Origin of the sequence: Stenotrophomonas sp. ZAC14D1_NAIMI4_1 (assembly GCF_003086775.1) — a bacterium.
Classification (GTDB): domain Bacteria; phylum Pseudomonadota; class Gammaproteobacteria; order Xanthomonadales; family Xanthomonadaceae; genus Stenotrophomonas.
Genome location: NZ_CP026001.1, coordinates 1,880,712 through 2,339,463, shown reverse-complemented (window position 1 = coordinate 2,339,463; position 458,752 = coordinate 1,880,712). Strand labels below are relative to the sequence as shown.

Annotated in this window: 401 protein-coding genes, 1 tRNA gene, 1 other RNA gene and 5 pseudogenes (2 of these 408 only partly in view); 192 read left to right on the top strand and 216 right to left on the bottom strand. The window is 67.0% G+C overall.

Annotated elements, in window-relative coordinates; genetic code table 11:
- From aat to C1927_RS10850, 4 genes are all read left to right on the top strand, one after another.
- A protein-coding gene (gene aat, locus C1927_RS10865; protein WP_108746667.1) for a leucyl/phenylalanyl-tRNA--protein transferase crosses the window boundary here: on the top strand, positions 1-51 show its 3' end. The gene continues 690 nt to the left of window position 1, outside the view; the window shows 51 of its 741 coding nt (coding positions 691-741); the start codon falls outside the window, past its left edge; its stop codon occupies positions 49-51.
- A gap of 86 nt (positions 52-137) precedes the next feature.
- The gene (gene infA, locus C1927_RS10860) at positions 138-356 is read left to right on the top strand and encodes a translation initiation factor IF-1 (RefSeq protein WP_005409596.1); all 219 of its coding nucleotides are present in this window, start codon (positions 138-140) and stop codon (positions 354-356) included.
- Between the two features lie 274 nt (positions 357-630).
- Positions 631-795, top strand: coding sequence for a hypothetical protein (locus C1927_RS21705; RefSeq protein ID WP_254051577.1), 165 nt, complete (start codon positions 631-633; stop codon positions 793-795).
- A 141-nt stretch (positions 796-936) separates the two neighbouring features.
- A complete protein-coding gene (locus tag C1927_RS10850; protein ID WP_108746665.1) occupies positions 937-1,317 on the top strand; it encodes a hypothetical protein in 381 nt (126 codons plus the stop codon).
- 76 nt (positions 1,318-1,393) lie between these two features.
- Here C1927_RS10850 and clpA read toward each other — a convergent pair whose 3' ends face one another.
- Together clpA and clpS are read right to left on the bottom strand one after the other, a co-directional pair.
- The gene (gene clpA, locus C1927_RS10845) at positions 1,394-3,676 is read right to left on the bottom strand and encodes an ATP-dependent Clp protease ATP-binding subunit ClpA (protein ID WP_108746664.1); all 2,283 of its coding nucleotides are present in this window, start codon (positions 3,674-3,676) and stop codon (positions 1,394-1,396) included.
- A 373-nt stretch (positions 3,677-4,049) separates the two neighbouring features.
- The gene (gene clpS, locus C1927_RS10840) at positions 4,050-4,376 is read right to left on the bottom strand and encodes an ATP-dependent Clp protease adapter ClpS (RefSeq protein ID WP_079221861.1); all 327 of its coding nucleotides are present in this window, start codon (positions 4,374-4,376) and stop codon (positions 4,050-4,052) included.
- Between the two features lie 110 nt (positions 4,377-4,486).
- Between clpS and C1927_RS10835 the strand changes: the two genes are divergently transcribed.
- The 9 genes from C1927_RS10835 to C1927_RS10795 all read left to right on the top strand — a co-directional run bounded on the left by C1927_RS10835 (position 4,487) and on the right by C1927_RS10795 (position 10,507).
- Positions 4,487-4,984, top strand: coding sequence for a hypothetical protein (locus C1927_RS10835; RefSeq protein ID WP_108746663.1), 498 nt, complete (start codon positions 4,487-4,489; stop codon positions 4,982-4,984).
- A 1-nt stretch (position 4,985) separates the two neighbouring features.
- Positions 4,986-5,447: an NUDIX hydrolase gene (locus tag C1927_RS10830; protein ID WP_108746662.1), complete on the top strand. Its 462-nt coding sequence runs from the start codon at positions 4,986-4,988 to the stop codon at positions 5,445-5,447.
- Positions 5,444-6,586, top strand: a complete 1,143-nt coding sequence (gene mnmA / locus C1927_RS10825) for a tRNA 2-thiouridine(34) synthase MnmA (RefSeq protein ID WP_079221858.1) — start codon at positions 5,444-5,446, stop codon at positions 6,584-6,586. Before C1927_RS10830 ends, mnmA begins: the two co-directional genes overlap by 4 nt.
- Positions 6,583-7,197 (top strand): high frequency lysogenization protein HflD, encoded by a 615-nt coding sequence (hflD, locus tag C1927_RS10820; protein WP_079221857.1) that lies wholly within the window; start codon positions 6,583-6,585, stop codon positions 7,195-7,197. Before mnmA ends, hflD begins: the two co-directional genes overlap by 4 nt.
- Positions 7,198-7,350: 153 nt before the next feature.
- Positions 7,351-8,541: a methyl-accepting chemotaxis protein gene (locus C1927_RS10815; protein WP_079221856.1), complete on the top strand. Its 1,191-nt coding sequence runs from the start codon at positions 7,351-7,353 to the stop codon at positions 8,539-8,541.
- A 98-nt stretch (positions 8,542-8,639) separates the two neighbouring features.
- Positions 8,640-8,855: a hypothetical protein gene (locus C1927_RS10810; RefSeq protein WP_108746661.1), complete on the top strand. Its 216-nt coding sequence runs from the start codon at positions 8,640-8,642 to the stop codon at positions 8,853-8,855.
- A 97-nt stretch (positions 8,856-8,952) separates the two neighbouring features.
- Complete coding sequence (locus C1927_RS10805; protein ID WP_108746660.1) at positions 8,953-9,222, top strand: hypothetical protein; 270 nt, start codon at positions 8,953-8,955, stop codon at positions 9,220-9,222.
- Between the two features lie 140 nt (positions 9,223-9,362).
- Entirely contained in the window at positions 9,363-9,881 is a 519-nt protein-coding gene (locus C1927_RS10800; RefSeq protein ID WP_254051576.1) for a hypothetical protein, read from the top strand.
- A gap of 134 nt (positions 9,882-10,015) precedes the next feature.
- The gene (locus C1927_RS10795; RefSeq protein ID WP_108746659.1) at positions 10,016-10,507 is read left to right on the top strand and encodes a hypothetical protein; all 492 of its coding nucleotides are present in this window, start codon (positions 10,016-10,018) and stop codon (positions 10,505-10,507) included.
- Between the two features lie 253 nt (positions 10,508-10,760).
- Here the strand turns inward: C1927_RS10795 and C1927_RS10790 are convergent, their stop codons facing one another.
- Complete coding sequence (locus C1927_RS10790; RefSeq protein WP_108746658.1) at positions 10,761-13,499, bottom strand: GGDEF domain-containing phosphodiesterase; 2,739 nt, start codon at positions 13,497-13,499, stop codon at positions 10,761-10,763.
- Positions 13,500-13,630: 131 nt separating this feature from the next.
- On the opposite strand from C1927_RS10790, the gene C1927_RS10785 reads away from it, so the two are divergent.
- Both C1927_RS10785 and C1927_RS10780 read left to right on the top strand, forming a co-directional pair.
- Positions 13,631-15,733 carry a PAS domain-containing sensor histidine kinase gene (locus tag C1927_RS10785; RefSeq protein WP_079221851.1) on the top strand — a complete coding sequence of 701 codons (2,103 nt, stop codon included), beginning with the start codon at positions 13,631-13,633 and terminating at the stop codon, positions 15,731-15,733.
- A gap of 3 nt (positions 15,734-15,736) precedes the next feature.
- On the top strand, positions 15,737-17,512 hold the full coding sequence (locus tag C1927_RS10780; RefSeq protein ID WP_079221850.1) for an EAL domain-containing protein: 1,776 nt from the start codon (positions 15,737-15,739) through the stop codon (positions 17,510-17,512).
- A gap of 94 nt (positions 17,513-17,606) precedes the next feature.
- Here the strand turns inward: C1927_RS10780 and C1927_RS10775 are convergent, their stop codons facing one another.
- The 4 genes from C1927_RS10775 to flgA all read right to left on the bottom strand — a co-directional run bounded on the left by C1927_RS10775 (position 17,607) and on the right by flgA (position 20,311).
- Positions 17,607-18,824, bottom strand: a complete 1,218-nt coding sequence (locus C1927_RS10775) for an ATP-binding protein (protein WP_079221849.1) — start codon at positions 18,822-18,824, stop codon at positions 17,607-17,609.
- A gap of 114 nt (positions 18,825-18,938) precedes the next feature.
- The gene (locus C1927_RS10770) at positions 18,939-19,277 is read right to left on the bottom strand and encodes a flagellar protein FlgN (RefSeq protein WP_079221848.1); all 339 of its coding nucleotides are present in this window, start codon (positions 19,275-19,277) and stop codon (positions 18,939-18,941) included.
- A complete protein-coding gene (flgM, locus tag C1927_RS10765; RefSeq protein ID WP_079221847.1) occupies positions 19,274-19,579 on the bottom strand; it encodes a flagellar biosynthesis anti-sigma factor FlgM in 306 nt (101 codons plus the stop codon). Before flgM ends, C1927_RS10770 begins: the two co-directional genes overlap by 4 nt.
- 75 nt (positions 19,580-19,654) lie before the next feature.
- Positions 19,655-20,311, bottom strand: a complete 657-nt coding sequence (flgA, locus tag C1927_RS10760; protein WP_108746657.1) for a flagellar basal body P-ring formation chaperone FlgA — start codon at positions 20,309-20,311, stop codon at positions 19,655-19,657.
- Between the two features lie 285 nt (positions 20,312-20,596).
- Here flgA and C1927_RS10755 point away from each other — a divergent pair, with 285 nt between their 5' ends.
- The 66 genes and pseudogenes from C1927_RS10755 (at position 20,597) to C1927_RS10435 (ending at position 90,165) form a co-directional block, all read left to right on the top strand.
- The gene (locus C1927_RS10755; RefSeq protein ID WP_108746656.1) at positions 20,597-21,541 is read left to right on the top strand and encodes a chemotaxis protein; all 945 of its coding nucleotides are present in this window, start codon (positions 20,597-20,599) and stop codon (positions 21,539-21,541) included.
- Between the two features lie 137 nt (positions 21,542-21,678).
- Positions 21,679-22,074, top strand: a complete 396-nt coding sequence (flgB, locus tag C1927_RS10750; RefSeq protein ID WP_079221844.1) for a flagellar basal body rod protein FlgB — start codon at positions 21,679-21,681, stop codon at positions 22,072-22,074.
- 3 nt (positions 22,075-22,077) lie between these two features.
- Positions 22,078-22,485, top strand: coding sequence for a flagellar basal body rod protein FlgC (gene flgC / locus C1927_RS10745; RefSeq protein ID WP_079221843.1), 408 nt, complete (start codon positions 22,078-22,080; stop codon positions 22,483-22,485).
- Positions 22,486-22,508: 23 nt separating this feature from the next.
- A complete protein-coding gene (locus C1927_RS10740; RefSeq protein WP_108746655.1) occupies positions 22,509-23,189 on the top strand; it encodes a flagellar hook capping FlgD N-terminal domain-containing protein in 681 nt (226 codons plus the stop codon).
- 32 nt (positions 23,190-23,221) lie between these two features.
- Complete coding sequence (gene flgE / locus C1927_RS10735) at positions 23,222-24,445, top strand: flagellar hook protein FlgE (RefSeq protein WP_079221841.1); 1,224 nt, start codon at positions 23,222-23,224, stop codon at positions 24,443-24,445.
- Positions 24,446-24,477: 32 nt separating this feature from the next.
- A complete protein-coding gene (locus C1927_RS10730) occupies positions 24,478-25,227 on the top strand; it encodes a flagellar basal body rod protein FlgF (protein ID WP_108746654.1) in 750 nt (249 codons plus the stop codon).
- A 103-nt stretch (positions 25,228-25,330) separates the two neighbouring features.
- Positions 25,331-26,116, top strand: coding sequence for a flagellar basal-body rod protein FlgG (flgG, locus tag C1927_RS10725; RefSeq protein ID WP_079221839.1), 786 nt, complete (start codon positions 25,331-25,333; stop codon positions 26,114-26,116).
- A 22-nt stretch (positions 26,117-26,138) separates the two neighbouring features.
- On the top strand, positions 26,139-26,831 hold the full coding sequence (gene flgH / locus C1927_RS10720) for a flagellar basal body L-ring protein FlgH (RefSeq protein WP_108746653.1): 693 nt from the start codon (positions 26,139-26,141) through the stop codon (positions 26,829-26,831).
- A gap of 2 nt (positions 26,832-26,833) precedes the next feature.
- A complete protein-coding gene (locus tag C1927_RS10715) occupies positions 26,834-27,976 on the top strand; it encodes a flagellar basal body P-ring protein FlgI (RefSeq protein WP_254051575.1) in 1,143 nt (380 codons plus the stop codon).
- A gap of 1 nt (position 27,977) precedes the next feature.
- Positions 27,978-29,189, top strand: coding sequence for a glucosaminidase domain-containing protein (locus tag C1927_RS10710; RefSeq protein ID WP_079221837.1), 1,212 nt, complete (start codon positions 27,978-27,980; stop codon positions 29,187-29,189).
- 8 nt (positions 29,190-29,197) lie between these two features.
- On the top strand, positions 29,198-31,078 hold the full coding sequence (gene flgK, locus C1927_RS10705) for a flagellar hook-associated protein FlgK (RefSeq protein WP_079221836.1): 1,881 nt from the start codon (positions 29,198-29,200) through the stop codon (positions 31,076-31,078).
- The gene (gene flgL / locus C1927_RS10700; protein WP_079221835.1) at positions 31,075-32,283 is read left to right on the top strand and encodes a flagellar hook-associated protein FlgL; all 1,209 of its coding nucleotides are present in this window, start codon (positions 31,075-31,077) and stop codon (positions 32,281-32,283) included. Before flgK ends, flgL begins: the two co-directional genes overlap by 4 nt.
- 86 nt (positions 32,284-32,369) lie before the next feature.
- Positions 32,370-32,984, top strand: a pseudogene (locus C1927_RS21700) (flagellin); the annotation flags it as partial.
- 153 nt (positions 32,985-33,137) lie between these two features.
- A complete protein-coding gene (locus C1927_RS21875; protein WP_322114435.1) occupies positions 33,138-33,920 on the top strand; it encodes a flagellin in 783 nt (260 codons plus the stop codon).
- 223 nt (positions 33,921-34,143) lie between these two features.
- Complete coding sequence (locus tag C1927_RS10690) at positions 34,144-35,748, top strand: flagellin (RefSeq protein WP_079221833.1); 1,605 nt, start codon at positions 34,144-34,146, stop codon at positions 35,746-35,748.
- Positions 35,749-35,931: 183 nt separating this feature from the next.
- Positions 35,932-37,269: a flagellar filament capping protein FliD gene (gene fliD / locus C1927_RS10685; RefSeq protein WP_079221832.1), complete on the top strand. Its 1,338-nt coding sequence runs from the start codon at positions 35,932-35,934 to the stop codon at positions 37,267-37,269.
- Positions 37,270-37,397: 128 nt separating this feature from the next.
- On the top strand, positions 37,398-37,814 hold the full coding sequence (gene fliS, locus C1927_RS10680; RefSeq protein WP_079221831.1) for a flagellar export chaperone FliS: 417 nt from the start codon (positions 37,398-37,400) through the stop codon (positions 37,812-37,814).
- Positions 37,811-38,101, top strand: coding sequence for a hypothetical protein (locus tag C1927_RS10675; RefSeq protein ID WP_079221830.1), 291 nt, complete (start codon positions 37,811-37,813; stop codon positions 38,099-38,101). Before fliS ends, C1927_RS10675 begins: the two co-directional genes overlap by 4 nt.
- Positions 38,098-38,676, top strand: a complete 579-nt coding sequence (locus tag C1927_RS10670) for a PilZ domain-containing protein (protein WP_079221829.1) — start codon at positions 38,098-38,100, stop codon at positions 38,674-38,676. Before C1927_RS10675 ends, C1927_RS10670 begins: the two co-directional genes overlap by 4 nt.
- A 91-nt stretch (positions 38,677-38,767) precedes the next feature.
- Positions 38,768-39,400 carry a response regulator transcription factor gene (locus C1927_RS10665; RefSeq protein WP_079221828.1) on the top strand — a complete coding sequence of 211 codons (633 nt, stop codon included), beginning with the start codon at positions 38,768-38,770 and terminating at the stop codon, positions 39,398-39,400.
- Positions 39,401-39,779: 379 nt separating this feature from the next.
- Complete coding sequence (gene rpoN / locus C1927_RS10660) at positions 39,780-41,189, top strand: RNA polymerase factor sigma-54 (protein ID WP_079221827.1); 1,410 nt, start codon at positions 39,780-39,782, stop codon at positions 41,187-41,189.
- A gap of 14 nt (positions 41,190-41,203) precedes the next feature.
- Entirely contained in the window at positions 41,204-41,581 is a 378-nt protein-coding gene (locus C1927_RS10655; protein WP_049460600.1) for a response regulator transcription factor, read from the top strand.
- Positions 41,578-43,083: a sigma-54 dependent transcriptional regulator gene (locus tag C1927_RS10650; RefSeq protein ID WP_079221826.1), complete on the top strand. Its 1,506-nt coding sequence runs from the start codon at positions 41,578-41,580 to the stop codon at positions 43,081-43,083. The genes C1927_RS10655 and C1927_RS10650 overlap by 4 nt, the downstream gene beginning before the upstream one ends.
- Before the next feature lie 163 nt (positions 43,084-43,246).
- Entirely contained in the window at positions 43,247-43,792 is a 546-nt protein-coding gene (locus C1927_RS10645) for an SUKH-4 family immunity protein (protein WP_108746652.1), read from the top strand.
- Between the two features lie 164 nt (positions 43,793-43,956).
- Positions 43,957-44,400, top strand: a complete 444-nt coding sequence (locus C1927_RS10640; protein ID WP_108746651.1) for a hypothetical protein — start codon at positions 43,957-43,959, stop codon at positions 44,398-44,400.
- Between the two features lie 433 nt (positions 44,401-44,833).
- Positions 44,834-45,202 (top strand): flagellar hook-basal body complex protein FliE, encoded by a 369-nt coding sequence (gene fliE, locus C1927_RS10635; RefSeq protein ID WP_108746650.1) that lies wholly within the window; start codon positions 44,834-44,836, stop codon positions 45,200-45,202.
- Between the two features lie 13 nt (positions 45,203-45,215).
- Entirely contained in the window at positions 45,216-46,862 is a 1,647-nt protein-coding gene (gene fliF / locus C1927_RS10630; RefSeq protein WP_108746649.1) for a flagellar basal-body MS-ring/collar protein FliF, read from the top strand.
- Positions 46,863-46,869: 7 nt separating this feature from the next.
- A complete protein-coding gene (fliG, locus tag C1927_RS10625) occupies positions 46,870-47,856 on the top strand; it encodes a flagellar motor switch protein FliG (protein ID WP_079225218.1) in 987 nt (328 codons plus the stop codon).
- Between the two features lie 29 nt (positions 47,857-47,885).
- On the top strand, positions 47,886-48,494 hold the full coding sequence (locus tag C1927_RS10620) for a FliH/SctL family protein (protein ID WP_174208724.1): 609 nt from the start codon (positions 47,886-47,888) through the stop codon (positions 48,492-48,494).
- Entirely contained in the window at positions 48,491-49,867 is a 1,377-nt protein-coding gene (locus C1927_RS10615) for a FliI/YscN family ATPase (protein ID WP_079221820.1), read from the top strand. The genes C1927_RS10620 and C1927_RS10615 overlap by 4 nt, the downstream gene beginning before the upstream one ends.
- 12 nt (positions 49,868-49,879) lie before the next feature.
- Entirely contained in the window at positions 49,880-50,347 is a 468-nt protein-coding gene (gene fliJ, locus C1927_RS10610; RefSeq protein WP_108746647.1) for a flagellar export protein FliJ, read from the top strand.
- Complete coding sequence (locus C1927_RS10605; RefSeq protein ID WP_108746646.1) at positions 50,347-51,498, top strand: flagellar hook-length control protein FliK; 1,152 nt, start codon at positions 50,347-50,349, stop codon at positions 51,496-51,498. The genes fliJ and C1927_RS10605 overlap by 1 nt, the downstream gene beginning before the upstream one ends.
- A 114-nt stretch (positions 51,499-51,612) precedes the next feature.
- Positions 51,613-52,128: a flagellar basal body-associated FliL family protein gene (locus C1927_RS10600; RefSeq protein ID WP_108746645.1), complete on the top strand. Its 516-nt coding sequence runs from the start codon at positions 51,613-51,615 to the stop codon at positions 52,126-52,128.
- A gap of 12 nt (positions 52,129-52,140) precedes the next feature.
- Positions 52,141-53,145 (top strand): flagellar motor switch protein FliM, encoded by a 1,005-nt coding sequence (gene fliM / locus C1927_RS10595; protein ID WP_079221816.1) that lies wholly within the window; start codon positions 52,141-52,143, stop codon positions 53,143-53,145.
- Positions 53,142-53,477, top strand: coding sequence for a flagellar motor switch protein FliN (gene fliN, locus C1927_RS10590; RefSeq protein WP_079221815.1), 336 nt, complete (start codon positions 53,142-53,144; stop codon positions 53,475-53,477). Before fliM ends, fliN begins: the two co-directional genes overlap by 4 nt.
- The gene (fliO, locus tag C1927_RS10585; protein WP_079221814.1) at positions 53,474-53,881 is read left to right on the top strand and encodes a flagellar biosynthetic protein FliO; all 408 of its coding nucleotides are present in this window, start codon (positions 53,474-53,476) and stop codon (positions 53,879-53,881) included. The genes fliN and fliO overlap by 4 nt, the downstream gene beginning before the upstream one ends.
- A gap of 1 nt (position 53,882) precedes the next feature.
- On the top strand, positions 53,883-54,659 hold the full coding sequence (fliP, locus tag C1927_RS10580) for a flagellar type III secretion system pore protein FliP (RefSeq protein WP_079221813.1): 777 nt from the start codon (positions 53,883-53,885) through the stop codon (positions 54,657-54,659).
- A gap of 64 nt (positions 54,660-54,723) precedes the next feature.
- On the top strand, positions 54,724-54,993 hold the full coding sequence (locus tag C1927_RS10575; RefSeq protein ID WP_005413254.1) for a flagellar biosynthetic protein FliQ: 270 nt from the start codon (positions 54,724-54,726) through the stop codon (positions 54,991-54,993).
- A gap of 13 nt (positions 54,994-55,006) precedes the next feature.
- The gene (gene fliR / locus C1927_RS10570) at positions 55,007-55,798 is read left to right on the top strand and encodes a flagellar biosynthetic protein FliR (RefSeq protein WP_079221812.1); all 792 of its coding nucleotides are present in this window, start codon (positions 55,007-55,009) and stop codon (positions 55,796-55,798) included.
- A 164-nt stretch (positions 55,799-55,962) separates the two neighbouring features.
- Positions 55,963-58,098, top strand: a complete 2,136-nt coding sequence (locus tag C1927_RS10565) for a bifunctional diguanylate cyclase/phosphodiesterase (protein WP_108746644.1) — start codon at positions 55,963-55,965, stop codon at positions 58,096-58,098.
- Positions 58,099-58,246: 148 nt separating this feature from the next.
- Positions 58,247-59,377 (top strand): flagellar biosynthesis protein FlhB, encoded by a 1,131-nt coding sequence (gene flhB, locus C1927_RS10560; RefSeq protein WP_079221810.1) that lies wholly within the window; start codon positions 58,247-58,249, stop codon positions 59,375-59,377.
- Between the two features lie 41 nt (positions 59,378-59,418).
- Entirely contained in the window at positions 59,419-61,479 is a 2,061-nt protein-coding gene (gene flhA / locus C1927_RS10555; RefSeq protein WP_174208723.1) for a flagellar biosynthesis protein FlhA, read from the top strand.
- A gap of 145 nt (positions 61,480-61,624) precedes the next feature.
- Positions 61,625-63,316: a flagellar biosynthesis protein FlhF gene (flhF, locus tag C1927_RS10550; protein ID WP_108746643.1), complete on the top strand. Its 1,692-nt coding sequence runs from the start codon at positions 61,625-61,627 to the stop codon at positions 63,314-63,316.
- Positions 63,303-64,190: a MinD/ParA family protein gene (locus C1927_RS10545; protein ID WP_079221807.1), complete on the top strand. Its 888-nt coding sequence runs from the start codon at positions 63,303-63,305 to the stop codon at positions 64,188-64,190. The genes flhF and C1927_RS10545 overlap by 14 nt, the downstream gene beginning before the upstream one ends.
- Entirely contained in the window at positions 64,187-64,930 is a 744-nt protein-coding gene (locus tag C1927_RS10540) for an RNA polymerase sigma factor FliA (RefSeq protein WP_079221806.1), read from the top strand. Before C1927_RS10545 ends, C1927_RS10540 begins: the two co-directional genes overlap by 4 nt.
- A gap of 57 nt (positions 64,931-64,987) precedes the next feature.
- Positions 64,988-65,380 (top strand): chemotaxis response regulator CheY, encoded by a 393-nt coding sequence (gene cheY, locus C1927_RS10535; protein ID WP_053520063.1) that lies wholly within the window; start codon positions 64,988-64,990, stop codon positions 65,378-65,380.
- Positions 65,380-65,985: a protein phosphatase CheZ gene (locus C1927_RS10530; RefSeq protein ID WP_079221805.1), complete on the top strand. Its 606-nt coding sequence runs from the start codon at positions 65,380-65,382 to the stop codon at positions 65,983-65,985. Before cheY ends, C1927_RS10530 begins: the two co-directional genes overlap by 1 nt.
- 2 nt (positions 65,986-65,987) lie before the next feature.
- On the top strand, positions 65,988-67,823 hold the full coding sequence (locus C1927_RS10525) for a chemotaxis protein CheA (RefSeq protein ID WP_108746642.1): 1,836 nt from the start codon (positions 65,988-65,990) through the stop codon (positions 67,821-67,823).
- A 147-nt stretch (positions 67,824-67,970) separates the two neighbouring features.
- Entirely contained in the window at positions 67,971-68,711 is a 741-nt protein-coding gene (locus tag C1927_RS10520) for a flagellar motor protein (RefSeq protein WP_079221803.1), read from the top strand.
- A gap of 1 nt (position 68,712) precedes the next feature.
- Positions 68,713-69,594 (top strand): annotated as a pseudogene (gene motD / locus C1927_RS10515) (flagellar motor protein MotD); the annotation flags it as partial.
- Between the two features lie 133 nt (positions 69,595-69,727).
- Positions 69,728-70,510, top strand: coding sequence for a ParA family protein (locus C1927_RS10510; RefSeq protein WP_079221801.1), 783 nt, complete (start codon positions 69,728-69,730; stop codon positions 70,508-70,510).
- Positions 70,507-71,862, top strand: a complete 1,356-nt coding sequence (locus C1927_RS10505) for a chemotaxis protein CheW (protein WP_108746641.1) — start codon at positions 70,507-70,509, stop codon at positions 71,860-71,862. The genes C1927_RS10510 and C1927_RS10505 overlap by 4 nt, the downstream gene beginning before the upstream one ends.
- Positions 71,863-71,936: 74 nt before the next feature.
- Positions 71,937-72,245, top strand: coding sequence for an STAS domain-containing protein (locus C1927_RS10500; protein ID WP_079221799.1), 309 nt, complete (start codon positions 71,937-71,939; stop codon positions 72,243-72,245).
- The gene (locus C1927_RS10495; RefSeq protein ID WP_070207889.1) at positions 72,242-72,607 is read left to right on the top strand and encodes a response regulator; all 366 of its coding nucleotides are present in this window, start codon (positions 72,242-72,244) and stop codon (positions 72,605-72,607) included. The genes C1927_RS10500 and C1927_RS10495 overlap by 4 nt, the downstream gene beginning before the upstream one ends.
- A 53-nt stretch (positions 72,608-72,660) precedes the next feature.
- Entirely contained in the window at positions 72,661-74,661 is a 2,001-nt protein-coding gene (locus tag C1927_RS10490) for a chemotaxis protein CheA (RefSeq protein ID WP_108746640.1), read from the top strand.
- A gap of 294 nt (positions 74,662-74,955) precedes the next feature.
- Positions 74,956-77,196: a methyl-accepting chemotaxis protein gene (locus C1927_RS10485; RefSeq protein WP_108746639.1), complete on the top strand. Its 2,241-nt coding sequence runs from the start codon at positions 74,956-74,958 to the stop codon at positions 77,194-77,196.
- Between the two features lie 147 nt (positions 77,197-77,343).
- Positions 77,344-77,820 (top strand): hypothetical protein, encoded by a 477-nt coding sequence (locus C1927_RS10480; protein ID WP_152027071.1) that lies wholly within the window; start codon positions 77,344-77,346, stop codon positions 77,818-77,820.
- Between the two features lie 3 nt (positions 77,821-77,823).
- Entirely contained in the window at positions 77,824-80,040 is a 2,217-nt protein-coding gene (locus C1927_RS10475) for a methyl-accepting chemotaxis protein (protein ID WP_108746638.1), read from the top strand.
- 113 nt (positions 80,041-80,153) lie between these two features.
- Entirely contained in the window at positions 80,154-80,927 is a 774-nt protein-coding gene (locus C1927_RS10470; protein ID WP_108746637.1) for a flagellar brake protein, read from the top strand.
- A 184-nt stretch (positions 80,928-81,111) separates the two neighbouring features.
- Positions 81,112-81,603, top strand: a complete 492-nt coding sequence (locus C1927_RS10465; RefSeq protein ID WP_108746636.1) for a chemotaxis protein CheW — start codon at positions 81,112-81,114, stop codon at positions 81,601-81,603.
- Between the two features lie 137 nt (positions 81,604-81,740).
- On the top strand, positions 81,741-82,124 hold the full coding sequence (locus tag C1927_RS10460; protein ID WP_079221792.1) for a hypothetical protein: 384 nt from the start codon (positions 81,741-81,743) through the stop codon (positions 82,122-82,124).
- A gap of 96 nt (positions 82,125-82,220) precedes the next feature.
- A complete protein-coding gene (locus C1927_RS10455) occupies positions 82,221-84,581 on the top strand; it encodes a methyl-accepting chemotaxis protein (RefSeq protein ID WP_108746635.1) in 2,361 nt (786 codons plus the stop codon).
- Positions 84,582-85,313: 732 nt separating this feature from the next.
- Positions 85,314-87,599, top strand: a complete 2,286-nt coding sequence (locus C1927_RS10450) for a methyl-accepting chemotaxis protein (protein WP_108746634.1) — start codon at positions 85,314-85,316, stop codon at positions 87,597-87,599.
- Positions 87,600-87,632: 33 nt separating this feature from the next.
- A complete protein-coding gene (locus C1927_RS10445; protein WP_108746633.1) occupies positions 87,633-88,502 on the top strand; it encodes a CheR family methyltransferase in 870 nt (289 codons plus the stop codon).
- Positions 88,499-89,095 (top strand): chemoreceptor glutamine deamidase CheD, encoded by a 597-nt coding sequence (cheD, locus tag C1927_RS10440; protein ID WP_079221788.1) that lies wholly within the window; start codon positions 88,499-88,501, stop codon positions 89,093-89,095. The genes C1927_RS10445 and cheD overlap by 4 nt, the downstream gene beginning before the upstream one ends.
- The gene (locus C1927_RS10435) at positions 89,092-90,165 is read left to right on the top strand and encodes a chemotaxis response regulator protein-glutamate methylesterase (RefSeq protein WP_079221787.1); all 1,074 of its coding nucleotides are present in this window, start codon (positions 89,092-89,094) and stop codon (positions 90,163-90,165) included. Before cheD ends, C1927_RS10435 begins: the two co-directional genes overlap by 4 nt.
- Positions 90,166-90,255: 90 nt before the next feature.
- Here the strand turns inward: C1927_RS10435 and C1927_RS10430 are convergent, their stop codons facing one another.
- The 6 genes from C1927_RS10430 to C1927_RS10405 all read right to left on the bottom strand — a co-directional run bounded on the left by C1927_RS10430 (position 90,256) and on the right by C1927_RS10405 (position 96,639).
- Positions 90,256-91,146: an amidohydrolase family protein gene (locus tag C1927_RS10430; protein WP_108746632.1), complete on the bottom strand. Its 891-nt coding sequence runs from the start codon at positions 91,144-91,146 to the stop codon at positions 90,256-90,258.
- Entirely contained in the window at positions 91,146-92,168 is a 1,023-nt protein-coding gene (locus tag C1927_RS10425) for an amidohydrolase family protein (protein WP_108746631.1), read from the bottom strand. The genes C1927_RS10430 and C1927_RS10425 overlap by 1 nt, the downstream gene beginning before the upstream one ends.
- A gap of 23 nt (positions 92,169-92,191) precedes the next feature.
- The gene (locus C1927_RS10420) at positions 92,192-93,475 is read right to left on the bottom strand and encodes a carbohydrate porin (RefSeq protein WP_159095342.1); all 1,284 of its coding nucleotides are present in this window, start codon (positions 93,473-93,475) and stop codon (positions 92,192-92,194) included.
- 87 nt (positions 93,476-93,562) lie between these two features.
- The gene (gene dctA / locus C1927_RS10415; protein WP_108746629.1) at positions 93,563-94,876 is read right to left on the bottom strand and encodes a C4-dicarboxylate transporter DctA; all 1,314 of its coding nucleotides are present in this window, start codon (positions 94,874-94,876) and stop codon (positions 93,563-93,565) included.
- Between the two features lie 43 nt (positions 94,877-94,919).
- Positions 94,920-95,975, bottom strand: coding sequence for a 4-oxalomesaconate tautomerase (locus C1927_RS10410; RefSeq protein WP_108746628.1), 1,056 nt, complete (start codon positions 95,973-95,975; stop codon positions 94,920-94,922).
- Entirely contained in the window at positions 95,968-96,639 is a 672-nt protein-coding gene (locus tag C1927_RS10405; RefSeq protein WP_108746627.1) for a 4-carboxy-4-hydroxy-2-oxoadipate aldolase/oxaloacetate decarboxylase, read from the bottom strand. Before C1927_RS10405 ends, C1927_RS10410 begins: the two co-directional genes overlap by 8 nt.
- Before the next feature lie 101 nt (positions 96,640-96,740).
- Between C1927_RS10405 and C1927_RS10400 the strand changes: the two genes are divergently transcribed.
- The gene (locus C1927_RS10400; RefSeq protein WP_108746626.1) at positions 96,741-97,988 is read left to right on the top strand and encodes a LysR substrate-binding domain-containing protein; all 1,248 of its coding nucleotides are present in this window, start codon (positions 96,741-96,743) and stop codon (positions 97,986-97,988) included.
- Between the two features lie 31 nt (positions 97,989-98,019).
- Here C1927_RS10400 and C1927_RS10395 read toward each other — a convergent pair whose 3' ends face one another.
- The 9 genes from C1927_RS10395 to C1927_RS10355 form a co-directional block, all read right to left on the bottom strand.
- On the bottom strand, positions 98,020-98,580 hold the full coding sequence (locus C1927_RS10395; protein WP_079221779.1) for a hypothetical protein: 561 nt from the start codon (positions 98,578-98,580) through the stop codon (positions 98,020-98,022).
- 117 nt (positions 98,581-98,697) lie between these two features.
- The gene (gene acnB, locus C1927_RS10390) at positions 98,698-101,289 is read right to left on the bottom strand and encodes a bifunctional aconitate hydratase 2/2-methylisocitrate dehydratase (protein ID WP_079221778.1); all 2,592 of its coding nucleotides are present in this window, start codon (positions 101,287-101,289) and stop codon (positions 98,698-98,700) included.
- Between the two features lie 44 nt (positions 101,290-101,333).
- Positions 101,334-101,732, bottom strand: coding sequence for a type II toxin-antitoxin system VapC family toxin (locus C1927_RS10385; protein ID WP_079221777.1), 399 nt, complete (start codon positions 101,730-101,732; stop codon positions 101,334-101,336).
- A gap of 6 nt (positions 101,733-101,738) precedes the next feature.
- Entirely contained in the window at positions 101,739-101,963 is a 225-nt protein-coding gene (locus C1927_RS10380) for an AbrB/MazE/SpoVT family DNA-binding domain-containing protein (protein WP_079221776.1), read from the bottom strand.
- A gap of 65 nt (positions 101,964-102,028) precedes the next feature.
- Complete coding sequence (locus C1927_RS10375; RefSeq protein WP_079221775.1) at positions 102,029-103,465, bottom strand: porin; 1,437 nt, start codon at positions 103,463-103,465, stop codon at positions 102,029-102,031.
- A 134-nt stretch (positions 103,466-103,599) separates the two neighbouring features.
- Entirely contained in the window at positions 103,600-104,376 is a 777-nt protein-coding gene (locus C1927_RS10370; protein WP_006442371.1) for an ABC transporter permease, read from the bottom strand.
- On the bottom strand, positions 104,360-105,193 hold the full coding sequence (locus tag C1927_RS10365; RefSeq protein ID WP_079221774.1) for an ABC transporter ATP-binding protein: 834 nt from the start codon (positions 105,191-105,193) through the stop codon (positions 104,360-104,362). The genes C1927_RS10370 and C1927_RS10365 overlap by 17 nt, the downstream gene beginning before the upstream one ends.
- A 14-nt stretch (positions 105,194-105,207) precedes the next feature.
- On the bottom strand, positions 105,208-106,269 hold the full coding sequence (locus tag C1927_RS10360) for an ABC transporter substrate-binding protein (RefSeq protein ID WP_079225216.1): 1,062 nt from the start codon (positions 106,267-106,269) through the stop codon (positions 105,208-105,210).
- A 76-nt stretch (positions 106,270-106,345) separates the two neighbouring features.
- Positions 106,346-107,467 (bottom strand): 4-oxalomesaconate tautomerase, encoded by a 1,122-nt coding sequence (locus tag C1927_RS10355; RefSeq protein ID WP_079221773.1) that lies wholly within the window; start codon positions 107,465-107,467, stop codon positions 106,346-106,348.
- A gap of 109 nt (positions 107,468-107,576) precedes the next feature.
- On the opposite strand from C1927_RS10355, the gene C1927_RS10350 reads away from it, so the two are divergent.
- The 9 genes from C1927_RS10350 to C1927_RS10310 all read left to right on the top strand — a co-directional run bounded on the left by C1927_RS10350 (position 107,577) and on the right by C1927_RS10310 (position 119,609).
- On the top strand, positions 107,577-108,479 hold the full coding sequence (locus C1927_RS10350) for a LysR family transcriptional regulator (protein ID WP_049455867.1): 903 nt from the start codon (positions 107,577-107,579) through the stop codon (positions 108,477-108,479).
- 171 nt (positions 108,480-108,650) lie between these two features.
- Positions 108,651-111,404, top strand: coding sequence for an aconitate hydratase AcnA (gene acnA / locus C1927_RS10345; RefSeq protein WP_108746625.1), 2,754 nt, complete (start codon positions 108,651-108,653; stop codon positions 111,402-111,404).
- A 313-nt stretch (positions 111,405-111,717) separates the two neighbouring features.
- Positions 111,718-112,092 (top strand): type II toxin-antitoxin system Phd/YefM family antitoxin, encoded by a 375-nt coding sequence (locus tag C1927_RS10340; protein WP_108746624.1) that lies wholly within the window; start codon positions 111,718-111,720, stop codon positions 112,090-112,092.
- Positions 112,092-112,724 carry an AAA family ATPase gene (locus C1927_RS10335; protein ID WP_079221770.1) on the top strand — a complete coding sequence of 211 codons (633 nt, stop codon included), beginning with the start codon at positions 112,092-112,094 and terminating at the stop codon, positions 112,722-112,724. Before C1927_RS10340 ends, C1927_RS10335 begins: the two co-directional genes overlap by 1 nt.
- A gap of 115 nt (positions 112,725-112,839) precedes the next feature.
- Positions 112,840-113,430 carry a transcriptional regulator BetI gene (betI, locus tag C1927_RS10330; protein WP_079221769.1) on the top strand — a complete coding sequence of 197 codons (591 nt, stop codon included), beginning with the start codon at positions 112,840-112,842 and terminating at the stop codon, positions 113,428-113,430.
- 42 nt (positions 113,431-113,472) lie between these two features.
- A complete protein-coding gene (betB, locus tag C1927_RS10325) occupies positions 113,473-114,945 on the top strand; it encodes a betaine-aldehyde dehydrogenase (RefSeq protein WP_108746623.1) in 1,473 nt (490 codons plus the stop codon).
- An 81-nt stretch (positions 114,946-115,026) separates the two neighbouring features.
- The gene (betA, locus tag C1927_RS10320) at positions 115,027-116,709 is read left to right on the top strand and encodes a choline dehydrogenase (protein WP_079221767.1); all 1,683 of its coding nucleotides are present in this window, start codon (positions 115,027-115,029) and stop codon (positions 116,707-116,709) included.
- A gap of 190 nt (positions 116,710-116,899) precedes the next feature.
- Positions 116,900-118,576 carry a long-chain fatty acid--CoA ligase gene (locus tag C1927_RS10315; protein ID WP_079221766.1) on the top strand — a complete coding sequence of 559 codons (1,677 nt, stop codon included), beginning with the start codon at positions 116,900-116,902 and terminating at the stop codon, positions 118,574-118,576.
- Positions 118,577-118,736: 160 nt separating this feature from the next.
- Positions 118,737-119,609 carry a crotonase/enoyl-CoA hydratase family protein gene (locus C1927_RS10310; protein WP_079221765.1) on the top strand — a complete coding sequence of 291 codons (873 nt, stop codon included), beginning with the start codon at positions 118,737-118,739 and terminating at the stop codon, positions 119,607-119,609.
- A 57-nt stretch (positions 119,610-119,666) separates the two neighbouring features.
- On the opposite strand, the gene C1927_RS10305 is transcribed toward C1927_RS10310, so the two are convergent.
- The 8 genes from C1927_RS10305 to C1927_RS10265 all read right to left on the bottom strand — a co-directional run bounded on the left by C1927_RS10305 (position 119,667) and on the right by C1927_RS10265 (position 132,300).
- The gene (locus tag C1927_RS10305) at positions 119,667-121,838 is read right to left on the bottom strand and encodes a response regulator (RefSeq protein ID WP_108746622.1); all 2,172 of its coding nucleotides are present in this window, start codon (positions 121,836-121,838) and stop codon (positions 119,667-119,669) included.
- Positions 121,835-122,980 (bottom strand): two-component system response regulator, encoded by a 1,146-nt coding sequence (locus C1927_RS10300; RefSeq protein ID WP_108746621.1) that lies wholly within the window; start codon positions 122,978-122,980, stop codon positions 121,835-121,837. The genes C1927_RS10305 and C1927_RS10300 overlap by 4 nt, the downstream gene beginning before the upstream one ends.
- A gap of 201 nt (positions 122,981-123,181) precedes the next feature.
- A complete protein-coding gene (gene lysS, locus C1927_RS10295; protein WP_108746620.1) occupies positions 123,182-124,693 on the bottom strand; it encodes a lysine--tRNA ligase in 1,512 nt (503 codons plus the stop codon).
- A gap of 162 nt (positions 124,694-124,855) precedes the next feature.
- Positions 124,856-126,496: an acetolactate synthase large subunit gene (locus tag C1927_RS10290; RefSeq protein WP_079221761.1), complete on the bottom strand. Its 1,641-nt coding sequence runs from the start codon at positions 126,494-126,496 to the stop codon at positions 124,856-124,858.
- 63 nt (positions 126,497-126,559) lie between these two features.
- A complete protein-coding gene (locus tag C1927_RS10285) occupies positions 126,560-127,945 on the bottom strand; it encodes an NAD-dependent succinate-semialdehyde dehydrogenase (protein ID WP_108746619.1) in 1,386 nt (461 codons plus the stop codon).
- 815 nt (positions 127,946-128,760) lie between these two features.
- Positions 128,761-129,543, bottom strand: a complete 783-nt coding sequence (locus C1927_RS10275; RefSeq protein ID WP_079221759.1) for a helix-turn-helix transcriptional regulator — start codon at positions 129,541-129,543, stop codon at positions 128,761-128,763.
- A 148-nt stretch (positions 129,544-129,691) separates the two neighbouring features.
- Positions 129,692-130,817, bottom strand: a protein-coding gene (gene prfB / locus C1927_RS10270) for a peptide chain release factor 2 (RefSeq protein WP_108746618.1) whose coding sequence is annotated in 2 segments (ribosomal slippage) — positions 129,692-130,741 and positions 130,743-130,817 — 1,125 coding nt in all. Because the reading frame shifts where the segments join, the coding sequence is not laid out codon by codon here.
- A 244-nt stretch (positions 130,818-131,061) separates the two neighbouring features.
- Positions 131,062-132,300 (bottom strand): hypothetical protein, encoded by a 1,239-nt coding sequence (locus C1927_RS10265; RefSeq protein WP_108746617.1) that lies wholly within the window; start codon positions 132,298-132,300, stop codon positions 131,062-131,064.
- A gap of 206 nt (positions 132,301-132,506) precedes the next feature.
- On the opposite strand from C1927_RS10265, the gene C1927_RS10260 reads away from it, so the two are divergent.
- Complete coding sequence (locus C1927_RS10260; protein ID WP_079221758.1) at positions 132,507-133,247, top strand: M48 family metallopeptidase; 741 nt, start codon at positions 132,507-132,509, stop codon at positions 133,245-133,247.
- A gap of 33 nt (positions 133,248-133,280) precedes the next feature.
- Here the strand turns inward: C1927_RS10260 and C1927_RS10255 are convergent, their stop codons facing one another.
- Complete coding sequence (locus tag C1927_RS10255; RefSeq protein WP_108746616.1) at positions 133,281-134,192, bottom strand: LytTR family DNA-binding domain-containing protein; 912 nt, start codon at positions 134,190-134,192, stop codon at positions 133,281-133,283.
- 135 nt (positions 134,193-134,327) lie between these two features.
- On the opposite strand from C1927_RS10255, the gene C1927_RS10250 reads away from it, so the two are divergent.
- From C1927_RS10250 to imm45, 3 genes are read left to right on the top strand one after another with little or no spacing between them, the layout of a single operon-like run.
- Entirely contained in the window at positions 134,328-135,536 is a 1,209-nt protein-coding gene (locus C1927_RS10250; RefSeq protein WP_108746615.1) for an acyltransferase family protein, read from the top strand.
- A gap of 9 nt (positions 135,537-135,545) precedes the next feature.
- Positions 135,546-136,526 carry a phosphatase PAP2 family protein gene (locus C1927_RS10245; protein ID WP_108746614.1) on the top strand — a complete coding sequence of 327 codons (981 nt, stop codon included), beginning with the start codon at positions 135,546-135,548 and terminating at the stop codon, positions 136,524-136,526.
- Positions 136,523-136,885, top strand: a complete 363-nt coding sequence (imm45, locus tag C1927_RS10240; protein ID WP_108746613.1) for an Imm45 family immunity protein — start codon at positions 136,523-136,525, stop codon at positions 136,883-136,885. The genes C1927_RS10245 and imm45 overlap by 4 nt, the downstream gene beginning before the upstream one ends.
- A gap of 61 nt (positions 136,886-136,946) precedes the next feature.
- Here imm45 and C1927_RS10235 read toward each other — a convergent pair whose 3' ends face one another.
- The 7 genes from C1927_RS10235 to tssI all read right to left on the bottom strand — a co-directional run bounded on the left by C1927_RS10235 (position 136,947) and on the right by tssI (position 150,708).
- The gene (locus C1927_RS10235) at positions 136,947-139,856 is read right to left on the bottom strand and encodes a VIT domain-containing protein (protein ID WP_108746612.1); all 2,910 of its coding nucleotides are present in this window, start codon (positions 139,854-139,856) and stop codon (positions 136,947-136,949) included.
- Positions 139,857-140,038: 182 nt separating this feature from the next.
- Positions 140,039-140,626, bottom strand: coding sequence for a hypothetical protein (locus C1927_RS10230; RefSeq protein ID WP_159095341.1), 588 nt, complete (start codon positions 140,624-140,626; stop codon positions 140,039-140,041).
- Positions 140,627-141,243: 617 nt separating this feature from the next.
- Complete coding sequence (locus tag C1927_RS10225; RefSeq protein ID WP_108746610.1) at positions 141,244-142,086, bottom strand: hypothetical protein; 843 nt, start codon at positions 142,084-142,086, stop codon at positions 141,244-141,246.
- Between the two features lie 11 nt (positions 142,087-142,097).
- Entirely contained in the window at positions 142,098-146,684 is a 4,587-nt protein-coding gene (locus C1927_RS10220; RefSeq protein ID WP_108746609.1) for an RHS repeat-associated core domain-containing protein, read from the bottom strand.
- 19 nt (positions 146,685-146,703) lie between these two features.
- A complete protein-coding gene (locus C1927_RS21820; RefSeq protein WP_006441023.1) occupies positions 146,704-146,832 on the bottom strand; it encodes a hypothetical protein in 129 nt (42 codons plus the stop codon).
- A complete protein-coding gene (locus tag C1927_RS10215; RefSeq protein ID WP_108746608.1) occupies positions 146,829-148,445 on the bottom strand; it encodes a hypothetical protein in 1,617 nt (538 codons plus the stop codon). The genes C1927_RS21820 and C1927_RS10215 overlap by 4 nt, the downstream gene beginning before the upstream one ends.
- Before the next feature lie 19 nt (positions 148,446-148,464).
- On the bottom strand, positions 148,465-150,708 hold the full coding sequence (tssI, locus tag C1927_RS10210) for a type VI secretion system tip protein TssI/VgrG (RefSeq protein WP_108746607.1): 2,244 nt from the start codon (positions 150,706-150,708) through the stop codon (positions 148,465-148,467).
- 220 nt (positions 150,709-150,928) lie between these two features.
- On the opposite strand from tssI, the gene C1927_RS10205 reads away from it, so the two are divergent.
- Complete coding sequence (locus C1927_RS10205) at positions 150,929-151,981, top strand: DUF1176 domain-containing protein (RefSeq protein ID WP_108746606.1); 1,053 nt, start codon at positions 150,929-150,931, stop codon at positions 151,979-151,981.
- A 53-nt stretch (positions 151,982-152,034) separates the two neighbouring features.
- Here C1927_RS10205 and recJ read toward each other — a convergent pair whose 3' ends face one another.
- On the bottom strand, positions 152,035-153,792 hold the full coding sequence (recJ, locus tag C1927_RS10200; RefSeq protein ID WP_079225215.1) for a single-stranded-DNA-specific exonuclease RecJ: 1,758 nt from the start codon (positions 153,790-153,792) through the stop codon (positions 152,035-152,037).
- Positions 153,793-153,948: 156 nt separating this feature from the next.
- Here recJ and C1927_RS10195 point away from each other — a divergent pair, with 156 nt between their 5' ends.
- On the top strand, positions 153,949-154,986 hold the full coding sequence (locus C1927_RS10195; RefSeq protein ID WP_108746605.1) for a DUF1176 domain-containing protein: 1,038 nt from the start codon (positions 153,949-153,951) through the stop codon (positions 154,984-154,986).
- A gap of 311 nt (positions 154,987-155,297) precedes the next feature.
- Here C1927_RS10195 and C1927_RS10185 read toward each other — a convergent pair whose 3' ends face one another.
- From C1927_RS10185 to dapB, 5 genes are all read right to left on the bottom strand, one after another.
- Entirely contained in the window at positions 155,298-156,215 is a 918-nt protein-coding gene (locus tag C1927_RS10185; protein ID WP_108746604.1) for a phosphoglycerate mutase, read from the bottom strand.
- A gap of 4 nt (positions 156,216-156,219) precedes the next feature.
- Positions 156,220-156,696, bottom strand: coding sequence for a transcription elongation factor GreA (gene greA, locus C1927_RS10180; RefSeq protein WP_079221743.1), 477 nt, complete (start codon positions 156,694-156,696; stop codon positions 156,220-156,222).
- Positions 156,693-159,935, bottom strand: coding sequence for a carbamoyl-phosphate synthase large subunit (carB, locus tag C1927_RS10175; protein WP_108746603.1), 3,243 nt, complete (start codon positions 159,933-159,935; stop codon positions 156,693-156,695). The genes greA and carB overlap by 4 nt, the downstream gene beginning before the upstream one ends.
- A gap of 149 nt (positions 159,936-160,084) precedes the next feature.
- Positions 160,085-161,212, bottom strand: a complete 1,128-nt coding sequence (gene carA, locus C1927_RS10170; protein ID WP_008265442.1) for a glutamine-hydrolyzing carbamoyl-phosphate synthase small subunit — start codon at positions 161,210-161,212, stop codon at positions 160,085-160,087.
- 308 nt (positions 161,213-161,520) lie between these two features.
- Positions 161,521-162,240 (bottom strand): 4-hydroxy-tetrahydrodipicolinate reductase, encoded by a 720-nt coding sequence (gene dapB, locus C1927_RS10165; RefSeq protein ID WP_108746602.1) that lies wholly within the window; start codon positions 162,238-162,240, stop codon positions 161,521-161,523.
- A 72-nt stretch (positions 162,241-162,312) separates the two neighbouring features.
- Here dapB and C1927_RS10160 point away from each other — a divergent pair, with 72 nt between their 5' ends.
- Complete coding sequence (locus tag C1927_RS10160) at positions 162,313-163,092, top strand: 3-oxoacyl-ACP reductase (protein ID WP_108746601.1); 780 nt, start codon at positions 162,313-162,315, stop codon at positions 163,090-163,092.
- Positions 163,093-163,222: 130 nt separating this feature from the next.
- On the top strand, positions 163,223-163,684 hold the full coding sequence (locus tag C1927_RS10155; protein WP_108746600.1) for a DUF4304 domain-containing protein: 462 nt from the start codon (positions 163,223-163,225) through the stop codon (positions 163,682-163,684).
- Positions 163,685-163,769: 85 nt separating this feature from the next.
- Here the strand turns inward: C1927_RS10155 and C1927_RS10150 are convergent, their stop codons facing one another.
- The 3 genes from C1927_RS10150 to C1927_RS10140 are packed head-to-tail and all read right to left on the bottom strand — an operon-like array spanning position 163,770 to position 166,128.
- Positions 163,770-164,015: a DUF6587 family protein gene (locus C1927_RS10150; protein WP_079221737.1), complete on the bottom strand. Its 246-nt coding sequence runs from the start codon at positions 164,013-164,015 to the stop codon at positions 163,770-163,772.
- Positions 164,015-165,877 carry a ferrous iron transport protein B gene (feoB, locus tag C1927_RS10145; RefSeq protein WP_108746599.1) on the bottom strand — a complete coding sequence of 621 codons (1,863 nt, stop codon included), beginning with the start codon at positions 165,875-165,877 and terminating at the stop codon, positions 164,015-164,017. Before feoB ends, C1927_RS10150 begins: the two co-directional genes overlap by 1 nt.
- Positions 165,874-166,128, bottom strand: a complete 255-nt coding sequence (locus C1927_RS10140) for a FeoA family protein (RefSeq protein ID WP_079221735.1) — start codon at positions 166,126-166,128, stop codon at positions 165,874-165,876. The genes feoB and C1927_RS10140 overlap by 4 nt, the downstream gene beginning before the upstream one ends.
- 119 nt (positions 166,129-166,247) lie before the next feature.
- Here C1927_RS10140 and C1927_RS10135 point away from each other — a divergent pair, with 119 nt between their 5' ends.
- The 5 genes from C1927_RS10135 to yeiP all read left to right on the top strand — a co-directional run bounded on the left by C1927_RS10135 (position 166,248) and on the right by yeiP (position 172,259).
- Positions 166,248-167,036 carry an enoyl-CoA hydratase/isomerase family protein gene (locus C1927_RS10135; RefSeq protein WP_079221734.1) on the top strand — a complete coding sequence of 263 codons (789 nt, stop codon included), beginning with the start codon at positions 166,248-166,250 and terminating at the stop codon, positions 167,034-167,036.
- A 209-nt stretch (positions 167,037-167,245) separates the two neighbouring features.
- Positions 167,246-168,139 carry a hydroxymethylglutaryl-CoA lyase gene (locus C1927_RS10130; protein WP_108746598.1) on the top strand — a complete coding sequence of 298 codons (894 nt, stop codon included), beginning with the start codon at positions 167,246-167,248 and terminating at the stop codon, positions 168,137-168,139.
- The gene (locus C1927_RS10125; protein WP_079221732.1) at positions 168,136-170,730 is read left to right on the top strand and encodes an EAL domain-containing protein; all 2,595 of its coding nucleotides are present in this window, start codon (positions 168,136-168,138) and stop codon (positions 170,728-170,730) included. The genes C1927_RS10130 and C1927_RS10125 overlap by 4 nt, the downstream gene beginning before the upstream one ends.
- Before the next feature lie 142 nt (positions 170,731-170,872).
- Positions 170,873-171,643, top strand: a complete 771-nt coding sequence (locus C1927_RS10120; RefSeq protein WP_108746597.1) for an SDR family oxidoreductase — start codon at positions 170,873-170,875, stop codon at positions 171,641-171,643.
- 49 nt (positions 171,644-171,692) lie between these two features.
- Complete coding sequence (yeiP, locus tag C1927_RS10115) at positions 171,693-172,259, top strand: elongation factor P-like protein YeiP (protein ID WP_079221730.1); 567 nt, start codon at positions 171,693-171,695, stop codon at positions 172,257-172,259.
- Between the two features lie 82 nt (positions 172,260-172,341).
- Here the strand turns inward: yeiP and C1927_RS10110 are convergent, their stop codons facing one another.
- The 4 genes from C1927_RS10110 to C1927_RS10095 form a co-directional block, all read right to left on the bottom strand.
- Positions 172,342-173,046: an MliC family protein gene (locus C1927_RS10110; protein ID WP_108746596.1), complete on the bottom strand. Its 705-nt coding sequence runs from the start codon at positions 173,044-173,046 to the stop codon at positions 172,342-172,344.
- Positions 173,047-173,146: 100 nt separating this feature from the next.
- Positions 173,147-174,943, bottom strand: a complete 1,797-nt coding sequence (locus C1927_RS10105) for a DUF4105 domain-containing protein (protein WP_108746595.1) — start codon at positions 174,941-174,943, stop codon at positions 173,147-173,149.
- 40 nt (positions 174,944-174,983) lie between these two features.
- On the bottom strand, positions 174,984-175,283 hold the full coding sequence (locus tag C1927_RS10100; protein WP_079225213.1) for a DUF2388 domain-containing protein: 300 nt from the start codon (positions 175,281-175,283) through the stop codon (positions 174,984-174,986).
- A 62-nt stretch (positions 175,284-175,345) separates the two neighbouring features.
- Positions 175,346-176,734, bottom strand: coding sequence for an FAD-binding oxidoreductase (locus C1927_RS10095; RefSeq protein ID WP_108746594.1), 1,389 nt, complete (start codon positions 176,732-176,734; stop codon positions 175,346-175,348).
- A 171-nt stretch (positions 176,735-176,905) separates the two neighbouring features.
- On the opposite strand from C1927_RS10095, the gene serA reads away from it, so the two are divergent.
- Positions 176,906-178,147: a phosphoglycerate dehydrogenase gene (gene serA / locus C1927_RS10090; RefSeq protein WP_079221726.1), complete on the top strand. Its 1,242-nt coding sequence runs from the start codon at positions 176,906-176,908 to the stop codon at positions 178,145-178,147.
- Between the two features lie 85 nt (positions 178,148-178,232).
- On the opposite strand, the gene C1927_RS10085 is transcribed toward serA, so the two are convergent.
- Positions 178,233-178,847, bottom strand: a complete 615-nt coding sequence (locus tag C1927_RS10085) for an NUDIX hydrolase (protein ID WP_108746593.1) — start codon at positions 178,845-178,847, stop codon at positions 178,233-178,235.
- 130 nt (positions 178,848-178,977) lie between these two features.
- On the opposite strand from C1927_RS10085, the gene C1927_RS10080 reads away from it, so the two are divergent.
- The 5 genes from C1927_RS10080 (at position 178,978) to mtnC (ending at position 184,494) form a co-directional block, all read left to right on the top strand.
- Positions 178,978-180,450, top strand: a complete 1,473-nt coding sequence (locus C1927_RS10080) for an amino acid permease (protein ID WP_108746592.1) — start codon at positions 178,978-178,980, stop codon at positions 180,448-180,450.
- 83 nt (positions 180,451-180,533) lie between these two features.
- The gene (locus tag C1927_RS10075; protein WP_079221723.1) at positions 180,534-181,961 is read left to right on the top strand and encodes an amino acid permease; all 1,428 of its coding nucleotides are present in this window, start codon (positions 180,534-180,536) and stop codon (positions 181,959-181,961) included.
- 542 nt (positions 181,962-182,503) lie between these two features.
- Positions 182,504-183,145, top strand: coding sequence for a methylthioribulose 1-phosphate dehydratase (locus tag C1927_RS10070; protein WP_108746591.1), 642 nt, complete (start codon positions 182,504-182,506; stop codon positions 183,143-183,145).
- A 92-nt stretch (positions 183,146-183,237) separates the two neighbouring features.
- Entirely contained in the window at positions 183,238-183,795 is a 558-nt protein-coding gene (locus C1927_RS10065; protein WP_079221721.1) for an acireductone dioxygenase, read from the top strand.
- A 3-nt stretch (positions 183,796-183,798) separates the two neighbouring features.
- On the top strand, positions 183,799-184,494 hold the full coding sequence (gene mtnC, locus C1927_RS10060; protein ID WP_079221720.1) for an acireductone synthase: 696 nt from the start codon (positions 183,799-183,801) through the stop codon (positions 184,492-184,494).
- A gap of 65 nt (positions 184,495-184,559) precedes the next feature.
- Here the strand turns inward: mtnC and C1927_RS10055 are convergent, their stop codons facing one another.
- The 6 genes from C1927_RS10055 to C1927_RS10030 all read right to left on the bottom strand — a co-directional run bounded on the left by C1927_RS10055 (position 184,560) and on the right by C1927_RS10030 (position 194,458).
- On the bottom strand, positions 184,560-187,178 hold the full coding sequence (locus tag C1927_RS10055; protein WP_108746590.1) for a glycoside hydrolase family 2 protein: 2,619 nt from the start codon (positions 187,176-187,178) through the stop codon (positions 184,560-184,562).
- A gap of 77 nt (positions 187,179-187,255) precedes the next feature.
- Complete coding sequence (locus C1927_RS10050) at positions 187,256-188,482, bottom strand: AGE family epimerase/isomerase (RefSeq protein WP_108746589.1); 1,227 nt, start codon at positions 188,480-188,482, stop codon at positions 187,256-187,258.
- Positions 188,479-189,474, bottom strand: a complete 996-nt coding sequence (locus tag C1927_RS10045) for a carbohydrate kinase (protein WP_079221717.1) — start codon at positions 189,472-189,474, stop codon at positions 188,479-188,481. Before C1927_RS10045 ends, C1927_RS10050 begins: the two co-directional genes overlap by 4 nt.
- A gap of 7 nt (positions 189,475-189,481) precedes the next feature.
- Positions 189,482-190,795: an L-fucose:H+ symporter permease gene (fucP, locus tag C1927_RS10040; RefSeq protein ID WP_079221716.1), complete on the bottom strand. Its 1,314-nt coding sequence runs from the start codon at positions 190,793-190,795 to the stop codon at positions 189,482-189,484.
- Between the two features lie 63 nt (positions 190,796-190,858).
- Positions 190,859-191,908 carry a LacI family DNA-binding transcriptional regulator gene (locus tag C1927_RS10035; RefSeq protein ID WP_079221715.1) on the bottom strand — a complete coding sequence of 350 codons (1,050 nt, stop codon included), beginning with the start codon at positions 191,906-191,908 and terminating at the stop codon, positions 190,859-190,861.
- 96 nt (positions 191,909-192,004) lie between these two features.
- Complete coding sequence (locus tag C1927_RS10030) at positions 192,005-194,458, bottom strand: GH92 family glycosyl hydrolase (RefSeq protein ID WP_108747821.1); 2,454 nt, start codon at positions 194,456-194,458, stop codon at positions 192,005-192,007.
- 1,025 nt (positions 194,459-195,483) lie between these two features.
- Between C1927_RS10030 and C1927_RS10025 the strand changes: the two genes are divergently transcribed.
- Positions 195,484-198,570, top strand: a complete 3,087-nt coding sequence (locus C1927_RS10025) for a TonB-dependent receptor (RefSeq protein ID WP_079221714.1) — start codon at positions 195,484-195,486, stop codon at positions 198,568-198,570.
- A gap of 224 nt (positions 198,571-198,794) precedes the next feature.
- Here C1927_RS10025 and C1927_RS10020 read toward each other — a convergent pair whose 3' ends face one another.
- From C1927_RS10020 to hisS, 15 genes are all read right to left on the bottom strand, one after another.
- A complete protein-coding gene (locus C1927_RS10020; protein WP_108746588.1) occupies positions 198,795-199,532 on the bottom strand; it encodes a copper homeostasis protein CutC in 738 nt (245 codons plus the stop codon).
- The gene (locus C1927_RS10015) at positions 199,529-200,527 is read right to left on the bottom strand and encodes a N(4)-(beta-N-acetylglucosaminyl)-L-asparaginase (protein ID WP_108746587.1); all 999 of its coding nucleotides are present in this window, start codon (positions 200,525-200,527) and stop codon (positions 199,529-199,531) included. The genes C1927_RS10020 and C1927_RS10015 overlap by 4 nt, the downstream gene beginning before the upstream one ends.
- Before the next feature lie 56 nt (positions 200,528-200,583).
- Complete coding sequence (locus tag C1927_RS10010; protein WP_174208722.1) at positions 200,584-201,591, bottom strand: glucokinase; 1,008 nt, start codon at positions 201,589-201,591, stop codon at positions 200,584-200,586.
- 144 nt (positions 201,592-201,735) lie between these two features.
- Positions 201,736-203,325 carry a calcineurin-like phosphoesterase family protein gene (locus C1927_RS10005; protein WP_108746586.1) on the bottom strand — a complete coding sequence of 530 codons (1,590 nt, stop codon included), beginning with the start codon at positions 203,323-203,325 and terminating at the stop codon, positions 201,736-201,738.
- A 103-nt stretch (positions 203,326-203,428) separates the two neighbouring features.
- Positions 203,429-204,049 (bottom strand): bifunctional phosphoribosyl-AMP cyclohydrolase/phosphoribosyl-ATP diphosphatase HisIE, encoded by a 621-nt coding sequence (gene hisIE / locus C1927_RS10000; RefSeq protein ID WP_079221709.1) that lies wholly within the window; start codon positions 204,047-204,049, stop codon positions 203,429-203,431.
- The gene (gene hisF, locus C1927_RS09995) at positions 204,039-204,815 is read right to left on the bottom strand and encodes an imidazole glycerol phosphate synthase subunit HisF (protein WP_108746585.1); all 777 of its coding nucleotides are present in this window, start codon (positions 204,813-204,815) and stop codon (positions 204,039-204,041) included. The genes hisIE and hisF overlap by 11 nt, the downstream gene beginning before the upstream one ends.
- Entirely contained in the window at positions 204,809-205,543 is a 735-nt protein-coding gene (gene hisA / locus C1927_RS09990) for a 1-(5-phosphoribosyl)-5-[(5-phosphoribosylamino)methylideneamino]imidazole-4-carboxamide isomerase (protein ID WP_108746584.1), read from the bottom strand. Before hisA ends, hisF begins: the two co-directional genes overlap by 7 nt.
- A complete protein-coding gene (gene hisH, locus C1927_RS09985; RefSeq protein WP_079221706.1) occupies positions 205,540-206,142 on the bottom strand; it encodes an imidazole glycerol phosphate synthase subunit HisH in 603 nt (200 codons plus the stop codon). The genes hisA and hisH overlap by 4 nt, the downstream gene beginning before the upstream one ends.
- Positions 206,139-207,212: a bifunctional histidinol-phosphatase/imidazoleglycerol-phosphate dehydratase HisB gene (gene hisB / locus C1927_RS09980; RefSeq protein WP_108746583.1), complete on the bottom strand. Its 1,074-nt coding sequence runs from the start codon at positions 207,210-207,212 to the stop codon at positions 206,139-206,141. The genes hisH and hisB overlap by 4 nt, the downstream gene beginning before the upstream one ends.
- The gene (gene hisC / locus C1927_RS09975) at positions 207,209-208,303 is read right to left on the bottom strand and encodes a histidinol-phosphate transaminase (protein WP_108746582.1); all 1,095 of its coding nucleotides are present in this window, start codon (positions 208,301-208,303) and stop codon (positions 207,209-207,211) included. The genes hisB and hisC overlap by 4 nt, the downstream gene beginning before the upstream one ends.
- A complete protein-coding gene (gene hisD, locus C1927_RS09970; protein WP_079221703.1) occupies positions 208,300-209,595 on the bottom strand; it encodes a histidinol dehydrogenase in 1,296 nt (431 codons plus the stop codon). The genes hisC and hisD overlap by 4 nt, the downstream gene beginning before the upstream one ends.
- On the bottom strand, positions 209,592-210,503 hold the full coding sequence (gene hisG / locus C1927_RS09965) for an ATP phosphoribosyltransferase (protein WP_079221702.1): 912 nt from the start codon (positions 210,501-210,503) through the stop codon (positions 209,592-209,594). The genes hisD and hisG overlap by 4 nt, the downstream gene beginning before the upstream one ends.
- A gap of 34 nt (positions 210,504-210,537) precedes the next feature.
- The gene (locus tag C1927_RS09960; RefSeq protein WP_079221701.1) at positions 210,538-210,846 is read right to left on the bottom strand and encodes a YerC/YecD family TrpR-related protein; all 309 of its coding nucleotides are present in this window, start codon (positions 210,844-210,846) and stop codon (positions 210,538-210,540) included.
- A 260-nt stretch (positions 210,847-211,106) separates the two neighbouring features.
- Positions 211,107-211,373, bottom strand: a complete 267-nt coding sequence (locus C1927_RS09955; protein ID WP_237772046.1) for a hypothetical protein — start codon at positions 211,371-211,373, stop codon at positions 211,107-211,109.
- Between the two features lie 26 nt (positions 211,374-211,399).
- Positions 211,400-212,797, bottom strand: coding sequence for a histidine--tRNA ligase (gene hisS, locus C1927_RS09950; RefSeq protein ID WP_079221699.1), 1,398 nt, complete (start codon positions 212,795-212,797; stop codon positions 211,400-211,402).
- A gap of 139 nt (positions 212,798-212,936) precedes the next feature.
- Here hisS and C1927_RS09945 point away from each other — a divergent pair, with 139 nt between their 5' ends.
- Positions 212,937-213,689 carry a helix-turn-helix domain-containing protein gene (locus C1927_RS09945; protein ID WP_108746581.1) on the top strand — a complete coding sequence of 251 codons (753 nt, stop codon included), beginning with the start codon at positions 212,937-212,939 and terminating at the stop codon, positions 213,687-213,689.
- A 64-nt stretch (positions 213,690-213,753) separates the two neighbouring features.
- On the opposite strand, the gene thrC is transcribed toward C1927_RS09945, so the two are convergent.
- The 6 genes from thrC to C1927_RS09920 all read right to left on the bottom strand — a co-directional run bounded on the left by thrC (position 213,754) and on the right by C1927_RS09920 (position 220,648).
- Positions 213,754-215,046 (bottom strand): threonine synthase, encoded by a 1,293-nt coding sequence (thrC, locus tag C1927_RS09940; RefSeq protein ID WP_108747819.1) that lies wholly within the window; start codon positions 215,044-215,046, stop codon positions 213,754-213,756.
- Positions 215,047-215,075: 29 nt separating this feature from the next.
- On the bottom strand, positions 215,076-215,990 hold the full coding sequence (locus C1927_RS09935; RefSeq protein WP_108746580.1) for a homoserine kinase: 915 nt from the start codon (positions 215,988-215,990) through the stop codon (positions 215,076-215,078).
- A complete protein-coding gene (gene thrA / locus C1927_RS09930) occupies positions 215,987-218,491 on the bottom strand; it encodes a bifunctional aspartate kinase/homoserine dehydrogenase I (protein WP_108746579.1) in 2,505 nt (834 codons plus the stop codon). Before thrA ends, C1927_RS09935 begins: the two co-directional genes overlap by 4 nt.
- Positions 218,492-218,575: 84 nt before the next feature.
- The gene (locus tag C1927_RS21815) at positions 218,576-218,710 is read right to left on the bottom strand and encodes a hypothetical protein (RefSeq protein WP_265349649.1); all 135 of its coding nucleotides are present in this window, start codon (positions 218,708-218,710) and stop codon (positions 218,576-218,578) included.
- A 138-nt stretch (positions 218,711-218,848) separates the two neighbouring features.
- Entirely contained in the window at positions 218,849-219,799 is a 951-nt protein-coding gene (locus C1927_RS09925) for a DMT family transporter (protein ID WP_108746578.1), read from the bottom strand.
- Positions 219,800-219,946: 147 nt separating this feature from the next.
- Positions 219,947-220,648 (bottom strand): AraC family transcriptional regulator, encoded by a 702-nt coding sequence (locus C1927_RS09920; protein WP_108746577.1) that lies wholly within the window; start codon positions 220,646-220,648, stop codon positions 219,947-219,949.
- 81 nt (positions 220,649-220,729) lie between these two features.
- Between C1927_RS09920 and C1927_RS09915 the strand changes: the two genes are divergently transcribed.
- Positions 220,730-221,509, top strand: coding sequence for a DUF6491 family protein (locus tag C1927_RS09915; protein ID WP_108747818.1), 780 nt, complete (start codon positions 220,730-220,732; stop codon positions 221,507-221,509).
- Here C1927_RS09915 and C1927_RS09910 read toward each other — a convergent pair.
- From C1927_RS09910 to C1927_RS09885, 6 genes are all read right to left on the bottom strand, one after another.
- Positions 221,506-222,558 (bottom strand): linear amide C-N hydrolase, encoded by a 1,053-nt coding sequence (locus C1927_RS09910; RefSeq protein ID WP_079221694.1) that lies wholly within the window; start codon positions 222,556-222,558, stop codon positions 221,506-221,508. The two genes, C1927_RS09915 and C1927_RS09910, sit on opposite strands and share 4 nt — an antisense overlap.
- 68 nt (positions 222,559-222,626) lie before the next feature.
- Positions 222,627-223,055 (bottom strand): BLUF domain-containing protein, encoded by a 429-nt coding sequence (locus C1927_RS09905; RefSeq protein ID WP_079221693.1) that lies wholly within the window; start codon positions 223,053-223,055, stop codon positions 222,627-222,629.
- Positions 223,056-223,142: 87 nt separating this feature from the next.
- On the bottom strand, positions 223,143-224,276 hold the full coding sequence (locus C1927_RS09900) for a hybrid sensor histidine kinase/response regulator (protein WP_108746576.1): 1,134 nt from the start codon (positions 224,274-224,276) through the stop codon (positions 223,143-223,145).
- Complete coding sequence (locus tag C1927_RS09895; RefSeq protein WP_108746575.1) at positions 224,273-224,845, bottom strand: chemotaxis protein CheB; 573 nt, start codon at positions 224,843-224,845, stop codon at positions 224,273-224,275. Before C1927_RS09895 ends, C1927_RS09900 begins: the two co-directional genes overlap by 4 nt.
- Entirely contained in the window at positions 224,845-225,669 is an 825-nt protein-coding gene (locus C1927_RS09890) for a CheR family methyltransferase (RefSeq protein WP_079221690.1), read from the bottom strand. Before C1927_RS09890 ends, C1927_RS09895 begins: the two co-directional genes overlap by 1 nt.
- Positions 225,666-228,776: a response regulator gene (locus C1927_RS09885; RefSeq protein WP_108746574.1), complete on the bottom strand. Its 3,111-nt coding sequence runs from the start codon at positions 228,774-228,776 to the stop codon at positions 225,666-225,668. The genes C1927_RS09890 and C1927_RS09885 overlap by 4 nt, the downstream gene beginning before the upstream one ends.
- A gap of 178 nt (positions 228,777-228,954) precedes the next feature.
- Between C1927_RS09885 and C1927_RS09880 the strand changes: the two genes are divergently transcribed.
- Both C1927_RS09880 and C1927_RS09875 read left to right on the top strand, forming a co-directional pair.
- Positions 228,955-230,085 (top strand): PAS domain-containing sensor histidine kinase, encoded by a 1,131-nt coding sequence (locus tag C1927_RS09880; RefSeq protein WP_108746573.1) that lies wholly within the window; start codon positions 228,955-228,957, stop codon positions 230,083-230,085.
- Positions 230,078-230,437, top strand: a complete 360-nt coding sequence (locus C1927_RS09875; RefSeq protein WP_108746572.1) for a response regulator — start codon at positions 230,078-230,080, stop codon at positions 230,435-230,437. The genes C1927_RS09880 and C1927_RS09875 overlap by 8 nt, the downstream gene beginning before the upstream one ends.
- A 50-nt stretch (positions 230,438-230,487) precedes the next feature.
- Here the strand turns inward: C1927_RS09875 and C1927_RS09870 are convergent, their stop codons facing one another.
- Both C1927_RS09870 and C1927_RS21595 read right to left on the bottom strand, forming a co-directional pair.
- Positions 230,488-231,171, bottom strand: a complete 684-nt coding sequence (locus C1927_RS09870) for a MarC family protein (protein ID WP_079225204.1) — start codon at positions 231,169-231,171, stop codon at positions 230,488-230,490.
- A 268-nt stretch (positions 231,172-231,439) separates the two neighbouring features.
- Positions 231,440-231,622 carry a hypothetical protein gene (locus C1927_RS21595; RefSeq protein ID WP_079221686.1) on the bottom strand — a complete coding sequence of 61 codons (183 nt, stop codon included), beginning with the start codon at positions 231,620-231,622 and terminating at the stop codon, positions 231,440-231,442.
- Positions 231,623-232,271: 649 nt separating this feature from the next.
- Between C1927_RS21595 and C1927_RS21405 the strand changes: the two genes are divergently transcribed.
- Positions 232,272-232,703 carry a hypothetical protein gene (locus C1927_RS21405; protein WP_159095340.1) on the top strand — a complete coding sequence of 144 codons (432 nt, stop codon included), beginning with the start codon at positions 232,272-232,274 and terminating at the stop codon, positions 232,701-232,703.
- On the top strand, positions 232,700-233,098 hold the full coding sequence (locus tag C1927_RS21400) for a hypothetical protein (protein ID WP_159095339.1): 399 nt from the start codon (positions 232,700-232,702) through the stop codon (positions 233,096-233,098). The genes C1927_RS21405 and C1927_RS21400 overlap by 4 nt, the downstream gene beginning before the upstream one ends.
- Before the next feature lie 632 nt (positions 233,099-233,730).
- On the opposite strand, the gene C1927_RS09850 is transcribed toward C1927_RS21400, so the two are convergent.
- The 3 genes from C1927_RS09850 to C1927_RS09835 form a co-directional block, all read right to left on the bottom strand.
- Positions 233,731-234,516, bottom strand: coding sequence for a hypothetical protein (locus C1927_RS09850; RefSeq protein ID WP_108746570.1), 786 nt, complete (start codon positions 234,514-234,516; stop codon positions 233,731-233,733).
- Positions 234,517-235,067: 551 nt separating this feature from the next.
- The gene (locus C1927_RS21395; RefSeq protein WP_159096643.1) at positions 235,068-236,111 is read right to left on the bottom strand and encodes a hypothetical protein; all 1,044 of its coding nucleotides are present in this window, start codon (positions 236,109-236,111) and stop codon (positions 235,068-235,070) included.
- Between the two features lie 321 nt (positions 236,112-236,432).
- Positions 236,433-236,509, bottom strand: a tRNA-Arg gene (locus C1927_RS09835).
- A 34-nt stretch (positions 236,510-236,543) separates the two neighbouring features.
- On the opposite strand from C1927_RS09835, the gene C1927_RS09830 reads away from it, so the two are divergent.
- The 6 genes from C1927_RS09830 (at position 236,544) to C1927_RS09805 (ending at position 242,532) form a co-directional block, all read left to right on the top strand.
- A complete protein-coding gene (locus C1927_RS09830; protein ID WP_254051574.1) occupies positions 236,544-237,263 on the top strand; it encodes a phosphatase PAP2 family protein in 720 nt (239 codons plus the stop codon).
- Positions 237,264-237,346: 83 nt separating this feature from the next.
- Complete coding sequence (locus C1927_RS09825) at positions 237,347-237,709, top strand: hypothetical protein (RefSeq protein WP_079221678.1); 363 nt, start codon at positions 237,347-237,349, stop codon at positions 237,707-237,709.
- A gap of 80 nt (positions 237,710-237,789) precedes the next feature.
- The gene (locus tag C1927_RS09820) at positions 237,790-238,899 is read left to right on the top strand and encodes a polysaccharide biosynthesis/export family protein (protein ID WP_079221677.1); all 1,110 of its coding nucleotides are present in this window, start codon (positions 237,790-237,792) and stop codon (positions 238,897-238,899) included.
- 10 nt (positions 238,900-238,909) lie between these two features.
- On the top strand, positions 238,910-239,581 hold the full coding sequence (locus C1927_RS09815) for a YjbF family lipoprotein (protein ID WP_254051573.1): 672 nt from the start codon (positions 238,910-238,912) through the stop codon (positions 239,579-239,581).
- Positions 239,582-239,584: 3 nt separating this feature from the next.
- Positions 239,585-240,337: a capsule biosynthesis GfcC family protein gene (locus C1927_RS09810; RefSeq protein ID WP_108746567.1), complete on the top strand. Its 753-nt coding sequence runs from the start codon at positions 239,585-239,587 to the stop codon at positions 240,335-240,337.
- Positions 240,337-242,532, top strand: a complete 2,196-nt coding sequence (locus C1927_RS09805; protein WP_108746566.1) for a YjbH domain-containing protein — start codon at positions 240,337-240,339, stop codon at positions 242,530-242,532. The genes C1927_RS09810 and C1927_RS09805 overlap by 1 nt, the downstream gene beginning before the upstream one ends.
- A gap of 66 nt (positions 242,533-242,598) precedes the next feature.
- On the opposite strand, the gene C1927_RS09800 is transcribed toward C1927_RS09805, so the two are convergent.
- Entirely contained in the window at positions 242,599-243,033 is a 435-nt protein-coding gene (locus C1927_RS09800) for a low molecular weight protein-tyrosine-phosphatase (protein ID WP_079225201.1), read from the bottom strand.
- Positions 243,034-243,148: 115 nt separating this feature from the next.
- Complete coding sequence (locus tag C1927_RS09795) at positions 243,149-244,606, bottom strand: undecaprenyl-phosphate glucose phosphotransferase (protein ID WP_108746565.1); 1,458 nt, start codon at positions 244,604-244,606, stop codon at positions 243,149-243,151.
- A 382-nt stretch (positions 244,607-244,988) separates the two neighbouring features.
- Here C1927_RS09795 and C1927_RS09790 point away from each other — a divergent pair, with 382 nt between their 5' ends.
- From C1927_RS09790 to C1927_RS09760, 7 genes are all read left to right on the top strand, one after another.
- Positions 244,989-246,521, top strand: a complete 1,533-nt coding sequence (locus tag C1927_RS09790) for an aldehyde dehydrogenase family protein (protein ID WP_108746564.1) — start codon at positions 244,989-244,991, stop codon at positions 246,519-246,521.
- Positions 246,522-246,538: 17 nt separating this feature from the next.
- Positions 246,539-247,324: an SDR family oxidoreductase gene (locus C1927_RS09785; protein WP_254051572.1), complete on the top strand. Its 786-nt coding sequence runs from the start codon at positions 246,539-246,541 to the stop codon at positions 247,322-247,324.
- A 141-nt stretch (positions 247,325-247,465) separates the two neighbouring features.
- Positions 247,466-247,750, top strand: a complete 285-nt coding sequence (locus C1927_RS09780) for a DUF4190 domain-containing protein (protein ID WP_108746562.1) — start codon at positions 247,466-247,468, stop codon at positions 247,748-247,750.
- Positions 247,751-247,755: 5 nt separating this feature from the next.
- Positions 247,756-248,526, top strand: a complete 771-nt coding sequence (locus C1927_RS09775) for a class I SAM-dependent methyltransferase (protein ID WP_108746561.1) — start codon at positions 247,756-247,758, stop codon at positions 248,524-248,526.
- 8 nt (positions 248,527-248,534) lie between these two features.
- On the top strand, positions 248,535-249,590 hold the full coding sequence (locus C1927_RS09770; RefSeq protein WP_108746560.1) for a quinone-dependent dihydroorotate dehydrogenase: 1,056 nt from the start codon (positions 248,535-248,537) through the stop codon (positions 249,588-249,590).
- An 8-nt stretch (positions 249,591-249,598) separates the two neighbouring features.
- Positions 249,599-250,663, top strand: coding sequence for a UDP-N-acetylmuramate dehydrogenase (murB, locus tag C1927_RS09765; RefSeq protein ID WP_079221667.1), 1,065 nt, complete (start codon positions 249,599-249,601; stop codon positions 250,661-250,663).
- A 50-nt stretch (positions 250,664-250,713) separates the two neighbouring features.
- Entirely contained in the window at positions 250,714-251,583 is an 870-nt protein-coding gene (locus tag C1927_RS09760; RefSeq protein ID WP_079225199.1) for a DMT family transporter, read from the top strand.
- Positions 251,584-252,204: 621 nt separating this feature from the next.
- Here C1927_RS09760 and C1927_RS09755 read toward each other — a convergent pair.
- Both C1927_RS09755 and C1927_RS09750 read right to left on the bottom strand, forming a co-directional pair.
- Positions 252,205-253,212, bottom strand: a complete 1,008-nt coding sequence (locus tag C1927_RS09755; protein WP_079221666.1) for an aminoglycoside phosphotransferase family protein — start codon at positions 253,210-253,212, stop codon at positions 252,205-252,207.
- Positions 253,213-253,337: 125 nt separating this feature from the next.
- Positions 253,338-253,949 (bottom strand): TetR/AcrR family transcriptional regulator, encoded by a 612-nt coding sequence (locus C1927_RS09750; RefSeq protein ID WP_108746559.1) that lies wholly within the window; start codon positions 253,947-253,949, stop codon positions 253,338-253,340.
- A 104-nt stretch (positions 253,950-254,053) separates the two neighbouring features.
- Here C1927_RS09750 and C1927_RS09745 point away from each other — a divergent pair, with 104 nt between their 5' ends.
- A complete protein-coding gene (locus tag C1927_RS09745) occupies positions 254,054-255,130 on the top strand; it encodes an MBL fold metallo-hydrolase (protein WP_108746558.1) in 1,077 nt (358 codons plus the stop codon).
- A 27-nt stretch (positions 255,131-255,157) separates the two neighbouring features.
- Here C1927_RS09745 and C1927_RS09740 read toward each other — a convergent pair whose 3' ends face one another.
- Positions 255,158-255,655 carry a DNA-binding protein gene (locus tag C1927_RS09740; RefSeq protein ID WP_079221663.1) on the bottom strand — a complete coding sequence of 166 codons (498 nt, stop codon included), beginning with the start codon at positions 255,653-255,655 and terminating at the stop codon, positions 255,158-255,160.
- A gap of 33 nt (positions 255,656-255,688) precedes the next feature.
- Entirely contained in the window at positions 255,689-255,931 is a 243-nt protein-coding gene (locus C1927_RS21690; protein ID WP_108746557.1) for a hypothetical protein, read from the bottom strand.
- 266 nt (positions 255,932-256,197) lie between these two features.
- On the opposite strand from C1927_RS21690, the pseudogene C1927_RS09730 reads away from it, so the two are divergent.
- A pseudogene (locus C1927_RS09730) lies at positions 256,198-259,319 on the top strand (discoidin domain-containing protein).
- A 22-nt stretch (positions 259,320-259,341) separates the two neighbouring features.
- Here C1927_RS09730 and C1927_RS09725 read toward each other — a convergent pair.
- From C1927_RS09725 to C1927_RS09685, 9 genes are all read right to left on the bottom strand, one after another.
- Complete coding sequence (locus tag C1927_RS09725) at positions 259,342-260,313, bottom strand: ABC transporter substrate-binding protein (protein ID WP_108746556.1); 972 nt, start codon at positions 260,311-260,313, stop codon at positions 259,342-259,344.
- Positions 260,314-260,329: 16 nt separating this feature from the next.
- Positions 260,330-262,081 carry an amino acid ABC transporter permease/ATP-binding protein gene (locus tag C1927_RS21810; protein ID WP_108746555.1) on the bottom strand — a complete coding sequence of 584 codons (1,752 nt, stop codon included), beginning with the start codon at positions 262,079-262,081 and terminating at the stop codon, positions 260,330-260,332.
- Complete coding sequence (locus C1927_RS09715; RefSeq protein ID WP_108747815.1) at positions 262,078-262,629, bottom strand: GNAT family N-acetyltransferase; 552 nt, start codon at positions 262,627-262,629, stop codon at positions 262,078-262,080. Before C1927_RS09715 ends, C1927_RS21810 begins: the two co-directional genes overlap by 4 nt.
- Positions 262,630-262,634: 5 nt before the next feature.
- Positions 262,635-263,855 (bottom strand): M20 aminoacylase family protein, encoded by a 1,221-nt coding sequence (locus C1927_RS09710; protein WP_108746554.1) that lies wholly within the window; start codon positions 263,853-263,855, stop codon positions 262,635-262,637.
- Positions 263,856-263,859: 4 nt separating this feature from the next.
- The gene (locus C1927_RS09705; RefSeq protein WP_108746553.1) at positions 263,860-265,203 is read right to left on the bottom strand and encodes an LLM class flavin-dependent oxidoreductase; all 1,344 of its coding nucleotides are present in this window, start codon (positions 265,201-265,203) and stop codon (positions 263,860-263,862) included.
- Positions 265,204-265,221: 18 nt separating this feature from the next.
- The gene (locus C1927_RS09700) at positions 265,222-266,199 is read right to left on the bottom strand and encodes an MsnO8 family LLM class oxidoreductase (RefSeq protein ID WP_108746552.1); all 978 of its coding nucleotides are present in this window, start codon (positions 266,197-266,199) and stop codon (positions 265,222-265,224) included.
- Between the two features lie 14 nt (positions 266,200-266,213).
- A complete protein-coding gene (locus tag C1927_RS09695) occupies positions 266,214-266,576 on the bottom strand; it encodes a DUF3088 family protein (RefSeq protein ID WP_079221655.1) in 363 nt (120 codons plus the stop codon).
- Positions 266,577-266,744: 168 nt separating this feature from the next.
- Complete coding sequence (gene msuE, locus C1927_RS09690) at positions 266,745-267,326, bottom strand: FMN reductase (RefSeq protein ID WP_079221654.1); 582 nt, start codon at positions 267,324-267,326, stop codon at positions 266,745-266,747.
- A 16-nt stretch (positions 267,327-267,342) separates the two neighbouring features.
- Positions 267,343-269,922: a TonB-dependent receptor gene (locus C1927_RS09685; protein ID WP_108746551.1), complete on the bottom strand. Its 2,580-nt coding sequence runs from the start codon at positions 269,920-269,922 to the stop codon at positions 267,343-267,345.
- Between the two features lie 427 nt (positions 269,923-270,349).
- On the opposite strand from C1927_RS09685, the gene C1927_RS09680 reads away from it, so the two are divergent.
- The 4 genes from C1927_RS09680 (at position 270,350) to C1927_RS09665 (ending at position 273,499) form a co-directional block, all read left to right on the top strand.
- Complete coding sequence (locus C1927_RS09680; protein ID WP_108746550.1) at positions 270,350-271,342, top strand: helix-turn-helix domain-containing protein; 993 nt, start codon at positions 270,350-270,352, stop codon at positions 271,340-271,342.
- Positions 271,343-271,421: 79 nt separating this feature from the next.
- Positions 271,422-272,666, top strand: coding sequence for a hypothetical protein (locus C1927_RS09675; protein ID WP_079221651.1), 1,245 nt, complete (start codon positions 271,422-271,424; stop codon positions 272,664-272,666).
- A 186-nt stretch (positions 272,667-272,852) separates the two neighbouring features.
- Positions 272,853-273,023: a CsbD family protein gene (locus tag C1927_RS09670; RefSeq protein WP_079221650.1), complete on the top strand. Its 171-nt coding sequence runs from the start codon at positions 272,853-272,855 to the stop codon at positions 273,021-273,023.
- A 131-nt stretch (positions 273,024-273,154) separates the two neighbouring features.
- Positions 273,155-273,499 (top strand): response regulator, encoded by a 345-nt coding sequence (locus C1927_RS09665; RefSeq protein ID WP_079225198.1) that lies wholly within the window; start codon positions 273,155-273,157, stop codon positions 273,497-273,499.
- Here the strand turns inward: C1927_RS09665 and C1927_RS09660 are convergent.
- Positions 273,447-276,221 carry a PAS domain-containing protein gene (locus tag C1927_RS09660; protein WP_254051568.1) on the bottom strand — a complete coding sequence of 925 codons (2,775 nt, stop codon included), beginning with the start codon at positions 276,219-276,221 and terminating at the stop codon, positions 273,447-273,449. The two genes, C1927_RS09665 and C1927_RS09660, sit on opposite strands and share 53 nt — an antisense overlap.
- Before the next feature lie 350 nt (positions 276,222-276,571).
- On the opposite strand from C1927_RS09660, the gene C1927_RS09655 reads away from it, so the two are divergent.
- Complete coding sequence (locus tag C1927_RS09655) at positions 276,572-277,003, top strand: BLUF domain-containing protein (RefSeq protein WP_079221648.1); 432 nt, start codon at positions 276,572-276,574, stop codon at positions 277,001-277,003.
- A gap of 27 nt (positions 277,004-277,030) precedes the next feature.
- Here C1927_RS09655 and C1927_RS09650 read toward each other — a convergent pair whose 3' ends face one another.
- From C1927_RS09650 to C1927_RS09640, 3 genes are all read right to left on the bottom strand, one after another.
- Positions 277,031-277,315 (bottom strand): hypothetical protein, encoded by a 285-nt coding sequence (locus tag C1927_RS09650; protein ID WP_079225196.1) that lies wholly within the window; start codon positions 277,313-277,315, stop codon positions 277,031-277,033.
- Positions 277,316-277,378: 63 nt separating this feature from the next.
- Positions 277,379-277,810: a BLUF domain-containing protein gene (locus C1927_RS09645; protein ID WP_079221647.1), complete on the bottom strand. Its 432-nt coding sequence runs from the start codon at positions 277,808-277,810 to the stop codon at positions 277,379-277,381.
- A 127-nt stretch (positions 277,811-277,937) separates the two neighbouring features.
- Entirely contained in the window at positions 277,938-278,879 is a 942-nt protein-coding gene (locus tag C1927_RS09640) for an AraC family transcriptional regulator (RefSeq protein WP_237772040.1), read from the bottom strand.
- A 99-nt stretch (positions 278,880-278,978) separates the two neighbouring features.
- Between C1927_RS09640 and C1927_RS09635 the strand changes: the two genes are divergently transcribed.
- The 4 genes from C1927_RS09635 to C1927_RS09620 all read left to right on the top strand — a co-directional run bounded on the left by C1927_RS09635 (position 278,979) and on the right by C1927_RS09620 (position 283,986).
- Positions 278,979-279,812 (top strand): oxidoreductase, encoded by an 834-nt coding sequence (locus tag C1927_RS09635; protein ID WP_108746547.1) that lies wholly within the window; start codon positions 278,979-278,981, stop codon positions 279,810-279,812.
- Between the two features lie 134 nt (positions 279,813-279,946).
- On the top strand, positions 279,947-281,539 hold the full coding sequence (locus C1927_RS09630) for a sensor domain-containing diguanylate cyclase (protein WP_254051567.1): 1,593 nt from the start codon (positions 279,947-279,949) through the stop codon (positions 281,537-281,539).
- A 120-nt stretch (positions 281,540-281,659) separates the two neighbouring features.
- Positions 281,660-283,426, top strand: coding sequence for a sensor domain-containing phosphodiesterase (locus C1927_RS09625; protein WP_237772038.1), 1,767 nt, complete (start codon positions 281,660-281,662; stop codon positions 283,424-283,426).
- A 113-nt stretch (positions 283,427-283,539) separates the two neighbouring features.
- A complete protein-coding gene (locus C1927_RS09620) occupies positions 283,540-283,986 on the top strand; it encodes a chemotaxis protein CheW (RefSeq protein WP_159095337.1) in 447 nt (148 codons plus the stop codon).
- Between the two features lie 33 nt (positions 283,987-284,019).
- Here C1927_RS09620 and C1927_RS09615 read toward each other — a convergent pair whose 3' ends face one another.
- The 5 genes from C1927_RS09615 to C1927_RS09595 all read right to left on the bottom strand — a co-directional run bounded on the left by C1927_RS09615 (position 284,020) and on the right by C1927_RS09595 (position 286,732).
- Positions 284,020-284,676 (bottom strand): hypothetical protein, encoded by a 657-nt coding sequence (locus tag C1927_RS09615; protein WP_108746545.1) that lies wholly within the window; start codon positions 284,674-284,676, stop codon positions 284,020-284,022.
- 122 nt (positions 284,677-284,798) lie between these two features.
- Positions 284,799-285,170, bottom strand: a complete 372-nt coding sequence (locus tag C1927_RS09610) for a VOC family protein (RefSeq protein ID WP_216821184.1) — start codon at positions 285,168-285,170, stop codon at positions 284,799-284,801.
- Between the two features lie 42 nt (positions 285,171-285,212).
- On the bottom strand, positions 285,213-285,560 hold the full coding sequence (locus tag C1927_RS09605) for a nuclear transport factor 2 family protein (protein WP_108746544.1): 348 nt from the start codon (positions 285,558-285,560) through the stop codon (positions 285,213-285,215).
- Between the two features lie 5 nt (positions 285,561-285,565).
- Complete coding sequence (locus C1927_RS09600; protein WP_108746543.1) at positions 285,566-285,967, bottom strand: VOC family protein; 402 nt, start codon at positions 285,965-285,967, stop codon at positions 285,566-285,568.
- Positions 285,968-285,988: 21 nt separating this feature from the next.
- Positions 285,989-286,732 carry an SDR family oxidoreductase gene (locus C1927_RS09595; RefSeq protein ID WP_108746542.1) on the bottom strand — a complete coding sequence of 248 codons (744 nt, stop codon included), beginning with the start codon at positions 286,730-286,732 and terminating at the stop codon, positions 285,989-285,991.
- Between the two features lie 133 nt (positions 286,733-286,865).
- On the opposite strand from C1927_RS09595, the gene C1927_RS09590 reads away from it, so the two are divergent.
- Entirely contained in the window at positions 286,866-287,753 is an 888-nt protein-coding gene (locus tag C1927_RS09590) for an AraC family transcriptional regulator (protein ID WP_254051566.1), read from the top strand.
- 38 nt (positions 287,754-287,791) lie between these two features.
- On the opposite strand, the gene C1927_RS09585 is transcribed toward C1927_RS09590, so the two are convergent.
- Complete coding sequence (locus tag C1927_RS09585) at positions 287,792-288,361, bottom strand: TetR/AcrR family transcriptional regulator (protein WP_108746540.1); 570 nt, start codon at positions 288,359-288,361, stop codon at positions 287,792-287,794.
- Positions 288,362-288,494: 133 nt separating this feature from the next.
- Between C1927_RS09585 and C1927_RS09580 the strand changes: the two genes are divergently transcribed.
- The 3 genes from C1927_RS09580 to C1927_RS09570 all read left to right on the top strand — a co-directional run bounded on the left by C1927_RS09580 (position 288,495) and on the right by C1927_RS09570 (position 291,010).
- On the top strand, positions 288,495-289,082 hold the full coding sequence (locus tag C1927_RS09580; RefSeq protein WP_108746539.1) for a carboxymuconolactone decarboxylase family protein: 588 nt from the start codon (positions 288,495-288,497) through the stop codon (positions 289,080-289,082).
- 12 nt (positions 289,083-289,094) lie between these two features.
- Positions 289,095-290,024: an alpha/beta hydrolase gene (locus C1927_RS09575; protein WP_108746538.1), complete on the top strand. Its 930-nt coding sequence runs from the start codon at positions 289,095-289,097 to the stop codon at positions 290,022-290,024.
- A 629-nt stretch (positions 290,025-290,653) separates the two neighbouring features.
- Positions 290,654-291,010 (top strand): hypothetical protein, encoded by a 357-nt coding sequence (locus C1927_RS09570; RefSeq protein ID WP_108746537.1) that lies wholly within the window; start codon positions 290,654-290,656, stop codon positions 291,008-291,010.
- 265 nt (positions 291,011-291,275) lie between these two features.
- Here the strand turns inward: C1927_RS09570 and C1927_RS09565 are convergent, their stop codons facing one another.
- The 3 genes from C1927_RS09565 to C1927_RS09555 form a co-directional block, all read right to left on the bottom strand.
- Entirely contained in the window at positions 291,276-292,058 is a 783-nt protein-coding gene (locus C1927_RS09565) for a 3-hydroxybutyrate dehydrogenase (protein ID WP_108746536.1), read from the bottom strand.
- Positions 292,059-292,133: 75 nt separating this feature from the next.
- A complete protein-coding gene (locus tag C1927_RS21670) occupies positions 292,134-292,634 on the bottom strand; it encodes a hypothetical protein (protein WP_254051565.1) in 501 nt (166 codons plus the stop codon).
- A 123-nt stretch (positions 292,635-292,757) separates the two neighbouring features.
- Entirely contained in the window at positions 292,758-293,597 is an 840-nt protein-coding gene (locus C1927_RS09555) for a type 1 glutamine amidotransferase domain-containing protein (RefSeq protein WP_108746534.1), read from the bottom strand.
- A gap of 94 nt (positions 293,598-293,691) precedes the next feature.
- Between C1927_RS09555 and C1927_RS09550 the strand changes: the two genes are divergently transcribed.
- A complete protein-coding gene (locus C1927_RS09550; protein ID WP_108746533.1) occupies positions 293,692-294,615 on the top strand; it encodes a LysR family transcriptional regulator in 924 nt (307 codons plus the stop codon).
- Between the two features lie 551 nt (positions 294,616-295,166).
- Positions 295,167-295,521 (top strand): annotated as a pseudogene (locus C1927_RS09545) (hypothetical protein).
- A gap of 63 nt (positions 295,522-295,584) precedes the next feature.
- On the opposite strand, the gene C1927_RS09540 reads toward C1927_RS09545, so the two are convergent.
- From C1927_RS09540 to ndk, 17 genes are all read right to left on the bottom strand, one after another.
- Positions 295,585-298,734: a type I restriction endonuclease subunit R gene (locus tag C1927_RS09540; RefSeq protein WP_108746532.1), complete on the bottom strand. Its 3,150-nt coding sequence runs from the start codon at positions 298,732-298,734 to the stop codon at positions 295,585-295,587.
- Positions 298,731-300,005 (bottom strand): FRG domain-containing protein, encoded by a 1,275-nt coding sequence (locus C1927_RS09535; RefSeq protein WP_108746531.1) that lies wholly within the window; start codon positions 300,003-300,005, stop codon positions 298,731-298,733. The genes C1927_RS09540 and C1927_RS09535 overlap by 4 nt, the downstream gene beginning before the upstream one ends.
- Positions 300,002-301,297: a restriction endonuclease subunit S gene (locus C1927_RS09530; RefSeq protein WP_108746530.1), complete on the bottom strand. Its 1,296-nt coding sequence runs from the start codon at positions 301,295-301,297 to the stop codon at positions 300,002-300,004. Before C1927_RS09530 ends, C1927_RS09535 begins: the two co-directional genes overlap by 4 nt.
- On the bottom strand, positions 301,294-303,135 hold the full coding sequence (locus C1927_RS09525) for a class I SAM-dependent DNA methyltransferase (protein WP_343125698.1): 1,842 nt from the start codon (positions 303,133-303,135) through the stop codon (positions 301,294-301,296). The genes C1927_RS09530 and C1927_RS09525 overlap by 4 nt, the downstream gene beginning before the upstream one ends.
- 192 nt (positions 303,136-303,327) lie before the next feature.
- The gene (locus C1927_RS09520) at positions 303,328-304,320 is read right to left on the bottom strand and encodes a restriction endonuclease (RefSeq protein WP_108746528.1); all 993 of its coding nucleotides are present in this window, start codon (positions 304,318-304,320) and stop codon (positions 303,328-303,330) included.
- Positions 304,321-304,566: 246 nt separating this feature from the next.
- Positions 304,567-306,132 carry a glutamine-hydrolyzing GMP synthase gene (gene guaA / locus C1927_RS09515; RefSeq protein WP_108746527.1) on the bottom strand — a complete coding sequence of 522 codons (1,566 nt, stop codon included), beginning with the start codon at positions 306,130-306,132 and terminating at the stop codon, positions 304,567-304,569.
- 108 nt (positions 306,133-306,240) lie between these two features.
- Positions 306,241-307,698, bottom strand: coding sequence for an IMP dehydrogenase (guaB, locus tag C1927_RS09510; RefSeq protein WP_108747812.1), 1,458 nt, complete (start codon positions 307,696-307,698; stop codon positions 306,241-306,243).
- Between the two features lie 341 nt (positions 307,699-308,039).
- A complete protein-coding gene (gene folD / locus C1927_RS09505) occupies positions 308,040-308,918 on the bottom strand; it encodes a bifunctional methylenetetrahydrofolate dehydrogenase/methenyltetrahydrofolate cyclohydrolase FolD (protein ID WP_079221628.1) in 879 nt (292 codons plus the stop codon).
- 159 nt (positions 308,919-309,077) lie between these two features.
- The gene (locus C1927_RS09500; protein WP_108746526.1) at positions 309,078-310,913 is read right to left on the bottom strand and encodes a monovalent cation:proton antiporter-2 (CPA2) family protein; all 1,836 of its coding nucleotides are present in this window, start codon (positions 310,911-310,913) and stop codon (positions 309,078-309,080) included.
- Between the two features lie 166 nt (positions 310,914-311,079).
- Entirely contained in the window at positions 311,080-312,216 is a 1,137-nt protein-coding gene (gene moeB, locus C1927_RS09495; protein WP_108746525.1) for a molybdopterin-synthase adenylyltransferase MoeB, read from the bottom strand.
- A gap of 184 nt (positions 312,217-312,400) precedes the next feature.
- Positions 312,401-313,798 carry a ribosome biogenesis GTPase Der gene (der, locus tag C1927_RS09490; RefSeq protein WP_079221625.1) on the bottom strand — a complete coding sequence of 466 codons (1,398 nt, stop codon included), beginning with the start codon at positions 313,796-313,798 and terminating at the stop codon, positions 312,401-312,403.
- A gap of 15 nt (positions 313,799-313,813) precedes the next feature.
- Complete coding sequence (bamB, locus tag C1927_RS09485; RefSeq protein ID WP_108746524.1) at positions 313,814-315,022, bottom strand: outer membrane protein assembly factor BamB; 1,209 nt, start codon at positions 315,020-315,022, stop codon at positions 313,814-313,816.
- On the bottom strand, positions 315,022-315,660 hold the full coding sequence (locus C1927_RS09480; protein WP_079221623.1) for a tetratricopeptide repeat protein: 639 nt from the start codon (positions 315,658-315,660) through the stop codon (positions 315,022-315,024). Before C1927_RS09480 ends, bamB begins: the two co-directional genes overlap by 1 nt.
- Before the next feature lie 64 nt (positions 315,661-315,724).
- Positions 315,725-316,588 carry a RodZ domain-containing protein gene (locus tag C1927_RS09475; RefSeq protein ID WP_108746523.1) on the bottom strand — a complete coding sequence of 288 codons (864 nt, stop codon included), beginning with the start codon at positions 316,586-316,588 and terminating at the stop codon, positions 315,725-315,727.
- A 19-nt stretch (positions 316,589-316,607) separates the two neighbouring features.
- Positions 316,608-317,411, bottom strand: a complete 804-nt coding sequence (locus tag C1927_RS09470; protein ID WP_108746522.1) for a tetratricopeptide repeat protein — start codon at positions 317,409-317,411, stop codon at positions 316,608-316,610.
- A complete protein-coding gene (gene rlmN, locus C1927_RS09465; protein ID WP_079221620.1) occupies positions 317,398-318,603 on the bottom strand; it encodes a 23S rRNA (adenine(2503)-C(2))-methyltransferase RlmN in 1,206 nt (401 codons plus the stop codon). The genes C1927_RS09470 and rlmN overlap by 14 nt, the downstream gene beginning before the upstream one ends.
- 10 nt (positions 318,604-318,613) lie before the next feature.
- Positions 318,614-319,039: a nucleoside-diphosphate kinase gene (gene ndk / locus C1927_RS09460; RefSeq protein ID WP_008265389.1), complete on the bottom strand. Its 426-nt coding sequence runs from the start codon at positions 319,037-319,039 to the stop codon at positions 318,614-318,616.
- Positions 319,040-319,364: 325 nt separating this feature from the next.
- On the opposite strand from ndk, the gene C1927_RS09455 reads away from it, so the two are divergent.
- The 3 genes from C1927_RS09455 to C1927_RS09445 all read left to right on the top strand — a co-directional run bounded on the left by C1927_RS09455 (position 319,365) and on the right by C1927_RS09445 (position 323,764).
- Positions 319,365-320,018 (top strand): TetR family transcriptional regulator, encoded by a 654-nt coding sequence (locus tag C1927_RS09455; RefSeq protein ID WP_079221619.1) that lies wholly within the window; start codon positions 319,365-319,367, stop codon positions 320,016-320,018.
- 53 nt (positions 320,019-320,071) lie between these two features.
- Positions 320,072-322,444 (top strand): 3-hydroxyacyl-CoA dehydrogenase/enoyl-CoA hydratase family protein, encoded by a 2,373-nt coding sequence (locus C1927_RS09450; protein ID WP_108746521.1) that lies wholly within the window; start codon positions 320,072-320,074, stop codon positions 322,442-322,444.
- A 111-nt stretch (positions 322,445-322,555) separates the two neighbouring features.
- Positions 322,556-323,764: an acetyl-CoA C-acyltransferase gene (locus tag C1927_RS09445; RefSeq protein ID WP_108746520.1), complete on the top strand. Its 1,209-nt coding sequence runs from the start codon at positions 322,556-322,558 to the stop codon at positions 323,762-323,764.
- A gap of 483 nt (positions 323,765-324,247) precedes the next feature.
- Here C1927_RS09445 and galU read toward each other — a convergent pair whose 3' ends face one another.
- The 8 genes from galU to cmk all read right to left on the bottom strand — a co-directional run bounded on the left by galU (position 324,248) and on the right by cmk (position 332,555).
- Positions 324,248-325,129, bottom strand: coding sequence for a UTP--glucose-1-phosphate uridylyltransferase GalU (gene galU, locus C1927_RS09440; RefSeq protein WP_079221617.1), 882 nt, complete (start codon positions 325,127-325,129; stop codon positions 324,248-324,250).
- On the bottom strand, positions 325,130-327,040 hold the full coding sequence (locus C1927_RS09435; protein ID WP_079221616.1) for a nucleoside-diphosphate sugar epimerase/dehydratase: 1,911 nt from the start codon (positions 327,038-327,040) through the stop codon (positions 325,130-325,132). It lies immediately after the preceding gene.
- Between the two features lie 15 nt (positions 327,041-327,055).
- Positions 327,056-328,033 carry a glycosyltransferase family 4 protein gene (locus tag C1927_RS09430; protein ID WP_108746519.1) on the bottom strand — a complete coding sequence of 326 codons (978 nt, stop codon included), beginning with the start codon at positions 328,031-328,033 and terminating at the stop codon, positions 327,056-327,058.
- A 3-nt stretch (positions 328,034-328,036) separates the two neighbouring features.
- The gene (lapB, locus tag C1927_RS09425) at positions 328,037-329,215 is read right to left on the bottom strand and encodes a lipopolysaccharide assembly protein LapB (protein ID WP_108746518.1); all 1,179 of its coding nucleotides are present in this window, start codon (positions 329,213-329,215) and stop codon (positions 328,037-328,039) included.
- A gap of 6 nt (positions 329,216-329,221) precedes the next feature.
- Positions 329,222-329,506, bottom strand: coding sequence for a LapA family protein (locus C1927_RS09420; protein WP_053511270.1), 285 nt, complete (start codon positions 329,504-329,506; stop codon positions 329,222-329,224).
- Between the two features lie 77 nt (positions 329,507-329,583).
- Entirely contained in the window at positions 329,584-329,889 is a 306-nt protein-coding gene (locus C1927_RS09415) for an integration host factor subunit beta (RefSeq protein WP_005409286.1), read from the bottom strand.
- Between the two features lie 90 nt (positions 329,890-329,979).
- A complete protein-coding gene (gene rpsA, locus C1927_RS09410) occupies positions 329,980-331,665 on the bottom strand; it encodes a 30S ribosomal protein S1 (protein ID WP_012510790.1) in 1,686 nt (561 codons plus the stop codon).
- Positions 331,666-331,877: 212 nt separating this feature from the next.
- Complete coding sequence (gene cmk / locus C1927_RS09405) at positions 331,878-332,555, bottom strand: (d)CMP kinase (RefSeq protein ID WP_079221613.1); 678 nt, start codon at positions 332,553-332,555, stop codon at positions 331,878-331,880.
- Positions 332,556-332,752: 197 nt separating this feature from the next.
- On the opposite strand from cmk, the gene ykgO reads away from it, so the two are divergent.
- The 6 genes from ykgO (at position 332,753) to C1927_RS09375 (ending at position 337,252) form a co-directional block, all read left to right on the top strand.
- On the top strand, positions 332,753-332,878 hold the full coding sequence (gene ykgO, locus C1927_RS09400) for a type B 50S ribosomal protein L36 (protein WP_054656844.1): 126 nt from the start codon (positions 332,753-332,755) through the stop codon (positions 332,876-332,878).
- 149 nt (positions 332,879-333,027) lie between these two features.
- On the top strand, positions 333,028-333,357 hold the full coding sequence (locus C1927_RS09395; RefSeq protein ID WP_108746517.1) for a hypothetical protein: 330 nt from the start codon (positions 333,028-333,030) through the stop codon (positions 333,355-333,357).
- Positions 333,358-333,396: 39 nt separating this feature from the next.
- Positions 333,397-334,434 carry an agmatine deiminase family protein gene (locus tag C1927_RS09390; protein ID WP_108746516.1) on the top strand — a complete coding sequence of 346 codons (1,038 nt, stop codon included), beginning with the start codon at positions 333,397-333,399 and terminating at the stop codon, positions 334,432-334,434.
- Between the two features lie 160 nt (positions 334,435-334,594).
- Positions 334,595-335,482, top strand: a complete 888-nt coding sequence (locus C1927_RS09385; RefSeq protein ID WP_079221610.1) for a carbon-nitrogen hydrolase — start codon at positions 334,595-334,597, stop codon at positions 335,480-335,482.
- Positions 335,483-335,496: 14 nt separating this feature from the next.
- The gene (locus C1927_RS09380; protein WP_108746515.1) at positions 335,497-336,027 is read left to right on the top strand and encodes a GNAT family N-acetyltransferase; all 531 of its coding nucleotides are present in this window, start codon (positions 335,497-335,499) and stop codon (positions 336,025-336,027) included.
- Positions 336,020-337,252, top strand: a complete 1,233-nt coding sequence (locus tag C1927_RS09375) for a TraB/GumN family protein (RefSeq protein WP_079221608.1) — start codon at positions 336,020-336,022, stop codon at positions 337,250-337,252. Before C1927_RS09380 ends, C1927_RS09375 begins: the two co-directional genes overlap by 8 nt.
- Before the next feature lie 220 nt (positions 337,253-337,472).
- Here the strand turns inward: C1927_RS09375 and C1927_RS09370 are convergent, their stop codons facing one another.
- The 3 genes and pseudogenes from C1927_RS09370 to C1927_RS09360 form a co-directional block, all read right to left on the bottom strand.
- Positions 337,473-340,547, bottom strand: coding sequence for an efflux RND transporter permease subunit (locus C1927_RS09370; protein WP_108746513.1), 3,075 nt, complete (start codon positions 340,545-340,547; stop codon positions 337,473-337,475).
- Positions 340,544-344,002, bottom strand: a pseudogene (locus C1927_RS09365) (efflux RND transporter permease subunit); the annotation flags it as partial. The gene C1927_RS09370 and the pseudogene C1927_RS09365, both read right to left, overlap by 4 nt.
- A gap of 62 nt (positions 344,003-344,064) precedes the next feature.
- Entirely contained in the window at positions 344,065-345,222 is a 1,158-nt protein-coding gene (locus tag C1927_RS09360; protein WP_108746512.1) for an efflux RND transporter periplasmic adaptor subunit, read from the bottom strand.
- A 206-nt stretch (positions 345,223-345,428) separates the two neighbouring features.
- Here C1927_RS09360 and C1927_RS09355 point away from each other — a divergent pair, with 206 nt between their 5' ends.
- The gene (locus tag C1927_RS09355; RefSeq protein ID WP_108746511.1) at positions 345,429-345,818 is read left to right on the top strand and encodes a c-type cytochrome; all 390 of its coding nucleotides are present in this window, start codon (positions 345,429-345,431) and stop codon (positions 345,816-345,818) included.
- A 9-nt stretch (positions 345,819-345,827) separates the two neighbouring features.
- Positions 345,828-346,289, top strand: a complete 462-nt coding sequence (locus C1927_RS09350) for a cytochrome c (RefSeq protein ID WP_079221603.1) — start codon at positions 345,828-345,830, stop codon at positions 346,287-346,289.
- A gap of 135 nt (positions 346,290-346,424) precedes the next feature.
- On the opposite strand, the gene C1927_RS09345 is transcribed toward C1927_RS09350, so the two are convergent.
- Both C1927_RS09345 and C1927_RS09340 read right to left on the bottom strand, forming a co-directional pair.
- Positions 346,425-348,308, bottom strand: a complete 1,884-nt coding sequence (locus C1927_RS09345; protein ID WP_079221602.1) for an ATP-binding cassette domain-containing protein — start codon at positions 348,306-348,308, stop codon at positions 346,425-346,427.
- 188 nt (positions 348,309-348,496) lie between these two features.
- Entirely contained in the window at positions 348,497-349,375 is an 879-nt protein-coding gene (locus tag C1927_RS09340) for a LysR family transcriptional regulator (RefSeq protein WP_108746510.1), read from the bottom strand.
- Between the two features lie 102 nt (positions 349,376-349,477).
- Between C1927_RS09340 and C1927_RS09335 the strand changes: the two genes are divergently transcribed.
- The 3 genes from C1927_RS09335 (at position 349,478) to dbpA (ending at position 352,426) form a co-directional block, all read left to right on the top strand.
- A complete protein-coding gene (locus tag C1927_RS09335; protein WP_079221600.1) occupies positions 349,478-350,557 on the top strand; it encodes a YeiH family protein in 1,080 nt (359 codons plus the stop codon).
- 62 nt (positions 350,558-350,619) lie between these two features.
- Positions 350,620-350,892, top strand: coding sequence for a hypothetical protein (locus C1927_RS09330; RefSeq protein ID WP_079221599.1), 273 nt, complete (start codon positions 350,620-350,622; stop codon positions 350,890-350,892).
- Positions 350,893-351,049: 157 nt separating this feature from the next.
- Entirely contained in the window at positions 351,050-352,426 is a 1,377-nt protein-coding gene (gene dbpA / locus C1927_RS09325; protein ID WP_079221598.1) for an ATP-dependent RNA helicase DbpA, read from the top strand.
- Between the two features lie 89 nt (positions 352,427-352,515).
- On the opposite strand, the gene C1927_RS09320 is transcribed toward dbpA, so the two are convergent.
- Positions 352,516-353,055, bottom strand: a complete 540-nt coding sequence (locus tag C1927_RS09320; RefSeq protein WP_079221597.1) for an adenine phosphoribosyltransferase — start codon at positions 353,053-353,055, stop codon at positions 352,516-352,518.
- Between the two features lie 298 nt (positions 353,056-353,353).
- Here C1927_RS09320 and C1927_RS09315 point away from each other — a divergent pair, with 298 nt between their 5' ends.
- Positions 353,354-355,777: a membrane-bound PQQ-dependent dehydrogenase, glucose/quinate/shikimate family gene (locus tag C1927_RS09315; protein WP_079221596.1), complete on the top strand. Its 2,424-nt coding sequence runs from the start codon at positions 353,354-353,356 to the stop codon at positions 355,775-355,777.
- 101 nt (positions 355,778-355,878) lie between these two features.
- The gene (locus tag C1927_RS09310) at positions 355,879-356,733 is read left to right on the top strand and encodes an IclR family transcriptional regulator C-terminal domain-containing protein (RefSeq protein ID WP_079221595.1); all 855 of its coding nucleotides are present in this window, start codon (positions 355,879-355,881) and stop codon (positions 356,731-356,733) included.
- Between the two features lie 80 nt (positions 356,734-356,813).
- On the opposite strand, the gene pcaC is transcribed toward C1927_RS09310, so the two are convergent.
- The 15 genes from pcaC to C1927_RS09235 all read right to left on the bottom strand — a co-directional run bounded on the left by pcaC (position 356,814) and on the right by C1927_RS09235 (position 372,031).
- Entirely contained in the window at positions 356,814-357,200 is a 387-nt protein-coding gene (pcaC, locus tag C1927_RS09305; protein ID WP_079221594.1) for a 4-carboxymuconolactone decarboxylase, read from the bottom strand.
- Between the two features lie 22 nt (positions 357,201-357,222).
- Positions 357,223-358,008, bottom strand: coding sequence for a 3-oxoadipate enol-lactonase (gene pcaD / locus C1927_RS09300; RefSeq protein WP_079221593.1), 786 nt, complete (start codon positions 358,006-358,008; stop codon positions 357,223-357,225).
- A gap of 23 nt (positions 358,009-358,031) precedes the next feature.
- On the bottom strand, positions 358,032-359,375 hold the full coding sequence (locus C1927_RS09295; RefSeq protein WP_108746509.1) for a 3-carboxy-cis,cis-muconate cycloisomerase: 1,344 nt from the start codon (positions 359,373-359,375) through the stop codon (positions 358,032-358,034).
- A 90-nt stretch (positions 359,376-359,465) separates the two neighbouring features.
- On the bottom strand, positions 359,466-360,029 hold the full coding sequence (pcaG, locus tag C1927_RS09290; RefSeq protein WP_079221591.1) for a protocatechuate 3,4-dioxygenase subunit alpha: 564 nt from the start codon (positions 360,027-360,029) through the stop codon (positions 359,466-359,468).
- Positions 360,030-360,033: 4 nt separating this feature from the next.
- A complete protein-coding gene (gene pcaH / locus C1927_RS09285; protein ID WP_079221590.1) occupies positions 360,034-360,744 on the bottom strand; it encodes a protocatechuate 3,4-dioxygenase subunit beta in 711 nt (236 codons plus the stop codon).
- A 69-nt stretch (positions 360,745-360,813) separates the two neighbouring features.
- Complete coding sequence (gene pcaF, locus C1927_RS09280; RefSeq protein WP_108747809.1) at positions 360,814-362,022, bottom strand: 3-oxoadipyl-CoA thiolase; 1,209 nt, start codon at positions 362,020-362,022, stop codon at positions 360,814-360,816.
- 7 nt (positions 362,023-362,029) lie between these two features.
- On the bottom strand, positions 362,030-362,677 hold the full coding sequence (locus C1927_RS09275; RefSeq protein ID WP_079221589.1) for a 3-oxoacid CoA-transferase subunit B: 648 nt from the start codon (positions 362,675-362,677) through the stop codon (positions 362,030-362,032).
- Complete coding sequence (locus tag C1927_RS09270; RefSeq protein ID WP_079221588.1) at positions 362,674-363,354, bottom strand: 3-oxoacid CoA-transferase subunit A; 681 nt, start codon at positions 363,352-363,354, stop codon at positions 362,674-362,676. Before C1927_RS09270 ends, C1927_RS09275 begins: the two co-directional genes overlap by 4 nt.
- A 171-nt stretch (positions 363,355-363,525) precedes the next feature.
- The gene (locus tag C1927_RS09265) at positions 363,526-364,845 is read right to left on the bottom strand and encodes an MFS transporter (RefSeq protein ID WP_079221587.1); all 1,320 of its coding nucleotides are present in this window, start codon (positions 364,843-364,845) and stop codon (positions 363,526-363,528) included.
- 53 nt (positions 364,846-364,898) lie between these two features.
- The gene (gene aroD / locus C1927_RS09260; RefSeq protein WP_237772035.1) at positions 364,899-365,750 is read right to left on the bottom strand and encodes a type I 3-dehydroquinate dehydratase; all 852 of its coding nucleotides are present in this window, start codon (positions 365,748-365,750) and stop codon (positions 364,899-364,901) included.
- Between the two features lie 35 nt (positions 365,751-365,785).
- Positions 365,786-367,087, bottom strand: coding sequence for a carbohydrate porin (locus tag C1927_RS09255; protein ID WP_079221585.1), 1,302 nt, complete (start codon positions 367,085-367,087; stop codon positions 365,786-365,788).
- 22 nt (positions 367,088-367,109) lie between these two features.
- Positions 367,110-368,621: a NosD domain-containing protein gene (locus tag C1927_RS09250; protein ID WP_079221584.1), complete on the bottom strand. Its 1,512-nt coding sequence runs from the start codon at positions 368,619-368,621 to the stop codon at positions 367,110-367,112.
- Positions 368,622-369,414: 793 nt separating this feature from the next.
- Positions 369,415-370,980, bottom strand: coding sequence for a YdiU family protein (locus C1927_RS09245; protein ID WP_108746507.1), 1,566 nt, complete (start codon positions 370,978-370,980; stop codon positions 369,415-369,417).
- A gap of 31 nt (positions 370,981-371,011) precedes the next feature.
- Positions 371,012-371,701, bottom strand: a complete 690-nt coding sequence (locus C1927_RS09240; RefSeq protein ID WP_079221582.1) for a glutathione S-transferase — start codon at positions 371,699-371,701, stop codon at positions 371,012-371,014.
- A 120-nt stretch (positions 371,702-371,821) separates the two neighbouring features.
- Positions 371,822-372,031, bottom strand: a complete 210-nt coding sequence (locus tag C1927_RS09235) for a cold-shock protein (protein WP_004153307.1) — start codon at positions 372,029-372,031, stop codon at positions 371,822-371,824.
- A 304-nt stretch (positions 372,032-372,335) separates the two neighbouring features.
- Between C1927_RS09235 and C1927_RS09230 the strand changes: the two genes are divergently transcribed.
- Positions 372,336-372,824, top strand: a complete 489-nt coding sequence (locus tag C1927_RS09230) for a YaiI/YqxD family protein (RefSeq protein ID WP_079221581.1) — start codon at positions 372,336-372,338, stop codon at positions 372,822-372,824.
- A 56-nt stretch (positions 372,825-372,880) separates the two neighbouring features.
- On the opposite strand, the gene C1927_RS09225 is transcribed toward C1927_RS09230, so the two are convergent.
- Complete coding sequence (locus C1927_RS09225) at positions 372,881-373,768, bottom strand: pseudouridine synthase (RefSeq protein ID WP_079221580.1); 888 nt, start codon at positions 373,766-373,768, stop codon at positions 372,881-372,883.
- The gene (locus C1927_RS09220; RefSeq protein WP_079221579.1) at positions 373,765-374,127 is read right to left on the bottom strand and encodes a hypothetical protein; all 363 of its coding nucleotides are present in this window, start codon (positions 374,125-374,127) and stop codon (positions 373,765-373,767) included. The genes C1927_RS09225 and C1927_RS09220 overlap by 4 nt, the downstream gene beginning before the upstream one ends.
- Before the next feature lie 122 nt (positions 374,128-374,249).
- Between C1927_RS09220 and C1927_RS09215 the strand changes: the two genes are divergently transcribed.
- From C1927_RS09215 to C1927_RS09205, 3 genes are all read left to right on the top strand, one after another.
- Complete coding sequence (locus tag C1927_RS09215; protein WP_079221578.1) at positions 374,250-374,798, top strand: YaeQ family protein; 549 nt, start codon at positions 374,250-374,252, stop codon at positions 374,796-374,798.
- Positions 374,795-375,979, top strand: a complete 1,185-nt coding sequence (locus tag C1927_RS09210; RefSeq protein WP_079221577.1) for an NAD(P)/FAD-dependent oxidoreductase — start codon at positions 374,795-374,797, stop codon at positions 375,977-375,979. Before C1927_RS09215 ends, C1927_RS09210 begins: the two co-directional genes overlap by 4 nt.
- Before the next feature lie 91 nt (positions 375,980-376,070).
- Positions 376,071-378,140, top strand: coding sequence for an EAL domain-containing protein (locus C1927_RS09205; RefSeq protein WP_079221576.1), 2,070 nt, complete (start codon positions 376,071-376,073; stop codon positions 378,138-378,140).
- A 92-nt stretch (positions 378,141-378,232) separates the two neighbouring features.
- On the opposite strand, the gene fabV is transcribed toward C1927_RS09205, so the two are convergent.
- The 6 genes from fabV to queA form a co-directional block, all read right to left on the bottom strand.
- Positions 378,233-379,492 carry an enoyl-ACP reductase FabV gene (fabV, locus tag C1927_RS09200; protein ID WP_079221575.1) on the bottom strand — a complete coding sequence of 420 codons (1,260 nt, stop codon included), beginning with the start codon at positions 379,490-379,492 and terminating at the stop codon, positions 378,233-378,235.
- A 721-nt stretch (positions 379,493-380,213) separates the two neighbouring features.
- The gene (gene secF, locus C1927_RS09195; RefSeq protein WP_079221574.1) at positions 380,214-381,194 is read right to left on the bottom strand and encodes a protein translocase subunit SecF; all 981 of its coding nucleotides are present in this window, start codon (positions 381,192-381,194) and stop codon (positions 380,214-380,216) included.
- A 15-nt stretch (positions 381,195-381,209) separates the two neighbouring features.
- Positions 381,210-383,066: a protein translocase subunit SecD gene (gene secD, locus C1927_RS09190; RefSeq protein ID WP_079221573.1), complete on the bottom strand. Its 1,857-nt coding sequence runs from the start codon at positions 383,064-383,066 to the stop codon at positions 381,210-381,212.
- Positions 383,067-383,127: 61 nt separating this feature from the next.
- A complete protein-coding gene (yajC, locus tag C1927_RS09185; protein WP_057498089.1) occupies positions 383,128-383,472 on the bottom strand; it encodes a preprotein translocase subunit YajC in 345 nt (114 codons plus the stop codon).
- A gap of 136 nt (positions 383,473-383,608) precedes the next feature.
- Positions 383,609-384,739 (bottom strand): tRNA guanosine(34) transglycosylase Tgt, encoded by a 1,131-nt coding sequence (gene tgt / locus C1927_RS09180; protein ID WP_079221572.1) that lies wholly within the window; start codon positions 384,737-384,739, stop codon positions 383,609-383,611.
- A gap of 132 nt (positions 384,740-384,871) precedes the next feature.
- Entirely contained in the window at positions 384,872-385,939 is a 1,068-nt protein-coding gene (gene queA / locus C1927_RS09175) for a tRNA preQ1(34) S-adenosylmethionine ribosyltransferase-isomerase QueA (protein ID WP_079221571.1), read from the bottom strand.
- 210 nt (positions 385,940-386,149) lie between these two features.
- Here queA and C1927_RS09170 point away from each other — a divergent pair, with 210 nt between their 5' ends.
- Together C1927_RS09170 and C1927_RS09165 are read left to right on the top strand one after the other, a co-directional pair.
- Positions 386,150-387,646 (top strand): aminotransferase class III-fold pyridoxal phosphate-dependent enzyme, encoded by a 1,497-nt coding sequence (locus C1927_RS09170; RefSeq protein WP_079221570.1) that lies wholly within the window; start codon positions 386,150-386,152, stop codon positions 387,644-387,646.
- Between the two features lie 102 nt (positions 387,647-387,748).
- Positions 387,749-388,342 carry a TIGR00730 family Rossman fold protein gene (locus C1927_RS09165; RefSeq protein WP_079221569.1) on the top strand — a complete coding sequence of 198 codons (594 nt, stop codon included), beginning with the start codon at positions 387,749-387,751 and terminating at the stop codon, positions 388,340-388,342.
- 33 nt (positions 388,343-388,375) lie between these two features.
- Here C1927_RS09165 and C1927_RS09160 read toward each other — a convergent pair whose 3' ends face one another.
- Complete coding sequence (locus C1927_RS09160) at positions 388,376-391,165, bottom strand: EAL domain-containing protein (RefSeq protein WP_108746505.1); 2,790 nt, start codon at positions 391,163-391,165, stop codon at positions 388,376-388,378.
- Between the two features lie 263 nt (positions 391,166-391,428).
- Between C1927_RS09160 and C1927_RS09155 the strand changes: the two genes are divergently transcribed.
- The 5 genes from C1927_RS09155 to C1927_RS09135 all read left to right on the top strand — a co-directional run bounded on the left by C1927_RS09155 (position 391,429) and on the right by C1927_RS09135 (position 395,622).
- Positions 391,429-391,983 carry an RNA polymerase sigma factor gene (locus C1927_RS09155; protein WP_265349652.1) on the top strand — a complete coding sequence of 185 codons (555 nt, stop codon included), beginning with the start codon at positions 391,429-391,431 and terminating at the stop codon, positions 391,981-391,983.
- A complete protein-coding gene (locus tag C1927_RS09150) occupies positions 391,980-392,960 on the top strand; it encodes a hypothetical protein (protein ID WP_079221566.1) in 981 nt (326 codons plus the stop codon). The genes C1927_RS09155 and C1927_RS09150 overlap by 4 nt, the downstream gene beginning before the upstream one ends.
- A 34-nt stretch (positions 392,961-392,994) precedes the next feature.
- A complete protein-coding gene (locus tag C1927_RS09145; protein ID WP_079221565.1) occupies positions 392,995-393,591 on the top strand; it encodes a YigZ family protein in 597 nt (198 codons plus the stop codon).
- A complete protein-coding gene (locus tag C1927_RS09140; RefSeq protein WP_079221564.1) occupies positions 393,584-395,356 on the top strand; it encodes an ABC transporter transmembrane domain-containing protein in 1,773 nt (590 codons plus the stop codon). The genes C1927_RS09145 and C1927_RS09140 overlap by 8 nt, the downstream gene beginning before the upstream one ends.
- A 71-nt stretch (positions 395,357-395,427) precedes the next feature.
- Positions 395,428-395,622: a hypothetical protein gene (locus tag C1927_RS09135; RefSeq protein WP_079221563.1), complete on the top strand. Its 195-nt coding sequence runs from the start codon at positions 395,428-395,430 to the stop codon at positions 395,620-395,622.
- 205 nt (positions 395,623-395,827) lie between these two features.
- On the opposite strand, the gene C1927_RS09130 is transcribed toward C1927_RS09135, so the two are convergent.
- The 3 genes from C1927_RS09130 to C1927_RS09120 all read right to left on the bottom strand — a co-directional run bounded on the left by C1927_RS09130 (position 395,828) and on the right by C1927_RS09120 (position 399,677).
- The gene (locus C1927_RS09130; RefSeq protein ID WP_079221562.1) at positions 395,828-396,958 is read right to left on the bottom strand and encodes a prephenate dehydrogenase; all 1,131 of its coding nucleotides are present in this window, start codon (positions 396,956-396,958) and stop codon (positions 395,828-395,830) included.
- Positions 396,955-397,863, bottom strand: a complete 909-nt coding sequence (gene pdxY, locus C1927_RS09125; protein WP_079221561.1) for a pyridoxal kinase — start codon at positions 397,861-397,863, stop codon at positions 396,955-396,957. The genes C1927_RS09130 and pdxY overlap by 4 nt, the downstream gene beginning before the upstream one ends.
- 614 nt (positions 397,864-398,477) lie before the next feature.
- Positions 398,478-399,677, bottom strand: a complete 1,200-nt coding sequence (locus tag C1927_RS09120; RefSeq protein ID WP_108746504.1) for an MFS transporter — start codon at positions 399,675-399,677, stop codon at positions 398,478-398,480.
- 73 nt (positions 399,678-399,750) lie between these two features.
- Between C1927_RS09120 and C1927_RS09115 the strand changes: the two genes are divergently transcribed.
- Positions 399,751-400,548 carry a helix-turn-helix transcriptional regulator gene (locus tag C1927_RS09115; RefSeq protein ID WP_079221559.1) on the top strand — a complete coding sequence of 266 codons (798 nt, stop codon included), beginning with the start codon at positions 399,751-399,753 and terminating at the stop codon, positions 400,546-400,548.
- Positions 400,549-400,611: 63 nt separating this feature from the next.
- Here the strand turns inward: C1927_RS09115 and dnaJ are convergent, their stop codons facing one another.
- The 4 genes from dnaJ to hrcA all read right to left on the bottom strand — a co-directional run bounded on the left by dnaJ (position 400,612) and on the right by hrcA (position 405,645).
- On the bottom strand, positions 400,612-401,736 hold the full coding sequence (gene dnaJ / locus C1927_RS09110) for a molecular chaperone DnaJ (protein WP_108746503.1): 1,125 nt from the start codon (positions 401,734-401,736) through the stop codon (positions 400,612-400,614).
- Positions 401,737-401,890: 154 nt separating this feature from the next.
- Complete coding sequence (gene dnaK / locus C1927_RS09105) at positions 401,891-403,816, bottom strand: molecular chaperone DnaK (protein WP_108746502.1); 1,926 nt, start codon at positions 403,814-403,816, stop codon at positions 401,891-401,893.
- A 185-nt stretch (positions 403,817-404,001) separates the two neighbouring features.
- A complete protein-coding gene (gene grpE / locus C1927_RS09100) occupies positions 404,002-404,517 on the bottom strand; it encodes a nucleotide exchange factor GrpE (RefSeq protein ID WP_079221556.1) in 516 nt (171 codons plus the stop codon).
- 63 nt (positions 404,518-404,580) lie between these two features.
- Positions 404,581-405,645 carry a heat-inducible transcriptional repressor HrcA gene (gene hrcA, locus C1927_RS09095; RefSeq protein ID WP_079221555.1) on the bottom strand — a complete coding sequence of 355 codons (1,065 nt, stop codon included), beginning with the start codon at positions 405,643-405,645 and terminating at the stop codon, positions 404,581-404,583.
- Between the two features lie 114 nt (positions 405,646-405,759).
- Here hrcA and recN point away from each other — a divergent pair, with 114 nt between their 5' ends.
- A complete protein-coding gene (gene recN, locus C1927_RS09090) occupies positions 405,760-407,421 on the top strand; it encodes a DNA repair protein RecN (RefSeq protein ID WP_108746501.1) in 1,662 nt (553 codons plus the stop codon).
- 113 nt (positions 407,422-407,534) lie between these two features.
- Here recN and C1927_RS09085 read toward each other — a convergent pair whose 3' ends face one another.
- On the bottom strand, positions 407,535-408,452 hold the full coding sequence (locus tag C1927_RS09085) for a LysR family transcriptional regulator (protein WP_079221553.1): 918 nt from the start codon (positions 408,450-408,452) through the stop codon (positions 407,535-407,537).
- Between the two features lie 97 nt (positions 408,453-408,549).
- Here C1927_RS09085 and C1927_RS09080 point away from each other — a divergent pair, with 97 nt between their 5' ends.
- The gene (locus C1927_RS09080; RefSeq protein ID WP_108746500.1) at positions 408,550-409,800 is read left to right on the top strand and encodes an SGNH/GDSL hydrolase family protein; all 1,251 of its coding nucleotides are present in this window, start codon (positions 408,550-408,552) and stop codon (positions 409,798-409,800) included.
- Positions 409,801-409,860: 60 nt separating this feature from the next.
- Here the strand turns inward: C1927_RS09080 and fur are convergent, their stop codons facing one another.
- Positions 409,861-410,268: a ferric iron uptake transcriptional regulator gene (gene fur, locus C1927_RS09075; protein WP_005409235.1), complete on the bottom strand. Its 408-nt coding sequence runs from the start codon at positions 410,266-410,268 to the stop codon at positions 409,861-409,863.
- Positions 410,269-410,371: 103 nt separating this feature from the next.
- Between fur and bamE the strand changes: the two genes are divergently transcribed.
- Entirely contained in the window at positions 410,372-410,761 is a 390-nt protein-coding gene (gene bamE / locus C1927_RS09070) for an outer membrane protein assembly factor BamE (protein WP_079221551.1), read from the top strand.
- A 35-nt stretch (positions 410,762-410,796) separates the two neighbouring features.
- On the opposite strand, the gene C1927_RS09065 is transcribed toward bamE, so the two are convergent.
- Positions 410,797-411,054, bottom strand: a complete 258-nt coding sequence (locus C1927_RS09065; protein WP_079221550.1) for an RnfH family protein — start codon at positions 411,052-411,054, stop codon at positions 410,797-410,799.
- 3 nt (positions 411,055-411,057) lie between these two features.
- Positions 411,058-411,483, bottom strand: a complete 426-nt coding sequence (locus C1927_RS09060; RefSeq protein WP_079221549.1) for a type II toxin-antitoxin system RatA family toxin — start codon at positions 411,481-411,483, stop codon at positions 411,058-411,060.
- 57 nt (positions 411,484-411,540) lie between these two features.
- Between C1927_RS09060 and smpB the strand changes: the two genes are divergently transcribed.
- The gene (smpB, locus tag C1927_RS09055) at positions 411,541-412,044 is read left to right on the top strand and encodes an SsrA-binding protein SmpB (RefSeq protein WP_079221548.1); all 504 of its coding nucleotides are present in this window, start codon (positions 411,541-411,543) and stop codon (positions 412,042-412,044) included.
- Between the two features lie 112 nt (positions 412,045-412,156).
- On the opposite strand, the gene C1927_RS09050 is transcribed toward smpB, so the two are convergent.
- Entirely contained in the window at positions 412,157-412,729 is a 573-nt protein-coding gene (locus tag C1927_RS09050; RefSeq protein WP_108746499.1) for a hypothetical protein, read from the bottom strand.
- 220 nt (positions 412,730-412,949) lie between these two features.
- On the opposite strand from C1927_RS09050, the gene ssrA reads away from it, so the two are divergent.
- Positions 412,950-413,342, top strand: a transfer-messenger RNA (tmRNA) gene (gene ssrA, locus C1927_RS09045).
- 80 nt (positions 413,343-413,422) lie between these two features.
- Here the strand turns inward: ssrA and C1927_RS09040 are convergent.
- Positions 413,423-413,878 carry an isoprenylcysteine carboxylmethyltransferase family protein gene (locus C1927_RS09040; RefSeq protein ID WP_108747808.1) on the bottom strand — a complete coding sequence of 152 codons (456 nt, stop codon included), beginning with the start codon at positions 413,876-413,878 and terminating at the stop codon, positions 413,423-413,425.
- A 121-nt stretch (positions 413,879-413,999) separates the two neighbouring features.
- On the opposite strand from C1927_RS09040, the gene C1927_RS09035 reads away from it, so the two are divergent.
- Entirely contained in the window at positions 414,000-416,015 is a 2,016-nt protein-coding gene (locus tag C1927_RS09035) for an alpha/beta fold hydrolase (protein WP_108746498.1), read from the top strand.
- A gap of 66 nt (positions 416,016-416,081) precedes the next feature.
- Entirely contained in the window at positions 416,082-416,288 is a 207-nt protein-coding gene (locus C1927_RS09030) for a hypothetical protein (RefSeq protein ID WP_159095335.1), read from the top strand.
- 122 nt (positions 416,289-416,410) lie between these two features.
- On the opposite strand, the gene C1927_RS09025 is transcribed toward C1927_RS09030, so the two are convergent.
- Positions 416,411-418,519: a TonB-dependent receptor gene (locus tag C1927_RS09025; RefSeq protein WP_254051562.1), complete on the bottom strand. Its 2,109-nt coding sequence runs from the start codon at positions 418,517-418,519 to the stop codon at positions 416,411-416,413.
- Between the two features lie 205 nt (positions 418,520-418,724).
- Between C1927_RS09025 and C1927_RS09020 the strand changes: the two genes are divergently transcribed.
- A complete protein-coding gene (locus C1927_RS09020) occupies positions 418,725-419,582 on the top strand; it encodes an endonuclease/exonuclease/phosphatase family protein (RefSeq protein ID WP_108746496.1) in 858 nt (285 codons plus the stop codon).
- Positions 419,583-419,649: 67 nt separating this feature from the next.
- On the opposite strand, the gene C1927_RS09015 is transcribed toward C1927_RS09020, so the two are convergent.
- From C1927_RS09015 to C1927_RS08990, 6 genes are all read right to left on the bottom strand, one after another.
- Entirely contained in the window at positions 419,650-421,071 is a 1,422-nt protein-coding gene (locus C1927_RS09015; RefSeq protein WP_108746495.1) for an efflux transporter outer membrane subunit, read from the bottom strand.
- A complete protein-coding gene (locus tag C1927_RS09010) occupies positions 421,065-421,802 on the bottom strand; it encodes an SDR family oxidoreductase (protein ID WP_108746494.1) in 738 nt (245 codons plus the stop codon). Before C1927_RS09010 ends, C1927_RS09015 begins: the two co-directional genes overlap by 7 nt.
- Before the next feature lie 63 nt (positions 421,803-421,865).
- Positions 421,866-425,036 carry a multidrug efflux RND transporter permease subunit gene (locus C1927_RS09005; protein ID WP_108746493.1) on the bottom strand — a complete coding sequence of 1,057 codons (3,171 nt, stop codon included), beginning with the start codon at positions 425,034-425,036 and terminating at the stop codon, positions 421,866-421,868.
- Between the two features lie 127 nt (positions 425,037-425,163).
- Entirely contained in the window at positions 425,164-426,387 is a 1,224-nt protein-coding gene (locus tag C1927_RS09000) for an efflux RND transporter periplasmic adaptor subunit (protein WP_174208682.1), read from the bottom strand.
- A gap of 91 nt (positions 426,388-426,478) precedes the next feature.
- On the bottom strand, positions 426,479-427,249 hold the full coding sequence (locus C1927_RS08995; RefSeq protein ID WP_108746492.1) for an SDR family NAD(P)-dependent oxidoreductase: 771 nt from the start codon (positions 427,247-427,249) through the stop codon (positions 426,479-426,481).
- Positions 427,246-427,473 carry a hypothetical protein gene (locus C1927_RS08990; protein ID WP_108746491.1) on the bottom strand — a complete coding sequence of 76 codons (228 nt, stop codon included), beginning with the start codon at positions 427,471-427,473 and terminating at the stop codon, positions 427,246-427,248. The genes C1927_RS08995 and C1927_RS08990 overlap by 4 nt, the downstream gene beginning before the upstream one ends.
- Positions 427,474-427,619: 146 nt before the next feature.
- Between C1927_RS08990 and C1927_RS08985 the strand changes: the two genes are divergently transcribed.
- Positions 427,620-428,648: a LysR family transcriptional regulator gene (locus tag C1927_RS08985; protein WP_108746490.1), complete on the top strand. Its 1,029-nt coding sequence runs from the start codon at positions 427,620-427,622 to the stop codon at positions 428,646-428,648.
- 41 nt (positions 428,649-428,689) lie between these two features.
- Here C1927_RS08985 and C1927_RS08980 read toward each other — a convergent pair whose 3' ends face one another.
- Positions 428,690-429,574: a LysR family transcriptional regulator gene (locus tag C1927_RS08980; protein WP_108746489.1), complete on the bottom strand. Its 885-nt coding sequence runs from the start codon at positions 429,572-429,574 to the stop codon at positions 428,690-428,692.
- Between the two features lie 117 nt (positions 429,575-429,691).
- Between C1927_RS08980 and C1927_RS08975 the strand changes: the two genes are divergently transcribed.
- Positions 429,692-430,417 (top strand): SDR family oxidoreductase, encoded by a 726-nt coding sequence (locus C1927_RS08975; protein WP_108746488.1) that lies wholly within the window; start codon positions 429,692-429,694, stop codon positions 430,415-430,417.
- 408 nt (positions 430,418-430,825) lie between these two features.
- On the opposite strand, the gene C1927_RS08970 is transcribed toward C1927_RS08975, so the two are convergent.
- The gene (locus C1927_RS08970) at positions 430,826-431,521 is read right to left on the bottom strand and encodes an OmpA family protein (RefSeq protein ID WP_079221528.1); all 696 of its coding nucleotides are present in this window, start codon (positions 431,519-431,521) and stop codon (positions 430,826-430,828) included.
- A 138-nt stretch (positions 431,522-431,659) separates the two neighbouring features.
- Positions 431,660-433,075 carry a deoxyribodipyrimidine photo-lyase gene (locus C1927_RS08965; protein WP_108747805.1) on the bottom strand — a complete coding sequence of 472 codons (1,416 nt, stop codon included), beginning with the start codon at positions 433,073-433,075 and terminating at the stop codon, positions 431,660-431,662.
- 109 nt (positions 433,076-433,184) lie between these two features.
- On the opposite strand from C1927_RS08965, the gene C1927_RS08960 reads away from it, so the two are divergent.
- A complete protein-coding gene (locus C1927_RS08960) occupies positions 433,185-433,769 on the top strand; it encodes an SMI1/KNR4 family protein (RefSeq protein WP_079221527.1) in 585 nt (194 codons plus the stop codon).
- A gap of 19 nt (positions 433,770-433,788) precedes the next feature.
- Here the strand turns inward: C1927_RS08960 and C1927_RS08955 are convergent, their stop codons facing one another.
- The 5 genes from C1927_RS08955 to C1927_RS08935 form a co-directional block, all read right to left on the bottom strand.
- Positions 433,789-434,436 carry a hypothetical protein gene (locus C1927_RS08955; RefSeq protein WP_079221526.1) on the bottom strand — a complete coding sequence of 216 codons (648 nt, stop codon included), beginning with the start codon at positions 434,434-434,436 and terminating at the stop codon, positions 433,789-433,791.
- A 76-nt stretch (positions 434,437-434,512) separates the two neighbouring features.
- A complete protein-coding gene (locus C1927_RS08950) occupies positions 434,513-435,139 on the bottom strand; it encodes an inorganic diphosphatase (RefSeq protein WP_079221525.1) in 627 nt (208 codons plus the stop codon).
- Between the two features lie 11 nt (positions 435,140-435,150).
- Positions 435,151-436,500, bottom strand: a complete 1,350-nt coding sequence (locus C1927_RS08945) for a metallophosphoesterase family protein (RefSeq protein WP_254051585.1) — start codon at positions 436,498-436,500, stop codon at positions 435,151-435,153.
- A gap of 11 nt (positions 436,501-436,511) precedes the next feature.
- A complete protein-coding gene (locus tag C1927_RS08940; protein ID WP_079221523.1) occupies positions 436,512-437,633 on the bottom strand; it encodes a phytase in 1,122 nt (373 codons plus the stop codon).
- Positions 437,633-440,191 carry a TonB-dependent receptor gene (locus tag C1927_RS08935; RefSeq protein ID WP_108747804.1) on the bottom strand — a complete coding sequence of 853 codons (2,559 nt, stop codon included), beginning with the start codon at positions 440,189-440,191 and terminating at the stop codon, positions 437,633-437,635. The genes C1927_RS08940 and C1927_RS08935 overlap by 1 nt, the downstream gene beginning before the upstream one ends.
- A gap of 154 nt (positions 440,192-440,345) precedes the next feature.
- On the opposite strand from C1927_RS08935, the gene upp reads away from it, so the two are divergent.
- On the top strand, positions 440,346-440,978 hold the full coding sequence (gene upp / locus C1927_RS08930) for a uracil phosphoribosyltransferase (RefSeq protein WP_079221521.1): 633 nt from the start codon (positions 440,346-440,348) through the stop codon (positions 440,976-440,978).
- Between the two features lie 53 nt (positions 440,979-441,031).
- Here upp and C1927_RS08925 read toward each other — a convergent pair whose 3' ends face one another.
- On the bottom strand, positions 441,032-441,511 hold the full coding sequence (locus C1927_RS08925) for an SRPBCC family protein (RefSeq protein WP_108746486.1): 480 nt from the start codon (positions 441,509-441,511) through the stop codon (positions 441,032-441,034).
- 152 nt (positions 441,512-441,663) lie between these two features.
- On the opposite strand from C1927_RS08925, the gene C1927_RS08920 reads away from it, so the two are divergent.
- Positions 441,664-441,954: a PsiF family protein gene (locus C1927_RS08920; RefSeq protein ID WP_108746485.1), complete on the top strand. Its 291-nt coding sequence runs from the start codon at positions 441,664-441,666 to the stop codon at positions 441,952-441,954.
- A 281-nt stretch (positions 441,955-442,235) separates the two neighbouring features.
- Here the strand turns inward: C1927_RS08920 and C1927_RS08915 are convergent, their stop codons facing one another.
- The 6 genes from C1927_RS08915 to rsmD all read right to left on the bottom strand — a co-directional run bounded on the left by C1927_RS08915 (position 442,236) and on the right by rsmD (position 447,068).
- On the bottom strand, positions 442,236-443,123 hold the full coding sequence (locus C1927_RS08915) for an MBL fold metallo-hydrolase (protein WP_108746484.1): 888 nt from the start codon (positions 443,121-443,123) through the stop codon (positions 442,236-442,238).
- Between the two features lie 119 nt (positions 443,124-443,242).
- Positions 443,243-444,973 carry a gamma-glutamyltransferase gene (gene ggt, locus C1927_RS08910; RefSeq protein WP_108746483.1) on the bottom strand — a complete coding sequence of 577 codons (1,731 nt, stop codon included), beginning with the start codon at positions 444,971-444,973 and terminating at the stop codon, positions 443,243-443,245.
- Positions 444,970-445,251, bottom strand: a complete 282-nt coding sequence (locus C1927_RS08905; protein ID WP_079221516.1) for a YfhL family 4Fe-4S dicluster ferredoxin — start codon at positions 445,249-445,251, stop codon at positions 444,970-444,972. The genes ggt and C1927_RS08905 overlap by 4 nt, the downstream gene beginning before the upstream one ends.
- Before the next feature lie 131 nt (positions 445,252-445,382).
- On the bottom strand, positions 445,383-445,874 hold the full coding sequence (locus C1927_RS08900; protein ID WP_079221515.1) for a hypothetical protein: 492 nt from the start codon (positions 445,872-445,874) through the stop codon (positions 445,383-445,385).
- A 79-nt stretch (positions 445,875-445,953) separates the two neighbouring features.
- A complete protein-coding gene (coaD, locus tag C1927_RS08895; protein WP_008267036.1) occupies positions 445,954-446,463 on the bottom strand; it encodes a pantetheine-phosphate adenylyltransferase in 510 nt (169 codons plus the stop codon).
- Positions 446,464-446,489: 26 nt separating this feature from the next.
- Entirely contained in the window at positions 446,490-447,068 is a 579-nt protein-coding gene (gene rsmD, locus C1927_RS08890) for a 16S rRNA (guanine(966)-N(2))-methyltransferase RsmD (RefSeq protein WP_079221514.1), read from the bottom strand.
- Positions 447,069-447,832: 764 nt separating this feature from the next.
- On the opposite strand from rsmD, the gene htpG reads away from it, so the two are divergent.
- Positions 447,833-449,722, top strand: a complete 1,890-nt coding sequence (gene htpG / locus C1927_RS08885) for a molecular chaperone HtpG (RefSeq protein WP_108746482.1) — start codon at positions 447,833-447,835, stop codon at positions 449,720-449,722.
- 80 nt (positions 449,723-449,802) lie between these two features.
- Here htpG and C1927_RS08880 read toward each other — a convergent pair whose 3' ends face one another.
- Positions 449,803-450,099: a flagellar basal body protein gene (locus C1927_RS08880; protein WP_108746481.1), complete on the bottom strand. Its 297-nt coding sequence runs from the start codon at positions 450,097-450,099 to the stop codon at positions 449,803-449,805.
- A 130-nt stretch (positions 450,100-450,229) separates the two neighbouring features.
- On the opposite strand from C1927_RS08880, the gene ftsY reads away from it, so the two are divergent.
- The 3 genes from ftsY to C1927_RS08865 all read left to right on the top strand — a co-directional run bounded on the left by ftsY (position 450,230) and on the right by C1927_RS08865 (position 453,012).
- Positions 450,230-451,528, top strand: coding sequence for a signal recognition particle-docking protein FtsY (ftsY, locus tag C1927_RS08875; RefSeq protein ID WP_108746480.1), 1,299 nt, complete (start codon positions 450,230-450,232; stop codon positions 451,526-451,528).
- 84 nt (positions 451,529-451,612) lie between these two features.
- On the top strand, positions 451,613-452,737 hold the full coding sequence (gene mutY, locus C1927_RS08870; protein ID WP_108746479.1) for an A/G-specific adenine glycosylase: 1,125 nt from the start codon (positions 451,613-451,615) through the stop codon (positions 452,735-452,737).
- 5 nt (positions 452,738-452,742) lie between these two features.
- Entirely contained in the window at positions 452,743-453,012 is a 270-nt protein-coding gene (locus C1927_RS08865; RefSeq protein WP_108747803.1) for an oxidative damage protection protein, read from the top strand.
- Between the two features lie 35 nt (positions 453,013-453,047).
- Here the strand turns inward: C1927_RS08865 and C1927_RS08860 are convergent, their stop codons facing one another.
- From C1927_RS08860 to sdhA, 7 genes are all read right to left on the bottom strand, one after another.
- Positions 453,048-453,494 carry a DUF6491 family protein gene (locus C1927_RS08860; protein ID WP_079225178.1) on the bottom strand — a complete coding sequence of 149 codons (447 nt, stop codon included), beginning with the start codon at positions 453,492-453,494 and terminating at the stop codon, positions 453,048-453,050.
- Between the two features lie 114 nt (positions 453,495-453,608).
- Positions 453,609-454,322, bottom strand: a complete 714-nt coding sequence (lolD, locus tag C1927_RS08855) for a lipoprotein-releasing ABC transporter ATP-binding protein LolD (protein ID WP_079221509.1) — start codon at positions 454,320-454,322, stop codon at positions 453,609-453,611.
- Positions 454,315-455,556 carry a lipoprotein-releasing ABC transporter permease subunit gene (locus tag C1927_RS08850; RefSeq protein WP_079221508.1) on the bottom strand — a complete coding sequence of 414 codons (1,242 nt, stop codon included), beginning with the start codon at positions 455,554-455,556 and terminating at the stop codon, positions 454,315-454,317. The genes lolD and C1927_RS08850 overlap by 8 nt, the downstream gene beginning before the upstream one ends.
- A gap of 23 nt (positions 455,557-455,579) precedes the next feature.
- Complete coding sequence (locus C1927_RS08845; RefSeq protein ID WP_108746478.1) at positions 455,580-456,029, bottom strand: hypothetical protein; 450 nt, start codon at positions 456,027-456,029, stop codon at positions 455,580-455,582.
- Complete coding sequence (locus tag C1927_RS08840; RefSeq protein WP_079221506.1) at positions 455,980-456,228, bottom strand: succinate dehydrogenase assembly factor 2; 249 nt, start codon at positions 456,226-456,228, stop codon at positions 455,980-455,982. Before C1927_RS08840 ends, C1927_RS08845 begins: the two co-directional genes overlap by 50 nt.
- A gap of 73 nt (positions 456,229-456,301) precedes the next feature.
- Positions 456,302-457,087 (bottom strand): succinate dehydrogenase iron-sulfur subunit, encoded by a 786-nt coding sequence (locus tag C1927_RS08835; RefSeq protein ID WP_079221505.1) that lies wholly within the window; start codon positions 457,085-457,087, stop codon positions 456,302-456,304.
- A 69-nt stretch (positions 457,088-457,156) separates the two neighbouring features.
- Positions 457,157-458,752 carry the 3' portion of a succinate dehydrogenase flavoprotein subunit gene (gene sdhA / locus C1927_RS08830; protein WP_079221504.1) on the bottom strand. 195 nt of this gene lie beyond the right edge of the window, so 1,596 of the gene's 1,791 nt are visible here — the last part of the coding sequence; its start codon lies beyond the right edge, outside the window; its stop codon occupies positions 457,157-457,159.

Below are 458,752 nucleotides of genomic sequence, written 5' to 3'. Positions count from 1 at the left end.
TGGACCCACGCCGTGGGGCGCCTGCCGGCCCGGGATCTGGCGGAAATTTAACCGGATCTTTGCAAGCTGGGCGAAGGACGCGTAAAATACCGCGCCTTAGGCCCAGCGTGGCCGTTTTCTGAACCGCACAGGACTACATGTCGAAAGACGATTCCATCGAGTTCGAGGGCACCGTCAGCGAGACGCTGCCGAACACCACTTTCCGCGTTCGCCTGGAAAATGGGCACGAAATCATCGCCCACATCTCCGGCCGCATGCGCAAGAACTACATCCGCATCCTCACCGGTGACCGGGTCAAGGTTGAAATGACCCCGTACGACCTGACCAAGGGTCGTATCACCTACCGCATGAAGTAAGCGGTCGGCGCCCTGCGCCACCCTGACAAGGCCGGCCCTGCTGCCGGCCTTTTGTCGTGCCCGCCCTCCGGGCCATCACATGGCCGCGATTTTTCGTATTAGTCCGAAAGATGTTGCGGGAACGGATCGCTAGACTTTGCGTGATGTTCGCCCACCCTCTGGATGCATGAGCTATTTGATCGTGTTGGACCCGCAGTCCGTGACCGCCCGCTGTTATGCCAGCAAGGGGCCTGACGGCACCTGGTTTGGGCAGCCCTGCCTCATCTGCGTCGAGATGGACGCATCCCATCCGCTGTACCTTGCCGCCGAGCGCGAGATCAGCCATGCCGGCACACGCCAGCGCCAGCGCCTGCACATCCCGCACGAGGCCGTGGCATTCGTGATCGAGGGCCCGATGGGCCAGGGCCGGCAACTGGGTTTCCGCGCCATCAGCTCCTGAGCCTGGCCGGCCTACTTGCCGGAGGTCATCGTGACCGAACGCACCATGGCGTCGGTCAGGCCTGCTTGCGGCAGATTCGCACCCGCGACGCCAGCGGCATCGTGGGATCCGATCCAATCCGGATCGCATCCCCGCCCCGCCATGAACGCCCTGCTCACACGCGCCCTGCTGCCCGTCGTTCTGCTGGCCAGTTCCCTTGCAGCACACGCCGCCGACCCTGCCCAACCTGCACCCCAGGCCGGGTGCATTACCCTGGGCGGCAACCGTGACATCCGCCCGTCCAGCACGGAGCGGGAAGTGCTGCTGCGCGACGGTGATGCGCATTATCGGGTCCACCTGCAGAAGCGCTGCCTGGGCGCCGCTGCCTCGGCCAGCTACACGTTTTTCACGCGAAGTACGCCTGAACAGATCTGCGGCAATGCCCGCACCCTGCTACGGACCGACAGCAACCACTGCAGGGTGACCCGGATCGAGCCGATCGATCCGGCGACCTTCAAGCGGTTGGCGCAGCAGGGGCGCTGAACGGCCGCGGAAATGAAAAGGGCGGCCGAAGCCGCCCTTGCCAATCACATCTTGACCAGTCCGTGCCCGGCCGCCCTTATTCCACCGTTGCCGGCAGCAGGCGCTCCGGTTCGGCGTGGGTCTCGACCACCAGCTCGTCGTCGCGCACGTCGATGCTGACGCGGCCGCCGTTGACCAGCTTGCCGAACAGCAGTTCGTCGGCCAGCGGGCGCTTGATCTTGTCCTGGATCATGCGCGCCATCGGACGGGCACCCATCAGCGGGTCGAAGCCGTGGTGGGCCAGCCAGTCGCGTGCGGTCGGGGTGGCCGACAGGCTGACGTGCTTTTCCTGCAGCAGCATTTCCAGCTCGATCAGGAACTTGTCGACCACGCGCAGGATGTGCTCGAAGCCCAGCGGCTGGAACTGCACGACCGCGTCGAGGCGGTTGCGGAACTCCGGCGTGAAGCTGCGGCGGATGGTCTCCATCGCGTCGGTGGCATGGTCCTGCTTGGTGAAGCCGATCGACCGCCGCGAAGCCTGCGCCGCGCCGGCATTGGTGGTCATCACCAGCACCACGTTCTTGAAGTTGGCTTCGCGGCCATTGGTGTCGGTCAGCACGCCGCGGTCCATCACCTGCAACAGGATGTTGAAGATGTCCGGGTGCGCCTTCTCGATTTCGTCCAGCAGCAGCACGCAGTGCGGGGTCTTGACGATCTTCTCGGTCAGCAGGCCACCCTGGTCGAAACCGACATAGCCCGGGGGCGCACCGATCAGGCGGCTGATCGAATGCGGCTCCATGTACTCGGACATGTCGAAGCGGACCAGCTCGATGCCCAGCTGCAGCGCCAGCTGCTTGGTCACCTCGGTCTTGCCCACGCCCGTGGGGCCGGCGAACAGGAAGTTGCCGATCGGCTTTTCCGGATTGCCCAGCCCCGAGCGCGCCAGCTTGATGGCCGACGCCAGGGTGCCGATGGCCGGATCCTGGCCGAAGATCACCATCTTCAGGTTGCGCTCCAGGTGCTGCAGCACGTCCTTGTCGGTCGCGCTGACCTGCTTGGCCGGGATGCGCGCCATCTTGGCGATGATCGCCTCGACCTCCTCGACGTCGATCAGCTCCTTGCGCTGCCCTTCCGGCAGCAGGCGCTGGCGGGCACCCGCCTCGTCGATGACGTCGATGGCCTTGTCCGGCAGCAGGCGGTCGGCAATGTGCTTGACCGACAGATCCACCGCTGCCTGCAGCGCCTCGTCAGAGTAGGTCACCCCGTGGTGGGCCTCGTACTTGCTCTTCAGGCCCTGCAGGATCTCGTAGGTTTCGCCCACGGTCGGCTCGACGATGTCGATCTTCTGGAAGCGCCGGGCCAGGGCGCGGTCCTTCTCGAAGATGCCGCGGTACTCCTGGAAGGTGGTCGAGCCGATGCAGCGCAGCTCGCCCGACGCCAGGGCCGGCTTGATCAGGTTGGAGGCATCCATGGTGCCGCCCGACGCCGAGCCGGCACCGATGATGGTGTGGATCTCGTCGATGAACAGCACCGCGTTGGGCACCTTCTTCAGCGCGGTCAGCACGCCCTTCAGGCGCTTTTCGAAATCGCCGCGGTACTTGGTGCCGGCCACCAGCGCGCCCAGGTCGAGCGAGTAGATGACGGCGTCGGCCAGCACGTCCGGCACCGAGCCTTCGACGATGCGGCGGGCCAGGCCCTCGGCGATCGCGGTCTTGCCCACGCCGGCCTCACCCACGTACAGCGGGTTGTTCTTGCGGCGGCGGCACAGGACCTGGATGGTGCGCTCGATTTCGTCCGCACGGCCCACCAGCGGGTCGATGCGGCCGGCACGGGCCTGTTCGTTGAGGTTGCTGGCGAATTCGGTCAGGGCATCGCCCCTGGGCTCGCCGTCCCCGCCTTCCATGCGGCTCTCGCCTTCCGGGGAGGACGGCTGCTCGCCCTCCTCGCCCAGCTTGGCGATGCCATGGGACAGGTAATTGACCACGTCCAGCCGGGTGACGTCCTGCTGGTTGAGGTAATAGACAGCGTGGGAGTCCTTCTCGCCGAAGATGGCGACCAGCACGTTGGCGCCGGTGACCTCCTTCTTGCCCGAGGACTGCACGTGGTACACGGCCCGCTGCAGCACGCGCTGGAAGCCCAGGGTCGGCTGGGTATCACGGCCGTCGTCTTCGGCCAGGCGGGACACCGAGGCCTCGATGGCCTGCTCCAGCTCCTGGCGCAGGCGTTCGGCGTCGGCACCACAGGCCTTGAGGACGGCCTGGGCGGACGGGTTGTCGAGCAGTGCCAGCAGCAGGTGTTCGACCGTCATGAATTCATGCCGGGCCTCACGGGCGCGCTTGTAGCACTGGCCGATGGTGTGTTCGAGGTCTTTGCTGAACATGGATTACTCCGGCGGCAGATGGGGACAATATGCGGCCTGACTACGCGATTTCCATCACCCTAGCGGATTGCTGCGTTCAGATGGCGTTAGCAGTGCGGATTGCTTGATCATCGTTCACGCCCGGGCAGCCCGCCGGCGCTTCGGCGAACCCTACCCGATCGGCTGTCCGTTGCCACGTGATGACCCGCAAAACGCCTCGCCCCGGCGGTCAGCGGGCAAGGCAGGCGGATTGAACGTGAGCACGCAGGCGGGGCCAGAGAACGGCCATGGCTGGAACGGTGCGGATTGCTGGCGTTGACCCTCGGTAGAGTCGAGCTTGCTCGACTGCATTGAAGATCAGTCGAGCAAGCTCGACTCTACGCGCTACCGGGGGTCAGGCCTTTTCCATCGTGCACAGCAGCGGATGCTGGTTCATGCGCGAGTACTCGTTGACCTGGGCAACCTTGGTTTCGGCCACTTCACGGGTGAAGACCCCGCAGACACCGCGGCCGCGGGTATGCACGTGCAGCATCACCTGCGTGGCCTTGTCCAGGTCCATGCTGAAGAACTGCTGCAGGACGTCCACCACGAAATCCATCGGGGTGTAGTCGTCATTGAGGATCATCACCTGGTAGAACGGCGGCGGCGCCACTTCGGGGCGCGCGGGCTCCACGGCGATACCGTGGTCGTGATGGGATTCGGGGGAAGACTCGCGGGGCATCCGCACATTATAGAGGGTGCGGCGGCGCTGCGTCGGCCTGGCGCGGAATGGACGGCACGCACGGCCGCCGTCACAATTACCGCCTGCCCCCCACGTTTCACAGGATTTTCATGAAAAGGACCCTTCTGCCTGCCCTGCTGCTCGCCCTGGCCGCCGCCGGTACCGCCGGTACCGCCGGTGCCGCGACCACCGCTGACAGCAGCAAGGCCGATGCCGCCGTCGCCCGCCACCTGGAGAAGCTGGGCTACACCTTCGAGGTGGACGAGGACGGCGACTACCAGATGGTGTTCGACGTGGAAGGCGACCGCACGCAGATGGTCTACGTGCGCTCGGCCGTGGAGGACTTCGGCAGCCACAACATCCGCGAGGTGTGGTCGCCGGGCTATGTGTCCAAGGACAAGCAGTTCCCCGAAGCGGTGGCCAACCGCCTGCTGGAAGATTCCCAGGACGCCAAGATGGGCGGCTGGGTGAAGCAGGACAAGACCGCCATGTTCGTGGTGAAGATCGACGCCGATGCCACCACCGACCAGCTCAGCGACGCCATCGATGCGGCCATCCGGACCGCCGATGCGATGGAGCTGGAGCTGACCAAGAAGGACGACCTCTGAGTTGAACGCTGTGCAGGACCCGCGCTGGGCACCGCATGCCACCGTGGCCACCGTGGTGGTCGACGGCGGCCGCGTGTTGCTGGTGGAAGAGACCATTGACGGCCGGCAGGTGCTGAACCAGCCCGCCGGCCACCTGGAACCAGGCGAGAGCCTCGCCGCCGCGGCCCTGCGCGAGACCCGCGAGGAAACCGGCTGGACGGTGGAACTGAGCGCCTTCATCGGCTGCTACCAGTGGACCGCGCCTGACGGCACCGCCTTCCTGCGCTTCTGCTACGCCGCCCGCCCGGTCTCGCACGACCCGGCGCAGCCGCTGGATACCGGCATCGACCGCGCCCTGTGGCTGGACCCGGCCGAGCTGCAGGCCGCCGGCCCGCGCCTGCGCAGCCCGCTGGTCTGGCAGGTGGTGGCCGACTACCTGGCCGGCCAGCGCCATCCGCTTTCCCTGGTCCAGGAGGTCGCATGAGCAGCCCTCGGGTAATGGTGGGCGTGTCCGGCGGCGTCGATTCCTCCGTGGCCGCCTGGCGCCTGGTGCAGCAGGGCGAAGCCGTGGCCGGCCTGTTCATGCAGAACTGGGCCGACGATGGCAGCGGCGACTGCCGCGCCGAGGATGACCGCCGCGATGCGGTGGCCGTCTGCGGCCTGCTGGGCATTCCGTTCCACTTCCGCGATTTTTCCAACGAGTACTGGCAGGGCGTGTTCGAACACTTCCTGGCCGAGTACGCCGCCGGCCGCACGCCCAACCCGGACGTGCTGTGCAACCGCGAAGTGAAGTTCAAGCACTTCCTGGATGCCGCCCGCGAGCTGGGGGCCGAACGCATCGCCACCGGCCATTACGCGCGCATCGCCCAGCGCGGCCAGCAATGGCTGCTGCTGCGCGGCGCCGACCGGTCCAAGGACCAGAGCTACTTCCTGCACCAGCTGGGGCAGGAACAACTGGCCGCCACCCTGTTCCCGATCGGCGACCTGGAAAAGAGCGACCTGCGCCGGATCGCCCGCGACGTCAGCCTGCCGACCCATGCCAAGAAGGATTCGACCGGCATCTGCTTCATCGGCGAGCGCGATTTCCGTGAGTTCCTCGGCCGCTACCTGCCCGCCAAGGCCGGCCAGATCCTCGACCCGGCCGACGGCAGCGTCATCGCCGAGCACCCGGGCGTGTTCTATTTCACCCTGGGCCAGCGCGAAGGCCTGAACATCGGCGGCGTGCGCGGCCGCCCTGCCGCGCCGTGGTACGTGGTCGGCAAGGATGTTGCCAGCAACGTGCTGTACGTGGACCAGGACCGTGACAGCCGATGGATGCTGTCCGACCGGCTGCGATCGGAGACCGCCCACTGGATTGCCGGTGCGCCGCCGGCCCGCCGCTTCGAGTGCACCGCCCAGACCCGCTACCGGCAGCCGGACGAGCCGTGTACGGTCGAGGTGCTGGACGATGGCAGCGTACTGGTGACCTTCGCCCGCCCGCAGCGCGCCGTGACCCCTGGCCAGTCGCTGGTGCTGTATGACGGTGATGTCTGCCTGGGCGGCGCGGTGATCGCCGCAACCGATGCGCCGCTGGAACAGCGCCTGCGCACCACCCCTTCTCCTTTTGAGGTAATCGCTGCATGAGTTTCACTGTCGACGACCGCGTCCTGGCCCTGGCCGGCATTGCCCAGGCCCTGCAGCAGGTGCGCCGTATCGCCGATACCGGCCATTCCGACGCCGCGGCGGTGCGTACCGCGGTGGACAGCGTGTTCCGCATCGATGCCGCCTCCCCGCAGGAGGTGTTTGGCGACCGCGACGCGCTGAAGTCCGGCCTGCGCCTGCTGCACAACTACTTCCGCAACCAGGGCCAGGATCCGATCCTGCCCAAGCTGGCCCTGTCGGTGCTGCAGCTGGAGCGGCGGTTCGTGCAGGACGGCGCCACCGTGAACAAGGTCGCCTCGGGCATCGAGCGCGCCCAGCGCCAGGCCCTCGAGCTGGGCGACAGCGGCCACCCGGACGTGCTGGCGAGCCTGGGCGGCCTGTATGCGGACACCATCAGCCACCTCAAGCCGCGCGTCATGGTGCAGGGCAACCCGCACTACCTTGCCCAGGCCGGGGTGGTGGCCGAGATCCGCGCGCTGCTGCTGGCCGCCGTGCGTGCGGCCGTGCTGTGGCGGCAGCTGGGGGGCAGCTACTGGGACTTCCTGCTCAGCCGCAAGGCGATGACCGAGGCCGTGGACCGCCAGCTGGCCTGAGGCCCGGGGTCGGATCCCTTTCCGGTACGGAAAGGGCCCTGACCCCTGATGCACCGGAGGCGTCGGAAATCCGGCGCATCCAGAAGGCACATCGACGTTAAAGAGAAAGGGGGTACGGCCGATACATCCTCCGTGCACCTCCCGAGAACGTCCATGTACTCACGCATTTTCATCCGTCTGGCCGCCCCCCTGGCCCTGACCCTGCTGCTCCCCTTCGCCATCGGTTTCGAATGGCCGGCCGCCCTGCGTTGGGCGATCCTGACCACGATGACGCTGAGCTGGCTGGGCTTTGCGTGGTGGACCACCCGCGCCCAGGCGCATCGTTCCCCGGAACATGCCCGTGTCCTGCGTGAGCAGGACCAGCTGCTGACCGAGCTGCGCAACTTCGTCGGCAACGAGATCGACGGTTCCCGTGGCGAAGTGGAACGCGCCCGTGACCTGATCCGCCAGGCTGTGTCCAGCCTGGGCGGCAGCTTCGATGCGATGAACCGCAAGTCCCGCCAGCAGAGCCAGGCCCTGTCGCGCATCGTCGACCGCGCCGGTGACGAAGGCAGCGCCGGCCTCGACGTCGCCCGCTTCGCCCAGCACGCCAGCCACCGCATGGAACAGCTGGTGGAAGCGCTGGAACAGGTGAGCGGCCAGAGCAGCACCACCGTGCAGCACATCGACCAGATGGCCCAGCACCTGGACGGCATCTTCGCCCTGCTGGAAGACGTCAAGTCGATTGCAGACCAGACCAACCTGCTGGCACTGAACGCGGCCATCGAAGCAGCCCGAGCCGGTGAAGCCGGTCGCGGTTTCGCTGTGGTGGCCGACGAAGTCCGCAACCTGTCCGAGCGCTCGACCACCTTCAACGAGCAGATCCGCAAGCTGGCCCACAGCTCCAAGGACGCCATTGCCAAGGTGCGCGAGACGGTCTCGCACATGGCCTCGCGTGACATGGACCGCTCCCGCGAAGCGCGCCAGGAAGCGGCGGCGATGCTGGACAACGTGGCCCAGATCAACGCCTCGCTGGGCGACGGCATGCGTGAAGTGTCCGAGTGCGCCCGTTCGATCGACGGCAGCGTGGCCGAAGCCGTGCGCGCCCTGCAGTTCGAAGACATCGCCACCCAGGCACTGGGCGGCGTGCACACCCACCTGGACCGCCTGACCGCGATCAATCGCGAAGCGGTGGCCCTGCAGGAACTGCTGCACCGTAACGGTGGCGTGTTCGACGAAGAGATCGCCACCGCCCTGCAGCGCACCGGCAGCCGCCTGCGCGAACTGCGCAGCGAGTGGGAACGCCCGCCGCACAAGCCGGTTGCCCAGCAGAACATGGGCGCCGGTACGGTCGAGCTGTTCTGATCCAGATGTCCGCTGCCTGCTCCGGCAGCCCGCAAGGCCCCGGTCATTTCGGGGCCTTTGCCTGTAACCTGCCGTTGGAAGCTCCCGACCCGCGCACCATGACCCTGATCCGTGCCCTGCCCCCGATCGACCCCAACCAGCGCCCGCGCAACCCGGGTGTCCGTGAGCAGTTGCAGGCGCTGGAGACGGTGGCACGCGAAGAGATCGAGGAACTGCAGCAGCTGGCCGATGCCCGCCCCGCCCCACCGGTGCCTGCCGGCGAACTGCTGGGGATGGCCTGGGATCTTGGGCTGGATGGGGATGCGCTGAGGTAGATCCACGCCGCGCGTGGATGGCGCTCGCCGCCAGACGTTCCAGACTCATGGCATGATCCGCCCACGCCGCCTACGGCTGGACACGGAGTGTCGTCGCATGAGCACCACGTTCATGACCTGGCTGGGATTCGTCGCGATGATGGTCATCGCGGTCTGCTTTACCTGGCGCCCCGCCTACGCCACCTTGCGGCCACCCCGGCATCGGCCTGTCGCATTCCTGTTCGGCAGCCTGGTGTTCCTGCTGATGGCCTTCATGTTCGCCTGGTTGCCGGCAAACGCCATCGACACCGGGCATATCCATGTGAGCATCGCCGCGCCGGCACCCTTGATGCGTGGCGGGAAATCGAGCCGATCACCTTCTGGCTGATCATCGTGGCGGAGTATCTGTGCGGGCTGCTGATCGCCAGCTATGCCATCGCAGGCATTGCGTTGATGGACCGGTAGATCCACGCCATGCGTGGATGCACGCCAGCGACCTTACTCCCTCCATCTTTTCAGACTTGTTGCATGGCCTGGATCCAGGTCCAAGGGCACACTCGGAACTCCCTTCCGGGCGTTGGCATGACATTCAACCCAGAACAAGCGCAAGAGATATTCGAACAGTTCCTGATCATCATGGACGACCAGATTGAATGGCTGGTCGCCCAAGCGCAGGTCCGCGGCATCGACCTTGACGGCAGCCTGGAGAACCTTGATCGCCTGGAGGCCTTGTACACAACGATGGCCGCAACGTTGCCGGTGGACGAACAGGATGCTCTGAGGGTTGTGTTTGCGCGATATCTGGGCGATGTCGTGCGCCAACGCCACGGCGGAAAATGGGCCCTGCTACTGGATGATCCCAAAGACATCAGTTTCAACATGCCGGTTATCGTGGGGCATTCATCCTGCCCGTGGCTGGAATTCAATCCCATCCATGCGATGAGAGCCTATTCCCTTCGGCCCAGGCCCGGAATGATCCGAAACATCGTCGCGCACGGCGTTGATCCGCAGGTTCTGGATCTCAGCGACCTGATGGAAGAAGACTGACTGCCCCCCCCCCCCTCCCTGGACAGGCCCTGAGGCAAGCAGCTCTTTCCGGGCAGCATCCACGCATGGCGTGGATCTACCGGGGTGGCGAAATCGTTGTGGCATGATGCGCCGGTCCCGTTCATGGAAGACCGATGGCCCTCGCCCTGATCGCCCTGCTGCTGGTCGAAGTCCTGCTGCTCGTCAGGTGGGCGCCGTTCTTCTTCGGCACCGGCATCGCCCTTTTCAACCAGCGCATTGCTGCATCTCCGGCCGAGCTGGCCCAGCTCTCGCTGGGTGGGCTTGAGCATGACCTTCCGGACGAGAAGTGGATGCGCCTGGTGTTCCATGCGCTGCCTGATGGCAGCGTCGCGTTCCGCGAGAGCTACGCCCCGCATTTTGGGGGCCGCTACTTCCCGCTGCTGCGCGGCCAGCTGGTGGTCGACACGCGGCGCCGCGAGGTGCGGGTGATTGGCCGATGCAGCTGGTTCGCGCCGGTGTTTACCGCGATGCTGCTGCCGATCGTCCTGGTGCGCCCGATGGCGTGGCCGATGGTGGTGTTCCTGCTGGTATTCTACATGGGGTATTACATCCAGCGGCGGCGGTATGCCGGCGTTGTTGACGCGGTGCGCGCGCGGCTGCGGTAGTTCCATGCGATGCGGGCATCAGTGCCGACCAACGGTCGGCACCCACCAGGGCGCAGCCCGGTAGTAGATCCACGCCATGCGTGGATGGTCGCGGGTCGTGGCGTCAGTGCCGACCAACGGTCGGCACCCACCAGGGCGCAGCCCGGTAGTAGATCCACGCCGTGCGTGGATGATCGCGGGTCGTGGCATCAGTGCCGACCAACGGACGGCACCCACCAAGGCACAGATCAGTGCCGCCGGACATGGCCCGGCGCTACCGGGCCAGGGCGACTTCCGGGGCGGCGTGCTGCTGGCGCAGCCACAGTGCCAGGTCGCGCGGGCTGAGCGGGCGTGAGTACAGGTAGCCCTGAATCTCGTCGCAGCCCTGCCGGCGCAGCATGTCTTCTTCCTGGTGCGTCTCCACGCCTTCGGCCACCACCTTCATGCCCAGCGCATGGCCCAGGTGGACGATGGCCTGGGTCACTTCGGCCGTGCCCGTGTCATGCAGCATGCCCTGCACGAAGCTCCGGTCGATCTTCAGGCGGCCTACCGGGAAGCGGTTGAGATAGTGCAGGTTGGAGAAGCCAGTACCGAAGTCATCCACCGCCAGCGGAACGCCATGCCGCTCCAGCACGTCGAAACAGTGGCGCAGGATGTCGGTGTCACGGATCAGCGCCGATTCGGTCAGTTCCAGCTCCAAGCGCTGCGGCGGCCAGCCGTGGGCGTGGCAGATCTCGATCACGCGCTCGGCAAAACCACGGTCGCGCAGCTGCACGGCCGACACGTTCACCGCGATGCGTTCGAAGCGCAGGCCGGCGCGGTCCCATGCCGATGCCTGGCGACAGGCTTCAGACAGCACCCAGTCGCCGATGCGGACGATCTCGCCACATTTTTCGGCAATAGGGATGAACTCGGCCGGGCTGCAGTAGCCGATGCCCGGGCGATGCCAGCGCAGCAGCGCTTCGATCGCGGGCGGCTCATCGTGGTGGGCATGCAGCAACGGCTGGTAGGCCAGGCTGAACTCCTCACGCTCGATCGCGCCGTGCAGGCCGTGCTCGATCTCCAGGCGGCGCTGGATGCGCGCCAGGGCATCCTGGCTGTAGTACTGGTAAGTGTTGCGCCCCGCTTCCTTGGCCGCGTACATCGCGGCATCCGCGGCGCGCAGCAGCGAGTCGAAATCGGTCTGGGTATCGCCCAGCATCGCGATGCCCACGCTGGCGCCCACCTTCAAGGTCGTATCGCCCCGACGCAGCGGTTCGGCCAGCGAGCCGATCAGCTTGCGCGCCACGTGGCCGGCATCTTCCGGCTCGGCCAGGTCACGCAGCACCACGATGAACTCGTCGCCACTGAAGCGGCCGAACAGATCGTTGTTGCGCAGGTTCTGGTGCAGGCGGGTGGCGGCGGCCTTCAGCAGCGCATCGCCGGTGGCGTGGCCGAAGCTGTCGTTGATGGTCTTGAAGCCGTCCAGATCGATGAAGAGCATCGCCAGCGAGGTGCCGCGGTCGCGGGCCTCTTCGATGGCCTCGGCGGTCTGCTCGCCGAGCAGGACACGGTTGGGCAGGCCGGTCAGCAGATCGTAATGAGCCAGCAGCTCGATGCGCTCGTTGGCTTCGCGCTCGCGGGTGATGTCACGGAACAGGACCACGAAGCGCGGCGGCAGGCCATCGCGACGGTCCAGCTCGATCAGCACCTGCACCCACACGCGCAGGCCCGACTGGCGGTAGAAGCACAGATCGAGCTGCTCGGGCAGGCCACCACCGGCAATGCGCTCCAGCGCGGCCTCGAAGTGCGCGCGCGAATCTTCGGTGTACAGCGCCAGCGCCTGGTCCAGGGTGATCGGTTCCTTGCGCAGGCCGTGGATGCGGTAGCACTCCTCGGTCCACTGCATGTGCCGGGTGCTGACCTCGATCTCGCAGCCACCGATGCGGCCCAGCGCTGACACGCGGTTGAGCAGTTCGGTGCGCCAGCGGATGAGCGCGTCGGTCTGGTGCTGTTCGGTGATGTTCTGCACCTGGCCCAGCAGGCGCTTGGGATGGCCATCCATGTCCAGCAATGGCTGCATCCACAGGCGCAGGTGCTGCGATGGCTCGCTGCCACGGGTCAGTTCAAGTTCCAGGTTGGCAGCGCGGCCGTCACGCCACAGCCGGCGCCACGCAGCACGCAGCGCGCCGCGCGAACGCGGGTGCAGCTGCTTCAGCCAGCGGCGCTGGCCGGGCACTTCGCCGGGCTCCAGGGCCAGCAGCGAGCGCAGCTCGGGCGACCACCAGAACCGGTGGTTGGTCGGGTCGAACGACCAGCTGCCCATGCTGGCGATGCGCTGGGCCTCGCTCAGGTGCAGCTGCTGTTCCTGCAGCAGCGCTTCCAGCTGCTTCTGCTGCTCGATATCGGTATGCGTGCCGACCATGCGCAGCGGCTGGCCATCGGCGGTGCGGGCGACCACGCGGCCGCGATCCAGCACCCAGCGCCACTGGCCGTCTTCCTGGCGGAAGCGGAACTGGGCGCTGTACTGCTCGCTATGGCCGCGCAGGTGTTCGTCCAGCGCGGCGCGCATGTCACCCAGGTCGTCGCTGTGCACGCGGGCGATGATGGCGTTGGCCGTCTCGTCCACCAGCGCCGGGGTGCGCACCACCCGGTCGCTGGGAATGTCCCAGTCCCACAGGCTGTGGCCTGCACTTTCCAGGGCCAGCTCCCAGCGCCCGCCCGCATCCACCGGCACCGGCTCGGGCACGCTGAGGGTGAAGGCCAGCAGGTTGCCGCTGCCATCGTGTACCGCGCGCAGGTAGCCATCGTAGTGACCGCGGGGGCCACCCGGCAGGGTGCAGGCAACGATGCCACCGTCGGCCGCAAGCAGGCGCAGGTCCTCCAGCATCGGCGCGTAGGCCGCCACCGTCGACGGCAGGCCGTGCTCGCGCGCGGCCGCATTGGCTGCAAGCGGGCGCCCGCCACGGTCGACGATGACCAGCGCCGAGGCAAGCGGGTGCTGCAGCAGGCTGGCGATGATCCCTTGGTCCACGCGATGTTGCTCCGGAATGGCGCGCCCGACAGCGGGGCACGCAGTGGTTAACGGCGCGTCCAGCGGATAATTGAGTGCCTGGGCGCACCTGCGCGGTAATATGGCCGGCGCCCCCTCTCCCTGCCCTGTCCATGCCCGCAGAACCGACCGGCACCGCCCCCGCTCCCGACCCGCAGATGGCGAAGGCGCTGGGTCGTGACCGTCGCCGGGTGGTGCTGAGCTACCTGGTGCTGGCGCTGGCGTGGATGATCGCCACCGATGGTGCGATGGCGGCCCTGGTGCCGGACCCGCAGCAGCTGGCGTTCTGGCAGACCGTGAAGGACGCCTTCTTCGCCTTTGCCAGCGCTGGCCTGCTGTACCTGCTGCTGCGGCCACTGGCCGAGCACGTGCTGCGCACCCATACCCGCCTGCAGGGCTCGGAGCTGCGCCTGCGGCAGCTGTTCGAGGGCAACCCCGGGCCGATCCTGGTCTACGACCTGGACAGCCTGGCCATCCTCGATGCCAATCCCGCCGCCTGCCTCGCCTTCGGCTGGGAGCGCGACGAACTGCTGCAGCAGGCCATCGACGTGCTGTGGGCGCCTGGCGACCGGCTGGTGCTGCAGGCCAAGCTGGAGGCGATCCGCGAGGCACCCGAGCAGATCTGCATCCTGCGCACCCCGCTGCAGCTGCGCGACGGCAGCGTCCGGCAGATGGAACTGCGCTCGAACGCGATCGACTATGACGGGCGCAACGCCCGCCTGCTGATCGCCATCGACCGCACGGCCGAAGACCTGGCCCAGCTGCGCCGCGACCAGGCCCTGGCGCGGGTGGAAGAGGCTCACGAGCTGGCCCGCATCGGCGCCTGGGAGCTGGACCCGGCCAGCGGCCTCGGCCGCTATTCCAACCAGGTGTACCGCCTGCTTGGCCGGCGCCCGCCCGAGGCACGGCGCTGGCACCGCTTCGATGAACTGCTGGTACCGGCCGACCCGACCACCGCGGCCCAGACCGAGCAGCTGCTGGCCGAGCTGTGTACCAGCCCCACGGCGCAGGTGGACGTACTGCTGCCAGTGCTGTCGATGGACGGCCGCTCGCTGATGGTGCACCTGCGCGCGGCGAGTGGCCTGGATGAGGCCGGCCGCGAGCGGGTGCTGGGCACCCTGCAGGACGTGACCGAGCGCGAGCAGTCGCGCCGCCTGCTGCGTGAGCGCGAGGAGCAGTTCCGCGAGCTGGTGCGGGTGCTGCCCGACGGCGTGGTGATCCTGTCCGAGGAGCACGTACTGTACGCCAACGCCTGGGCCGCGGCCCTGTTCGGCTATGGCAGCCATACTCTGCTGGGTGAACCGCTGGATGCGCTGGTGGACCCGACCGAACTGGACCGCGTGCGCGTGCAGCTGCGCGCCGGGCAGCCGCAGCACAGCCCCGGCCACAACAGCGTGGTGGTGATGCAGCGTGCCGATGGCCGCCGCTTCCATGCGGGCCTGGCCGTGGGCGAAGTGCGCTACGGCGGCCGCGACTGCAAGCTGCTGATCGTGCGCGACCTGAGCGAATCCGAGCGCACGCGCACCGCACTGGAAACCAGCAACCGCGAACTGCAGGCCATGGCTGGCCGCCTGTTCTCGCTGCAGGAAGACGAGCGACGCGCCATCTCGCGCGACCTGCACGATGACATCGGCCAGGCGATCACCGCCATCAAGCTTTCTGCGTATGCGGCGCAGGATGAAGAGGACGCGCAGCGCCGCGGCGAGGACCTGGCGCAGATCGTCAGCCTGGCCGACACCACGGTGGGCAAGCTGCGCGACATCTCCACCCTGCTGCGCCCGCCACAGCTGGATGCACTGGGCCTGGAGGCGGCATTGAGCTGGCAGGCGCGGGTGCTGTTCCGTTCTTCGCCGGTGGAGCTGCTGGCCGAAATCGATACCCTGCCCTCGCGCCCGGACAACAGCATCGAGCAGGCCTGCTTCCGCATCGCCCAGGAAAGCCTGACCAACGTGCTGCGCCACGCCCGTGCCAGCCAGGTGCAGCTGCAGCTGCGCGATGTCGACCAGCGCGGCCTGCACCTGCAGATCCGCGATGACGGCGAGGGCTTCGACCCGGACGGCCCGCGCGGGCTGGGCCTGATCGTGATGCGCGAACGTGCGCAGAGCGTCGGCGGCCATGTCCATATCGAGTCGGCGCATGGCGCCGGTACCCTCGTCGACGTCCACCTTCCCTACCAGGCGGCCACTGCGGCCGCCGCTGATTCCCCGGAATACTGAGCCATGTGGAACCCCAACATGCCCCTTGTCAGCATCGACGACGCCCCCGATCGGTTGGGCGCCGGCAACCCCGAGCTGCAGGTCATGGTCACTGAAGCCGCCTCCGGCGGTACCCCCTTGATGCTGATGCACGTGGACATCGACCACTTCGCATCGGTCAACGAAAACATGAGTGCCGACGTCGGCGACCAGGCGCTGGTGCTGGTTGCCCAGCGCCTGCAGTCCTACCTGCGCGGCCGCGGCAAGCTGTGGCGGCATGGCAGCGATGAGTTCCTGCTGGCGGTGCCGCGTACTGCCGACCTGCCGCTGCCGGAGGACTTCGCCGAAGAAATCCGCCAGCAGATGGAACTGCCGCTGTCGGTGCTGCCGTACACCCTGTTCATGACCGGCAAGCTGGGCGTGAGCCTGTGCCCGGAGCACGCCAGCAGCGCCTCGCGCCTGCTGGACCACGCCGAGGATGCGCTGTACCAGGCTGCCCGCGAGGGTGGCAATGCGGTGCGCATCCACGCGGTCGACACTCCGCCCAGCGCCCACAGCGAAAGCATCATCGCCCGCCAGATCGTCGACGCGATTCCCAATGGCGAACTGAAGCTGCGCTACCAGCCGCTGGTCAGCGCCCGCGACGGCCACGTGGTGGGCATGGAGGCGCTGCTGCGCTGGCAGTCGCCGACGCTGGGCATGCTGGTGCCGGAGCGCTTCATGCGTACCGCCGAGCGCCTGGGCATCATCGTGCAGATCGGCACCTGGGTGCTGGAAGGCGCACTGAAGCAGGCGCGGCTGTGGCGCGACCAGGGCTTCGATGACTTCACCATCGCCGTGAACGTGTCGACGCTGCAGCTGCTGCGGCCGAACTTCTTTGCCGAGGTGATGGGCCTGATCCAGGCGGCGGGCGTGCCGGCGCAGATGCTGACGCTGGAGATCAACGAGAGCGCGCTGACCAACAACGTCAACTTCGTCCACGAAACGCTGGCCAACCTGCGCAATGAAGGCATCAGCCTGAGCCTGGACAATTTCGGCACCGGCGATTCCAGCCTGAGCGCGCTGGTGCGCTACCCGGTGGACAAGCTGAAGATCGACCGCAGCTTCATCAAGAGCGCGCCGGCCGGCAACCGCGAGGCCGCCATCGCCCGCGCCATCATCGCCATGGGCCACCAGCTGGGCATGACGGTGATCGCCAATGGCGTGGAATCGCAGGCGCAACTGGGCTTCCTGCGCCGCAACGACTGCGATGTGTTCCAGGGCTATCTATTCGGCGAACCGATGTCGGCCGATGCCGCCGGCATGACCCTTCGTCGCCGCTACCTGCGCCCGGAAGCGTTTGCCGAAACCCGCCCGGACCGCACACTGCTGCTGCTGGATGACGAAGAGAACGTGCTGCGTTCGCTGGTGCGCCTGTTCCGTCGCGATGGCTATCGCATCCTGGCCGCCGGCAACGTGCGCGATGCGTTCGACCTGCTGGCGATCAACGACGTGCAGGTGATCCTGTCCGACCAGCGCATGAGCGACATGAGCGGTACCGAGTTCCTGGGCCGGGTGAAGATGCTCTACCCGGACACGATCCGCCTGGTGCTGTCCGGCTACACCGATCTGAACACGGTGACCGATGCGATCAACCGGGGTGCGATCTACCGCTTCCTGACCAAGCCCTGGAACGATGATGAGCTGCGCAAGCACATCCACCAGGCATTCCGCACGTACGAGGAACAACGGCGCAGCAATGCCGGGCCGACGCCGGTGGAAGCGGGAGACGCCGGCGAGGATCGCACGCCGCTGCGTTGAGGTTCAGGCCCCGGTAGTGCCGGCCGCTGGCCGGCTGCCCAGGGTGCCCGATTCCATGGGGTTGCCGGCCAGCGGCCGGCACTACCCGATGCCGTCAGCGCGGCTGCTTCACCGGCAGCACCACGCGGAAGCGCGAGCCGACGCCGGGCGTGCTGTCCAGGTCGATGCGGCCGTGGTGCTTGTTGATGATGCTGTAGGAGATCGACAGGCCCAGGCCGGTGCCACTGCCGACCGGCTTGGTGGTGAAGAACGGATCGAAGATGCGCTGCCGCAGCTCCGGCGAAATGCCGCCACCGGTATCCTCGAACTCGACCCAGACCGTGTCGCCGTCCACGCCGGTGCGCACGGTGATGGTGCCGCGCTCGGCGATGGCGTGGCCGGCGTTGAGCAGCAGGTTCATGTAGACCTGGTTCAACTCCGACGGCAGGCATTCCACCAGCGGCAGCTGGCCGAATTCACGGTGCAGGGTGACCTTGTACTTGAGCTCGTTCCAGATGATGTTGATGGTTGATTCCAGGCCGGAATGCAGGTCCACCAGCTTCCACGACTCGTCGCGGCCGGAATACGAGAAGTCCTTCAGGTCGCGCACGATGCGGGTCACCCGCTCGATGCCCTCGCGCGATTCGGCCATCAGCTGCGGCAGGTCGCGGCTGATGAAATCGATGTCGAGGCGGTCACGGATATCGTCGATTTCCGGAATCAGCGCCTTCGGGTCCGGCGCGCGCAGGGCCCGCTCGTACGCTTCGATGACGGTGAACAGGCTGCGCAGGTATTCCTGCAGGCTGCCGAGGTTGGAGTGAACGTAGCCGATCGGGTTGTTGATCTCGTGCGCCACGCCGGCGGCCAGCTGGCCGATGGAGGCCATCTTTTCCGACTGCAGCAGCTTTTCCTGGGTGCCGTTGAGGCGCAGGTAGGCCTGGCGCAGTTCGGCATGGCGCTGCTGCAGTTCGCGCTCGTAGTCTTCCTGCCCTTCGATGGGGCGGAACAGGGCCAGGTAGTGGCCACTGCCGGGTTGGCCGTGGTGGTACAGGTGGGCGATGACCACCCCCTCGCCTACCGGCAGGCTGCCGTTCCACTGCCCGTGCAGGCGCGCCTGCTCCAGCGCATCCGGCGGCAGCAGCTCGCGCAGGCGCTGCGGGGCCGCTGCGGCGGCTTCTTCACTGCCCAGCAGGTTCTGCGCGGCCGGGTTGGCCAGGGCCACCTGGCCGTCTTCGGTGAACAGCAGCAGCCCTTCGCGCAGGCGCTCAAGCAGGGCCTGCAGCACCGGCTGCGGGGGAAGGGGGGCGGTAACCAGGGCGTTGGCGGCAGACACGGCGACTCGGGGGCTTGCGAACAGGCGCCCAATATACGCGCTGCCGCGCAGCGCAGCAGCCTGACCGCATCCACGCATGGCGTGGATCTACCGCCGGGGTGCGCCCCGGGCCGGTCAGGCGACGGCGAGTGGCCGGCGTGCGTTGACCGTGTGCGCCTGGCCCTTGGCGTCGTACGAGGACGATGCCTCGGTGCGACCGAGCTGGCGCAGCGCCCAATCCACCTCGCGGCGGCGGCGCGACAGCAGCACGCCATTGGCGCGGTTGCGCTCGGCCAGCGCCTGCAGCTGCTCGGCCTCGCCCAGCGGCGGGGTCGAATCCAGGGCACGCAGCGCCTCCAGCTTGGCGCCGGTAGCGCGGATCAGCGCGTGCACATCGTGCTCGACCAGGGCCTGGTGTTCGACATCCAGGGCCTGGGCAAGTCGCTGAAGATGTTCACTCATCGCCGCGGTCATCCCTGCAGCTGCTGGTCCAGTTCAAGCATGCGCGATGCAATCGCGTCCGGATTGATCTTGTAGCTGCCGTTCTGCAGCGACTCGCGCACGGCAGCGACACGCTGGGTGTCGATGGCCGGGGCGGTGCTCAGCTCACGCTCGAGCGCCTGCAGGTTGGTCGCCTCGCCGGTCAGGCGCAGGCTGTCAGCGGCCTCCACCGGGCGGGCCGGTGCATCACCGCTGACGCCCGGCTTGGTGGCCGGGGTCGTCACGCTGCGCAGTGCCTGGGGGACCTGCAGGTTGCCGTCGATTTTCTGGCTCATGGGGTGTCCTGGAGTTGCCGTTCACAAGGGATAACGACCGCAGGGCCGTGATCTTTAGGGAAATCTCTTACTTTTTCAACGCGCCACGATTACGTCACCATGGGCGTCCACTGTCCCCTGCACGATGCGGCGGGAGGACAGGTTTTCAACGGAAACGCGCTCGTTCTCGCCTGCATCGCCCATCGCCCGGCCCGCGATGCGCACCTCGACCGAGCCGCGCCGGGACACCAGGGCCACGCTGTCTCCTCGCTTGATGAGACGCTCGGTGACCAGGTCGTTGGCCGACAGCAGGCTTCCGGCCTGCAGCGGCCTGCGGGCGATACGACCGACAGCGCTTGCGGGATCGGACAATACGGCGCCGGCGATCCGGGCCGCGTCACGCTGGGCAGTACTGATATCGGCCGCTGCCAGGGTTTCTCCAGTGGCAATGCCACGGGTGAGCACCAGCACCGCCTGGTTGTGGCGCACCTTCACCGGCACGAACAGGCGCCAGCCCCCGGCGTCGGGGCAGCTGACCTCCACCGTGGTGTTGGCGGTGGGCTGCACCTGCAGGGCGGCCCCGCAGCGCGGCAGGCGCAGGGCGTCGGCCACCACGGCCTCGCCCTCGCTGCCGGCCGCCAGGGTCGACAGCGCCGCCGTGCGGATGCTGGCCACCGGCTGCCAATCGACAGCGGCCGCCCACGGCGAGGCGAGCGCCAGTGCAATGCCCAATAGAGATGTGATCCGGCGCATGGCGCCTCCTGCTCGGAAAGACCTGGCCGGGTGCGTGCAAGCGGCGTGCCAGAGCCCTGCCCTTGTAGAGCGGTCGACTAACAGTCGACCCTACCAATAGAGCGGTCGACTAACAGTCGACCCTACCAATCGAGCGGTCGACTAACAGTCGACCCTACCAATCGGGCGGTCGACTAACAGTCGACCCTACCAATAGAGCGGTCGACCAACGGTCGACCCTACAGGATGCATCGCAAGCGACACAACGCCCTCAAGTTCGGCCCCCCCTGCGCCGATACAGCAGCCATGTCCCATGACCTGCTCAACCGGATCGACCAGCGGACCCGACTGGCCGGCCACAATCGCCTGGCGCTGCTGCTGTTCCGTCTCGGCGGACGTCAGCTTTTTGGCGTCAATGTCTTCAAGGTGCAGGAAGTCCTGCGCCGCCCGGAGCTGTTCCAGGTACCCGGACTGCCCGGCCAGTTCGCCGGCGTGGCCGACGTGCGTGGCCGCTCGGTGCCGGTGCTGGACCTGGGCCTGGCCATCGGCCACCCCGAGCGTGAGCCGGACGCGGACACCGCCCCCGGCTACCTGGTGGTGACCGAGTTCAACCGCTCCATCCAGGGGTTCCTGGTGAGCGGGGTCGAGCGCATCGTCAACATCGCGGTGGAGGACATCCACCCGCCGCCGGAGCTGGGCGCCGAGTCGAGCTACCTGACCGCGGTGACCCGCTTCCAGGGCGAGTTGATCCAGGTGATCGACGTGGAAAGCGTGCTGGCCGACATCGCCCAGATCCGTGGCGAGGCTGTGCTGGACCCGACCATGGCCATGCCGGCCGACGCCCCGCAGCTGCAGGTGCTGGTGGTGGACGACTCCCGCGTCGCCCGCCAGCAGATCCGCAGCGTGCTGGACCAGCTGGGGGTCGGCGCGACCCTGCTTTCCGATGGCAAGCAGGCGCTGGACCACCTGCTGCAGATCCACGCCTCGGGTGAAAACCCGGCCGACCGCTACGCCATGGTGATCTCGGACATCGAGATGCCGGCGATGGACGGCTACACGCTGACGACGGAAATCCGGCGCCACGCCGGCCTGTCCGAGCTGTATGTGCTGCTGCACACCTCCCTGTCGGGCGTATTCAACAATGCGATGGTGGAGCGCGTCGGCGCAAACGCCTTCGTGGCCAAGTACTCGCCGCACGAGCTGGCCGACTTCGTGCTGGACCGCCTGCGCAAGGTGGCGATGGCGGCCTGAGGCCACTGATCCGGTAGTGCCGGCCGCTGGCCGGCAACCGCAGATCTATCGGGGAGCCGGCCAGCGGCCGGCACTACCCTCTCGAATTTGGCACACCGCTTGCAGCTTCCCGGGCATCGTTCCCGTGGGAGTGCACCGTGCGCAACCTGATTACCGACTACCTGGGCGTGCATGCCCAGGCCATGCCGTTGCGCGAACAGCGGATGAAGCTGATCGCCAGCAACCTTGGCAACGCCGATACCCCCGGCTACAAGGCCCAGGACCTGGACTTCGACGCCGCCCTGCGCAACGCGCAGGGCCTGGATGCCAACGGCCTGATGACCACCACGAGCGAACGGCACTACGAGATCAGTAGTGGCCTGAACCCGTTCCAGGTGGCCCGCGAAGGCGTACAGCCCAGCCTTGACGGCAACACCGTCGACCCCGATGCCGAGCGCGCTGCCTATGGCCGCGCCGCGCTGGAATACCGTGCCTCGCTCAGCTTCGTCGAGAGCAAGGTCCGTTCCATGCTCACCGCGATCACGGGGCAGTAAGCCATGAGCAACCTGCCGATCTTCGACATCGCCGGCTCCGCACTGCAGGCGCAGTCGGTGCGCATGAGCACCATCGCCTCCAATCTGTCCAACGCCGACAGCATCGCCGGCTCGGCCGACGCGGTCTACAAGCCGCTGGAGCCGATCTTCCAGGCCGTGACCAGCAAGACCGATCCGAACATCACCTCGGTCAAGGTCAAGGAAATCACCCAGAGCGATGCCGCGCCGATCAAGCGCTACGAGCCTGGCCATCCGCTGGCCGACGCCGATGGCTACATCTACCAGCCCGACGTCGATCCGGTGGCGCAGATGGTCAACCTGATCTCGACCTCGCGCAATTACCAGGCCGGCGTGGAGATGTTGACCACCGCCAAGGAACTGGCCCTGGCCACCCTGACCATGGGCCGCTGAGGCGCGCCCGCGAGGATTACCGCATGACCACCGTCACCACCCAGACCAACCAGGACGTCTACGCCGCCCTCGGCCTGAACGCCCCCAACAGCAACAGCACCAAGAAGAAGAACACGCTCGACCAGGCCGACTTCCTGCGCCTGATGACCGAGCAGCTGCAGCATCAGGATCCATTGAAGCCGATGGACAACACCCAGATGGTCGCTCAGATGGCGCAGATGTCCACCGTGCAGGGCATCACCGACCTCAACACCTCGGTGAAGGGCTTCCAGGAATCGATGGCCAGCGACCAGGTGCTGCGTGGCGCGGCACTGGTCGGCCATGAAGTGCTGGTGCCCTCGGAAAAGCTGGTGCTCGAAGCGGAAGGTGATGTCAGCGGCACCGTTGCAGCACCCGCCGCCGGCATCGTCACCGTCGATGTCACCGATGCCAACGGCAGCAAGGTCACCTCGATCAGTGTCGAAGCCGCTGCCGCCGGCGAAGTGGCGTTCAAGTGGGACGGCAAGGACGCCAACGGCAACCGCATGGCGCCGGGCAAGTACTCCATCGTCGCCAACCACGTCGATACCGCAGGCACCAGCACCAAGCTGTCCACCTACGTGCAGGCACCGGTGGAAAGCGTGACCGTCGGCTCCGACGGCCTGTACCTGAACCTCAAGGGCCTGGGCACGGCCCCGATCGATTACGTGCTCCGCGTCAGCTGAGCCGCACCCCCGCATCTACCAGGAGCAATCCCATGGGCTTCAACGTCTCGCTGTCCGGCATCAACGCCGCCAATACCGACCTGAGCGTCACCGCCAACAACGTTGCCAACGTCAACACGGTCGGCTTCAAGCAGTCGCGCGCGGAATTCGCCGACCTGTTCGCCGCCACCAGCTATGGCCTGTCCAACAACCAGACCGGCTCCGGTGCACGCGTCACCAACGTGGCCCAGCAGTTCATCCAGGGCAACAACGACCAGACCGGCCGCAGCCTGGACATGGCCATTTCCGGTGAGGGCTTCTTCACCATGAACATGAACGGCGCACGCGTCTACTCGCGCGCCGGCAACTTCCAGACCGACTCGGCCGGTTACGTGGTCAACCCGCAGGGCGCACGCCTGCAGGTCTTCGCACCCAATGCCGATGGCACCAGCTTCGACGCCGGCCGCCTGGTCGACCTGCAGCTGCTGACCACCGACAGCCCGCCCAAGCAGACCAGCGAAGTGAAGGTGGGCTTCACCCTGCCCGCCAACGCCAAGCAGCCGACGGTCGCCGATTTCGATCCGACCGATTCCAACAGCTACAACCAGTCCAGCGGCGGCATCACCGTCTATGACTCGCTGGGCGTGAGCCACATCCAGGTGTCCTACTTCGTCAAGGACGCCGCGACCAACGGCTGGACCGTGCACAACTACGTCGATGGCGAACCGGCCGGTACTCCGACCGCGATCGCGTTCGACAACAGCGGCAAGCTCACCACCCCGGCCGATGCCAAGATCAGCCTCGGCACGTTCACCCCCACCACCGGTGCGGGCGAACTGAACATGACGCTGGATATCAGCGGTTCGACCCAGTACGGCGAGAAGTTCGCCCTGCGCAACACGCAGCAGGACGGCTATGCGGCCGGCAAGCTCAACGAGATCACTGTGTCCGACAGCGGCGTGGTCTACGCGCGCTACTCCAATGGCGATGACAAGCCGCTGGGCCAGGTGGCACTGACCAGCTTCAACAACACCCAGGGCCTGGCGCAGAAGGGCAACAACCTGTGGGTGGAAACCTTCGAGTCGGGTACCCCGCGCACCGCCGCGCCTGACAGCTCCAACCTCGGCAAGATCCAGGCCGGCGCGCTGGAAGCATCGACCGTGGACCTGACCGAGCAGCTGGTGAACATGATCACCGCGCAGCGCAACTTCCAGGCCAACGCGCAGATGATCACCACGCAGGACCAGATCACCCAGACCGTCATCAACATCCGTTGATGACCTGCTGAACCTGTCACGGAACGCCCCCCATGGATAAAGCCCTTTACGTTGCGATGACCGGCGCCCGCGCCTCCCTGCAGGCGCAGGGAACGCTCAGCCACAACCTCGCCAACTCGGACACCCCCGGCTTCAAGGAAGCGCTGGCCAACACCGAAGCCTTCCCGATCCGTGGCCAGGGCTTTGCCTCGCGGGTGGATGCGCTGCACGTCGACGCCGGCTTCAACCGCACCGCCGGCGCGCAGCACATCACCGGCAAGCCGCTGGACCTGTCGCTGCAGACCGGCACCTGGCTGGCCGTGCAGGCCACCGACGGCAGCGAGGCCTACACCCGTGGCGCCGCGCTGTCGGTCACCCCGAACGGCCAGCTGGTGACCTCCAGCGGCCGTCCGGTGCTGGACGACAACAACAACCCGATCGCCATCCCGCCCTACCAGGCGATGGAAGTGGGCAACGACGGCACGATCTCGATCATCCCGCAGGGCGAAGGCCCGCAGACGATGGCGATGATCGGCCGCATCAAGATCGTGCAGGCCGCCGACGAACGCCTGGAGCGCCGCCTTGACGGCCTGTTCGCCAACACCGACCCGCAGCAGCCGTTCACGCAGGCACAGGGCCCGACGGTGCACAGCGGCCAGCTGGAAGGCAGCAACGTCGATGCCGCCGGTGCGCTGGTGCAGATGATCCAGCTGCAGCGCCAGTACGAAATGCAGGTGAAGGTGATCAAGCACGGCGACGAGAACGCACGCAGCGCCAACAGTCTGCTGCGCTTGGGCGGCTGACGGAATTCCGGCACCGGCACGCGCCGTTGCTGGCACGCCGCTTGCACTACCTCACCCAAGGGCCGCACCGCGCGGCCGGCTTCACCCAGACAGGACTTCGAAGATGAACCAGGCACTGTGGATCGCGAAAACCGGACTGGATGCGCAGCAGATGCGCATGTCGGTGGTTTCCAACAACCTCGCCAACACCAACACCACCGGCTTCAAGCAGGACCGCGCCAGTTTCGAGGATCTGCTGTACCAGCAGGTGCGCCAGCCTGGCGGCGCATCGTCGGCGCAGACGCAGCTGCCGACCGGCCTGCAGATCGGCACCGGCGTACGCGTGGTGGCCACCGCCAAGAATTTCGAACAGGGCAGCCAGCAGCAGACCGGCCGCGCACTGGACGTGATGGTCAATGGCCGCGGCTTCTTCGAAGTGCAGATGCCCGATGGCAGCTCGGCCTACACCCGTGACGGCTCGTTCAAGATCAACCAGGACAGCGAGCTGGTCACCAACAGCGGCTACCCGGTGCAGCCGGGCATCCAGATTCCCGAAGGCGCGCAGTCGGTGACCATCGGCAGCGACGGCACCATCAGCGTGAAGATGGCCGACGACGCCGCCACCGTGGAAATCGGCGCGCTGACCCTGACCGACTTCGTCAATCCGGCAGGCCTGCAGGCCCGCGGCGAAAACCTGTTCCTGGAAACCACTGCCTCCGGCCCGGCGCAGAACGGCAACCCCGGCCTGAACGGCCTGGGCAACGTGGTGCAGGGTGCGCTGGAAGGCAGCAACGTCAACGTGGTGGAAGAGCTGGTTTCGATGATCGAAACGCAGCGCGCCTACGAAATGAACGCCAAGGCCATTTCGACCACCGACGCGATGCTCGGCTACCTGAACCAGAACGTCTGACCGTCGCCAACGGGATACCGCCATGTCGTCCTTCTCCACCCTTGCCCGAATCGCCCTGCCCTGCGCCGTGGCCGCCCTGCTTGGCGGCTGCGTGATCGCCGGCGACGTGCGCCCGTACCCTGCCATTGCGCCGATCCAGCCGATCATGCCGCCGCAGGCCGCACCGACCGCGGGTGCGATCTATGCCGCCGGCCCCACGCTGCAGCTGTACTCGGACCGCCGCGCACGCGATGTCGGCGACCTGCTGACCATCACGCTGCTTGAGAACACCACCGCCACCACCAGCGCCAACACCGCCACCAACAAGGAATCGAACCTGAGCATCGGCACGCCGTCGATCTTCGGTGCGCCGGTGACCCTGGGTGGCAAGGACGTGCTCAGCGCCACTGCTTCGGGCAAGCGTGATTTCACCGGCAAGGGCAACAGCGCGCAGAGCAACCGCCTGCAGGGCAGCGTGACGGTGACCGTGGTGCAGCGCCTGCCCAACGGCAACCTGGTGGTGCAGGGGCAGAAGAACCTGCGCCTGAACCAGGGCGACGAACTGGTGCAGGTGCAGGGCATCGTGCGCCCGGGCGACATCGCGCCGGACAACAGCATTCCCTCCAGCCGCGTGGCTGAAGCCCGCATCGTCTACGGCGGCCGCGGCCCGGTCGCGCAGTCCAACGCGATGGGCTGGCTGAGCCGCTTCTTCAATTCCGGCCTGACGCCGTTCTGAGTATGGCCATGAAGATTTCATTCCGATATTTCCTGCAGCGACGCGCGGCGTCGCTCTACGGATCGTTGTTCCTGGTGCTCGCCGTTGCCTTCCCGGCCAGCGCCGAGCGCATCAAGGACCTCGCCCAGGTAGGCGGCGTGCGTGGCAATGCACTGGTGGGCTACGGCCTGGTGGTGGGCCTGGATGGCAGCGGTGACCGCACCAGCCAGGCGCCCTTCACCGTGCAGAGCCTGAAGAACCTGCTCGGCGAGCTGGGCGTGAACGTGCCGGCCAACGTCAACCCGCAGCTGAAGAACGTGGCCGCCGTGGCGATCCACGCCGAGCTGCCGCCGTTTGCCAAGCCGGGCCAGCCGATCGACATCACCGTGTCCTCCATCGGCAACGCGGTGTCACTGCGCGGTGGTTCGCTGCTGATGGCCCCGCTGCGCGGCGCCGATGGGCAGATCTATGCCATCGCCCAGGGCAACCTGATCGTCGGCGGCTTCGGCGCACAGGGCAAGGATGGTTCGCGCGTTTCGGTGAACGTGCCCAGCGTGGGCCGCATTCCCAACGGCGCCACCGTCGAACGTGCCCTGCCCGATCCGCTGGCCAACGGCGGCGACATCACCCTGAACCTGCACCAGAACGATTTCACCACGGTCTCGCGCATGGTCGCTGCGCTCAACAACGCTTTCGGCGAGGGCGCTGCGCGTGCCGTCGATGGCGTGACCGTCGCCGTGGCCGCACCGACCGACCCGGGCGCGCGCATCGGCCTGCTGGCCCGCATCGAGAACCTGGAACTGACCCCGGGCAGCGCCCCGGCCAAGGTGGTGGTCAACTCGCGTACCGGCACCGTGGTCATCGGCCAGCAGGTGCGCGTCGGCCCGGCCGCGATCTCGCATGGCTCGCTGACGGTGACCATCCAGGAGAACGCCAACGTCAGCCAGCCCAATGCCTTCGGTGGCGGGCAGACCGTGGTCACCCCGCAGTCGACGGTGACGGCCACCAACGATGGCAGCCGCATGTTCAAGTTCAATGGCGGTACCACGCTGGATGAAATCGTGCATGCCGTGAACGCCGTGGGCGCTGCCCCGGGCGACCTGATCGCGATCCTGGAAGCGCTGAAGCAGGCCGGTGCGCTGAGCGCCGAACTCGAGGTGATCTGACATGCGCATCAATCCCGCCTTCGACCTGAATCCTGCACAGCAGACCGACCCGGCCAGGATCGACAAGGTCGCGCGCCAGCTGGAAGGCCAGTTCGCGCAGATGCTGGTCAAGAGCATGCGTGATGCCAGCTTCGGTGATTCGCTGTTCCCCGGTGAAAACAAGATGTTCCGGGAGATGTACGACCAGAAGATCGCCGAGGCGATGACCCGGGGCAAAGGCCTGGGCCTGTCGTCCATCATCAGCCGCCAGCTGTCCGGCCAGCAGGCCGACGGCCCGGCGCTGGATACCCGCGTGGACCCGGCCAAGGCCAGCCGCGCCTACCAGCTCAATGCACCGGCCAAGGCGGCGCCCTCGCTGTCGCTGGACGATGCCAGCCAGGCCGTGCGCATGCTGCAGCAGATGGCGGCAGGCGCCCAGGAGGGCGCGCAGGCCGCGACCAGCCCCGCACTGGCACCGATGGAGCAGGCACTGGACCTGATTGCCGGCCGTGACAGCAGCAGCATGCACCGTTCGCTGGGCACCAGCGATCCGTACGCCAGCAGCATCGACGGCGACGATTGGGCGGCCAGCAACGACCAGTGGGCGGCCACCGCCAGCAACCGCGGCAGCATGGGCACGCCGGCCGATGCCCTGGCCACCCGCACCGCCGTGGCCCAACTGGGCGCGAACACGCCCGAAGGATTCGTAGCCAGCATCTGGGGCCACGCACAGAGCGCGGCCAAGGAACTGGGCGTGGATGCCCGCGCCCTGGTGGCCCAAGCCGCGCTGGAAACCGGCTGGGGCAAGCGCCAGATCAAGCACGCCGACGGCAGCACCTCGCACAACCTGTTCGGCATCAAGGCCACCGGCTGGAAGGGCCAGAGCGCCGTCGCCGGCACCCACGAGTATGTCGATGGCGTGCGCCGTAACGAAACAGCCAGCTTCCGCGCCTACAGCACGCCCGCCGAGAGCTTCGCCGACTACGTGCGCCTGCTGAAGACCAGCCCGCGCTACCAGCAGGCACTGCAGGCCGGCACCGACGTGCAGGGCTTCGCCCGTGGCCTGCAGCGCGCCGGCTACGCCACCGATCCGCGCTACGCGGCCAAGATCGCCGCGATCGCCGGTGGCCCGACCATCGAGCGCGCCGTGGCCGCCGTGACCGACGCCGGCACGCGCCTTGGCCAGACCTTCGCCAGCACCGCAACAGCGGCGCTGGGTATCACCCGTCGTTGAGGAACCCCATGTCCAGCGTCCTTTCCACCGGTACCAGTGCCCTGCTCGCCTTCCAGCGTGCGTTGGCGACCACCAGCCATAACGTCGCCAACATCAACACGCCCGGCTACAGCCGGCAGAAGGTCGACTTCGCCACCGCCGATCCGCAGAACTACGGGTTTGGCGAGGTGGGCAGCGGCACCCGGATCACCGACATCCGCCGCGCTGCAGACCAGCTGGCGATCTCGCGGCTGCTCGACAGCAGCGGCGAACTCGCGCGCCTGAAGCAGCTGTCGACCATGGCCGACCGGGTCAACGCCCTGTTCTCCGATTCAGCCACGAACGTCGCCGGCTCCTGGTCCAACTTCTTCGATGCCGTCAGCGGCCTGTCGTCCAATGCCGCAGGCACGGCCGACCGGCAGAGCCTGCTCGATGGCGGCAAGGCCCTGGCCAGCCGCTTCGGCCAGCTCAACACGCAGATGAACAACCTCAGCAGCGAGGTCAACAACGGGCTCATCGCCGGTGCCACCGAGATCAACCGGCTGGCCCAGGAAATCGCCCAGATCAACGGCGCCATCGGCAGCAACGTGACCGACGCCGCGCCGGACCTGCTGGACCGCCGCGACCAGCTGATTTCGCAGCTGGTCGGCTACACCGGCGGCACCGCGGTCGTGCAGGATGGCGGCGTGATGAACGTCTACACCGCCGGCGGCAATGCGCTGGTGGTGGGCACGACGGCCTCCAAGGTCACCACGGTGACCGACCCCTACCAGCCCGAGCGCCTGCAGCTCGCCCTGCAGACCCAGGGCGGCACGATCACCCTGGACCCGAAGGCCGTGGGCGGGAAGATCGGCGGCATGCTCGAGTTCCGCGACACCGTGCTGACCCCGGCCCAGGCCGAACTGGGCAAGCTCGCGGTCGGCCTGGCCGAGAGCTTCAACCAGGCCCACCGCCAGGGCGTGGACCTGTATGGCCAGATGGGTGGCGACTTCTTCAACATCGGCAACCCGCGCGTCACCCCCAACACCAGCAACGCCGGCACCGGCAGCATCACGGCGACCTATGGCGACCTGTCCAAGCTGGATGCCCAGAACATCGTGCTCAAGTTCGACGGCACGCAGTGGCAGGCCAGCCGCGCCGATACCGGCGCCAGCGTTGCCCTGACCGGCACCGGCAGCGCCACCGATCCGCTGGTGATCAACGGCGTCGAACTGGTGGTGAGCGGCACGCCGGCCACCAACGACCGGTTCCTGCTGCAGCCGACCGCCGGCGTGGCCGGCAGCCTGGAAACGGCCATCACCGATCCCTCGCGCATCGCGGCCGCCGCCGCCGTGAAGGGCACGGCAGCACTGGCCAACACCGGTACCGGCAAGCTGACCGGCGTTGCGGTGACCGACGTCGGCAACGCCAACCTGCGCGACCCTGCCGCGATCGTGTTCACCTCGGCCACGACCTACACCATCAATGGCGGGGCCCCGCAGACCTATACGCCCGGCCAGACCGTCAGCGCCAACGGCTGGAGCTTCGTGCTGGATGGCGCGCCCAAGACCGGCGACACCTTCAACATCACCCCTACCCCGGCAGGCTCGTCCGACAACAGCAACGCCGCGCTGCTGGCCAAGGTCGAGGATGCCAAGGCATTCAACGCTGGCACGGTCACCCTCAACGGCGCGCTCGGTGGCCTGACCACCCAGGTCGGCGCCGCCGCACGCTCGGCCGAGTATTCGCTCGATGCGCAGCAGGTCATCTCGGACAAGGCGCAGTCCGCCCGCGACGAGATTTCCGGCGTGAACCTGGATGAAGAAGCCGCCGACATGCTGCGCCTGCAACAGGCCTACCAGGCCGCCTCGCAGCTGATCTCCACCGCCGACAACATGTTCCAGACCATCCTGGGAGCAATCCGCCGATGAGCAGCCGCATTTCCACCGGGATGATGTTCAACCAGTCGGTATCGCTGATGCTGGCCAAGCAGTCCAAGATCAGCCACCTCGAGCAGCAGATCGCCACCGGCAGCAAGATCAGCTCGGCCAAGGACGATCCGGTCGGTGCCGGCACCGCCGTTGGACTGGACCGCGTCGTGGCCGGCCTCGAGCAGCTCGGCAAGAACGCCAACAGCGTGCAGAACCGTCTTGGCCTGCAGGAAAACGCGCTGGCCCAGGTCAATGAACTGATGTCGCGCGCCGTTGAACTGAGCATCCAGGCCAACAGCCCGGTGCCCAAGTCCAGTGACCTCAAGGCCATCGTCAGCGAACTGAAGACCATCCAGGACAGCCTGCTGTCGCTGGCCAACTCCCGCGACGGCAGCGGCCGCTACCTGTTCGGCGGCAGCAACGACGCCGATGCACCGTTCAAGCTGTCCGGCGGCACGGTCACCTACAACGGCGACCAGAACCAGCGCCAGGTGGAGGTTGCGCCCGGCCAGCTGGTGTCCGATGCCCTGCCCGGCAGCGAGATCTTCATGCGCATCCCCACCGGCGATGGCCGCGTGGATGCCAGCGCCGCCGCCGGCAACAGCGGCAGCGGCCTGCTCACTTCCATCAGCCGCGATGGCAGCGGCAGCTGGGCCGGCGGCACGCTCAACGTGCGCTTCACCGGCACCGCCGAAGGGGCCTACGAGGTCGTGGACGGCAGCGGCACGGTGGTGGGCAGCGGCACCCACAAGCCCGGCGAAGACATCGTCGTGGCCGGCGTCAGCATGCGCATCGAAGGTGCGCCGGTGGCCGGGGACGAATTCAACATCAGCGACGCGGGTACCCGCGACATCTTCTCCACCCTGGACAGCCTGGTCGCGGCACTGGAAACCGACCCGTCCACTGAAAGCCAGCGCACGGCACTGCAGAACACCCTGCAGTCGAGTATCCGCGACCTCAACCGGGCCTCGGAAACGATGATCGATGCCCGTGCCAAGGGCGGTGCGCAGCTGGCCGCCATCGATACCGCGGCCAGCGCCCGCGAAGCCACTGCCGTCACCGTCAAGAGCACGCTCTCGACGATGCGCGATCTCGACTACGCCGATGCGATCGGCCAATACAAGCTGGAGAACGCTGCCCTTCAAGCCGCCCAGACCATCTTCAGCCAGATGCAGGCGATGTCCCTGTTCAACAAGATCGGCTGACCCCTTCCCGTTCCACCTGACTTCCAGCACGGCGCGTCCCGCGCCTTTCCTCACCGAAACGAACCGAGCAACCACGGAGAAGCACCATGGCACAGATCATCAACACCAACACCATGTCGCTGAACGCTCAGCGCAACCTGACCACCAGCAGCAGCTCGCTGGCCACCTCGATCCAGCGCCTGTCCTCGGGCCTGCGCATCAACAGCGCCAAGGACGATGCCGCCGGCCTGGCCATCTCCGAGCGTTTCACCACCCAGATCCGTGGCATCAACCAGGCCGCCCGCAACGCCAACGACGGCATCTCGCTGGCCCAGACCGCCGAAGGCGCACTGGGTGAAGTGGGCAACAACCTGCAGCGCATCCGCGAACTGGCCGTGCAGGCCCGCAGCGCCACCAACTCCGCATCGGACCGCCAGGCGCTGAACGCCGAAGTGCAGCTGCTGAAGCAGGAAATCCAGCGCGTCGCCGAACAGACCAACTTCAACGGCACCAGCCTGCTGGATGGCAGCTTCACCAACCAGGCCTTCCAGATCGGCGCCGACCAGGGCCAGACCATCAACATTTCGCAGATCGCCAATGCGAACGTGCACAAGCTGGGCGACTGGACCAGCGCCTCGACCCCGGCCAGCGTGACCGGTCAGGCCGCGACGGGCGGTGCAGCGGCTGCTACGCCGACCACGTCGGGTCCTTCGGGCAACTTCACTCCGGTTGTCTCTGCCGCTGCGGGTGGGTTCGCCTTCTCGGTGGGCGGCGTTGAAATCCATACCGCTGCTGCGGGTGATGCGGTCAGCGTGGCCGACCTCACCACCGCCCTGGCCAACAAGTCCGACGCGCTCGCTGCCGCTGGCATCACCATGACCGGCACCGTGGCTGCAGGCACGCTGGCGTTCTCGCGTGCCGATGGCAACGACATGGCGATCACCGTTACCGGCACCACGGGCACGGAAGGCTTCGGAACTGCAGGTTTCGTCGCCAACCACCAGGACGGCACGCCTGCCGTCGCCGCTGATTACCCGGCCGTCACCGCCGGCCAGCTGACGATGACCAAGGCCGATGGCAGCGGCGTGGTCGACATCACCGTCGGCGCCGCCAAGACCGCAACGGAGCGCAACACCCTGCTGGTGAATGCCATCAACGCCAAGACCCACGAAACCGGCGTGACCGCATCGCTGATCGACGGCAAGGTGCAGCTGGAAAACAAGGAAGGCAACTTCACCATCGGCGGCACCCTGAGCGCGACCGAGCTGGCCAACGCCACCGGCCTGACCGCCGGCAGCAGCGCCACCACCGGTACCTCGTTCGCCGCAGGCACCACGCAGACCGGCTTTGCCGAGCTGGACATCTCCAACCAGGCCAACGCTGACAACGCCATCCTGGCCATGGATGCCGCGCTGCAGTCGATCAACTCGGCGCGTGCCGACCTGGGTGCGATCCAGAACCGCTTCACCTCGACCATCGCCAACCTGAACACCAACTCGGAAAACCTGTCCGCCGCCCGCAGCCGCATCCGCGACGTGGATTACGCGCAGGAAACCGCCGAGCTGACCCGTGGCCAGATCCTGCAGCAGGCCGGCACGGCCATGCTGGCCCAGGCCAACCAGGTGCCGCAGAACGTGCTGCGCCTGCTGCAGTCGTAACCGACGCCGCACCCTGAGCTGTACCGAGGCCCCGCCATGCAGATGGCGGGGCCTTTTCATTTGCCCCGGGAAAAAAGCACCGAAACTTTCCTAAAGGCCGGAGGGGTAGTGCCGTTATTGATTTCAGCAGCGGTAGCACACCCCTTGGGGGGAAGCCAGCCACTGCCCCCCGAAACCGGTCAGGCTGCTCTGCCGGACACACTGCCAACAAGGAAACCGCACCATGGCACAAGTCATCAACACCAACACCATGTCGCTGAACGCCCAGCGCAACCTGAGCACCAGCGGCACCAACCTGGCCACCACCATTCAGCGCCTGTCCTCGGGCCTGCGCATCAACAGCGCCAAGGACGATGCCGCCGGCCTGGCCATCTCCGAGCGTTTCAGCACCCAGATCCGCGGCGCCAACCAGGCTGCCCGCAACGCCAACGACGGTATTTCGCTGGCCCAGACCGCTGAAGGCGCCCTGGGTGAAATCGGCAACAACCTGCAGCGCGTCCGTGAACTGGCCGTGCAGTCGCGCAGCGCCACCAACTCCGCTTCCGACCGCCAGGCGCTGAACGCCGAAGTGCAGCTGCTGAAGCAGGAAATCCAGCGCGTCGCCGAGCAGACCAACTTCAACGGCACCAGCCTGCTGGACGGCAGCTTCACCAACCAGGCCTTCCAGATCGGCGCCAACCAGGGCGAGACGATCAACATCTCGCAGGTTGCCAACGCCAACATCAGCAAGCTCGGCAACTGGACCAGCGCCACCACCTCGGCAACCGCCACCGGCGTTGTGCCGAACGGTGATGCCGTCGCCGCTGTCCCGGCTGTTGCCGCCACCAAGGCCATGGGTGCATTCACCGCGTCCGCCGGCGGCGATGCGACCAGCAGCGTTACCCAGACCTTCACTGCAGGCAGCGCCACCCTGGCTGTCACCGTGACGGGCGCTTCGGATGCAGCAAGCAACGCCGCTGCCTTCGTCACCGCCGGCTTCGGCGCCGACGGTACCGGCACCGTCAACGGCTTCAGCCTGGACCTGGGTGCGGCCACCACCATCGCTGGCGCCATCACCGCGGGCAGCCTGACGGTCTCCCGCGCTGACGGCACCAACTTCACCCGCGCCCAGACCGTCGCTGGCGCCGCCTACACCACCGCCCCGGGCTTCGCTGGCCCGACCGCCGCCAGCACCAACGGTGTGGCTGGCGAAGCTGCGATCCCGTCGAAGTTCGGCGCCGCCAGCTTCACCATCACCGGCACGCTGGATGGCGCTGCCACCTCGGCGGTGCAGATCGACCTGACCGCGGTCGGCTCGGCTGGCGATCGCGCCACCCAGCTGGTCAACGCTGTGAACGCCAAGACGCACGAAACCGGCGTCAGCGCAGCGCTGGTCGAGGGCAAGGTGCAGCTGACCGGCAAGGAAGGCGACTTCACCGTGGGCGTTGCTGGCTCGACCGACGCTGCCGACCTGCTGGAGCAGACCGGCCTGACCGCCGCTGCCACCACCAACTACGCCGCTGGCGGTGCCAAGACCGGCTTCGCCGATTTGGACATCTCCTCGGTCGGCGGTGCAGACAACGCCATCCTGGCGATGGACGCAGCCCTGAACTCGATCAACTCGGCCCGTGCCGACCTGGGCGCCATCCAGAACCGCTTCACCTCGGTGGTTGCCAACCTGAACACCTCGTCGGAGAACATGTCCGCAGCCCGCAGCCGCATCCGCGACGTGGACTACGCTTCGGAAACCGCCGAGCTGACCCGCAACCAGATCCTGCAGCAGGCCGGTACCGCCATGCTGGCCCAGGCCAACCAGTCCAGCCAGAACGTGCTGAGCCTGCTGCGCTGATCCAGCGGTAGTACCTTGCAGTAACGGGAAGGGGGCGAAAGCCCCCTTCTTCGTGCCCGGCGGCCGGTTGGCACGCGCCTTGCACCGGGTGGGGAAGCGTTTCAACGCTCAAGCTCGCCCATCCCCGGCCGATAGCAGGTGCAGGACACCTGAACGGCCCGTCCAAGAACAAGGATTCCCCGCATGGCCATCGGCACGATTGGTACAGGTCTCGACATTCCCTCGCTGGTTGCCCAGCTGACAGCCAAGGAACGCGAGCCCCGCGAAAACCAGATCAACTCGGCCGGTGTTGCGGCCAGCGCCAAACTGTCGGCGCTGGGCACCATCAAGAGCGGCATGACCACCCTGCAGACGGCGCTGAAGACGCTGGTGACGGGCATGGCCAAGCCCGGCATGAAGCTCACCACGCCCACCGAGTCGAACTTCACCGCCGCGCTGGATACCAGCACCACGGCCGGCAAGGCCGCAGCGGGTACCCACCAGGTGGAAGTCAAATCGCTGGCGCAGAACCAGAAGCTGAGCTCGCAGGCCTACACCAAGGATGCCGTCGTGGGCGACGGTACGCTGTCGATTGCCTACGGCGACAAGACCATCAACGTGGAGATCGAAGCCGGCGCGACGCTGGAGAAGATCGCTGCGGAAATCAACTCGGCCGCGCAGAGCAAGGGCGTCACCGCTGCGGTGGTCACCGCCGACGATGGCCAGCACCTGGTGCTCACCGCCGTCGATTCGGGCACCAAGGGCGCGCTGAAGGTCAGCGCCAGCGGCGGCAATGGCGGGCTGTCCAGCCTGGTCTATGACGGCACCGACGCCTCGAAGATGAGCGAAATGGTGCCGGCCAAGGATGCCGTGGTCGTGGTCGATGGCTTCACCCGTACCAGCAGCTCCAACACCATCACCGACCTGGTGCCCGGTGTCAGCCTGACCTTGACCAAGGCCAAGGAAGGCGAGCCGCAGACGCTGACCATCGCCCCTGACAACAGCACGCTGAAAACCAACCTCAACGCGTTCATCACCGCCTACAACTCGATCCAGTCGACGTTGAAGAGCTCCAGCGCCTACAACGCCGAAACCAACACCGCCTCGACGATGACCGGCGATGCCATGGTGCGCGGCCTGCAGCAGCAGCTGCGCACGCAGCTGAGCAGCAACGTCAACGATCTGAAGGACCTGGGCCTGACCATCGCCGCCGATGGCACCCTGAGCCTGGATGCGGCCAAGCTGGACACCGCACTGTCGAAGAACCCGGAAGCGGCCAACAAGCTGTTCGGTGCCGAAGGCGCGCTGGCCAAGCCGATGACCGAGCTGATGAAGAGCACCCTGGATACCACCAGCGGCACGATCACCCAGCGCCAGGCCACCTTGAACAAGCAGATCAAGGCGCTGGAAAAGCAGCTGGACGATCTCGACAAGAGCATGGAAAAAGTGTCCGACCGCTACACCAAGCAGTTCACCGCGATGGAAAAGATGGTCTCGCAGATGCAGTCCGCCAGCGGCTCGCTGATCGACCAGCTCGGCTGATCCACGCGCTTTTCCCGTGCAGGTGGCACTCAAGTAGCACGCCACCTGCGCCGATAACACGTTAGACCCCGTGCCGAACCCATGCCCCTACCCGCGCGGATGGGCAGGCATTCCAGGAGATTCCATATATGTACGGTTCCAATCGGCAGTTCGCCGAGCAGTACCGCAAGGTCGGTGTGACCACCTCGGTCGTGGACGCAGATCCGCACAAGCTGGTGGCCCTGCTGCTGGCCGGTGCATGCGAGCGCATCCGCACCGCTGAAGCCTCGCTGCAGCAGAATGACCAGGCGCGCAAGGGCAAGGCCATCGGCGAAGCCTGTGCGATCGTCGGCCACCTGCATGGCTCGCTCGACCACGAAGCTGGTGGCGAGATCGCCGGCAACCTGTCGGCGCTGTACGACTTCGTCATCATGCGCCTGACCGAAGGCAACCTGCACAACGATTCCACCGCGCTGCAGGAAGCGCTGGGCCTGATGGTCGAAATCGATTCGGCCTGGAACGCCATTCCGGCCGACCAGCGCCACGTCAAGGCGGTGGCACCGTGAACCTGCAATCACTGCACGATTCGCTGGACACGCTCGACGCCAGCCTGCCGGGCGATGACTACGACACCAGCGAGCGCCTGATGGCCGAGCACCTGCAGGCCGTGGCCGCACTGTCGATGGTGGTCGAGCGCCCCAGCAACGAGGCCATCCTCGCCCTGCGCGACCACCAGCAGCGCGTGCTGGCCCGCATGATCGGCCTGCGCGACGAAGCCGCCGCACACCTCAAGCACACGGGCCGCTCCCTTCGCGCCGCCCATGCGTACCTGAAGGCAGAATCGCTGGCATGACCCTGCTGCCGACCACGTCGCTGCACCACCCTGCCGAGAGCGAGCTGTTTGATGAAACGCTCAGCTGCGAACTGGCCCTGCCGGCCGAGTTCCAGGCCGGCAGCGCGGCGGGCCGCACCAGCAGTGCCGAAGGCCTGCTGCGCAGCCTGGCGCTGGTGGAAGACAGCCGCGGGGACGAGCACGACGAACGCAGCGAAGCGAGCCTGCAGATCCAGCGCCTGGAAGCCAAGCTGGACCTGACCATGGTGCTGCTGGGCCGCCTGGTGCGCCAGCAGGGCCAGGACCTGCCACTGCGCCCGGTGCGCTGGTCGCGCCGCGGCATCCGCCTGCAGCTGGGCCCGCGCAGCGGCGCCCTGCCCGGCCAGGCCGGGGTGGTACGCCTGCAGCCCAGCGACTGGCTGCCCGACAACATCGACCTGCCGGTAGACGTGATCGCCGAAGCAGCCGATGGCAGCGGCGGCCACTTCCTGTGGCTGCGCTTCAACCGCCTTGGCGATGGCCTGGAAATGGCCATGGAACGGCACTTGTTCCGTTTGCATCGGCGTCAGGTTGCCGAAGCGCGGCGAGCGCGCTGAAACCTGCCACCCGGCAGCGGGACGGACGGCCCTTGGCGTGCCCGTTCAGCTAAGTTAAGGTGGTCTCCCCTCACGGACCAGCAACGTACCTGTGCGAGTTCTCATCGTCGACGATCACACCCTGGTTCGGGCCGGCCTGGCGCGACTGCTGCAGGGGTTTGCCGATGTGCAGCTGGTGGCCGAGGCGAGCAACGCCGAACAGGCCCTGCAGATGGCCCTGCAACACGCCCCCGACGTGGTCCTGATGGATCTGTCCCTGCCCGGCCGTACCGGCCTGGAAGCGCTGAGCGACATCCGCCTGCGCTCGCCCGGTACGCGCATCGTGATGATGACCATGCACGACGACGCCGCCCACGTGCGCGATGCACTGGACCGTGGCGCCGTGGGTTTCGTGGTGAAGGATGCCGCCCCGCAGGAGCTGGAGCTGGCGCTGCGCGCCGCGCACGCCGGCCAAGTGTTCCTCAGCCCGCAGATCTCGGCCAAGATGCTGGCGCCGATGCTGGGCCGCGAGAAGCCCACCGGCATCGCCGCCCTGTCGCCGCGCCAGCGCGAGATCCTGCGCCGCATCGGCAAGGGTGAGAGCAACAAGGAAATCGCCGCCGACCTCGGTATCAGCGTGAAAACGGTGGAGACCCACCGCGCCCGCATGATGGAGTCGCTCGGCTGCCGCCGCGCCAACGACCTGCTGCTGCTGGCAGCACGGCACCAGCACGAGCTCGAGTAGAGTCGACCGTTGGTCGACTGCGCTTCGCGCCCTCTGCCTCGGTAGCGTCGACCGTTGGTCGACTGCGGTCTGCGCGGGAGTCGACTGACAGTCGACTCTACCCCCCTTTCCGGCCCGTGCAGCGACGACAGGATTCCGTCACCCCGACACGCCCTGACGGAATTCCGTACACACAGGCTCCCCGGGCACGCAGCCCAATCACCACAAATCAACAACTTGGCGCAGGACTTCGTCAACTTCCCGCGACGCTGTAGGGGATACCCCTACAAACTGTCGGGAATACCACCAGCGCACTCAGGAACCCCCCGATTCCGCCTGCCCGGGATCAAAAGCAAGATGTGTTCCACAAGGCGTCGGGGAGCGGCGCCGGGGAACTGAAATGAAGGCTGCACTTTCGACCCAGCTGGGCCAGACGCTTCACCTCACGCCGCAGCTGCTGCAGTCGATCCGACTGCTGCAACTGGACGGCCTGCACCTGGAACAGGAAATCCAGCGCCTGCTGGATTCCAACCCGCTGCTGGAAATCGAGGACGCTGAAGCACCGGCGGCCGACGCCACCGACGCCAGCACCACCACCCTGGAAACGGCAGCCTTCGATGAGCTGCCCGAGTCGTCCATGTGGGACGTGGCCGGCAGCAGCTGGCAGGACGGCGACGACGACCGCATGGCCCGCATCGCCGCGGGCGAGTCCAGCGACCCGCAGCTGCGCGTGCTGCAGCGCCTGGCCCTGGACCTGGACGAGCGCGAGCTGGCCGTGGCGGCCTTCTGGCTGGAGCACTGCGACGAAGCCGGCTACCTGCAGGCCCCGCTGGACCAGCTGCAGCTGCTGGCCAGTGCGCAGTTCGATATCGATGGCGCCGGCGTGGAAGCCATCCGCCAGCAGCTGCTGCACGGCGAACCGGCCGGCATGGCCGCGCAGGACCTGCGCGAAGGCCTGCTGGCGCAGCTGTACAGCCTGCACGGCGTGGTGCCGGCCCGGCACCTGGCCGCACGCATCCTGGAAGGCGCGCTGGAAGCCCTGGCCGCGCACGACTACCCTGCCCTGGCCCGCCAGCACGATGCCGAAGTGGACGACGTGCGCGAGGCCGTGCGCCTGATCCTGTCACTGCAGCCGCGCCCGGGCGACAGCCTGCTGCCCGAACGCAATGCGGTGGTGGTGCCCGACGTGGTCGCCTGGCACGCCGATGAGCAGTGGAAGGTGGCCCTGAACCCGGCCACCAGCCGCCGTGTGTCGATCAACAGCCAGTACGAACAGGCGCTGGCCGAAACCAGCGACGCCGCCCCGGCCCTGCGCGAGATGCTGCAGGAAGCACGCTGGTTCAGCCGCGGCCTGTCGATGCGCTACGACACCCTGCTGCGCACCGCGCGGGTGATCGTCGAGCGCCAGGCCGCGTTCCTGGTGCGTGGCGAGGAAGCCATGGCACCGCTGACCCTGAAGGAAGTGGCCGAAGCGATCGGCATGCACGAATCCACGGTGTCCCGCATCACCACCGGCAAGTTCCTGCAGACCCCCCGCGGCACCTTCGAACTGAAGCACTTCTTCGCCGTGCGCCTGGAAGGCGCCAGCGTCTCCGGCCAGGCCGTCAAGGCCATGGTGCGGCGCCTGATCGACGCCGAACCGGCCGGTCGCCCGCTGGCTGACGAGGCCATTGCCGGCCTGCTGTCGCGCCAGGGGGTGAACATTGCCCGCCGAACCGTCGCAAAATACCGCGAACAACTGGATATCGCCCCGGCCCGCGAACGGCGCCGGCTCAGCGCCAGGCAACCACAGCTGGCCCGCGTGGGCTGAAAAGGATGTTGGACATGAACAAGCTCACAGTTCTGCTGGTCGATGACCATGAGGGATTCATCAACGCGGCGATGCGCCACTTCCGCAAGATCGACTGGCTGCAGATCGTCGGCAGCGCCGGCAACGGCCTGGAAGCGATCGAGCGTTCCGAGTCGCTGCGCCCGCAGGTGGTGCTGATGGACCTGGCAATGCCGGAAATGGGTGGCCTGCAGGCCACCCGCCTGATCAAGTCGCAGGACGATGCCCCGTACATCGTGATCGCCAGCCACTTCGACGACGTCGAGCACCGCGAGCACGCGCTGCGCGCCGGCGCCGACAATTTCGTCAGCAAGTTGTCGTACATCCAGGAAGTCATGCCGATCCTGGAAGGCCTCAGGGAGGATCGATCGTGAGTGAATCGCGCATCCTTGTGCTGGACAACGACGCCGTGCGTGCCGAGCGCACCGTTGCCCTGCTGGAATTCATGGATTTCAACCCGCGCTGGGTCTCCGACGCGGCCGACTTCGACCTGGGCCGCCAGCGCCAGAACGACTGGATGGCGGTGATCGTCGGCAGCCTGGACGACAGCGCTGCCAGTACCGCGCTGTACGCCTGGCTGGGCGGCAGCAGCCTGCCGCCGCCGGTGCTGCTGGCCGACGGTGAAGCTGCGGCGTTTGCCCAGCAGCACGGCCTGCACGAAGCCAACATCTGGCCGCTGGAAGCCCCGCTGCGCCATGCGCAGATGGAAGCCCTGCTGCGCCGCGCCAGCCTCAAGCGCCTGGATGCCGAGCACCAGGCCGGTGCCGTGCAGGACCAGGGCCCGACCGGCAACGGCCCGGCCGTGACCGGGCTGCGCACCATGATCGAGCAGGTGGCCGCCTTCGACACCACCGTGCTGGTGCTGGGCGAATCGGGCACCGGCAAGGAAGTCGTCTCGCGTTCGATCCACCAGCGCTCGCCGCGCCGGGATGGCCCGTTCGTGGCGATCAACTGCGGCGCCATTCCCGCCGACCTGCTGGAAAGCGAGCTGTTCGGCCACGAAAAGGGTGCCTTCACCGGTGCGCTGACCGCCCGCAAGGGCCGTTTTGAAATGGCCGAAGGTGGCACCCTGCTGCTGGACGAGATCGGCGACATGAGCCTGCCGATGCAGGTGAAGCTGCTGCGCGTGCTGCAGGAGCGCAGCTTCGAGCGCGTCGGTGGCAACCAGACCATCCGCTGCAACGTGCGCGTGGTCGCCGCGACCCACCGCGACCTGGAAACCCGCATCGCCGAAGGCAAGTTCCGCGAGGATCTGTTCTACCGCCTCAACGTCTTCCCGATCGAAGTGCCGGCGCTGCGCGAGCGTCGCGAAGACCTGCCGGCGCTGGTGGAAACCATCGCCATGCAGCTCGGCCGCACCGGCCGCGGCGAAGTGCGTTTCACCCCCGAAGCACTGCAGGCCCTGGCCAGCTACGAGTGGCCCGGTAATGTGCGCGAACTGACCAACCTGGTCGAGCGCCTGGCCGTGCTGCATCCGGGTGGCTCGGTGCGCGTGCAGGATCTGCCGGCCCGCTACCGTGGCGATGCCGCGCTGGCACCGGTGGCGCCCCCCGCGCCGGCGCCGGTGGCCGCCAGCGAGGAACGCCTGGACCTGCGCAGCTTCTCCTTCCACACCCCCGGCAGCGGCGGCCAGCCGGCGCTGGAACACGGCATCGCCGTGAACCGTGGCAGCGCGCCTGCAGCCCTGCCGGACGACGGCCTGGACCTGCGCAACCACATGGCCACGATTGAACTCGGCCTGATCAACGAAGCCCTGGAACGCACCCAGGGCGTGGTCGCCCACGCCGCCCAGCTGCTTGGCCTGCGCCGCACCACCCTGGTGGAAAAGCTGCGCAAGTACGGCATCGAACGCGAGCAGGCTGAACTGGCCGGCTGAGCCCACGAAGCCGGGGTCGGATCCCTCCCGCAGGGAGGGCTCTGACCCCGCGCGATCCCAGTCAGTAGATCCACGCCATGCGTGGATAGGGGATTCAGCGACACGCCCTCGTTTGCAACTTCTCCTAAAGGCACCGGTGAAATATCCCGGTAGCTTGGCCCGGATGAAGAAAACCAGACCGCCAACGCTTGACCTCACGCCAATCAGTCAGGACGAGATCGACCACTCCCCTCTCCTGCTTGAAGCGCAGCGGCTATCGGACCGTCTTGCGCCGTATGCCAACAACAACACGATGTTCGATCCGCGCCTGCTGCGACACGAGACTGATGATCGCACCCTGGCGATCTTCGGACGCGTGTTGGGCGGACTGTTCTTCGCGGACCTGAAAGATGGTTCAGTAGGACTGCTTCCAATCAGCTCCGAAGCAGCGCCCCAATACTGCAATTCAGATCTGCGTAGCTTCGCAGCATTCCACAGCGCGTTCATGGCAGCAATCCGACCTCTGCTGAACTCCAGTGGTGGCTTGGCGGAATCCACGCTCACGGAACTAGAGGCCACGTTCCGGATCTGCGATGCGGCTTCAATGGCGGACGAGAGCAGCTTCTGGCCCACGTGCCTTTACGAGCTGTCAGAAGGGTTCTTTCCTCTTTCATCCGAGAAGGTGGAACTACACCGGTCGCTCGGAATCGATCTCGGCTATCCCTGGTAGCAATCGACTTAAACCCGCTCTGCGGCCCCGGCCCCGGTCCCGGGTTGGGTCGGAGCCCTTTCCTCTGTAAAGGGGTCCGGCCTGCATTGCGTTTACAAGTTTTCCTAAAGACAACCGACCCCGAACTGCGGTGCATTGCAGGGACACCCAAAGGAGGTCCCACCATGCGACGCTGCACCCTGCTCGCCGCCCTGCTCTGCCCGGCCCTGGCTGCCGCTGCCGACTGCAGCCTGCCCACCACGCTGGACCAGCGCCAGTTCACCAACCTCAGCGACCCGCTGTATGCGCCCGACAACCCCAACGCAGGGCGCATGGTGCAGGTCAGCTTTGCCGGCAACCAGTACGTGCTGGACATCCTCGGCACCGGCCTGCGCATCGGCGGCAGCTACCGCTACCAGCGACTGGCCCCGCACATCGCTGAGATCCGGATGACTGAAGACCACCCGGCCGGCCCCGCCCACTACACCCTGCTGCTGACCTGCCTGAGCGACCAGCAGGGCCGATTCATCTACACCCAGCACGACGGCCCCATCGCACCGCGCCAGCGCCAGAATTCCGGCCGCTGGACCCTGCAGCCCCAGGCCGGAAAACCGACGCCGGTTAAATGACGCCTCCATGGGGGTCAGAGCCTGTGCCGACCAACGGTCGGCACCCACCAACGGCAGCAGGCCGACCAACGGTCGGCACCCACCCTCATCAGAAGCACCACCATCAGCAGCAGGTCCCAACAGGTCGCGGAAATCTGTCGAAGGCGGGGTGGGTCCGGTTGAGGGGGCGTGAGCCGCATGGATGCGGCGACCGAGCTTACAGGGACGTACTTGCAGCGTCCCCCCCAACCGCCCCCCCCCCCCCCGCCAACCCACGGATAGCCAGCTCTTGCCGTTGTTCTTCCGTTGCCGACCAACGGTCGGCACCCACCAACAACAGCGCAGCCCTGCCAACACCCCCACCCTCACCTCACTGAATCGAAAACCGGTTTCGGCACGCCGCTTGCAACTGCTCCAGCGAACACCCCCATCCCTGTTTCTGGAACCGTTGCAGATGTCCCACTCCGTCACTTCGATCCTCTCCCAGATCCGCTCCTATCAGACCCAGATGGGACAGCCGGCGGCGCTCAATCCGCTGGCCGAAGCGCCGCGTAGCAATGCCCTGCCGGGCACGGTGCTGGATGCACCGCAGGTCCAGCCCGCCAGCTTCACCGAGACCCTGCGCGGCGCCATCGCCGGCGTCAACGACGCCCAGCAGAAGTCCGGCGCCCTGGCCAAGGCCTTCGAACTGGGCGAACCCGGCGCCGACCTGGCCAAGGTGATGGTCGCCTCGCAGCAGTCCCAGATCGCCTTCCGCGCCACCGTGGAAGTCCGCAACCGTCTCGTCCAGGCTTACCAGGACGTGATGAACATGCCGCTGTAAGGAACATTGACGCATGGCACTGACGCTCTCCAAGGAAACCCTGAACGCCGAAAAGGCCGGGCAGTGGTTCGACCGCCTGCAGAGTCTGCAGATCACCCGCCGCCTGGGCCTGATGGCGATGATCGCGGTGGCGGTGGCGGCAGGCCTGTTCGTGTTCTTCTGGTCGCAGAAGCCCGGCATGGTCCCGCTGTACACCGGCCTGGACCAGAAGGCGACCGCAGAAGCGACCGACCTGCTGCGCGCGGCACAGATTCCGTTCGAGCTGGACCCGGCCACCGGTGGCATCACCGTGCCGGAAAAGAACCTGCACGATGCCCGCCTGAAGCTGGCCGGCTCCGGACTGACCGACAGCGGCAAGCTCGGCTTCGAGCTGATGGAACGTGATCCCGGCTTCGGCGTCAGCCAGTTCGTCGAAAGCGCGCGCTACCAGCACGCGCTGGAAACCGAGCTGTCGCGCACCATCAACACGCTGCGCCCGGTGCGCGATTCGCGCGTGCACCTGGCCATTCCCAAGCCCAGCGCCTTCACCCGCCAGCGTGACGTGGCCAGTGCCTCGGTCACCCTGGAACTGCGCGGTGGCCAGCAGCTGGAGCGCAGCCAGGTCGACGCCATCGTCCACATGGTGGCCGCCAGCATTCCCGACCTGGCCCCGGAACGGGTGACCATCGTCGACCAGAGCGGGCGCATGCTCAGCGTCAGCGACCCCAACAGCGAAGCGGCTGTCAACGCCGCCCAGTTCGAGCAGGTGCGCCGCCAGGAAACCTCGTTCAACCAGCGCATCCGCGAGCTGCTGGAACCGATGACCGGCCCCGGCCGCGTCAACCCGGAAGTGAGCGTGGACATGGATTTCTCGGTGACCGAGGAAGCCCGCGAACTCTACAACGGTGAACCGCAGAAGCTGCGCAGCGAGCAGATGAGCGAGAACACCACCAGCACCCCGGGCCCGCAGGGCGTGCCGGGCGCGACCAGCAACAGCCCGCCGGGCCAGCAGGCCGCACCGCCCACCGCGCAGGCACCGACCGAAAGCAGCAAGAACGCCACCCGCAACTACGAGCTGGACCGCACCCTGCAGCACACCCGCCAGCCGGCCGGCCGCATCAAGCGCGTCTCGGTGGCGGTGCTGGTGGACAACGTGCCGCGCGCCGGTGCCAACGGCAAGGTCACCCCGCAGCCGCTGGCCGCTGCCGAGCTGACCCGCGTCGAAGCGCTGGTGAAGCAGGCGGTGGGCTTCAACGCCGAACGTGGCGACACCGTGTCGGTGATGAACGCGCCGTTCGTGCGCGACACCACCCCGGTTGAAGGCCCGGCCTGGTGGGAACTGCCGTGGGTGTTCGATGCCGGCCGCATGCTGCTGGGCGCGGTGGTGGTGCTGGCCCTGCTGTTTGGCGTGCTGCGCCCTGCCCTGCGCGGCATCACCGGGCAGAACAAGAAGGACGAGAACACCGAGCTGGAGCCGCACACCGCGGACGTACAGCTGGTGGATGACGATGGCGCTCCGTTGCCCGCGCTGGGCGCTGACCGCGTCAGCCTGGCCGGGGCGGACCCACTGGCCCTGCCGGTGGATTCATATGAGGAACGACTGCGGATGGCCCGTGAAGCCGTGAAGACCGACTCCAAGCGCGTGGCCCAGGTGGTCAAGGGCTGGGTGGCCAATGACTGACGTACAACTGACGGGCGTGCAGCGCGCTGCCGTGCTGCTGCTGTCACTGGGTGAACTGGACGCGGCCGAAGTGCTGCGCCACATGGAACCCAAGGAAGTGCAGAAGATCGGCATCGCCATGGCGACCATGACCGACATCACCCGCGACCAGGTGGGCCGGGTGATGGACCAGTTCAACCAGGAACTGGGCTCGAAGACCTCGCTGGGCGTGGGCTCGGACGACTACATCCGCAACATGCTGATCCAGGCGCTGGGCAGCGAGAAGGCCAGCGGCCTGATCGACCGCATCCTGCTGGGCCGCAACACCACCGGCCTGGACGCGCTGAAGTGGATGGACCCGCGTGCGGTGGCCGACCTGGTGCGCAACGAGCACCCGCAGATCATCGCCATCGTGATGGCTCACCTGGAAACCGACCAGGCCGCCGATGCGCTGAAGCTGCTGCCCGACCGCACCCGCGTCGACGTGCTGCTGCGCATCGCCACCCTGGACGGCATTCCGCCGAACGCGCTGAACGAACTCAACGAGATCATGGAGCGCCAGTTCGCCGGCAACCAGAACCTGAAGTCGTCCAACATCGGCGGCGTGCAGTGCGCGGCCAACATCCTCAACTTCATGGAAAGCGGCCAGGACCAGGCGATCCTGGGCGAGATCGCGCGCATCGATGCGCCGCTCAGTGGCCGCATCCAGGACCTGATGTTCGTGTTCGACGATCTGGTGGACCTGGACGACCGCGAGATGCAGCTGGTGCTGCGCGAAGTCAGCGGCGAGCGCCTGGGCCTGGCCCTGCGCGGCGCCGACATCAAGGTGCGCGACAAGATCACCCGCAACATGTCCCAGCGTGCGGCCGAAATCCTGCTGGAAGACATGGAAGCCCGTGGCCCGGTGCGCCTGTCCGACGTGGAAGGCGCGCAGCGCGAGATCCTGGCCATCGTCAAGCGCATGGCCGATGAGGGCACCGTCACCATCGGTGGCAGCGCGGAGGCCATGCTGTGAGCAACGTCGTGCGCTGGCTTGCCCCCGACCTGCTGGCCCAGCCGCAACCGCAGCTGGAGCAGGAGGACATCTTCGAGCTCACCGAGCCGGACCCTGAGCACGAGCCGGAACCGGTCCTGCAGCTGCCGACGCTGGAGGAAATCCAGGCGATCCAGGACAGCGCCGAGAAGGAAGGTTTCCAGCACGGCCACGCCGAGGGCTACGGCCAGGGCCAGGCCGAAGTGCGCCGCCTGGTCGCGCAGATGGAAGGCATCCTCGACAACTTCAGCCGGCCGCTGGTGCGGCTGGAAAACGAAGTGGTCGGCGCCCTGGGCGAACTGGCGGTGCGCATCGCCGGTGCGCTGGTCGGTCGCGCCTACGAGGCGGACCCGGCGCTGCTGGTGCAGCTGGTGGGCGAAGCGGTGGACGCAGTAGGCGGCAGCACGCGTGAAGTGGAAGTGCGCCTGCACCCGGACGACATCGCCGCGCTTGCGCCGCTGATGAGCCTGACGCCCACCCAGCGCCTGGTGCCCGATACCAGCCTGAGCCGTGGCGACCTGCGCGTGCACGCCGAAGCAGTGCGCATCGACGGCACGCTGGAAGCACGCCTGCGCGGCGCGCTGGACGCGGTGATCCGCCAGACCGGAGCCACCCCATGACCCCCGAGACGAACCTGCCCCCGCCGCCGGCCGACTGGGCCGTGGCCCGCAACCTGCGCCTGGCCCGCCGCCTGGATGGCCTGCGCGTGGACACCGCGCATGGCCGCGGCCTGATCCGCGAGGGCGTGCTGCGCCGCGCGGTGGGCCTGACCCTGGAAGCCGTGGGCTGCGAGGCACCGCTGGGTGCCAGCTGCAAGGTGGAAGTGGTCGACGGTGGCTGGGTCGATGCCGAAGTGGTCGGTTTTGCCGGCGAGCGCACCTACCTGATGCCCAGCGCCGAACTGCACGGCCTGCTGCCCAACGCACGCGTGGTGCCCTCGGCGCGCCGTGGCGGTGTGGAAGTGGGCGAAGGCCTGCTGGGCCGCGTGATCGACAGCGACGGCGTGCCGCTGGACGGCAAGGGCCCGATCCGCGCCGAGGGCCACGTCGGCATGGCCGGCGTTTCGATCAACCCGCTCGCGCGCGAACCGATCACCCAGCCGCTGGACGTGGGCGTGCGCGCCATCAATGCCCTGCTGCCGATCGGTCGCGGGCAGCGCGTGGGCCTGTTCGCAGGTTCCGGCGTCGGCAAATCGACGCTGCTGGGCATGATGACCCGCTACACCGCTGCCGACGTCATCGTGGTCGGCCTGATTGGTGAACGTGGCCGCGAAGTCCGCGATTTCGTCGAAACCACGCTGGGCGAGGAAGGCCTGCGCCGCGCCGTGGTGGTGGCCAGCCCGGCCGACCGGCCGCCGCTGGCACGCCTGCACGGCGCCTACCGTGCCACGGCCATCGCCGAGTGGTTCCGCGACCAGGGCTTGAACGTGCTGCTGCTGATGGATTCGCTGACCCGTTTCGCCCAGGCCCAGCGCGAGATCGGCCTGTCGGTGGGTGAGCCGCCGACCACCCGCGGCTACCCGCCCTCGGTGTTCGCCAAGCTGCCGGCGCTGGTGGAACGCGCCGGTAATGGTGCCAAGGGCCGTGGCTCGATCACCGCCTTCTACACCGTGCTGACCGAAGGCGATGACCCGCAGGATCCGATCGCCGACGCGGCGCGCGCCATCCTCGACGGCCACATCCTGCTGTCGCGGCGGGTGGCCGACAGCGGCCTGTACCCGGCCATCGACGTCGAATCGTCGGTCAGCCGCGTGGTCACGGAAATCGCCGACGAACCGTGGCGCCTGCGCATCCGCAAGCTGAAGCGCCTGGTCTCGGCCTACTCGTCCAACCGCGACCTGATCGCAATCGGTGCCTACCAGCGCGGCAACGACGCCGCCACCGACGAAGCCCTGGAACGCTGGCCGGAAATCATGGAGTTCCTCGGCCAGGACGTGGCCAAGGCCGCCGATCTTCCGCACAGCCAGGCGGCGCTGCAGCGCCTGGTGGATTAAGAGAGCCGAACCATGAAACAGTCCAAGCGCATCGATCCCCTGCTGAAGCGGGCCCAGGAACACGAAGACGCCGTGGCCCGCGACCTGGCCGAGCGCCAGCGCGTGCTCGACACCCACCTGTCGCGCCTGGACGAGCTTCGCCGTTATGCGGAGGAGTACGCGAACGCGCAGATGGCCGCGACCAGTCCCGCGCAGCTGCTGAACCGGCGCGCGTTCCTCGACCGCCTCGACAGCGCCGTGGAGCAGCAGCAGGCCACGGTGAACGGCAACCGCGAAAAGGTGGAAGCCGAACGCGCACGCCTGATCCTCGCCAGTCGTGACAAGGCCGTACTGGAACAGCTGGCCGCCAGCTACCGTGCCCAGGAAAAGGTGGTGACCGACCGCCGCGACCAGCGCGAGATGGATGACATCGGCGCCCGTCGTGCGCGCCTGGCGCAGACGGCGGAACCGGACGGCGGCGACCAGGGAGGCCGCACGTGATGCCCTCCGCACTGTCCAGCAGCACCGGCACCGGCAGCACCCCCAGCACCGGCTCCAGCAGCGCGCGCAGCACCGGCAGCGGCAAGGAATTCGGGCAGATGCTGCAGGGCTCGCCCGAAACCGCCGCGAAGGCACCGCCGGCCAGCAAGGCCCAGCCAGGCAAAGCGGGCGCGCCGTCCCATGGCGCGCCTGCCAACCCGGATGGCAGCGCAGACAAGCCGTCCAGCGCCGCAACCGACAGTGACACCACGCCGACTGAAGCGGCGACGGCCGCCTCGCCCCCCACGTCACCCGCTGCGGACGACAAGGACACGGCGAGCGAGGGCGACGATGCGCCGTGGCCGCCGCTCGGCCTGGCCGGCCTGGTGCTGGCGGTACCGGTGCCCACCGACGGGGTTGCCTCTACGCCCGCGGCCAGCGCCACTGGCGTTGATGCCGGCCTGCCCGCAGCCGCCCCGACACTCCCGGCGGCCGCACCGTTGGCGGCCGGCGCGCCCGCGTCCCCGGCAGCGACCGCTGCAATGGCGGACAGCGACGGCGAGATCACGACCCAGCAACTGCCGGACATGATCCTGGGCCAGCAGGCGCTGGACGCTGCTGACGACGCCGACAGCCTGCTGATCGGCGATCGCACGCCGCCCGCCCCGCTGCAGGCCCCGCTGCCTGCCGCCCTGCAGGATCTGAAAGCAGCGCTGGCCAGCACCGCAGCGTTCAATGGCGAACCGACGCCGACCCCGACCCTGGGCGACGACGGCTTCGACCAGGCCATCGGCGCGCGCCTCGGCTGGCTGGCGGACCAGAAAATCGGCCACGCCCATATCCGCCTGAACCCGGAGGACCTGGGCCCGGTGGACGTCCGCCTGCAGATGAACGGCGACAAGGTCCACGCCAGTTTCAGCAGCCCGCACGTGGACGTGCGCCAGGCCCTGGAAAGCAGCCTGCCACGCCTGCGCGAACTGCTGGGCGAACAGGGCTTCCAGCTCGCCCATGCCGACGTCGGCCACCAGAACAGTGGCGACGGCAGTCCGTCGTCGTCGCCGGGCGGCGGCACGGGCCTGGGCGGTGGCGACGGAGAACCGTCGCGGGGCGAGGCCACGATGTCGGCTGCACAGCTGATCCGCCAGCGCGGCCTGCTGGACGCCTACGCCTGACGGCAGCGCCGGGCCTGGCCCGGCGTGCCGACGGAATTCCGTCGCCCGCTGCCCGTCGCGTTGCGGCACGCTCCTTGCATATCCCGGTGAAGCAACCCTCAGGAGCTTCACCTCGTGGCCGCAGCCGCTGACAAAACCAAGAAGACCGCCGACAAGGACAAGACCGCCAAGCCGCGTAGTCCGCTGTTGATCACCGCCCTGGTGGCCGTGCTGGCCGCAGGTGCCGCCGGCGGCAGCGTCTGGTTCTTCACCCAGTCCAAGCACGAAGACAAGACCGCCGAAGCCCCGAAGAAGGGCGCGACCCCGGCCCCGGCCCAGTACTTCGCGCTGGATCCGGCCTTCGTGGTCAACCTCAACGGCTCGATGGACGGCCCGCGCTACCTGCAGGTGGAAGTGCAGCTGATGACCCGCGATCCGGCCGCGCTGGAAGCGATCAAGACGCACGCCCCGGCCATCCGCGCACGCCTGCTGATGCTGTTCTCGCAGGTCACCTCCGACCAGATCGCCGATATCGCCGGCAAGCAGAAGCTGCAGGCCAATGCGCTGGCCGAAGTGCAGAAGGTGCTCAAGGCCGAGACCGGCAACAACGGTGCCGACGATCTGCTGTTCACCAGCTTCGTGACCCAGTAAGGGCTGCCCCCGATGAATGACCTGCTGTCCCAGGATGAGATCGATGCCCTGCTCCATGGCGTGGACAGTGGCGCGGTCGAAACCGAGCCGGAGGCGCCCAGTGGCGAAGCCCGTTCGTACGATTTCGCCAGCCAGGACCGCATCATCCGCGGTCGCATGCCGACCCTGGAAATGGTCCACGAGCGCTTCGCGCGCCTGTGGCGGATCGGCCTGTTCAACCTGATCCGCCGCTCGGCAGAACTCTCGGTGCGCGGCATCGAGCTGATCAAGTTCAACGACTACATGCACTCGCTGTATGTGCCGACCAACCTGAACCTGATCCGCTTCAAGCCGCTGCGTGGCACCGGCCTGATCGTGTTCGAGCCGACCCTGGTGTTCGCCATCGTCGACAACTTCTTCGGTGGTGACGGGCGCTACCCCACCCGCATCGAAGGCCGCGAATTCACCGCCACCGAAATGCGGGTGATCCAGCTGCTGCTGAAGCAGACCTTCGCCGACCTGCGCGAGGCGTGGGCGCCGGTGATGGAGGTGGATTTCGAATACATCAATTCGGAAATCAACCCGCACTTCGCCAACATCGTGACGCCGCGCGAGTACGTGGTGGTGTGCCGCCTGCACGTCGAACTCGATGGCGGTGGCGGCGACATCCACGTCACCCTGCCGTACTCGATGCTCGAGCCGATCCGCGAACTGCTCGACGCCGGCATCCAGAGCGACCGCAACGACCGCGACGCCAGCTGGGGCGTGATGCTGCGCGAGCAGCTCAACATCGCCGAAGTGACCCTGTCCAGCGTGCTGGCCAGCAAGCGCATGACCCTGCGCGACCTGACCCGGCTGAAGGTGGGCGACATCCTGCCGATCGAGCTGAACCCGCAGGTGCCGCTGTGCGTGGAGAACATCCCCGTGTTCACCGGCGAATTCGGCATCGCCAACGGCATGAACGCCGTGAAGATCACCGCTACCCATCCGCCGGGCACCCGCCCGCGCGTACCCGTCATCCAGGAAGACCCGCAATGAACGATATCGACGCCCTCGAACCGACCCCGGCCCAGTTCAGCAGCCTGCAGGCCGACGAGTCGATCGGTCCGGACCTGAACCTTGACGTGATCCTCGACGTGCCGGTGACCCTGTCGCTGGAAGTCGGCCGCGCCCGCCTGCCGATCCGCAACCTGCTGCAGCTCAACCAGGGCTCGGTGGTGGAACTGGAACGCGGTGCCGGTGAGTCGCTGGATGTGTTCGTCAACGGCACCCTGATCGCCCATGGCGAAGTGGTGGTGATCAACGACCGCTTCGGCGTGCGCCTGACCGACGTGGTCAGCCCGAGCGAGCGGATCCGGAGACTGCGTTGAGCCTGCTGCTCGCCACTGCCCAGGCCGCTGCGAAGACCACCCCGCAGATCGGCCAGCATGCCGCCGGCGCACCGAGCCTGTTCGGCGCGGTGCTGGCGCTGCTGGCCGTGCTGGCGCTGGTGGTCGGCCTCGGCTGGCTGCTCAAGCGCATGCCGGGCAGCGGCTTCCGCCCACCGGAAGGCATGAAGCTGGTGGCCACCCTGACCGTGGGCGCCAAGGAACGCGTGGTGGTGGTGGAGGTGAATGGCCAGCAGCTGCTGCTGGGCGTCACCGCCGGCAGCATCAACGCCCTGCACACCCTTTCCGAGCCGCTGCCGCCACCGACCCCGGTGCGCGTGCCGGACCTGAAGAACCTGCCGAATTTCGCCCAGCTGCTGCAACAGCGGCTGCGCAAGGATCCCTGACATGCGTGTCGCCCGTACCCGCCCTGCCACCGCGCTGTCGTGGCTGCTGTTGATCGCCCTGTGCCTGCTGCCCGCGCTGGCGTTCGCAGCGCCCGGCGCGCCGGTTGCACTGCCCGACGTCAACGTCGGCAAGATCGGCGGTGCGCCGGTCAGCCTGCCGTTGCAGACCCTGCTGCTGATGACGGCGATCACCCTGATCCCGTCGATGCTGCTGGTGCTGACCTCGTTCACCCGCATCATCATCGTGCTGGGCCTGCTGCGGCAGGCGCTGGGTACGGGGCAGACGCCGTCCAACCAGGTGCTGATGGGCCTGGCCCTGTTCCTGACCGCGATGATCATGATGCCCACCTGGGACAAGGCGTGGAGCACGGGCATGGCGCCCTACCTCAACGGCGAGATCGACTTCCAGACCGCCTGGACCATGACCACCCAGCCGCTGCGCGGCTTCATGCTGGCGCAGATCCGCGAGACCGACCTGATGACCTTCGCCGGCATCGCCGGGCACGGCACCTACGCCAGCCCCGACGCGATCCCGTTCCCGGTGCTGGTTGCCTCGTTCGTCACCAGTGAACTGAAGACCGCTTTCGAGATCGGCTTCCTGATCTTCATCCCGTTCGTGATCATCGATCTGGTCGTGGCCAGCGTGCTGATGTCGATGGGCATGATGATGCTGTCGCCGATGCTGGTCTCGGCCCCGTTCAAGATCCTGCTGTTCGTACTGGTCGATGGCTGGGTGCTGACCGTGGGAACGCTGGCGGCCAGCTTCAATCCGGCGTGAATCAATCCCGCGTGAATCGAACACGCGCCGCCGGGCACGGCCCGGCGCTACCGATGGAACAACGATGTCTCCCGAACTTGCCCTGACCGAACTGCGTGGCGGCCTGATCACCGTGTTGTGGGTGGCCGGCCCGCTGCTGCTCACCGTGCTGGTGGTGGGCGTGGTGGTGGGCGTGGTCCAGGCCGCGACCCAGTTGAACGAACCGACCATCGCCTTCGTCGCCAAGGCCGCCGCGCTGACGGCGGTGCTGTTCGCGCTGGGCAGCCTGCTGATCGGCCACCTGGTCGAATTCACCACGCTGCTGTTCCAGCGCATTCCACACCTGATCGGCTAGGGCCTGCGCGCTGATGGATGCCGCCACCCAGATGGCTGCCGACGGCCTGCAGGCCTTCGGCATGATCGCCACGGTGCTGTGGACGATGCTGCGCATCGGTGCCGTGGCCATGGCCATGCCCATGATCGGCACCCGCGCGGTGCCGGGACGCGTGCGCGTGATCCTGGCCGGCACCCTGTCCATCGCCCTGGCGCCGCTGCTGCCTCCGGTACCGGACTGGACCGGCTTCGACGCCGCCACGGTGCTGACCATCGCCCGCGAGCTGGCCATCGGCGTGTCCATCGGCTTCATGCTGCGATTGATCTTCGAGGCCGGTGCGCTGGCCGGCGAACTGGTCGCACAGGGCACCGGCCTGGCCTTCGCACAGATGAGCGACCCCCTGCGCGGCGGCACCTCGGGCGTCATCGGCCAGTGGTTCTACCTGCTGTTCGGCTTGCTGTTCTTCACCGCCAATGGCCATCTTGCGCTGATTTCGCTGGTAGTGGACAGCTATCGCGCGCTGCCCATCGGCGCGCCCCTGCCCGATCCGAACGCCTTCTTCACCATCGCCCCGACCCTGTTGCTGACCGCGCTGCGCGGTGCCCTCACCCTGGCCATCCCGCTGACGGTGGCGATGCTGGCGGTGAACCTGGCGTTTGGCGTGCTGGCCCGTGCCGCGCCCGCGATGAATCCGATCCAGCTGGGCCTGCCGGTGTCGCTGCTGCTGGGCCTGTTCCTGCTGGCCCTGCTGGTGGGTGAGATGGGTCCGCCGGTGCAGCGCCTGTTCGATGCAGCCTTCGAAGCGGCGGGCGCCGTCACACAATGACGCCATCATCACGCTTTACCGCTTGCCCTGCCCCCCGGGCAGCACGGTAGAGTGAATAGGCGGCGACCGGGGGGCGCCGCATCCGGCAGTCCGTGCGGACTGCCTGCCTCATCCATGCCCCAACGTAGTTTTTCCGTCGACAGGAAGGTCCGGGAGAAAGACGAATGCTGGTAGGCACGTACAACCCGTGGCTGGTAGCGGTGTCGCTGCTGGTCGCCGTGATGGCGTCATACACCGCGCTGGCCATGGCCGGCCGCACGGTCACCGCGCCCGGCAAAGGCGCTACCTGGTGGTGGCGGCTGGGGGGTGGTTTCGCCATGGGCCTGGGCATCTGGTCCATGCATTTCATCGGCATGCTCGCCTTCGACCTGCCCATTCCGCTGGGCTACGACCTGCCGATCACCCTGCTTTCTCTGGGCATGTCCATCGCCGCCTCGGTGTTCGCGCTGTGGCTGGTGTCGCTGCGCACGCTGCCCCATCCGCGCCTGGCCGGTGGCGCGATACTGATGGGCATCGGCATCGCCGGCATGCATTACGTCGGTATGGCCGCCCTGCGCATGAACCCGGGCATCGACTACGACCCGGCCTGGCTGGCACTGTCGCTGCTGGTCGCCGTGGCTGCCTCGTGGGTGGCGCTGTACGTGGCCTTCCGCCTGCGCGCGCAGCACACCCGCAGCGTCGACCGGCTGGCGGCCGCCGGCCTGCTCGGCCTGGCCATCGTCGGCATGCACTACACCGGCATGGCCGCCGCCCGCTTCCCCGAAGGCAGCGTCTGCGGCGCGGCGGTGGGCGATGGCCTGCAGAACACCTGGCTGGCGATGCTGGTGGTGGTGCTCACCGTGGCCATCCTCGCCGTGGTGCTGGTGGTGTCCTGGATGGACCAGCGGGTGGAGGCACAACTGCTGCGCCTGCGCAATTCGATGCTGAGCACCTCGCTGACCGATGCCCAGCAGGAACTGACCCAGGCCGCACTGCATGATCCGCTCACCCGCCTGCCGAACCGGCTGCTGCTGCAGCGGGGCATCGTGCAGGCGCTGGCCGAGGCCGAACAGGGCGGCAGCCGGTTCGCGGTGATGTTCATGGACCTCGATGGCTTCAAGCAGGTCAACGATGCCTATGGCCACCAGGCCGGCGATGCGCTGCTGGTGGCCGTGGCCGAACGCACCCGCCAGCTGCTGCGGCCCAACGACCTGCTGGCCCGGCTGGGCGGCGATGAATTCGTGCTGGTGGTCCGCATCGAGCACGACGAGGACCTGCCCACCCTGGCCCGGCGCATCCTGCAGGCGGTGGGCAGCGCCCCGCTCCTGCCCGACAGCGAGCTGCAGGTGACCGCCAGCATCGGCGTGGCGATCTGCCCCGACCATGCCGCCAGCGAGCGGCAGCTGATGGCCTTTGCCGATGCGGCGATGTACCAGGCCAAGGAATCGGGCCGCAACGCCTTCGTGATGTTCGCCGACTGGATGAACGACAGCGCCGAGCAGCAGTTCCGCCTGCTGGCCGACCTGCGCCGGGCGATCAGCAGCGACCAGCTGTTCCTGCACTACCAGCCGAAGATCCAGGTGGCCACGCAGAGGGTGGCCGGCGCCGAGGCGTTGATCCGCTGGCGCCATCCCGAACACGGCCTCATCCCGCCGGACCGCTTCATCCGCCTGGCCGAGCGCAGCGGCGCCATCAACGAGATCGGCCGCTGGGCGCTGGACCAGGCCTGCGCGCAGCTGCGCCGCTGGCACGACGCCGGCCACGACGGCTGGTCGATGTCGGTCAACCTGTCGCCGGTGCAGTTCGGCTCGCCGCACCTGCTGCAGGACGTGACCGAAGTACTCGAGCGCCATCGCATCACGCCGCGCCAGCTGGTGCTGGAGATCACCGAAAGCGCGGTGATGCGCGATACCGATACCAGCCTGCGCCTGCTGCAGGCGCTGTCGGCACTGGGCGTGGGCATCTCCATCGATGATTTCGGCACCGGTTATTCAAGCCTGCTGTACCTCAAGCGGCTGCCGGCCACCGAGATCAAGATCGACCACGCCTTCGTGCGCGACCTGGAACACAGCGCCGAGGACGTGGTGATCGTGTCGGCCATCGTGGCGCTGGGCCACGCACTGGACATGGACATCGTGGCCGAGGGTGTGGAAACCGCGGCCCAGCGTGCCTACCTGGAGCGGCTGGGCTGCGACTACCTGCAGGGCTTCCTGCTGGGCCGGCCGGTGGATGCGGCGCGCTTCATGCAGCTGCACGATCTGCCGCGGCCACGGGTGGAGCTGGCGCAGAGCCCGCCGCCCAACGGCAATGCGCCCTTGTAGAGCCGAGCCTGCGCTCGGCTGGGTCAGGCCACACGCGAAGGGCAGCCGAGCATGGGCTCGGCTCTACAGGGACCCGCTGCACCTCCGGTAGCGCCATCACGGAACACTTCTTGCACGCACCCCGGCAACCCCAGCCGCAGTGCCCGTGATGTCCGAGAACGAAGACGCAGGCGAAAAAACCGAACAGCCAACAGAAAAGCGCCTGCGTGAAGCCCGCGAACAGGGCAACATCCCGCGCTCGAAGGAGCTGGCGACCGTGGCCGTGTTCGGTGCCGGCATCATCGCCATCATGGCCAGCGCCGCCTCGCTGGGGGCCGGCGGCCGTGCCTGGATGCGTGCCGCGCTCAGCCCCGAACCGGCCCTGTGGCAGAACCCGCAGCTGCTGTTCGGGCACTTCGGCATGCTGTTCCTGCGCCTGATGATGGCCTGCTGGCCGCTGCTGCTGGTCTGCCTGCTGGCCAGCTTCCTGGCGCCGGTGGCGATGGGCGGCCTGCGCTGGTCGAACAAGTCGCTTGTCCCCGACGCGAACCGGCTCAACCCGCTGTCCGGGCTGAAGCGCATGTGGGGTGCCGAAGCCCTGGCCGAACTCACCAAGTCACTGCTGCGCATGGGTTTCGTCGGCGCCTCGGCCATGCTGGTCTTCGCCGCCAGCTTCGACAGCCTGCGCGGCCTGCTGAACCAGCCGCTGGAATCGGCCATCGGCCACGGCCTGGGCTTCACCCTGAAGCTGCTGCTGGCCGCGGCCGGGGCCATGCTGGTGCTGGCCGCCATCGATGCCCCGTACCAGCGCTGGAACTGGATGCGCAAGCTGAAGATGACCCGTGAAGAGCTGCGCCGGGAAATGAAGGAAAGCGAAGGCAGCCCCGAGGTGAAGGGCCGCATCCGCCACATGCAGCAGCAGCTGGCCAACCGCCGGATGATGGAAGCGGTGCCTACCGCCGACGTGGTGGTGGTCAACCCCACCCACTACGCGGTGGCCCTGAAATACGAGGGCGGCAGCATGGGCGCCCCCACCGTGGTCGCCCTGGGCGTGGATGAAACCGCCCTGCGCATCCGTGAAGTGGCCGACGGCAACAAGGTCGCCATTGTCTCTGCCCCGCCTTTGGCACGCGCCTTGTATCGGGAGGGGCAACTCGGAAAGGAAATTCCCGTGAGACTGTATTCCGCCGTCGCCCAGGTGCTGTCCTACGTCTACCAGCTGCGCAGCTGGCGGACCGGCCCGATGCCGTCCGCCCCGCATGTGGATGTGGATGAATTCGGCAAGGGAGGCCGCCCGTGAGCGCACAGGCATCCAGCTTCAACACCCGCCGCGCCCTGGAGATGATCCGCCAGGGCCTTGGCGCGCCGCTGATCGTGCTGGCCCTGCTGGCCATGGTCGTGGTGCCGCTGGCCGCACCCGTGCTCGATGCACTGTTCACCTTCAACATCGCCATCTCGCTGATGGTGCTGCTGGCGGTGGTCTACGTGAAGCGCCCGCTGGACTTCACCATCTTCCCGATCGTGCTGCTGGTCACCACCATGCTGCGGCTGGCGCTGAACGTGGCCTCCACCCGCGTCATCCTGCTGCACGGCCAGAACGGCCACGAGGCGGCCGGCAAGGTCATCGCCGCCTTCGGTGAATTCGTCATCGGCGGCAACTACGCCGTGGGCATCGTGGTCTTCGCCATCCTGACCATCATCAACTTCGTGGTCATCACCAAGGGCGCCGGGCGCGTCTCGGAAGTGACTGCGCGCTTCATCCTTGACGCCATGCCCGGCAAGCAGATGGCCATCGACGCCGATCTGAACGCCGGTTTGCTGACGCGTGAAGAAGCCAAGGCCCGTCGTGAAGAGGTCCGCGAGGAAGCCGACTTCTACGGTGCGATGGACGGTGCCAGCAAGTTCATCCGCGGCGACGCCATCGCCGGCATCCTGATCCTGTTCATCAACATGCTGGGCGGCCTGGCCGTGGGCGTGCTGCAGCATGGCATGCCGTTCGGCGATGCCGCCGCCACCTACACCCTGCTGTCCATCGGTGACGGCCTGGTGGCGCAGCTGCCGGCCCTGCTGATCTCCAGCGCCGTGGCAATGCTGGTCACCCGCGCCTCGCGCTCGCAGGACATGGCCCAGGCCATGACCGGCCAGGTGTTCGGCCAGTACCGCGCACTGGCGATCACCGCCGGCATCCTCGGCCTGGTCGGCCTGGTCCCCGGCATGCCCAACGTCGCTTTCCTGACGCTGGCCGCGATCCTCGGCTTCATCGCCTGGAAGCTGTACCGCAAGAGCCAGGCACCGGCCGCCGAAGATGCCGCCGGGTCCGGCGATGCCGCCGCGCTGGCCGCCCTGGGCCGCCAGCCCAGCCCCGCGCCCACGGCCGAACTGAGCTGGGACGAGCTGCGCCCGGTCGATCCGCTGGGCCTGGAAGTGGGCTACCGGCTGATCCCGCTGGTGGACGCCAACCAGGGCGGCGAGCTGATGGCGCGCATCAAGGGCGTGCGCCGCAAGCTGACCCAGGACGTGGGCTTCCTGATCCCCTCCGTGCATATCCGCGACAACCTGGAACTGCCGGCCAACGGCTACCGCGTGCTGGTGCATGGCGTGCCGGTGGCCACCGCCGACATCCACCCCGACCGCGAACTGGCGCTGGACCCCGGCAGTGCGCTGGGCCCGCTGGAAGGCATCGCCGGCAAGGACCCCGCCTTCGGCCTGGATGCCACCTGGATCCAGCCGCACCAGCGCGCCCAGGCCGAGACCATGGGCTACACCGTGGTCGACCCGGCCACCGTGGTCGCCACGCACCTGTCCCACCTGATCCGCGAACACGCGCCGGAACTGCTGGGCCACGAGGAAGTGCAGCACCTGCTGGCCAACCTCGGCAAGAGCGCGCCCAAGCTCGTCGAAGATCTGACGCCCAAGGCGCTTCCGCTGTCGGCGGTGGTGCGCGTGCTGCAGAACCTGCTGGTCGAGCGCATTCCGATCCGCCAGCTGCGCAAGATCGCCGAAGCACTGGTCGAGCACGCCCCCATCAGCCAGGACCCGGCCACGCTGACCGCAGCCGTGCGTACCGCGCTGGGCCGCTTCATCGTGCAGGAGATCGCCGGAATGTCGGCGGAGCTGCCGGTGTTCACCCTCAACCCGCAATTGGAACGTGTCTTGCAGGAGTCCACGCAGGGCAACGGCGCCGCGCTGGAACCCGGACTCGCAGAGCGACTGCACCAGAGCCTGGCCGAATGTGTCAGCAAGCAGGAAGCGCGAAACGAGCCGGCAGTAGTGCTGGTACCGGGCCCGGTGCGCGCCGCGCTGGCCCGCCTGGTCCGCCACAGCGTTCCGTCGCTGTCGGTCCTGGCCTACAGCGAGGTGCCGGAAGACAAGCGCCTGAAGCTGGTCGGAACGATCAGCTGACGCCCGCCTTCCAAGCGCCAGAAAACAGACACCACTTTCAAACCGCACCACACGACAGATTCCAAGGGGAACCCGAACCGTGCAGACCACCGACCACCCGCGTTCCTCGACCGCCACTCCGCCGACTTCGTCCCGTGACCACAGCATGAAAATCAAACGATTCGTCGCCGCCGACATGCGCTCGGCCATGAACCTGGTGCGCAAGGAACATGGCCCCGACGCCGTGATCCTGTCCAACCGCCGGATCGAGGAAGGCATCGAGATCGTCGCCGCCGCCCACTACGACGAGAGTGCCGTGCAGCGTGCGCTGGAAGCCTCGCGCCGCGAGATCGCACCGCCGCCGCCGAAGCCGCGCAGCGCCGCCGATGCCGTGATCGCCGCCGTGACCCGCCGCCGCAGCGCGACCCCGGCCGCCGAGCCGGTGGCCGCCACCACCTCGGCGGTCGCCGCCCTGGCCCGCGCCGCCGTCGGTGCCACCGGCCGCACCCTGGACAGCGCCGACGAGATCGTGCCGACCCGTGGCAGCACCGGTTTCGCCTCCACCTTGGCCCGCGCCAGCGTCAACGAATCGGCACTGCCGGAACAGATCTTCGCCCCGTATGCCGACGCCATCGTCGCGCCGCCGGCCAGTACCGCAGCGGTTGCCGCCGCGCCGATCAACCGCGCCCGCTTCCTGATCGATCCGCCGCTGGAAGATGACAGCGCCGCCCTGCTGCCGCCGCCGCTGCCGCTGCCGGCCCCTGCGGTCGCCGCTGACCCGGTGGAAGCGCCGGTGGAGATGGCCCCGGCCGTGGCCACCGCTGCCATCGTGGAAGCCCCGGCCGCCGCCGCGCCTGCCAACGACGCAGCGCCGCTTGCCGAAGCCGCACCGACGCCGGCACCGGCCCCGCAGCTGGCCCCGGTCCCGGCCCTGACCATGGTGGCCGCCGATGACGGCGAGATCCGCCAGCTTCGCCAGGAAGTGGCCGGCATGCGCCAGGTCATCGAGCGTGAGATGAACCGCTTCACCGACGAGCGCCTGCGTGGCAGTGCGGTGCGCGCCACCGCGCTGGACCTGATGGACGAGTACGGCTTCGATGCCGGCCTCGCCCGCGACGTGGCCATACAGATCCCGCTGGAGACCGAGGCCCACCGCGGCCGCGGCCTGATGCTGGGGCTGATCTCGCGCAAGCTGCCGATCGCCCCGGTCGACCCGCTGGAAGAAGGCGGCGTGATCGCCCTGGTCGGCCCGACCGGCGCCGGCAAGACCACCACCATCGCCAAGCTGGCCTCGCGCTTCGCCGAGAAGCACGCCCCGCGCGACGTGGCCCTGGTGACCACCGACACCCTGCGCGTCGGCGCCCGCGAGCAGCTGTACGGCTACGGCCGCCAGCTCGGCATCGCGGTGCACGAAGCCAACAGCGGCACCGACCTGGACCAGCTGCTGGAGCGCCTGCAGGACTACAAGCTGGTGCTGATCGATACCGCCGGCCTGGGCCCGCGTGATCGCGCCCTTGCCGCCCAGCTGCAGTGGCTGCGGGCCGCCCGCCAGGTGCGCACCCTGCTGGTACTGCCGGCCAATACCAGCTTCGGCGACATGGACGAGGTCGTCCGCCGCTTCGGCGCGGCCAACCTGCAGGGCCTGGTGCTGAGCAAGCTGGACGAGACCGGCCGCTTCGGCAACGCCCTGTCGGTGGCCGTCGACCATGCCCTGCCGATCACCTGGGTGACCGATGGCCAGGACGTCCCGGAGGACCTGCACCGGGCCAGTGCAGCCAATCTCGTACTTCGCCTTGAAGATTTGCGCCGAGCGGCCGATATGCCCTGCAACCCGGAGTTGAACCATGCCGTCGCGTGAGTACGCCAAGCTGACCAATACCTTCCCGCTGTCGGCTACCCGCAGCGAGCCGCTCGGCCCTGTCCGCACCATCGCGGTGACCGGCGGCAAGGGCGGCGTGGGCAAGACCAACGTGTCGGCCAACCTGGCCGTGGCGCTGGCCGGCATGGGCAAACGCACCCTGCTGCTGGACGCCGACCTCGGCCTGGCCAACATCGACGTCATCCTCGGCCTGAACCCCAAGTTCACCCTGGCCGACCTGGTGGCCGGCCGCTGCAGCCTGGAAGACGTGATCATCGAGGGCCCCAACGGCGTGCTGGTGGTACCGGCCGCGTCGGGCCGCCGGCACATGGCCGAACTGGCCCCAGCCGAACATGTCGGCCTGGTCAACGTGTTCTCCGAGCTGGAACGCGAGCTGGACATCATGGTGGTGGACACCGCCGCCGGCATCAACGACGGCGTGCTGACCTTCTGCCAGGCCGCGCAGGACACCGTGGTGGTGGTCTGCGATGAGCCGGCCTCGATCACCGACGCCTACGCGCTCATCAAGGTGCTGTCGCGCGAACGTGGCGTGGATCGCATCCAGGTGGTGGCCAACATGGTGCGCGACCCCAACGAAGGCCGCGTGCTGTACGAGAAGCTGACCCGCGTCTGCGAGAAGTTCCTCGCCGATGTCTCGCTGAACTACCTCGGCTGCGTGCCGCAGGATGACTGGCTGCGCCTGTCGGTGCAGCGCCAGCAGCCGGTGGTCAAGGCCTACCCGTCCAGCCCGGCCGCGCTGGCGATCACCGAGATCGCCCGCCGTACCGCCCGCTGGCAGGCGCCGACCGAACCGCGTGGTGGCGTCGAATTCTTCCTCGAACGCATCCTCAAGCAGCGTGGGGTGACCGTATGAAAGGCGCAGCCCAGTACAAGGAAGTCCAGCGCTCGAGCGCGACCGACGTCATCGCCCAGCACTCGGACCTGGTGCGGCGCATCGCCCACCACCTGGCGGCGCGCCTGCCGGCCAGCGTCGAGGTGGACGACCTGATCCAGGCCGGCATGATGGGCCTGATCGAAGCCTCGCGAAGCTACGACGCCGACCAGGGCGCCTCGTTCGAGACCTACGCCTCGATCCGCATCCGTGGCTCGATGATCGACGAGATCCGCCGTGGCGACTGGGTGCCGCGTTCGGTGCACCGCCGTGCCCGCGACGCGGCCGCCACCATCCGCCGGCTGGAACAGAGCAGCGGCCGTGCCGCCAGCGCCACTGAAGTGGCCGCGGCGATGGACATGCCCCTGCCCGAGTACCTGCGCCTGATGGAAGACGCCTCGCGCGGCCAGGTGCTGAGCCTGGAGTCGCGCATCGAGGACCAGGGCGAGCTGGATACGGTCGCCCAGGGTGGCCCGACCCCGCAGCAGGTGCTGGAGCGTGGCGAGTTCGGCCGCGAGCTGGGCAAGGCCATCGGCCACCTGCCCGAGCGCGAACAGCTGGTGCTCTCGCTGTACTACGAGCAGGAGCTGAACCTGAAGGAGATCGGCGCGGTGCTCGGCGTGAGCGAATCGCGGGTCTGCCAGATCCACGGCCAGGCCGTGCTGCGCCTGCGCGGCCGGCTCAAGGTGTTCGAGGCGGTCGACGCCGGCCTCGAACAATGAACATGCGCGAGGCGGCTGCCCCCGGCCGCCCGCAGTGAACAACAAAGGAACTCTGCTTTGAACAAGAACATGCGCATCCTGATCGTCGACGACTTCTCGACCATGCGTCGCATCGTCAAGAACCTGCTGGGCGATCTGGGCTTCACCAACACCGCCGAAGCCGAGGACGGGCATGCCGCGCTGTCGATGCTGCAGAGCCAGCCGTTCGATTTCGTGGTCACCGACTGGAACATGCCGGTGATGACCGGCATCGAGCTGCTGAAGGCGATCCGTGCCGATGCCAAGCTGAAGACCCTGCCGGTGCTGATGGTCACCGCCGAAGCAAAGCGCGAGCAGATCATCGAAGCGGCCCAGAGCGGCGTCAACGGCTACATCATCAAGCCGTTCACCGCGCAGACCCTGGAAGAAAAGCTGGGCAAGATCTTCGAACGCCTGGCGGCGAGCGCCTGATGGACGCACAGGTCGACAGAAGCGCCCTTGCCCTGCGCCTGCAGGAAGCCCTGGATGCATTGGAATCCGGTGACGAGGCCGCCTGGCGCCAGCGCATCGACAGCCTGGTGGCCGCGCGCACCCAGCCGATGATGAGCGGTCTTTCGCGGCTGGCCCGCGAACTCGGCCAGGCCCTGGGCGAGCTGCCGACCGTGCCCGACGAGGCCGGCGAGCTGGATGATGCCTGCGCACGCCTGGACCACGTCGTGGCGATGACCGAACAGGCCACCCACCGCACCCTGGACCTGGCCGAAGAATGCCGCGCCCTGACCGAACAGCTGCGTGCCGATGGCCTGCAGCCGGGCCAGGACGCGCAGCTGGAACGCATCCGCCACAACCTGACCGAGATCGCCCTGACCCAGAGCTACCAGGACCTGACCGGGCAGATCATCCGTCGCGTGGTCGGCATCGTCCGCCGCGTGCACGAAGGCTTTGGCGCGCTCGGCCTGCCGCCGGAACAGCATCGCACCGACCCTGAACTGGCCGGGCCGGCACTGAAGGGACTGGACCGCCACGCGGTCTCGCAGAACGACGCCGACGACCTGCTGTCGGACCTGGGGCTGTAAGCATGAGCGCTGTTGCCGACGACATCACTGCCGATTTCATCATCGAGGCGCAGGAAATCCTGGATCGCCTGGGCGAACAGCTGGTGTCGCTGGAACAGGCACCCCAGGACAACGACCAGCTCAATGCGGTCTTCCGCGGCTACCACACGCTGAAGGGCGGCGCCGGCTTCCTCGGCATCACCGCCATGGTCGAGCTGTGCCATGCCGCCGAAGAAGCGCTGGGCGCGGCGCGTGCCGGCCAGGCCGTGCTGCAGGCCCATCACTTCGATGCCGCCCAGCAGTCGCTGGATTACCTGCAGTCGATGCTCGATGCGGTGTCCGCCGGCACTGAACCCGGCTACGCCCCGCCGGAACTGATCGCCCAGTTCGACGTGCATGGCGGAGCGAGCCCCGCATCGAGCGCCGCCGCAGCCGCCACCCCGGCCGCTGCCGGCAGCGACCTGATCACCGACGATGAGTTCGAGGCCCTGCTCGACCAGCTGCATGGCAGCAGCGCACCGACTGCCGTCGCGCCGCCGAAGAAGGCCGATGATGGCCTGATCAGCGAAGACGAGTTCGAAGCCCTGCTCGACCAGCTGCATGGTGGCGCCGTCCCGGGCGCCAAGCCCGTGGCCGCCGCACCGGTGGCCGCCGCACCGGCCCCGGCACCCGCCCCGCGCGCGGCCGCCAAGCCGGCCGCGAACAAGCCGGTGGCCGAAGCCGAACACACCGTGCGCGTGGACACCAAGCGCCTGGATGCGATCGTCAACCTGATCGGCGAACTGGTGCTGTCACGGAACCGGCTGAAGACCCTGCGCACCCGCCTGCGCGACGAAGAGCTGGATCGGGCGGTGTCGACGCTGGACATCGCCACCGCCCGCCTGCAGTCGGCGGTCATGCGCACCCGCATGCAGCCGGTGGGCAAGGTGTTCTCGCGCTTCCCGAAGGTGGCCCGCGACGTCGCCCGTTCGCTGCAGAAGGAAGTGGACCTGGAGCTGATCGGCGCCGAGACCGAACTGGACCGCAACCTGGTCGAAGCGCTGGCCGACCCGCTGGTGCACCTGGTGCGCAACGCCATCGACCACGGCGTGGAAATGCCCGACCTGCGCGAAGCCCAGGGCAAGCCGCGGATGGGCCATGTGCGCCTGTCGGCGCAGCAGGAAGGCGACTACGTCAGCATCGAAGTGCAGGACGACGGCGCCGGCATCGATCCGGAAAAGCTGCGCGCCAAGGCACGCGAGAAGGGCCTGATCGATCCGGAAGCCGCCGCCCGCCTGAGCAGCGAGGAGTGCCTGCACCTGGTGTTCCTGCCCGGCTTCTCGACCAAGCAGCAGGTCACCGATATTTCCGGCCGCGGCGTGGGCATGGACGTGGTGCAGTCTCGTATCCGCGAACTGAGCGGCCAGATCCAGATCCAGTCGGAACTAGGCCGTGGCAGCCGCTTCCTGATCCGCGTGCCACTCACCCTGGCCATCCTGCCGACGCTGCTGGTGCAGGCCGGCGAAGACATCTATGCGCTGCCGCTGGCGCGCGTGATGGAGGTGCTGCACGCCCCACGCACCTCGCTGGGCTGGTTCGATGGCCGCGCCGTGCTGGACCGCCGCTCGCACACTCTGCCGCTGGTCGATCTGCGCCAGTGGCTGGATGTGACGCCTGCAGCGTCCCCCCTGCTGACCATCGTGGTGCTGCAGGCCGGTGAAGCGCGCTTCGGCCTGGTGGTGGACCAGGTGCGCGGCCGCGAGGAAGTGGTCATCAAGCCGCTGCCCAAGGCGCTGCGCGGCCTGCGCGGCTACGCCGGTGCAACCTTGATCGGCGATGGTCGCATGGCCCTGATCCTGGACGTGGACGGCCTGCGCTGAACCCCCGCCGGGCATGGCCCGGCGCTACCCGAGATGGCCCTGCGCGGTAGCGCCGGGCCATGCCCGGCGACCCGAAAACTGTGACTACCGTCTGTACACGATCTACCGGTGTCTCAAGTCCCATTCACACAAGCCGATACCGGACCCATGGATAGACTCAGCCTCATTGGACTCTTTCTCGCCCTGGCCTCGCTGGTCGGCGGCAGCATCCTGAAGGGCGCCGGCCTGGCTTCGCTGTGGTCGCCTGCCGCCTTCGTGATCGTCATCGTCGGCACCGTGGCATCGATCCTGCTGCACACCGCCCCGGCGGTGTTCAAGCACGCCTTCAAGATCGTGCGCTGGGTCGTGCGCCCGCCGCACAGCGACCGTCACGAACTGATCAAGCAGATCGTCGAGTGGAGCAACATCGCCCGCCGCCAGGGCCTGCTGGGCCTGGAGTCGCAGGTGGAAGCGCAGCGCGACCCGTTCCTGCGCAAGGGCCTGCAGCTGCTGGTCGACGGCGTGGAGCCCGAATCGATCCGGCACATGCTGGAAATCGAACTGAGCAGCCAGGAACACCAGGACCAGGCCGGCGCCAAGGTCTTCGAGGCCATGGGCATCTACGCCCCCACCCTGGGCATCATCGGTGCCGTGCTGGGCCTGATCGCGGTGATGAAGAACCTGGCCGACCCCAGCAAGCTGGGCCACGGCATCGCCGCCGCGTTCACCGCCACCATCTACGGCATCGCCTCGGCCAACCTGCTGTTCCTGCCCATCGCGGCCAAGCTGAAGGGCGTGATCGCGCACAACACCCGCGACCGCGAAATGGTCATCGAAGGCCTGATCTCGATCGCCCAGGGCGAAAACCCGCGCAACATCGAAACCAACCTCACCGGCTTCCTGCACTGACATGGCCCGCCGCAAGCACCACGAAGAGCACGCCAACCACGAGGCATGGGCCATTCCCTATGCCGACCTGATGACGTTGCTGCTCGCCTTCTTCGTGGTCATGTATGCCATTTCCTCGGTCAACGAGGGCAAGTACCGGATCATGGCCGACGCCCTGACCGATGCTTTCGGTGGCGCACCGCGCACCATCAATCCGGTGCAGGTGGGCAACAAGCAGGTGCAGGGCGGCGGCTGGGACAGCCCCTCGGTCATCAAGTCGGGCACCCGGATCGGCCCGTCCGCACCGGCGCCCACCCACGACCCCACCCTGCTGCCGGCGATGGCCTCGCAGATGCGCATGCCGGTGTCGGTGCACAACCAGGACCAGATCGCCCGCGCCGAGCGCCAGCTCAGCAGCATCGCCGACCGCCTGACCGCTGCGCTGTCGCCGCTGATCGACCGCGGCATGATCAGCGTGCGCCGCACCGAGCTGTGGATCGAAGTGGAGATCAACAGCGACATCCTGTTCCCGACCGGATCGGCCGCGCTGGACGTGCATGCGCGGCAGACCCTGGCCAGCCTGGCCGACGTGCTGCGCGACGTCCCCAACAGCGTGCGCGTGGAAGGCCACACCGACAACGTACCGATCGCCACCGCCACCTTCCCCTCCAACTGGGAACTGTCGGCCGGTCGCGCCGCCAGCGTGGTGCATCTGTTCGCCGACCAGGGCGTGCAGCCCTCGCGGCTGGCCATGGTCGGCTACGGCCAGTTCCGCCCGCGCGAAGAGAACGACAGCGCGCAGGGCCGCAACCGCAACCGGCGGGTGATGGTCATCATCCTGGCCGACACCAGCCACGCGGTCGACCCGCTGGGCGAACGCTTGAACGCCGCCGCCGGTGGCAGCGCGGCCACCGACACGGCCGCCACTGCACCGCGCAGCACCCCCGTTTCCCCCAACGCACCGGTGCAGTTGCCGCCGGTGCCGGCTGGCAGCCGCGTCGGCGCCGCCGTTCCCCCGGCAATGAAGGAGTAACCCGATGCGCATCTGGGCAGTCGCCAACCAGAAGGGTGGAGTCGGCAAGACCACCACCACCCTCGCCCTCGGTCGCGGCCTGGCCGCACAGGGCCACCGCGTGCTGTTGATCGACCTGGATCCGCACGCCTCGCTTACCCGCGCCTTCGGCGTGCCGGTGGAACCGGCGCCGGCCGGCGTGCTGGAACTGTTCGGCGCACCGCCGGCCGAGCTGTCCGCACTGAGCCACCCCAGCAGCATCGGCGGCCTGGACTACGTGTGCGCGCAGGCTTCGCTGGCCACGCTGGAACGGCGCAGCGCCAACCAGCCCGGCCTGGGCCTGGCCCTGCAGAACGCACTTGCCCGCCACCAGGGCCAGCATGACTACATCCTGCTGGACTGCGCGCCCACCCTGGGCCTGCTGATGATCAACGCACTGGCTGCGGCCGACCGCCTGATCATTCCCACCCAGGCCGAGCCGCTGGCCCTGCACGGACTGGACGGCATGGTGCGCACCGGCGAGATGGTCGAGCGCTCGCGCCGCCGTCCGCTGCCGATCTCGATCCTGCCCACCCTGTTCGACCGCCGCACCCGCGCCGGCAACGAATCGCTGCGCACCATGCAGGACCGCCACGGCGCCCGCGTGTGGGAAGACGCGATCCCGATCGACACCCGCATCAGCAACGCCGCCGGCCTGACCCTGCCCAATGTGGGCGAGGACTACCCGGGCCGCGGCCTGGCCGCCTATCGCCGCGCCCTGAACTGGATCCTCGGCGAAGACGCGCGTGCATTGGAGCAGGCGGCATGAACACCCCCGGCGTGCTGGACGACTACCTGGACGAGCTGCTGGGCGAAGCCATCGCCCTGGCTGCACCGCCACCCCCGGTCGCCGCCGCGCCCGAGCGCGAGCCGACGTGGGACGACCTGCCGGCCGAGGTGATCCACGAAACCGGCGACACCCTCCCGGGTAGCGCCGGGCCGTGCCCGGCGAGCGCAGCGTCACCCGAAGGCGAGCCTACCTGGGACGACCTGCCGGCCGAAGTCGTCTACGAAACCGGCGACACCACCGTTGCCGCGTCCGTGGATGACGCCTCGCTCGAGGCCGCATTCGAAGCCGCGGCCGTCGCCGCACCCGAACGCGAACCCACCTGGGACGACCTGCCGTCCGAGGTCATCTACGAGACCGGCGACACCGATGCTGCCGCATCCGTGGACGACGCCTCGCTCGAAGCCGCATTCGAAGCCGCGGCCGTCGCCGCACCCGAACGCGAACGCGAACCCACCTGGGACGACCTGCCGGCCGAAGTCATCTACGAAACGGGCGATGCCACCGGTAGCGCCGGGCCGGGCCCGGCGAGCGCAGCGGCCCCCGACCCCGCCACCGACCCGGCAGCCCCCAAGCCCACCTGGGACGACCTGCCCGACGAAGTCATCTACGAAACCGACGGCGCCGACAGCCATCGCCTGGCGCACACCGACAGCCCTGCCCTGCAGGCCGCCTTCGAAGCGGCAGCCGTAGGCGAGGCGGTACCGGCACCGGCACCAGCCGTGGCCGCACCGATCGCGCCGGTTGCGCCGCGCCCTGCGCCCGCCCCGGCCGCACGGGCGGCGGTCGCACCGCCCCCGCGCATCGCCCTCGACGCGCCGCCCGGCAGCCGCCCCGGCAGCTGGCAGGAACTGCAGGCGCAGGCCCACCAGCCGCCGCACGGCGCGAACCCGCACAACCGCCGTGCCGCCGAGCGCACCTCGCGCTGGCTGCGGCTGCGCTGTGGCACCCAGGCCTATGCGCTGGAACTGCTGAAGGTGCAGGAAGTGGTCCTGCCCGTGCCGCTGCTGCCGCTGCGCGGCACCGCCCCGGCCATGCTCGGCATCATGAACCTGCGTGGCCAGGTGGTGCCGGTGATGGACCTGGGCATCCACCTGGGCGCGGTCACCGCCGAAGACGACGCGCAGACGCGCATCGTGGTGCTGGAAGAGAACGGCGAGACCCTGGGCCTGCGTGTATCGGCGGTCGAAGACGTGGCCAACCTCACCGATTCGCAGATCGAGCCTCCCGATACCGCGCGCATCTGCCAGATCTCCAACGAGCTGTTCCGCGGCGTGGCCCGCATCAGCCAGCGGCCGATGATCCTGCTCGACGCGACCCGGCTGTTGGGTTGAGCGCGTCGATTCAACCCTAAAGAACCCCTGCCGGGTGCCGTTATGGATCTCGGAACCGTTTGTCCGGAGCAACGATGAGCACTGTCGAACTGGGTGACGATCTCGGCATCGAGAACAGCACCGAGCTCAAGAACCGCCTTTCGCCCCTCGTGGCGGAAGCAGGCGAACTGACCCTGGACGCAAGCCAGGTCGGTCGCATCCACACGGCAAGCGTGCAGGTGCTGTGTGCGTTCGTGCAGGCACGCCGCGAGGCGGGCCTGGGCACCGGCTTCCACGGTTGCACTGCAACCTTCCGTGACGCCGCCCGCCTGTTGGGCGTCACCCAGGCCCTGGGCCTGGACGTACCCCATGACAACCTGAAATCTGTGGAGAACGCTGCATGAGCGCACGTATCTTGGTGGTGGACGATTCGGCGTCGATGCGCCAGATGGTTTCCTTCGCCCTCACCTCGGCCGGTTTTGCCGTCGAAGAAGCCGAAGACGGCGCGGTCGCGCTCGGTCGCGCCAAGGGCCAGCGTTTCAACGCGGTGGTCACCGACGTCAACATGCCGAACATGGATGGCATCAGCCTGATCCGTGAACTGCGCCAGCTGCCGGACTACAAGTTCACCCCGATGCTGATGCTGACCACCGAGTCGGCTGCGGACAAGAAGTCCGAAGGCAAGGCCGCCGGTGCCACCGGCTGGCTGGTCAAGCCGTTCAACCCCGAACAGCTGGTCGCCACCGTGCAGAAGGTGCTGGGCTGATCGCCCCGCACCCCTGAACCGCCCCTTCCCCACGTTTCCGGATTGCCTCTGCCATGAGCATGGACCTGCAACGCTTCCACGCCACCTTCTTCGAGGAGAGCCGCGAAGGCCTCGACGCGATGGAGGCCGGCCTGCTGGCCCTGGAATCGGGGCAACAGGACGCGGAGATCATCAATTCGGTGTTCCGCGCCGCCCACTCCATCAAGGGGGGCGCCGGCACCTTCGGCTTCGATGCGATCGCCGGCCTGACCCACGTGCTGGAAACGCTGCTCGATGAGCTGCGTGCCGGCAAGCGCGCGCTGGAGCCGGTGGCGGTCGACGCCATGCTGTCCTCGGTGGACGTGCTGCGCGCCCTGCTGCGCGAAGCCGAACATGGCCAGGCCGCTGATCCGGCCGCCGTTGCTGCGGTGAAGGCGCGCCTGGAAGCAGTGCTGTCCGGCCAGGCCGCCGCCAGCGCCCCGGTTGCCGCCGAAGCCAAGGTCGACGACACGCCCGAAGCCTGGCAGATCGGCTTCACCCCTGCGCCGTCGCTGTTCATGAGCGGCAACGATCCGCTGCGCATCATCCGCGAACTGGAACACCTCGGTTCGCTGCAGGTGGCCGCGCGCATGGAGCGCCTGCCCGGCTTTGCCCAGCTCGACCCGCTGGAGGCCCACCTGGCGTGGGACCTGGGCCTGGTCGGCAAGGTGCCGCGCAGCAAGATCGAAGATACGTTTGCCTGGGTGCTGGATGACTGCGAACTGGACATCCGTCCGGCAGCGCCGCCGAGCCTCGCTACCCAGGCCCCTGCTGCACCCGTTGTTGCCCCTTCCACCCCCGCTGCACCGGTGGCCGCTGCCACCTCCGCCGCGCCGGCCGCCAATGGCGGTGGCGCCCAGGAAGCCGAAACCTCGATCCGCGTCAGCGTGGACAAGGTGGACGCCCTCATCAACCTGGTCGGCGAACTGGTCATCACCCAGGCCATGCTCAAGCAGGTCTCGCACGCACTGGACCCGGTGCATGCCGAAAGCCTGTTCGCCGGCCTGGACCAGCTTGAACGCAACACCCGCGACCTGCAGGAAGCGGTGATCGGCGTGCGCATGCTGCCGGTCGATGCGGTGTTCCGCCGCTTCCCGCGCCTGGTCCGCGACCTTTCCACCCGCCTCGGCAAGCAGGTTCGCCTGCGCACCGTCGGCGAAGGCACCGAACTGGACAAGGGCCTGATCGAGAAGATCGCCGATCCGCTGGTCCACCTGGTCCGCAACTCCATCGACCACGGCCTGGAAATGCCGGACGTGCGCCGTGGCGCGGGCAAGGACGAGACTGGCACGATCACCCTGGCGGCCTCGCACCAGGGCGGCCACATCGTCATCGAAGTCAGCGACGATGGTCGCGGCCTGGACCGCACCAAGATCCTGGCCAAGGCCCACGAGCGCGGCTTGGCCGTGCCGGACAATCCGACCGATTCGCAGGTCTGGGACCTGATCTTCCAGCCTGGCTTCTCCACTGCCGATGCCGTGACCGATCTGTCCGGCCGGGGCGTGGGCATGGACGTGGTCCGCCGCAACATCCAGGCACTGGGTGGCGAGGTGCAGATCGAGAGCAGCCTGGGCAGTGGTACGCGCACGCTGATCCGCCTGCCGCTGACCCTGGCCATCCTCGACGGCATGACCGTGGCGGTGGCCGGCGAAACCCTGATCCTGCCGCTGGCCTACGTGCTCGAAGCCCTGCAGCCGCAGGCCGAGGACATCCGCAGCATGGCCGGCGAAGGCCGCGTGCTGCGCGTGCGCGGCGAGTACCTGCCGATCCTCTCGCTCAGCGAGTACTACGGCTATGGTGCCCGCGGCGCCAACAGCGAATCGCTGGTGGTGGTGGTCGAGGGCGATGGCCAGAAGATCGCCCTGGAAGTGGACGAACTGGTTGGCCAGCAGCAGGTGGTGGTGAAGAACATCGAGAACAATTACCGCCGCATCGGCGGGGTGTCCGGTGCCACCATCCTTGGCGACGGCCGCGTCGCCCTGATCGTCGACATCGGTGGCCTGGTGCGCTCGCTGCGCGTGCCGCAGGCCGCCTGACCTTCCGCACCGCGCTGTACTTCGGACCGCCGCCCCCAGGGGCGGCGGTTTTCGTTTGCACGGTATGTGGGGGGTCACGCAATGTGATCTCTGTCGCGCAGGCAGTTTCCCGTGCAACCACACCGGCAAGTGAAAGCGCCCGCCCTGCAAGGCTTTCGCGCGGTTTCACCCTACGCACACGAATGTGACATCCATCCATAAAGTCCGTGCAGGGCACGCCGCTATCTGGCTTTGACGGCACACCGAACCCCCACCGGCACGACCGTTTCCCTCTGCCCACCTGGAGCACCCTGCATGAAGTGGTTCCACGATCTGCCCATCGCCCGCAAGCTGGCCGTGGGGTTCACCCTGACAACGCTGATGACCCTGGTCCTGGGGCTGTTCGCCCTGGTCCGCCTCAGCGAAGCCAACACCCAGCTGGGCAGCATGGCCAGCAACGATATTCCCTCGGTGCAGCACCTGGGCGAAGTGCGTTCGCAGCTCGGCGAGTTCCGCACCTACGAGATGGCCCTGCTGACCATGCTGGACCAGCCGGAAAAGGTGGCCGATTACTACAAGCGCATGGATGACAGCGCCGCCATCGTGCACAAGGAGCTGGCCGCCTATGCCGCCCTGCCGACCGGCGAGAAGGAACGCGCGCTGTACCAGCCGGTGAAGGCCGGCGTGGACGCCTACTTCGCTGCCAACGCCAAGCTGCGCGAAGCCGCCAACGCCGGCGACGGCGCGCTGGCCCAGCAGGTATCCGACGAACAGTCCCGCCCCGCGCGGCGAAAGGCCTTCGAGGAACTGAAGGCACTGAGCGCCTTCCTCGGCACGCAGATGCAGGGCAAGATCGACGCCGCCAATGCCACCCACCGCAACAGCATCATCGCCGTCGTCAGCTGCATCGTGCTGCTGTCGCTGGTGGCCGCTGCGCTGGCCGTGGTCATTTCGCGCGCGGTCACCGTTCCGCTCGGCAAGGCACTGACCGCCATCCAGGCCGTCGCCCGCGGCGACCTGAGCGTCAGCACCCAGGCCACCAGCAAGGACGAAGCCGGCCGCATGCTGACCGCCACCAGCGACATGACCGCCATGCTGCGCCGCTTCTCCGAGCAGACCCAGCTGATGGCGCAGATGCATGCAGGCCCGGACATCAGCCATCGCATCCCCGAGGATTTCCCCGGCGTCTACGGCCAGCTGGCCGGCGGCATCAACACCGTCATCTTCGAACACCTCGATTCGATCCGCGCTGCCATCGACGTACTGAACCAGTACGCCGCCGGCAACCTGACCCAGGATGCACAGCGCCTGCCGGGCACCCGTGCCTTCCTGCACGAGGCGATGGATGCCGCCAAGGCCAGCCTGCTGGCCATCAACACGCAGATCCAGCACCTGGCCAGCGCTGCTGCCGCCGGTGACTTCAGCCAGCGCGGCGACGCCGATCGCTTCGACCATGACTTCAAGGTGATGATCGAACAGCTGAACTCGATGATGCAGGTGGCCGATGGCAACCTGGGCCAGCTCTCACAGCTGCTGCAGGCCATTGCCGAAGGCGACCTGACCGCTCGCATGGACGGCCAGTTCCACGGCGTCTTCGCCCGCATGCGCGACGATGCCAACACCACCGTCGCCCAGCTGACCCAGATCGTCGGCCAGATCCAGGCCAGCGCCGGCAGCATCACCCTGGCCGCGGGCGAGATCGCCTCGGGCAACAGCGACCTGTCGCGCCGCACCGAACAGCAGGCCGCCAACCTGGAAGAAACCGCCGCTTCGATGGAGGAACTGACCTCCACCGTGAAGCAGAACGCCGAACATGCGCGCCAGGCCAACCAGCTGGCCATCGGCGCGCACGGCGTCGCCTCGCAGGGTGGCGCCGTGGTCGGCCAGGTGGTCACCACCATGTCGGCCATCGAAGCCTCGTCGAAGAAGATCGCCGAGATCATCAGCGTCATCGATGGCATCGCCTTCCAGACCAACATCCTGGCGCTGAATGCCGCCGTGGAAGCCGCGCGTGCCGGTGAGCAGGGCCGTGGTTTCGCCGTGGTCGCCAGCGAAGTCCGCACCCTCGCCCAGCGCTCCGCCGCTGCGGCGAAGGAAATCAAGGGCCTGATCGACGACTCGGTCGGCAAGGTCGCCGAAGGCTCCAGCCTGGTGCACCAGGCGGGCAGCACGATGGGCGAAATCGTCGCCTCGGTGCAGCGCGTCACCGACATCATGGCCGAGATTTCCGCCGCGTCGCAGGAGCAGTCGGCCGGTATCGAGCAGGTCAACCAGACCGTGGTGCAGATGGACGAAACCACCCAGCAGAACGCTGCGCTGGTCGAGGAAGCCACCGCCGCCGCGCGTGCAATGGAAGACCAGGCCGCGCAGCTGGGCGAGGCCGTGGCCCGCTTCCGCCTGGCCACCCCGGGCCTGAGCCCCGTCGCGCCGCGCCCCGTCGCCGCAATGCCTGCCGCACGCAAGCCGGCTCCGGTGGCCAGCCCGGCCCCGTCGCGGGTCCGCAAGCCGGTGGCGCAGCCGGCACTGGCCGGTGACGGCGACTGGCAGGAGTTCTGAGCCAGGGCCACCCTTGATGTAGGTCCACGCCGTGCGTGGATGGGTTCATCCAACGAACCCATCCGCGCATGACGCATTTATTTATTTTCCCTTCAGCTTCACGCCATCGCGCCGCTATCGGAGAACGCCCCCCGAGCAGGCCCGATGATGCCCGCCAGCGCCGACTCCCCTCCGAGCCCAGCCCCGCGCTGGTCGGCCCTGGCCGGCATGCTGCTGTTGGCCGCATGGCTGGGCTGGACCCTGCCCGTGCTGTGGCTGCAGGGCGCCCGCACCGCCATGCCCGTGGCCAGCGACTGGAATCCCGCGCAGCTGCTGGCGCAGGTCCCGCCGTCCCTGCTCGCCGCCAGCCGCGACCACCCCCTGCTGCTGCGCCAGCCCGGCCATTGCCCGTGCGCCGCCAGTACAGCCCCGCCGCTGGGCGTGGCCACGCGCAACAGTACCCTCGCCCTGCCCTTCGACTGGCTGGTCCTGCACGACCAGCGCCTGGTCTACGCCGGCCCGGCCCTGCTCGGGCCAGGCTGCAGCCGCGGCCCGCTGGCTGCCACCGCACTGGTCGGCCAGCTCCTGCGCGGGCCGCAGGCGCCGCTCATCCTTTCCAACCCATGCCCATGCCTCAAGGAGTAGTGCATGCACGCATCGACCCCGCGCCCCACGCCACCGGGCGGTCACGAAACGCCGCCGTTCCTGCGCGCCATGTCGGCCAGCGCCGATCGTTTGTTCCTGGCAGTCACCGCCGCACTGGTGCTGGTTTCGCTGGGCCTGGCCCTGCGCAGTGGGCAGTGGACCCCGTGGCTGGCGGTGTCGCTGCCGGCGCTGCTGGTCACCGCGCTGCAGGTGCACGGCCTGCCGGGCACCCGCCTCAGCCGCTGCACCGTTGCGCTGGCCTGGATGGTGCTGTCGGCCACGCTCATCCACCAGACCCACGGGCAGCTGGAAACCCACTTCACGGTCATCGTGCTGATCGCCCTGCTGCTTTACTACCGCGACTGGCTGCCGATCGTGGTGGCCGCCGCCGCCATCGCCGTGCACCACGTGCTGTTCTACGCGCTGCAGGTGCGTGGCCTGCCCTACCCGGTGTTTGCCACCGGCAGCGGCCTGGGCGTGCTGGCGCTGCATGCGCTGTACGTGGTGGTGGAAGCGGGCCTGCTGTCGGTGATGGCGGTGCAGATGCGTCGGCAGCTGCTGCTGCTCGGCCACGACCCGCAGCAGCTGGCCCAGCTGGCACACGGACTGGCCGAAGACCGGCCGCTGCCTGACAGCCTGCAGGCCGCGCAGTTCCCGCCTGATTCGCTGGCCGCCGCGCTGGTGCAGACCGGCAACCAGCTGCTGCAGCGGCGCGCCCGCGAACAGGCCGCCAGCAGTGAATCGCTGCGCATCCGCACCGCGCTCGACGATGTCACCACCAACGTCATGATCGCCGACCGCGAGCGCACCATCGTCTTCGTCAACCGGCCCCTGCAGAAAATGCTGGCCGCCGCCGAAGCCGACCTGCGCCGCGACCTGCCGCAGTTCAGTGCCGCCGACCTGCTGGGCCGCAGCATCGACATCTTCCACCGCAACCCCGCCCACCAGGCCCAGCTGCTCGACGGCCTCACCGGCACGTACCGGGCACAGATCCGGGTCGGCGGCCGCAGCATGCGCCTGATCGTCAACCCGATCATCGACGGCGCCGGCCAGCGCCACGGCTTCGTGGTGGAATGGGCCGACCGCACCGTCGAACTGCAGGTGGAAGAAGAACTGGGCGAGATCGTCGAGGCCGCCTCGCTGGGCGACTTCAGCGGCCGCGTCGTCACCGCCGGCAAGGAAGGCTTCTTCCTGCAGCTGGCCGAGCGCCTCAACAGCCTGCTCGACGCCAGCGCATCCAGTCTCGATCAGATCTCCCAGCTGCTGTCGTCGCTGTCACGCGGCGACCTGACCGCGCACATGCAGGGTGATTTCCAGGGCGTATACGCCCGCATCCGCGACGATGCCAACACCACCGTCGCCCAGCTCACCGCCATCGTCGGCAGCATCCAGTCTGCCTCGACCACGCTCACCGCCAGCGCCGACGGCCTGTCGCGCGGCAATGGCCACCTGGCCGACCGCACCGAACAGCAGGCCGCCAGCCTGGAAGAAACCGCCGCGACCATGGAGGAACTGACTGCCACGGTGCGCCAGAACGCCGAACATGCGCGCCAGGCCAACCAGCTGGCCAGCGGTGCGGTCGACGTGGCTGGCGAAGGCGGCGCCGTGGTCGGCCAGGTGGTCGCCACCATGTCGGCCATCCAGGCATCGTCGAAGAAGATTGCCGAGATCATCAGCGTCATCGACGGCATCGCGTTCCAGACCAACATCCTGGCGCTGAATGCCGCCGTCGAGGCCGCGCGTGCCGGCGAGCAGGGCCGCGGTTTCGCCGTGGTCGCCAGCGAGGTACGCACGCTGGCGCAGCGTTCGGCGGCCGCGGCCAAGGAGATCAAGGGCCTGATCGACGATTCGGTCGGCAAGGTCACCGAGGGCGCCCGCCTGGTCGACCGGGCGGGCGGCACGATGGGGCAGATCGTGCAGGCCGTGCAGCAGGTCAACCAGATCATGGGCGAGATTTCCGCCGCCTCGCAGGAACAGAGCGCCGGCATCGAGCAGGTCAACCAGAGCATCGCGCAGATGGATGCCGCCACCCGGCAGAACGCCGCGCTGGTGGAGGATTCCACCCACGCCACGCACGGCATGGCCGAACAGGCCGGGCTGCTGGCCGAGGCCGTGGCGCGTTTCCACCTGGACGACAGCCACGGCGATCCCGCCGTGATGCGGCGCGTGCGCGAGATCGCCAAGGGGTCAGAGCCCTTTCCCATCGGGAAAGGGCTCTGACCCCACCCGTGTAGAGTGATGAACTTCACACTTCATAATTGCCGCCCCCGGCCGATACCTCCTTCAAGCCACGCGCCAGCGCGTGTCGGCCCCCGCCCCAGAACCAAGATTCCATGTCCGACGGCCACGACACCGACCTGCACGATGCCCACGCGGCCGACGCCGCCGACGAACGCTTCCTGGTGCGCAATCCCCGCCAGCTGCGCCAGCTGCTGCGTTCGCTGATCGACCAGCGTTCGCTGATCAACGCCCATGTCGATGGTCGCGATCGATCCTTCCCTACCGCCCTGCTTGAGCTGGACGATGACGACGACTTCCTGCTGCTGGATGGCAGCCCCCAGGAAGCCTCCAACCGCGCCGCCGAACAGGCCGACCACCTGCTGTGCTTCGCCCAGCTGGAGCGGGTACTGGTGCGCTTCCGCCTGCACGACCTGCAGCGGGTGGACAACGACGGCCGCGTGGCCTTCCGCGCCCCGCTGCCCGAAGAGCTGGTGCACCTGCAGCGGCGTGAGCTGTACCGGCTGGAAACCCCCATCACCGACTCGCCGCAGCTGAGCCTGCCTGCCGGTGAAGTGGGCAGCGATGCGCTGTCCATGCGCGTGGTGGACATCAGCGGCGGCGGCCTGGCAGTCACCGTGCCCAACGACTGCGCGGTATTCAGCCTGCAGAAGCGCTACAACGCCGTGCTCTCGATGCCCGACGGCCCGGACCTGCAGATCACCCTGGTGGTCTGCAACATGCTTCCGCAGCGGCAGCCCAACGGCATCGAGGTCAAGCGCATCGGCATGCGTTTCGACGATCTGCCACGCGGCGGTGACAGCGCCATCCAGCGCTACATCTTCCGCGTCGACCGCCAGCGCAAGGCACGCCAGAACGGCGAGATGTAACAGCGCACCGTCCGGTAGTGCTGGCCGCTGGCCGGCAACGGGCCATCATTGCCGGCCAGCGGCCGGCATGACCGATCCGTTGACCGGTAGATCCACGCCAAGCGTGGATGGTCCACCTAAAGTCCCTCGCCAAAGGGCCGATATCGAGCCTGACACCGGGACTTCCGGCAGACCAGGACCCTCGATGAACGACAAGACCAGCTCCACCGCCAGCGCCGGTGGCGAATTCCTCAGCTTCACCCTCGGCGCCGAGCACTACGGTGTGGACATCCTCAAGGTGCAGGAAATCCGTGGCTACGACGCGGTCACCCGCGTGCCGGACGCACCGGACTACATCAAGGGCGTCATCAACCTGCGCGGCACCATCGTCCCGGTCATCGACCTGCGCCTGAAGCTGCGCCTGGAAAACGCGACGTACGACGCCTTCACCGTGATGATCGTGCTGAACGTGGAAGACCGCGTGGTCGGCATCGTCGTGGACAGCGTCTCGGACGTGATCCCGCTGTCGGGCGAACAGATCCGCCCCACCCCGGAATTCGGCGCCGCCGTCGATACCCGCTTCATTTCCGGCATCGGCACCCACGACGACCGCATGCTGATCCTGCTGGACATCGAAACCCTGCTGGACAGCGCCGACATGGGCCAGGCCAGCCTGGTCGAAGACGCTGCAGCCTGAGCAGGCGGACTTCCCTCACGTTTCTGTAACCGAGCCCTTCAGTTCCCCGCGGCGATGCCGATAGGGGGACAGGAACCCGGTCGCGCAGGAGCGCGCAGGACCGGATCGACCATCACAATCCCCGGAGAAACACCCCGATGAAGTCCCTGCTTGCGTTCGTTTCGGCCGCCGTCCTGGCCACCACCGCGTCTTCCGCTTTCGCACAGTCGGCCGACATGATCCCGCCGGAAATGGCCCCGCGCTCGGTCGGCAAGGACGGCATGGTCTGCGGCAAGGTCGAAAAGGCGCGCTTCGCCGAAGGTTCCGAAGGCCAGCCGACCTTCCTGTACATGGGCGGCGCCTTCCCGCGCCACACCTTCTCGGCCCGCATCGCCGGCGAGAACCGCAGCAAGTTCAACTTCCCGCTGGAAAGCCTGGAAGGCAAGACCGTGTGCGTGCTGGGCAAGATCCAGCGCGACGCCTCGCGCGCTGAAATCGAAGTCAGCTCGCCGGCAAGCCTGAAGCTGGCCAACATCAAGTAATCCGCTGTCCATCACCACGCCGGCCACTCGCCGGCGTGGTCTGCTGCAACCGGGCAAGACGCCCGGGCGCGTCTGCCTTAGGAGATCGCAACGCCCATGCCGTGGATCAACAACCTCAAACTGATGCCGAAACTGCTGTTGACGTTCGGCGTCATCCTGCTGGTGATGCTGCTGCAGGGCATCGTCGCCTATCGTGGCCTGCATTCGCTGAACAACGTGACCACCGAGCTGGCGGGCTCGCGGATGGAAAGCATCCGCATGGCCGGCGAGATGCGCGGCATGATCGGCGAGATCCGCAACTCCGAGTACCAGCAGCTGGTCCGCGCCAGCGCCGAGGTCAAGGCTGATGCCCATGCCCGCGTCGCTGAACTGCGCACCAACCTGGACAAGGCGATCAAGGAGTATCCGACCCTGATCGACAACCCGCAGCAGAAGAAGCTGTTCGACACCTTCGCCAAGGACTGGAAGGACGCCGTTGCCTCCTACGACAGCGTCAACGAGATGCTGGAGCTGGAGCTGCCCGACGACGCCATCGATACCTTCGTCGGCGAGACCCGCACCAAGCACCGCAAGGCCACCGCCTCGCTCGAGTCGCTGATCGCCGAAGACAACCGCCTGTCCCGCGCCGCGCGTGACGAGGCCTCCTCCACCTATTCCGCATCGGCCACGCTGATGGTGATCGCCCTGTTCGGCGGCGCCGCGCTGGGCCTGGTGCTGGTGTGGCTGTTCGCCCGTGCCCTGGTCGGCAGCGTGCGTGGCGCCGTTTCGGTCGCCAACGACGTCGCCGGTGGCAAGCTGGACGGCCACATCGATGTCAGCCGCCAGGACGAAGTGGGCGAGCTGATGCAGGCCATGCAGCGCATGCAGCGCGACCTGCGCGAGCGCATCGAGACCGATGCCGCCATCGCCCGCGAGAACCTGCGCATCCGTACCGCCCTGGACTACAGCTCCACCGGCGTGTACCTGACCGACCCGAACAACACCATCGTCTACAGCAACCGCGCACTGCAGCAGACCCTGGCCCAGTACCAGGACGACGTGCGCCGCGACCTGCCGGACTTCGACGTCCAGGCGTCGCTGGTCGGCAAGCCGGTGACCGTGCTGGAACACCGCGGCGAGATGGATGCCACCCTGGTGGCCAACCTGAAGGCCCATGGCGTCGCCCGCCGCCCGATGCAGTACGGCGATGCGCAGTTCGCCCAGGTGGCATCGACCATCCGCAACGAAGCCGGTGACACCGTCGGCTACGTGGTGGAGTGGCGCGACCGCACCCAGGAAGCGCAGGTCGAAGCCGAAGTGGCCCGCGTGATCGCCCAGGCCGCCGCTGGCGACCTGTCCGGCCGCATCGAAGCCACCGGCAAGGAAGGCTTCTTCCTGCAGCTGGCCCAGCAGATCAACGGCCTGCTGGACGCCAACGCCGGCAGCATCGAGCAGATCTCCGGCCTGCTGGCCGCCCTGTCGCAGGGTGACCTCACCGTGCGCATGCACGGCGACTACCAGGGCGTGTTCGCCCGCATGCGTGACGATGCCAACGCCACCGCCGCGCAGCTGAGCGAGATCGTTACCCGCATCAAGCAGTCCAGCCGCGCGATCAGCTCGGCCGCCGGCGAAATCGCTTCGGGCAACAGCGACCTGTCGCGCCGCACCGAACAGCAGGCCGCCAACCTGGAAGAAACCGCAGCCTCGATGGAAGAGCTGACCTCGACCGTTCGCCAGAACGCCGAGCACGCCCGCCAGGCCAACCAGCTGGCCATCGGTGCACACGGCGTCGCCTCCCAGGGCGGCGACGTGGTCGGCCAGGTAGTCACCACCATGTCGGCCATCGAAGCCTCGTCGAAGAAGATCGCCGAGATCATCAGTGTCATCGACGGCATCGCCTTCCAGACCAACATCCTGGCGCTGAACGCCGCGGTGGAAGCCGCGCGTGCCGGTGAGCAGGGCCGCGGCTTCGCCGTGGTCGCCAGCGAGGTTCGCACCCTCGCCCAGCGCTCCGCCGCTGCCGCGAAGGAGATCAAGGGCCTCATCGACGACTCCGTCGGCAAGGTCAATGACGGCTCGGCACTGGTGCACAAGGCTGGCGCGACCATGGGCGAGATCGTCGCCTCGGTGCAGCGTGTCACCGACATCATGGCCGAGATTTCCGCCGCGTCGCAGGAACAGTCGGCCGGCATCGAGCAGGTCAACCAGACCGTGGTGCAGATGGACGAAACCACCCAGCAGAATGCTGCGCTGGTGGAAGAAGCCACCGCTGCCGCCCGTGCGATGGAAGAACAGGCAGGCCACCTGAGCGAGGCCGTGTCGATCTTCGTGGTGGACGAAGCCGAGACCGTGGTCGCCCCGCGCGCCCCGGCCCCGCGCGCTGCCGCACCGGCACCGGCCGCACCGCCGGCACGCCGCAGCACCGGTGGCCGCCCGATGGCTGCCGAACTGGCGGACGGAGACTGGCAGGAGTTCTGATTCCTGCTGCCGCAGGCTTCGAAGACGCCCTGGCCTCGTGCCGGGGCGTTTTCGTTTCCGGGGTTACCGGGTCAACAGCCAACGGCGAAGCCCCTCGGGGTGGATGCGCTCTGTGCTGGGATTTTGTGGGTTGGCCGGGCGGGTGGGCTGCGCGGGGGACGCTGCAAGTACGTCCATGTAAGCTCGGTCGCCGCATCCATGCGGCTCACGCCCCCGCGCAACCCACCCGCCCGGCCACGGACAGTTTCCCGCGCGTTTACCCCGGATTGAAGAAAGAAGAGCAAGAGCAACAGCTGCACCGTTCCCGGGGTCAGATCCGTTTTCCGCAGGAAAACGGATCTGACCCCCAATTCCGCCCCGACACCAACACCGCTCTTGCCGTCCGCCGACGCAATGCACGAAGAGGCGGGCCGGGGTGGGCAGGCGGGACCGTAGGCGCCAAGGACGGCGCCTACGAGCTACATGGACGTATTCACCGCGTGTCCCGCCTGCCCACCCCGGCCCGCCTCCCTCGATGTAACGAAACGCCGACAGACCGCTCTTGCTGTTGCTGTTGCCCTGGCTCAAAAGCCTGCCGCAGGCAGCGCCGCAGCCGCCGCTGCAAGGAACCCTGAATACGCAAAGCGCGTGACCCTCAAATCTCCCCGCCCCCGGCCGATAACCGTTCTGTCACGGCCTGTCGCGCCCTGACCGGTACTGGCGCCGCCCGCCCGTCTCGACCTGGTCCGCTTCATGAACCTCCTGCATCGCTGGCAACACTACTTCAGCAACCTCTCCGTCCGGCGCAAGCTCAACCTGCTGACGCTGCTCATCGCGATCGGCGTGATCGCGCTGTCGGTGATCGCCGCCCGCATGCAGTACCTGGACCTGACCAAGACCCGCAAGGACGCCCTGAAGACCCAGGTCGAACTCACCTACGGCGTCCTCGACCACTACAAGCGCCTGGCCGCCAGCGGCGAACTCAGCGAAGACGCCGCCAAGGCCTCCGCCCTGCAGGCGCTGGAAGTGATGCGCGCCAACAACGATGCCGATTACTACAACGTGCTGGACACCCAGTACCGCGTGCTGATGCACCCCTTCGCACCCAAGCGCGTCGGCACCGTGCAGAAGGATTACACCTCCGATGACGGCGTGCCGATCTACTACCTGCAGGTCGGCATGGCACGCATCGGCGGCGGCTTCACCTACTACAAAACCGGCAAGCCCGGCAGCGAGGGCCTGATCGACAAGGTCACCTACGCCGGCATGTACGCACCGTGGCAGTGGGTGGTCACCACCGGCGTCTACATGGACGACGTGCAGCATGAAGCCTGGGCCTTCACCGGCGTGATGACCCTGGCCGGTGGCGCGCTGGTGCTGATCGTGCTGGGCCTGAGCTGGATCATCGGCAACCGCATCGCCGGCCCGCTGAAGCAGGCCACCGCCGTTGCCGAGGGCATCGCCAAGGGCAAGCTCGACAGCCACATCGGCCCGCAGCCGCATGACGAAACCGGTCGCCTGCTGGACGCCATGTCGGGCATGCAGCAGCAGCTGCATGCGGTCATCAGCGGCCAGCGTGAAATGGCCCGCCGCCACGATGCCGGTGAACTGAGCTACCGCATCGATGCCAGCGCCTTCCCCGGCGAGTACGGCCTGATGGTGCAGGAAACCAACACTCTGGTCGGCAGCCACGTGCAGACCCTGCACGACGTGCTGGACGTGGTGAAGCAGTACGCCGTCGGCGACCTCAGCCGCGACGTCGCCCGCTACCCGGGCGAGAAGGCCGCCATGACCACCGCCGTGGATACGGTCAAGGCCAACCTCGGCCGCATCAATACCGAGATCAAGCAGCTGGCCAGCGCCGCTGCCGCCGGCGATTTCAGCCGCCGCGGCGACGCGCAGCGCTTCGATCACGATTTCCGCCTGATGCTGGAAAACCTCAACGCCATGATGGCGGTCAGCGATGACAACCTCGGCAAGCTCTCGCGGCTGCTGTCGGCCATCGCCGAAGGCGACCTGACCACGCGCATGCAGGGCGACTACCAGGGCGTGTTCGCGCGCATGCGTGACGATGCCAACAGCACCGTCAGCCAGCTGACCCAGATCGTCGGCCAGATCCAGGCCAGCGCCTCCAGCATCACCCTGGCCGCCGGCGAGATCGCCTCGGGCAACAGCGACCTGTCGCGCCGCACCGAACAGCAGGCGGCCAACCTGGAAGAAACCGCGGCCTCGATGGAAGAGCTGACCTCGACCGTTCGCCAGAACGCCGAGCACGCCCGCCAGGCCAACCAGCTGGCCATCGGTGCACAGGGCGTGGCGTCGCAGGGCGGCAGCGTGGTCAACCAGGTGGTCACCACCATGTCGGCCATCGAAGCCTCGTCGAAGAAGATCGCCGAGATCATCAGCGTCATCGACGGCATCGCCTTCCAGACCAACATCCTGGCGCTGAATGCCGCCGTGGAAGCCGCGCGTGCCGGTGAGCAGGGCCGTGGTTTCGCCGTGGTTGCCAGCGAAGTACGCACCCTCGCCCAGCGCTCCGCCGCTGCGGCGAAGGAAATCAAGGGCCTGATCGACGACTCGGTCGGCAAGGTCGCCGAAGGCTCCAGCCTGGTGCACCAGGCGGGCAGCACCATGGGCGAGATCGTCGCCTCGGTGCAGCGCGTCACCGACATCATGGCCGAGATCTCCGCCGCCTCGCAGGAACAGAGCGCGGGCATCGAGCAGGTCAACCAGACCGTGGTGCAGATGGACGAAACCACCCAGCAGAACGCTGCGCTGGTGGAGGAAGCCACCGCTGCCGCCCGTGCGATGGAAGACCAGGCCGCGCAGCTGGCCGACGCCGTGGCGATCTTCCGCCTCGACAACCAGGTGGCTGCCGCAGTGAAGGCCGTCACCGCCCGCATCGAGCCTGCACCCGCCGTGGCCGCGCGCCGTGCGCAGCCGGTGGCGTCGCCGGCGCAGGCCCGACGCCCCAGTTCCAGCCCGTCCTCCAGCTCCAGCTTCGTCGCCCCCAGCGACGGCGACTGGCAGGAATTCTGATCCCGGTGGCGGCTGCGGCCGCCACCCTCGCCGATGGACACGTCCCCCGTGCAAAGTCCTACTCCCATCGTCACCGGCCCCCGCGAATTCGAGTTCGCCGACCGTGATTTCCGCCGCGTCTGCGACCTGATCTACCAGCGCGTGGGCATCGCCCTTGCGCCGGCAAAGCGCGACATGGTGTACGGCCGCCTGTCGCGCCGCCTGCGCACGCTGGGCATGCGCAGCTTCCAGCAGTATCTGGACCATCTGGAGCAGGACGGTGGCGATGAGTGGCAGGCGTTCACCAACGCGCTGACCACCAACCTCACCTCGTTCTTCCGCGAACCGCACCACTTCGACAAGCTGCGCGAGGAACTGCAGCAGCGCTCCACCCGCAGCCCGCTGCTGCTGTGGTCGTGCGCCGCCTCCACCGGTGAGGAGCCCTACTCCATGGCCATCACGGCCTGCGAGGCGTTCGGCACCCTGAAGCCACCGGTGCGCATCGTCGCCACCGACGTGGATACCCAGGTGCTGGCCACCGCCAGCCGCGGGGTCTACAACATCGACCGCGTCACCAACCTCGACCCGGACCTGCGCCGTCGCTACTTCCAGCGGGGCAGCGGCCCCAACGAAGGCCAGTGCCGGGTGCTGCCCGCGCTGCGCGAGCTGATCGACTTCCGCCCGCTCAACCTGCTGGCCCCGCGCTACGACGTCGGCGGCCCGTTCGACGCGCTGTTCTGCCGCAACGTCATGATCTACTTCGACAAGCCGACCCAGCGCGCCATCCTCGGCCGCCTCGTGCAGCACCTCAACGAAGACGGCCTGCTCTACACCGGCCATTCGGAGAACTACCTGCACGCGGCCGACCTGATCCAGCCCTGCGGCCGCACCCTGTACCGCCGCGCACAGGGGGCCGGCGCATGAATGCCTCGCTGCGTACCGATGATGTGATGCGCTACCAGGACGCGCGCTTCAAGACCGTCGCCGCCAAGCTGCTGCCGACCCAGTACCTGGTGGTCGATGACACCACTGCGCTGACCACCACGCTGGGCTCCTGCGTGGCGGCCTGCCTGCGCGACCCGGTGCTGAAGATCGGCGGCATGAACCACTTCCTGCTGCCCGAAGGCAATGCCGGCGACGGCGCACCTGCGCGCTATGGCAGCTATGCCATGGAACTGCTGATCAACGACATGCTCAAGCGCGGCGCACACCGCAAGCGCATCGAAGCAAAGGTGTTCGGCGGCGCCAACGTGCTCAAGGGCTTCACCAGCAACCCGGTGGGCACCCGCAACGCCGAGTTCGTGCGCCAGTACCTGCAGGCCGAGCACATCCCGATCATCGCCGAGGACCTGTGCGGCATCCACCCGCGCAAGATCTGGTTCTTCGCCGATACCGGCCGCGTGGTGGTGCAGCGCCTGCCGCATGCCCATGAAGCCGAAGTGGCCGCGACCGAATCGGCCGTGCGTGCACGCCTGTCCAAGGCCCCGGTCACCGGTGGCGTGGAGCTGTTCGAATGACCCTGCCCGGCAACGCCCCCTGCCGGGTCCTGATCGTCGACGACTCCGCCGTCGTACGGCAGATGCTCACCGAGATCCTGTCCAGCGACCCGGGCATCGATGTGGTCGGCACCGCCGCCGACCCGCTGCTGGCACGCGAGAAGATCAAGCGCCTGGCGCCGGACGTGATCACCCTGGACGTGGAAATGCCGCGCATGGACGGCCTCGCGTTCCTGGAAAACCTGATGCGCCTGCATCCGCTGCCGGTGGTGATGATTTCCTCGCTGACCGAGCGCGGTGCCGACACCACCCTGCAGGCGCTGGCCCTGGGCGCGGTCGACTTCGTCTCCAAGCCCAAGCTCGACGTGGCCCGTGGGCTGCAGGGCTACGCCGATGAAATCATCGCCAAGGTGAAGATGGCCGCGCGCTCGCGCGTGCGCCCGCTGATGCGCGCCGCCACGCCCAAGCTCATCCTCGATACCGCGCCCGCGGTGCGCCCGGCTGCGCCGCAGTTCCGCACCACCGACCGGCTGATTGCCATCGGCTCGTCGGCCGGCGGCACCGAAGCGCTGCGCGTGGTGCTGGAAGGCCTACCTGCCGATGCCCCGGCCGTGGTGATGACCCAGCACCTGCCGGCCAGCTTCAGCACGGCCTTCGCAGAACGCCTGGACCGCCACTCGGCCATGGCCGTACGCGAAGCCAGCGATGGCGAAGCCGTGCTGCCCGGCCATGCCTACCTGCCCCCGGGCGGCAAGCACCTGCGCATCATCCGCGACGGTGCGCGCTGGCGTTGCCGCGTTGACGACGGCCCGGCGGTGAACCGGCACAAGCCGGCGGTGGACGTGCTGTTCCGCTCGGTGGCGCAGGCCGCCGGCGGCAATGCCATCGGTGCGATCCTCACCGGCATGGGTGACGACGGCGCACGCGGCCTGCTGGAGATGCGCCAGGCCGGCGCACCGACCCTGGTGCAGGACGAAGCCACCAGCGTGGTCTGGGGCATGCCCGGTTCGGCGTTCAAGCTGGGCGCGGCCGAAGAGCAGGTGCCGCTGGAGCGGATCGCCGAGCGGTTGCTGGCCCTGGCACGCGGCTGATTGCATCGGGGTTTGCCGGCCAGCGGCCGGCACTGCCAACCTGTTTGCAGCAAAGGGTAGTGCCGGCCGCTGGCCGGCACCCACAGCGCCTCACGAACCCCAATACAACCGCATCGGGTTTTCCACCAGCAGTTTCTGCTGCAGCTCCAATGTCGGCGCAATGTGCGGAATCACATCCACCAGGTGCCCATCATCAGGCATGTGCTCCTTCATGTTCGGGTGCGGCCAATCGGTGCCCCACAGCACACGGTCCGGGAAGCGCTCCACCAGATGCCGCGCGAACGGCACCACATCGGCATACCCCGGCGGCCCCACCCGCGACAGCCGCTCCGGGCAGCTGACCTTGCTCCACACGTTGCCGTGCTCGGCCATCAGCTGCACGAAACGCTGGAATTCCGGCCCATCCACCGGTTGGCTCACGTCCGGCCGGCCCATGTGGTCGACCACCACCGTGGTCGGCAGTGAAGTAAAGAACTTCCAGCGCTCGGCCAGATCGGCGGCTTCGAAGTACACCACCACGTGCCAGCCCAACGGCGCGATGCGGTCGATGATCGCGTGGTAGTAGGCATCCGGCTTGGGATCGACCAGCCGGCGCACGAAATTGAAACGCACACCACGCACGCCCGCTGCATGCAGCTGCTGCAGCTCCTCGTCGCTGACCGTATCGCGCACTGTGGCCACGCCACGGGCCATGCCACCGCTGGCCTGCAGCGCGTCGACCAGGGCACGGTTGTCCGCACCGTGGCACGTCGCCTGGACGATCACGTTGCGGCTGAACCCGAGATAGTCGCGCAGCGCGAACAGCTGCGCCTTGCCCGCGTCGCAGGGCGTGTACTTGCGCTCGGGTGCGTACGGGAACACATCGCCCGGACCGAACACATGGCAGTGCGCGTCCACCGCGCCCGGCGGCGGCACGAACGTCGGGCGGCTGGGGTTCGCGCAGTAGTCCAGCCAGTCGGCATCCTTCTGGAACGCGACCATCACAACCCCCTCGCCTTCAGCTGCGCATCCAGCCGCGGGTAGACCCGCCGCGCATTGCCTTCGAATACCTTGCAGCGGTCGCCCTCGGACAATGCCAGCGCATCCACGTAGCGACGGGTGTCATCGAAGTAGTGGCCGGTCTGCGGGTCGATGCCACGCACGGCGCCCACCATCTCCGAACCGAACAGGATGTTGTCGATGTCGATCACCTCGAACAGCAGGTCGATGCCGGGCTGGTGATACACGCAGGTATCGAAGTAGACGTTCTTCATCACATGCTCGGCCAGCGGCGGCTTGCCCAGCATGTCCGCCAGGCCACGGAAGCGCCCCCAATGGTACGGCACCGCGCCACCGCCATGCGGGATGATGAAGCGCAGCTCCGGGAAGTCACGGAACAGATCGCCCTGCAGGAACTGCATGAAAGCAGTGGTATCGGCGTTCAGGTAGTGCGCGCCGGTGGCATGGAAATTGGCATTGCAGCTGCCCGACACGTGCACCATGGCCGGCACGTCCAGTTCCACCATCTTCTCGAAGAACGGGTACCAGGAACGATCGGTCAATGGCAGGCCATCCCAGTGGCCGCCGGACGGATCGGGGTTGAGGTTGCAGCCGACGAAACCAAGCTCGTTCACGCAGCGCTCCAGCTCGGCCACCGAGTGCGCGATCGGAACGCCCGGCGACTGCGGCAGCTGGCACACGCCAATGAACTGATCCGGGTACAGCTGCACCACGCGCGCGATCAGGTCGTTGCAATGGCGCGTCCATTCGGCGCTCACCTGCTCGTCGCCGATATGGTGGGCCATGGTGCTGGCACGCGGCGAGAAGATGGTCATGTCCGCGCCACGCTCACGCAGCAGGCGCAGCTGGTTGGCCTCCACGCTGTCGCGCAGTTCGTCGTCGCTGATCGCGGGATAGACCGCCGCTGGCAGCGAGCGGTCATTGAAGTGGGCCACCTGCGCCTTGCGGAACGCATCGTGGCCGGCGGGGGCCGTGGTGTAGTGGCCGTGGCAGTCGATGATCATGGGGGATCTCCTGGAGCGATGGATCACCAGCCGAACAGCTGGGCGAAATGCACATCCACGCGCAGGCCGACAATCAGCGCGTCGGGGATGTTGGTGGTGCGGGTGGGCGCATAGATCGGGTCGGGGTTGATGACGTACTGCAGGTTCGGCATCAGGCGGACACCCTTCTTCAGCGCCCAGCCGTAGCTGAGCTCGGTGATGATCTCGTCGGCATGCGGCGCACCGGTGCCGCCGTAACGGCTGCGGCGGTCCCGCAGGAAACCGATCTGTTCGTCGCTGAAATGCGTGTTGGAGACGAACATGGCCAGGGTGTCCTGGTCGCGGCTGGCGAAGGTGCCGGTCTTGACGAAGCCCACCGACACGAAATGATCGACCGGCGCCTCGTTGCCGGTGTTGACGTAGACACGGCCGAACACGGCCAGGTTGCGCTTGCCCTCGCCGCGCCAGACGGTCTGGTCGCCCATCGCGTACACACCCAGGCGCGCGCCGTCCTGCACGGCCGTCGGCTTGCCGGTCAGCGCCGCCGAGTTGCCTTTGGCATCGAAGTACGAGCTCTTGCCGCCATCGCTGTTACGGTACATGCCGACGCGGTAGGTGCGCGGCAGGCGGTCGTTGGCAAAGCTGGTCTGGTACCCCACTTCGTAGGCGCTGATGGTGCCGGTGCCCTCACCCACCGAAAAGTCCAGGCCGTTCTTGCCGGCTTTGTTCAGCTCGTTGTTGTAGTCGAACACGCCCGCCTGCGCGTACCAGCGGTCATCGGCGTCGTAGCGTACGATGCCGGCCCAGGACGAATTCGGGTAGGCGGTGATGCCCAGGTCAGTGATCGCACCGTAGGGCGTCAGGCACATCGCGTTGCTCATGAACACGCAGTTGAGCGGCGAGTTGTTGAAGTAGCTGTTCACCGGCGCACGACCGGCAGTGATGCTCAGGCCGTTGTCAAAGCGGTGACGAATGGTCAGCCGGGTCAGGCGGCCGCCAGCCACCGGTCGCCAGGTCTGCTGCGCACTGATCGAGTTGCCGATCTTCTCGCGCGCCAGGTTGCGCCCGGCGAACCACGCCCACTGCGCATCCACGTCAGTGCCGTGCACGCCGAAGAGTTTGTCCAGGTCGAACTTCGACTGGGCCATCACCCAGTACGAGCCTTCGGTGCCCTGTTCGACACCGCCCACCGGGTTGTGGGCCACGTTGCCGACCAGGTCCAGGGTCAGGTCGATGCCCTCGGGGATGCTGCGCTCAGCGGCGAAAGCAGGCGTTGCCAGAACGCTGCCTAGCAGCAGGTACAGCGGGGTACGCAGGAACTGCGACATGTTCTCTCCCTTCCCGGCGCCACCGGCGCCAGGGTGATGCATTCAATGGAGGCCACCGCAGTGGCCGTCAGGACTCAGGCCATTGCCTCAGGCGGGCTGCACGCCGAGCAGGCGCTGCCGGGTTCGGCGGGTGCCGATCTGCGCGGCCATGGTCTTCTCATCCAGCTTGCCTTCCCACTTGGCGATCACCAGCACGGCAATGGCATTGCCGATCAGGTTCACGAAGGTCAGGCCTTCGGCCAGGATGCGGTGGATGCCCAGAATCAGCGCGATGCTCGCCACAGGAATGGTGCCGGTGGTGCCGAGGGTCGCGGCCAATACCACGAATGCCGCACCGGCCACGCCCGCAGCACCCTTGGAAGTCAGCAGCAGCACAGCGATCAGGCCCAGCTGGTGCCACACGGTCAGCTCGGTATTGGTGGCCTGGGCCAGGAAGATCGCCACCGTGGTCAGGTACAGGCAGGTGCCGTCGAGGTTGAACGAGTAACCGGCGGGAATCACGAAACCAACGACGCCCTCTTCGCAGCCCAGCTTCTTCATCTTCTCGATCAGGCGCGGCAGCACCGTTTCGGTGGAAGTGGTGGCCGCAACGATGATGATCTCGTCGCGCAGGTAACCCAGCAGGCGCCACAGACTGGCACCGGTCCACCAGCACACGGTGCCCAGCACCAGCACGGTGAACAGCCCACAGACCACAAAGAACTCGATGATCAGCTCGCCCAGCGACAGCAGCGAGGCGGCACCGAACTGGCCCACGGTGAAGGCGATGGCACCAAACGCACCGATCGGCGCCACGTACATGATGTAGCCGATGATCTTGAACAGCGCACCGGAGGCGCTCTCGATGACGTCCATCACCGGCTTGCCGCGCTCACCGACGGCGGCCAGGGCCACGCCGAACAGCACGGCCACGAACAGCACCTGCAGCACGTGCGCCTCGGTGAAGGCGCTGACCAGGGTGTTGGGGATGATGGCCATGATGTAGGCCACGATCGATTGGTCATGGGCGGTGTGCACGTAGCCCTGGATGCTGGCCATGTCGATGGTCGCCGCATCGATGTTCATGCCGGCGCCAGGCTTCCACAGATCCACCGCCACCAGGCCGACGATCAACGCGAGGATGGTGATCACCTCGAAGTAGATCAGCGACTTCAGCGCCAGCCGGCCCACGCTGCGCATGTCACGCATGCCAGCGATGCCGTGCACCACGGTGACGAAGATGATCGGTCCGATCATCATCCGGATCAGCTTGATGAAGCCGTCACCCAGCGGCTTCATCGCCGAACCCAGGTCCGGCTGCAGCCAGCCCAGCAATACGCCGATCACGGTGCCGGCCAGCACCTGGAACCACAACTGGCCAAAGATTCCAAAGCGGCCCGGCCGCTTCCCTACCACGGTCATAACAACCCTCCCAGGTCGCAGAGAATAGAAAGGCGATGCCTGTTCAGTCGAACAGTTCGCCGTCGAACAGCTTCCGTGCGGTGCGCAGCATGGCCGCGCGAGCCACCTGGCCGTCCTCGTCCAGTTCGATCACGCAGGTGGTGGCCCCGCTGGGGTGCTCCACCGCCAGGGTCTGTACCTGCCCGCCCGGCAGCCGGGCCAGTGCATGGGCCGGCGAGCCCGGCAGCAGGCATGCCGTCGCCACCGTCACCGCACCCAGCACGCCGATGGACGCATGGCAGCGGTGCGGGATGAACGAGCGCACGCAGATCGCGCCGCCGTCGGCCGGTGCGGCCACCAGCATCATCTTGGGCACCGACTTGTCCGCCACATCCCCCAGGTTCATCTTCGGCCCCGCCTGCAGGCGGATCGCCTCCAGGCGTGCCTTCAAGGCCTCGTCGGCATCCAGCGTGGCGCGATCCTCGTACCCGCTGATGCCCAGGTCAGACGCGCCCAGCACCACGCAGGGCATGCCGTTGTCGATCAGGGTGGCCTGCACGCCTTCAATCACGTCCACCGCGTTGCCGGTCGGCAGCAGCGCGCCGCAGCTGGAACCGGCGGTGTCCTCGAAGGCCAGCGGTACCGGCGCGGCGCTGCCCGGCACCCCGTCGATGCGCGCGTCACCGGCATAGCTCACCACGCCACCCGGTGTCTGCACGCTGGCCGTGGCCAAGGTGCCGGTGTTCCCCATGAAGATGCGGACCTCGGTCACTCCATCGCACGCCGCCACCAGACCGCGCTCGATCGCGAACGGACCCACACCGGCCAGCATGTTGCCGCAGTTCTGCGCATCACTGACCAGCGCCTGGTCGACGAACACCTGCAGGAACAGGTACTCGACATCGGCATCCTCGCGCTGCGAGGGCGCGACCACGGCGACCTTTGAGGTCAGCGGGTCGCCGCCGCCCATGCCGTCGATCTGCCGCACGTCCGGCGAACCATAGGCACGCAGCAGGAAGGCATCACGCGCGGCTGCGTCGGCCGGCAGGTCCTGGGCGAGGAAGAACCCGCCCTTGGACGTACCGCCGCGCATCCACATCGCGCGCACGCTCTTACTCATAGCGCAGGCCCTTGGCGGCAAGGCGCTCGCGCATGGCGTAGAGGTCCAGGCCGAGCTCGCCACGGGCCAGGCGCTCGCGCTTGTCAGCCTCGCGTGCCTCGCGTGCCTGCGCTTCTGCGGCCACCCGTGCCGCATCGGCGCGTGGCACGATGCAGACGCCGTCATCGTCGGCGATCACCACGTCACCCGCATTCACCAAAGCGCCTCCGCAGACCAGCGGCACGTTCACCGAGCCCAGGGTTTCCTTCACCGTGCCCTGCGCGTGCACCGCACGGCTCCACACCGGGAAGCCCATTGCGGTCAGCTCGCGCACATCGCGCACGCCCGCATCAATGACCAGGCCGCGGCAGCCACGGGCCTGCGCCGAGGTCGCCAGCAGGTCGCCGAAGTAGCCGTCGGTGCAGTCGCTGGTCGGCGCCACCACCAGGATGTCGCCCTGGCCGAGCTGCTCGATGGCCACGTGCATCATCCAGTTGTCGCCCGGCGGCACTGACACAGTGACCGCACTGCCTGCGATGCGCACACCGCTGTAGATCGGGCGCAGCCGCGGGTGCAGCAGGCCGCTGCGCCCCTGTGCCTCATGCGCGGTGGCCACGCCGGCCTCGGCCAGTGACTGGATCAGCGCCGGTTCGGCGCGTTCGATGCGGGTGATGACGCGGGACATCCATCCATCCTTCGTTGGCGATGGCGCAGTCTGTTCCGCCCCGTGCAGACCCCTCAAGATCGTTTTTCGTCCCACCCATTCAATCTGGTTATAGTTGTGCCATGAATGGACTGCCCGAGCTGAACCTGAAACACCTGCACGCGATGGTGGCGGTGCACGCGCACGGCGGCATCAGCGCGGCCGCACCGCATCTCAACCTGTCCCAGCCCGCACTCACTCAGGCCATCGCACGGCTGGAGCGTCAGCTCGATGCGCCGCTGTTCGACCGCCAGCCAGGCGGCATGGTCGCCACCGAAGCGACGCGCCTGCTCGCACCGCGCATCGAACGCGCCCTCGCCTACCTCGCCCGTGGCGTACGCGCGGCCCGGCGTGCGGCGCGCCTGCCTTCACTGGCAACCATCGAACGGCGGCTGACACTCAGCCAGCTGCGCGCCCTCAACGCGGTGGACAGCGCGGGCAGCTTCACGCTCGCGGCAGCGCGCGCCGGGGTTTCGCAGCCGGCCATGCACCGCGCGGTGCGCGAACTGGAAGCGGTGATCGAAGTGCCGCTGCTGCAGCGGCGTGGCAAGGCCCTGCTGGCCACGCCCGCCGCCACCCGCCTGCTGCGCTGGGTCCGCCTGGCGCTTTCCGAGCTGGCCACCGGCCTGGACGAACTGGCCGCCACCCGCGACCAGCACGGCGGCCGCCTGGCCATCGGGGTGATGCCGCTGGCGCGCGCATTGCTGCTGCCGCAGGCACTGGCCCGGTTCGCACGCGCCTGGCCAGGCGCCACGGTGAACGTGGTGGAAGGCCCGTTTTCCGAGCTGCTGTCCGACCTGCGCGAAGGCAGCCTGGACCTGCTGGTTGGCGCCATGCGCGACCTCAGCGCGGTGCCCGACGTGGTGCAGGAAGGCTTGTTCGACGATGATCCGGTCATCGTCGGCCGCGCGGACCATCCCCTCGCCGCGCAGCTGCCGTGGCGTTTCGAACAACTGCTGGACTATCCGTGGGTGATCCCGGCCACCGGTGCGCCGGTGCGTGCACGCTGGGAGCGGATGTTCCGCGACAACGGCCACGAGCCACCGGTGCTGCGCATCGAATGCGGCTCGCTGGTGATCACCCGCGGCCTGCTGCTGGAGGATGACTGGCTGACCCTGATGTCACGCGACCAGTTCCTGATCGAACGCCAGGCCGGCCTGCTGGCCGAACTGGGCCTGGCCGGCCGCGCCCTGCGCCGCCGCATCGGCCTGACCACCCGCGCCGACTGGCACCCGACGCGACCGCAGCAGGCCTTCCTGCAGACCTTCCGCGAGGTCTGCGCCGAGCGCAGCAACGACGGACCGGACGCCTGGCCCTTCCGCTATCGCTGACGCTGGTGACTACCGGCCACTGCGATCAACACTACGGGCCGAAGCCCACCGCCAGGGCCACGACTTTCCCCTCGCGCAGGAAGTAGCAGTTGCTCGAGCCTCCCTCCAGGAAGATGCAGGTCCGGTCAACGACCACGCCACCCAGACGGTCCTGCACGCTTTCTTTGGCCGCCGCCTGACTGGCGATCTTCTGCACCGCTGCGGCCGGGCCACCAATCCGTACGCCGTTCAAGGCAATGGCTCCCAGTCCCTCTACTGTTCCGGCATTCCCTTCCCCTGGCGACAGCGAAGAAACACGGATCTCATCCACCGTGCGGAATTCCGGCGCGACATCGGGGTTCGAGGTGATGACCACCTCACGTGCAGACGCGGCGTCACGGTAGACACGTCGTACCAAGCCGATCTGATCGACCGTCTCGGCACCCTTCCCATATCGCTTGATCACATCCGCCTCGAGATACGCATGCGGGCGGTAGCCACCGTCGGCAAACGCCTTGGAGATGTAATCGACGCCAGGTTCCCGTGCGCACGCGGCAGAAGCAACGCACGACAAGGCAGCACCGGCAATGATGAAAAACACGAGCCTGTTCATTCTGCAGAGTTCAATCACTCACGGGTCTGGTCGCGAGCATCGCACATAAAAAAACCCCCGGCTTTCACCGGGGGTTCTTCGCTTCAACGGGATGCCGGCCAGCGGCCGGCACTACCCTCAGGCAGCGACCGTCTTGGCCACGTCCTGGTATTCCTCGATCTGGTCGAAGTTCATGTAGCGGTAGATCTCCGCGCCGCTGGCGGCAATCACGCCCACATCGGCCATGTACTCTTCCTTGGTCGGGATGCGGCCCAGACGCGAGCAGATCGCGGCCAGTTCGGCCGAACCCAGGTACACGTTGGTGTTGCGGCCCAGGCGGTTCGGGAAGTTGCGGGTCGAGGTCGACATCGCGGTGGAGCCTTCGCGGATCTGCGCCTGGTTGCCCATGCACAGCGAGCAGCCCGGCATTTCCATGCGTGCACCGGTGGCGCCGAAGGTGCCGTACACGCCTTCCTTGGTCAGCTCCGAGGCGTCCATCTTGGTCGGCGGGGCCACCCACAGGCGGGTCGGCAGGTCACGCTTGCCTTCCAGCAGCTTGGCAGCGGCACGGAAGTGACCGATGTTGGTCATGCACGAACCGATGAACACTTCGTCGATCTTGGCGCCAGCCACTTCGGACAGCGTCTTGACGTCGTCCGGGTCGTTCGGGCAGGCCACGATCGGCTCGTGGATGTCGGCCAGGTCGATCTCGATGACGGCGGCGTATTCGGCGTCGGCATCCGGCTCCAGCAGCTCCGGGTTGGCCAGCCACGCTTCCATCTTCTCGATACGGCGCTGCAGCGAACGCGGATCCTGGTAACCCTCGGCAATCATCCACTTCAGCAGGGTGATGTTGCTGGTCAGGTACTCGATGATCGGTTCCTTGTTCAGGCGCACCGAGCAACCGGCCGCCGAACGCTCGGCCGAGGCGTCGGACAGTTCGAACGCCTGTTCGACCTTCAGCTCCGGCAGGCCTTCGATTTCCAGGATGCGGCCGGAGAAGATGTTCTTCTTGCCAGCCTTGGCCACGGTCAGCAGGCCCGACTTGATGGCGTACAGCGGAATGGCGTTGACCAGGTCACGCAGGGTGACGCCCGGCTGCATCTGGCCCTTGAAGCGCACCAGCACCGATTCCGGCATGTCCAGCGGCATGACGCCGGTGGCCGCAGCGAAGGCGACCAGGCCCGAACCGGCCGGGAACGAAATGCCCACCGGGAAACGGGTGTGCGAGTCACCACCGGTGCCGACGGTGTCCGGCAGCAGCATGCGGTTGAGCCAGCTGTGGATCACGCCGTCGCCCGGGCGCAGCGAGACGCCGCCACGGGTGGAGATGAACTCCGGCAGGGTGTGGTGGGTCTTCACGTCCACCGGCTTCGGGTACGCGGCGGTGTGGCAGAACGACTGCATCACCAGGTCGGCCGAGAAGCCCAGGCAGGCCAGGTCCTTCAGCTCGTCACGGGTCATCGGGCCGGTGGTGTCCTGCGAGCCGACCGAGGTCATCTTCGGTTCGCAGTAGGTGCCCGGGCGCATGCCCTGGCCTTCTGCCAGGCCACAGGCGCGGCCCACCATCTTCTGTGCCAGCGAGAAGCCCTTGCCGTTGTCGGCCGGCTGCACCGGCAGGCGGAACAGGTCGGTCGGGGCCAGGCCCAGCGCTTCACGCGCCTTGCCGGTCAGGCCGCGGCCGATGATCAGCGGAATGCGGCCACCGGCGCGCACTTCGTCGAACAGCACGTCGCTCTTCACTTCGAACTCGGCGATCACTTCGCCGTTCTTCAGTGCCTTGCCGTCGTACGGACGCAGCTCGACCACGTCGCCGTGCTCCATCTGCGAAACGTCCAGCTCGATCGGCAGGGCGCCGGCATCTTCCATGGTGTTGTAGAAGATCGGGGCGATCTTGCCGCCCAGGCAGACGCCACCGGCGCGCTTGTTCGGGATGAACGGAATGTCATCGCCGGTCCACCACAGCACGCTGTTGGTGGCCGACTTGCGCGAGGAACCGGTACCGACCACGTCGCCCACGTAGGCAACCAGGTGGCCCTTGTCCTTGAGGTCGAGGATCTGCTGGATCGGACCGCGCTTGCCGTCTTCTTCCGGGGTGAACGCCGCATCGTCGCGCTTGTTCTTCAGCATCGCCAGGGCGTGCATCGGAATGTCAGGGCGGGTGGTGGCGTCCGGGGCCGGCGACAGGTCGTCGGTGTTGGTTTCGCCCGGCACCTTGAACACGGTGACGGTCAGGCTCTGCGGCACTTCCGGGTTGCTGGTGAACCACTCGGCATCGGCCCAGCTCTGCAGCACGGACTGGGCGTTGGCGTTGCCGGCCTTGGCCTTTTCCTGCACGTCATGGAAGGCGTCGAAGACCAGCAGGGTCTTCTTCAGGCCCGCAGCGGCGATGGTGCCGATGGCCGCATCGTCCAGCAGCTGCACCAGCGGGGCGACGTTGTAACCGCCGAGCATGGTGCCCAGCAGTTCGGTGGCGCGCTCGCGGCTGATCAGCGGGTTCTGCTCGCTGCCCAGGGCGATGGCCGCCAGGTACGAGGCTTTGACTTTGGCAGCATCGTCGACGCCGGCCGGCACGCGGTGGGTCAGCAGGTCGAGCAGGAACTCGGCCTCGCCCTGCGGCGGGTTCTTCAGCAGTTCGATGACATCGGCCGTCTGCTGCGCGCTCAGCGGCAGCGGCGGGATGCCAAGCGCAGCGCGCTCGGCGACGTGGTGGCGGTAGGCTTCCAACATGACAACTCCCGGGTAATGCGTAGGTTGAAAAAACAAAAGTGGGCTCAGGCTTGCGGCACGATCAGCTTCAGGCCCTTGAAGTAGTCGCGGTAAAACGTGTCGTTCCAGGTGATCAGGCCATCGCACTGCAGCAGTGCGTGGGCGCCGACCATGAAATCGTCCAGGCTGCGGCGGCTGCCGCTGCGCTGGCGGTGGCGGCGGTGCATCTCGCCGGCGCGCAGGGCCGACTTGGCCTCCAGCGCATTGAAGTGCACGCCCATCTCTTCCAGCGCTTCAAGCACCTCGGCGCCGCCGCGCAGCGAGGCGCAGACTTCAGCCAGGGTCGCGCCGCAGACCACCACGCGGCCGCCGACCAGGCTCTGCCGCAGGCAGGCCTCCACTGCATCGGCCTGCGGGCCGTTGCTCAGCAGTTCAACCAGCACCGGGGAATCGACGGCGATCATCACGGCTTATTCCTCGTCGCGCACGGCGCGCACGGCGGCCTCGGCCGAATCGAAGCCATCAAGCGCGAACTTGCCGCGCGCCCGTGAAATGGCATCGTCAACACTCTTGCGCAGAATGATCCGGCTGCCGTCCAGCTCGACCTTCAGCTGGGTGCCCTTGGTCAGGCCCAGCGCGTCACGCACTGCCTTGGGCAGGGTGATCTGTCCGCGCTCTGCAACGGTGGCTTCCATGGGTAGGCCCTCTTCGGTATGCACGAATTATACATACCGAAGGGGCCATACCGCCACCCGCGTACTTAGAAGACCACCTGCAGGCGGGTATTGAAGGTCGTGCCCTCGTCCCTGCCCTGCCCGCTGCCGCTGCGGTTGTAGGTCTGCCAGCGGATCGCCTCGAACATCACCCGGCTGTAGTCGTTCAGGTACCAGTTCGTTCCCAGCGTCCACGCGTGGCCGGTGCCGCCGGTGGGCAGCTCGGCGTAGTCCACGTCCTCATAGCGCGCCTTCAGTTCCCAGGCCCCAGCGCCGCCATCGGTTACCGGGTCGGCCACCTTCACCTTGCCCCAGGTGCCGGCCTTGCCCGAGTACGCCGGAAGTGCGCCCGCCAGGAACCAGCCCGCCGACACCGCCCAGGCCTGGTGGTCCAGGTCGTAACGGCCGCTGGCGTCGACGCCGCGCAGGTTGCGCGTACCCCATTCGCCGGTGGCCCATGCCGGGCCGAAGAACCCAGCCGCTTCCAGGCCATAGGCCGTGCTGCGCTCGGCCCCCACCAGGGTGCCCGGGGCGATCTTCACCAGATCGTTGAAGTGCCCGGCGATGGCCGAGCTGCGCAGCACCCCGCTGGCACCGGCGGCGATCTCCTCGTGGAAGGCCCAGGCCCCCAGGTGCACGGTGGCGGCCTTGCTGGCCACCGGATTCCAGTGCACGCGCGTGGCCCAGGTCTGGCTGTCGTTGTCGTTGCCGGCGTTGTTCAGATCGTTGCCTGCCACCGACAGGCTGGCGTGCCAGCCCTTGCCGTACACGCGCTCGGTCAGGCCCACGCCGAACAGGCCACGCTGCGGCAGCATCAGCGTGCCGACCACGTTGCGGTCCGGGAACGGCGTGTTGGAGGTGCTGCTGGAGCCGTCGATGCCACGGTCGTTCAGCCGATTGCCCACGGTCAGGTCGGCCGGCAGGCCGAACAGGGTGTGGTCCACGGTCGCATAGACCGATTTCCAGGCGACCGCGTTGTCGGCGAAGTCACCCTCCACCGCCCAGCCCAGGATGCCGTAGCGGCCCTCGGCGCCCAGGCGCACCGAGCGGATCTCGGTGCCGGAAATGTTGCGGTCGGCCACCGACGAGCCATCGGTACTGGAGCCATCGACGAACAGGCGGCCGCGCGGGCGGAACGCCACCTTGCCGTCGGCACTGCTGAATTCCGGCGCCCCCTTCGCCCAGGACACCTTCGGTGCCTTGGACTGGCTTGACTCCAGCGCGGCCACGCGCGTTTCCAGCGCTGGGGCCGGTGCCGGTCCCGGTGTCGCCACGGCGGCGGCAGCGCCGCCCTGCCCGCCTTCAACCGCACGCAGACGGGCTTCAAGCTGCTGGATCTGCAGTGCCTGCTGCTGCACCAGCGCCGACAGTTCGGCCTGGCTCAACGGGGCCGGGGCGGATTGTGCCCCGGCATGGCCGCTGGCCAACAGCAGGCCGAGCGCGACCGACAGCGCTGCGCGGGGCAGCACGGTGTGCGTGTTCATGGGTTCTCTCTCCGGCCAGCCGGCCCCCTGGCCTGGCGCTGGCCTGTTGCGGTGGTGCGGGGGAAGATCGGGGGAGGCAGCGCGCGCCGCCGGATCAGCCCGGCGGCACGGCATGCGGGCTCAGCGCGGCGCGGTCAGCTGGTGGCCTGTGCCTGGGCGTTGGGACGCCAGGTGATCAGCTTGTTCTCGACCACGTCGAGCAGGGCATCGATGACCAGCACGAAGGCGGCCAGGATGATGATGCCGGCAAACACACCCACGGCATTGAAGTTGCCTTCGGCCTGCGCGATCAGGTAGCCCAGGCCTGCCGAAGCGCCCAGGTACTCACCGATGATGGCGCCGACCACGGCGAAGCCGACCGAGGTCCGCAGCGAAGACAGGATCCAGCTGGCAGCCGCGGGGAAGTAGACGTGGCGCAGCAGGTCGCTGCGGCCCGCACCGAGGATGCGCGCATTGGCCAGCACCACCGGGTTCACTTCACGCACGCCCTGCATGGCGTTGAAGAAGGTGGTGAAGAACACCAGGGTCACCGCCAGGGCCACCTTCGACCACAGGCCCAGGCCCAGCCAGAGCACGAAGATCGGCGCCAGCACCACGCGCGGGATCGCATTGAAGCCCTTGATGAAAGGATCCAGGATGCGAGCCGAGCGGCGGCTCAGGCCGAGCCAGACGCCACCGGCCACACCCAGGCCGGTACCGATCAGGTAGCCCAGCGCGGTTTCGGTGAGGGTGATGTAGACGTGCTGGTAGAAGGAAGTATCGGACAGCCAGGTCCACGCCTGCTGCACGATCGCCGTCGGCGAGGGGAAAAAGAACGGATCGATCACGCCCAGCGCGATGCCGCCTTCCCAGCCACCGAACACGGCGATGACCAGGGCCAGCTGGATGATCTTGTCAGTCTTGGCGTGCATAGCTCTTCTCCACTTCGCCGCGCAGGCAGGCCCAGATGTCGCGGTACAGGTCGGTGAAACGTTCGTCCAGCTTGATCTCGGCAACATTGCGCGGCCGTTCCAGGCCCACGTCGAAGCTGCGCACGACGCGGCTGGCCGGGCCGGAAGACAACACCACCACGCGGTCGCCCAGGGCGATGGCTTCTTCCAGATCGTGGGTGATCAGGATCACCGAGCGGCGATCCTCCTGCCACAGTCGCAGCAGCTCGTTCTGCATCAGGTGGCGGGTGTGGATGTCCAGCGCCGAGAACGGCTCGTCCATCAGGATCACCTTCGGCTCGACGATCAGCGCCTGCGCCATCTGCACGCGCTTGCGCTGGCCACCGGACAGCTGGTGCGGATAGCGGTGCTCGAAGCCGGCCAGGCCGACCTTGGCCAGCCACGCATTGGCCTTGGCCTTGCGCTCGGCCTCGGGCACGCCACGGAAGCGCAGGCCCAGCTCGACGTTCTGGTAGGCGGTTTTCCACGGCAGCAGCGCATCCTGCTGGAACAGGTAGCCGACCGACTCCTGCACGCCGCTGACCGCGCGGCCATCGATGGCCACTTCGCCTGACGACGGCTTCAGCAGCCCCGCCACGGAATTGAGGATGGTGCTCTTGCCGCAGCCGGTGGGGCCGACGATGGCGAGGAACTCGCCGTCGCCCACCTGGATGTCGACATCACGCACGGCGGTGAATTCGCCGAAGGACATGGTCACCTTGTTGATGGCGACCATGGTCTGTGCAGGCTCCAGCTGCGGCGCGCCGTTGAGCTGGCGCACGGTGGCATTGAGGGCCATGGGGTTACCTCCGCTTAACGTTGGGCGGCCGGCGCCGCAGCGTGGGCACGCTCGACGAAGGCATTGGTGTAGGTTCTGGACAGGTCGATGTCGGCGTTGGCGACATCCTTGTTGAACTCGCGCAGCACCTTCAGCGGCGTTTCCAGATCGGCCGCGGTGAAGTGGCCATCGGTGGTGAAGATCGCGCGGGCGTTCTCCACGGCACGGGCGTAGGTGGCACGGTCGCCGGAGACGTAGCTGTCCGGCAGTGCGGCGACGATGTCCTCGGCGCTGTTGTCGGCGATGAACTTCAGGGCCATCTGCTCGGCGCGGGCGATCTTCTCGGCCGCCTGCGGGCGCTGTTCCAGGAAGCTGCGGTTGGCATACATCACCGAGGTCGGATACAGGCCACCGTAGACCTGGCGTGCGCCCTCGTCGCTGCGTGCATCGATGATGATCTTCCCGACCTTGCGCTCGGTGATCAGCGTCGCCGCCGGGTCATAGTTCACCAGCAGGTCGATCTTGCCCTGCTCCAGTGCTGCCACCGCCGCCGCACCGGACCCCACGCCGATCAGCGAGATGCTGTCCACCGGGATGTCATGCTGGGCCAGGAAGTGGCGCACGAAGAAGTCGGACGAGGAACCCGGTGCCGTGATGCCCACCTTCTGGCCCTTGATCGTGTCCGGGCGCGCCGGGTCGAACGTCGCATCATCGCGGCCGGCCATCACCAGGCCGGAATTGCGCGACAGCAGCACGAAGCCCACGACGTCCTTGTGCTTGGCCTGCATCTGGATGGTGTGGTCATAGAAGCCCACCGCCACGTCGGTCGAGTTGGCCACCAGCGCCTGCAGGACCTTCGAACCGCCCTGGGCGAAGTTCTCGGTCTTCACTTCCAGGCCGACGTCCTTGAAGTAACCCTTCGAATCGGCAATGAAGAACGGCAGGTTGTTGAGGTTGTACGACCCCACGCTGATCCGCACCGGCGCGTTGTCGCCACCGCCGGCCGCCGCGCCCTGCGCATCGGCCCCCTGCTTGCTGCACCCGGCCATGGCCAGGCCTGCCGCGCACAGCGCGGCCATGAACATCTGCTTGTACATCATCCCTCCCAGGAGTGAAGCATCTACGTTGTGGTGGCCGGCCACGCGCGGCTGCGCGGGCCCGACCGGTTTCAGGTCATGCCGCTGAAGTCCATTGGCGGGCTTGGGTGGAACAGATCTCGGGGGTTGCCGGCGAGGTCGCGAACACGCGGCCTTCGAACAGGCGGCGGGCGGTACGGACCACGCTGGCAACCACCGGCGCATCGTCCGAGCTTCGGCTGAGGCCCACATCCAGGGCCCCGCTCGGATGTTCGAGGGTAATGCTGCCGGGCAGGCCCAGGCATCCGACGAAAGTGTTGGCCAGCGTGCCTGGCGTGACCGCCGCCGTGGCCAGGCCGACCCCACCGGTGATCGCCAGCGCGGTATGGCACTGGTGCGGCATGAAGTAGCGCACCTGCAGATGGCCGCCGTGCTGCGGCGCAGACAGCAGCACCGGCTTGGGAATCACCTTGTTGCCGGCGTCGGCGATGCCCATGCGGGCCCCGGCTTCGATGCGCAGCGCCTCCAGCCGGGCGAGAAAGACCGCATCCGCATTCAGTTCGGCGGGCGCCGCATCACCACGCACGCCCAGGTCCTCGGCGCGCACCAGCATCATCGGCATCGCGCAGTCCACCAGGCTTACCGCCACGCCATCGATGGTTTCCTGGGCGTGGCCACTGGGCAGCAGCTTGCCGGTGCGGGCACCGGCCGCATCCAGGAAGGACAGCCGCACCGGCGAGGCCGAGCCCGGCGCACCGGCAATCCGCGTATCGCCGCGGTAGACCACTTCGCCGCCGGGGGTTTCCACCGTTGCCACGATCAGCTTGCCGGTGTTGACGTTGAAGATGCGCACCGACGTCTGCGGGTCCTGCGCCTGCACCAGGCCCCGTTCGATGGCGTATGGGCCGACCGCGGCCAGCATGTTGCCGCAGTTGGGCGAGGTATCCACCACCTGCTGCTCCACCCGCACCTGGGCGAACAGATAGTCCACGTCGGCATCATCGCGGCTGGAGCGGTCGATGATCGCCACCTTGCTGGTCAGGGCGTTGCCACCACCGATGCCGTCGATCTGCAGCGGATGGCCCGAGCCCATCACTTCCAGCAGCAGGCGGTCGCGCTGGGCGGTGTCCGCCGGCAGGTCGGATGCCAGGAAGAAGGGGCCTTTGGATGTACCGCCGCGCATGAGTACGCAGGGAATGCTGAGCAGATCGTTGGACATACGTGTGCTAGATTGATGCGTATAGGGGATGAATACCCCCTCTGTGATTCGATACTGGCATGACCCCGATTGATCTGTGAATTGCTGATTTTTGGATGATTGATACCCAATGAGCATCAATTGCGAAATCCTCGACCTGCGCGCATTCCTTCTCGTTGCCGAGACACGCAGCTTCCATCGCGCCGCTGAAAGCCTGCACGTATCGCAGCCAGCGCTCAGCCGCCGCATCCAGAAGCTGGAACAGGCCGTCGGCTCACCCCTGCTGGAACGCACCACGCGCAGCGTCAGCACCACCGCCGTCGGCGAGAACCTGCTGCCGCTGGTGCGGCGCATGCTGGAAGAGTTCGACGGTTCGTTGTTTTCCCTGCGCGGCCGCGAGGACACCCGCGGCGCCACGGTCACCATCGCCTGCCTGCCTACGGCCGCGTTCTACTTCCTGCCCAGCGTGATGGCACGCTTCCACGAGGCGCACCCGAACGTGCGCTTCCGCATCCTCGATATTCCGGCCACCGAGGGCCTGCAGGCGGTGGAACGCGGCGAAGTGGAATTCGGCATCAACTTCATGGGGGCCAACGACCCCAACCTGGATTTCGACGTACTGGCCGAAGACCCCTTCGTGCTGGCCTGCCGCCGCGACCACCCGCTGGCCCGCAAGCGCAAGGTCGAATGGGCCGACCTGGCCCAGCACCAGCTCATCACCGTGCACCGCACCAGCGGCAACCGCACCCTGCTCGACGGCGCCCTGGCACGCGAAAACCTGAAGCTGAGCTGGCACTACGAAGTGACCCACCTGTCCACGTCCCTGGGCATGGTCGAAGCCGGCATTGGTGTCTCGGTGCTGCCGAAAATGGCCACCCCCGATGGCGACCACCCGATCCTGGTGACCCGCCCGATCGGCAATCCGGTGGTGTCGCGCACCATCGGCATCGTGCGCCGCCGCGGCGCCCTGCTCTCACCCACTGCCGAGCGCTTCCTGCAGATGCTGATGAGCCAGTGGCGCGGCAAACCGTGACATCGGCACTACATACAGCCATGTAACCTTGCGTCCTGCGCCAAGGGCGTTTCGGGCCCTCCCCGCTCGGCCATACTGGCGGGGATCCGGCGGCCGGAACGCCACCGGCAAACGCAAGCAGGCCCGCCACGGTGGGCCAGTGCAAGCCATCCGCAAGAGGAGTCATCCCGCATGAGCGATTCGTTCTCCACCCGCAGCCAGCTGGACGTCGGCGGCAAGACCTACGACTACTTCAGCCTTCCCAAGCTGGGCCAGCGCTTCGATATCTCCCACCTGCCCTATTCGATGAAGATCCTGCTGGAGAACCTGCTCCGGCACGAGGACGGCGGCGCCACCGTCGGCCCCGACCACATCGAAGCGGTGGCTCGCTGGAAGCCCAGCGCCGAGCCGGATACCGAAATCGCCTTCATGCCCGCGCGCGTGGTCCTGCAGGACTTCACCGGCGTGCCCTGCGTGGTCGATCTGGCCGCCATGCGCGATGCGGTGGTCAAGCTGGGCGGCAAGCCCGAGCAGATCAATCCGCAGATTCCCTCCGAACTGGTCATCGACCACTCGGTGCAGGTCGATGTGTTCGGCAAGCCCGACGCCCTGGACCTCAACGGCAAGATCGAATTCCAGCGCAACCAGGAACGCTACGGCTTCCTGCGCTGGGGCCAGAAGGCCTTTGACAATTTCAAGGTGGTGCCGCCCAACACCGGCATCGTCCACCAGGTGAACCTGGAGAACCTGGCCCGCGTGGTGATGACCGCGGACAAGGACGGCAAGGCGGTTGCCTACCCCGATACCGTGTTCGGTACCGACAGCCACACCACGATGATCAACGGCATCGGCGTGCTCGGCTGGGGCGTGGGCGGCATTGAGGCGGAGGCGGCCATGCTCGGCCAGCCGTCCTCGATGCTGATCCCGCAGGTCGTCGGCTTCAAGCTGAGCGGCAAGCTGCCCGAAGGTGCCACCGCCACCGACCTGGTGCTGACCGTCACCCAGATGCTGCGCAAGCTGGGCGTGGTCGGCAAGTTCGTCGAGTTCTACGGCGACGGCCTGCAGCACCTGCCGCTGGCCGACCGCGCCACCATCGGCAACATGGCCCCCGAGTACGGCGCCACCTGTGGCATCTTCCCGATCGATCACGAATCGCTGAACTACCTGCGCCTGTCCGGCCGCAGCGACGAGCAGATCAACCTGGTCGAGGCCTACGCCAAGGCCCAGGGCCTGTGGCACGAACCGGGCAGCGCACCGGCCCAGTACAGCACCACGCTGGAACTGGACATGGGCACGGTCAAGCCTTCGCTGGCCGGCCCCAAGCGCCCGCAGGACCGCGTGCTGCTGGAAGACGTGCAGAAGAACTACCGCGAGTCGCTGGTCGGCCTCACCGCCAACCGTGACAAGCGCAGCGCCGATGTCTCCACCTTCGTCAGTGAAGGCGGCGGCGCGGCCGTCGGCAACGAACAGCTGGCCAAGGGCTATGCGGACATCGAGACCGAAGGCCGCAAGGTCCGCCTGAAGGACGGCGCGGTCGTCATCGCCGCCATCACCTCCTGCACCAACACCTCCAACCCGGCGGTGATGATCGGCGCCGGCCTGCTGGCCCGCAACGCCGCCGCCAAGGGCCTGAACCGTCAGCCGTGGGTGAAGACCTCGCTCGGCCCAGGCTCGCGCGTGGTCACTGATTACCTGGAAAAGGCCGGCGTGCTGAAGGAGCTGGAGAAGATCGGCTTCTACGTGGTGGGCTACGGCTGCACCACCTGCATCGGCAACTCCGGTCCGTTGCCCACCGAAGTCAGCGCCGGCATCGCCACTGGCGATCTGGTGGTCACCTCGGTGCTGTCGGGCAACCGCAACTTCGAGGGCCGCGTGCACCCCGAAGTGAAGATGAACTACCTGGCCAGCCCGCCGCTGGTGGTGGCCTACGCCATCGCCGGCACCACCGACATCGACCTGACCACCCAGCCGCTGGGCACCGGCAGCGATGGCCAGCCGGTGTTCCTGCGCGACATCTGGCCGAGCAACAAGGAAATCGGCGACGTCATCGCCGCGACCATCGGCCCGGAGATGTTCAAGCAGAACTACGCCGACGTGTTCAAGGGTGACAGCCGCTGGAACACCATCGCCTCGCCGGACGGCAACCTGTACGAGTGGAGCGATGCCTCCACCTACATCAAGAACCCGCCGTACTTCGATGGCATGACCATGCAGACCGGCAGCATCGACGATGTGCACGGTGCGCGCGTGATGGGCCTGTTCGGCGATTCGATCACCACCGACCACATCTCCCCGGCCGGCAACATCAAGAAGGATTCGCCGGCGGGCCGCTTCCTGCAGGAACGCGGCGTGCAGCCGGCCGACTTCAACAGCTACGGCAGCCGCCGCGGCAACGATGACGTGATGGTCCGCGGCACGTTCGCCAACATCCGCATCAAGAACCTGATGTTCGGCGGCGAGGAAGGCGGCAACACCCTGTACTACCCGGCCAACGGCGGCCAGCCGGAAAAGCTGGCGATCTACGATGCGGCCATGAAGTACAAGGCCGACAACGTGCCGCTGGTGGTGCTGGCCGGCAAGGAATACGGCACCGGCTCGTCGCGTGACTGGGCCGCCAAGGGCACCCTGCTGCTGGGCGTGAAGGCCGTGGTGGCCGAGAGCTTCGAGCGCATCCACCGTTCCAACCTGGTCGGCATGGGCGTGCTGCCGCTGCAGTTCCGCAACGGCGAGAACGCGCAGTCGCTGGGCCTGGACGGGTCGGAAACGATCGACATCACCGGCCTGGAAGACGGTGCCAGCAAGCGTGCGACCGTCACCGCGACCAAGGCCGATGGCACGAAGAAGACCTTCGAGGTCTCGGTGATGCTGCTGACCCCGAAGGAAGTCGAGTACTTCCGCCACGGCGGCCTGCTGCAGTACGTGCTGCGCCAGCTGGCGGGTCGCTGAACCGTCCCGTGCCACCAATGGGCGGAAGCCCGGCCCCCGCGCCAGCGCGGGGGCGCTGCGGAGGCGCGCGAACCCGTGGTTCGCAAACGCGCCTCCTCGCCCACCACGGCGGCCTGCTGCAGTACGTGCTGCGCCAGCTGGCCAGCAAATAAGCTGGTAGCGCCGGGCCGTGCCCGGCGGCGGTTGGACAACGGCCGGATCGACAACGATCCGGCCGTTTCTGCAATCCGTACGGTTTTCATATTTTTCCCGATTCATGCAATTCGCATGAAACAGGCGTAAGGTGGGCCCATACCCCCGCTGGAGCCCCGCCATGCTTCACCTGCCCGTCCGCTTCGACCCGATCAACGAGCTGACCCACACCACCGCCTCGTCGGTGAAGGAGCACTGGCGCAAGGTCATGCAGGAGGTCCGCGACCAGCGCATGGTGGTGGTCACCAACCACAACGAGCCGCAGGCGGTCATCGTCTCCATCGAGCAGTACCGCGCCCTGCAGGCCCGCGTGGAAGCGCTGGAATCCTCGCTGGACGAACTGCGCGGGCAGGCCCCGGGCCTGGCCGAACTGCGCGCCGGCTTCGACCAGCGCCTGGCCGTGCTGCAGCAGGCCCAGTCCGGTGACACCGCGCGTGCGCTGCTGCGCCGCCCGGCGCGCCTGAAGGGGCAGGTCAAGGCCGGCACGGGGCACTGATGTCTCGACCGTTCCTGTACGTCCTTGCCGGCGTCAACGGCGCCGGCAAGAGTTCGGTGGGCGGCCACGTACTGCGCGAGGCCGGGCTGGACTGGTTCAATCCGGATACGTTCGCCCGTGGCCTGCGCGAGCTGTCGGGCCAGTCCCAGGCCGAGGCCAACGCCCAGGCCTGGCAGGAAGGCGTCAACCGCATCCGCGATGCCCTCGAACGGGGCCACAACCATGCCTTCGAAACCACCCTGGGCGGCAATTCCATCGCCGCCCTGCTGCATGAAGCCAGCCACAGCCACGACGTGCTGATGTGGTTCTGCGGGCTGTCCAGCCCGGAGCAGCACATCGCGCGCGTGCAGGCACGGGTGCGCAGCGGCGGCCACCCCATCAACGAGGCCGACATCCGCCGGCGCTGGCCACTGGCCCAGCAGAACCTGGTGCGGCTGATGCCGGTGCTGGCCCAGTTGCAGGTCTACGACAACAGCGCCGATGCCGCCCCCGGCGAGGCCGTGCCCGATCCGCAGCTGCTGCTGCAGATGGAGGATGGCCAGGTGCTGTACCCCGAAGCGGACGACCTTGCCCAGCTGGCGGCCACGCCCGCCTGGGCCGCCCCCCTGCTGGAAGCCGCCCTCCGCCTGTAAACCCGGGGGTACAGCCCCGATGTCCACACTGGCTTCACTGTTTGTTGATTGAACGTTCAATCAACAAACGCGATACTGTCCACCTCGGGCCAACGCCCATGCCCCAGGTGAGACCGTGCCGAAGAAAGGCATCGAACCCATCCGCCGCGAGCAGCTGATCCAGGCCACCTTCCAGGTCATCCACGATATCGGCCTGGCCGATGCCACCGTGGCCACCATCGCCCGCCAGGCCGGCCTGTCCACCGGCATCGTCGCCCACTACTTCGGCGACAAGGCCGGCCTGCTCAACGCGGCCATGCGGCAGATCCTCAATGAACTGAAGGACGCGTTCGCCCACTGCCGGGCCCGCGCCGATGCAGACCCGCGAGCCCAGCTGCGCGCCCTGGTCGATGGCAACTTCGACCAGACCCAGACCAGCGGCCCGGCCATGCGCGTCTGGCTGACCTTCTGGGCGGCGAGCATGCACCAGCCGGAACTGGCCCGCCTGCAGCGCATCAACGACCAGCGGCTGTATTCCAACCTGGCCCATCAGTTCCACCGCGCGCTGCCCGCCGGACGCGCCCGCGACGCCGCGCGCGGGCTGGCCGCGATGATCGACGGCCTGTGGCTGCGCGGCAGCCTGGTGGGCGGCCCGTTCGACACCGCCGCCGCACGCGCGCTGGCCTACGCCTATATCGACTTCCAGCTGCAGCCCGAGGGCGTATAAGCAGCCTCAAGCCCTTCCCCCTTTGTTTCCAGGAGTGCCCCCATGTCCCCCCTGCCCGTACAGCAGCTCTACATCCACGGTCAACGCGTCGACGCCACCAGCGGCAAGACCTTCCAGAGCATCAACCCGGCCAACGGCGAGGTGCTGGCCGAGGTGCAGATCGCCAGCCAGGCCGACGTCGAACGCGCGGTGCAGAGTGCCGCCGAAGGACAGAAGGTCTGGGCGGCGATGACGGCGATGGAGCGCTCGCGCATCCTGCGCCGCGCCGTCGATATCCTGCGCGAGCGCAACGATGAGCTGGCCCGGCTGGAAACCCTGGACACCGGCAAGGCGCTGGCCGAAACCACCACGGTGGACATCGTCACCGGCGCCGATGTGCTGGAGTACTACGCCGGCCTGGCCACCGCCATCGAAGGCATCCAGCTGCCGCTGCGCGAATCGAGCTTCTTCTACACGCGCCGCGAACCGCTGGGCGTGGTCGCCGGCATCGGTGCCTGGAACTACCCGATCCAGATCGCGCTGTGGAAATCGGCGCCTGCGCTGGCCGCCGGCAACGCCATGGTGTTCAAGCCCTCCGAAGTGACCCCGCTGACCGCGCTGAAGCTGGCCGAGATCTACACCGAAGCCGGCGTTCCGGACGGCGTGTTCAACGTGGTGCAGGGCCCGGGCGGCGAGATCGGCAACTGGCTCACCGAGCATCCGGTGATCGAGAAGATCTCCTTCACCGGCGGCGTGGCCACCGGCAAGAAGGTGATGGCCGCGGCCGCGTCCTCCTCGTTGAAGGAAGTGACCATGGAACTGGGCGGCAAGTCGCCGCTGGTCATCTGCGATGACGCCGACCTGGATCGCGCCGCCGACATCGCGGTGATGGCCAATTTCTTCAGCTCCGGCCAGGTCTGCACCAACGGCACCCGCGTGTTCGTGCCGCGCGCCCTGCTGGCCGCGTTCGAAGCCGCCGTAGTCGAGCGCGTGAAGCGCATCCGCATCGGCGACCCGCAGGCGGCCGACACCAACTTCGGCCCCATGGTCAGCTTCCCGCACATGCAGAACGTGCTGCGCTACATCGAGAGCGGCAAGGCCGAAGGCGCGCGCCTGCTGGCCGGCGGTGGCCGTGCCGGGGAAGGCGCACTGGCCGAAGGTGCCTACGTGCTGCCGACCGTGTTCTCCGACTGCCGCGATGACATGACCATCGTCCGCGAGGAGATCTTCGGGCCGGTGATGAGCATCCTCGCCTACGACGACGAGGAGGAAGCCATCCGCCGCGCCAACGACACCACCTTCGGCCTCGCTGCCGGCGTGATCAGCCGGGACATCAGCCGCGCCCATCGCATCATCCACCGCCTCGAAGCCGGCATCTGCTGGATCAACACCTGGGGCGAATCGCCGGCGGAAATGCCGGTAGGTGGCTACAAGCAATCCGGCGTCGGCCGCGAGAACGGCCTGTCCACGCTCGGCCACTACACCCGCATCAAGTCGGTGCAGGTCGAGCTGGGCGACTACGCCAGCGTGTTCTGAAGCCGGCGCCAACGCGCGCTGGATCGACATTCCCGCCGGGAGGCCTGCGCAACGCGCGTCCCGGCCCGCAGGAGAACCAACATGAGCACCCCCAACGAGTACGACTACATCATCATCGGCGCTGGTTCGGCCGGCAACGTGCTGGCCACCCGCCTCACCGAGGATGCCGATGTCAGCGTGCTGCTGCTGGAAGCCGGTGGCCCGGATTACCGCCTCGACTTCCGCACCCAGATGCCGGCCGCACTGGCCTACCCGCTGCAGGGCAAGCGCTACAACTGGGCGTACAAGACCGACCCGGAGCCCTTCATGAACAACCGCCGCATGGATTGCGGCCGCGGCAAGGGCCTGGGCGGCTCATCGCTCATCAACGGCATGTGCTACATCCGCGGCAACGCGATGGACTATGACCACTGGGCCAGCATGCCCGGCCTGGAAGACTGGACCTACCTGGACTGCCTGCCCTACTTTCGCAAGGCTGAGACCCGCGACATCGGCGCCAACGACTACCACGGCGGCGATGGCCCGCTGCGGGTGACCACGCCGAAGGCCGGCAACAACGAACTGTTCGCTGCCATGGTCGAAGCCGGCGTGCAGGCCGGCTACCCGCGCACCGACGACCTCAACGGCTACCAGCAGGAAGGCTTCGGCCCGATGGACCGCACGGTGACCCCGCAGGGCCGCCGCTCCAGCACCGCCCGTGGCTACCTGGACCTGGCCAAGCCGCGCCCGAACCTGACCATCGTCACCCACGCCCTCACCGATCGCATCCTGTTCTCAGGCAAGCGCGCGGTCGGCGTGCAGTGGCTGCACAACGACCAGCCGCAGCGTGCCACTGCACGCCGCGAAGTGCTGCTGTGCGGCGGCGCCATCGCCTCGCCGCAGATCCTGCAGCGCTCCGGCGTCGGCCCGGCCGACCTGCTGCGCAGCCTGGACATCGACCTGGTGCACCACCTGCCGGGTGTCGGCGCCAACCTGCAGGATCACCTCGAGATGTACCTGCAGTACGAGTGCAAGAAACCGGTATCGCTGGCCCCGGCGCTGAAGCTGCACAACCAGCCGGCCATCGGCGCCGAATGGCTGTTCATGGGCACCGGCATCGGCGCCAGCAACCAGTTCGAAGCCGGTGGCTTCATCCGCAGCGACGAGGCCTTCGACTGGCCGAACCTGCAGTACCACTTCCTGCCGGTGGCGATCAATTACAACGGCTCCAACCCGATCAAGGCGCACAGCTTCCAGATGCACGTCGGCTCGATGCGCTCGCCCAGCCGCGGCCGCGTGCAGGTGGTGTCCAAGGATCCGCGCGTGCACCCCAGCATCCTGTTCAACTACATGTCGCACGAGCAGGACTGGCGCGAGTTCCGCGCCGCCATCCGCATCACCCGCGAGATCTTTGCGCAGCCGGCGCTGGCGCCGTACAGCGGCCGCGAGATTTCGCCGGGCCGCGAGCTGCAGACCGACGCACAGATCGACGGTTTCGTCCGCGAGCACGCCGAGACGGCCTACCACCCCTCGTGCACCAACAAGATGGGCCACGCCGATGATCCGATGGCGGTGGTCGACGGCCAGGGCCGTGTGCACGGGTTGGAAGGCCTGCGCATCGTCGATGCCTCGATCATGCCGCAGGTGGTCACCGGCAACCTCAACGCGCCGACCATCATGATCGCCGAGAAGCTGGCCGACGTGATCCGTGGCCGCAGCCCGCTGCCGCGCAGCACCGCGCCCTATTACAAGGCCAACGGCGCCCCGGCGCGCAGCCGCAGCTGACGCATACGCCTGTCAATCCTTCGGGTAGTGCCGGCCGCTGGCCGGCTCCTTCAGTGCCGGCCAGCGGCCGGCACTACCGGACACAGACGCCCCCTTCGCGTTTTCCCTACGGAACGGTATGCTGCTGCGAGCGGTTCTGGCGGATACTGTCCGCGCCGCACCCATCAAAAACGATTCCTGGAGGGGGAATATGAGTCTGGATCGTCCCTGGCTGCAGAGCTATCCGAAAGGCGTTCCCGCCGAAATCGACATCAACGAGTTCCATTCGGTAGCTTCGGTCTTCGACGCTTCCGTCGCGAAATTCCGCGACCGTCCCGCCTACTCCAGTTTCGGCAAGGTCCTCACCTACGGCGAAACCGATGCCCTGGTCGAGCAGTTCGCCGCCTACCTGCTGGGTGAGCTCAAGCTCAAGAAGGGTGACCGCGTCGCCCTGATGATGCCCAACTGCCTGCAGTACCCCATCGCCACCTTCGGCGTGCTGCGCGCCGGCCTGACCGTGGTCAACGTCAACCCGCTGTACACCGCGCGCGAGCTGAAGCACCAGCTGGTCGACGCCGGCGTCAGTGCGCTGGTGGTGGTGGACAACTTCGGTGACACGGTCCAGCAGGTCATCGCCGACACCCCGGTCAAGCACGTCATCACCACCGGCCTGGGCGACCTGCTCGGCCTCAAGGGCACGATCGTCAATTTCGTGCTCAAGTACGTCAAGAAGATGGTGCCCAACTACCATCTGAAGGGTGCGGTCCGCTTCCGCCAGGCACTCAAGCTCGGCAGCCGCCACACCCTGCCCAAGGTCGAGATCGACCACGACGACGTCGCGTTCCTGCAGTACACCGGCGGCACCACCGGCGTCGCCAAGGGTGCGATGCTGACCAACCGCAACCTGATCGCCAACATGCAGCAGGCTTCGGCCTGGATCGGCGCGTCGGGCATCGAGCCGGGCAAGGAGTGGATCATCACTGCCCTGCCGCTGTACCACATCTTCGCGTTGACGGCCAACGGCCTGGTCTTCATGAAGTTTGGCGGCTGCAACCACCTCATCACCAACCCGCGCGACATGAAGGGCTTCGTCAAGGAGCTCAAGTCGGTGCGCTTCACCGCCATCACCGGCGTCAACACCCTGTTCAACGGCCTGCTCAACACCCCCGGCTTCGACACTGTCGACTTCTCCTCGCTGAAGGTGACCCTGGGTGGCGGCATGGCCGTGCAGCGTGCGGTGGCCGAGCGCTGGAAGAAGGTGACCGGGGTGACCCTGGTCGAGGCCTACGGCCTGACCGAGACCTCGCCGGCGGCCTGCATCAACCCGCTGGACCTGAAGGAATACAACGGCGCCATCGGCCTGCCGATCCCGTCCACCGATGCCTGCATCAAGGACGACAACGGCAATGTCCTGGCCATGGGCGAGGTGGGCGAGCTGTGCATCCGCGGCCCGCAGGTGATGAAGGGCTACTGGCAGCGCCCCGACGAGACCGCCACCGCCATCGATGCCGACCAGTGGCTGCACACCGGCGACATGGCGAAGATGGACGAGCAGGGCTTCTTCTACATCGTCGACCGCAAGAAGGACATGATCCTGGTGTCCGGCTTCAACGTGTACCCGAACGAAGTCGAGGACGTCATCGCGATGATGCCGGGCGTGCTGGAAGTGGCCGCCGTCGGTGTACCGGACGAGAAGTCCGGTGAAGTCGTGAAGGTGGTCATCGTGAAGAAGGACCCGAACCTGACCGCCGAAATGGTCAAGGAACACGCACGGGCCAATCTCACCGGCTACAAGCACCCCCGGATCGTGGAATTCCGTAAGGAACTGCCGAAGACCAACGTGGGCAAGATCCTGCGCCGCGAACTGCGCGATACGCCCGCCCCGTAAGGGTCTGCTCCAGGTTGAATGCTTTCAGGCCCGGGTCGGCAACGACCCGGGCCTTTTCGCATGCGTGGCCACGTGCCCGGTGTAGCATCGCCGCGTGTGTGGACCGTTCGGCCCGCCGGCCACCACTTCTCTCTACGGGCCGCATGCCGAGGACACTTCAATGAGCACCATCGAAAAGCTGCCGACCAGTGGTTCGCCCTACGCCACCATCCGTACGGACGACCGCAACAACGACACCGCCCACTGGCTGTTCATGCATGCCGATGCTGCGACGGGTATCCGCCCGTGCTGCCGCAAGGACATGCTGGACGAAATGTGGAGCTACATGAGCGCCATCACCCGCGGCCCGGCGCAGCGCCACAGCGGGCAGCTGCGCCACTTCGTGCTGGCCTCCGATGCCGCCGCGTACAACCTGGGTGGCGATCTGGACCTGTTCACCCGGCTGATCCGCGAAGGCAACCGCGACCTGCTGCTGACCTACGCCCAGCGCTGCGTGGAAGGTGTGCATCACCTGCACACCGGTTTCGGCGGTGACGTGCGCTCGATCGCGCTCATCCAGGGCGATGCGCTGGGCGGCGGCCTGGAAATGGCCCTGGCCTGCCACACCATCGTGGCCGAGGAAGGCTGCGGCATGGGCCTGCCGGAAGTGCTGTTCGGCCTGTTCCCGGGCATGGGCGCCTATTCCTTCCTGTGCCGCCGGGTGTCGCCGCAGCTGGCCGAGAAGATCATCCTCGATGGCCGCGTCTACAGCGCCGAGGAAATGCATGCACTGGGCGTGGTCGACGTGCTGGTGAAGAAGGGCGAAGGCCGCGCCGCCGTCGAAGACATGATCCGCCAGCAACAGCGCCTGCCGCAGTCGTACCTGGCCATGAACGCAGCGCGCAACCTGGCGCAGGCGGTCAGCTACGACGAACTGCTGGAAATCACCAAGGTGTGGGTCGATTCCGCGCTGGCCCTGGGTGACCGTTCGCTGCGCACGATGGATCGCCTGGTGAAGGCGCAGACCCGTCGCGCCGGCCTCGACGCGGCCTGATTGCTGTCCTCCCCCTCTGGGTTCAAGCCCGGCTGGCCACCGGGCTTTTTTTCGCTGCTACCGCTCCATGTCGTCGGCGGCACCGCGGGCCCTGCGCTCGGCGCGCGCGTCCAACGCGTGACGCCCTTCCTTGATCGCGCCCTGCAGTACGGCCAGGCGCGCGCGCCACTCGGCCTTGAGCTGCCAATCGGCCATCCGCATCAACTCGCCGGCGCGGTTGGCGGCGCGCACCAGGCCCAGGTTGCCGGCCACGCCCTTGATCGCGTGGGACTGCTCGCGGAAGGCATCCCAGCGACCAGCCTCGCCCTCGCCTTCGGCCTTGCGCAGGCAGTTGTCGGCATCTTCCAGGCACTGGCGGATGAACTCGCGCTCGAACCCATCGCCCATGCCCAGCGAAGCCAGCTCGTCCAGCACGCCGGTGTCGAGCACGCCATCGAGGTTGGTCGCGGTACGCACGATCGGCGGCGCCGACGCCTTCAGCTGGGCGTTGTTGGCGATCTCCGCCAGGGTGTCCAGCAGGCGCACGGCCACGACCGGCTTGGCCAGGAACGCGTGCGCGCCGGCCTGTGTGCAGCGCTGGATCGCCTCCGGGGTGACGTCGGCACTGAGCACCAGCACCGGCGTGCGCGGGCCACCACCGGACTGCATCACCCGCAGCTCCTTCAGCATGTCCAGCCCACTCATGCCCGGCATGTGCAGGTCGACGATGGCCGCGTCGAATTCGCTCTCGGCCAGCGCATCCAGCACCGCCTCGCCCCCATCGACGCACATCACCTTGTGCCCGGCCTTCTGCAGCAGGCGCTGCAGCACCATGCGATTGGCCTCGTGGTCGTCCGCCACCAGGATCTGCATGCTGCGCACGCGGGCCCGATGGCGCAGGAAGGGGTCGGCGAAGGCGATCACGTTGCCACCCGGGCCCACGTCTTCGCCGGCCGCCACGCTCGGCACCGCACCGGCCACCACCGGCTGCGGCGGCGCGAACGGCAGTTCAACCCAGAAGTGGCTGCCCTGCGGCGGGTTGTCGAGATAGCCGATCTCGCCGTCCATGGCCTCGACCAGGCCCTTGGCGATGGTCGTGCCCAGGCCGGTGCCTTCGTGGCGACGGGCCATGCTGACGTCGGCCTGCTCGAACGCTTCGAACAGCCGCGGTCGCATCGCCACCGGGACGCCGATGCCGGTATCGATGATGTCGAAGCGCAGGCGCACCGAACCCTGGGTGTCGGCGTGGACGAGGCCCACGCGCACTTCCACCTTGCCGTGATCGGTGAACTTCACCGCGTTGCCGGCCAGGTTGAGCAGGATCTGCCGCAGGTGACCGACGTCGCCCCGCAGCGTGGCCGGAACGTTCGCAGCCACCTTCACCCGGTAATCGAGATGCTTGGCCTTGGCCTGTGGCAGCAGGATCAGGCCGATCGCCTGGACCACGTCGGCCAGCACGAAATCCTCGGCCACCACGCGCAGCTTGCCGGCCTCGATGGCGGAGATGTCCAGCACCTCCTCGACCAGCGCCAGCAGGCTGCGGGACGAGGCTTGGATGGTGTTCAGGCACTCGCGCTGCTCATCGTCCAGGCGGGTGGTGGCCAGCACTTCGGTCATGCCACTCAGGCCGTTGAGCGGGGTGCGGAACTCGTGGCTCATGTTGGCCAGGAAGCGGCTCTTGGCTTCACTGGCGCGGCGCGCCTCGGCCATGGCCTTGGTCAGCTGCTTGAGCAGGGTCGAGAAGTACAGCGGCACGGCCGCCAGCCCCAGCCAGAGGCCGATGGCCAGGCGCAGGTTCTGTTCCCAGTACGGGGTCAGCAGCACGGTGCTGCCGAAGCTGACCATCGCCATCGCCACGGCGACGTAGAGGTAGTTGTTGCCGAAACGCATGCCGTTGCCGACGGTCACCCACATCACCACGATGTAGACCCACGACAGCGGCTCGCCCATCTGGATCATGCCCGCGGCGATCAGCCCGTAGTCGGCCAGCATGCCCAGCACGCGGCGCGGGTCCGAACGCCCGGGCTTCCACAGCAGCCAGCCGAACAGCAGCAGCGACAGCGACAGTCCGGTCAGCACGATGGCCAGCACGCCCACGTACTGGTCGTGCGGCAGATCGTGGCGCGGTGCCGGCAGCAGCACATAGGCCAGGATCAGGCTGATCAGGACGATACGGACGATCTGCTGCCCATGCTCGCTGTCGTGGCGCTGGGACAACCGCAGGCGGGCCCGCGACAGCAGGGATGTCACGCGCCCATCCCCGGCCGCGCCGACGCGGTGGAATGGTCGGCGCAGATCTGTTCCAGCGCTTCGCGGCCACGCAGCAGCGCATCCACGCAGCGCGGGTCGAACAGGCGCCCGCGCTGGGCGTACAGGTACGCCAGGGTTGCCTCGAACGTCCACGCTTCCTTGTAGGGGCGCGGCGAGATCAGGGCATCGAACACATCGGCGACCGCGACGATGCGTGCTTCCAGCGGGATCGCGTCGCCGACCAGGCCATCGGGGTAGCCGCTGCCGTCATAGCGCTCATGGTGGCGCAGCGCGATCAACGCGCCGACCTGGATGAAGCGGTTCTGGCTGCCGCTGAGCAGCTCATGGCCGATGCGCGGATGCCGGCGCATGATCGCCAGCTCCTCGTCGTTGAGCTTGCCCTGCTTGAGCAGCACCGCATCGGGAATGGCGATCTTGCCCATGTCGTGCAGGGGCGCGGCCATCTCGATCAGCTTGACCTCTTCCTCAGGCAGTCCCAGCTGCTCGGCGATCAGCCCGGCCACGCGCGCCATGCGCTCGAGGTAGGCGCTGGTGCCGGCATCACGGAACTCGATGGCGCGTGCCAGCCGCGAGAGGGTCTCGCGTTCGCGCTCCTCCACCTCGTGCATGCTGGCCAGCAGCCTCTGTTCCAGCGACAGCGCGCGTTGCTTCACATTCTCGGCCTGCTGGCGCAGCTGCAACAGGTTGTAGCAGCGCGCCCGCAGCTCGCGCGGGCGGATCGGCTTGACCAGGAAATCGATGACGCCCGCTTCCAGCGCGGCCTGCCGGATCGGCTCGTCGCCGACCACGGTGATCAGGATCACGGGAATATCGCGGTGCTTGGGCAGCCGGCGGAAGCGGCGGGCGAATTCCAGCCCGTCCATCTCCGGCATGCGGTAGTCCAGCAGCAGCAGGTCAACCGGGTACGACTCGCACCAGGCAAGTGCGGTGAGTGGATCACCAAAGTCGTGCACGCTCAATTCGGGCGCGATGTCTTCAATGACATGGCGCAGCATCGTCCGTGCGGACGTCTGGTCATCGACGATGACGATGTTCAAGGCGTTCTCTGCCTGCCTTCTCGACCACGCTGGAAGATCAGCCAGCGAGGATACCCCGCCGCTGTGCACACTGGCACCCTGCATAGGCACGACTCCCGTCACGAGCGTCCCCGGTTCATGATCGTCGTCACAATGTGAAGCGGGTTCTTCACATCGTCCCTCCCCAACCCCATCAAGCCACAGTGGGTGTCAAGGCCGTGCAACAACCATACGCCGAGTAAGCATCGCGTCAATGGCGCCGCCCGGATCCGGAACGGCGCGCACAGTCGGGAGCGGTACTGCGTCTTACTGCTCGGGGCGCATGTACGGGAACAGGAGCACGTCGCGGATCGAGCTGCTGCCGGTCAGCAGCATCACCAGGCGATCCACGCCGATGCCCAGTCCACCGGTCGGGGCCATACCGTACTCCAGCGCACGGATGTAATCGGCGTCGTAGTGCATGGCCTCGTCGTCGCCACCTTCCTTCGCGGCCACCTGGGCCTGGAAGCGCTGCGCCTGGTCTTCCGGATCGTTCAGCTCGGAGAAGCCGTTGGCCAGCTCCTTGCCGTTGACGAACAGCTCGAAGCGGTCGGTGTAGCCCGGATCGTTGTCGTTGGCACGGGCCAGCGGCGAGACTTCCACCGGATGGTCGGTGATGAAGGTCGGCTGGATCAGGGTGTGTTCGACGGTCGCTTCGAAGATTTCCAGCAGCAGCTTGCCCCAGCCGTAGGACGGCTTGACGCGGATCTTCAGGCGCTCGCAATGGCGCAGCAGCGCCTCGCGGTCGGTGCAGTCGGCCGCCGAGATTTCCGGATTGTGGTGGCGCACCGCCTCGTCCATGCGCCAGCGGCGGAAAGCCGGGCCCAGGTCGATCTTCGCCCCGTCCCATTCCACTTCGGTGCCGCCGTTGACGGTGGTGGCCACGTCACGGATCACGCCTTCGGTCAGGTCCATGATCTCGTTGTACGTGGCGTAGGCCTCGTACAGCTCCATCATGGTGAACTCCGGGTTGTGGCGGGTGCTGACGCCTTCGTTGCGGAAGTTGCGGTTGATCTCGTACACCCGCTCCAGGCCGCCCACGGTCAGGCGCTTGAGGTACAGCTCCGGCGCCACGCGCAGGTACAGGTCCAGGTCCAGCGCGTTGTGGTGGGTGGTGAACGGCTTGGCCGCTGCGCCGCCGGGGATGTAATGCATCATCGGCGTCTCGACTTCCAGGAAGTCGCGGTTGTCCAGCCACGCGCGCATGGCGCGGATGATCTTGGAGCGCTTGATGAAGACCGCGCGCGATTCCGGGGTCACGATCAGGTCGACGTAACGCTGGCGGTAGCGCTGCTCGACGTCGGCCAGGCCGTGCCACTTGTCCGGCAGCGGGCGCAGCGACTTGGTCAGCAGGCGGATCGATTCGGCCTTGACCGACAGTTCGCCGGTCTTGGTGCGGGTCAGGGCGCCTTCGACGGCGATGATGTCGCCCACGTCCCAGCCCTTGAAGGCGGTGTAGGCATCGCCCAGCGTGCCGCCCTGCAGGAACAGCTGGATGCGGCCGGACTCGTCCTGGATCTGCGCGAAGCTGGCCTTGCCCATGATGCGCTTGGCCATCAGGCGGCCGGCCATCTTCACCTGGCGGCCGTTGCCTTCCAGAGCCTCGGCGGTCCAGGTGTCGGCATCGGCGAATTCGGCCTGCAGCTGCCCGGCAAAGTCCTCGCGACGGAAGTCGTTCGGGTACGCGATGCCCTGCCCACGCAGCGATTTGAGTTTCTCACGGCGCTCGGCGATCAACTTGTTTTCGTCGACGGGGGGGGTATCGGTAGCTTCGCTCATGGATCTGCGGGAATCGTGTAGTGAGGGGGGAGGTTGCGCCCGGCACAGCCGGTTGCCCAGCATACCAAAACCGCCCTGCCCCGGCCCCGCCGCAGCCGGTAGCTCCGGGCCATGCCCGGCGTTCAGTCGCCCAGAATCCGCCGGGCGTGGCCCGGCGCTACCTCAGGCATTCCCGGGGAACGCCTGCCGCAATTCCTCCACCAGCACCCGCTGGTTCTCCGAATAGTCCACCGGCACCGACACCAGGTGCACCCCACCCTCGTTGAAGGCGGCTTCCAGGGTCGGGATGAACTGCTCGATGGCCGTCACCTCATGGCCCTTGCAGCCGTAGGCCTCGGCGTACTTCACGAAATCCGGGTTGGTGAAGGTCATGCCATAGTCGGTGAAGCCGTCCACCGCCTGCTTCCAGCGGATCATGCCGTAGGCGCCGTCGTTGAGGATCAGCACCACCAGGTTCAGGCCCAGCCGGCGCGCCGTCTCCAGCTCCTGGCTGTTCATCATGAAGCCGCCATCGCCGCAGACCGCCAGCACCCGCCGCTGCGGATACAGGATCGAGGCCATGATCGCCGACGGCAGGCCCGCCCCCATCGTCGCCAGGGCATTGTCCAGCAGCAGCGTATTGGCCACCTGGGTGCGGTAATTGCGCGCAAACCAGATCTTGTACATGCCGTTGTCCAGCGCCACGATGCCGTCCGGCGGCATCACCTGGCGCACGTCATGCACGAGCCGCTGCGGGGTGAACCCGTCCTCCTCGGCACGATCAGCGAGGTGCTCCAGGATGGTCGCGCGCAGCGGCAGCAGCGCATCGGCGTTGGCCACGGCACCTTCGATGCGGTCGCCGAGCTGGGTCAGCGACCGGCCGATGTCGCCGATCACCTCCACCTGCGGGAAATACACCTGCTCCACCGCCGCCTGCGAATAACCGATATGGATGACCGTCGGACCACCCGGACGCATCACGAACGGCGGCTTCTCGGTCACTTCGTGGCCGATGGTCACGATCACATCGGCCTGGTCGATGGCCATGTGAACGTAGTCGCGCTCGGTCAGCGCCGCGGTGCCCATGTACAGGCCCGAGCCACCGGCCACCGCGCCCTTGCCCATCTGCGTGGTGAAGAACGGAATGCCGGCGCGCTGCACGAAGGCCGACAGCGCCTCGCTGGACTGCGGCCGCGACGCCGCCGAAGCGATCATCAGCAGCGGTCGCTTTGCGGTACGGATGATCTCCGCCGCGCGGTCCAGCGCTTCCGGGCTGGCAATCGGCCGGTCCACCGCGTGGGTGGGAATCAGCGCCACATCCTCGACTTCGGTGGCGGCGATGTCCTCGGGCAGCTCCAGCAGCACCGGGCCGGGGCGCTCCTCCTGGGCCACGCGAAAGGCCTCGCGGACGATGGTCGGAATGGTCCGGGCCGAGACGATCTGCCGGGCCAGCTTGGTCAGCGGCTTCATCGTGCTGACGATGTCCACGATCTGGAAACGCGCCTGCTTGCTGGCGACGATGCCCTTCTGGCCGGTGATCATGATGACCGGCCACGCGCCCAGCAGCGCATAGGCCGCGCCAGTGGTGAAGTTGAGCGCGCCGGGGCCGAGGGTGGCCAGGCACACGCCCGGCTTGCCGGTCAGGCGGCCGTACGTGGCCGCCATGAACACCGCCGCCTGCTCGTGGCGGGTGATGACCAGCTCGATGCTGGAATGGCGCAGCGACTCGACCACGTCGAGGTTTTCTTCGCCGGGAATACCGAAAATGCGCTCGACGCCTTCGTTCTCAAGTGCGGCGACAAGCAGATCTGAACCCTTTGACATTGGAATGCCGTCCTTTTCGCTGGACTGATGGTGGATCGTTGCAGGAAGGATGGGAGCCGAGTGTCAACGCTTGTCGAACCAGACCGTCTGCGCGTTGACGAATTCACGGATGCCGAAGTGCGAAAGCTCGCGGCCGAAGCCGCTCTTCTTCACGCCACCGATCGGCACGCGCGGGTCAGAGGCCGAGAAACCGTTGACGAACACGCCGCCGGTCTGCAGGCGGCGCGCCAGCTGCATGGCCCGTTCACGGTTGCCGGTCCACAGGTTGCCGCTCAGACCGAACTCGCTCTGGTTGGCCAGCTCCACCGCATGATCGGCGTCGCGTGCGCGGGTGATGGAGGCAACCGGCCCGAACGTCTCGGTATCGAAGGCCTGCATACCCGGCTCCACGCCGGCCAGCACGGTCGGCGCGTAGAAGCTGCCCGGGCGGTCCAGCTGGTGACCGCCGACCAGCAGCTGCGCGCCGGCATCGACCGAGGCACGCACCTGCGCATCCAGCTGTTCCAGCAGATCCTGCCGGGCCATCGGGCCGATGCGGTTACCGGCTTCGCGGCCATCACCAATCGTCAGGGCCTGCACCTTCTGGCAGAACTGCGCCACGAAACGGTCGTACACCGCCGCTTCGACGATGATGCGCTTGCCGGCAATGCAGACCTGCCCGGTGTTCTGGAAGCGCGAAGCGACGGCCGCGTCGACGGCAGCATCGAGATCGGCGTCTGCCAGCACGATGAACGGATCAGAGCCGCCCAGTTCCAGCACCACCTTCTTCAGCGCCTGCCCGGCCTGGGCGGCAATGCTGCGGCCCGCGGCCACGCTGCCGGTGAGGGTGACCGCGGCGATGCGGTCATCGGCGATGGCCGCACTGGTGCCTTCGCGGCTGATGTTGGCCGCAATGAAGGTGCCGTCCGGCAGCCCAGCCTCGCGCCAGGCGGCATCGAGCAGCTGCGCGGTGCCGACGATGTTCTCGGCCGGCTTGAGCAGGAAGCCATTGCCGCCCATCAGGATCGGCACGGCCGCCCGCATCACCTGCCAGTACGGGAAATTCCACGGCATGATGCCCAGCACCACACCCAGCGGCAGGTAGGACACGTAGGCCTTGTTGTTGGCCACCTGGGTGGGTTCGTCGCGCAGGAACTGCGCACCGTTTTCGGCGTACCAGTCGCACAGCAGCGCGCATTTTTCGATTTCGGCCAGCGATTCGGCGTGGACCTTGCCCATTTCGGCGGTGGCCAGCGCGGCCAGCGGCTCACGGTCGCGGCGCAGGACGGCCGCCATCGCGCGCAGCACGGCAGCGCGCGCCTCCAGCGGCTGGGTGCTCCAGGCGGCAAAGCCTGCCTGGCCACGCTGCAGGAGGGTTTCAAGTTCAGCGGCGGTGGCGAAGGGATGGCTGGCGATCTCCTGGCCGGTGGCCGGATCGCGGGAGATGGCGGTGGTGGGGGCAGTGGACATGCAGGTCTCCTGTTGTCTCGAGAACGGGCGGGCAGCCCGCCTCCTGCACAGGAATGTGGACCTGTTCGATGGCAGCAACAAGGCGTCTGCTTATCCTGTGACCTGCAGTTACCTGTATAGGGAGGGGGGGTTATGGCAGGGCTGCGCCCTGCACCCGCTCAATGCAACGTCAACGTCAACGTCAACGTCAAATGCGTGCATTCCGTGGGTTGGCGGGGTGGGTCCGGTTGAGGGGGACGCCGTAAACCCATCCATGGGGGCTTGGTCGCGCCATCCATGGCGCTCACACCCCCTCAACCGGACCCACCCCGCCTTCGACGGTTTCTCGCGAGCTGTCGGAACCTGCTGCTGATGGAACCTGCTGCTGATGGTGGGTGCCGACCGTTGGTCGGTACGGGGCCTGACCCGGAATTAATTTCGATATCTGACAGATTTCATCCACGCATGGCGTGGATCTACTGGGACGGCATTCTGCTCTGGTAGGTGCCGACCGTTGGTCGGCACGGTAGATCCACGCCATGCGTGGATGAACCAATTCGATATCCGACAGATGTGCCGACCAACGGTCGGCACCCACCAACAGCCGCAGGAAACTGTCAGAGGTGGGGCGGTGTGGGCTTGCAGGACCGCAGGCGCCATGGATGGCGCCTACGAGCCCCCATGGACGGGTTTACGGCGTGTCCTGCAAGCCCACACCGCCCCGCCATCCCACGGATCGCCCGCTTTGGCTTTGGCTCTGGCTTTGGCTTTGGCTCTGGCTTTTGCTGTTGCACCGAGCAGGTGCAGGGCTGCAAGCCCTGCCGAACACCCCCCACCTACTTCCGCGGCAGGTAGGTCACCAGCGAAAGGTCATGCCGGCTCTCCGGCACCAGCGCCACGTACTGCAGGTCCAACAGGCCGCGCGTGGGGTGCATCAGCTTCTTCGCGCCCTCGTCGAAACGACGGACGTCGTGCTCCGGCCACCACAGGCGGAATGTCTCGCTCTGCGCCGAAATGTCCTCAGCCAGCGCCAGGAACGGCGCCTTGTCCGGCGCCTGCGCCATGGCCGCGCGGAACCCGGCCAGCAGGCCGCGGCTCATCTCTTCCCAGTTGAGGATGCGTTCGCGGTAAGGGGCGTACAGGAACATCAGCCACAGCGTGTTGCGCTGGTTCGGCGGGAACTGGCTGTAATCCACGAACAGATCGGCGATGGCCGCGTTCCAGGCCAGGATGTCGAACCGCGTGTTGCGCACATAGGCCGGAAGCGGCTGCATCGCCTCCACCAGCTGGCGCAGGCCGTCGGTCACGCTCTCGTCCGGCGACTCCAGCGGGACACCGTAACCGGACAGCGCAAAGGCATAGGCGCGTTCGTCATCACTCAGGCGCAGCACCTTGGCCAGGCGCTCCAGCACCTCCGGCGAGGCGCGCACTTCGCGCCCCTGCTCGATCCAGGTGTACCAGCTGACGCTGACCCCGATGGCCAGCGCCACTTCCTCGCGCTTCAGCCCGGGAGTGCGCCGGCGCCCGGCCGGCAGGCCGAGCGTGGCGGGATCGACACGGGCACGGCAGGCTTTCAGGAAGCCGCCAAGTTCCTTGCGTTCACTCTCGCTGCGCATCATCGCTACCGCCGCACTGGTTGTAGCGTCGAGCCATGCTCGACGCATCTGCTAGCCCGCGAAAAGCAGCCAAGCATGGCTTGGCTCTACGGAAAACCGGTTCAACCGCCCTCCGTTGCGGAAGGCGGTGACCTCCACGCAGGCGCGTGGATCAGGCATCGATGCGCTTGGAACCCACCGCCAGGCCGGCCTTCAGGCTGGCCTCGACGAACTCGTCCAGATCGCCGTCGAGCACCTTCTGCGTATCCGAACGCTCGATGCCGGTGCGCAGGTCCTTGATACGGCTCTGGTCGAGCACGTAGTTGCGGATCTGGCTGCCCCAGCCGATGTCGGACTTGGTCGCTTCCACGGCGTCCTTTTCGGCGTTGCGCTTCTGGATCTCCAGCTCGTACAGCTTGGCGGCCAGCATCTTCATCGCGTTGTCGCGGTTCTGGTGCTGGCTGCGGCCGGTCTGGCAGGCCACGACGATGTTGGTCGGGATGTGGGTGATACGCACCGCCGACTCGGTCTTGTTCACGTGCTGGCCACCGGCACCGGACGAGCGGTACACGTCGGTACGCAGGTCGGCCGGGTTGATGGTGATATCGATGTTGTCATCGATCTCCGGCGACACGAACACCGAAGTGAAGCTGGTATGGCGGCGGTTGTCCGAGTCGAACGGCGACTTGCGCACCAGGCGGTGCACGCCGGTCTCGGTCTTCAGCCAGCCATAGGCGTAATCACCTTCCACGCGCAGCGTGGCGGACTTGATGCCGGCGACGTCGCCACCCGACACTTCCATCAGCTCGGTTTTCCAGCCGCGCGATTCGCACCAGCGCAGGTACATGCGCAGCAGGATTTCCGCCCAATCCTGGGCTTCAGTGCCACCGGCACCGGCCTGGATGTCGACGAAGGCCGCCGCATTGTCCATTTCGCCGGAGAACATGCGCTGGAACTCCAGCTTCTCCACGTGGGCCTGGTGCTTGTCCAGATCGGCAACCACGGCCAGGGCGGTATCTTCGTCCTGTTCGGATTCAGCCAGTTCCAGCAGTTCGGTCGCGTCGGTCAGGCCGTCCAGCACCGAGGCGATGCCGCCGACGGTCTTTTCCAGGCTGGAGCGTTCACGGCCCAGGTTCTGCGCGTATTCGGCGTTGTTCCAGACGTCGGGGCTTTCCAGCTCCCGCGTTACTTCTTCAAGACGCTCTTTCTTGGCGTCGTAGTCAAAGATACCCCCTGAGCGACACCACACGATCGGTCAGATCGGTGATGCGCTGGCGGACAGGATTCAATTCGATCATGTCGGCGGTTATGCATTTAAAAGATGACTGCTCAGGATAGCGCCAAATCCTTTGTTCAGCAAGCGCCTACCACACCTTTGCGTCCTCCGCTTCGAGCTCCCTCAGGCGCGGGACGGCGATAACGCCGGCGCCAGCCAGGTCACGGCACGCCAGCGCGCGCAATGGGCGCAGCTTCCCGACCGCTGGCGCACTTGACGGCCACAAGATGGCTTGCGGGACTGCGTCCGTTCACAAGCACCTCTGCTCAGTAGAGCGCTACGAACAACCCGCCGCGCCTACCCAAGCTGAGCTGGCCGACCAGATAATAGGACGCCCCCGGAGCAATGCTCTGCAACTGCAGAAGTGTCCGGGCTTCACTGCCACCGCCAACCAATCCAATAGGCGTACCGTTTGTGGTGAAGCAACGCGCAATGATGATCGAGCCATCTTCCTTCGTCGGTATACCGCAGTCGCGCACTTCGAGTAACACGTCGATGCGATTAGCTTGCAGACGAGGATCTGTCACATCGACTCGCCGCATCCCAACGCTCAGTTCGTGAGCAAAACTGCTGCCGCCATCAACTGCGCCTGCAACAGTCTCCAGCCTTTCCCATACTCCCCCTGCATCGGTGGCCACATTTCCCAACGGAATCGGCCGGGCCCCGTCATTGGAAGATACGCCGGGTGCTGCACCTGCCATCAATTCATTCACCATCTGAAGCACACCAGCACCCGTTATCTGAACAGGCGGGTCGGTAGCCCATTCATATACAGAATCAGGACGGGTAAAAACTCGACCATCGTCGGTAAAGTAGATAGGCCTTACGGTTACAGTTCCGTCCAGTGATGCCCAGGATGGGCGGCGCTCGTCGTAGGCCGACAGCATGAAGATGAAAACCGAAAGCACGTACCAGACAGCCAAAACACCAAGGGAAATCCGCCCTCGCGCACCCATCAGATGCGCGATCAATACGAGAAAAAACAATCCCGAACCACTGACTGCCAGAGTAAGCAGGCCCCAACCAATACGCTCCCCCCAGCCCATCGGGTAGCGTGACTGATGCTCCCGCCAGCGAGGCACCTCCTGCATCACGCGCTCACAGAACGCCCTATCCGATTCGAGCCCTGCCGCGGCGCCCCCCGGATCACCCGTATAGAAATCAATCACACGTTTTTTCGTTGCCGGCACATAGATCGCATCGCAGGAGCGTAGTGCCGAGGTCGTGCCGCCACTTCCAAACTGATGCGTCCTGATTTCATGGATCTCGGCTTTACCGAGGACGCCCTCGCCCTGAATTTTGAAGTACGCACTCAAGCCGATCACCCAGCCACCAACCATCAGCATGGCCGCAACGATCATAACTACGCCAAAGAAGCGGAGCGCCTGCCAACTCTGGTAGTCCCGGTACATCCTTGCGAAGCCGTTCAATTGCGTTTCCTCGACATTCTCTTGCGTCCTTGTCCGTGCGCGGGCAAGCAACATTTTAGGGCCGAGGCGGATCATTCCCCAACTGACACGAAACGCTTGCCAGACCCAAGCCGGCCCGCCATCTTCGCCGAGTCAAGTTGAATGTGCATCCTGGACAGATTCGAGGTGAGGCAATGTGGCAGGTCTGCATAACACACCCCGCCGCACGATCCCGGTAGACTTCCCCACCACCGCGGGAACAGGGGCCACGCGGGCCATCCCAACCAAGGAGCACCATTTCAATGACGATCATCCGTTCCACCCTGTGCCTGGCCGCCTGCCTGCTGGCTGCCAATGCCTCAGCCATCGACCTGAAGGGCCTGTCCAGCACCGGCCTGAAGGCCGGCAAGGCCCTGACCCTGTCCGACGCGGAAGTCTCGGCGGCCGCCGACCAGGCCTGCACCTACATGGACAAGGAAAACCAGGTGGTGTCCGGCAACGATCCGTATGCCCAGCGCCTGGCCAAGATCACCCAGGGCCTGGCCAACGAAGACGGGCTGAACCTCAACTTCAAGGTCTACCGCACCGCCGACGTCAACGCCTGGGCGATGGCCAACGGCTGCGTGCGCGTCTACACCGGCCTGATGGACATGGCCAGCGACGACGAAGTGCGTGGCGTGATCGGCCACGAAATTGGCCATGTGAAGCTCGGTCACAGCAAGACCAAGATGCGCACCGCCCTGCTCGCCTCGGCCGGCCGTGAAGGCCTGGCGGCCTCCGGCAACGGCAACCTGACCCAGCTCAGCCAGGGCCAGCTCGGCGAACTGGCCGAAGGCTTCGTCAACGCGCAGTTCTCGCAGAAGGAAGAGAGCGCGGCCGACGAGTACGGCTACCAGTTCATGAAGCGCCACAACTACGATCCGGCAGCCCTGGCCAGCATGTTCCGCAAGCTGTCCAGCGACGGCGGCCTGATGTCCTCGCACCCGGGTTCGGAAGCCCGCGCCGGGCGCATCGACGCGATGATCAAGAAGGACAAGAAGTAAGCCACGGGCGGGCGGACTTCCGGGTCCGCCCGTTCACACGCCTGCCAGGGCCTGCCGCAGCAGCGGCAACTGTCGCCTGCTGCATGGCACTTTGACGCCATCAGCCATGTGCAGCAGCGCTTCCCCGCCGTCCAGCGGCTCGATCGAGCGCAGCTGGCCCCGGTGGATCAACCAGCTGCGGTGCGGGCGCAGGAACTCCGCCGGGTCCAGCCGCTGCTCCAGCGCCGCCATGGTGATCCGCAACGGGTAGTCGTGACCGCGCACCCGCAGGTTCACGTAGTTCCCGGCCGCCTGAGCGTATTCCACATCGCCGGTGGCCACCAGGAACTCCTTGCCCAGCTTGCGCACCAGGAAATGCTGCGGACGCTCGACCGGCTCCACCGGTGGGCCTTCGTCGGGCGGCGCCAGCAGGTGGGCCTCGCCCTGCCGCTGGCGGCCGAACCAGGCCACCGCGTGCACCGCAATCACCAGCAGGCTGTAAGTCTGCACGTCCTTGAAGAACTCGTAGAACCACTGCGCCGGCCAGGCGCCGTAGGTGTAGTGCTGGCCGGCCAGAGCGAAGGCCACCTTGCGCAGCAGCACCATGGCACTGACGTGCAGCAGCCACCAGGCGATGCCGCCCATCACGTAGAAACCGATCCGGCGCCGCCAGGTGTCGGCATGCAGCGGCCAGCGGCGCGCGGCCGCATGCAGCAACGCCAGCAGGCCCAGGCTGGCCAGCGCACTGCTGAACTCCTCGATCGAGGTCGCCGCCACCGGAAAGGGCTGGCCGTCACGCAACGCCCGCATCCACTGCGCCAGCACGTTGCCCGCCGCGGTGCCCAGGAACAGCAGTGACCAGAACGCGGCGGCAAGCCGAGGCCGCCGCGACCACTGCGGCCTCGCTGCAACAGGGGCGGTCGATGCCGCCGGATCTCCATTTTCCATGCCGCCATTGTTGCCCATCCGGCCGCGTGCGCATCCGCCATTGGTCCCAGCATCCCCACCACTGGCCCCTGCGCGCCCACCACTGCGCCCCATCCGCTGGCGGCCCGGCGCTGGCAGGCGGAGGGTGCAGCTTCCTCCTGAAGGCCGCCCTCCATGCACCGTCGCCATGACCTGGACACCCTGCGCGTCGCCGCCTTCGGGCTGCTGATCCTCTACCACGTCGCCATGGCCTACGTGGCCGGCTGGGATTTCCACCTCAAGAGCGCCTACACCGCCGAGTGGCTGCAATGGCCGATGATCGCGATGAACCGATGGCGCATGCCCCTGCTCTTCGCCATCAGCGGCATCGCGCTGGGCCTGTCCCTGCCCGACCAGGGGCGGCTGCGCCACACCCTGCGTCGCTGCTGGCGCCTGCAGCTGCCCCTGCTGTTCGGCATCGTCGCCGTCGTCTCCCTGCAGGCGTACTGCGAAGCGCTGGACAAGGGCGACGTGGCACCGGGGCTGGTCCGGTTCCTCTGGCGCTACTGGCAGTTCCGGCCCTGGCCCGGCGCGCACTTCAGTGGCGCCGGATACGGCTTCACCTGGAACCACCTCTGGTACCTGGCCTACCTGCTGCCCTACACCGTCCTGGCGGTGGCGCTGGCCAGCCTGCTGCGACCGCTGCGCGGGGTGCTGCCACGCTGGCAGCCGGGCGACCGCCTGCTGGGCAGTCTGCTGCTGGTGCTGCCGGTCGCCTGGCTGGGCTGGGCACTGCTGGTACTGATGCCACGCTGGCCGCCCACCCACGCCCTGTTCAACGACGTCTACGTGCACGCCGAATCGCTGCCCCTGTTCCTCGGCGGCTTCCTCGCGGCACGCTGGCAACGCGGCTGGCATCTGCTGGTGCGCGGGCGCAGACTGACCCTCGGCCTGGCCTTGCTGGGGCTGTGCCTGGAACTGGGCATCCGTGCACTGGCCCGGCTGCCGCATGTGGGCGACCTCGACGCCTGGGTGCTGGCACTGCCATGGGCCCAGACCGAGCGCATCGGCCGCGCCCTTTATACGTGGTGCATGCTGCTGGCCCTGTTCGGCTGGGCGCGGGTGCTGCTGTCCCGCCCCTGGCCCGGCCTGGACTACTGCCGGGAGGCTGTTTTCAGCTGGTACATCCTGCACCAGACCGTGCTGATCGTGCTCCTGTATGCGTTGCGGCCGCTGCAGCTGGGTGCGTGGCTGGAACCTGCGCTGCTTTTGGCCGGCACCGTCGGCGGTTGCCTGCTCATCCACGAGCTGCTGATCCGCCGCGTACGCTGGCTGCGCCCCCTGTTCGGCCTGCGTGCCGATCCGTTATCGTCGGCGCCTGCCCGCGTCGCGACGGCGCATTGAGGACAACGGATGTTCCAGACGCAATGGCACCTGTGGTTGCAGCACACTTTCGACAGCGGCTGGGTTCTGTCGCTGATGCAGTTCATCAGCCTGCTGGGCTACGAGATGGCCTATACCGCGCTGATCCTGGTGTGCGCCTTCGGGGCACGCCTGCGCGCCGGCCTGTGCGTGATGCTGGCGGTCCTGCTGATGGCCTGCGCCACGCATGCGATCAAGCAGAGCGCCGCCCTTCCCCGCCCTACCGATGTGGATGCAGCAGTACTGGACAAGGGCGAGCCATCGCATCCGTTCGTGGTGGATGGCGGAGGCCACACCTTCTGGGCACTGCCGGACGCGCAGGCCACCGCAATGCTGCGGGCACAGCCCGACGCCGACTACGGCTTCAACAGCGGCCATGTCGGCGTGGCGACGGCCGCCTGCGTGGGCCTGCTGCTGGCTTTCGGCATCCGCCGTCGCTGGCTGCGATGGACACTGGCGCTGGGCTGGCCACTGCTGATGGCACTCTCGCGCATGTACCTGGGCCGGCACTTCCTGGCCGACGTACTGGCCGGCTGGTTGATCGGCCTCGGCGTGGCCGTGCTGGCCTGGCAGTTGATGCCAGGGTTGCACGGGAATCGGCGCTGGCAGCTGCCGGTACTGCTGGGCCTCGGCGCGGCCCTGGCCTGGGCCGCGCTGTGGACACCGCTCGTGCCGCTGGGCGAAGCCGCGCGCCTGCTCGCGCTTGGCCTGCTGGTGGCGTGGCTGCAGTGGCGTGGCTGGCCAGCCGATCCGCGCGGCATCGTGCAGCGGGTGCTGCGCGTGCTGGGCGTTGTGCTGGTCTACCTGCTGGCCCGGCCCATCATCGAATGGCTCGCGCAGAGGATTCCGTTGCCGGATGCACCGATCACCGAGTTGCTGTGGCATACCGTCGGCACGCTGCTGATCCTCGGTGGCGGCGTTGCGCTGGCACGGTGGATTCCGCGGCAGCCGAAGCCCGGAGCATCACGATGACCGCGCCCCCTCGCCCCCTGATCCAGCTCACCGACGATGTACTGAGCCATGGAACCGTCTTCCGCTTTCCAGCGGTCTGGCCTTATGAAGCGATGGTCGACCTCATCCTGTTCGACAACCCTGATGAGGCACGACCCCATGGACTGATGGTCAGCACGGGACAGAAAGCCGGACTCATCCTGGTCCTGCTCCCGCCGGAATCCGCGCATCCGCACCTGCGCGGCGTGCGTACCGAATGGCTCGTCGCGCAATGGGCGCACTGGGTCTACCCGGAGTGCCTGGTCGAGCAGGTCCAGGTCCTCCGCCGCTATCCCGCACCGGTTCCGCACCCACCCGCGATGCCGAACGGCACCCGGTAGATCCACGCCCTGCGTGGATCGGCCGTTCCGACGCCGGGCGACAGCCACGCACGGCGTGGCGCTACCGCACCTCGAACTCGCCCACCAACACGGTCTCGGCACGGTCCTTCAGCCGCAGGGTGACTGCCTGGTCTTTCTGCTGCGGCGTGCCCCAGTGGGTGGTCAGGCGCAGCATCAGGGTGGTGGCGCCGGTCACCAGCTGCTGGCGGCTGCCGAAGTAGTTGGCCTCCACCCTGTACTTGCCCGGCTTGGCATCGCGCAGCGAGAACTGCTCGGGACCATAGCCGCCGGTGAAGTCCTGCGACATCTGCCCGCCCTGGTAGGTCAGGCGGTTGCCGTAGTAGGCGCGCTCGCCGTTGGGGTCGGTCACCCACAGGTCCATGTCACTGTTGTCGGCATCCCAGGCCAGCACCACCCGCAGGTCCAGCGGCATGGCCTGCAGCAGGCGCGGGTCGATGCCCCGGGTGTCCAGCTTCGGCCGGCTGCGCGATACCAGGTTGGTCAGTTCATCCAGCGCGATCAGGGCGATCCCATCGAAGCGGCCATCCCACGGGCGTACGACAACCTGGTACAGCGGTTCCAGCGCCTGCTGCGGCTTGCCGGCCGCCGCCAGCGCCAGGCCCAGATCACGGAAGCTCTGCGGCTCCTCCTGCCCCATCGCCAGAACCTGCTCGAACACCGGCACCGCCAGTGCCGGCGCGTCGGCCTGCAGCAACCGGTAGCCGAGTACGCGCAGCAGGTGGCGGTTGTCCAGGTCCATCTCGGCCAGGTTGGAAAGCACCCGCAGGGCCAGCTCACGCTGGTTCTGCTGCAGCAGCAGGTCTGCCACGTCCAGGAAGAAGGCGCTGCTGTCGGCATGCGCGGCACGCTCGGCCAGGTAGCGGTCGTACAGCTGGGCGGGCGGGCCCTGCCGCAGGCGCCGGGCCACCGGCGAGTCCGGCTGCCACGCTGCCAACTGGATGCCGAGCTGGCCGCCGTTGGCGGGCGACGCTGCTGCCTCGGCAGCCGATGCACTCGCACCCGTGGCATCCAGTGATGCGGCCTCCGCCGACGGGGCCTGCCGGCGCGCGCGCGCGGGCTCCATCCGCGACTCGGCAGCCATCATCGGCGCGGGCGGCGGCGGTGCCGCGGGTGCTGGCGCGGCAAGCAGCGCCATCGGCGCACTGGCCGCCGTATCGTTGGACAGGATCTCCTTGACCGCAGACGGCGGCGCCTGCTTCGGCCAGCTGCGGTTCCACCACTGCTGGCGCTCCTTCCACTGCGCGGCAACCTTGTCGAGGCGGCGGCGATCCTCGGCCGCACGATCGGCGACCTGGCGGGCATATCCACGGTCATAGTCGGCGCGCAGCGCGCCGGCGGGGCGGATCGCATAGCGCAGGTAGTCCTGCAGCGTCTCCAGAACGATCAGTGACGTGTCCGGCCCGACCATGCCGAACTGCTGGGACAGACGGTGCATTGCCTCGCGGTTGCTGCGCCGGTCCACCGCCAACTGCTGCAGGCGCGCCTGCGCCCACAGCCCGGCCAGCAGATCACCGTCGTCACTGTGGTGGGTGGGCGGCAGCGCCTGCCACTCACCACCGGCAACGCGTACGCGCATCGGCACGCCATCGGCGGCCAGGCGCGCATGCAGCCACACCCAGCCCTGCGCTTCACTGCGGCGATCGATCACCACATCCTGTACGCCACGCCCGGCGTCGATCTGGAGGTCCAGCGGTGCGGACAGCAATTCGCGGGTGGCGGCATCCACGTCCGTACCCACGGGCACGAAACGCCCACCATGCGCCTCGCTCCAGCCGCGCAGGCGGGTGGTGTCGGTGCGGGCGCCAGCGCTGCTGATTGCGAACAGGCGCTGATCCGCCGCCAGAGCCGGCAGCGTCTCCGGCCCGTAGGTCAGCAGGCCATCGCTGAGCAGCAGATATTCCTTTACGGTCGGCTGCGGCTGCCATCCGGCCAGCGCACTGGCGCCATCCGGGCAAACCGCCTGCAGTGCAGCGCGCAGCGCACTCCAGTTGCCACCCTGGATGCGGAAGCGACGCACCGGCTCGGCACGGTCGCGCAGCACGGTCAGCGCGACCGTGCCATTGCCCATTGCAGCGAAGTACCGATCCAGCAATGCGAACTCGCGCGTGCGGTCGCGCTGTCCGGACGATCCCGAACCGTCCCACAGCACGCCAACCTCGCCTGGCACGGTGCGCGGCGCGCGGCCTACCGGCACCGGCAGCTGCGCCAGCAGGTAGTGGCCCTCCTCCCACTTTGCCACCTGCACGTCTGCCCGGCGTGCTGCGGGCAGGTTCCATTGAAGCTGCGCCGGCAACTGCGCCCCGTTGCCCCGCCACTGCAACCGCCCTGCGTCGATGCGGAACGGGGCGGTTCCTGCAGTGACTTCGCCCGGCGCCTGCAGCTTCAGCTCAACCGAGGCGGCGCTGGCCGCGAACTGCAACGGCAGCGTCCACCGCCAGCCTTGGTTGGAGAAGGCCAGCGGCTCACGCAGCACGAGCTGCACGCGACGACTGCCACCTGCCGGCAAAGGATAGATGCGCAGGCGGAACTGGTTGCCGGCTGTCTGCTCCAGCAGACCCGGGTCAACACCGCGACGGGCGATCTCCTCGAAGACCTGGCGACCACGATCCTTGGGTACGGGCACCGCATCGCGCAGCTCACCATTGATGTCCAATGCAAAGCCGCTGATCTGCTGGCCGTCGGCCAACGGGAACTGCAGCTCGCCTTCCATCGCGCGCCGGTTCGGGTTGTGGAACTGCAGGGTGATGCGGGTCTGGGCGATGCCGGCGCGGACCTCACCCTCGATGCTGGCCTGGCGCAGCTCAATGGCCTGTTCGGCACCCGCAACCTGCAGCAGGGGGGCTGGAGCAAGCGGCCGGACGGCGGGGCGAGGCTGTGCGTAGGCAGACCCGGCCAGGGTGCCGAGCAACAGGGCCAGCACGCAGGGGGCGCGGCGGAGGACGAGGGGCATTGGACGGCTCCAGCGGGAGGATGGATGGTTCAACGCCTGGGTGGGGGGAATGGGGTTGCTGGGGAGACAGCCGGCGCGCATGCCCCTTTCCAGGACCGCCGCCTGCCTTGACCTGATTCAGAATCGCCTCCCGTCCAGTCATCCTTGTAGCCCCATGCGACGCTCCCCTGCGTCGCGCAACATCAGATCTGGCCGTCTTCCAGCTGCTCCAGCACAACAGACCACCACGCGCCTTCCGCGAGTGCAGCAGGGTCAAGCGTAGTCCATTCCGCCGCCATCGTGCTGATTGCAACATCACGATTGAACCGTTGCTCTGTCGGACGCGCTTGGAACTCGCCTCGCCTGAAGGCCTCAAGCCTGGCCTGCATCTCTGACTGGGAGTAGACAACGGGACCGGAACTACCTGACCTGGCCTGCTCCTGAAATGCCTCATACAACGCCAGAAACCCGAGGAAGCTGGACAAGCGACCATTGACGAACTTACGTATGCCATCACCCGCCGCAATCACCTTCCCGCCTGCTGATAGGCAGAGCAGAAGTTCCCGTCCCCATGGTTCATGCGCAACGACGAGAAGCTCATCCCCGTCGAAATTGACTCTCCGCGGCGCCTCGAACTGCAACAGGGGGACTTCGCCTGGCAGTTTTGAAGGCAACCCGAGGCGCAACATCAGCTCGCTTGACAAAGGATCAAGCCCAAAGTCGTTCAATACTTTGGCACTTACCTCCAGAGAATCCGCATCGTAGATGCGAGGGAAGGAATTTCCAGTCACGTCCAGACCTCACAGGCAGGATAACGCTGTCCGATAGATGAATGAACCATGCGTCGGATGAAGCTCTCGATTCGATCACCAATCAGATGGGCAGTCATCATCTACCCGCAGCTTCCCGCAATTCGTCGACCACTTCAGTGAAGAACGCCAAGATGGGCTGAGGTAGGGAGAGCATCCTTCCCACGGTGACTCCGTCATCACAATCGATGCGAAGCTCGGTGCCATTAATTGCCAGGGAGGTGATCCGCGCCTGATATCGGGGACTCGGGATGACGACATGAAGCCCTTCGCCTTTACGAACAATGCGCAGCGACCTGGGAGCAACCCCTTCGAACACGCGGGTGATGTAGCACGTTCTTATCAGACCGTTCTCGCAGGCCACATCAATTCTGTCATCGTTCTCGCCTGTAGCCAGACCCGAATCCTTCAGCGCATGCACAGACTGAAAGATGAGCCTGCTCCAGCAGGCCCGAATCGACGCCGCGATGAGCGATTTCCTCGAACACCCGGCTTCCGCGGCCCTTGGGCACCGGTACCGCCTCGCACAAGCCGCCTGCTGGTGCGCAGCGACACGGGTTCACTTGGCTCAGCAGACCGGCATCGCACATGGAACGTGGCTAGGTCGTCGCTCCGATGGTGCGCTTCTGAAGCGATTCGATCTTTGCCTGTACTCTCTCCAGACCAACCTTTCCGCAACCCACGAGCGTCAACTCACGAAGCGCCGAAAGATCATTGATGACCTCGATGTTGGCAATCTTCTTGCAGTACTGGATATCCAGTTTCTGAAGCTGCTCAAGTCCAACCAGTGCACGGATGTCCGTCAGCGAGCTCAGATTCTTCAGCCACACCGACGTCAACGCGGCAAGTGTCTCGATGCCATCGAGGCTTTTCAGCTTCGTGCCACCCAACAGCCCCAGGCGTTCAAGGCCACCAGCCGATGCAGACAGGACGCTGAAGATCTCACCATCCACGGGGACATTCAGAATGTTCAGTTCTTCCAGAGGCAGGGTCAGGGCCTGCTTGAGATTCTTCAGTGACTTGTCTGGATAGAGCGAAAGTACTTTCAACGCGGGGAAGCTCGATGCGTCGAAGCGCACCGGCACGTCGACATACAGCGTCTTGAGATTGGGCAGCACAACGCTCGTCCAGGCCAACGTCCCCGTGCCAAGATGGATGCTCAATGCCTCGATGCTCTCAGGCAGAAGTCCTTCCTCGAGCGCATCCATGATCGACGGGGCGATTGATCCCGGCCCGATGCTGAGCGTCTTGAGACCTCGCATTTCCTTGAGGATCTCTGGGAGCGCTTCGAGCTTGTCGCCGGGAGGTGACCAGAGGTGAACCTGCTCGATTCGGGCAAGCCTCTCAGTGTTGAAAGGCGCGTTAAAGAACACCAGCTCAGCACCAGGGGTCGGGAATGCGGCTTCGTGTCTGCTATGCATCAAAACAACTTTACTATTCATATTCTCTTCTTTCAGCAGGCGTTTCTCGCCGCAGAAACAGCGGCCCTTGAAGCAGGCGTGCTCACTGTACCAGCCCCGCGGCTTGCTCCATGCCGCAGCGCATCCCCGGCAAATTCATCCACCCGGGTCACCCGGGCGGCGCGGATCTGATTCAGTGATCCGCCCTCCTTGGGCACGTTGTCTGCTGCGTCCATAATTCCCTGTTCGTAACCCCGCAGCACGTGATTTGTCATGCGCGTGTCACCGGCCGCGCTTCCTAGATCAACAGGATACGTCGTGATCGTAACATCAGGATTGTTCAGCAGATCTTTCGCTGGATGATTGGCATCAGAGATTCGATCCCTGATGTTCACACCGCTGCCGGTGTAATACTCACCGCCAAGTTCGATGTGATAGATGCCTGGCGTGGATGGAACGGCATCCGCAACCTCATCCAGGATCAATCCCCATGGATCAATCCAGCGATGCGGATTCAAGGGATATGCGTAGGTATTGACTCCACCGCGGAGGCGTATCGGATCCTGCCCGATGTATGCACCGAGCGTGGAATCGTAGTATCTGTATCGATTGTAGCTGAGGCCGGTTTCCACGTCCTCATACTGGCCGGGCAGCCTGAGCTGATTCGCGAGCAGCGCGAGGCGGGGCTCTCCTGCACCCCACGGACTGAGGTCTGCGCACCACACTGCGGATCCATTGCTATCCAGCAACCGCGACGGGCATCCGTTCACGTGGTTGACATACAGGTGCACGCGGGAGGCCGGATATGCGGCGGACTTTGCGACGTCATGGGCCGGGTCGTCCGATCCCGGATGCGCATCTGTCGCTGCGGAAGAAGGCGTCGGCCGCCCGTGATTCGTCGAAGAGGTCGACCGAGCTTCTTCCCCGGACAAACCAGATCCCCCGGAACGAGCTGCCCCCGGCGTGGACTGCGACAGTGTCGCAGTACCCAGCCCCAGACTGGCGCTACCGAGCACCCCAAGGCCTCGCCCACCGCCGAGGCTGCGGTGACTGGACATACTGCTGACATCCGCTGACCTAACAGGGCCTTCTTGCTGCGCAGGTTGTCTCGGATGAGCCAGGCGAGGATCCGTTGCTGCTGATGGAACAGTCTGGCATTCCTGTGCGCCGGCAGAGGATGCGCTGACCAACGCCAACGGCACAAACGTCCCCGGGTAGTACACATACTCCCGCACCCGCTCATGCAGCTTTTCCAACCGCCGCTGCCGACGCCTCACCTCCACCAGGCTCGCCACATTACCCACCCAGACCGGCGCCGCCTCTTCAGCATCGTTCGCCTGCTGCACCTCACCCAGCAACGCATCTCCATCCCAGAAGAACCACGTCGTCTGCGTCGGGTTGCGCTTGAACACCCGCCGTCCCAACGGGTCATAGCCGTAGTACGTGGACTGCCCGTTGCGGCGACTCTCGGCCAACCGATGGTTGGCATCCCAGATCAGCGTCAGGTCATCCGGCGCATCCCCATGCGGCACGCCCTTGCGAACCAAGTCGCCTGCCCGGTCAAACACGTAGTGCATGCCCTGGTAGGAGCCTTCGCGCGTCCAGGTGGTCAGGTCGTCATCGTCGCCGCCCACCACCTTGCGCGCCTGCACCTGCTTCACCTCGGTGCGCAGCCGGTCGCCCGCCGGGTCGTTGAAGTAGCGCTCCACCTTCCCCTTGGGGTCGATGTGCTGCAACAGGCGCCCGATCGCGTCGTAGCGGTACTCGTCCACGCCCTGTGCGCTGTCGCTGCGCCGGGTCAGGTTGCCACTGCGGTCGTAGTCATAACGCGTTTCGAACAGCGGCGCGGCATCCTTCAGTACCGACTGCGAGGTCAGCAGGTTGCGGCTGTCATAGGTGAAGTCGCGCTGTAGATGCGGACTCAGCTGCTCGCGCGTCGTGCGGCCCAACGCGTCGCGCTCAATGGAGATCGGCGACTCGTCATTGATCGCCACCGACACCGTCTGGTCCCGCAGGTCGTACCCAAACGCGACGCGATTTCCCGCCGAGGTCTCGCGCAATACGCGGTTGCCGACCGCGTCGTAGCCATAGCCCACGCGGAAGCCATCCTGCAGATCTTCCAGCAGCTGGCCCAGCGGGTCATAACGGCGCTTGACCGTGCGCGCCGGATTGCGCAGCTCGACAATCTGCCCCTGCACGTCGTAGACAAAGTGTTCCTGCACCTGCTGGCCAGGATGGCGCACATCCGGCAGCGTCTTGCGGGTGATGCGCCCAAGCTTGTCGGTGGTAAAGGCGATACGCTGGCCCAGTGGATCCAGGGTCGCCGTCAGCCGCCCGGCAGCATCGTAGCTGTAACGCCGTGATTGCCCCCAGTAGTCCACTTCCTCGACGATGCGGCCCAGCGCATCGCGTACAAGCTGGTAGGTCTCGCCGCGCTGGTTGACGACCGCGATGAGCTGTTCTTCGGTGTCATAGCGGTACTCAACGCTGTGGCCATCGGCCTGCAGGCGCTTGCCGATCTGTCCGATGCCCACGTACTGCAGCCGCGTCTGCGCGCCCACTTCATCGGTGTAGCGGACCAGCTGATCTTCGGCATCGTACTCGCAGCGCACACCGGCGCCATCGGGGCCAGCGGTGGTCAGCAGGCGTCCCTTGGCGTCGTACTCGTAGCGGCTGGCCTGTCCCAACGGATCCACCTGGCGCAGCAGGTTGCCGAGCGGATCGTGCTCGAAGCGGCTCTCATGGCCGAGCGCATCAATGACGGCAGCCACCAGCCCATGACGGTCATAGCGCAGGCGTGTGACCGCCTGGCGCGCGTTGGTCTGCGACTCCAACTGGCCCCGTGCGTCGTACTCGAAGCGTGTGGTTGCACCCAGTGGATCGGTCTGGCTGACCAGCAGGCCCCGGCCATCGTACGCCTGTTGCCAATCGACACCATCCGGCGTCCGCAGCGACACCATATGGTCGTCCAGGTCGTATTCCATCTGGATCGACGTGCCATCGGCGCGCGTCAGGCACACCAGGTTGCCCTGCGCATCATAGGCAAACGCCGTACGCAGCCCCTCCGGATCGGTCACCGCCACGGTCCGACCGAAATCGTCGTACTCGAACAGCGTCACGCCATCGAGCGGATCGATCTCGCACAGGGGCAGCTGGTTCTCGTCGAACTTGACCACGCTCAGGTGGCCCAGCGAGTCGGTCACCCGGGTCTCGCGCAGCAGCGCGTCGTACTCGAAGTGGTAGTCGTACAGGCCGCCATCGCCCCACGAGTGCACTACCCTGCCCTGCGGGTCGAACGTGTAGTGGAATGACAGGCCGACGCGGTCGGTGTGCCGCACCAGGCGATGCTGTTCGTACGCGAAGGTGCGCGGCGCACCCAGCGCATCGACAGCCGCCAACAGATCACCCTCGCCACTGTAGCGGTAGCTCACCAGCGGATGCACCAGGCCGGTGGCCGGGTCATGCAGCGCCATCCGGTCGATGCGGCCGTGGCGTGCTTCCACCTCGATGAAGCGCCCTTGGAGGTCGCCGACGCCACTTTCGACAATGCGCACCAGATGGCCGTCGCGGCGCTCGAACCGCCAGTGGTTGCCGTGGGCATCCTCGATGCGCTCGATCGGCCACGACTGCGGATTCGGCAGCGCGCTGACGCCTGTCGGCAGTTCGCCGCCGAACACATACTTCAGGCCGCTCTTGAAGCGCACCTGCCATTGCCCGCGCCGCCGCAGCAGGCGCGCACCGTCGACGAAATCGAGGATCGCCCCGGCCTCGCCGTCGGCCGGTGGCAGCTCGGGGAAGAACGCGGCCTGGTCCGGGCCGGACAGCCACACGCTGCCGTCGTCCAGCAGTTCCAGGCGGATATCGGCCGGCGTCTGCCAGCCGGCGCCGCACATACCCGGCTCACCCGCCCGGCGCGAGCCGTAGCTGCGCTGCCAGGCGAAGGACAGCCGCCCGGGAATGTCGAAGTCCTGGTGGCTGACCACCACGCTGCCATCGCGGATATCCACCGGCTCGGCACGCAGCACCTTGCACTTGAGGAAGCTCGAGGGCAGATGGCCCCATTTGCCACGCCGCCAGTTGGCAAAGGCATCCATCTTCTTGCGGAAGAAGGCGCTCTTGCGCAGCTTGCCCAGCCCGGCAAACGCGGCGCGGAACGCCAACGCGGTCCAGGACACCGTGGGCGGCCCGCCGATGGTGACGCTGGTGGGGATGGCCACGTTCAGGCCGGTGGGCAGCGACATCGCGCGCAGCGGCTTCTTCGGCTTCTTCACCCGGAACGGGTTGATCATGCCGGCCAGGTTGCAGTCCAGCACCGGCATGGCCAGGCGCGAGAACGGCTCGCCATCGGCCGACACCGTGCGGCTGCCCATGAAGATCTCTTCGCCGTCGAACTGCGGCCCCATCGGCGCAGCCAGCGGCGGCCCCCACACGCCCAGCGGAATGTGGATGTCCAGGCCACCGGTACCGGCAGTGCCGCGGTGCACGCCATTGACCTTGATGGTCGACCCGATGAACGGGATGTAGTCGAACGGATCCAGCACCAGGCCGATGTGCGGCGTCGGCAGCGGGCACGGCGGCACCGCGTACATGTGGATGTCGATGCCCAGCTGCGGATCGAAATGCTTGGCGGCGATGCTCACGGCAACACTCCTTGTTGCTTTACAAGGCGCGGAACAACGCGCGCAGGAACGCCTTTACTTCGTCACGGTACTCGGCGCTGATCCAGGTCACGACGATGATGCCCAGCACGATGGCCACCAGCATCACCACGGTCTTGTTCGACTTCATGCAACAGCAACTCCTGTAACGGTCGTTCCGGCGGGTGCGGCCACGGGCGGCTGCAGCAGGCCCGACGGGTCGGGCAGCGGCTGCATCGCCGGCGGCTCGCTCCACACCGGAATGTCATGGTCGAGCGGGTGCTCGATGGCTGGCAGGCCATTCCAGCCCGGGTCGAGGAAATCGCGACCGACAGCCACGATCTTGCGGAAAAACTCATCGCCGCCCTGGATCAGGCGCTCGCGCTCCTGCTGGGCACGGTGGAAACCACGCTCCAGCGTTGCATCCAGCTCGGCGTCGATCGCGTCCAGCGCCGGGCGTGGCGGCTGCGGCCCGAGCGCACGCCCCTGCGCGTCGGCCTTTTCCAGCAGGCCGGTACTGGCCTGCAGGTAGTCAGCGGCCACCTGCTGCAGTGATTCGCAGCGGCGCACATCCTGCAGCTGCAGCAGGTCCCACAGCGCCTGCGGCAGCGTCGTGGCCTTGCGGTCGGCCGGTGTCAGTGGCTTGGCGATGCGGATGGCCTCCAGCAACTGGGTGCGTGCGGCCTCGCGCTGGCCCGCCTGCAACTGGCACCACCCGGCCATGCGCTGGCCTTCCAGCGCGAACATCGGGTGCGGAATGCTCGCCGCCGACGTCGAGGCCTGCAGGTAGGTCTGTGCGGCGCGCTCGGGCTGCTTGGCGGCCAGCCAGCAGCCGGCCTCGCCGAACCAGCTCTGCATCACCAGTTCCGGTGCAGCCGGGTTGCCGCTCATGCGCGCGCCCTCGGCCGCGCTTCGCGCCTGCCGGTAACTGTTGATCGCCTGCCCGTGGTCGCCATGCTTCAGCCACGCGCCGGCCACCATCATCTGCACCACCGACTGCTGGTCCTGCCAGCCATGCCGCTGCGCCAGCCCCTGGGCGCGCCCGGCGCGGGCAACGACCTGCGAGGGGCTGCCGCGCTCAAGCAGCAGCATCAGGTCTGCCAGCAGCTGCCGGTACAGCACTTCCGGGCCACGGCCGCCGGACTGCGCCGCGGTGTCGCGGGCGATGCCGAACATGTCGACCGGGGCGCTGACCACACGCGCCAGCGCGCCGTGACGGTCCAGCAGCGACTGCCAACGCGGATCTTCTTCGGTATCCACCAGCACCAGGCGCAGGCGCGCACCAGGACCGGCGGCCAGCGCCGCGTCCACCCAGCGTTCGAAGCCCTCGCCCGGCACGCAGCGCTCCGGCTCAAACACCGCCGCCAGCAGGCGCAGGTGCTCGCCGTGGTGGTCGATGAAACTCTCCAGCACCTGCACCACGCCGTGCGCGCTGTCCGGGTGCGCCTCGTGCGGGCCCCGCCACCCAAGCGGCACCTGCTGCGAACGCAGATCGTCCTGGCTGGCCAGATAGCGATCCAGCAGATCCTGCTTGACCTGGCGGCTGTAGCGGAAGCCCAGTTCATAGGCGGTATCGATGCGCAGGAAGTAATCCGGCGTATCGCGACCCGCGTCGTTGCGCTGCATTTCGAAGAACGCGGCCAGCAAGCGGCTGGCGGCGGCCGGCAGGCGCCAGACCAGCAGCCGCCGGCTGCTGTCGGCGCTTGCATCCAGCCAGGCATCGCGCAGTGCGTTCAGGCCACGCAGCATGGGGGTGTCCTGCATCGTGCTTCTCCCTTGCGGCTCAGCAGTTGAGCTTGATCTCGCTGCCGTTGACCGAAACACCACCGGCGTCGATCACCACCTCCGAACCACCGGCGGTGATCTTGATCGCGCTGTCGGTGATCTCGATGACCGAGCCGCCGACCTTGCTGGTGAGCTTGACCGCCGACTCCAGGCTCATCGCCCCGTCCGAGCCCTGGCTGTGGGTGCCGGTGGCATCCTGGCTGAAGTTGCCGGTGACATCGATGACGCGCTCGCCGACGTTGCTGTCGTCGACCTTGCCCTGCACCTTGCGCTTGTCCTGCCCGGTGATCGTCACTTCCCGGGCGGCCTGCAGGGTCTCGGTGACCAGCCCACCCACGGTGCGGCTGGAGGTGGATGTCACGGTTTCGGCCCAGGTGCCGGTGCGCTGGCTGGTGTAGTTGCCGGTCAGCGTGGTCTTGAAATCACCGGTGATGGTTTCGGTGTAGCCGGCGGCCACGATCGTCTTGGTTTCGCCCGCTTCGTATTTTTCGGTGACCGCACCGGTGACATTGGTGGTACGGGTGCCGGTGACGCCGAGCGTATCGGTACCGGTAATGGTGATGCCGCGGTTGCCGCCGACACTGATGTCCTGGTTGGCGCCAACGCCCATGGTGTGGTTCACCGCCACCGTGGTCGACTTGTTGTTCTTGATGCTGGCGTTCTGGTCGTTGAGCACGGTGGTGACCATGTCACGCTGGGCGCGCATGTTCAGCAGCTCGCCGCCGGCGCCATCGTGCATGGTGATTTCATTCCAGCCTGCGCCCTTGACGGTCTTCGACTTCAGGCCGCTGACCTCCATGCCGAACGGCGGCATGTTGTCTTCGTTGTAGACGCGCCCGGTGATGATCGGCCGATCCGGATCACCGTCGAGGAAATCGACGATCACTTCCTGGCCCACGCGCGGCGGCGAGACGCCACCCATGTCGGCGCCGGCCCAGGGGCTGGCGCTGCGGATCCAGCACGAGGCATTCTCGCGACGGTCCAGCTGGCGGTCCCAGTGGAACTGCACCTTTACCCGGCCATAGCGGTCGGCGTGCAGCTCCTCGCCCGGCGGGCCGACCACCGTGGCGGTCTGCGGGCCCGGCATGCGCGGCCAGGGGGTGAGCCGCAGCGGGCGGTACGGGATGCGCCGGCGCAGCACTTCGGCCTGCACTTCCACGCTGGGCGCTTCGGCACTGCCGAAATCGGCGGCAAAATTGTTGTGGCCTTCGCGCTGCACGCTGACCACGAAGAAGCTGCGATCGGTGTCGTCGCGGCCGATGAAGTCCGGATGGCGCTCCAGGTCGAAGCACCCGCCGGCCTCCATCTCGCCGGCATTGCCCGCGCACTCGAACAGCTTGGTCGGCCAGGTCACTTCTTCGTTGCGCACGGCGGCCAGCGCCGTGCCGATACGGCTGTTCATGAAGCGCGCTGCACCGTCGTAACGGTACTGCTCCAACGGCGGCAGCAGGCCCATCGGCACCTGGTTGCCCTGGTTGCCATCCAGTCGTTCGCCCGGCTGCTTGAAATCGAAGCTGCGCAGGGTCTGCACGCTCGGGCCGACCCGGCGCCGCGCGCCCCAGCGATGCAGGCCGGTGCTGGCCAGGGTGCCCTGGTCGGAAACGTAGGCGATCGGCTGCGGCTCGCCGTGGGCAGTGCTCAACGTCGAATCGTCGCTGATCACCATCTCGTGGCCTTCGTCGTCGTGGACGAAGCTGTAGTACAGGCCCGCGTCTTCCAGCAGGCGGCTGACGAAGGCGAAGTCCGATTCGTTGTACTGCACGCAGTACGGCAGCGGCGCAAGCTTGCCGGGGTTGAGGTCGTAGCGGTACCGCGCCAGCTGCGCATAGCCCTCGAAGACTTCCTCGATGATCTGCAACGCGGTGCGATCCTGGAAGATGCGGCAGTTGCAGGTGTAGTCGAGGAAGGCGAACCACGGCGCCAGTTCGGCGCGGTAGGCGCTGAACTGTGCCTGCTGCCCGGTGCTGGCGAACTCGCGCACATACCCATGCACGCTGCGGTCGCCGAATTCATCGCCCAGCTGCAGGCGCAGCGGCTGACCGACCAGTTGCTTCAGCTCCAGCCGCGGCTGGATGGAAAGCAGGTCGATGCGGTAGGTGAACGGGCTGGAGACCGAGGCGATGCCATCGAAGCGCTTGACCAGGAAGGTATCCGGGTCCAAAGCGGTTTCGACGCGGATCAGGCGTCGGTCCTGGTGCAGGCGCTGCAGTGCGGCGCCAGGGAGCAGTGATTCGGCGTACATCGGGCGTTCCGTCGTCCCATGTTGGTCGTGGCCTGACTGTGCCATCCAGACGTGACGGGCGCCAGCTTTTTGACGGTCACATGGTCATATAACGAGATGAATTCATTAAGGTTTTCCCTCGTAATGTGCTTCGCGTCACATATATTCCGTCACAGAGCGGCTGGTCAGCCCTGCACCTGCGCGGCACCATAGCGTCCGGATTTCCGCCATAAGGATGTGCATGCGCCCGTTGTTCCTGTCCGTGCTGTTGGCTGTTTCGTTGCCTGCCGCCGCTGCCCCGATCTCGCCTTTCCCGTTCACCCACAATGACTGGACGCTGTCGTGCGACAACACGCGCACCTGCCGCGCAGCGGGCTACCAGTCCGATGAGGGCGACGGCCCGGCGGTGTCGGTGCTGCTGACCCGCGCGGCCGGCCCGCAGCAGCGCGTGCAGGGCCAGTTGATGCTGGGCCAGTACGATGAGGGCGCGCCGAAGCTGGCGCCAGGCGCGGACGTCCATCTACAGATCAACGGCACCGACCTGGGCCGCCTGTCGCTGAAGGAAGGCACCGGCGCACTGACGCCGGCACAGACCGATGCGCTGCTGGCGGCACTTACCCGCACCAGCCGCATCGAGGTGGTGGGCGGGGGCAACCAGCGCTGGACGCTGTCCGACAGCGGCGCGTCGGCGGTGCTGCTGAAGATGGACGAGTTCCAGGGCCGCCTCGGCACCCCGGGTGCACTGGTGCGCAAGGGCAATGGCAGCGAGGACAAGGTGCTGCCGGCGCTGGCCCCGCCGCTGGTGACACTGCCGAAGCTGCCCGCTACACGCCCTGCCGACACCGCGATGGCACAGACGCAGGCCACAGCGTTGCGCCGCGCACTGCGCGCGGCGACGCCGGCCGATGACTGCGCGGCCATCAGCCCGGAAGGCCACCCCATGATCGATGAGCCGGAGGAGCTGACGATCACCCGCCTGTCCAGCGACAAGGTGCTGGTGTCCACGCTGTGCTGGCGCGCGGCCTACAACGAGGGCTACGGCTTCTGGGTGGCCAATGACAAGGCGCCGTTCAATCCCGTGCTGGTCACCACGTCAGGCAGCGACAGCGATGGCCGGGTCATCAGTGCCGCCCACAAGGGGCGCGGCCTGGGTGACTGCTGGCACACCATGGACTGGAGCTGGGACGGCAAGCGCTTCGTGAAGACCGGCGAAGCCACCTCGGGCCTGTGCCGCCTGGTGGCAGCCGGCGGCGCCTGGGACATGCCGACCGTGGTCAGCAAGGTCCAGCCCTGAGCGAGTGACAGAACGGGTGCGGCCCGTGCATCGGCATGGGCCGCACTGGAGGTTCAGGCCGGCAGGCAATGCTCGATGATGAGCTGGATCGCCGCACCGCCGCGGTAGTCATCGCAGGCCAGACGGTAGGCCAGGTGCACGTGCCGTCCCGGTGCATTGCCGTGCCAGCCGCCGAAGTGGATGGCGTTGACCGTGCCCGGCAGGCCGGGCAGGCGCAGTTCCAGCTTCAGGTGGCGCTCTTTCAGCACGCGCCAGTTGGCCACTTCGAAGTGGCCATCGAACATCGGCTCGGGGAAGCCCTGCCCCCACGGACCGGCCAGGCGCAGGGCATCGGCATGGCGATGGTCGAGCTCGTGCACGGCCAGTTCGCCATCGCTGAGCACATGCTGCTGCAGCGCGGCCGGGTCCAGCACTTCCTGCACGATGGCGACGAAGGCCGCCTCGAACGCAGGCAGATGCTCCAGGCGCATGCTCAGCCCGGCCGCCATGGCGTGCCCACCGAAGCGTTCGACCAGGCCGGGATGACGCGCGTCGACCAGCGCCAGCGCATCACGGATATGCAGGCCCGGGATGGAACGCGCCGAGCCACGCAGGGTGTCCGCCCCCGGTTCGGCCGGAGCGAAGGCGATCACCGGACGGTGCAGGCGATCCTTCATCTTCGATGCCACCAGGCCGACCACGCCGGGATGCCAGTCGGCATCGAACAGGCAGGCTGCCACCGGACGCTCGCCTTCGGACTGCAGTACCACGCGCGACAACGCCTGTTCGGCATCGTCGGTCATCGACTGCTGCACCGCGCGGCGTTCGGCGTTGATCTGCTCCAGTGTCTGGGCGATGTCGCGTGCCTGGCGCGGATCTTCGGTCAGAAGCAGCGCAATGCCCAGGGCCATGTCCTCCAGGCGACCGGCAGCGTTCAGGCGTGGGCCGAGCGCAAAACCAATGTCGGTGGCGGTCAGTCGCGCGCTGTCGCGGCCACTGGCTTCGATCAGCGCCTTCAGGCCCACGCAGCCGTGCCCGGCGCGCAGGCGACGCAGGCCGGCACTGACCAGGGCGCGGTTGTTGGCATCCAGGACCACCAGGTCGGCCACGGTGCCCACGGCCACCAGATCCAGCAGCGTGGTCAGGTCCGGGCCCTTGCCATCGGCGAACACGCCGGCCTCGCGCATCTGCCGGCGCGTTGCCATCAACACATAGAAGATGACGCCGACACCGGCCAGCGATTTGCTGGGGAAGTCATCGCCTTCCAGATTCGGGTCGACGATGACATCGGCCGGCGGCAGCTGCGGCCCGGGAAGATGGTGGTCGGTCACCAGCACCTGCCAACCCCGCGCCTTGGCTGCGTTGACGCCGGCATGGCAGGCAATGCCATGGTCGACGGTGACCAGCAGGTCCGGCTGCAGGGCAGCCAGTTCCTCGACCAGCGAAGGCGACAGGCCATAGCCGTGCACCATGCGGTTGGGCACCGCATGGAATACATGACGCGCGCCGAGCATGCGCAGTCCGCGCACGCCGACCGCACACGCAGTGGCGCCATCGCAATCGAAATCGCCCACCACCAGGATGCGCTTGTCGTTGGCAATGGCGTCGACCAGCAGCGCGACGGCCGCATCGATGCCGGTGAGCAGCTCCGGCGCGTGCAGGTTGCCCAGCCGCGGCAGCGCCAGTTCCGGCGTGGTCGCGCCACGGCTGGCATACAGGCGGGCCAGCAGCGGCAGCGTGTCGTCGGGCCACGCACCGGGCTGTACCGGCTCGCGGCGGCGGATCATCGGCGTATCGGACACGGGAGGCGCACCATCGGCGGCAAGGGACATCGGCATCGCCGGGTTGCGGAAGACGCCGCCATGATAACGCGGGGCTACATACGGGGTCAGAGCCCTCTGCAGGCAGAGGGCTCCGCCCCCACCCCGACGTTTGGATTTTGCGGCCACATCTTTCATGCTTGCCGGCCCCGAAACGGACTTCCACACATGCGCCACACCCTGCTTCCCGCCCTGCTGGGCCTCGCCCTCGCCCAGACCGCCCACGCGGCTACGCCCGAGCCGAAGGCCGGTGTGAAGTTCGAGCACAACAACTGGTCGCTGGCCTGCGACAACACCCGCACCTGCCGTGCCGCGGGTTACAGCCCGGAAGAACCCGCCAACCTGCTGAGCCTGATGCTGGAACGCGCGGGCGGCGCGAATGCACCGGTCATCGCGCGCCTGCGCAATGGCGAGGGCGATGACCCGGCGCCGACCGGTGCGCTGCGCCTGCGCCTGAATGGCAAGGACCTCGGCCCGGTGCAGGACACCGGCGAAGCGGAAAAGTTGCTGTTGAAGCAGGCGCAGACCGATGCGCTGGTTGCCGCCCTGCCCCGCCAGGCACGCATCGAGATCATCGATGGCAAGGGCAAGGCGTGGCCGATCTCCGACAGTGGCGCCACCGCAGTACTGCTGAAGATGGACGAGGCACAGGGCCGGCTGGGTACGCCCGGCGCGCTGGTGCGTCGCGGCGACAAGGCCGAAGCGAGCGTGCCCGCGGCACTGCCGTTGCCGGTGATCGTGCATGGCAAGCTGGTGGCAGCGCGCAGCACGGATGCGGCGCTGGGCAAGGTGCCTGCGCTGCGCAAGGCGATGATTGCCAGCCTGCCCACGCCGGACGAGTGCACGCGCCTGAGTGATGGCGAGCAGGATGAGATCGAGATCCAGCGGCTCGATGCCAGCCACGTGCTGGCCAGCACCAGCTGCTTCATGGGTGCCTACAACTTCAGCAGTGGCTACTGGGTGGTGCAGGACAAGGCGCCTTACCAGGCGCGCTTCGTGACCTCCGACGCGGAAGACTTCGACCGCGACGACGCCATGCTGCGCGGGCGCTTCCGCGGCCGCGGCATCGGCGACTGCTTCTCGGGCCACGACTGGGCATGGGATGGAGCGCGCTTCGTGAAGAGCAGCGAGTTCACCACCGGACAGTGCCGCGGCGTGGCGGGCGGGCATTGGCAGCTGCCGACCGTGGTCAGCACGGTGAGGTGATTGCTTGCAGGGCTGCGCCCTGCACCTGCCGAAGCAACATCCGAAGCAACAGCAACAGCGGGGAGTCCGTGGGTTGGCGGGGCGGTGTCGGATTGCGGGGACGCCGCAAGTACGTCCCTGTAGGCTTGGCAGCCGCATCCATGCGGCTGACACCCCGCAATCCGACACCGCCCCACCTTCGACAGGTTCACGCGGCTGCTGGTAGGTGCCGACCGTTGGTCGGCACATCTTTCAGATATCGATAGACAAAATGGGGTCAGAGCCGTTTTCCCGAGGAAAACGGATCCGACCCCGCTCGGCCCAGGCCCCGCTCAGTCGTGCAGCTGGCGGGGCTTCTTCCAGAACTGCCAGCGCTGGCGCTTGTCCAGCTGGAACTGCAGGCCGTCCTCGAAATCCAGTACCAGGCGCTGCAGCTCGCCGCGCTGCAGTGCCACCAGCAGCGGACGGATGGCATCGTTACCCAGCTGCTGCAGCGAGCGCAGCTGGCGCAGGTCGACCAGGGCATCGACGGACTGGTCGCCATCCACCGATACGCCCGCGGCCAATGCCAGGCCCTGCAGCAGGGCATCGCGGCTGCGCACCTGCACGTGCGGGGTGGTCACCGACACCGGCATCACGCCGCCGCCCCAGAACCACAGGGAATTGATCGGCTGCTGGCCCTGGGCCGCGCGCTGCTGGTTCCAGGAATGGTTGTGCAGCAGCACCTGCGCTTCGGTCATCAGCGCACGCCAGCGGCGGCCGGCCTCGCCTTCGGGCAGGTGCGAGAACAGGTCATCGCCCAGCACCTCGTCGGGGCTGTCGAAGGACGGCAGTTCGGTTTCGATGGGCAGGCGCAGGTACCAGCGCGCCGGGTCCGGCGCATCCAGCACGAAGCCCGCATCGGCGAACAAAGGCTGCAGCACCGGCAGCAGGGCGAGGCTGTCGGCCAGGGTCGGCCGCAGCGTTTCGCCGTGCCCCATCATCCGCGCACCGTGCATGTCCGGCACCATGCAGGCCGGATCGGCACGCAGCCAGCAGGCACCGGCGGCATCGCCGACATCACGCTGGCGGGTCAATGCGGCGACCGGCCACTGCGGCGCGGCCACGGTGAAATGACGCTGCAGCTGGGGGCGTTCGCCCGCCTCCTGCTGCACGGCGATGGCGCGGCCCAAGGCGCGCGCCACCTCGTCAGGCAATGCAGCCGCTGCAAAGCGGCTGCGTGCCGGCAACAACAGGGTCGCCGTTGCCACCCGGTCAGGCCACGTAGCTGACGCTGACGATCTCGTACTCGCGCTGGCCGGCCGGGGCGTCGATCACGATCGAATCCCCTTCCAGCTTGCCGATCATCGCGCGGGCCACCGGCGAGGAAATGGCAATCAGGCCCAGCTTGATGTCCGCTTCCAGGTCACCGACGATCTGGTACTTCTTCTCTTCGTCGGTTTCCACGTCGGCCAGGGTCACGCTGGCGCCGAACACCACCTTGGAGCCGGCGTTGAGCTTGCTCACGTCGATGATCTCGGCGTGCGACAGCTCACCTTCCAGCTGCTTGATGCGGCCTTCGATGAAGCCCTGCTCCTCGCGCGCGGCGTGGTACTCGGCGTTTTCCTTCAGGTCGCCGTGTTCACGTGCTTCGGCGATCGCGGCGATCACCTTCGGGCGCTTGACCGACTTCAGGTGATCCAGTTCATCACGCAGCTTCTGCGCGCCCTTCATCGTGATGGGGGCTCTCATGCATTCAACTCCTTGTGCAGCTCCTGCAGCGACCAGACGGGGCCGGTGCCGCGGAATTCCAGTGAATCCACCAGCGCCTTGGCGCCGGCAATGGTGGTCGAGTAGGTGACGCGGTGCTGCAGCGCCTCGCGACGGATCGAGAACGAGTCGTTGATCGCGGCACGGCCTTCGGTCGTGTTGACGATGTAGACGATCTCGCCGTTCTTGATCGAATCGACGATGTGCGGACGGCCTTCGACCACCTTGTTGATGATCTCGCAATCCATGCCGTGCTGCTGCAGCCACGCGGCGGTGCCGCGGGTGGCAACCAGGCTGTAGCCACGCGCCAGCAGGGCCTTGGCCACCGGCAGCACGCGCTTCTTGTCCGGGTCACGCACCGAGACGAAGGCCTTGCCGACCGGCGGGGCCTTGATGCCGCCCGCTTCCTGCGCACGCGCGAAGGCGGCGTTGAAGGTACGGCCGACGCCCATCACTTCGCCGGTGGAACGCATTTCCGGCCCGAGGATCGGGTCGACGCCCTGGAACTTGGCGAACGGGAAGATCGCCTCCTTCACCGAGTAGTAGTCCGGCACGATCTCTTCGGTCGCGCCCTGCTCGGCCAGGGTCTTGCCGGCCATGCAGCGCGCGGCGATCTTGGCCAGCGCCATGCCGGTGGCCTTGGACACGAAAGGCACGGTACGCGAGGCGCGCGGGTTCACTTCCAGCAGGTAGATGGTGTCATCGCCATCGTCGTTGGTCTGGATCGCGAACTGGGTGTTCATCAGGCCGACCACGTTCAGGGCCTTGGCCAGCTCCACCACCTGGCGGCGCAGCTCGGCCTGGGTCTTGGCCGACAGCGAGTACGGCGGCAGCGAGCACGACGAGTCACCCGAATGCACGCCGGCCTCTTCGATGTGCTCCATCACGCCACCGATCAGGACGTTGCCATCCTTGTCGGCGATGATGTCCACGTCCACTTCCACGGCGTTGTCCAGGAAGCGGTCCAGCAGCACCGGCGAATCGTTGGACACCTTCACCGCGTCGCGCACGTAGCGGGCCAGGTCGGATTCGCCGTAGACGATTTCCATCGCGCGGCCGCCCAGCACGTAGCTCGGGCGCACCACCAGCGGGTAGCCGATCTCACGGGCCAGCAGCAGGGCTTCCTGGTCGTTGCGGGCGATGCGGTTCGGCGGCTGCTTCAGCTTCAGCGAATCGACCAGCTGCTGGAAGCGCTCGCGGTCTTCGGCCAGATCGATCGAATCCGGGCTGGTGCCGATCACCGGCACGCCGTTGGCTTCCAGCGCGCGCGCCAGCTTCAGCGGGGTCTGGCCGCCGTACTGCACGATCACGCCCTTCGGCTGTTCCAGTTCGACGATTTCCAGCACGTCTTCCAGGGTCAGCGGCTCGAAGTACAGGCGGTCGGAGGTGTCGTAGTCGGTCGACACGGTTTCCGGGTTGCAGTTGACCATGATGGTTTCAAAACCATCCTCGCGCAGGGCCAGTGCCGCGTGCACGCAGCAGTAGTCGAACTCGATGCCCTGGCCGATGCGGTTGGGGCCACCGCCGAGGATCATGATCTTGTCGCGGTTGGTCGGCGCGGCCTCGCACTCGTCCTCGTAGGTCGAGTACAGGTAGGCGGTGCCGGTGGAGAATTCACCGGCGCAGGAGTCCACGCGCTTGTAGACCGGGCGCACCTTGTGGGCGCGACGCAGCGCGCGGATGGCCGCCTCGTTGGTGCCGGTCAGCTGGGCCAGGCGGGCGTCGGAGAAGCCGGCGCGCTTGAGCTTGCGCAGGCGCGCAGCATCCAGCGCATCGATGCCACCGGCAGCGACTTCAGCTTCGGCCGCGATGATTTCCTCGATCTGGTCCAGGAACCAGTGGTCGATGAAGGACAGCGCGTAGATCTCTTCCACGCTCATGCCGGCGCGGAACGCATCGGCCACGTAGAACAGGCGCTCCGGGCCCGGGGCCTTCAGTTCGCGGCGCAGGGTCTGCAGGTCGTCTTCGTTGGTCAGGTCCAGGCCGGTCGGGTCGAAGCCGACCTTGCCGGTTTCCAGGCCACGCAGAGCCTTCTGCATCGACTCCTGGAAGGTGCGGCCCATCGCCATCACCTCGCCCACCGACTTCATCTGGGTGGTCAGGCGGGCGTCGGCGGCCGGGAACTTCTCGAAGGCGAAGCGCGGGATCTTGGTGACGACGTAATCGATGGACGGCTCGAACGAAGCCGGGGTCAGGCCGCCGGTGATCTCGTTCTTCAGTTCGTCCAGGGTGTAGCCCACGGCCAGCTTGGCGGCGACCTTGGCGATCGGGAAGCCGGTGGCCTTGGAGGCCAGCGCCGAGGAACGCGACACGCGCGGGTTCATCTCGATGACGACCACGCGGCCGGTGGTCGGGTTGATGCCGAACTGCACGTTCGAGCCACCGGTATCGACGCCGATCTTGCGCAGCACGGCGATGGAGGCATCGCGCAGGCGCTGGTATTCCTTGTCGGTCAGGGTCTGCGCCGGGGCGACGGTGATCGAGTCACCGGTGTGCACGCCCATCGGGTCCAGGTTCTCGATCGAGCAGACGATGATGCAGTTGTCCGCGGTATCGCGGACCACTTCCATCTCGAACTCCTTCCAGCCCAGCACCGACTCTTCGACCAGCACTTCGGTGGTCGGCGACAGTTCCAGGCCGCGGCTGACGATCTCGACCAGTTCTTCGCGGTTGTAGGCGATACCACCACCGCTGCCGCCCAGGGTGAAGCTGGGGCGGATGATGGTCGGGTAGCCGACGCGGGTCTGGATTTCCAGCGCTTCGTCCAGGGTGTGGGCGACGGCGGCGGTCGGGCATTCCAGGCCGATCTCACCCATGGCGACGCGGAACAGCTCGCGGTCTTCGGCCATGCGGATCGCGTCGCGCTTGGCGCCGATCAGCTCGACGTTGTACTTCTCCAGCACGCCGTTGTCGGCCAGGTCCAGCGCGCAGTTCAGCGCGGTCTGGCCACCCATGGTCGGCAGCAGGGCATCGGGCTTTTCCTTGGCGATGATCTTCTCGACCGTCTGCCAGTTGATCGGCTCGATGTAGACGGCGTCGGCCATCTCCGGGTCGGTCATGATGGTGGCCGGGTTGCTGTTGACCAGCACCACGCGGTAACCCTCGTCACGCAGGGCCTTGCAGGCCTGTGCGCCGGAGTAGTCGAACTCGCAGGCCTGGCCGATGACGATCGGGCCAGCACCGATGATGAGGATGGTCTTGAGGTCAGTGCGCTTGGGCATTTTCTTCTCTAAGTCAGTACAGCGTGACAAGGGGGGTGATCGCACGCTGTCGATCAGGAATCTTGATCCGCAGCACCGCGCCAGCGGCAGCAGCGATGCGGGGGCTTACGGTCCATCGCGACGCCACCGGCGGGCCGGCGGCGTACTGATCACGCCTTGCTCTGTTCCATCAGGGCCACGAAACGGTCGAACAGCGGACCGACATCGGTCGGGCCGGGCGACGCTTCCGGGTGGCCCTGGAACGAGAACGCCGGCACGTCGGTGCGGGCGATGCCCTGGTTGGTGCCGTCGAACAGCGAACGGTGGGTCACGCGCAGGGTGGCCGGCAGGGTCGATTCATCAACCGCGAAGCCGTGGTTCTGCGAGGTGATCATCACCCGGCCGTTGTCCAGATCCTGCACCGGGTGGTTGGCACCGTGGTGACCGTGGCCCATCTTCATGGTCTTGGCGCCCGAAGCCAGGCCCAGCAGCTGGTGGCCCAGGCAGATGCCGAAGGTCGGGATCTTCACGTCGATGAAGGTCTTGATCGCTTCGATGGCGTAGTCGCACGGTTCCGGGTCACCCGGGCCGTTGGACAGGAACACGCCGTCCGGCTTCAGCGCCAGCACCTCGGCCGCCGGGGTCTGCGCCGGCACCACGGTCACTTCGCAGCCGCGCTCGGCCAGCATGCGCAGGATGTTGGTCTTCACGCCGAAATCGTAGGCCACGACCTTGAACTTGGCCGGCACGCTGACGAACGCGTTGGCGTCCAGGTCCAGCTGGCCTTCGGTCCAGGTGTAGGTCTTCTCGGTAGTGACGACCTTGGCCAGATCCATGCCCTTCAGCCCCGGGAACTTGCGGGCGGCTTCCAGTGCCTTTTCCACGTCGATGTCGCCGGCCATCAGCGCACCGTTCTGCGCGCCCTTCTCGCGCAGGATGCGGGTCAGCTTGCGGGTGTCGATGCCGGCGATGGCGACCACGCCACGCTGGATCAGCCAGTCCTGCAGCGACACCTGGCTGCGCCAGTTGCTGGGACGGCGCGGCACGTCGCGCACGATCAGGCCGGCCGACCACACCTTGGAGGCTTCATTGTCCTGGTCGGTCATGCCGGTGTTGCCGATATGCGGATAGGTCAGCGTGACCATCTGCCGGGCGTAGGACGGGTCGGTCAACACTTCCTGGTAACCGGTCATGGCGGTGTTGAACACCACCTCACCGACGGACAGGCCGGGCGCGCCTACGGATTCGCCCTCGAATACGGTGCCGTCTTCGAGGACGAGGATTGCGGCTTGGGTCACGGAAATCTCACTTTGGCTACCGAGGGGGCTGCCGAAGTCACGCCTGCGCTTCACGGAAATCCGGTTGCAAAAAAGCGCGGACGTACGGTCTGGGACCGGTCCGGCTTTCGTGATTCGGCGAGTGCGAATTGTAGCGCTGCCGGGGCGCTCGCGCCAGCGGTTATATCGCTTTATGAACAGGCGATTGCGTATTCATTTCAATCCGGCAGCGTATGCAGCGCCCGCGCCCGGTAGTGCCGGCCGCTGGCCGGCTGCCAGGGGATGCCCGGCGACATGGGAATTGCCGGCCAGCGGCCGGCACTACCGCCTTACGCCAGCAGGTCCCGCACCCGGTAGCTGCCCGGCGCGCGGCCGTGCACCTGGCGGGCGGCAAACAGCGCGCCGCGGGCGAAGATGTCGCGGTTGGTCGCCCGGTGCACCAGCTCGATGCGCTCGCCCAGGCCGGTGAACTGCACCAGGTGCTCGCCGACGATGTCGCCCGCACGCAGGCTGGCGTAGTGCGGTTCCGCCCCGCCCCGCTGCGCGGCCGCACCCAGGGTCAATGCCGTGCCTGACGGCGCATCCTTCTTCTGCGTGTGGTGCGACTCGACCACGTCGCAGTCCCAGCCGGCCAGTGCCTGTGCGGCGCGTTCCACCAGTTCGTCCAGCACGGCCACGCCGAGGCTGAAGTTCGAGGCCCAGACCAGCGGGATCGCACCTGCGGCGGCCTCCAGTGCCTGCCGCTGCACCGCGGAAATGCCGGTGGTGCCGGACACCAGGCCCGCACCGCGCTCCACGCACAGCGCCAGCATCGGGTCGAAGCCCTCGGGCAGGCTGAAATCGATGGCCACGTCGAACTCCGGCGCGCCCGGCAGCTCGCTGGCGGCAAAGTACGGCACGCCATCGATCACGCGCTGCGCCGGCGCACGGCCGGTCACCGCCGCCACGACCTGCAGGATTTCGGGATGTTCGGCGGCCAGGCGCAGCAGGGCCTGGCCCATGCGCCCGGAAGCGCCATGGATGAGCAATCGAAGGGGAGTCTGGTTCATGCACGCAGGCTAGCGGCAGCGCGGTCGATCCGGCAAGCACCATCACTGCTACGCTGCATGCCCTTTCAGGCAATGGAACGCATTCCCATCATGCAGATCAGCGAACAACTGGTCCTGGTCACCGGCGCAGGACGCGGCCTGGGCACGCACATCGCCCGCGCCTTCGCCGCACAGGGCGCGCGCGTGGTCATCAACTACCAGCGCAGCGAGGCCCCGGCGCGCATGCTGGCAAGGGAACTGGGCGGGCAGGCCGTCGCCCTGCAGGCCGACGTCACCGATCGCGACCAGGTCGCCGCCCTGCTGCAGCAGGCGCAGGCACATTTCGGCCAGGGCGTGACCACCGTGGTGAACAACGCACTGGCCGCATTCTCGTTCAACGGCGATGCGCGCGACAAGGCCGCTGACATCGGCTGGCCGGCATTCCAGGCGCAGTTCGAAGGCAGCGTGCGCGGCGCACTGAACTGCGTGCAGGCCGCATTGCCGGGCATGCAGGCGCAGCGCTTCGGGCGGATCATCAACATCGGCACCAACCTGTTCCAGAACCCGGTGGTGCCGTACCACGATTACACCGCGGCCAAGGCAGCCCTGCTCTCGCTCACCCGCACCCTGGCCGGCGACCTGGGTCCGCACGGCATCACCGTGAACATGCTGTCCGGCGGCCTGCTGCGCAGCACCGATGCCAGCGCCGCCACGCCCGAAGCAGTGTTCGACTACATCGCCGCCAACACCCCGCTGCGCAGCGTCACCACCCCGGCCGAGTTCGCCGATGCGGTGCTGTTCTTCGCCAGCCCGTGGGCACGTGCGGTCACCGGGCAGAACCTGGTGGTCGATGGCGGGCTGGTCAGGGACTGAGCGGCGCTACCGGCAGGCGGTCCGGTAGATCCACGCCCTGCGTGGATGAATCACGTGTCGCATTCGCCAATTGACGGTAGTGCCCTGCCCCTCAACGCTGTCCGGCCCCTTCCCGGCCAGGACAGCGCCCATGAAATCTTCGACAGTCTTCAGCAAATGTGCGCGGAAGACAGGCTTTGCCGGAACGACCACCACCCGCTACCGGTTGCTGGAAGGCGCCTCGCTGGTCGTCAACCACCAGGCCGCGACACCCAGCAGGGGCTTCTACGTGAATGCCGGACTCTATTTCCCGGAACTGCTCGAGCAGGCCCTCACGCCCACCGATCTCGAAACCGCGTTCAGGTATCGCAGCAGCATCCCCACGCCACATGTCGACTGGCGGATCGAAGAGACCCCCGGCCTGCGCCAGGCCTTCATCCAGCAGGATCTTGATGACCTCCTCGCCGCCGGCGATCGCGCCCAGCTGCAATGCCTGCTGCAGGGCGCCCTCGGCGATGTCGTGGGCTTCGTGGCAGCCCATGGGAACCGGGAATCAGTGAGGCGGCTGTCGCAGCACGGAGGCTTCCGGGCGATCATCCGCAGAGAGGTGTAGATCCACGCCCTGCGTGGATGACATTCCAGTAGATCCACGCCATGCGTGGATGGGCGCCAACCAACGCAGTCGAGCAAGCTCGACTCTACCGCTTTGTCGGTCCGCAGCTGTCGCAGCCACCACACGCCCCGCCACCGCCACTGGCCGGCGGAGCGAGCTTCCGTCCCAGCGCCTGCATCCAGGCGGCGCGACCGGGCTTGAGCAGGGCCAGCGCCAGCGTGCCACGCAGCTTGCGCGCCGTGCCGGGGAACTGCTTTTTCAGCACCACCCACGCGCTGACCAGCACCGCCACCGCGATGATGAGGTACTGGACCAGCAGGCCGGCGTCCATCAGCCGCCTCCCAGCGCCACGGTCACCTGGTAGGTGATCAGTGCCGCCACGTAGGCTGCCGCGAACAGGTACAGCGCCGAGAAGCCCATCGTCTTCCACGAATTGGTTTCGCGCTTGATGGTGGCCAGGGTGGAAATGCACATCGGTGCGTAGATGAACCACACCATCAGCGCCAGGCCGGTGGCCAGCGACCAGCCATCAGCCACCACCGGCGACAGCGCCGAGATGGCCGCATCATCGTCCGCCGCCGACAGTGCGTAGACCGTGGCCAGCGAGGACACCGCCACTTCGCGCGCGGCCAGGCCCGGGATCAGCGCGATGCAGATCTGCCAGTTGAAGCCCAGCGGCGCGAAGATCGCGGTCATCGCATGGCCGATCTGGCCGGCATAGCTGTAGTCGATGGCCGGCATGGTGGCGTCGGCCGGGGCGCCCGGGAAGGTCAGCAGCACCCACAGCAGGATGGTCAGGGCCAGGATGATGCCGCCCACCCGGCGCAGGAAGATCATGCCGCGCTCGTACAGGCCCACGGCCAGATCGCGCACGTGCGGCAGGCGGTAGGACGGCAGTTCCAGCATCAGCGGGTGCTCGCTCTTGTCGCGGCGCCACTTCTTCATCACCCACGACATCACCAGCGCGCTGAGGATGCCGGCCACGTACAGGCCGAACAACACCAGGCCCTGCTGGTTGAAGATGCCGACCTTGCCGGCCGGGATGAACGCGCCGATCAGCAGCGCATACACGGGCAGGCGTGCCGAGCAGGTCATCAGCGGCGCCACCAGGATGGTCGCCAGGCGATCGCGCGGGTCCTGGATGCTGCGGGTGGCCATGATGCCGGGCACCGCACAGGCGAAGCTGGACAGCAGCGGGATGAACGAACGGCCCGACAGGCCGGCGCCCGCCATCATGCGGTCGAGCAGGAAGGCCGCGCGCGGCAGGTAGCCCGACTCCTCCAATGCAAGGATGAAGGCGAACAGGATCAGGATCTGCGGCAGGAACACCACCACGCCACCGAGGCCGGCGATGATGCCGTCGGTCAGCAGGCTGGTCAGCGGGCCTTCGGGCAGCACGCCGCCAACGAACTCGCCCAGCCAGCCGAAGCCGGCTTCGATGCCGTCCATCAGCGGCGTCGCCCAGGCGAACACCGCCTGGAAGATCAGGAACATGACCACCACCAGGGTGATCAGGCCGAACACCGGGTGCAGCAGCCAGCGGTCCAGCGTGTCATCGATCTTCGCGGTGCGCGCCGGCATGGTGACGGCGGCCGAAAGAATGCTGCGCACCTTGGCGTGGTAATCGATGCCGCCCTCGACGCCGGCCAGCGGCGCATCCAGGTGCGGCACCATCGCATCGAGGCGATCAACCAGCGCCTTGGCGCCCTGCTTGCGCACGGCCACGGTTTCCACCACCGGCACGCCGATCTCGCGTTCCAGCGCAGCCACGTCGATGCGGATGCCACGGCGCTGGGCCGCATCGACCATGTTCAGCGCGATCACCATCGGCTTGCCCAGCTCACGCAGCTCCAGCGCGAAGCGCAGGTGCAGGCGCAGGTTGGTGGCGTCGATCACGCACAGCAGCACATCCGGCGCAGCCTCGCCCGGGTAGAAGCCCCGGCACAGGTCGCGGGTGATCGCCTCGTCCAGGCTGGCCGGCTGCAGGCTGTAGGCGCCGGGCAGGTCGAGCACGGCGAACTCGCGGCCGGACGGCGCACGCAGGCGGCCTTCCTTGCGCTCGACGGTGACGCCGGTGTAGTTGGCGACCTTCTGCCGGCTGCCGGTCAGCTGGTTGAACAGCGCGGTCTTGCCGCTGTTGGGGTTGCCGACCAGCGCGATGCGCAGCGGGGCGGCGTTGACGGCAGCATTCATGCACGGGACTCCGGACGGGCGGTGTCGATGACGATCCGCTTGGCCTCACTGATGCGCAGCGCGAAACGGGTGAACCCGACCTGCACCAGCAGCGGCTCGCCGCCGACCGGCCCCTTGGCCACCAGGCGCACTTCCTCGCCCTTGACGAAGCCCAGCTCGCGCAGGCGCCGGGCGATGGCATCGTTGGCGTGCAGGTCCTGCACGGAATCGACCACGGCCGGGGTATGCAGGGGCAGTTCGGACAGCGTCATCTAGCGCGATCTCAGCTGGATGTAAATGGTTCTCGATTCTAACATTCCCGCGTCGCGTCATGGCCCATGACCAATGGCCCGCTATGATCCATACAGGTATGGAGTAACCCCGGATTCCCATGAACGATGCTTTGCTGATCGAGCGCGATGGCGCCGTCCTGACCCTCTGGCTGAACCGGCCGGAGCTGCACAATGCCTTCGATGCCAGCCTGATCGCCCGGCTGACCGCCGCACTGGAGGCCGCCGGCCGCGACCCCGCGGTGCGGGTGGTGGTCCTGGCCGGCCACGGCGCGTCCTTCTCGGCGGGTGCCGACCTGCAGTGGATGCGCGGCATGGCCGCGGCCAGCGAGGCCGAGAACCGCGAGGACTCGCTGGCGCTGGCGCGGCTGATGCGCACCCTGGACGAGCTGCCCAAGCCGACCCTGGCCCGGGTCCACGGTGCAGCCTTCGGCGGCGGCGTCGGCCTGGTCGCCTGCTGCGACATCGCCATCGCCACCAGCGCGGCCCGGTTCGGCCTGACCGAGAGCCGCCTGGGCCTGCTGCCGGCGGTGATCTCGCCCTATGTGATCGAGGCCATCGGCCCGCGCCAGGCCCGCCGCTGGTTTGCCACCGGCGAGCACTTCGACGCGGAAACCGCCCTGCGCATCGGCCTGGTCCACCAGCTGGTCGAGCCCGAGCGCCTGGACGACGCCGTGCAGCGCCAGCTGGCCCTGCTGGACAAGGCCGGCCCGATCGCCTCGGCGTCGGCCAAGGAGCTGGTGCGCCAGGTCCGCGACAGCCACGACCGTGACACCCTCGACCGCGACAATGCCGCCCTGATCGCACGCCTGCGCGTGTCGGCCGAGGGCCAGGAAGGCCTCGGCGCCTTCCTCGACAAGCGTGCCCCGCACTGGGTGACGGAGGCCTGATCTGCCCCGACGGCAACTACGTCGTGGCCGTCTGCCACCCCTTCGACTGATTCCCGCGCAGGAACGTGGCCGCTTTCGCGGCCGACCTGCGTATCCCTGTTGGCAGCCCGGTGGAGACCAGGTTGCCCCCGTTCTCCAGGAACCCTCGTGATCGCACCCGCTTCCGCCCCTGCCGCCCGCCCCACCCTGCCCGCCACGGAGGTGCGTCGATGAGCGATTTCGTCCGCATCGTCGAAGTGGGCCCGCGTGACGGCCTGCAGAACGAAAAGCAGGCGGTGGCCACCGCCGACAAGATCGCGCTGATCAACCGCCTGTCCGCCACCGGCCTGCGCACCATCGAAGCGACCAGCTTCGTCAGCCCGCGCTGGGTGCCGCAGCTGGCCGATGCGGCCGAGGTCTACGCCGGCATCGACCGCCGCGCCGGCATCGCCTACCCGGTGCTGGTGCCCAACGAGCAGGGCTATGACCGGGCGCGTGCCGTCGGCGTGCAGGAAGTGGCGGTGTTCACCGCCGCCTCCGAGGCCTTCAACCGCACCAATACCAATGCCGGCATCGACGAGTCGCTGGCCCGCTTCGCGCCCATCCTCCGGCGTGCCGCCGAGGATGGCGTACGTGTGCGTGGCTACGTCTCCACCGTGCTCGGCTGCCCCTACCAGGGCGACGTGCCGCTGGCCGACGTGGTGCGCGTCGCGCGCGCCCTGCATGACATGGGCTGCTACGAAATTTCGCTCGGCGACACCATCGGCGTCGGCACCCCGCACAAGGCGCGGGCGATGCTGAAGGCGGTCGCTGCCGAGATCCCGATGGACGCACTGGCCGTGCACTTCCACGACACCTATGGCCAGGCCATCGCCAACATCGCCAGCTGCCTGGAAGAAGGCGTGCGCGTGGTCGACAGCGCGGTGTCCGGTGCGGGCGGCTGCCCGTATGCCAAGGGTGCCAGCGGCAACGTGGCCAGCGAGGACGTGGTCTACCTGCTGCAGGGCCTGGGCCTGGAGTGCGGCGTGGACCTGCCGGCCCTGGCTGAAACCGGCCGTTGGCTGGCCGGGTTGCTCGGCCGTGCCACTGCCAGCCGGGTCGGGCAGGCCCTGGCGGCGACATGAACGACAGCGGCCCGCGCGACGTTCCGGTGTACGGCGAACCATCTGCCGTGACCGACGACGCGCTGGCCGCACTGCAGGCCGCGCTGGCCGGCGCCCCGCCTGCCGCCCAGGCCCGCCTGCTGCGGCAGGCGATGGAGGCACTGATCGACGCCCGCCTGCGCATGGGCGAAGCACAGGAACGCTACGCCGCCCTGTTCGATGCGGTGCCCGACCCGGTCAGCATCCTCAGCGCCGACGGCGTGGTTCTGGACGTCAACCGCGCCGGCGTCCACGCCTACGACCGCCCGCGCGAGGCCATCGTCGGCCAGCCGATCGAACTGCTCAACCCCGACCTGCCCAGCGACCACCTGCAGCCGGTCTGGGAAGCACTGAACCGCGGTGACACCTACGTCATCGAAGTGACCAACATGCGCGGCGATGGCAGCCGCTTCCCGGTGGAAGTGCACTCGGCCGGCTTCCAGGACCACGGCCAGCCCTGCATCGTGGCCGTGGCGCGCGACCTGAGCGGGCGCTGGCGTGCCGAATCGCGCTACCGCCTGCTGATGGAATCGATCGACAAGGGCGTGATCCTGTTCGACCGCAACCTGCGGGTGATCTCGGCCAACCCGGCCGCGCACCGCATCCTGGGCATCACAAGCAACGGCAATGCGTTTGATGCCCTGCTCGACCCCGAGGCCTGGCTGATCGTCGACGAGCACGGCAACACCCTCACCCAGGCACAGTGGCCGACCATCCGCTGCTTCCAGGCCGGGCGGGTCATCCGCAGCACGATCATCGGCCTGTACCACCGCCCGCGCGGGCGCATGCTCTGGCTGTCGACCACCAACGTGCCGGTGTTCGGCACCGGCTGCGACCAGGCCGACCATGTCTATTCGATGTTCAGCGACATCACCGAACTCAAGCGCAACAACCTGCTGTTCGCGCGCGCGCAGTCGCTGGCCCACATCGGCGGCTGGGAATGGGACCGCAGCCTGCAGCGGCTGTACCTGACCGACGAGGCGCGGCGCATCGTCGGCCAGCCCGACGACCTGCAGGACATGACCGACCTGCTCGACTGCCTGCGCAGTGATGACCGCACCTCCCTGCAGCAGGCGCTGGCCGACACCATCGAGCACCGCAGCAGCTTCGGCCTGGAACTGCAGGGCCAGCGCCGCGACGGGCATTCGTTCTGGATCCGGATGATCGGCGAGGTGTCCACCGGCGATGTCGATGCCGCGCGCATCACCGGCACCGTGCAGGACATCACCGAACGCAAGCAGGCCGAAGAGACCCTGCGCGTGCAGGCGCGCACCGACCCGCTGACCGGCATCATGAACCGCGATGCGGTGCTCACCGACCTCGGCGTACGCATGGGCAGCCCCGGCCACGACCGGGTGGCGGTGCTGTACATCGACCTGGACCGCTTCAAGGTGGTCAACGACCTGCTCGGCCACAACGCCGGCGACGAGCTGCTGATCGAAGCGACCCGGCGCATCGCCACGGCCATCGGCACCGAAGGCCTGCTCGCCCGTTTCGGTGGCGACGAGTTCCTGGTGATCTGCGACCTGCGCGACCAGCCCGACCAGGCCGAGCAGCTGGCCGAGCGCATCACCGCCGCGTTCTCCTCCCCCTTCCAGCTGGGCAGCGATGAATTCCAGGTCACCGCCAGCATCGGCATCGCCAAGGCCCCCGGCGATGGCGACCGCCCGCAGCAGCTGATCCAGAACGCCGACACCGCCATGTACGAGTGCAAGCGCCGCACCCGCAACGGCTGGCACGTGTTCTCACAGGAGCTGGCCGAGCGCCAGAACGACCGCCTGCAGATCGAGAGCCGCCTGCACAAGGCACTGGACGGCGACGAGTTCCGACTGGTCTACCAGCCGCAGATCAACCTGCGCACCGGGGCCGTCACCGGCTGCGAGGCCCTGATGCGCTGGCACAACGGCCAGCTCGGGCAGATGCGCCCGGACCTGTTCATCCGCCACGCCGAGCACACCGGCGACATCGTGCGGATCGGCCAATGGGCGCTGCGCGAGGCGTGCCGCCAGATACGCCAATGGCAGGACGATGGCCTGGAGACGATGCGGGTGGCGGTCAACGTCTCCTGGCGGCAGTTCGTCGGCGAGGACCTGGCCCGCTGGGTACGGCAGGTGCTGGACGAGTTCGAGCTGCCCGGCACGGTGCTGGAACTGGAGTTCACCGAGCGGGTGCTGATCGAGGACGCGCCGGACACCCTGCGCACCTTCGCCCGCCTGCGCGAGATGGGCGTGATGCTGACCATCGACGATTTCGGCGAGGGCTACAGCGCACTGAACTACCTGCGGCGGCTGCCGATCCATGGCCTGAAACTGAGCCAGCTGTTCGTCGAGGGCATCCCGCGCAACCGCTCGGACGTGGCCGTGTGCGAGGCGGTCTGCGCAATCGCCCGCAGCCTCGGCCTGGGGGTGGTGGCCGAAGGCGTGGAAACCGAGGCCCAGCGCCAGTGCCTGCTGGGGCTGGGGGTGACCATCGGCCAGGGCTTCCTGTTCGCCCCGGGCCTGCCCCCCGATGAGTTCAAGCGGCGCCTGCGCGGTCGCGACCCGCCGGAGATGGCTCGGGACCTCGCCGGGTAGAGCCGAGCTTGCTCGACTGCTCTGCCCCCGCCAGTCGAGCATGGCTCGACTCTACAGGTGAAGTTCGATTGCAGCGGCGCACAACGGCGCGCGCCGTGGCTTCCGTTAGAATCGGCGGTTCTCGAACCTGCAGGACCGTTCAATGCAGCTGTCTTCCGTACGTGCCGTGATCACCGGCGGCGTTTCCGGCCTCGGCCTGGCCGTGGCCCAGCACCTGGTCGCCAACGGCGGCAAGGTCGCCCTGTTCGACCTCAATGATGACAAGGGCGCGGCCGCCGTGGCCGGGCTGGGCGCCGACTCGGCCCGCTATTTCAACGTCAACGTCAGCGATGAGGCGGCCGTTGCCGCAGCCATCGACCAGGCCCACGATTTCCTCGGCGGCCTGAACGTGGCGATGAACTGCGCCGGCATCCTCGGTGCCGGCCGCGTGCTGGGCAAAGAGGGTCCGATGCCGCTGGCCGGCTTCCAGGGCACGGTGATGGTCAACCTGGTCGGCAGCTTCAACGTGGCCAAGGCCGCGGCCAACCGCATGCAGCACAACGACGCTGGCGAAGACGGCGAGCGCGGCGTGATCATCAACACTGCCAGCATCGCCGCCTACGAAGGCCAGATCGGCCAGGCCGCCTATGCCGCCAGCAAGGGCGGCGTGGTGTCGATGACCCTGCCGATGGCCCGCGAGCTCTCGCGCTTCGGCATCCGCGTCAACACGATTGCCCCGGGCGTGTTCTGGACGCCGATGGTCGATGGCATGCCCGAGGCCGTGCAGCAGTCGCTGGCCGCGTCCATCCCGTTCCCGTCGCGCCTGGGCAAGCCGGACGATTTCGCCAACCTGGTCGGCTTCATCCTCGGCAATACCTATCTCAACGGCGAGACCATCCGCCTGGACGGCGCTACCCGCCTCGCTCCGAAGTGATTCCCCCCGGGCGCCGGGACGGCGCCCACCCCCAACGACCAACAACATCATGAAAGCCAACGACATCAAGAAGGGCAACGTCGTCGAGTACAACAACGGCGTGTACCAGATCCGCGACATCGAACGCAGCTCGCCGCAGGGCCGCGGCGGCAACGTCCGCTTCCGCTTCATCATGTACAGCGTGCCGGGTGGCAACAAGCTCGACGCCAGCTTCGATGCCGACGACAACCTGGTCGAAGTCGAACTGCTGCGCCGCCAGTCCACCTATTCCTACAAGGACGGCGATGCGTTCGTGTTCCTCGATGACGAGGACTACACCCCCTACACCCTCGACGCCGACGTGATCGGCGACGACGCCGGCTACATCACCGACGGGCTGACCGGCATCTACGTGCAGGTCATCGACGAGCAGCCGGTGGCGATCCAGCTGCCCGCCTCGGTGGTGCTGGAAGTGATCGAAACCCCGCCGGAACTGAAGGGCGGCACCGCCACCAAGCGCCCGAAGCCAGCCAAGCTGAACACCGGCATTGAAATCATGGTGCCGGAGTACATCGCCAACGGCGAGCGCGTGCTGGTGAACACCGCCACCGGCGAATTCGCCGGCCGCGCCGACTAAGCACCAAGGCCGCCGTAGAGTCGAGCTTGCTCGACTGCTTCTGCGAAAGGCAGTCGAGCAAGCTCGACTCTACGGTACGGCGTTATTCGCCGCCGAAATTGCCGCAACCGTGGTACTGGCGAGCACCGACGGTCAGCATCGCTTTGGCCTCGAACGATTCGCCGCTCATGCTGTCCTGGCAGGTGGTGCGCTGGAAGCTCAGCTTGATGTCGGTGCCATCGGCAGCCTTGCCCGCCCAGCCATCCGCACCCGTGGTGGGCGCGGCCACCTGGAAACGGCGCTCGCCGTAGTCCACGTCCACCTGCAGGCCCGGCGCATCGCCGTCGACCACGGCCAGCCATCCGGGCTCGTTGCCGGTGGCACGGAATGCGGCCTTGCCCGCGCTGCCATCGCCTTCGATGTCCTGCTGCGCCTGGCACTCGCGATCGGGCTCACCCTTGAGGCTCAACAGGCCATCATCGCTGCCCTTGGCCCAGAAGCTGTTGCCCTTGCCATCGCTGTACTTCGCCCCGGACGCCACCCGTTCCGCGCGCAGCGCGAAGCGGCGTTCACCGATCGTCACCGTCGCCGCGTCCTCGCCCTCGAAGCGCGCGTGGACATCCAGGTCGCCGCAGCGGTAAGCGGTTTCGCTGGCGGCTGCGGCCTCCGTCGCCGGCTCGGGCACGGGTGGCGGCAGATCGGCGGCGGTCGCCGCTGCGGGAGGTGCTGCGGGAGGTGCCGCCGCAGGCTGGCAGGCGGTGAGGAGGATGCCCAGGGAGGCTGCCAACAGGCCGGGAACTACACGCATGGCTCGACTCCTTGTCGATACTGCTGAGGACACCTGACCGTACCACCTTGGTACCGGCAGGGCCTGAAAGCCGCCTGACCGCAGCCGCCGCGCGCCCGGATCAGGGAACGGCCACGCCTGCGACCGGTGCGGCCGCCTGCTCACGCAGCCGCTGGCCGAGGGCCGCGAGGTTGGCGTCGATGTCATCCAGTTCCTGCCGCTGCCCGGCAGGCAGCTGCACGCGCAGCTGCTGGCGCAGCGACTGCCAGGCGGGCACGGCCGCTGCACTGGCGGCGGCCACGGCCCCGGCAACCACGGCCTGCTCTTCGGCCAGCGGCACCCCATAGCCGCCATCGGCCAGCAGCCGGCCCGGCCGCAACCACTGCCCGCTCTGTTCAAGCAGGCCGCGCAGCTGCGCGGTGGCCTCGCTTTCCGGCGCGGCCAGCAGGCGACGCTTCAGGGTGTCCCGCGCCCGCAGCTCAGCACGGCGCTGTGCGGCCTGTTCCAGCAGCAGCAACCCGGCGCTGGCACGCACATCGCCCTGCAGCAGCCACGGCGCACGCTGCCGCGCGGGCAGCTTCAGCCAAGCCTGCACGTCGTGCGTCGGCAGGGAGTTCTGCGCGGCAGCAACCGCAAACAACTGCTGGTAATGGTCGCGTGCCGATGCGAAGTAATAACCCTGGGCCTGCGCGCCGGCACGGTCGTCCAGCACCCGCTCCTCCAGCGCATCCAGCCGCACAAGTCGCCGGCGCAACCCGCGCGGGGTCAGCTGGGCCAGGCCGGCCTCGCCCAGCCGTGGCACCCCGGCCTGCAGCAGCTTGGCGGTTTCCACCGCACAGTTGTTGCTGACGAAGTAATAGCGCCCGTCATAGCTCCAGTGCACCTGTGCGGTGCGCTCGAGAAGGCTGGCGATTTCGCTGCGATCAAGCGCCAGCGGCAGCGATTGCAGCCCGCGCAGTTCGACCTTGGTGTACTCGTCCACCACCTGCTGCAACGGCAACACGAACAACCGTGACGGATAGCCGCCGGTCAGCCCGCGCCAGTTGGAAATCTGCACGTCGCCGACGAAGGCGCGGAAGGACAGGACGCGGTGATACTCCAGATCCAGCCGGCAATCCGGCCCCGGCGCGCGGCCCGGGCGGCAGATGACCAGGCGCAGCATGCTGTGGCCCCAGCGGCTCATCGGCTGCCCACTGCCCTCGGCGAACAGGTAATCCACGGCGAAGACGCGGGCAGGATCCAGCTGCAGCAACGACGCCGCGCCCTCCTCCGCCTCGGCCTGCAGCAGCGGAACCGTGCCCTCGCACTGCGCCGTCGGCAAGGAGGGCGGCGTGCCGAAATGCTGCCGGTACCACTGCGCCAATGCGGGACGGCGGCAGGCGAACTCGGCGTCGAGCACGAAACGCTCGGCGTTCACCGCCAGGTATTCAGCCGGATCCGTCAATTCGTAGCGATCCGGGCTGCGGTCGCTGAAGTGGTTGTCGCCGCGCCCCAGGTGCCAGGGCCTGCGCTGCCAACCGGCCAGATCACGCCAGCGCGCGCTGTGCGACCAGTTCGCGCCGCGGCGGTCTGCTACATGGGTGAGTTCATGGACCAGCGCGCTGCGACGCGCACGGCGCGCCCCCGCCCGGCTGTCATCCAGCAGATCCAGGCGCAGCGCAATGCGTCCGGCGAATGCGCGACCGTGCACCTGCCCCGGCAGGTCATCGCGCCACGCCACCCGCACCTGCGCAGGCAGCGCGCGCAGCAGGCCGTCCGGCAGCAGTGCCTGCACGTCGTCCAGCGTCTGCCGGGCCAGCTGCTGCTGCGGCTCGCTCAGTCCGGCGGGATCAAGCTGCAGGCGATCGGCCGCATGCGCGGCGTGCGCGATCAGCAATAGAGCCACGCCCTGCGTGGCTGCGTTCCGTGCAGATGTCATGGCGTTGCCGGCCAGCGGCCGGCACTACCGGAAGGCCGGTTCAGCGGGCCAGCAGCGCGCGGGCCAGCTGCAGATCGCTCTGCTGCTGGGCAGCGGCATCCTGCTCGCGCAGGTGCACCAGCGCCGCCTGCAGGCGCGCGCCGCGGATCTGGCCATCGCTGGCCACGAATGCGGCAGCATCATCGCGTGCAGCCAGCACCACCTTGTCATCACCCGAGCTGCTGCCCGAGGAACCGGAAGACGCACCGGTGGCCGAACCCGCCGAGGTGCCAGCGAAGCTGGAAGCGAAGCCGGCCAGCGGCAGGGACAGCAGGGCGAGCAGCAGGAGCGGACGGGTCATCGTGGTCAGGCCATCAGTGAAGTTGCAGGGAGCGTAATGGTTGCGTGAAGTCTTTGCCTGCATCAGGCGTCGAACAGCTTGCCTGGATTCAGCCGCGCTTCGGGATCAAACGCGCGCTTGACCGCCTTCATCAGCGCAATTTCCGCCGGGCCGCGCGTGCTGCCCAGGTAGCCCTTCTTGACCAGGCCGATGCCATGTTCGGCCGAAATGCTGCCATCGAAGCGCGCCAGCACCTGCGCCAGCAGCTTGGTCACGTGCTCGCACTGGGTCACGAAATCGGCATCACTGGTGTCGTCCGGCTTCAGCACGTTGATGTGCAGGTTGCCATCGCCGATGTGGCCGAACCAGACAACGTCGAAGTGCGGATACGCCTCGCCGATCAGTGCCTGGGTCTCGGCCAGGAACGCCGGCATCGCCGAGATCCGCACCGAGACATCGTTCTTGTACGGCTTGTAGCGGGCCACCGCTTCGGTGATGCCCTCGCGCAGGCGCCACAGCTGCGCCGCCTGTGCATCGCTGGCGCTGATCACACCGTCGCTGACCCAGCCGTTGCCCATGCAGTCCTCGAAGGCTGCCATGGCCGCCGCTTCCTGCGCTTCATCGTTGGCGGCGAATTCGGTGACCACGTAATACGGGTGCACCTCGTCGAACGGGGCCTGCGCGCCGTGGGCCAGCACATGCTCGAGCGCGCGCTCGGTGAAGAATTCGAAGGCCTGCAGCTGCAGGCGCGCGCGGAAGGCCGCAAACACCTGCATCAGCACGTCGAAGCTCGGCACCGCCAGCAGCATCACGTTGCTGGCCGGCGGCGGATCGGTCAGCTTCACCGTGGCCTCGACGATCACGCCCAGCGTGCCCTCGGACCCGATCATCAGCTGGCGGAAGTCGTAGCCGCTGGAGTTCTTGATGAGGCCCTTGTTGAGTTCCAGCAGTTCGCCACCGGCGGTGACCACCTTCAACCCGGCGATCCATTCGCGGGTGTTGCCGTAGCGGATCACGCGGATGCCGCCGGCATTGGTGGCGATGTTGCCGCCGATGGAGCACGAGCCGCGCGCGGCGAAATCCACCGGGTAGATCAGGCCGTGGTCCAGCGCGGCGTTGTGCAGTGCCTCCAGCGGCATGCCCGCCTGCACCACCAGGGTGCGGTCGACCGCATCGTAGGCCAGCGCCTTGTTCATCCGCTCCAGGCTCAGCACAAGCTCGCCGTTGGCCGCCACGGCGCCGCCGGACAGGCCGGTGCGGCCGCCGGAAGGCACCACCGCCACGCCCTCCGCCGCGCTCCAGCGCATCACGGCCTGCACCTCCTCCACCGATGCTGGCAGGGCGATGGCCAGTGGCGCCGGGGTCCAGCGCCGGGTCCAGTCGCGGCCGTAATGCTCCAGGTCGGCAGGGTCGGTCTTCAGCTTCAGGCCGGGACAGGCCTGCTGCAGCGAGGCTATGCGGGAATCGGTCATGACGGTCCAGCGCGGTGCGTGAAGAACGGGCAAGCGTGCCAGCGCCGCGGGCCAGCGTCCAGCCCCGGCAATCACCCGGAATGGCTACGGATGCAACTATTTCCGCACTGCACCATGGCCGCGCCGATCTGGCATAGTGGTCAGCCCCTGTCCCACTGGCCGTGCCGTACCATGTCGCCGAAGAAGACCTCGTTCCCGAAGCAGGATATCCGCGTGCTGTTGCTGGAGGGGGTCAGCCAGACCGCCGTGGAGGTGTTCAGCGCCGCCGGCTACAGCCAGATCGAAGCGCACAGCAAGGCGCTGCCCGAGGACGAACTGAAGGCGCGCATCGCCGAGGCCCATATTGTCGGCATCCGTTCGCGCACCCAGCTCAGCGCCGAGGTGCTGGCCGAGGCCAAGCGCCTGATCGCGGTGGGCTGCTTCTGCATCGGCACCAACCAGGTCGACCTGGACGCGGCCGAGCTGGCCGGCATCCCGGTCTTCAACGCGCCCTACTCCAATACCCGCAGCGTGGCCGAGCTGGTCATCGCTGAGGCCATCATGCTGACCCGTGGCATTCCGCAGAAGAACGCCGAATGCCATCGCGGCGGCTGGTCGAAGTCGGCCAGCGGCAGCCACGAGGTGCGTGGCAAGACGCTGGGCATCATCGGCTACGGCCACATCGGCACCCAGGTCGGCGTGCTGGCCGAATCGCTGGGCATGCAGGTGATCTTCCACGACGTGGAAACCAAGCTGTCGCTGGGCAACGCCCGTGCCGCCGCCAGCCTGGACGACCTGCTGGCGCGCGCCGACATCGTCACCCTGCACGTGCCGGAAACCCCGTCCACGCAGTGGATGATCGGCGCCACCGAGCTGGCGAAGATGCGCCGTGGCGCGCACGTGATCAATGCCGCGCGCGGGACCGTGGTCGATATCGACGCACTGGACGCGGCCCTTGCCAGTGGCCACATCGGCGGCGCGGCCCTGGACGTGTTCCCGGTCGAGCCCAAGGGCAATGGCGATATCTTCGAATCGCCGCTGACCCGCCACGACAACGTCATCCTGACCCCGCACGTGGGCGGCAGCACCCTGGAAGCGCAGGACAACATCGGCATTGAAGTGGCGGCCAAGCTGGTGCGCTACAGCGACAACGGCAGCACCCTGTCGGCGGTCAACTTCCCGGAAGTGACCCTGCCCGAGCACGCCGACAGCCTGCGCCTGCTGCACATCCACCAGAACGTGCCCGGCGTGCTGTCCAAGGTCAACGAGATCTTCTCGCGGCACAACGTCAACATCGACGGCCAGTTCCTGCGCACCGACCCGAAGGTGGGCTACGTGGTGATCGACATCACCGCCAGCGAGGAACAGGCCGGTGCGGTGCGCGACGAGCTGGCCGCCATTCCGGGCACCCTGCGCACCCGCATTCTGTATTGATCGGACGGGGACCGCACCGCGCCATCCACGCGTGGCGTGGATCTACCGGGTTGCAGTAGAGCCACGCCATGCGTGGCTGCCCCTGTCAGCGCGCCAACCACCGGCGCGCCATGCGCTGCATTGATGCGTCCGATTCCGGATCTTCGGCAACCTCGGCCACCGGGCGCCAGGCCAGGTCGAGCGATTCCTCGCTGAGCACGAACGCCTCGCCCCCCACGGCACGGATCACGAAACGCACGTCGTAGTGCCAATGCCCCGGCACGTCGGTGCGTTCGGGAATCCAATGCTTGTCCAGGTCGAAGATGGCCGGGTCATCCAGCACCAGGCCGGCCAGGCCGGATTCCTCTTCCGCTTCCTTCAGCGCCACGCGTCCCAGGTCGCGGTCGCCATCGGCATGGCCGCCCAGCTGCAGCCAACGCTGCAGCTTGCGATGGTGGGTCAGCAGCAGGCGTTGGCCGTCGGCACTGACCAGCCAGCAGCTGGCCGTGAAGTGCCCGGCCAGACGTTCACGACAGAAAGGATCCTGCGGGTCGTCGATCAATGTGCTGAATTCGGCAGCCAGCGCGTCGTGGGATGGCTCCCGGCGGGCGTAGTCATGCAGCAGGCCACGCAGCTGATCATCAAGCGCGGCAAGGGATTCGGCAGGTTGATTCATGAATGCGGGGCAATCGGAAAAATACTGCCCATTATCGCCGGTCATTGTTGCGATTGCGCTTGTGCGGTGGCTTCAGCTTTGGCTAAGGTACAGCGGGCCGTTCGCGCGGCCTTCACCATTCCAGGCCGCCGGCAACGCATCGGCGGCCCCAATCCGATCATCAGGAAAGTTCTGCATGCTGAAAGCACTGTTGAGGGTCAAGCCGGTCCAACCGGCCGGGCACGTCGATGCTGGCGAACCCATCGAAGGCAGCCTGGACGGCGAAGCCACGTTGAAACGGACCCTCACGGCGAAACACCTCATCATGCTCGGCATCGGTGCGGTGATCGGCGCAGGCATCTTCGTGCTGACCGGCCAGGCCGCGGCCAACCATGCCGGCCCGGCGGTCATGCTCTCGTTCGTCATCGCCGGCTTCGCCTGCGCGCTGGCGGGCCTGTGCTACGCCGAGTTCGCGGCGATGATGCCGGTCTCCGGCAGCGCCTACTCATACTCCTACGCCACCCTCGGCGAAGGCATGGCCTGGTTCATCGGCTGGTGCCTGGTGCTGGAATACCTGTTCGCCTCGGCCTCGGTCGCGGTGGGCTGGTCGGCCTACCTGATCAGCTTCCTCACCAGCACGCTGAACATGCCGTTCCCGGACGCGCTCAGTGCAGCGCCGATCGCCTGGACCGGCAGCGAGTTCGTCGCCTCCGGCAAGCTGTTCAACCTGCCGGCGGTGCTGATCATCGCGGCGGTGTCGGGCCTGCTGTATGTCGGCGTCACCCAGTCCGCCTTCGTCAACGCGATCATCGTGGCCATCAAGGTCACCGTCATCTGCCTGTTCATCGGCATCGGCGCGGCGCATATCGATCCGGGCAACTGGCACCCCTTCATCCCTGAAAACACCGGGCCGGGCGAGTTCGGCTGGAGCGGCATCTTCCGCGCCGCGACCATCGTGTTCTTCGCCTACATCGGCTTCGACGCGGTTTCCACCGCCGCCGGCGAAACCAAGGACCCGCAGCGCAACATGCCGATCGGCCTGCTCGGCTCGCTGGCCGTGTGCACCATCGTCTACATCATCGTCTGCGCGGTGCTGACCGGCATGATGCCGTACCACCTGCTGGGCACCGACAAGCCGGTCGCCACCGCGCTGGAAGGCTACCCACAGCTGGCGTGGCTGAAGACCGCCGTCGAGATCGGCGCCATCGCCGGCCTGTCCTCGGTGATCCTGGTGATGATGATGGGCCAGACCCGCATCGCCTACACGATCTCGCGCGACGGCCTGCTGCCGAAGTTCTTCGGCAAGGTCCACGCCCGCTTCCGCACCCCGTACTGGGCCACGATCGTGGTCGGCGTGATCGCCGCTGCACTGGCCGGCCTGGTGCCGCTGAACGTGCTGGGTGAACTGGTCTCGATGGGCACCCTGCTGGCCTTCGCCACCGTCTGCATCGGCGTGCTGGTCCTGCGCTACAGCAAGCCGGATCTGCACCGCCCGTTCCGCGTGCCGGCGGTGTGGATCATCTGCCCGCTGGGCGCGGCCACCTGCCTGTTCCTCTTCTGGCAGGCGTTCGTGGTGCATTGGCACCTGTTCGTCGGCTGGACCGTGCTGGGCCTGCTGATCTACCTCGGCTACGGCATCCGCAACAGCAAGCTGGCCAAGTCTCCCTGATGTGCCTACGGGCCGGCCTCGCGCCGGCCCGTCCGTTTCTCCCCGCGCGCCATCCGCGGCGCGCTTCGAAAAGATCGACACACATGTTCAAGCAACTGTGGGCCACCAAGCACCCGCATGCCGCCCATGAAGACGCCAACGGCCTGAGCCTGCGCCGCCACCTCGGCCCCTGGGGCCTGACCGCGCTGGGCATCGGCGCAGTCATCGGCGGCGGCATCTTCGTCATCACCGGCCAGGCCGCGGCCAACCATGCCGGCCCGGCCATCATGCTGTCCTTCGTGCTGGCCGCGGTCTGCTGCGCCTTCTGCGCGCTGGCCTATGCCGAGTTCGCCTCGATGGTGCCGGTGTCCGGCAGCGCCTACACCTACACCTACGCCACCTTCGGCGAACTCTCGGCCTGGTTCATCGGCTGGATGCTGGTGCTCGAGTACGGCGTATCGGCCTCGGCGGTGGCGGTCAGCTGGACCGGCTACTTCCTCAGCCTGCTCAGCCAGTTCGACATCCACCTGCCAGCGGCGCTGGTCAGTGCACCACTGGACGCGCAGCTGCGCCCCACCGGCGCCATCGCCAACCTGCCCGCCGCCATCCTGGTACTGCTGCTGACCTGGCTGTGCTACGTCGGCATCAGCAAGTCCTCGGCGATGAACATGGCGATGGTCGTGCTGAAAACCGGCCTGATCGTGCTGGTCATCGTGGTCGGCTGGAAGTACATGGACACCAGCAACTGGACCCCGTTCATCCCGGCCAACGAAGGCCCGGGCAAGTACGGCATGGAAGGCGTGCTGCGCGGCGCGGCCATGGTGTTCTTCGCCTACATCGGCTTCGAAGCAGTGTCGGTGGCGGCGCAGGAATCGAAGAACCCGCAGCGCGACATGCCGATCGGCATGATGCTGTCGCTGGTGATCTGCACGGTGCTGTACATCGCCATGGCGGCGGTGATGACCGGCCTGGTGCCGTACCAGCTGCTGGGCACCGACGAACCGGTGGTGACCGCCGTGGCGGCGCACCCGCAGCTGGGCTGGCTGCGCTGGGTGGTCGAGGTCGGCGCCCTGGTCGGCCTGTCCTCGGTGGTGCTGGTGATGATCATCGGCCAGCCGCGCATCTTCATGATCATGGGGCGCGATGGCCTGCTGCCGCCGGTGTTCACCAAGATCCACCCGAAGTACCGCACCCCGCACATCAACACGGTCATCACCGGCATCGGCATCGCCCTGCTGGCGGCGCTGTTCCCGCTGGACATCCTGGGTGAACTGACCTCGATGGGCACCCTGATCGCGTTTGCGGCCGTGTGCGCGGGCGTGCTGATCCTGCGCCGTACCCAGCCGGACCTGCCGCGTCCGTTCCGCATGCCGATGGCGTGGCTGATCTGCACCCTGGGCGTGCTGAGCTGCCTGGCGCTGCTGTCGGCGATGACGATGCACAACTGGATGCTGATGGGTGTCTGGACGTTCGTCGGCTTCGTGATCTATTTCTGCTACGGCTTCAAGCACAGCCGCCTGCGGGGCCAGTGAGGGTTTTCTGTATTGCAGGGCCTGCGGCCCTGCACCCGCTGGAGCAACGTCAACAGCAACGGCTGGGCTGAGGGTTTGGCGGGGAGGCATGGGTTCGCGGGGGACGCCGTGAATCCATCCCTGGAGGCTTGGCCGCGGCATCCATGCCGCGGACACCCCCGCGAACCCATGCCTCCCCACCCCTGACACTCTCCCGGCACGTCCGGTAGATCCACGCCATGCGTGGATGAAGTCCGTCTGGGGAATGAATCTTCTGTAGAGCGGAGCCATGCTCCGCTCCGAGCAAGCGCAGCGCCGCGACCCGCTTCTGCCTTTCCTTCTTCACTCCGTGGCTGGCGCGCACGGAACCTGTCCGTGGCCGGGCGGGTGGGTTGCGCGGGGGTGCGAGCGCCATGGATGGCGCTCACAAGCCTCCAGGGACGGATTCACGGCGTCCCCCGCGCAACCCACCCGCCCGGCCAAACCCGAGAACCCGCGTTCCGCGACCGACCAACCCGCCACGAGGGGCTCAGCCGTTGGCCGAATCCAGTAAAATCGACCGCATGAACGCCCCCACCTTCCCCTACGACACCGCGCGCCTGAGCGAACTGGCCCAGCTGCTGATCGACAACGTCCGCGAACTGGCCCACGCCGGCTGGACCCCGGCCACCAGCAGCAACTTCTCCCACCGCCTGGACGACCGCCACGCCGCGATCACGGTCTCGGGCAAGGACAAGGGCCGCCTCATCGAGGACGACATCATGGTGGTGGATTTCGACGGCCTCGCCGTCGGCCGCCCGCTGCGCCCGTCCGCCGAGACCCTGCTGCACACCCAGCTGTACCGCCGCTTCCCGGAAATCGGCTGCGTGCTGCACACCCATTCACCGGTGCAGACCATCGCCTCGCGCCTGTACGCACCGCAGGGCCACATCCGCATCGAAGGCTACGAGCTGCTGAAGGCCTTCGCCGGCAACAGCACCCACGATATGGCCATCGACGTGCCGGTGTTCGCCAACACCCAGGACATGAACGTGCTGTCGGCGCAGGTCGATGCCCTGCTCGACACCCAGCCCCTGTGGGGCTACCTGATCGACGGCCACGGCCTGTATGCCTGGGGCCGCGACATGGCCGAAGCGCGCCGCCACATGGAAGCCTTCGAGTTCCTGTTCCACTGCGAGCTGGAACTGCGCAAGCTGCGCGACTGAACCGGCGCCGGGGTGCAGATTCCAATCCGGAATCTGCCGCCCTTCACCACCCTGTTACCCTGTCTTCCCCCCGAGACGTTCAAGCTGCCGCCATGAGCCGACTGCGCATCTACGACGACACCCATCCCGAATCACCGCTGCTGGATTCCCAGGACGGCGCGATCATCGCGGCCGAACTGCAGAAGATCGGCGTCACCTTCGAGCGCTGGCAGGCCACCGCGCCGGTCGCACCGGGCGCCAGCCAGGACGAAGTGTTCGCCGCCTACCGTGCGGACATCGACCGCCTGGTCGCCGAGCGCGGCTTCAAGAGCGTGGACGTGGCATCGATCGCCCCGGACAACCCGAACCGCGCCGAACTGCGCAAGAAGTTCCTCGACGAACACTTCCACAAGGAAGACGAGGTGCGCTTCTTCGTCGCAGGCTCGGGCCTGTTTACCCTGCACGTGGGTGACAAGGTCTACGAGATCGAGTGCGTGAAGGATGACCTGATCGCCGTGCCCGACGGCACCACCCACTGGTTCGACATGGGCGATGAGCCGAGCTTCGTGGCCATCCGCTTCTTCACCGAGCCGGACGGCTGGGTCGGTCACTTCACCGGCACCGACATTGCGCAGAAATTCCCCCGTTACGTTCCCACCCAGGCGTCCTGATCCATGCAGCCCCGCGTCATCCTGACCGACATCGAAGGCACCACCAGCAGCATCTCGTTCGTCAAGAACGTGCTGTTCCCCTATGCCCGCCAGGCCCTGCCGGCCTTCGTGGCCGAACACGGCCAGCAGCCGGAGGTGCGCCGCTGGCTGGATGCGGTGGCCACCGAGATCGGTGGCGCCTGCCAGGACAGCCTGGTGGCCGAGACGCTGCAGGGCTGGATCGACCAGGACCGCAAGCACACTGCGCTCAAGGCCCTGCAGGGCCTGATCTGGGATGCCGGTTACCGCCGCGGCGATTACACCGCGCACTTCTACCCGGAAGTAGCGCCGGTGCTGAAGGGCTGGCATGCCTCGGGCCTGCCGCTGTACGTGTACTCCTCCGGCTCGGTGCCGGCGCAGAAGCTGTTCTTCGGCTTCAGCGATGCAGGCGACCTGAGCCCGCTGGTGTCGGGCTGGTTCGATACCGAGATCGGCGGCAAGCGCGAGGCGGACAGCTATCGCAACATCGTGCAGGCGATCGGCGTGCCGGCCGGTGAGATCCTGTTCCTGTCGGACGTGGTGGAAGAACTGGATGCCGCCCGCGAGGCTGGCCTGCAGACGCGCCTGATCGACCGCCTGGATGACTACCCGATGCCGCGCACCGGCCAGGCCGCCAACGGCCACGACCGCGTCGAGAATTTCCAGCAGATCCAGCTGTAACCCGTAAGGCGTGCGGACCAACGGTCCGCACCCACCACCCACGGTCCGCACCCACCCGACCACGCTCAACGATCGTTGAGGGTCTTGATCCTCAGCGCTTCGCGCAGCGTCGCCAGGTCCACCGGGCCGCGTACGGCGATGTCACGGGTCTCGCCCGGCAACAGGTCCAGCAGGTTGTCTTCCACCTGCACGTCCAGCGCGCCGAAGTCGATCCACGCCGCGCGCACGTAGGCCGCGCTTTGCAGGCGCAACCGGTAGTGGTCGCCGTCGATGGCCAGCACCGCCTTCAAAGCCTGCCGCGGCAGTACCTGGTCCTTGGCCTCCACGAAGCCGACCACCTGGCGTGCACTCACCTTGCCCTCCTGCAGCAGCTCGAACACCGCCACGGTGCGCTTGGGGTCTGCGCCTGCCAGCAGTTCGGCATCGGCGAAGTCACCCACGGGGGTAACGCCCGCCGCGGCCACGCTCACCGGCACTTCGCGGCGGCGCAGTACCTTGCCATCCACGTCCATCACCCGCAGCCGCCAGCTCGCCTGCACCGCCGCACCATCGTTGACCAGGCGCACCCGCGTGCTGCCTTCATCACGCAGCGCTGCCACGGTCACCGGCGCGAAGAAGCGCCGTGCAGCGAAGTGCAGCGCCTTCCAGCGACCGTAATAGTCCACGCTGGACCATGATGCACCCGGCCACACGTCGTTGAGCTGCCAGTACAGCGAACCCATCGTGTACGGCCGCGATGCGCGGTGGTGCAGCGCCGCCAGGGCAATGCCATCGGCCTGCATCACCTGGCTGAGGTAGACGAAATCCTCGAAGTCCTTCGGCGTACCATAGCCCAGCGCGATGTAGTGCAGCAGCCGGCTGTTGCCCTCGCCTGCCATGAACTTCTGGTGGGCACGGATCACCGGACTGTCGATACCCTGCTCGTCACGGCTCGCGATCTGGTCCACCGTCGCCACCGCCGGCCAGGCCTGCAGGCCGTACTCGGACATGAAGCGCGGGGTCTCGTGCAGGTACGCCTGCACCGGCAGCGCCGGATTGCCCCAGACCTGCCAGTAGTGCTTGTCGCCGCGGGTGGAATCGTTGGCCTTCTCGTCCAGGTCGTTGCTGGGCGAGCTGGACCAGTACGGCACGCCCAGGCCCTCCTCACCCACGACCTGGCGCAGATCATGGCCGAACAGGTCCACATAGCCCTGCCACACCTTCGCTGCGAATGCCGGGTCGGCCGCCTTCAGGTCACGGCCGTGGCCCCAGTCCTTCCAGGCGGTTTCTTCCTCGTTGTTGCCACACCACAGCACGATGCTGGGGTGGTGCCGCAGGCGGCGAACGTTGTCGCGCGCCTCGGCCACCACGCTGGCGCGGAACGCGGGATCGTAGCCGGGCTGCATGCCGCCGCCGAACATGAAGTCCTGCCAGACCAGCAGGCCCAACTCGTCGGCGATGTCGAAGAACGCGTCGTCCTCGTAGTAGCCACCGCCCCAGTTGCGCAGCATGTTCATGTTGGCGTCGCGCGCGGCGGTCAGCACCTGGCGCAGCCGCGCAGGATCAACACGGGCGGGGAACGCATCGAACGGAATGACGTTGGCGCCCTTGGCGAAGATCTCCACCCCGTTGATGACGAAGGCGAAGCCCTGCCCACCCTTGCCATCTTCCTCGCGGCGCAGCTCGACGGTGCGCAGGCCGATGCGCTGTTCGCGCGCCAGCTCAGCGGAACGCCCGCCCTCCAGGCGTGCCTGCACGCTGTAGCGGTCCTGCGCGCCGTGGCCAACCGGCCACCAGCGGCGGGGATCCGCCAGTTCAACGGGAATCTCGACAGTGTTCGTGCCCGGCTTCAGCAGCACCGTGCGCTGCACCTGGGCCACGCTGCGGCCCTCGGGGTCGCGCACGTCCACATCCACCACGGCTGAACCGGCGGCATTGCCCTGCTCCACCTGCAGCAGCACCGCCAGCTTCGCCTGGCGGCTGTCCAGTGCCTCGGTGCGCACGGCCAGGTCAGTCAGCCGGTGCATATCCCAGGCCTGCAGGTCCACGCCACGCCAGACACCGGCGGTGACATAGCGCGGGCCCCAGTCCCAGCCGAAGTGATAGGCCGGCTTGCGCGCGAAGTTGCCGACCATCGCATCCTTCGGCTCATCACCATAGGGCGAGGGATAGTTGCCGGCGATCCTGTGCGGCATCGCCTGTACGCCAGGCACCAGCGTGCGGATGGGCGAGCGGAACACGATCAGCAGTTCATTGCCCGTGGCCTGCAGGCGTCCTTCCACGCGCGCGTGCCAGGTGCGATGTGCATTGTCAGCGCGCAGCAGCGGCTTGCCGTTGAGGGTGACCTCGGCGTAGGTGTCCAGCCCGTCGAAGCGCAGTTCGGCATTCGGCTTGGCCAGGGTCGCCGCATCCACGTCGAAGCGTGCGCGGTACTCCCAGCTTGCCAGGCCGATCCATTGCAGCTCCGCCTCGGCCGCGCCCACGTAGGGATCGCGGATCAGGTCATGGTCGAGCAGATCGGTGTGCACGCTGCCAGGCACCGTGGCCGCACGCCACTGCTGAAGCCCGGGGTGGGCGGCACCCTGGGCATCGCCGGGCAGCAGGCGGAATTCCCACTGCGCCTGCAGCGGCGCGGCGGCGGCAGGAAATGCAACCGCCACGACAAGCAGCAGGAGCAGACGGACAACGAGGGAAAGACGATGCACGTGATGCTCCTGGTGTTCCGCCGGGCGTGGCCCGGCGCTACCCATTTCCATGCGTCATGCGTTCGGCGAAACGTGCCTCAACGAACGACGTTCAACACTTCGTAGCACGCGCCCATGGTGTGGTAATCCACCTTGCCGGCCGGGCTCTTCTCGTCGCTGTACTTGCGGTTGTCGGCATCGAGGATGCGGAACCAGGCGCCGTACTGGTGGTCGACGAAGTGCTCCCACGAATACGCCCAGATGCGCTCGTACCACTGCCAGTAGCGGTCATCGCCGGTGCGCTTGGCCATCAGCGCCGCGGTGGCCAGCGTTTCGGCCTGCACCCAGAAGTACTTGTCGTCGTCGCAGACGAAGCTGTCGCCGCCGATCGGCGCGCCGTCCATGCCCGGCTGGCGGCGCGACTCCGGCGCGAAGCCGTAGTACAGGCCACCGCGTGCCTCGTCCCAGCTGCGCTCGACGGCCACGTCGAACAGATGCTGCGCGGTCGGCACCAGCCAGTCGGCCTGCACGTGGCGGTCAAGGATCAGCAGCAGCTTGGCCCACTCGGTCTGGTGGCCAGGCTGGAAACCCCACGGGCGGAACAGGTGCTTGGGATTGTCCAGGTTGTAATCCCAGTCGATCTCCCAGTTCACGTCATAGTGTTCCCAGACCAGCCCGCCGGCCTTGGCGGCCTGGCGGCGGGTCATGTTGTCGGCCAGCTGCAGCGCGCGCTCGACATAGCGCTGCTCGCCACTGGCCTCGAACGCGGCCAGCATCGCCTCGCACATGTGCATGTTGGCGTTCTGCCCGCGGTAGCCGGTGAAGTTCCACTGGCCATCGGCTTCGTCCTTGTACAGGCCGTGCTGCGGCTCCCAGAAGCGTGCTTCCAGCAGCTGCCAGGTTTCGTCCATCCACGCGCGGGCCTGCTCGACGCCGGCCTTCAGCGCACAGCTGTAGGCCAGTAGCACGAAGGCCACGCCGTAGCAGTGGTTCATGTCGTCCTCGACCTTGCCATCGCGCAGGGTCCAGGCATAGCCGCCGGTGGCCGGGTTGCGGTGCACCTCGCGCAGGTAGCGCACGCCGTGCTCGACCGCCTCGCGGTACTCGGCATTGCCGAATTCGCGGTAGGCCATCGCATAGTTGAAGACGAAACGCGTGCTGCTCACCAGGTGGCGGTGGCTGGCATCGTAGATGCTGCCGTCATCACGGAAGTAGTGGAAGAAACCGCCGTTCGGATCGATGCAGCGCGGGTGGTAGAACGCCAGGGTGTCGGCGATGTGCGCGCGCAGGAACGCGGGCGAACGGAAATCGGGCGAGGTGCTCATGCGGGAAGGTCCTGTGCCTGCAGCAGCTGCTGCACTTCATCGAGCGAGGGCATCGCGGCGAACGCGCCCTTGCGGGTAACAGCCAGTGCGCCGACCGCAGCGCCGAAGCGCAGCGTGGCAGCGATGGCCTGCGGGTCCTGGCAGAACGCGGCGAAGCCCGCACCGGCCCCGCCCCGCTCCAGCAGGCCGACCAGCACGCCACCGACGAACGCATCGCCGGCGGCGGTGGTATCGACCGTGGCCACGTTGAAGCTGGTGACCTGGCCCTGCTGCTCACGGGTGTACCAGTGCAGCGTGGCGGCGCCATCGGTGACGATGACCCAGCGTGCCTGCGCAGCCAGCAGGCGCTGCAGGACGATCTGGTCGCCCTCGGCACCGTGCGGCGCGGCCAGGAAGTCCAGTTCCTCGCGCGAGAGCTTGACCAGGTCGGCGCGCTCCAGTGCCTGCCACAGCCACGGCGTCGGATCGACATCGGCCGGCCACAGCGCCGGGCGCAGGTTGAGGTCCAGGCTGACCACCGCGCCGGCGGCGCGGGCGCGGTCCATGCCGGCGAAGGTCGCCTCGGCAATGGCCGCTTCGGTCAGGCTGTTGGAACAGACGTGGAAGCACTGCGCGTTGTCCAGGCAGGCGGCCTGGAAATCGCTGTCACGGAACAGCAGGTCGGCCGCCGGCGGGCGGTAGAAGCTGAAGCTGCGCTCACCTGCGGCATCCAGCGCGACGAAGGCCAGTGCGGTCTTGGCCGCATCGGTACGCACGATGTAGTCGGTACCGACGCCGTGCTCGACCAGGCTCTCGGCCAGGAAGTCACCGAACATGTCGCGGCCGAGCATGCCCACGAACTGGGTCTTCGCACCCAGCCGCGCAGCGGCCACGGCCACGTTGGCCGGCGCACCGCCGGCGTACTGCAGGAACGCGCGCGGGGTGTCGGCCGAAGCCGGCGGCTGCGCTAGTAGATCGATCAAAATTTCGCCGAAGCAGACAATGGCACCCATTCTGGACTCAGCCTCCCTGCGTTGCGGAGGCCGGCGTACGAGCGCCGACCAGACCGTAGAAAATGATGTAGCCGTAGCACAGCAGCGGCAGGATGAAGCTGGCCTGGACCCCGATGTGGTCAGCCAGAACGCCCTGCAGGTACGGCACCACGGCACCGCCGACGATGGCCATGATCAGCAGGCTGGAGCCCTTGTTGGTCAGCGGGCCCAGGCGCTCGATGCTGAGCGCGAAGATGGTCGGGAACATGATCGAATTGAACAGGCCGATCGCCACCACCGAGTACAGCGCGACGCTGCCGGAGGTCATCATCGTCGTTGCCAGCAGGCCCACGTTGACCAGCGCGAAGATGGCCAGCAGGCGGCTGGGCGAGAAGCGCGCCAGCAGGGCCGAGCCGGCAAAGCGGCCGATCATCGCCATCGTCCAGTAGGCCGACACGTAATGGGTCGCCTGCTGTTCGCTGAAACCGCCGATGCTCGGCATCGACAGGTAGTTGACCAGGAAGCTGCCGATCGACACTTCCGCACCGACGTAGAAGAAGATGCCCAGCACGCCCAGCAGCAGGTGGCGCTTGCGCAGTGCATCGAAGTAGCTGTGGTGATGGCCCTGGTCGGCCTGTTCGGTCGCATCGCTCAGCGCCGGCAGGCGGAACAGGAACACGAACAGCGCCAGCAACACCAGCGCCACCGCCAGGCCTACGTACGGGCCCTGCACGGCCTGTGCTTCGGCGGTGCGGTAGGCCAGCTGTTCGGCAACCGGCAGCGCTTTCAGTTCATCGGCGCTCTTGACCGTGTTGGACAGAATCAGCATGCCGCCGAAGATCGGCGCGATGGCCGTGCCCAGCGAATTCAGCGCCTGGGCCAGGGTCAGGCGGCTGGAGCTGGTCTGTTCCGGACCCAGCAGCGCCACATAGGGGTTGGCGGCGACCTGCAGCACGGTGATGCCGGTGGCCAGCACGAACAACGCACCCAGGAAGGCGCCATATTCGCGCAGCTCTGCCGCCGGCCAGAAGCCCAGCGCGCCGATGCCGGCGATCACCAGGCCGGCCACGATGCCCTTCTTGTAACCCAGCGCCGCCACCAGGCGGCCTGCCGGCAGCGACATCAGGAAGTAGGTGCCGAAGAAGGTGAACTGCACCAGCATCGCCTTGGCGTAGTTCAGCTCGAACACCGCCTTCAGGTGCGGGATCAGGATGTCATTGAGGCAGGTAAGAAAGCCCCACATGAAGAAGATGGTGGTGACCACGGCCAGTGCCTTGCCGTTGGTGACGGCCGGTGCGTTGCCGGGGGAACCCGATGGGCGGGGCGTTGCGGAGATCGGCATGCGGTTCGCGCCTCGATGCGCGGAAGGTCGTTGTTGCGTGGAAGGAGTGTGCGTTGAAGGGAATCAGTTGGGTCGGGCGGCGCTGCTTTCGCGGATGCGCAGCTGCACCGGGGCGACGGTGCGCCGTGGCGGTGCATCCGGATCGTCCAGGCGCTGCAGCAGCAGTGCGGCCGCCTGCCGGCCGCGCTCGCGCGGGTCGGCGGTGAGGGTGGTCAGCGGCGGCACCGCCACGGAGGCTTCGGAAATATCATCAAACCCGGTGACCGCGAAATCGCCACCGGGGCGGATGCCGCGCGAGTTCAGGCCCAGCATCAGCCCCAGCGCGACGGTGTCGTTGTAGCAGACCGCTGCACTCGGCCGGTGGCCATCGACGAACAGTTCGTCGGTGCGCGCAGCGGCTTCCAGGCGGTTCGGCGCCGATTCGATCATCCAGCCTGGCGGCAGCGTCAGCCCGGCCTCGGCGAGGGCCTGCTGGAAACCGGCCCGACGCTGGTGGCACGAGCTGGAATCGGCGTGGCCGCCGAAGAACGCGATCTGGCGATGGCCGCGCTCAATCAGGTGGCGGGTGGCCAGGTAAGCGCCGTGCTGGTTGTCCAGGGTCAGGAAGTCCCAGTCGGCACCGTCCAGTTCGCGGTTGAACAGCAGCACGTTGGCGTTGGCGCCCAGCGCCTGGCGTACCAGGGTGGCATCGCTGCCCTCGGCCGGCGACAGGATCAACCCGGCCGGGGTGTGCTCCATCAGCGTGGACAGTACGGCCTGCTGGCGCTCGGGCGATTCGCCGGTACTGCCCAGCAGGGTGACGTAGCCGCGCCCGCCCAGCGCCTCGTCCACCCCGGAGGCGAATTCGGCGAAGAACGGGTTGGACAGATCGTTGATGACCAGCGCGATGCTCGACGAAGTGCGCCGGCGCAGATTGGCCGCGGCACGGTTGTAGACATAACGCTGGCGGCGCAGTTCGGCCTCGACCTTGGCCCGGGTATCGACGTTGACCAGCGGGCTGCCACGCAGCACCAGCGACACGGTCGCGCGCGAAACGCCGATGGCACGGGCGATGTCGGTCACCGTCACCGCCTTGCCGGAACGCTTGCTGGAACTGCCGCCGTTGTCGTTCATCGTCTTCCCGGACTCCGCTGGAGCCTCAAGCCTAATGGATCGTGACGCTGTCGTGCCGTGCCGTTCGCTGGGTTGCCTCGAACGGCACAGCGCCGATCATCGCAGCTGGCTGCCTGGTGCAGCGCACCAGGAGACCGGCAGATCGGCCACCGCGGTGCCCCAGCCCTGCGTCGGCGCCTGGCCGTCGAGGGCGAAACGCACGCGCGGGCCCTGCTGCAGGCGATTCCAGTCCAGCCACACCGGCGCATGGGCCTGGCCATCGACCTGCACGCCCTGCACGTACTGCAGGCGGCGGCCGTCGGCGCCCGGTGCGTCGATGCGCAGGGTGCGGCCGTTGCCCATGTCCACTTCCACCTTGGCAAAGCGCGGGGTGTGCAGCAGGAACTCGCCACTGCCCGGCACCGCCGGGTACACGCCGATGGCGCTGAACAGGTACCAGGCCGACATCGTGCCCAGGTCATCGTTGCCGGTCACGCCGTTGGGCGCATTGGTGAACAGCTGCTGCGCGGCACGCACCACGGCGGCGGTCTTCCACGGCTGGCCGATCAGCGTGTACAGCCACGGCGAGTGCAGGTCCGGCTCGTTGTTGGGGTTGTAGCGGAACTGGTTGTAGTAGCTGTACGGCCCGACCACCCACTCCTTGCGGGCGGCATTGAGCGGGTCGGCCTGCAGCGCATCCATCGCGAAGAACGCATCCAGGCGGCGGCCGGCCTGTTCGCGGCCGTCCATCGCTTCCACCAGGCCCGGCACGTCCTGCTGCGCCAGCCACTGGTACTGCCACGCGGTGCCTTCATGGAACCCGTGGTGCGAGCGCGGGCTGTAGTGGCCGTCGGCCGGGGTGTACCACTGGCCATCTTCGGTGCGCGGGCGCGGGAAGCCGGTGAAGCCGGTCTCGGCATCACGCACCTGCGGATCCCACACCTTGCGCCAGTTGCGGCCGCGCTCGCGCAGCGTCACCGCATCCTGGGCATGGCCCAGGCCATCGGCCATCTGCGACAGCGCGCAATCGGCCACGGCGTACTCCAGCGTTGCCGAACCGCCGTGGTGCGGATCGACATCCATGCCCTTGGACGGGAACGCGCGGTCATAGACCACGTAGCCCTTGTCCAGGTAGGTCGGGTTGCCCGAACGGCCGGCCATGCGCGAGTTCAGCGGCGGCGTACCGAAGGCATTGCGGCGCAGCGCATCCCAGGCCTGCGACTCCCGGCCCTTGAGCGCACCGAAGCGCCACAGATCGACCATGAAGGGCGTGACCGGGTCGCCGGTCATGATGTTGGTTTCGAAGTTGGCGTAGCCCCAGCGCGGCAGCCAGCCGCCCTGCTCGTCGATGGCCAGCAGGGTGCGGCCAATGTCACGGGCCACGTCCGGGCGGGTCAGCGCCAGCCACTGGTTCTGCGCACGGTAGGTATCCCACAGCGAGAAGTACTCGTAGTAGGTCCAGCCATCGGCGCGGTGGATGCCGTCGTCGTAGCCACGGTAGCGGCCATCGGCATCGCTGCCGGTCAGCGGCTGCAGCAGCGCGTGGTACATCGCGCTGTAGAAGACGGTGCGGTCATCGCCGTTGCCGCCCTGCACGCGCACCCGCGCCAGCTGCTCGCGCCAGGCCTGCTGGGACAGCGAACGCATCCTGTCGAAACCGATCAGCGCCCCACCCTGCATGCCCTCGGCGCGCAGGTTGGTACGTGCGCCTTCGGCATCGACGTGCGAGATCGCACTTACCGCAGTGACCGACTGGCCCTTGGCCAGGTCGAAAGTGAGCCAGGCGCCATTCGGCTTCTGCTCGCCTTCCATGCTGTGCCGCGCGTTGGGCAGGCCACCGGTTTCGCCCCAGGTGCCATGCGCCTTGAACGGACGGTCGAATTCGACGCGGAACCAGGTGGTGTACTGGTGGCCACCGCAGAAGCTCTTGGTGACCAGCTTGCCTTCCACCACGCGGTCGCCGACCACATCGACCACGCTGCCGATGACCGAATGGCGCTCGTTGGCCTGGCCGACGTTGATCATGACGTGGCCATCGCCACTGCGCTGGCTGAAGGTGTAGCGCTCGGCTGCGGCGCGGGTACGTGCGGTGGCTTCGGCGTCGATGCCGCCGTAGCTGGTCAGCCGCACCTTGTAGTAGCCGGCCTGGCCGACCTCGCCATCATGCGTGTAGCTGGATGCGTAGGCCTTGTGGTCGAACTGCTTGGGGTTGCCGGTATCGAAATCGCCGCCCGGACCGATGCTGCCGGTCACCGGCAGGATCGAGACCTGGCCGCCCTGCTCCCAGCAGCCGGCGCCGGACAGGAACGAATGGCCGAAGCCGCGGATCTTCTCGTCGTCGTAGCGCCAGCCAGAGTAATGGCTGCCGATCGGGCTGACCTGGATCAGGCCGAACGGGGCCGAGGCGCCGGGGAAGGTGTTTCCGTCATCCTTGCTGCCGATGAACGTATTGACCTCGCGCTCCAGCGCGGCCGGTGCAGCCTGCAGCCAGGGCGTGACGGCCAATGCCAGCAGGCAGGCGATGCGCGCCAGCGGGCGATGGGACAAGGCCGGCGAGCGGCGGGCAGACAGACGGCGGGACAACCTGGTCACGGACAGGACTCCTTGGCGGCAGGGCGGCAGCGGGGCGCCGGCCACGGTGGGCCGAACTCCTCGTTTCCATCGGTACAAATCCGCACCCCGGCGGATTTAGATCGATTGAAGTAAAGCAGGGAGCGCCCATCCATGCATTCTGCGCCGCAGCAAAAAAGGGGAGGCTTCTTGCAGGGCTTGCAGCCCTGCACCTGCTTCAAGCCAGCGCAACGTCAACTTCAAAAGCCTGCATTCCGAGGGATGGCGGGGTGGGTCCGGTTGAGGGGGGCGCCGTAAATACGTCCATGTAGGCTCGGTCGCGGCATCCATGCCGCTCACGCCCCCTCAACCGGACCCACCCCGCCTTCGACAGTTCTCCGCGATCTGGCGGAACAGCCTCCTGCACTGGTGGGTGCCGACCGTTGGTCGGCACGGCCTCCGACCCCAGATTCATTTGGATATCTGATGGATGTGCCGACCAACGGTCGGCACCCACCAACAGCCGCGTGAACCTGTCGGGGGCGGGGCGGTGTGGGCTGGCAGGACCGCAGGCGCCATGGATGGCGCCTACGAGCCCCCAGGGATGGGTTTACGGCGTGTCCTGCCAGCCCACACCGCCCCGCCCAACTCACAGCAAGCCAGAGCCGCCTTTGATCTTGCTTCGGCTTCGGCTTCGGCTTGAAGCAGGTGCAGGGCTGCAAGCCCTGCCGAACCACCCGCCCCTTTTGCGCATGTAAACGATTCCAGCGCATTTCAGCGAATCATCATTCTGCAGACACGTCACTGCAATATTGCGCAGCAGCATGCGCAACCCCTCCAGCCATGCTAAAAATCGCCCCGCCATCGCTTAGATCGATCCAAGCGGATTCAGGGGATGGCCCGGCGTTGGGGACCGGAACAAGTACGTACCCGAGCACCAGCGCGCCGCACCAGGCAACCGCGCGGCTCAAGCAAAATCGGCATCACACATTAGATCGATTCAAGTTCCGCGTCAGTCACCGGATCAATCCAGGAGAGAGGGAGAGATGGCAATCAAGCATTCAACTCGTACGCACGGCCGCGACACGTTGTCGCTCGCCGTCGCGCTGGCACTGGCCGCAGCCGTCGCGCCCCTCGGCGCCGCTGCCCAGCAGGCCACCGCACAGCCGACCACCGGCAGCAGTGATGCCACCACCCTGGACAGCGTCCAGGTCACCGGCTACCGCTACGCCATCGAGAAGAGCCTGCAGCAGAAGCGCGACGCCAATGCCGTGGTTGAAGTGATCACCGCCGAAGACGTTGGCAAGTTCCCTGACAAGAACGTCGCCGATTCGCTGCAGCGCGTGCCGGGCGTGGTCATCACCCGCGACGGCGGCGAAGGCAAGAGCGTCAGCGTGCGTGGTCTCGATCCGGATCTCACCCTGACCCAGTTGAACGGCAACTACATCGCCACCTCCGAAACCAATGACGAGGCCAGCCGTTCGTTCAACTACACCCTGCTGCCGTCGAACATGCTGTCCAGCGCAGAGCTGTTCAAGTCGCCGGAAGCACGCATCGACGAAGGCGGCATCGGCGGCACGGTCATCCTGCACACGCGCCGCCCGCTGGAAATGGAATCCAACTCCGGCTACGTCACCCTGGAAGGCGTCTCGTCCGATACCCACCAGGACGTCGACCCGCAGGCGTCGGCGCTGTACTCCTGGCACAGCAAGGACGAGCGCTTCGGCGTGCTGGTCGGCGTGACCCAGCAGAAGCGCACCAGCCGCACCATGGAAGTGAGCACCGAGAACTACCAGTGGTACGGCACCGACGTCGACGCGCGTGATGTCAACGGCAACGCCCTCACCCAGGGCGGCATCAACTACTGGTGGGGCAACTCCGGCTTCAACGACCAGTTCGGCCACAACTACAGCGACTTCTTCATGCCCACCTCGGTGAACTTCGCCGTGAAGGAAGAGAAGCGCGAGCGCAAGGGCGGCCAGCTGACGTTCCAGTTCAAGCCGATCGACAACCTGACCCTGACCGCCAACTACTTCCGCTTCCAGCTGGACGGCGACTATTCGCAGAACATGCTGAAGGTTCCCGAATGGAACATGGCGCGCTACAACGGTGACGGCAACTGGGCCGGCGGGCGCCTGCTCAACGGCCTGACCTTCGATCCCAGCGGCACGGTGGTCACCGGTGCGCAGTTCGAGAAGCTGCCGGGCAAGGCCTACTACTGCAGCGAAGACGAAGCCGCCGCCGCCGGCCTGGCCCCGGGTGGCTGGGGACCGGACGACTGCACCATCCCGACCCCGCAGCTGACCGGTGGCTACAGCCGCGAAAAGGCGCTGTCGCAGACGGCCGACCTGACCATCGACTGGGACATCAGCCCGCTGTGGAAGGCCTCCTTCAGCGGTGGCCGCACCTGGTCCGAGGGTGGCCCGTCGATGAACTTCCGCATGTCGGCCAAGCCGCGCCGCCGCGTCAACGGCGTGTGGGAGTCCGGCAACCAGTACACCGCATGGGACCTGACCGGCACGCCGACGCTGACCGTCTCGCCGAACCTGCAGGAGGTGCTGATGAATGGCATCGCCGAGGTCGACACCGGCTCGACCGATTCGTCGTGGATGCAGACCGAAGTCAAGCAGAACCACTTCCAGGCCGACGTCACCAAGATGTTCGAAAGCGGCTGGCTGGACTCGATCCAGTTCGGCGCCAAGTACCGTGACGGCAAGGTCCACCGCAACACCGGCAACACCTACTGGGTGTGCCAGGGCGCCGACCCGACCGACTACGACAGCCGCTACCAGGCGGGCTGTGACAACACGGCCGGCATCGCCCAGCCGGGCTTCTTCCTGTCCAACCCGATCAGCGGCATCGCCGGTGGCTTCAACGCGAACGTGTTCCCGGGCATCAACTTCCCGGCCTACATCGACCACCTGAACAATACCTACGGCCAGTCGTACAACCGCGTCGAGGACGACTTCGTCTACAACGTCAACGAGAAGATCTACTCGGGCTACTTCCAGGCCAACTTCCGTACCGAACGCCTGCGCGGCAACGTCGGCGTGCGCGTGGTGCGCACCGAGCAGTTCGCCCAGTCCAGCGATTCCATCGAACGCTTCAACGACTACTTCCTGGACAACGCCTCCGGCGCACCGATGTCCTGCGATGATCCGGCGGCAGCGGCCTACCCCACCTACGGCTGCGAAAGTGGTTTCGTGCGCCTGCCCGACAACCTGGCCCGCGAGAAGAGCTTCGAGCTGATCGGCTCGGACCGCACCTATACCGACGTGCTGCCCAGCTTCAACATCGCCTGGGACATCACCGACAACCTGGTCCTGCGTGGCGCAGCGTCGAAGGTCGTGGCTCGCCCGAGCTACACCAGCATCGCCGCACCGGGCAGCCTGAGCTACTACAGCCCGGAGTACGTCAATGACCGCCGCGTTGCGGGCGGCGCACCGACCGAGGGCTGGGCAGGCAGCGGCAGCAACAAGAACCTCGAAGCCTTCAAGGCCACCCAGTACGACCTCGGCGTGGAGTGGTACTTCATGCCGGGCGCGGTCGCCGGCGTCGGCCTGTTCCGCAAGGACATCAGCAACTTCACCGTGCCGATCGTGCGTGACGTGCAGATGGAAGTCGGCGGCGAGATGGTGACGGTGCAGAACTACAGCACCCAGGCCAACGGCCGTGACGCGGTGTCGCAGGGCGTGGAAGTGTACGGCCAGTACACCTTCGATTTCGGCCTGGGCGTGCAGGCCAACTACACCTACAACGACACCAACCTGGCCTCGATCGAGCTCAATGGCGAGAACCTCGGCGCATCGCCGCTGGTGGGCAGCGCCAAGAACCAGGCCAACCTGACGGTGTTCTACGAAACCGACCGGTTCCTGGCCCGTGCCTCGTACAACCGTCGTGGTGAAGTGGTCGGCGGCCTGGTCAACGGCATGACCCAGTACACCGAACCGTACGACCAGCTGGATCTGAACGTGGCGTACAACTTCACCGAAGCGCTGACCTTCACCGCCTCGGTGCTCAACGCCACCAAGTCCGAGCAGCGCATCTACCTGGGCAGCGACACCCAGTCCCGCCTGATCTCCAACCTGTACTCGGGCCGCCAGATCTACTTCGGCGCCACCTACAAGTTCTAAGGTTCTGCACAGCGGTCCTCCACGGCAGCCACGCTTTTACAGGTGGCTGCCGTTTTTGTTGTGCTCGACCGCGCGCATCCCGCGTAGAGCCGAGCCCATGCTCGGCTGCGCTTCGCTCCTTGTAGAGTCGAGCCATGCTCGACTGCTTTTTTGCAGCGTCGAGCCACGCGCGACCGGTCGTCGAACAGCCGTCGAGCATGGCTCGACGCTACATGAAAAGCGGGTTACCGCGCGGCGTCCAGCGCCTTGCGCAACGCCGCCACCGTCGCGGTGCTGGTCTGGCTCCAATCCGGGTCAAGCCCGCGCAGCACCGGGTTCTGGAACTGCATGTCCGAGCGACGCAGGCCCTTGGCCGAGGCGTGCAGTTCGGTGCAGCCGGTCTGCCGGGCCACGGTAGCCACGTTGGACGGGACCAGGCCCGCGCCCGCCATCACGCTGATGCGGCCCGCGGCCTGGGCCACCAGCGAGGCCAGCACCTTGCTGCCCGCCTCGGCGCTGACCTGCCCGCCCGACGTCAGCACCCGCTGGCAACCCAGGCCGACCACCTGCTCCAGCGCCGCGGACAGATCACGGGTGGCATCGAACGCGCGGTGGAAGGTGACCTGCAGCGGCCCGGCGGCCTGCACCAGCTCACGGCACAACGGCAGGTCGATATCGCCCTGCGCATCCAGTGCGCCAACCACCACGCCATCACAGCCGAGCGCCCGGCACTGGGCGATGTCACGCAGCATCAGCTCGGTTTCCAGTGCGTCGTAATGGAAATCACCGGCCCGCGGGCGCACCAGCACGAACAGCGGAATGGTCAGCCGCTCGCGGGCAATGGCAATGCTGCCAAACGACGGCGTGGTGCCGCCCTCGGCGAGGTTGTCGAACAGTTCGATGCGGTCTGCACCACCGGCCTGCGCGGCAAGCGCCGAGGCCACCGAGTTGCTGGCGATCTCCAACCCCAGGCGCACGCTCACGCCTGGGTGCTCGTGTAGATCGACGGCGAATCGCGCAGGTCATCCTGGCGCTGCGCATCGCACACCGCGTAGACAAAGCCGCGATGCAGCGCGTACGCGCCCACCTCGCCCTGCTTGTTCATTGCCAGGAAGCAGACCTGCAGCGTTCTGCTTGCCTCAGGGCGCTTGCGCACCACCCGGTCGATGGCCTCGCGGCAGGCCTGCGCAGGCGTGCGCCCCTGGCGCATCAGCTCGACCACCAGGAACGAGGCGGCATTGCGGATCATCTCTTCACCCACGCCCGAGGCCGTGGCCCCGCCCACCTCGTTGTCCACGTACAGGCCGGCACCGATGATCGGGCTGTCGCCGACCCGGCCGTGCAGCTTCCAGGCCATGCCGCTGGTGGTGCAGGCGCCGGCAAGGTTGCCCCTGGCGTCCAGCGCCAGCATGCCGATGGTGTCGTGGTTGTCGCTGTTGCCGGGGATGCCGCGGCGCTCGGCGTTGATCTGCGGCTGGTACTTCTCGGTCTTCAGCCACTCGCGCCAGGCCGCCTCGGCCTGCGGGGTGAGCAGGTGCTGGCGCTCGAAACCCTGCTGCACCGCGAACTGCTGCGCGCCCTCGCCCACCAGCAGCACGTGCGGGCTGTTCTCCATCACTTTGCGGGCCACCGACACCGGGTGCAGGATGTCCACCAGCGCGGCAACCGCACCGCAGCGGCCGTCGCCGTCCATGATGCTGGCGTCCAGGCTCAGCACGCCGTCGCGATCAGGATTGCCGCAGTGGCCGACGGTGGGGTTGCACAGCTCACTCTCGGCCCAGCGTGCGCCGGCTTCCACCGCATCCAGTGCGCTGCCTCCGCTGCCCAGCACCTTCCACGCCGCCTGGTTGGCGGGAACGCCGAAATCCCAGGTTGAAACGACCTTCGCTCCGCCCTGCGTACGTGCCTGCACGCCCGGCATTGCCGCCATGCCTGCGGCCAGTGCTCCGGCCTGCAGGAACTGCCTGCGATCCACCATGTTCGCCTCCGTCGTCCGATCCGCCGCCGGCAGGCTGCCAGCCGCCTTCTTGGTTGCTATGCCGGCCTGCGCGCGGCGTGCCAGACGGCTGCGCCCAGCACGCCCAGCTGGCCATGCTCGACGCGCCACACCGGCACCTGCCGCAGCACGTCGGTCAATACACCCTTGTTGAGGAAGCGCTCGCGGAAGCGGCCATCGGCAAGGAAATCCTGCACATGGGCAGAGATGCCACCGGCCAGGTACACCGAGCGCGCACCCACGGCGATGGCCGCATCACCGGCCAGGCTGCCCAGCCACGCGCAGAAGACCTGCAGGGTTTCCACCGCCAGTGCATCCTCGCCGCTGCGGGCCGCACCGATCAGGGCCTCGGTGCTGGTCCACTGCGGCGTCACGCCCCGCAGCTCGCACAGGCACGGGTAAAGGTTCATCAGGCCACTGCCGGACAGCACGCGCTCGTTGTCCACATGCGGCCAGCGCTGCAGCAGCTTGCCCAGCACCTGCAGTTCCAGCGCATTGCCGGCGCCCAGTGCGGCGTGGCCGATCTCGCTGGCCAGCACCGGGCGCTCGCCATCGGCAAAGCGCAGCGCAGCGCCCAGGCCGGTGCCTGCGCCCAGCACCAGCGCGGGGAACGCCTGCGCCGGGTCCGCATCACCGTTCAACGGCACCAGCGTGTCGGCCTGCAGGTAGGGAATGGCCAGCGCCACTGCCTCGAAATCGTTGATCAGCTGCAGTTCCTGCAGGCCGGACTGCGCCTGCGTGGTGGACAGCGAGACCGTCCACGGCAGGTTGGCGTTGATCAGCACATCGCCATCGAGCAGCCCGGCAATCGCCACCACGGCCGTGCTGACCGGCTGGCCGAGGCTGGCAGTGAAATCGGCCAGGATCGCGGCCAGGCTCGGGTGATCGGCGCAGGCGTAGGTGCGGTAGCTGCCCAGTCGCGGGGTCTGCCCCGGCGCGGTCTCGGCCAGCGCCAGGCGGGCAAAGGTGCCGCCGACATCGGCCACCACCAGGCTGCGCGAGTCACCGCCGCGGATGGCACTGTTGCCAGCGGTGTTGCTGGCCAGATCGGGAATAACCGGGGACGCTGCTGCAACGTTCACACTGGCCTGCTTGAATCGATTGAATCATGTCGATTCTCAGGCATTGACCGCGCTTTGCCAACGCTGTGGGACCGGGTGCAGTCGATCCTGCACCCGGCCCGGGCCGCATCAGGGCTGCGCCGCCTGCAGGCTGTAACGGGTGGTGGCGGTGAACACCGCACCGTCAGGCTGGGTCGAGCGTACCTCCACCTTGTGGCTGCCCACCTCCAGGTTGGTCGGCAGGGCGCCACGCCACAGGTGCGGCGATGCGGTGGCCTCCGGCGATCGATCATAGCCGCGCAGCGCATCGGCCGTGTCATCGGCCACGTTCTCGACCAGCAGGCGCGGATCCGGCTGGCTGACCTGCTTCATCGGCTGCCATGCGCCGCCGTCGACACGGAACTCGACCACGCTGGTGTCCTCGCCCATGTAGACGTTGGCGTACACGCCCCACGCCGGGTAGGCGCCCTGGCGCAGCACCTTCGGCGCATGCAGGCCGATCTGGTCGCTGGCCGGGGCACCGGCCACGCGGTACTGCAGGCGGTAGCTGCCGTTGCCGGCCACGTCCAGCAGCGCGTACCCCTTCGGCGTGCCATCGCTCATGGTGCTGTCCGGCACGCCCGCCGCGTTCTTCACGCCCGACCAGAACGCGCCGCAGTTGGCACCGACGTTGTACTCATGCAGCGGCTTCTCACCCTGCCAGCCCTCGGCCTTGCCGTGGTAGACGTGCTGCTGGGTGTGGCTGTGGCCGCTCAGCACCAGCACGTTGCGGAAATCCTTGAGCAGGTCGAACAGGCGCTGGCGGTCGGCGTGGCGGAACGTCTCGCGACCGGGTGCGGCATCGAACAACGGAATGTGCATGCCCAGCACCAGCAGGCGGTCCTTGTGCAGGCCCTTCAGGTAGCCGGCGAGGAAGGCGAACTGGTCTTCGCGCAGGCCACCGACGTACTTCGGCTTGGCGTTGGGGTCATACACCACGTCATCCAGGAACACGAAGCTGGCGCCGCCCTCCTCCACCGCATAGGTGTCCGGGCCGTAGATGTTGCGCCAGCTGTCCAGCGAGTGGTCGTCGTTGGCGGCGTCGAAATCCAGGTCATGGTTGCCCGGCACATGGAACCACGGCACGCCCAGCTGGGTGGTGACCTTGTTGATGGCCGGGTACAGGCCCAGGTCGTCGTTGACGATGTCGCCCAGGGTGGTGCCCAGGCGCGCCTTGGTCTGGCCCACCAGCGGTGCCACGATGGACTGCTGGTAGTAACCGATGTCCTTCAGGGTGGCCGTCTGCGAATCGGTGAACACCAGCATCTGGAAGCCGCGGCGGCTGTCATGGCGGTCGGACTGCAGGGCGAAATCCCAGTTGCGGTCCACTGCCCCGGTGGCGGCGATGCCACCGTACTTCAGCGCCGGCGACCCATCCGGGCGGTAGTGGCGCCAGAACGTGGGCAGGCCATCGGCCGCCTTCGGGAACGAGTACGTATCCGGCTTGATCACGAACACCGTCTGCCCGTCGCGCACCGGCAGGCTGTAGCCGCCATCGGCGGCGGTCTTGACGATGGTTTCGCCATTGGAGACCTGCACGCCGGCCAGGCCCGGGTCGGTCGCGCCGCGGCCGGGCTTGCCGTCGCGTTCAAGATAGACCTTGCCGCTGACCACCGTGTCGGCGGCCCAGGCCGGCGAAGTCAGCAACAGGCAGTACAGCCAGGCGGCGGGCAGTTTCATGGGGGCGGTCCGGGGAAGAAAGACCGCCCATTGTAGATTCCGTTGATGACATCGCGCACGCGGTGTCGCCCGGTGGTTGCCGGCCAGCGGCCGGCACTACCGCTCAACGATGGCGCATTTCCAGTACCGCCCGCGCATCATCCAGCGACAGCCCACGCGCGCGCAGCAGCACCAGCAGGTGGTACAGCAGGTCGGCGGACTCACCCAGCAGGGCCTCGTCATCCTGGGCGACGGCAGCCAGCGCGGTTTCCACGCCCTCCTCGCCCACCTTCTGCGCGATGCGGCGGATACCACCTTCGAACAACGACGTGGTGTAGCTGCCTTGCGGGCGCTGTGCTTCGCGCACTGCCACCAGCTGGCCCAGGCCGCCCAGGAAGTCCTTCGGCGCACCATCGAAGCAGCTTTCGGCACCGGTGTGGCAGGTCGGGCCGGCCGGACGGGCCAGCACCAGCACGGTGTCAGCATCGCAGTCCACGCTGATCGACTGCACCGCCAGCACGTGGCCGGACTGCTCGCCCTTGGTCCACAGGCGCTGCTTGCTGCGGCTGTAGAAGGTCATGTGCCCGGTGACCTGGGTGATGTGCAGCGACTCGGCGTTGACATAGCCCAGCATCAGCACCTGCAGGGTGTCGGCATCCTGCACCACGGCCGGCAGGAGGCCATCGCCCTTGGCCCAGTCCAGCGATTCCAGCGCCTGCGGCGACGGGCGTACTTCAATAGACATCTCGAACCTCGATCTGCTGTTCGCGCAGGTAGCGCTTCAAATCCGCAATGGCAATGGCACCGCTGTGGAACACGCTGGCGGCCAGCGCACCGTCCACGTCGGCCTGGTCGAAGGCCTGCGCGAAGTGCTCCATCGCCCCGGCACCGCCGGAGGCGATGAGCGGGACGTTGCACACGGCCCGCGCCTGGCGCAGCTGTTCAACATCGTAGCCACGGCGCACGCCATCGCTGTCCATGCAGTTCAGTACGATCTCGCCGGCACCGCGGCGCTGCGCCTCGGCGATCCAGTCCAGGGTGCGCAGCGGCACGGCCTGGGTCTTGCTCGGGTCGCCGGTGAAGCGGCGCACGCGCCACTGGCCGTCGGCCTCGCGCACCGAGTCGACGCCGACCACCACGCACTGCACGCCGAATTCACCGGCCAGCTCGCTGATCAGCTCGGGGCGCCCCAGTGCGGGCGAATTGATCGACACCTTGTCCGCACCGGCGAACAGCACCCGGCGCGCGGTTTCAACGCTGTCGATGCCGCCGGCCACGCAGAACGGAATGTCGATCAGGCGCGCGATGCGCTCGATCCAGGCCACGTCCACCGAGCGTGCCTCGGGGCTTGCGCCGATGTCATAGAACACCAGCTCGTCGGCCCCCTGGTCGCGGTAACGCTGGGCCAGCTCGGCGATGTCGCCCATGTCGACGTGGTCGCGGAACCGCACACCCTTGACCACGCGGCCATCGCGCACGTCCAGGCAGGGAATGATGCGACGGCTCAACATGCCAGTGCCTCGCCCAGGTCCATGCGCTGTTCCAGCAGCGCCTTGCCGAGGATGGCACCGCCACAGCCGGCAGCGCGTGCTTCGGCCACGTCGGCCACGTCACGGATGCCACCGGACGCCTGCACCGCCACGCCCGGCAGCAACGCCGACAGGTGCCTGTAGAGGCTGATGTTGGGGCCGGCCAGCATGCCGTCGCGGGCGATGTCGGTACACAGCAGGTGGCGCATGCCGGCCCGCGCGTAGCGCTGGGCCAGGTCGTCGAGGGTCACCCCGGCGTTCTCGGTCCAGCCGTGTACCGGCAGCTGCCACTGGCCCTGTGCGTCCTGGCGGGCATCTAGGGCAACGGTGATGCGCTCGGCGCCGAACTCGTCCAGCCAGCCCAGCACTTCATCGGGGCGGCGCACGGCCAGCGAGCCGACCACCACGCGGTGGGCGCCGGCATCGAGGATGCGAGCCACGTCGTCACGGCCACGCACGCCGCCACCGGTCTGCACCTGCAGGGGCGTGTGCTGGCGGATCGCCGCCAGCAGCGGCGCCAGGGTGTAGCCACCGGCACGCGCAGCGTCCAGGTCGACCAGGTGCATCCACTGCGCGCCCTGCGCGGCAAAGGCCTGCGCACGCGGCAGCGGGTCGTCGCCGTAGGAGGTTTCCTGCGCGTAGTCGCCCTGGCGCAGCCGCACCACGCGGCCTTCGCGGATATCCAGTGCGGGGTAGACGGTGAAACTCATGCAGCAGTGCCCTCGAGGAAATTGCGCAGCATCAGCGAACCGGTATCGCCGGAACGCTCGGGGTGGAACTGGGCGCCGAAGTAGCGGCCCTGCTCGATCACGGCAGTGAACAGGCCGCCGTGGTCGCAGGCGGCTACGGTATGGGCGTTCAGCGGCGCGGCGTAGCTGTGCACGAAATAGGCACTGGAACGGTCCGGCACGCCCTGCAGCAGCAGCGAGGGGCGCAGCGCCAGCAGCCGGTTCCAGCCCATGTGCGGCACGCGGATGCCACAGGCCGGCACCAGCTTGCGGACCACGCCGGGAATCAACCCCAGGGTGTCCACGCCGGCTTCCTCTGAACGTTCGAACAGCAGCTGCATGCCCAGGCAGATGCCCATCAGCGGCACCTCCAGGCGGCGCAGCGGCTCGACCAGCCCCTGTGCATGCAGGCGCTGCATGCCCGGTGCGGCCGCACCGACGCCCGGCAGGATCACCCGCTGCGCGCCAGCCAGGCCATCGGCATCGCGCACCAGGCGCACGCTCGCGCCCAGCCGCTCGAGTGCGTAACGCACCGAACCAAGATTGGCACCGCCGGCATCGATCAGAGCGACTTCAGTCACAGCGCCCCCTTGGTGGTCGGCAGCGCGGTGCCCTGCCGGGCCAGGGCCGGGCGCAGTGCGCGCGCCAGCGCCTTGAAGCAGGCTTCCACCTTGTGGTGGTCGTTGTCGCCACGCACCTGCAGGTTGAGATTCAGCCCGCTTGCATCGCACAGCGAACGGAAGAAGTGCGGCACCAGTTCGGTCGGCATGTCGCCCACCCGCTCGCGCTTGAACTCGCCTTCGAACACGAAGTACGGCCGGCCGCTGAAATCCAGCGCGGCGCTGGCCAGCGTCTCGTCCATCGGCAGGGTGAAGCCGTAGCGGCCGATGCCACGCTTGTCACCCAGCGCCTCGCGCAGCGCCTGGCCCAGGGCCAGCCCCGTATCTTCGATGGTGTGGTGCTCGTCGATGTGCAGGTCGCCCTCGGCCTGGATGTCCAGGGCGAAGCCGCCGTGCTTGCCGATCTGTTCCAACATGTGGTCGAAGAACGGCAGGCCGGTGGAGATGTGGGCATCGCCAGCACGATCCAGGTCCAGTTCGACGCGGATCTTCGTTTCCTTCGTGTTGCGCTGGACCACGGCGGTACGCGGTGCGTCGGCCAGCGCGTGGGCGATGCCCGCCCAGTCCCACTCGCCGCCGAACTGCTCGGTGCGCAGCTGGAAGCCACGGATGTTGAGGTTGTCGGCGAACTGCAGGTCGGTGATGCGGTCGCCGACCATGCCCGAACGCGCCCAGTCGATGCTGCGGTCCTGCAGGTAGGCGGTCATCAGGCCGATGCCCGGCTTGCGGGTGGGCGCGTTGTCCTGCGGCCAGCTGCAGTCCACCAGCACGTCACGGAAGCGGATGCCCTGGCTTTCGAAGATCTGCAGCATCAGGTCATTGGGGCCGTCGAAACTGGCGCGCGGATAGCTTTCGCTGCCCAGGCCATCCTGGTTGGTGACGATCACGAACTGGTAACCGGCGTCGCGCAGCTTCAGCAGCGCCGGGATCACGTGCGGCACGAAGCGCAGCTTCTCGTAGGCGTCGATCTGGAAGTCGGCCGGCTCCTCGATGAGGGTACCGTCGCGGTCGATGAACAGGATGGGGGTCATGCAGCAGCCCTCCGGGCCGACAGGGCCGCGAGCACGCGGTCGTTCTCTTCGGGGCTGCCGATGCTGATGCGCAGCGCATCGCCCAGCTGCGGCGCGGCGCGCTGGTCACGCACCACCACTCCGGCAGCCAGCAACGCATCGAAGGCGGCCTGCGCATCGGCGAAGCGGACCAGCAGGTAATTGCCGGACGAGCGGTACACGCGGCGCACGCCGGGCAGGCCCGGCAAGGCAACAGACAGGCGCTCGCGCTCGGCGATGACCGTGGCCACGCGCTCGGCGGTACGCGCCAGGGCGGCCGGTTGCAGCGCCTGCACGGCCAGCTCGGCACACGGCGTCGGCACCGGATACGGCGCCTGGCAACGGCGCAGCACGGCGATCAGCTCCGGCGCGGCAATGAGGGTACCGATGCGCGCCGCAGCCAGTGCGTGCGCCTTGGACAGGGTGCGCAGCACCGCCAGGTTGGCATGCGCGTCCAGCAGCGTGGTCGCCGAGGCACGCTGCGCATACTCGACATAGGCCTCGTCAACCACCACCAGCGCCTGCCCACGGAGTGCAGTCGCCACGCGTTCGATCTCGGCCAGGCTGATGTCGCTGCCCGCCGGGTTGGAGGGCGCGCACAGGAAGACCAGCCTCGCACTCTGCTCCCGTGCCGTGCGGGTGACCGCGTCGAGATCGGCGCGCAGGCAGTCCTCGCCATCGACCAGCGGCACGTCGATCAACGGCGCACCCTGCAGGCGCGCGCAGACGGCATACATGCCGAACACCGGCGAGGTCACCAGCACGCCATCGCGACCCGGCACGCACAGGGTGCGCACCAGCAGATCGATGGCCTCGTCGCTGCCACGGCCGACCAGCAACTGCTGCGGCTGCACGCCATACAGCGCCGCCAGGCCTTCGCGCAGCGCCAGCGGCTGCGGCTCGGGGTAGCGCCGGCTGCTGCCAGCAGCATCAGCCGGGTTGGCCCAGGCCGATTCATTGGCGTTCAACCAGACCTCGCCCTGCACGGCGGCGCTGCGTGCCGAACTGTAGCCGGTAAACGCCTGCAGGTCTGGCCGCACCAGCGCCAGCACGTCATCGATGCCGGCGCTCATGCCGCGGCCTCCATGCGCAGGGCCACCGCACGTTCGTGTGCGTCGAGGCCTTCGGCGCTGGCAATGATGCGCGCGCAACCGCCGATCGCGGCCAGGCCAGCGGCGCTGGCGCTCTGCACGCTGATCAGGTTCTGGAAGCTGGCGACGCTGACGCCGCTGTAGGCGCGTGCGGCACCGGCAGTGGGCAGCACGTGGTTGGTGCCGCTGCAGTAGTCGCCCAGTGCCTCGGGGGTGTAATCGCCAAGGAACACCGAGCCGGCGGCCTGCACCTGGCCCAGCCAGTCGCGCGGCTCGCGCAACGCCAGGATCAGGTGCTCGGGGGCGTAGCGGTTGCTGATCGCGAAGGCGTCCGCCAGCGCATCCACCTGGATCAGGCGCGAGGCCGACAAGGCCAGGCGTGCGATGTCCTGGCGCGGCAGCAGCGCGACCTGGCGCTCCACTTCCGCCTCGACCGCAGCGACCATCGCGGCATCGTCGGTCAGCAGCAGCACCTGCGAATCCGGGCCGTGCTCGGCCTGCGACAGCAGGTCAGCCGCCACGAACGCCGGATTGGCACCGGCATCGGCGATGACCAGCACTTCCGAAGGACCGGCCGGCATGTCGATGGCGGCGGCGCCGTCCTGTGCGACCTGCTGCTTGGCTTCGGTGACGAAGCTGTTGCCCGGCCCGAACAGCTTGTCACAGGCCGGGATGCTGGCCGTACCGTAGGCCATCGCAGCGATGGCCTGGGCACCACCCAGCTTGAATACGCGCTGCACGCCGGTCAGGCGCGCAGCCACCAGCACCGCCGGATCGGCCGTGCCATCGGTGCGCGGCGGCGTGCACAGCACGACCTGCGGGCAGCCGGCCAGTTGCGCCGGCACGCCCAGCATCAGCGCGGTGGACGGCAGCGGCGCACTGCCGGCCGGCACGTACAGACCGACGCGGCCGATCGGTCGCAGCATGCGTTCGCAGACGACGCCGGGCGCGGTTTCCACCGAATAGCCCTTGCCCATGCCCGCTTCGTGGAAGCGCGTGATGCGCTCGGCGGCTTCGACCATGGCCTGGCGCAGCTCGGCCGGAACGGCGGCTTCGGCGGCGGCAAATTCGGCGTCGCTGACTTCAAACGACGACAGTTCCACCCGATCGAAACGGGCGGTGATGGCGCGCAGCGCCTCGTCCCCCTGCGCGCGCACCTGTGCGATCAGCGCGGCCACGGCATCGCGGGTCTGCTGCGCCACGGTCTGCACCGGGCGGGTCAGCGCCGCGCTGCGCGCGGCTTCATCAAGTTGCGACCAGATCAGACGATTCATGCCAGCGACCGCTCCACGCTCAATACCATCAGGCCCTGTGCGCCGGCGCGCTCCAGTTCTTCCATGCGCTGCCAGGTCAGCGGACCCGGGCACATGGTCTGCAGGCGCAGTGCACCGCCATCTGCAGGCAAACGCACCAACGGTTCGGCATCGGCCAGCAGCTGCGCCAACGCATCCACGCGGTCTTCGCTGGCACGGAACATCAGCAGCTTGCGGTCCTGCTTCTGCACCACGCCGTCCAGGCGCCGCAGCAGCATGCTGCGCAGCCCGGCACGTGCGTCGTCGGGCACGCGCACCGCACCGGCCAGCACGGCTTCACTGTCCAGCAGGTTGTGCACCGGGGTGAGCTGGTTGGCGCGCAGGGTGGCGCCGCTGGACACGAGGTCGCAGATCAGCTCGGCGGTGCCCAGGCGCGGGGCGATTTCCACCGAACCGGAGAGCTCGACCACCTGTGCGTCCACGCCCTGCTCGGCCAGCCACTGCTTGAGGATGGCCGGGTAGCTGGTGGCGATGCGGGTACCGGCCAGCTGCGCCGGGCCTTCCCACTGCCATTCCTCGGGCACGGCCAGCATCAGCCGGCACTGGCCGAAGCCGAGCCCGCGCAGGGCCTGGTAGGCGTCGGGCAGGCCGATCTGGCGGCGCGCGGCGGCCTGTTCGTCCAGTTCGTTGCGGCCGACGATGCCAAGGTCGCAGACGCCATCGGCGATCAGGCCGGGGATGTCGTCGTCGCGCACCAGCAGCAGGTCCACCGGCAGCGATTCGCCGTAGCAGAACAGCTTGTCGCGGCTTTCGCGCCAGCTCAGGCCGCAGGCGCTGAGCAGGTTGCGGGCGGGTTCGGCCAGACGGCCACTCTTCTGGATGGCGATACGCAGCCGGTCTCGCGCCGGCGCTGCCTGGGTTGCACTCATGGGGGAGGTCTCGAAGTTCGGTACGGGGCGCGGGTCAGCGCGAAGCAAGGCGGTCGATGGCAGCGGCATAGCCTCGATGGCCATGCTCAAGCGTGCGTGCGACCCGTCCGGTGGTGGTCACGCTGACGCCGGTGCGTTCGTGGATCTCACGGTAAGGCACGCCCTGCTGCAGCAGCGGCACCACTTTCCAGCGGTCGGCCATGGCTTCCAGCTCGGCCGGGGTGCAGAGGTCACGCAGGAAGGCCTCGACCTGGGCCGGTTCGCGCAGGGCAGCAAAAGCCTGGGCCAAGGCTTCCAGGTCGGCCTGCGGGTCTTTGGCGGTGATGTCGGGGCGGGCTTTCACGGGCGGATTTCTTGCATCAATGTAATAGCGTGTTAGTACATTAGCGCATTCTTGCGCAGTGCGTCAAATCGAGGGATCCCTCTACCCACGGTAGTGCCGGCCGCTGGCCGGCAGCCTCAAAGGCAAAAGCTGGGCTACTAAGGGTTGGCGGGGTGGATCCGGCTTTTGTAGAGTCGAGCCATGCTCGACTGCTTTCCCCGAAACGAAAACGCCCACCGGGTGGTGGGCGTTCTACGTTGAAATCACGCCGCTGGCGGCGCTCAGGGCTGGCAGCGGACCTCCGCCTGCAGCGCGCCGCGCCGCAGGCACTCCCCGAACAGGCTGCCCTGCCGGCTCGGCAGGGGCTGGATGTTCTCCAACGCCCCTGCGCCTGCAGGACACGCCCCCGAGGCCAGGGCCCGCAAGTCCGCCTCAAGCTGCGCGCGGTCGATCACATGGCAACGATCAACCTGCAACCGGTACTGCGCCTTCCCGATCCGGGCGCTGCGCAGCGCGGGATCACTCTGGCAACCCGCCAGCAGGAGCACGCTCAGCGCCCCTGCGGCGGCCCGTATCACGCCATGACCTTCGACTGCTCCAGCTCGACCTGCAGGGTGCTGGCCAGTTCATCGCGGGAAACTTCGAACTGCTGCTCGCGCACCAGGTCCTTCACCGCCACCACGCCACGGGCGAGTTCGTCTTCGCCAGCCAGGACCACGAAGCGGATGCCGGCCTTGGCCGCGTACTGGAACTGCTTGCCGATCTTCTTCGGCTCCATCTGCACTTCGGTGTTGATGCCACCACTGCGCAGGCGGCGGGCAATGTCCAGCGACTGCGCCATGCCCTGCTCGTCCATCAATGCCACCAGTGCCTGCACGCTGCTGGCTTCGATGCCATCGATCAGGCCGGCTTCGCGCAGCTGCCAGAACAGGCGCGACAGGCCGATGGAAATGCCCACGCCCGGCAGCTTGGACTTGCTGTAGTGGCTGGCCAGGTCTTCATAACGGCCGCCCGAACAGATCGAGCCGATCTGCGGGTGGTCGGTCAGCGTGGTCTCGTAGACGGTGCCGGTGTAGTAATCCAAGCCACGGGCGATGGAGAAGTTCAGGCAGTACGCGGTTTCCGGCACGCCCAGCGCCTGCACCAGCTGCAGCACTTCGCGCAGCTCGGCAACGCCATTGCGCAGGGTTTCCGACGATGCCGCGCCCGCTTCCAGGGCTGCCAGCTGCGCCAGCGCATCGTCATGGCCCTTCGAACGCACAGCAACGAACGCCAGGATCTTCTCGACCTGTTCGGCCGGAATCTCGAAGCCCTCGCCCACCAGCGTCTCGCGCACGTAATCGGCGCCGCGCTTGTCCAGCTTGTCCACCTCGCGCAGCACGGCCAGCTGGCGCTCGCCTTCGGCCACGCCCAGGCTTTCGAAGAAGCCACGCATCAGCTTGCGGTTGTTCAACTGGATGCTGAAATCACCGATGCGCAGCTCGGAGAACACGGCGTGGATGACGGCCAGCACTTCAGCGTCATAGCGCACGCTCAGGCTGTCCTTGCCGATCACGTCGATGTCGCACTGGTAGAACTCGCGGAAACGGCCGCGCTGGGCGCGCTCGCCACGGTACACGCGCTGCATCTGGTAGCGGCGGAACGGGAAGGTCAGCTCGTGCTCGTGCTCGGCCACGTAACGCGCCAGCGGCACGGTCAGGTCGAAGCGCAGGGCCATCTCCGGCAGCGAACGGTCGCCCGACTCGGCAGCATTGGCCAGCGCGCCGGTGGACTGCACGAAGTACACCTGGCGCTCGGTTTCGCCACCGGACTTGGTCAGCAGCACGTCGGACAGCTCGAACACCGGCGTTTCCACCGGCAGGAACCCGAAGCGCTCGTAGTTGCGGCGGATGACGTCCAGCATGCGCTGGAACGCAATCTGCTCGCGCGGCAACAGTTCAAGGGTGCCGGGCGGGGTACGGGGCTTGATCACGGGCGGAACTCCTGCAGGAACGGGGACGTGGGAGGGGGCGACATTCTACCGCCCCGCATGGCTCAGCCGCCGATCAGGGGCCATAAGGCCGCATGAAGTATCATAAAGCCCTCTCCCGCCCGTGATACGCCCCCGCACCATGTCCCGGCCTTCCGGCGCCCCGTCCGCCGCCCACGACTCCGCCGCGCCGTCCTGCACCACGCTGGACTGCCTGCACTGCTCGGTCCGCCACCTGGCGGTCTGCTCGGCGCTGTCGCCCGATGAAGTGCAGGCGCTGGAACAGGTGACGGTGTCGCAGCAGGTGGCCATCGGCGCAACCCTGGCCCGCACCGGCGAAGAGCGCCAGCATGTCTATACATTGACGGCCGGCGCGCTGCGCCTGGTGCGCACGCTGGCCGATGGCCGCCGCCAGATCAACGGTTTCGTGCTGCCCGGCGACTACCTGGGCCTGAGCGGCAGCGACCACCACCGCCACGATATCGAGGCCATCGCCGACAGCCGCGTCTGCCGCGTGGCCCTGCCGCAGATGAAGGCACTGCGCGGCCGCTACCCGCACCTGGAGCGCAAGCTGCTGCAGCGCGCCTGCCAGGAACTGGATGCCGCGCAGGACGCCGCGCTGGCACTGGCCCGCCTGCAGCCGGCGGAAAAGCTGGCCGACTTCCTGCTGCGCCTGGCTGCACGCGAGGCCAAGCTGGGTGGCGATGGCCTGCGCGTGTCGCTGCCGATGGGCCGCGGCGATATCGCCGACCACCTGGGCCTGACCATGGAAACGGTCAGCCGCACTTTCACCAAGCTGCGCCAGCAGGGCCTGATCGCCCTGCCCCATCTGAGCGTGGTGGAGATCCTCGACGAGGACGGGCTGCGCGAGCTGGCGGGCGAAGGCCTGGCCTGACCGTTTCGCAGTTCACGGCGTTGCCGGCCAGCGGCCGGCACTACCCGCCGGGCGTGGCCCTGCGCTACCGACGCAACAACACCTCGCGCAGGGCGTCGTAATCGGCCGCCAACGGTTCTGCATGCGCCGGCCGCTGCAGCAGCGCCGCCAGTGCCGGCGGCACAGCCACGGCGTCGCCGATCAGCGGCTCCACCACTGCTTCGAACTTGGCCGGGTGCGCGGTGGACACCACCGCCCAGTCCCCCTTGGCACCGCGCGCCCGCAGATCCTGCAGCACCTTCACCGCAGTGGCGGTGTGTGGGCAGAACAGTTCGCCGCTGCTGGCATGCGCACTGGCAATGGTCGCGCGGATGGTCACATCGTCCACCGCGAACGCCCGGAACGCGGCACGCAGTTCGGCATCGTCATCGGCATACAGCCAGCGCAGGCGCTCGAAGTTGCTCGGCGCCCCCACATCCATCGCGTTGGCGACGGTGGCGACGCTGGCCTGCGGCTGGTACGCGCCGCCATTGAAGTACGCCGGCAGCACCGCATTGGCATTGGTGGCCAGCACGATCTGCCCGATCGGCACGCCCAGCGCACGCGCCAGCACGGCCGCCATCGCATTGCCCAGGTTGCCGGTCGGCACCACCAGGTTGAGGCGACGCCGCGTGCGCGCGTGATGGGTCAGCGCAGCATGCGCGTAGTAACTCATCTGCGGCAGCAGCCGGCCCAGGCTGATGCTGTTGGCCGAACTCAGCGGCACCTGTGCCTGCAGGTCCGTATCGGCCAGCGCCTGCTTGACCATCGCCTGGCAGTCGTCGAACGAACCGGCCACGCGCAGCGCCTGGATGTTGTCGCCGAAACAGCCCAGCTGGTGCGCCTGCCGCGGTGAAACACGGCCATCGGGATACAGCACCACCACCCGCACGCCCGGCTGTCGATGGAACGCCGCCGCCACGGCAGCACCGGTATCGCCCGACGTCGCCACGACGATGGTCAGGTCACGGGCCTTGCCCGCCTGCAGGCGCGACAGCGTGCCGGCCAGGAAGCGCGCACCGATATCCTTGAAGGCGGCGGTCGGGCCATGGAACAGCTCCAGCACATGGTCGCCGTCGCGCCCCAGCGGGCGCAGCGGCACCGGGAAATCGAAGGCGTCGCGGCAGATCTCCGGCAATGCCGCCTGCAGCGGGTCGCCTTCGAAGAACGGCGCCAGCAACTCGGTCGCAGTGTCGGCCAGGCTCGCACCGGCATGCAGGTCGCGCGGCGCGGGCAGTACGTCAGGCACGTACAAGCCGCCATCCGGCGCCAGGCCGGCGGCAATGGCGGCGCTCAGCCCAACAGCGGGCGCGTGACCACGGGTCGAAACGAATTGCATGAGCTCGGTATCCAGCAAGGGGGAAGGATTCAGCACAGTCGCGCTCCAGCAGCGTCCAGCGGGGAAACCCAGGCATCGCTGTCGAAGCCGGCGGCGGCGAAGGCCGCACGAACGGGCGCCACTGCGGCATGGGCCTGGTCAGCCTTTTCAAACCACGCAAACACACTCGGGCCGGCACCGGAGATGCCCGCGCCCATCGCATTGGCTGCCAGCGCAGCATCGCGCGCGGCCTCGAAGCCAGCGATCAGCGCGGCCCTGCGCGGCTCCACCAGCACATCGCGCAGGCCGGCACGCACCAGGGCTGCATCGCCGCGATGGCAGCCACTGAGCACCAGCGCAAGATTGGCGCTCTGCGCCACGAACTCGGCCAGCGCATAGCTGCCCTGCAGGGCCTGCCGCGCGCGCCGGGTCTCGAGCACGGCATGCGGATGCACCAGCAGGCTGTGCCAGTGCGCAGGGACCGGAATCGGCACCAAGCGATCGGCCGTACACAGCGCCAGCCCGCCCAGCAGCAGCGGGCCGACGTTGTCACCGTGGCGGCCACCGCTGGCCACCGCCTCGCCATCCAGTGCGTGCGGATACAGCGCCTCGGTTGGCAGCGGCGTGTCCAGCAGCGCGTTGGCGGCCACCAGTGCGGCCACGCAGGACGCCGCCGAACCGCCCATGCCCGAGCCAAACGGAATGCCCTTGTCGATCTCGATGGCGAAGCCATACGAAAGGCCCAGACCCTCGCGCAGGGAGATCAGCGCCGCGCCGGCCGTGTTGCCCGGCGCGTCCAGCGGCAGGTCCGCTACGCTGCCGCGGATGGCGTCGATGCGCACGGTCGGTTCATCGATGCGGCGCACCGTCACGGTATCGCCGATACCGGCGATCGCATGGCCGAGGATGTCGAAGCCCACCGCCACGTTGGCCACCGACGCGGGGGCGAATGCGCGTGCAATCACAGCCGCGCCCCCTCGCCGGCCGCAACGCGCAGCAGGTCGGCAAACACACCGGCGGCAGTGACTTCCGGCCCGGCGCCCGGCCCCTGCACCACCAGCGGGTTGTCGCAGTAACGGCGCGTGCGGAACTGCACGACGTTGTCGGTCAGGCGCAGGTTGGCGAAGGTGTGGTCCGCCGGCAGCTCCTGCAGCCCCACCGACGCACCGTCTGCGCCGAGCCGGGCGACATAGCGCAGCACCGCGCCGCGTGCCCGTGCCTCGTCGAGGCGCTGCAACAGGCTGGCATCGGATTCGCCCAGGCGGGCCATGAAGTCATCCACGCTGCCATCGCGCAGCAGCGCCGGCACCAGGCTTTCCACCTGCACGTGTTCCAGGCTGAGCGCGTGGCCGGCCTCGCGGGCAAGGATCACCAGCTTGCGGGCCACGTCCACGCCGGACAGATCGTCGCGCGGGTCCGGCTCGGTGTAGCCCATTGAACGTGCCTGCGCCACCAGCTCGGAGAACGGCTGGCTGCCATCGAAGCGGTTGAACAGCCAGGCCAGCGTGCCGGAGAAGATGCCTTCCACGGCGAGCACTTCATCGCCGGTGTCGACCAGGTCGCGCAGCGTGGTGATCACCGGCAGCCCGGCACCGACGGTGGCCTCGTAGCGGAAGCGCGCGCCACTGGCGGCGGCAGCGGCATGGATGCGCTGGTAGCGCGACAGCGGACCCGAGCCGGCCTGTTTGTTGGGAGTGACCACATGGATGCCGGCCGCCAGCCAGCCCTCGTAGCGCTCGGCCACTTCGGCGCTGCCACTGCAGTCGATCACCACTGCATGCGGCAGGTGCGCGGCCAGCAGGTGTTCGGTGAAGGCATCCAGGTCGCTGGCCTGGCCATCGCCGTGCAGCGCCTGCCGCCAATCGGCATGCAGACCATCGGCTTCCAGGCGCATGCGCGAGCGCGAGGCCAGCGCACGCAGGCGCAGATCGACGTTGGCCTTGGCCAGCAGCTGCGGGCGCGCGGCCAGCAACTGGTCCAGCAGCGCGGCGCCGACATTGCCCGGCCCGATCACCCCCACCGCGAACGTCTGCGGCGACAGCCAGAAGCCGGCATGCGCGGCACGCAGGGCACGCGTTGCATCGACACTGGCCACGGCCACCGAGATGTTGCGCTCGGACGAGCCCTGGGCGATCGCCAGGATGTTCACCTGGGCACGGCCAAGGGCCTCGAACAGGCGCGCGGCCACGCCGGGCTGACCGGCCATGCCATCACCGACGGCAGCCAGCACGCTGACGCCCTCGCCGACCTGCACGCGCTGCACCTGGCCCACCGCCAGTTCGTGGGCAAAGGCCTGCAGCAGCGCCTCACGGCCACGTGCAGCTTCACCGGCCCGCACCACGCAGCAGATCGAATGTTCGGACGAACCCTGCGAGATCATCACCACCGACACCTGCGCCTGGCGCAGTGCCGAGAACACCCGCTCGGCCGTGCCGGGCACGCCCATCAGGCCGGTGCCTTCCAGATTCAGCAGGGCCAGATCGGGGCTCAGGGTCAGGCCCTTCACCGGCCCGCGCGGCGAGCGCTGGGCGCTGATGCGCGTGCCCGGGTGCGCCGGGTGGAAGGTGTTGCGGATGAAGATCGGCAGGCCGAGGCGGATGGCGGGCGACATCGTCTGCGGGTGCACGACCTTCGCCCCGAAGTAGGCCAGCTCGCAGGCCTCGTCGTAGCTCAGCGCCTCCAGCTGGACTGCCTCCGGCACCAGCCGCGGGTCGGCCGAGAGGACGCCGTCGACGTCGGTCCAGATATGCAGCTCATCGGCGTTGAACAGCGCGGCGAAGATCGCGCCGGAGTAGTCGCTGCCATTGCGGCCCAGCGTGGTGATGCGATCCTCGCGGTCACGGGCGACGAAGCCGGTGGCGACCACGCGCGACTGCGGGTGCTGCAGGCGCCATTTCGCCAGGCGGTCGGCACTGGCCTCCCAGTCCACGTCAACACCCAGCTCGCCGTGCCCGACCACCAGCACATCGCGCGCGTCCAGCACTGCACAGTCCTCGCCGAGCGCCTGCAGGTGCGTGCCCAGCAACTGCGCGGAAAACACTTCGCCCAGCCCCTGCACGCGGTCCAGCACCTCGCGCGGCAGTTCGCCGATCACCGCCAGCGCGCCCAGTACTTCAGCCAGCTGATCGAACCGCACGTCGATCCATTCAACGGTCTCGCCCACCTGCTCGCCGAGCAGGGCCACGGCGGCGCCACGGTGGCGCGCACGCAGCGCATGCCAGGCTTCGCGCCAGCCGGCGTCACCACGCGCCGCCAGCTGGGCCAGCTCGATCAGCGCATCGGTGACACCCTTCATCGCCGAAACGACGGTGACCTGCAGCGGCTCGGCCCGCGCCAGCAGCAGGCCGGCCACATGGCGGTAGCGTTCGGCGCTGGCCACCGAGGTGCCACCGAACTTGTGCACGACAGTGGACGGTGCGGCCAGGTCGGCCGGGGCAGCGGGATGGGCGGGGGCGTGGGAAGACATGCAGACCTCGGTAGGAGGCCCCGTCGCATGCAGGTGTTGGGTCTCCCCGTCACCTGGATGGTGCGGGGCCGTTGTTTTCGGGAGTTACACGAAGACGACGGGCCGCACCAGGGCAGTGGTGGCGGTGGTGGTAATAATGGTGGTGATGGTGACCTGCGCAGTCGAACCGCCCGCGGTGGCGGGGGCGATCAGGCTGGCGAGGGCGGCATCGAAGACCATGGCGCACAGAAAACACCGTGCGCCGGGGGCCTGTCAAGTGCTGCGATGCAAAAATCGTTTGTTTCGATCATCGCTCAACGTGCAGCCATTTGGTTGCAATTGAGACAAAGCGCGCATCAGAGCGCTTGACGCTGGCAATCAGCCGGCATGTTCGGCGATTGCACGCGGTGCGCGGTGGGCGTGCGCGCACAGCAGGACACCGGCAACCAGGAACACGATCGCCAGCGCCTCCAGCAGGCTCGGCCATCGCCACTGCCACGCAAAGGCATAGAGCAGCGCGAACAGCGTTTCGAACACGATCATCTGCCCGGTCAGGGTCAGCGGCAGCAGGCGGCTGGCGCGGTTCCAGAACGCGTTGCCGATGATCGAAGCGATGACCGCAACACCGGCACTGATTACCCAGAACAGGGTCCACTGCGCAGGCGTGTGGCCCGCGGTCTGGCCGATGAACGCCATCGGCACCAGCAGCAGCGACAGGCCACCGGTGGTGACGCCGGTCAGCAGCGACCAGTCATGGCTGGACAGATCGGCGCGGCGGGCCAGCCAGCGGCTGTTGCCGACCGAGTACAACGCCCAGGAGAACAGCGCACCGAAGGCGCACAACAGGCCGATCAGGCGCTGCCGCCAGGGCGTGGCCAGATGCTCGGACATCAACGACTCCCAGCCCACCAGGGCCACGCCCAGCACGCACAAGCCCAACGCGGGCAGCAATTGCTTGAGCGGCACGGCGCCCTTTTCGCGCACGCCCACCAGGGTCACCACCACCGGTATCAGGCCGACGATGAGCGAGGCCGCCGCGCCACCGGCCCACTGCACGGCCGTGGCCAGCAGCAGGAAGTAGACCAGGTTGCCGGCCAGGCTGAGCCAGAGCAGGCCGATCCATTCGGCGCGCCCCAGTTGCGGCGCCAACCGCTTCCAGCGCGGCAGCAGCAGGATCACCGCGATCAGTCCGTAGACCAGGTAGCGGCCGGCGGACAGCTGCAGCGCGTTGAAGGAATGCAGCACGGCAGGGGCGAGGAAGACCACGCCCCACAGCGCGCCAGCGGCAACGCCATTGGCGATGCCCAGGGCCATCGGGTTGTTGCGCATGTCAGTTGCTTGGGGGGGAGGGAACTGGCCGCGCAGTGTAGGTGGCGATCGACACGGCGTCTTGACCGAGGCTACTGCCCAATCTGTTCGTAGAGTCGAGCTTGCTCGACTGGCTCATCCGCGAAGAGCAGTCGAGCAAGCTCGACTCTACAGAAGCGCTTCACCGCGCCGCCAGGCGCTTGGGGTCAGGCCGGTCTCGCGGCGCAGCGCACGGGTCAGTGCACTCTGCTCGGAATAACCCGCTGCCAGCGCGATATCGCTGATCGTCGCCGCACTGGTCAGCAACGCATGCTTGGCCCAGCGCAGCCGGCCCGCGCTGAGCCAGGCCTGCGGGCTGACCCCGAATTCGCGCTGGAACAGTGCATGCAGCCGGCTCTCGCTGACGCCGACAAAGGCCGCCATGCGCGCCACCGGCCACCCCTGCCCGGGCTCGGCGTGCACGGCCGCGCACAGCCCCTGCAGCCGCGCACCACTGCCGGCCGGGGCAAACACGCGCAGCAGTTCGGGCAGCAGCCCCGGCATGGCACCACCGCCGTTCACCTGGGCCAGGCGCTGGCGCAGCGACAGCGGCAGGTGCAGCCAGCGCTGGCGCCACAGGTGTTCCTGGGTCAGGTCATCGAGCACGCCCGGGCCACAATCGACGATCACGAAACCGTTCGGCCCGTGCGCCATCTGGTCGTGCGCCTCGCGGGCGGCCACGAACGCGCCCTGCAGCAGATCCAGCCGGCCGCCTCGACCTTCCAGCTCGAACTGCAGCTCGCCCTGCAGCGGCAGGACCCACTGTGCGTAGTCGTGGCGGTCCAGGCCCGTTGACTGGCCGTAGTGCCGCAGGTGGAAGATGGCGCCCATGGCGCTAGTGTGCGCATGTAACACTAGGCGTGCAAAGCACTGCTATAGTCGGCCTGTCATCCAAAGCAGGGAATGCAGGACATGACCCATTCATACGCACCCGCAGTGCTCGCCACGACTCTCGGCCTGGCGTTTGCAGCCTCGGCCCAGGCCCAGGAACGCGTGCCACCCGCTCCGCACTGCATGGATGCCGTTGGCGTCCAGGAAGTCGAGCAGGCCTCCCCCCGCTCCATCGCGTTGCGCGCGGCCTCCGGCCAGGCCTATCGCATCGACTTCAGTGAAGATTGCCCGGGGGTCCGCTCTGCCACGACACTGAAGCTGGACGCACCTGCAGGCTGGGCCTGCGGTCGCCCCAGCGAGCGCGTGGTGGTCGACGGCCGCAGCTGCGCCGTCAGCGCGGTCACTCCGGTAGAGGATCGTGACTATGCCAGCGTTGCCCGCGAGAGCGACCGCCTGCTCACCGCCACCCTGCCCGCACTGACCATCAGCGAACGCAAGGAAGTCCGGCGCGGTTTCGCCGGTTCTCCGTCCTACTGCTTCGCCATCCGCAACGTGCGCTCCTGGTCGTCCGATCAGCAGGGCCTTCTGGTCGAAACCAATCCCCGCCGCAACGGCGGCAACCGGTACTACCGCGTCGACCTTGGCAGCCACTGCCGCCAGCTCGACCGCACGCCGGAAGTGAGCTTCACCTCCGGCATGCAGAATGGACTGATCTGTGGCAACCCCGGTGACCGCATCGTCGCCGCCGAGTTCGTGCAGGGCGACCTGCGCCGGGATGAGTTGGCGCCCCTTCCGCAGTACACCCGCCAGAGCTGCACGATCCAGGCGGTTTACCCGGCCTCCAGCCAGGCGTCCAACTAACCTCCCGTACCGAGGAAGTCAAACGGCTTGCTCGGCACGAACCGGGACAGCGCATCACCGGCGAAGGTGTTGCGCTGGTCCGGGCCGAGGTCGAGCTTGAGGACCTGGCCGCCGAAATCGACCTTGTTCAGATCCACCCAGAACGTATTGGGCGTCAGCGCCGATTCGAAGAAATACAGGCGGCGCTTGTGGTCGGCCACCGTGCGCCAGCGGGTGGACGAGATGTTCGGCTGATCCGGCGTGGTGATGCCGAAGGGAACCGACACGTTGCGGATCACACTGAACACACTGGCCAGCGCCTCCACCGGGTCTTCGGCCTTGGGAATGGCGTTGATGTAGAACGACGCGCGCGCGAAGCGATCTGCCGAGCGATTGGTGCCCGGCAGCATCACCGTACCGCCGATCTCCTTCCAGTACGCATTGAGCGCCAGCTGCTGGTCGAAGATCGGCGAGTTGGTCATGACCTGGTAGCGGCGGTCATGGTGGATGACCTGGCGGCCACCGATGTATTCGACGATGGCACTGTCGCCGCTCGCATCGGACAGCGACAGATGCAGGGTGGCCTGGCGGTCCTCGCCCGGCACCTTGTCGGTGACGATGGCGAACGGCTCGCGCTCCAGCGCAGCCACCGCCTCGGCCACGCTGCCGAAGTTGTCCAGCACGTACTGCGCCCACAGCGAGATGGCCAGCCCCGGCTTGTTGCCGCGCTGCTGCGGGTACTCCGATTCGACCAGCCACAGCAGGTTGGCGACCAGGCCCTTCTCGTTCATGCCGTCGGTGGTGGACACGTCGTAGCCGGTAGCGACCACACTGCCGTAGCGCGCGGTCCATTTCGCCGATTTCGGCCCGGCCTGGCCGGTGCGCGCGATGCCACGTGGCAGGACATAGAGGTTGGTGGCCACGTCCACCTTCCAGTCCATCGACCGGGCGGTGATCACATCGCCGTTGTCGCCCAGATAGACCGCGCGCGTGCAGGCCCACGCCGGCACCGTTGCTGCCGCCAGCACCATGGCCAGCGCCGCCCTGCCCTGCCATTTCATCCGCTTCATGACGTGCTCCCTTCCCCAGGAAGCCCGATGGGAACCCGCTACGGGTGACAGCGAAGTGAAGCTCGACGCTACCCGGTGCTGAGCACCGGTTGCACGATGGCGCTCAACAGATCCACCGCGGTCGGCACCGCAGGATCGCCCTCCACGGTGCGCGAGAACCCGGACCAGTCACTGGTGGCCAGTTGGCGCAGCTTCAACGCATCGACCGGCAACGCACGCATCGACCAGTACGGGAACTGGCGCTGGCCCAGTCGCCCGCGTGCCAGTTCGACGATGTCCACATGGCTGCCGGCCTGCAGGATGCGCTCGTACACCGAGTCGATGCCATCGGGCGGGCCTTCGATGTACTGCAGGAAACGCTGTCCATCGTGCAGCAACACGCCCGTCACCCCGGCCATCCGGTTGAACCGGGTGGCATCGTTCACCAACGTCTGCAGGCGTTCGGCGGAAAGGTCCGGCCGGGCCTGGCTGACGTAGGCAATGGCGCGTAGTGGCATGAAGCATCCTTGGCAACGTGAGTCGCCACGGTAGCAGCTACGGACGAGCCCGTCTCAGTTCGCTCCGGCGCTGCCTGAAGAATTCAGTTAACGGCCAATGCGGGTATCGGCGCGGCGTGGCAGCACCGCTTCGAACACCACCTGGTCCTGCTCGTTGCGCGCACTCAGGCGTCCGCCATGAGCAGCAACGAACTGGTCGACGATGTACAGGCCAAGGCCGAGGCCCTTGCTCTGGTGGAAGCTGGCCTTGAACGGCTCGAACAAGCGCGGCAGCAGCGCTTCCTCGATATGCCCGGCATTACGCACGCGCAGCGTCACTACGCGCGTATCGCTGCCATCGACGGCAACGCGCACCACGTCCTTGCCACCATGGGTGATGGCGTTGCCCACCAGGTTGGCCACCACCTGCCCAAGGCGATCCATGTCGCCGTGCAGCGTGGCATCACCGCTTGCATCGAAGGCGATGCGATCGCTGCCGTGCGCGCTGCCGGCCTCGGCGATCACGGCACGGGCCAGTTCCTCCATGTCGCAGGCACTGGCTTCCAGGCGCAGGCCGCCACTGCGGATGCGCGAGAAATCCAGCAGCTGCTCGACCATGCGCGCCATGCGCACGGTGCTGGCCTCCAGGTGCTGCAGGGTCTGCTGCGCGCTGGTGTTGCCCGGCGGAAGCTCCAGCGACAGCTTGTCGGCGCACAACAGGATGGCCGACAGCGGCGTGCGCAGGTCGTGGGTCAGCACCGCCGCCATCGTCTCGTTCAACTTCAATGCGCGCTCCAGCGCGTCGTTGCGCGACTTCAGCAGCTGGCGCTGCTGGTAGAGCTCGATGAAGACATTGACCTTGCTCAGGATCACCTGCGGCGCCACCGGCTTGTGCAGGAAATCAACCGCACCGCTTTCGTAGCCCTTGAACGCGCGCACCGGGTCATCCGGCGAAGCAGTCAGGAAGATGATCGGCACATCGCGGCTCCGCTGCGAGCCACGCATCAGCTCGGCAAGGGTGAAGCCGTCGATCTCCGGCATGTGCACGTCCAGCAGCGCCAGCGCCACCTCGTGTTCCAGCAGCAGTTCCAGCGCCTGCGCGCCCGAACCCGCCAGCAGCAGGTTGACGCCCTCGCGGCGCAGCAGCGCCTGCATGGCCACCAGGTTCTGCGGCACGTCATCGACGATCAGCAGGTTGACCGGGGTCTGCGACTGCGCAGGGTCCGGTGGCAGCAGGTTCATGCAAACAACTCCTTCAAGCGACGGCACATCAATTCAAGAGGCAGCACGGCGTCAGCGCCGGCGTGCTGCAGGGCGGAGGCCGGCATCATCGATGCTTCAGCCTCCTCGGGGCATTGCAGCCAGGCGCGGCCACCGGCGGATCGCACCGCGGCCACGCCTTCACTGCCATCGCTGCTGGCGCCGGTCAGCAGCACCGCCAGCAGCTGCGGCCCGAAAATGGCCGCGGCGGATTCAAACAGCGGATCGATGGCCGGGCGCGAAAACAGCACCGGCTCATCCATCGACAGTGCAATGGTCTGCGCGTCCTCCACCAGCAGATGGTAGTCAGGTGCGGCGAAGGTCACCGTCGCAGCCTGCAACGGCTGCTTGTCCTCCGCTTCGCGCACGTCCAGCGCGCAGTACGGCGCCAGCACCTCGGCGATGCGGCTGCTGCGGTCGCGCGGCAGGTGCAGCACCACCAGCACCGGTATCGGCAGGCCGGCCGGCAACGCGCCCAGCAGCGCCTGCAGTGCCGCCACGCCGCCGGCAGAGGCACCGACCACCAGCAGGTGCGGGCGCGGGGCGGTCATCACACCACCTTCCGGTACAGCCGGTGCTCGCGCGAGCAGGCTTCGAACGCATCATGGTGGCGGCCGAACTGCAGCGACTCCTTGCTGCCCAGGCCGAGGAAGCCGCGATGCACCAGCGCCTCTCGGAACAGGCCCACCGCGCGGTCCTGCAGGTCGCGGTTGAAATAGATCAAGACGTTGCGGCAGGACACCAGGTGCACTTCGGAGAACACCGTGTCGGTGGCCAGGCTGTGGTCGGCAAATACCACGTTGCGGCGCAGCTGGCGGTCGAACACCGCACCATCGTAGGCGGTCGCGTAATAGTCCGACAGCGAGCCGGTGCCACCGGCAGCCAGGTAGTTGCGGCTGAACTGCGCCAGGCGGTCGATGCTGTAGGCGCCGGCTTCGGCCGTGGCCAGCGCCGCCGGATTGATGTCGGTGGCGTAGACGATGCTGCGCTCCAGCAGTCCTTCCTCGTGCAGCAGGATGGCCAGCGACCAGACCTCTTCACCGGTACTGCAACCGGCCACCCACAGCTTTACCGACGGGTAGGTGCGCAGCACCGGCACCACCTGCTCGCGCAGCTGCTTGAAGTAGGCCGGATCGCGGAACATCTCCGAAACCTGCACGGTGAAGAACTGCATCGCCTGGGCGAACAGATCCGGCTCGTGCAGCAAGCGGTACTGCAGGTCGACCAGGCGCTCGCAGTCATAGCGCTGCATCGCCTGGCGGATGCGCCGCCGCAGCGAAGACACCGCATAGCTGCGGAAATCGTAGTGGTAGCGCTGGTAAAGCGCCTCCAGCAGGACCTTCAGCTCCAGGTCGAACAGCGCCTGTTCGTTCATTGGCGCGAGCACCAGACCCGGCACAGCGACACCAGCTTGTCCACGTCGATGGGCTTGGCGATGTAATCGTTGGCACCGGCCTGCAGGCAGCGCTCGCGGTCATCGGGCATGGCCTTGGCGGTCAGCGCGATGATCGGCAGGTCCTGCAGGTGGCGCTGTGCCCGGATCTCGCGCATGGCGGTCAGGCCATCCTTCTCCGGCATCATGATGTCCATCAGCACCAGATCGACCTCGCGCTGGGCAAGGCGGTCGACCGCCTCCTGCCCGTTGCGCGCGATCTCCAGCGTCACGCCCAGCGGTTCGAGCACGCTGGACAGGGCGAAGATGTTGCGCACGTCGTCCTCGGCCAACAGCACGGTGCGGCCATCGAGCACGGTGTCGCGGCGGCGGGCCTCGCGCAGCAGGCGCTGCTGGTCGCTCGGCAGGCTGGCCTCGACGCTGTGCAGGAACAGCGTCACCTCGTCCAGCAGGCGTTCGGGCGAGCGCGCGCCCTTGATGATGATGCTCTTGGAATAGCGGCGCAGGCGCTGCTCTTCCTCACGGCTGAGCGCGCGGCCGGTGTAGACGATCACCGGCGGGAAGCCGACATCATCGTTGCCGGCCATGTGTTCCAGCAGGTCGTAGCCGCTGCCATCGGGCAGCGACAGGTCCATCACCATGCAGTCGAACGTGACCGTGCTCAGCTGCTCCACTGCGGCGGCCAGGGTACCTACCGCGACGATCTGCAGCTGGTCGCGGCCCAGCAGCAGCTCCAGGTTGCGGCGCAGGTCGCTGTCATCCTCGACGATCAGCAGGCGGCGCACATCGCGCTGGCTGGTCTGTTCCAGCTGCTCGATGGCTGCGGCCAGCCGCTCGCGGGTCGCCGGCTTCACCGCATAACCAATCGCGCCGAGCTCGCGCGCGACCTGGCTGCGGTCCATGGCCGATACCACATGCACCGGAATATGCCGGGTTTCCGGGTTGCGCTTGAGGCGTTCAAGCACGCTCAGCCCGGATACGTCCGGCAGGCCGATATCCAGCAGGATGCCGTTCGGGCGCAGTTCGCTGGCCAGCGTCAACGCCTCTTCCGCCGTCGTTGCCACCACGCAGTCGAAATCAAGTTCGTGCGCCAGCGACACCAGCGCCTCGGCGAAGCTGGCATCGTCTTCCACCGCCAGGATCAGGCGCCCGGCGCGCTGGCGACGGCCGCGATCATCGGCGACGCTGCTGCTGGCACTGGTCATCGCCGGCGCGGCGGCCATGGCCAGAGGCGCGGCAGCGGCCACGTTCTGCACCGACGCCATCGGCACCGGCGCCCTCTCGCCCGGCTCTGCCGGCACTTCGCTGGCCGGTGCGCCCTGCAGCGGCAGTTCCAGGATGAAGCAGCTGCCGCGCCCCGGCTCGCTGTCCACCTGGATGTCGCCCCCCATGCGGACGGCCAGGTCGCGCGAGATCGACAGGCCCAGCCCGGTGCCACCGTAGCGGCGGCGGGTGCTGCCGTCGGCCTGGCGGAATGCTTCGAAGATCACCTGCAGCTGGTCACGGGCGATGCCGATACCCGAATCGCAGACTTCAAAGCGGATGCGTCCATTGCCGGCGGCACGTACGTGCAGGCTGACCTTGCCGTGTTCGGTGAACTTCAGCGCGTTGGCCAGCAGGTTCTTCAGGATCTGCTGCATGCGCTGGTTGTCGGCCACCAGCTGCGTGGGCGCCAGCGCATCGGCCTCGATCTGCAGGGCCAGTCCCTTCTGCCGGGCCATCGGCTCGAACGTCTCGCGCAGGCGCTGCAGCACGCTGTCGACCACCACCACTTCATCGGCCAGTTCGACATGGCCGGCTTCGATACGCGACAGGTCGAGGATGTCGTTGATCAGCGCCAGCAGGTCGTTGTTGGACGACAGGATTGCGCGGGCGTACTTGACCTGTTCCTCGGTCAGCGTGCCGTCCTTGTTGTCGGCCAGCAGCTTGGCCAGGATCAGCGAGCTGTTCAGCGGCGTGCGCAGCTCGTGCGACATGTTGGCCAGGAACTCGGACTTGTAGCGCGAGGTCGCGGCCAGCTCGTTGCTGTTGCGTACCAACTGGCCCTGCGCCACCAGCAGCGCCTGCTTCTGCGCCTCCAGCTCGTGGGTGCGCTCTTCCAGCTGCACGTTGCTCTGTTCCAGTTCGGCCTGCTGCTGCTCCAGGTGGCCCTGCGACTGCATCAGGCTGCGGCTCTGCTCTTCCAGCTCCTCATTGGCCACGCGCAGCTCTTCCTGCTGCGCCTGCAGTTCCTCGCCCTGCCGCTGCGATTCTTCCAGCAGCACGACCAGCTGCGCGCGCAGCAACGAGGCGCGCAATGCCATGCCGAGCGTCTCGGCACAACGTTCCAGCAGCTCCGCATCCAGGGTGCGCTGGCCCGCTGCCTGCGAACGGCCCAGCTCGACCACGCCCACCACTGTGCCGTCGCTGCTGATCGGCGCCAGGATGCGCTCGCGCACCGTTACCTGGCCCAGGCTGGATTGCAGCTGCAACGCATGCTGGTCGTCGCCCTGCACGTGGCGGATCTGCTGGTCGCGTGTGGTCTGGCCAAGCAGGCCTTCCTGCAGCGTGACCGAGGAAGGCAGCCCGCTGGGCAGGGAGACGCCGCCGGTCAACTGCAGCCGGCCACCCTCGATGCGATACATCACGCCCACGTCGGCCTGCAGCTGGCCGGCCAGGCTGGTCATCGCCGCATCGGCAATCTGCTCCGGGCCCAGGTCGCCGCGCAGGCTCATCGACACGGCGTTTTCCGCTTCCTGCAGCCACAGCGCCCGCATGGCCTCGCGCCGCGCGGTAATGGCGCGCGAGACGATCAGCGCGATCATCAGGAAACCGACGCCGCCAATGGTGCGGTTGACGAAAGAGAACGACGAGTTGGTGCTGGCCGGGGCGACGTTGTAGCCGATGGCCAACAGGCCACAGGCGATCACCGCCACCACGAACGGTACCCGCGCACTGCGCTGGAACACGGTGACGCCAATAGCCATGAAGTACAGCAGCCACACCGCATAGCCCAGCGGAACCACCAGCTCCATTCCGATGGTCGCAGCCAGCAGCACGGCGGCAGCCATCCAGATCCAGCGGTCACGCGTTGTTGCACCAGGACGCATGCGGGTCGGTTCCAGAGCACGAAAGGTCGATGATGTTACTCCCTGTCGCATTCAGCCGCATACGACCAATGGCACACGCACCGTGTGCACAAATCCTTCACGCTCGCCTGCCTACGGTCGCATCCCTTACAGGGGTATAACTGATTTCTACGTGGACGCTCTTGCTTCTACGCCTTCCGTGCTGACGGACACGTCCCGCCAACTGCGATTGCTGATCGACAGCGTTCGTGACCATGCCCTGTACCTGCTTGACCCCCAGGGCATCGTCTGCAGCTGGAACCCGGGCGCCGAACGGATCAAGGGCTACCGTGCCGACGAAGTCATCGGCACCCACTTCAGCCGCTTCTACCTGGCCGATGAACGCGATGCCGGCGAACCGCAGCGGCTGCTGCACCTGGCTGCACAGAACGGCCACGTGGCCAGCGAGGGCTGGCGGGTGCGCCGCGACGGCTCATCATTCAGGGCCAGCATCGTCATTGAAGCGGTGCGCGAGAACGGCGAGCTGCTGGGCTTCGTCAAGATTACCCGCGACATCACCGAGCACTGGCAGGCCCAGCGCCTGCTGCGCGATGCCCAGCGGGCCCTGCGCCAGACCCAGCAGTTCGAGACCGTGGGCCGGCTCAGCCGCGGCCTCTCCCACGAGTTCAACAACCTGCTGACCACGGTTGGCAACGCACTGGACCTGCTGTCGCTGCGGCTTGGCAGCGATGCCCGCGCCGCCGAGCTGCTGGCCACCGCACAGGCCGCGACCGACCGTGGCTCGCTGCTGACGCGGCAGCTGCTGGCCTTCAGCACCGGCCAGACCCTGATCCGCGAGCCGCTGGACATCAGCCAGCAGATCAGCCAATGGCTGCCCGGCCTGCGCAGCGCCTGCCCACCCGGCGTAACCGTGGAAGCCGAGCTGGCCCCGGGCCTGCCCCTGCTCAGCACCGACCCGCTGCAGCTGCAGACCGCGCTTGCCAACCTGGTGGCCAACGCCGCTGACGCCACCCTGGACGGTGGCCGCGTACTGGTGGCCACCGCGCTGGAGCACCGCCTGGATCCGGACGCGGACACCGCGCTGCAGCGTCGATATGTGACACTAAGCGTCTGCGACGAGGGCCATGGCATGGCCCCGGACATCGCTGAACGGGCCACCGAGCCCTTCTTTACGACCAAGGACATCGGCAAGGGCAGCGGTCTGGGCCTGAGCCAGGTGTTCGGTTTTACTACCCAGAGCGGCGGCTTCGTTGATGTGTCCACCACGCCCGGTGTCGGCACCACGGTCAGCCTGCTGCTACCCGCAATGGAGGACCCTGCCCATGACTGATGACACGCTCCGCGTATTGATGGTGGAGGACCAGTCCGATCTGCGCGAGATGATCGGCCTGGCGCTGCGCGATTTCGGCATCGATGTGGCAACCACGTCCGACGGCCACGAAGCCGTCGCCCTGATGCAGGGCGGGGAGCGCTTCGACGTGGTGTTCAGCGACGTCAGCATGCCCAACGGCATGTCTGGCATCGAGCTGAGCGAACACGTGGCGCGCGACCAGCCGCACGCGCGGATGATCCTGTCGTCCGGCTATGCACGCTCGCAGCTGCCGCCGCTGCCCGACCAGGTGGAGTTCCTGCCCAAGCCTTATCGGCTGCGCCAGCTGGTGGAGTTGCTGCAACAGAGCTGAAGCATCCACGCATGGCGTGGATCTACTGGGCGACCACGCATGGCCCGGGATCATCCCCCGAAGGTCTGCTGGTTCAGGTCCACCCAGCCGGTCCACATCAGCTGGATGCCGATGCACAGCAGCACGAACGCTACCAGCTGCTGCATGACCACCGCACCGGTCGGCCCCAGCCGGGCAACCAGCACGATCGAATTGCGCAGGATCAGGTAGATCACCGACACCACCAGCAGTGCCCCGCCCACGGCAACAACCACGCCGGACAGCAGGTGCAGCGGCGTCACTGATTCGACATGGGTGCCCAAGGTGATGCAGGCGGCAATCGTGCCCGGCCCGGTGGTGAGCGGGAACGTGAGAGGAAAGAAGCTCTTGCGCTGCAGCTCGTGGTCGGCCATCGCCGAGGCCTGCTCTTCCGCCGCGCTGGGCGGATCGTCCACGCGCGCGCCCAGCATGCGCCACCCCGCGGCCGCCACCAGCAGGCCGCCACCGATGCGCACCACTGGCAGCGAGATGCCGAACAGCGACAGCACGTAAGTGCCGACCAGCATCGCCACCACGATCACGATGAAACTGTTGAAGGCAATCTGCCGGGCCAGGCGCTTTGCCACCTGCCGCCGGCCGCCCACGGTCGACACGAAGATCGACGCCGTACTGAGCGGATTGATGATCGGCAACAGGGTGACCGGCACCAGGATCAGCTCACCGGCCACCGTAGCAAGCACATCGGGCAAAGGCATCATGCGCTCCGCTGGAATCGGGCCCTGCAGGGTCGAGCATGCCCGACTCTACAAAGGCCGGCCAAGCGTTACCAGTACTGGGTGACCAGGATCAGGGCGATGACCGCCGCGACCCCCGCCACGATCCACAGACCGTGCCGCTGGCGAAAACTGGGCTTGGGAGTGCCTGGGGTATTCATTGCACGCATCCAGAGTGGGGAATGTGCATCCACCCTGCTGCAGCGCTCGTGCAATGCACGTGCATGCAGCGCAGCCGCGACGTGAGCGCTCAGCTGGCTTCGTCGCGCTCGCGGTCCACCCGCAGACGGCTGACCCGCCAGCCCCCGTGCGAATTGAAGCGCCCGGTGTCACCGGTCAAGCCGTAGCGCAGGGCCAGCCAACCGGCCCGCACCGCCCCTACATGCCACTCGCGGACTTTCCTGTACGCATACCGAAAACGACGTGCTTGCATGGGCACACCCCAAGTGTGATGTTCATCACGAATTTCGGACGATAGCGCGAATTCATTTCCGCCGGAAGACAGCCCCGCCCTGCCGCCTTCAGCGCTTCCGGCGGCGCCAGACCCGGTCGGCGACATGCACCAGGCCGAGCAGGCAGGCGAACACCAGCGCTACCTCACCAATGGCGAGCAACAGGTCCACGGGATACTCCGGCCGACGGGAATGCGGGCAGGCTACTGCCGTGGAAAAGACGGCCAACCTGTGCTGCAGGGTCACCGTAAGCGCAAACAGGGTTCCCGTTCTGCAGGGTGATGCGCATTTCCGGCAATGGGATGCGGATGAATGCGGGGACGGACGGCGCGATGTGCGTCAGCCACGCCGGAAGCGTGGTGACCCCGGCCCGATTCGAACGGGCGACCTTGCCCTTAGGAGGGGGACTGGCCTATATGCAGCAACGCATAGGAACGGACTGCGCCAAAACTGTGCCAAATCGGCGCGTCCGGCCGCCTAGACGGACGACCTTATTTCCATTCACGAACCTGACTTGTAGGATAGGATTTGGTTGAGCCGCCCGAGGCAGGACTGATGACGTTACCAAAAGAAATCGACGTCCCTAGCCCTCAAAGCCCGGGCGGGGGTCAGACGGCCGGCCCTGAGGTCATGGCCAGTATCGAAGCAGAGCCTCTGGCTGGCCTCCTTAACGCGGTGAACGGGATTGTTGAGAGCCGACCAAGAGCTCTGGGTGGCGATGTATCCGCGCAGTTTGTGCAGGGGGCGTTGATAAGCTTCCAGGATCAGCTGCGCGCGGCTAAGCAGTCTGGCGCGCGCGCACAGACGGCAAACGACAAGCTGTCGGGCGAGCTTTCTGAGGTTCGCGAAGATAATGCGCGCCTTCGATCCGAGCTGCGCGGCATGAAAAGTAATCATGCGCTTTCCAGCTTGGGTATGACAGGCGCGACGATCTTGGTTGGCGTCGCTGTGGACGGTTACAAAAACGGTTCGGAGAAGCTCGCGATCGTATGCGTGGTGATTGCCGCCGCGCTAATTATTGGCGGATGGCTTATTCCGAATCTGAAAGGGAAAGACAAATGAGCGGATTCGATGACCTCAGCATGATCGGCGTGTTTGATGCAGGCGTCCCGAACTTGGAGCGAGTTGTTCTGCGCGCAAACTCAGGAGTAAATCTCGCGTCCTACGCTCTAATCGTTGCGCTTAAGCCACAACTAAACGGCGCCAATTTACCGCTACGCGATCACTTCTTCTGGTTAGGCAACACTATCCTCGACTCTGGCGATTGGATCTTTGTGTATACCGCGCCAGGCACTGCGCAGCTGACCCCGATCCATACGACAACGGAAAGCCTGTTGTCGCTCTACTGGGGAAAAACCCAGACAATTTTTCAAGACCGAAACTTGACGCCAGGACTGGTCAAGATCGAGGGGGCGGCCTTCCCACTGGAAGCGCCGCAATTGCCGCGACCGACATAGCTTGAGATTCGTCAGGCAACTTAAAAGTCCGCATACGTCCAACGAAAAATCAATGACTTACATTGAATTTATTTCTGGAACCCGGCGGCCTTAGACCCTTCGTCGCAAGCGGGCATGCGCGAGTTTTCTGGAGGCAAACCCATCAGACGCGGACGCACTGCATCCAACTTGGACGGAGCCGTCCCTTCCTTGGATCCTTGTTCCTGAGCCTGGTTACCGCCGGAGGCCGGACGAGTTCCAATCCCGCCATCACCCGGGCGGGCGCCACCGCCCCGTCCACGCGTTCGGCTTGCTGCTGTTGCTCGCGCGTCGGAGAAAGTGCCGGAAGCGGTTCCGCCGGCATGATCGGCCTGCTATCGGTCAGCCAGGCTATCGCCTGCCTTGGCGAACGCTGGCCACCCGCGTCTGCTTCACCCGCCACTTCTCCTAGCCCTGCATCCAGATTCGCAGCCCCGGCTCGCCATCATGCACAACGCTGGCCGTCTCTCGGCCGTTGTGCCAAAACAACCAGCGCTCGCCCTACTGCACCCACCCCAACGGGATAGGTGCGTCGCGGAAGCCCTGCTAGCTGAAGGGCGGGAGCATGCCCGGGAGCGTACGCGCGGCCGTCGCAGATCCACACCGGTCAAGCGTCAGCTCCTCTGCTGAAACGCCCAAGCGACCGCTACAGATATGACTGTGGTCACGAGGACGACCCAGAACAAGTTTTGACGCAAAGCCGCTTTTTTCTGTAGCAAATTCTTCTTCTTCCCAATGAAAAAATCATCCAAAGGGAACAAATACTTCACGACCTTGACGTGCAAATCGAACGTCAAGAGGGCCATCAGAACCAACGGAATCGCTATGGCCCACGAGAAGGAAGCGAGGCGAACCTCCGGCCGCTGCGCAATCAAAAAGTCAATTTTTGTTAGAAGATCGCGACTCGCCAGGGCCTCCTCTATATCTGCCGAAGATGCTTGATTAAAGAACGTGAAACCGAAGGCAACACCAAGCATCATGAACATCATTGCGGGCGCCAGGAGTTTCAGAAGCCCTCCTCGAGACAGCCCACGCCACCTCATAACTTCAGCATCGATGTACGAACGCAAGTCCCCCGCAATAAGAAATACTTCCCCACGTTCCTCACCAATTACTTCGAGATTAGCTTCTTTGTCTTTCACGAATACCAACTTTACAGTCAGCTCTTCCGAATCAACCAAAAATGCTATCGCAGAAATAGTTGCAGATGGCCCATTCTCCTCGGCGCACAGATCATCAATATTATGAGTTGTGTAGGCCGCGGAGTCCGTTCTTTTCACCGAGATGTTGTACCTGCCTTCGGCGGGGCATTTCTGCCTTATCATCTGATCCAATTTGCGAAGGTGTTCCTCCTCTAGGACGAACTTACCAGTGAACTCGTGCTCGACGTGTGCTGCCATCCCCTGCCCCGCATTAAAATTTCTTCAAGTTTACGCAGCAATGGCTCGACCTTCCAGACGCCCATGAACACGCTAAAAGGCGAGGCCCCCAAGACCGAGGTGCTGGTGGCTCGATACCGGACGGTGACTACAGTTCGCCATCATCAGATGGCTGTCTCGTAGCGCTCCACCTTTCTGCGCCCCATACCGCAATGGCAAGCGCGTAGCGCACATGTCATGGCCACACTGTCGCCGGCGATGCTGGCAACTATGTCCTCGATCAACTGGGCGCGACTATCCGACTCGACCGGTTTGTACGCACGCGCCCGACCCGACATGCCCCCCCTTATGCTCGATCAGCACATGGCACGTTCTTCGACTGGCGTCCTAGGTAGTCGCAGCCCCGATGCAGCACAGACCCCCCGCCCCAGTGCTCCAGCTCCGCGCGAACATAGGTCCCAAACGTATCAACCTGCATTGCCCTGCTGCCGCTGCCACTGGGCGGCCGCTTCCGGCCCACCCGTGATCCGTACCACAAGCAGCCCCTAAACAAACGCCAAACAGAAAATCCTTTATTTTATTGCGGACGTTATCAAGGCACCGATCAAGCCGCCGATTACAGATGCAGCAATTACAGCCAATATCTCAAGCCGCTTATATGAGGCGCCATCAACATGCTCCGCCCAACGGAGAATGGGATCAACAGAAAATTGCGGAAATTGCTCAACCACTTTTCGCACCACCTTCTCAAAATAAGATGGCGTGCCGTCCTCATATTCGCGAGCAACCATCAACTTCATCTCAGAAATGACGACAGCGAGCTCCGCTTGGAGGGCGTAGCCATCTGAAATGAGAGAACGCACTTCTCTGTGCCTGGAAGTGGCTTCCAGTACATTTGAAAATCGGGCGGAGTCCACGCATTTCCGAACAGTGGCCCATCGGTGCTCATAATTGGATGCAGAGCTCAACAGATCTCGCCGCCGGCGCATCAGGAAGTAGTACAGCGATAGCTCCCCAGCTATTTCTCCGTATAATCCCAAAAGGTCAACGTAGTCCACACCCTGACTGTCAACTTCGAACTGATACTTGTCATACCCTTTTCGCGGAGTATGCGTGAGTTTAAAGTTAGAATCCGCGCTCGGCGCACCATGGCTCAAATAAAAGTCAGCGTGAAATGGCGAGGGGCCCATATAGTCGAAATGAGCAGGCCCCTCATTCCCGCCAAGATGCTTTTTCAAGTACTCTCGAACCAGGAAAACGGCCATCGACGGATCGTCCTCGCGGCCACTCCCTACACATTCTACGAATGCGACTGGACCGTCATACTCCGTTCTTATATGAACATGGAAATTTTCAGCGACCACCCTTCTTTGAAGCCCGACGCGACTAGTCAGATCTTCCTGAACTCTTCGCGGAATGTAGACTGAGAAAGAGATGCGTGCATCATCGAAATAAGGCAGGCCGTCGCCATCCTGCATGTGAACCGGCTTCTCACTAATTAGAGGAGACCGCCCCAGCTCGCCAACATCAATAACAATATCAGTGACGGACGGCAGCGAAGAAAGCAGTGCCTCAACGGCCGTACGGTAATCATCAGCCGTGAACGAATAGGGCACCTGCCGCACGTAGCCAAAGCTGAAGCAAGCAACTCCGAATGAAAACGGCATAGGTCCCCATCACTAGTCGAGAGATTCAACAGTATCACGCTATTCTGTACACGCCCGCCCCTAGCAGTGGTCAGGTTCGAAATGCAAACCCGCGATCATCCCACCCACATTCCAAAGTGGCGCCCTGCCGCTTGGCCCTAAAGCCAAAATCAAGGCCGTGCAACTCGAGAGCACCGAATGGTCAATCTGTGCCAACTGTGCCATTCATAGGCGAAAATGCGCTATACGGTGGCGCTCACCGACGCTGCCACATTCCTAACTTTTTGATTTTGGTGACCCCGGCCCGATTCGAACGGGCGACCTTCCCCTTAGGAGGGGGACGCTCTATCCAGCTGAGCTACGGGGCCATTGGCAGCACGCAAGGATACCGCTTCTTGCTGAATGGACCAAGCCACGGGCAGCCGCCGCAACAGCCAACGCCGCTATCCTGTCCGCCCCACCCCGTTCCCGCACCGCCGCCACATGATGATCCTCTGGGAGAGCCTGTCCGCCATCGGCGACAGTCGCACCCTGCTTCCCCTTGCCTTCGTCCTGGCACTGTTCGTACCGTCCACGCATCGCCGCCTGCTGTGGCGCTGGGCAGTGGCCATCACCGTGGTGGCCAGCGCCACGCTGGCCAGCAAGATCGCCTTCATGGGCTGGGGGCTGGGCGTGGAGTCGCTGGATTTCACCGGCATTTCCGGCCATGCCGCGATGTCCAGCTCCCTCTATCCAGTGGTGTTCTGGCTGCTCGCAAGCGGTCGCAGCCCGCGCCCCTGGGCGTGGGCCATCGCGGGTGCTGCACTCGCCGTGGCGATCGCCTGGTCCAGGGTGCCGCTGGGCGCGCATTCGCTGTCAGAGATCATCGTCGGACTCGGCCTGGGCATGACCGCATCCGCCTGCGTGCTGCGTGGCATTCGGGTGCCGGCGGGCATGGTCGCCGCGCGCATCCACGTTGCGTTGCTGGCCATTGTCGCTGGCGTGACCGTGCCGATACTGATGGCTGACCTGCATACGCATGACATGGTGAAGGCCACGGCGAAGGCGCTGTCCGGGCGCGAGCGGGCGCTGGAACGTGACGACCTGCGCAGTTATTCGTCGCCAATCAAACGCCATCAATGAGATGGCGTACCCTAAACCTTGACAGCCAAGGTTCATCCACCGAACATACAGGTGGAATTTTCCCTGACGGAGCAGGCCTCCCCATGTTCAAGAAGACGATCGCAGTTGTGGCACTGGCGGCCTTTTCCGCCTCCCCGATGATGAGTTTCGCGCAGGAAGCGCAGGCTACCACCGGCGCAGAAACCTCCTCGGAAGCAGCCGCCGCTGAAGTCGCCGGCGCAGAAGCTGCGGGCGTCTCGACTGCTGCAGTGGTTGGTACCACCGTGATTGCTGTTGCTGCGGCTGCCGTGGCTTACAGCATTGGTGGCGACAGCACCAGCGGCAGCAACGATGGCGGCGGCGGCACCGATCCGGGTGGCCCGGGCCCGGGCGGCCCCGGCACCGGCGGCACGGGTGGCACCGGCGGTACCGGTGGCACGGGTGGTACGGGCGGCACCGGCGGCTGATCGGCGCACTGCGTACCACACAGGCCCTCGCCGGGCGCGACCCGGCGGGGGTTTTTTATGCCTGCCAGAATCCCATTCTCATGAACAACACCACCCATCGTCTTCTTGCCGCTGCACTGACCGCACTGGCACTGTCCGGCTGCGCGCTTGCACCGGGCCAGCACCTGCGCCGTGGCGACGTTGCCATTGACCGCCACAGCGGTGACGGGCAGCTGGAAATCGTCACCATCACTCCGAAACTGATCGCCCAGGAGAATGCCGCGCGGGCGCAGAAATCGCTGCCGAACGCACTGTTCGACTACCAGCCGGAACCCTACAAGGTCGGCATCGGCGACATTCTCTATGTCACCGTCTGGGATCACCCGGAGCTGACCGTGCCGGCAGGCTCGCAGCAGGCAGGCGCCCTCGCCGGTCGCCTGGTGCAGAGCGATGGCACGTTGTTCTACCCCTATATCGGCAAGGTCAAGGCCTCGGGCAAGTCGCCGGTGGAAATCCGCGAAGAGATCAGCCGTCGCCTGGCCCAGTACGTGGAATCACCGCAGGTGGACGTGTCTGTCCTGACCTACGGCAGCCAGCGCGTCTGGGTAACCGGTGCTGCCGAGCGGTCCTCGCCCATCGCACTGGGCACCTCGCCACTGACCCTTGCCGACGCCATCAGCCAAGCCGGACTGAACAGTGCCCAAGCCGACCTGTCGGGCATCCAGCTCAGCCGTGACGGCACCACCTACACCATCAACCTGGAATCCCTGGCCCGCCAGTTCGGCGGCCGCCAGCTCTTCCTCAAGGATGGCGACTCCATCTTCGTGCCCTACCTGGATCGCAAGGAGATCTTCGTGGTGGGCGAGGTGAACCTGCCGGGCGCCTACAGCTTCCGCACCGGCGATGTCTCGCTGAACCAGGCACTGGGCCGTGCACGCGGCCTCCTGCAGCAGACCGCCAACGGCAACGCCGTGTACGTCATCCGCGGCAGCACCGACCTGCTGCAGGAGCCGTCGATGGTCTACCAGCTGGAGGCGCGCTCGCCCACCGCGTTCGCGGCCGGCAGCCAGTTCCACCTGCAGCCGGGCGACGTGGTGTTCGTCGGTGCCGCCGGCGTCAGCCGCTGGAACCGCTTCGTGAACCAGCTGCTGCCGTTCACCAGCATCCTGTACAACGCAGCGCGTACCGGAACCGAAGTCAGGGACAACTGATATGGCGCGCATGGACGCGGCCAGCCAGCGGCCGGCACACCGCGCGCTTGCCGCGCTGCTGCCCGCCGTCGTCGCCGCCCTGCTGTTCACCGGCTGCACCACCGGCAGCCGGTCCACGGCAGAAACCTTCCGGCTGATCACCCATCGCCCGGCCCAAGCCACCGCCGAGGGCGTGGCCAGCAACCGCTTCCCGCAGCTGCAGGTGGACACACCTGACATCGTGGCCGTCGCCGTGCTGGGCTACGTCGATGGTGGCCGCCAGCAGTGGTACGCCGGCTCGCACGCCGTGTTCGAGCTGGACCGCCACGGCCTGCTGCTGGGAGGCAGCGGGCTGGGGCAGCAGTGGCGCGCGCGCATCGACGGCCCCTCGCCGTTCGACGACCTGCGCAGCGTGACCACGCCGGTGAAGGTACAGCGCCGCTATGACTGGGTTCCTGCGTACCAGGTCGACGTGGCCGTGACCGGCACCCTGAGCCGTGGCGCACTGGAGGAAGTGAACATCCTCGGCACGCGCCGCACCCTGCAGCGTTACGACGAACAACTGCAGGGCGGCATGCACGGCCGCAACGTCTACTGGGCCGATCCGGCCACCGGCTTCATCTGGAAGAGCCGCCAGCATCTGGCGCCCGGCCGTGTCGCGGAGCTGACCCAGCTCAAACCCTATCGCCCGGCCAAGGACTGAGCCATGACGTTTCGACTTTCCGGCCCGGCGATCATCGCCGCGTTGTTTGCAGCCAGCGCCGTCCAGGCGACCGAGGTGCGCATCGAAGGCGCGGCCGAGGCGGCTGGCACGCGTGAGCTGCCGGCCAACGCGCGCCTCGCCGACGCCCTGCTGCTGGCCCGCCCAAGCGCTGACGCCTACCTGCTGGGCACCAGCTTCGAGCGCCCGCAGGCCATGGAAGACCAGGTGCGTCTTCGCGCCGGCCTGCAGTACGGTGCCGGGCAGCTGGCAGAGGCCAGCGACACACAGCTCTCGGCCTTGGCGCGGACGCTGCAGGCGTGGCTCGACGCACATCCGGCCACCGGGCGCATGCCCATCGCCAGTTCCGCGCGCCTGATCCAGGTCCAGCCCGCGAACAATCCGGTGCTCGCCAACGGCGATACGCTGCGCTTCCCGCAGCAACCGCGCACGATCACCGTGATGGGCGCGGTCGGGCAGGCCTGCGTCCTGCCCCACGTCCCGCAGCGCGATGCACGCGACTACCTGCGTGACTGCCGGCCCAGCGCCCTCGCCGACCGCAATGACATCTTCGTGATCCAGCCCGACGGGCGGGTCCAGCAGCTGGGCATCGCCCTGTGGAATCGCGCCGATCCGCAGGCCATTGCTGCCGGCGGCACGCTGTTCGTGCCGCTGCGCGCCCCGCTCCTCAAGCGCCTCGATCCGCTGTTCAACAGCGACTTCGCCGCGTTCATCGCCACCCAGCCTGTCAGCCCGTGATGACCCAGCCCTGCACGCGCGCGCGCCTGGCGCGCCCCGCCCGTTTCGCGCTGAGCGCGCTCGCCCTGTCGCTGTCCTGTGCACTGCATGCCCAGGAAGCGCCGCCGCCCACTGCCAACGAGTGGGGTGGGATCGGCCTGCTGCAGACACCGACCGCGCGGATGGCCGACGATGGCGATCTGAGCTTCACAGCGTCCTACAACGCTCCGTACGCGCGCTACAACCTGACATTGCAGCCGTTCCCGTGGCTGGAAGCCTCCTTCCGCTACATCAACGTCAACAACCTGTATTACGGGCGCAGCTACGCCGGCAACCAGCACTACAAGGACAAATCGATCGACTTCAAGCTGCGGCTGTGGGAAGAGTCTCGCATGCTGCCGGAAGTGGCCTTCGGCGTGCGCGACTTCGGCGGCACCGGCTTCTTCTCGAGCGAGTACCTGGTCGCCAACAAGAATTTTGGCCCCATCGACGCATCGATCGGCCTGGCCACCGGCTACATCGGCAACCGTGGAGACTTCTCCAATCCGCTGGGCCTGATTGATGACCGGTTCAAGAACCGGCGACGCGGCGCCATCAGCAGTACGACCGAAGCCGGCAAGTTCGGCCTCAGCAACATGTTCAAGGGTCCGGTCGGCATTTTCGGTGGCATCACCTACCAGACGCCGATGGACGATCTGCTGCTGAAGGTCGAGTACGACGGCAACGACTATCGCCGCGAGCCGCGCGACAACAACCTGCGCCAGCGCACGCCCATCAACGTGGGCCTGGTCTATGTCCCGAACCGGAATGTCGAGCTGACCGTCGCTTGGGAGCGCGGTGACGCGGCGATGTTCTCGCTCACCCTGCGCGGCAACCCGGGCAACACGCCTGCAGCACCGAAGCCGTTCGACCCGCCACCGCAGCGACTGCTGCCCGCGACCGCCGTCGCCGAGCAGCGCGCAGCCGTCGCCAGCAGCGACGCCTCCGGCGCCAGTGCCGCAACCGCCACCAGCACCGACTGGGCAGCGGTCACTGCCGAACTGCAGCGCAATGCCGGCTTCCGTGTCGAACGTATTTCGCGCCGCGGCGACGAGCTTTACATTGACGGGTACCAGAGCCGCTACCTGCATGCCGCCAAGGGCCTGGGCCGCGCCACGCGCATCCTTGCCAATGCGACCGGCGATGACTACGACTGGTTCACCCTGCGCACCACCCGCGTGGGCATGCCGATCGCCGATCTGTCGATCAACCGCGAAGCGTTCGCCGGCTACCTGGATGGCACGGTGAGCGAAGACGTCCTGCGCCGGAGCACGGAACTGCAGGCACCCGACGCGCGCGCGCGGGAGACGCTGTACAAGCCCAAGCGCAGCCCCTTCGGCGGCGGTTTCAACGTCGGCTACCGGCAGAACCTGGGCGGCCCCGATGGCTTCATCCTGTATCAGGTCGCAGCCAACTACACGGGCAGCCTGTTCCTGCGCGACAACATCTGGCTGACCGGCACCGTCAGCGCCGATATCACCAACAACTACCACAAGTTCAAGTACAACGCGCCCAGCCGCCTGCCGCGCGTGCGCACCGACATCCGCCAGTACCTGACCACCTCCGACGTGATGCTGCCCAACCTGCAGGCCAATATCGCCGGGCGACTGGCGCCGGACCTGTATGGCATTGCCTACGCCGGTTACCTGGAGTGGATGTACGCCGGCGTCGGCGGCGAACTGCTGTATCGCCCCAGTGGCGAGCGCTGGGCGGTGGGCGCCAACCTCAACCGGGTGCAGCAGCGCGACTACGACCAGCACTTTGGCCTGCGCGACTATCGCATCACCACCGGCCATGCCACGTTCTACTATGCGTTCGACGCCCAGCAGCGCGTCATCGGCTCGCTGTCGGTCGGCCAGTACCTGGCCGGCGACAAGGGCGCCACCTTGGACCTGGCCCGCGTGTTCGACAACGGCGTAACCATGGGCGCCTATGCGACCAAGACCAATGTCTCGGCACGCGACTTCGGCGAGGGCAGCTTCGACAAGGGCATCTACTTCAGCATTCCGCTCGACGGCTTCCTGCCACGCTCCACGCGCGGCCGTGCAGCCTTCAACTGGAACCCGCTGATCCGCGACGGTGGCGCCATGCTCGGCCGCAAGTACGGCCTGTACGGCATGACCGGCGACCGCGACGAGCGCTTCTTCTACGACAACCTGCGCAACGTCGGCGAATGAAAAAAGCCGGGGGCCTGACGGCTCCCGGCTTTCTGCCTGCAGCGCGCCTTCAGCAGGCGCGGGCACTCAAAGGTAGCGGACCCAGCTCTTCACGCCCTCATCCATCAGCGTGTAGACGTGTTCGAATGCCGCCCTTTGCTGGCGATAGGGATCGGGAATCTCGCGGTCGGACTGCCACTTGCCCAGCAGGAAGGTCTTGCCCGACGCCTCCGGCGCGATCTCGATGATGCGATGGACGTGCTTGCGCTCCATCACCAGCACCAGATCCGAGGCCCCCAGGATGCTGCGGTCGATCTGCCGCGCACGATGGCTGCTGCCATCCAGGCCATGCTCGGTCAACAGCGCCTGTGCGGTCGCATCCACGCCATGGTTGACCAGGGCCCCCAGGCCGGCCGAGGACACCGTGATGCCCTTGCCCTGCACTGCCTCACGCAGCATCACTTCAGCCGACGGACTACGGCAGATGTTGCCGACACACACAACCAGAATATTCTTGAACACGGGCAACGGCTTCCATCAGTTCGTCGGTACATGAAACGCAGCGCCCGGCCGCTGCTGCAGACCGGGCGCTTCCACGCGGGCGCGGCCGGCGCCTCGCCGGCAACAGCCTCAGTGCCTAGTATGCCGATTTCTGGCCCAGCACCTTGAAGGCCGTCATCACAATGATGCGCACATCCAGGGTCGGACTCCAGCGGCGGATGTAATCAATGTCGTACTGCACGCGCTTCTTCATCGAGCGCAGCTCGGGGGTCTCCCCTCGCAGCCCGTGCACCTGCGCCCAGCCGGTGATGCCCGGCTTCACGTAGTGGCGGTGCATGTAACGGTCGATCAGCCGCTCGTAATGGTTGTTGTGCTGCACGGCGTGCGGCCGCGGCCCCACCACCGACATGCTGCCACCCAGCACATTGAAGAACTGCGGCAGCTCATCCAGGCTGCTGCGGCGCAGGAAGGCACCAAAGCGGGTGACACGCGGATCGTTGCGGGTGGCCTGGGTGATCTTGTCCGAGGAACCTTCCGCATGAACCCGCATCGAGCGGAACTTCAGCATCGAAAATTCCTTGCCGCCCAGGCCATGGCGGCGCTGGCGGAACAGCACCGGGCCAGGCGAGCTCAGCTTCACACCGATCGCCAGCACCGCAAACACCGGCGCCAGTGCAATCACTGCCAGCCCGGCGACAAGGATGTCCTCAACGCGCTTGGCCAGGCGGAAATTGTGGTCCGACAGCCCCTGGCGCACACCGATCATCGGCACGTTGCCGACCTGGTGCACGCCCGGATTCAGCGTGCCCCAGCCGGTGGTGTCGGGAATGAGCCGCACCGGCACCGGGAAGCGCTCGATCTGCTTCAGCATCGCCTTCATGTCGCCGGCGTCGCCCGGGGTCATCGACACCCACAACTGATCGAATTCACCGCGATGCTGGTCCATGTAACGCGGCAGGTCACCCAGCGCACCCAGGCAACGGGGCGCGTCGCCACCGCGACGGACCGCCAGATCGCCCTTGGCGGAGAAGTAGCCGATCACTTCCTTGCCCAGCTCGGGCTTGCCGCGCAGCAGGCGGTGCAGTTTCAGCCCGGACGAGCGCAGGCCGACCAGCAGCACGCGCTCGCGATCCAGGCCACGCGAACGCAGTCGATGCAACTGCACCCGCAGCGCCACGCGCGTGCCGATCATCAGCATCAGCCCCGCACCGAACCAGCCGAGCAGCCAGCGCGTAGGCACTGAACCGGCCATGTCGACAAGCACCGCATAGACCGAGAACAGCGCGAAGGACGCGGACCAGGCCAGGAACAGCACCCACAGATCGGTGATCAGGCCGCGCGCGCGCCAGTTGCGGTACACGGGCGCGATCATGAAACAGACCATCGCACTCAGCAGCAGCGCGCCGAATACGACACGTTGGGACGGGTCCGGCACAGCCGAACCATAGAACACCACGTGGGAGAGAACGGCGGTGAGCGGGACGACCGCAAGGTCGCCCAGGCGCAATGCCAGTTCAAGTGCAGCGCGGGCCTCTACGCGGCGGCGCGCCCGGCTGGGGTGGCTGGAAAGGCCTTCTACGGATCCATGTAGCACAAAACATCTCCTCAGACGATTCCGCGGATCCGGACATGATCCCCAGCAGCACCGATCTCCCCAGCCGGTGCACACATTTGATTGCGGTTTGATTGACTTCGTCCCGATTGTGTCCGAACTCCGTCACAAAAGATAGCCGCCATCTGGCAATCATTTGACGCAATCCGCACAGCAAGCGAGACATAGGGCACTGATTTTTATCAGTTTCGCCTCGCCAGGCCCGTTCTGAAATCGTGACGCAGGCCCGTCAAGCCTTTGGCGTCCCCACCCCGCACTGCACCAAGCCCGGCCACATCCCTCTGCTACCATCGCCGGCTCAGTCCGCCGCGTCCCCCACCTGCCCGCGGCGGCACCAACTACGTAACGAAACACAGGAGTCTGCATGTCTTCCGAGCTGCTCAAGTCCCTTGGTCTGGACGCGATCAACGCTGGCACCTACCTGGGCAACGGGGAATGGTCCAGCGCCACCGGCGGTGAGCTGATCACCCCGGTCAACCCGACCACCGGCGAGCCGATCGCGCAGGTCCGCGCCACCACCGAGGCCGAGTACGAGACGGTCATCACCCGTGCGCAGGAGGCCTACAAGACCTGGCGCACCACCCCGGCCCCGCGCCGCGGTGAAGCCGTGCGCCTGTGCGGCGAAGCGCTGCGCAAGCACAAGGACGCCCTGGGTTCGCTGGTCGCCCTGGAAATGGGCAAGAGCAAGCCCGAAGGCGACGGCGAAGTGCAGGAGATGATCGACATCGCCGATTTCGCCGTGGGCCAGAGCCGCATGCTGTACGGCTACACCATGCATTCGGAGCGCCCCGGCCACCGCATGTACGAGCAGTACCACCCGCTGGGCCTGGTCGGCATCATCTCGGCCTTCAACTTCCCGGTCGCGGTGTGGAGCTGGAATGCTTTCCTGGCCGCCATCTGCGGTGACATCTGCATCTGGAAGCCGTCCAACAAGACCCCGCTGACCGCCATCGCCTCCATGCGCATCTGCAATGACGCACTGCGCGAAGCCGGTTTCCCGGACATCTTCTTCCTGGTCAACGATGCCGGCACCGCCCTGTCGGAGAAGATGGTGAACGACTGTCGCGTGCCGCTGATCAGCTTCACCGGCTCGACCCAGGTCGGCCGCACGGTCAATGAGAAGGTCGCCCGCCGCCTGGGCCGCTGCCTGCTGGAACTGGGTGGCAACAACGCCATCATCCTGGACGAGACCGCCGACCTGAAGCTGGCCGTGCCGGGCATCGTGTTCGGCGCCGTCGGCACCGCCGGCCAGCGTTGCACCACCACCCGCCGCCTGATCGTGCACCGCTCCATCTACGCCGACGTGCTGGCCACCCTGGTCAAGGCCTACAAGCAGGTGGAAGGCAAGATCGGCGACCCGACCGATGCCGCCAACCTGATGGGCCCGCTGAACAGTGACGGCGCCGTGCAGCAGTTCCTCGATGCCATCGCCCAGGCCAAGGCTGCCGGCGGCACCATCGAAACCGGTGGCACCCGCATCGATCGTGCCGGCAACTTCGTGCTGCCGGCCATCGTGTCGGGCCTGAAGAACAGCGACGCGGTGGTCCAGCACGAAACCTTCGCGCCGATCCTGTACGTGATGCCGTACGACAGCATCGATGAGGCCATCGACATGCAGAACGGCGTGCCGCAGGGCCTGTCGTCCTCGATCTTCACCCAGAACCTGAAGACCGCCGAGAAGTTCCTCTCGGCTGCCGGCAGCGACTGCGGCATCGCCAACATCAACATCGGCACGTCCGGTGCGGAGATCGGTGGCGCCTTCGGTGGCGAGAAGGACACCGGCGGTGGTCGCGAATCCGGTTCGGATGCATGGAAGGTCTACATGCGCCGCCAGACCAACACCATCAACTATTCGGATTCGCTGCCGCTGGCCCAGGGCATCAAGTTCGACCTGTAATGGCGAAGATGCCGGACATGGCTGTGGGTCGGATCTCCGCAGGGGCTCCGACCCTCGACTTCAGCGGCCGCCGCGTGCTCATTGCCGGCGGCAGCAAGGGAATCGGCCGTGAACTGGCGCTGGCATTTGCCGGCGCCGGTGCAGCGGTGTCGGTCTGCGCCCGCGGCCTGCCCGGGCTGCAGGCATTGCAGGCCGATGCCCAGGCACACGGCACGCCCCTGCACGTATTCACCACCGACCTGGCCGATGCCGGCCAGATCGGCGGCTGGCTGCAGGCCTCCGCCGACGCACTCGGCGGCATCGACGTGCTGGTCAACAACGCCACCGGCTACGGCATGGCCGATGACGAAGATGGCTGGGCGGCAAGCCTGCAGATCGACCTGATGGCCGCCGTGCGTGCCTCGCGCCTCGCGCTGCCCTGGCTGCGGGCTTCGGCGGATGCCTGCATTCTCAACCTGTCCTCGATCGCCGCCCAGCAGCCCCGCCCCGGCGGTGCCCCCTATGCGGCGGCCAAGGCCGCGCTCTCCCACTACACCACGTCGCAGGCGCTGGCCCTGGCAGCGGACCGCATCCGGGTCAACGCCATCGCGCCGGGTTCGATCGAGTTTGCCGACGGCCTGTGGGACCGTCGCCGCGTGGATGATCCCGACCTGTACCACGCGACCCTGGCGCGGATCCCGTTCGGTCGCTTCGGCCACCCGCGCGAGATCGCCGATGCCGCGCTGTTCCTGTGTTCGCCGCTGGCGCGCTGGATCACCGGGCATGTGCTCAACGTGGATGGTGGCCAGGTGCTGATGGGCTGAGTTTTCCGCGCTGGTAGCTGCCAACCCTGGTTGGCGCTCTTCGTCAACCAAGGTCGACGCCTACCCAGGCCACCGCGCTGCTGCCCATGGGCTTGGCGGCCCGCAGGCACTATCATGTGCGCACTGCCAAGGAGGACCCCCATGAGCGTGGCACCCCGACAGACAAGTGCCCTGGCCGTCCTCAGCCTGGTGCTGGGCATCGCCAGCTGGACCGTGCTGCCTTTCGTGGCCAGCCTCGTCGCCATCATCACCGGGCACATGGCGCGCGGCGAGATCCGCCGCCGCCCCACCGAGCTGGAAGGCGACGGACTGGCCCTCACCGGCCTGATCCTGGGCTGGTTGAACGTGATCATGCTGGGCCTGGGCCTGCTGGTCATCGTCCTGTTCTTCGGCGGCCTGGCCTGGCTGGCCGCGATGTCGAACTGACGGCCATGAGCGCGTCGGACAGCACTGAACGCTTCAGCAGCCGGGTCGCCGACTATGTGCGCTACCGCCCGGATTACCCGGCTGCGCTGATGGACTGGCTGCACGGCCCGATGGCGGTGCCCGCCTCTGCCCGGGTTGCCGACATCGGCGCCGGCACCGGCATTTCCAGTCGTGCCTTCCTGGCCGCAGGCCATCCTGTGCTTGCGGTGGAACCCAATGCCGCCATGCGTGCCGCTGCCGAGCAATGGCTGGCGCCGCAGTACCCGCAGTTCCGCGCCGTCGATGGCCGCGCCGAAGCGACCGGGCTGGCCGATGCCAGCGTCGACCTGGTCAGTGCCGCGCAGGCCTTCCACTGGTTCGACACCGTGGCCGTGCGCGCCGAATGGCAGCGCATCCTGCGCCCCGGTGGCATGGCGCTGGTCTACTGGAACTCGCGCCTGCTCGATGCCAGCCCGTTCCTCATCGGCTATGAGCAGCTGCTGCTGGACTACGGCACCGATTACACCGCTGTGGCCGAGCGCTACCAGGACGATGCCACCATGCAGGCCTGGTTCGGCCCCGGCCTGCGCGGCATGATCGAGCTGCCCAATGTGCAGCACCTGGACTTCGACGCCCTGCGCGGGCGCCTGCTGTCTTCTTCCTACGCACCGCAGCCGGGACACCCGCGCCATGCGCCGATGCTGGCTGCGCTGCAGGACCTGTTCAACGCCCATGCGGTGGATGGACAGGTCGCCTTTGAATATCGAACCCGAGCCTTCCTCGGCACGCTGGACTGAACCGACGCATGTATTCGCTTGCCCGCCCCTTCCTGTTCTCGCTCGACGCCGAGCGCGCCCACGGCCTCGGCCTGTCCGCACTGGACCTGGCCTACCGCACCGGCACCACGCCGCTGCTGGCCGCACGCATCGCGCCGATGCCGAGCACCGTGTTCGGGCTGACCTTCCCCAATCCGGTCGGCCTGGCCGCCGGCCTGGACAAGAACGGCGAGCACATCGATGCACTGTTCGCGCTGGGCTTCGGCTTCGTCGAGATCGGCACCATCACCCCGCGCCCGCAGGACGGCAATCCCAAGCCGCGCCTGTTCCGGCTGCCGGCACACCAGGCCATCATCAACCGCATGGGCTTCAACAATGCCGGTGTCGATGCGCTGGTGCGCAACGTCGAGCGCGCGCGCAACCGCCGCGGCCTGCTGGGCATCAACATCGGCAAGAACAAGGACACCCCCAACGAGCAGGCGGTCGATGACTACATCACCTGCCTGGACAAGGTGTACCCGTTGGCGGACTACATCACCGTCAACATTTCCTCGCCCAACACCGCCGGACTGCGCGAACTGCAGGAAGAAACCGCGCTGCGCCAGCTGGTCAGCCAGCTGCGCGACCGCCAGGAAGACCTGGCCGCGCAGCACGGCCGCCGCGTGCCGATGCTGGTGAAGGTGGCCCCGGACCTGAGCGAACGCGATATCGACGCCGCCGCGCGCGTCCTGGGTGAGCTGCAGGTGGACGGCGTGATCGCCACCAACACCACCATCGATCGCAGCGGCATCGCCGGCGACCCGCTGGCCAGCGAAGCCGGCGGCCTGTCCGGCGCACCGGTGCTGGACCAGTCGACGCTGGTGCTGCGCCGCCTGCGTGCGCGCCTGCCCGAATCGGTGCCACTGGTGGGCGTGGGCGGCATCCTCTCCGGCGCTGACGCGGTGGCCAAGATGGCTGCCGGCGCCGCCCTGGTGCAGTGCTACAGCGGCCTGATCTATCGCGGCCCGTCGCTGGTGTCCGATTGCGTGGAAGCGATCCGTCGCCGCCGCGAAGCGCCCAGCCGTGGCGCGGTGGCGCCGCTGTGAGCGCGCCCATGGACAGCCACGACACCTCCGCCGCACCGCTGCGCTGGACACTCACCTCGAATGCCCCGCTGCAGGCGTTGAACACCTTCCACGTGCGCGCCGAGGCGGCGCAGCTGCTGGAACTGCACGACCCCACCCTGCTGCCCGACGTGCTGGCCCTGCCCAGTGTCGCCGCCGGCCCGCTGCTGGTACTGGGCAGCGGCAGCAACATGCTCATCGCCGACGACCTGCCGGGCACGGTGCTGGTGTTCGGCAACCGCGACATCAGTTTCCTGGAACACCGTGCCGACCACGCGGTGATCCGCGCCGGTGCGGGCGTGTCCTGGCATGGCCTGGTGATGTGGTCGCTGCAGGAGGGCCTGTCCGGCCTGGAAAATCTCGCACTGATCCCCGGCACTGCCGGTGCCGCGCCCATCCAGAACATCGGCGCCTACGGCGCACAGGTCGGCGAGTTCATCCAGACCGTCGAAGCCTGGGACTGCCAGGAGCAGGCCTGGGTGCGCATGGACAACGAACAATGCGGCTTTGCCTACCGCGACAGCGTGTTCAAGCAGCAGCCGGACCGCTACCTGATCACCGCCATCGAACTGAAGCTGCCGCTGCTGCACGACCTGCGCATGGATTACGCCGGCATCCGCGAGGAGCTGCAGGCACAGGGCGTGGAGCTGCCCAGCGCAGTGGACGTGGCCAACGCGGTCATCGCCATCCGCCGCCGCAAGCTGCCCGACCCGGACGTGCTCGGCAATGCCGGCAGTTTCTTCAAGAACCCGGTGCTGCCACTGGAACAGGTGGAAGTGCTGCAGCAGCACTTCCCCGAGCTGCCGGTGTTCCCGGCCGAGCGCGATGACCAGCGCAAGGTCTCGGCGGCATGGATGATCGACGCCTGCGGCTGGAAGGGCTTCCGCGACGGCGACGCCGGCGTGGCCCCCAGCCATGCCCTGGTGCTGGTCAACCATGGCAACGCCAGCGGCGCCGAGCTGCTGGCTCTGGCCCGGCGCATTTCCGCATCGGTGCTTGAGAAGTTCGGCGTGCCGATCGAACCGGAGCCGCGCCTGCTCGGCGCCCAGTGGTGAACGCCAGCACCCGGCCGCCGCTCGCCACCCCGGCGCGGGCGGCGCTGCTGATGCTCGCCAGCACGATGGCCTTCGGCCTGATGGCCGTGGCCATCCGCTACGCCACCCGTTACGTGCCGACGCAGGAAGTGGCGTTCTTCCGCAACGCCTTCGGCCTGCTGGCGCTGCTGCCGATGCTGCTGCGCCCGGGCCGCGCACCGCTGAAGACCCAGCAGCTGCCGCGCTACTTCGTACGCAGTGCGATCGGCCTGGGCTCGATGCTGTGCGCGTTCTGGGCCCTCGGCCACCTGCCACTGGCGCAGGCGGTGTCGCTGTCCTATTCCACGCCGTTGTTCGTCACCATTGCCGCGGTGCTGTGGCTGGGCGAAACCGTGCGCGTGCGCCGCTGGGCTGCCGTCGTGGTGGGGTTCATCGGCGTGCTGGTGATCGTCCGGCCGGGCACTGCGGGTTTCTCTGCGGGCAGCCTGATCGCGGTGGCCGCGGCGCTGCTCAGTTCGCTGGTGGCCATCCAGATCAAGCAGCTGACCCGCGTGGACAGCGCCGACACGGTGGTGCTGTACACCTACGTGTTCTGGGTACCGTTGTCGCTGGTGCCGGCGATGTTCGTCTGGGTCTGGCCCACCGGGCTGGCCTGGGTATGGCTGGTGGCGACCGGCGTGATGGGTACGGTCGGCCAGCTGCTGTGGACGCGCGCGTTGCGCCTGGGCGAAGTGTCGGCCCTGACCCCGATCAGCTTCCTGCAGCTGCCGCTGGTGACGTTGTGCGGGTGGCTGCTGTTCGACGAGAGCGTGGACCGTTGGACGCTGATTGGTGCGGGCATCATCCTGGCGGCGAATGCGTACATCGCGCACCGTGAGGCGGTGCTGGCACGGCGGGCCGCGAGCGTGGCAGCGACGGCGGCGGCCAAGCCGGCTGAGTAGGGGGTTGTTGGGCAGGGCTGCGCCCTGCACCTGCCGAAGCAGAAGCCGAAGCCGAAGCAGGATCAAAGGCGGCATTCCGTGGGATGGCGGGGCACTGTGGGTGTGCGGGGACGCCGTAAACCCATCCATGGGGGCTTGGTCGCCGCATCCATGCGGCTCACACCCCGCAAACCCACAGTGCCCCGCCTTCGACAGGTTCACGCGGCTGTTGGTGGGTGCCGACCGTTGGTCGGCACATCTGTCAGATATCGAATGAATTCATCCGTGTCGACCAAGGTCGACACCCACCAAAGCAGAACCCCCTCCCAGTAGATCCACGCCATACGTGGATGAAATCTGTCAAATATCGAAATTGATTCCGGATCCGACCCCGTGCCGACCAACGGTCGGCACCCACCACCATCAGCAGCAGGCTCCAACAGCTCGCGAAAATCTGTCGAAGGCGGGGTGGGTCCGGTTGAGGGGGCGTGAGCCGCATGGATGCGGCGACCGAGCTTACATGGACGTACTTGCAGCGTCCCCCTCAACCGGACCCACCCCGCCATCCCACGGATAGCCCGATTTTGACGTTGACGTTGACGTTGCCTCTGCGAGTGCAGGGCGCAGCCCTGCCGAACACCCTTACACCGCGCTGTAGGCCCGTTCGGCCGCGCAGAACACATTCCCCGGTGCAAACAACTCGCCCAGATGATGAAGCGCCTGCCGCCGCTGCTGCGGTGGCCGGTAGTCGCCCCCTGCCCCCATCAGCATCTGCTGGAACTCCACCAGATCCTGCAGGATGCGCACGTGCCGGTACCAGGCGATCCACTGCGGATCACCCAGGTCATCGCCGTAACCATCGGCAAACCCCTGCGGGCGCTCACGCCCCCAACGGCCGCCCACTGCCGCGCCGACAAACATCAGGTCGCGTTCGCGGGGCGCCAGCGAAAGGCCGTCCCAGTCGATCAGGTGCAGTGCTCCGTCGTGTCCCATCAGCACGTTTCCCGCGTGCAGATCCGTATGACACAGGCGCAGGCACGGGACGCGGCCGGCAAGGGCCTGCTGCAGGCCCTGCGCACGGTCGTGCAGCGTAGCGATGCGTGCGCGATGGCGCTCCCACACCGCGTGAAAGGCCCGGCCCCAGCGGTCCTGTGCGGTCGGCAGTGTCGTCGGTTGCTGCAGCCATCGTCCGACCTCATCCAGTGCATCGCATGACAGCGGCTGCCGCGGCAGGCCCGCGGCCAGCGCCGCCGGCAGGTCCGCCGTATGCAGGCGGCGCAGCACTTCGCCCAGGCGCTGCCACTGCCGCGCGCTCAGCGGCGCTTCAAAGCCGGATTGCCCTTCGATATACGGGAACAGGGTGAACTGCAGGCCCCAACGCTGCACCGACGCGCCACCGGTCACGGCCGGCCAGGGTGCAACGATTTCCTCGATGCCCAGCGTGCCGCGCATCCAGTGCAGGCCCTCCCACACTTCCGGCGCCACCTGGTAGCTGCGACTCTTCAACCACCAGTGACTGCCGCGCGCGTCGATGCGGAACACGCCCGCGTTGGCATCGGCGCCCACCGCGCGCGGCACCACTGCGGTCGCGGTGATCCCGTAGGACTGCCGCAGTACTTCATGGATCTGCTGCGACGACGCGAAGGACATGGGCGAGCTGGCCGTGGAATCTGCCCTGAGTGTCGCAGATGGCCTGGCTGGGTCGCAGGTAATCGCGTCACAACATTGCGTCATTGCACAGCGATGCGCTGTTATGTCGCAGCCGCTGGCCCAGCTCAGCGCGCGTAGAAGCCCAGGAACATCGCCACCGCCGACTCGGCGACCTTGCGTCGTTCGGCGGGCCCCAACGGTGGCTGGCCCATGGTCACCTGCGGCCAGAACGCGAAGCCCTTCACCAGGCCCTGCAACTGGTGGTCGGCGAATTCCGGATCGACCTCACGCAGGCGCCCATCGGCGACGGCCGCGCGGATCCACGCGCTCACCCCGCCTTCCTTCTCGCCCATGCGGCAGACGATGGCCTGCGCGCGCTCCGGCGAGTGGATGATCTCGGCCATCGCCACGCGGGCCAGATCGATGAAGTTGGCATCGCCCAGCAGTTCCAGCTTCTGCCCCAGCAACTGCAGGAGCTGCACATCCAGCGGCAGATCGGCGCGGTAGGGAAGCACGACGGCGGCCATGCTGCTTTCCCAGAGTTCTTCCAGGATGTGGCCGAACAGTTCTTCCTTGCTGGGGAAATGGTTGTAGACGGTGCGCTTGGAGACGCCTGCGGCTGTGGCGATGCGGTCCATGCTGGTCGCCTCGTAGCCGGCGCTGCGGAACTCCTCCACCGCCGCGCGCACGATGGCTTCGCGTTTGCGGTCGGTCAGGCGTTGCGGGGCACGGGGCATGGCGGGAACCAGGAAACTGAACGGATGCGCACATTTTACACCGGCCGGTGTACTTTCCTGAAATCGGAAACTACACTGTGCAGTGTACCCAGCGGACGTCACCGATGAAGCGCCTGCTCCTTGTCCTCCTGTTCGGAACCCTTGCCGTGACTGCCTATACCTTCTGCAAGTCCTGGTCCCTCCCCGACTTCCCCGATTCACCGCAGTACAGCGATGGCAAGTTCCGCAACGCCCTGCCAAAACCGGCGATGGGCCTGCGCGCCGGCGCCGAGCTGTGGTGGACGTTCCTGTTCAACCGGCCCAAGGGCACCGTGCCGACGGCGCCCATTCCGGTGCAGGCACTGGACCGTGCAGCGCTGGATGCCGCGCCGGATCGCAGCCTGTTCCGGCTTGGCCACTCCACCCTCCTGTTGAAGCTGCGCGGCCAGTACTGGCTGACCGACCCTGTGTTCTCCGAGCGTGCCTCGCCGGTGCAGTGGATGGGCCCGGCGCGCTTCCATGCGCCGCCGATCAGCATCGAGGACCTGCCGCCGATCGCCGGGGTGATCCTCTCGCACAACCATTACGACCATCTCGACCATGCTGCGGTCATGCAGTTGGCCGGCAAGACCGCTCGCTTCATCGCGCCGCTGGGCGTGGGCGACCAGCTGATTGCCTGGGGCGTGGATGCGGCCAAGGTCGAACAGCTGGACTGGTGGCAGTCGACCGAGGCCAATGGCCTGCGCCTGACCGCCACCCCGGGCCAGCACTTCTCCGGTCGCGGCCTCGGCGACAGTGACCGCAGCCTGTGGGCGTCGTGGGTCATCCAGGATGACGACTTCCGCATCTTCTTCAGCGGCGATACCGGCTACTTCGATGGCTTCAAGGCGATCGGCGAGAAGTACGGTCCGTTCGACCTGACGATGATCGAGACGGGTGCCTACGACAAGCGCTGGGCGTTCGTGCACATGCAGCCCGAACAGACCCTGCAGGCGCACCTGGACCTGCGTGGCAAGTGGCTGCTGCCGATCCACAACGGCACCTTCGATCTTGCCCTGCACGAATGGCAGCAGCCGTTCGAGCGGATCACCGCACTGGCGGCGGCCAGGAACGTCGCTGTGACCACGCCAATCATGGGCGAGGCCTTGGACATGCAGGCGCCGCACACCGGCTCACGCTGGTGGGAGCAGGTGCAGCGGTAACGCGGTGGGCGCCGATCCAGGCCGGCGCTACGCCTTCGGCTGCAGCCGGCGCCCTTCCCGCGCAAGATTGAGCTGCAGCGCGGCGGCGGCGAGTTCGGTCATCTCCGTGGTGACCTTCGCGCTGCCCCGCGCCCGCAGCCAACCGAGAATGTCGGCGAGATGCCAGATCGAGGTCGACCCCTCATGGACCGGGGACGGAAACGACTGCGGGTTGGCAAGCATCAGCTTGCGCATGTTCTGCCGCGACATTCCCAGCAGGTCTGCAACGTCGGTGAGCCCCACCAGGTCGGGGCTCACTTCGACCAGTTCGGCACCAGGCACCGCCCGCTGCGCGTCATCCAGCGCCGAACGCAGGGCAGCCCCTGCGCTGCCCGCCTCACGGCAGAACGCCAGCGCCAGTCGTCCAGGCAGACCGATGCCCACAAGTGCATCGTCACACCCGGCTTCAGCCAAGCGCTGCTCGAGGACATCGATTTCATCGCAGATGTCCGGCAAGCGGTACTTCAGCGTGAAGTTGAATTCCATGATTGACCACCTCGCTTCTGACGAAGCCTGAGTTCATTGCTCACGACTGCAGTTCTCGACTACGCGCCGCAAGGCCCTTGCATGATTGCTTGCACTGCGGGGCGTGCTCCAGATGCTGACGATGCAGAACTCTCCGCATCGGCAATCGGTGTCGTTGAAGGGGCAATACATCCGGCCCCACGCATGGCCGCCTGCCACGCGAAGCCTCCACCCTCGATCCTCCGCGAACTGCAATGCCGCTTCGATGTCCTTGTCGGGATGACGCGCTCGAGACATTCCCTGTTCTCCGCAGTCTGCACATGGCGTGGGCGAGTTGTCAACTGACAACCCAATGAATTCCAATACCCGATCTGACGATAGCCGGTCCCATCCACGCGTCCAGAGCCACACACGTCAATGCTCCGGAATGGACCCGCATGCAGATTCGTTGAACCACGCCGCTCCAACCCCGAAGAGCTATTGCAGCGCGTCATGTAACCGCTTACATCCCTTGCTAGCGTATCCCTCGCCCGCTTACGGCCGAACCCGCGAGGTTGCCCGCAATGACGTTGTGTGCCGAACGCTCCAAGGTCTCCCGTCCTCTTTTCCTGTGCCGCCCCGTCACTGCCCTGCTGCTCGCCGCGCTGGCAGCGTCCGCTCAGGCCCAGACCCTTCCCCCGCGCAGCCAATGGCAGGCCAGCAGTTCCTCGCAGCAGGTGCCGGCGATGGCCATCGGCCACCTGATCGACGGCGACCCGAAGACCGTCACCGGCGGCGCTTTCAGCCCCGGCCATTGGTTCCAGATCGACCTGGGCGCACCCGCACTGCTGGCAGGCGCGCGGCTGACCTGGGATGTCTCCAATCCAGAGGGCTACTCGCTGCAGACCTCGGTGGACGGCACGCAGTGGCAGACCGCATACACCATGGCCGACTCGCTGGGCGATGTGGAAACCCTGTACTTCTCGCCACGGCAGGCGCGCTACCTGCGGCTGGCCAGCCCGCAACGCACGTCCGACTGGGGCGTCTCCATCTTCGAGATGGAGCCGCTGGACGGCACGCTCAGTGCACGCATCGGCGGTCTCGATGCAACGCAGGCAGCAGCACTCTGGCAAGGCGGCAGCGCCGTGGCGATCCCTCGTGGGAAAGGCGGCTCCCCTGTGCTCGAGATCACGCCGGCGCAGGCCCAATCCACCGCTGGCCTGGTGATCGACTGGGCCGATGGCGCGCGCGGCCCTGCCCGCCTGCAGGCGCAGGATGCACACGGCCAATGGCAGGAACTCGCACATGATGCGCAGGCAGCCCACCATCGGCAGAGCTGGCTGACCGCCGGCACAGCGCAACCCCTGCGCGCATTTCGGCTGAGCGTGGACGGCGCTGCACCTCAGATTACGCGTCTACGGCTGCTCGGCCCGAAAGCCGTGATGACGCCGATGAAGCGGTACCAGATCGCCGCCAGCGGCGCGCAGCGCGCGTTGTTCCCCGCCTCGCTGCAGATGCAGCAGACCTACTGGACCGCAGTCGGCATCCACGGGGGAAGGCAGAAATCCATCTTCGACGAGCATGGCAATCTGGAGGCATTCAAGGGCGCGCCGCTGGTGCAGCCCCTCTGGCGCAATGCCGATGGCCATACCGCGGGCGCCGCCGGCCAGTCGATGCAGCATGCCCTGCGCGATGGCTGGAAGCCGATGCCGTCCGTCACCTGGGTGCCGCAGCCTGGCCTGGAGCTGCGCAGTGAAGTGTTCGCCATCGAACGCGATGGGCAGCCGGTGACCTTCCTGCGCCATCGGCTGCACAACACCGGCAGCACCCCGATCGACGGCACGCTGAGCCTGCTCGTGCGCCCGATGCAGATGAATCCACCATGGCAGAACGGGGGGCTCTCGCCGATCCGCGAGGTGGCCGTCGACGGACACACCGTGCGCGTCAATGGCCGCACGCTGCTGCAGTCGCTCACGCCGGTAGCGGCGTCCGGCGTGGCGCCTTTCGGCAAGGACGGCGCAACGGAGATCACCGCCACCCTCGCTGCTGGCCAACTGCCTGCCGCGCAGCAGGCGCAGGATGACCAGGGGCTTGCCGCAGCCGCGCTCAACTACCACGTCTCGCTCGCGCCCGGCGCCAGCGATGCCATCGTGGTGGCATTCCCCTTGGGTACGGCCGCGGCGGACGCGAATGGCGTGCTGCCCGAGGCACCAGCGCTGGACCTGGCCACGCTTCCGCGCGATGCCAATGCGGCGTTCGAGACCCTGGCCACGCAGGCATCGGCGGACTGGCAGGCACGGCTGGGCACGGTTGGCCTGCGCCTGCCCGACCCCTCACTGGTCGACATGCTGCGCGCACAGGCCGCCTACATGCTGATCAACCAGACCGGTCCGGCCATGCAGCCCGGGCCGCGCAACTACAACCGATCCTTCATCCGCGACGGCATGGCCACTTCGGCAGTGCTGCTGCGCATGGGCGAAGCAGCCGTCGCACGCGACTACCTGGCCTGGTACAGCACGCACGGCGTGCATGCCAACGGCCTGGTCTCGCCGATTCTCAACGACGATGGCAGCGTCAACACCGGCTTCGGTTCGGACATCGAGTACGACAGCCAGGGCCAGTACGTTGCACTGGTTGCCGATGTCGCGCGCCTGGATGGTGGGCCGGAATCGGTGCGTGAGTACCTGCCGAAAGTGAAAGCAGCGCTGCGCTTCCTGCAGGAACTGCGCGAGCGCACGCTGGTGCCGGGCTACAAGGCCGACCAACCCGCGCCGGAACGTTTCGCCGGCATTCTTGCGCCGTCGATCAGCCACGAGGGCTACCCCTCTCGCCTACCCACAGCTACTGGGACGACTACTGGGGCCTGAAGGGCTGGCACGACGGTGCATGGCTGGCCGAAGCACTGGGCGATCATGAAACAGCCGCGTGGGCACGCGAGCAGTACAGGCTGCTGTACGACGCGCTGCATGCATCGATCCGCGCGACGATGGCGTGGAAGGGCATCGATTTCATTCCTTCTTCGGCCGACCTCGGCGATGGCGATCCCACCGGCGTATCGATCGCACTGGACCCGACCGGGGCGCAGAGCGTGCTGCCGGCTGAAGCGTTGAGGACTACGTTCGCGCGCTATCTGGACGACGTGCGCAAGCGCAACCAGCCCGGCGCGCTGTACGCCTACACGCCCTATGAAATCCGCAACGTGCTGAGCTATGTGCATCTGGGCCAGCCTGAAGCGGCCGATGAACTGCTGCAGGGACTGCTGCACGATCGGCGTCCACTTGAGTGGCAGGTATTGGCCGAAGTCGTGCATTCCCGCCTTCGCTTCCCGCGCTACCTGGGCGACATGCCGCACACCTGGATTGGTGCCGAGTACGGTCGCACGCTGTTCGGCATGCTGATGCGCGAAGACGACGATGCGCTTTCATTGCTGCCGGGCACGCCGCCGTCGTGGGTGGCCGGTGACGGGCTGGCGGTGGAGCGCCTGCCAACGGCGTATGGCACGTTGCAGATGCAGGCGCGGCAGCGCGACGGCGTGCTGACGATCACGCTGGGTGAGGGGCTGCACCGCGGGACGGGAGTGAAGGTCTGGTGGCCGGACCGCACGATGCCAAAGGCGGTACGGGTGGATGGCCGGCCGGTCAGCGGCTTCGATGCCGATGGTGTGCGCGTGGCGAAGCCGTTCAATACGCTGGAGGCGCGTTGGTGAAAGCCACCGGGCATGCCCCGCGTCAGAGATTGGGCAACCCCGGCGGATTGGTCTGCGATTGCGGCACGGCTTCCTCGGCCAGGTTCCAGCGTGCCAGCGCCTGCGCATAGGTACCGCTGCGGATCTGTGTGTTCAACGCGGCGGTGATCGCATCGGCCAGCCCACTGCCCTTGCGCGTGGTCGCCGAAATCGCCGCAGCATCCGGCCAGCCGCCGGGGAACAGGCCCACCCGCCGCACCTTGCCATCACGTGCCGAGTAGGCACCGGTGGCGTTCGGCTCGAACGAGACATCGGCACGGCCAGTGATCACCGCCAACCGCCCCACCACCGCATCATCGAAGTACTGGTACTCCACGGGCTTCAGGCCCGCCGCGATGTTCTGCTGGTCCCAGTGCCGCAGGATCTGGTCCTGGTTGGTGCTGGCGCCGACCACCACCTTCAGCCCGGCCACGTCGGCCGGCCTCTCGATCTTGCGGATCGGCCCATCGGCGCGCGTGTAGATGCCCAGCAGGTCGAAGCGGTAGCTGGAGAAATCGAACTTCTTCTTGCGCTCTTCAGTGACCGTCACGTTGGACAGCACCGCATCGTACTTGCCTGATTCCAGCCCCAGCGGCCAGTCAGCCCACGCCACTGGAACCAGCACCAGCTTCAAGCCCAGGCCATCGGCAATCAGCTTGGCGATGTCCGGCTCCACGCCCACCACCTGCTTGCTGTCAGCACCGTAATCAGCCAGCGGCAGCTGTGCCGGATGGGTCGCGACGGTCAGCGCGCCGGGGGTTACGAAACGGTAGCCGGCGGGAATCAGCGACTGCGCCTTCGGGTCGGGCGTGCCAACCAGTGCAGGCGCATCGGCACCGGCCAGGGTCACGCTGGCGCCGGGCGCGGCGGCTGGCGCCTGCACGCGCGAATAGACGATGCCGGCAATGCCGATGACCAGCACGGCGCCGATCAACAGGGTGCTGCGCGAGGGACGGCGCGATGCTGCAGGGCTCATGGTGCTCCTTGGGGAATTACAGGGTCTTGGCCAGGAAATCGGCGGTACGTTGCTGGCGCGGCCGCTCAAACAGCGCCTCGGGATTGCCCTGCTCGATCACCCGGCCCTGGTCCATCATCACCACGGTATCGGCGACGCGGCGGGCGAAGCTCAGTTCATGGGTCACGATCACCAGGGTGGTGCCCGAGCGGGCCAGCTCTTCGATCACGCTGAGCACTTCGGCCACCAGCTCGGGGTCCAGTGCCGAGGTCGGCTCATCGAACAGCAGTACTTTCGGCTGCAACGCCAGCGCGCGGGCAATGGCGATGCGCTGCTGCTGGCCACCGGACAGCTGCCGTGGGAAAGCGTCCGCCTTGTCTGCCAGGCCAACGCGCTGCAGCAGATCACGCGCCTGCTGTTCGGCCTGCGCACGCGGCAGGCCACGCACCGCGATCGGTGCCTCGATGATGTTCTCCAGCGCCGTCAGGTGCGGGAACAGGTTGAAACCCTGGAACACCATGCCGACCTCGGCACGACGGCGGCGGATCTCGCGCTCGGGCAGTTCGTACAGGGTGTCACCGTCACGGCGGTAGCCGATCAGCTGGCCGCCCACCGTCACGAAGCCGCTGTCGGCGCGTTCCAGGTGATTGATCAGCCGCAGCAGGGTCGACTTTCCCGCACCCGAAGGACCGACCAGCACGGTCACGCTGCCGGCGCGCAGTTCCAGGTTCACGTCTTCCAGCACGGGCTGTTCACCGAAGGCCTTGCCCACGCCCTGCAGCACGACCGATGCGCCCTGCCCGGCCTCGACCTGGGCGGCGATGCGTGGCCGGCTGGCCACGGGCGCAACGCCCTGCACAGCGGGCCGTGGTGGTGAAGACACGCGGGAGACACTGCGCTCACGCTGCAGCTGGCCACGCGCAAAGCGCTGCTCCACGCGCCGCTGCAGCAGCGAAAGCACGGTGAGGATGACCAGGTACCAGACCGTGGCCACCATCAGCAGCGGCACCACCTCCAGGTTGCGGCGGTAGATCACCTGCACGGTGTAGAACAGTTCGGGCAACGCCAGCACGTAGACCACCGAGGTGCTCTTGGCCAGCCCGATCACATCATTGAAGGCGGCCGGCAGGATCGAGCGCATCGCCTGCGGCAGGATGATGCGGCGGACCTGGCGGCCGCGCGGCAGGCCCAGCGCGGCCGCCGCTTCGTACTGACCATGGTCGACCGAGAGAATGCCGCCACGGATCACTTCGGCCGAGAACGCCGCCTGGTTCAAGGTCAGGCCCAGTACCGCGGCAGTGAACACCCCGATCAGCTGGGTGGTCGGATACGAGAACAGGCTGATGCCGGTGAAGGGCACGCCCAGTTCAATGGTGCTGTACAGGTAGCCGAGGTTGTTCAACAGCAGCAACAGCACCAGCAGCGGGATCGAGCGGAACAGCCACACATAGCCCCACGACACCGCCGACAGCAACGGCGAGCCTGACACCCGCGCCAGCGCCAGCAGCGTGCCCAGCGCGAAGCCCAGGCCCGTGCCCAGCGCAGTCAGCAGCAAAGTGCGGCCAAGCCCTTCCAGCACCGGGCGCGCGAAGAACCATTCGGCGAACGTGCCCCAGCCCCAGCGCGGGTTGCCCAGCACCGACTGCAGCGCGATCAGGATCAGTGCCAGCGCCAGCACCGTGCCGACGGTCTGCAGCGGATGGCGCGCCGGAACGATCTTCAACGCCGTTGAAGGTGCGGTGGCCGGACGGGCAGCGATGCCGTCCAGTGCGGTCGAGGGCGTGCTCATGCATGGACTCCGTGCCGCACGGCCGCGTCGGCGTGCGGCAGTGGTGCCGCCGCGTGCAGGTGTTTCTCGAACGGCAGATGGGCGATGGTTTCCGGGTCTGCCTGCAGATCGAACAGCGCGGTGTAGCCATGGCCCAGGTACAGGCCAACTGCCTCGGGCTGGCGGAAGCCGGTGGTGAGGAACACGCGGCGATAGCCCTGGCGTGCGGCCTGGTCTTCCAGTTCCTGCAGCACACGGCGGGCGATGCCCTGGCGGCGCAGGCCGGGCAGCGTCCAGATGCGCTTGAACTCGGCGGTGTGCGCATCGCGGTGCGGCATGAAGGCGCCGCCGGAGATCGCCACGCCATCGCGCAGCAGCAGCAGGAAGGCGCCCACCGGCGCGGCGAAGGCCTGTGCAGGATAGCGCTGCAGCTCTTCGCGGGCACTGCCGCCGATGCGACGTCGCACGTCGGCATAGCGGCTGTCGTATTCCTGTTCCAGGCCATCGAACAGGGGCCGCGCCAGCGGGTCATCCACCGAGGTGTAGAGGAAGCGCTCGTTGTCGTACAGCACGCTCATGCCGCGTCCTCCACCAGGTAGTGCTCGGCCAGGCGTGCCCACAGGCTGGCGGCGGGCGCGATCGCAGCGTCGTTGAACACATAGCGAGGGCTGTGCAGCGGCGCACTGTCACCGTTGCCAACGAACACGAAACTGCCCGGACGCGCCTGCAGCAGGAAAGCGAAATCCTCGCTGGCGGTGCGCGGTGCAAACTCGGGAACGACCTGCCCGGCGCCGAACGCCTGCAGCGCCACCTCGCGGATGTAGGCGGTCTGCTGCGGGTGGTTGATGACGCTGGGGAAGCCGCGCGGGAACTCGATCTCGGCACGTCCACCAAATGCTATGGCGGTCTGCTCGGCGATGTCGGTCACCCGGCGGCGCAGGGTATCGCGCACCTCCGGCAGGTAGGCGCGTACGGTCAGCGTCAGTTCCACCACATCGGGAATCACGTTGGCCGCCTTCCCGCCATGGATCGAGCCCACGGTGACCACGCCCATCTGTCGCGGGTCCACGTTGCGTGACACCACGCTCTGCAGCGCAGTAATGATATGCGCCGCCACCAGGATCGGATCGACGCTGCCCTGCGGCTCGGCGCCGTGGCCACCCTTGCCGATCACCTTCAACCGCGCCCAGTCCACCGACGCCATCGCCGGCCCATCAACGAAACCGAAGTGCCCCACCGGCACGCCCGGCCAGTTGTGCAGGCCATAGATGGCATCCACCGGGAAACGCTCGAACAAGCCGTCCTCGATCATCTTCGAGGCGCCCGACCCGGTCTCTTCGGCCGGCTGGAACACCAGCTGCAGCGTGCCATCGATGCGCCCGTGGTGGGCCAGGTAATGCGCGGCCGACAGCAGGATGGCGGTGTGGCCATCATGCCCGCAGGCGTGCATGAGGCCTTCGTTCTGGCTGGCATAGGCCAGGCCGGAGTCTTCCCGGATCGGCAGCGCATCGATGTCCGCACGCAGGCCCAGCCGGCGGCTGCCCTGCCCGCGCTGCAGCGTACCCACCACGCCGGTGCTACCGATGCCGGTGGTCACTGCATAGCCCCACTGCTGCAGCAGCTCGGCCACGCGGGCGCTGGTGCGGTGCTCTTCGAACGCCAGTTCGGGGTGGCGATGCAGGTCGTGCCGCAAGGCGATGGCCGCTTCGGCGCGCGCGGCAATTTCGGGCAATACACCTGTTGCCGGCGTGTTCCGCCGGGCATGGACCGGCGCTACCGATGTGTCTCCGCTCATCGTCTTACCCCACCTTCCGCGCCGGCTCGGCGTCGGTCGCATGGCGGCTGGCCTTGCGCGGCAGGCCGAGATGGTCACGCAGGGTCTGCCCTTCCAGTTCGCGCTGGTGGTAGCCGCGCGCCTGCAGGATCGGCAGCACCAGCCGCACGAAGTCATCCAGCCCTTCGCGTTGCGCCGCGAAACCCAGGATGAACCCATCGCTGGCACCCGCGTCGAACCAGCGGATCAGTTCGTCGGCCACGTGCTGCGGGGTCCCGATGAAGTTCGGCCGCGGGCTGACTGCCTGCAGCGCCACCTGGCGCAGGGTCAGGCCCTGCTCGCGCGCGTCCTGCTTGATGCGGTCGGTGGTGGAGCGGAAGGAGTTGCTGCCAATGTCGCCCAGTTCGGGGAACGGCGCATCCGGATCGTACTGGCTGAAATCATGGTGGTCGAAGAAGCGGCCCAGGTAGGCCAGTGCGTCCTCCAGGCTCGCCAGCGCTGCGATGGCCTGGTATTTGGCCTCGGCCTCGGCCGCCGTGTGGCCGATGATCGGGCCGATGCCCGGGAAGATCTTCACGTCGTTGCCGCTGCGCCCGTGGGCGATGGCGGAGTTCTTGACCTTCTGGGTGAACGCCCGCGTCTCCTCCAGGGAGGGCGAATGGGTGAACACCGCATCGGCGTACTTGCCGGCCAAGGCGATGCCATCGTCGGACGAGCCGGCCTGGAAGATCACCGGCTGCCCCTGCGGCGACCGCTGGATGTTCAACGGGCCTTCCACCTGGAAGAACTTTCCCTTGTGGTCCAGGCGCCGGAATTTTTCCGGGGCGAAGAACGTACCGCTGTCGCGCTCGCGCACGAACGCATCGTCGTCCCAGGAATCCCACAGGCCCTGCACCACCTCCAGATACTCATCGGCAATCTGGTAGCGCAGCGCGTGTTCCGGGTGCGGGCGGCCGTAGTTGCGGCCCGACCCTTCCAGCGGCGAGGTCACCACGTTCCAGCCCGCGCGGCCGCCGCTGAGCAGATCCAGCGAGGCGAACTGGCGGGCCACGGTGAATGGATCGCTGTAGGAGGTGGACAGGGTCCCGGCCAGGCCGATCTTCTTCGTTGCCGTGGCCAGCGCCGACAGCAGCGAGATCGGCTCGAAGCGGTTGAGGAAATGCGGGATCGACTTTTCGTTGATGTACAGCCCATCGGCCACGAAACCGAAAGCGATGCCGTTGTCCTCGGCGGTGCGCGCGATGTCGATGTAGAACTGCAGGTTGACGCTGGCGTCGGCCGGGTTGGAAGGGTGTTTCCAGGCATGCATGTGGCTGCCGGGGCCCTGCAGCATGATGCCGAACGGAATGTGGCGCGGGGTGGTGCTCATGGGGATCGCTCCTGCAGGTCAGGCCACCGCCGCGCGTGGCGCGGGCGACAGCAGTTCAAGGGATGTCAGGCGGGCATCCAGGTCGGCCACGGGGGCATCGAGGATGAATTCACCCACGCCAAAGCGCCGGTGCAGTGCGTCCAGTTCGCCGCGGACGTGTGTGGCATCGCCGGACAGCACGCTGGGCCGGGTTTCCTCGATGCGGAAGTCGCTCACCCCGACCTGCCGCGCGTACTCGGCCGCGGCCTCGGGGCTGGGCAGGTTCACCGTCTGCCCCGGGCCGAGGTGCAGCTTGTAGACGCGCAGCGCACCGATATGGCGTGCAGCGGCTTCGCTGGTCGGCGCGGCGAAGGCCACGGTGGCCAGCAGCGGCGCCTGCGTCGACAGCGCGCGGTAGGCATTGAAGGCGGCCTCGATATGGGAGGGGTCGCCATCGAAGTGCGCGGCATAGACGAAACGCCAACCGAGCTCGGCCGCCTGTCGCGCGCTCTGCGGGCTGGCGCCCAGCAGGAACCGCTCCGCTGCGGCCTGCGGCAGCGGTCGCGCCTGTGCGTCATCGCGCGTTCCCGACAGATACCCTTCCAGGTCGCGCAGCTGCTGGGCGAAATCCGCGAAGGCCGGCCGCCCCGCCGCCAGCGCGGCCGTGGACGCGGGCAGACCGCCCGGCGCCTTGCCCACGCCCAGGTCCACGCGGCCCGGTGCCAGTGCCGCCAGCAGGTTGAAGTTCTCGGCCACCTTGTACGGCGCGTAGTGGCGCAACATCACCCCGCCGCTGCCGATACGGATGCGCCGGGTATGCGCCAGCACCCAGGCTGCCAGCACTTCAGGCGCCGGGCTGGCCAGGGTCGGTGCGGCGTGGTGTTCGGCAAACCAGTAGCGGTGGTAACCCAGCTGCTCGGCGCGCTGCGCCAGCTGCAGGCTGTTGCGCAGCGCCTGCTCGGGCGTGCCACCGTCGGCCACGGGGCTCTTGTCCAATACGCTGGTCAGGTAGCTCATGTGCGCGTCCTCGCTCAGGGATGGGCTACGGGAATGCCAAGCAGGCCGTTCAGCGCTGCCAGAATCGGTTCGGCACCGGAGACGTACTGCCGCTCGTGGTGCGCGCCAGTGGCGTGCTCGCTGTGCACGCCCTGCGGCAGCACCAGCTTGGGCAACGACTGGTCCTGTTCGCCGATCTCCGCGATCACCTCGCGTCGCGGCCGGGCAAAGCCAATGCGGCGCACGTCAAGCTGGGCGTCCAGGCCACCGATGCTCGACAGCGCACCTTCCAGCAGCAGGCTGTGCCGGCAGAAGAACCGCTGTCCCGGCAACTGGCCGTCCTCGAACTCGCGGTCGAGCAGGAACAGGATGGGTTTGGGCGTTGCGTCTACAGCCACGGTATCGTCCTCATCAGGTCCGGCAATGCATTGCCGCTTCGTATTCGATGCTAGAGAAGACCGGCGCTGCCTCTGCGCCATCGCGCGACAATCGGCGGTCACATCCGGCCACGCAGATGCGCCTTGGCCATAAGCAGAATGCTGCCGGTTATGCCGCGCGTTCGGCGCTCACGCGATCCGCCGCAACGGCGCCGGTGCGACGACCGCCTGCACGGCCAGATGACCGGCTGCACGCTCGGCGGCCAGTTCGATGCGCGCCTGCAGCGCCGTGCTGCTGACCTGCGCCCCCGCGAAGTCGGCCGGCGTGGCATACACCCCGATCGGCAGCGTGTGCGCCTGCAGGAAGCTGAACAACGGACGCAGCTGGTGGTCGATCACCAGGGCATGGCGCTCGCTGCCGCCGGTGGCGGCCAGCAGCACCGGCGTGTCCACCAGCGCGTCCAGCTCGATGAAATCCACCAGGTGCTTGAACAGCCCCGGATAGGAACCGCGATACACCGGCGCAGCCACCACCAGCAGATCGGCCGATTCCACCGTGGCCAGCGCCTGCTCCACCTCCGGCGACGCTTCCGCACGCGACAGCGACTGCCCCAGCGAGCGCGCGATCGGCGCCAGCTCGACCAGCGTCACGCTGGCATGCAGCCGCTGCTGCAGTGCCTCCAGCAGGTGCCGCACCAGCAGCAGCGTCCGCGACGTCGCCGAGCTCGTCGGCGAACCAATCAATGCAACCACGTTCAATGCAGATGACATGCAATGCTCCTTTCAATCAGAACCGGTAATTGACCCGCCCGTACCAGAACGCACCCACCGTGCTCAGCACATCGCCGGTATCCCAGGTGGTCTCGATGCTGGCTACGTCGGTAGCGCTGCACGCGTACTCGGGCACCTTGCGGGTGCGCTTGTCGAACACGTTGTTGATGCCCAGCGCCGCACTCCAGCCGCTGCCCAGTTCGACCCCGCCCGACAGATTGGTCACCAGCACCGGCGGCTGCTTGTATTCCACGCCGTTGTTCAGGCGCTTGATCGGGCCGAAGTAGGTGAAATCCAGATTCGAGCGCCAGCGCCCGTTCTGCCAGCCCAGCCCCGCCACCTGCGTGTAGCTGGGCGTACGGAAGCGCAGCGCGTACTCGCTGGATTTCGTCAGCAGGTTGATGTTCGGCAGCCCCTGCAGCGCGCCAGGAATGGCGCTGACCTTCTGGATGGTGGTGCGACCCACATTCGCCGCGTACGTCCAGCGCAGCTTGCCCCACGTCGTATCCTGGTTCGCTTCCAGGGTCAGTTCCACGCCGCGCGTGCGGGTATCGCCCACGTTGGTGAAGTAGCTGGCGTAGAACGCATCACCGGGCAGGATGCTGATGCCGGCCGTGCCCAGCAGGCTATCGATGGTGTTCTTCTGCGCAGCGGTCAGCACCGTGCCGCTGTTGTCGGTGATGCGTGCCGGGTCCTGCGCGTTGTAGCCGATCTGGCTGGACTGGCCCAGCTGTCCACGTATGTCGATCTGGTAGGCATCCACTGCCAGGTGGAACGCGGGGCTCGGGTCCCAGGTCACACCGAGGCTGTAGTTGGTCGCTTTCTCCGGCTTCAACGGCGTTGCGCCGAGGGCGATGGCCGCCGGTGATGAAACCTGCGCCACCAGCGTGGTACCGCACGGGCAACTGCCAGTGGCCTGGTAGAACTGCGCGCCCAGGCTGGGCGCATGGAAGCCGTTGCTGACCGTTGCGCGCACGCCCAGCGCATCGGTGAAATCAAAGCGCGTGGTCAGCCGCCCGGTCGACACGCTGCCGAAATCCGAATGATCTTCCCAGCGCGCGGCCGCATCCAGGTACCAGCGCGAGGTGATGTTGCTGGCCGCCCCTACGTAGACCGCTTTGCTGTTGCGCGTGGCCTTCACCGCATCGGCGGTGGAGTAGCCGACGAAGGCGGCGGCGCCGAAGCCGGTGTAGGACTCCCACTGCCCTGCCCCGCGCTCGTACTGCTCGTGCTGGTACTCGGCACCGGCACTCACCTCCAGTGGCGAAGCGAACGCCGCCACCTCGAAGCCACGGCGCAGGTCGAGGTTGGCGATGCCCTGCTGGTAGTCCAGCTTGCCGTCATAGAAATCAGTGGGCGAACCCGGATACGGCAGCGAGAAGTTGGCCGAGTTGCGCGTATACGTGCGTACCGTACTGCGGTTGCCGGTCAGGCTGGCGTCGTAATCCCAGCCCGCCAGCTGGCCCTTCACCCCGGCACTGCCGGTGTACTGCTTTTCTTTGGTTTCCAGCACCGGCAGGAAGCCATCGGGCCAGACGCTCAGCACGCTCGGCGCCTTGTAGATGGTGAAGATGGTGGCCGGCAGGCGGAAGTTCTGGATCGCCTGTGCACTGCGGTCGCTGGCCGTGGCGGTGGCGTAGAACTGCGCGTTCTCACCCAGGCCATGGCCGGCGTTCAGCGCAAAGGCCTTCAGCGAGTACGAAGGCGAGCTGAGGATGGTGTTGGCCTCGGCATCACGCGTGGCCTCGGCGGGATTCGGCGTCGCCCCGGCCGGAAGCTGGTTGTTCGGCCGCAGCGCCACCAGGTTGCCGCTGGCATCCACCGCCGGGTAGCTCAGGTAGCCGTCGATGTAGCGCCGCGTGCGGATGGCGTGGTGCTGGCGCGTGGTTTCCCCGGACAGGTTCACGAAACCATCCTCACCCCACGGCAGGCCGATGTTTGCACGCACGCTGGTGCGGGTGCCGTCGCCATCAATGCTTTGCCCGCTTTCCACCGAGACATCGCCACCGTGCGCCTGCGATTTCAGGATCACGTTGACCACGCCAGTGATCGCGTCGGAGCCGTAGATGGCCGAGGCGCCGTCGCGCAGCACTTCGACATGGTCGATGGCCGCCACCGGAATCAGCGCGAGGTCAGCCCAGGCATGGCCGGGGTAGCCGCCACCGTTGGCACCGCTGACATAGGCACTGGCGTTGCGGCGCTTGCCGTTCACCAGCACCAGCGTGTAGCCCGGCGACAGGTTGCGCAGCTGGTAGCCGCGGATCAGGCTTTCCTGGTCGCTCTGGTAGCCACCGATCTGGCTCAGCGATGGCAGGCTGCGCTGCAGCGCTTCGAGCAGGTTGGCCTGGCCGGTGGCCGCCAGGTCTTCCGCCGAGATCACGTCGATGGGCGTGGAGCTGTTCTTGACGGTGCGCGTGCTGCTCCGCGAACCGGTCACCACGACGGCATCCAGCGTGGACGCGGCGAGGTTGGCGGACGTGGCCGTCGCTGCGTCTGCGGGGCCATCCGCTTCGGCGGCATGGGTGGAGGCTGCGGCCAGCGTGGCTGCAATCAGGACAGCGAGGGTGTTCAGGACAGGCGAATGGGCGGCAGGCATGGGGGCTCGTGGGGGTGGGCCGGAGACACACCTCCATTCAAAGACCCCGACCAGCGCCGCAACAGCGGATATCGCGTCACCCAGCCGTCATATCCGGCCAGCCACATGACCGCTGGTAATGAGGTTAGGCAACGCTGGGCGCCACGCCGCCCGATGCCATGTCCATGGGATGGCGACGGACGACGGGGGGATGAGTGATGTCGGCGGTCGGCGGTCGGCGGTCGGCGGGGTAGAGTCGACTGTTAGTCGACTATCGCGCGCAGCGCGGGCTTCCAAACGGTGTCGCCAACAGCAGTCGACTAGCAGTCGACTCTACCCAGTCGGGTACGCCAAGCCAGACGAACGCCCCCGCGCACATGCTCCACTGGCATCACCACATGCCCGCGCGCCGCTGCGCCCACCGCAACCACCTCGGTAGCATCAGGCCATGAGCATCGACCCGACCGCGCCCACCGTCGCCATCGTGGCCTGCCACGGCCAGGGGCTGTTCGAGTTCGGCTGCGCGGTCGGCCTGTTCGCGCCCATCCGCCCGGAACTGGGCGTGGCCTGGTACCGCACCCAGCTCTGCGCCGGCGAGCCTGGTGCGCTGCGCATGCTCGGCAGTGCACAGGTGCAGCTGCCCTGCACGCTCGATGCCGTCGATGATGCCGACATCATCGTCATCCCCGGCTGGCGCGAGCCCAGTGAGCGCCCGCCACAGGCGCTGCTTGATGCCCTCATCCGCGCCCACGCGCGCGGCGCGCGCATCGCGTCCATCTGCTCGGGCGCGTTCGTGCTGGCCTGGGCCGGCCTGCTCGATGGCCGCCAGGCCACCACGCACTGGCGGCTCACCGAAGCGCTGGCGCGCGACTTCCCGCGCATCCACGTGCGCGAGGATGTGCTGTACGTCGATACCGGCGACATCATCACTTCCGCAGGCTCGGCCACCGGCATGGACATGATGCTGCACATGGTGCGCAAGGATTACGGCGCGCGCGTGGCCAACCTCGTGGCCGAACGCCTGGTGCTGGCGCCATGGCGTGATGCCGAGCGCAGCCAGCGCGTCAGCCGGGCCATTCCCAATGGCGAGCCCACGCGGCTGGCCAGGCTGATGGAATGGATGCGCCACAACCTGCGCGAGACCCATTCGCTGGCCAGCCTGGCCGAACAGGCTGCGCTGAGCCAGCGCACGCTGCAGCGGCAGTTCCTTGAAGCCACCGGCCTGTCCCCCATCGACTGGCTCATCCGCGAGCGCGTGGCGTTTGCCCGCGAACTGCTGGAAACCACCGACCGCCCGCTGCAGTGGGTGGCCGAACAGGCCGGGTTCGGCTCACAGGAATCCTTCCGTCGGCACTTCCGCGGGCTGGTCGATGCCAGCCCGACGGAATACCGCAGCCAGCACCGCGGAGCGCTCAGTGCGGACCGGCTGGTCGGCTGCTGAGTGCCTCCCCAACCGGCTTTCCACTGCGCCACCACCGCTGCAAGATAGGGGCTGGCCCTGCACTGCCGATGGAACGGTGATGACTGACAGCCCCTACCGGAACTACCGCGTTGGCATCGGCGTGTCGCTGCTGCTGGCCGCGCTCATCGCCACCCTCTCGCTCATCGCGGTGGCGACCCCCAACCTGGGCTGGGGCGTCGTGGCGCTGGCCACTGTGGCAATCTGCATCGGTGGCCCGTTGCTGCTGGTTCTGCTGCTGGCGTGGCTGCGCTACATGGTGCGGCAGCGTGGGCGCGTGCCCGGCCGCGTACACGCGTGGATGTTCCTGCCCACCGTGGCGGCCGCGCTCATCATTCCGTTCTGGGAGTCCGTACAGCACAGCTGGGCCAACATGGTGGGCGGGTCGCGTGACCCTGTTGCCGAGCTGCACATCAATCTCAGCGGTCAGCCGCTGTGGCTGGACACCTCGCCGTATGCGTCCACCGGCTCCGGCGCTGGCCCGGACCTGCCCATGCAAGGCGATACGCCCGAGCGCTTCGTGGCTTTCCGCCGCTATCCCAATGCGCAGTCCGATGTGGACAGCGCATTTCCGTATCAGGACGCACGCCTGAAGCGCTCCGTGGAACACTACCGATACGCCACGCCATCCGGCGATCGCGCTGTCACCGAGGTGCCACTGGTCCGCCGGCCGTATCCGGACACCACACGTTTCAACGCCGGATGGCGCAGCGCAGGCACACCCGAGCTGGTACACCTCTACTACCACTACAGCGATCATGTGGAGGTCGTACCCACGCTCGCGCGCCTCAGCGGATCGGCTGCCGACCATCTGCAGCGCAGCCGCTTCGAGGGCCTGGTGCTTTTCAGGATCCACAACTATGGCCACGCGCCCATCGTGCGGATGGAGGCCGATGGCATCGCACTGGACATCGGTGACAAAGCCATCGAGAACATCCCGGCGGTGCCCGCGGATTGCACCGCCTATGGCTATCCGGCCGGCGTCGCGCTGCTGACACTCGACCAGCCGCTGCAGGTGCGCTGGCAGACCGTCGATGCACCCACGCGTTGGCACAGCGCGCGTGTGCAGGTGCCTGCGTTCCGGCAGGCGCAGCCGTTGCAGGGCCAATCCACGTTGCAGCACGTTCTGCTGTACGTACTGCCTGACGGCACGCTGGCCGCCGAACGCTACGCCGAAGTATTCGACGGCGACACGCAGCGCGGCATCAAGACCACCGGCCTGCCGGCCAGTGCTGCCGCCTTTGCGCGCTGTGGCAGCGCCCGCGCTGGCTACAGCGAGCGTGCCGGCGCCGTGCTGGCTGACTGATCCGCAGCGCTGGCGGTCTCAGCCGAGCGCTCGTGCAGCGCGCGGTGCCAAAGACGGTAGTGCCGGCCGCTGGCCGGCAAACCGCTGCAGGTGAAGATGGCCCTACCAATTCGTTCACTGACGCAACACCGGCGCCAACGCACGATCAGGTCGCCCATCCCGGGCCTTACACATAGGTGTTCTGCAATGGACAAGAATCGTACCGAAGGTGCCAAGAACCAGGTCAAGGGCACCGTCAAGGAAGTGGCCGGCAAGGTCACCGGCAACAAGACCCAGGAACTTGAGGGCAAGGCACAGAAGGGCGTGGGCAAGGTGCAGAGCGCGGTCGGTAAGGCCAAGGACGACGCTCGTCATTGAGTGCCGTCGCAGCCGCCGCAGCCGCAGGGCGCGGCGGCCAGGTGCCCTCTCCGGAGGGAATCGCCGGCAGGTCATCCTCGCCCAGCATTGAGAATCCACGCGCGGTGACTCTGTCGACCACACAACGCATCCTGCTCGTCGAAGACGATACGGCCATCCGCGAACTCACCGAAGATGTTCTCACTGAAAGCGGGTATGAGGTCATCGCTGTCTGCGATGCGGAGAAGGCGGTCCATGCACTTGCCGCAGCTGAGTCGTTCGACCTGCTGATTTCCGATATCCGCTTGCCCGGCATGAACGGCTGCGAGCTTGCACGCCATGCGATGACCCTGGACCCCGCCCTGCGCGTACTCCTGGTCACCGGTTACGCAGGCCAGCGCGCAGGCGATCCGCAGTCCGTGCCCAAGGACATTCCCCTTCTGCTCAAACCATTTTCGTTACGGCAGCTTCTGCAGTCGGTGCACAATACGATCTGAGATCGCCTGCCAGCAGCCGGTCCACACGGCGCTCGAGTTCTGCAGCCGAGAACGGCTTGGTCAGTATTTCCATCCCCTGTTCAAGGTGTTCACCCCCTACCGCCGCAAAAGCGGCATAGCCGGTAATGAACAGCACAGGCAACGCCGGCCGCGTCTGCCGCCCCGCGTCAGCTACCTGGCGGCCATTCAAGGTGCCCGTCAGGCCGACATCGGTCACCAGCAGGTCGAAGGGCTGCCCCGTCGCCAGCAGCGCCAGCGCCTCGCTGCCATTGGCGGCTTCGGTCACGCGATGGCCCTGGGTGCACAGGACATCCCGCACCAGGGCACGAATGGATGCCTCGTCTTCGACAAGCAACACCGCGCGACCCGACATCACTGGCGCGCTCGTAGTGTCGCGCACCGGCAGGACATCGGCTGTCGGCGGGCCATTGAACTGCGGCAGAAACAGGTGAATGGTGGTCCCCTGCCCTGGCGTCGACTCGACGTCCACCTGTCCGCCCGATTGCCGGGTGAACCCATAGATCATCGACAGGCCCAGCCCGGTGCCCTGCCCGATCGGCTTGGTGGTGAAGAACGGCTCGAACACTTTGTCCAGCACGCTCGCATCCATGCCCGTGCCGGTATCGCATACGGACAGGCGCACATAGGTTCCTGCGGGCAATCCAAGCGCTTCACTGCGCGGTCCCACCAGCGCCTCGATCTCAGTGGAGATGACCAGCCTTCCACCTTCCGGCATGGCGTCGCGGGCATTGATGCACAGATTGAGCAGGGCGTTCTCCAACTGCGGTGCATCCACCAGCACGTCGTCACCCCCATCCTGCAACCGCGTTTCGATTTCGATCGAGGGCCCGATGGAGCGGCTGAGGATGTCCAGCATGCCGCTCACCAGCGACGAAACCTGCACGGAGGACGGGGCCAGAGTCTGTCGTCGCGAGAACGCCAGCAGGCGTTGGGTCAGCGCGGCGGCCCGATCGGCGCCACCGCGGGCCATCTCGAGATAGCGCTCCAGACCCTCCGTGCGCCCCTGGCCAACCCGCAGCTCCAGCAGCTCCAGGCCCATCGAAACAGCAGTCAGCATGTTGTTGAAGTCGTGCGCGATACCGCCGGTCAGCTGGCCCAGCGATTCCATCTTCTGGCTTTGGCGCAGGCGCTCTTCCATGGCCATCAGTTCGGCCGTGCGTGCCTGTACTCGTTCTTCCAGAGTCAGGGTCAGCTGCTGCAACCGCTGCTGCGCGATACGACGATCCGTAATGTCGGCCGCGGCCCCGAACCACTCCTTCACCCGCCCCTGCTCATCCAGCAATGGCACCGCACGCATCTGCAGCCAGCGCACCGCGCCATCATCCAGCAGGGTGCGGTGCTCAACTTCCAGCGCCGATCCCGTATCACGCGCAGCTTCAATGGCAGCGTCCACAGCTTCCCGATCGCCAGGATGGATCAAGCGCTCGCGCCAGGCGCCTGATGTGTCGTGCAGGTCTATCGCCTCGCCCTGGCCATAGATCAGGTCCACCTGCTGCCAGTCTGCGGAAATGGAGTACAACGACTGGGTCGCCGCAGAAACCAGCGCCCCCAGGCGTCGCTCGCTCTGCACCAGCGCTTCGGAAGCGTGCCGCTCGGCCGTGCGGTCGCGGAACACCACGACATAGCCCACCGCTTCTCCCTCGTGGCCACGCAGCACCGTCATCGAGCCGTGCGCCCAGAAGCGGCCACCGTCGCGCCGGCGCAGCCAGCGCTCGCCACTCAATCCGCCCTTCTGCAGCGCCTGCTCCATGTTGTGGCGGAAGCGCCCGGCCTGCCGGTCATCGTCCAGGTACAGCACTTCACCATGCTGGCCCAGCACCTGGCTTTCGTGCCAGCCAAGAATTTCCTCGGCACCGCGGTTCCACAGCGTCACCAGGCCGTCCATGTCGAAGGCGATGATCGCGTAGTCGCGGGCACTGTCCATGATCTGCCGGTGCCGCGCCTCGGTCAGCGAAAGATGCCGTTCCAATGCCACCTGCGGCGTCAGGTCCAGGCCCTGCACGAAAATGCCGTTGACCCGACCCGCGTCGTCCTTGCACGGCTGGAACACCACATCGACGATATGGCACGGGCCACTGCCAGCCTGCGCGATGCCACTGTCATAGGCCACCTTGCGGCCGATGTATGGCTCACCCGTGCGGTAGACCTCATCCAGAAGATGCAGATAGCCCTGGTCCAGCACTTCCGGCAACGCCTCCACGATGGGCCGGCCAAGCACCTCGCGGTGACCGATCAGGCTGGCGTATCCCGGGTTGACCAGCTCGACCCGGTGCTCCGGCCCGGCCAGGAATGCCATGAACAGCGGGGACTTCTCGAACAGCGCGATCAGCCGCTCGTTCTCGCGCGCCAGCCGATCCTGGGCCGCCACCATCCCGGTGACTTCCTTGGTCACGCAGAAGGCACCCGCTACCTGCTCATCCTCGCCATGAAGCGGGGAAAACGAAAACGTCCACCAGGTATCTTCCGGCGCACCGTAGCGGTTCATCGCCACCGGCACATTTTCAAAGCGCGAGCCCTGCCCGGCGAAGGCCCGCTCGATCGGCTCACGCACCGCAGGCCAGGCATCGGCCCACAGGCTGCGCAGCGGCGCGCCCATCGCGTGGTCCAGGCGCGGCCCGAGGATCGGCGCGTAGGCGTCGTTGAACAGGAAGATCAGTTCAGGCCCCCAGACCAGGTACATGCTCTCGGGGGAATTGAGCATCAGTTCCACCGCACAGCGCAGCGAAGCGGGCCACTGGGCGACAGGGCCAAGAGGCGTCGCCGACCAGTCGTGGTCGCGCACACGCTCAGCCGCAGCGCCGGCTGCACGGGGAAACACAGTGAAATGGGGTTGCACTTCAATTCCTGGTGGAAAGCGGGAGTCGCAGCACCCCAGGGGCATCCCGCCCGCTGCAGAAAGTGAGACTGTCCACGCCAATCTACGGCATCCGGGCCGGAGGTGCTGTCAACGCAGGCTCATGGGTGACCAAGCCGCTCAGGGTGTGAACAAAGCCTCACAGCCCCGGCAGTAGCGCCCCGTATAGTGACGCGCGTCACATAAGAACCCCTTCCATGCTCCGTGCGTTTGCCTATTCCAGCCATATGTCGGCTGGTCTTTCCGACGAAAAGATCCGCAGCATCATCTCCCAGTCGGCCTCATTCAACCGCGTTGCGGGCGTCACTGGCGCATTGCTGATCAGTGGGCCGCAGTTCTTCCAGTACCTCGAAGGGCCACCGGACGGGCTGGATACCGTCATGCGCCGCATCCATGAAAGCCGCTCGCACCACGCCATCGTGCAGGTGCTGGATGCGAGCATACAGACGCGCGCCGTGCCCTATTGGGCGATGACCCGGGTCGAAACCGGGCAGACCGTGGTGTCCGGCCTGGTCAATGCGCAGTGGGACGAATTCGGCCAACGCGCTGCCATCGCCAGCCCGGGCATGGGCCTGCTGGCCGCGCTGCTGCGCCCGCACTTCCCCGCGCTGGGCGGGGTGGCAGGTTGAGGGGATTTTATCTGCGGATACCGGACTTCAGACGACCTCGCGCCGCCCCAGCGAGCCCATCGTGAAAACATAGCCCGCGTCCAACAGGAAGCTACGCATGCGCTGCTCAGCCGTGCGCGGGCAGGTAATCAACTCCGGTCCATACAGGGCGTAGACCCAATGCTCTTCGCCCAACTGCTCGCGGCGGACGCCCGAACGCGGTGACTGGCACGCCCAGCTCCACGCTTCACGCAGGCGGCCGGGGCCGATCGATTGACCATTGCGCAGGCGGAAACTCAGCCAGCGCACCATACCGCCGTTTGACTCTTCCATCATTTGCCCCCTGAGAGTTCAGCCACACTAGCCGGGCACCCCGTCATGCCCGGGTGAGCACGCTTACGCGTGAGGCAGCTCCCAGAAATCCACCAGCGGCCCCAGCCCGGGCACCGCACGACGATCGTCGCGCACTGTGGGGAAGTGACGCTTCCACTTGCCGGCGGCAATGGCATGCAGGGCTGACACGTCCACGCTGCGGCAGACCATCGACCACGTGCGGAAGTAGCGCTCGCTGACCGCCTGGTCAAACTGCACCACCACGTTGCCGTGCCGGGTGGCGGCCTCTATGCGGCTGAACACCTGGTAGATGGCTTCTTCCGGGCCTTCCAGGTACTGGAAGAACCGGTGTCCATCAAACAGCAGGATGCCGGTGACGGACAGCGCCTGGTTGCGCGCCATGGCATCGATGAGCAGTTCGTCGATCGAATCGGCGCCCAGCGCGCACGACAAGGTGCTTTGATAGGCCAGCGCATGCAGAGGCAGGGCAGACATGGGTACTTCCGGGAATGAGGAAAGCGTGGCACAGGATCCTGCGCCGAAGTCGTTTGAAAAGCGTGCGCCACATTAACCAGCCGCCCGTGCGGATGGCGTGACCAACAATCGCCACAATCGCCCGCCGTCAATGCGATGAAACATACACCGCGTCCGCCGGCGCCGGCGGCAGCGCAAAGCTGCGCCGCATCCGCGCCACCTCGGCCGCCGGTGGCAGCCCGAACAGGCGCTTGAACTCGCGATTGAACTGCGACGGGCTGGCATAGCCCACGCCCAACGCGGCCGCCTCGGCGGTCATGCCCTGCCGCAGCATCAGCAGCCGCGCCTGGTGCAGCCGGGTGGACTTCACGTATTGCATCGGCGAGGTACCGGTGATGGCACGGAAATGGTCGTGGAAGGTCGGCACGCTCATCTCCGCCTCCACGGCCAGCGCCTCCACATCCAGCGCCGTCGCGTAGGCCGCATGGATATGCCGCAGCACCTTGCCGATGCGCCCGAAGCGCCCGCGCATTGCCAGCGCCTCACGCATCGCACCGCCCTGCGCCCCGGTCAGAACACGGAAATACAGCTCTCGAACCAGTGCCGGGCCCAGCACCACCGCTTCCAGCGGATCGCCCAGCGCTTCCAGCAGGCGCAGCACGGTCGCCTGCATCGCCGCCTGCATCGGGCTGGCCATCATGCTCTGCGCCGATGCCGGGGCATGGGCCGCGTGCGCCTCCAGCTCCAGCATCAGGTCCGCGGCCAGCTGCAGGTCCAGGTGCAGGTAGATCGCCAGCAGCGGCGCGTCGGCCGTCGCCTCGGTTTCCATGGTGAACGGCACCGGCACCGACACTGCCAGGTAGTGCTGCGCGTCGTACTGGTACACCTGCCCGCCCAGGTAACCGCGCTTCACGCCCTGGCAGACGATCACGATGCCCGGGTCGTACAGCACGGGCGTCCGCGCCAGCGGTCGGTTCGAGCGCAGCAGGCGCACGCCTGGCAGGGCCGTCAGCGTGTAGCCCTCGTCCGTGGCGAGGGCCTCCAACAGGCCCACCATGCGCGCCTGCATCGTCTGTCCCGCAGAAAGCATGGGCAGCTCATAGGAATAGGCAAGAATGGCCGAAGCCTAGGCCTGGGAGGCTGGTAGTGCAAGCACTAACGTGCAAGCTCCCAACCGAGAGCCGCCCCCATGACCACGTCCCGCCTCTTCCTCATCACCGGCGTCAGCAGCGGTTTCGGCCGTGCGCTGGCCGAGCACGCCCTGCTGGCCGGCCATCGCGTCGTCGGCACCGTGCGCAACGAAACCGCCCGTCAGGACTTCGAAGCCCTCGCCCCGGGCCGCGCGTTCGCCCGACTGCTCGAGGTCACCGATGCCGACGCCATCATGACCCTGGTCACCCACATCGAAGCCGACATCGGCGCCATCGACGTGCTGGTCAACAATGCCGGCTACGGCCACGAGGGCGTGCTGGAGGAGTCGACCCTCGCCGAGCTGCGCCAGCAGTTCGAAGTGAACGTGTTCGGGCCTGCCGCACTCATCAAGGCCGTGCTGCCGCACATGCGCGCGCGCCGCCGAGGCCACATCCTCAACATCACCTCCATGGGCGGCTTCATCACCCTGCCCGGCATTGCGTGGTACTGCGGCAGCAAGTTCGCGCTGGAAGGCATCAGCGAAGTGCTGGCCAAGGAAATCGCCGGTTTCGGCATCCATGTCACCGCCGTCGCGCCCGGTTCCTTCCGCACTGATTGGGCCGGCCGCTCGATGGTGCGCTCGCCCCGCGCCATCGAGGATTACGACGCGCTGTTCGACCCCATCCGCAGCGCGCGCGAAGCCAAGAGCGGCCAGCAGCTTGGCGACCCGGCCAAGGCCGCGCAGGCCATGCTGCAGCTGATCGACAGCCCCACGCCCCCCGCCCACCTGCTGCTGGGCAGCGATGCCGTGCAGCTGGTGCGCGGCAAGCTGCAGGACCTGGGCGCCAGCATTGACCAGTGGGAAGCCCTGAGCCACAGCACGGATGGTTGAACCGATTGGTGGGTGCCGACCGTTGGTCGGCACGGGGTCAGGTCCATCGGCTGCCGCGTGAAGACCGCGCGCACGGTTCCCCTGCCCCCTCGGTTGTAACCTGAGCCCCTACCAGCCGCCAGGGAGGCGCAGGCGTGAATGCATCGATCCGGCAGGTGAACCTGCAGCGGCTGATCCTCGCGCTTGCCACGCTGTCGGCGCTGGTCATGCTGGGCAACACGCTGTGGGCCAGTTACCAGGTGCAGCGCCAGCAGCTCATCGAAAAGAGCCTGGAAGCCAACCGGGTCTACGCGCACTCGCTGGCCCAGTCCACCCAGCATTTCGTGCTGAACGCGCAGCAGCAGCTCGCGGTCGGGGCCGAGCGCCTCAGCCGCGGGCTCGACCAGCCGGCGGCACACGATGATGAAGTGGAACGCATCAAGCTGCAGACCGATGCCTTCAACAGCGTCATCGCGGTGGATGCCCAGGGCGTGGTGGTCGGCACCTCACCCGCCTTGCCGGAACTGCAGGGCAAGGCGCTCACCAGCGCCGCCAACCGCAAGGCGCTGCAGCAGCGGCTGCCGATGGTCAGCGATCCCTTCATCGCCCACACCGGCAACCTGGTCGTCACCCTCTCCCACCCGGTCTTCGATGCCGACGGCGGCTACGCGGGCTACATCACCGCCTCCATCCACCTGCGCGACCCGAACGTCCTGCATTCCCTGCTCGGCACGCACCCCTACGAGGATGGCTCGTACCTGTACGTGGTCAGCCGCGACGGCACCCTGCTCTACCACCCCGAACCGGACCGGGTCGGCCAACCCGCCACCCGCAACGCCGCCGTCGAAGCGCTCAGCCAGGGAAGCGCCGGTGCCCTGCATTCGCACAACAGCCGCGGCGTGCACATGCTGGCCGGTTTCGCACCGGTGCCCGCTGCCGGCTGGGGCATCGTCGCCCAGCGCCCCATCGATGCCGCCACCGCGCCCATGGGCAGCCTGTTCGCCACCGTGCTGCGCAACGCCGCACCGCTGGGCCTGCTCTCGCTACTGCTGATCTGGCTGTGCTCGCGCCGCATCGCCTCGCCACTGCAGCAGCTCGCGCAGCACGCGCAGGAAGGCGATGTCGGCGCCGCCATTTCCCAGGTCAAGGCGGTCAATTCCTGGTACTTCGAGGCCGCCCAGCTGAAGCAGGCCGTGCTGGTCAGTTTCCGCAACCTCAGCGATCGCATCGGCAAGCTTAACCTGGCCGCACTCACCGATCCCCTCACCCAGCTGCTCAACCGGCGCGGGCTGGAACGCGCGCTCAGCGCCCTCACCGCCTCCGGCATGCCGTTCGGCGTCATCACCCTCGATGTGGACCACTTCAAGGATGTCAACGACCGCCACGGCCACGACGCCGGTGACCAGGTCATCGCCGGCGTTGCCCAGAGCATGCGCGCCAATGCCCGCCCGCAGGACGTGCTGTGCCGTCTTGGTGGCGAGGAATTCCTGGTGCTGCTGCCCGAGGTCAGCGCCGATACCGCGCTGCAGGTGGCCGAACGCCTGCGCGCCGCCATCGAAGCGCAGGCCTTTGCCAAGGTCGGGCACGTCACGATTTCTGCCGGGGTCAGCCATTACCCGGAAACCCAGTCCAACCCCGATCTGGCCATCCGCCAGGCCGACAAGGCGCTGTACCGCGCCAAGCACGGCGGCCGCAACCAGAGCGTGCTCTACCGCAAGCGCAGCCAGCAGCCTCCACCGCCGTCTTGACGCGCTGTTGGCCGCATCTACACGGCATCGCCGCCGCGTACCTGCAACCCTGCCATCACACCCCATTGCCTGCAGCACCCCCGACCGGCTCTCGCGCTCCCGTTCAACCGGAAAAAGCACATGGCCCCGACCCGTACCGAAGAACGCATGTCGACGCTGGGCAGCCTGGACGTCCTGGATGACGTTGCCGGGGCCTCGCTGGATCGCCTCACCGATCTGGCCGCACGCACCTTCCACGCGCCGGTGGCCTTCGTCTCGCTCATCGAAGTCGACCGCCAGCGGCTGATCTCGCGCAAGGGCCTCACCTCGGCCGGTTCGCATATCCGCGATTCCATCTGCGCGCACACCATCGGCTCCACCGCGGGCCTGGTCATCAACGATCTCGCCCTGGATCCACGCTTTTCCAGCCTGCCACTGGTGGCCGGGCCGCCACACCTGCGCTTCTATGCGGGCACCCCGCTCATCGCCGCCAACGGCGTGGCCATCGGTGCGCTGTGCGTGATGGACAGCGTGCCCCGGCAGTTCTCCGCCGATGATCGGCGCCAGCTGCAGACACTGGGCATGGCGGTGATGAACGAACTGGAGCTGCGCACGCTCAGTGGCCGTCGCGATCCGGTCAGTGGCCTGCCCAACCGCCACCAGTTCGCCATCGACTACGCCGCGCGATCGGTACGCACGCCCGGGCGACCGTGCTATGCCGTGATGATCGACGTGCTCGACCTGCCACGGGCCAACGAGGCCGGCCAGGTGCTCGGCATGGTGCCGCTGGAGGCGCTCATCCGCCGCGCCGGCGTGCGCATCAACCTGGCCCTGGACGGCGTGGCCCAGGTCTACCACGTGGAAGCCACGCGCTTCGCCTTCGTGATCGAACTGCCCGACCGCGATGCCATCGAGCGTCTGGTCCACCTGCTGCATGACGATCTCATCCGCCCGATCATGGCTGCCGCCGTACCGCTGGCACCGCAGTTCCATGCCGGCTTGTGCGAGGCCACGCTGGGCCGCGACAGTGCCGACGATGTGCTGCGCAAGATGATGATCGGCATGCATTCGGCGCTCGCCGGCCATGTCACCTGCTGCTGGTATTCGTCCCTGCGCGATGAAGGCCTGCAGCGCAGCTATCGGCTGGCCACCGACGGCCAGCAGGCGCTGCAGCAGGATCAGTTCCACCTGGTCTATCAACCCCGCTTCCGCGCCGAAGACCTCACCCCCGTCTCGGCCGAAGTACTGCTGCGCTGGGACCATCCGCAGCTGGGCGCGGTCAGCCCTGCCGAGTTCATTCCGGTGTTCGAACGCACCGCGCTGATGGATGGCGTCACTGCCTGGGTGCTCGACCACGCGTTCACGCAGTTGGCGCAGTGGCGGCGCGAAGGCCTGTCGCTCACCCTGTCCATCAACCTCTCCGCGCGCGACGTCGCACGCAAGGGCATGGCCGATGCCTTCATTGCCACGCTGCTGTGCAAGGGCCTGTCCTGCACCGATGTGGAAGTGGAGATCACCGAGGGCGAATGGCTGCGTGCCGATTCCTTGCCCGGCGAACAACTGAAGCAGCTGGCGGCGGCCGGCGTGCGCGTGGCGATCGATGATTTCGGCAGCGGCTACAGCAACTTCGGCTATCTCACCGAACTGCCCATCCACACGATCAAGCTGGACAAGTCGATGATCGACGACCTGCCCACCGATACCCGCGCACAGCTGAAAGTACAGGCCGTCATCGGCCTGGCCCATGGCCTGGGTTACAACACCGTGGGCGAAGGGGCGGAAACATTCGAGCAGGTCGCCCTGCTGCAGGCGTATGGCTGCGATGAAATCCAGGGCTTCGCACTGTCACGCCCGGTCAGTGCCACCGATCTGGCTGCGCTGCAGACGGTGCCGTACGTTCCAGCCTGAGCCCAGTAGTGGCTGAACAGGATTTTCAATGTTCATCATTTGCTGACACTGTTGAGCTTGCCAAGGCGGCATGATGGCGCCGCAGCAGCATTGCCCCTTCCACTGGATCTCCTTTGCAGCCGTCTTCTCCTTCGGCCGGATCACCGGCCTCGCCGTCGCGTCCCTTCTTTGAATACCTGGCCGTACGGGCCGGTGAACAGTGGTTTGCCGTGGATGTGCAGGCCACCGTCGAGATACGCGGCCCGGAAACCTTTGACCGCCCCGGCAGCGAAGGACGCCTCACGCTGACCGTGCGCGAAAACGCCCTGCGCGTGGTCGATCTGCGCCGCCTCAGCGGGCTGACACCGTTTACCTACACCTGCCCGGCCATGGCGCTGGTGCGCGCCGGGATGGATGTGATCGGCCTGGCCGTGGATGAAGTGGGCGACATCGAAAGCGTGCCACGCAAGCAACTGCGGGCCGACAACCCGCTGGGGTATGTGTTCTGCAGCCAGAGCATCGCCATGCCCGACAAGCGCGAGATTCCGCTGATCGACCCGATGTTGCTGATCGCCGCCTGATCGCGCCGCCGGGGATGGCCCGGCGGACACCGCCTACATCACAATCGCAAACCCCAGCGCCAACACCAGCGCCGAGGTCAGCAGGAACGACGCCAGCACGAACCCTGCCGCAGGCAGATACCCCACGTCACTCAACGCCACGAAGGTGCGCGTGCGCGCCCACAGGTACCACGCCACGGCCGCCACCCCGATGGCCGCGCCCCAGCCTTTCGCTTCCCCACCCACCGCCTGCGAAACCGCCAGCAGCAGCACGAACGGGCACGCCAGGAACGCCTGGATGGAAAACGGCTCGCGCAGGGTGTCGCGGTTGATCGGCAGGCGCTGCCGCCACAACGTACTCAACGCCGCGCCCAGCGCAAAGATGCAGAACACCGCCGAGCGCGTCAGCAGCAGGCCCTGCTCACTCGAGAACAGCAGCTTGCCCAGCGGCCCGGACAGGGACAGCGGCGCCGTGCGCATCGCCATTTCCAGCGCATGCGCCAGCACCACCGACAGGATCAGCATCAGCACCGGGCTGATCGCATCGGCAAAGCGGTGTTCCGGATCCTTGGCGAATTCGCGCCGCGTGTAACGCGCCACCTCCCCGGGCCGCACCAGCACCCGCCACAGCGTGCGCGGGTAGAACACCAGCCAGCCCACCAGCTCGTAGAGGAACTCCTCAAGCGATCGAAGCAGTCGGATCAGGTCCATGGGATCAGCAACGCCGCCAGGGGTGGGGCCAGCTTACAGGCAGCGCGCCCCACTTCAGTAGTGCCAGCCCATGGCTGGCAGAGTTTGTCGCAGCCGAGCATGGGCCCGGCGAGCGCATCACCCTACTGGCACACCACCTCCACGTTCACCCCATCCGGATCCAGCACGTAGGCCGCGTAGTAGCCCGGGTGGTAGCGCTCACGAACACCAGGCGTCCCGTTGTCCATGCCCCCCGCAGCCAACGCCGCCCGATGAAAGGCGTCCACCTGCGCCCTCGTTGCAGCCGCAAAGGCGATATGCGTGCCGTGCCCAGGCGCATCCTGGTCATGGAACCACAGGCAGGGATAACCCTCGCGGCCGAAACCATGGCGGTCGCCGCCTGCAGCAGTCTGCACGTGCACCAGATGCACCATGCCCAGCGGCGCCAACGCTCTGGCGTAGAACGCTCGCGACGTATCCGCATTGCTTACTGCAAATTCAACGTGATCCAGCAGGCTCATGACCATCTCCCAGGCAAGGGCTCGTTCGGTGGAAGTTCAATCCAGATCCGCATCGATGCGACGGATGCGCCCCGCCGCGTCCAGCGCTATTACCAGGCGCCCCGTCTCGTGGCCGAAGTCACCTTTGAAATCCACGCGAACGCACGCCTGTGCACGCGCATCGGGCTCCACCGACAGAATCCGGGTCACTGTGTGGTACTCCACGAAATAGCGCTCGATATACTCACGCACACCGGCCACCCCCTCGAAGCGCTCACCCGTAGACGGGTCATCAATCACCGCATCGTCCGCAAACAAGGACAGTGCTGTATCGACGTCAAACGCGTTGGCCGCCGCCACAAGCGCATGGGCCGCCTGTTGCAGGCCATCCCTCGATCCACGCATGGCCGTCAGGCTCCGTGTTGCCAGGGTTTATGCACGAATTCGAGGCTGTAACCGTCCAGGTCGCGCACCTGTGCAGCGTAATAGCGCGGGTCATAGTGATGCTGTGCGCCAGGCGGATGGATGACCGTCGCTCCGGCATCCAGTGCGGCGGCAAACGCAGCATCCACCTTCGCGGTTGACGTGGCGGCGAAGCCAACGTGCACAGCCTCTGGCGCCGGCTGGCCCTGCCGCAGCCAGAAGAACACCCGGCCGTCAGCACCAAAGCCCTTCAGATCCGGGTGCCCCGGCGGCCCTTGGCTGCCGTCGTAATCAAGGCGTCGATCAATACCCAGTACCGGCAGCACCCGCGCGTAGAACGCCACAGCACGCGTGGTATCGGCAACCGTCAAAAACAGATGGTCCAACATCAATCAGCTCCTTCGTGGTGGTCAGATGACATAGCCGCCGGACACTTCAATGTTCTGCGCCGTTACCCATCCACTGTCCGAAGACAGCAGTGAGGCCACGACGCTGCCCACCTCGTCAGGCTCGCCTACACGCCCCAGCGCCGTCTGCGATGCCAGCGCCGTTTCGAACGCTGCATCCAGGCCGCCCCCGAGCTCCGTCCGGATCGGGCCCGGCGATACGGAATTCACGCGGATACCCTGCGGTCCGAACTCCTTGGCCATGTAACGCGTCAGCACCTCAAGCCCGCCCTTGAACGACGCGTAGGGTGCCACCCCCACCGTCGCCACCCGCGTCGTTGCACTGGTGATGTTGACGATGGCTGCCTGCGGCGCCAGGAGTGGAAGCAGCGCCTGGGTCAGGAAGAACGGCCCTTTCAGGTGGACGTTGAACAGCCCATCGAACTGGGCTTCGCTCACCGTGGCAATCGGATTGAACAGCCCGTGGCCGGCATTGTTGACCAGGCCGGACAGCTGCCCCGCAGGCCATTCCGATGCCAGCACGCGCTCCACGTCTGCACGGAAGCCTGCAAAGCTCTGCACCCGGCCGACATCCAGCGGCAGCGCAATGGCTTTGCCCCCAGCATTGGCAATCTGCCGCACCACCGCGTCGGCAGCCTCGACATTCTGCTGGTAGGTGAGGATGACACCGTGGCCGCGACGCGCGCAGGCCAGGGCAATGCTGGCGCCAATACCGCGGCTGCCGCCGGTAATGAGGGTGATGGACATGGATGCTCCGTGTTCAGGACAGTGCTCACGATAGGCACCCGGCGTGCGCGTGGCCGCCCCATTCCTCGCCTATTCCTGCCCAATCCTGCTTCGCCGCTTGCACCGGCCCGGCCCCCGGCGTCCAATGCCCCCCATGGATAGCCTGCTTGAAGAATTGCGCGCCCTGACCGCGCATGCCCAGAACCGCCGCACGGAAACCGGCATTCCGCGGGTCTCCATGGTGCAGGGCGCCGTGCCGGAACATGAGTTGGCGGCGGTGTATGAGCCGATGGTCAACCTCATCCTGCAAGGCAGCAAATCGATGACGGTGGGCGCGCAGACGTTGCACTACGACCCTGCTACCTACTTCGTGATGTCCGTGGACCTGCCCGCTGCGGGCGTCGTGCGCAGCAGTCCTGCGGGTGCGCCCTACCTTGCGGTGGCGCTCAGCCTGGACCCCGTGCTGCTTGCCACCCTGCTGAACGACCTTGCCGAACCCGCGACGAACCCGCAGACCAGGGGCTTTTCGGTCGCCGCCGTCACGCCGCAACTATTGGACGCCTGGGCCCGCCTGCTGCGCCTGATGAAACACCCCGCCGACATTGCCGCCCTGGCCCCGGCGTACGAACGCGAGATCCTGTACCGCGTGCTGCAGGGCCCGATGGGCTGGATGCTGCGCGATATCGCCAGCCCCGACAGCGCACTGGCGCGGGTCAACCACGCCATTCAAGCGATTCGTCGCGACTATGCCCGCAGTTGGCGGGTGGAAGAACTGGCCGCCGATGCGGCCATGAGCGTTTCCGCCTTCCACCGCCACTTCAAGGCAGTGACCTCACTCAGCCCGGTGCAGTACCAGAAACAGGTGCGCCTGCTGCAGGCACGCACGCATCTGTTGGCCTCCGGCTGCAGCGTCATCCGCGCCGCGCACACTGTGGGCTACGAAAGCCCCACCCAGTTCAGCCGAGAGTACGCGCGCGCGTTCGGGCACCCGCCAGCCAAGGATATTGCGCGCATTCAACAGCGCAGCCGCAGCAACGGGTGAGAGCACCGCCCCGGTAGCGCCGGGCCATGCCCGGCGGATCACACCGCGTCCAGAATGATCCTCGGCAACCGCGCAATCGCCCGCGAAAACACCGCCGGCGCATCCATCCCGCGTGCCACCACCAGCGCGCCGTGCAGCTCCACCAGCATCTGCTCGGCCAGCAGCTCGGCTTCCTCGTCACCCACACCGTGCTGCCGCGCCACACCCGCCAGCGCCTCCTGCAGCCGGTGGAACGTCGAGGCAATCGCATCGCCACAGCCGTTCTGCACACCACGCGGCGGCGAGAGCATGTTCAACAGGCACGACTGCCGGCCGTGGTCATACATCGCGTCCATCGCCGAAACAAAACGCGCCAGCTTGTCCGCCACCGGCGCATCGCCGGCCAGAACCGGGAAGATCTCCGCATCCAGCACGCGCCCTACCTGGGCCAGCACTTCCTGCGCCATCTCCTCCTTCCCGTTCGGGAAGCGGTGGTAAAGGCTGGATTTCTTCAGGCCCGTCGCCTCGGCAATCACCGCCAGCGACGCACCTTCATAGCCGACGTCCTTGAACGTCAGCGCCAAGCGGTCCAGCAGGGCCGCGTCATCGATTTTCCTGACCTGGGGCATGGGTCACCTCCTGCCTGAACGATAACCGACCGTTCGGTCCAGTTCAAGCTTGACGTGGACCGATCGTTCGGATTCAATTCATCCCGTACCGACCGTTCGGTACATTTCATTCCAACCGCTCAAGGAACCACCCATGTCCCGTCTCGCCCTCGTCACCCCCGAAACCGCCACCCCGGCCCAGCAGCCGCTGCTGGAGCAGACCAAGGCCAAGTTCGGCAAGCTGCCCATCATCATGACCGCGCTGGCCAACTCCCCGGCCACCATGAACAGCTATCTGGCGCTGTTCCAGAACCTCACCGACGGCCGCTTCAGCAAGCAGCTGGCCCGCAAGATCGGCCTGGCCATCGGCGAAGAAAACGGCTGCGAGTACTGCATCTCCCTGCTGGCCGCCATCGCCAAGCTGCAGAAGCTCACCGAGGAAGACATCGAGCTGGCCCGCCACGGCAAGTCCACCGACCCGAAGGAACAGGCCCTGCTCGACTTCGTGCTGCTGCTGGTGCGCCACAAGGGCGACGTGACCGATGAAGAACTGCAGGCCGTGCGCGCCGCCGGGTGGGGCGATGAGGACATCGTGGAAGTGTTCGGCCACTTGGCGCTGAACTTCATCACCAACTACCTGTGGAAGGTCGGCCGCAACGACGTCGACTTCCCGATCCTGCGCCTGTTCGACCAGGGCAAGATCTCGCGCGGCAGCAGCCACCCGTTCCAGCAGGTCGCCTGAGGAGCCCACACCATGAACACCCCTGCCCGTCTGGCAGCCGGCCTTGCCGGTGCCCTCGCCGTTGCCTCCGCCCACGCCGCCGCGCCGGCCGTCACCTTCCACTATGCCCAGGTGGACGACGTGCGCGTGTTCTACCGCGAAGCCGGCGACCCCAAGGCGCCCACCGTGCTGTTGCTGCACGGCCTGCCCTCCTCGTCCTTCATGTACCGCGAACTGATCCCGATGCTGGCCGACCGCTACCACGTGATCGCCCCGGACCTGCCTGGCTTCGGCTTCACCGAAGCGCCGCCGCACGATAAGTACGCCTACACCTTCGCCAACCTGGCCAACACCATCGACCGTTTCACTGAAGTGGTGGGCATCGACCGCTACGCCATCCAGGTGTTCGACTACGGCGCACCGGTCGGCTGGCGCCTGGCCACCAAACACCCGGAACGCATCACTGCCATCGTTTCGCAGAACGGCAACGCCTATGAAGAAGGCCTGGGCGAGCTGTGGGAGCCGATCAAGCGCTATTGGAGCGCACCGACCGCGGCCAACCGCGATGCGCTGCGCGGCATGTTTACCCCGGAAAGCATCCAGTGGCAGTACACCCATGGCGCGCCGGATGCGATGCGCATCGCGCCGGAAACCTACACGCTGGACAACGAGCGCCTGGCGCGCCCGGGCAACCTCGATATCCAGCTGGATCTGATGCTGGATTACCGCACCAACGTGGTGATGTACCCGCAGCTGCAGAAGTACTTCCGCGACCGCAAGCCGCCGCTGCTGGCGGTGTGGGGGCGCAACGATGCGATCTTCATTCCGGCCGGTGCCGAGGCGTTCAAGCGCGATCTGCCGAAGGCGGAGGTGCGTTTCTACGACACCGGGCACTTCGCGTTGGAAAGCCACGTGCACGAGATTGGCCCGGTGATCCGCGCGTTCCTGGATGCGAATCTGTAAGGGTTGATTGGCCGCACCCGACCAACCCACTGGTAGCGCCGGGCCATGCCCGGCGAGCGCAGCGGCCGCATGACGCATCAGGCACGCCAAACCGGCCGGATGCGTCACGTTCGCCTTTGCAATTCGCTATCCAAGCAATCAGTTGAAATGTTCCATACAACTATTCGTAAGCGCAAAACGTCACACGCCGCTTGCCCTCGCGAGCCGCTTACGTCATCCGGCGTCGTCTCTGCCACTGAAGCGGCGAGCTAGCGTCTTCTCTTGTCGCATGTGCCATCTGAGTTGCATGCAACAATTCCTGGCTCGCGCTCGATTCATCCGAAATCTTCGGATTTTTCTCATTGAACCGAACGTGCAGGCGTAGACAACATGGCGCGCCACTGAAAACGAGTGGCCGGGTCTGCAAACCCGCGATGCATTGATGTGCCTGTTGTATGCGCTTGCCCGCCGGTACCGCCCGGAAACCGGTACCGGCGGGCAATCCGTCGGCCTATATGGCGGGCGGTGCGTGGGGGTATTCGTACCCACCGGTCAATGGCACTCATGCGTCCCGGTTTGCAGCCACGCACCGTCCGCCACCCCGCTTTCGCGCGGTGGCGCTGCTAAGCACAGCCACGGAAGCTACTGCCATGACCACTCGCAAGAACCCGCCACTCCATGCTGTTGGCACCGTCACCGATGACGAAAACCCCACCTCCGATCTCAGCACCTTCCAGGGCTGCCTCACCCGCATCCGCGATGGCGAAGGCTCCGACGGAATGCTCTGGCCGGAGGAAAACCTGTCCGACGGCCGACGTCAGTCCCTCGCGCGCATCGACCGCGCGGCCACGGGCATCCTCACTGCGGTGGAGATGCTGCATGCCGCCAACCGCTGCAAGACCATGGCCACGCCCCGCCGGCATCTGGATGAGGGCGTGGTTGAGGGCTTGTTCTTCGCGTGTCGCGAGCTGGCCGAACTGGTGTGCAGGGAAGTCAGACCGGCCTGATCTCGCCGCGCCCCGCGCCACCACCGCGCACCCGCCCCGGTAGCGCCGGGCCATGCCCGGCGGAAAATCAAAACCGCCGCGCTGCGCGCTCGCGGGGCACGGCCCCGCGCTACCACCACCCCGCCCGGTAGCGCCGGGCCATGCCCGGCGGGAAACCAAACCACCGCGCTGCGCGCTCGCGGGGCACGGCCCCGCGTTATCACCACCCCGCCCGGTAGCGCCGGGCCATGCCCGGCGGAAAATCAAACGTCCGGTGCAGCCGCGCCTAGCGCGCAGTCCAACCGCCATCCATCGGAAGCGCCGTGCCCGTGATCTGCGCGGCGGCGTCCGATGCCAGAAACACCACCATCTCCCCGAGCTGCTCCGGCGTCACGAACTGCAACGACGGCTGCTTCTCGGCCAACAGCTCACGCGCGGCGGATTCCTGGTCCGTTCCTTCCCGCTCCGCCAACGCAGTGATCTGCTTTTCAACCAGCGGGGTCCGCACCCAGCCCGGGCAGATGGCATTGGCCGTGATGCCCGTGCCAGCGTTCTCCAACCCTGTCACCTTGGTAAACCCGACCACGCCATGTTTGGCCGCCACATAGGCCGACTTGTTCACCGAACCTACCAAGCCGTGCGCCGATGCGATGTTGATGATGCGGCCCCATCCCCGCTGCTTCATGTGCGGCAACGCCGCCGCCGTCGCATGGAACACCGCCGACAGATTCAGCGCCAGGATTGCATCCCACTTCTCGACGGGGAATTCCTCGATCGAGGCGGTGTGCTGAATACCCGCGTTGTTCACCAGGATGTCGACGCGCCCCATGGTGGCAACGGTACGAGCGATCATCTCCCGCACCGCTTCGCCACGCGAAAGGTCGGCGCCGTCATGTGCCACCCGTACACCGAACTCGGTCTCCAGGCTGGATCGGACGCGTTCGATGTCCTGCGCGTCACCGAAGCCATTCAGCACGATGTCGGCCCCCTGCCGCGCCAGCGCCGTGGCAATGCCAAGACCGATACCGCTGGTAGAGCCGGTAACTACCGCGACCTTTCCAGAAAACATGGGGAAATTCCTTAGGACGGATGCCCAAGTGTAGATCCACGCCACGCGTGGATGCTCGCCCGCGTCGACCCGCGGCTAGAACCGCACGCCCGCCCGATCAACGGTCGCCAGAGGGTTGGCTTTCCGCACCGCCTCCAGGAAAAGCAGGAAGTCGCGGTTGAACAGCGTCAGGTTGTTGGTGAACGTCACGCACTTTCTGCCCGCCGCCTTGCTGAAGCACACCTGCCAGACATAGCGCCCGTAGATGACATCGGAGGTTCGGGTGACTGAGGTGATCTGCGCCAGCGGAACAACCGTAGGCACCGGTCCACGCTGCATGTAAAAGGTCTCTGTATCGAAGAAGTAGTGCTCGCGATCCTCTTTCCCATCGACCATCACCAAGGTCATGGATGTACCGGAGATCCGGCGAGGGGAATTCAAGCGCAGCCCTGATCCCAGCGCAGAACGGGCGTTCAGTGACGCGCGCCGATGAATCAACCAAATGGTCACCAACGGAAGTGCCGCGAGGGCAGCGACGGCCACGGCTTTCACAACAACTACCAGTGTGCTCGGCAAACAGAACTCCTGGATCAACATTCAGTATTAGCGACCATCCAGTCGCGTGGGGCGATTGATCTACGACACGCGCGCCGGCCTCGTACGACGGACGAAGCGGGCGCGTCATAGTGCCACGGCGCCACATGCGATGGAAAAGCCGCCTTACTTCAACCGCTCAACCAACCGCTGCCCCACTTCCAGCGCCGACGCCGGATTCTGCCCGGTGATCAGCTCGCGATCCACCACCACATGGCCGGTCCACGGCGTGGTGTTGCTGCTGAACTTCGCACCCGCCCGCTGCAACGCGGTCTGCGGGTAGAACTTCATTTCACCGCCGCCCAGCATCGGCTTGGCTTGCTCCTCTTCCTGGTTGCTGATCACCGTCATCTGGTAGCCGCTGTAGATCCACTTCGGAGCGGTCGGCATGCCACCCGCTTCCAGCTTCGCTACGAAACCGTTGGCATCCGGCAGGGTGGACAGCAGCGCGATCGGCCCGTGGCAGACCAGCGCGGTGGTCTTGTTGCGCTGGTGGAAGTCGGCCAGCAAGCGGCCCAGCGCCGGGCTCTTCAGCAGATCCTGCATCGGCGCGTGGCCACCGGGGATATACACCGCATCGAAGCGCGCGTAGCCCTGCTGCTCGACACGCGCCAGGCTGACCACCGGCGAGGCGGTTGCCGAGGTCAGCGCCAGTTTCTCCAGCAGGTCTTTGTGCAGCTTCAACTGCGCGGCATCGTTGCCGAAGTACGCCGGCGTCACCGAGGACGCATCCACCGTCGGCGCCCGCCCCAGCGGCGTGGCGAAGGTCACCTCGTGGCCCGCGTCCAGCAGCAGCTTGACCGGCTGCATCAGCTCGTTGAGATAGAAGCCGGTGGACAGCGCCTTGCCGTCCTTCAAGTCCAGGTGGTTCTCGTCGGACAGCACCACCAGCACGTTGGCGGAATGGGCACCGGTGGCGGCCAGGGTCAGGGCCAGCGCTGCGGCCAGCCGGGTCATCAGGTTCATGGGTAGCTCCTCTGGGAATGGCGGCCACTTTATTCATCGCTGCAGCGGCGATAAATTGGCCTCTTCGCAAAAGATCTGTTCCCGGGAGAGCCAAATGAGCCGCAAGTTCGACTACCTGGGTGATGTGGAGGTGTTCCTGGCGGTGGTTGAGCACGGCTCATTCACGGCCGGCGCCGTGGCGCTGTCCACCACGCCCTCGGTGCTGAGCCGCGCGGTCACCCGCCTGGAAGCGCGGCTGGGCCGGCAGCTGCTGCAGCGGACCACCCGCCGCGTGGGCCTGACGGACGCCGGGCGGCTCTATCTGGAACAGGTGCGCACCGCCTTCGGCCTGCTGGACGACGCCGAGCGCGACGTGCAGGGTCAGGACGGCGCGCTGGCCGGCCGCGTGCGCCTGAGCGTGCCGACCACCTATGGCCACTACCGGCTGCCGCCCGTGCTGGCGCGCTTTGCGCAGCAGTACCCGCAGGTGCAGGTGGAACTGAACATCACCAACCGCAATGTGGATCTGGTGGCTGAGGGCTTCGACTTGGCTATTCGTCTGGGGCAGCTACCGGACAGTGGGCTGGTGGGGCGGAAGCTTGAAGATGCGTCGCTGGTGCTGGTGGCTTCGCCGGCGTACCTGGAGCGCCGGGGTACGCCGCAGAGGCTGGAAGACTTGGAGCAGCACCTGTGCCTACCGTTTGTGATGCCGCGGACCGGGCGGCTGGCGCCGTGGGTGTTTCGGGATGGCGGGCGGGATGTGGATTGGCTGCCGCGTTCGTCGATTGAGACTTCTGACGATGTGCTGGGCGTGGTTTCGCTGGCCAAACAGAGGATTGGGATTTGCCAGAGTTATGAGTTCATCGTGCGCGAGCGGTTGTTGCGTGGGGAGCTGGTGGAGGTGCTGCCGCAGTTGCGGGGGCGATCAAGGCCCTTCTCGGTGATTTATGCGCCGCATCGGCGGCAGTCGGCTGCGGCAAGGGCGATGATTGAGTTGCTGGTAGGGAATACGGCGGTGGTTGAGGACGGCGTGGGTTGAGGTTTCTGCTGCCTTCCTGCGGTGTCGGCTTTGGACCGTTTTTCCGCCGGTCGGACTGATCGGGCGGCGTTGCTGCCCGGTTCGGAATACGAATTGTTGTAAAGGCGGCTGTCGCGCTATCCCCTGAAGGCATGGGCGATTGCGACGCTCTTGTTCGCGATCAGCAGCGCGTCTGCGCGAATGCGTCGGTTCGTGAGGCCTACGGCACGAATGGTGCGTGCCACAATAGATTCCCGCTCTCGAATTCTGCGATCTCTTCGCGAATTTCAATTGGTATTCGGAGCGACCGCGTAAACACCATGGCGCGCCACCGACAACGGGTGGCCGGGTCTGCAAACCCGATGAAAGCGATGTCTGTAGTTTGCGCTTGCCCGTCGGCACCGTCCCCAAGCGGTGCCGACGGGCAATCCGTAGGCCTGTATGGCGGGCGGTGCGTGGGGGCCCTCGGGCCCGCCGGTCTTATGACATCGCTTCTTCCGGTTCGCAGCCACGCATCGTCCGCCACCTTCTTCACGGTGGCGCTGTTAAGTACAGCCACGGAAGCCGACGCCATGAAGAAATCCGACACCTTCTCTTCGTACACCGTTGTTGAACCCATCAACGACGACACTCCCCTGCCCGACCTGAACTCTCTGCTCGGCATCCTCACGCGCATTCGCGCAGGTGAGGGAGCCGATGGGCTGCCTTGGCCGGAGAACGATGTGTCACCCGGCCGCCGCGTGAGCCTGGCGAAGAGCGAGCGCGCGATGGTGGGCGCGCTGACGGTGCTGGAGGTGCTGCATGCGGCAGACCGCTGCCGGGTGGCAGCGGAGCCGGAGAAGCATCTGGATGAGGGGGTTGTGGATGTTGTTTCTGGCTTGTAGAGGGTTGGTTGAGTGGGCTTGTCGGGAAGTGAGGCCAGAGTAATCCACCAGCTTCCCGCTAGATCACACCGGCGCCTATCGGCGCCCTGATTCCTTAAACGTACGTCTACTTTGACCACGCGTCTGACAGTGATTCCGCCTGCTTAAGCACCAGTTCGATCGCGGCATCCTCACCTACCGGCGGGTACTTCCATTTCTTCAGGGTGCGTCGCACCAGAATCCGCAATTTAGCGCGGACGCTCTCACGCACCTGCCAATCCACCGTGGTGCTATGGCGCAGCTTCTCCGTGATCTCGATGGCAATGCTCTTTAGAGTGTCGTCACCCAACTCCCGCACCGCACCTTCGTTGTTGGCCAAGGCATCATAGAAGGCTATCTCATCCTGACTCAGCCCCAATGCCTCCTCGCGCTCTAGGGCCGCCTGGAAATCCTTGGCCATCTGGATCAACTCCTCGATGACCTGCGCCGTCTCTACCGCCCGGTTGTGATACTTGCGCAAGGTTTCCAGCAGCCGGTCGCCGTACTTCTTCTCCTGCACCACGTTGTTACGCGCCCGCGCCTTGATCTCGTCGCGCAGCAGCTTTTCAAGCAGTTCCACCGCCAGATTGCGGCTCTTCATCTGCCGCACGTCTTCCAGGAACTCGTCTGAAAGCAGGCCGATGTTGGGCTTGTCCAGGCCCGCCAACGCGAAGATATCCGCCACCCCGTCGGCCACGATGGCGTTATCAAGGATCTGCTTGAGCGCGCTGTTCTTGTCTGCATCGGAACGCTTGCGATCCACCGTGGTGAACTTGACGATGGCGGCCTTGACGGCGGCAAAGAAGGCAATCTCCGTGCGCAAGGCTGCGGCTTCATCCAGCGTGCTGCACAGGGAAAACGCCTTGCTCACCGCCAGCATGGCATCGAGGAAGCGCTGCTTGCCGTCTGTCAGCCCCAGGATATGGTTGGCCACTGGCACCAATAATTGCAGCGCATCCGCTTCGAATTCGCCGTAATCAAAGCCGTGCATCAACCCCCGCACGACGTCCAGCTTCTCCAGCAACACAGCCAGGGCCTCCGCCGCACTGTGCGCAGGGTCGCCTTTGCCCTTGGATTCGGTGTAGGTCTTGAGCGCCGCTTTCAGCTCGTTGGCAATGCCGATGTAATCCACGACCAATCCACCGGGCTTGTTGCGGAACACTCGGTTGACGCGGGCGATGGCCTGCATCAGGTTGTGGCCCTTCATGGGCTTGTCCACGTACATGGTGTGACAGCAGGGCGCGTCGAAGCCAGTCAGCCACATGTCGCGCACAATCACCAGCTTCAACGGGTCTGCCGGGTCTTTGAAGCGCTTTTCCAGGCGTTTCTTCACCTGCTGGCTGTACAGATGAGGCTGCAGCAAGGGCTTGTCCGCTGCCGAGCCGGTCATCACTACCTTGATTGCGCCCCTCTCCGGGTCGGCATCGTGCCAGTCCGGGCGCAGGGCCGCGATGGCGTCGTACAGCTCGGCGCAAATGTCACGACTCATGCATACGATCATCGCCTTTCCTGCCAGCGTGGCCGTGCGCGTCTCGAAGTGCTGCACCAAGTCGGCAGCAACCTGTTCCAGACGCGGTCGCGCACCAACCAGCTTGGTCAGCGCCGCCCAATCGCTCTTGGTCTTCTCGCGGGCAGTGATGTCTTCCTCGTCCTCGATGACCTCATCTACCTGGGCATTGAGTGCGTCGATCTCGGCCTGGTTCACGTCCAGCTTAGCTAGACGGCTTTCGTAGAAGATTGGGACCGTGGCGCCATCGTCTACCGCATCCTGAATGTCGTAGATGCTGACGTAGTCGCCGAACACTGCCCGAGTGTCTTTGTCTTCCAGGGCGATGGGCGTGCCGGTAAAGCCGATAAAGGTGGCATTGGCCAGCGCGTCGCGCATGTGCTTGGCATAGCCGAACACGTATTTGCCGGTCTTGGTATCCAGCCGCCCCTTCATGCCGTACTGGCTGCGGTGCGCCTCGTCGGAGATCACAACAATATTGCTGCGATCCGACAGCAGTGGGTGAAGTGCCTCATCGTCCAGCAGGGCGAACTTCTGCACCGTGGTGAAGATGATGCCGCCCGCCTCGCGCGAAGCCAGCATTTCGCGCAGCTCCTCGCGGCTGCCCGCCTGCACCGGCGTCTGCCGGAGCAGGTCTTCGGCGGCGCAGAAGGTGCCGAACAATTGCCCATCCAGATCGTTGCGGTCGGTCACCACCACCAGGGTGGGGTTCTTCATCTCCGGTTGCTGTAACAGCTTGCCCGCGTAGCAGGCCATGGTGATGCTCTTGCCCGAGCCTTGCGTATGCCACACCACGCCCGCCTTGCGGCTGCCGGGCTGTACTTCCTTGCCGTAGGTGGCACGCGGTTCCTGCACCTCCAGCAAGCCTTTGCTAAGGCTGCTGGCGGCGATCACCGTGGCCTTCACCGCCTCGCGCACGGCATGGAACTGGTGGTAGCCCGCAATCTTCTTGATGATCTGGTCGGCATCCTGCTCGAACAGCACGAAGTGGCGCACATAGTCGAGAAACAGTGCAGGCTCGAAGAAGCCGCGCACCAGCGTTTCCAACTCGAATTCCAGCAGCGGCCGGTCATCCTCATTGGCAATCGCCCGCCAGGGCTGCATGCGCTCTTGATTGGCCGTGAGCGACCCCAACCGCGCCGTGAAGCCATCGCTGACCACCACCGCCACGTTGGTGTTGAACAGGTCGTTGATCTCTTCCTTGTAGGTCTGGATCTGGTTGAAGGCATCCCAGATGTCGGTCTGCTCGTTGGCCGGGTTCTTCAGCTCAATCACCGCCAGCGGCAGGCCATTGACGAAGGCCACCAGGTCCGGGCGGCGCGGCTGCTTGGTGCCGGTCACGGTGAACTGGCTGACCAGCAGGAAGTCGTTGTTGCGTGGATTGGTGAAGTCGATGAGATTGACCAGATCGCTGCGTTTTTCGTCGCCCACTGAAAACTCGACGGGAATGCCGGACAACAGCAGTCGATGCACACGGCGGTTGCGTGCAATCAGCAGCGGCTCGCTGACCGTCAGAAGTTCGTGTGCCGCCTGCTCCAGCGCCGCAGCGGGGATGTGCGGGTTGATGCGGATGAGCGCGACCAACAAGCGTTCGCGCAATACGGTCTGACGATAGTCGGAGCGAGCAGGTTGGTCTCCATCGGGCGCAATGTCTGGGCCCTGTGTGTACGTCCAACCGAGAGTCCCGAACCATTCAATGCAGAGGTCTTCGAGTTGTTGTTCAGTAATCATTTTCCCTCCGCTGCCTGCTGCTTCACCGCATCCATGATTTGTTCGACCACTCCATCACGTAGTTGCGATGGATAGCCATTCTTTCGCAACGTGACTCGGATAACGTTACGCATTCGAGCCTGAGCGTCTTCGCGTTTTTCCCAATCCACAACTTGATGTTTGGAAATATCGTGGGACAACTCGCTGGCAATCAAGGCGATACGTCCTGGTTCAACTTGCTGCGCGTCAGGATGCGCACGCAAGATGGCATCAATTTTGAAAGAAGTCTGCTCCGAAGCAATGATGGGAGCTTCGACAACATCAACAGCTGGAACGGAAGGCACTTGAACAATTTGACTAGCGATCAAGCGCTCACGCTCTACAGCACGCGCAAGGCTGGCTTCCTCCTCCGCTTCGGCGGTTGTGATATTGCAATAATCAGATGCTCCGATCAGATCAGGAAAGAGACTGGCATGGTGCACGTTCATCCGCCTAAGATGGCGCAAGCAAGCATCACGCCCTTCATTAAGGATATAAATCTTGCAGATGTATCGAGCTAATAAATCGGCCTGATCTTCTTCCGATGCGGAGCGTAACTCCTCATCCTCAAAAGCCTCGTCGTCAGCCAAGACATTTGCCAACTTATTTTCTATCGTGGCGTCATACGGAGAGAAAGTGAACAGTCCAGCCTGATTAACTAATCTCCCGTAGCTGTCCTTGCGCGGTTCCCAAAGCCGAATGCCAGTCTCATCCTGATGTTCCAAAATGAAACTTTTGTTGAGTACGTAGACGACTCGGTAAGGATTCTCTTCTTCATCCTTGCTATCAGCCTTGGCAAAGGCAAAAAAAAGAGCGACATACGGGGAATAGGTCCAGTCCAGCAAGGGAGTCATCAAGCCATGATGCTGGCCAATGGACCAAAGCTCGTCATCTTCATCCACGAGACTGTTGTCACTAAGCCGACCTCGAATGGCACGCTTGAAACGCTCTAGCTGAGTCGCTGCTAAATTTCCGGTGACTATCCCATTGTCGGATAGACGACCCAGCGTCGGCATCAGACTCCAGTCGGAACGTCGTTGCCCACGAAAAATCAGTTGCACACCTGGCCGGTTAAAGAATGGGCTCTCCAGTAGTTCAGTATAATCCCGCCAAGATTCCAATCGAGTTACCGGGATGCGGCCACTACGCTCATCTGCCATGACCTCAAAGCATCTCTGATCATCGTGCCAAACCGGAATCTTCTCAAAATAGTCTGTACCCTGTTCTACAAGGAAGGTTTCTTTCTGATTCATTGTTCGACCTCATCCGTCAAGGCCCCCACAGAAACATCTCCGGAAAGAAGCTTAGGAAGAAGAGTGTCCCGGAGCTCAGCGAGAAGTATTGCGCTCTTTCTATTCGCCAGAATTTGGGAAAATAGTGGTTGCACGTTCTGGTTAAATGCTTGTGCGACCAATTGCGTCGGCAGCACCACATCTTCTTGAACAACCATATCAGGGCGCACAGCAGGATATGCACCGCCATCTGCCAGATGAGCCAAGCGTTCGATATTGGTTTCAGATGTGGCGACAAGATAAACAAACTCTAGCCAATGGGATACTTTCGGCCTTAGCGCTGCAAAACCCGTGCTTCCCGTCAGACCAGCTTCGCCAACCAAGGCAAAAGATCGGTTGCCTGGACGTACTGTACCGACGATAGTATCTCCATACCGCAAAATTCTTCTGGCACGGCTTGGAATTTCTTTGCCACCAATGCTTTGCACTCCTGTAATTTCGCCTCCCTTGGTGTTGGCTAAATCCACATACCGGACTGCACCAGGCAGGGTTTTGGCGCTCCAGCTTTCAGGGTTCAACTGGCATATTTCAGTCAATGTTCCAGCTTTCCACCCCATCGGGATTTCCCCCAACTCCGACTCTTGCATTTCATCGGGAAACAGCGCGGCGGTGGCAGCGAGTTGGTCGTGGTGCTCGCGGGGCATCTGGTCGAGTTCGGCGTCGGTCTTGCCGCTGATGGCGCGCATGGCGGCGCGCAGCAGGTCTTGGCCTTGTTCGATGGCTGCGATCTTGGCCTTGACCGGGTCGAAATCGACAAACCAGGACTTGAAGATGGCTTGCGCCATGGCTTCGAGGGTTTGGTTGATGCGGCGGTTGAGGTCGATTTTGTCGTCGATAGCTCCAAGTACTCGTGCAATTTCCTTCTGTACGTCCTTTGGTGGAACGTCAAGCTCACGCACGTAGACTGCGGCACGAGTTGTCGAAGGGATTGGGGATCCGTCGTCAATTTCTCCAAGCTTGTGATATTGGATTGCGTAATACAGCCACCGCATGTCGAGATCGGTTTTGGGGACTACGTAGTATGCCGTGTCAATGACAAAGAATTCGTCTTCTGAGTACTGCACTCCGCGATAAGCGCCTTTACGACCAAGAATGACCCCAGGGCCCTTTGCAAGAGGCTTCTCAGTCCATCCAATAGGACCGTTGCTGCCAAAGACTCGGACAGAGCCACGCGCAGACTCGTAGCCACGTATGGCCTTGCCATATTCGAGGCTAATCTCATCGCCCCATGTTGATGGTCTCCAAGAGTTCATGCATTCGCCTCTTGGTCGATTGATGTGACAACGGCGAAACCCAACCCCGCCAAATTCTTCCTGATTTCCGCCTCCAGCTTCGCGCTTTCCGCAAATTGCTCCGCTAGCTGCGATGTTAGCCGCTGCATCTTTTCAGCAAAGGGTTCGCAGTCGTCTTCCTGCTCCGCCGCACCCACATAGCGCCCCGGCGTGAGTACATGCTCGTGCTTGCGCACATCGTCCAGCTTGGCGCTAAAGCAGAAGCCAGCCACATCCTCGTATCCTTCCCCCTGCTGCCAGGCATGGAAGGTGTCGGCGATTTTCTGAATATCGTTCGGGGTGAAGTCGCGCAGCACGCGATCCTTCATATAGCCCAACTGGCGGGCGTCGATGAACAGGAATTCACCGCGCCGGTCGCGCTTCTTCTTGTCCAGCGCGAAGCCATTCTGCTTGTCGCGGGTCAGGAACCAGATGCATGCCGGAATCTGGGTGTTGGTGAACAACTGGCCGGGCAGCGCGACCATGCACTCCACGTAGTCGTCCTCGATCAGCCGCTTGCGGATTTCGCCCTCGTTGTTGGTGTTGGAACTCATCGAACCGTTGGCCAGCAGCAGCGCCATGCTGCCGGTGGGCGCCAGGTGCCAGAGCATGTGTTGCAGCCAGGCGAAGTTGGCGTTGCCTTGGGGCGGCGTGCCGGCGATCCAGCGCGGATCGGCGGTCAACTTTTCGTTCCACCACTCTTTCATGTTGAAGGGGGGGTTGGCCATGACGAAGTCGGCGCGCAGGTCCGGGTGCAGGTCGTTCAGCAGGGTATCGGCCGGGCCGGGGCCGAAGTTGAAGTCGATACCGCGAATGGCCATGTTCATCGCGGCCAATCGCCAGGTGGTGGGGTTGCTCTCCTGGCCGTAGACGCTGATCTGCCCGCTCTTGCCGTTTACTGCCTTGCCGCCGTGCTGCTCGATGAACTCCTCGCTCTGCACGAAGAAGCCGCCGGAGCCCATGGCCGGGTCGTAGACGCGGCCCTTGAACGGCTGGAGCATTTCCACGATCAGGGTAACGATGCTCTTGGGCGTGTAGTACTGGCCGCCCTTCTTGCCTTCGGCCAGGGCGAACTGGCCGAGGAAGTATTCGTAGACGTGGCCGAGGATGTCTTTGGATTTCAGGTTCAGCCGCTGGCCCTTGTACTCTTTGGCGCTGAAGTCGGTATCCGAGAAATGGCTGATCAGCCCGGCAAGCTTGCTGGATTCGAGTTGCACACGGGCGAAGTCCTTATTGAGCACGTTCTTCAGGCGGGCATTCTCGCGCTCGACGGCTTCCATGGCGTTGTCGATCAGCCAGCCGACCGAACGCATTTCCTCAGGCTCGTCCTTGCCCGGCTTGTTCCACGGCAGCGCTGCCTTGGGTGGCAGTTGCGCGCAGTCGCGCAGCGTCTGCCAACGCGCTTCTACCGGCACCCAGAACACGTTCTTCTCGGTGTAGAAGTCGCGTACTTCCAGTTCGGCGGCAATATTCTCTTCGTACTCCTGGGTACCTGCGCCGCCGTATGCGTCCGGATCCATGTAGTAGTCATGATTCGGGCTGGTGAACTGTTCACGCAGTTCGCGCTGCCGTTCTTCGAAGGCATCGGAGACATACTTGATGAAGATCAGCCCGAGCACGACGTGCTTGTACACGGCGGCGTCAAGGTTGGAGCGCAGCTTGTCTGCGGCAGTCCAGAGCTTCTTTTCCAGATCGTTGAAGAATTGTTGTTCTATGGGTTTCATGTTTTTGTCCCGTGTTGCGTTATGACTGTCTTCCTTGCCGGTCTCGCTGGCCTCTCGCCTATTGGCCGCTAATTGCTTGCCAATGGGTTTGCGCAAGGATAAATCGTTGTCGTTCTAAGGCCGCCGAATCGTCGGAAGTAAATAGCGCATAACATTGGAAGAAACTGCTTTGCTGGCTCAGCGCTTCTAGCGACCCCTCATTTATAGAACTACCTCCAATGACACCGGATCTTCCGATGCATTGTTTAATATTCTGTTCTATGGGAATTACCTACTCTTTCCCCAGTGTCAGGCAGGCCAGTAGAGCCGCTTTAGCGGCAGAATTCGTTTGGTTTCGGCGTCGGTAGCGTCGTAATGCTCGATCAGGGCGCGCACCAAATGGTCGAGCGTCCACATGGCTAGAGGGATGGATGCCCGATCTGCCTCGTACTGGGCGTCCTTGGTGAAGCCGCCGGTGCTGACGTACAGACCGCGATCATCCTTGTGGCGGCCTCCGAGGAAGCTGCGGATTTCCTGACTTCCCATCTGCCCCCTGCGGTGCTTGACCTCCACCACGATACGCGGATGTTCGAATCCGAACCCATCCGGCGAGGCAACAATATCTTTACCTCGATCTGAACCTGGCGGAGAAACCTGAGTCTTGTAGCCCATGGCGCGCAATATTCCCGCCACTAGCTGCTGCATGTCGTCCCAATCAAGCTCGTTGACGCGGTCTTTGATTCGCTCCACCGCTTGAGAGTCGATGTCAGCCAAAGGATCTGCTACTACGTCATCTGCCTCATCATCAGCCATCGGGGCCGACTGCCCCTGAAGAGCGGCGAGAACTTCGGCAGCAGCAACTCGCGGCACCTCGAACAACGTCAAGGTGGAACCAAGACTATTCTTTGTACCGGCGCCCAAACGATCGCGTGGCAATTCCTGCGCGCCCCAGTGAACATCTCGGGCTAAAGGCATGCCCTGCTCTGCCCAATCGGCATGATGCGTAGCGGGACCAGCAATCCTACCGATCGAGTAAATGCGGTTTGGAGGAGAATAGGTAACAACCCAATCGCCATCTCGAATGTCGTTGACGAAGCGCCACACCTGAGAAGCGCCTGACACTACCGTGCCATGCTTGGCCTGCGGCTCAGCTGCCTGATAGAGGGCGATCAGCTGTTTTCGACCAACGCCAGGTTTGGCATGAGCAGCGAGCTGACTCCAGCCCACAGCAACGACACCGCGCTCTCGAAAAGCGTCATACAAGGTGCCGCCATCGCCGCGAACCATCCACATCCGTTCCATCGCGCCTCCTCCCGTTCTCGAAGCCATTAATCCAGCCCGCCCAAGAACTCGGCTGTCAGCACGACGGACTTGATACTTCGCAAGCTGTGGCTCTGCGAGTCAAGATCTTGGCGAAGTGGTTTCCCGCGACATTGTATCAGCGCCCGATGGTCGTCAATGCCCCTGCTAGGCCCGCCCATTATGCCCAGCTAAAGGGCTGACCCCACAAACAACAAGGGCGCCTCTCGGCGCCCTCATTCTTTCAACTCACTCCCACTCAATAGTAGCCGGTGGCTTCCCCGAGATGTCATAGACAACCCTTGAAACCCCCCGCAACTCATTGATGATCCGGTTGCTCACCGCACCCAGGAACTCATACGGCAGATGCGCCCAATGCGCGGTCATGAAGTCAATCGTCTCCACGGCTCGCAGCGCAATCACCCACTCATAAGCCCGCGCGTCACCCACCACGCCCACCGACTTCACCGGCAGGAACACGGCAAACGCCTGGCTGGTCTTGTCGTACAGGTCAGCCTTGCGCAGTTCATCAATGAAGATGGCATCGGCCTTGGCCAGCAGCTCGGCGTATTCGCGCTTCACTTCGCCCAGGATACGCACGCCCAGGCCCGGGCCCGGGAACGGATGGCGGTAGACCATGGTGCGCGGCAGGCCGAGCTCGACGCCCAGGCGGCGCACTTCGTCCTTGAACAGCTCGCGCAGCGGCTCCACCAGGCCCAGCTTCATGTGCTCCGGCAGGCCGCCCACGTTGTGGTGGCTCTTGATCACATGCGCCTTGCCAGTCTTGCTGCCGGCCGACTCGATCACGTCCGGGTAGATGGTGCCCTGCGCCAGCCACTTGGCGTTCTTCAGCTTGTTCGACTCTTCGTCGAAGATCTCGACGAACAGGTTGCCGATGATCTTGCGCTTGGCTTCCGGGTCGCTCACGCCTTCCAGCGCGCTGAAGTAACGGTCGGCGGCATTCACGCGCACGACCTTCACGCCCATGTGCTCGGCAAACATCGCCATCACCTGGTCGCCTTCCTGCCAGCGCAGCAGGCCGGTATCCACGAACACGCAGGTCAGCTTCTCGCCGATGGCCTTGTGCAGCAGCGCGGCCACGACGGACGAATCGACGCCGCCGGACAGGCCCAGGATCACTTCGTCATCGCCCACCTGTTCGCGCACGCGGGCGATCTGGTCGTCGATGATGTTGGCGGCGGTCCACAGGGTCTGGCAGCCGCACACATCCACCACGAAGCGGCGCAGCAGCGCCTGGCCCTGCAGGGTGTGGGTCACTTCCGGGTGGAACTGCACGCCGTACCAGCGCTTTTCTTCGTTGGCCATGGCGGCCACCGGAATGCGGTCGGTGGTGGCGGTAATGGTGAAGCCCGGCGGCGCGACGGAGACGTGGTCGCCGTGGCTCATCCAGACATTCAACTTCGGCTCGCCGCCGTGGTCGCTCAGGCCCTTGAACAGCGCATCGGGGTTGATGACGTTCACTTCGGCGTGGCCGAATTCGCGCTGGTCAGCGGCTTCGGTGGCGCCGCCCAGCTGCGCGGCCAGGGTCTGCATGCCGTAGCAGATGCCGAAGATCGGCAGGCCGCTGTCGAACACTTCCTGCGGCGCGGCCGGGGCGCCCGGCAGCGTGGTCGATTCCGGGCCACCGGACAGGATGATGCCCTTGGCGCCAAACGCCGCGATCTCGGCCGGGTTGTGGTCCCAGGCCCAGATTTCGCAGTAGACGCCCAGCTCGCGGATGCGGCGGGCGATCAGCTGCGTGTACTGCGCGCCGAAATCGAGGATCAGGATCTTGTCGTTATGGATATTGGTCATGGCGCCCTGGCAATGCAGTAGGGAAAACGAAACTTCAAATAATCTGCTGCGCAGATGGAAAAAGAGGAACGGGAATCAGCTTCCTCGTTCCTCTTTCTCCGGCCCGCGTCAGGCGCGGTAGTTCGGCGGTTCCTTGGTGATCGTCACGTCGTGGACGTGGCTCTCACGCTGGCCGGCGCCGCTGATCTTGACGAACTTGGGCTTCGTGCGCATGTCGTCGATGGTGGCGCAACCCACGTAGCCCATGGTGGCGCGCAGGCCGCCCATCAGCTGGTGGATGATGCCGCCCACCGGGCCGCGGTACGGCACGCGGCCTTCGATGCCTTCCGGCACCAGCTTGTCGGCAGTGGCGGCGTCCTGGAAGTAGCGGTCCTTGGACCCCTTTTCCATGGCGGCCAGCGAACCCATGCCGCGGTAGCTCTTGTACGAACGGCCCTGGTACAGCTCGGTCTCGCCCGGCGATTCCTCGGTACCGGCCAGCAGGCCACCGACCATGATGGTCGAGGCACCGGCGGCCAGCGCCTTGCCGATGTCACCCGAGTAACGGATGCCACCGTCGGCGATGAGCGGGATGCGGTCCTGCAGGGCTTCGGCCACCAGATCGATGGCGGTCACCTGCGGCACGCCGACGCCGGCGACGACGCGCGTGGTGCAGATCGAGCCCGGGCCGATGCCGACCTTGACCGCGTCCGCGCCGCTGTCCAGCAGCGCCAGTGCGGCTTCGCCGGTGCAGATGTTGCCACCGATGACCTGCACGTGCGGGAAGTTCTTCTTCACCCAGGCGACGCGGTCCAGCACGCCCTGCGAGTGGCCGTGCGCGGTATCGACCACGATCACGTCCACGCCGGCGGCAACCAGCGCTTCCACGCGGCGGTCGGTGTCACCACCCACGCCGACGGCAGCGCCGACCAGCAGGCGGGTCGACAGATCCTTGGCGGCGTTGGGGAAGTCGGTGTTCTTCTGGATGTCCTTGACGGTGATCAGGCCACGCAGGGCGAAATCATCGTTGACCACCAGCACCTTTTCGATGCGGTTGCGGTGCAGCAGCTGCAGCACTTCATCGCTGGCGGCGCCTTCCTTCACCGTGACCAGGCGATCCTTCTTGGTCATGATGTGGCGGACCGGATCGTCCAGCTCGGTCTCGAAGCGCATGTCGCGATGGGTCACGATACCAGCCAGCAGGCCATCGCTACCCACCACCGGCACGCCGGAGATGTTGTGCGCCTGGGTCAGGGCCAGCACGTCGCGGATGGTGGTTTCCGGGCCGACGGTGATCGGGTCGCGGATGACACCGGCCTCGAACTTCTTGACCTTGGCCACTTCGGCGGCCTGCTGTTCCAGGCTGAGATTCTTGTGGATGATGCCCATGCCACCCAGCTGTGCCATGGCGATGGCCAGGCGGGCTTCGGTGACGGTATCCATGGCCGCAGACAGGATCGGAAGCTTGAGCTTCAGGTCTCGGGTCAACCGCGTTTCGAGGTTGACGTCCTTGGGCAGGATGGTCGAGTGGGCGGGGACGAGCGAGACGTCGTCGTAAGTGAGTGCTTCAGCCTGGATGCGCAGCATCGGCATACCCGAGATGTGGGGAAGCGCGACATTTTACCCCTTTTTCACGCCCGGTGGGAGGGGGTGGATGCGACGCAGTGTCGCGCGGGCGGCGCCTTTGGTAGGTGCGGACCGTTGGTCCGCATAATCCATCAGGCACCGGCACCCCAGCAGGACCTCCTTGCCCCAAGGAATGTGCCGACCAACGGTCGGCACCCACCAGAAGCCAGGCCGGCCTGTGTTTGGTGGGTGCGGACCGTTGGTCGGCACCCACCAGGAGCCAGCCCGGCCTGTTTTTGGTAGGTGCGGACCGTTGGTCCGCATAATCCATCAGGCACCGATACCCCACCAGAAGCCGGGAATCAGCTCAGCGCTTCCGCCGCTTCCAGGGTGTTCTGCATCAGCGTGGCCACGGTCATCGGGCCGACGCCACCCGGCACGGGGGTAATCCAGCTCGCCCGTTCGGCCGCCGCTTCAAACCCGACATCGCCCACCAGGCGGCCATCGTCCAGCCGGTTGATGCCGACGTCGATCACCACAGCCCCCGGCTTCACCCACTCGCCCGGCACGATGCCCGGGCGGCCCACGGCCACCACCAGGATGTCGGCGTTGCGCACGGCCTGCTCCAGCACGTCCTTGGGGGTGAACTTGTGGCAGCTGGTCACGGTGCAGCCGGCGATCAGCAGTTCCAGGCCCATCGGCCGGCCGACGTGGTTGCTCACGCCCACGATCGTGGCATTGCGTCCGCGCACCGGCTGGTCGGTATGGCCCAGCAGCGTGGTGATGCCGCGCGGGGTGCACGGGCGCAGGCCGAATTCACGCAGGGCCAGGTGGCCGACGTTTTCCGGGTGGAAGCCGTCCACGTCCTTGCGCGGGTCGATGCGCTGGATCAGGCGGCGCGCGTCGGGGATGCCCGGCAGCGGCAGCTGGATCAGGATGCCGTTGATCTTGGGGTCGGCGTTGAGCTGGTCGATCAGGTCGAGCAGTTCGGCCTCGCTGGTGCCAGCGGGCAGATCGTAGTCATGGGCTTCGATGCCGACCTTTTCAGCCGCGCGGCGCTTGTTGCGCACGTACACGGTGGAGGCCGGGTCGCCACCGACCAGCACCACGGCCAGGCCGGGGCGGCTGCCACCGGCGGCCACCCGGGCGTCGACGCGCACCTTCAGGCTGTCGAGCAGGTCCTCGGCAATACGGCGGCCATCGAGGATGCGGGCAGGAAGCTGGGGGGCGGAGTCAGTCATCGAATGCGGGGGCAGGCGGCGGCGGGGACGCTATTGTCCCTGATTCAGGCCCCCTCGCCCACCGCTTCGAGTGCTCGCCGGGCATGGCCCGGCGCTACCTACCAACCGCGCGGGGCCCGGTAGCGCCGGGCCATGCCCGGCGAGCGCGAAGCGCGGCAATCAATCCTCTTCTTCTTCCGGCACCTGGTCCGCATTCAACGTGCGGGCCTTGCGCTTTGGCGCGGTGAACGGGGTCGGGGTCGGCACGCCCGGCAGCGCGCTGCCGAACACCATGTGCGCACCGGCGCGCAGGCTGCCGCCGGCCATTTCCAGCTCGAACCGCTCGGCGTCGCGTTCGCGGATCTGCTCGGCGATCTCCTGCGCGTCGTCTTCGTCCGCGCCCAGTTCCATCAGCGCGGCCTGGCCGAACATCAGCGCCGATTCAAACGTCTCGCGGATCTGGAAATCGACGCCGGCATGGATCAACCGCAGCGAGTGCTCGCGGTCGAACGAGCGCACCAGCAGCTTGGCCTGCGGGAATTCATGCGCGACCAGCTCAACGATGCGGTCGGCATCCTCTGCATTGTTCACGCACACCGCGATCGCCCGCGCGGTACCGGCGCCGGAGGCATGCAGCACGTCCAGACGGGTGCCATCGCCGTAATAGATCTTGAAACCGAAGCGCTCGGCGTTGTGGATCATCTCCACATCGTTGTCGATGATGGTCACGTCCACGTCGCGGGCCAGCAGCGACTGGCTGGCCACCTGGCCGAAGCGGCCGAAGCCGATCATCAGCACGCTGCCGGACAGGCCATCGGCGGTGTCCACGCCTTCCAGGCTGACTTCCGGCTTCGGTGCCACGCGCTTGTAGACCAGCACCACCAGCGGGGTGAGGGCCATCGACAGCACCACCACGGCGGTGAAGTTGGCATTGATGTCCATGTCGATGACGCCGGCACTGGCGGCGGCGGAGAACAGCACGAAGGCGAATTCACCGCCCTGCGCCATCAGCACGCCACGGTCCATGGCCTGTGCGTGGTCGCTGCCCATCAGGCGGGCCACCACGTAGATGCACAGCGCCTTGGCCGCCATCAGCGCCAGCACCAGGCCGACGATCATCGGCCAGTTGCCGGCCACAACGCCCAGGTCCAGCGCCATGCCCACGCTGAGGAAGAACAGGCCCAGCAGGATGCCGCGGAACGGTTCGATGTCCGCTTCGATCTGGTGGCGGAAGGTGGATTCGCTCAGCAGCACGCCGGCGAGGAAGGCACCCATCGCCATCGACAGGCCGGACAGCTGCATCAACAGCGCCGCACCCAGCACGACCAGCAGCGCTGCGGCGGTCATCACTTCGCGCGCCTTCGATTCGGCCAGCAGGCGGAACAGCGGGTTGAGCAGGAAGCGGCCGACCAGCACCAGGCCAACGATGGCGCCGACGCCGATCGCCACCGACAACCAGCGCGAGCCTTCGCCATCGGCACTGCCCGCACTCGGCGCCATCCAGGCAACCAGGGCCAGCAGCGGCACGATCAAGAGGTCTTCGAACAGCAGGATGGAGACGATCTTCTGCCCCGACGGCAGCGCGATGTCGCCGCGCTCGGCGAGCAGCTGCATCACCACTGCGGTGGAGGTGAGCACGAAGCCGGTGGCGCCGATGAAGGCGACCTGCCACGGCAGGCCGAACAGCTTGGCGATGGTGGTCAGCACCAGCGCACAGGTGGCGATCTGCAGCGTCCCCAGCCCGAAGATTTCCTTGCGCAGGCTCCACAGGTGCGAGGGCCGCATTTCCAGGCCGATGACGAACAGGAACATCACCACGCCCAGCTCGGCCGTACGCAGGATCGCCTGCGGGTCGGAGAACCAGCCCAGGCCGAATGGTCCGATGGCCAGGCCAGCGGCAAAGTAACCCAGCACCGAACCCAGGCCGAGCCTGCGGAACAAGGGCACCATCACCACCGCCGCGCCCAACAGGGCCACGACCTTGACCAGCTCGCTGGTCGCTGCTTCTACCGCCATGCGGTGTTTCCCCGAAAACCGAAATCGGCCTCAACGATAGAGCAAGTTTTCTGACGGCAATAGCATCGACGTTGCGTTTAGTTGTGCCGAAAATGGAACGATGGTGGGATTGATAACCAAGATCGTTCCGAAATCGGTAGCGCCGGGCCATGCCCGGCGAACCGGATCACCCTCCGCTGCAGAACGCGGCGTAATCGATATACCCCGGGAACGGCACGCCCGGCGCGCACACCGGGCAGGCCGGGTCAGGCCCGATGCCGGTTTCGCGGAAGCGCATGCCCAGCGCATCGAAGCGCAGCAGCCGGCCCACCAGCGGCTCACCGATGCCCAGCAGCAGCTTCAGCACCTCGGTGGCCTGCAGCACCCCGGCCAGGCCGGGCAGCACGCCCAGCACGCCCGCCTCGGAGCAGTTCGGCGCGAACTCCGGCGGCGGCGGCTCGGGGAACAGGCAGCGGTAGCACGGCGCCACGCCACGCTGGCGGCCGGCGTCAAACACGCTTACCTGGCCATCAAAGCGCTCGATGGCGGCATAGACCATGGGCTTGGCGTGCTTGATGCAGGCGTCGTTGAGCAGGTAGCGCAGGGGGAAGTTGTCCGAGCCGTCCAGCACCACGTCCACGCCGTCCAGCAGGCGATCGACATTCTCCGAGGTCACCCGCTCGGGCACGGCCTCGACCTCGATGGACGGGTTCAACGCCAGCAGCCGCTCGCGCGCCGAATCGACCTTCAGCTGGCCGACGCTGGCCTCGGTGTGCACGATCTGACGGTGCAGGTTGCTGCGCTCCACGCGGTCATGGTCGGCAAACCGCAGGTGCCCTACCCCGGCTGCGGCAAGGTAGAAGCCAGCCGGTGCGCCCAGGCCGCCTGCACCCAGTACCAGCACGCGCGACTGCTGCAGGCGGCGCTGGCCGGCCTCACCCACCTGCGGCAGCAGCAGGTGGCGCGAGTAGCGGTCGTAGAAATCGCGGTCGGCGGCGTCCAGCATCGGCTGCACCAGGGGCAGCGCCTGCTCGCGCCAGGCCACGGTGCCGCCGGCCACGGAGGCGACGTTCGAGTAGCCCGCCGCCAGCAGCGCCTGTGCGGCGTCGGCCGAGCGCTTGCCGCTCTGGCAGATCAGCAGGATCTCCTGGCCCGGGGCGGGCAAGTGCGCGGCCGGGTCGGCCAGCAGGTCGTCCTTGGCCACGCCACGCGCGCCCTCGGCCATGCCTCCCGCGCGCTCATGCGCCTGGCGCACATCGATCAGCACCGCACCGTGGGCCACACGCGCGCGTGCCTGTTCCGGGGAAAGCTCGGGAATGCTCATTGCCGCATTATCACGCACGTGGCGGCCACCCGCCTTGACCAATATCCGCGAACACAGGGTAGTGCCGGCCGCTGGCCGGCATCGCCATGAGCGCATCAGACCGCGCAAGGTTGCCGGCCAGCGGCCGGCACTACCAGAGCGGAGCACCAACAAAAAAGGCGGCCCTGCGGCCGCCTCTCGTGGATCACTTGCCCTTGACGTGCTTCATCAAGCGCCGCTTGGCCTTGACCTGCCGCTCGGTGAGGACGTTCTTCTTGCCCTCGTACGGGTTGGTACCCTCGCGGAAGATGAAGCTCACCGGCGTGCCGATCAGCTTGAAGCGCTTGCGGAAGAAGTTCTCCAGGTAGCGCTTGTACGATTCCTGCAGCTCCTTCAGGCGGGTGCCGTGCACGATGAAGGTCGGCGGGTTCGCGCCAGCCGGGTGCACGTAGCGCAGCTTGGAGACGTGGCCGCGGATGGTCGGCGGCGGGTTGGTCTCGTAGGCCATTTCCAGCGCCTTGTTCACTTCGCTGGTGGTGAAGGTCTTGTTGGCCGACTCGTGCGCGCGGTGCACCGCACGGAACAGCTCGCGCAGGCCCGAGCCATGCTTGGCGGAAATGCGCACCGACTCGGCCCACGGCACGAAGCCCAGGCGCAGCGACAGCATCGTTTCCGCCTGCTCGCGCTGGTACTCGGTCAGGCCATCCCACTTGTTGATGGCGATGACCAGCGCACGGCCGGCATCCAGCACCGCGCCCAGCACGGTGGCGTCCTGGTCGGTCACGCCTTCGGTGGCGTCCAGCATCAGCACGGCCACCTGGCACTGCTCGATGGACTGCATGGTCTTGACCACCGAGAACTTCTCGACGACCTCGTCCACGCGCGAACGACGGCGCAGGCCGGCGGTATCGATCAGGCGGTACTCGCGACCGTCACGCTCCAGGTCCACGGCGATGGAATCGCGGGTGGTACCCGGCACGTCCGAGGCGATCATGCGCTCTTCGCCGAGGATGCGGTTGACCAGCGTCGACTTGCCCACGTTCGGGCGGCCGACGAAGGCGATGCGGATGCGGTTCGGATCGTTGTCCAGCTCTTCGCCGCTGCCTTCTTCGGGCAGGCGCTGGATCACCTCATCCATCAGGTCGTCCAGACCCTGGCGATGGGCGGCCGACACGGTCAGCATTTCGCCGAAGCCGTAACGGGCGAACTCCGAGCGGACGGTGTCCTCGTCGGTGCCGTCGATCTTGTTGATCAGCAGCAGCGTCGGGCGCGACAGCTTGCGCAGCCAGGCCAGGATCTCGTCGTCCATCGCCGAGGTGCCCTCGCGGGCATCGACGACGAACAGGATCAGATCGGCTTCGGCCGCAGCAGCGCGGGCCTGGCGCGTGGTGGCGCCAGCCAGGCCTTCCTCTTCCTCGGCAATACCGCCGGTGTCCACGACGAGGAAATGGTTGTCCTCGTCCAGACGGCAGACGCCGTAGTTGCGGTCGCGGGTGACGCCGGGCTGGTCATGGACCAGGGCGTCACGCGTGCGGGTCAAAGCATTGAAGATGGTCGACTTGCCGACATTCGGCCGTCCAACCAGGGCGACCAAAGGCAGCATCGCGATTACTCCGTATTAATTTGCCAACCGGAATGCGGTCAGCTTGCCATCAACATTCTGCACCAGCAGCACCCCGTCGACGACGACTGGCTGGGCAAGAAGGGCATCACCGCCGCTCTTGGCCCGCGCCGCCATCGCGCCGTCGGAGGCCTGCAGCCAATGCAGGTATCCCTTGTAGTCACCGACGACCACGTAATCACCCTGCAGCGCAGGACCGGTCAGCGAACGACGCGCCAGGCCGGTCTGCGACCACATCGCGGTGCCGCTGGTCTTGTCCAGGCCGAACACGCCGCCCTTGGGGTCGGTAACGAACACATTGCCCGAAGACACCGCCACGCCGCCGGCACCGCCGTGGTCGCGCGCCCACAGCGGGCGACCGGTCGGGCCTTCGATGGCCATGGTCTGGTTCTTGAAGCTGCTTACGAAGAGCGTGTTGCCTTCCAGCACCGGTGCGCCGTCGACGTCGGCCATGCGGTCCAGCTCGGTGCGGCCTTCAGGGCTGCCCACGGTCTGGTCCCACAGGGTGCGGCCGTCCTGCATGGCCAGGGCGGCGACAGCGCCGTCATCCTTGCCGATGAACAGCACGCCCGGGCCGGTGACCACCGGCGCGTTGCCGCGCACGGTCAGCGCCGGCAGCTCGCTGGGGTTGAACCACTTCTGGGTGCCGTTGGAGGCTTCAAACGCGGTGACGCGGCCATCATTGCTGCGCACGAACACCAGGCCCTGCGACACGGCCGGGGCCGAGATCACTTCGCCCGGCACGCGGGCGCGCCACTTCTCGCTGCCATCATTGATGTCCAGCGCGATCACCTGGCCATCGAGGGTACCGATGACCACCAGGTTCTCGCCGACACCCGGGCCGCCGGACAGGCGCAGCTTGGCCTTCTTCTTTTCCTTCTGCGGCTCCCAGGTCCAGACCTTCTTGCCGGTCTGCAGGTCGATGGCATGCACGCCACCGGTGATCGCCGCGGCGAACACGTGGCCATTGGCCACCGCCGGGCCCTGGCGCACGCCGATGCGGCGCTCGCCCTTGCCCAGGTTGACCGACCAGGCCTTGTTGACCTTCAGGGTCGGCTCGAACTTGACCAGTTCCGCCGGCTCCTGCGCCTTCTTGGCGGCGGCGTCCTTACCGGCGAACCAGCCCTTCATGGTGCTGCAGCCGGTCAGTGCCATGCCCAGCAGCAGGACGGAGGCGACGCGCGTAATCATGACCTTCTGACTCATCAAACCGACTCCGCAGGGGCGGCGACGGTGCCGCCAGCGTCCATAACCTTGGTTTCCAGCACGCGCCGCTGCGGTGCTGCCACGTCCAGCGTCTTAAGCGCCTTCTCATACTGTTCACGGGCCGCATCTCGCTTGCCCTGCGCCAGCAGTGCATCGCCCTGGATTTCCAGGCTGCCGCTGTCCGTCGCGCTGCCAAGCAGCTTGATCGCCTCGTCGCTCTTGCCGGTGGCCACCAGCAGGCGGGCCACGCGCTGGTCAACCACGCGCTGCAGGTCGCCTTCGACCTTCACGCCGCGCAGGGTGGCCAGTGCTTCTTCGTTCTTGCCGGCATCGACCTGGGCCTTGGCCAGCTGCAGGGCCGCCAGGTCGCCATAGATGCTGTTCGGGCCAGCCTCCAGCGCCTTGACCGCCTTGGCAGCGTCGTCCAGCTTGTTGTCCTGCAGGCCGACCAGCGCCTTCTGGTACTCGACGTTGGCCGAGGCCAGCTTGCCGCCCTGGTTGGTCTGGTACCACTGCCAGCCGGCAATGGCGCCGATGGCGATCGCTACGCCACCGATGATGCTGGCGCCATTCTTCCGCAGCCAGCTGCGGACACGTTCACTTTGTTCGTGCTCGTCGAGCAGATCGTCGATCGCCATGCGTACTCTCGCCCCGCCCGTAGGGAGGGACCATTGGGATTATCGAAGGTGGTGAAACCGCGTCTCAGTGTGAAACCGGGACAACGGAGCCTTCAGAGGATACCTGAAAGCGGGCCACGTTGGCTCGCTGGTAGGGGGTCAGATCGACGATAGCGCCGTTCTGCTGAACCTGGACCGCCGAGGCATTGCCCAGGGTCACGCGGCTCACCTGGCCCGGGGTGAAGCTGCGGGTCTCGCCGGCCTTGATGAGCGCCTTCTCGACGGAGCCGCCATCCGGACCAGCAATATCGACCCAGCTGTCGCCACTGAACTGCATGTCCAGGTTGGCGGTGGCCGCAGCGGCCGGGGCTGGGCGCGGCACCGGGGCCAGCGACGCCACGTACGGCGTGGCCGCCGGCTTGGCAGCAACCGCCGCCGGCTCGCTACGCGCTGCCGGCTCGCTGCCGACGGTGGCTGGGGCGACCGGCACGGCCGCCGGAATCGCGTCCAGCGAGGCCGTGTTCGGCGCGGACGGGGTGTTGTCGAAGTGGCCGCGGGTGGCAAACCACACCGGCACCGCCAGCACCGCGGTGATGCCGACATACAGCATGCGGCGGCCGAGGTTCTCGGCGATGCGGCGGGCACGCGGGGTATGGGTATGGCTGACCAGGGTGGGCGGAACCACCGCGCCGACCTGGGCCTGCTCCAGCAGCTGGCTGATATCCACGTTCAGCAGGCGCGCATAGCTGCGCAGCTGGCCGCGGACGAACACCGGGGCGCCGAGCTTCTGCCACTGTTCTTCTTCAAGCGACTTGACCACCTGGACCGGCATGCGCAGGCGCTGGCCGACATCATCAAGGGTCAGTCCGGCCGCCTCTCGGGCCTGGCGCAGGCGGGTGCCGCAGCCGGCCGCAGTATCGAGAGCGCTCACAGTCTGGTCATCAATCACAATGCATCAACCCTGGAGGTTAGGAGCCCGCGTCCTGCGGAAATTCCTGTCGAATCCGCTGCAGGTAACGATCGGATGCCGCCTGATCGCCCAGTCGCGCCTCGATTTCAGACGCAAGTTGTAACACGGAACGTGTGGCCGGTGCAGCCGCAATCCTACGTTCGGCGAAGGCGCGCGCCTCGAAAAACTGGCCACGGCGGAAGTTGAGCTGCGCCATCGCCTCGAGGGCGACCGGGTTGGCCGGCACCATCACCAGCGCCGCACGCAGGTCGCGCTCGGCGCGTTCCACCTGGCCGGCGTCAAGCGCGCAGCGGCCGGCATTGGCCATCGCGCCGCCTGCGGAGGCATTGCCCGGCAGCTGCAGGGAACGGTCGAACCACAGCAGCGATTCGGCGGCACTGCCGTGCTGGCACAGCCAGGCGCCGTAATTGTTGAGTACGTCAGCGCGCTGTGGGGCCAGCTCGGTGGCACGGCGGAAGCCCTCGCCGGCCTTCTCCGAGCGGCCACGGCGCTCGTCGATGCCGGCCATCAGCATCACCGCGTCCACGCCCTTGGGCCGGGCCTTCAGGGCCTGGCGCACCTTGTGCTCGGCCTCGTCGAGGTTGCCCACCTGCATGTCGCGGGCGGCCAGGGCGAGCTGGTCCTGGTAACGGAATTCCTCGCGCACGCCGGGCGAATCACGCACGTGGCGTTCCGGGGCGATGTCACCGCCACGGGTGTATTCGTCGGGAAGCTGGGACTTGACGGTCTTGCTGCAGCCACTGGCCGAAACGGCCAGCACCCCTGCAATCAGGACTGGCCAGAGGCGGTCACGCGGCCGCATCGCTCCCCTTCCCTGCCTGCAACGTCTTGTTGAACTCTGCCTGGCGGCGGGTACGGTCCATCACCTGGCCCTTGAGCTGGCCGCAGGCGGCATCGATATCGTCGCCACGGGTGCGGCGGACCATCGTCAGCACGTTGCTGTCGAGCAGGATCTTCTGGAAGGCGCGGATGTGCGCTTCTTCCGAACGCTCGTAGCGGGTGCCGGGGAACGGATTGAACGGGATCAGGTTGACCTTGCCCGAATCCTTGGCCTGCACCGCGTTGTCGAACTGGCGCATGAGGCGGGCCAGCTCGCGGGCATGCTCGGGCTTGTCGTTGATGCCCTTCATCAGGGTGTATTCGAAGGTGACCGATTCGCGGCGCTTGTTGGCGCGCAGGTAGCGTGCGCACGAAGCCATCAGCTCGGCGATCGGGTACTTCTTGTTGAGCGGAACAAGGGTCTCGCGCAGCGCATCGTTCGGCGCGTGCAGCGACACCGCCAGCGACACGTCGCTTTCGGTGGACAGGCGGTCGATCTGCGGCACCAGGCCGGAGGTCGACAGGGTCACGCGCTTGTTGGCCAGGCCGTAGCCCAGATCGTCGCGCATCACGCTCATGGCGCGCACGACGTTGTCGAAATTCATCAGCGGCTCGCCCATGCCCATCATCACCACGTTGGTGAGGCGGCGCATCTGGTGCGGCACGTTGCCCAGGTGGCGTGCGGCAACCCACACCTGGCCGATGATCTCGGCGGTGGTCAGGTTGCGGTTGAAGCCCTGGGTGGCGGTGGAGCAGAACGTGCAGTTCAGGCCGCAACCGACCTGCGAGGACACGCACAGCGTGCCGCGGGTCTTGTCGGGGATGTACACGGTCTCGATGGCGTTCTTGCCATCCACGCCCATCGCCAGCAGCCACTTGTGGGTGCCGTCGGCGGAGGGCTTGTCGAACACGATGTTGGGAACCAGCACCTCGGCATGAGCCTGCAGCTTGGCGCGCAGGACCTTGCCGAGGTCGGTCATTTCATCGAAATCGGTGACGTAGCGATGGTGGATCCACTTCATCACCTGATGGGCACGGAACTTCTTCTCGCCGAGAACCTCGACGAAAAACTTCTCCAGGCCCGCGCGATCGAGGTCGAGCAGGTTCTGCTTGCCAGCCGTGGGTGCCGACTTCGGCAGCGGCTGGATGGCGGGGGACTGTACGACCTCGTTCACGGCATTACTCTCAGCGCGAGACGACTTCGGTGGCGGCGAAGAAGTAGGCGATTTCAATCGCGGCATTCTCGACCGAGTCCGAGCCGTGGGCGGCATTGGCATCGATGGATTCGGCGAAGTCGGCGCGAATGGTGCCCGCAGCGGCTTCCTTCGGGTTGGTGGCGCCCAGCAGGTCGCGGTGGGCCAGGACGGCGTTCTCGCCTTCCAGGGCCTGGATCATCACCGGGCCGGAGATCATGAACTCGACCAGCGCGTTGAAGAACGGACGCTCGCGGTGCACGGCGTAGAAGCCTTCGGCTTCACGACGCGACAGCTGCTTGTACTTGGCGGCCACGACCTTCAGGCCGGCCTTCTCGAAGCGGGCGTAGATTTCGCCGATGACGTTCTTGGCAACGGCGTCCGGCTTGATGATCGAAAGGGTGCGCTCCAGCGCCATGGGATGTCTCCAATGGAATCGGGCCGCTGATGGCCCGAAGGGTAACATGAAAAAAACCCGCGTCGGGACGCGGGCTTAGCCTGATAAACGTAGGCGAATTGTAAGAGATAACGCGGCTGGGTGGTAGTGCCGGCCGCTGGCCGGCAGGCTGGTACCCCCATGGGATGTCCGCGGCTGCCGGCCAGCGGCCGGCACTACCCTCTGCGCCCATTCACCCACCTGAGCGGATTCTGACCGTCCCGCCGGTTTTGCTGCACTGCAAAATGCCATACGCCCCCGTCTGGTCCTAGTATCAAACAATCGTTTGATTAAGGTCCGCCGCCCCATGGCCAAGCCCGCCCACTTCTCGACCAAGGACCGGATCCTCGGGGCCGCCGAGGAGCTGTTCGCCCTGCATGGCTTCGCCGGCACCTCGCTGCGCCAGGTCACCAGCCAGGCCGACGTCAACATCGCGGCGGTCAACTACCACTTCGGCTCCAAGGAAAACCTGGTCAACGAGGTGTTCCGCCGGCGCATGGACGAGATGACCAGCGTGCGCCTGGCCCAGCTCGAACGCGCCCGCAGCGAACACCCCGGGCAGCTGCGCCCGGTGCTGGCCGCCTTCGTCGAGCCGGCCCTGGCCATGGCCCAGGACCGGCAGAGCGGTGGGGCCTTTGTGCGGGTGATCGCCCGCGCCTACGCCGAAAAGAACGACAACCTGCGCAAGTTCCTGTCCGACCACTACGGCCACGTGCTGCGCGCGTTCGGCAAGGCCATCGCCGAGTGCGTGCCGGGCCTGAGCAAGGAAGAGCTGTACTGGCGCCTGGATTTCCTGGCCGGTTCGCTCACCTATGCAATGGCCGATTTCGGCCTGATCAAGCGACCCGCAGGTGTCACCGAAGCGGCGCATCGTGCCCATGCCGCCCACGAACTGATCCATTTCGCCGAAGCCGGGTTCCGCGCCGCCGCACGCGGCAGCGCCCTGCCCGCTTCTCCGTGATTCCACCGGGTGTGACCCACCCAGTAACTGCTGACCAACAAAGGCCCTACACCATGTCCAATTCCCTGCTAGTCCGCCGCGCCGCCGTGCTGGGTGCCGGCGTCATGGGTGCCCAGATCGCCGCCCACCTCACCAACGCTGGCGTCGACACCGTGCTGTTCGACCTGCCTGCGAAGGAAGGCCCGGCCGACGGCATCGTGCTGAAGGCGATCGCCAACCTCGGCAAGCTGAGCCCGGCGCCGCTGGCCAGCAAGTCGCTGGCCGAAGCCATCACCCCGGCCAACTACGAGTCGAGCCTGGACCAGCTGAAGGACTGCGACCTGATCATCGAGGCCATCGCCGAGCGCATGGACTGGAAGCAGGACCTGTACAAGAAGATCGCCCCGTTCGTGGCCGACCACGCGGTGCTGGCCTCCAACACTTCGGGCCTGGGCATCAACAAGCTGGCCGACGTGCTGCCCGAGCAGCTGCGCCACCGCTTCTGCGGCGTGCACTTCTTCAACCCGCCGCGCTACATGCACCTGGCCGAACTGATCCCGGCCAGCACCACCGACGCCTCCGTGCTGGAAGGCCTGGAAGAATTCCTGGTCACCACCCTGGGCAAGGGCGTGGTGTACGCCAAGGACACCCCGAACTTCATCGGCAACCGCATCGGCGTGTTCTCGATCCTGTCCACCATCCACCACACCCAGCAGTTCGGCCTGGGCTTCGATGAAGTGGACGGCCTGACCGGTCCGCTGGTCGGCCGCCCGAAGTCGGCCACCTACCGCACCTCCGACGTGGTCGGCCTGGACACCATGGCCCACGTCATCAAGACCATGGGCGACACCCTGCCCAACGACCCGTGGCATGAGTTCTTCAAGTCGCCGAAGTGGCTGGACGCGTTGATCGCCAAGGGCGCGCTGGGCCAGAAGACCGGCGCGGGCATCTTCCGCAAGGTCGGCAAGGACATCGTCGTGCTGGACCTGGAAAAGCAGGATTACCGCCCGGCCGACCGCACTGCCGCACCGGAAGTGGTCGAGATCCTGAAGATCAAAAACCCGGCCGAGAAGTTCGCCAAGCTGCGCGAAAGCCAGCACCCGCAGGCGCAGTTCCTGTGGGCGACCTTCCGCGATCTGTTCCACTACAGCGCTTACCACCTGGCCGACATCGCCGAGACCGCGCGCGACGTCGACCTCGCCATCCGCTGGGGCTACGGCTGGTCGCTGGGCCCGTTCGAAACCTGGCAGGCTGCCGGCTGGAAGCAGGTCGCGCAGTGGATCGCCGATGACATCGTCGCCGGCAAGAGCATGAGCAGCGCCCCGCTGCCGGACTGGGTGTTCGATGGCCGCGACGGCGTGCATGCCGCCGAAGGCAGCTACAGCCCGTCGCGCAACGCCAAGCTGCCGCGCTCGTCGCTGCCGGTGTACCAGCGCCAGCGTTTCCCGGATCCGCTGCTGGGCGAGAAGTTCGCCCCGGGCGAGACCGTGTTCGAGAACGACGGCCTGCGCATGTGGCATGACGGCGACGGCATCGCCGTGGTCAGCTTCAAGACCAAGATGAACACCGTCTCCGACCAGGTGCTGGACGGCCTGCAGGAATGCGTCAGCCGCGCCGAGAAGGACTTCCAGGGCCTGGTGATCTGGCAGCAGAAGGAACCCTTCTCCGCCGGTGCCGACCTGGCCGGTGCCCTCGGCCTGCTGCAGGCCGGCAAGGTCGACCAGTTCGAGGAAATGGTTGCCAACTTCCAGCGCACCAGCCAGCGCATCAAGTACTCGCTGGTGCCGGTGGTGGCTGCCGTGCGCGGCCTGGCCCTGGGTGGCGGCTGCGAGTTCCAGATGCACAGCGCCAAGACTGTCGCCTTCCTGGAAAGCTACATCGGCCTGGTCGAGGCCGGCGTCGGCCTGCTGCCGGCCGGTGGCGGCCTGAAGGAACTGGCCGTGCGCGCCTCGCAGGCCGCAGGCCCGGGCGGTGACGTGTTCGCCGAACTGAAGAAGACCTTCGAGACCGTGGCGATGGCCAAGGTGTCCAACTCGGCGGTCAACGCCCAGGAACTGGGCCTGCTGCGCAGCACCGACAAGGTGGTGTTCAACAGCTATGAAGCGCTGTACATCGCCAAGGCCGAAGCCCGTGCGCTGGCCGAAGCCGGCTACCGCCCGCCGCTGCCGGCACGCCGCATCCAGGTTGCCGGTGACGTGGGTATCGCCACCTTCAAGATGATGCTGGTGAACATGCTGGAAGGCCGTTTCATCAGCCCGTACGACTACGAGATCGCCGAGCGCATCGCCACCGTGCTGTGTGGCGGCAAGGTCGACCGCGGCACCCTGGTGGACGAAGAGTGGCTGCTGACCCTGGAGCGCAAGCACTTCGTCGAACTGGCCCAGCAGGAAAAGACCCAGGCCCGCATCGCGCACATGCTGAAGACCGGCAAGCCGCTGCGGAACTGATCGCCCCCCCTGCTTCTGGTGGGTGCTGACCGTTGGTCGGCACCCATCTGCCCCTGGTAGGTGCCGACCGCTGGTCGGCACTCCGGCTAAAAAATTCGAGAGATCACCGCAATGACCAAGCAAATCCAGGACGCCTACATCGTCGCCGCCACCCGCACCCCGGTCGGCAAGGCGCCCAAGGGCATGTTCCGCAACACCCGCCCCGATGACATGCTTGCGCACGTGCTGCGCAGCGTCGTCGCCCAGGCCCCGGGCGTGGACGTTAACCGCATCGATGACGCGATCATCGGCTGCGCCATGCCGGAAGCCGAGCAGGGCATGAACGTGGCCCGCATCGGCGTGCTGCTGGCCGGCCTGCCGAACACGATTGCCGCGCAGACCGTGAACCGCTTCTGCTCCTCCGGCCTGCAGGCCGTGGCGCAGGCCGCCGACGCGATCCGCCTGGGCAACGCCGACCTGATGCTGGCCGGTGGCACCGAGTCGATGTCGATGGTGCCGATGATGGGCAACAAGATCGCGATGGCCCCGAGCGTGTTCGACAACGACCACGTTGCCATCGCCTACGGCATGGGCATCACCGCCGAGAAGGTGGCCGAAGAGTGGAAGGTCTCGCGCGAAGACCAGGACGCCTTTGCCCTGGCCTCGCACCAGAAGGCCATGGCCGCCATCCAGAACGGCGAGTTCAAGGATGAGATCAGCCCGTACGAGATCGTCTCGCACCTGCCGGACCTGGCCGATGGCCATCGCATCATCACCCGCAACAAGGTGGCCGACACCGACGAAGGCCCGCGCCCGGATTCCTCGGCCGAAGGCCTGGCCAAGCTGCGCCCGGTGTTCCGCAACGGCCAGTTCGGCGGCACGGTCACTGCCGGCAACTCTTCGCAGATGAGCGATGGCGCCGGCGCCGTGCTGCTGGCGTCGGAGCAGGCAATCAAGGATTACGGCCTGACCCCGCTGGCGCGTTTCGTCAGCTTCTCGGTGGCCGGCGTGCGTCCGGAAGTGATGGGCATCGGCCCGATCGCCGCGATCCCGAAGGCACTGAAGCAGGCCGGCCTGACCCAGGACCAGCTGGACTGGATCGAGCTCAACGAAGCCTTCGCCGCGCAGTCGCTGGCGGTGATCCGCGATTGCGGCCTGGACCCGAGCAAGGTCAACCCGCTGGGCGGCGCGATTGCCTTGGGTCACCCGCTGGGCGCGACCGGCGCGATCCGTACCGCAACCCTGCTGCACGGCCTGCGTCGTCGCCAGCAGAAGTACGGCATGGTGACGATGTGCATCGGCACCGGCATGGGCGCGGCGGGTATTTTCGAGGCGCTGTAAGGTTCAAGGCGTTGCCGGCGGACGTGCTGGTTTGCTGTGGGGCACGGGTGGGTGAGACTGCCCGGGACACGCCGTAAACCCGTCCATGGGGGCTCGATGGCGCCATCCATGGCGCCAACGGTCCCGGTCAGCCTCACCCACCCGTGCCACCCGGCATTCCGCGCGGCGGAGGGGTGAGCAAAGGCAAGGTCAAAAGCTGGGGTCGGATCCCTTTGCGCAGCAAAGGGCTCTGACCCAAAAAGAAAAAGGCAGCCATCGGCTGCCTTTTTTTGCTTTTGCTCTTGCCCTTGATTCCGCCCTTCCCGTCCGCGCCCCACGGAAACTGTCGAGAGGGGGCGGATGGCCCTCTCCAAGACCGTTGGCGCCATGGATGGCGCCATCGAGCACCATGGAAGGGCTTTGGCGTGTCTTGGAGAGGGCCATCCGCCCCCTCCCCCACGTATCAAACAAGGCGCCGCACGGAGCGCTCGAAAACCGAAAAACTCACTCTTCCGCCAGCATCTCCGTCAGCTTCGCGCGCGCCGGCTTCGCCAGCTTCTTGTTCTCCAGCGCGAAACGGATCGTCGCTTCGACCAGGCCCAGATGGGTACCACAGTCAAAACGGGTGCCTTCGAAGCGGTACGCATCCACTTCGTCGGTCGCCAGCAGCGAAGCGATCGCATCAGTCAGCTGGATCTCGCCGCCGGCACCGGTGCCGGTGGATTCCAGCAGCTCGAAGATCTTCGGGCTCAGCACGTAACGGCCGACCACCGCCAGATCGCTCGGCGCGTCCTCGGGCTTCGGCTTCTCCACGATCTGCGAAATACGGCCCTTGCGGCCATCGAACGCTTCGGTCGCCACGATGCCGTAGCTGGCGGTGTTCTCGTGCGGCACGTCTTCCACTGCGATCACGCTCGCACCGCTGGCCTCGTTGAGGTCAGCCATCTGCTTCAGCGCGCCGTCGCCACGGTTCCAGATCAGATCGTCGGGCAGCAGCACCGCAAACGGTTCGTCACCGATCACCGACTTCGCACACAGCACGGCATGGCCCAGTCCCAGCGCCTCGGCCTGGGTGACGAAGATCGCACGCACACCTTCAGGCAGCACGTGGCGGATCATCTCCAGCTGCTCGTGCTTGCCCGCACGTTCCAGCTTCTGTTCCAGCTCGTAGGCCTTGTCGAAATAATCGGCAACGGCGTGCTTGTAGCGGTTGGTGATGAAAATCAGGGTGTCGCAACCGGCCTCGATGGCCTCGTCAACAGCGTATTGGATAAGCGGACGATCGATGATCGGCAGCATTTCCTTCGGAACCGTCTTGGTTGCCGGCAAAAAGCGCGTCCCGAGCCCTGCCACTGGAAAAACCGCCTTACGAATTCGCTTGCTCATTTAGTACCTGTTGGCCTCGCGTGCCGGAAAGGGAACAACTTTAGCGGAGGAGATGTAAGCGTCCTGTTCAATCGGAGAGAACTCCGGCATCGTCGCGAACAGCACTTCCCGGATCGTATCAGTGTCGTACTCGGCGATAGCGTCACGCAGTCTCGGCACGTTGCCCAGCACGATGTCGCGCGAGAACGTGCGCACGCCGGCTTCCAGCACCTTGGGGTGCGAGGTCGGCCGGTAATCCTCGTCCGAATAGAACAGGGTCTCGTGCAGCTTCTCGCCCGGGCGCAGGCCGGTGTAGATGATCGGAATGTCCTTGTACGGCTGCTTGCCGGCCAGGCGGATCATCTGTTCTGCCAGCACGCGGATCGGCACCGGTTCGCCCATGTCCAGGGTGTAGATGGCACCGTGCGACGCCGACGCCGCTGCCTGCAGGATCAGCTGGCAGGCTTCAGGGATCGTCATGAAGTAGCGGGTCACTTCCGGGTCGGTCACCGTGATCGGGCCGCCGCGCAGGATCTGCTCGCGGAACAGCGGCACCACGCTGCCGGCCGAATCGAGCACGTTGCCGAAGCGCACGGTGACGAAACGGGTATGCGTGGACTTCTGGTCCAGGCTCTGGCAGATCATCTCGGCGTAGCGCTTGCTGGCGCCCAGTGCATTGACCGGGTCGACGGCCTTGTCGGTGGAGATGAAAACGAAATGCTCGACGCGGGCTTCCATGCACGCACGCGCGACGTTCTCGGTGGCCAGGATGTTGTTGCGCACCGCTTCGCGCAGCTGGCGCTCGAGCACCGGCACATGCTTGTAGGCGGCCGCATGGAAGGCGGTATCGACCGGGTGCAGCGACAGCGCGTGGCGCATCACCGCCGGGTCACCGCAGTCACCCAGCACGGCTTCGATCTGCACGTCGGGGAAGCTGCGGCGCAGCTCGGCCTCGATGGTCAGCAGCAGCAGCTCGCTCATTTCCAGCAGCACGATGCGGCCGGCGCCGTGGCGCGCGCACTGGCGGCACAGTTCCGAACCGATCGAGCCGCCGGCACCGGTGACCATCACCGTGCGCCCGCCCAGCCAGCCTCGGATCAGGTTCCAGTCCGGCATGATCGGCTTGCGGCCGAGCAGGTCCTCGATGGCCACTTCCTTCAGCTGGCCCGGCAGCGACTGGCCCTGCAGGATGTCGCTGAGCTTGGGCACGGTGCGGAACGGAATGCCGGTGCTTTCGCAGATGGCAACCACGCGCTGCATACCCACCGCGTCCAGCGAGGGAATGGCGATGACCAGCAGCTTGGCCGCAGTTTCGCGGGCCACGGCCGGGGCGTCATCGAGGGTGCCCAGGATCGGCAGGCTCTGCAGCTTGGCGCCGCGCAGGTGCGGGGCGTCGTCCAGCAGGCCGACCGGCTCGAAGTTGCCGGAGCGGCGCAGGTCGCGCACCAGGGTCTCGGCCGCCTGGCCGGCACCCAGGATGAGCACGCGCCGCGCGGTCGAATCGGACTGCAGCGCCTGGTAGTCCTTCCACGCCCGGTACAGCAGGCGCGGCGCGCCCAGCAGCGCCGACAGCGCGAAGGGATAGATCACCAGCACCGACAGCGGAACGCCGTTGAAGCGCTTCCAGGCCAGCACCAGCACGATGGCGACCAGGCCGATGAAGCTGGCCTTGAAGATGTTCAGCAGGTCGCTGACGCTGGCGAACCGCCACAGGCCACGGTACAGGCCGACCCGCCAGAACACGATGCCCTGCAGCGCGAGCACCAGCGTCGTATCGACGTTCCACAGGGGCAGCGACGGGGCGTCAGGCAGGATGGAGTAACGGCCGGCATGCAGCAGCTGCCAACAGGCCCAGACCATGAACAGGTCATGGCAGACGATGGCCGTGCGTGGCAACAGGCCAAGGATTCTGTCCCGCCAGGGTGAAGACATATTTCGAGTAATTCCTTATCGGTGGCGCAATCCATTGCGCAGGAGGAGCCAAAGCAGGGCCAGCGCGGAAATCCACGCGACCGCTACGACAGCCTCCCACCTCGGCTGCAATCTGGTGCAGATATTGAACACTGTAATACTGAACAGGCCTACAACAAAATACATCCCTGTCACCTGGGCGTGGCTGGCTCCTGCCTGCACCGCGCGCTGGTAGACATGCTGGGTGTGGGGTTCCATCCAGCGCTGTCCTGAAAGGATGCGCGCCAACAGCGTGAAGCCCGCGTCCACGAGGAACGGCGAAATGGGCACCAGCAGCAGCAACCAGTTGATTTCCGTACGCAGCGCGGCCACCGCCAGGACGACGGAGACGGCATAGCCAAGCGCGCCACTTCCTACATCGCCCATGAAAATGCGCGCCTTCGGGAAATTGAACGGCAGGAAACCAAGGCAGGCCAGGCCCAGGGCGATGGCAACCAGCGACCAGGGCCAGGGCAGCACGGCGGCGAAGCCCAGCGCGGCCAGTACCGCCTGGCTGCTGGCGATGCCGTTGATCCCATCCATGAAGTTCCAGATGTTGATCAGCGAGGCGGTGAAGACCAGCACCAGCAGGGCCAGCAGCCAGCTGCCACCGTGCACCTTGACCAGCGCGGCCAGCAGGCCGGCGGCGATGAAGTGCACCAGCAGGCGGCGCAGGGCCGGCAGGGGCCGATGGTCATCCCACCAGCCGATGCCCGCCACCAGCACCAGGCCGAGGCTGGCCACGCCAAGGCTGACAGCGGCTTCCGGCCACGCCCACATGGCCGCCACGGCGGCCACCAGCAGGCTGATGACGATGGCGATGCCACCGCCACGCGGGGTTGCCACGCTGTGGCTGCGGCGTTCGCCGGGCTGATCAAGCAACTGCTGGCGCAGCGCATAGCCGCGTGCCGCCCAGGTCAGCGCGGCGCTGAGCAGGGCCAGCCCCAGCAGCGCGGCCATCACCTGCCAGACCATGACTCAGAGCACCGCGTAGTTCAGCAGCGGCTTGACCGTGCCCCACTCCTTGCAGCTCGGACACTGCCAGTGGTGGGTACGCGCGCCGAAACCGCAGCGGGTGCATCGGTAGGCGGGGTTGCGCACCAGCAACTGGTCGGTGATGTGCTTGAGGTCGTGCAGGGTGGCCGTGGAATCGGCACCTTCGGCCAGGGTCAGGTCGATCAGGGCTGATTCGCCGCGCACCGACGGGCGATCCTTCAACTGGCGGCCGAGGTAGGCCCGGGCGGGTGCCACGCCTTCCTGCTCTTCCATCAGGCGGGTCAGCGCCAGGACCGGGGCGATGCCGCGGTAGTGCTCGGTCATTTCCGACAGGAAGGCACGCGCGCCGCCAAGGTCACCCACCTTGCGGTAGTTCTCCATCAGCGCCGGCAGCAGCTCGGGCAGGTACTCGGGATCATTGCGCGCGGCGCGCTCGAAGGCACGCACGGCGGCCTCGGCGTTGCCGGCATCGGTTTCCAGGCGGCCTTCGATGATGCCGGCGCGCACCGACATGGCATCGGCCTGGTAGGCCCGGGCAATGGCCGCCCTCGCCTCTTCCAGCTTGCCGGCGCCACGGAAGCGCTCGGCCAGCTCGCACTCGAACTGCCCGATCAGCTTGCCCATCGGCTCGCCGGTGACATCCTCGAAGCGGGTGGCGTTGTCGATGGCCTTTTCCCAGTCGCGCTCGGCCTGGTAGATGCCGATCAGGTGCTTGAGCGCCTGCGGTGCGCGCTGGTCCAGCTGGGCCAGTTCGGTGAACACGGTTTCAGCACGGTCCAGCAGGCCGGACTTCATGTAGTCCTCGCCCAGCGCCAGCAGTGCCTGCACGCGCTGGGCGTCGCTCAGGTCGTTGCGGTTGACCAGGCCCTGGTGCAGGCGGATCGCGCGATCCACCTCGCCACGACGGCGGAACAGGTGGCCCAGCGCGACCTGGGTCTCGAAGGTTTCCTTGTCCAGCTCGGCGATGTGCAGGAACAGTTCGATGGCCTTGTCCGGCTGCTCGTTGAGCAGATAGTTCAGGCCACGGAAATAGGTGCTGGACAGGTGGCTGACCTGGTTGTCGCCATGGCGTTGCCCGCCGCGCCGCCCGATGACCCAGCCGGCCAGCGCCGCCAGGGGAACGAACAGGAAGAACCAGAACCACTCGGTGACGAAATCCATCTTCGATCAGCGTCCATCAAAAGATTGGGAGGGGGAAACCGGGGCCACGGGGGTGGCGACCGACTTGTTGGCACGGCGCAGCTGGGCGTAGAGCGGAATGACCACGCTCACCAGCACCAGGCCGGCACCGACGATGACGCCGATCAGCAGCGAAGCGATGATCGCCACGCCGATCGAGGTCTTGAGCTGGGTGAACACCAGGTTGATGGTCATCTCGTCCATGTTCATGGCACCGATGATCAACCCGAGAAGCAGCACCGCCAGCAGGACCAGCAGACGAAAAACCTTCATGCGACAGCTCCAGTGGCAGGAGGTCGTAGCTTATCCGACTCGCCGCGGTATTCGCACGCGGTGACGCGACGGGACACTCAGGCCGGATCGGCGTCCAGCGGCAGCACGCTGCTGACCCGCTCACGCAGTTCCTTGCCTGGCTTGAAATGGGGAACGTGCTTGCCCGGCAGGGCGACCGATTCGCCGGTCTTGGGATTGCGGCCCAGGCGCGGCGGACGGTAGTGCAGCGAGAAGCTGCCAAAGCCACGGATTTCGATGCGATCCCCGGCAGAGAGGGAACCGCCCATCATTTCCAGCAACGACTTCACCGCCAGATCGACATCATCGGCCTTCAGGTGCGCCTGGCGGCGCGCGAGGATTTCGATCAGTTCGGATTTGGTCATTGCCGGCTCACATCAAGGGTCACTCACCCTGAAACGGCCCGGGCAACAATGCCCGGGCCGTCCAGGAAACAACGTACAGCGTAAGGCCGATTACTCGGACTTGTTGCCGCTCAGCTGTGCACGCAGCAGCGCGCCCAGCTGGGTGGTGCCGCTGGCAGCCGAAGAGGACTGGTATTCCTCCAGCACTTCGCGCATTTCAGCGTCGTCCTTGGCCTTGATCGACAGCTGCAGGGTACGGCCCTTGCGGTCCATGCCCACGAACTTGGCTTCGACCTTGTCGCCGACCTTCAGGTGCTGGGTGGCGTCGTCAACGCGCTCGTTGGCGATGTCGCGTGCCGAGACGTAACCTTCGATGCCGTCAGCCAGCTCGATGATCGCGCCCTTGGCGTCGACTTCCTTCACCACGCCTTCGACCTTGGAGCCCTTCGGATTGGCAGCCATGTACTGGCCGAACGGATCCTGCTCCAGCTGCTTCACGCCCAGGGAGATGCGCTCGCGCTCCGGATCGACAGCCAGGACGACGGCGTCCAGGGTATCGCCCTTCTTGAAGTTGCGAACGATGTCTTCGCCAGTGGTCGCCCAGCTGATGTCGGACAGGTGAACCAGGCCGTCGATGCCGCCGTCCAGGCCGATGAAGATGCCGAAGTCGGTGATCGACTTGATCTGGCCCGACACCTTGTCACCCTTCTTGTGGGTGGCAGCGAAGGTTTCCCACGGATTGGCGGCAACCTGCTTCATGCCCAGCGAGATGCGGCGACGCTCTTCGTCGACGTCCAGCACCATCACCTCGACTTCGTCACCAACCTGCACAACCTTGGACGGGTTGACGTTCTTGTTGGTCCAATCCATCTCGGAGACGTGCACCAGGCCTTCGACGCCCGGCTCGATCTCGACGAACGCGCCGTAATCGGTGACGTTGGAGACCTTGCCGAAGACACGGCTGTTGGCCGGGTAACGACGGGCGATGTTATCCCACGGATCTTCGCCCAGCTGCTTCAGGCCCAGCGAAACGCGGTTGCGCTCGCGGTCGAACTTCAGCACGCGCACGTCCAGCTCGTCGCCGACGTTCACGACTTCGGACGGATGGCGCACGCGCTTCCATGCCATGTCGGTGATGTGCAGCAGGCCGTCGATGCCACCCAGGTCCACGAACGCGCCGTAGTCGGTCAGGTTCTTGACGACACCCTTCAGGATCGCGCCTTCCTGCAGCTTGTCCATCAGCTGCTCGCGCTCTTCCGAGTGCTCGCTTTCGACGACAGCGCGGCGCGAAACCACGACGTTGTTACGCTTGCGGTCCAGCTTGATGAGCTTGAACTCGAGTTCCTTGCCTTCCAGGTAGGCCGGATCGCGCACCGGGCGCACATCGACCAGGGAACCCGGCAGGAAGGCGCGGACATCCTTGATGTCCACGGTGAAACCACCCTTGACCTTGCCGCTGATGCGGCCGGTGATGGTTTCGTTCTTTTCCAACGCTTCTTCCAGCTCGTCCCACACCATCGCGCGCTTGGCCTTCTCGCGCGACAGGACGGTTTCGCCGAAGCCGTTCTCGATGGAGTCGAGGGCGACCTTGACGATGTCGCCTTCGGCGACGTCGATTTCGCCAGCGTCGTTACGGAACTGTTCGATCGGCACGATGCCTTCGGACTTCAGGCCAGCGTTGATCACCACGACGTCGCCGCGGACTTCAACAACGGTACCGCTGACGATGGCGCCCGGCTTCAGCTTGGCCAGGTTGGCCTGGCTGGCTTCAAACAGTTCGGCAAATGATTCGGTCATTAGATTTACTCTGTTGGACACATGGGTCGGTTGGCTTCCTTTCGGGGACATGCCCCACTGAAGACCGTTACCGCCCGCCTGTTGGTCGACCCCGGAAAAGCAGGTCGTGTGTAGTAGGAAAACCGCCACGCATCATTGCGCGACGGAGCTGGTACAGCACTGCTATGCGCGACCACCGCCGATGTTGCTGGCAGTGCTCCCGCGCGAACGGATCAGGCAGCCGGAACCGGAAGCAGATCCATCACTCGGGCAACGACATCATCGATGCCGATGCCTGTGGTGTCGATGAGGACAGCATCGTCTGCCGGCTTCAGGGGCGCCACGGTACGCTGAGCATCACGGGCGTCGCGGGCCATGATCTCGCGCAGGAGGTCATCAAAGTTAACAGAAACCCCCTTGTCTTTCAACTGCTTATGCCGGCGCTCGGCGCGCTCCTCGGCACTGGCGGTCAGGAAGACCTTGTAGGGGGCGTCCTTGAAGATCACCGTGCCCATGTCGCGGCCGTCGGCGACGAGGCCCGGCAGCTCCCTGAATGCGCGCTGGCGCTCCTTCAGTGCGGCACGGACCTCGGGAATGGCGGCAATGGCCGAGGCCAGCGCACCGGTGGTCTCCAGGCGCAGCTCGTCGGTGGCATCGGTGCCGTTGACCATGACCCGCATCGACTCACCCTGTTCAACAAACTGAACGTGGGTGTCGAAGGTGCAGCGCACCAGGGCAGAGGCGTCGGAGGTGTCGATATCGGCCCAGCTCGCAGCCACGCCCACCGCCCGGTACAACGCGCCCGAATCCAGGTAGTGCCAGCCCAGGCGGCGCGCCACGATGCGGCTGATGGTACCCTTGCCGGCCCCCGAAGGGCCGTCGATGGTCAGGACGGGAGCGAGTGGATTCATGGGGGTCCTAGCGCGTGTGAAGGGGCCATTCTAGCCCCTGCCCAAGCCCCCGCGCAGGGACTTTCGCGCAACCACTTGAAACGACGACAAAAAGCCCGGTAGAATGGCGGGCTTGAACGAGCGCCAACTGCCGATTGTCTTGCGCATATCGCGGCCACGCTCCACCCGAACAACTACTGTTTACGCCGAGGTATGCCATGAAAATCCTGTCCTCCCTGAAGTCGGCGAAGGCCCGTCACCGCGACTGCAAGGTCGTCCGTCGTCGTGGCAAGATCTTCGTCATCTGCAAGTCGAACCCGCGTTTCAAGGCGCGTCAGCGCTGAGCCTCACGGCCTTCGGGCCGCGGCTGGTCCCACGCGGGACCGACCCGATGCAAAAAACCGCCTTCGGGCGGTTTTTTGTTGCATGCAGCTTTTTTTCCTGCCGTTTTTTGCTGTAATCGCCTTTCTTGACCACTGGGGAGTAGATCGAGATGAAGCGTTACCTGAGCACACTGGCCGTCCTGGCCACCCTGGCCGCCGCCACGCCGGCGCTGGCCGATACCCTGCTGGTCGACCGCGCCGCTGAAAAGCCGGCCGGTGCCCTGCCCGTCCGCGGCCAGAGCATGCAGCAGGTGCAGTCGCAGTTCGGTGCGCCGAGCGAGCAGCTGCAGCCGCGCGGCGGGCAGAAGCGCCAGTGGCCGACCATCAACCGCTGGGTCTACCCGCAGTTCACTGTCTACTTCGAGAAGCAGAAGGTGATCGACGTGGTGGCCAACAAGGCGGATCCGAACGAGATCGGCCCGAAGCCGCCGATCCGCTGAACCCCCTACCCGCCGCTGGCGGGCCTGTGTAGCGAGACCATGAACCAGACCCTTCGTTTTCCTGCCGAATGGGAAGCCCAGAGCGGCGTCCTGATTGCCTGGCCCACCGCCGACACCGACTGGGCCGACCGCCTGGGCCAGGTGGAGGAAACCTACATCGCGCTGGTCGCGGCCATCACCCGCTTCCAGCCGGTGCTGATCTGCGTGGCCGACGACGATGTGGAGACCTATGCCGAAATGCGGCTGCGCTCCAACCGCATCGACATGGACCGGGTCCGCTTCACGACGGCAGCCTATGACGATACCTGGCTGCGCGACTCCGGCCCGATCACCCTGCGCCGCGCCGACGGCAGCTTCCAGCTGCTGGACTTCCGCTTCACCGGCTGGGGCGGCAAGTTCGACGCCACCCTGGACGACCAGCTGGTGGGCGCGCTTGACCAGGCTGGCGTGTTCAACAACGCACCGGTGCGCAGCATCCCGTTCGCACTGGAAGGCGGCGGCATCGAGACCGACGGTGAAGGCACCCTGCTGACCACCTGGAAGTGCCTGCACGAGCGCCACCCGGACCGCGACCGCGCCAGCCTGACGGCCGACCTGGCCGACTGGCTGCAGCAGGACCGCGTGCTGTGGCTGGACCATGGTTACCTGGAAGGCGACGACACCGACGCCCACATCGACACCCTGGCCCGCTTTGCTTCGCCTGACAGCATCGTCTACCAGGCCTGCGACGACCAGAGCGACTCGCACTACGCCGAACTGCAGGCGATGGGCAACGAGCTGGCCGCGCTGCGCACCAAGGATGGGCAGCCGTACCGCCTGTTCCCGCTGCCGTGGGCACAGCCGGTGATGGACGAAGGCCGCCGCCTGGCCGCGTCGTACGCCAACTACCTGATCGTCAATGGCGCGGTGCTGATGCCCGCCTATGGCGACCCGGCCGACGACCTGGCCCGCGACGTGCTGGCCCAGGCCCACCCGGGCCGCGAGATCGTGCAGGTGCCCTGCCGCTCGCTGATCTGGCAGAACGGCAGCCTGCACTGCATCACCATGCAGCTGCCGGCAGGGCTGCTGAAGGCGTAAATGGTAGTGCCGGCCGCTGGCCGGCAACCAGGCAATGCCTGATGGATCCACGGGATTGCCGGCCAGCGGCCGGCACTACCCGCACGCCATTCAGCGGCCGACACGCCGCGGCAGGCCATCCGCGCTAACATGCAGGTTTTCCCCCGCAGGAACGCCCCGCATGAACTCGCGCAGCCCCCTTACCGTCGCCCTGATCCAGGAGCGCAACCACGGTGATGCCGCCGCCAACCTGGCGGTGATCGAAGCACGCGTGGCCGAGGCGGCTGCGCAGGGCGCGAAACTGGTGCTGCTGCAGGAACTGCACAACGGCCCGTACTTCTGCCAGCACGAATCGGTCGATGAATTCGACCTGGCCGAGCCGATTCCCGGCCCGAGCACCGAGCGCCTGGGCGCACTGGCGAAGAAGCATGGCGTGGTGCTGGTCGGTTCGCTGTTCGAACGCCGCGCCGCTGGCCTGTACCACAACACCGCCGTGGTCTTCGAGAAGGACGGCACCCTGCTGGGCAAGTACCGCAAGATGCACATCCCGGACGATCCGGGCTTCTACGAAAAGTTCTACTTCACCCCGGGCGACATCGGCTTCACCCCGATCGATACCTCGGTGGGCCGCCTTGGCGTGCTGGTGTGCTGGGACCAGTGGTATCCGGAAGCGGCGCGCCTGATGGCGCTGGCCGGTGCCGAACTGCTGCTCTACCCCACTGCCATCGGCTGGGACCCGGACGACGTGCAGGACGAGAAGACCCGCCAGCGCGACGCGTGGGTGCTGAGCCACCGCGGCCATGCCGTGGCCAACGGCCTGCCGGTGCTGAGCTGCAACCGCGTCGGCCATGAAGCCTCGCCGCTGGGCGCGTCGGGCATCCAATTCTGGGGCAACAGCCACGTGCTGGGCCCGCAGGGCGAGTTCCTGGCCGAGGCCGGCACCGACGCCACCGTGCTGGTGTGCGACGTGGACCTGCAGCGCAGCGAACACGTGCGCCGCATCTGGCCGTTCCTGCGCGACCGTCGCATCGATGCGTACGGTGACCTGCTCAAGCGCTACATCGACTGAGCCGGAGCGCTGCCATGGCCGTCCTCATCCGTGATGCCGGCCCGGCCGACATCGCCGCGATCACCGCGATCTACGCGGTGGAAGTGACCGACTTCGTCAACACCTACGAGTACGACATCCCCGACGAGGACGAGATGCTGCGCCGCATGCGCGACATCATCGACCGTGGCTTCCCCTACCTGGTCGCCGAGATCGACGGCCAGGTGGCGGGGTATGCCTACGCCAACACCTACCGCACCCGCGTGGCCTACCAGTGGACCGTGGAGAACTCGGTCTACGTCGACGCTGCCTACCAGGGCAAGGGCGTGGGCACCGGCCTGCTGCAGGCGCTGATCGATGCCTGCGTGGCGCGCGGCTACCGGCAGATGGTGGCGGTGATCGGCGAACCGACCAATACCGCTTCGATCAAGCTGCACGAACGCTTCGGCTTCCACCTGGTGGGCGTGTTCAAGGGCCTGGGCCGCAAGCATGGCCGCTGGCTGGACACCGTGCAGATGCAGCGCGCGCTCGGCGATGGCGCCGACACCGCACCTTCCAATGAATGAATCCATGACTGAAACCCTTCCCGAAACCGGCGACGATCTGTTCGCCGGCCAGCCGGTGCGCGTCGTTGAACGCGACGGCGTGCGTTACACCCTGCTGGGCACCGCCCACGTTTCCCACGCCAGCGTCGAGGCGGTGGAAAAAGCCATCGACAGCGGCCGCTTCGATGCGGTGGCCGTCGAGCTGGACCCGCAGCGCCTGCAGGCGCTGAGCGACCCGGACACGCTGGCAAAGCTGGACCTGGTGGAAGTGATCCGCAAGGGCCGCGTGGCGCTGTTCGCCGCCAACCTGGCCCTGTCGGCCTACCAACGCCGCCTGGCCGAACAGCTGGGCATCGAGCCCGGTGCCGAGCTGAAGCGCGCGGTGGACCTGGCGCGCGAGCGCGGCCTGCCGGTGCACCTGATCGACCGCGAAGTCGGCCTGACCTTCCGCCGCGCCTCGCAGCGCCTGGGCTTCTTCGGCAAGCTGAAGCTGGTGGCCGGCCTCGGCGCGGGCCTGTTCTCCTCGGAAGAAGTGGGCGAGAACGAGATCGAGAAGCTCAAGCAGGGCGACATGCTGGAATCGAGCTTCGGTGAATTCGCCACCGAAAGCCCGGCGCTGTACGAGACCATCATCGGCGAGCGCGACCGCTACATGGCCACGCGCCTGCGCGAGGAACACAACCCGCAGCTGCGCGAGGTGCTGGCGGTGGTCGGCGCCGGCCACCTGGCCGGGCTGGCGCGCTACCTGGAAACCGACACCGCCGAACCGGCACCGCTGCGCGCGGAACTGGAAGCCGTGCCGAAGAAGCGCAACATCCCGTGGTTGACCCTGATCATCCTGGCCATCGTGATCACCGGCGTTGCCGTGGGCTTCTACCGTGGCGGCCTGGGCGTGGGCACCGAACTGCTGGCCACGTGGGCGATGTACACCGGCGGCCTGGCCGGCATCGGCTGCCTGCTGGCCGGCAGCCACCCGCTGAGCATCCTCACCGCGATTGCCGTGGCGCCGTTCAAGCCGTTCCGCCTGAGCATTCCCACCGGTGCGTTCTCGGCGCTGGTGGAAGCGCGCCTGCGCAAGCCGGCCTACGAGGACTTCCTCAAGCTGCGCGACGATGCGCAGAGCCTGAAGGGCTGGTACCGCAACCGCGTCACGCGGGTGGTGCTGACCTTCATGCTGACCAACCTGGGCAGCATGCTGGGCCTGTGGCTGACCGCCGGCAAGGTGTGGGGCAAGGTCGCGGGTTGACTGCAGCACACCGCCGGGCGTGGCCCGGCGCTACCGGTCACGGAATCCGTAGCGCCCGAGCCCATGCCCGGGCGGCGCCGCAAGATGGCGAAAGGTAGAGGCCAACCTTGGTTGGCAACGCCCTGCACGGCAGGAAAAAAAGGGGGAGACCGCCCCACTACGACCGGTCTCCCCCACACCACAACACGTTGTCGTGCCCGATAGTCGAGCAGGCTCGACGCTACGCGGCCGTTGCGGCCGCCTTGTCCAGGCCGCGCGCGCGCCGGATCAGGCGTGTCACCGCACTGCGCAGGTCGTCCAGCACCGCGTAGATGGTCGGCAGGAACAGCAGGCTGACCACGGTGGAGAACGCCAGGCCGCCGGCAATCGCGCGCGCCATCGGTGCGTACTCCGGGCCATCGCCGAACATCTGCGTATTGGTGAGCGAGATCGGCACCATCGCCAGGATCGCCGTGCCCATCGTCATCATGATCGGCCGCAGGCGCTCGCGTGAGCCCTCCACCAGCGCCCGGGTGCGGCCCATGCCGCCGCGCCGCAGGTTGTTGATGTGCTCGATCATCACGATGCCGTTGTTCACCACCACGCCCATCAGCACCAGGATGCCGATGAAGGACATGATGCCGAACGAGGTACCGGTGACCCAGAACAGCCAGAACACGCCGAAGATCGAGAACAGCACGCCACTCATGATGGCCGCCGGGAACAGCAGCGACTCGAACACGGCCGCCATCACCACGTAGATCATCACCAGGGCGATGAGCAGGTTGAACACCATCTGCTGCATCGCCTCGTTGTCGTTGCCGTAGTCACCGCCATCGAAGGTGAAGCCATAGCCGGCGGGGAAGCTCATCGGCTTGAGCACCGCTTCGATCGCCTTGCGGCCATCGGGGGCGGTGATCTTCTCGGCCAGGTTGGCCTTGATGGTGAGGGTGGTCTGGCGGTTCGTGCGGCCGATCTGGGTGGCCGACGAACCCACATCGACACTGACCAGGCTCAGCAGCGGCACGCTGCGGCCATCGCCGGTACGCACGCTGTAGCTGGCCAGGTCTTCCGGGCTGCTCTGCTCGGCACCGGCGAAGCGCACCCACACCGGCACTTCGTTGTCGCCACGACGGAACTCGCGCAGCGGTGCACCGCGCAGGGCCAGACCGACGAAGCTGGCCACCTGCTCGGCATTGAAGCCGAACGCCGCGGCGCGCTCGCGATCGACGTGCACCTTCAGTTCGCCGCCCTTCTCGCCGTTGTCGATGCGCACGTCGCGCAGCTCCGGGCGCTGGGCCAGCAGCGGCAGCACTTCCTGGCCGATCTCCTGCAGCATGCTGCTGGAATCGCCCACCAGCTGGACCTGCACGCCCTGGTTGCCACCGCCATCGCCGCCCTGGTTGCCGATGAAGTAATCGGCGCGCGCCGACTTCGGCAGGCCCTTGCGGATCTCTTCCTGCAGCGCCTTGATGTCCTTGGCGTACTTCTCGTCGATGGTGACGGTAGTCGAGCCACCTTCCTGTTCGCTGTACCAGGAATAGACCTGCTGCACGTGCAGGCGCTCGCGGTTCTGTTCGACCCAGGCTTCAACACGGCCGACTTCCTCGGACATCTGCCGGTAGGTGTAGGCGCCCTTCCACATGTACCCGATGAAGACGTCCTTGCCGCCACCGCCGCCGAACATGTCGACCTTGGTCAACTTCATCGGCACCAGGCTGACCAGCACCACCAGCACGATGCCGAGCAGGCTCCAGCCGCGATGGCGCAGCGACCAGTCCAGCAGGCGGGCATAGTGGCGCTGCAGCCGCGCGATCACGCCGGTCTGCGAATGCAGCAGCTTGGGCGTGGCCATGCGCGCGGACAGCATCGGGATCAGGCTGACGGCCACCAGCCACGACGCCAGCAGCGAGACCGAGATGGTGATCGCGATCTGGGCCATGAAGATGCTGATGTTGTTGGTCTCGCCGAACAGGTTGGGCACGAACACGATGCAGTGGCACAGGGTGCCGGCACTGAGGGCGATGGCCACGTTGCGGGTACCGATGATGGAGGCCAGGCGCGGCTGCCCCGGCATGCGCTCGCGTTCCTGGTAGATGCTCTCCACCACCACCACGGCGTTGTCCACCAGCATGCCGACGGCCAGCAGCAGGCCCATCATGGTCAGGATGTTCAGCGTCACCCCGGCGAAGTACATGAAGCCCAGGGTGATGGTGAAGCAGATCGGGATCGCCAGCGTCACCATCAGCGTGGACGGCCAGTGGCGCAGGAAGAAGAACAGCACGGTGACCGACAGGATCAGGCCGACCGCACCGGCTTCGGCCAGTTCCAGCAGCGAGGAGGTAACCGCCTTGCCCTGGTTGTCGATCACCTTGATCTGCACGTCACGCATCGAGTCCTGTGCGCGGATCGCCTCGACTTCGGCCAGGGCAGCGCGCGAGACATCCACCAGGTTGGCGCTGCGCTCCTTGAAGATGTCCAGGCCGATGGCCGGGTTGCCGTCCAGGCGGCGCCCGTAGTTCATGCGCGCCGGCTTCAGGCGCACCTCGGCGATGTCCCCCAGGCGCAGGCCCTTGGCGTTGATCACCAGGTCACGCATTTCCTGCAGGTCGGTGATCTCGCCCACCGGCTGCACGCGCACGCGCTGGCCGTTGTCGTTGATCTGCCCCGCCGAGATCGAGAAGTTCAGCGTGCGCAGGCGGTCGCTGAGTTCGTTGATGCTCAGGCCATGCGCGCTGAGCCGGTCGGCATCGATGGCGATCTCGACCTCGTTCGGCGGCGCACCGGTGATGTCCACGCGCGCCACGCCCGGGATGCGCTCGATGCGCCGCTTGAACTCGCGGTCGAGCATGTCATAGGCGGCGGTCAGGTCGGTGGCGCTGGCCAGGCGAACCTTCAGCACCGGCTGGTCGCTGCTGGACCACTTGAACACGTTGTAGCGCTGCAGGTCGTCAGGCAGGTCGCTGCGGATGGCATCGATGCGCTCGCGTGCATCGGAGGCCGCGATGGCGATGTCACGGTCCCAGTCGCTGAACTCGATGAAGATCGAGGCGGCTTCGGACGTGGCCTGCGAGCGCATGCGCTTGATGCCGGTCATCGTCGCCAGCGATTCCTCCACCGGGCGGATGATGGTCCGTTCCACCTCTTCCGGGGTCGAGCCGGTATAGGGAATCTGCACGAACAGGAACGGCGCGGAGATGTCCGGCAGCGCCTCCAGCGGCAGCCGGAACGAGGCGATCAGGCCCACCACCACCAGCGACACGAAACACATGATGGTGGTGACCGGGCGGCGGATGGAGAACTCGGCGACGCTCATGCCGGTTCCTCCGCGCCGCCGCTGTGGCCAGCCTCGGCACCGTGCAGGCCTTCGCCGGCATGCTTGCGGCCGCGCTCGCGGTAGTAGGCATCGCCGCGGCGGTCCATCAGGTCGTACACCACCGGGATGACCAGCAGGGTCAACAGGGTCGACACCAGCAGGCCGCCGATGACGGTGATCGCCATCGGTGCGCGCACCTCGGCGCCCTCGCCCATCGCCACCGCCAGCGGCAGGAAGCCGAACAGGGTGCACAGGGTGGTCATGATGATCGGCCGCAGGCGCGAACGCGCACCTTCCACCAGCGCCTCGTGCTTGGCCACACCGGCCTCGCGCAGCTGATTGACCTTGTCGATCAGGATGATCGCGTTCTTGGTGACCAGCCCGACCAGCAGGATCAGGCCGATGAACACCACCACCGAAATGGGCTTGCCGGTCATCAGCAGCGCCAGGATCGCACCGACCAGGGCCAGCGGGATGGTGAACAGGATGACGAACGGGTGCAGCAGCGATTCGAACTGCGAGGCCATCACCAGGTAGACCAGGAAGATGGCCAGGCCGAAGGCGAAGATCAGCGACTTGGCAGCCTGTGCCAGCTCCTCGCCCTGGCCGCCGATGTGCAGGCCGACGCCGGCGCCGAGCGGCTGCTCGGCCACCATCTGCTGCACTTCGCGCATGGCCGCGCCCAGATCGATGTCGCGCAGGTTGGCCGACACCACGGCCACGCGGGTCTGGTCAGCGCGATGGATCTCGCTGGGGCCGGTGGTGGCGACCACATCGGCCACCGCATCCAGGGTGACCGGACGACTGCTGCCCGGGTTCACGATCAGGCGGCGGATGCTGTCCACGCTGGCACGGTCCCCCTCCTGCGCACGCACCAGCACATCGATCTTGCGATCACGGAAGCTGTAGCGGGTGGCCACGTCGCCACGCACCTTCTTCACCACCACATCGGCGATCTGGCGGGTGGTCAGGCCCAGTGCACCGGCGCGTTCCTGGTCGAAACGGATCTGGATTTCCGGGAAGCCCTCTTCCACCGTCGACTTCACATCGGCGTAGTGCGCGTTGCTGCGCAGCAGTGCCGCCAGGCGCTGGCCGGCCTGTTCCAGGGTGGCCATGTCCTGCCCGCGCAGCTCGATTTCCAGCGGCGTGGAGAAGCTGAACAACGCCGGGCGCGCGAAGTCGACCTGGGCGCCGGGGTGCTGGCCCATGGTGTCACGCAGGCGCTCGGTGATTTCCGCTTCGGTGCGTGCGTTGCCGCCGCCTTCCATCACCACGGTCAGCTTGCCGATGTTCTCACCGCTTTCGGTCGGGCTGGCATCCAGCCGCGTGCCGCTGCCGCTGACGCCGTACAGCGAAGCCACGCCTTCACCCTGGCCGTGCGCCAGCTGCAGCTCGCGCACCAGCGCATCGGTCTGCTTCAGCGGCGTGCCGGCAGGCAGCTTCACCGTCATTTCGAAACGGTCCTGGGCCAGCTGCGGAATCAGGTCGGCACCGAGCATCGGCACCAGGGCCATGGTGCCGACAAAGGCCAGCGCGGCCAGGCCCAGCACCTTGCCGGGATGGGCAAGCGCATTGGGCAGCAGGCGCAGGTAGCCACGCTCGGCACCGGCATAGGGCTTCATCGCGATGTCGCTGGCCTTGCGCATGACCGGCCCGACCACGGCGACCACGCCGCGCCACAGGCGCACCACCAGCCAGGCCAGGGCGAAGAAACTCCAGCGCACGCTGGCCACGAAGCCCCGACGGCCCAGCGCGACCGGCTTCTGCCAGCGGCTCTGCGGCTGCCACGGTTCGGAAGCGGCTTCTTCCGGGAAGGCCAGCGGCGGCCGGCCCTTCAGCGAGCTCAGCATCGGGATCAGGGTCATCGACACCAGCAGCGAGATCGCGATGGCAATGGCCACGGTCAGCGCCTGGTCGCGGAACAGCTGGCCGGCGATGCCATCGACGAACACCAGCGGCAGGAACACCGCGATGGTGGTCAGGGTGGACGCCACCACCGCCATGCTCACTTCGCGGGTACCGACGATGGCCGCCTGCAGGATGCCCAGGCCACGCTCGCGCGCCTTGGCGATGCTTTCCAGCACCACGATCGAATCGTCCACCACCAGGCCGGTGGCCAGCGCCAGGCCGCCCAGCGACATCACGTTCAAGCTCAGGCCGAGCTGGCCCATGAAGAAGAACGTGGCAATGATCGAGACCGGCAGCGACAGGCTGATCACGAAGGTGGACCAGCCATCGCGCAGGAACAGGAAGATGATCAGGATGGCCAGCAGGCCGCCGATCACCGCGTCCTTCTTGACGTCACTGATGGCGTGTTCGATGAAGCGCGACTGGTCCTCGATGGTGGTCAGTTCGGCATCGCCGGGGAAGGTGGCCTTGATCTGTTCCAGGCGCTTGCGCAGCGCTTCGGCGGTGGCCACGGTATTCGCGTCGCCTTCCTTGTAGATCGCCAGCTCGACCGACTCCTTGCCACCCAGGCGGATGATCGCTTCGCGCTCCTTGTAGCCCTGGCGCACGGTTGCCACATCCTTCAGGCGTACCGGCACGCCGTTGGCAACGACGCTGGAGCCGCCGCCGGAGGAGGCACTCTGCGCCGCCGACGCCGCAGCGACGGCTGCTGCAGAACCGGTGGACGCAGCGATGTTGAACATCTGCTGCAGGGCCGAATCGGCCGCGCTGCCGTTGGACGACTGGGTGGTGACCAGCAGGTTGCGGATCTCTTCCAGATCGGCGAACTGGTTGACGGTGCGCACCAGGAAACGCTGCGAGCCCTCCTCCAGGCGCCCGCCGGAAATGTTGATGTTCTCTTCCTTCAACCGCTTGATGACGGTGTCGATGGGCAGGTTGAGCTGGGCCAGCTTCTGCTGGTCGATGTCCACCTGGATCTCGTCTTCCAGGCCACCGCCGACCTTCACTGCAGCCACGCCGGTCACCGGCTCCAGCTTCTTCTTCAGGTCTTCGTCGGCATAGCGGCGCAGGCCGGTCAGCTCGCGGATGGCGTCCTCATCGCTGGTCGGCGCGGCCTTGGTGGACAGCACCAGGCGCATGATCGGCTCGGTGGACGGGTTGAAGCGCAGCAGCACCGGGGCCTTGGCCTCCAGTGGCAGGTTCAGCGCTTCCATCTTGTCGCGCACCTCCAGGCTGGCCTGGTCCATGTTGGTGCCCCAGGCGAACTCGAGCACCACATCGCTCTGCCCGGTACGCGAAACCGACTTCAGCTTGCGCAGGTTCTTGACCACGCCCACGGCTTCTTCCACCGGCTGGGTGATCAGGCTTTCGATTTCGGTCGGTGCCGCACCGGTGTATTCGGTGCGCACGGTCAAGGTGGGATAGCTCAGGTCGGGCAGCAGGTTGACCTTGAGGTTGCCCAGCGCGATCAGGCCGAACAGCAGCAGCGTGACCGTGCACATGGCGATGGTGACGCGGCGGCGGGTGGCGAATTCCACCAGGCCGCCGCGCAGGCCGGCAGCGGCGCCATCGCCGCCCGGCGAGGCACCGTGGTCGTGTCCCGGGGCGCTCATTGCTGGCTCCCGGCCTTGTCTGCGGATTTACCGGCGGCCACGGTGGCCGGCTTGGCCTTGGGAGCCTTGGGATCGGCGATGACCTGCACGGCGGTGCCGTCGCGCAGGGCGACCTTGCCGGCGGTGACGATCTTGTCGCCGGCAGCCAGGCCTTCGCGGATCTCCACCCACGGGCCTTCGGCATAGCCCAGCTTCACTGGTACGCGCGCCACCTTGCCTTCGCGCACCCGGAACACCGCCGGCTCACCGTCGTCGAGGATGGCCAGGCGCGGCACCACCAGGGCATCGGCGCGCTGGTCGTAGTCGATGCGGATGCGCCCGAACATGCCGGGTTGCAGCGCATGCTCGGTGCCGTTGAAGGCGCTGACCACGCGGAACGTGCCGCTGCCGGAGTCCACCACCGGCGCGATGCGGTCAACGGTGCCGGTGAAGGTCTTGCCCGGCAGCGCATCGGCCGAGAGCACGACCGGCTGGCCGGCGCGCAGCGTCGCCAGTTCGCGCTCGGGCACGTTGAGGGTGGCTTCCAGCTGGGAGTTGTCGACGATGCGGAAGATCGGCGTGTTGATCTGCACGAAGTTGCCGGTCTTGATCGAGCGCGAGGCGATCACCCCGGAGATCGGCGCCACCACCGTGGTGTAGGACAGTTCCAGCGTCGCCAGGCGGTACTGCGCGCGCATGTTTTCCAGGTCGTAGCGCAGCTGGTCGACGTCGGAGGCGCTGACCATCTGCTGGCCAACCAGCTTCTGTGCGCGCTGGTAGTTGTTTTCCAGCTTGCGCATCTGCGCTTCGCTCTGCGCCACGGCCAGGCGTGCACGGTCAGGGTCCAGGCGTACCAGCGGCTGGCCGGCGGTCACCCGCTGGCCCTCCTCGACCAGCACCGCCAGCGCCACGCCGGAGGTCTTGGCCACCACCTGCGATTCGGCGCGCGGTTCCAGCGCAGCGGTGCCGGTGTAGCTGGCCGCCACGGCGCGGTGGCTGGCCACGGCCACTTCCACCGGGACCGCGTCGACCTTCTTCTCGTCCTTGGTTTCGGCCGCCTTGGCTTCGGAATTGGGGCCCGCGGCGCAACCGCCCAGCAGCAGGGAGGTGGAGATCAGCAGGGCAGCGGCACAGAGTCCAGTGCGGCGGCCGGGCAGGAAGGTTGGGTGCGACATCGTCAGATCCCTGGAGGATGCGTGGGCAGGTGTGGTAGCAAAGTAATGCACCACTTCACGGCAACACCATATCCCAAAGGTCATGGTGCCTTCACGCCGCTGGTCGGCCCGCCCCCATTTCAGCTAGATGAAACCTGAGGCTATACTCGGGTCGTTCCGTACCCCACGCCGGAACGACCAGACCCGAATCCCCGGATAACGACATCATGCGCCCGCAGCCGCTCGCCGCTTGTCTCGCTCTGGCCGTCCTCCTGCCCCTCGGGGCCGCCGCACAGCCCGCTCCTGCTCCTGCAGCACCCGCCCCGGCTCCGGCCCAGGCCACCCCGCCCGCTGCCGCCGCTCCGGCCGGCAACTTCGATAATGGCCGGGTGCTGGCCTACACCTGCCAGGGCTGCCACGGCATCACCGGTTACAAGAACGCCTACCCCAGTTACCGGGTACCGAAGATCGGTGGCCAGACCCAGCAGTACCTGACCCAGGCCCTGACCGAGTACCGCCAGGGCAAGCGCCGGCATCCGACGATGCAGGCGCAGTCGATGAGTTTCAGCGAACAGGAGATCGCCGATCTCGCTGTTTACCTGTCCACCGTCAAGTAAGGCCCGCCCATGTCGAAAGCCGCGCATACGATGCGTCACGCCATCGCCCTGTCCGTTGCCCTGCTGCTGGCGGCCTGCTCGCAGTCGCAGGTGGAAAGCAGTGAAAAATCGGCCGGCGACCCTGGCCACGCCAGTGGCGAACACGGTTCGTCCTCCTCGGCCGGCCTGCCGCCGGGCCGCGAGGCAGCCGGTGAAGCCCGGGCCAAGGTGAAGGGCAAGGCGACCAACCAGAGCTGCATTGATTGCCATGGTGCCGACGGCAACGCGCCGATCGACCCGACCTACCCCAAGCTGGGTGGCCAGTACGGCGATTACCTGGCCCATGCCCTGCAGGCCTACCGGGCCGGCGACCGCCAGCATGCATTGATGACGCCGCAGGCGAAGGACCTGAGCGACCAGGACATCGCCGACTTGGCGGCGTACTTCGGCAGCCGGCCGAGCCAGCTGCGGGATCTGCACGGGGTCAAATAACCCCCGGCATTCCGGTGGGTGCGGACCGTTGGTGGTGGGTGCGGACCGTTGGTCCGCACTGACGGATCACCCATCCACGCATGGCGTGGATCTACCGGTAGGTGCGGACCGTTGGTCCGCACGAATCCCGCGCAATCAGCCTTCCAGCTCTTCCCAGCGCGCGTACGCCGCATCCAGCTCGGCCTGCACCTTGGCCAGCTGCTGGGTGTGCGCGGTCACTTCGGCACTGCTGCGGGTGTAGAACGACGGATCGTTCATCGCCGCGGTAAGCCCTTCGACGTCGCCTTCCAGCTTCTCGATGGTCTTGGGCAGCTGTTCCAGCTCGCGTGCTTCCTTGTAGGCCAGCTTGCGCTTGGGTGCAGCCGGTGCCGCAGCCGCCGCGACGGCCGGTGCAGCGGCGGCGGGCTTGGTGGCGGGCGCAGCGGCAGGCGTAGCCACGCTGGCCGCATAGCGCTGCCAGTCGGTGTAGCCGCCCACGTATTCGCCAATCACGCCATCGCCTTCCATCACCAGCGTGGAGGTCACCACGTTGTCGATGAAATCACGATCATGGCTGACCAGCAGCAGGGTGCCGGTGTATTCACCCAGCAGCTCTTCCAGCAGCTCCAGGGTTTCCACGTCCAGGTCGTTGGTCGGTTCGTCCATCACCAGCAGGTTGGACGGCTGTGCGAACAGCTTGGCCAGCAGCAGGCGGTTGCGTTCACCACCGGACAGGCGGGTGATCGGCGCGCGCGCACGCTCGGGGGTGAACATGAAGTCCTGCAGGTAGGCATGCACGTGCTTGCGCTTGCCGTTGAACTCGAGGAAATCGCGGCCTTCGGCCACGTTCTCGATCGCGCTCCAATCCTCGCGCAGCACCGCACGGTACTGGTCGAAATAGGCGATCTGCAGGTTGGTACCGGCGTTGACTTCACCCTTGGCCGGCTGCAGTTCGCCCAGCAGCAGCTTCAGCAGCGTGGTCTTGCCGCTGCCGTTGGGGCCGATCAGGCCGATGCGGTCGCCACGCAGGATGGTGGTGGTGAAGTCGCGGACCATGGTGCGCTCGCCGAAGGCGAACGAAACGTCCTTGACGTCGATGACCTTCTTGCCGGAGCTGACGCCCTGCGCCGCTTCCATCTTGACATTGCCGCTGAGGTCGCGGCGCTGCGAACGCTCGTTGCGCATCGCCTTCAGGCGGCGAACGCGGCCTTCATCGCGGGTGCGGCGGGCCTTGATGCCCTGGCGGATCCAGACTTCTTCCTGCGCCAGCAGCTTGTCGAAGCGGGCGTTTTCCTGGGCCTGCGCATTGAGGCGTTCCTCGCGGCGGCGCTCGTAGTTGGCCCAGTCGCCCGGCCAGCTGGTGACCTGGCCGCGGTCGATCTCGACGATGCGGGTGGCCAGTGCGCGCAGGAAGCGGCGGTCATGGGTGACGAACACCACGCTGCCGCTCCAGCCCTTCAGGAACGCTTCGAGCCAGTCGATGGCTTCGATGTCGAGGTGGTTGGTCGGTTCGTCCAGCAGCAGCACATCGGGGCTGGACACCAGCGCGCGGGCCAGCAGCACGCGGCGCTTCATGCCGCCGGACAGGCGACCGAACTCGGCCTCGCCATCCAGGTCGAGCTTGGTGAGGGTTTCGCTGACGCGCTGGTCCAGGCCCCAGCCGTTGGCGGCGTCGATCTTGGCCTGCACGTTGCCCAGGGCTTCGCCATCGAAGACCTCGGCATGGCTGAGGTGGTGGAACTCGGCCAGCCACTGGCCCAGTTCGCCCAGGCCATCGGCCACGACGTCGAACACCGAGCCGGCAGCGCCATGCGGCACTTCCTGCTCCAGGCGGGTCACGCGGACGCCCTGCTGCACGCGTACTTCGCCGTCATCGGGCTTGTGGTCGCCGGACAGCAGCTTGAGCAGGGTGGATTTGCCGGCGCCGTTGCGGCCGATCAGGGCGATGCGTTCGCCCGGCTCGATCGACAGTTCGGCCTTTTCCAGCAACAACGGGCCGCCGACGCTGAAGTCGACGTTCTGTAGGGTAATCAGAGGCATCCGGCCATTGTACCGGTTGCCGGGCGTCAGTCGGAATCTCGGCGGTAGAGTCGACCGTTGGTCGACTGTTCTTCGATCTGGGGGCAGGCCCGCGCTGCGCGATAGTCGACCAACGGTCGACTCTACCAAGGCGCATGGTCGACCAACGGTCGACTCTACCAAGGCACATGGCCGACCAACGGTCGACTCTACCGCTGCGCCTCCCCCAGCAACGCCTGCAGGCCCGGCAGCCATTGCTTGCCGGGATGGCGTACCAGCCACAGCGTACGTTGCAGGAGGGGCAACGGGGTCTCCAGCACGCGCAGTCGGCCCAGGGCCAGCGGCTCTTCCAGCGCGTGACGCGACAGGCAGGCCACGCCGAGGCCGGCGATGGCGGCCTGCTTGATGGCTTCGGTATTGCCCAGCTGCAGGGTCTGGGCGAAGCCGTGCAGGTGTGGCAGCAACGCCTGTTCCACCGCTTCACGGGTGCCGGAACCCGGCTCGCGCAGCAGCCAGCGGGCGCCGCGCAGTTCGTCCAGCGACCAGCGCGCGGGCGCGTCGGCGGCAGCCACGATCACCAGCGGGTCCTGCTGCCACGGGGTCACCTGCAGGCCACGCTCGTGGCACGGGCCCTCGATCAGGCCGGCGTCCACGTCCAGGCGCTGCACGGCGGCGACCACGCCCGCGCTGTTGTCGATGCGAAGGTCGACCTCGGCCTGGGGGGCCTGCCGCAACAGCGCGGCAATCCGCGGCGGCAGCAGGTAGTTGCCGATGGTGGTACTGGCGGCCAGCACCAGCCGCAGCGGCGCGCCCTGGCCGGGATCGCCGCCGGCAGCGAGCTGGCGCTCCAGATCGGCGGCGTTGACCAGCAGCGCACGGGCCGGTTCCAGCAGGGCGCGGCCATGGCCGTTCAGGGCCAGGCGGCGACCAATACGGTCGAACAGCGGCGTGCCGAAATGGGCCTCCAGTTCCTGCAGGGCGGCGCTGCTGGCGGACTGTGAAAGCGCGATCGCCTGGCCGGCGGCGGTGGTGCTGCCATGGTCGGCAATGGCCACGAAGACCTGCAGCTGGCGCAGCGTCAAGCGCATGGCATTTACCTTCTTGATAGGTAGGTTTCAACAATATTATTCGTTTTACGGGTCATTCGGGCGAGCGCACTCTGTGCGCATCTCCTCAGCCCTCGCCCCGCCATGAACGCCTCCACCCTCTCCCCCTGGTCTCTGCCCGCCCTGCGCCAGCGCTGGCAGCCGCGCCTGCCCGGCCTGCTGCTGGTGGGCCTGGTGGCGGCGGCATCGCTGTCTCTGGCCGAGCTGCCCTGGCTGCAGGCCCATGGCCTGAGTGCACTGACCGTGGCCATCGTCGCCGGCATCGTGGTCGGCAATACGTTCTACCCGCGGCTGGCGCCGGGCAGCGCAGCCGGTGTCGGCTTTTCCAAGCACTGGCTGCTGCGCGCCGGCATCGTGCTGTATGGCCTGCGCCTGACCTTCCAGGACATCGGCCATGTAGGCGTGGCCGGCGTGGCGATGGATGCACTGGTGGTGGCCAGCACCTTCGGGCTTGCGTGCTGGCTGGGCGTGCGTGTTTTCAGGATGGACCGCGAGGCGGCGATGCTGATCGGCGCCGGCAGCGCCATCTGCGGCGCGGCGGCGGTGATGGCCGCCGAGCCGGTGGTGCGCGGGCGGGCGGCACAGGTCACCGTGGCGGTCTCGACGGTCGTGGTGTTCGGCACGCTGGCGATGTTCCTGTACCCGGCGCTGTATGCACTGGTGCAGTCGCATGGCTTGCTGGCCATGGACGCGCGCCAGTACGGGCTGTTCACCGGTGCGACCATGCACGAGGTGGCGCAGGTGGTGGCCGCCGGCCGCGCGGTGAGCGAGTCGGCCGCCGATACCGCGGTCATCACCAAGATGGTGCGGGTGATGCTGCTGGCGCCGTTCCTGGTGGTGCTGTCGCTGTGGCTGGCACGCGGTGGCAAGGCGGCGGCCGATGGCAGCACGCCGCGCATCGTGGTGCCGTGGTTCGCGTTCGGGTTCGTCGCGGTGGCCGGTTTCAATTCGCTGCATCTACTGCCGGCGGGCGTGCAGGCCGGGCTGGTGCAGCTGGACACCGTGCTGCTGGCGATGGCCATGGCCGCGCTGGGCCTGACCACGCATGTGTCGGCGCTGCGCCAGGCCGGGCTGAAGCCGCTGCTGCTGGCATCGATCCTGTTCGCGTGGCTGCTGCTGGGTGGGCTGGCCATCCACCAGGGTGTGCTGGCGGTGCTGGGCTGAGCGCCGGGGCCATGCCATCCACGCATGGCGTGGATCTGCGGGCGTGAGCTTAGACTTGGGGCATGACCGCCTCGCCCGCCCTGCTGCCGATTCCACTACGACTGCTCGATGACCGCTACGGGCCGGGCAATGCCGACGAGGCGGAGGACACGCTGATCGGGATCGTGCAGGCCGTGATGGGCGTGCGGGCGACCTGCTCGTTCGACTTCGACACACGGCACGCCAACCCGTGGTTCCACCAGCTGCTGCTGGGGCCGCAGGCCGATGGACATCCGGCGACGCCAGCGCAGCTGCAGGCGATGGCCGTGCGGTTGGCAGCCATCGGGCTGGGCTGAGTACCGGGGCAATGTCATCCACGCATGGCGTGGATCTACTGGATCGCGCACGGTAGATCTACGCCATGCGTGGATGCAGCCCCGCCCCGGTAGATCCACGCCATGCGTGGATGAAGGCCCGGAGCGGGACCGGCCCCGCGCACAGGTACAATGTGCCATGACTGACTTTTCGACCCTGCCGCTGAGCCCGGCCCTGCAGCCCGGCCTGGACGCCCTCGGCTATACCACTCTCACGCCGATCCAGGCGCAGAGCCTGCCGGCGATCCTGGATCGCTGCGATGTGATTGCACAGGCGCCGACCGGCAGCGGCAAGACCGCCGCCTTCGGCCTTGGCCTGCTGCAGGCCATCGACCCCAGCCTGATCCGCGTGCAGGCGCTGGTGCTGTGCCCCACCCGCGAACTGGCCGACCAGGTTGCCAAGCAGATCCGCAAGCTGGCCACCGGCATCCCCAACCTGAAGCTGCTGCTGCTGGTCGGTGGCGTGCCGCTGGGCCCGCAGCTGGCCTCGCTGGAAGGCCATGATCCGCACGTGGTGGTCGGCACCCCCGGCCGCGTGCAGGAGCTGGCCCGCAAGCGCGCCCTGAACCTGGGCGCGGTGCGCACCCTGGTGCTGGACGAAGCCGACCGCATGCTGGACATGGGCTTTGAAGAGCCGATCCGCGAGATCGCCGGCCGCACCCACAAGGACCGCCAGACCCTGCTGTTCTCGGCCACCTTCCCCGACAGCATCCGCGAGATCGCCCGCGACCTGCTGCGCGACGCGCTGGAAGTGACCGTGGAAGGCGCCGACCAGGCCCCGGCCATCCGCCACCTGTTCTGCGAAGTGGAACCGGCCCACCGGCAGAAGGCGCTGGCCGGCCTGCTGCTGAAGTACACGCCGGAATCGGCGGTGGTGTTCTGCAACACCCGCAAGGACGTGGACGAGGTCGCCAACTCGCTGCAGCAGTTCGGGTTCTCGGCGCTGGCCCTGCATGGCGACATGGAACAGCGTGACCGCGAGGAAGTGCTGCTCCGCCTGGCCAACCGAAGCTGCAACGTGCTGGTGGCCAGCGACGTCGCCGCGCGCGGCCTGGACGTGGAAGAGCTGGCCGCGGTGATCAACTACGAGCTGCCCACCGACGTGGAAAGCTACCAGCACCGCGTGGGCCGTACCGGCCGCGCCGGTGCCAGCGGCCTGGCGATCAGCCTGGTGGCCGGCCGCGAAAAGACCCGTGCCGAGGCGGTGGAAGCGCACCTGGGCCAGCCGCTGGACTGGCAGAAGACGCCGCTGGCGACTTCGCGCCCGGCCGAGCTGCCGCAGGCGGCGATGCGCACCCTGCGCATCGATGGCGGCAAGACCGACAAGCTGCGCCCGGGCGACATCCTCGGCGCACTGACCGGCGACGCCGGCCTGTCGGGCAAGCACATCGGCAAGATCGCGATTTTCCCGACCCGCTCCTACGTGGCCATCGCCCGTGAGCAGGTCAACAAGGCGGTCGCGAAGCTGGAAGCCGGCAAGATCAAGGGCCGTCGCTTCCGCGTGCGGATGATGTGATCTGGTAGCGGCCAACCTTGGTTGGCCATCCCGGGCAATGCCAACCAAGGTTGGCAACTACCGGAGTGCGGTGATTCGATCCGTCCTGCTCAGAACACCAGTTCGGTGTGCAACGGCAGGCCGGCTTCCCAGCGGGCGCGACCGCCCAGGCCGTCCAGCTCGACCAGCACGCCGGCACCCACCACTTCAACGCCCAGGCGGCGTACCAGCGACAGCGCGGCGCCCAGGGTGCCGCCGGTGGCCAGCACGTCATCGATGATGGCCACGCGCGCGCCGGCCGGCAGTGCGTCTGCATGTACTTCGATGCAGTCGCTGCGGTATTCCAGCGTGTATTCCTCGCGCAGCACCTTGCCCGGCAGCTTGCCCGGCTTGCGCACCGGCACGAAGCCCACGCCCAGTTCCAGCGCCATGGCGGCGCCCAGGATGAACCCGCGCGATTCGATGCCGACGATGGCATCCAGCTGCTGCCCGCGCCAACGGTCGGCCATGGCCGAGATCGCGCCGCGGAAGTCTTCGCCGTGGGCCAGCAGCGGCATGATGTCCTTGAACAGGATGCCGGGCTTCGGGAAATCGGCGATATCGCGCAGGCGCGAAGCCCAGGCGGGGACGGCCACGGTGGCGTCGGTCATTGCAGCTACCAGCTTGTATGGCGGCATAGGGTAACCGGTTCGCCCCTGCCCTGCCCGTTCCCGGCACCACCGCGCCGCTGCGTTCCACCGGTGGCGCGCTGGCGTCACGCCAAAATCGCACACGCGTGCGATAATCGCCCTAACCGGTCATTCACCCAGCCTGCGTCATAAGCAGGCCGACGCCTGCCCGCCGCCATGGCCCGCAGCCGCCCGGGATGCCGACGGCCCCCGCCACGCCTGGCGCGCGCGGGGCTTTGCCCGCCTCCGTGCGGGTTCTTCGCAATGAGGTTCATGCAACGTGGACGAGACGACGAAAGTTCCGGCCCTGTGCCGTGTGCTGGTGGTCCTGCTCGGCATCCTGGTGACCCTGTTCGGCCTGGCTCTGCTGGTCGGCGGTGTTCGCCTGGTACAGCTGGGGGGCAGTTGGTATTTCCTGCTGATGGGTGCGGTGTCGGCCGTGGCTGGCGTGCTGCTGGCGATGCGCCGGCCGAACGGTGCGCTGCTGTACGGCCTGGCCTTCGTGGCCACGCTGGCCTGGGCGCTGGTGGATGCGGGTTGGGAGTTCTGGCCGCTGGTCTCGCGCCTGGTGATGCCGGCCGTGCTGGCCCTGCTGGTTGCCCTGGCCTGGCCGGTGCTGCGCCGCAGCCGCGGCCAGGCTGCCGGTCGCGGTGCCTATGGCGTGGCTGCAGTGCTGCTGGTTGGCCTGCTGGGCACGGCGGTGTCTGCGTTCCAGCCGCGCCCGGTACAGACCGCGCAGGGCACCACGCCGCCGGTGGTGCCGGTGGCCAAGGGCGCTGAACAGCGCGACTGGATGCACTGGGGCAACACCACTGCCGGCACCCGCTTCGCCGCGCTGGACCAGATCACCCCGGCCAACGTGAAGGAACTGCAGGTTGCCTGGACCGCACACACCGGCGACGTGCCGGAAAGCAACGGCTTCGGTGCCGAGGACCAGAACACCCCGCTGCAGATCGGCGACACCCTGTACCTGTGCACGCCGCACAACCAGGTGATTGCCATCGATGCCGACTCCGGCAAGCAGCGCTGGGCCTTCGACCCCAAGGCGACCGCACCGAACTGGCAGCGCTGCCGCGGCCTCGGCTATTTCGATGCAGCGACCGCACCCGCGGCGGCGACTGCAGCGGCCCCGGCGCCCGCGCCGATGCCGGCCACCGAAACCGCCAGCGCCGGCCCGGCCCTGTGCGAAAAGCGCATCCTGATGACCTCGATCGATGCGCGCCTGTTCGCGCTGGATGCCAAGACCGGCGCACTGTGCCCGGACTTCGGCAGCAACGGCGTGGTCGACCTGAAGACCGGCATGGGCGAGATCAAGCCCGGCTTCTATACGCTCACCGCCGCGCCGCTGGTGGCGGGCGAGCTGATCGTGGTTGGTGGCCGCGTGGCAGACAACATCGAAGTAGGTGAACCGTCCGGCGTGGTGCGTGCCTACAACGTGCGTACCGGTGCGCTGGCCTGGGTCTGGGATCTGTCCAAGGAAACCCCGGACGTGCCGCTGGATCCGTCGATCCACTACACCCGCGCCACTCCGAACGTGTGGACCTCGATGGCCTACGACCCGCAGCTGGGCCTGGTCTACCTGCCCACCGGCAACACCACCCCGGACCAGTGGGCCGGCGAGCGGACCCCGCAGGATGACAAGTACAGCTCGGCCGTGGTCGCGCTGGATGTTGCCACCGGCAAGGAACGCTGGGTCTACCAGACCGTGCACCACGATCTGTGGGACTACGACCTGCCCGCGCAGCCGACCCTGACCGACGTGCCCGACGGCAAGGGCGGCACGCTGCCGGCCCTGCTGCAGATCACCAAGGCCGGGCAGATCTTCATGCTCAACCGCCAGACCGGCGTGCCGATCAGCGAGGTGCGCAACATCCCCGCGCCGCAGGGCAATGCACAGGGCGAGCGCTATGCCGCGACCCAGCCGCTGTCGGTCGGCCTGCCGCAGATCGGTGCACAGACGCTGACCGAATCGGACATGTGGGGCGCCACCCCGATCGACCAGATGCTGTGCCGCATCCAGTTCAAGCAGTTCCGCTACGACGGCATGTACACGCCCCCGGGCGAAGACCTCGCGCTGCAGTGGCCGGGTTCGCTGGGCGGCATGAACTGGGGCAGTGCCTCGATCGACCCGACCACCGGCTATCTGTTCGTCAACGACATGCGCCTGGGCCTGTGGACCAAGCTCATCCCGCGCGCGCAGATGACCAGCGGCGACGGTGGCGTGGAAATGGGTGCGGCGTCGCAGACCGGCACGCCGTACGGCTCGCTGCGCGACCGCTTCCTGTCCAAGCTGGGCATCCCCTGCCAGAAGCCCCCGTTCGGCACGATGTCGGCGATCAACCTGGCCACCCGCCAGCTGGTCTGGCAGGTGCCGGTGGGCACGGTGAAGGACACCGGGCCGATGGGCATCAAGATGGGCCTGCCGATTCCGATCGGCATGCCGACGCTGGGTGGTTCGCTGGCTACGCAGTCGGGCCTGCTGTTCTTCGCCGGTACGCAGGATTACTACCTGCGCGCCTATGACAGCCGCACCGGCGAGGAAGTCTGGAAGGCTCGCATGCCGGTCGGCAGCCAGGGCACGCCGATGACCTACGTGTCGCCGAAGACCGGCCGCCAGTACGTGGTGATTTCCGCCGGTGGCGCACGCCAGTCGCCGGACCGTGGCGACTACGTGATCGCCTACGCGCTGCCCGAGCGCAAGTGAGCCGTGCCACGCGGTGCAGCCTGGCAGGCTGCGCCGCGTGGGTACCGGTTACCGGTTCCAGCGCTTACCATGCAAGGTCGAACCTGATGAAAGCTGCTGCCATGCCTGCCGTTCCTCCCAGCCGTCGCCCCAAGCGCCCGCCTGCGCCACCGCAGGACCGTGGACTGGCCCATGAGCTGATGCAGCAGATCCAGGACAACCAGGGCGATCCGGATTTCATGACCTCGCTCGGCCGCGGCCTGGCCGTGCTGAGCGTGTTCTCGCAGCACCCGCGCGAAGTGACGATGTCGCAGATCAGCACCGATACCGGCATCTCGCGCGCAGCCGTGCGGCGCGTGCTGTACACGCTGGAAAAGCTGGGCTACGTGGGCGAGCAGGGCCGCGGTTTCGTGCTGCTGCCGCGCGTGCTGGGCATGGGCGGCGCCTACGTCGCCTCGTCGTCGATGACCGCGGCCGCACAGCCCGTGCTGGATGCCCTGCGCGATGACGTGCACGAATCCTGCTCGCTGGGCGTGCTTGATGGCGATGACATCCTTTACGTGGCACGCGCGGAAACCGTTCGCATCATGTCGATCGGCCTGCGTGCGGGCAGCCGCCTGCCAGCCTACTGCACGTCGATGGGCCGCGTGCTGCTTGCCGCCCTGCCGCGCGACACGCTGGAAGGCTATCTGGAACGCAACCCGCTGCGGCCACGCACCGACCGCACCGTCACCCGCATGGATGATTTCCTCGACCTGCTGGAAAAAGTACGTCGTGAAGGCGTTTCGCTGGTCGACCAGGAGCTGGAGATCGGCCTGCGCTCGATCGCCGTGCCCGTGCGTTCGCGCAGCGGCGATGTGGTGGCCGCGCTGAACATCGGCACCCAGGCGGGCCGCATCGGCCTGGGCGTGATGCAGACCCAGCTGCTGCCGCGCCTGCGCGAAGCGGCGCAGCGGCTGGGCACGCTGTTGAATTGAGGCACAGCCGCCGGGCATGGCCCGGCGCTACCGGGGCCGCGGCGTGGTAGCGCCGGGCCATGCCCGGCGGATGTTCGGCGTCAGCCCTCGGACGCCTGCTCTTCCAGGATCGGCTTGGCCAGCGCGAACGCGTGGTTGGCCGCCGGCACGCCACAATAGATCGCGGCCTGCAGCAGCACCTCCTTGATCTCCTCCGGCGTTACGCCGTTGTTGCGGGCGGCACGGATGTGCAGCTTGAACTCTTCATCGTGGCCCAGCGCCACCATCATCACGATGGTCAGCAGCGAGCGCGTATGCCGCGGCAGTCCCTCGCGCGTCCACACCGTGCCCCACGCCGTGCGGGTGATGAAATCCTGGAATTCAGTCGTGAACTCGGTGCGCGCCTGCAGCGAGCGGTCAACGTGCGCCTCGCCCAGCACCTGGCGGCGCACCGCAAGGCCGGCTTCGTAGCGTTCCTGTTCGTCCATCGTCGTAACCCTGTTGAGTGATTCAGTGCTGCGCGGAGAGATGCGCGACCAGTGCGGCCGTGAACGCCTGCGGCGATTCCAGATTGCAGATGTGCCGCCCGGGAACCGTGGCAAAGTGGCCAACGGCCACGCCATCGGCGATGGCCTGCAGCTCGGCCGGCACGCAGACCGGATCGTCGTCACCGGCAATGGCCAGCAGCGGCACACCGATGCGGCCCAGCACATCACGGAAATCGGCCATGCCCACGGCGTTGCAGCAACCTGCATAGCCGGCCACGCTGGTGGCGAGGAAGCGCTGCAGGATGTCCTCCACCTGGCTGGCATGGGTCTGTGCGAAGGCGGCGGTGAACCAGCGCTCGCGGGTGCCGTCCACCAGCGGCAGCAGGCCATCGTGCAGGACCTGGGCGATGCGCGCCTGCCAGCCGTCCAGCGTACCGATCTTGGCTGCGGTGGCAGCCACGGTGAGCGTGCGCAGGCGGTTGCCCGCATGCACGCCCAGCCACTGCCCGGTCAGGCCACCGATCGACAGCCCGCAGAAATGGCTGCGTTCAATGCCAAGGTGATCCCACAGCGCCAGCACGTCGGCGCCCAGCTCGGCCACGGTGTACAGCCCCGGCGGCGCACTGGACTGGCCATGGCCGCGGCGGTCATAGCGCAGGATGCGGTACTGCGTGGCCAGCGCATCCACCTGCGGCTGCCACATGCCCAGGTCGGTACCGAGCGAATTGCAGAAGGTCAGCCACGGCCCATCGGCGCGGCCCTCGGTCTGGTAATGCAGGCGATGCTGCGGAAGGTCGAGGAAGGGCATGCGTGCTCCAGCGAATGTGGGGATCAGCCGCGCGCGAGCACGCGGTCGATCCAGGTATCGGCCATGCCGCGCCAGCTGTCGGCGGCGAACAGGGCATCGAGTTGTGCGGTGGAAAGCTGCGCGGTGACCTCCGGCGTCTGCCCCAGCACCTCGCGCAGATGCAGCGACTGCGCCAGCGCCTGCTTGGCGGCGTGTTCCACCAGCGCGTGCGCGGCCGGCTTGCCGATGCGCTCGCCCAGGGTGACCGCTACGGCCTCGGCATAGAGCAGGCCACCATGGCTGTCCAGGTGCTGGCGCATGCGCCCGCGGTCCAGCTGCAGACCCTGCACCACCACGCTCACCTGGGCCAGGCTGCCGGCGCACAGGCGCACGATCTCCGGCACGGTGTCCCACTCGGCGTGCCATTGCCCGGCCGCGCGCTCGTGCGGCTGCGGCAGGGCGCTGAACAACGTGGACAGCAGGCCCGGCACGCGCGTTGCGGCGGCAATGGCCGCCACGCAGCCAACCGGGTTGCGCTTGTGCGGCATCGCCGAGGAACCACCCTTGCCCTCGCCCGCCGGCTCGAAGGCTTCAGCAACTTCCGACTGCATCAGCAGCACGATGTCGGTGGCGATCTTGCCGAGGCTGCCGGTCAGCAGCGCGAACACGCTGCCGAACTCGGCGATGCGGTCACGCGCGGTGTGCCAGGGCAGCGCCGGCAGCGGCAACTGCAGCCCGGCTGCGAGGGCTTCGGCCACGTCCAGCCCGCGCGTCTGCAGCGAGGCCAGCGTACCGGCGGCACCGCCGAACTGCAGCACCAGGGTGTCGTCGGCCAGCGCATCAAGGCGCCGCTGGCTGCGCTGCAGTGCATCCAGCCAACCGGCCGCTTTCAACCCGAAGGTCACCGGCACCGCCTGCTGCAGCAGCGTGCGCCCCGGCAGGCCGGTGCCGCGCTCGGCCTCGGCCAGCCGCGCCAGCGCCGTGCACAGCACCTGCAGGCGCGCCCGCACGTGGCTGACCGCCGCGCGCAGCTGCAGCACTGCGCCGGTATCGATGATGTCCTGGCTGGTGGCGCCCCAGTGCACCCAGCGCGCGGCGTCGGCATCGTTCGCCTTGACCTGCGCGGTTAGCGCCTTGACCAGCGGAATGGCCGGGTTGCCGGCAAGTGCCGTAGCGGCCGACAGCGCGGGTACGGCGTACAGGTCGGCGCTGCAGGCCGCTTCAATCGGCGCCAGCACAGCGGCGGGGATCACCCCGCACTGCACCTGCGCGCGCGCCAGGGCGCGTTCGACATCCAGCATCGCCTGCAGGCGTGCTTCATCACTGAACACGGCGTCGACGGCGGGGTCGCCGAACAGACCGCCCAGCAGCGTTGGGGAGTGGCTCATCGGTGCAGTCCATCCTGGGTGGCCACAGCTTACCCGCGCGCGCTGCACGCGGGCGTGGAGTGGCCGGAAGGCGCGGCGGGCGCGCCGGCGTCAGTAGGCGAAGAACACCGTTTCATCCGGGCCCTGCATGCGCACGTCCCAGTGGTACAGGCCCTTGCCCTGCGCCTGCGCGACCAGGGTGTGGCGGCGTTCGGCCGGCACCAGCGCGAGGATGCCGTCCTCGCCATTGCTGGCCTCGTCACTGAAATAGATGCGGCCACGGGTGGCCTGCAGCAGGCCGCGCATGAACACCAGCACTACCAGGTGCGGTGCCTGCGGCTCGCCACGCAGGCCGGGCACGCGACCCGGCTTGACGGTGGTGAAGGCGAAGCGGCCCTGGTCGTCGGTAGGCACGCGGCCCCAGCCGTCGAAGGCCGGGTCGTGGTCGCCGCGACGCGGGTCTTCGCCGTGGGCGTAGATGCCCTGCGCGTCGGCCTGCCAGATTTCCAGCACGGCATCGGATACCGGTACGCCGTTGCCATCGAACACCTGGCCCTGCACCTCCACGCGTTCACCCTGCGCGGTGGCCGGGGCGATTTCGGTGCGGTACAGCGGTTCCAGGCCCAGGCGGTAGTACGGGCCTACGGTCTGCCACGGAGTGGATTGGAAACTCATGGTCTTACTCCCAGACGGTCATCTTGCGACCGCGCAGCACGATGTCGAAGCGGTAGCCGAGCGCGAATTCGTTGGCGGTGTTTTCCCAGTCGAACGAGGACACCATGCGCTCGCGCGCCTTGGCGTCATCCACGCAGTTGTAGATGGGATCGAACGCCAGCAGCGGGTCGTTGGGGAAATACATCTGCGTGACCAGGCGCTGGCCGATGCCATCACCATGCAGCGAGAAATGGATGTGTGCCGGGCGCCAGGCGTTGTAGTGGTTGCGCCACGGGTATGCGCCGGGCTTGATGGTGGTGAACCGGTAGCGGCCTTCGCTGTCGGTCAGCACCTGGCCGGTGCCCTTGAAGTTGGGGTCCAGCGGTGCGTCGTGCTGGTCGCCCTTGTGCAGGTAGCGGCCGGCGGCGTTGCACTGCCAGACCTCGACCACGGTGTTGCGCACCGGGCGGCCGTTCTCGTCCAGCACGCGGCCGCTGACGATGATGCGCTCGCCCTGCGGCTGGCCGGGGAAACCGGCGGTCAGGTCGGCGGCATGCTCGCCCAGGGTGATGCGGTTGATGCTCGGGCCGGTCACTTCCGAGAGCGTCACCGGGATGGCGATCGGGTCGGTACCCGGGCCACGCAGCGCGGTGGAGGCATACGGCAGATGGATGCGCGGCGGCTGGCTGCCGGGGTACGGCTTGCGGTAGCCGCGCAGTTCGGTGGGATCGCTCATGGCGTACTCCTGTTGGCGAGCGGCCCGAAGGCCGCGGCTGTCTTGCAGATCATGGATGCGGGGGAAGGCTTACACGCGCTCGATGGCCAGCGCCACGCCCTGCCCCACGCCGATGCACATCGTGGCCAGGCCACGGCGGCCACCGTTGGCTTCCAGCTGGCGCAGCAGGGTCAACGCCAGCCGCGCACCGCTCATGCCCAGGGGATGGCCCAGGGCGATGGCACCGCCGTTGGGGTTCACGTGCGCGGCATCATCGGCCAGGCCGAGCTGGCGCATGCAGGCCAGGCCCTGCGAGGCGAAGGCTTCGTTCAGTTCGATGGCATCGAAATCGGTGATCGACAGGCCCAGCCGTGCCATCAGCTTCTGGCTCGCCGGCACCGGGCCCATGCCCATGATGGCCGGCTCAACGCCGGCGCTGGCGAAGCCAAGAATGCGCGCGCGCGGGGCCAGGCCCAGCGCCTTCACCTGCGCGCCCGACGCGAGCAGCAGCGCGGCGGCGCCATCGTTGATGCCCGAGGCATTGCCGGCGGTGACCGTGCCCGGCTGGCGGAACAGCGGCTTCAGCCTGGCCAGCGCCTCGGCGGTGGTATCGCCGCGCGGGTGTTCATCACGGTCGACGGTCACGGTCTCGCCGCGCTTGCGGCCCGGCACGTCCACCGCGACGATTTCGCCGTCGAAGAAACCACGCGCCTGCGCAGCAGCCGTGCGCTGCTGGCTGCGCAGGGCGAACGCATCCTGGTCCTCGCGGCTGATGCCGTAGCGCTCGGCCACGTTCTCGGCGGTCTGCCCCATCGCCTCCACGCCGTGCAGTTCACGCAGGCGCGGGTTGATGAAGCGCCAGCCCATGGTGGTGTCTTCGATCTGCTGGTCGCGGGCGAACGGCGAGGTCGCCTTGCCCATCACGAACGGCGCGCGCGACATCGATTCGACGCCGCCGGCGATGGCCAGGCCCAGCTCGCCCGCCGCAATGCCGCGGGCCACGGTACCGATCGCATCCAGTCCCGAACCACACAGGCGGTTGATCGTGCTGCCCGGCACCGTCAGCGGCAGGCCGGCCAGCAGCAGGCTCATGCGGGCGACGTTGCGGTTGTCCTCACCGGCCTGGTTGGCACAGCCCAGGTAGACATCCTCGACCCGCGCCGGGTCCAGCTGCGGGTGGCGCGCCAGCAGTGCCTTCAGCGGGATCGCGCCGAGGTCATCGGCGCGCACGCCGGACAGCGCGCCGCCGTAGCGGCCGATCGGGGTGCGGATGCCATCGACGATGTAGGTCTCGTGCAGGCTCATCTCAGGCTCCCTCGGCCAGTGCCAGCGGCAGGCCGGTCAGTTCACGCAGTTGTTCGATGTCCATTCCCTCGACCATTTCCAGCACGGTCGCACCGTCGGCGCCGAGGTCGAACACCGCCACATCGGTATACACGCGCGACACGCAGCGCAGACCGGTAAGTGGGTAGCTGCACTCGGCCACCAGCTTGCTTTCGCCCTTCTTGGTGAACAGGTCCATCATCACGAAGACCTGCTTGGCACCGATGGCCAGATCCATCGCACCGCCCACGGCGGGGATCGCGTCGGCAGCGCCCGTGCTCCAGTTGGCCAGGTCGCCGTGTGCCGACACCTGGAACGCACCGAGCACGCAGATGTCGAGGTGGCCGCCACGCATCATCGCGAACGAATCGGCATGGTGGAAATAGCAGCCGCCGGTCAGCAGCGTGACCGGCTGCTTGCCGGCGTTGATCAGGTCCGGATCTTCCTGGCCGGGGGCCGGCGCCGGGCCCATGCCCAGCAGGCCGTTTTCCGACTGCAGGAAGATCTCCTTGTCGGCCGGCAGGAAGTTGGCCACCGTGGTCGGCAGGCCGATGCCCAGGTTGACGTAAGCCCCTTCGGGAATGTCGCGCGCCACGCGCGCGGCCATCTGTTCGCGGCTGAGCTTGTTCATGCCTGCACTCCTTCAGCGGCCACCGGCACTACGCGTTGTACGAAGATGCCCGGGGTCACCACGGCCTCCGGGTCCAGTTCGCCCAGCGCCACCACCTCACGCACCTGCACGATGGCGCAGCGTGCGGCCATGGCCATCAGCGGGCCGAAGTTGCGCGCGGTTTTGCGATACACCAGGTTGCCCCAGCGGTCGCCGCGGTCGGCCTTGATCAGCGCGAAGTCGGCATGCAGCGGGTATTCGAGCACGTAGTGGCGGCCGTCGATCTCGCGCGTTTCCTTGCCCTGGGCCAGCTCGGTGCCGTAGCCGGTCGGGGTGAAGATCGCGCCCAGGCCGGAGCCGGCCGCGTGGATGCGCGCGGCCAGGTTGCCCTGTGGCACCAGCTCCAGTTCGATCTCGCCAGCGCGGTAAGCAGCATCGAAGTGCTGCGAATCGGCCTGGCGCGGGAACGAGCAGACGATGCGGCGCACGCGCTTGTGCTTGATCAGCGCAGCCAGGCCGGTATCGCCGTTGCCGGCGTTGTTGTTGATGATGGTCAGTTCGCGCGCGCCCTGTGCGATGAGCGCGTCGATCAGCTCGTCAGGCATGCCGGCGGTACCAAAGCCGCCGATCATCACGGTGGCACCATCATGGATATCGGCCACCGCTGCTTCCACGCTGGCCACGGTCTTGTCGATCACTGCATTGCTCCTTGCCCTGCCTGCCGGCGGTCACCGCCGCCACGCTGCAGGGCCACTGCGAAGGGAAAACACGACCCGGACATGGTCGCCACGGCGCCCCGTCCGGTCAATGCGATATTCGGCCAGTTGATTCGATAATCGCACATTGAGTGACGGGCTCCGGACATCGGTTCAACGCCGGTTCTGGCCCACGCCGACGCGCAGGCCCAGGCATGCCCAGGCCGCCAGCAGCAGCGGCAGTGCGCACAGCACGTACAGCGCCGAGGGTTGCCAGTGGCCATCCACCAGCACACCCACGGTGAGCGGCGAGAGGATCGCGCCGACGCGGCCGATGCCGATGGCCCAGCCCAGGCCGGTCGTACGCACTTCGGCGGCGAACACCACCGGCGCTGCCGCATACAGGCCAGCCATCGCCGCGAACAACGCCGCGCCGATCACGAAGGCCAACGGGAACGCCACGCCCAGCTGCGTATTGAAGGCGGCAAAGCCCAGCATCGAGACCATCGCCAGCAGCAACGCACCGGCAGTCAGCTTCGACAGCGACCAGCGCGAGGCCAGCCAGCCGAACAGGCTGCCGCCGACGATGCCGCCCAGGTTCAGCAGCACGCCACCGGTGATGCCCTGCTGCGCCGAGACACCGGCCGAGACCAGCAGTTTCGGTGTCCAGCTCAGCACGAAGTAGAAGGCGAACATGTGCAGGAAGAAGGCCAGCGCGATCAGCAGCGCGACGCGGCGCAGGTCGCCCACGAACAGCGCCGCATAGCCCTGGCGCTGGCCATCACGCACCGGCGCCGGTGGCAGTGCCTGCAGTTCCGGCATGCGCATGCGCGACAGCAGTGCGTTAAGCCGCGGCAGCGCGTTGGCCGGGCGACGCGCGACCAGGAAATCCAGCGATTCCGGCAGGCACTTCAGCACCAGCGGAATGCACAGCAGCGAGGCACCCGCACCGATCAGGAACACGCTGTGCCAGGACCAGTGCTCCAGCATCCACGCCGCCAGCAGGCCGCCAGCGGTGGCGCCAATCGGATAACCGGTGGCCTGCAGCGCGACCGCCGTGCTGCGCCACTTGGCGTTGGCGTACTCGGCGGTGATCACGCCGACACCGGCCAGCATGCCGCCGATGCCGATGCCGGTATAGACGCGCAGCGCGCCCAGCTGCCAGGCGTTGGCAGCCAGCGCCGACAGCGCCATGCCGCTGGTCAGGATCAGCAGGCAGCAGACGATCATCGGCCGCCGGCCCCAGCGATCCGCCAATGGCGCCAGCAGGAACGAACCCAGCGCCATGCCGACCAGGCCGGCACTGAGCATCAGCCCCAGCACCTTGCCCGACAGTTCCCAGTCCGCCGATACGTGCGGTGCGGTGAAGGCCATGACCATCACATCGAAGCCATCGAGCATGTTCAACAGCACGCAGATGGCGATGGCGGTCCACTGGAAGGGGCTCATCCGTTCCAGGACAAGCGAGGGTGCGGCGGCGGAGGCGTGGCTCATGGTGCGGTTTCCTGCAACAGCGTGATGCGATGGAACGTCCGGCGGGGAAGGTCTCAGCGACCGGCCTGGCTGGATGCATGGATGACCTGCAGGACGTCCTGCAGGCGATCGACCTCGACCTGGCCTGGCGCCGACGGGGTGCCGATCATGCCGAAGGTCAGGGCCTGGCCGAAGGTTTCGCCCGCGAGCCGGGACACCACGCCGGTGCCGCCCATCGACATCGTCAGCAGCGGCTTGTCGCTCTGCTGGCGCACCTGCCAGGTGGCATCGAGCAGGGCCAGTACATCACCGGCATCGCGCGGCATCACGGCGATCTTCAGCACGTCCGCGCCCAGTTCCTGCTGCTTCAGCAGCCGCGCGACGATCTCTTCGCGCGGCGGCGTGGCGTGGAAGTCATGGTTGGACATCACCACCTTCACCCCCGCCTTGTGCGCCTGCGCCACCAGCGCCTGCACCACCTTCGGGTCGCGGAACATCTCCACGTCGATCAACTGGGCGACGCCGCCACGCAGCAGCGTGGCGTAGAGCGCGCCGTAGTCGGCATCGCTGATCGGCTTGGCGCCGCCTTCGGCCTTGGTGCGGAAGGTGACGATGACCGGCTTGCCGCCCAGCGTCGCCTGGATGCGCTTCCCCAGCGCGACCAGCGCCTTGCCATCGGTGGCGATGTCCAGGTAGTCGATGCGCCACTCGGCGATGTCGGTGGCCTTGCTGGCAGCGATGGCGGCAGCCTGCTGGAGGGCAACGTCAGCCGTGGCACCGGTGATCGGCACGATGGTGCGGGGGCTGCCCTCGCCGATGCGCAGCTGGCCGACCTGCAGCACCGCCGGCGGCGGTGCGGCCAGGGCCAGCAGGGGGGAGGCGCTGAGCGCACCGGCGAGGACAACGGACGCGAACGGGAATTTCATGGCAGTCACCAGAGCGTGGAGGGAGCGCGCGGCCATCAGAAGGTCACCTTGGCCTGGACACCGACGGCCCAGGCGTTGTCGGTACCGCTGTAATTGAAGGTGCCGGGGTTGATGATGTACTGCACGTCCGGGCGGATCATCAGCCACGGGTTCACCTGGAAGCTGTAGGACAGTTCGAACAGCTCCTCGGCCTGGCTGAGGTTGTACAGCGGCGAATCGGTGGGCACGCCCCCGGCCATCAGCGTGGCCCGGCGCGCATCGACCAGGCGGTCGTTGATGTCGGCGCCCACGTAGCCCAGCGCGATGCTGTCCTGCGCGCGCGAGCCGATGCCCTGGTAGACGCCGCCCAGCGCATACCAGCGCTTGATCTGCGCGGTATCGGTGTCGGACACCATGTACTGCGCGAACGCGGTCAGGCCGCGGCTCGGGTCGGCCGACTCCTGGGTCAGGCGCTGCTCGGCCAGCACGTAGGCGCCGTGGCGGCCGGTGGTCGGCGAGGTATCCAGGCCGCGCTTGCCCACGCGCGAGGTGTCGTAGTAACCGCCGAACTTGTAGACGCCGGCGTAGCGGCTGCCCTTGGCCGGGGTCCAGGTCACTTCCACCGGGAACAGCGAACCGGTGGTGCCCGAGACGAACGGACGGAACGCATTGCGCTCGATGTTGCCGCCGAGGTTCGGATTGACCTGGAACCAGCCGGTGCGCACGTTCACCGCCGGGCTGATCTGCTGCGCGAACTCGCCGCCCCAGCGTGCCATCGGGTAGTTGTACCAGCCGCTGTTGCCGGACATCGCCAGCGGGTGCGCGCAGAAGGCCGCGTTGACGAAGTGGGTCAGCAGGCTGTGCAGGCCGAACTGGTTGCCCATCGCGTAGTAGCCCAGCTTGTAATACGACTGGCCCGCGTTGAAGGTCTGGTCGTAGCTCAGTTCGGTCAGCCGCGTGTACTGCCCGCCGTACGCTTCCTGGATCGGGAAGCGGTTGCCGACGAAGTCCACCGAGGTGCTGCGGCCGCGACGGTCGTTGAGGGTGAAGTGGAACGCACCGCCGTCCCAGCCGGCCAGCTTGCCCATGTCCAGGTCCATGCCCACGCGCACCTGCTGCGCGTAGCGCGCACCGGTTTCACCGTAGCCACCGTCCACCACGCCCATCGCTTCGCCCACGTAGTCACCGCGGAACGCGATGCCGCGCTCGTACAGGTCGGTGCGGGTACCGCCCCAGTCGCCGGTGAGGGTCTTGCCGTCGTAGCGGTTGCTGGACTGCGCGCTGGCCAGGGCCGGCAGCAGCGCAGTGGCGAGGATGCCCAGGGACAGGCCCAGTGAAGGGGATTTCGCAGGATTCATGGTCGCGGTCTCGTGGAGGTGATCAGCGCAGCGACAGCGGCGCGCTCAGGGGGGAGGTGGCGCCCTGCGCCGAGGTGACGGTGGCGGTCAGGCTGCCGGCAGCGGCAGCATCTGCCCCGGCACCGAGCGCGAAGGTGAAGCTGCCCTGCCCCTGCGCATCGGTGCGGGCCTCGACGCTGCCCAGCACCAGCTCGGCCTCGCTGCCGCTGGCTGCGCGGTTGCCGAACACTTCCACCTGGTAGCGGCTGTCGGGCACGCCCTGGAAACGGCCGGTCAGCTGGCGCTGCGCGCCCTTGCCCTGCACGGCGGTCAGCTGCGGCGCTGCCTGGCCCAGGTTCGGCTGCGGCTGGCAATCGGCCTGGCCGGCAGCGGTGCAGATGCGTGCGCGCTTGGACGGATCGTTGTCGACGCCACGGCCACGCGAGCCGACGAAGCTGGCGTGTTCCAGGCCGGGCACGCCGAACACGATGGCGCCGCGCGGCTGGCCCTTCACGCAGGCGCCGCCGGCTTCGCAGCGCTCGATCGGCAGGCCGTTGCCGAAGATGCGGTTGGCGGTGAAGCGGTTCGGCGCACTGATCGGCTGCGGGCGCACGCCGATGCCGATGCCATTGCCGGTGATGGTGTTGCCATCGACCACGTTGCCGCTGCCGGTGATGCTCAGGCCCAGCGAATTGCCGGTGAAGGTGTTGGCCGCGATGTAGTTGCGGTTGCCCCAGTTGATCTGCAGGCCATCGGAGTAATCGACGAAGCGGTTGTGGACCACGCTGTTGTCGTTGCCCCACAGGATCTCGATGCCCTGCGAAGGTTCCGGGTTGGCCCGGGTGGACTGGAACAGGTTGTCGGCCACCAGGTTCCAGGCCGCGCCGCGGGTCAGCTCCAGGCCGTCGCCGTTGTCGAGGAACGCATTGCGCACGATGCGGTTGTGCACGGTGGTGGTGGCGGTGGACTGGCCCTTGCCGTCGTCGCCGGTGAGCATGATGCCGGCGCCGCCCTTGTTGGCGACGATGCGGTTGTCATGGATCTCGTTGTGGCTGGCGCGGTTGACCAGCACGCCGATGCAGAAGTTGCGGATCTCCAGGCCGGCCAGTTCCACGCCCTGGGTATCGCGCAGGACCAGGCCCGGCAGCGTGGTGGTGCGCACGTTGGTGCCGGACTGGCCCGGCTCGGCGCCCGGGCAGGCATCGGTACCGGTGCCGGTGACGTAGGCCGAACCATCAATGGCGACGTACTGGCCATCGCGCGCCCACGGCGTGCCGATGATCTGCACCGGACCCTTGATTTCCGGCAGCGGCGCGGCCGGCTTGATCACGTAGGGTGCGGTGCCGACGGCGTCGATCTCGATGCGATAGCGGCCCGGTGCGGCGTTGGCGGTGGTGATGGCCCAGCGCAGCGAGCCGGCATTGGCGTCGTCGGCGTAGCGGTCCACGCGCAGGACCTGCAGGTCTTCGCGCGGCGGTTCGGCCTGGTAAGCCAGCGCCAGCGACGGGAGCACGGCAAGCAGGGACAGGGAAACAACGGACAGACGACGGCGCATGCGATCACTCCGCACAGATGAAGGGAAATCCGGCGGTCTTCCCCTGCACCTGGCTTCAGCACCGGACCGGCTGCTGCCCTCGCCCCGCCAGGGGTGGATCGCTTGGACTGCTGTGAAACTGTGGGAGTGAAATTAGGTTTATCGCACTGCACCATTCAAGTGCGGTAATCGACTGCGCGTGCGAATATCGCACTGAATAGGTAATACCATCGTTGTAGGTGGGGGTGTTGGCAGGGCTGCCGCCCTGCACCTGCTTCGAGCCAGGGCAACGTCAACGTCAAAGGCCAGAGCGGCTCTGGCTTTCTGCTGGCTGGGCGGGACGGTGTGGGTGGGCAGGACACGCCGTAAACCCGTCCATGGGGGCTCGATGGCGCCATCCATGGCGCCAACGGTCCTGCCCACCCACACCGCCCCGCCTCTGACAGGTTCACGCGGCTGTTGGTGGGTGCCGACCGTTGGTCGGCACATCTGTCAGATATCGAATGAATTCATCCACGCATGGCGTGGATCTACTCGTAATGCCGGGATATCCGACCCCGTGCCGACCAACGGTCGGCACCCACCAACAGCAGCTGGCACCAACAGCAGCAGGTTCCAACAGACCGCAGAAAACTGTCGAAGGCGGGGTGGGTCCGGTTGAGGGGGTGTGAGCGGCATGGATGCCGCGACCAAGCCCCCATGGATGGGTTTACGGCGTCCCCCTCAACCGGACCCACCCCGCCATCCCACGGATAGCACGCTTTTGCTGTTGCTTCGGCAGGTGCAGGGCTGCAAGCCCTGCAGAAGAAACCCCCTACGAACTGCAGGACAGCATCGAGCAGCCTGCGCGGTCATCCGCCCACGCCGGCCGCTTCCCGGCATAGTGCTCCAGCCCCGGGCGTTCCGTGTACGGGTCACGCAGCACATCCTGCAGCGCGTGTACGCCCCCCAGGTCGCCCTGCTCCGCCCGGTCGATCGCTTCCTGCGCCAACCAGTTGCGCAGCACGTACAGCGGATTGGCCGCCGCCATCTTCGCCAGGCGCGCATCGGCCGCCAGCGGATCGACACGCAGCCGCGCGGCGTAGTCCTGCAACCACTGCTGCAGCGGCGCCTGCACCGCCTGCCGGCGTGCTTCGTCGTAGTACACCGCTTCGAGCACACCCGCATCCGGTGCCTCCGCGTCCACGCGCATCAACGCGCGCCAGGCCAACGTCATGTCCATGCCGCCGTCCTGCAGCAACTGCTGCCAGCGCAGGTAGAGCTGCAGGTCTTCGTCATCGGCGGCGGCCAGCCCCAGCTTGGCGGCGGCATCGCGCCGCGTGCAGGCGACGAAGGTGGACTGGAACGCGGCCAGACCGGCCTGCAGCGGCTGCACGTCGGCGAACAGCGGCGACAGTGCCTGCGCAAGCCGGTTGAGGTTCCAGTACGCCACCTGTGGCTGGGTGCCGAAGCGGTAGCGGCGGCCCTGGGCGTCGGTGGTGTTGGGCGTCCAGTCCGGGGCGTAATCCTCCACCCAGCCGTACGGGCCGTAGTCGATGGTCAGGCCCAGCACGGACAGGTTGTCGGTGTTCATCACTCCGTGCACGAAACCGACCCGCATCCAGTGCGCCATCAGCTCGGCGGTGCGCACGGCGATCTGCGCGAACCAGTCGCCGTACAACGCCTCGCCCTCGCCCTGCAGCTCGGGGAAGTCGCGGGCGATGCAGGCCTCGGCCAGCTGCTTCAGCAGCGCGGTCTCGCCGCGGGATGCCGGCAGTTCGAAGGTGCCGAAGCGGATGAACGACGGCGCGACACGGCAGACGATGGCGCCCGGCTCGGCGCGCGGGTGGCCGTCGTAGAACATGTCGCGCACCACGTCTTCGCCCGTGCCGACCAGCGACAAGGCGCGCGTGGTCGGCACGCCCAGGTGATGCATCGCTTCGCTGCACAGGAACTCGCGGATGGACGAGCGCAGCACGGCACGGCCATCGGCGCCGCGCGAGTACGGGGTCGGCCCGGCGCCCTTCAGCTGCAGCTCCCAGTGCCGGCCATCGGCCGCCACCAGTTCACCCAGCGAAATCGCCCGGCCATCGCCCAGCTGGCCCGCCCAATGGCCGAACTGGTGGCCACCGTAGTTGGCTGCCCATGGCTGCATGCCTGCGTACAGCGCGTTGCCGCCAAATACCTGGGCGAAGTCCTCGCCTTCCACGTCTGCCGCTTCCAGGCCCAGCAGCGCGGCCACGTCCGGCGACCAGGCCAGCAACGTGGGGGCGGCCACGGGGGTCGGCATCACCGATGACCATGCGGCGCCGCGCACTTCGCGGCGGCGCGGGCCGCTCTCGGGGTCGCCCGGCAGGGCGCTCAGCAGGCGGTTGTCGAAACGGGGGGCGCTGGTATCCATCCCTGCAGGATGGGGGCGGCAGGGCCGCTCCTCAATCGCCGCGCAGGGCCTGCAGGGCGCCGCCGTGCGCCTCGGCGCGCCGGTAGGCCGGGCGCTCGCCGATGCGCGCAAGGAAGCTGCGCAGGGCCGGCTTGTCGTCCAGGCCACCGCCACGGGCCGCAGCCGCCTGGATCGGGAAACTCATCTGGATGTCGGCCGCGGTGAAGCGATCACCGGCAAACCAGGGGCTTTCGGCCAGCCTCCGCTCCATCCAATCCAGGTGCAGGCGACGCTGCGGACCAATGAAGCTGCGCTCGGCCTTGTCGGCAATGCCGCGGGCAATCGGCCGGGCGAAGAACGGCATCGGCGCGCTGCGGATGCGGCCGATCACCAGGGTCAGCAGCAGCGGCGGCATCGCCGAACCTTCGGCGTAATGCAGCCAGTAGCGGTAGTCGATGCGCTCGGCACCGTCGGCCGGTACCGGCGACGGCGAGAACTGCCGCCCGGTGTCGTAGCGGTCGACGAGGTAATCGAGGATCGCCCCGGACTCGGCCAGCACCAGATCGCCATCCTGCAGCACCGGCGATTTGCCGAGCGGGTGGACCTGGCGCAGCTCCGGCGGCGCCAGCAGCGTCTTCGGATCGCGCGGGTAGCGCCGCAGCTCGTAGTCCAGCCCCAGCTCCTCCAGCATCCACAGCACGCGCAGCGAACGGGAGTTTTCCAGGTGGTGGACGATGCGCATGGGTGGGCTCCTAGGGGAAGCGCGCATCGTACCGCGCGGGGGTGCATGCATCGCGCGCATAAAAAAACGCCGGAAGCTTTCGCTTCCGGCGTTTCTGGCTACCAAACGGTAGCAGACGGATTAGACCGCCTGCACCTGGTCAGCCTGCATACCCTTCTGGCCCTGGACGGCGATGAAGGTAACCTTCTGGCCTTCCTGCAGGGTCTTGAAGCCGGTGCCCTGGATGGCACGGAAGTGCACGAACAGGTCCGGGCCGCTTTCCGGGGTGATGAAGCCGAAGCCCTTGGCGTCGTTGAACCACTTGACAGTGCCGGTCTGACGATCAGACATAGTTACTAACTCCTGAAACACATGTTGAAAAAAATCGCAGCCACCGGGTATCGGGGCCGAGACTGAGTTGCAGGCGTTGGTAAAGCGGATCGATGAGCGGATCGTGAGATCAACTGCACCAGGCCACGATTCACGGTGACCCTAGCAAACACAGTGGGTCGAACGATACGCGTGTTTTCAGGAAAAAGCGATAGCCCCGACATTCAGCCGCATCCCCTGCCCGGCTAGGCGTGACAAGGGCTGGCAGCCGATCGAGGCTAAACCCGAGTCCCCATTCAGGTTTTTCCTACCCTACACCGGGTAGATGACTGAAGCTGAAACCCCCGCTGAACACGGGCATCCGAGGATCTGGGTCGATGCCGACGCCTGCCCTGTTGTCATCCGCGACATCCTGTTCCGCGCCGCCGAGCGGGTCGGCCTGGAGCTGACCCTGGTCGCCAACCAGTGGATCCGCACACCGCCCTCGCGCTGGCTGCGCTCCCTCCAGGTGCCACAGGGCCAGGACGTGGCCGACAGTGTCATCGTCGAGCGGGTCGCCGCCGGTGACCTGGTGGTCACCCAGGACATCCCGCTGGCTGCGCTGGTGCTGGAGAAGAAGGCCGTCGCCCTGAACCCGCGCGGCCAGCTGTACACCGCCAACAACATGGCCGAGCGGCTGTCGATGCGCAATTTCATGGAAGAGCTGCGCGGGTCGGGCGTGCAGACCGGTGGCCCGCCGCCGCTGGGCCAGCGCGACCGCCAGCTGTTCGCCGCCGAGCTGGACCGCTGGCTGGCCCGGATCAAGCCGCGGTGATCAATCCGCAGTGATCAATCCGCAGTGATCAATCCGCAGTGATCAGGCCCCGCTGATCAGACCGCGTCGGCCGGGCTGTCCGGCGCCTGCAGCGAGCGGTCACTGCTGAACACCCGGCGCTGCCCATCCAGCGGATCCTGGAACGCCAGGGCCCGCGCCAGCAGCTGCAATGGCGGCGCCCGCAGCGGATCCGCCGCTGGCTGTAGGTGCGGATACAGGTCATCGCCGAGGATCGGTGCGCCCAGCGCCGCCATGTGCACGCGCAGCTGGTGCTTGCGCCCGGTTTCCGGCCGCAGCCGGTAATGCCAGATCGCCGCGTCGGCCGCGATCACGTCCACCCGGGTGCGCGCGTTCGGCTCACCCGGTGCCTCGGCCATGCGGAAGAACGGCTCGCCCGCCACGATCCGGCTCCGCCGCTCCAGCGGGAACTGCAGGCCCGGCAACGCGGGCGCCAGCGCCTCATAGGTCTTGTCGATACGCCGTTCGCGGAACAGCCGCTGGTAGGCATCGCGCGAATCGGGCCGCTGCGAGAACAGCACCAGCCCTGCGGTGAGCCGGTCAAGCCGGTGCAGCGGCACCAGGTCCGTGTTGCCGGTGCGCGCCACCAGCCGCGCCAGCAGGGTCTCGCGCACGTAGCCGCCTGCGGGCGTGACCGGCAGGTGGTGCGGCTTGTCGGCCACTAGCAGGTGCTCATCCTGGTACACGATGCGCTCGCTGAACGGGATGCGCGGTTCGTCGCTGACCTCGCGGAAATAGACGATGTCCAGCCCGACCTGCCAGGGCTGGTCCGGCGCGAGCGCCCTGCCCTGCGCGTCCTGCACCCGGCCCCGGGCGAAACGGTCCTGCCACTGCCCGCGGCCGATGCGCGGGAAGCGCGCGCACAGCCCATCGAGCAGGCACGCCCAGTCACCCGGCGGCAGCTGCAGGCGGCTGGGCAGGCTCATGGCGTGGCGGGCCCAGGCGCCGGCAACGTGGCTGCGTCCAGCACCTGCCAGCCATCGAGCTCCATGCCGTCGCCCAGCCCATCGCCCAGCGCCGCCAGGACCAGCGCACGCATCACCGCAGGCCGGTGCAGGTTGATCCAGGTGCCGTCGGCCATGCGCAGGCTGCCGTGGTCCAGCCCGGCCTCAGCCGCCAGCCGCCGCTGCGCAGGGGCGCTGCTGAAGCGCATGCGCAGCCGGCGCCCGGGCGCATAGGCGGCGAACACCACGCTGGCAGGCCGCGCACCCGGCGCGGATGCGCGGACGCTGCAGACGAAGTCGGCGTCGGCGATACGGAGACGGCGGATCGGGAAACGGGGCATGCGCGGGCGGCAGGAGGGAAAGCACCGCCAGAGTGCCATCGTTGACGCCCGGCAGACACCCTGGCGACGGACACCCTTACAGCAAACCTCTATCATGGTCGTCTTTAGTCGACGGATTCCCCATGGCCCTCACCGCCACCATCCGCAAGGCCGAGTTGCAGATCAGCGACATGGATCGCGGCTACTACGCGACCCACAACCTGACCCTGGCCCAGCACCCGTCGGAAACCGACGATCGCCTGATGGTGCGCCTGCTCGCCTTCGCCCTCAATGCCGACGACCGCCTGGAGTTCGGCCGCGGCCTGAGCACCGACGACGAACCGGACCTGTGGAACCACGATTACACCGGCGACATCCTGCAGTGGATCGACCTGGGCCACCCAGACGAGTCGCGCGTGCGCAAGGCCTGCAACCGCAGCCGCCAGGTGCAGGTGGTGAACTACGGCGGCAACGCGTCCGAGATCTGGTGGAACAAGCAGGGCAAGGGCCTTGCCCGCTTCGACAACCTGTCGGTGGTCGACCTCGACGGCGCCTTCGTCGAACAGTGGGGCCAGCAGATCCAGCGCGCCATGCGTTTCAGCGTGCTGATCCAGGACGGCGAGGTGCAGCTCCTCAACGACCAGATCCAGCTCGACATCATTCCGGACTGGCGCAAGCGCGCCAAGGCATGAGTACGATCCGCTGCGACGTGCTGGTCATCGGTGCCGGCGCAGCCGGGCTGATGACTGCGATCACGGCCGGCCAGCGCGGCCGCCACGTGCAGGTGATCGACCACGCCAACAAGGTCGGAAAGAAGATCCTGATGTCCGGTGGTGGGCGCTGCAACTTCACCAACACCGGCACCACGCCGGCCAACTTCGTCTCGGCCAACCCGCATTTCTGCAAGTCGGCCCTGGCGCGCTACACGCCGTGGCACTTCATCGAGCTGGTGGACAAGCACCGCATCGCCTATCACGAAAAGGAACTGGGGCAGCTGTTCTGCGATGTCTCGTCCAAGCAGATCGTGAAGATGCTGGTGGACGAGTGCCAGGCAGCCGGCGTGCAGATCCGCACCGACTGCAGCGTGCAGCGCATCGAACACGGCAGCGATGGCTTCCGCGTGCACACCACCGATGGCCTGTTCCATTGCGCCTCGCTGGTGGTGGCAACCGGCGGCCTGTCGATCCCCAGCATGGGCGCCACCGGCTTCGGCTACGAGGTGGCCCGCCAGTTCGGCCACCAGATCCTGCCCACCCGCGCCGGCCTGGTACCGCTGACCCTCAGTGGCACCCACCAGGAGCGGCTGGCCGACCTCAGTGGCGTTGCCCTGCCCATCGAGGCGCGCTGCAACGGCAAGCACTTCCAGAACTTCATGCTGCTGACCCATCGTGGCGTCAGCGGGCCGGCCATCCTGCAGATCTCCTCGTTCTGGCAACCCGGCGATGCCCTGGAACTGGACCTGTTGCCGGGCCAGGACGCGACCGAGTGGCTGCGGCAGATGAAACGCGACCGGCCGGCGGCCGAACTGCGCACGGTATTGGCCGAGGTGCTGCCCAAGCGGCTGGCCCAGCGCCTGTGCGAGCACTGGCTGCCGGACCGCCCGGTGCGGCAGCTGGACGAACCGGTGCTGCGCCAGGCCGGGCAGCTGCTGGGCGCTTTCCCGCTGGTGGCCAGCGGCACCGAAGGCTACCGCACCGCCGAAGTCACCCTCGGCGGGGTGGACACGGCCGAGGTCTCTTCGGCCACCCTCGAGTCCAAGCGCGTGCCCGGCCTGCACTTCGTCGGCGAGGTGCTGGACGTGACCGGTTGGCTGGGCGGCTACAACTTCCAGTGGGCCTGGGCCAGCGGCCATGCCGCCGGCAGCGTGGTGTGAACCGCATCGCCGTTCCAACCCCGCAAGGGGCGAGCGCATGGACGGACCGCCGCGCATCGTGTATCTAGATTTGCAGATTGGGGAGCAGTGCATGCAGAACGCGAACGACATCACCATCCGGCTGCTGATCGTCGATGACAGCGGCGAGAACGCCGAAGCCATCGTCAGCACCCTGCGCAACAGCGGCATCGCCGTGCGCCCGTGGCGGCCACAGGATTCGGCCGAGCTGTCGCAGGTGCTGGCCAGCCAGGCCATCGACCTGGTGCTGGCCTCGCCGTCGCAGGGCATCCCACTGCCACTGGTGGCCCAGCACATCGCCGCCAGCGGCAAGGACATCCCCTTGGTGCTGCTGGCCGATCACATCGACGAGGACGAACTGGTCCAGGCCAGCAGCAACGGCGTCCGCGCCCTGGCGCTGCGCCAGCGCAATGAACATCTGCTGGCGGTGGTCCGCGACCAGTGGGTCGACCTGCAGGCGCGCCGTGGCCTGCGCCGCATCGAGGCGCAGATGCGCGAGACCGAGCGCCGCTGCGACGCGCTGATCGCCTCCTCGCGCGACCCCATCGCCTATGTCCACGAAGGCATGCACATCCGTGCCAACGATGCCTATCTGGAAATGTTCGGCTACGAGGACTTCGACGAGGTCGAAGGCATCTCGCTGCTGGACATGGTCGCCGCCCAGCACGTGGACAGCTTCAAGCAGCTGCTGAAGTCACTCAGCCGTGGCGAGGCGCCGCCGCCGCAGTACCAGCTGGATGCGCGCCACCAGGATGGCAGTGCGTTCCCGGCCACCATGGAATTCACCGCCGCCACCTACGAAGGCGAATCCTGCCTGCAGGTGGTGTTCCGCCGCCGGCTGGAACTGGACACCGAACTGGCCCGCGAGGTCGAGGACCTGCGCCAGCGCGACCAGGTCACCGGCCTGCTCAACCGCCCCACCTTCATGCTGCAGGTGGAAGATGCCGTGGCCCAGGCCGGCCGCAGCGAGGGCCAGTTCGGCCTGCTGCTGGTCGAGCCGGACCACTACGCGCGCCTGATCCCCGATATCGGCCTGGCCTCGGCCGACACCCTGATCGGCGCGATGGCCGCGCTGCTGGCTGACGTGGTGGGCGAGGATGCGCAGATGGCGCGCTTCGGCGAACACAGCTTCGCCGTGCTGCAGGCCGGCGCCTACGCACAGACCCTGGCCCTGGCCGAGCGCATCCGCGAAGCCTTTGCCGCGCACGTGTTCACCATCGGCGCACGCTCGGCCACGGTCACCGTCAGCCTCGGCGGCGTGCAGGTGGGCGAAAAGATCGCCAGCATCGGCCAGGTGCTGGCGCGTGCCAGCGAGTGCGCGCAGGCTGCGGCCGCGCTGGGCAACACTTCGCGCATCTTCGACCCGGCTGCGGTCGACCGCATCGAGGAAGAGCGCGTGCAGCGCTGGGTCGCGCGCATCCGCGAGGCGCTGGCAGGTGACGGCTTCCAGCTGCACTACCAGCCGGTGCTGAACCTGCAGGGCGAGCCGCTGGAGCTGTACGAGGCCTACCTGCGCTTGGAGCACAACGGCGAGCTGCTCAGCCCGACCGCCTTCCTCGGCATTGCCGAGGAGCACGGCCTGCTGGGCGACATCAACCGCTGGGTGGTCTCGAAGGCCATCGACGTGCTCGGCGCACGCGCCCGTGCCGGCCATGACACGCAGATCCTGGTCAAGGTCACCCCCGAGTCGTTCGACGACCCGAAGATGATCGCCACCCTGCGCCAGCAGCTGCAGGCCCAGGGCGTACCGGGCGAACGGCTGTGGCTGCATGCGCCGGAGGTCAAGGTGTTCACCCACCTGCGCGCCGCCCAGCAGTTCCTGGCCGACGTCGCCCCGCTGGGTTGCCGGATCGGCCTGGAGCAGTTCGGTTCGGGGCTGGATTCGTTCCAGCTGCTGGCCCACTTCGAGCCGCAGTTCCTCAAGCTGGATCGCGGCTTCACCAGCGACCTTGGCGCGACCCGCGAGAACATCGACCGCATCAGCCAGATCACCGCACGTGCGCAGGAAGCCGGCATCCGCACCATGGCCGAGTTCGTCAGCGATGCGAACTCGATGACCCTGCTGTTCAGCGCAGGCGTCGATTACGTGCAGGGCGAGTTCGTCGGCCCGGCGCTGCCGTCGATGAACTTCGATTTCGGCTGAACGCGGCAATGCCGTCATGGTAGTGCCGGCCGCTGGCCGGCAACCACGCATACCCGCAATGCCGGCCAGCGGCCGGCACTACCACGGGGTTGTCAGGTCAGGTCGACCAGGTTGGCGATCTTGACGTCCGGGTTGACGTCGGCCTCGTAGTCCACGCCGTCCACGCCGAAACCGAACAGGCGCAGGAAGTCGGCCTTGTAGCCGGCCAGGTCGCTGATCTCGTACAGGTTTTCGTTGGTCACCTGCGGCCACAGCTCCAGCACCTTGCCCTGCACTTCCGGGGCCATTTCCTTGTAATCGGCGCGCAGGCGGCCTTCCTCGTCCACCAGGGCGACCGTGCGGCCCTGGCCATCGACGAGGTCGTGGCGCAGGCGGTCGACAGCCACGCCGTCCGCCTTGCCGCCGTAGAGGATGTCGTACAGCACGTCGAGCTGCTCGATGCAGCCTTCGTGCGTGCCCTGCGCCTTCATCACCTTGAACAGCAGCGACAGGTACAGCGGCATGGTCGGAATAGCCGAGCTGGCCTGGGTGACCACGGCCTTGAGCACCGACACGCGCGCGTCGCCGCCGATCTTCGCCAGCGATGCGCGCAGGCCCAGCACCTTGTCGTCGAGGTCCTTCTTGGCCGCGCCGATCGAACCGTTCCAGTAGATCGCCTGGGTGATCTCTTCGCCCACGTAGGTGAAGGCGGTGGTGGTGCAGCCGTTGGCCAGCACGCCGGCCTCGGACAGCGCATCGATCCACATCTGCCAGTCTTCGCCACCCATCACCGCGACGGTGCCGGCGATCTCCTCAGCCGTGGCCGGCTGCAGGTGGGTCTCGGTCAGCACTTCCTTGTCGGTATCCAGGCCGCGCAGGACGATCGGCTCGCCGATCGGCTTCAGCGTGGAGCTGATGATCTCGCCGGTCTTGGGGTGCTTGCGGCGCGGCGCGGCCAGACTGTAGACGACCTGGTCGACCTGGCCGAGGTCGGCCTTGATCATCTCGATGGCCTTGGCCTTCACTTCATCGGAGAAGGCATCGCCGTTGATGCTCTTGGCATACAGGCCGGCTTCGTCGGCGTACTTGTGGAACGCCGCGGAGTTGTACCAGCCCGCCGTGCCCGGCTTGGTCTCACTACCCGGGCGTTCGAAGAAGATGCCCAGGGTGGCAGCGCCGCTGCCGAACGCGGCGGTGATGCGCGCAGCCAGGCCGTAGCCGGTGGAGGCACCGATGACCAGCACGCGCTTGGGGCCGTTCTGGATCGGCGGCCGGGCGCGGATGTAGTCGATCTGCTGCTTGACCGCCGCCTCGCAGCCGGTCGGGTGGGTGGTGACGCAGATGAAGCCGCGGACGCGCGGTTTGATGACCATGGATACCTCGGGTTGGCAGATGCGGCGCACGGGGCGCTCAGCAGGAATGCGGGCGCGCGCAGGTGCGCGCGAACCGCAGGATCGTAGTGCGCGGGGGAAGATTGCACAACCGACGCTGGCGTAGGGTGGGGTTTGTTTTGCAGGGCTTGCAGCCCTGCACCTGCTGGATCAACGTCAACGTCAACGTCAAAAGCTGGGTTCCTGCGGGTTGGCGGGGTGGGTCCGGTTGAGGGGGACGCCGTAAACCCGTCCATGGGGGCTTGGTCGCGCCATCCATGGCGCTCACACCCCCTCAACCGGCCCCACCCCGCCTTCGACGGTTCTCCGCGATCTGTCCGAACGGCTTTCTGCTCTGGTGGGTGCCGACCGTTGGTCGGCACTGGGTCGGATATCGATGTCTGATGGGAAAATCGTGTCGACGTTGGTCGACACGGTAGATCCACGCCATGCGTGGATGACTCATTCGATATCTGACAGATGTGCCGACCAACGGTCGGCACCCACCCACAGCCGCGCGGAACCGGTCTGGGGCAAAGCCCCCTGAGTCAGGGGGCGGCCGCGAAGCGGCGGGGGTCTGGGAGCTGGTAAGTGGGGCCCACGGTTCGCGCAGCGAAGCGTGGGAGCGACAGCGCGCATGCGATGACGCGTACCAGGGCGCAGCCCTGCCAACAAAAAACCCCGCTTGCGCGGGGTTCTCTGTGTACTGCGTGCAGCGGGGGGCTTACGGGCGACGGGCCAGGGCCTCGACGTCCTTCGCCTTCGGCAGCAGGTCCTGCTTGGTCACGCGCAGGGCACCAATGGTCAGCATCGGCACCGCCACCAGGATCGAGGACAGCACCACGATCACCGCACCGATCATGTGCGTCTCGGCCAGGCCTTCCATCGAGCTGCCGCCGTACATGTACAGGGCCAGCGCAGACAGGAAGAACATCACCGCGGTGATCACCGTACGCGACAGCGTCTGGTTGATCGAACGGTTCAGCACTTCCATCGGCTCGGCACGCAGGCTGCGGAAGTTTTCGCGCACGCGGTCGAAGACCACGATGATGTCGTTGATCGCAAAGCCCATCACCGACAGCAGGCCGGCCAGCACGGTCAGGTCGAACTCACGGCCCAGCAGGGACACGTACGCCACCGTCACGATCAGGTCGAACATCGCCACGATGCTGGCGGTAACCGCGAACTTCCATTCGAAGCGCACTGCAATGTAGATCAGGAAGCCAGCCAGCATGAAGATGGTGGCGTACAGACCGTTCATCGCCAGGTCCTTGCCGATCTGCGGACCGACGAAGGCGGTACTCAGCACGGTGGCCTGGTTGTCAGCGGTGGACAGCGCCTTGACCACTGCCGCAGCGGTGGCCTTGTCCTCGTCGGCGGCCGCACCGGTACCCGGTGCATGTTCGCCGTGCGGGGCCAGGCGGATCAGCAGGTCGGTGTTGCCACCCACGCTCTGGACCTGGGCGCCGTCAAAGCCACCCTCCTCGAGCTTGTCGCGTACCTGCTCGACGTCCACGGCCTTTTCAAAACGGGTTTCGATCAGGGTGCCGCCGGTAAAGTCCAGGGCGTAGTTGAAGCCCTTGAAACCGATGATGCCGATCGATGCCAGGAACACGATGATCGTGACGACCATCGCGACATGGCGCCAGCGCATGAAGTCGATCTGGGTGTCGTTCGGGAGGATGTGCAGCGGAAAAATTTTCATGTGCGAGTCGTCCCGTCAGATGGCCACGTTCTGGAGCTTCTTGCGACGGCCATAGATCAGCGTCGCCAGGGCGCGCGATACAGTGATCGCGGTAAACATCGACGCGAAAATACCGATGATCATGGTCAGGGCGAAGCCCTTCAGCGGGCCCGTGCCGAAGGCGAACAGGGCCACGCCGACGATCAGGCCGGTCAGGTTGGCGTCGAGAATCGTGCCCGACGCACGTTCGTAACCGGTCACGATCGCGGTCTTGCCCGGCACGCCGGCACGCAGCTCTTCACGGATACGCTCGTTGATCAGCACGTTGGCATCCACCGACAGACCGACCGACAACGCCAGGCCGGCAAAGCCAGGCAGGGTCATCGTCGCGCCGAACAGCGACATCACCGCCACCACGATCAGCAGGTTGAACAGCATCGCCAGCGAGGTGATCAAGCCGAACATGCGGTAGTAGACGGTGAAGAACACCAGGGTGAACAGGAACGCGTAGACCACCGCGGTGATACCGTTCTTGACGTTCTCCGCACCCAGGCTCGGGCCGACCACGCGCTCTTCGACGAAGTCCATCGGCGCCGCCAGGGAGCCGGACTTCAGCAGCTTGGCCAGGTCCTCGGCTTCCTTCTTCTGCAGACCGGTGGTCTGGAAGTTCTTGCCGAACACGCCGTTGATGTTGGCCACCGAGATCACTTCCTCGTTGACCTTGAAGCCGCGCACTTCCTTGCCATCCACTTCGGTCACCGTGGGCACGCGCTCGGTGTAGACCACGGCCATCGGCTTGTTCACGTTGGCGCTGGTGAAGTCGAACATACGCTGGCCGCCGACGTTGTTCAGCGTCACGCTGACCGCCGGGGCACCGCTGTTGGTGTCGGTCACCGCCTGCGCGCCGACCATCTGGTCGCCGGTGACGATCACGCGCTTGTTCAACAGGATCGGACCACGGCCATCACGCTGCTGGTAGACCTTGGCTTCCGGCGGGATGCGGCCGGAGGCGATGGCGTCCTGCGCGTTGCCTTCGACCACCGCACGGTATTCCAGGGTGGCGGTGGCACCGATCATGCGCTTGGCTTCGGCGGTGTCCTGCACGCCCGGCAGCTGCACGACCACGCGGTCGGCGCCCTGGCGCTGGATGATCGGCTCGGCCACGCCCAGCTGGTTCACGCGGTTGCGCAGGGTGTTGATGTTCTGCTCGATGGCGCCGTTGGCGATCTGAGTGATTTCCGCCTCCGGAATGGTCACCGTGATGCGGCTGCCACTGACGTCGTAACCCAGGGTGGGCTGCGACTTGACCAGCGCCGTGCGGGCGTTGGCAGCAGCATCTTCACCGGCCGACGGGCTCAGGTTGGCCACGATGGTGTTGTCGGCGCGGCGTTCGACCGACTGGTACGGAATGCGCGCGTCACGCAGGGTGCTGCGCACGTCTTCGGTGTAGGCGTCCAGGCGCTTGTCCAGCGCAGCCTTCTGGTCGACCTGCAGCACGAAGTGCACGCCGCCCTGCAGGTCCAGGCCCAGCACCATCGGGCGACCACCCAGCTTGGCCAGCCAGTCCGGCACGGTCGAGGCCAGGTTCAGGGCCACCGTGTAGTTCTCGCCCACGGTGTCACGCAGCGCATCGCTGGCCGCGGACTGGGCCTTGAGGTCCGGCAGGCGGACGATCAGGCTGTCCCCTTCCTTCTCGGCGCCGATCGTGGTGACACCGGCCTTCTTCAGGTCGGCCAGCACACGGTCGCGCAGCGCGTCATCGACCACTCCGCCACGGTTGGCGGTGATCTGGACGGCCGGGTCCTTCTGGTAGATGTTGGGCAGCGCATACAGGGTACTGAGCGCCAGTACGATCAGGATGACGACGTACTTCCAGCGTGGAAATTCGAGCATTGCTTGGGTCCCGCGCGGCGCCATCCCCGGCGCCGCGGTTGTGCATCGGAAAGGGAGTGGCTTACTGGGCCGACTTCAGGGTACCGGCCGGCAGCACGTTGCCGACAGCGCCCTTCTGCACGCGGATGCGCACGTTGTCAGCCACTTCAATGGTGATGAAGTTGTCGCCGATGTCGGTGACCACGCCGGCGATGCCGCCGTTGGTCAGCACTTCGTCACCACGCTTGATCTTCTCCAGCATGGCCTTGTGTTCCTTCTGCCGCTTCATCTGCGGGCGGATCATCAGGAAGTACATGATGGCGATCAGGATGATCGGGAACAGCAGGGTGGTCAGGCCCATGCCCTGCGGTTGGCCGCCGGCGGCCTGGGCGTGGGCGGCGGGAATCAGGAAAGCAAGCAGGTTCATCGTTGGTCCTTAGGTTGGGCGGCGCTCAGGCCCGTTTGACGGGCGCAGGGTGTCGACCGCGGATCTGGGTCAGCCTTGAAGTATGCCACGGCCCCGGACGTTCGTCCTTGGGCCGTTCGGCAGGGGTGCTGCGGGGTTACAGGGGCGGCGCGACCGCCCCGCGTGCTGCATAGAAGGACTCGCGGAAGGCCTGGAAGGTTCCCGCCTCGATGGCCGCGCGGATGTCGGCCATCAGTTTTTCGTAATAGAACAGGTTGTGCAGGGTGCCCAGCATCGGCGCCAGCATCTCGTTGCAGCGGTCCAGGTGGCGCAGGTACGAGCGGGTGTAGCCGCCGCTGCAGGCCACGCAGCCGCAGCCCGGCTCGATCGGGTCCATGTCGCGCGCATACTGCGAGTTGCGGATGCGTACGGTGCCGAACGAGGTGAAATAGTGGCCGTTGCGGGCATTGCGGGTGGGCATCACGCAGTCGAACATGTCCACGCCACGGGCGACACCCTCGACCAGGTCTTCCGGCCGGCCCACGCCCATCAGGTAGCGCGGGCGGTCGCCCGGCAGCTCCGGGTCCAGGTGGTCGAGCATGGCGTTGCGCTCGTGCTCCGGTTCGCCCACGGCCAGGCCGCCGATGGCATAGCCGTCGAAGCCGATCGCCTGCAGGGCCTCGGCCGAGCGGCTGCGCAGGTCGGTGTGAACCCCGCCCTGGACGATGCCGAACAGCGCTGCGTCATTGCCCAGCTCGTCATGCGCGTTGCGGCTGCGCTGGGCCCAGCGCAGGCTCAGCTCCATCGAACGGCGGGCGACATCCTCGGTGGCCGGGTACGGGGTGCACTCGTCGAAGATCATCACCACGTCCGAATCGAGCACCTTCTGGATCTTCATGCTCTCTTCCGGGCCCAGGAACACGCGGGCGCCGTCGGTGGGCGAAGCAAAGGTCACGCCCTGCTCGGTGATCTTGCGGCGGTGCGCCAGCGAGAACACCTGGAAGCCGCCGGAATCGGTCAGGATCGGGCCATCCCACTGGCAGAAGCCGTGCAGGCCACCGTGGTCGGCGATGATGTCCAGGCCCGGCCGCAGGTACAGGTGGAAGGTGTTGCCGAGGATGATCTCGGCGCCCAGCGCGCGCACCTGGTCCGGCAGGATGCCCTTGACCGAGCCATAGGTTCCCACCGGCATGAAGGCCGGCGTTTCCACCGTGCCACGCGGGAAGGTCAGGCGGCCACGGCGGGCACGGCCGTCGCGGGTCTGGAGCTGGAACTGCAATCGGGACATGGAGCGGTCGTTCAGGCAAATAGTCGCCTATTGTCTCCCAAAACCGCCGTCCCTGCTCCGGTAGCGCCGGGCATGGCCCTGAAGTGCGCACCAACGGTGCGCACCCACCACACTCAGGCAGAGGTCAGCCCCCTACCCCGCCTGCGGGAACAGCAGCATCGCGTCGCCGTAGCTGAAGAAGCGGTAGCGCTGCTCGATCGCGTGCTGGTAGGCCTCGAATACGCGCTCCTTGCCGGCAAACGCGGAAATCATCATCAGCAGCGTGCTTTCCGGCAGGTGGAAGTTGGTCACCATCGCGTCCACGCTGCGGATGCGGTAGCCGGGGGTGATGAAGATCTGCGTCTCGCCGGCGAACGGCAGCAGTTCACCCTCGCGCATCGCGCTTTCCAGCGCGCGCACCACGGTGGTGCCCACGCCGATCACCCGGCCGCCAGCCTCGCGGGTGCGCCGCACCTGCTGCACCAGTTCAGCGCCCACGTTCAGCCACTCGCGGTGCATCACGTGGTCCTTCAGGTCATCGGCGCGCACCGGCTGGAAGGTGCCTGCGCCCACGTGCAGGGTGACGTGGCCGAAGTCCACGCCCTTGGCCTTCAAGGCCGCCAGCAGCGGCTCGTCGAAATGCAGGCCGGCCGTCGGCGCGGCCACCGCGCCCACTTCGCGGGCGAACACGGTCTGGTAGCGCTCGCGGTCGTCCATGCCTGGTTCGCGCTGGATGTACGGCGGCAGCGGCAGGCGACCGGCGTGCAGCAGCCACTGCTCCAGCGACTCGGGCACGTGGAACTGCAGGACGTAGAACTCGCCGTCGCGACCTAGCACCTCGGCCTCGCCGCCGGCATCCAGGGCGATGCGGCTGCCGGCCTTGGGCGACTTGCTGGCGCCCACCTGGGCACGCGCCTGCTGGCCGCCCAGCAGGCGCTCGATCAGGATCTCCACGCGGCCGCCACTGGCCTTCTGCCCGAACAACCGCGCCGGGATCACCCGGGTGTCGTTGAACACCATCAGGTCGCCCGGCTGCAGCAGCGACGGCAGGTCGCGCACCTGTACGTCGGTGAAGGCGGCGGGCGCCGGCGGCACCAGCATCAGGCGGCTGGCCGAACGCTCGGCCAGCGGCGCCTGGGCGATCAGTTCGGCCGGCAGGTCGTAGTGGAAATCGGACTTCTTCAAGGCAGTGATCGGCAACAGGTCGACATTGGCGCGCATTGTACGTCCAGCGCCTGCGAGCCAGCGCGCTTCGTGGCGAACGTCGGGCAATATGCTGCTATGCAGCAGGTTTCTGCGGGGTTATCGCGCAAAAAAACTAGTGCTAGCATCGGAACGGAAGTCCGCAGCACGAGTCCGCCCCAAGCGCGCGTGATGACGCGCGTTTTGCTTTTGAAGGCCCGTGCGACCCATTGTTTCAGGAGATCTGCAATGAGCTTCATCGAACGCCTCGCCCCCCTCCGCGCCCAGCCCGGCAGCCGCATCACCACCGGCCTGGACGACGCCACCCTGGTCGCACTGTCGGCCCGCCACCCGCAGCTGGTTGCCGCCGTGGAAGCGGCCGCCGACGAGTTCGGGCGCGTGCAGCAGGAGCTGGGGCCGCTGCTGGCGCAGGACGAGCAGGCGCAGATCGACGCGATGCAGGACGGCTTCGTCAATTTCTATGCCGACGACGCGGTGACCCCGTACGTGGCGCTGGCCGCGCGCGGCCCGTGGGTGGTCACCCTGAAGGGCGCGGTGCTGTACGACGCAGGCGGCTACGGCATGCTCGGCTTCGGCCACACCCCTGATGCGGTGCTCGAAGCGATGTCGCGCCCGCAGGTGATGGCCAACATCATGACCCCCAGCCTGTCGCAGCAGCGCTTCATCACCGCCCTGCGCGCGGAGATCGGCCACCGCCGCGGCGGCTGCCCGTTCGCCCGCTTCATGTGCCTGAACTCCGGCTCCGAAGCGGTCGGCCTGGCCGCGCGCATCGCCGACGTCAACGCCAAGCTGCAGACCGACCCGGGTGCGCGCCATGCCGGTGCCGCCATCAAGCGCGTGGTCATCAAGGGCAGCTTCCATGGCCGCACCGACCGCCCGGCGCTGTATTCCGATTCCAGCCGCAAGAGCTACCAGCAGCACCTGGCCAGCTACCGTGGCGAGGATTCGGTCATTACGGTCGCCCCGTACGACGAGGCCGGCCTGCGCAAGGTGTTCGAGGATGCCGAGCGCAACCAGTGGTTCATCGAAGCGGTGTTCCTGGAACCGGTGATGGGTGAAGGCGACCCGGGCCGTTCGGTGCCGCCGGCATTCTATGCGGTGGCCCGCGAGCTGACCCGCGCCCACGGCAGCCTGCTGCTGCTCGATTCGATCCAGGCCGGCCTGCGTGCCCACGGCGTGCTGTCGGTGGTGGACTACCCGGGCTTCGAAGGCCTGGATCCGCCGGACATGGAAACCTACTCCAAGGCGCTCAATGCCGCGCAGTACCCGCTGTCGGTGCTGGCCGTGACCGAGCATGCCGCCCAGCTGTACCGCAAGGGCATCTACGGCAACACCATGACCAGCAACCCGCGTGCGCTGGACGTGGCCTGCGCCACCCTGGCCCAGCTCACCCCGCAGGTGCGCGCCAACATCGCCGAACGCGGCGCCGAGGCCGTGCGCAAGCTGGAACAGCTGAAGAGCGAGCTGGGCGGGCTGATCACCAAGGTGCAGGGCACCGGCCTGCTGTTCTCCTGCGAGCTGGCCCCGCAGTTCAAGTGCTATGGCGCCGGTTCCACCGAGGAATGGCTGCGCCAGCACGGCATCAACGTGATCCACGGTGGCGAGAACTCGCTGCGCTTCACCCCGCACTTCGGCATGGACAGCGACGAGCTGGACCTGCTGGTGGGCCTGGTCGGCCGCGCCCTGCGTGAAGGCCCGCGCCGCGAGCAGGCCGCCGCCGCGTAATCCGCGCCAACGCGTCATAATCGACCAACACCCCGCCCGCGACCGCTGACCCGGTTGCCGGCGGGGCGTTTTCGTTTCCGCACCAAGAGACAGGAATCCCCCATGAAGTCCCTCTGCGTCTACTGTGGCTCCAACGCTGGCAGCAAGCCGGTCTACACCGAACGCGCCATGGCGCTGGGCGACCGCATCGCCCGCGATGGCATGCGCCTGGTCTACGGCGGCGGCAACGTCGGCCTGATGGGCACCGTCGCCAACGCCGTGCTGGCCGCCGGCGGCGAAGTGACCGGCGTCATCCCGCGCCAGCTGGCCGACTGGGAAGTGGCCCACCGCGGCCTGACCGAACTGGAAATCGTCGGCTCGATGCATGAGCGCAAGTCGCGCATGTTCGACCTGTCCGACGGCTTCGTCGCCCTGCCCGGCGGCTTCGGCACCATGGAAGAGATCTTCGAGATGCTCACCTGGCGCCAGCTCGGCATCGGCAACAAGCCCTGCGCCTTCCTGGACGTGGACGGCTTCTATGCCCCGCTGATCGGCATGATCGACCGCATGGTGGAAGAGCGCTTCCTGCACCCGGAACAGCGCCAGGACCTGTGGTACGGCTCGGACATCGATGAAATGCTGGCCTGGATGCAGGCCTACGAGCCGGCCCAGGCCTCGAAGTGGATCGACGAGAAGCGACGCGCCGCGCTGCGTTGAGCGTGGCCCAGCGTGCCTGGCCTGCGCGGTGGTTCAGGCCACCGCGCGCGTCCACGGTGCCGGCCGCCCCAGCAGGTAGCCCTGGCCGTAGTCACAGCCCAGCTCGAACAGGCTCTGCCGCTGGGCCTCGGTCTCGATGCCCTCGCCGATGGTCTCGATGCCCAGCGTGCGCGCCAGCGACAGCACACCTTCCACCAGCGCGCGCGTGCTCTGGGCCTCCGGCCCATGCAGGCCGGCGATGAAGCTCTGGTCGATCTTCAGCGTGCTGATCGGGAACCGGTGCAGGTAGGACAGCGCCGAGAAGCCGGTCCCGAAATCATCCAGCTGCACCTGGATGCCCCGCTCGCGCAGCCCCTTGAGGATGCGCAGCGTATGCGGGCCGTCGTCCAGCAATGCCACCTCGGTGATCTCCAGCCGCAGCCGCTGCGGATCGGCATCATTGGCTTCCAGCAGGCCGAACAGGCGCGCACTGAAATCGGCCGAACGGAAATGCCGCGGTGACACGTTCACAGACACATAGCCACGCCCACCGTCGGCCAGGCCGGCGATGACCTGCTCGTAGATGAGCCAGTCGACCTGCTCGATCAGGCCGCTCTCCTCGCCCAGCTCCAGGAAGGCGCCGGGCAGCAGCAGGCCGCGGCGCTCGTGCTGCCAGCGCAGCAGCGCCTCGTGGCCCACCACCTCGCCATCGGACAGGCGCACGATGGGCTGGTAGAACGGCACGAAATCGCGGTTGTTGATCGCCCGCCGCAGGTCCGCTTCCAGGTCCAGGCTGCGCATGGCCTGCTCGCGCATGTCCTCATCGAAGATCGCGCAGCGGTCATGGCCCTGTGCCTTGGCCCGGTACATCGCCGCATCGGCATCGCGCAGCAGCTCTTCGCCGGTGCGGTAATGCGGATTCCACAGGGCGATGCCGAGGCTGCCGGAGGGGAACAGTTCGCGCCCGGCGATCCACATCGATTCCTGCAGGGCCAGCAGCAGGCGCTGGCCGAAATCCAGCGCCTGGGCCAATCCCTGCGGGCACTGCAGCAGCACGGCGAATTCATCGCCGCCCAGCCGTGCCACGACATCGCCGTCGCCGGCCATGGACACGATGCGCTTGGCCACTTCCACCAGCATGCGGTCGCCGGCGGCGTGGCCGATGCTGTCGTTGACCAGCTTGAAGCGGTCCAGGTCCAGGAACAGCATCGCGAACACCGGGCCGCCTTCGCGGCGTGCCAGCGCCAGCGCATCCTGCAGGCGGTCCAGCAGGTGCAGGCGGTTGGGCAGCCCGGTCAGCGCATCGTGCATGGCCTGGTGGGTCAGGCGCTGCTCGGCGCGCAGCCGCTCGGCAATCTGGCCCAGCAGCTTGTCATTCACTTCAGCCAGTTCGCGCGTGCGTTCTTCCACGCGTTTTTCCAGCTCGGCATGCGCCGAACGCAACCGCTGCTGGTCGCGCTGGCGGGCGAGGCCGGTACCGATGTTCTGCGCCACGAAGGTCAGCAGCCGCTGGTCGTGCACGCTGAAGGCGATCTGGTCGGTGTAGCTCTGCACCACGATCGCGCCGACCACCTCGTCGTCGCGCAGCAGCGGCACGCCCAGCCAGCAGTGCGAACGCGCGCCGGACTCACGCACTTCGCCGGTGGCCAGCAGCGCGTCGATCTGCGCACGCGATGCCAGCAGCGGGCGTCGGTGGCGCACCACGTATTCGGTCAGGCCGCGGCTGAAGGCGCGCGGCGCGCGCGAGCTGTTGTGCTCATCCACCGAGTAGACGAAATCCAGGCCGTCACTGCGCGCATTGACCAGTGCGATGTAGAAGTTGCGCGCGTCCAGCAGCCGGCCCACCACGCCATGCACCTGCCCATAGAACTGGGCCAGGCTGTCGGCCGACATGGCCATCTCGGCGATGTTGTAGAGCGCGGTCTGCAGCTGTTCGCCACGACGGCGCTCGGCCACTTCGTCCTGCAGGCTGCGGTTGGCACGCTGCAGCTCCAGCGTGCGTCGCTCCACCTGCTGTTCCAGCCGCACCTGTGCCTGGCGCCGGTCCATCGCGGTCTGCACGTGCTGGGCAACGAAGCCCAGCAGCGCGCGCTCGGCTTCGCCATACAGCGCAGCCTGTTCGTAACTCTGCACCACGATGGCGCCGCACACGCGGCCATCGCGCAGCATCGGCACGCCCAGCCAGTCCAGGCTTTCCGGGCCGCGCTCGGGGTCGTGCTCTTCCTCGGCATCGGCCAGCAGTTCGCGCGACGGGCCACTGAGCGGCTTGCCATGGCGCAGCAGGGCCACGGTCAGGCTGCGCGGCATCTGCCCGGCGTCGTAGCTGATCGAAGGGTCAGCCACGAAGTCATCCACCTGGTCGGCGAAATACAGGAAGCGCATCTGGTCGCGCACATCGTCGTACTCGACGATGTAGCAGTTCTCGGCGTACATCAGCGAGCCGAGCACGCCATGCACGTGGCGCAGCATCTCGCCCATTTCCAGGTCGGCACCGGCCAGATCGGCAATCTGGAACAGCGCCTGCTGAAGCCGTTCAGCCTGTTCCAGGGCACGGATCTGTCCGGCCTGGCGGCCACGCTGCAGGGCCAGCTCCATCGCCTGCCGCGACACCCCCCACCAGGCTTCCGAAGGCGACGCGCCGCGCACCCGCAGCGACAGCTGTGCGCCATCGTGCTCCCAGGCAGCGTGCTCCCATATCCCCGCGTCCCCGTCGAGCTCGCCATCGCTGGCGCCCTGCGGCCAGCTGTCCCGGCCGCGGCCCAGCTGCGGGTCGTTCCACCCCACCCGCACGATCGCGGCGTCCGGCAGCAGCGCATGCAGCGCGCGCACCAGCGCCGTGCTCAAGACGGCCTCGTGAGGTGACAGCGATGACACACGGTCGGCTTGCGTGGACAAAATGACGTTCTCTTGGCGCCGCTACAGCGTCGCCTCCCCTGAGCGGGCGAGCATAACGCGGCACCGGGGGGGGAATGGAAGCCCGCCAACCCCGTTTCGTGCGCCGGCACGTTGTTCCTGTCGACACCCGCCCGCGAACCGCCGTGAACTGCGCCCTCCCCGCCCCCGCCAACGGCTATGCGCCACCGCCTGCAGGCCTTACCCTGTATGCCGTGGAAGCGACCGCCCTGCCAACCGATGAAGCGCTGATGCTGGCCTGGGCCGGTGGCGACCTGCAGGCGTTCGAAAGCCTGTATGCGCGCCATCGCAAGCGCCTGTTCGGCTTCCTGCTGCGGCAACTGCGCGACACCGCGCTGGCCGAAGAGATCTTCCAGGACGTCTGGCAGCGGGTGATCAGCGCCCGCGCCGGCTGGCAGCCCGATGCTGCATTCAGCACGTGGTTGTTCCGTATCGCGCACAACCGCCTGAACGACCACTGGCGTGCCGCCCGCCATCGCCCTGCCGCGCCGGCCGACGCCGATCTGCGCCTGGCTGCGCTGGAAGACGGGCAGACCCCGGAAGCTGAACTGTCTGAATTCGAGCAGCGCCGGCGCATCCAGCTGGCGATGGAAGACCTGCCGCCCGAGCAGCGTGAGGTGCTGCAGTTGCGGCTGGAACAGGAACTGAGCCTGGAGGAGATCGGCCAGATCACCGGCGTCGGCCGGGAAACAGTGAAATCGCGGCTGCGCTATGCGATGGACAAGCTGCGTGCGGGACTGAAGGCATGAATCGAGACGATCCCCTGTCGCCTGAAGAACGTGCGCTGGCCGGCCTGATCGGTCGCCGCCACGACCAGGCACCGCCTGCTGCGCTGGACGCGGCGATCCTGGCGGCCGCGCGTGCATCGGTGTCCACGACTGCCGCAGACACAGCGGCAGCAGCCGACAACACCGCCACGACGTCGACCGCGCGCCGGCCGCAGCGGCGCTGGCCGGCCGTGTTCGGCATCGCCGCGTCGATGGTATTCGCCGTCGGCATTGCCTGGCAGATGCGCCCGGAACCGCCGGTGCTGCCGGCACAGGAAGCACAGATCGCCACCGCGCCCGCCGCCGACGCCGATGCCGCCGCTGCGGCCGATGCCCAGGCACCGCAGCCCATGTCCGCTGCGGCTGAGGTTGCGCCGCCGCCGCCATTGCCCGCGCCGCAGGCTGCAGCCAAGCAGGCCGCCCAACCCGCCGTTGCCCGCAGGCCCGAGGCGCAGGCGGCCCCGGCCCCGGAGGTGGCCGAACCCGCGCCCCGCATCGCCCTGCGCAGCCTGCCTGCCGAACCCGCTGCCGAGGCCGCCTTCGCACCCGCACCGCCTGCGCCGCCAGCGCCCGCGGCACCCGCAGCACCGGTGGCCTATTCGGCCCCGGCTGCGGCCGAGCTGGACGCGATCCAGGGTGAAGCCGCGGCCAGCGCCGACGCCGCCCGCAGCCAGCGCCGTGCAGCACCCACCGCCTTCAAGGCCAATACCGCGCCCGCGCCGACCAGCGCGCCGGGCGTGATGCTGCGCCGCTCCAGCGATGCCTCGCTCAGCGCCGACGCGGTGCATTCGGAAGTCGCAGCCGATGCCAGGCTGCCGCGCCGGCAGTGGCTGCAGAAGATCCGCGAGCGCCGCGACAACGGCCAGCGCGACCTCGCCCGTGCCAGCCTGGAGCGCTACCTGCAGACGTATCCCGAAGCGCGCCTGCCAAGGGATCTGCGCCCGCTGCTGGACGACTGAGGCAGACCCGCCGCGACCCCGTAGAATGGTGGGAATGCCCGATATCCTCGCCCAGCCCGTCAGCCATACGCTGGACGTCAAGCACAGCCGCTTCACCGCCCACGCCGCGCCCATCGACAGCGGCGCCGGTGCGCTGACGTTCCTGCAGCAGGTGGCCGTGGCCGATGCCACCCACAACTGCTGGGCCTACCGGCACGGCCAGGATTACCGTTCCAGCGATGATGGCGAGCCCGCAGGCACCGCCGGGCGGCCGATCCTGGCGGCCATCGATGGCCAGGGCTTCGACCGCGTGATGGTGGTGGTGACCCGCTGGTATGGCGGCATCAAGCTGGGTGCCGGTGGCCTGGTGCGTGCCTACGGTGGCACTGCCGCCGAATGCCTGCGCACCGCGCCACGCCTGCCGCTGGTAGCGATGGCGCGCCTGCAGCTGCTGGCCGGCTTCGAGGATCTGGGCACCCTGCACGCCGCCCTGCCCGGCTTTGCCGCCGAAAAGCGCGATGAACAGTTCGATGCCAACGGTGTGCGCCTGCGGGTGGAATTGCCCGCCGACCAGGTCGACGCATTGAAAATCCGCCTGCGCGACGCCACCCGTGACCGTATCCGCATAGAAGATGACCACCAGGATGACTGACAAGGACGAGACGTCCGCTTCAACCCCGCCGCTGCGCCGCCTCGGCAGCCTGCGTACGCTGTGGCCGTTCGTGCGCCGCCACAGCGGGTTGTTCACCGCCTGGCTGCTGGCCCTGGCGGTCTCCTCGGCAGCGACACTGAGCCTGCCGCCAGCGGTCAAGCAGATGATCGACCACGGCTTCAGCAGCGGCGGCCAGATCAACCGCGCGTTCGCGCTGCTGATGGTGGTGGCCGTGGTAATGGCGCTGGGCACGGCCGCACGCTTCTACTTCGTGTCGCTGCTGGGCGAAAAGGTCGTGGCCGACCTGCGCAGCCAGCTGTACGCACACCTGATCCAGCTCGGCGCCGGCTTCCATGACCGCAGCCGCAGCGGCGAACTGGTGTCGCGCCTGACCGCCGATACCGAACTGCTGCGCAGCGTGGTCGGTTCGACCATGTCGGTGGCCCTGCGCAGCAGCGTGACGGTGGTCGGCAGCCTGGCGATGCTGTTCGTCACCAGCCCACGGCTGGCCGCATGGTCGCTGCTGGGCATCCCGCTCGCGGTGCTGCCGATCATCATCGGCGCGCGCAAGCTGCGCGTGGTCGCCCGCAACAGCCAGGACCGCATCGCCGATGCCAACAGCCTGGCCAGCGAGACCCTGGGCGCGGTACGCACCGTGCAGGCCCATGCCCGCGAGCCTTACGAGCGCGGTCGCTTCGACCATGCGCTCGGCGATGCCATCACCGCCGCTCGGCGGCGCATCGGCGCGCAGTCGCTGGTCACTGCCAGCGCCATCCTGCTGGTGTTCGGCGCCATCGTTGGCGTGCTCTGGCTGGGCGCGCACGATGTCATCGACGGCCGCCTGAGCGCCGGCACCCTGGGCCAGTTCGTGCTGTATGCACTGATCGGTGGTGGCTCGGTGGGCGCGCTGGCCGAAGTGTGGAACGAACTGCAGCGCGCGGCCGGCGGCATGGGCCGCATCGGCGAGCTGCTGCAGGAAGACATCGAGATCCGGGCACCGGCGCAGCCGCATGCGCTGCCGCAGCCGCTGCAGGGGCAGATCCAGTTCGACGACGTGGTGTTCCATTACCCGCAGCGGCCGGACCAGCCGGCGCTCGATCACTTCAGCCTGAACGTGCGTCCCGGCGAAACCGTGGCCCTGGTCGGCCCGTCCGGCGCCGGCAAGAGCACCGTGCTGTCGTTGCTGCTGCGCTTCCATGATCCAGCCAGCGGCCGCATCTGCGTGGACGGCCATGATGTGCGCCAGGTCGATCCGGCCGACCTGCGTGCCCAGCTCGCGCTGGTGCCGCAGCAGCCGACCCTGTTCGCCGCCAGTGCACGCGACAACATCCGCTACGGACGCCTGCAGGCCAGCGATGCCGAGGTGGAAGCCGCGGCACAAGCGGCTGAAGCCGACACCTTCCTGCGCGCACTGCCGCAGGGCTATGACAGCGAGCTGGGCGAGCGCGGCGCGCGCCTGTCCGGCGGCCAGCAGCAGCGCGTGGCGATCGCCCGCGCCCTGCTGAAGGATTCGCCCATCCTGCTGCTGGACGAGGCCACCAGTGCACTGGATGCGCAGAGCGAGCACAGCGTGCAGCAGGCCCTGGAACGGCTGATGGCCGGGCGCACCACGGTGGTCATCGCCCATCGCCTGGCGACCGTGCTGAAGGCCGACCGCATCGTGGTCATGGACCAGGGCCGCATCGTCGCCGAAGGCACGCATGCGGAGCTGTTGGCTGAAGGTGGACTGTATGCGGAGCTGGCGCGACTGCAGTTCGTCGATTGATTGACGGCCGGCTAACACCGGCCGGCCCAAGCTGGCGGCGAAACCGAAGGTTCCGCTGAAGGAGGTGCACGATGTCGTTCCGTCAGTTCCCCGCAGTCGACAGCAATGGCGAAAGCCACATCATCATCGAGTTCAAGCCCGATGCCGCCGGCAGCAGCAATGACCGGGAAACCACGCCACGCTACGAACTGGATGACGGCCGTCACCTGGTCCGTAATGGCCGCGAGTTCACCACCAGTGGCGGCGAACTGCGGCTGACGATCTGAGGTTCGCCGGGCATGGCCCGGCGCTACCGGATTTCGTACCGCCCTGCTCTGGTAGGTGTCGACCTTGGTCGACACGCTCCGCCCACGGGCATGAAAAATTGCGTGGTCAATTTTTCACCAACCATCTTGACAGCCTTGCCTGCCAAGGGCTGCGCGCGGTTATCCACACGTTTGCTCAGAAATCATCCACACCGCCTGTGGATGACTAGGCCTGGCCGAGCACCCGGCCGATTCCGCTCGCGTCGACTTCCACCGCCGCCCGCGCGATCGCCAGCGGCTCGCTGCCCGCCACGAAACCGATACGGAAATGGACCTCGCCGCCCGGCGTCCGCGACGAATGGATCGAGGCCAGGCTGATGCTGTGCTGCTCGAATACGTGCAGCAGCTCGCGCAGCGAACCCGGCCGATCCTCCGGCAGGTGCACCGACAAGGCATTGCGCTCGGTCAGGTCCGCCAGCAGGTAGCCCACGCGCTCGAAGGTGTAGTTGCCCGCCGCCAGCGCGGGCTCGCCGAAGGCGTCGTGACTGGCGGCCAGCATCTGCTCGCGGAACCAGCCACGCGCCGTATCGTCGCCCTGCCCGACCAGGGCCTGCAGTGACTGCAGCTGGCCGACCAGCCGGTCCAGCATCGGCGCCACATGGGGGTTGCCGAACTGGATGTCTTCGTAGATGGCCGGGTTCAACGAGAGGATGCGCGAGATGATCGCCGTATCCAGCTCGAACGAGGCCGAGCGGTACGGCATCATCGCCGCCAGGTCGCCCAGCTGCGGCTGGTACTCGCGCAGCACGCCGGCCTGCGCAAGGTGCGTGGCATGCACCATCGCCTGCACCAGCGCCATCATCTGGTCGTGGTGCTGCGGGGTGGCACGCACGCACTCGGCCTGCAGGGCGGCGCACAGGCTGTCCACCCACGGCTGCCAGTGCTGCAGCCGCGCCTCGCAGACCACCATCACCCGGCCCTTCAGGGTCGGTGCTTTCGGCGGCGCAGTCATCGGATGCAGGCCGACCACTTCGGCCTGCGAAGCCAGCATCGCCTGCACCGGGGCGTCCTTCACCGAGGTCACGTCCAGCCACAGGCGCCCCTGCTCGCGGCCGCCCGACTGCTGCACGTAGCCGGCGATCAGCGCCGGGGTATGCCGGATGGGTGCCGAGAACACCAGCACATCGGCCTGCGCCAGTAGCTCTTCGGGCGTATGCGAGGACGGGTCGGCCGGATCATGGCCGATCACCTGCAGCTGCATGTGCTGCTGGAAGAACCGGGCCAGCCAGCGCCCATAGGCGCCGGCACTGCCCACGATGCCGACCGTGCGCGGCGTACGCGCCTGCAGATCGCTCATGCCACGCGTTCGGCATGGAAGCGCGCGGGCTCTGCCAGCGCGGCAGGCGCGGCAGCGATCACGTCGAACTCCTCGAAGCCGTTGGCCAGGGTGGCTTCCAGCGCGGCATGGGTGCCGGCGATGGCGCGCGAGATGGCCTGCTGCATCGACTCGCCACGCAGCAGGAAGGACACCACCAGCGACATCAGCACGTCACCGGTGCCCGCCACATCCACCGGCAGCAGCGGCGAGGTCCAGCGCCAGGTCTCGTCGCGGCCGACGGCCAGGGTCACCAGTTCGCCAGGGGTACCGCCCACGCTGTGCGCGATCACCCACTGCGGGCCACGGGCCAGCAGCGTGCGCGCAGCGGCGATGGCATCGGCTTCGGCCAGGGCGGGCATGCCCGTGAGGCGGTTGAGTTCGAACGCATTGGGCGTGACCAGCCAGGCGTGCGGCAGCAGGCGCTCGGCGAAGATCGCCTCCAGCCCGGGTTCCACGTAGGGGCCGGTATGGGTGTCACCGATGACCGGGTCCAGGCAGTAGCGCAGCTGCGGGCAGGCCGGCAGGATCCCGTCCAGCCAGTCGGCGAAGGCGGCACCGTTGGCGGCGCTGCCGAAGTAGCCGGAGACCAGCATCTTCGCGCGCTGCGGCAGGCCGCGTTCGCGGGTACCGAGCAGCAGATCGGCGAACCAGTCGGCCGGCAGCACGCGGCCGCGGGTGGTGTCGTAGAACGGCGCATTGCTGAGCAGGACGGTCGGGATTTCCGCCACGCGCACGCCGAGGGCGCGCATCGGCGGCACGGCGGCGCTGTTGCCGGCATGGCCGTAGACGAGCTGCGACTGGACGGAGATGACATCGATCGGCGAGGGCCCGTCGGGGCGCTGGCGACGGCCGTGGAGCAGGTGGTTGTCGAGGGATTCGCTCATGCCCGCATTCTACGCCCAAGGGGGTTTTCGGCAGGGCTTGCAGCCCTGCACCTGCTCAATGCAACGTCAACTGCAAAAGCCAGAGCGGCATTCCGTGGGATGGCGGGGCGGTGTGGGTGGTCAGGACACGCCGTAAACCCATCCATGGGGGCTCGATGGCGCCATCCATGGCGCCAACGGTCCTGCCCACCCACACCGCCCCACCTCTGTCAGTTTCCCGCGGCTGTTGGTAAATGCAGCTGTTGGTGGGTGCCGACCGTTGGTCGGCACAACTGTCAGATATCGAATGAATTCATCCACGCATGGCGTGGATCTACTTCGTCGACCAAGGTCGACACCTACCCCAGCAGATCGCCATTCCGACGGACCCCGTGCCGACCAACGGTCGGCACCCACCAAAGCAGAACGCCGTTTCGACAGCTCGCGGAAAACTGTCGAAGGTGGGGTGGGTCCGGTTGAGGGGGCGTGAGCCGCATGGATGCGGCGACCGAGCTTACATGGACGTACTTGCAGCGTCCCCCTCAACCGGACCCACCCCGCCAACCCACTGAATGCACGCATTTGACGTTGCATTGAGCAGGTGCAGGGCTGCAAGCCCTGCAAACCCAAACCCCTCAGTGAGCAGCAGGACGCGACGGCGGCAGCCAGGCGGCAATGATGCCCAGCAGCGGCAGGAACGCGGTCAGCTGGTACACGTACTCGATGCTCGTCTTGTCCGCCAGCAGGCCTAGAACCGCCGCACCCAACCCGCCCATGCCGAACGCGAAGCCGAAGAACAGCCCCGACACCATGCCGATGCGGTGCGGCATCATCTCCTGCGCGTACACCACGATGGCCGAAAACGCCGACGACAGCACGAAGCCGATCAGCACCGCCAACACCGTCGTCCAGAACAGATCCGCATGCGGCAGCGCCAGCGCGAACGGCGCCACGCCCAGGATCGAGGTCCAGATGATCGGCTTGCGGCCGATGCGGTCGCCCAGCGGGCCACCGAGGAAGCCACCGGCCGCCGACGCCACCAGGAACGCGAACAGGTGCAGCTGGGCCTGCGCCACCGGAATGCCGAAATGGTGGATCAGGTAGAAGGTGAAGTAGCTGCCGATGCTGGCCATGTAGAAGTACTTGCTGAAGATCAGCACCAGCAGGATCGCCATCACCCGGGCCACGGTGCGGGTCGGATGACGCGGGGCGACCGTGGCCTGCCCGACCGGGCGCGGGGCGCCCAGATGCAGCGCATACCAGCGGCTGACATAGGTCAGCAGGGCGATGCCGATCAGCGCGGCGCCGGCAAACCACGACGCAGCGTGCTGGCCGAACGGCACGATCACCGCCGCAGCGATCAGCGGGCCCAGCGCGGTACCAAAGTTGCCGCCGACCTGGAACACCGACTGGGCAAAACCGTGGCGACCGCCAGAGGCCAGCCGCGCGATGCGCGAGGCTTCCGGGTGGAAGATGGCAGAACCGATGCCGACCATGGCCGCGGCCAGCAGCACCATGGCGTAGTTCGGTGCGAAGCCGAGCAGCAGCATGCCGCACAGGGTCGAGGCCATGCCGATCGGCAGCGAGTACGGTGCCGGCTTGCGGTCAGTGACCAGGCCGACCAGCGGTTGGAAGATCGAAGCGGTCAGCTGGTAGGTCAGCGTGATCAGGCCGATCTGGGTGAAGCTGAGGTTGAAGCCTCCCTTGATCACCGGATAGATGGCCAGGATCAGCGACTGCATCATGTCGTTGACCATGTGGGAGGTGGAAATCGCCGCCAGCACGCCGCGGGTCGAGCTGCGGGCGGTGGGGGCGGGTGTAGCCAGGCTGGACATGGTGCGCAGTCAGGTTGGGGGCGAGCCCTGCATGCTACGGTGCCCTCCCCCTCCCTTCCGCCGCGTTCTGGTCATGCCATATCGCAAAAAGGACACTTCCTGCGCGATCAGGGAATCCGCGCCCTGGAACGAAGTCCCCGGCCATCGGCCGGTGACCTGCCGGGTCAAGGACTACCCGGCCGGCACCCGGGTGTCGCCACACCGCCATCGCCGCCACCAGCTGGTCTACGCGATGTCCGGCCTGATGGTGGTGCGCTCGGAAGTCGGCCGCTGGGTGGTGCCGTCCACGCGCGCCATCTGGATGCCGGCCGGCATGGCCCACGCGGTGGACTGCATTGCCGATGTGCACATGCGCAGCCTCTACATCGATCCGGCGTTCGCCCCGCAGCTGGCCACCGAGGCATTTGCGGTACAGGTGGCGCCCCTGCTGCGCGAGCTGCTGCACGCGGCCACGCTGATCGAAGGCGAGCACCACGATGACAGCCGCGATGGCCGCGTAGTGCGCCTGCTGCTGGACGAGCTGCACCGCATGGACGTGCTGCCGCTGCACCTGCCGACGCCCACCGACCCGCGCCTGCAGCGCATCTGCCAGCACATCCAGAAGCACCCCGGCGACGAAGCCACCCTGCAGGACTGGGCCGAAGCGCTGGCAGTGGACGTGAAAACCATCCAGCGCCACTTCGCCAGCGAGCTGGGCATGACCTTCGGCCAGTGGCGGCAACAGGCACGCCTGCTGGCCGCGATGGAGCGCCTGGCCGTGGGCGAAAAGGTGATCGATGTGGCGCTGGCAATGGGATATGACAGCCCCAGTGCGTTCACCAGCATGTTCAAGCGGCAGCTGGGGCAGACGCCGGCGGCATTCTTCCGGTGACGCCCGCAAACGAAAACGCCGGGCATGGCCCGGCGCTACCGTTCTACGTTTCCGCTCAAGAACTCAGGACGTCATCCGGTCCCAGAAGCCCTTCACGCCATCCATGAAGGTGGCCGACTTCGGCGAATGCTTGCGCGCTTCCTCGCCGACGAAGGTGGCTTCGAACTGTTCCAGCAGCTTGCGCTGGTCGTTGGTCAGGTTCACCGGGGTTTCCACCACGACGCGGCAGTAGAGATCGCCCTCGCTGCGGCTGCGCACCGAACGCACGCCCTTGCCGCGCAGGCGGAACAGCTTGCCGGTCTGGGTCTCGGCCGGAATGCGGATCTCCGCTTCGCCGCCAAGGGTGGCCACGCGCACGGTATCGCCCAGCGCGGCCTGCGAGATGCGGATCGGCACTTCGCAGTGCAGGTCGTCGCCGTCGCGCTGGAAGATGTGGTGCTCGCGCACGCGCACTTCCACGTACAGGTCACCCGGCGGCGTACCGGCCGGGCCGGCCTCGCCTTCGCCCTGCAGGCGGATGCGGTCGCCGGTATCGACGCCGGCCGGCACCTTCACCGACAGCACCTTGTCTTCCTCGATGCGGCCGTTGCCGTGGCAGGTCTTGCAGGGCTTGGCGATGATCTGGCCGCGGCCGTTGCAGTTGTGGCAGGCCTGCTGCATGGCGAAGATGCCGCGCTGGATGCGCACCTGGCCGCGGCCATGGCACACGTTGCAGGTCTCGACCTTGCCGTCTTCCGAGCCACTGCCATCGCAGTCGCCACATTCGGCCAGGGTCGGGATCTCGATCCGGCGCTCGACGCCGCGCACGGCTTCTTCCAGGTCCAGCTCCATCACGTAGCCGATGTCGGCACCGCGACGGGCCTGGCGCGGACCACCGCCGCCACCGCCAAAGATGTTGCCGAAGATATCGCCGAAGATATCGTTCATGTCCGGGCCGCCCGGACCGCCGCCGCCCATGCCGTGCTCGAACGCGGCGTGGCCGTGGGCATCGTACATGCGGCGCTTGTTGCCGTCGGACAGCGTTTCGTAGGCTTCCTTGCACTCCTTGAAGGAGGCTTCGGCCGCCGCATCACCCGGGTTGCGGTCCGGGTGGAACTTCATCGCACAGCGACGGTAGGCCTTCTTCAGCTCTTCGTCGGTGGCGGTGCGGGCAACGCCCAGCACTTCGTAGTAATCGCGCTTGCTCATATCGTGGATCGCATTCCGGAAAGTCGGGATTCGTCAAAGCGGAAGAGCGGAACCAGGTCCGCTCTTGCGTCGGGCGCCCCGACACGCCGGTGGGCGGTCAGGACCCTGGTACGACAACGGGACGCTGGTAGCCAGCGTCCCGTGTCGGTCCGGATCAGGACTTCTTGTCGTCCTTGACTTCGGTGAACTCGGCGTCCACCACGTCATCCTGCGCCTTGCCTGCGTTGCCGGCGTCGGCACCCGGGGCGGCACCGCCCTGTTCGGCCGAAGCCGCGGCGAACAGCGCCTGGCCTGCTTCTTCCAGCACCTTCGACTTGGCTTCGATCTGTGCCTTGTCGTCGCCCTTCATCGCGGTTTCCAGGTCGGCCAGTGCGGCCTCGACCTTGCCGATGACATCGCCGCCGACCTTGCTGCCGTGCTCGGTGATGGCGCTGCGGGTGCCGTGGATCAGGGCGTCGGCCTGGTTACGGGCCTGCACCAGTTCCTGGAACTTCTTGTCTTCTTCGCGGTTGGCTTCCGCGTCGGCGACCATGCGTGCGATCTCTTCCTCGGACAGGCCCGAACCGGCCTTGATCTCGACCTTCTGTTCCTTGTTGGTCTTCTTGTCCTTGGCCGACACGTGCAGGATGCCGTTGGCGTCGATGTCGAAGGACACTTCCACCTGCGGCAGGCCGCGCGGGGCCGGCTCGATGCCGGACAGGTCGAACTTGGCCAGCGACTTGTTGAAGCGGGCCTGTTCGCGCTCACCCTGCAGCACGTGCACGGTCACGGCCGACTGGTTGTCTTCAGCGGTCGAGAACACCTGCGACGCCTTGGTCGGGATGGTGGTGTTCTTCTCGATGATCTTGGTGAACACGCCGCCCATGGTCTCGATGCCCAGCGACAGCGGGGTCACGTCCAGCAGCAGCACATCCTTGACGTCGCCGCCCAGCACGCCGCCCTGGATCGCCGCACCCAGTGCCACGGCTTCGTCCGGGTTGACGTCCTTGCGCGGTTCCTTGCCGAAGAACTCGGTCACCGCCTGCTGCACCTTCGGCATGCGGGTCTGGCCACCAACCAGGATCACTTCGCTGATGTCGCTCGAGCGCAGGCCGGCATCGTTCAGGGCGACGCGGCACGGCTCGATCGACTTCCTGATCAGCTCGTCCACCAGCGACTCCAGCTTGGCGCGGGTCAGCTTGATGTTCAGGTGCTTCGGGCCCGACGCGTCAGCGGTAACGTACGGCAGGTTCACTTCGGTCTGCTGGGCGCTGGACAGCTCGATCTTGGCGCGCTCGGCGGCGTCCTTCAGGCGCTGCAGGGCCAGCGGATCCTTGCGCAGGTCGATGCCCTGGTCCTTGTTGAACTCTTCAACCAGGTATTCGATGACGCGGTTGTCGAAATCTTCGCCGCCCAGGAAGGTGTCACCGTTGGTGGCCAGCACTTCGAACTGCTTCTCACCGTCGACGTTGGCGATCTCGATCACCGAGACGTCGAAGGTGCCGCCGCCCAGGTCGTACACCACGATCTTGCGATCCTTGTTGTCGCCCTTGTCCAGGCCATAGGCCAGCGCGGCCGCGGTCGGCTCGTTGATGATGCGCTTGACGTCCAGGCCGGCGATGCGGCCTGCGTCCTTGGTCGCCTGGCGCTGGCTGTCGTTGAAGTAGGCCGGCACGGTGATGACCGCTTCGGTGACCTTCTCACCGAGGAAGTCCTCGGCGGTCTTCTTCATCTTTTCCAGCACCTTGGCCGAGATTTCCTGTGGCGCCATCTTCTTGGCATCGCTGGTGGACACCCAGGCATCGCCGTTGTCATGGGCCAGGATGCTGTACGGGACGTGGGCGATGTCCTTCTGCACTTCGGCGTCGGTGAACTTGCGGCCGATCAGGCGCTTCACCGCGTAGAAGGTGTTCTTGGGGTTGGTGACAGCCTGGCGCTTGGCCGAGGCGCCGACCAGGACTTCGCCGTCCTTGGTGTAGGCGACGATCGACGGGGTGGTGCGATCGCCTTCCGAATTCTCGATGACGCGGGCCTTGCCGCCGTCCATGATCGCCACGCACGAGTTGGTGGTGCCGAGGTCGATACCAATGATCTTGCCCATGGGGGAGACTCCTGAAGAATGCTTGTTGGTGTCAGTCCGGCCGGTCGGCCGGTGGATGAATGGGATGTGGGGGAGGCTCGTGGAACATTCAAGCCATCACCCGAACGCTGTGTTCAACCGTTCAAGGTCCGCCGGGCCTGGCCCGGCGCTACCCGACGGCGGTGGGCCGTTGCCGGCCCGGCGCGTCAATCGGCGGCCACTACCACCAGCGCCGGCCGCAGCAGGCGCTCGTTGAGCAGGTAGCCCTTCTGGAACACGGTCACCACGCTGCCGGGGGCGGCACCGGGGGCCGGCACCTGGCTGATGGCCTGGTGGTGTTCCGGGTTGAACGGCTGGCCGGTCGGGTCCAGCAGGACCAGGCCGTTGTCGGCGGCGACCTTCAGCAGCTGCTTGTAGGTCATCTCCAGCCCCTCGCGCAGCGGGTTGGCGTCGTCGCCGGCAGCCTTCAGGCCGGCATCCAGGCTGTCAAACACCGGCAGCAGCTCGCCCAGCAGCTTCTCGTTGGCGAACTTGCGGGCCTGGTCGATGTCGCGGGCCACGCGCTTGCGCTGGTTCTCCAGGTCGGCGCGCTCACGCAGCGCATCGGCCTTGACCTGCTCGACCTCGGCGCGCAGGCGCTCCAGTTCGTCATGGGTGCCTGCGGCAGCGGCCGCATCGGCGGCGCTCTGCTGGGCTTCGATATCTGGATGTTCTTGGTTCATGTCTGGGTCCCTGGCGGTCACTCTCCGCCTCCACCCACCCTAGTGTGGGCGGGATGCTGCGTTTCAAGCGTCTGCCGGCCCCGGACCGCGTCCCGGGGGCGAAAAGGCCGCCCCGAGCACGTCCGCGGTGGCCTGGACCAGCGGAATCACCCGGTCGTAGGCCATCCGCTTGGGCCCGATCACCCCCAGCACGCCCAGCACCTGCCCGTTGGCGGTATAGGGCGCTGTGACCAGCGAGACCCCCTGCAGCGGCATCATCCCGGTCTCTTCACCGATGAAGATGCGCACGCCCGGGGCCTGGATGGTCCGCTCCAGCAGCTGCAGGATCTCGCGCTTGCTGGAGAACAGTTCGAACAGTTCGCGCAGGCGTTCCAGGTCGGACAGGTCCTGCACCCCCATCAGCCGGGTCTGGCCGGCCACCAGCATGTCATCGGCCGGCGGCTGCAGGGCCTGCTCGGCCAGCTCGATGCTGTGGGCCAGCAGCAGCTCCAGCTCGGAACGGGCGTCGCGCAGCTCCAGCAGCAGGCGGGTGCGGATCTCGGCCAGCGGCAGGCCGGCAAAATGGGCATTGAGGTAGTTGGCCACCTGTTCCAGCTGGCCCGGCTCGAAGTCCTGGCGGGTCTCGATGACCCGGTTCTGCACCTCGTTGTCGGCAAACACCAGGATCGCCAGCACCCGGCGCCCGTCCAGCGCCACGAAATCGATCTGGCGGAAGGCGAACTGCTCGCGCCGCGGCGCGCTGACCACGCCCACGAAGTGGCTCATGGCCGACAGCAGCTCCGAGGCGCTGCCCAGCAGGGCCTGGGTACTGCCGCCTCCGGCCAGTTCGTGGCGCAGGCGGGCCAGTTCCCCCTCGCCCGGCGGCTGCATCTGCAGCAGGCTGTCCACGAACACCCGGTAGCCGTGCGCGGTCGGGATGCGCCCGGCCGAGGTATGCGGCGAGGCCAGCAGGCCCAGGTCCTCCAGGTCGCCCAGGATGTTGCGGATGGTCGCCGGACTGACCTCCAGGCCAGCCACGCGCGCCAGTGTCTGCGAGCCGACCGGCTCACCGTCCTGGATGTAACGCGCGATCAGCGTGCGCAGCAGATGGCGCGCACGCGGGGCAAGCTGGTCAGCGGAACCGTGCATGGAATCAACCTGTGAGACACGGACACTAGATAATGGCGGTGCGTCGCCTTGGCAAGTCATTGGACCACCCCGCCGCGCGTGCTAGCGTTGCGCGGCTCAGACACCCCTGTACCCATGCTCAGACATCTTTCGATCAAGGATTTTGCCGTCGTCCGCGCCACCGAACTGGAGTTCGGGCCCGGCATGACCGTTGTTTCAGGCGAGACCGGCGCCGGCAAGTCGCTGATGGTCGACGCGCTGGGCTTCCTGTCCGGCCTGCGCGCCGACAGCGGCGTGGTCCGCCACGGCGCCGCCCGCGCCGAGCTGTCGGCCGAGTTCGCCCTGGACCAGCTGCAGGCCGCACGCCAGTGGCTGGCCGACAACGAGCTGGACGATGAGGACCAGTGCCAGCTGCGCCGGGTGATCCGCGCCGACGGTGGCTCGCGCTCCTGGATCAACGGCCGCCCGGTGACCCTGGCACAGCTGGCCGAACTGGCAGGGCGGCTGGTGGAAATCCATGGCCAGCATGAGCAGCAGGCCCTGCTGACGCGCCCGTCGCAGCTGGCCCTGCTCGATGCCTATGCCCGCAACGAGGCCGAGCGCCGCCAGGTGCGCCGCGCCGCCGCCGCGTGGCAGGCGCTGGTCGATGAATCACTGGCGCTGTCGCAACAGGGCGACGTTTCCGACCGCATCGGCTTCCTCGAGCACCAGCTGCGCGAGCTCGACCGCGAGGACCTGGAACCCGAATCGATTGCCGCCCTGGGCGCCAGCCACCGTCGCCAGGCCCACGCCAGCGCCCTGCTGAGCGCCTGCCAGGCGGCCAGCAACCAGCTCAACGGCGACGACGGCAGCTCGGCGCTGGACCTGCTGCAGCAGGTGCGCCACGAGCTGTCACGCCTGATCGAGCACGACCCGCGCCTGGGCGAGGTGGACGGTTTGATCGAGAACGCCTCGATCCAGCTGCACGAAGCCCTGTCGCTGCTGGACCGGGTGCACGACGATCTCGATGCCGACCCGGAGCAGTTCGAGGAGAACGAGCGCCGCCTCGGCCGCCTGCACGACCTGGCCCGCAAGCACCGCGTGCCGATGGACGAACTGGGCGCGCAGCGCGAGCGCATGCATGCCGAAGTGGAGCAGCTGCGCGGCGCCGACGAGCGCCTGCAGCGCCTGGCCGGTGAGATCGACAAGGCTGCCGCCGCGTGGCGCGTGCAGGCCGAAGTGCTCAGCAGCAGCCGCCGCCAGGCCGCGACCGAACTGTCGGCCACCACCACCGGCATCATCGCCGAGCTGGGCATGGGCGGCGGCCAGTTCCTGATCGAGCTGGAACCGCAGGACAGCGGCAAGCCCGACCCGCAGGGTGCCGAGCGCGTGGAGTTCCTGGTGGCAGCCAATGCCGGGCAGCCACCGCGTGCGCTGCGCAAGGTCGCCTCCGGTGGCGAACTGTCGCGCATCTCGCTGGCCATCGAAGTGGCTGCGCTGGACCTCGATGCAGTACCGACCATGGTGTTCGACGAAGTCGATTCGGGCATCGGCGGCGCGGTGGCCGACATCGTCGGCCAGAAGCTGCGCGCGCTGGGCGAGAAGCGCCAGGTGCTGTGCGTCACCCACCTGCCGCAGGTCGCCTCCAAGGGCCACGCCCATTACCGGGTCAGCAAGGCCCCGGTGGAAGGCATGACCCAGAGCGCGGTGGAGAAGCTGGATACCAAGGCACGCGAGGAAGAGCTAGCGCGCATGCTGGGTGGCGTGGAAGTGAGCAAGGAAGCGCGCGCGGCCGCCCGCAAGTTGCTGCAGGCCTGAAGCCTGTTCGCGTTTATCCACGCATGGCGTGGATCTACAGGTAGTGCCGGCCGCTGGCCGGCAACCGGACATCTGCGGACGAAGGTGAGGAGGATGCCGGCCAGCGGCCGGCACTACCCCAACGGCCGCGCCAGATCCACGTTCTCCACCAGGAAGTCGAGGAACGCGCGCACCCGCAGCGGCAGGTAACCGCCCTGCCCCAGGAACACCGCGTGCACCTCTTCGAGGTCACCCGGGTTGGCGTCTTCCAGCACCGGCAGCAGGCGCCCACCGGCTATGTCGGCCTGCACCTGGAACGCGGCCAGCCGCGCCATGCCCAGCCCGCCCAGCACCAGCTGGCGCAGCGCGTCACCATTGCTGGCGCGGGCATTGCCGTTGGGCAGCACCATGCGCTCGCGGCCGTCCTGCAGCACCGGCCAGCCCTGCATCGCCCGCGCATGGCCGATGTCCAGCCGGTTGTGCGCCAGCAGTTCCTCGGCCGTGCGCGGCAGCCCCTGCCGCTGCGCGTAGGACGGCGCCGCCACGATCATCATCCGCGTCGAGCCCAGCCGCCGCGCCACCAGGCTGGAGCTCTTCAGCGGCCCCGCACGCACGGCGACGTCGGTGCGCTGCTCCAGCAGGTCGATCACCTCGTCGTTCAGCATCAGGTCCACGCCCACCTGGGGATTGAGCTGCAGGAACCGTGGCAGCAGCGGCAGCAGGAAGTGCTGGCCAAAGGGCACGTTGGAATTGACCCGCAGCCGCCCACGCGGCTCGGCATGGGCACTGGCACAGCGCTCGGCCTCCTCCAGGTCAGCCAGCACCCGCAGCCCACGTTCGTAGAACGCGCAGCCTTCCGGGGTCAGTTGCAGTTGCCGGGTGGAGCGCTGCAGCAGGCGCGTGCCCAACCGCTGTTCCAGCCGCGCCACCAGCTTGCTGACCGCCGAAGGCGTCATGTCCAGCGAGCGCGCGGCGGCGGAAAAGCCGCCGGTCTCGATCACCCGTACGAACACTTCCAGTTCGCCGGATCGGTTGATGTCGGGTCGCGCCATGCCAGTGAATCCAGTTCACAGATGATTATCCATCCGCAGTCTAGTTCACAGATGGGGCCGCAATCACCATGGCGCTTCCTCCTGCCGGGATTGCCCGATGCACCGCTTCCGCCATCTTGCCGTCACTGCCCTGATCGCCCTGTCCGGCACCGCCAGCGCTGAACAAGCCAGCCCCAGCCACTGGGTGGCCAGCTGGCAGGCCAGCCCGCAACCGGTCTGGGGCGCGGACTTCCTGTTTCCGACCCTGATCCCGCCCGCCCTGCAGGACCAGACCTTTCGCCAGACTGCGCGCATCAGCCTGGGCGGACCGCGGCTGCGGGTGCGGCTGAGCAATGCCCATGGGCAGCAGCCGCTGCGGGTAGGCGCGGCCAGCGTGGCCAGCGCCGCCGGCAGCGCGCCCCTGGCCCTGCGGTTCGACGGCCAGCCCAGCGTGCTGATCGCCCCCGGCCAGGAACGCCTGAGCGACCCATTGGCCTTGCCCACCCGCGCCCTGCAGGCCGTCCAGGTCAGCCTCTACCTGCCAGCAGCCACGCCGCTGCACAGCTTCCACTGGGACGGCCGGCAGACCAGCTGGATCGCCCCCGGTGACCAGAGCCGAGCGACCACCCTGCACGGGGCCGAACCCACCACCGCGCGCCTGGTGCTGACCGGAATCGATGTCGAGGCGCCAGCCAGCGCGCGCAGCGTGGTGGTCATCGGCGATTCGATCACCGATGGCGCGACCGCCAGCCTGGACCAGGACCAGCGCTGGACCGACCATCTGGCCGCCCGCCTGGCTCCGCGCGGGGTGGCCGTGGCCAATGCCGGCATCTCCGGCGGCCGCCTGCTGCGCGACGGCATGGGCGAAGCCGCCCTCACCCGCTTCCCGCGTGACGTGCTCGACCAACCCGGCGTGGCCAGCGTGATCGTGCTGCTCGGCATCAACGACATCAGCTGGCCGGGCACGGCCTTTGCCCGCGACGAGGCCCGGCCCACCCTGGGCCAGCTGCAGGCCGGCTACCGGGCGCTGGCACGGCAGGCCCACGGCCGGGGCCTGCGGATCCTCGGCGCGACCCTGCCGCCCTTCGCGGGCGCCCTCCCCGGTACGCCACTGGAGGACTACTACGCTGCGGACAAGGACACGCTGCGCCGGCAGCTCAACGATTGGTTGCGCAGCGACAGCCCGTTCGACGCCGTGATCGACCTCGATGCGGCCCTGCGTGATCCCGCTGATCCGTCGCGGATGGCCCCCGCCTTTGACTCGGGCGACCACCTGCACCCCGGCGATGCCGGCAACCGGGCGATGGCCGAGGCGGTGGACCTGCAGGTGTTGATGGGGCCATCCACGCATGGCTCGGACCTGCCGTGACAAACGAAAAACCCCGGGCATGCCCGGGGTCTTCGTGTATCCACTGCTGGCTGCAGCGCCTTACTTGCGCTTCTTGCGCACGTACAGCACCAGCGAATGCTCTTCCAGCTCGTAGCCGTGGTCTGCGGCGATCTTGCGCTGCAGCTCCTCGATTTCGTGGCTTTCGAACTCGATGATCTTGCCGCTGTCCACATCGACCATGTGGTCGTGGTGGCCGCCGCGGTCCAGCTCGTAGACGGCCTGGCCGCCTTCGAAGTTGTGCTTCAGCACCAGGCCGGCGGCCTCGAACTGGGTCAGCACCCGGTACACCGTGGCCAGGCCGATTTCATCGCCGTGCTCCAGCAGCTGGCGGTAGATGTCTTCGGCGGTCATGTGGTGCTGGGCATTGCGCTGCTCGAGCAGCGCCAGGATCCGCATCCGCGGATGGGTCACCTTCAGGCCGACTTTACGCAGGTCGTGGGTTTCCATAGGTCTCCGTTCATTGGCGATTTAGCGCCAGCTGCCTCGGATTGGGTCGCGGTGGCACGCCGGGAGTGTATCATCGGTTTGATTTCCCCAACCGCCAGTACCGATGCGCAATCTTCTGTTGGTCGCCGCCGTCGCCCTGTCCACCACCGGGTGCGGCATCATCTACAAGCAACCCATCTATCAGGGCAACCTGATCCGGGAAGATGCCGTCTCCAAGCTGCAGGTCGGGCAGAGCAAGCAGCAGGTGAATGCGCTGCTGGGCACCCCGTCCGTGCCGGACCCCTTCCACGCCCAGCGCTGGGATTACACCTCCAGCCAGCGCGTGAACCGTCTCGGCCGTACCGAAGTGAAGAACTTCACCGTGTACTTCGAGAATGACGCCGTCACCCGTTGGGATGGCGAGTACTTCCCGGCCAACGACAAGGCCCTGGCCCAGCAGACGGTCCGCCAGTTCGGCCGCAACCTGGCCAAGGACAAGAAGAAGGGTCGCTGAGCCCACCGCCCGCCCTTCGGGGCGGGACCCCGGAGTCAATCGCCGCGCGCGCGACGCCGGCGGTTTTCCTTGGGATCGGCCTGCAGCGGCCGCAGCAGTTCCACCCGATCACCGTCCAGCAACGCCTGCTGCGGGCGTGCCAGCACGCCATGCACGGCGGCGGCCGGACACCCGGCACTGCCGTCGAGGGCGGCTGCGGCAACGGCTTCGGCCACGGTCGCACCTTCCGGCAGCTGCAACCGGCGTGACTGCACCTGTTGCGGCCAGGCCAGTACCACCTCGACCTCGATCATCGCTCAGCCCTCGTCGGCAACGCGGACGAAGTCGTTGACCATGCGGTCGGCCAGGCCCTGGAAACCGATCGCCAGCGCCGGCGCAAGCAGGCGGGATTTCGGCTCAAACTCCAGGGTCAGGGTGACCTTGCAGGCATCCTCGGCCAGGGCATGGAATTCCCAGCGACCGTGCAGCTGCTTGAACGGGCCGTCGCGCAGCTGCATATCAATGCTGTGCGGGCGCTGCAGGGTGTTTTCGGTCTGGAACCAGGTGCTGAACGAACCCAGGCCCAGATCCAGGCGGGCGACCAGGCGGTCCTCGCCCTGTTCCAGGACGCGGGCATCCGAGCACCAGCGGAAGCGGCGCGGATAGGCCTGGACGTCGTTGACCAGGTCGAACATGCGCGCGGCCGAGTGTTCGACCAGGGCGCTGCGGCGGATAGTAGGCATAAAGACGGCGCGTTTCGGCAATCGACCGGGCGGGCCCGAATCGGAGACAATACGGAAATGAGCAAGAACAGCGGCAAGGATAAAGCAAAGAACGCGACGGCCAACAAAACCATTGCGTTGAACAAGCGTGCCCGCCACGAGTACCACATCGAGGAGCGCTTCGAGGCAGGCCTGGCCCTGCAGGGCTGGGAGGTGAAGTCGATCCGCGCCGGGCGCGGCAACATCATCGACGCCTACGCCTACGTGAAGCAGGGCGAGATCTTCCTGATCGGCGCGCAGATCACCCCGTTGATCCAGGCCTCCACCCACGTGGTGGCCAACGACCGGCGCGAGCGCAAGCTGCTGCTGCACCGGAACGAGATCGACAAGCTGGTCGGCAAGGTCGAGCGCGATGGCTACACGATCGTGCCCACGGCTATGTACTGGAGCAAGAACAAGATCAAGCTCGAAGTGGCGCTGGCCAAGGGCAAGCAGACCCACGACAAGCGCGATGCCGCCAAGGACCGCGACTGGGCGATCGAGAAGCAGCGCGTGATGCGTCGCGGAAACCGCGACGCGTAAGAGCTGTCTGTAGAGTCGAGCTTGCTCGACTTGCCTTTTGTAGAGCCGAGCCATGCTCGGCTTGGTTTTCAAGGCAGCCGAGCATGGCTCGGCTCTACAGAGAGGCGGACGGTCAGCCGGCCAGCATGCCCTGCCCGCGCATCCGCGGCGCCAAGGCCGCGTGCATCACCGCCAGGTGCATCACCACCGCCAGCTCTGGCGCATGCCGGTCATCGCCGGCCCGCCACTGCTTTGCCAGCTGGGCCGCATCATCCGGCAACAGCGCCAGCAGCTGCTGGTCATCCAGCGCATCGGCCCGGTGCTGCAGCTGCTGCGACAGCGCCCAGCTGCGGCGGACATGGGTCAGGATGCTCAACGAGGCCAGGGTCAGCAGGGCCACCGCCGCACCGTGCTCGAACCACAGCGCGATGACATCCGGGCCCCACACCATCACCGCCAGCACGGCCAGGGCCAGCATGCGCCAGCCCGGCACCAGGGCCTGGTCGCGACGCGGCCAGTACACCACCACCGCACTGGCCACCAGGAACACCGCCGCCGTCGCCGGCAACGCGGTCAGGCAGGCCGCAGTGACGATCGCAGCCAGTACTGCCCATACCCAGCCGGGCGGCAACGCGCGTCGGCGGTAGTCGGCGCCTACCGGCCCGACCAGCTGTCGCAGGCTGCGTTGTTGGATGGTGTCAGTCACCCGGGGTCTCCGTGTCGTTCCTGGCTCGGATGTTGGCCGCCAGTGTGTCGCAAAATCGTGCCAATGAAGTTAGCAATCCGCTATGACAACGGCTCTACAACTTGTTGCGGATTGCCAAGGTGACTGTTCAGCTGTTTTGCCGTAGCATTGCAACCGTTGGGCAGGCCCGGCACGTGGCAACACGCACTTGGCCTAGTACCTTGCAGAACTTGAAGAAACCGGGGGTGCATTGGTTTCGACGGGGGTTGTGAAGTCGCCTGGCGCATGCCGAGGGGGTAGCTGTCCTCGTAAATCCAGCTGCAAAACTCTAGTTGCCAACGACGACAACTACGCTCCGGTCGCTCTCGCAGCCTAAAAACTGCGGTGCGTGACCTTCTGCCGACTTAGGCGGAGCCTCGAAACTGCTTGTGTCCATGCTCGCAGCGTAGAGTCATTATCATGGAATCGCGCTGGGCGGCTGCCTGTCAGTCCGGCACTAGAACAAAACAGGCTGGTTCCCGGGTGCGCTTTGCACACCGTGCTGCTCGGGGATGAGATTCAACGGTGAGCTAAGCATGTAGTGCTGGGGATGGAGTGCCTTCGGACGGCGGTTCAATTCCGCCCACCTCCACCATCTGTACCGCCCTTCGGGGTACGAAAAGCCGGACACTCCCGTCGATTGGGGTCCGGCTTTTTTGTTGCCTGCGCCCTGCCCTACAGCCAGCGCCGCACCTCGCGCCGGAAGGCGGCATAGTCCGCGCCGAACCGGTCGGCCAGCACCCGCTCCTCCGGCAGGATCTGGAAACGCGTGATCCAGCCGACGAACAGCGGCACCACCAGCAGCGCCGCAGCACTGCCCAGCCACAGCATTCCGCCCAGCAGCACCAGCGCCTGCCCCAGGTACATCGGGTTGCGCGTGTGGCGGTAGATGCCGCCGGTCACCAGCGATGTAGCAGCGGCCGGGCGCAGTGGATTGACGGTGGTCCGCGCGCGGCGGAAGGCAAGCTTGGGCAGCAGGTTCAGCCCCACCCCTGCCAGCCCCACCAGCACTGCAACCCAGCCAGGAACCGGCAGGGCCGGCCACGGCCAGGCATGGGCTACTGCATACCCCATCGCCCCGCACAGCAGCATCACCAGCGGCGGTGGAATCCGGGTTTCCAGCAGGTGCATCGTCATTCCCTGAAAAGCACTGCCAGCGATGGTGTCACAGTCCACCCAGCGCGCGTTTATCCACGTGCTTCCGCCTTGACGCCCCGCCCGCTAGAGTGGCGCCACCGCGCCGGAGGATCGCATGGCAACCACGGGCTTCGGCGTCATCCGCCACACGACCCTCGTCTTCATCGCGCTGCTCCTGCTGAGCGGCTGCGCCACGCTGCGCCAGTTCGGCCCCTCGGTGCAGGTGGCCACGGTCACCCCGGGCCAGTACATCGCCCTCAAGCGCGGCGACATCCTCACCAGCGGCAAGCTCAGCGCGGCGACCATCGAGACGCTGCGGGTGGCGGGCCTGGACGAAACCGCCTGCGCCAAGCCCGGCCTGCCCTGCATCGAGGCGATGGAAGCGAGCATCGTGGTGCGCGAGGAGGACAAGCGCTCGGCGCTGGCCGAACTGTGGCTGCAGCAGGCGATGGCGATGCCCATGCCGAAGGCCCGGCGCGGCACGACGCCGGCGATGCTGGTGGCCGATCCCGGCTTCCAGCCGCGGCTGGATGCGTGGATGCACGTCGCGCGGCAGGCCTATGCGTATCTGTTCTTCACCGAACGCACGGCCAACCAGCGCGGCTTCGAAGACCGCCAGACCCAGGTGCGCGACTACTACAACCTGGCCGTGCAGGAAGCTGCGGTGATGCTGTTCGATGCCTATTCCAGCCATCAGGTCGGCAACGACAGCGGCCGCTTGCGGCTGGGCCGCTGGACCTTCGTGCTGGCCCAGCCCGATGCAGGCACCACGCAGGACACGCGCGAGCCGATCGAGCTGGTCGCGGCCGCCTCGATGTCCTTTACCGGCACCCTGCGCAGCGTGCATCGCCGCGATGGCTTCGGCGCCGAACTGGTGGCGGTGATGGCCGACCCGGCCACGACCGGCCTGGCCGCTGCAGCGCATGCCGACCGCCCAGGCCAGGACGCCGCGCCACCTGAGCGCAGCTGGAGTGAGATGCCCTCGCCCTCGATGACCGTGCTGCTGCGTTTTTCCGGCGCCAACCTGTGGGAGATGCTGCACGACGACGAGCCGGAGCTGGAGATCCACGACCCCTACCAGATCTCGATGGTGCAGCTGCATGGCGAGCAGGTGCCGCTGGCTGCCAACTTCACCGCCGGCTACGCGCTTTGGCTGGCCCGTTCCAACTTCAGCCGGCAATCGCTGCGCTCACTGTTCGGCGGCAAGGGCGGCATCGACCGCCCGCATCTGTTCATGATGCAGCCCTACGACCCCAACCGCCGCGTGCTGTTGATGATCCACGGCCTGGCCAGCAGCCCCGAGGCCTGGGTGAACGTGGCCAACGAGCTGATGCGCGACGACGAGATCCGCAGCGATTTCCAGGTCTGGCAGTTCTACTACCCGACCAACATGCCGATCGCGCTCAGCCACGATGCGATCCGGCGCACGCTCGAGGACGTGATGCAGCACTACGATCCCAGCGGCAAGGCCGTGGCCTCGCATGACATGGTGCTGGTCGGGCACAGCATGGGCGGGGTGATCTCGCGGCTGATGGTGTCTTCGTCGGGCGACCACCTGGTGGATACGCTGCTGGCCACGACCCAACTGAGCCCGGCACAGCGCGAACTGCTGCGCACCAAGGGCCCGCCGCTGCTGACCTTCCAGCCCGAACCGGAGATCTCGCGGGTGGTCTTCATCGCCACCCCGCACCGTGGCACCGACGTGGCCGGCACGCGCCTGGGCCGCTGGATCGGCCGCCTGGTGCGGCTGCCGCTGACAGTGCTGGAAGACGCCGCCAACGTCGCCAAGGAAGGCCACATCGACCGCGACGATGGCAAGCACGGTTACCAGATGAACAGCATCCAGAACCTCGACAAGCACGATCCGTTCGTGAAGGCGGTGGCCGATCTGCCAATGTCACCGCGGGTGCGCTACCACTCCATCATCGCGCGCGCCAGCGCCGACGGGCCGCTGGAAAAAACCAACGACGGGCTGGTGCCCTACTGGAGCTCGCACCTGCCCAATGCGGTATCGGAAAAGGTGATCGTGTCCGGGCACAGCGTGCAGGAAGCCACGCCGGCGATTGTCGAGCTGCGCCGCATCCTGCACGAGGACATGCAGGCGCATGATGCGACCGGCAAGCACCCTTGATTGAACCACGCGACAGGTCGCGCTACCGTCGGTCGGGCCCAACCGGGCAGACAACGGAGATATGGCATGAAGAGGATGTTCAAGCTGTCTGTTGCTATCTGTACCCTCGCCCTGGCATTTGGCGTGAGCCTGACCAGCGTGGCCGCGGAGACGCCGTGCGATGAGTGCTACCGCGCCTACGAACGTTGCATGAAGGAAAGCAACCAGATCCTTTGCTACGGCGCACTGTCCCGGTGCCTGAAGAATTCGACCGGCTGCCAGCCGCCGAACTGATTCCGCGCAAAGACCGTTGGCGATTGAATGCCGCCAACGGTTTTTTCGGATCGGTGTGCATCGCAAGGTGTTCCCCTGACGGGTTCACGGCCGACGATGGCCTCCTGCCCGCACGCCCCGCCTCAGAAATCCAGGCTGTAACCCAGCGTCACCGTCCGCCCACGCCCGGCGAAGTACCGCGCCGGTTCGATCAGCGCGCTCTGCGAGTAGTAGGTGATGTACTGGCGGTCGAGCAGGTTGGCGATGCCCAGGTTCACCTTGCCCTTGGCAAGCCGGTAGTCAACGCCAACGTCGAACAGCGCGTAGCCGCTGAATTCCTTGGCGGCCTCGTCGAAGTTGCGGCTGAAGGCGTACTGCCCCTGCAGGAAGGTCGACAGCTCCGGCGTCCACTGCGCCGACCAGGTCGCGATGACGCGGTTCGGTGCGATGTTCAGGCCATCCAGCCGCGCATCGAGCCGGCCGTCGGCATTGCTGTCGTAGCGCCCGCGGGTCCAGGCATAGGACAGCCCCAGCCGGTGGGCATCATTCAACCGATAGCGCACGCTCGCATCGAGGCCCTCGATGGCGGTCTTTTCGCGGGCGAGCTGGAACGCACCGTCGACCGCGATCACGCGCGTGCCGTACTCCGAGCGTGACTGGAATGCACTGGCCTCGGCTTCCCACGACGGCGAGCGGTAGCGCACGCCGATCTCGCTGTTGCGGGTCAGCAGCGGCTGCAACGAGCGCAGCGATTCCACGTTGGTGCCCGGCGTGTTGATCGAGCGCAGCACGCGGCCGACGTCGGGCATGCCGAAGCCTTCGGAATAGCTGGCGAAGGTGTTGAAGCGCTCGGTCGGCGCGTACACCAGGCCGATGTTGCGCAGGTTCTGCTGGAACTTCAGCTTGCCGCCCTGCACCGCCACGCGGTTGTAGCGGTACAGCGTGGTGTAGCTGTCGATGCGCAGGTCGGCCTCTTCGCGGCGCCAGCCACCCTGCACGGTCAGCTGCGGCAGCAGTTTGTAGTCGGCCTGCACGAAGCCCGCCACGCTGCTGTAGCGCGAATCGGGCACGTAGGTGCGGCCGGTGCCGTACAGGTCCTGCTTGCCGCTGTCGCGCAGCGTGTCCACGCCGGCGGTGATCTTCAGGTCGCCACCGAGCAGGTCATCGCGGCCCAGGCTGGTCTTGCTGCCCCACTTGGAAGCGGTCGAGCGCGACTGGTCGTACAACGTCCCGACCGGCGCGATGCGCGGGTCCTGGAAGGTGGACGAGTTGTCCGCGCCGAACAAGCCTTCGAACTCCTGGTTGAACACCATCGCCTTCAGCTCCATGCCGGCCAGGTCGTGATGGGTGTAGCTGAGGCCGGTGGTCCAGGCATCGTTCCAGGCCGGCGTACCCGGCGGTGTGCCGCGCACCGATGTGGTGGCAACGCCCAGATCGCGGTTGCCGGCCACCGGTACATACTCGGCCTTGGACTTGATGCGGTAGCGGTTGCTGCTGAACTGCAGCTCCTGGTTGTCGTCGATCCAGTAGCCCAGCTTGGCGTGCAGGTCGTAGGCACGGGTGGACATCAGGTCGCCCTGGGTGACGTCCACGCCGATCGGCGTGCCCTCGCCATCCACCCACAGGCCCTGGTCTTCATAGCCGGCGCCGACGAGGTAATCCCACTTTCCCTTGCTGCCGCTGATGCGGTAATCGGCGCGGTAGCCCGTGGTTTCACCGCGCACTTCAGAGGTCGGCAGCGTCGTCTGCACGCCGAAGTGCTGGTTGACCGCGCCCGGCTCCGGACGCCGGGTGATGAGGTTGATGGTGCCGCCGGTAGCGCCCAGGCCGTTCATGGCGTTGGCGCCCTGGATCACCTCGATGCGCTCGACCAGCGCGTAGTCGATCGTATGCGCCTCGCGGCCGGTGGGGCGCAGCGGGTTCGACTGCGGGATGCCATCGACCAGGATCAGCGGCGTGCGCCCGCGCAGGGTCTCGCCACTGCCATTCATCTTGCCGCGGCTGGGCGTGTACGACGGCAGCAGGCTGGACAGCACATCGGACGAATTGCTGCTGAGGCGCAGCTGCTGCTCGATCTGCTCCTTGCCGATGATCACCACCGTCTGCGGCGCGGTGGCTGCATCCTGGCCGGTACGCGAGGCCGTCACGATGACCTTGTCCAGCGTCTGCGGCGCGGGCGGGGCCTGCTCGGCGTGGGCGTGGGCGCAGACCAGCAACGAAATGGCGACCGTCAGCCGCGAATATCTCAGCACGTGAACTCCTCTTGGGGGGAGGGCGTGGCGATATGGCTGGCCCGGAACAGGGGCGTATCTTTCCCGACGTGTCCGGATGCGTCAAATCGTGCCGCGGACCAGCGGCGGCCCGCTCCGCGCCAGCCACCCATCCCGGCATACCCCCTGCCCTGCGTTCCGTGGCATGCTCCGTGAAACCGTTTTCATGGAATGGAGGGATTCCACGATGTTGTCGCGTCTTCGCCGGCCCGCACTGTGCGCGCTGCTGGCCCTTGCTCTGCCTGCCGCTACCTGGGCAGCCCAACCGCCCACCCCGCTGAAGGTGATGTCCTTCAACGTGCGCACCCCCGCCGATACCGAACCGGGCAAGCGCTGGGACGACCGTCGCGATGTGATGGTCAAGGTCATCCTCGATGCGCACCCGGCCGTGGTCGGCACCCAGGAACTGGTGCAGGAACAGGCCACCTACCTGGCCGCCCACCTGCCCGGCTACCGCTGGTTCGGCGAAGGCCGCCGCGGTGGCGAGGGCGATGAGCACATGGGCGTGTTCTACGACAGCAAGGTGCTGGCGATCGAGGAGTCCGGCAACTTCTGGCTGTCCGATACCCCGGACGTGCCCGGCAGCATCACCTGGGGCAACCTGTACCCGCGCATGGTCACCTGGGCGCTGTTCCGCCGCCTCGATGATGGCCGCCGCTTCTACTTCATGGACACCCACCTGCCCTACCGCGACGAGGACGAGCCGCGCCGGATCAAGGGTGCCGAGCTGATCGCCAAGCGCCTGGATACGCTGCCCGCCGACCTGCCGGTGGTGCTGACCGGTGATTTCAACACCGAGCCGGGCAGCGAAACCTACAAGGCCTTCACCCGCGTGCTGCAGGACACCCGTACGCAGGTGAAGGCGCCGAAGGGCCCGCGCGAAACCTTCCACGATTTCACCGGCAAGGCCACCGTGCAGCTGGACTGGGTGCTGGTGCGCGGCTTCCATGCCCGCAGCTTCACCACCGATGACCGCCGCATCGGCGGCGTGCTGCCGTCGGACCACTTCCCGCTGGTGGTTGAGCTGGACTGGCCGAAGCGCTGACGGCCGCAAACAACGAGGGGACGGATGCCTGCGCATCCGTCCCCTCGTCGTTGTTGCAGTCCCGCGGTTACTGCGCCTGCGCCACGCTCGGCGCCTGCGGCGACTGCCCCCAGCCGCCCAGGGCCTTGTAGACACCCACCACGCTGACGTTGACCTCCGCCTCGGCCGCGGCCAGTGCATCGTCGGCGGCCAGCTGCGTGCGCTGCGCATCCAGCAGGGTCAGGAAGTCCTCCGAGCCTTCGCGGAAGCGGATCTGCGCCAGCGACTCGGCACGCCGTGCCGCCTGCGCCTGCTCGACCACGATGGCCAGCCGCGCCTGCTGCTTGGAGTAGCGGGTCAGCGCGTTCTCGGTGTCTTCCAGCGCCAGCAGCACTGCCTGCTCGTACTGCGCGGCCACGCCTTCGGCCTCGGCCTTGCTGGCACGCAGGCGTGCACGCACGGTGCCGAAGTCGAACGCGGCCCAGCTCAGCGAGGGCGTCAGCGACCAGGCCTTGTTGTTGCCGTTGACCAGGCCGCTGGCATCGCCGCCGAGGAAGCCGACGAAACCGGACAGCGACAGCCGCGGGAACAGATCGGCCGTGGCCACGCCCACGCGCGCGGTGGCAGCGGCCAAGCGACGTTCGGCCACGCGCACGTCGGCGCGTTGGCGCAGCAGTTCGCGGGTGTCACCCAGCGGCAACGCCTTGGCGAACGCCGGCACGTCCTGCGGCGCCAGCATCGCGGTCAGCACTTCCGGACGCTGGCCCAGCAGCACCGCCAGGCGGTTGCGCGACTGTGCCTCGGACACTTCCAGCAGCGGGATGTCGGCCTCGATCGCCTTCAGGCGGGCGCGGCTGCTCTGCACATCCAGCTCGCTGCCGGCGCCCAGTTCCCAGCGCGCCTCGGTCAGCTTCTGCGTATCGCGCAGGTTTTCCAGCGTGTGCTGGGCCACCGCGATGCGCTTCTGCGTGCCGCGCAGCTCGAAGTAATTGCGCGCCACTTCGGCGGCGACCAGCACCTGGGCATCGGCCAGGTTGGCCTGTTCGGCGCCGAGATCGGCGCGAGCGGCTTCAGCAGCGCGGCGCTTGCGGCCGAACAGATCCAGCTCCCAGCCGGCGTCGAAGCCGAGCTGGTAGCTTTCACTGAACACCCGCTGCCCACCCAGCTGCGGATCAGGTTGCTTGCGGCGATCGTAGCTGCCGCCAGCGGTGACATGTGGGGCCTGGTCGAAGCGGCTTTCGACGAACACCGCACGGGCCTGGCTGACGCGGGCCACAGCCACGCGCAGGTCCAGGTTCTCTGACAGTGCGCCGTGCACCAGTTCTTCCAGCACCGGATCATCGAACTGCGCCCACCAGCTGGCCACCGGCGAGGCGGTGCTGAACACCGCCTGCTGTGCGCCCTGCAGGACCACCGGCTCCTGCGCCGGGGCCTTGTAGTTGGGGCCGACGCTGACACACCCTGCCAGCACCAGGCTGGAGATGGCCATCGCCAACGTGCGGATCACCATGGCAGCACCCCACCCAGGTAGGTGAAGCTGCCGCTGGCACCGGCCTCGCCGATCAGCGCCATTTCCACGCTGGAACGCGCACCTTCGCTGATCTCGATCTCGCCGTTGCCACCGTTCATGTCGGTCTTCACGTAGCCCGGATGCACGGTGTTGACCTTGATCGGGGTGTTGCGCAGCTCGTACGCCAGGGCCAGGGTCCAGCTGTTCACGGCCGCCTTGGACGCGTTGTACGCGGGGACCTTGAAATCGTAGATGCCCGAGTTCGGATCGGCATGCAGGGTCTGCGAGCCGAGCATGCTGGACACGTTGACGATGCGGCCGGACTTGGCCTGCTTGACCAGCGGCAGGAACGCCTGGGTGACCGCAACCAGCGCGTAGACGTTGGTGTCGAAGGTGCGGTGCCAGGTCTCCAGCGACTGCTCGGACGGCGCCTGCGCCGGGTTCTCGATCATGATGCCGGCGTTGTTGACCAGGATGTCCAGGCGGCCGTGGCGCTGGCGCACCTGCTCGACCGCTTCGGCGATGCTGGCAGCATCGGTCACGTCCAGCTGGATGGCTTCCACCGACAGGCCTTCGCCCTGCAGCAGCAGTGCCTGCTCCACCGCGGTCTCGCGCTTGCGGCCGGCCAGCAGCGTGTGCACGCCGGCCTGGGCCAGCTGGCGCACGGTTTCCAGGCCGATGCCACGGGTGGCGCCGGTGACCAGTGCAATCTTGTTCTGATGGGTGTTCATGGATTCACGCCTTGGTTTGGGGGAAGCGGTCGCCAGCCAATGCCCGCGACCGCGGGGTGCATGTCAGTGGTGAATGGTGGGCTCGCCGTGCTGCACCAGCTGGCCACCGCCGTTGCGGGTGACGAACTTGCGCAGGGCCACGTAGAACACCGGGGTCAGGAACAGGCCGAACAGGGTCACGCCCAGCATGCCGGCAAACACCGTGATGCCGGTGACAGAGCGCACTTCGGCGCCTGCACCATGGGACAGGACCAGCGGCACGGTGCCGGCGATGAACGCGATGGAGGTCATCACGATCGGGCGCAGGCGCAGGCGGCAGGCTTCCAGGGCCGATTCAACGATGCCCTTGCCACCCATCTCCAGCTCTCTGGCAAATTCGACGATCAGGATCGCGTTCTTGCACGCCAGGCCCATCAGCACCACCAGGCCGACCTGCACGAACACGTTGTTGTCGCCGCCGGTCATCCACACACCGAACAGGGCCGACAGCAGGGTCATCGGCACGATCAGGATCACCGCCAGCGGCAGCGACCAGCTTTCGTACAGCGCTGCCAGCACAAGGAAGGCCAGCATGATCGCCACCGGGAAGACGATGAAGGCGGCCTTGCCCTGGGTGGCCTGCTGGTAGCTCAGGTCAGTCCATTCGGTGGTCATGCCCACCGGCAGCACCTTGTCGGCGATCTCGGTCAGCTTGTTCATCGCTTCGGCCGAGGACAGCAGGCGCGGATCGGCTTCACCGGCCAGATCGGCCGCCGGGTAACCGTTGAAGCGCAGCACCGGGTCCGGGCCGAAGGTCTGCTTGATGGTGACCATCGAACCGATCGGCACCATCTCGCCGCGATCATTGCGGGTACGCAGCTTGCCGATGTCCTCGACGCTCTCGCGGAACGGGCCGTCGGCCTGGGCGATCACCTGCCAGGTACGACCGAACTGGTTGAAGTCGTTGACGTAGGCCGAACCGAGGTAGGTCTGCAGGGTGTCGAACAGCTCGGTGAGCTGCACGCCCTGGGCCTTGGCTTTCACGCGATCCACTTCCGCATCCAGCTGCGGCACGTTGGCCTGGTAGCTGGAAATCGGGAAGGCCATGCCCGGGGTCTGCGCAACGGCACCCTGCATCGACTGCACGGCATTCTGCAGCACGCCGTAACCCAGGTTGCCACGGTCCTCGATGAACATCTGGTAGCCGTTGCCGTTACCCAGGCCGAGGATCGGCGGCGGCATCAGGGCGAAAGCAAAGCCTTCCTGCAGGCCGGCGATCTTCTGGTTGATCTCCGCGTTGATCTGCGCGGCGGTACGGCCATGGCGCTCGTTGAACGGCTTGAGCGGAATGAACGCCACGCCGGTGTTGGGCGTATTGGTGAACTGCAGCGCGTTGAGGCCCGGGAACGAAATGGTGTGGGCGACGCCATCGGTTTCCTGGGCGATCTTGGCGACCTTGCGCAGCATTTCATCGGTACGCGCGATCGACGAACCTTCCGGCAGCTTCACGCCGGCGATCAGGTACAGCTTGTCCTGGGTCGGGATGAAGCCCGGCGGCACCAGCTTGAAGATCACGCCGGTACCGACCAGCAGGATCGCGTAGACCACGAACACTGCACCGCGACGGCCGAGGATCTTCGACACGCCACGCTCGTACTTCTCCGAGCTGGACTTGAAGAAGCGGTTGAACGGGCGGAACACCCAGCCGAACAGGCGGTCGATGATGCGCGTCGGCGCATCCTTGGCGGCGTCATGCGGCTTCAGCAGGCGCGCGGCCAGGGCCGGCGACAGGGTCAGCGAGTTGATGGCCGAGATCACCGTGGAGATGGCGATGGTGACGGCGAACTGCTTGTAGAACTGGCCGGTGACGCCGGACAGGAAGGCCATCGGGACGAACACGGCGCACAGCACCAGCGCGATCGCGATGATCGGGCCGGACACTTCGCGCATGGCCTGGTGGGCCGCTGCCAGCGGGGTGAGGCCTTCCTCGATGTTGCGTTCAACGTTTTCCACGACCACGATCGCGTCGTCGACCACGATGCCGATCGCCAGCACCAGGCCGAACAGGCTCAGCGTGTTGATCGAGAAGCCCAGCAGGTACAGCGCGGCAAAGGTACCCACGACCGACACCGGCACGGCGATCAGCGGAATGATCGAGGCACGCCAGGTCTGCAGGAACAGGATCACCACCAGCACCACCAGGGCGATGGCTTCGAGCAGGGTGGACACCACGGCCTTGATCGAATCGCGCACGAAGATGGTGGTGTCATACACCGCTTCGTACTTCACGTCGGCAGGCATGGTCTTCTGCATCTCGTCCATGGTGCCGATGACCGCATCACGGATCTCAAGCGCATTGGCACCCGGCGACTGGAAGACGCCGATGCCGACCGCGTTCTTGCCATCCAGCTGCGAACGCAGGGTGTAGTCGCCGGCACCCAGTTCCACGCGGGCCACATCGGACAGGCGCACGATCTCGCCATCGGTGCCGCTCTTGAGCACGATGTCGCCGAACTCCTTTTCGCTCTTCAACCGGCCCTGGGCATTGATCAGGGTCAGGAACTGGCTGTTGGGCAGCGGCTCGGCACCGAGCTGGCCCGCCGAAACCTGCACGTTCTGCTCGCGCATGGCGCGCACCACGTCGCTGGCGGTCAGGCCACGCGAGGCCACCTTGTCCGGGTCCAGCCAGGCGCGCATGGCGTAGTCACCGCCACCGAAGATCTGTGCATCACCCACGCCCGGGATACGGGCCAGCGCGTCCTTGACGTGCAGGCGGGCGTAGTTGCGCAGGTACAGGGTGTCGTACTTGCCATTGGGCGAGGTCAGGTGCACCACCATCAGGAACGTCGGCGACTGCTTCTGGGTGGTCACACCCTGCCGGCGCACGTCCTCGGGCAGGCGTGCCTGCGCCTGCGCCACGCGGTTCTGCACCTTCACCGCTGCGGCATCCGGGTCGGTGCCCGGGCGGAAGGTGACGGTCATCTGCAGCACGCCATCGGAGCCGGCCACCGACTTGAGGTACATCATGCCCTCGACGCCGTTGATCGCCTCTTCCAGCGGGGTGGCCACGGTTTCAGCGATGACCTTGGGGTTGGCGCCCGGGTAGACCGTGCGCACGACCACCGAGGGCGGCACCACTTCGGGGTACTCGCCGATCGGCAGCAACGGGATCGAGATCAGGCCAGCGGCGAAGATCACGATCGACAGCACCGCCGCGAAGATCGGCCTGTCGATGAAGAAACGGGAAAAGTCCATGGAGGAATTCCTGGGAAATGCCGCCGACGGGCAACAGCCGCCCTGCCCCTCGTCAAAATGACGAAGGCAGGGAAGGCTGTCGCTGGCGCCGACAGCTAAGCGGAAACTTGGATCAGGAGACGGCGGATCAGTGGTTCAGGGCGGCGGTGGCATCGCGGCCCGGTGCGGGCGCCGGCGAGGGCTGCATCGCCACCGCCTTGGCCTGCACCGGCATGCCCGGCATGAAGACCTTCTGCACGCCGTCGATGATGACCTTGTCACCGGCGGCCAGGCCGCTCTGGACGATGCGCAGGCCTTCGGCGGTGCGGCCGAGCTGGATGTCGCGGCGCTGGGCCTTGCCATCCTTGTCGACCACGTACACGTACTTGCGGTCCTGGTCGGTCAGCACGGCCTTGTCGTCGATCAGCATGGCCTGGAACTGGCCGCTGCCCAGCAGCTGCACGCGGGCGAACAGGCCCGGGGTGAACTGGCGGTCGGCGTTGTCCAGCAGCGCGCGGACGCGGATGGTGCCGGTGCTGCGGGCCACCTGGTTGTCGAGGAAATCGACCTTGCCGGTGTGCGGGTAACCTTCTTCACCGGACAGGCCGACCTTCACCGGCAGCTCGCTGTCACGCTCGCTCGGGCGTTCGCCCTTGCGGGCCATCTGGGCGTAGCGCAGGAAGGTGCTTTCGTCGGCATCGAAGTACACGAACACCGTATCCAGCGAGACCAGCGTGGTCAGCACGCTGGCGCTGTCGCCGGCGGTGACCAGGTTGCCGGCGGTGACCATCGCGCGGCCAGCACGGCCGTCGATGGGCGCGCGCACCTTGGTGAATTCCAGGTTGAGGCGCGCGGCATCCAATGCTGCCTGCGCAGCCTGCACCGCCGCACCGGACTGGTCAGCTGCAGCGCGACGCTGCTCGGCGGTCTCGGTGGAGATGGCCTGCTGCTCGGACAGGCGCTTGGCGCGCTCGGATTCACTGCGGGCCAGGCTGGCCTGGGTGCGGGCACGGGCCAGTTCGGCGGCGGCGCGATCGTACTCGGCCTGGTAGCTGCGGGCGTCGATGGTGAACAGGACAGCGCCCTTCTTCACTTCCTCGCCTTCAACGTAATTGACCTTGTCGATGTAGCCGGACACGCGCGGGCGCAGCTCGACGCTCTGCACGGCCTCGACGCGGCCGCTGAACTCGTCCCACTGGCTGATCGGCTTGACCAGCACCGGGGCGGCACTGACCTGCGGCGGCGGCGGTGCGCCGGCCTCTTCGGCATGGCCGCCACTGCAGGCGGCCAGCACCGCGGCTGCGAGGATCGACACGCCGGCCATCGCCAGGCGATGGCTGAAACGGTGTGAGGTGGTGTTGGGGGAAGTCATGGCATGCATCCGTACGGAAGGGGTGGTACAGCGTAGAAATCGAAGATCGGTAAATCGGCGGCGTAGCCTGCGACCTCAACGATGGTTGAGGTCAAGCAACGCCTGCGGTGTCGCGCCACAGCGGTGGCAGGTCGAGGTTCAACAGGCCGCGCGGCAGTTCCGCATCGCTGTTGTCGCAGCGGACGATGGCGCGGTTGTCGCGGCATCCGTCCAGCAGGGACACCGCGCGGCGGCCGACCAGCAGCGAGCTCGGCCACTCGATGCAGGCATTGGCCGCATTGGCCGGCGTGCAGACCGGGCTGCACACTTCCAGCATCTGCGCACGCACGCCCAGTGCCTGCGCTTCCTGATGCACCACCTGCGCGTACATGCGCAGCGCAGCGGTGGTGATGGAGGTTTCACCGTAGCCCGCCCAGGGCTTGGCACCGGCGGGGCTGCCGATCATCACGTAGCGGCGGGCATGCGGGTTGTCCTGCAGCAGTGGCAGCAGGTGGCGCACCGCATGGGCGTGCGGCATCAGGTCGGCCTGCATCGCACCGAGCAGCGCATCGCCGCTGCGGTCGATGACGCGGCCGCGGTTGTACGGTCCGCCCATCGCTGCGACCACCGCGGCCAGCGGGCGCGGACGCTGCGCCACGCGTTCGGCCAGCACCTTCGCCGAGCCGTCGTCACTGAGCGAGCCCAGCATCGTCTGCAGGCCCGGCTCATCGGCGAACTGCTCGTGCAGTGCCGCCAGTCGGCCCGGGTCGCGCCCCACCACCAGGACCGGACTGCCGGCCTCCAGCAGGGCGCCGACCACGCCCTGGCCGACGGCACCGGTGCCGCCGAGAACCAGGACTTCGGGCGTCAGAATCCCATTCACGGGACATTTCCTCCCAAATCCGGGATAGTCCCAATTCGACGCAGTCGATCGCCCTGCTGGGCGGACAGGCGGATCGAGCTGCCGCGCTGGTTACGCATGGGCGCGGTAAACTCCCGGAAATCCTTGTGTACCAAGGAACTGGGGCGGGCTTCGACGGTCATTGCCAGGTCCAGAGCGTTCTGGCCGGCACGCCGGAAGTGGGCAAGAATGTTGCGCAGGCTCATGGGGGACGAGCTCCATTTCACGAATGGCGCCACGATAGACCTCAAACCTTTACTTGATTAGTCCGGATTAAGGGGAATAATCATCCCGTCCCCGGTCCAATCGATCTGTCACGATTGTCCCATCCCCGCCGTCCAGGATCCCGACCATGTCCCACGATCTCAACGAGACGCTGATCTTCGTCAAGGTGGTCGAGCAAGGCAGCTTCATTGCCGCTGCCAAATCGCTCGGCCTGCCCAAGACCACGGTCAGCCGCAAAGTGCAGGAGCTGGAAACGCGCCTGGGCGCGCGCCTGCTGCACCGGACCACGCGCCGCCTCGGCCTGACCGAAGCCGGTTCGATCTATCACGAGCACTGCCAGCGCATCGCGCGCGAACTGGAAGAAGCCGAGAGCGCGGTGAGCCAGCTGCAGTCGGGCCCGCGTGGCTGGCTGCGTTTCACCGTGCCCTACTCCATCGGCATTACCTGGATCGCGCCGCTGCTGGGCCAGTTCCACGCGCAGTACCCGGAAATCCGCCTGGACATGCACCTGGGCAACGAGAAACTGGACCTGATTGCAGGCGAGGCCGATCTTGCCCTGCGCGTGGGTGCCCTGCCCGATTCCAACCTGGTTGCGCGCAAGCTGGGCAGCCTGCGCACGCAGGTGTTTGCCAGCCCGGCCTACATCGAACGCTACGGCGAGCCGCTGCACCCGGAGGAACTGCAGTTCCACCGCATCCTGGCCATGCGCAAGCCGTACCACACCGGCAACTCGCCGCGCTTCACCTGGCAGCTGGGCGAGAACGGTGGCGAGCTGCGCGATTTCCCGGTGACGCCACTGATGACCGCCAACGACATGTCGGCGTTGAACGGCGCGCTGGTGTGCGGCGAAGGCCTGCTGCTGACCGGCGACGTGATGGCCAAGCCGTTCGTCGAATCGGGCATGGTGCGCCGCGTTCTGGCCGGCTGGACCGGGCCGGAAGTGGACTTCAACGCGGTGTTTGCCGGCGGCCGCCTGGTCTCGCCGAAGGTGCGTGCCTTCGTCGATTTTCTGGTGGAGAAGCTCAACTTCGACGCCAACTACATGCTGGCGCAGTGCCCGGCGGCGAAGCTGGCACGGCAGCAGCAGGAAAAGGAAGATGCCGCGCTGGAAAACAGCGGCAAGCGCATCCTCGAGAAGGTCACTGCTGCGGCATGATCGACGGTAGTGCCGGCCGCCGGCCGGCACGTCACCGCCCATCAACCCAATACGTGCTCGACCAGCGCGCGCAGCTTTGGTTCGGCTTGGCGGCGGCTCGGGTAATACAGGAAAAAGCCCGCGAAACGCGGGCAGTACGGCTCCAGCAGCGGCACCAGTTCGCCGCGCTGCAGCCACGGCCGCCAGGTCTCTTCCATGCCGATGGCGATGCCCGCGCCGGCCACCGCCAGGCGCGCCATCACGCCCATGTCGTTGCTGGTGATTTCCGGCTGCACATCGACGCTGAACTCCCGTCCGCGCTCTTCGAATTCCCAGCGATACGGCGCCTTGCCCGGCGCACTGCGCCACCCGATGCAGCGATGATCGGCCAGCTCGCGCGGATGCGTGGGCAGCGCATGCTGATCGCGGTATGCCGGCGCGCACACCACCAGCTGCCGCTGCCGTGCCGATACCGGTACCGCCACCATGTCCTGGGCGATGACTTCGCCCAGGCGCACACCGGCATCGAACCCCGCACCGACGATGTCGAATTCTTCGTCGCTCACCGTGATGTCCAGCTGCAGCGCCGGGTGCCGCGCCGCGAAGCTGGCCAGCATTGGCCCGGCCAGAAAGGCTTCTGCGATGGAGGACACCGCGAGCCGCAGTTGCCCGGATACGGCAGCCTGGCGACGCTGGGTCGCCTCCAGCGCGGTATCCAGCTCTGCCAGCGCCGGCCGCACCGAGGACAGCAGCGCCTGCCCTGCATCGGTCAGGTTGACGCTGCGCGTGGTGCGCAAAACCAGGGCGATGCCCAGCCCCTGTTCCAGCTTGCTGATCGTCTGGCTGACCGCAGACCGGGTCACGCCCAGCTGCTCGGCGGCGCCGGTGAAGCTGCGGCATTCGGCCACCCGCTGGAACACGGCAAGGGCATTGAGATCCACGGACATTGGTTAGCAGTCCTTAACATGCTGATCGGCAATCGGCATCTTATCGCGACAACGTGGGGGATCTACCGTGGCGACACCGGGTCCAGACCGACCCTTTCCCCGTCCAGGAGTCCTGCCATGAGCCTTTCCCGAACCATCCTCATCACCGGCGCATCCAGTGGCATCGGTGCCGGCATCGCCCGCGCACTGGCCCAGCCTGGCGCGCGCCTCGTGCTCGGCGCACGCCGCCTCGACCGGCTGCAGGCACTCGCCGACGAACTGCGCGGACAAGGCGCGCAGGTGCGGGTGCAGGCACTGGACGTGACCCAGCGCGCGCAGGTCGAAGCGTTCGCTGCGATGGCGCTGGCGGAGTTCGGCAGTATCGACGTGATCGTCAACAACGCCGGCGTCATGCCGCTCTCGCCGATGGCCTCGCTGAAGGTGGACGAGTGGGACCGGATGATCGACGTCAACATCCGCGGCGTGCTGTACGGCATCGCCGCCGTGCTGCCGCACATGCAGGCGCGTGGCCAGGGCCAGATCATCAACATCGCCTCGATCGGTGCGCTGTCGGTGGTGCCGACGGCAGCGGTGTACTGCGCGACCAAGTACGCCGTGCGCGCGATCTCCGAGGGCCTGCGCCAGGAGCATCGCGACCTGCGGGTGACCTGCATCCACCCGGGCGTGGTCGAAAGCGAGCTGGCGGACACCATTACCGACCCGGTCGCCGCGGAGGCGATGGTGCAGTACCGCGCCATCGCGCTGCAGCCTGATGCGATCGGCCGCGCAGTGCGGTTCGCGATCGAGCAGCCGGGCGACGTGGACGTGAACGAGATCGTGGTGCGGCCGACGGCGGCGGGGTGATGTGTAGAGTCGAGCTTGCTCGACTGCTTTTTGTAGAGTCGAGCTTGCTCGACTGCCTTTTGTAGAGTCGAGCTTGCTCGACTGCCTTTTGTAGAGTCGAGCTTGCTCGACTGCCTTTTGTAGAGTCGAGCTTGCTCGACTGCCTTTTACGGAGTCGAGCATGGCTCGACTCTACAAAGCCCAGAGCGCGCCGACCAAGGTCGGCACCTACCAGAGCCCGAGCCGGCGCCGTCGAGCGTGCCGAGCAACGCTCGGCACCTACCGGCAGCAGGAGCCCTCGAGCATCGATGCGACTGAGAGTTCCATGGCGTGCCGAGCAACGCTCGGCACCCACAAAAATGCCGCCTGCAAGGGCGGCATTTTCGTTCCGGCCCAAGGCCGGACCGGCTCAAGCAGTAACGCTGCGCGTTACTGCTTGAGCGGAATCACACGGATTTCCACGCGGCGGTTCTGCGCGCGGCCGGCGTCGGTGCTGTTGTCGGCAATCGGATAGGCCTTGCCGGCGCCCAGGGTTTCAATGCGCACCTGCTGCACGCCCTGGCCGACCAGATACTGGGCCACCGAATCCGCGCGCTCCTTCGACAGGCGGTTGTTCACCGCGTCGCTGCCGATGCTGTCGGTGTGGCCGACCACTTCGATCATGGTCTGGTTGTACTCGTTCAGCGTGCTGGCAACGCCGTTGAGCGAGCCATAGAACTGCGGCTTCAACGCCGACTTGCCGAAATCAAAGGTGATGCCGTCCGGCAGGTTCAGGGTGATGTTGTCGCCCTGGCGCTGCACGTCGATGCCGGTGTTGGCGGTGCGCTCACGCAGGGCGCGCTCCTGGCGATCCTGGTAGTTGCCGATGGCCGCGCCACTCAGCGCGCCGATGCCGGCGCCGACCAGTGCGTGCTGGCGACGTTCGGTGGCGCTGTTGCCGCTCAACAGGCCGGCAGCGACACCGACGGCGGTACCGATCAGGGCGCCGCGACCGGTGCGGTTCTGCTGTTCGGTCGGGTTGCCGTACTGGTCACTCTGCACATAGGAGCCGCCGGTGGCGCACGCCGTCAGCGCGGCAGCGGTCATCAGGGCCAGGGCGACGTTGCGGGTGGTGTTGCGGATCATGGTGGTCTCCTTGGATGCCGGCCAGTGCGGCGTGCGAACGACCCGGAGGATATACAGCCCGGCGCGATGCCGGGATGATGGATGTGAAGGCCGGACGTGCTGCATTCAGCTTTCTGAGCCGGCCTTCATCGGCGGCCTTTACGCGCCGCCCGTGCTCCGGTAGGCCGCCAGCGCGGCGTCGCGGCCTGCAGCCAGGTCCACCAGCGGGGTGCGCGGGTAGCCCGGCGCCTTGTCGGCAAGCAGCAGCGGATGCTGCCACGGCGCGAAGCGCGCCTTGACCGGCAGCGCCGCCAGTTCCGGCACCCAGCGGGTGATGTAACGGGCCTGCGGATCGAACTTCTCGGCCTGGGTAACCGGATTGAACACGCGGAAGTACGGCGCCGCGTCGGCCCCGGTGCCCGCCACCCATTGCCAGCCCATCGTGTTGTTGGCCAGGTCGGCATCGACCAGCGTGTCCCAGAACCAGCGCGCGCCGTGCAGCCAGTGCGCGCGCAGGTGCTTGCACAGGTAGCTGGCAACGATCATCCGCACCCGGTTGTGCATGTAACCGGTATGCCACAGCTCGCGCAGGCCGGCATCAACGATCGGCACGCCGGTGTTGCCACGCTGCCAGTCGTGCAGCTGCGCGCCACTGGGGTTGGCCCAGGGGAAGCGATCAAAGCGCGGGTTGAGGTTCTCGTCCGGCGTCTTCGGGAAGTGGTGCAGCAGGTGATAGGCGAAATCACGCCAACCGAGCTGGCGCAGGTAGCCGTCGATATCGGCATCGGTGCCGGCACTGCGCAGGCCTTCCAGCGCATGGGCGATGCGCCACGGTGCGATCTCACCAAAATGCAGGTGCGGCGACATCCGCGAGGTGCCTACACGGTCCGGCAGGTCACGCTGCTCGCGGTACCCGCGCAGGGCGCCATCCTCGAACACCGACAACGCCTCCAGCGCACCCGCTTCGCCCGGCTGCCAGTGCTCCCAGAAGCCGGTGTCCCAGTCCAGCGTCGGCGCCAGCTGCAGTTCCTCCAGCGCGCGGCTGGCGACGCCGTGCGATGCCAGCTTCTTCGGCGCGGGTTGCAGCGCAGGCAGGCGCCAGTGGCTGAGCACGTTGCGCCAGTACGGGGTGAACACCTTGTACGGCTGCCCCTGCTGGGTGGCGACATCCCACGGCTCGAACAGCAGGCTGCCGTTGCAGCTCTGCGCATCAACGCCCTGCTCGCGCAGGGTGCGCTTGATGCTGGCGTCGCGCGGCTGGGTGGCCGGCTCGTACTTGCGGTTCCAGTAGACGGCCTCGGCGCCGGTCTCTTCGATCAGCGCCTGCAGCGCGTCCAGGCTGTCGCCGCTGCGCAGCACCAAGGCCGAACCACGCGCGCGCAGGTCAGCATCGAGCGCGGCCAGCGAGCGGTGTCGCCAGGCATCCGACGCTGCGCCAGGCACCCATTCGCCCTCCTCCTGCGGCGCATGGATGTAGACCGGCACCACCTCGTGGCCGGCATCGAGCGCGGCCTGCAGGGCCGGATTGTCCTGCAGCCGCAGATCGCGGCGGAACCACACCAACGCTACCGACACGTGCATCGCCTTCGTTCTGGATGGCGCACATGATAGCCAGCGGCGGTGAAGGCATTGCACGCAGGACCATCTGCTAGGCTGCCGGGCCCACTACCGGAACAACGACGCCATGGATGACCTGCACGCTGCCTTCGCCCGTTTTGGCCCGCTGCAGGCCCAAGACGGACGTGACTGGCAGCGCCCGTTCCCGCTGCCGCCGGTGCTGGCGCGTTTCTACGCGCAGATCGGGCCGCTGGGCCAAGAGATCAATGCCAAGGTTGGCCGTGCCGGCATCACCATTCCCGGTCTGGAAGTGTGGGTTCCCCCGCTACAACGCCTGTGGCGTCACCAAGCGGGGTATCGCTGGAATGGCATCAGCGGCGAGCCGATCGACAGCTGGCCGTCGAACTGGCTGGTGATTGCCGACCGCGGTGCGGATCCCTTCATCCTCGACTTGGATGACGGACGGGTGTTGTTCAGCCACCACGGCGCCGGCCTGCTGGAGGCCGGCGAGATCGCTACGGATGTGCCGACCCTGATGGCGGCGCTGGCCGCCGCAGGCACGGTCTATCTGGATGCAGGCTACGATCTCTACAACGATGACGACGACGGCGGCATCCGCGCGGAGCACCAGGAGGCAGCCGTGCAGGCGGTGGCCCGGGTGCTGGGCGACCGGATCGACGCGGAGTCATTCATCGAGACGCTACTGGGCTGAATCCACGCATGGCGTGGGTCTACAGGCCGCGTTCGCGCTGGCCGTCCCAGGCATGGGCGATCATCGCCCGCCGATAGACCGAAGCCGCCTGCTCGGCCAGTTGCCGGTCATCGAGCAGCAGCAGGTAGCGCAGGAAACCACGCTGCAGCCGCTCGGCATGATCCAGCCCCAGCCCTCGTCGATCGGCAGCATCCATGACCTGCCAGTGGCTGCGCGCCAGTTCCTCGATCATGGCCGGGTCGGCAAGATCGATCTGCCCATAATCCCGCGACCGCGGCCTGATGGCTGCGACCGCCTGCGGCAGCACTGCGGGCTCCGGGTCCGGACCGGGTTTCCAGCGTCGCCCGCGAAGCACGCGCTGCACGCGCACGGGGATGGTCATCAGCACCACGGCCAGGGGAAACGGCAGCAGCACGAAACCAGCGGGGCCATGCCCCAGATCCTCCAGGCCCTCGCCCAGTTCCGGGCGCAGCGAAGACAATCCGTTGCCCAGGTGCATCAGCAGTACGGCAGCGATGAGGTGGAACCACGGGTACAACACGGCACGGTTCAGCCAGCGCCGCCAGAGACGAGGCGAGGAAAGGTCCGCCTTGTAGCGCCCGCCGAAGAAAAAGCCCGGCAGCAGCATCCAGACGAGCACCAGCCCGATCACCCAGTTCGCATCCATCCGTGTGCCGCTCCCCCGCGGCACAGCACCGCGCTGCGGCAGCCTATCCGGTTGCCGCAGCGTGTGCCATTCCCTCTCAACGCGTCGGGACAGCCTTAAAGCGCTTCATCGCCTCGCTGATCAGCGCACGGGCTTCGGCGGCATTGCCCCAGCCATTGAGCTGCACCGGGTTGCGGCCGGCCGGCAGGTCCTTGTAGACCCGGAAGAACGCCTCGATGCGCTGCCGTTCGATCTCAGGCAGATCGGACAGGTCGCGGATGTTGGCGTAGGTCGGGTCGACCTTGTCGGTGGGCACCCCGATCACCTTCTCGTCGTGCTCGCCGCCATCGATCATCTTCAGGTAGCCGATCGGGCGGAAGCGCACGATCACGCCGGGGTGCAGCGGTTCGCGGGTCAGCACCAGCGCATCCAGCGGATCGTTGTCACCGGCCAGCGTGCGCGGCATCGAGCCATAGTTGGCCGGATAGGCCACCGGCATCGACTGGAAGCGATCCACGTGCACCAGGCCGTCTTCCTTGATCTCGTACTTGGTGAAGCTGCCGGCCGGGATCTCCACCGCCAGGTTCACTTCGGCCGGGGCCTGCTTCGGCTGCGCCGCCAGGAACGGGTGCAGCACGCTGTCGGCGGCGGTCACGGCACCGGCCACCAGCAGCAGGGCTGCGCCCAGGGCGGCCAGCGGTTCGATGCGTCGCGATGCATTCATGCGGCCACTCCTCATTCCCAGCAACGGTCGGCACGGCCCTTGGCGGTCTGCGCACGCGGGCAGTCGCGCGGGGCGATGCGGTCTTCGCGCAGCTCCACCCGCTGCTTGCCGCCAGCGGCGTCGCGGCGCAGCTCGAAGGCATCGTACAACCGGCCGGTGACGGTGCGGGCTTCGTAGCGCAGGTGCTGCGGGTCGATCTTCAGCACCTGGAACAGCTGGGTGTCCTCGGCCACCGGGTCCATGGTCCGGCGTGCCTCGTCGGACAGGCGGTACTGCTTCGGGCCGGCCACCGTCACCACGTACTGCGGCGTGGCGGCCTGCCCTTCGCCGCGGCGGCCGTAGGTGTGGTCGTGGCCCTGCAGCACCAGGTCGACGTTGTGGCGGCGGACCACCGGCAGCAGCACGTCGCGCAGCGCCCCGTTCTCGCGGCCTTCGCGCGGCGAATAGAACGGCTGGTGCAGCAGCACGATGGTCCACGGGTGCGGGTTGTTGGCCAGCACCTTGTCCAGCCACTGCGCCTGCGCCTTGGCCGTACCCAGGTCGAGTGCGGACGTGCCATCGAGCACGGCCACGCGCACGTCCTGCACGTCGAACCAGTAGGTGCTGCTGGCCGCGGCTGCGGCACCATTGCCCGGCAGCGCGAACGTCACCGGCCAGTGCTTGCCCAGCACGCGGCGTTCCTGCGGGGTGTCTTCGAACTCTTCGAAGTACTCGTGGTTGCCGATGGCCGGGGCCACCAGGGTCTCCTGCGCCAGCCAGCTGGTGGCGGCGAACCACTCGCCCCATTCGCTGTCATCGGCACCGTCGCCACCGCTGACCAGGTCACCGGCGAACAGGCTCATGCGCGCCTCCGGTGCGGTCTTCTGCGCGGCACGCACCACGCGGCTGACATGGCTGAGGTTCTTGTTCTGGGTATCGCCGAAATACAGCAGGGTCAGCGGCTCGCCGGCCTTGCCCAGCGTGCGCAGCTGGTTCCAGGCACTCCAGCTGCCATTGCCCTGCACGCGGTACACGTACAGGGTGTCCGGCGTCAGCCCCTCGACTTCGGCGCGATGGTGGTGCGACACGCCGTTCTCGGTCTTCAGCTCCTGGGTCTTCGCGCGCACCTGGCGGATGCCCTCGATGGCCGGCGAATCACCGGCCAGGGCGATTTCCAGCAGCGGCGCCTGCACGCTGCCATCGGTACGCCAGGCCACGGCGAAGCCCTGGCTGGGGTCGACCGACGGCGAGGCGACGATGCGGTCCGGCACGGTCGTGGCTGCATAGTGGTGGCTGCCCACCGGCACCTGGGTGTTCGGTTCGGCAGCGGCAAAGCCCAGCGCGGGAACCGCCAGCAGCAGCCCCAGCGCGAGGGCATTCATGCAACGACGGCTCATGCGCCACACTCCAGCGGCAGCGACAGCTGTTTGGCGATGGCTTCCCAGTCGAAGGCCACCACGCCCTGGTCGTCATGCACGGCATACAGCGCACCGTGCGGGAAGCGCGGGCTCGGCTGCTGCATCATCCAGATGCCATCGGTGTTGGCCACGGTATTGCCCTGGAAGGCACCCACCGGCTTCAGCGTATGGCGGTCGAACAGGTGGAACACGCTGCGCTGCTTGCCCTGCTCGGTGGTGATCCACCAGCCGTCCTTGCCGCAGGTGCGCAGCATCACGCCTTCGGCCTGCGCCTTGAACACATCGCGGCCAAAGGTGGTGCCGGTGAAACGGCCGGCCAGCGTGTAGACCTTGAACTCGCTGGCGTAGCTTTCGTCTTCCTCGGCGATCAGCAGGCGATCGTTGGCCGGGTCGCCCCAGATCGACTCGACCACGCGCAGTGCGCCGGCCTCGCTGGTATCGCCGATGCTGGCCGCCAGGGTCGCTTGAACCTTGGCGCCATCGCGGGTGACGTGGTACTGGCGCACGCGCTTGTCCAGCTCGGCCAGCGGCGGCAGGATGTCCTTGCCCTGTGCATCCTCGCCGTTGTCCCACGAATCGGTGACGTACACGCTGTAGCCATCGGCGCGGCGGTCGACCCACAGGCCATACGGCTTGCGCAGGTCGTCGGCACCGAACACCGCCAGCGGGGTGAAATCGGGCAGCGAGAACACCTGCACGCGGTGGTTGTCACGCTCGACGATCCACAGCAGGTCGTCGGTCACCGAGATGCCATTGGGGCGGTCGAACTGGCCCAGCGCGGTGCCGGCGGTGCCGACGTCACGCAGGTGCTGGCCGGTGCTGCCGTCATACACCACCAGCTTGTCGGTGGCCTTGGCGGTGGCGATCAGCCAGGTCTTGCCGTCCGGCGCCTTCCACGCAGCGGGCGAGTCGATGTTGTCGTCCGGGGTCATCGGGCTGAGGAACGCCTCGGCGATGGTCGACACCGAGCGCGCGGCCTCAGCCGGTGCCTTCGCGGCGGCGTCGGTATCGGCACCGGCCGGAGCCTCCGCAGGCGTGCAGCCGGCGGCAAGGCAGGCAGCCATCGCGGCGGCCAGCAGGGTCATGCCACGCGCCATCACAGGGCCACCTTCAGGCCGATGGCGTAGGTGCGGCCGTACTCTTCCATCTGCAGGGTGCGCGAACGGGTGCCCTGGTACAGCTCCAGCGGCTTGTCGAGCAGGTTCTGCGCTTCGAAGTACATGCTGATGCGCGGGGTGAACTTGTAATCCAGCGAGAAGTCGAGCTGGGTGTTGGGCGCGACGTAGATGTCGAACGCACGGCCCGCACCGACGGTGTCCAGGTACTCGCTGCGATAGACCGCGGCCAGGCGCGTGCTCAGGCCGTACTTCTCGTAGCCGATGTGCGCGCTGTACACGTGCTTGGAAGCGCGTGGCAGCATGAAGTCCTCGCCCTCGCGGCCGTCGATGCCTGCATCAAACTTGGTGTCCAGCCAGGTGCCGCTGGCACCGACCAGCAGGCCGTCCAGCGCGCCCGGCAGGAACGCCAGCTGCTGCTGCCAGTTGAACTCGGCGCCGCGCACGGTGGCCTTGCGGCCATTGATCGGGCGGGTCACGTCGAGGCCGTCGTAGGCCGGATCGTTCTGGCTGACGGTTTCCACGATGTAGCCATCGATGGACTTGTGGAACAGGCCCAGCGAGACGATGCCGGTGGTGCCGATGTACTTCTCGACCGACAGGTCGATGTTCTTCGATTCGTAGGGATCCAGCTGCGGGTTGCCCAGGCGCAGTTCTTCGTCACCGGCGTTCAGCGCGCGGCGCGGCGAGATGTCACCGAAGGATGGGCGCGAGACCGTCTTGTTGGCCGAGGCGCGCAGCACCCAGTCGTCGGCCGCGTCGTAGCGCAGGTGCAGGCCCGGCAGCACGTTGGTGTAGCTGCGGTTGGCCTGCACCGGGTTGACGGTGTAGCCGTCATCGTCGTCCAGCTCGACACTGTTGCCCGTGGCCTTGAAGCGGGTGTTTTCCACGCGCACGCCACCGATGATGCGCAGCGCACCGATGTCCCAGGTGCCCATCGCGTAGCTGGCGAAGATGTCTTCGCTGGCGGTGTAGTCCTCTTCCAGCGAGGTGGCGGCGTTGCCTGCAGCGTCCTGCGGGCGGGCGGTGTAACGGCTGCCATTCTGCGCCCAGTAGCGGCGCATGGCCGCCGAGCTCATGCCCTGCCCCATCACGCCGTGGCGGTGTTCCGGGTCGGCGGCGGTCCAGGTGGTCAGGTCGATGTCCGGGCCGCGGCGCAGCTCGCTTTCGTCCACGTTGACATCACGGTCGCGCCAGCGGCCCAGCAGGCCCAACTTGATGCTGCTGCTTTCGCCGTCGAAGCGCACGTTGACCTGCGCGCTGCGCTCTTCGTCGTTGACCTGCTTGGGCGAGATCACGAAGCGGTCGAACGCGTAGTTCGCGTTGTCCATCCAGTCGTTGCTGCTGAGCGTGTAGGTCGGCAGGCGGCTGCGCTGGTCCAGGGTGCCGGACATGTCGTCGGCATCCAGTTCGAAGCGCGCTTCCATCTCGTCGTTGACGCGCTCTTCGGTACGGGTGTAACCGATCTTGTAATCGACCACCGCGTTGGTCAGCTTGTTCTCGCCACCCAGGCTGGCAGCAAAGGTGTTTTCCTTCTTGGTGCGGTAGCGCATGCGCTTCTGGATCGCATCCGACGGCAGGTCGTCCAGGCGGAACTGGTCGGTGCCGGTGGCGACCATGTCGGCGTCGTCGAAGTTGTAGATCACGCGCTGGCGCGTTTCGGCATCGTCGAACTGGCTGTACAGGGTGCGCAGGTAGTACTTGCTGTCCTCGTCCGGGCGCCAGTCCATGTTGAGGTTGGCACCGATGCGCTTGCGCTCGATCTCGTACTTGCGGTTCTGCAGGTTGATCGCGGTGACATCGCCCGGAGCGGCATCCTTCTCACCGTCGTACTCGACTTCGGTGTTGTCCGACTCGAACTTGCGGTTCTGGTAGTTCACGCCCAGCGCCACGCCGAAGGTATCGGCGAACACTTCGCTGTAGTTGAACGAGGCCTTCGGGCTGGTCTCGCCGGACAGCTGCTGGTGGCTGGCTTCGATCTTGCCACGCAGGCTGCGACCGTCGCGGTCGAAGGCCGAGGCCGATTCAACCAGCACCGCGCCGCCGATGGCATCACCGGGCATGTCCGGGGTGGGCGACTTGACCACGCGCAGGCGCTCGGTCGAATCGGAGGGAATGACGTCCAGCGGTGCAGCACGGCTGGAATCTTCCGGGGTACCCACGGCGATGCCATCAATGCTGACGCTGTTGAGGTTGGCATCCAGGCCGCGGATGACCACGAAACGGCCTTCGCCCTGGTCGCGGGTCACGCTGATGCCCGGCAGGCGCTGCAGCGATTCGGCGACGTTCTTGTCCGGGTACTGGCCCAGGGCATCGGAAGACACGGCGTCTTCGATGGCGTCGCTGCTGCGCTTGAGGTCGACCGCGCGGATCTGCGATTCGAGCTGGGCGCGCACTTCGATGCGGTCCAGGTCGACGGCATCGGCGGCAACCGCGCCGGTGGCGGCCAAGGCCTGCTGCCCGGCGGCCTGCAGCGGTGCTGCGGCCCCCAGCGCCAGGGTCACGGTGATGGCCATGGCCAGCGGAGTCTTGATGTGCACGGTGGAGTCCCATACCTGTGAAGAATGGGTCTGCACGGTATGTCCGCAAGATTGCATGGCGGTGACACTGTTCAGCACATTCATTGCATGCGGCGTGGGCTTCGCAGCGCCGATCCGGCAAAATGGGGGCCTCTCTCCATTCCCCTTCCCGACCATGAAGATCGTCGAAGTGCGCCACCCGCTGGTGCAGCACAAGATCGGCCTGATGCGCAACGCCGCGCTCAGCACCAAGGATTTCCGCGAGCTGGCCAACGAACTGGGCACGCTGCTGGCCTACGAGGCCACCGCCGACCTGGAGACCGAGCCGCACACCCTGCCCGGCTGGGCCGGCCCGGTCACCGTGCAGCGCATCGCCGGTGCCAAGATCACCGTGGTGCCGATCCTGCGTGCCGGCCTGGGCATGCTCAGCGGCGTGCTGTCGCTGATCCCGGCTGCGCGCGTGAGCGTGGTCGGCCTGCAGCGCGATGAGGAAACCCTGCAGCCGGTGCCCTATTTCGAGCGCCTGACCGGCCGCCTGGAAGAGCGCGACGCGCTGATCCTGGACCCGATGCTGGCCACCGGCGGCACCCTGATCGCCACCATCGACATGCTCAAGCGCGCCGGCGCGCGCCGCATCAAGGGCATCTTCCTGGTCGCGGCGCCGGAAGGCATCGAAGCGGTCAAGGCCGCGCATCCGGACGTGGAGATCTACACCGCGGCCATCGATGCCCAGCTCAACGACAAGGGTTACATCCTGCCGGGCCTGGGCGATGCCGGCGACCGCATCTTCGGTACCCGCGTGGTGTGATCCGGTTCAAGGGGTCGGAACCCTTTCGCAGAAAGGGCTCCGACCCCGAGTCTTTACAACCCGGCCGCCAGCGCTTCCAGCTGGTCGATGGCCATGTTCCAGCCCTCAAAGAACCCCATCTGTTCGTGTTGGTCACGGACTGTCTTGTCCGGGTGCATCACCTGCGCGGTGTAGCGGCAGCCCTGCCCTTCGTCTGCCAGGGTGATGATGGCGGTGAAGCCCAGCCATGGCGTCTGCGGGCGCCAGCCACCGCCCAGCATCGAGGTGAACACCAGGCGCTGCTGCGGCACCACCTCGACGAAACACCCGGGGTTATCGCTGCTGCCCCCCTCGGGGCCCTGCATGAAGGTGTGGAATGCCCCACCCGCGCGCAGCTCGAACGCGCGCACTTCAGTGGTCCACGGGCGCGGGCACCACCACTGCCGCAGCAGGTCAGGCTCGGTCCACGCCCGCCACAACGCCGCCCGCGGCGCGGCCAACACGCGGCTGATGACCAGGTCGGTGTCCGGATGCTGGTCGGCATCGGCAGTCATGGGCGTACTCCTGTGCGAACAGTCGGGTGCCCACCGATACGCCGATCGCCCCGCCCAGGCAAGCGTTACCGGGACGATCGCGGATCTTCACGTCGTTTTTCAGCCAGCAGGCGAATGCTCCGCGCACCCGCACCGCTCGCCCTGGAGATGCCATGAACGCCTCGTTCCTGCTGGCCGCCGCCCTGCTGATCGGCCTGCCCCTGGCGGCCACCGCCGCCACCCCGCAACAGCAGCGCATGGCTGACTGCTCGGCCAAGAACAAAGGGCTGAAGGGCGACGCCTACAAAACCGCGCAGAGCGCCTGCCTGAGCGGCCACGCCACCGAAACCAAGGCCGCCACCCCGCAGGAGCGCATGAAGCAGTGCAATGCCGATGCCGCGACGAAGAAACTCGCCGGCGACGCCCGCAAGACCTTCATGAGCAGCTGCCTGAAAGCCTCGTAAGAACGTCCATCGACTTCACCCGCCCCCATTTGAATATCGATCTCTGACAGATGTGCCGACCAACGGTCGGCACCCACCAACAGCCGCGTGAACCTGTCGAAGGTGGGGCGGTGTCGGATTGCGGGGTGTCCGCCGCATGGATGCGGCGGCCAAGCCTACACGGACGTACTTGCGGCGTCCCCGCAATCCGACACCGCCCCGCCAACCCACGGAATGCCGCTCTTGATCTTGCTTCGGCCTCTGCAGGTGCAGGGCTGCAAGCCCTGCCGAACGCCCCCCCCTCACCCCAGCGCGCGCGCCTTCAACTCCCCCTGCTCATGCAGGGTCACGAAACGCCCCTTCTCATCCCGCCCCAGCTGCGCCAGCGCCACCTGCGGGTCATGGGTGAAGAACAGATGCACGTTGCGCGCCAGCTTGTCTTCCAGGAAGCGCCGCTTCTCGTCGATCAGCAGCTCGGCATTACGGTCGTAGCCCATGGTGATCGGCACGTGCACCCACGAGCGCCCCGGGATCAGGTCGGCGCAGAACACCACGCCACCATGCGCATCCTCGCCGGCATGCGCGTGGCCCACGATCTCGGCCAGCATCAGGCCCGGGGTATGCCCATCGCTGTAGCTGAAGCGCACGCTGTTGCCCAGCGCCTGCGAATACTCGCCATCGACCACTTCCAGGCGCCCACTGGCCTGCAGCAGGCCCGGCAGCTCAGGAATGAAGCTGGCGCGGTCGCGCGGATGCGGCTGCAGCGCCCGCTGCCAGTGCTGCGCACCGACCACGAAGGTCGCATTGGGAAACAGCAGCTCCGGCCCGCGCCCTTCGCTCCACGCCGCCAGCAGGCCGCCCGCGTGGTCGAAATGCAGGTGGCTGAGCACCACCACGTCGATGTCCTCGTGCTCGAAACCCGCCTCGCGCAGCGAATCGATCAGCACGTGCTGGCTTTCCTGCACGCCGTAGCGGTCACGCATGCGGGGATCGAAGAACGCACCGATGCCGGTCTCGAAGAGCACGGTCTTGCCATCCAGCGGGCTGGCCAGCAGCGCACGGCACGCCAGCTCGATGCGATTGAGCTCGTCCGGTGGCGCCCACTTTTCCCACACCGCACGCGGCGCGTTGCCGAACATCGCGCCGCCATCCAGGCGCTGCGAGTTCCCACGAATCGACCATAGTTTCATGCGGCAATTATCGAGGGCACCCCGTTAAATAATCGCTAGCCGCAAAATGCAGAACCCCGCCGGGTGGCGGGGTCTGGTGATTCCTGCTTCGCCGGGCATGGCCCGGCGCTACCGCCACATCAGTGCGCCGGCACGACCTGGGCGCTGCCCACCGGGTTGCGCGGATCGCTGCCACCGTAGAGCTTGTTGGCCTTGCGGTCCCACTCCACCGTCTGCAGGTTGCCCCAGACGTGGCTGGAGCCGCGGCCGCCGGCGGCGACGTCGCCCGGCAGGTCGATCTTGTGGCCCATCGCCTGCAGCTGCTTCACGGTGCCTGCGTCGAAGGCATCGCTCTCGGCCTCGATCAGGTCCGGCAGCCACTGGTGGTGGTAGCGCGGCAGGGCGGCCACCTGCTGTGCGTCCAGGCCGGCGTCATAGCCGAGGATGCCCAGCAGCACCATGGTGATGATGCGGCTGCCACCGGGGGTACCCAGCACCACCACCTTGTCGGCGTTCTCCATGAAGGTGGGCGTCATCGAGCTGAGCATGCGCTTGCCCGGCTTCGGCGCGTTGGCCGCGTAACCCATCACGCCGAAGGCGTTGGGGGTACCCGGCTTCAGCGCGAAGTCGTCCATCTCGTTGTTCAGCAGCACACCGGTGCCCTTGGGAATCAGGCCCGAGCCGTACAGCAGGTTGACGGTCTGGGTGGCGCCGACGCGGTTGCCATCGCGGTCGATGATCGAGAAATGCGTGGTCTCGTCATCTTCCAGCGGGGTCGGGTTGCCCGACAGCAGGTCGCTCGGGGTCGCCTTTTCCGGGTGGATCGTGGCCCGCAGGCCCTGCGCGTAGTCCTTGCTGGTCAGCACTTTCTGCGGGATCTGCACGAAGTCCGGATCGCCCAGGAAGAAGGTGCGGTCGCGGTAGGCGCGGCGCATGGCTTCCACCACCAGATGGGTACGGTGGGCCGCATCCATCTGCTTGATGTCCCAGCCTTCAAGGATCTGCAGCATGCTGGCCAGGGCGATGCCACCGGACGACGGCGGCGGCGCGGTGGTGATCTTCCAGCCGTTGTAGTCGAACACGATCGGTTCGCGCAGCTTGACCTGGTAGCCGGCCAGCTCGTCGGCCGTCCACTTGCCGCCGGCCTGCTTCACGCCTTCCAGCAGCAGCTTGCCGGTCTGGCCCTTGTAGAAGCCATCACGGCCACCTGCGGCCAGGCGCTCCAGGGTCTGCGCCAGCTCCGGCTGCTTGAACAGATCGCCGGTGGCGATCGGCTTGCCGTTGCGCAGGTAGACCTCGCGCGTACCGGGGAAGCGTTCCATCACCTCACGGCGCGAGGCGTAGCCCTTGGCCATGCGGTCATAGACCGGGAAACCTTCGCGGGCAATGCGGATGGCCGGCTGCAGCGAGGCCGACAGCGGCAGCTTGCCGTGCTTGGCCGACAGTTCCACCAGCGCAGCGGGCAGGCCCGGGATACCGGCAGACCACGGGCCGTTGACCGAACGGTCGCGGTCCAGGTTGCCCTGCTTGTCCAGGAACGCCTGCGGGGTCGCGGCCGCCGGGGCGGTCTCGCGCGCATCCAGCATGATGTCCTTGCCGGTGGCCGCATCGTGCAGCAGGAAGAAGCCACCGCCGCCCAGGCCCGAACTGATCGGCTCGACCACGGCCAGGGTGGAGGACACCGCCACGGCCGCATCGAAGGCGTTGCCGCCCTGCGCCAGGATGTCGATGCCGGCCTGGGTGGCCAGCGCATGACCGCTGGCGATGGCCGCGCCATCGGGGCGCTCGGCACGGGCGGTGGTTTCAGCCCACGCCAGCGGGCTCAGCACCAGGCCGAGCAGCAGCAGGGGACGGACGATCAGCGTCTTCATTCGGATGGGGGCTCCGCATAGAGTTCGGGGTGATCGTGCTGCAGTCGGCGCAACTTGGCCAGCAGCTGGACTTCCGTTTCCACGATCTCCGGGTCCGGGTCGATGCATTCGACCGGGCAGACGACCACGCACTGTGGTTCGTCGAAGTGACCCACGCATTCGGTGCAGCGCGCAGGGTCGATCAGGTAGATGGTTTCACCCATCGAAATGGCCTGGTTCGGGCAGGCCGGCTCGCAGACGTCACAGTTGACGCAGAGCTCGTTGATTTTCAGCGACATGGCGATACTCCTCGCCCGCGCCTTGGGACAAGGACCGGCCCGCGCGGGCGCGCGGGCCGGTCAGGTCATCAGCGGCGCCCTTGCGGAGCGTCGCCCGGGCCATGCCGGAGCATGGCCGCCATGGCACGGTCTTACTTGGCTTCGACGAAAATGTACTCGGCGCCGGTCGGCTGCACGACAGCCTGCACGCGGGCGTTGTCTGCGGACTGGCCGATGAAGACGACGCGCACGCCCTTCATCGAATCCGGCGAGACGTCCTTGAACACGGCCTGGATCATGTCAGCCATCTTGCCGGAGGCCGACGAACCGAAGGCCAGCATGTTGCCCGGCTGCACGCCACGGGCCACGGCCTGGGTCGCGCTTTCGGTCTGGCGCTCGTACTTGGCCTGGAAGTCCGGGTCCGATTCCGGCGAGAGGTAATACAGGAACGGGCTGTTGGTGATGGTGCCCATGTTCTGGATCGCCACTTCCTGCAGGTACTTCTTCCAGCCTGCATCGTCTTCCTTGGCCGGAGCGACCAGGGCCTGCTTGGCGTCTTCGACCGGAGCGGCCTCTTCCTTCTTGCAGGCGGTGAAGGCCAGGGCAAACGAAGCGATCAGCATCGCGCGCATGGTGGTGTTCATGGGTTTCCTCCCGAGTGGTGCGTGTGGTTTACGTAATGGGGGTGCGTGGTACTACTGGCCCTGCCGCGGCGGGCAGGATTTACGACTGCGCCGACTTCGCTTCGCGGACCTTGCGCAGCGCCTCAAGCACGGCGGCCGGCACGAAACCGGACACGTCGCCACCCAGGCGGGCGATCTCGCGGACCAGCGAGGACGAAATGAAGCTGTGCTGCTCGGCCGGGGTCAGGAACAGGGTCTCGACCTCCGGGATCAGGTGGCGGTTCATGCTCGCCATCTGGAATTCGTATTCGAAGTCGGACACCGCGCGCAGGCCGCGCAGCAGCACCCCGCCCTGGACCGAACGTACGAAATGGGCCAGCAGGGTATCGAAGCCGATGACTTCGACATTGCTGTGGTGGCCCAGGGCACCCCGGGCCAGCTGCACGCGCTGCTCCAGCGGCAGCGCCGGGCCCTTGGACGGGCTCTGCGCCACGCCCACCACGACCTTTTCGAACAGCGGCGCGGCCCGGCTCACCAGGTCGATATGACCGTTGGTGATGGGGTCGAACGTGCCGGGGTAGACGGCAATGCGGCGGTTGGCCACGGTCATGGGCGGATGCAGATGTTCAGATGAGGTCAAAGTGTAGCAGCGGCGCGGCGGTACAGGGCAAAGCGCACCTCGCGGCTGCCGCCCTCGCGGTGCAGCAGCCATTCCGGCGGCAGCACGGGCACGTGGCCGGCCGGCGATTCCAGGTACAGCCAGGCATCGGCGGCCAGGTGGCGTGGCAGCTGGGCCAGCACGTCCTGCCAGAGGCCATCGGCGAACGGCGGGTCGATGAAGACCAGATCAGCCTGCTGCGCCTGTGCGCCCTGCAGCCAGCGCAGGGCATCAGCCTGGACCACGGTGACCTGCCCGGCGGCCTGCAGCTTGGCGACGGCGGCCGACAGGTTGCGGCCGAGCTGGGGATCGCGCTCGACCAGGGTGGCGTGCGCCGCACCGCGGGAGACGGCTTCCAGGCCCAGGGCGCCGCTGCCGGCGAACAGATCCAGCACCCGCGCCCCGCCCAGCCGGGGCATCAGCCAGTTGAACAGCGTTTCGCGCACGCGGTCGCTGCTGGGCCGCAGGCCCGGCAGGGTCGGCACCGGCAGGCGGGTATTGCGCCAGCGCCCACCGATGATGCGGACCTGGCCATCATTGCCACCGCGGCCGCTCACCGGCGCCCCCGGTGGGAGTTGTTCGAGAAATTCACCATAAGCGGAATTGTAGTTCGGCCGGGCTGCGCCCGGCACCCGCAGAGGCCGGAGCAACAGCCGGAGCAAAGGCAACAGCCGGCTATCCGTGGGATGGCGGGGTGGGTCCGGTTGAGGGGGACGCCGTAAACCCATCCATGGGGGCTTGGTCGCGCCATCCATGGCGCTCACACCCCCTCAACCGGCCCCCCCCCGCCTTCGACAGTTGGCTGCGATCTGTCGGAACTGCATGACGCTGCTGTTGGTGGGTGCCGACCGTTGGTCGGCACTGGGTTGGATATCGATGTCTTATGGAAAATCGTGTCGACCAAGGTCGACACCTACCAACAGCCGCCGTTGCCAGTAGATCCACGCCATGCGTGGATGAATTCATTCGATATCTGACAGATGTGCCGACCAACGGTCGGCACCCACCAACAGCAGGTTCCATCAGCCGCGTGAACCTGTCGAAGGCGGGGCACTGTGGGTTCGCGGGGTGTGAGCCGCATGGATGCGGCGACCAAGCCCCCATGGACGGGTTCACGGCGTCCCCGCGAACCCACAGTGCCCCGCCATCCCACGGAATGCCGCTCTGGCTTTTGACTCTAAGGCTGCCGGCCAGCGGCCGGCACTACCGGCGGGTGCAGGGCGCAGCCCTGCCCGACCAACCCCTTGATTTCGGGACAATCAGCCATACCCCTTGGCCAGGCCGCACGCGCTGGCGCGGCATTGCACACGGAGCCCTATCGATGACCGAGACCCCCCAGACCGAAACCCTTGGCTTCCAGACCGAGGTCAAGCAGCTGCTGCAGCTGATGATCCACTCGCTGTACTCCAACAAGGAAATCTTCCTCCGCGAACTGGTCTCCAATGCCGCCGACGCCGCCGACAAGCTGCGCTTCGAAGCCCTGACCCAGCCCGCCCTGCTGGAAGGCGACAGCGAGCTGCGCGTGCGCGTCAGCTTCGACGCCGCCGCCCACACCATCACCATCGAAGACAACGGCATCGGCATGAGCCGCGCCGAAGCCATCGCCCACCTCGGCACGATTGCAAAATCAGGCACCGGCGATTTCCTGCGCCAGCTGTCCGGCGACCAGAAGAAGGATTCGCAGCTGATCGGCCAGTTCGGCGTCGGCTTCTACAGCGCCTTCATCGTCGCCGACGAAGTGGAAGTGACCTCGCGCCGCGCCGGGCTGGCTGCAGGCGAAGGCGTGCGCTGGACCTCGCGCGGCGAAGGCGACTTCGACGTGGCCACCGTCGACAAGGCCGAGCGCGGCACCCGCATCGTCCTGCACCTGAAGGACGGCGAGCATGATTTCGCCGATGGCTGGCGCCTGCGCAGCATCCTCAAGAAGTACTCCGACCACATCGGCCTGCCGATCCAGATGCCGAAGGAAGGCGAAGAAGGCGCTGCCGGTGAATGGGAGACCGTCAACCGCGCCAGCGCGCTGTGGACCCGCCCGCGCACCGAGATCAGCGACGCCGAGTACACCGAGTTCTACAAGCACGTGGCGCACGACCACAGCGACCCGCTGGCCTGGAGCCACAACAAGGTCGAAGGCAAGCTGGAGTACACCTCGCTGCTGTTCGTGCCCGGCCGCGCGCCGTTCGACCTGTACCACCGCGATGCGCCCAAGGGCCTGAAGCTGTACGTGCAGCGCGTGTTCGTGATGGACCAGGCCGAGCAGTTCCTGCCGCTCTACCTGCGCTTCATCAAGGGCGTGGTCGATTCCAACGACCTGTCGCTGAACGTCTCGCGCGAGATCCTGCAGTCCGGCCCGGTCATCGATTCGATGAAGGCAGCGCTGACCAAGCGCTCGCTGGACATGCTGGAGAAGCTGGCCGCCGACAAGCCGGAGCAGTACGCCACGTTCTGGAAGGAATTCGGCCAGGTGCTGAAGGAAGGCCCGGCTGAGGACTACAACAACCGCGAGAAGGTGGCCGGCCTGCTGCGCTTTGCCTCCACCCGTGGCGAGGCTGATGCGCAGACCGTGTCGCTGGCCGATTACATCGGCCGCATGGCCGAAGGCCAGGACAAGATCTACTACCTGACCGGCGAGAGCTACAGCCAGGTGCGCAACAGCCCGCATCTGGAAGTGTTCCGCAAGAAGGGCGTGGAAGTGCTGCTGCTGACCGACCGCATCGACGAGTGGCTGATGGGCTACCTGACCGATTTCGACGGCAAGGGCTTCGTCGACATCGCCCGCGGCGACCTCGACCTGGGCGCGCTGGAAAGCGAAGCCGACAAGCAGGAACAGGAAGCGGCAGCGAAGGACAGGCAGGGCCTGGTCGAGCGCCTGAAGTCGGTGCTGGGCGATGACGTGGCCGAAGTGCGCGTCTCGCACCGCCTGACCGATTCGCCGGCGGTGCTGGCGATCGGCGAACAGGACCTGGGGCTGCAGATGCGCCAGATCCTGGAAGCCAGCGGCCAGAAGGTGCCCGACAGCAAGCCGGTGCTGGAGATCAACCCGGGTCACCCGCTGATCGCAAAGCTCGATGCGGAAGCCGACGGCGCGCGCTTCGACGACCTGGGCCGGGTGCTGTTCGACCAGGCCGCGCTGGCCGCCGGTGACAGCCTGAAGGACCCGGGTGCCTACGTGGCGCGCCTGAACAAGCTGCTGCTGGAACTGTCGGCCTGATCGGCAGCGGGGCGCCGGGCATGGCCCGGCGCTACCGGGCGATGGCAGGCTTTTGTAGAGTCGAGCCGTGCTCGACTGCCCTAGGCTTCCCGATCCAGCAGCGAGCCCAGCATCTGGTCCTGGCGGCGTATTACCGCGGCGTTGGCGGCAAACGCCACCACTTCAGCCTTGGCCGCCAGCAGGTCACCCAATGGCGCGGTGGGGTCCGGGTCGGCAGCAACGACCGTCGTCTCTACCCCGCCCTGCCCGGCCGCAGCGCGCTGCAGCTGCAGGCGCTGGGCATCCGGGGTGGCGACGTTGGCCACGTTGTGTGCGGCAACCTGCACGCCCTGCTGGGCCGCACGCATTCCGGACAGCGCAGTCTCCATCACGTTCATCGGCGGTCTCCGGGCTGCCCTGCGCAGCCCCTCGGACCGGTTAACGGCCCCGCACGCGCAACCTTGAGTCCACATCGGGCCGACAGGCCCGAGTGGTAGCATATCCCTCTGATTTCAGCGCCTTTTGCCAATGCTCAGTTTTTTCCGCCGCAAGAAGCCCCAGGACGCCGCCACGACGGACGCGCCCAAGACCCAGCATTACTCGGCTGACGAGCTGGCGGCGGCGTTCCCGTCTGCCGCTCCGGTCGAGGAGGCACCCGCCGCACCGGCAGCCACGCCGGCCACCGTCGAGGCCGCTGCGCCTGCGCCCGTCGCCGCGCCCGAGCCGCCGGTTGCCGCGGCACCGGCAGCGCCGGTGCAGGAACGGGTCATCGCCCCGGAGGACTTCGAGGCCGAGGCCCTGGCTGCCGCCGCCGTGCTCGCACCGCTGGCGCCGGTGACCCCGGCCGAGGCTCCGGCCGCGCCCGCCGCTGATCTGCCGGTGCTGGTCGATGCCGCCCCGGCCCCGGCCGGCAAGCCCGGCTGGCGCGAGCGCCTGCGCAACAGCGTCATCGCCCGCAGCTTCGGCGGCCTGTTCTCGCGCAATCCCAAGCTCGACGACGACCTGCTGGACGAACTGGAAACCGCACTGATCACCGCCGACGTCGGCGTGGGCGCCACCACCGACCTGGTCGAGGGCCTGCGCAAGCGCATGAAGTCGCGCGAGTTCGTCGATGCCAATGCGCTGCTGGCCGCACTGCGCAGCGAGCTGATCGCGATCCTGCAGCCGGTGGCCAAGCCGCTGGTGATCGACCGCAACGCCAAGCCCTTCGTGGTGCTCACCGTCGGCGTCAACGGCGTCGGCAAGACCACCACCATCGGCAAGCTGGCCAAGCGCTTCAAGGATGAGGGCCACAGCCTGATGCTGGCTGCCGGCGATACCTTCCGTGCCGCCGCCGTGGCCCAGCTGCAGGCCTGGGGCGAGCGCAACGGCGTGGCCGTGGTCGCCCAGGGGCAGAACGCCGACGCCGCTTCGGTGGCCTACGACGCGCTGCAGGCCGGCAAGGCGCGCGGCACCTCGGTGCTGATTGCCGACACCGCTGGCCGCCTGCATACCCAGTCCGGCCTGATGAACGAGCTGGGCAAGATCCGCCGCGTGCTCGGCAAGATCGACGAAACCGCGCCGCACGAAGTGCTGATGGTGATCGACGGCACCACGGGCCAGAACGCGCTGTCGCAACTGCGCCAGTTCAATGCCGCAGTGAAGGTGACCGGCCTGGTGGTGACCAAGCTGGACGGCACCGCCAAGGGCGGCGTGGTCTTCGCCCTGGCCCGCGAGTTCGGCATTCCGATCCGCTTCGCCGGCATCGGCGAGCGCCCGGAAGACCTGCGCGTATTCGATCCGGAAGCCTTCGTCGACGCCCTGCTGCCTGAAGCGCTGGGCGCCTGATACGCCGTGCAGCCACGCATGGCGTGGCTCTACTGAAATCTGGTAGAGCCACCCCATGGGTGGCTGCCCTTCCCCGGAATACCCATGCCCCGCCAGCCGCACGCCAGCGCCGGAACCGCCCCCGCAGACGACTTCGTCGCCCACCTGCTGCACTGGTTCGACGACCACGGCCGCCACGACCTGCCCTGGCAGCACCCGCGCAGTCCCTACCGGGTCTGGCTGTCGGAGATCATGCTGCAGCAGACCCAGGTGACCACGGTCATCCCGTATTTCCAGCGTTTCCTGCAGCATTTCCCGAGCCTGCCCGACCTGGCCGCCGCCAGCAACGACGAAGTGATGGCGCAGTGGGCCGGCCTGGGCTATTACGCCCGTGCACGCAACCTGCATGCTGCGGCCAAGCGCTGCGTGGAACTGCACGACGGCGACCTGCCGCGCGATTTCGATGCGCTGCATGCCCTGCCCGGCATCGGCCGCAGCACCGCTGGCGCCATCCTCAGCCAGGCCTGGAACGACCCGTTCGCGATCCTCGATGGCAACGTCAAGCGCGTGCTGAGCCGCTACCACGGCATCGAGGGCTTTCCCGGCCTGCCGGCCATCGAGAAGCAACTCTGGGCGCTGGCCGAAGCACATGTGGCACAGGTACCCGCCGGGCGCATGGCCGACTACACCCAGGCACAGATGGACCTGGGCGCGACCGTGTGCAGCCGCGCCAGGCCGGCCTGCGTGATCTGCCCGATGCAGGAAGACTGCGTGGCTCGCCGCGAAGGCCGCACCGCCGAACTGCCCACGCCGAAACCCGGCAAGACCCTGCCCGAGCGCGAAGCGGTGGCCCTGCTGCTGCGCGATCCGCAGCAGCGCGTGCTGCTGCAGAAGCGGCCCGATACCGGCATCTGGGCCCAGCTGTGGACCCTGCCGCAGGCCGAGGCCGGCAGCGACCTGCAGGACTGGTTCGACACGCACGTCGACGGTTCGCTGGAAGAGGCCGACGAACTGCCCGTGCTGCAGCACACTTTCAGCCACTATCGGCTGCACCTGCAGGTATTGTCGCGGCAGGTGCGCGGCCTGCGCGTGGACGAACCCGCGCTGCGCTGGGTGGCCGCTGATGAACTCCCGGCGCTGGGCCTGCCCGCGCCGATCCGCAAGCTGCTGGATGGCACGCCGGTGAAGGCGCCGAAACGCAGATCTACGAAACCCCGCAACCACGAGTGAGTGCCATGCCCCGAACCGTCTTCTGCCAGTACGAACAACGCGATGCCGAGGGCCTGGACTTCGTGCCCTACCCCGGCGACCTGGGCCAGCGCGTGTTCAACCACATCGGCAAGCCGGCCTGGTCGGCCTGGCTGGCGCACCAGACCATGCTGATCAACGAAAACCGCCTGTCGCCGCGCAAGCCGGAGCACCGCGCGATGCTGGAAGCGGAGCTGGTGAAGTTCCTGTTCGAGAAGGACGCCGAAAAGCCGGCCGGCTTCACCCCGGAAGCCTGAGCCGGTAGCGCCGGGCCATGCCCGGCGCTACCCGATCAGTTCGCGGATTCCTCGCGCTCCTGCACCTGCGCCTGCCGCATTTCCTTTTCCTCTGCGCGCAGCGATTTCACATCCAGCTTGCGGATCGTTTTGATGAAACACGGCACGCGCGGGCCGCCTGTCGGGTCGCGCACAAGCACCTTGTCGAAGGGCGCGCTGACGCGCCCCATCCGGCTGGTCAGGCCGATGGCAGGAGCACTGGACAGGTCCGTGCACGGCCCGGCCAGCTCCAGCAGGTAGGCTTCGCTGGGCCGGGTCCAGACCGCCAGCGCGCTGTCTCCCAGCTCGGTCCAACCATTGAGCGTGCCGAAGAACTGCATGTCCTTCTGCGGCGGGCCGGCGTGTGCGCGGTACAGTTCCAGCCGGTCGGCACTGGTCAGGCCAGTGGTGGCACAGCCGGCCAGGGCCAGGCACAGGCCGGCGATCAGCAACGGGGTTTTCATGGCGATCTCCAGCGGGGCACTGCGCACATCATGCGCCCGGCCGGGCAACGCCGGCGCAACGGCCGGCGGCCCGATTCAGCCGCCGGTCGGCGGTGCCCGCCGGGATCCGGCGCCTCAGACGTCGGCGTGGGCCAGCGCGTGCAGCCGCCCTTCGCGCAGTTCCAGCACGCGATCCAGGCGCCGCGCCAGGCTGCGGTCGTGGGTCACCAGCACCAGGCTGGTATGGCGCGCACGGTTGAGTTCCAGCATCAGCTCGAACACGGTGGCGGCGGTGCGGTCATCCAGGTTGCCGGTCGGCTCATCGCCGAGCACGCAGGCCGGGTGGTTGACCAGCGCACGCGCCACGGCGGCACGCTGGCGCTCGCCACCGGACAGCTCGCCCGGCTTGTGATCCAGGCGATGGCCCAGGCCGACCGCTTCCAGCAGCGCGGTAGCGCGCTGGCTGGCCTCCGGCACGCCAATACCGGCCAGCATCACCGGCATCATCACGTTTTCCAGCGCGGTGAATTCCGGCAGCAGGTGGTGGAACTGGTAGACGAACCCCAGCGCCTGGTTGCGCAGCAGGCCGCGCTCGGTGTCCGACAGTGCCGACATGCGCTGGCCGGTGACGTACACCTCGCCTGCGGTCGGCACGTCCAGGCCGCCCAGCAGGTGCAGCAGGGTGCTCTTGCCGGCACCGGAGGCGCCAATGATCGCCACCGTCTCGCCGGCCGTGACCTTCAGGTCGAGGCCGTCGAATACCGGGGTCTGCATGCGGCCTTCGGCGTAGGTCTTGGCCAGCGTCTCGGCACGGATCACTTCATCGCCGCGATTGAAGACCTTATTCATAGCGCAGGGCCTCCGCCGGCTGGGTGCGTGCTGCCCGCCAGGCGGGATACAGGGTGGCCAGGAAGCTCATCAACAAGGCAACCAGGGTGATGACGACGATGTCGCGGGGCTGCATGTCGGTCGGCAGGCCGGTGATGTAGTACACGTCCTCCGGCAGCAGCTTGACGTTGAACAGCGACTCGATGGCGCCGAGGATGCGCTCCAGGTTCAAGGTCAGGGTGATGCCGCCGATCAGGCCGGCCAGCGTGCCGAAGATGCCGATCAGCGAGCCCTGCACCATGAACACCTGCATCACCCCGCCCGGGGTCAGGCCCAGCGTGCGCAGGATGGCGATGTCGGCCTGCTTGTCGGTCACCAGCATCACCTGCGAGGAGACCAGGTTGAAGGCGCCCATCGCGATGATCAGCGACAGCAGGATGCCCATCACCACCTTCTCCATGCGCAGCGAGTGGTAGAGGTTGGCGTTCTGCTGGGTCCAGTCGCTCACGCGGTACGCGCCGCCGAGGTTCTGCGCCAGGTCCACGCCCACTTCCAGCGAGCGGTCCATGTCGTGCAGTTTCAGGCGCACGCCGGTGGCGCCGTCCGAGCGCAGCACGCGCTCGAGGTCTTTCATGTTGGCGAAGCCGACGCCGCGGTCGACCTCGTTGTAGCCGGCCTCGAACAGGCCGCTGACCGTAAAGCGTTTCATCCGTGGCACCGCACCGGCCGGCGTGCCCTGCACTTCGGCAAAGGTCACCAGCACCTGGTCGCCCACGTCCACGCCCAGCCACATGGCCAGCTCCTTGCCCAGCAGCACGTTGAAGCTGCCCGGCTTGAGGCTGTCATAGCTGCCCTTGGTGATCTTCTTGTCGATCACCGACACCTTCGGCTCCAGCGCCGGGTCGATGCCCTGGATGATCGCGCCCTGCACGCGCGGGCCGCTGATCATCGACTGGATCTCGATGTACGGCGCAGCACCGGCCACACGCGGGTCCTTGTTGGCCACGTCGACCACGCGCATCCAGTCGGGCATGGGCTCGCCATCGCGGCTGATGGTGGTATGCGCGGTCATCTGCAGCAGGCGGCTGCGGATTTCCTTCTGGAAACCGCTCATCACCGCCAGGGTGGTGATCAGCACCGTGACGCCGAGCGCGATGCCCAGGATCGATGCCATCGAAATGAAGGAGATGAAGCCGTTGCGGCGTTTGGCGCGCAGGTAGCGCAGGCCAATGGCCACGGGGATGGGTTTGAACATGCAGGCACGCCAGTCGATTCAGTCTATGGTGCCATCGTACGGGGTCGACGTGAAACGCTGCGTGCGGATACGGCCAGTCGCAGTTCACGTCGCTGCCGGTGGGCGAGCACGTCCGGCCAGAACAGCAGGCGCCCGCGCCGCCCTTCGCAGCGCCAGTGCAGCAGCAGCCAGGGGCCACGCACCACCAGCCGCGGCACCTCGAGATCGGCCCCATCCAGCCGCAGCGGTGCCGGCACTGGCGGTAGTTCGAGCCGGCGCACCGGCCGGCGCAGGCGCCAGCCCAGCTGGATCAGGCCCAGCAGCCAGACGCCGGCAAGTACCGGCCAGTACCGGTCTTCGGGAAGGGCCGAGGCGCGCAGCAGCCAGGGCGCGGCCAGCAGCACCAGCGCCTGGGTGCCGGCCTGCAGCCGCGAGGGTCGCCACTCAAGCCTTGAGGGCGAGGATCTTCTGCATGAGGGGGATGGCGTGGGCATGCGGGCAGGCCTCGTAGCCCATGAACCAGCGCCACAACTTATCGTCCTCGCACTCGAGCAGGAACAGGAAAACCTCGCGCTCTTCGGTCGGCGCAGTGCTCCATTCGCGGTCCAGGTAGCGCCCGAACAGCTGGTCCAGCTCGCGCATGCCGCGGCGGCAGCGCCAGCGCAGCTTCTTCAGCAGGGTGTCTTCGTCCATCGTGTTTCTCCAGATACAGCAAAGCCACGCATGGCGTGGCTCTACTGGGGTCATGCAACAACGCGGCGCCGTATCAGGCGCGGCGTTCCATCATCAGCTTCTTGATCTCGGCGATCGCCAGCGCCGGGTTCAGGCCCTTCGGGCAGGTCCGGGCACAGTTCATGATGGTGTGGCAGCGGTAGAGCTTGAACGGATCTTCCAGATCGTCCAGGCGCGCACCGGTGTCCTCATCGCGCGAGTCGATGATCCAGCGGTAGGCCTGCAGCAGGATCGCCGGGCCCAGGTAACGCTCGCCGTTCCACCAGTAGCTCGGGCAGCTGGTCGAGCAGCAGGCGCACAGGATGCACTCGTACAGGCCGTCGAGCTTCTTGCGGTCTTCCGGCGACTGCAGGCGCTCGCGGTCCGGCGGTGCCGGGGTCTGCGTGCGGATCCACGGCTTGATCGACGCGTACTGCGCGTAGAAGTGGGTCAGGTCCGGAACCAGATCCTTGACCACGCTCATGTGCGGCAGCGGGTAGATCGGCACTTCCTTCTTGCCGCAGTCCGCGATGGCGCGGGTGCAGGCCAGGGTGTTGGTGCCGTCGATGTTCATCGCGCACGAACCGCAGATACCTTCGCGGCAGGAGCGACGGAAGGTCAGGGTCGGATCGATCTCGTTCTTGATCTTGATCAGCGCGTCCAGGACCATCGGGCCGCAGGCGTCCAGATCGATCTCATAGGTATCGGTGCGCGGATTGCTGTCGTCGTCCGGACTCCAGCGGTAGATCTTGAAGGTGCGCAGGTTCTTGCCACCGCTCTTGGCGGGGAAGTGCTGGCCCTTCGTGACCTTGGAATTCTTGGGGAGTGAAAACTCGGCCATGGCTGCTCTCGTTGGCTCAGGCGGCCCGCGCCATCAAGGCGCGGATTGCATGGTAGGCGGGGGTCGCGATCAGTACACGCGCGGCTTCGGCGGCACCACGTCGACCTCGTCGGTCAGCGTGTACATGTGCACCGGACGGTAGTCGAAGCTGCACTTGCCCTTCTCGTCGACGGTGACCAGCGTGTGCTTGTGCCAGTTGACGTCGTCGCGGTCCGGGAAGTCCTCGTGCGCGTGCGCACCACGGCTTTCCTTGCGCTGTTCCGCCGAGTTGATCGTCGCCACCGCGTTCAGCAGCAGGTTGTTCAGCTCGTAGGTCTCGATCAGGTCCGAGTTCCAGACCAGCGAACGGTCGCTGACCTTCACGTCCTGGAACGAGTCGAACACGGTCGCCATCTTTTCGCAGCCTTCCTTCAGCGTCTGGCTGGTACGGAAGACGGCGGCGTCGGCCTGCATCGTGCGCTGCATGTTGTCGCGGATGACCGAGGTCGGCGTATCGCCATTGGCATGGCGCAGCTTGTCCAGCAGGCCCAGCGCCTTGTCGCAGGCATCGGCCGGCAGCGGCTTGTGCGCCGCGCCCGGCTTGATGGTTTCGGCGCAGCGGTTGGCCACCGCACGACCGAACACCACCAGGTCGAGCAGCGAGTTCGAGCCCAGGCGGTTGGCGCCGTGCACGGACACGCAGGCCGCTTCGCCGATGGCGTACAGGCCCGGCACCACGGCATCGGGGTTGTCGCCATCCTTGCGCACGACTTCGCCGTGGAAGTTGGTCGGGATGCCACCCATGTTGTAGTGCACGGTCGGGATGACCGGGATCGGCTGCTTGTGCACGTCGACGCCGGCGAAGATGCGGGCGCTCTCGGCGATGCCCGGCAGCTTCTCGTCGATCACGCCCGGGCCCAGGTGGGTCAGGTCGAGCAGGATGTGATCCTTGTGCTCGCCGACGCCGCGGCCTTCGCGGATCTCGATGGTCATCGAACGGGCCACCACGTCACGCGAGGCCAGATCCTTGTAGTGCGGTGCGTAGCGCTCCATGAAGCGCTCGCCGCTGCTGTTGCGCAGGATGCCGCCTTCACCGCGGACACCCTCGGTGATCAGGCAGCCGGCGCCGTAGATGCCGGTCGGGTGGAACTGCACGAACTCCATGTCCTGCATGGCGATGCCGGCGCGCATGGCCAGGCCGCCACCGTCGCCGGTGCAGGTGTGCGCCGAGGTGGCGCTGAAGTACGCACGGCCGTAGCCGCCGGTGGCCAGCACCACGCCCTGGGCGCGGAACAGGTGCAGCGTGCCGTCGGACATGTCCAGGGCCAGCACGCCACGGCACACGCCTTCGTCATCGAAGATCAGGTCGAGTGCGAAGTACTCGATCATGAAGCGCGCGTCGTGCTTGAGCGACTGCTGGTACAGGGTGTGCAGCATGGCGTGACCGGTACGGTCGGCCGCCGCGCAGGTACGCTGCGCCGCCGGGCCTTCGCCGTACTTGGTGGTCATGCCGCCGAACGGGCGCTGGTAGATCTTGCCTTCGGCGGTGCGGCTGAACGGCACGCCGTAGTGCTCGAGCTCGATGATGGCCGGGATGGCCTCACGGCACATGTACTCGATGGCGTCCTGGTCGCCCAGCCAGTCCGAGCCCTTGATGGTGTCGTAGAAGTGGTAGCGCCAATCGTC

What these genes read in the sequence shown, in the direction of transcription:
- infA (WP_005409596.1), top strand. Translation starts at nt 138, where the DNA reads ATGTCGAAAGACGATTCCATCGAGTTCGAGGGCACCGTCAGCGAGACG.
- C1927_RS21705 (WP_254051577.1), top strand. Translation starts at nt 631, where the DNA reads ATGGACGCATCCCATCCGCTGTACCTTGCCGCCGAGCGCGAGATCAGC.
- C1927_RS10850 (WP_108746665.1), top strand. Translation starts at nt 937, where the DNA reads ATGAACGCCCTGCTCACACGCGCCCTGCTGCCCGTCGTTCTGCTGGCC.
- clpA (WP_108746664.1), bottom strand. Translation starts at nt 3,676, where the DNA reads ATGTTCAGCAAAGACCTCGAACACACCATCGGCCAGTGCTACAAGCGC.
- clpS (WP_079221861.1), bottom strand. Translation starts at nt 4,376, where the DNA reads ATGCCCCGCGAGTCTTCCCCCGAATCCCATCACGACCACGGTATCGCC.
- C1927_RS10835 (WP_108746663.1), top strand. Translation starts at nt 4,487, where the DNA reads ATGAAAAGGACCCTTCTGCCTGCCCTGCTGCTCGCCCTGGCCGCCGCC.
- mnmA (WP_079221858.1), top strand. Translation starts at nt 5,444, where the DNA reads ATGAGCAGCCCTCGGGTAATGGTGGGCGTGTCCGGCGGCGTCGATTCC.
- hflD (WP_079221857.1), top strand. Translation starts at nt 6,583, where the DNA reads ATGAGTTTCACTGTCGACGACCGCGTCCTGGCCCTGGCCGGCATTGCC.
- C1927_RS10815 (WP_079221856.1), top strand. Translation starts at nt 7,351, where the DNA reads ATGTACTCACGCATTTTCATCCGTCTGGCCGCCCCCCTGGCCCTGACC.
- C1927_RS10810 (WP_108746661.1), top strand. Translation starts at nt 8,640, where the DNA reads ATGACCCTGATCCGTGCCCTGCCCCCGATCGACCCCAACCAGCGCCCG.
- C1927_RS10805 (WP_108746660.1), top strand. Translation starts at nt 8,953, where the DNA reads ATGAGCACCACGTTCATGACCTGGCTGGGATTCGTCGCGATGATGGTC.
- C1927_RS10800 (WP_254051576.1), top strand. Translation starts at nt 9,363, where the DNA reads ATGGCCTGGATCCAGGTCCAAGGGCACACTCGGAACTCCCTTCCGGGC.
- C1927_RS10795 (WP_108746659.1), top strand. Translation starts at nt 10,016, where the DNA reads ATGGCCCTCGCCCTGATCGCCCTGCTGCTGGTCGAAGTCCTGCTGCTC.
- C1927_RS10785 (WP_079221851.1), top strand. Translation starts at nt 13,631, where the DNA reads ATGCCCGCAGAACCGACCGGCACCGCCCCCGCTCCCGACCCGCAGATG.
- C1927_RS10780 (WP_079221850.1), top strand. Translation starts at nt 15,737, where the DNA reads ATGTGGAACCCCAACATGCCCCTTGTCAGCATCGACGACGCCCCCGAT.
- C1927_RS10770 (WP_079221848.1), bottom strand. Translation starts at nt 19,277, where the DNA reads ATGACCGCGGCGATGAGTGAACATCTTCAGCGACTTGCCCAGGCCCTG.
- flgM (WP_079221847.1), bottom strand. Translation starts at nt 19,579, where the DNA reads ATGAGCCAGAAAATCGACGGCAACCTGCAGGTCCCCCAGGCACTGCGC.
- flgA (WP_108746657.1), bottom strand. Translation starts at nt 20,311, where the DNA reads ATGCGCCGGATCACATCTCTATTGGGCATTGCACTGGCGCTCGCCTCG.
- C1927_RS10755 (WP_108746656.1), top strand. Translation starts at nt 20,597, where the DNA reads ATGTCCCATGACCTGCTCAACCGGATCGACCAGCGGACCCGACTGGCC.
- flgC (WP_079221843.1), top strand. Translation starts at nt 22,078, where the DNA reads ATGAGCAACCTGCCGATCTTCGACATCGCCGGCTCCGCACTGCAGGCG.
- C1927_RS10740 (WP_108746655.1), top strand. Translation starts at nt 22,509, where the DNA reads ATGACCACCGTCACCACCCAGACCAACCAGGACGTCTACGCCGCCCTC.
- flgE (WP_079221841.1), top strand. Translation starts at nt 23,222, where the DNA reads ATGGGCTTCAACGTCTCGCTGTCCGGCATCAACGCCGCCAATACCGAC.
- C1927_RS10730 (WP_108746654.1), top strand. Translation starts at nt 24,478, where the DNA reads ATGGATAAAGCCCTTTACGTTGCGATGACCGGCGCCCGCGCCTCCCTG.
- flgG (WP_079221839.1), top strand. Translation starts at nt 25,331, where the DNA reads ATGAACCAGGCACTGTGGATCGCGAAAACCGGACTGGATGCGCAGCAG.
- flgH (WP_108746653.1), top strand. Translation starts at nt 26,139, where the DNA reads ATGTCGTCCTTCTCCACCCTTGCCCGAATCGCCCTGCCCTGCGCCGTG.
- C1927_RS10715 (WP_254051575.1), top strand. Translation starts at nt 26,834, where the DNA reads ATGGCCATGAAGATTTCATTCCGATATTTCCTGCAGCGACGCGCGGCG.
- C1927_RS10710 (WP_079221837.1), top strand. Translation starts at nt 27,978, where the DNA reads ATGCGCATCAATCCCGCCTTCGACCTGAATCCTGCACAGCAGACCGAC.
- flgK (WP_079221836.1), top strand. Translation starts at nt 29,198, where the DNA reads ATGTCCAGCGTCCTTTCCACCGGTACCAGTGCCCTGCTCGCCTTCCAG.
- flgL (WP_079221835.1), top strand. Translation starts at nt 31,075, where the DNA reads ATGAGCAGCCGCATTTCCACCGGGATGATGTTCAACCAGTCGGTATCG.
- C1927_RS21875 (WP_322114435.1), top strand. Translation starts at nt 33,138, where the DNA reads ATGACCGGCACCGTGGCTGCAGGCACGCTGGCGTTCTCGCGTGCCGAT.
- C1927_RS10690 (WP_079221833.1), top strand. Translation starts at nt 34,144, where the DNA reads ATGGCACAAGTCATCAACACCAACACCATGTCGCTGAACGCCCAGCGC.
- fliD (WP_079221832.1), top strand. Translation starts at nt 35,932, where the DNA reads ATGGCCATCGGCACGATTGGTACAGGTCTCGACATTCCCTCGCTGGTT.
- fliS (WP_079221831.1), top strand. Translation starts at nt 37,398, where the DNA reads ATGTACGGTTCCAATCGGCAGTTCGCCGAGCAGTACCGCAAGGTCGGT.
- C1927_RS10670 (WP_079221829.1), top strand. Translation starts at nt 38,098, where the DNA reads ATGACCCTGCTGCCGACCACGTCGCTGCACCACCCTGCCGAGAGCGAG.
- rpoN (WP_079221827.1), top strand. Translation starts at nt 39,780, where the DNA reads ATGAAGGCTGCACTTTCGACCCAGCTGGGCCAGACGCTTCACCTCACG.
- C1927_RS10655 (WP_049460600.1), top strand. Translation starts at nt 41,204, where the DNA reads ATGAACAAGCTCACAGTTCTGCTGGTCGATGACCATGAGGGATTCATC.
- C1927_RS10645 (WP_108746652.1), top strand. Translation starts at nt 43,247, where the DNA reads ATGAAGAAAACCAGACCGCCAACGCTTGACCTCACGCCAATCAGTCAG.
- C1927_RS10640 (WP_108746651.1), top strand. Translation starts at nt 43,957, where the DNA reads ATGCGACGCTGCACCCTGCTCGCCGCCCTGCTCTGCCCGGCCCTGGCT.
- fliE (WP_108746650.1), top strand. Translation starts at nt 44,834, where the DNA reads ATGTCCCACTCCGTCACTTCGATCCTCTCCCAGATCCGCTCCTATCAG.
- fliF (WP_108746649.1), top strand. Translation starts at nt 45,216, where the DNA reads ATGGCACTGACGCTCTCCAAGGAAACCCTGAACGCCGAAAAGGCCGGG.
- C1927_RS10615 (WP_079221820.1), top strand. Translation starts at nt 48,491, where the DNA reads ATGACCCCCGAGACGAACCTGCCCCCGCCGCCGGCCGACTGGGCCGTG.
- fliJ (WP_108746647.1), top strand. Translation starts at nt 49,880, where the DNA reads ATGAAACAGTCCAAGCGCATCGATCCCCTGCTGAAGCGGGCCCAGGAA.
- C1927_RS10605 (WP_108746646.1), top strand. Translation starts at nt 50,347, where the DNA reads ATGCCCTCCGCACTGTCCAGCAGCACCGGCACCGGCAGCACCCCCAGC.
- fliM (WP_079221816.1), top strand. Translation starts at nt 52,141, where the DNA reads ATGAATGACCTGCTGTCCCAGGATGAGATCGATGCCCTGCTCCATGGC.
- fliN (WP_079221815.1), top strand. Translation starts at nt 53,142, where the DNA reads ATGAACGATATCGACGCCCTCGAACCGACCCCGGCCCAGTTCAGCAGC.
- fliP (WP_079221813.1), top strand. Translation starts at nt 53,883, where the DNA reads ATGCGTGTCGCCCGTACCCGCCCTGCCACCGCGCTGTCGTGGCTGCTG.
- C1927_RS10575 (WP_005413254.1), top strand. Translation starts at nt 54,724, where the DNA reads ATGTCTCCCGAACTTGCCCTGACCGAACTGCGTGGCGGCCTGATCACC.
- fliR (WP_079221812.1), top strand. Translation starts at nt 55,007, where the DNA reads ATGGATGCCGCCACCCAGATGGCTGCCGACGGCCTGCAGGCCTTCGGC.
- C1927_RS10565 (WP_108746644.1), top strand. Translation starts at nt 55,963, where the DNA reads ATGCTGGTAGGCACGTACAACCCGTGGCTGGTAGCGGTGTCGCTGCTG.
- flhB (WP_079221810.1), top strand. Translation starts at nt 58,247, where the DNA reads ATGTCCGAGAACGAAGACGCAGGCGAAAAAACCGAACAGCCAACAGAA.
- flhA (WP_174208723.1), top strand. Translation starts at nt 59,419, where the DNA reads ATGATCCGCCAGGGCCTTGGCGCGCCGCTGATCGTGCTGGCCCTGCTG.
- flhF (WP_108746643.1), top strand. Translation starts at nt 61,625, where the DNA reads ATGAAAATCAAACGATTCGTCGCCGCCGACATGCGCTCGGCCATGAAC.
- C1927_RS10545 (WP_079221807.1), top strand. Translation starts at nt 63,303, where the DNA reads ATGCCGTCGCGTGAGTACGCCAAGCTGACCAATACCTTCCCGCTGTCG.
- C1927_RS10540 (WP_079221806.1), top strand. Translation starts at nt 64,187, where the DNA reads ATGAAAGGCGCAGCCCAGTACAAGGAAGTCCAGCGCTCGAGCGCGACC.
- C1927_RS10530 (WP_079221805.1), top strand. Translation starts at nt 65,380, where the DNA reads ATGGACGCACAGGTCGACAGAAGCGCCCTTGCCCTGCGCCTGCAGGAA.
- C1927_RS10525 (WP_108746642.1), top strand. Translation starts at nt 65,988, where the DNA reads ATGAGCGCTGTTGCCGACGACATCACTGCCGATTTCATCATCGAGGCG.
- C1927_RS10520 (WP_079221803.1), top strand. Translation starts at nt 67,971, where the DNA reads ATGGATAGACTCAGCCTCATTGGACTCTTTCTCGCCCTGGCCTCGCTG.
- C1927_RS10510 (WP_079221801.1), top strand. Translation starts at nt 69,728, where the DNA reads ATGCGCATCTGGGCAGTCGCCAACCAGAAGGGTGGAGTCGGCAAGACC.
- C1927_RS10505 (WP_108746641.1), top strand. Translation starts at nt 70,507, where the DNA reads ATGAACACCCCCGGCGTGCTGGACGACTACCTGGACGAGCTGCTGGGC.
- C1927_RS10500 (WP_079221799.1), top strand. Translation starts at nt 71,937, where the DNA reads ATGAGCACTGTCGAACTGGGTGACGATCTCGGCATCGAGAACAGCACC.
- C1927_RS10495 (WP_070207889.1), top strand. Translation starts at nt 72,242, where the DNA reads ATGAGCGCACGTATCTTGGTGGTGGACGATTCGGCGTCGATGCGCCAG.
- C1927_RS10490 (WP_108746640.1), top strand. Translation starts at nt 72,661, where the DNA reads ATGAGCATGGACCTGCAACGCTTCCACGCCACCTTCTTCGAGGAGAGC.
- C1927_RS10485 (WP_108746639.1), top strand. Translation starts at nt 74,956, where the DNA reads ATGAAGTGGTTCCACGATCTGCCCATCGCCCGCAAGCTGGCCGTGGGG.
- C1927_RS10480 (WP_152027071.1), top strand. Translation starts at nt 77,344, where the DNA reads ATGCCCGCCAGCGCCGACTCCCCTCCGAGCCCAGCCCCGCGCTGGTCG.
- C1927_RS10475 (WP_108746638.1), top strand. Translation starts at nt 77,824, where the DNA reads ATGCACGCATCGACCCCGCGCCCCACGCCACCGGGCGGTCACGAAACG.
- C1927_RS10470 (WP_108746637.1), top strand. Translation starts at nt 80,154, where the DNA reads ATGTCCGACGGCCACGACACCGACCTGCACGATGCCCACGCGGCCGAC.
- C1927_RS10465 (WP_108746636.1), top strand. Translation starts at nt 81,112, where the DNA reads ATGAACGACAAGACCAGCTCCACCGCCAGCGCCGGTGGCGAATTCCTC.
- C1927_RS10460 (WP_079221792.1), top strand. Translation starts at nt 81,741, where the DNA reads ATGAAGTCCCTGCTTGCGTTCGTTTCGGCCGCCGTCCTGGCCACCACC.
- C1927_RS10455 (WP_108746635.1), top strand. Translation starts at nt 82,221, where the DNA reads ATGCCGTGGATCAACAACCTCAAACTGATGCCGAAACTGCTGTTGACG.
- C1927_RS10450 (WP_108746634.1), top strand. Translation starts at nt 85,314, where the DNA reads ATGAACCTCCTGCATCGCTGGCAACACTACTTCAGCAACCTCTCCGTC.
- C1927_RS10445 (WP_108746633.1), top strand. Translation starts at nt 87,633, where the DNA reads ATGGACACGTCCCCCGTGCAAAGTCCTACTCCCATCGTCACCGGCCCC.
- cheD (WP_079221788.1), top strand. Translation starts at nt 88,499, where the DNA reads ATGAATGCCTCGCTGCGTACCGATGATGTGATGCGCTACCAGGACGCG.
- C1927_RS10435 (WP_079221787.1), top strand. Translation starts at nt 89,092, where the DNA reads ATGACCCTGCCCGGCAACGCCCCCTGCCGGGTCCTGATCGTCGACGAC.
- C1927_RS10430 (WP_108746632.1), bottom strand. Translation starts at nt 91,146, where the DNA reads ATGGTCGCGTTCCAGAAGGATGCCGACTGGCTGGACTACTGCGCGAAC.
- C1927_RS10425 (WP_108746631.1), bottom strand. Translation starts at nt 92,168, where the DNA reads ATGATCATCGACTGCCACGGCCACTACACCACGGCCCCCGCCGGCCAC.
- C1927_RS10420 (WP_159095342.1), bottom strand. Translation starts at nt 93,475, where the DNA reads ATGTCGCAGTTCCTGCGTACCCCGCTGTACCTGCTGCTAGGCAGCGTT.
- dctA (WP_108746629.1), bottom strand. Translation starts at nt 94,876, where the DNA reads ATGACCGTGGTAGGGAAGCGGCCGGGCCGCTTTGGAATCTTTGGCCAG.
- C1927_RS10410 (WP_108746628.1), bottom strand. Translation starts at nt 95,975, where the DNA reads ATGAGTAAGAGCGTGCGCGCGATGTGGATGCGCGGCGGTACGTCCAAG.
- C1927_RS10405 (WP_108746627.1), bottom strand. Translation starts at nt 96,639, where the DNA reads ATGTCCCGCGTCATCACCCGCATCGAACGCGCCGAACCGGCGCTGATC.
- C1927_RS10400 (WP_108746626.1), top strand. Translation starts at nt 96,741, where the DNA reads ATGAATGGACTGCCCGAGCTGAACCTGAAACACCTGCACGCGATGGTG.
- C1927_RS10395 (WP_079221779.1), bottom strand. Translation starts at nt 98,580, where the DNA reads ATGAACAGGCTCGTGTTTTTCATCATTGCCGGTGCTGCCTTGTCGTGC.
- acnB (WP_079221778.1), bottom strand. Translation starts at nt 101,289, where the DNA reads ATGTTGGAAGCCTACCGCCACCACGTCGCCGAGCGCGCTGCGCTTGGC.
- C1927_RS10385 (WP_079221777.1), bottom strand. Translation starts at nt 101,732, where the DNA reads ATGATCGCCGTCGATTCCCCGGTGCTGGTTGAACTGCTGAGCAACGGC.
- C1927_RS10380 (WP_079221776.1), bottom strand. Translation starts at nt 101,963, where the DNA reads ATGGAAGCCACCGTTGCAGAGCGCGGACAGATCACCCTGCCCAAGGCA.
- C1927_RS10375 (WP_079221775.1), bottom strand. Translation starts at nt 103,465, where the DNA reads ATGAACACGCACACCGTGCTGCCCCGCGCAGCGCTGTCGGTCGCGCTC.
- C1927_RS10370 (WP_006442371.1), bottom strand. Translation starts at nt 104,376, where the DNA reads ATGCACGCCAAGACTGACAAGATCATCCAGCTGGCCCTGGTCATCGCC.
- C1927_RS10365 (WP_079221774.1), bottom strand. Translation starts at nt 105,193, where the DNA reads ATGGCCCTCAATGCCACCGTGCGCCAGCTCAACGGCGCGCCGCAGCTG.
- C1927_RS10360 (WP_079225216.1), bottom strand. Translation starts at nt 106,269, where the DNA reads ATGTACAAGCAGATGTTCATGGCCGCGCTGTGCGCGGCAGGCCTGGCC.
- C1927_RS10355 (WP_079221773.1), bottom strand. Translation starts at nt 107,467, where the DNA reads ATGTCCAACGATCTGCTCAGCATTCCCTGCGTACTCATGCGCGGCGGT.
- C1927_RS10350 (WP_049455867.1), top strand. Translation starts at nt 107,577, where the DNA reads ATGAGCATCAATTGCGAAATCCTCGACCTGCGCGCATTCCTTCTCGTT.
- acnA (WP_108746625.1), top strand. Translation starts at nt 108,651, where the DNA reads ATGAGCGATTCGTTCTCCACCCGCAGCCAGCTGGACGTCGGCGGCAAG.
- C1927_RS10340 (WP_108746624.1), top strand. Translation starts at nt 111,718, where the DNA reads ATGCTTCACCTGCCCGTCCGCTTCGACCCGATCAACGAGCTGACCCAC.
- C1927_RS10335 (WP_079221770.1), top strand. Translation starts at nt 112,092, where the DNA reads ATGTCTCGACCGTTCCTGTACGTCCTTGCCGGCGTCAACGGCGCCGGC.
- betB (WP_108746623.1), top strand. Translation starts at nt 113,473, where the DNA reads ATGTCCCCCCTGCCCGTACAGCAGCTCTACATCCACGGTCAACGCGTC.
- betA (WP_079221767.1), top strand. Translation starts at nt 115,027, where the DNA reads ATGAGCACCCCCAACGAGTACGACTACATCATCATCGGCGCTGGTTCG.
- C1927_RS10315 (WP_079221766.1), top strand. Translation starts at nt 116,900, where the DNA reads ATGAGTCTGGATCGTCCCTGGCTGCAGAGCTATCCGAAAGGCGTTCCC.
- C1927_RS10310 (WP_079221765.1), top strand. Translation starts at nt 118,737, where the DNA reads ATGAGCACCATCGAAAAGCTGCCGACCAGTGGTTCGCCCTACGCCACC.
- C1927_RS10300 (WP_108746621.1), bottom strand. Translation starts at nt 122,980, where the DNA reads ATGCAGGGTGCCAGTGTGCACAGCGGCGGGGTATCCTCGCTGGCTGAT.
- lysS (WP_108746620.1), bottom strand. Translation starts at nt 124,693, where the DNA reads ATGAGCGAAGCTACCGATACCCCCCCCGTCGACGAAAACAAGTTGATC.
- C1927_RS10290 (WP_079221761.1), bottom strand. Translation starts at nt 126,496, where the DNA reads ATGTCAAAGGGTTCAGATCTGCTTGTCGCCGCACTTGAGAACGAAGGC.
- C1927_RS10285 (WP_108746619.1), bottom strand. Translation starts at nt 127,945, where the DNA reads ATGTCCACTGCCCCCACCACCGCCATCTCCCGCGATCCGGCCACCGGC.
- C1927_RS10275 (WP_079221759.1), bottom strand. Translation starts at nt 129,543, where the DNA reads ATGATGCGCAGCGAGAGTGAACGCAAGGAACTTGGCGGCTTCCTGAAA.
- C1927_RS10265 (WP_108746617.1), bottom strand. Translation starts at nt 132,300, where the DNA reads ATGATCCGCCTCGGCCCTAAAATGTTGCTTGCCCGCGCACGGACAAGG.
- C1927_RS10260 (WP_079221758.1), top strand. Translation starts at nt 132,507, where the DNA reads ATGACGATCATCCGTTCCACCCTGTGCCTGGCCGCCTGCCTGCTGGCT.
- C1927_RS10255 (WP_108746616.1), bottom strand. Translation starts at nt 134,192, where the DNA reads ATGGGCAACAATGGCGGCATGGAAAATGGAGATCCGGCGGCATCGACC.
- C1927_RS10250 (WP_108746615.1), top strand. Translation starts at nt 134,328, where the DNA reads ATGCACCGTCGCCATGACCTGGACACCCTGCGCGTCGCCGCCTTCGGG.
- C1927_RS10245 (WP_108746614.1), top strand. Translation starts at nt 135,546, where the DNA reads ATGTTCCAGACGCAATGGCACCTGTGGTTGCAGCACACTTTCGACAGC.
- imm45 (WP_108746613.1), top strand. Translation starts at nt 136,523, where the DNA reads ATGACCGCGCCCCCTCGCCCCCTGATCCAGCTCACCGACGATGTACTG.
- C1927_RS10235 (WP_108746612.1), bottom strand. Translation starts at nt 139,856, where the DNA reads ATGCCCCTCGTCCTCCGCCGCGCCCCCTGCGTGCTGGCCCTGTTGCTC.
- C1927_RS10225 (WP_108746610.1), bottom strand. Translation starts at nt 142,086, where the DNA reads ATGAATAGTAAAGTTGTTTTGATGCATAGCAGACACGAAGCCGCATTC.
- C1927_RS21820 (WP_006441023.1), bottom strand. Translation starts at nt 146,832, where the DNA reads ATGAAGTCGAACAAGACCGTGGTGATGCTGGTGGCCATCGTGCTGGGC.
- C1927_RS10215 (WP_108746608.1), bottom strand. Translation starts at nt 148,445, where the DNA reads ATGCAGGACACCCCCATGCTGCGTGGCCTGAACGCACTGCGCGATGCC.
- tssI (WP_108746607.1), bottom strand. Translation starts at nt 150,708, where the DNA reads ATGTACGCCGAATCACTGCTCCCTGGCGCCGCACTGCAGCGCCTGCAC.
- C1927_RS10205 (WP_108746606.1), top strand. Translation starts at nt 150,929, where the DNA reads ATGCGCCCGTTGTTCCTGTCCGTGCTGTTGGCTGTTTCGTTGCCTGCC.
- recJ (WP_079225215.1), bottom strand. Translation starts at nt 153,792, where the DNA reads ATGTCCCTTGCCGCCGATGGTGCGCCTCCCGTGTCCGATACGCCGATG.
- C1927_RS10195 (WP_108746605.1), top strand. Translation starts at nt 153,949, where the DNA reads ATGCGCCACACCCTGCTTCCCGCCCTGCTGGGCCTCGCCCTCGCCCAG.
- greA (WP_079221743.1), bottom strand. Translation starts at nt 156,696, where the DNA reads ATGAGAGCCCCCATCACGATGAAGGGCGCGCAGAAGCTGCGTGATGAA.
- carB (WP_108746603.1), bottom strand. Translation starts at nt 159,935, where the DNA reads ATGCCCAAGCGCACTGACCTCAAGACCATCCTCATCATCGGTGCTGGC.
- dapB (WP_108746602.1), bottom strand. Translation starts at nt 162,240, where the DNA reads ATGAACCAGACTCCCCTTCGATTGCTCATCCATGGCGCTTCCGGGCGC.
- C1927_RS10160 (WP_108746601.1), top strand. Translation starts at nt 162,313, where the DNA reads ATGGAACGCATTCCCATCATGCAGATCAGCGAACAACTGGTCCTGGTC.
- C1927_RS10155 (WP_108746600.1), top strand. Translation starts at nt 163,223, where the DNA reads ATGAAATCTTCGACAGTCTTCAGCAAATGTGCGCGGAAGACAGGCTTT.
- C1927_RS10150 (WP_079221737.1), bottom strand. Translation starts at nt 164,015, where the DNA reads ATGGACGCCGGCCTGCTGGTCCAGTACCTCATCATCGCGGTGGCGGTG.
- feoB (WP_108746599.1), bottom strand. Translation starts at nt 165,877, where the DNA reads ATGAATGCTGCCGTCAACGCCGCCCCGCTGCGCATCGCGCTGGTCGGC.
- C1927_RS10140 (WP_079221735.1), bottom strand. Translation starts at nt 166,128, where the DNA reads ATGACGCTGTCCGAACTGCCCCTGCATACCCCGGCCGTGGTCGATTCC.
- C1927_RS10135 (WP_079221734.1), top strand. Translation starts at nt 166,248, where the DNA reads ATGAACGATGCTTTGCTGATCGAGCGCGATGGCGCCGTCCTGACCCTC.
- C1927_RS10130 (WP_108746598.1), top strand. Translation starts at nt 167,246, where the DNA reads ATGAGCGATTTCGTCCGCATCGTCGAAGTGGGCCCGCGTGACGGCCTG.
- C1927_RS10125 (WP_079221732.1), top strand. Translation starts at nt 168,136, where the DNA reads ATGAACGACAGCGGCCCGCGCGACGTTCCGGTGTACGGCGAACCATCT.
- C1927_RS10120 (WP_108746597.1), top strand. Translation starts at nt 170,873, where the DNA reads ATGCAGCTGTCTTCCGTACGTGCCGTGATCACCGGCGGCGTTTCCGGC.
- yeiP (WP_079221730.1), top strand. Translation starts at nt 171,693, where the DNA reads ATGAAAGCCAACGACATCAAGAAGGGCAACGTCGTCGAGTACAACAAC.
- C1927_RS10110 (WP_108746596.1), bottom strand. Translation starts at nt 173,046, where the DNA reads ATGCGTGTAGTTCCCGGCCTGTTGGCAGCCTCCCTGGGCATCCTCCTC.
- C1927_RS10105 (WP_108746595.1), bottom strand. Translation starts at nt 174,943, where the DNA reads ATGACATCTGCACGGAACGCAGCCACGCAGGGCGTGGCTCTATTGCTG.
- C1927_RS10100 (WP_079225213.1), bottom strand. Translation starts at nt 175,283, where the DNA reads ATGACCCGTCCGCTCCTGCTGCTCGCCCTGCTGTCCCTGCCGCTGGCC.
- C1927_RS10095 (WP_108746594.1), bottom strand. Translation starts at nt 176,734, where the DNA reads ATGACCGATTCCCGCATAGCCTCGCTGCAGCAGGCCTGTCCCGGCCTG.
- serA (WP_079221726.1), top strand. Translation starts at nt 176,906, where the DNA reads ATGTCGCCGAAGAAGACCTCGTTCCCGAAGCAGGATATCCGCGTGCTG.
- C1927_RS10085 (WP_108746593.1), bottom strand. Translation starts at nt 178,847, where the DNA reads ATGACCGGCGATAATGGGCAGTATTTTTCCGATTGCCCCGCATTCATG.
- C1927_RS10080 (WP_108746592.1), top strand. Translation starts at nt 178,978, where the DNA reads ATGCTGAAAGCACTGTTGAGGGTCAAGCCGGTCCAACCGGCCGGGCAC.
- C1927_RS10075 (WP_079221723.1), top strand. Translation starts at nt 180,534, where the DNA reads ATGTTCAAGCAACTGTGGGCCACCAAGCACCCGCATGCCGCCCATGAA.
- C1927_RS10070 (WP_108746591.1), top strand. Translation starts at nt 182,504, where the DNA reads ATGAACGCCCCCACCTTCCCCTACGACACCGCGCGCCTGAGCGAACTG.
- C1927_RS10065 (WP_079221721.1), top strand. Translation starts at nt 183,238, where the DNA reads ATGAGCCGACTGCGCATCTACGACGACACCCATCCCGAATCACCGCTG.
- mtnC (WP_079221720.1), top strand. Translation starts at nt 183,799, where the DNA reads ATGCAGCCCCGCGTCATCCTGACCGACATCGAAGGCACCACCAGCAGC.
- C1927_RS10050 (WP_108746589.1), bottom strand. Translation starts at nt 188,482, where the DNA reads ATGAGCACCTCGCCCGATTTCCGTTCGCCCGCGTTCCTGCGCGCGCAC.
- C1927_RS10045 (WP_079221717.1), bottom strand. Translation starts at nt 189,474, where the DNA reads ATGGGTGCCATTGTCTGCTTCGGCGAAATTTTGATCGATCTACTAGCG.
- fucP (WP_079221716.1), bottom strand. Translation starts at nt 190,795, where the DNA reads ATGCCGATCTCCGCAACGCCCCGCCCATCGGGTTCCCCCGGCAACGCA.
- C1927_RS10035 (WP_079221715.1), bottom strand. Translation starts at nt 191,908, where the DNA reads ATGAACGACAACGGCGGCAGTTCCAGCAAGCGTTCCGGCAAGGCGGTG.
- C1927_RS10025 (WP_079221714.1), top strand. Translation starts at nt 195,484, where the DNA reads ATGGCAATCAAGCATTCAACTCGTACGCACGGCCGCGACACGTTGTCG.
- C1927_RS10015 (WP_108746587.1), bottom strand. Translation starts at nt 200,527, where the DNA reads ATGGTGGATCGCAGGCAGTTCCTGCAGGCCGGAGCACTGGCCGCAGGC.
- C1927_RS10005 (WP_108746586.1), bottom strand. Translation starts at nt 203,325, where the DNA reads ATGAAACTGCCCGCCGCCTGGCTGTACTGCCTGTTGCTGACTTCGCCG.
- hisIE (WP_079221709.1), bottom strand. Translation starts at nt 204,049, where the DNA reads ATGTCTATTGAAGTACGCCCGTCGCCGCAGGCGCTGGAATCGCTGGAC.
- hisF (WP_108746585.1), bottom strand. Translation starts at nt 204,815, where the DNA reads ATGTTGAGCCGTCGCATCATTCCCTGCCTGGACGTGCGCGATGGCCGC.
- hisA (WP_108746584.1), bottom strand. Translation starts at nt 205,543, where the DNA reads ATGAGTTTCACCGTCTACCCCGCACTGGATATCCGCGAAGGCCGCGTG.
- hisB (WP_108746583.1), bottom strand. Translation starts at nt 207,212, where the DNA reads ATGACCCCCATCCTGTTCATCGACCGCGACGGTACCCTCATCGAGGAG.
- hisC (WP_108746582.1), bottom strand. Translation starts at nt 208,303, where the DNA reads ATGAGCGCCGGCATCGATGACGTGCTGGCGCTGGTGCGGCCAGACCTG.
- hisD (WP_079221703.1), bottom strand. Translation starts at nt 209,595, where the DNA reads ATGAATCGTCTGATCTGGTCGCAACTTGATGAAGCCGCGCGCAGCGCG.
- hisG (WP_079221702.1), bottom strand. Translation starts at nt 210,503, where the DNA reads ATGAGTGCAACCCAGGCAGCGCCGGCGCGAGACCGGCTGCGTATCGCC.
- C1927_RS09945 (WP_108746581.1), top strand. Translation starts at nt 212,937, where the DNA reads ATGTCCCGGCCTTCCGGCGCCCCGTCCGCCGCCCACGACTCCGCCGCG.
- thrC (WP_108747819.1), bottom strand. Translation starts at nt 215,046, where the DNA reads ATGCAATTCGTTTCGACCCGTGGTCACGCGCCCGCTGTTGGGCTGAGC.
- thrA (WP_108746579.1), bottom strand. Translation starts at nt 218,491, where the DNA reads ATGTCTTCCCACGCCCCCGCCCATCCCGCTGCCCCGGCCGACCTGGCC.
- C1927_RS21815 (WP_265349649.1), bottom strand. Translation starts at nt 218,710, where the DNA reads ATGGTCTTCGATGCCGCCCTCGCCAGCCTGATCGCCCCCGCCACCGCG.
- C1927_RS09925 (WP_108746578.1), bottom strand. Translation starts at nt 219,799, where the DNA reads ATGCGCAACAACCCGATGGCCCTGGGCATCGCCAATGGCGTTGCCGCT.
- C1927_RS09920 (WP_108746577.1), bottom strand. Translation starts at nt 220,648, where the DNA reads ATGGGCGCCATCTTCCACCTGCGGCACTACGGCCAGTCAACGGGCCTG.
- C1927_RS09915 (WP_108747818.1), top strand. Translation starts at nt 220,730, where the DNA reads ATGACCCATTCATACGCACCCGCAGTGCTCGCCACGACTCTCGGCCTG.
- C1927_RS09910 (WP_079221694.1), bottom strand. Translation starts at nt 222,558, where the DNA reads ATGAAGCGGATGAAATGGCAGGGCAGGGCGGCGCTGGCCATGGTGCTG.
- C1927_RS09905 (WP_079221693.1), bottom strand. Translation starts at nt 223,055, where the DNA reads ATGCCACTACGCGCCATTGCCTACGTCAGCCAGGCCCGGCCGGACCTT.
- C1927_RS09900 (WP_108746576.1), bottom strand. Translation starts at nt 224,276, where the DNA reads ATGAACCTGCTGCCACCGGACCCTGCGCAGTCGCAGACCCCGGTCAAC.
- C1927_RS09895 (WP_108746575.1), bottom strand. Translation starts at nt 224,845, where the DNA reads ATGACCGCCCCGCGCCCGCACCTGCTGGTGGTCGGTGCCTCTGCCGGC.
- C1927_RS09890 (WP_079221690.1), bottom strand. Translation starts at nt 225,669, where the DNA reads ATGAACGAACAGGCGCTGTTCGACCTGGAGCTGAAGGTCCTGCTGGAG.
- C1927_RS09885 (WP_108746574.1), bottom strand. Translation starts at nt 228,776, where the DNA reads ATGCGTCCTGGTGCAACAACGCGTGACCGCTGGATCTGGATGGCTGCC.
- C1927_RS09875 (WP_108746572.1), top strand. Translation starts at nt 230,078, where the DNA reads ATGACTGATGACACGCTCCGCGTATTGATGGTGGAGGACCAGTCCGAT.
- C1927_RS09870 (WP_079225204.1), bottom strand. Translation starts at nt 231,171, where the DNA reads ATGCCTTTGCCCGATGTGCTTGCTACGGTGGCCGGTGAGCTGATCCTG.
- C1927_RS21595 (WP_079221686.1), bottom strand. Translation starts at nt 231,622, where the DNA reads ATGCAAGCACGTCGTTTTCGGTATGCGTACAGGAAAGTCCGCGAGTGG.
- C1927_RS21405 (WP_159095340.1), top strand. Translation starts at nt 232,272, where the DNA reads ATGGCCAGTATCGAAGCAGAGCCTCTGGCTGGCCTCCTTAACGCGGTG.
- C1927_RS21400 (WP_159095339.1), top strand. Translation starts at nt 232,700, where the DNA reads ATGAGCGGATTCGATGACCTCAGCATGATCGGCGTGTTTGATGCAGGC.
- C1927_RS09850 (WP_108746570.1), bottom strand. Translation starts at nt 234,516, where the DNA reads ATGGCAGCACACGTCGAGCACGAGTTCACTGGTAAGTTCGTCCTAGAG.
- C1927_RS09830 (WP_254051574.1), top strand. Translation starts at nt 236,544, where the DNA reads ATGGACCAAGCCACGGGCAGCCGCCGCAACAGCCAACGCCGCTATCCT.
- C1927_RS09825 (WP_079221678.1), top strand. Translation starts at nt 237,347, where the DNA reads ATGTTCAAGAAGACGATCGCAGTTGTGGCACTGGCGGCCTTTTCCGCC.
- C1927_RS09820 (WP_079221677.1), top strand. Translation starts at nt 237,790, where the DNA reads ATGAACAACACCACCCATCGTCTTCTTGCCGCTGCACTGACCGCACTG.
- C1927_RS09815 (WP_254051573.1), top strand. Translation starts at nt 238,910, where the DNA reads ATGGACGCGGCCAGCCAGCGGCCGGCACACCGCGCGCTTGCCGCGCTG.
- C1927_RS09810 (WP_108746567.1), top strand. Translation starts at nt 239,585, where the DNA reads ATGACGTTTCGACTTTCCGGCCCGGCGATCATCGCCGCGTTGTTTGCA.
- C1927_RS09805 (WP_108746566.1), top strand. Translation starts at nt 240,337, where the DNA reads ATGACCCAGCCCTGCACGCGCGCGCGCCTGGCGCGCCCCGCCCGTTTC.
- C1927_RS09790 (WP_108746564.1), top strand. Translation starts at nt 244,989, where the DNA reads ATGTCTTCCGAGCTGCTCAAGTCCCTTGGTCTGGACGCGATCAACGCT.
- C1927_RS09785 (WP_254051572.1), top strand. Translation starts at nt 246,539, where the DNA reads ATGGCTGTGGGTCGGATCTCCGCAGGGGCTCCGACCCTCGACTTCAGC.
- C1927_RS09780 (WP_108746562.1), top strand. Translation starts at nt 247,466, where the DNA reads ATGAGCGTGGCACCCCGACAGACAAGTGCCCTGGCCGTCCTCAGCCTG.
- C1927_RS09775 (WP_108746561.1), top strand. Translation starts at nt 247,756, where the DNA reads ATGAGCGCGTCGGACAGCACTGAACGCTTCAGCAGCCGGGTCGCCGAC.
- C1927_RS09770 (WP_108746560.1), top strand. Translation starts at nt 248,535, where the DNA reads ATGTATTCGCTTGCCCGCCCCTTCCTGTTCTCGCTCGACGCCGAGCGC.
- murB (WP_079221667.1), top strand. Translation starts at nt 249,599, where the DNA reads ATGGACAGCCACGACACCTCCGCCGCACCGCTGCGCTGGACACTCACC.
- C1927_RS09760 (WP_079225199.1), top strand. Translation starts at nt 250,714, where the DNA reads ATGCTCGCCAGCACGATGGCCTTCGGCCTGATGGCCGTGGCCATCCGC.
- C1927_RS09755 (WP_079221666.1), bottom strand. Translation starts at nt 253,212, where the DNA reads ATGTCCTTCGCGTCGTCGCAGCAGATCCATGAAGTACTGCGGCAGTCC.
- C1927_RS09750 (WP_108746559.1), bottom strand. Translation starts at nt 253,949, where the DNA reads ATGCCCCGTGCCCCGCAACGCCTGACCGACCGCAAACGCGAAGCCATC.
- C1927_RS09745 (WP_108746558.1), top strand. Translation starts at nt 254,054, where the DNA reads ATGAAGCGCCTGCTCCTTGTCCTCCTGTTCGGAACCCTTGCCGTGACT.
- C1927_RS09740 (WP_079221663.1), bottom strand. Translation starts at nt 255,655, where the DNA reads ATGGAATTCAACTTCACGCTGAAGTACCGCTTGCCGGACATCTGCGAT.
- C1927_RS21690 (WP_108746557.1), bottom strand. Translation starts at nt 255,931, where the DNA reads ATGTCTCGAGCGCGTCATCCCGACAAGGACATCGAAGCGGCATTGCAG.
- C1927_RS09725 (WP_108746556.1), bottom strand. Translation starts at nt 260,313, where the DNA reads ATGAGCCCTGCAGCATCGCGCCGTCCCTCGCGCAGCACCCTGTTGATC.
- C1927_RS21810 (WP_108746555.1), bottom strand. Translation starts at nt 262,081, where the DNA reads ATGAGCACGCCCTCGACCGCACTGGACGGCATCGCTGCCCGTCCGGCC.
- C1927_RS09710 (WP_108746554.1), bottom strand. Translation starts at nt 263,855, where the DNA reads ATGAGCGGAGACACATCGGTAGCGCCGGTCCATGCCCGGCGGAACACG.
- C1927_RS09705 (WP_108746553.1), bottom strand. Translation starts at nt 265,203, where the DNA reads ATGAGCACCACCCCGCGCCACATTCCGTTCGGCATCATGCTGCAGGGC.
- C1927_RS09700 (WP_108746552.1), bottom strand. Translation starts at nt 266,199, where the DNA reads ATGAGCTACCTGACCAGCGTATTGGACAAGAGCCCCGTGGCCGACGGT.
- msuE (WP_079221654.1), bottom strand. Translation starts at nt 267,326, where the DNA reads ATGTCATCTGCATTGAACGTGGTTGCATTGATTGGTTCGCCGACGAGC.
- C1927_RS09685 (WP_108746551.1), bottom strand. Translation starts at nt 269,922, where the DNA reads ATGCCTGCCGCCCATTCGCCTGTCCTGAACACCCTCGCTGTCCTGATT.
- C1927_RS09680 (WP_108746550.1), top strand. Translation starts at nt 270,350, where the DNA reads ATGAGCATCGACCCGACCGCGCCCACCGTCGCCATCGTGGCCTGCCAC.
- C1927_RS09675 (WP_079221651.1), top strand. Translation starts at nt 271,422, where the DNA reads ATGACTGACAGCCCCTACCGGAACTACCGCGTTGGCATCGGCGTGTCG.
- C1927_RS09670 (WP_079221650.1), top strand. Translation starts at nt 272,853, where the DNA reads ATGGACAAGAATCGTACCGAAGGTGCCAAGAACCAGGTCAAGGGCACC.
- C1927_RS09660 (WP_254051568.1), bottom strand. Translation starts at nt 276,221, where the DNA reads ATGCTCAATTCCCCCGAGAGCATGTACCTGGTCTGGGGGCCTGAACTG.
- C1927_RS09655 (WP_079221648.1), top strand. Translation starts at nt 276,572, where the DNA reads ATGCTCCGTGCGTTTGCCTATTCCAGCCATATGTCGGCTGGTCTTTCC.
- C1927_RS09650 (WP_079225196.1), bottom strand. Translation starts at nt 277,315, where the DNA reads ATGGAAGAGTCAAACGGCGGTATGGTGCGCTGGCTGAGTTTCCGCCTG.
- C1927_RS09645 (WP_079221647.1), bottom strand. Translation starts at nt 277,810, where the DNA reads ATGTCTGCCCTGCCTCTGCATGCGCTGGCCTATCAAAGCACCTTGTCG.
- C1927_RS09640 (WP_237772040.1), bottom strand. Translation starts at nt 278,879, where the DNA reads ATGCTTTCTGCGGGACAGACGATGCAGGCGCGCATGGTGGGCCTGTTG.
- C1927_RS09635 (WP_108746547.1), top strand. Translation starts at nt 278,979, where the DNA reads ATGACCACGTCCCGCCTCTTCCTCATCACCGGCGTCAGCAGCGGTTTC.
- C1927_RS09625 (WP_237772038.1), top strand. Translation starts at nt 281,660, where the DNA reads ATGGCCCCGACCCGTACCGAAGAACGCATGTCGACGCTGGGCAGCCTG.
- C1927_RS09615 (WP_108746545.1), bottom strand. Translation starts at nt 284,676, where the DNA reads ATGGACCTGATCCGACTGCTTCGATCGCTTGAGGAGTTCCTCTACGAG.
- C1927_RS09605 (WP_108746544.1), bottom strand. Translation starts at nt 285,560, where the DNA reads ATGCGTGGATCGAGGGATGGCCTGCAACAGGCGGCCCATGCGCTTGTG.
- C1927_RS09600 (WP_108746543.1), bottom strand. Translation starts at nt 285,967, where the DNA reads ATGTTGGACCATCTGTTTTTGACGGTTGCCGATACCACGCGTGCTGTG.
- C1927_RS09595 (WP_108746542.1), bottom strand. Translation starts at nt 286,732, where the DNA reads ATGTCCATCACCCTCATTACCGGCGGCAGCCGCGGTATTGGCGCCAGC.
- C1927_RS09590 (WP_254051566.1), top strand. Translation starts at nt 286,866, where the DNA reads ATGGATAGCCTGCTTGAAGAATTGCGCGCCCTGACCGCGCATGCCCAG.
- C1927_RS09585 (WP_108746540.1), bottom strand. Translation starts at nt 288,361, where the DNA reads ATGCCCCAGGTCAGGAAAATCGATGACGCGGCCCTGCTGGACCGCTTG.
- C1927_RS09580 (WP_108746539.1), top strand. Translation starts at nt 288,495, where the DNA reads ATGTCCCGTCTCGCCCTCGTCACCCCCGAAACCGCCACCCCGGCCCAG.
- C1927_RS09575 (WP_108746538.1), top strand. Translation starts at nt 289,095, where the DNA reads ATGAACACCCCTGCCCGTCTGGCAGCCGGCCTTGCCGGTGCCCTCGCC.
- C1927_RS09570 (WP_108746537.1), top strand. Translation starts at nt 290,654, where the DNA reads ATGACCACTCGCAAGAACCCGCCACTCCATGCTGTTGGCACCGTCACC.
- C1927_RS09565 (WP_108746536.1), bottom strand. Translation starts at nt 292,058, where the DNA reads ATGTTTTCTGGAAAGGTCGCGGTAGTTACCGGCTCTACCAGCGGTATC.
- C1927_RS21670 (WP_254051565.1), bottom strand. Translation starts at nt 292,634, where the DNA reads ATGTTGATCCAGGAGTTCTGTTTGCCGAGCACACTGGTAGTTGTTGTG.
- C1927_RS09555 (WP_108746534.1), bottom strand. Translation starts at nt 293,597, where the DNA reads ATGAACCTGATGACCCGGCTGGCCGCAGCGCTGGCCCTGACCCTGGCC.
- C1927_RS09550 (WP_108746533.1), top strand. Translation starts at nt 293,692, where the DNA reads ATGAGCCGCAAGTTCGACTACCTGGGTGATGTGGAGGTGTTCCTGGCG.
- C1927_RS09540 (WP_108746532.1), bottom strand. Translation starts at nt 298,734, where the DNA reads ATGATTACTGAACAACAACTCGAAGACCTCTGCATTGAATGGTTCGGG.
- C1927_RS09535 (WP_108746531.1), bottom strand. Translation starts at nt 300,005, where the DNA reads ATGAATCAGAAAGAAACCTTCCTTGTAGAACAGGGTACAGACTATTTT.
- C1927_RS09530 (WP_108746530.1), bottom strand. Translation starts at nt 301,297, where the DNA reads ATGAACTCTTGGAGACCATCAACATGGGGCGATGAGATTAGCCTCGAA.
- C1927_RS09520 (WP_108746528.1), bottom strand. Translation starts at nt 304,320, where the DNA reads ATGGAACGGATGTGGATGGTTCGCGGCGATGGCGGCACCTTGTATGAC.
- guaA (WP_108746527.1), bottom strand. Translation starts at nt 306,132, where the DNA reads ATGACCAATATCCATAACGACAAGATCCTGATCCTCGATTTCGGCGCG.
- guaB (WP_108747812.1), bottom strand. Translation starts at nt 307,698, where the DNA reads ATGCTGCGCATCCAGGCTGAAGCACTCACTTACGACGACGTCTCGCTC.
- folD (WP_079221628.1), bottom strand. Translation starts at nt 308,918, where the DNA reads ATGACTGACTCCGCCCCCCAGCTTCCTGCCCGCATCCTCGATGGCCGC.
- C1927_RS09500 (WP_108746526.1), bottom strand. Translation starts at nt 310,913, where the DNA reads ATGGCGGTAGAAGCAGCGACCAGCGAGCTGGTCAAGGTCGTGGCCCTG.
- moeB (WP_108746525.1), bottom strand. Translation starts at nt 312,216, where the DNA reads ATGAGCATTCCCGAGCTTTCCCCGGAACAGGCACGCGCGCGTGTGGCC.
- der (WP_079221625.1), bottom strand. Translation starts at nt 313,798, where the DNA reads ATGCTGCCTTTGGTCGCCCTGGTTGGACGGCCGAATGTCGGCAAGTCG.
- bamB (WP_108746524.1), bottom strand. Translation starts at nt 315,022, where the DNA reads ATGAGTCAGAAGGTCATGATTACGCGCGTCGCCTCCGTCCTGCTGCTG.
- C1927_RS09480 (WP_079221623.1), bottom strand. Translation starts at nt 315,660, where the DNA reads ATGGCGATCGACGATCTGCTCGACGAGCACGAACAAAGTGAACGTGTC.
- C1927_RS09470 (WP_108746522.1), bottom strand. Translation starts at nt 317,411, where the DNA reads ATGCGGCCGCGTGACCGCCTCTGGCCAGTCCTGATTGCAGGGGTGCTG.
- ndk (WP_008265389.1), bottom strand. Translation starts at nt 319,039, where the DNA reads ATGGCGCTGGAGCGCACCCTTTCGATCATCAAGCCGGACGCCGTTGCC.
- C1927_RS09455 (WP_079221619.1), top strand. Translation starts at nt 319,365, where the DNA reads ATGGCCAAGCCCGCCCACTTCTCGACCAAGGACCGGATCCTCGGGGCC.
- C1927_RS09450 (WP_108746521.1), top strand. Translation starts at nt 320,072, where the DNA reads ATGTCCAATTCCCTGCTAGTCCGCCGCGCCGCCGTGCTGGGTGCCGGC.
- C1927_RS09445 (WP_108746520.1), top strand. Translation starts at nt 322,556, where the DNA reads ATGACCAAGCAAATCCAGGACGCCTACATCGTCGCCGCCACCCGCACC.
- galU (WP_079221617.1), bottom strand. Translation starts at nt 325,129, where the DNA reads ATGAGCAAGCGAATTCGTAAGGCGGTTTTTCCAGTGGCAGGGCTCGGG.
- C1927_RS09435 (WP_079221616.1), bottom strand. Translation starts at nt 327,040, where the DNA reads ATGTCTTCACCCTGGCGGGACAGAATCCTTGGCCTGTTGCCACGCACG.
- C1927_RS09430 (WP_108746519.1), bottom strand. Translation starts at nt 328,033, where the DNA reads ATGGTCTGGCAGGTGATGGCCGCGCTGCTGGGGCTGGCCCTGCTCAGC.
- lapB (WP_108746518.1), bottom strand. Translation starts at nt 329,215, where the DNA reads ATGGATTTCGTCACCGAGTGGTTCTGGTTCTTCCTGTTCGTTCCCCTG.
- C1927_RS09420 (WP_053511270.1), bottom strand. Translation starts at nt 329,506, where the DNA reads ATGAAGGTTTTTCGTCTGCTGGTCCTGCTGGCGGTGCTGCTTCTCGGG.
- C1927_RS09415 (WP_005409286.1), bottom strand. Translation starts at nt 329,889, where the DNA reads ATGACCAAATCCGAACTGATCGAAATCCTCGCGCGCCGCCAGGCGCAC.
- rpsA (WP_012510790.1), bottom strand. Translation starts at nt 331,665, where the DNA reads ATGACCGAATCATTTGCCGAACTGTTTGAAGCCAGCCAGGCCAACCTG.
- cmk (WP_079221613.1), bottom strand. Translation starts at nt 332,555, where the DNA reads ATGAATCCACTCGCTCCCGTCCTGACCATCGACGGCCCTTCGGGGGCC.
- ykgO (WP_054656844.1), top strand. Translation starts at nt 332,753, where the DNA reads ATGAAAATCCTGTCCTCCCTGAAGTCGGCGAAGGCCCGTCACCGCGAC.
- C1927_RS09395 (WP_108746517.1), top strand. Translation starts at nt 333,028, where the DNA reads ATGAAGCGTTACCTGAGCACACTGGCCGTCCTGGCCACCCTGGCCGCC.
- C1927_RS09390 (WP_108746516.1), top strand. Translation starts at nt 333,397, where the DNA reads ATGAACCAGACCCTTCGTTTTCCTGCCGAATGGGAAGCCCAGAGCGGC.
- C1927_RS09385 (WP_079221610.1), top strand. Translation starts at nt 334,595, where the DNA reads ATGAACTCGCGCAGCCCCCTTACCGTCGCCCTGATCCAGGAGCGCAAC.
- C1927_RS09380 (WP_108746515.1), top strand. Translation starts at nt 335,497, where the DNA reads ATGGCCGTCCTCATCCGTGATGCCGGCCCGGCCGACATCGCCGCGATC.
- C1927_RS09375 (WP_079221608.1), top strand. Translation starts at nt 336,020, where the DNA reads ATGAATGAATCCATGACTGAAACCCTTCCCGAAACCGGCGACGATCTG.
- C1927_RS09370 (WP_108746513.1), bottom strand. Translation starts at nt 340,547, where the DNA reads ATGAGCGTCGCCGAGTTCTCCATCCGCCGCCCGGTCACCACCATCATG.
- C1927_RS09360 (WP_108746512.1), bottom strand. Translation starts at nt 345,222, where the DNA reads ATGTCGCACCCAACCTTCCTGCCCGGCCGCCGCACTGGACTCTGTGCC.
- C1927_RS09355 (WP_108746511.1), top strand. Translation starts at nt 345,429, where the DNA reads ATGCGCCCGCAGCCGCTCGCCGCTTGTCTCGCTCTGGCCGTCCTCCTG.
- C1927_RS09350 (WP_079221603.1), top strand. Translation starts at nt 345,828, where the DNA reads ATGTCGAAAGCCGCGCATACGATGCGTCACGCCATCGCCCTGTCCGTT.
- C1927_RS09345 (WP_079221602.1), bottom strand. Translation starts at nt 348,308, where the DNA reads ATGCCTCTGATTACCCTACAGAACGTCGACTTCAGCGTCGGCGGCCCG.
- C1927_RS09340 (WP_108746510.1), bottom strand. Translation starts at nt 349,375, where the DNA reads ATGCGCTTGACGCTGCGCCAGCTGCAGGTCTTCGTGGCCATTGCCGAC.
- C1927_RS09335 (WP_079221600.1), top strand. Translation starts at nt 349,478, where the DNA reads ATGAACGCCTCCACCCTCTCCCCCTGGTCTCTGCCCGCCCTGCGCCAG.
- C1927_RS09330 (WP_079221599.1), top strand. Translation starts at nt 350,620, where the DNA reads ATGACCGCCTCGCCCGCCCTGCTGCCGATTCCACTACGACTGCTCGAT.
- dbpA (WP_079221598.1), top strand. Translation starts at nt 351,050, where the DNA reads ATGACTGACTTTTCGACCCTGCCGCTGAGCCCGGCCCTGCAGCCCGGC.
- C1927_RS09320 (WP_079221597.1), bottom strand. Translation starts at nt 353,055, where the DNA reads ATGACCGACGCCACCGTGGCCGTCCCCGCCTGGGCTTCGCGCCTGCGC.
- C1927_RS09310 (WP_079221595.1), top strand. Translation starts at nt 355,879, where the DNA reads ATGCCTGCCGTTCCTCCCAGCCGTCGCCCCAAGCGCCCGCCTGCGCCA.
- pcaC (WP_079221594.1), bottom strand. Translation starts at nt 357,200, where the DNA reads ATGGACGAACAGGAACGCTACGAAGCCGGCCTTGCGGTGCGCCGCCAG.
- pcaD (WP_079221593.1), bottom strand. Translation starts at nt 358,008, where the DNA reads ATGCCCTTCCTCGACCTTCCGCAGCATCGCCTGCATTACCAGACCGAG.
- C1927_RS09295 (WP_108746509.1), bottom strand. Translation starts at nt 359,375, where the DNA reads ATGAGCCACTCCCCAACGCTGCTGGGCGGTCTGTTCGGCGACCCCGCC.
- pcaG (WP_079221591.1), bottom strand. Translation starts at nt 360,029, where the DNA reads ATGAGTTTCCAATCCACTCCGTGGCAGACCGTAGGCCCGTACTACCGC.
- pcaH (WP_079221590.1), bottom strand. Translation starts at nt 360,744, where the DNA reads ATGAGCGATCCCACCGAACTGCGCGGCTACCGCAAGCCGTACCCCGGC.
- C1927_RS09275 (WP_079221589.1), bottom strand. Translation starts at nt 362,677, where the DNA reads ATGAACAAGCTCAGCCGCGAACAGATGGCCGCGCGCGTGGCGCGCGAC.
- C1927_RS09265 (WP_079221587.1), bottom strand. Translation starts at nt 364,845, where the DNA reads ATGAGCCACGCCTCCGCCGCCGCACCCTCGCTTGTCCTGGAACGGATG.
- aroD (WP_237772035.1), bottom strand. Translation starts at nt 365,750, where the DNA reads ATGAAATTCCCGTTCGCGTCCGTTGTCCTCGCCGGTGCGCTCAGCGCC.
- C1927_RS09255 (WP_079221585.1), bottom strand. Translation starts at nt 367,087, where the DNA reads ATGAATCCTGCGAAATCCCCTTCACTGGGCCTGTCCCTGGGCATCCTC.
- C1927_RS09250 (WP_079221584.1), bottom strand. Translation starts at nt 368,621, where the DNA reads ATGCGCCGTCGTCTGTCCGTTGTTTCCCTGTCCCTGCTTGCCGTGCTC.
- C1927_RS09245 (WP_108746507.1), bottom strand. Translation starts at nt 370,980, where the DNA reads ATGGATACCAGCGCCCCCCGTTTCGACAACCGCCTGCTGAGCGCCCTG.
- C1927_RS09240 (WP_079221582.1), bottom strand. Translation starts at nt 371,701, where the DNA reads ATGCGCATCGTCCACCACCTGGAAAACTCCCGTTCGCTGCGCGTGCTG.
- C1927_RS09235 (WP_004153307.1), bottom strand. Translation starts at nt 372,031, where the DNA reads ATGTCTGATCGTCAGACCGGCACTGTCAAGTGGTTCAACGACGCCAAG.
- C1927_RS09230 (WP_079221581.1), top strand. Translation starts at nt 372,336, where the DNA reads ATGACTGAAGCTGAAACCCCCGCTGAACACGGGCATCCGAGGATCTGG.
- C1927_RS09225 (WP_079221580.1), bottom strand. Translation starts at nt 373,768, where the DNA reads ATGAGCCTGCCCAGCCGCCTGCAGCTGCCGCCGGGTGACTGGGCGTGC.
- C1927_RS09220 (WP_079221579.1), bottom strand. Translation starts at nt 374,127, where the DNA reads ATGCCCCGTTTCCCGATCCGCCGTCTCCGTATCGCCGACGCCGACTTC.
- C1927_RS09215 (WP_079221578.1), top strand. Translation starts at nt 374,250, where the DNA reads ATGGCCCTCACCGCCACCATCCGCAAGGCCGAGTTGCAGATCAGCGAC.
- C1927_RS09210 (WP_079221577.1), top strand. Translation starts at nt 374,795, where the DNA reads ATGAGTACGATCCGCTGCGACGTGCTGGTCATCGGTGCCGGCGCAGCC.
- C1927_RS09205 (WP_079221576.1), top strand. Translation starts at nt 376,071, where the DNA reads ATGCAGAACGCGAACGACATCACCATCCGGCTGCTGATCGTCGATGAC.
- fabV (WP_079221575.1), bottom strand. Translation starts at nt 379,492, where the DNA reads ATGGTCATCAAACCGCGCGTCCGCGGCTTCATCTGCGTCACCACCCAC.
- secF (WP_079221574.1), bottom strand. Translation starts at nt 381,194, where the DNA reads ATGAAAATTTTTCCGCTGCACATCCTCCCGAACGACACCCAGATCGAC.
- secD (WP_079221573.1), bottom strand. Translation starts at nt 383,066, where the DNA reads ATGCTCGAATTTCCACGCTGGAAGTACGTCGTCATCCTGATCGTACTG.
- yajC (WP_057498089.1), bottom strand. Translation starts at nt 383,472, where the DNA reads ATGAACCTGCTTGCTTTCCTGATTCCCGCCGCCCACGCCCAGGCCGCC.
- tgt (WP_079221572.1), bottom strand. Translation starts at nt 384,739, where the DNA reads ATGTCCCGATTGCAGTTCCAGCTCCAGACCCGCGACGGCCGTGCCCGC.
- queA (WP_079221571.1), bottom strand. Translation starts at nt 385,939, where the DNA reads ATGCGCGCCAATGTCGACCTGTTGCCGATCACTGCCTTGAAGAAGTCC.
- C1927_RS09170 (WP_079221570.1), top strand. Translation starts at nt 386,150, where the DNA reads ATGAGCTTCATCGAACGCCTCGCCCCCCTCCGCGCCCAGCCCGGCAGC.
- C1927_RS09165 (WP_079221569.1), top strand. Translation starts at nt 387,749, where the DNA reads ATGAAGTCCCTCTGCGTCTACTGTGGCTCCAACGCTGGCAGCAAGCCG.
- C1927_RS09150 (WP_079221566.1), top strand. Translation starts at nt 391,980, where the DNA reads ATGAATCGAGACGATCCCCTGTCGCCTGAAGAACGTGCGCTGGCCGGC.
- C1927_RS09145 (WP_079221565.1), top strand. Translation starts at nt 392,995, where the DNA reads ATGCCCGATATCCTCGCCCAGCCCGTCAGCCATACGCTGGACGTCAAG.
- C1927_RS09140 (WP_079221564.1), top strand. Translation starts at nt 393,584, where the DNA reads ATGACTGACAAGGACGAGACGTCCGCTTCAACCCCGCCGCTGCGCCGC.
- C1927_RS09135 (WP_079221563.1), top strand. Translation starts at nt 395,428, where the DNA reads ATGTCGTTCCGTCAGTTCCCCGCAGTCGACAGCAATGGCGAAAGCCAC.
- C1927_RS09130 (WP_079221562.1), bottom strand. Translation starts at nt 396,958, where the DNA reads ATGAGCGATCTGCAGGCGCGTACGCCGCGCACGGTCGGCATCGTGGGC.
- pdxY (WP_079221561.1), bottom strand. Translation starts at nt 397,863, where the DNA reads ATGAGCGAATCCCTCGACAACCACCTGCTCCACGGCCGTCGCCAGCGC.
- C1927_RS09120 (WP_108746504.1), bottom strand. Translation starts at nt 399,677, where the DNA reads ATGTCCAGCCTGGCTACACCCGCCCCCACCGCCCGCAGCTCGACCCGC.
- C1927_RS09115 (WP_079221559.1), top strand. Translation starts at nt 399,751, where the DNA reads ATGCCATATCGCAAAAAGGACACTTCCTGCGCGATCAGGGAATCCGCG.
- dnaJ (WP_108746503.1), bottom strand. Translation starts at nt 401,736, where the DNA reads ATGAGCAAGCGCGATTACTACGAAGTGCTGGGCGTTGCCCGCACCGCC.
- dnaK (WP_108746502.1), bottom strand. Translation starts at nt 403,816, where the DNA reads ATGGGCAAGATCATTGGTATCGACCTCGGCACCACCAACTCGTGCGTG.
- grpE (WP_079221556.1), bottom strand. Translation starts at nt 404,517, where the DNA reads ATGAACCAAGAACATCCAGATATCGAAGCCCAGCAGAGCGCCGCCGAT.
- hrcA (WP_079221555.1), bottom strand. Translation starts at nt 405,645, where the DNA reads ATGCACGGTTCCGCTGACCAGCTTGCCCCGCGTGCGCGCCATCTGCTG.
- recN (WP_108746501.1), top strand. Translation starts at nt 405,760, where the DNA reads ATGCTCAGACATCTTTCGATCAAGGATTTTGCCGTCGTCCGCGCCACC.
- C1927_RS09085 (WP_079221553.1), bottom strand. Translation starts at nt 408,452, where the DNA reads ATGGCGCGACCCGACATCAACCGATCCGGCGAACTGGAAGTGTTCGTA.
- C1927_RS09080 (WP_108746500.1), top strand. Translation starts at nt 408,550, where the DNA reads ATGCACCGCTTCCGCCATCTTGCCGTCACTGCCCTGATCGCCCTGTCC.
- fur (WP_005409235.1), bottom strand. Translation starts at nt 410,268, where the DNA reads ATGGAAACCCACGACCTGCGTAAAGTCGGCCTGAAGGTGACCCATCCG.
- bamE (WP_079221551.1), top strand. Translation starts at nt 410,372, where the DNA reads ATGCGCAATCTTCTGTTGGTCGCCGCCGTCGCCCTGTCCACCACCGGG.
- C1927_RS09065 (WP_079221550.1), bottom strand. Translation starts at nt 411,054, where the DNA reads ATGATCGAGGTCGAGGTGGTACTGGCCTGGCCGCAACAGGTGCAGTCA.
- C1927_RS09060 (WP_079221549.1), bottom strand. Translation starts at nt 411,483, where the DNA reads ATGCCTACTATCCGCCGCAGCGCCCTGGTCGAACACTCGGCCGCGCGC.
- smpB (WP_079221548.1), top strand. Translation starts at nt 411,541, where the DNA reads ATGAGCAAGAACAGCGGCAAGGATAAAGCAAAGAACGCGACGGCCAAC.
- C1927_RS09040 (WP_108747808.1), bottom strand. Translation starts at nt 413,878, where the DNA reads ATGCACCTGCTGGAAACCCGGATTCCACCGCCGCTGGTGATGCTGCTG.
- C1927_RS09035 (WP_108746498.1), top strand. Translation starts at nt 414,000, where the DNA reads ATGGCAACCACGGGCTTCGGCGTCATCCGCCACACGACCCTCGTCTTC.
- C1927_RS09030 (WP_159095335.1), top strand. Translation starts at nt 416,082, where the DNA reads ATGAAGAGGATGTTCAAGCTGTCTGTTGCTATCTGTACCCTCGCCCTG.
- C1927_RS09020 (WP_108746496.1), top strand. Translation starts at nt 418,725, where the DNA reads ATGTTGTCGCGTCTTCGCCGGCCCGCACTGTGCGCGCTGCTGGCCCTT.
- C1927_RS09015 (WP_108746495.1), bottom strand. Translation starts at nt 421,071, where the DNA reads ATGGTGATCCGCACGTTGGCGATGGCCATCTCCAGCCTGGTGCTGGCA.
- C1927_RS09010 (WP_108746494.1), bottom strand. Translation starts at nt 421,802, where the DNA reads ATGAACACCCATCAGAACAAGATTGCACTGGTCACCGGCGCCACCCGT.
- C1927_RS09005 (WP_108746493.1), bottom strand. Translation starts at nt 425,036, where the DNA reads ATGGACTTTTCCCGTTTCTTCATCGACAGGCCGATCTTCGCGGCGGTG.
- C1927_RS09000 (WP_174208682.1), bottom strand. Translation starts at nt 426,387, where the DNA reads ATGACTTCCCCCAACACCACCTCACACCGTTTCAGCCATCGCCTGGCG.
- C1927_RS08990 (WP_108746491.1), bottom strand. Translation starts at nt 427,473, where the DNA reads ATGAGCCTGCGCAACATTCTTGCCCACTTCCGGCGTGCCGGCCAGAAC.
- C1927_RS08985 (WP_108746490.1), top strand. Translation starts at nt 427,620, where the DNA reads ATGTCCCACGATCTCAACGAGACGCTGATCTTCGTCAAGGTGGTCGAG.
- C1927_RS08980 (WP_108746489.1), bottom strand. Translation starts at nt 429,574, where the DNA reads ATGTCCGTGGATCTCAATGCCCTTGCCGTGTTCCAGCGGGTGGCCGAA.
- C1927_RS08975 (WP_108746488.1), top strand. Translation starts at nt 429,692, where the DNA reads ATGAGCCTTTCCCGAACCATCCTCATCACCGGCGCATCCAGTGGCATC.
- C1927_RS08970 (WP_079221528.1), bottom strand. Translation starts at nt 431,521, where the DNA reads ATGATCCGCAACACCACCCGCAACGTCGCCCTGGCCCTGATGACCGCT.
- C1927_RS08960 (WP_079221527.1), top strand. Translation starts at nt 433,185, where the DNA reads ATGGATGACCTGCACGCTGCCTTCGCCCGTTTTGGCCCGCTGCAGGCC.
- C1927_RS08955 (WP_079221526.1), bottom strand. Translation starts at nt 434,436, where the DNA reads ATGGATGCGAACTGGGTGATCGGGCTGGTGCTCGTCTGGATGCTGCTG.
- C1927_RS08950 (WP_079221525.1), bottom strand. Translation starts at nt 435,139, where the DNA reads ATGAATGCATCGCGACGCATCGAACCGCTGGCCGCCCTGGGCGCAGCC.
- C1927_RS08945 (WP_254051585.1), bottom strand. Translation starts at nt 436,500, where the DNA reads ATGAATGCCCTCGCGCTGGGGCTGCTGCTGGCGGTTCCCGCGCTGGGC.
- C1927_RS08940 (WP_079221523.1), bottom strand. Translation starts at nt 437,633, where the DNA reads ATGGCGCGTGGCATGACCCTGCTGGCCGCCGCGATGGCTGCCTGCCTT.
- upp (WP_079221521.1), top strand. Translation starts at nt 440,346, where the DNA reads ATGAAGATCGTCGAAGTGCGCCACCCGCTGGTGCAGCACAAGATCGGC.
- C1927_RS08925 (WP_108746486.1), bottom strand. Translation starts at nt 441,511, where the DNA reads ATGACTGCCGATGCCGACCAGCATCCGGACACCGACCTGGTCATCAGC.
- C1927_RS08920 (WP_108746485.1), top strand. Translation starts at nt 441,664, where the DNA reads ATGAACGCCTCGTTCCTGCTGGCCGCCGCCCTGCTGATCGGCCTGCCC.
- C1927_RS08915 (WP_108746484.1), bottom strand. Translation starts at nt 443,123, where the DNA reads ATGAAACTATGGTCGATTCGTGGGAACTCGCAGCGCCTGGATGGCGGC.
- ggt (WP_108746483.1), bottom strand. Translation starts at nt 444,973, where the DNA reads ATGAAGACGCTGATCGTCCGTCCCCTGCTGCTGCTCGGCCTGGTGCTG.
- C1927_RS08905 (WP_079221516.1), bottom strand. Translation starts at nt 445,251, where the DNA reads ATGTCGCTGAAAATCAACGAGCTCTGCGTCAACTGTGACGTCTGCGAG.
- C1927_RS08900 (WP_079221515.1), bottom strand. Translation starts at nt 445,874, where the DNA reads ATGAACACCACCATGCGCGCGATGCTGATCGCTTCGTTTGCCCTGGCC.
- coaD (WP_008267036.1), bottom strand. Translation starts at nt 446,463, where the DNA reads ATGACCGTGGCCAACCGCCGCATTGCCGTCTACCCCGGCACGTTCGAC.
- htpG (WP_108746482.1), top strand. Translation starts at nt 447,833, where the DNA reads ATGACCGAGACCCCCCAGACCGAAACCCTTGGCTTCCAGACCGAGGTC.
- C1927_RS08880 (WP_108746481.1), bottom strand. Translation starts at nt 450,099, where the DNA reads ATGAACGTGATGGAGACTGCGCTGTCCGGAATGCGTGCGGCCCAGCAG.
- ftsY (WP_108746480.1), top strand. Translation starts at nt 450,230, where the DNA reads ATGCTCAGTTTTTTCCGCCGCAAGAAGCCCCAGGACGCCGCCACGACG.
- mutY (WP_108746479.1), top strand. Translation starts at nt 451,613, where the DNA reads ATGCCCCGCCAGCCGCACGCCAGCGCCGGAACCGCCCCCGCAGACGAC.
- C1927_RS08865 (WP_108747803.1), top strand. Translation starts at nt 452,743, where the DNA reads ATGCCCCGAACCGTCTTCTGCCAGTACGAACAACGCGATGCCGAGGGC.
- C1927_RS08860 (WP_079225178.1), bottom strand. Translation starts at nt 453,494, where the DNA reads ATGAAAACCCCGTTGCTGATCGCCGGCCTGTGCCTGGCCCTGGCCGGC.
- lolD (WP_079221509.1), bottom strand. Translation starts at nt 454,322, where the DNA reads ATGAATAAGGTCTTCAATCGCGGCGATGAAGTGATCCGTGCCGAGACG.
- C1927_RS08850 (WP_079221508.1), bottom strand. Translation starts at nt 455,556, where the DNA reads ATGTTCAAACCCATCCCCGTGGCCATTGGCCTGCGCTACCTGCGCGCC.
- C1927_RS08845 (WP_108746478.1), bottom strand. Translation starts at nt 456,029, where the DNA reads ATGCCCACGCCATCCCCCTCATGCAGAAGATCCTCGCCCTCAAGGCTT.
- C1927_RS08840 (WP_079221506.1), bottom strand. Translation starts at nt 456,228, where the DNA reads ATGGACGAAGACACCCTGCTGAAGAAGCTGCGCTGGCGCTGCCGCCGC.
- C1927_RS08835 (WP_079221505.1), bottom strand. Translation starts at nt 457,087, where the DNA reads ATGGCCGAGTTTTCACTCCCCAAGAATTCCAAGGTCACGAAGGGCCAG.